Here is a 460,363-nt window from a genome sequence, read left to right as displayed (position 1 = left end):
GTTCTTCGCGCACCTGCGCATGCCGTTCGGCTTCACTGATCAGCAGGAACTGGCGAGGTGCGCTGCGAATGCTTTCATGCAGGGCTGCCAGCCGATCTGCATAGACTTTTACCTGACCTGCATCAGAAAAGGAATCGTCGAGTTGCTTCAGTGAACGAATACCCGCAAGCCCGCGCAACCTGTGTGAAAGAGCCGTGCCGGGGCTCATCCCGGAAGAAGCGGCCAGCATGGCAAGCCCGTGGCCGTTGCCGGTAACGCTTTGCTCACACTGTGCACGATGCTGCGCCACCAGGTCACGAATACGGTCGTACTCATCAAAACGCGGAGACTCCAGCGTGTCGCGCATCAGATTGCCAAGCGCAGCATGATTGCGCGCCAGCGCCTTGCCGGACAGTACGAAAAAGCCTTTCAGCGACTGCTCGTCATCCACATTGCCACGCATGCTGCTACTGGCGTTCACGCCACCCGACACACTGGTTTGCAATTCCTGTGTTTCCAGGTAATCACGTCCACCACAACCCAGTTGAGCGAGGCTGTAGCTGTAGCCCGGAAAGGCGTCGAGCAGCTCGTCATCCAGCTGCGGCAAGTCAGCGACGACCTGCTGGTAAACAAGGCCGTTGGTACCCTGCGGGTAGAAGCTGAGTGGCAGGCTGGCAACCTGCTCCTGCTCGCCGGAGGCAATATGCATTTCTGTCGGGACATCTTCCAGCCCGACCTTGGGCAGCGCGGAAGGATCATCCTCCTGCGACTGGCGTTCGGCCAATGCCTTCGCCTGTGCAATAACAGCCTGTTTCTGCACATCATCCATCTGTGCCTTCATGCCGGCCAGGCGCTCTGCTTCGGCTGCCTCGCGGCGCGCCGACAACGCGGTATCCGGCACCAGCGTCACATGAACCCGATGACAGTTCTCCAGCAACAAACCACGCACAAGCCCAGGAATATAATCAGGATCCTGGATCAGCTCACGCAGCTCATCCAGTACCGGATCCAGGTTCATCAGCCCTACCGGGTCGCCGCGGTGCGTGGCACAGGACAAACCCTCCAGGATCAGCTGCAAACCGTAAGGATAACCGTCACCGGAAATTTCGCGCTGTCCCAGTTCCAACTGGTGCAACACCGCTTCGATGCGTGATTTTTCTATACCCTTTTCGGCAACTTCGCGGAGCACATCCAGTACCAGCTCCTCCATTGCGTGCGTATTTTCCGGTCGGCTTCCCTCCAGACCACAGACAAAACTCATTTCCCGGTTGGAAGCCTCCAGCCCGCATAACGGTGATGGCGCACTCCCGAGGTCAGTTGTCTCCAGGGCACGACGCAGCGGTGACGCGCTGTCATCCAGCAGCACACCTTCCAGCAGCTGCGCCTCCAGCTGTTCTTTCAGGTTGATACTGGGGCCAAGCAACCAGCCCATTACCAGATGCGTCTTGTCTCCCACTTCACCCGGTTCGTCAAAGGCATAACTCTCCTGTACATAGACAGGCGCGTGATAGCGTTTTTCATCACCCACTGCGATATGCACATCAAGCTTTTCAAACTGCGACAAGGCCTTGTCATGAATGCGCGCGTGGTGTTCAAAGACAGGTATATCTCCAAAGGTCATGAACACAGCATTGGAAGGGTGGTAGTGGGTGCGATAAAAGGCTTTCAGATCTTCATAAGCCAGGTCGGGTATACACTCCGGATCACCACCACTGTTGTAATGGTAAGTGGTGGTTGGAAACAGGTATTTGGTCAGGGTCTGCCATAAAGTGCTGGCTGGTGAACTCATGGCGCCTTTCATTTCATTAAATACGACGCCCTTGAATACGAGTTCGGTATCAGGGTTGTCCATCTCGGCAAATTCCACACGATGGCCTTCCTGGGCAAAATCCAGCTCGTGCAGGCGAGAGAAAAACACCGCATCGAGATACACGTCCATGAGGTTGTTAAAATCCTTGCGATTCTGACTGGCAAACGGGTAGGCCGTCCAGTCACTGCTGGTAAACGCATTCATAAACGTATTCAGCGAACGGCGTATCATCATGAAGAAAGGGTCGCGTACCGGGTAGTGCTTGCTGCCGCACAGCGCGGTATGTTCAAGAATATGTGCTACGCCGGTGGAGTCCATGGGTACCGTACGAAGCGCCACCAGAAAAACATTCTCAGGGATATCCGCAGCCAGGTGATAATGAGCCGCACCGGTCACACGGTGCCGGTACTCCTCGATAACCAGGTTCAGGGATTCAATACGTTCACTACGGACCCACTCGAATGCATCATGTACACGGGAAGGGGCTTGCCCGGGTGAAACCGTGGAATTATCAGCCACTACACTGCTCATATAAACCTGTATCCTGTTCGTTGATAGCCGGGAATGGAGTGATTGTAACGCGCTGGACAAGCCCAGCGCCATGATGCATTGCCCGGACGCGGACAGCCCAGTAGAATGCGCCAAATTCCCCAAAAATATCACGCCAATGAAACTTGCCTCATTCAATACCAACAGTATCCGCATGCGTCAGCATCAGCTGGAAAAGCTGGTCGAGAACCACTCGCCTGACATTATCGGCATACAGGAGACCAAGGTTCAGGACGAGGATTTTCCCCTGTCAATGGTCGAGGATCTGGGCTATCACGCAGCTTTCCATGGGCAAAAGACCCACTATGGCGTCGCCATACTTTCCAGGCAGGCACCTGTTGCAGTACGTAAAGGGTTTCCCCATGATGGAGATGATGCCCAGCGACGCCTGATCAGCGCCGATTTCGAACTTTCAGACGGGCGCACCCTCAGCGTCATCAACGGCTATTTCCCACAGGGCGAAAGCCGTGATCACGAGACCAAATTCCCGGCCAAGGAAAAATTCTACCGGGACCTTGGGGCGCTCCTTGAATCTGATTATGATCCACAGCAGCCGGTGGCGCTGATGGGGGACATGAATGTGGCGCCTCTCGACCAGGATATCGGCATTGGTGCCGACAACGCCAAACGCTGGCTGAAAACCGGCAAATGCAGTTTTTTACCGGAAGAACGTGAATGGCTGCAAAAACTGGCCGATTGGGGGCTAACCGATACCTTTCGCCACCATTACCCGGATATTGACGACAAATTCAGCTGGTTTGACTACCGCAGCCGTGGTTTCGAGCGTGAGCCAAAACGCGGACTGCGCATCGACCTGGTCATGGCAACCCGCCCGTTGATGGAACGTTCTACCGATGCAGGTATCTCATATGATATCCGCGCCATGACCAAACCCTCGGATCACTGCCCCGTCTGGGCACGATTCGACCTTGAATAACAATCAGAAAGGCCTTGTTACACCTGACGGGAAACATACAATGCGTACCATGAAAACCACGCAGTACACCACATGGATATTTCTGACGACACTGCTGTTTGCCGGCACGGCTTCTCTCGCCCAGGCCATCCCGGAACCCGAGGCAGGTAACGACCCGCAGCCGGTTATCGCAGACACCATCAATCAATTGATAGATCGCCTGGAAGAAAACCGGGAAAAAATCAAACAGGATGATTCCATTGCCTACAGCATCAGCAATGAGCTGATCGCACCACATATTGATTTTCCGCGAATTGCCCGCCTGGTCGTAGGGAAATACTGGCGCAATGCGACTGATGCGCAACGTAAACGCCTCATCGAAGAAATCAAAACCCTGCTGACCCGTTCCTACGTTACTGCAATGACCAGCTACGTCGATGAAATCATTGACCACAAGGACAGCATCAAATATCAACCTTCGCGCTATAAGCCGGGGGACAGAAAAGCCTCGGTACGCGCAACCATCGAAATTGACAAGGGCAAGACCGTGGACGTGCAGTACCAGGTTTACCTCAATGACGGAAAATGGAAGATTTATGACATTCGCATCGAAGGTATCAGCCTGGCCATTACTTACCGCACCAGCTTTGGTGAAACCATCCGTCGTGAGGGTATAGACAGCCTTATTGCACAGCTGGAAGAACGCAATCGCAAGGGCGAAGTAGAACTTCCCGCTTCAGTTTCTGCGCCTTTCAAGGACCAGACAGGCTCGGCAAATCCCTAGGCTCCACGCCCGCCCGGGGCATCAGGAGATATCATGGTCCAGTCCCTGGCGTGGCGGCATTTGCAGGTAATAACCTTCTGCCTCGATTTGCGCCATCACTTCAACAACATCAGCCTGTGCCAGCTTGCGCTGGTCGTGCAGTTCTACGTCCGTAACAAACTCAAGGTTTCCAAGCAAGGTCTTCAGTGCGTCCGGCACACGTTCCATATCCTCGCCTTTTTTAACGAACAGGTAGTAGTCAAACTGCCGGAGACTCTTGTACACCAGACACTGCATGCGCATGATCTTGCTTACGAGGAACGCGGTATAAAATCAACCGCAACCTCTTTTGTATAAGGCTCATCGAATACCAGCTCTGCCGACACTGCATCGCCTGCCAAACGTGCCTTGACCTGGTGAAGGTCTGGCAAGCGGCTGGCAAGATACGCGCAGGATGCCGCTATGAGGGCATCATCACCTTCCTGCATAGCCTCCAGCAGGTGCAACGCCACAAACTGGGCGCGTTGCACACGGTCGGGATGTTTAATACTTTCCCCACCGAGCCGGATACCCTGGTCCATTTTCTGGTCCATTCGATCAAGAGATGCCAACCGGGACTCCGGCAAAAGTTTTCCCCGATCGTATTCAAGGTGCGGCTCTCCATCTATCACGACGGTAAGCACGGGTGTGGGGCTGGCTGCTTTAGTCATAGCCTTGCATTATCCTCATTTTCGCCGGGCGGCTCCAGAAATTCCTCGACCCAACCGGGTACACCGTTATCGTGGTCGCCTTGCCCGCGCCAGATCCGCCACAATACCCGCCTCATCAAGTGCAGCCCAGTCCTGGTGGTTGAAGGTAATCATCCCGCCACACAATTCATACCATGAGAATCCACTGGACCAGTCCGGCAGTTCAAATTCACCCTGCTTCCGTCGCGGCATGCAATACAGGCGGCCGGGCGCATAGAGCAGGTTGTATGCCTCATTCTGCCTGTGTAATTCAGCTATCTCATTCCATGCCGATTGCGGGTCATTGAACACCCTGCATTCCGCCGGGTAATTCTGCGCACCACCGTTATGCGCCCATAACGATTGCTCAACCGGCAATAATTTATTGCGCACAAACAACTGCAGGTGCAGGTGATTCACCGAGGCAAAAGCACCGAGTGCATTGTAGCCGACACGCACACCAGGCAGAGTGCCCGACAGGTACTCGACCAGTTGCCAGACGAAGTAGTGCATGTCTTCAAACAGATATTGGGACAGGCACTGTTGACGATCCGGAACCAGCAGACTATGCATTTCGACAAACGGGTACTTGTTGTAATACAAGTCAATGTGATGTCCAAGCAGATCACCGGATGCGAGTGCCTCCTGCTGTATGAACGGCTTGTTAAAGTTGAATGCCGCAGCATCGAATGGGGACTGAATAGATGTCATCGGACGCTGGCTGTTGCGGAGTGGACGGAAGGCCCGCAGCTGGTTGAACTGCACCTCCCACGGACCTTCATCACGTTGCTCGGTCAGCTTAAGTGCCTTCATCCCGATAGTGCTTATCTTCAGAAATACCAGCAGGTCGTCATCGGCCTCTTCAATGCGCTGGCCCCGCGTCAGCGCACCTTGCAGGTTGGTCAGCAGCGTATTGTATTGCGCGCATAACCCGGGTTCGAGCGTACTCCACAGGCGCGCATCAAAACTTGCATTCGCCACAACCAGGATAAAAAGGTTCATGCCACCACAATCCAGCAATCGCTCCAGCCCGCTTTCAAAGTGACTGCGCAGGGCTTCCTCGGATGTAAACAGGGTTTCAAGACCGGACTTATCCACCATGCGCTGTTTTCCTGTTATGGAGATTCGCCAGCAGGATATCAGCTGCCTGCCCGGCACCATTATTCTCACAGGCGTCTATAGTCAGACTGCGCGCCTGTTCGACAACTCCGCTCAGCTCTCCCGTTTCCAGCCTGCATGACTCTACACGAATCGCCGCATTGTGCTGTTCCAGCCAGTCGAGCAAACTCTGCTCTTCCGGCCAGTCCGGGCGTGGAATATAGAGCAATGGTGTTGCATTTACGACGCATTCAACGACCGTGCCATAGCCGCACTTGCCCAGCACCCCGTCACAGGAAGCCAGCAGGTCGGTAAACGTCATACCGGCTTTCGACAATGAACTGACATCCGGGTGCTCAACCTGCCAGTTGTCACTAACCAGCCAGTGTATGCCCTGCCCGGATGGCCAATGCCCGATATTGAACCGGGTATCCACGCCACCGGGCGCCACCAGGATCAGTGCAGTCTGACTGGTCAGGCCGAGTCGCTCATTGATTTGCTCGCGGCAATTATTGCCACGCCTTGCGATTGGACCGACATCGGTTGTGTTATCGAGAAATGCCATCGGCATGGATGGCTGCGGGCAAAAGAAGATCCGGGCCGAGGCATAGGCGGCTTCCATCTGCGCCAGTATGTGCGTGGCTTCCGGCCTCGCCTGGAAGTAATGGCGGTAGACATCTGCCCAGTTCAGGGAACAAAGCGCAAAGGCCGGCAACCCGGCCTCTTCAGCACCTGCCAGGGACAGGCAGGACACATCCGACAATACCAGATCGACCTGTTGCCGCTCGATAAATTGCGCCTCGGCTGTAACCTGGATACTCCAGCTTTCGTGCAACTGCTCGTAACGCGCCGCACTGGCATCCAGGTCAATCTTCAGCGCGGAGTGCATCACAAGACCGAAATCGGAAGCGTGCCTGACATAGTGAAATTCACCTTCTATCCGCTCACGAAGAAAGTATTCTGGCAGGGTCGTTGCCAGCGTCAGGGAAAGATCCGGAACACGTTCTCGCAAGGCATTCAACACCGGCGCGAGTTGTGCCGCATGTCCGTAACCATGCGGCGTTATGGCGGCAAGCAGGTGGGTCATATAACGGCTTTAAAAGCTAACTGATGCCCACTTCAGAGCACCCCGGCCGCCTGCTGGTCCGCGTGATAGGATGAACGCACCATCGGTCCACTGGCCACCTGACTGAATCCCATGGCTTCACCGGTTACACGCAGCTGTTCAAATTCATCCGGGTGAACATAACGGTCAACAGGGAGATGATGCTTGCTGGGCTGCAAGTACTGCCCAAGTGTGAGCATATCAACATCGTGGTCACGCATATCTCGCATGACCCGTTCAACTTCCTCGATGCTCTCACCCAGACCCAGCATAAGCCCTGACTTGGTCGGCACGCCAGGATGCTCCTGCGTAAATTTTTTCAGCAGTGTCAGTGACCACTGGTAATCAGAACCGGGGCGGGCTTTCTTGTAAAGACGCGGGACGGTTTCCAGGTTGTGGTTGAATACATCCGGTGGTGCCGCGCGCAGTATATCCAGCGCGCGATCCATTCGACCACGGAAATCCGGTACCAGTATTTCAATGCGGGTGTCGGGATTGCCTTCCCGAATCGACTGTATACAGTCGACAAAATGTGCTGCACCACCATCACGCAAGTCGTCACGATCCACCGAAGTAACCACCACGTAACGCAACCCCATCGCCTTGATGGTTTCCGCCAGGTGCCGCGGTTCCTCGGGATCAAGCGGGTCGGGCCGCCCGTGTGCCACATCGCAGAACGGACAACGTCGTGTGCAAATATCACCCATGATCATGAAGGTCGCCGTACCATGCGTAAAACACTCACCAAGGTTCGGACAGGAAGCTTCCTCGCAAACGGTAAATAAACGCTGGTCACGCAAGACACGCTTCAGTCGCTGCACCTCCGGCCCGGCCGGTGATTTTGCACGTATCCAGGCTGGCTTGCGCATCGGCCGGTCGGTCACCTCGACCTTGATCGGTATGCGCGAGGTCTTGGCCTCGCCGCGCTGGTGCTTGGGCTGTTGCTCTGACATGGGTTATTAACTCTTTATCCAGGTTTTTGTTGCTCAAGCCGCGCCAGCAAAGCGGGCAGCCAGTCCTGCGCAACTGTTTCAACACTGCCGGCAACACCAAGGTCACGCAACTGTGTTACGTCCATTCCTGCATAGCCGCAGGGATTAATACGTGAAAAAGGCTCAAGGTCCATATCCACATTGAAGCTCAATCCATGGTAGCTGCAACCTCGCCGGACACGCAGGCCAAGTGCCGCGATCTTTGCACCATCCACGTATACACCCGGCGCATCACGACGTGCATGTGCGCTGATACCTTGTGAACCCAGCCAGTCGATCACTGACTGCTCCAGTAGTTCCACCAGGCCACGGATCCCCAGGTTACGTGCCCGCAGATCAAGCATCAGATAAGCCACCAGTTGCCCCGGACCGTGGTAGGTCACTTGGCCCCCACGGTCCACCTCGACAACAGGGATGTCACCCGGCGCCAGCAGGTGCTCTGGCTTGCCGTTCATTCCCTGCGTGAACACCGGCCGGTGCTCCAGCAGCCAGATAGCATCATCACCCGGACCGCTGCGATGCTCCGTATGCGCCTGCATCTGCCGCCATACCGGTTCGTAGTCACTCAGACCGAGCCGGCGGACAGCGGGTGAACCCACCTCGCTTGCGGAATGGCTATCTGCCGTGCCTGTGGCGTAAACAGATGTCATCGCAACGCTAACCTAGAGCACCATCAACATGTCTTCGCAAGCTGTTAGCTCACGGTACAGGGCATCCAGCTGCGCCTGACTGGTAGCACGCACTACAAAGGTCGCTGATAAATAGTTACCCTTTCCACTGGCCACGATGCGCATATTTCCTTCTTTAAAATCCGTTGCATGGCGGCGGACAATCTCCAGCGCCCGGGTCTCGAAGCCGGATGCCGCCTTACCCATCGCCTTGATGGGAAAGTCGCAGGGAAACTCCAGGAGTGTCTGTTGCTGTTCCATGATTACCTATAATAAGGCATGTGCCGACAATTTACCCCGTTGGCTGGTTGAGGAATAACGTCATGCACCTCTCGCACACCGCTATTTCCCGCGCACTGCGGCTAGTTTCCGGCGAACATTTCCCGGATACGCCGCTGCAGGGCCGGCACCAGATCGGCTTCAAACCAGGGGTTGCGACGCAACCACAACTGATTACGGGGCGAGGGGTGCGGCGTCGGTATCACATCGGGCAAAAACTCACGCCAGCGTTGCACCGTTTCAGTCACCGTGCTGCGACCCGCGTCAGGGAGGTGATATTGCTGTGCGTAGTGGCCGATCAACAGGGTCAGCTCTATATCCGGTAAACAGGCCAGTAATTGTTCCCGCCATAGTGCAGCGCACTCCGGCCGGGGCGGCAAGTCGCCCGACTTGCCCCGGCCCGGGTAACAAAAACCCATGGGGACAATGGCGATATGGCGCTCATCGTAGAAGAATTCACGCTCCACTCCCAACCAGTGACGCAACCTGTCACCACTGGGATCGTTCCAGGGAATACCGGTTTCGTGTACGCGGGTACCGGGTGCTTGTCCGACAATCAACAGACGCGCTGAACTGCTCGCGCGCAACACCGGGCGTGGTTCAAATGGCAGTACAGCTTCACACGCCCTGCAGGCGCGCACTTCAGCAAGCAACTTGTCGAGCTTGCATTGCCGTACAGCCGATCTATCAGGCACTTTCTCCACGCTCACTACCGTCTTCCCTCAAGGAGGCACAAAACGGCTCCAGCCATGCCAGTGCATCGGCTTCACTGGTAAATATCCGGGTCGGGTAAGGAGGCTTGTTGAACTTCATGAAGATATCAGCCATCGCGCGGGTAAAAACTGACTTGACAAGAATGGCCATGGCGCTGACAACTTCAACTGCACCATCGCTTGAAGCAAACTCTTTTGCTTCGTGTTCAGCCTCCGCAACCGACATGGCATAAACAAGCAGCGGACCACACTCGCTTCTTATCTCCCGGTGCTGTCTATTCAGTTCCTGGACATCTTTCAGAGTAAACAGATAGTCCTGCGGAAATTCGATCCGCATTATACCGTCGTCGCCCAACCAGATGCGTGGTGTAGATTGCATACTATCCTTATGAAGATTAGCTGACAGACAGCACTATCACACAGAGCCTGATGGAATCACAAGCTTTCCGATAAGGACCTCGCCACAAAGACAAATTTATGCGACAAGTTCATTAAGATTGAAGATAGGCAATAAAATAGCCAGCACGATCACCAGCACAACACCGCCCATCAGCAGGATCAGGACAGGCTCAAACAGCCCCATCACGGCAGAAATCAGTGTTTCGATCTCACGCTCCTGGTTGATGGCTGCACGCTCCAGCATTTCCTCCAGTTTGCCACTGGTTTCCCCACTGGCAATCAGATGGACGGTCATGGGGGGAAAGTAGCCACTACTGTCCAGCGCCGCCGAAATGCTGGCGCCTTCACTGACCTTGCGCGTGGCGTCCTCGACTGCTTCGCGCATGGGCAGATTGGACATAACCTCGGCGGCAATCCTCATGCCCTCCAGCACCGGTACGCCACTGGCGGTAACAATACTGAAGGTACGGGCGAATCGTCCTGCGTTTACACCACGCTCCAGCCGGCCGATGATGGGTAACTTTAGCAAGGTATTATGAAAACGGCGCCTGGGGCCTTCCTTGCGCAACATCCAGCTGAAGGTAGCAACACCCGCCGCCACCAGCAACAGTATGACAATGCCATAGCTGCGCATAAAGTCACTGACTGCAATCAGGCCACGGGTCAGTGCAGGTAACTCCTGGCCAATGTTATCGAACACCTGCACGACCTGTGGCACGACGTAAGTCATCAGGCCGATGACAACAAAGACTGCAACCAGTGTCAGCATGGCCGGGTAGAACAGTGCCAGCTGTATTTTCTGCTGCATCTGCTGACGGTTTTCGGTGTAGTCGGCAAGCCGTTCGAGTACGACATCGAGGTGACCGGACTGTTCACCGGCAGATACGGTGGTGCGGTACAACTCGGGAAAAATATGGGGAAAATCACCCAGCCCTGTTGCCAGGGTATGCCCTTCCATCACGCGTGCGCGTACGGCAAGTAACATGCTTTTCAGCCGTGGCTTTTCGTTCTGCTGGGCAGCAGCCTGCAAGGCTTCTTCCAGTGGCAGCCCCGATTTCACAAGGGTCGCCATCTGGCGGGTTATCAATGACAGGTCAGTTGCGCTGATACCGCGGCGCAGGCCGCTCTTTGTGCGGGTGGTAGAGGATTTACTTTCACGTTGACTGGCTTCCTGCACCTCCAGCGGAGTCAGCCCCTGGTCGCGCAACTGCTGGCGAATCTGGCGCGGGGTATCGCCTTCCAGCACGCCTTTCTTTTCCTTGCCGCCGTTATCCAGCGCGATGTATTCAAATGCACCCATGACGTTGCCGTTTGCTCAGCCTTCGCGGCTCACGCGCAGAACTTCTTCGACGGATGTCGTGCCTGCCAGCACACGTCGCCAGCCGTCCTCACGGATACTGGGAGAGTGGCGGCGCGCCAGCTTTTCCATTTGTTGCTCACCGGCACCGTCATGTATAGCCGAGCGAATATCATCATCAATTTCAATCAACTCGTAGATGCCCGTTCTGCCCCGGTAGCCCAGATGGTTGCACTCTGCACAGCCTTTGGGATGGTACAGCGTGGGTGGCTCTTCCACGCCTATACCCAGCAACTCACAATCGGCGGCTGAAGCGGTATAAGGGTCCTTGCAGTTGTCACACAGGACCCGCACAAGGCGCTGCGCCAACACACCTATCAGACTGGATGACAGCAGGAAGGGCTCGACACCCATATCACGCAGACGCGTTACCGCACCCACCGCACTGTTGGTATGCAGGGTGGAGAACACCAGGTGCCCGGTAAGACTCGCCTGTACTGCAATCTCTGCGGTTTCCAGGTCACGGATTTCACCGACCATCACCACATCCGGATCCTGGCGCAGGATGGCACGCAAACCGCGCGCAAAACTCATTTCCACCTTGGTATTGACCTGGGTCTGACCAATGCCGTCAAGGTAATATTCAATAGGGTCTTCCACCGTCATAATGTTACGGCGGTTGTCGTTCAAACGTTCAAGCGCTGCATACAGTGTGGTGGTCTTGCCGGAACCGGTTGGGCCGGTAACCAGCATAATGCCATGTGGCCGGCGAATCAGGTTGTCTATCAGCTTGCGGGCATCCTCGGCCATACCGAGATGCGCAAGATCGAGCCGCCCGGCCTGCTTGTCGAGCAATCGCAATACAACGCGTTCACCGTGTCCTGACGGCAAGGTGGAAACACGAACATCCACGGCGCGGCCCGCAACGCGTAACGAAATCCGGCCGTCCTGGGGCAGGCGTTTTTCGGCAATGTCGAGCTTCGCCATTACCTTGATGCGTGACACCAGTAACGGTGCAAGCACACGCTGAGGCTGAAGCACTTCACGCAATACGCCATCAACGCGAAAGCGTACCACCAGGCGGTTCTCGAAAGGTTCAATGTGGATATCAGAGGCATTTTCCTTGATCGCCTCTGTCAACAAGGCATTGATCAGTCGAATGATCGGCGCGTCGTCCTCGCTTTCCAGCAAGTCTTCGGTTTCCGGTAATGCCTGCGCAATGGTGAACAGGTCCAGGTCATCGCCCAGATCTTCCATCATCTGCATGGCTTCATTGGAGCCCTGCTCGTAAGAGGTCGCAAGCAAGGCATCGAACTGCTCCTCGCTGATCTCCTGCAACTTCAGCGGCCGACCTACCAGCCGGCGCACCTCGATCAGGGCACTGGGCTCAACGCCCGGTCGCAGCATTACGCTTGCATGGTCGCCTGTCAGTTCGGATACCAGGACACCATGGCGTTTGGCAAAACTGAAACCGGGACGTCGCCCCTGGCCAGCACCTGCCCCAGCGACGGTTTCAGCAACCACGTTACCGGATTCTGCTTCAGCCATCTTGATCCGGACCACTGGTACCGGCTGCCGGCTTGTCGTCACCGGAAGGTTCAAACGGTGGCGGCAACTCCAGAAGTTTGTCGAATTCCGGCAACCTTGGCATCAGCGCTCCCGGTATCAGCGGTACCTTCTCATCATGCAACTGGAACTGGCGCGCACGCAACAAGTTGTACTTGCCCGCAGAATGGCGATCTGTATCCGAGGCATTACGCAGTATTACCGGGCGTATAAACACCATCAGGTTGGCCTTGTCATGATTGGTACCGGTTGAACGGAACAGGGCACCGAGTATCGGCAGATCACCAAGCAGCGGAATTTTCTGCTCCGTTTCAGTTACCCGGTCTTCAATCAGGCCGCCGAGCACGATCACCTGACCGTCCTGAATCAGTACATTGGTTTTGATGGAACGCTTGTCAGTAATAATGTCGCTCGCGGCAGCACTCTGGGATATAGATGATATCTCCTGCTCGATTTCCATCATGATGGCGTCACCCTCATTAATCTGGGGCTTGACCTTGAGTGTGATACCCACGTCCTGGCGCTGTATGGTCTGAAAAGGGTTTACCGTATTTCCGGCGCTGGCTCCTGCCGTGTTTGAAAATGAACCCGTCACGAAAGGCACATTCTGACCGACAACAATTTCAGCTTCTTCATTATCGAGCGTCGTGATAGACGGGGTTGAAAGGATATTCGCGTCGGTATCCGCCGCCAGTGCCTGCAATACCGCACCCCACTTGAGTTTTCCACCATCTGTGACGTTGCCACCACCCAAAAGCAATCCGGTAGAAACTCCGGGGAAGGTGCTTGTTGCAATCCCGTTAATGATAGCCGCGGCAGGAATACCGCCGGTATTATCAAAATTGCTTCCACCAACCGGCGCGCCTGTACCACCGGTACCGTCAAAGGCCCACTGTACGCCAAGTTCGCGTGCCTTCTTCTCACTGACTTCAGCAATGATTGCATCGACCAGGACTTGCGAGCGGCGGATATCCAGCTGCCTGATGACAGCCTCCAGTGATCGCATCAACGCCGGAGGTGCCGTGATAACGAGAGCATTTGTGGCTTCGTCCGCCTGAATATCAAGTTCCTTGTCGATATTGGCCGGCGTGGCGGGCTTGCCCTTGGTCTTCACACCCTGGATCTTGCCGACTCCACGCAGTGTTTCAACCAGGTCAGCTGCCTTGGCGTACTTCAGGTAGATAACCTTGGTGTTTCCACCTCGCTCCAGCGGGGTGTCAAGGTGCGAAATTATCGCGCGCAAACGCAGGCGACTGGAACGATCACCACCCAGCAGCACACTATTGGTACGCTCATCCGCAACCAGCGTCTGCGCTGAAGCCTGGGCGCCCTTGGCCTGTCCTGGCCCGCTACGGCTGATCGCATTCAGCACACGTACGACTTCTGCAGCCGAAGCATGCTCCAGGCGAATAACCTCGATTTCACTGTCGCTGACCTTGTCGATACGACGAATGATATTGACCAGCCGCGCAACATTTTCGGCGCGATCAGAGATAATCAATACATTTGTGGTTGGATACGCTGCCAGGTGGCCCTGCTGCGGCACCAGCGGACGTAAAATCGGAACCAGCTGCGCCGATGCCACATTATCGACCTGGATGACCCGTGTCACCATTTCATCGCCCCGGCCCGGTTCAGCATCGGTGGCATTGGGTATGCTGTCCTGCTTGGCGCTGACATCGGGCAGGATTTTTATAACCTGCCCACTCGGGACAGCGGCAAATCCATGCACCTTGAGGATAGACAGGAAGACCTGGTAAACCTCGTCGCTGTTCATCGGGCGTGACGAGATCACCGTCACCTTGCCCTTTACTCGAGGATCAACAATGAAGTTCTTGCCGGTCACTTCTGCAACTGTCCCAATCAGCGCATTGATATCAGCGTCTTTAAGATTAAGCGTAATAGTCTGTGCAAACAGTGGCGCTACCCATATCAGGCACAGCGCCAGCAAAACACTTCTCCATGTTCTTTGTCTGAATATCAGCCGATCTACCACATCTATGCTCCCGCTTACCGCGCCGATGCCGGCAAGGTTAAATTTAGTGATATTTCCTGTCCGGCGCGCTGCAGGGTGACGTTAACCGAATCGCCTTCACCCAGCGCCTGCATAGCCTTCATGCCTTTCGCCGGCGCATCAATCTGCACACCGTTTATCGAAGTTACAATGTCGCCCGGTTTCAGGCCCAGGTCCTTGAGCGCACCGCGCTGTTTGCCCGGTTGTAGCCGGAAGCCGACAAATTTACCGTTTTGTCGTGCCGGCGTAGCGCGCACATAATTCAGAAACGAGGCCGGATTTTGCTTGATCTCGTTACGGTATTTGTTGAATGCCGTAGCCCGGTTACTGCTGCTACTCCCGCTAACGCCATACGCCGCACGATTCCCGAGTGACGACGTTTTCGATGTATCGCGCTTCCTTGGAAGCTTCAGCGTCTCAAATCGCCCGTTGCGTTCGAGAATAATCCGGTCCGGGTAAATTTCGGATAGTTTTGCTCCACCCGGGAGGGGGTCGCCCACCCCGTAGGTGTCTTCCTTGCCTTTCGGGTCTGCAATAATGGCTCGTCCCAATGTTTCATCAGGACTCGCAAATACACCCTTCAGGGTCAACCTGAGTCGAGTCTCAGGGGCGCTGAGAGGGGTGGATTTTTTCGTGACAGCCTGTTGTCCCGCCACACCAAACAAATGCCAGCTGGCCAGTTCCTTCTCATTGGATGCAGTCTGCCTGCGCTGTACCGGCTGCAGATCAGATGTCACCGTTGTGACCTCATTCCTGGGCGAGGAAGGAACAAGCAGCCAACTCAGGCCGGCAAGTTGCCATGCCAGCCAGACAACAAGCAACCCATTGATAATTTTGATGAATAACGAAATCTGCCCCGCATTAAACGGAGGCTTGAACGCATTCTGTGGAAGCGTGAGACTTACCATGGGTTTATAGCTTCACAATATCCCTGAACAATTAAACGCGGCCGGATGGTAAAGAACTTAAACGATCGTGGCTAAATATCTTGATTTTACCGGACTTTCTGATTTTAGCCCAATTTTGACATAAATTACCGCATGTCGTTCAATACTATAAACCTGTGTATAGCATTCAGGATGCCGAGCGTCGGCCACCACCTCTACTCCTGCTGGATGATCCCCTTCCATCACCGCCACTTCGTCCGCGCCCTGGTGGCGCCTTGCGCTGGGGTCGTCTTACCGGTGGTTTGGGCTTCGCCAGCATATCATCCGTTACGCGCTCTACCGGGATGCTGTGCCCTATATAACGCTCAATATCAGGTAACGAGTAGACGAATCGCTCACAGGCAAACGTAATGGCATCACCCTCAGCGCCAAGCCGGGCGGTTCGACCGATACGGTGCACGTAATCCTCAGCCTCTTGCGGCAGGTCATAATTGAATACATGACTTACATCCGGAATGTGTAATCCACGCGCCGCCACATCGGTTGCCACCAGCACAGCCAGTTCACCGTCCTGAAATTTCTTCAGCAATGTCTGACGCTTGTTCTGGGGAACATCACCGGAAAGTATGGCCGCCTTGAAGTCATTACCCTCGAGAAAGCTCCACACTTTTTCCGCATCGCGCTTGGTATTGACGAATACAATGGAGCGTTGCGCGTCAATACGTCCCATCAAACCCAGCAACAACGGAATCTTTTCATCATTGGCGGTGTGATACAGCACCTGCCTCACCTTGTCAGCCGTTACCTGCTCGGTCTCGACCTTCACCAGTTGCGGGCTGTTCATGTGCTCGTAGGCCAGTTCGTTGACACGGTGCGACAACGTTGCCGAGAACAGCAGTCCAAGCCGTTGGTCCGGTGGCGGACATTGTCGCAGCAGGTAGCGCACATCCTTGATAAAGCCAAGATCGAACATGCGGTCCGCCTCGTCCAACACTACTACCTGCGCCTGCTTCAGATCAAATACATGCTGCTTGAAGTAATCGATAATACGGCCCGGTGTACCGATCAGTACGTCAACGCCTTCGGATATATAGCTACGCTGTTTTTCGTAATCCGTACCACCGTAGGCAATACCGAGCCGCAGCCCGGTATGCTGCCCAAGTATCATCGCGTCGCGATGAATCTGGATTGCCAGTTCGCGGGTCGGTGCAAGAATGAGTGCGCGCGCCTGGGTTGGCTTGCGGCCTTCCGCGGGCGGGTGAGTCAGTAAATGATTGAAGGTTGCAATCAGGAATGCCGCAGTCTTACCGGTGCCTGTTTGCGCCTGACCTGCGACGTCCTCGCCTTTCAGCGTTAACGGCAAGGTCTTTTCCTGTATAGGAGTACATGCTAAAAAGCCCGCATCCTCAATGCCTTGAGCAAGTTTATCGGGCAAATCAAAGCTGCTGTAGAGAATTTCGCTTAAGTGAGTATCAGTCATAGGTATGCAGCATAACGAATTTATTCGCGTTTATCCCGAATTTGGGCTTGCAATCGAACGGTTTTTGGGCTGAAATTAGAATTACTGTACAGCGGATGGTTGGTTGACGGCAGAAAACCGGTAAACCAACAGCTTCCCGCGAAGTAGATGAAGTCGTCTTAACAGACCCATTCAAACTCGACATCCCAAATTTGTATTCCATTTTGTATTGCGGTCAGGAGGCCCAAAGCGTGAGCGATAATATCGTTTATTTAACTGACGAATCCTTCCAAAACGAAGTCCTTGATTCACCCAAACCTGTGTTAGTGGATTACTGGGCTGAATGGTGTGGTCCCTGCAAGATGATTGCACCCATCCTGACCGAAATTGCCGAAGAGTATGAAGGCAAAATCAAGATTGCCAAATTAAACATCGATGACAATCCGCAGACGCCACCCAAGTACGGTATCCGCGGCATTCCAACCCTGATGTTATTCAAGGATGGCAATGTTGAGGCGACCAAGGTGGGCGCACTGTCCAAATCACAGCTGACCGCCTTCATTGATACAAACCTGTAACGTGCTGCCTGACAGCTGCACACTGAACAAACCCCGGAGATCATTACCAGCCAGGGCATTAACCATCCCGACAACATTACCGCAACAGTAATGTGCCGCTAACCGCCACTGCCTTTCTTTCAGTGGCGCCTTTCCAGCAACCCAATACGACTAAAAACGCTTATGAATCTAACAGAACTCAAACAGAAACCCGCTTCCGACCTCATCAAGATTGCCCAGGGCATGGGCATCGAGGGTACGCGATCACGCAAACAGGACGTCATCTTCTCCATCCTCAAGTCGCACGCCAAGAGCGGCGAAGATATCTTTGGTGACGGTGTACTGGAAATACTCCAGGACGGCTTCGGCTTCCTGCGCTCGGCAGACAGCTCCTACCTGGCTGGCCCGGATGATATTTATGTTTCACCCAGCCAGATTCGCCGCTTCGGGCTGCGTACCGGTGACACTGTCTCCGGCAAGATCCGGCCACCAAAAGAAGGCGAACGCTATTTTGCGTTACTGAAAGTCAACGAGATCAACTACGAAAAACCCGAGAACGCCAAGGGCAAGGTGCTGTTTGAAAACCTGACACCACTACACCCGAATGAGCGCCTCAAGCTGGAGGTGGGCAACGGCAGCACGGAAGATATTACCGCGCGGGTTATCGACCTGGCCTCGCCAATCGGCAAAGGGCAACGTGGGTTGATTGTCTCGCCACCGAAAGCCGGCAAGACCATGCTGCTGCAGAACGTGGCGCAGTCCATCACTACCAATCATCCCGAATGCTACCTGATCGTACTTCTGATCGATGAACGGCCTGAAGAAGTGACGGAAATGGCGCGCTCGGTGCGCGGTGAAGTCGTTTCATCCACCTTTGATGAGCCAGCCAGCCGCCACGTACAGGTCGCCGAAATGGTGATCGAGAAAGCCAAGCGCCTGGTCGAGCACAAGCGTGACGTGGTAATCCTGCTGGATTCGATCACACGCCTCGGACGTGCCTACAACACCGTTGTACCATCCTCCGGCAAGGTACTGACCGGTGGTGTCGATGCCAATGCCCTGCACCGCCCGAAGCGCTTCTTCGGTGCAGCGCGCAACATCGAGGAAGGTGGTTCGTTAACTATCATCGCCACTGCGCTGGTGGAAACCGGTTCCCGTATGGACGACGTCATTTACGAAGAGTTCAAGGGTACCGGCAACATGGAAATCCATCTCGACCGCAAGATAGCCGAGAAACGTGTTTACCCGGCCATCAACATCAACCGTTCCGGTACGCGCCGCGAAGAGTTGCTGACCAAGCCGGATGAACTGCAGAAGATATGGATCCTGCGCAAGCTGCTGCACCCGATGGATGAACTGGCAGCCATGGAATTCCTGCTCGACCGGCTGAAGGCCGTCAAGACCAATGATGAATTCTTTGACTCGATGAAACGCTAGAGCTTCCGGAGTTTGTTCGCTTCCCGTCATTCCGGCGAATGCCGGAATCCATAAGGTTCAGCGTACTGGATGCCGGCCTGCGCCGGCATGACGAATCAGTCCGGAACATCCGGGACAATCACTCCAGCCAGCGGTTCTTCAGCTGCACATAGTGGTCAGCTGAGTAGCCCAGAAACGCTTTTTCCTTTTCCGTCAGCTCGCGCTGGCGCCGTGCTGGCGAGCCCACATACAGGTAACCGCCTTCCAGATCCTTGTCCGGCGTCACCAGTGCCCCGGCGCCTACCATCGCGCCGGTACGGATTAGCGCGCCATCCAGCACCACGGCCCCCATACCGATCAGGCAACGGTCTTCCACGGTGCAGGCATGCAGGACAACCTTGTGCCCGACCGTCACTTCGTCACCAATAATCAATGGCTGCCCACCCGGGGCAAAGTCACTATCGTGGGTAACGTGCAGAACAGAACCATCCTGGATATTGGTACGTGTGCCTATGCGGATAAAGTTAACATCACCACGCACCACACTCATGGGCCAGATCGAACTGTCGGCGCCAATCTCGACGCGCCCGGCCACCATTGCCTGCTCGTCAACGTAGACGCCCTGCTCAAGCTTCGGACTATGACCATCGAAAGTTCGAACCGACACGAATGATTCCGTTACAACCAGTAAGCCATGCCGGTCATGATTCTGGAGGTCACGCCCATCAGCGCCTTCACGGGCGCGGGCAGCTCAACACCCCCGGCGGCTTTAGCCAGTTCACCATGGTGCGCCTCATCAACCTTCATCTGCTCCAGCACGGCCCGACTCTTGCGGTCTTTGGGAGAGATCTTTTTCAGGTGTTCGTCAAGGTGCTCTATAACCTGGCACTCGGTTTCCGCCACAAAACCCAGACTCCACTTGTCACCGGCAAGTCCGGCCGTTGCACCAATGGCGAACGAACCCGCATACCAGAGCGGGTTGAGGTAGCTCAGGTGCCCGTCAAGTGCATGCACACGCTTTTCACACCAGGCGAGGTGGTCGTTTTCCTCAGCGGCAGCACGCTCCATGCGCTCGCGCACCTCGGGCAGTTTCGCCGTTAACGCCTGCCCCTGGTAGAGCGCCTGGGCAGCAACTTCACCGGAATGGTTTACCCGCATCAGGCGCATGGATTCGGTTTTCTCCGCCTCGCTGAGCTCGCCTTCCCCGACTCCCTCAGCCGGATCGGGACGCTCTGTGACCAGCGGGCGCCCTGCCAGCGTGCGCAATGCCTGGTCAAAGTTCATCACAAGCTGGTCAAGCGGCGTGTAGTGTCGTGTCATCATGCCAACAGTGTCGGTGATTTACCGGGCAGATTCAACACGGACATGTGCATTAAAGCGTGCCCTGGCATTTAACGCCGCGGCAGATTCCGCCCGTAGAAAATTTCCATAATTTCATGCTCCACCTGGCGACTGATCCGGCGCTTTTCCGCTGCCGTCATGGCCTCTACCCCGACACCGAACAGGTAATCATCAAGCGACAGGTTTTTAAGCCGCATCTTGGTATGGAAAATATTTTCCTGGTAGACATTCACGTCGACCATTTCGTAACGCTCTTTGGTGTCACGCGGCAGGAAATTCTGGATTGAATTGATTTTGTGATCGATAAAATGTTTTCGGCCCCGCACATCGCGCGTGAAACCCCGCACCCGGTAATCCAGGGTGACGATGTCCGACTCGAAACTGTGTATCAGGTAATTCAATGCCTTGAGTGGCGAGATGCGCCCGCAGGTCGAAACATCGATGTCCACCCTGAAGGTGCTGATGCCGTTGTCCGGATGGCTCTCGGGGTAGGTGTGGACCGTAACATGGCTTTTATCGAGATGACCCACCACCGCATCCGGCAAGGGCCCAGGTGCTTCAGTATTGGAAACCTCCGGCTCTCTGGCAGCGTCCTCGGCAATCAGCATGGTTACACTGGCCCCCTCAGGATCATAATTCTGATGCGCAATATTGAGGATATTTGCATCAATAATGCTGCACACGTCCGTCAGGATATGGGTGAGACGCTCTGCATTGTACGCTTCATCAATATATTCAATGTATTCACGCCGGTCGCCCGCTGAGCTGGTGTAACAAATATCGTAAATATTAAAGCTGAGGGTCTTGGTCAGATTATTGAAACCTTGCAGCCTGATTTTCTTCATGGCAGCGCCAGGCACGGAAATTCGCCTAACGGTCAGCAATGGGTGGGTGGTAAATCATCTGCACAATCACCTTTTCTGGCCCCACGCAATAAAAACTGCGCGCACCGTCACGGTGTGTACGCGGCTCTGATTTCATCTCGACACCATTGGCCTGCAGGAAGTGGTGCCAGTCATCTACATCTCCCGGTGTCTTCATAATAAAACCGATATGGTCCAGTAACTGACCCTTTTCTGCAGGTGCAGCATCACGACGGTGCAGCGCCAGATTGTCATTGCCGGATGTGAGGTACACATTATCAGGATCAGGCCGCCATTCCACACGCATGCCCAGCAGGCCAACATAAAACTGCTCTGCAACTTCAAGATCGCGTACATACAGTGCAATGTGCCGCATGCCAGCGGTCGGGTTTGGCCGCTCCATTCAGGCCTCCCGGATTTCGTAGTCGTGTGTGATAGTGGCCGTCTTGCCAAGCATAATAGATGCCGAACAGTACTTCTCGGCTGACAGGGAGACAGCGCGTGCAACGCGCTTGTCGTCCAGCGCCTTGCCGGTTACGATGAAATGCACGTGGATGGCCCGAAACACCTTTGGATCCTCGTCGGTGCGTTCGGCTTCAAGCTCCGCTACGCAGTCGGTTACCGGCTGGCGGGACTTCTTCAGAATATGCATCACATCGAAGGCTGTACAGCCGCCCATCCCCAGCAACAGCATTTCCATCGGACGCACACCCAGATTGCGGCCACCGTGGTCCGGCGGGCCGTCCATGACAACGGCATGTCCGCTACCGGATTCACCGATAAACGTCGCGTCCTGGACCCATTTAATGCGTGCCTGCATGGCGAATACCCTCGCAAAACTTTCAAAATGTGAAGGTTATCACAGTTCAGCAGATGCACCGCCCACAGTGGAGGCATCCCGTTCAAGACCGGCACCTCTCCTGCCGAAACAGGTTGTATTCGACCCATTCCCGAACAGGACGGCGGAATTCACCCCGCCACAGAAAGGTAACCACATGGCCCAGACACTGCTGAAACCCGCTGAAACCACGACCGTTGACCGGTTTCTGGAAAACTGCCATCGTCGCCGCTACCCGGCCAAGAGCGTCATCATCTACGCGGGCGACCAACCAGATGTGCTGTATTACATCGTCGAAGGCTCCGTCAGTGTGCTGATCGAAGATGAGGATGGCCACGAAATCGTTCTCGCCTACCTGAATCCCGGTGACTTCTTCGGCGAAATGGGCCTGTTCGGCGAAGACAGCGACCGCAGCGCATGGGTGCGCACCAAAACGCAGTGCGAGCTCGCAGAAATCAGTTACAGCCGCTACCGCCAGCTGACCGAGAATGACCCCGGCATCCTGTACTTGCTGGCCGGCCAGATGGCCAGCCGCCTGCGCCACACCAGCCGCAAGGTCAGTGACCTGGCATTCCTGGATGTCACCGGCCGGGTGGCACGCACACTGCTGGATTTGTGCAAGCAGCCGGATGCCATGACTCACCCGGACGGGATGCAGATCAAGATTACCCGCCAGGAAATCGGGCGCATTGTCGGTTGTTCGCGTGAGATGGTAGGGCGGGTGCTGAAATCACTTGAAGAGCAAGGACTGATCACGGCCAAGGGTAAAACCATGGTGGTGTTTGGCGCCCGTTAGAAGAAGATCTCGCGCAATTTTCTGCCCGGGTCTTCGGCCTTCATAAACGCCTCACCCACCAGGAAAGCATGTACATCAGCCGCGTGCATACGCTGCACATCTTCCGGAGTATGAATACCACTCTCGGTGACGAGTAAACGGTCTTCCGGGAAATCCTGTTTCAGTGTCAACGTTGTATCCAGCCGGGTTTCAAAGGTCCGCAGGTTACGGTTATTCACACCAATCAACGGTGCCGGCGTGGCCAGTGCGCGCGCCATCTCTTCGGCATCGTGGACTTCTACCAGGGCATCCATACCGAGCTCGGTGGCCAGATCCAGCAATGCTCCCAGCGCCCTGTCATCGAGCGCGGCAACGATCAGCAGGATACCGTCCGCACCCAGCACTCTCGCTTCCCATACCTGGTAGGGATCAATCACGAAATCCTTGCGCAATACCGGCAGCCGGCAGGCGGCGCGCGCCTGTTGCAGGTAGGCATCGGCGCCCTGGAAGAAATCGATATCAGTGAGTACGGACAGGCAGGCTGCACCGCCTTTTTCGTAACTGGCGGCAATCTCCGCGGGCACGAAGTGTTCTCTCAATACGCCTTTGCTGGGGGAGGCCTTTTTGATCTCCGCGATGACGGCAGCATCACCTTCGACGGCACGACGGCGCAAGGCTTCCAGGAAGCCTCTCGGTGCGCTCGCGCTTTCAACCTGTTCACGCAACGCCTGCAACGGAACCCTGGCACTGCGTTCGGCGATTTCCCCGGCTTTGCGCTGGAGGATTTTTTTCAGGATGTCTGGCGTGTCGGACATGGATGGAATTCCGGGATGGTATGCTCAGGAGTAGAAGTACGGGTTACGACGCAAGGTCTTTACTGATCTCGACAAGCCGGGCAAAGGTCTGTTTTGCAGCACCCGAGGCCAGAGTTTCGAGCGCCTTGTTCACACCGTCAGCCAGGTTGTCGACAAGCCCGGCGACATAAATGGCGGCGCCGGCGTTCAGGGCCACGATATCGCGTGCGGGGCCAGGGGTGTTATCAAAGACCTGCCCGATCAGCGCAAGGCTCTCCTGCGCATCCTTCACGGCCAGTGTCGTTATATCGGCGACCTGCATGCCAAACTGCGACGGCTCGATACGGTAGCAGCTCACCTTGCCGTCTTTCAGCTCGGCAACCTGTGTCGGTGAGCCAATACTGATCTCATCGAGCCCGTCATCCGCGTGCACTACCAGTACATGGCGGCTGCCCAGCTTGCCGAGCACCCGGGCCAGCGGTTCGATCCAGTCAGCACTGAAAACCCCGAGCACCTGGTTGGGGGCACTGGCCGGGTTGGTGAGCGGGCCGAGCAGGTTGAACAGGGTACGTACGCCCATTTCCTTGCGCGGGCCGATGGCGTGCTTCATGGCGCTGTGGTGTTTGGGTGCAAACAGGAATCCTACACCGACCTTGTCCACACACTCCGCGACCTGCTCCGGCGTGAGATCGAGATTAACGCCTGCAGCCTCCAGTACATCCGCACTGCCGCAGCTCGATGACACCGAACGGTTACCGTGCTTTGCAACCTGCGCACCGGCCGCTGCGGTTACCATGGCGCTGGCGGTCGAGATATTGAAGGTCGAAGCGCCGTCACCCCCGGTTCCACAGGTATCGACAAGGTGGTCGCCCCTGACCGGTACCGGTGTCGCCAGTTCACGCATGACTTTTGCAGCCGCGGCAATCTCGTCGACGGTTTCACCTTTCATACGCAGCCCGATCAGGAAGCCACCGATCTGTGCCGGCGTAGCCTGGCCGGTCATGATCAGCTGCATGACATCATGCATGTCATTTTCGTTCAGGTCCTGGCGTTCTGTGACACAGCGTATCGCTGTCGGCATATCCATCGCTCAGCCCTCCAGAAAGTTTTTCAGCATGTCATGACCGTGTTCGGTCAGGATCGACTCGGGGTGGAACTGCACGCCCTCGACGGGCAGTTCACGATGCCTCACACCCATGATTTCATCAACCTCTCCCTCCGCGCTACCGGTCCAGGCGGTCACTTCCAGGCACGCCGGCAGACGGTCTTTTTCGATCACCAGCGAGTGATAACGGGTCGCTTCCAGCGGATTGGACAGACCACGGAACACACCCTGGTCACGGTGATAAATCATCGACGTCTTGCCGTGCATGATTTCTTTTGCATGAACAATACGGCCGCCGAACGCCTGGCCAATACTCTGGTGCCCCAGGCATACGCCGAGTATCGGAATACGCCCGGCAAGGGTTTTGATGGTTTCCACCGATACACCCGCCTCGTTGGGCGTGCAGGGACCAGGAGAAATCACAATCTTTTCCGGTGCCAGCTTTTCGATTTCCTGCACGGTGATCTGGTCGTTACGAAACACGCGCACGTCCGCACCCAGCTCGCCGAAGTACTGCACCAGGTTATAGGTGAAGGAGTCGTAGTTATCGATCATCAACAGCATCAGTCCTGCGCCCCCTTGCAATGATTTCCATCCAGTCCGGCCTGCGCATGGGCTACGGCGCGGAATATGGCACGCCCCTTGTTCATGGTCTCGGCCCATTCGTTGGCAGGCACCGAGTCGGCGACAATACCGGCGCCGGCCTGGATGTGCAGGACTTCGTCCTTGATGACGGCGGTACGAATGGCGATGGCCGTATCCATATTCCCGGACCATGACAGGTAGCCCACCGCACCGGCGTACACACCGCGCTTGACCGGCTCCAGTTCATCGATGATTTCCATGGCACGGATCTTCGGTGCACCGCTCACTGTTCCGGCCGGGAAAGTGGCGCGCAGCACGTCGATGGCCGACAGGCCCGGACGTATCCGCCCGGTCACATTGGAAACGATATGCATGACGTGCGAATAACGTTCGATAATCATCTTGTCAGTCAGTTCGACACTGCCGGTTTCGCTGACACGACCGGCATCATTGCGGCCCAGGTCTATGAGCATCAGGTGTTCGGCCAGCTCCTTGGGATCGGCCAGCAGTTCTTCTTCCAGTACCTTGTCTTCGGCTTCAGTCGCACCGCGCGGACGGGTGCCGGCAATGGGACGCACCGTCACCACATCATCTTCGAGGCGCACCAGAATCTCGGGGGAGGAACCGACAATATGGAAATCTTCCAGGTCCAGGAAGAACATGTACGGCGACGGATTCAACCCGCGCAGCGCGCGGTACAGGTCGAGCGGCGGTGCGTGATACGGAATCGACAGCCGTTGCGATAACACCACCTGCATGGCGTCACCTTCGACGATGTAGTCCTTCACACGCTCCACGGCAGACTCAAAGCCCTCGCGTGTAAAACCGGAGACAAAGTCGTCTTCCGACACCTCACACGGGTTCTGCAACGCACCGGGGATCGTTACCGGCTGACACAGGCGATTCATCAATACATCGAGGCGGTGCTGGCCATACGCCCAGGGATCGTCGTGCGAGGTATCGACGTGAACCACCATGAGCAGCTTGCCGGCCAGGTTGTCGAACACCACCACTTCGTCTGACACCATCAACAGAATATCGGGCGTATTCAGCGTATCTTCGCCGCCCAGGGCATCCTCTCTCCCGCCTGCGGCAGGATTCATCTTGTTGGCACTATCTTTCAGGCGCGGTTCGATGTAGCGCACGGTGTCGTAACCGAAATAGCCCACCAGTCCGCCGCCGAAGCGTGGCAGGCCTTCCAGATCCGGGGCACGGAAACGCTGCTGGAAATCCTCGATCCACTGCAACGGGTCATCGCTGTGGACTTCCTCGACCAGTTCACCCTCGGTGCGCACCTCGATACGTTCTCCATAGACACGCACGACGGTGCGGCACGGCACACCGATAATGGAGTAGCGCCCCCACTTCTCACCGCCCTGTACGGACTCGAACAAATAGGAATAGGGCCCGCTGGCGAGCTTGAGGTAGGTACTTAACGGGGTGTCGAGATCGGCCAGCACCTCGCGCATTACCGGGATACGGTTGTATCCCTCACCGGCCAGTTGTTCGAATTGTTCAGGAGTCATGGTTCTCACCGTTGAGACATTTTTGATACACGAAGGCAGTTACAGACAGCGGATCAACGCCACCATCGTTCCTCCTTCTCGTGCATTCGTGTCTCTACGGTGAGCATCATGCGGCCTGTTCGAGTTCGCCTTTCAGGTGTGCCAGGGTCTCAATGACCAGGTCAGGCTCCGCTATGCGGATATCCTCACCGTGGTTATAGCCGTAGGGCAGGCAGACAATCTGGAAGCCTGCCGCGCGCGCGGCTTTTACATCACTGATCGAATCGCCAACCATCAGCGACCGCTCAGGGCTTACCTTAAAGAATTCCGCCGCGTGCAGCAACGGGGCCGGGTGCGGTTTCTTGTGTTCCAGCGTGTCGCCACTGACCACGATACCAAAGTAGTCGTAAATTCCCAGGTCTTTCAATAGCGGCAGGGTAAACTGCGCCGCCTTGTTGGTGACACAACCCAGCGGGTAGCCCGCCGCGCGCAGGTAGTCCAGGCCTTCTTTTACGCCCGGGTACAGCACGGAGCGTTTCGACGTATTTTCCGCGTACAGGTCAAGAAAAACCGGGTAGGCTTTTTCAAACTCGGCCTCGTCCGGCTCGCCATCCAGTTGTCCGATCAGCGCACGGCGCACCAGGCGTTCTACACCATTACCCACCCAGTCACGCACGCGGGTTTCACCCCAGGGTTCGCGACCCAGCTGTTTCATCATTTCATCGACGCAAAAGGCAAGGTCCGGCACGCTGTCGACCAGCGTGCCGTCCACGTCGATGAGGATCATATCGGGCGTGCGGATAGCCATTCAGCCAGCCTTGGCCAGTTCGTCGCGCATGGCCTTGACAACCGTGTCGTACACATTCGCATCACTGTCGCTGGCAGCACTGAAGATAGCGGAACCGGCCACAAAAGTATCGGCGCCCGCTTCGGCGATTTCACGGATATTGTCGACCTTGACGCCGCCATCAATTTCCAGACGGATGTCACGACCGGATGCATCGATGATCTTGCGCGCTTCACGCAGCTTGTCGAGCGTGGCCGGGATAAAGCTCTGGCCCCCGAAGCCCGGGTTAACGGACATCAGCAGCACCATATCGACCTTGTCCATCACGTAGGTCAGGTAGTCCAGCGGCGTTGCCGGATTGAACACCAGGCCAGACTTGCAGCCTTCACCCTTGATCAGTTGCAGGGTGCGGTCGATGTGCTCACTGGCTTCCGGGTGGAAGGTAATGTAACTGGCACCGGCCTTGGCAAAGTCCGGAATAATACGATCCACCGGCTTGACCATCAGGTGCACATCGATTTCGGCGCTGACGCCATGCTTGCGCAGGGCTTCACAGACCAGCGGACCGATGGTCAGGTTGGGCACATAATGGTTATCCATGACATCAAAGTGGACAATGTCGGCTCCGGACTTGAGGACGTTATCCACTTCCTCGCCCAAACGGGCGAAATCGGCTGACAAAATAGACGGTGCGATCTTGTAATCTGGCATAATCCGGGCCTCGTAAAGTGTTTGCTGCGCTGGTAATTCAGGATCGCGCACTTTACCGGAACCGCCGCATGATTTCAGCCCGGGAAATTGTGTCGGGAAACCAATCCTGTAGATGGAGGGGATATTGCTGTGCACCGTATACTTAAGTTGCTGGCTATACTAGCTTTTTCAGGAAGCCACACAACACTTGCCTTTGCTGCCTCCGACCAGCAAAAGGAAAAGCGCTGGGCTGAACAAATCGGTGACAGCCTGGTCGACGGGGAAACCTGCGAGCTGGATGCCGGCGGCACACCCTTCATGGGTATCTATACCGAGGCCAGCGACGGCTTTACCGGCCGCGCCGTCATAATTGCGCATGGCATGGGTGCACACCCGGATTGGGCAGACGTCATTTATCCCTTACGGACCGGACTGGCCGACCACGGCTGGGCTACGCTGTCCATACAAATGCCTGTACTGCCCAATGATGCTTCACTGCAGGATTATGTGCCTTTGTTTGATGAGGTCTCGCCACGCCTTGATGCCGCCGCCGCCATGCTACGCAAACGTGGCAACAAGACTATCGTGCTTATTGGCCACAGCCTCGGCGCCACCATGTCGGCCTGGTACGTTGCCAGCAAGAAAAAACCGCCTGTACAGGGTCTGGTGCTGGTCAGTGTCGGCGGCTCCACCATCGACGAGAAAACCAACAGCCTGCTGTCACTGGCAAAGATCACGTTACCGGTACTGGATATCTATGGAAGCCGCGACCTCGATACACTATTGGCAACACCTGAAGCACGCCGGAAAGCGGCCCGTAGCGCCGGTAACAAACTCTACCGCCAGACTGAAGTCGAAGGTGCGGATCATTTTTTCACCGGTATGCAAGATGCGTTGGTCCGCCGCGTCTACGGCTGGCTGAAAACCCATTACGTCAAGAAAAAGAGTAACTGACATGTCCCAGTACAGCATCGCTATCAGCCTGCACATCCTGTCTGCCGTCCTGTGGGTCGGCGGTATGTTTTTCGCACACCAGGTACTACGACCGGTTGCAGCTCAACTGTTAGAACCCCCGCAGCGCCTTAAGCTATGGGCACAGGTATTCAGCCGCTTCTTTCCCTGGGTGTGGCTGTTTGTCATCCTGCTGCCCGCCAGCGGTTACTGGCTGGTGTTCAGCCTGTACGGCGGCATGGGCGCCGTTGGCCTGCATATCCATATTATGCAGGGACTGGGATGGTTGATGATTCTGCTTTACATGCACCTTTACTTCGCGCCTTTCAGGCGCCTGAAAGAAGCTGTGATCACAGAGCAGTGGCCGGAAGCCGGCAAGCGCCTGAACCAGATTCGCCAGATCGTGGGCATCAACCTGCTGCTGGGCATACTGATTATTGCCGTCGCAGCAGGCGGTCGTTTTATCCAGGCACCCCTCTAGGGAACCTCTATTTAACGCCTTTTCCGTCATTCTGGCGTATGCCAGAATCCAGTGGTTTCAATGGCCTGGATACCGGCTTGCGCCGGTATGGCCGGGGGGGTTGCTAGCTGCGACGCGCTTTCCGGATCGTATCGTAGGCGCGACGAATTTCCTGACTCTTTTCGGTAGCCAGCTTTATCATTTCTTCAGGCAACCCTTTTGAAACCAGCTTGTCGGGATGGTGCTGGTTCATCAGGCGACGATAGGCTTTCTTGACTTCCGCATCGCTGGCGCTCTCATCAACACCAAGTACTTCGTACGCTTCGCGCAAGACATCACCCGGTGAAACACCCCCGCTCGCGAAGTGTTGTGCATTTCGCACCATCGCCTCGATGTGCTGGAAAGCCTGTTGTGTAAAGCCCAGCGATACACGCACCTGCTCCAGCAACTGACGTTCACTGGCGTGTAAATCACCATCGGCATATGCCGCGTGCATCAGAATTTCAACAAACATCTGCATCAGGTTGCGGCGACCATGACATTCCTGCCGAAACTGGCGTAGCACATCTTCAAGCGGGAAGTCAGGCTGCTTGCCCTGGTTGAACAGGTTGATAGCGACTTTGCGACGCTCATCATCAAGATTGAACTGCTGCATGATCTGGCGTGCCAGATCAATCTCGCTTTTTGAAACCTTGCCATCTGCCTTGGCAAGATGCCCCATCACAGAAAACACGGTGGTAAAAAACACCGTCTGTACTCGCTCCTGTGCACCAGGCGCGAAACCTTCCCCGATACGTCCCATGCCCTTATCGAAATTGTGCCCGAATGCCGCGCCAATCAATGCGCCCAGCGGGCCACCCAGCATGAAACCGAAAGCCCCGCCCAGTAACTTACCCCACCAACTCATACATTTTCCTCGTTTTTCACACCATTGGCGACGTAATGTTCAATCGCCTGCACTATACGATCGCACAGATCCTGCGCGTCTTCCTCATTGCTGCCATCAGCATCCAGAAAAGCCAAAAGTTCGACGCCTTGCTCAAGGGCCGCCGCCTGATCAAGCCGATGGCAGGCTTCACCCACCGTTATCAACAGACTCAAACGATGCATTTTTTTCAGTAATTCTCCGGAGATAGCAGACGCCATGACGACCACTACATCAGTTCGCCAACAGCGTTCTTCGATGCCTTCGGCATCCAGCCCCGGGTATTCTTCCCAGCTATATTTCGGAATTTTCAGCGGCGGAAACTCGACACCCTTTGCTAACTGCCCCGCATCCACCACTACGATCTCGATACTCATATATGATCCTCGAAGAGCGTCAAATTTCTCTCGTTGCAAACCTGTTTTTATGGGCATATAAATCAAGCAAGGTTCTTGGACCTTCATAACAAGCACCCGGAACGCCAAGTATCAGCAGTTTAAGCAAGGAGGTAAACCGCTATGGCAGTACAACCTTCACCGCAAATCGGCGATTGGTACAAATCCCCCGTCGGCGACGCTTTCGAAGTTGTCGCCAGTGACGACGATGACGACACACTGGAGCTTCAATATTTCGATGGCACCATCGAAGAACTGGATCGTGAGACCTGGGAAACATTGCATCCGCAACCCGTAGAGCCACCGGAAGATTGGAGCGGATCCATGGATATATCACCTGAAGATACCGAAGAGACTGATATCTGGGCAGAAACTGAAGACTGGATGAGACAGATCGAACGTATGGACTACCGCCTGACGTGACTGACTGAAAACGCAACTATACTGGATTTAGCGGTCTAACCCGGAGTAGCTGGCCGGTTAGGCCAATTCAGCCCGGTGCGGGACAGGAGGTGCAGCATGAGACGCAGACTCTATTTTCTTTTACCCAGCGTAGCGCGTGCACGGCAGGTTGTTGATGAACTTCTGCTGGCACGTATTGATGACCGTCATATTCACGTATTGGCAAAAGACGGCTTGTCACTGGGAGACCTCCCCAGGGCAAGCCTGCTGCAACGCAGCGACTTTATACATGGAATAGAAATAGGTCTGGGTGTCGGTGGCGCTACCGGTGTACTGGCAGGACTTATCGCCGTCGCCTTCCCGCCAGGTGGCATTGCGCTCGGCGGCTGGACCATTCTGGCGTGCGCTCTCGCAGGTGCAATTATCGGTGCCTGGGTGTCAGGCATGATCGGAACCGATGTACCCAACAGTCAGTTGAAGGAATTCCAGCATGCCGTTGAACAGGGACAGATCCTGATGATGATTGATGTACCGAAAGACCGGATCGAAACGGTCACCAACATGATCAAACGACACCACCCGGAAGCCGATATGCACGGCATTGAGCCCACTATCCCTGCGTTTCCCTAGCCATGAATCCTCTAACCTGCTGGATTCCGTGTGAAAATTTATCAGGGTTAATGTTTATATCCCGACGCCGATAGCCTTTATAACGGCTGCGTTATCAGCCATTACTATCGAGGGAGGTGGGCCATGGCATATTTCATGGATATGGCAAGTGGAACGGAATTTCCGGTTGAAGAACCATCGTGCAAGCTTGTATGCAAGGCTGAAAATTCGGCCTGTGACACGCCATGCGCGATCGAAGAGCCGCACCTGCAGCTCGCCATGGTCGAGGCCAGAACGCAAAGTGAAGCCCGTACACTTCCCGCCGCATCTGTTGAAGCCCTGATCAAGTCACTCGAAGACTGACGTACCAAGCAAACATTAAACCGGCAGCCCGTTAAACGCTGCCGGTTTTTTATTTTTCAGAAACAACATCCCTCATACAGACATCATTACCTTCCTGCTTGAGATCAATTGCTACCAGCGATTGTCCTGCGCAGGGTCCGGCCACACATACTCCATCATCAATACGAAACAGGGCGTCGTGTGTCGCACACTGGATCAAGCGACGATCCAGATCCAGAAACTGATCCGGCACCCAGTCGAGCGGGCCGCCCGTGTGCGGGCACTGGTTGAGATAGCCGCGAACTTCTCCGGATTTACGTACCAGGAAGATATCCGCCAATCCAGCCGAGGTTGAAATACAAAACCCACGGCTGCTATCTTCGGGTAGCGCTGACAAATCACAAATTTTCAGCCAATTCACCATGCACCGCAGATTAGGCAGTTACACGCACAATTTCAAATCACCAGGGCGTGACAGCGACTACCTCTTTATTCGCGCACTACGCGAAAGCCAAGGTTATCCAGTTGACTTTGTACATCCATCCGGTCACGCGCCGCACTGCGAAGCTGGGCTGAAGGACTGCTATATGCTCCACCGCGCACAACACGCCCGGCACAGCCACCCGTTTCAACAACTCGACCATCAATCGGTGCACGACTATAGTTCGGTGTGTAGCAATCCGCTACCCACTCGCGCACATTGCCGGCCATGTCACTCACACCCCAGGGGCTTGCCGCATAACTGGCCACCAGCGAGGTCTGTATCCCGCTATCCGTACTGCCACAATCAAAGCAGTTGGCATGGTTTTTACCAACGTCTTCACCCCACCAGTAGCGTGTGGACGAACCTGAACGCGCCACAAATTCCCATTCAGCCTCGCTCGGCAGACGATAAGACTTGCCGGTTTGTGCAGATAACCATTGCGCATAGGCCTTTGCATCCTCCCAGCTGACATTTATCACAGGGCGGTCACCACGCCCCCAGCCCTTGTCACCAGGCAACCGGCGGCCTGTTGTGCGCGCAAAAGTGTCATAGTCATTAAATGTCACTTCGTGGGCTGCAATCGAAAACGGCGCAAGTCTGACTTCATGCTGTGGGCGTTCATCAAACTGCTGGGAAATAGCGCTGCTTCCCATCAAAAAGTGATCCGCACGCAAGCGCACCATCAGCGGACCTGGTGAGCCATCACCCAGACGATCCCGGAAACGTCCTGCCGGTTGCTCAACCGCAGGTTGCACAAGCGGCTCCGCCGTTTCACCCGCATCCGGGCGTGATGTCATGGAAGTTATGTCTTCGCTGGCCTGCCCTGCTTTTTTCACCCTCTCGCCAGAAGAAGGATGCTGGCGGGTTGCAGTATCTTCCGTCGATGTTGATGCGCCGCGTGGCAGATCAGACATGCCACGCGCAAGCGGAAAAGACCTGGCCGCAGAGACAGACGGGGCAGGCTTTTCTGCCGCTGCACCAACTTTTTCTGAAACCACGGGCGCTTCCGGCAAGCGTTGCTTCACTTCGGCGGTCACTTTACTGGTCAAATGATCTCCGGCTTCCTGGTCAACGGCCGGTTCCGGTGCAACAAGCTGGCGATTTACAGCTCCGGATTGAGCGGCAGCCGACGTCCCTGCATCTGACTGCCACCAGAACAACCCGGCTCCTGCCACGACACCGATAACCAGACCGACCATCAACCCTTTGACCAGACCTGATTTTGGCACTGCGGCAGTATGTGGTTGCGCACTCGCCAGTTCTTCGTCCAGCAATACCGCCGGCGCAAGAACATCGTCCTCTTCGAATTCAGGCACATTCAGTAACATGGGATTCGAAGCCTGGGGGTCGCTGTTATCCAGTGACGGGATCGCACCATCCAGCATGGCGGGCTCAGATGCCGCGACTGCCTGGCTCAACCGGGTTTTGAGTTGTTCGACTTCCTCGCGCAGACTTTCACATTGTTCTTCCGCCTGGGCACGCAGGCGTACAGCTACCTCGACATTCTGTTTGGCCTGCTGCAAAGCTTCGTTTTCCTCACAATCACCACCTTCATCAGACAGCATACCCTCCAGGCCACGATGTACTTCGGCTTCTGCTCTCAACTGGTCGAGTTCATTCTTCAACACATCGACTGATGATTTCAGCTCATCACGTTCTGATCCGACAGCATCCAGCTGTACTTCCAGGTCAGCCAGCCGGGTAACAGCGTCTTCGTTACTTTCCAGAACCTGCTTCGACTGCTGGTAAGCATCACGCAGCTCCTCCAGCTCCTGGTTAATAACCGTGATGGTCTCCTGATGGGTATTGCGTTCTCTTTCCGAGGCTTCAAGGGCTTCGCGCAACCCATCCTGTATACCCTGTTCAGTGCCAAGACGAATTTCCATTTCATCATTGGCCAGGCGATTGGCCTCGACCAGCTGCTGCTCGGCAGCCTGGGCGCTCTGCCGGGCCAGCTTCAGTTGCTGCTCAAAATGCTCGACACGTGCCTGGCTATCTTCCAGCTGGGCACTACGCTCTCCAAGACTGACCTCAAGATCATCGCGCAATCGAGCACTTTCATTAACCTGCGCCTGCAATGCCTCCAGCTCGGCTGCCAGCCCTTCAGCCGAACCATCTGCAGCCTGTTTTAATTCCTTGTGTAACCGGTGGACCTCGGCCCCATGGTCCTGACGTTCACGTTCACGGGTCTCTTCGTTTTTGCGCAGACGATCGAGTAAACGCTGCTGCTCGCGTTTGAGGTTGTCCACCTCGGTTTGCGCCCGGGACATTGCCTCACGTGCGCTACCCAGATCAGATTCGAAATCACGCTCACTGGACGCAAGCTGCTTCTCAAGCTCGGAAATACGACCACTCAGCTGCTCCTCACGTTTGGCACTTTCCTCGAGCTGGCTGCTGGCCTCATCAAAAGCATTTTTTGTGCTGTCGAGTGACTCGCCAAGAGTGTCGAGCTCCTGTTGCAGCTGCGCACGAATACGCTGCTCTGCCCCATCGGCCTCTTGCCGGGCACTCTCCAGTGACACATTCAGAGCCTGCTCGTTTACCTGAGACTGCGTGAGCTGTTGCTCAACATCCGCCAGTTTTCCGGCAAGTGATTCATGTTCCCCTGTCTGGGCCACCAGTTTTTGTTGGTAGTCTTCGATACTGTGCTGCAGCACCTGCTGCTGCTGTTCAAGCTCCGCTTTTTCCGCCTGAAATGTTTCCTGTAGCTGCTCACTCTGCTCACTGGCCTGCTGCTTCAGTGTTTCGATCTGCTCAAGAAGACCGGTTTCCCGCTCTTCAGCCAGGCGCGTGGCTTTTTCCGCCCCGGCAAGCGCTGTTTCAAGCACACTACGCCTGTCCGCTTCTTCCTCCAGTACCTGGCTCTTTGCATCCAGCTGCGCCTGGACTACCTGAACCTGTTCACTGAGCTCACCCTGCTGACTATCCACCCGGGCCTGCAATGCTTCCAGCTCACTGCGCATTTTTTCCAGCTCACGGTTAGCCGCGTCCCGCTCACCGGCAACCGCGCTGGTGCGCTGCCCCAGCTGCTGATAGTCTTCGCGTACACGCTCCAGCTCAACTTCCAGCTGCGCCAGTTGTTTTTCAAACTTTTCATTCACCCCTTTGCCGGATTCGCGGGCCTGTTGCACTTCCTCCAGCTGCCGGTTCAGTTCACCGTATTTTTTTTCTGTTTCTTTCAGTGAGTCCTGTAACGATTCAACCTGCTCACGCAAGGTTTCAGCTTCAGCCTGCAATATTTCGCGTGCCGCCAGGCTGTCTTGAAGCTCCACCTCGAGAGGAGAGACAGTTTCAGCATCCTGGCACGACTCTGCGCTTGTACGTCCCTCTGCATCCCTTTCATTTTCGAAAGGGATAATGTCTGCGTCGTGACTGGCCGTATCCTCCTGCAACGGGGTGGAAGCTCCCTCCAGTTCCTCGACCGGAACATCCATCAGTCCATTTTTCAGCGTGTATACACTGAAGCCCCGCTGCCTCAGAATAAATGCACCCGAAGCGCTACGGCGACCTGTGTCGCAGCAGACAATGTAGCGTTTGTCAGCATCCAGACTGTCCGCCTGGTCTCTTAGTGCCGACAAGGGGAAATTCCGACTACTCCTGACATGTTGATTATCAAACTCACCCGGCAAACGCACATCGAGCCACTCGGCACCCTGCCCGGCGAGTTGTCCGGCCTGCGCAAAATCCACTTCATGCACCAGCGGTGCGCGCAGCAGTTCATCGAAATCGTCTTTGGAAAGTCGCATCAAAGAACCGTCTGTGAGCATGGTCACTGTTGCGTTACGGTGCGAGTCGGAAACCAGTGCCTCCTCTCCGAAACAGGCACCTTCCCCCAGCTCTGCCAGCAACACTTCCTTGCCACGTGCCGAGGCTTTTCGACTCACCGCCATCCGACCGGATTTGACGATGTAGAAGTAATCACCATCCTCATCCTGCCTGATGACCAGGTCGCCGGCCCGAAAACTGACCGACTCAAGGCGCATCAACAGTTGGTGAATATTTGACGGCGGAAGCTGGAGAAATGCCTGCGACTGCAACATACGCGTCATCCAGTCGCCATCATCATCTGCGCCGATCTCAACGACATCGTAGCCGGATGATTCGTCCCAGGTCAGCAATACGTCGAGCAGTCCCGAATCAATGCGCGCGACCGTCACTGCACCCGACGCACGGGCAGATAACTGGCGAGGCTGTTTATGCGCCAGCGGATGATGCGCTGCTTCGGAACCGCCTGTGATTGTAGCAACGACATTGCGACCCTCATCGACCAGCTCTATCTTGCCCTCCAGCAGGTAAACGGATTTCTGATCGCGTTCACCTGCCTTGAACACATAGCGCCCGGAGCGTACCGTTTCAATTCCGGCTTTTCGGGAAATTTCGTCAAGATGAACTGCAGATAATGCATTGAGCGGCACCAGATCCTTTAACGCCTTCTTGTCCAAGAGTTTTTTTACCGCTCCCATGGTCTGCCTGTCATCCTGTCGATAGAGTTTGCCGGTATCCGGAACGTACTTTTTCATTCGCCTGCGAGGTATGCGCTGCGCACCCCCTGCTATCGGCACAAAACATCGAAAACTTAGCCTGAACCACTGTCTTAAAATCGTGAAATTGCTCACAAATTCAGGTGCATTGCTTCACCCAAGAAGACTGGTACCATAGCCCGCCATATGTCCAAACCTGTCTTCCCCACACCCGAAGCTGCCGAGCAGGCCTTCTATGAGGCATTTGCCAATGCTGACCTGTCCGCCATGATGGCTGTATGGGCCGAACGCGAGTTCATCGAATGCATTCACCCCATGGGCGACCGTGTACAAGGTTATGACGCCGTGCAGGAAAGCTGGCGGGAAATTTTCGAAGGTGGACTGCGCGTGCGCTTCAAACTGTCCAACGTTCACCGCACCCAGGACGCACTGATTGCGGTACATATACTCTATGAACACCTCAGCACACCTGGTGACAATACGCACTGGCCACCGGTGATCGCGACCAACGTTTTTCAGCTGATCGATAACAGTTGGCGCATGACGCATCACCACGCTTCGCCCTGTCCGGACGAGAACGGGGACAACGAAGTTACCGACCTGACAACAGATGCCCACCAACTCCACTGAATTTTGACGCAGGGAAACCCCTCTATTTTCCTTGCATCATAGATGCCATCTTCATATGAGTCTGGAATAGCAGGTATAAAGTTAAAAAAGGGTTTCACTTTTTTTTCTTTGTGCTATGGTTGCGCCGTTAGTTCTCTGCCAACATTTTTATAGGAGCACATTGAATGGCCGTAAAGAAAAAAGCTGCCAAGAAAACCGCCAAGAAAAAGGCTGCTGCCAAGGCGGTAAAGAAGCCCACCACGAAAGCTGAAACGTTCACCTACATCGCAGACAAAACCGGCCTGACCAAGAAAGACGTTGGCGCCGTTTTCGAAACTCTCACCGCACTGATCAAACGTGACATCCGGCGCACGGGTCCTGGTGTTTACACCGTCCCCGGTCTGATGAAAGTCAAGGTTGTCCGCAAGCCAGCCACCAAAGCACGCAAGGGCGTTAACCCGTTCACAGGCGAGGCCATGACATTCAAGGCCAAGCCAGCTCGCAACGTGGTCAAGGTTCTTCCGCTTAAGGGTCTGAAAGATATGGTGTAATCAGGTAGATACCTGAATATTACATCAGGATGCATCTCCGTATCCGGGTTCAAGAGCCGGGTACGGAGAGCAGAATGGATTCAAAAAAGGCAGCTTACAGGGCTGCCTTTTTATTGCGCGTCCTGTGCCCGGTGGCGAGCCTGGATATACGCCCTGTGCGGGACATAAATCAGTTCGGAAATCTTGCGCACCAGCGCCTCCTCGTAACGATCTATACGCCCGTCAGCGAAAGCAACCTGCCACAACATCTCGACCACTCGCACTTTCTCCTCGGGTGAAAAGCGCTGGTTGATTATGTGAGTAAACTGGTGAAGTGATACGGAATCTTCGGATTCACATTGTGCAAGTCGGGCCAGTTCCCGGGTTTCTTCCTTGCTCAGCGCAAAAGTCTCCTGCAACACACGCTCCAGCACCTTGCGCTCGTCGTCGTGCTCTTCGAAATCGGCACGCTGCACCTCAAACAGTAATGCGGCAGTAGCCAGGTGCAGGCTATGCTCGTCATGCCCGCCGGCCGTGCCGGGATCGATGCGCCCCCTGAAGAAATCCTGAATTGCCCGTAACATATTGGTAGTCTAGCGGTTACGCCGCCTCAAACCAATTATTGCGGCCGCAGCAAGCCAGACCAGTAACGGATCGGTGCGATCTGCCACCCGCAACGCAACACAACCACCACCGCCGCCGCCACCGCCGCCGTTGCTGCTGCCAATTGTCGAACCACTAACAACAGACGCAGGGTCTGCCGCACCCGCCAGGGCAGCGCCGGCATCCACAAGACCCTGCCCACACCGATTGGCGTTACAACTGGAATCCGGGAAGCTGCGCGCCGTGGCACGCAGGATATCGCGCACTGTGTCGGGATCGAGCGTTCCGTTCACAGATAGCATCAGGGCAGCTACAGCCGATACCTCAGCGGCGGTGAAACTGGTTCCCTGTATAAAGGCCAGCGTATCAGCGCCCGCTGTTGTGGTACCTAGATTCCACAACGTCAACACATCGTCCCTGCCCATCGGGTCCGGACCGTCTCCACCCGGTCCCACCAGGTCCACTTCCTCACCCCGATTCGTGTAGGAAGCAATACTTCCATCGCGCGCCACCGCGCCTACAGTCACAACATTGGCGCAATTGGCGGGACTGAAGTTGGCTACGTCCATACCCTCATTGCCCGCCGCCACAATCACGACGGACCCGGCAGCAACAGCGTCATTGATTGCTGACTGCTCCTGCGCCGAACAGGCGCCGTCTCCCGCCAGACTGAGATTAATGACTTTTGCCGGGGTGGGATTATCCGGCACGCCCGCTACAGAAAGTCCGGCCGACCAGCGAATTGCATCGATGATGTCCGATACAAATCCACCACACTTGCCCAGCACCCTCACAGGAAGAATCCTGGCAGCAAAATCCATTCCCGCGACATCGTTACTATTATCGGATGTCGCAGCCATTACCCCCACAACTGACAATCCGTGCCAGGAACTCGGCTCATCAGTTGGCGGCTCACCCACATCGCACTCATTGGCCAGAACGGCATCGCCCGGGTCAGTCGGGTCGGCATCCCGGCCATCACCGTCATTGGCCGTCGGAATATCACTGATAAAATCATAGCCGGGTAAAATGCGGGCCGCATCCAGATCGATGTGCGACAAAATACCGCTATCTACGACGGCAATCACGACACCGGAAGAACCGGTACTCAGATCCCAGGCAGCCGGCATGCGCATGCCGGCCGTGTCCTCCGACAAATGCCACTGATTTACATACTGAGTATCATTTGGCACCAGGGCTGGATAAAGGCGCTTGTCCACCTGCGCTGCCAGCACCGCAGGCTCCTGCGTCAGCTGCGAAACCAGTGCATGCGCTTCTTCGGAGCTGACCCCTTCAGGTAACCGCACGACAAGGCTTCCATCGCTCATGGAACGTACATATGTGAGCTTCCGTCCATCAGGAAGACTCAGGTCCGGAACAGCCTCGCTGGAGCCGGCTGAGGCGCTTTTACGCACACCGCTATCCTGCAGCTTGATAATCAGCCGCTCGGCGGAAACATGTGAAATGTGCCTTTGCGCCTGAACAGATAGCCCGGCAAGACTTAAGCTGCCTGCCAGGCACGACAGAAGAAATTTTCTGAACATTGATTTTGACTGCCTGAATGTGATCCTACTGTGCACGAACCAGGAACCTGTCACCCTGCAATGACAACACGATGCCATCAGGTGTTATGGCGTCCAACAGTGGCCCTTCCTGTAATTGGTCGCCTTCCCGGTATTTTTGCAGATTGACCAGCACAAACCGATCCTCCGGCCTTTCACTGTACACGTGGACATCCAATCGCAGGCCACGGTTCAGTTTTTGCAGAATATAGTCCGGCACCTGGGGCCAGACCGGCAGATTACCGAATTGCCCTGAGGAAGGCCGGGTTGTGGCTGCAACGACAGGCTGCCGGGGTACGACGGGGACTTCAGCGGCCCGCACTGGCGGCTCGACCGTGGGCAGCTCAACCGCAACCGGTGGCTGAACAGCAGCCGCAGGAGGGGCCACCGTCAACGCACGATCAACAACCCTGTCGTTACGATTCTCTGGCCTGGTCACCGGTGTTACGGTCGCTTGTAACGCTGGCGCAGGCCCGGCAGCTTGCGGTGGTGGACTGGAAGGCTCTTCTGGCCAGAACAGCACCAGCAGCAGACCGGCATTAATAAGCAAAACCAGCACCACAACTATCACCCAGCGTGGTGACAAACCAGAGCTCGCTGGCTCGTGTTCACTGTCGATGCGCGGCACCTGCCCGATCTCGCGATCGTGTTCCGCCTTCTTCAGTGCCTCGAGTATGTATGACATGTGACCCTACTGCGCCGTTACAACACCCAGACGCGGCACTGTCGGCTGTCTGGAAAGGTTATTCAAGTGAATAAATGTCCTGGCACCAACTACGCCATCGGCATTCAACTCGTGGCTGCGCTGAAAATCCTGCACCAGGGTTTTCAGTCCTTCATCAAAAAACAATGGGTCGGGCGCAATGGAAGACAAACCGGTAGCCAGTTTGAGTTTTTCTCGCAGCCATTTCACAACCGGACTGCGGTCACCCGGACGAAGTACCGGGCTGCCTCCCGGTGGTGTTTTCCACAGCAAGCGGTATTCACCGAACCAGTGTCCCTCCATCGTGTCGAGCGGGACTTCGATTGGCTGCCCATCAATCTGCAGAAGTGCGTTGCCGCCACGAATTTCCTGCAACAGCACCGGCACCCTGCGTCCACCGGCACCCACCAGCAACAGGACAGCGGGCCGATCGAAATACTGCAATACCGTGCGGCTTCCACCGCCTTGCAGACATCGCAAACCGACCGCCGGAGCGGCCGCGCAGGCCTGGGCATCTGTATTGGCGGCAGATTGTACGCCCCATAACCTGAACAGGCCGGCCCAGGCCTTTGCCGCAGCAACCGGACTGGCATCTGCCAGTCGTTGCTCGAGTGTAGCGTTGCCGCCTGCATGCAGCCGGGCGGCATCCACCGCCACAACACCACCTGCCTCGCCTATGACATCGGGCCTACTTTTGCCGCTATTCGTTTCAGCCTGGTTGCTAACGCCTGGCCCGGGGTCTGGTTCCCGGGCTGCAACAACAGGTTCTGTCTGTGCAGAGCCCGCCGCCAGTGGTGCCCCGGCCGGGCCACCCACCGGATTATTGGTCACCATAACGGCATTTCGGGCCGGCTCCTGCCAGTAACCAATAACAAACGCCACCACAAATACAGCGGCAACTGCCGCCGCAAGCCAGCGCCACCACTCGTGGCCGGACGGTGCATCCAGCCCTTCTTCCGGTAACACTTCGCCCGCAGCACGGACAACAATCGCAACATCAACCTTGCGCTTGCCCTCTACATAGGCGCCCAGCATGGCACGGTCGCACATCACATTGATCAGGCGCGGCACACCACCGGAAAGTTTTTGCACCATGTCGATGGCTTCATCAGTGAAAATCGTTTCACTGGCGCCGCACACTTGTAAACGATGACGAATATATGCCGCTGTTTCATTGCGCTGTATCGGCTCCAGGTGATAACGCGCCGTGATCCGCTGGGACAACTGGCGCAACTCTTCGCGCGCCAGCAGACTGCGCAGTTCCGGCTGGCCGATGAGCACAATCTGTAGCAGCTTCTCGCGAGTGGTTTCCAGGTTGGTGAGCAGGCGAACCTGTTCCAGTGCATCGGCATCAAGATTCTGCGCCTCATCAATGATAAGCACTGTTCGCCGGCCTTGCGCATGCATTTCAAGCAAGTGGGCATTCAGCAGGTCAGTCAATGCCTTGATACTGTCCGTGTCCCGCGCAAAATTGATGCCCAGCTCATCGCACAGACTGGCCAGCAACTCTATGGCGCTGACGCGTGGATTGAGGATCAGAGCTACATCGACATGGTCCGGTACCTGCTCCAGCAGGCATCGGCAAATAGTGGTCTTGCCGGTACCTACCTCACCGGTCAGCTGCACAAACCCGCCGCCTTCACCAACACCATATAACAGATGTGCAAGCGCCTCACGATGCTGCTGACTCATATAGAGAAAACGCGGATCGGGCGCGATGGAAAACGGGCGTTCTGTGAGACCGAAATGTTGTTCGTACATAGGACTTTTTTTGCCGCCGGACAGGCGATTGGACAATTATGCCCTTTCTGCGCGCCGCCGTCCTCCCACCACACCACCGGTCTGCCTTAAACCGGCAAATCACCCGCCACCGGCGCTACCGGTGATTAAGCCTGGCCGGGGTTCGAACAGCCACAAACCCGATAGATGTCGGGATTGCTTACACAACACCTGACCCGCGCAAGATTTTATAAATATATTTTAATATCAACAGGATGTACCCAGGCATTGGACGCATATACTGGCCGTACTGTTGGGTTTCTTTACGCTGAACACTGAAGGTGCTCACAAGGAATAAAACCCCGCTCCAGGTCATCTATACAATTCAAGGTATTATCGTAATTGGCATATGGCTTGCTGGATTTTTAATGCAAAACAACAAGAATGGTGCTGTATGAACGCAAAAGTCGAAAAGAAAATCAACGGTGTTACCGTCAGTGCTAACCCGGTATTCAAGGGCGGTAATCTTCCCGCATACTGGGCATGCAGTATCGATGAGCGGATTATCACCAAGACATTCAGTTCCGCTTCAGATGTTTTCCGGTTCGCGAAAAACGTCCCGCACCACTGAAAATCGATCTCTTTAGATAATATTCAGGTAGTGGGCGCTGCTCGCAGCACGATGTTGCGCAGATCATTCAGCCGCCCATGAAAAAAGTGGCCCGCACCTTCTACACAAACGATCTCTGGCACAAGCGCCTGTTGAGCCAACCAGGCGTCAACAGCTGACCAGGGCACAATGTCGTCCGCATCGCCATGGATCAGCAGCCAGTTGATGTCTGAAAGCGCTACCGGCTGGTCTGGAAAATAATTTACTGCCGGTGCAACCGTCACCAACCAGTCAGGCTTCAATGATTGCGCTGCTTCCAGCGCAATGAATCCCCCAAAGGAAAACCCCGCCAGCCACAGCGGTAACCCGGGCCAGCGCGCCTTCGCCCACGCGACGACTGCCAGCAAGTCCGCTTTCTCACCCCGCCCGTCGTCGTAAACACCTTCGCTCTTGCCCACACCACGGAAATTGAAGCGCACACTGACAGCCCCCGACTCGACAAAACTCTTTGCCAGCTGGTGAACAACCTTGTTGTCCAGTGTCCCGCCGTGCAATGGATGAGGATGACAAATGATAGCAAGCGCTCCCGGAGAGGCTCCAGGTTCGGTCAGCTGCACCTGGAGTTGTCCGGCCGGGCCGTCTACAAACAGGGTGTCGCGCACAGGAAACGATGATACATATCCGTCACTCGACGCATATACCCTGGCCCGTCGACAGGTTCATGAAGGCTTGCCTGAATCACGCTGGCCACGGGTGCGGCGGCGCTCGATACCCGGCGAATGCAGCGTGAGATCCAGCCGGTACCAGCCGTTAATATCAACGGTTTGGCGTTTACCGTTAATATTCTCCAGCACTACCCGCCTTGGCTCATCTGCCTCGTGCAGTACCACGCGCACCTGCTGCAATTGCCCAAGAATATTGGTGTACCAGTAACCCGGTATCGCTTGATGTGCCAACATATCTCTTCTCAGTTGATAGTCTTTATCGAGCAGGTTCATCGACAGGTTTCCCGCACTAAAACTAGCCGCACTTCGATTCACCGCAATTAAGGCAGGTCAGGCAACCGTCCATCTGAATAGCCGCCCTGGTATTGCATTTCACACAGAGCTGGGCGCCTTCCGGGAAATCACCGGCATCTTCCGGTTTGCTCGACTTGTTGGCCTGTTCAAACTGCTCGCGCTTTTCCGCCAGCATTTTTTTCTGGTGATCGTCCAGGTCGTCATCCTTGAGCATACCGATCATGCGCAGGTGACATTCGATAGCATCACCGATCTCGGCCACCAGTGAGGGCATGTACTTCCCTCCTTTCTTGAAGTAACCACCACGCGGATCAAAAACCGAGCGCAATTCCTCTACCAGGAAGGTAACGTCACCACCCTTGCGGAACACAGCGGAAATAATCCGGGTCAATGCAACAATCCACTGGAAGTGATCCATATTCTTCGAGTTGATAAAGATCTCGAAGGGTCGGCGCAATTCATGCGGTGTACCGGGATTAAGGATCACGTCGTTAATCGTGATATACAGCGCATGTTCCGTCAGTGGCGTCTTCACCTTGTAGGTGGAACCCAGCAACATCTCCGGGCGCTCCAGCTTTTCGTGCAGGTGAACGACCTTTTCCTCTTCCCTGGCCGGCGCGACCACCGCTTCGGGCTCGGCGGGCGCATCTTTCTTCAACACTTCATAGTCAATAATTTTCTGTTCGATCTTTCTGGTCATATGCGTAACTCCTCTGACGCCTTCGCTTCGCCTAGAATTTTCCGTAGTAGCCTTCTTTCAGGGCATCGTACAGGTTGGCGGCGGTATGAATTTCTCCGTCGTATTCGATTTCTTCGTTCCCACTCAGCTGCATCTTGCTGCCATCTTCGAGCGTGAACTGGTAGGTGGTGTTCTCCAGATCTTTTTCTTTTACCAACACACCCTGGAACGCCTCCGGGTTGAAACGGAAGGTCGTACAGCCCTTAAGTCCCTGTTCGTAGGCGTACAGGTAAATATCCTTGAACTCGTCGAACGGGTAATCCGTTGGTACGTTGGCCGTCTTGGAAATGGATGAGTCCACCCATTTCTGCGCCGCCGCCTGGATATCGACGTGCTGTTTTGGCGTCACATCGTCTGCCGCTATAAAGTACTCCGGCAACTGTTTGGCAGGGTCTTCGCTACCCTGTTCTGCCTGAGGATTCACCCGCGAACGATACGCCAGCAATTCAAACGAAAACACATCCACCTTTTCCTTGGTCTTGCGTCCCTCGCGAATGACATTACGGAAATAATGATGCGCAAAACTCGGCTCGATACCATTGCTGGCGTTATTGGCCAGCGACAGGGAAATTGTACCGGTCGGCGCGATCGACGAATGGTGAGTAAAGCGTGCGCCTGTCTCGGCCAGCCGCTCGACCAGGTCCGGGGCAATCTCGCTGACCTGTTGCATGTAGCGGCTGTAACGCGCGTGCAACAATTTGCCCTTTACGCGATCACCGATTTCATAACCGTCGAGCTTCATCTCCGGACGCTTGCGCAGCATCTCGGCAGTCACCTCAAAGTCTTCTTCGAGAATGGGAGCAGGACCTTTCTCTTCCGCCAGCTCCAGCGCCGTCTGCCAGCCGGTCAGCGCCAGTTCACGGCTGACTTTTTCTGTGAAGGCCACCGAATCCTTTTCACCGTACTTCATGCGCAGCATCGTACTGGTCGAACCCAGGCCGAGGAACCCCATACCATGGCGGCGCTTGCGCAGAATTTCATCGCGCTGCTGCTCCAGAGGCAGGCCGTTGATCTCAACTACATTGTCGAGCATGCGGGTAAAGACAGAAATCACCTTGCGGAACTCGTCCCAGTCAAAATGCGCATTTTCGGTAAAGGGTTCGCGTACAAACTTCGTCAGGTTGACTGAACCCAGCAGGCAGGAGCCATAGGGGGGCAACGGCTGTTCGCCACAGGGGTTGGTCGCACGGACATTTTCATCGAACCAGTTGTTGTTCATCTCATTGACCTTGTCGATGAGAATGAAACCCGGCTCGGCAAAGTCATAGGTGGACGCCATGATCATGTCCCACAGCCTGCGTGCGCGGATAGTGCGATACACCTTGCACGCTACCAGCCCGTTTTCATTACTGACGTAGCCTTCACTGATCGGCCACTCACGCCAAACCACATGACTGGCGTCGTACAGATCGATGCTTTCTTCACTGACTTCCTGCTCTGTTAGCGGGAATGCCAGCTTCCATTCACCGTCATGGCTGACTGCCTCCATGAACTCACGTGTAATCAGCAGCGACAGATTGAACTGACGCAAACGACCGTCCTCGCGCTTGGCGCGCACGAAATCCATCACATCGGGATGGCCGACATCGAAAGTCGCCATCTGCGCACCCCGGCGACCACCGGCCGACGACACGGTGAAACACATCTTGTCGTAGATATCCATGAACGACAGCGGGCCGGAGGTATAGGCGCCGGCGCCAGAAACGTAGGCGCCTTTCGGGCGCAGTGTGGAGAATTCATAGCCGATGCCACAGCCCGCCTTGAGCGTCAGTCCGGCCTCGTGCACCCGTTCCAGAATATCGTTCATGGAATCCTTGACGGTGCCGGACACGGTGCAGTTGATCGTGGAGGTGGCCGGCTTGTGTTGCAGCGCGCCGGCGTTGGAGGTAATGCGGCCGGCCGGAATCGCACCATGGCGTAATGCCCAGACGAACTGCTCATACCAGTGATCCTGCTTCTCTGGCGTCACTTCCACCTCGGCGAGGGCGCGCGCCACGCGCTTGTAGGTGTCGTCGATGGTTTCATCGACCGCGACACCGTCCTTACGCTTTAACCGGTACTTCTTGTCCCAGATATCCATCGAGGCATCCTGCAGGGGGATATCGGCTACACCGGTCGAAACAGACTTCAGCTGAACTGATTTCATTGCGACTCCTGACTCCTTGTATTTGATTTTATTTGTGATTTTTTATGGCTTAAAGGCGACCCCGAGATGTTGGGGTAACTTATCGGCATAACCACAAGATGTTGTGCGAACAGACAGCTAGGTTATGTCCGTCGGAGCTCCCTGTCAAGCCCCTGATAGTGACTATGGAATACATTTATTTTGGTTAGCTAACAGTCGGTTACACATAAATCCTGTTTATGAATATGAACCAATACGGGACTCGCACTGAACAGGTCGAACAAACAGCAAAACACTATATATTGTGGTACTGATATACGGCGAACTGGCCGTATTTTCCTCACGAAACAGGGGTAATGTCTGCGAACGCGTCACGATGGATACCGCGTAACAGGATTTTTCAGGTCACCAGGGAAGCCGCATTGAATGGACAGATCATCAAGGCAAAACAATTGGAAGAAATTACCGTCAAGTAACGTCTAACAGGTGACAGGCTCTTCAGGGCCGGTCTCCTCCAAAACATCCAGCCCCTTTCACGAGGGGCTTTTTTTGCCCCTAATACCAGGTCTGTTGATACAACTCATTGCATTGCCCTTAAAAAGATCTGCATGCCCCTGGCCGGTTGACGCAAACTATTCCCGGGCCTATGTTTAAAAAGATATGGATCATCGCTTACATCCCCGAAGCACACCATCCACTCAGGAATGGGATGGAAGGGACCTATGCGAAGGCCTGATTATCTTTTCCGCGGGGGAGTCTGTCGTCGAATTGTCAGAGTGGATGCGTCTGACTTCACTGGTCTGCAACCAGTACCGGCAGTGCGCTCGTGGGCACTGCTTTTCACGAAACCGGAAGCGATAGAGATGCAGATCTGGCTGCTCGCGGGGAAATACAGTGAGTTTACTTACATGGAGTGATGATCGGCTGCTCGGCATCGACAGTCTGGATGATCAGCACAAGACCCTGGTCGACTGCATCAACAAACTGGTTACCGAGTGCCGAAAAACCGAGACTGACGGGCCAGGGCCAAGCGGAGAAAAGCTGAAAAAGCTTGCGCGGCTGTTTGATGACTTGTACACAACAACCAAAGCACACTTCAGCCACGAAGAAGCCATGATGCGTGACATGGCTTACCCGGGCTACACAGCACATGCCCGAGAACATGTCATGCTGATTGCGGAACTGAAAACCAGCTTTGCCAAAGCACTGACACAGCAACAGTGCAGCCTTACCCCGGAACTCCTGCAGGCACTGAAATCCTGGTTGATTGCCCACGTTTCACACAGCGACAGGGATTTTGCAAAATTCTTCCATGAGAAACACCACACTACACCACTGCCTGAAAGTGAAAGCCCCCGCTGACTTGCCGCGGGCTCCCCACGCTTCATCGGCCTACTCAACCAGTGAAAGCCCACTGGGTACAGACGTGGGCATGTCAGCACGCAGGTCGATACTGTCCGGATCGGTCAGCGCATTCAGGAAATCGAGCAAATAGCCCACCTGGCGAGCATTCAGCCTGACAGCACGATAATCAGCCGCAGCCGCAGCAATGTCTGCGATCCTTGAAGGGTCATCCATCACAACAAAGTCCTGAGCATCCAGATCATCACGTGATGGCAGCACGGCCTGACTACGATCATAGTCATACAGCGCCGCTACCGGATCGAGGTGATGACGGACAACTGCTTCAAGGCTGTTGTAAGCACCCGCGTGTCCCCAGGGCCCGGTCAGGACAACATTACGCAATGTGGGTGTACGAAACTTGTACCGATCAATCACCAGCCCGGTCACCTGGGCGCGCCCGAAATCATCGTGCCCGTCAAAACCGTCACCGCGGCCGGGGCCAATTTGCGGCATTGCAATAGCGTGAAAATCCATATCGGTCTGAAACGTACCACTGTGACAACCCGAACAGTTCGCCTTGCCGTAAAACAGCTTCATGCCGCGAACGGCTGACTTGCTCATAGCACCGCGCTCACCACGCAGAAAACGGTCGAAGGGGCTGTTGGTTGCACGCCAGGCATCACTTTCGAAGGCTGCAATGGCATTGGCCGCATGCGCGAAGGTAATATCGTCTGCGACATCGACATCGTCATAGGCAGCAACAAACTGGTCGACATAGCCAGGAATGGCCTGCAATCGCCGTGCAATCTGTGCCCAGACACCGTTCACACCTGCGAGGTCACCTGCAGCAGCGGCATCAGCGACTGTGTTCTCACCGGCTTGCCCCGCCATTTCGGCAGCCGATGTCACCGGGAACATGGCCTGCGCAGCCAGCACACTGTCCAGGCCTTCCGGCAAATCCAGGCCCGCCGGACTGGCTATACCACTCGGGAATGAAGCGTTCACCTCAACCCGGCCATCGTGGAACATTCGCGTGAATTCTGCCGCCCCCAGGTTGAATACCGGAGGCGCATTTCGCGGCACACGCTCATGGACGGCATCGTCACCCGAACCGGTGTCTCTTGTAACACCAAGACCCGATCCACCCTCGCCTACCGGCAGGGAAAGACCATCTCCGGTATCCGTCAACACGTGGTGACAGGTGGCACAGGACGTGTTGCGGTTGCCGCTCAGCACCTTGTCAAAGAACAGCTGGCGACCCAGCTCAACCTTTACTCCGGAAAAGTCCTGAAAGTCGCTATCACTAACCGGTGCCGGTAATCGCCCCCCTTTACCAGCCAGCGAAACGCTCGAGAACACTGCTATAACGAACCCCAACAACACGCGATTTTGCCTGAACATAACGACTGCTTCCCCCTGCGACACCTAAATGTGATTACCTGCCAGGCAGCTAACACCCTGCCCGGCCAGGCGACAAAGTAGCAGTCGATAGTTGCACAACAAAGTGGCAAATTGTCGCACCCAACACAGGCATGATTCGTTATGATGTCCCCATGACACAACAACACACCGGACACCCCTACGAAAAACTGACGCCCGACCTCATCCTCAATGCCCTGGATGACCGCGGCTTCGTTACCGATGGGCGTCTGCTCGCTCTTAACAGCTATGAAAACCGCGTCTACCAGATTGGTATTGAAGACGCTGACCCCGTGATTGCCAAATTTTACCGCCCCGGACGCTGGTCGCGGGAAGCTATCCAGGAAGAACATAACTTCGCGCTTGAACTGGCTGCCCGGGAGATCCCGGTCATCGCGCCCATCCAGGACGAACACAGCGAAACCCTGCATGAGTACCACGGCTTCCTGTTTGGCGTATCGCCCCGCTGCGGGGGACACTGGCCCGACCTCGATACACGCGAGCAGCGCGAACACATGGGACGTTTCCTTGGACGGATGCACGCCGTCGGCGCGACACAGCAATTTGAACACCGCACCCGGATCAACATCGAACGTCTCGGTGACGCCTCGCGTGACTTCATCATCGAACAAAGCTTTCTGCCCGACTACCTGCGCGAAGCCTACAGCAGCCTCACTGGTGACCTGCTTGGCAAAATACGCAACCTGTTTGAAGTTGTCGGTCCCGTCGGCTACATCCGCCTGCATGGCGACTGCCACAAAAGCAATATCCTGTGGCGCGACGATGGCCCTCACTTTGTCGATCTCGATGACAGCTGTAGCGGACCCGCCATCCAGGATCTGTGGATGCTGCTGTCCGGTGACCGCGAGGAAATGCGAACCCAGATGGAAGACCTGCTGACCGGTTACCGCATGTTCCGGGACTTTGATGAAGCCAGTGCGCTGCTTATCGAACCATTGCGCACCCTGCGCATCATGCACTACGCCGCATGGATAGCACGCCGCTGGGAAGACCCCGCCTTCCCCATCGCCTTCCCCTGGTTCGATTCACCGCGCTACTGGGAAGACCATATCCTGAGCCTGCGCGAACAAGCCAGCGCACTGGATGAGCCATCCATCCTGTAACGACAAGCACAAGTAATGGCACGATCAGCGGATATCAGCATGCGGGAGAGAAAAAATTCGCCGGTATATGTACTTCAATATCAAGGCATAGCCAACATTTAACTGACGTTTCATGTTGTTATAACGCTGCGTATGCAACGAAAAAAGGCAGGATATAAGGCGTGCGCCGCCTATCTGCCTAAAACATCAATATCACAGCGCATGCATCCTAGTACGGCTTGCCTTGAAACTCGCCGATAGTTTGTATACAAGTAACAACGAGATACGGGGGATCTGAACATGTTCAACCAGGTCGTGATAGACGGAAAACGCCGTATAGCCACCCGAATGGGTGAACTATATAGTCTGCGCCGCATGTTTCCGGATATACGGCAGAAGCCGTCTAGCAGTAGTCAGCTGTATTCGATTCATCTCTTCCGATCAACATAAAGGAAACAGAATAATGGTAAAACTTATAATGTGTTGCACTCGTCGTCCAGACATGAGTCGCGAAGAGTTTCAAGATTATTGGCTAAATAAACATGCTCCTTTTTTTATGGGAAGTGCGTCAAAAATGAGGGCTAAAAAGTATATCCAGTCTCACACTATTGACACACCATTAAATGATGGCTTAAAAGAATCGAGAGGAATGCAACCTGCATATGATGGCGTTGCGGAAGTGTGGTTCGAATCTGAAGAAGACTTGATGGCTGCTATGAGCTCTCCTGAATTTCAGGAGATAGCACCATCATTAATGGAAGATGAAAACAAGTTTATAGATCACTCAAAATCTACAGCATTTATTGTAAACGAAATTGAGCTATAAACAGCTAACAAAAATCTCCAGCTGACAATTGCGGCTGGGCTAAAACGTTATACGTAAAATTTAATTTATGAGCTTAGTTTTATCAAACGAAATATTAGAGCCAAAATTAAAGGTGGCTCCACCGAAAATCGTTATTTGGATTTTCGGTATTATTCTGTCGATAGCCATTGTCTTGGTGATTTATTCGCCAATTGCGAGTGTTTCGATCAAAGGTGCAATAGCTGCAGTAATAGCTCTCATATTGTTTGGAATTGTTAAAAATCAAAAGAAGGGAAATTATTTAGCGACAATGCAGGCAAATAATGCAGGGCTGTATTTCCAGACCGACGAGCAGAATCTATATTACTACGTTCCATGGAAATACATAGGTGTAATAGAAAAGGCGGTCTTCCCGCTAAATAGTCGTGGTTTGAGAATTGAAGTGATAGAGGAAGAGAGTAAAAAGTTAAAGGACATGAACCAGGTTGGAAATATTAGAGAAGAAAATGGTCGTACCTATATTTATACGATTCCACAGCTACTTGACCGAGATAAGCTGCTTAACGATCTCATGAAGTTTAAAGAATCAGCCTAGTTGTCGCCAAATGATATATACGTATAACAAATGCATTAAGTTGCTCGCTTCTCTCACTTGGACGCAGCAGCGCTGCGCCACTTATGCAAACCGTTATGGCTCAAACATAGCAAGATTCGGGTCGCAGAAGAGTACTTGAACCTCCATACTTTGCACGAAGTGGCACAAATTCCTGTCACTGCGAGAATTAATTTATGAGAGGAATGACAATGCATATAAAAAGCGAACCGCCGATATTGTATCTTGGCACACCTGTCGTCCTGGTCAGCACCGTGAATGAAGATGGAAGCTACAACCTCGCGCCGATGTCCTCGGCATTCTGGCTGGGGTGGCGCTGCCTGCTCGGGCTGACTGCATTCTCGAAAACCACGCAGAACATGATCCGCACCGGTGAGTGCGTCCTCAACCTCCCCTCAGTGAATGAGGTGGCAGCGGTAAATCGTCTGGCGCTGACCACTGGCTCCGATCCGGTACCGGAGTTCAAATTGAGAAAGGGCTACCGACATGAAGCTGATAAATTCGGGCTTGCAGGGCTGACGCCGATGGCTTCGGAAACGGTGGCGCCGCCGCGCGTGCGAGAGTGCCCGGTGCAACTCGAAGCACGCGTTACGAGTTCGCACGGTGTCGGCGAGGACAACCCGCTACAACGGGGATTTGTTCTATGCATCGAGACCCGCATTCAGCGCGTGCATGCGGAGACGTCAATCATGATGAGTGGAGAAGAGAATCGGATCGACCCGGACAAATGGCGGCCTCTCATTATGAGCTTTCAGCAATTTTACGGGCTCGGGCCCCGGCTTCAGGATTCAACTCTCGGGACGATTCCTGAGGATATGTACCGCAGCCCGGATATGGAACTGGCGCGGATCCGCATAGCGGAGTGATTGACGCAATCTGCCGTTGGGATATACGCATGACAGACTATGATCGCATCGCCGACGCTATCGATTTCATTGCCCGCAGGGTCGATAGCCAGCCGACGCTGAATGAAATTGCGGCGCACTTACATCTGAGCCCTTATCATTTCCAGCGCCTGTTCTGCCGATGGGCCGGTGTAACGCCCAAGAGATTCCTGCAGGTTCTTACCCTGGAGCGCGCCAAGCAATTACTGAGTGAATCGAGACCCCTGCTTGAAGTTACCGATTCCGTGGGGTTGAGCAGCGGCTCGCGTTTGTACGACCACTTCGTTCATCTGGAAGCGGTCACGCCTGGCGAATACAAAACAGGAGGTGCAGGCTTAACCATTGAGTATGCAGTGCATGACACCCCGTTTGGAAAAACCTTTATTGCCATTACGCCGAAAGGCATCTGTAATTTTTCATTCCTGAATAGTGAGCAAGTCGATGAGCATTTGACCCGCTTACACAAGAAATGGCCAAACGCGACGGTGCACGAAAATCGTCAACAGACGCTCGCTGTGATCCAGGCCATGTTTGATAAAAAAAAGAACCACGATCACCTAACCCCGATTTCTTTGCACGTTTTCGGGACGAACTTTCAAATCAGTGTGTGGAGGGCCTTGTTGCAGATAGCCCCGGCAAGGGTGGCTAGCTATTCTCAGGTTGCCACCGCAATAGGCTATCCGGGTTCTGCGAGAGCCGTGGGGCAAGCGGTAGGCGTAAATCCTGTCGCGTTCCTGATTCCTTGCCACCGCGTCATTCAGAAAAGCGGTAAACTGGGTGGGTACCACTGGGGCGAAACCCGGAAACAGGCAATCCATGCATGGGAATCCGCAAGATATGAGCCACCCGAGGCATAACATGGCGTTCGAGAGGGACGCAGCAGAGCTGCGCCGCTTATCGTGGTCGTTATGAGCCAACCAAAAGATTAAGAATAGATAATATTCCACCAATATATTTTTATGAGGACATATAGCAATGCCGCAATACATTTTCGTTTACGTGGGTGGTGTGCCACCATCTGACCCGGAAGAAGGGCAAAAGCATTTCACCAAATATCAAAAATGGCTGTCATCATTGGGCGATGCGGTCGTCAGTCCTGCAATTCCGTTCAAGGACACTCATACCGTGCATCCTGACGGTACATTTGAACCCGGCACCACAACAGCAATGTCGGGGCTTAGCATCATCAAAATGCCTTCAATGGAAGCAGCATTGAAGGTGGCGCAATCCTGTCCGTTTCTTGAGATCAACGGCACCCTGGAGATTTCTGAGATGATTGAAATGTCGAGCAAAGAGCACTAGCTGCGTAGACTCTCACCCACTGTTTCACTGGAGAGACCAGAGTCTATGGAATTATTGTAAGGGCAGTGTTTTCATTTCCAGGTGGTCGCCATTTTAACCTTACAGAGCCAAATGGTAATGATATGCGGTTTGGTCGGACATAATCACATGAATAAGAAATGTTTTGGAATTGTTGCGATTCTTTTGCTGGTTATTGCAGGTGGAATTTATAAATTTATTTTCCAGGGCAGTGTTTCTATCAATGCCGATGGGCGGACGGCCATACACCTGAATCCTGAGGAAAGGGACCTTGTTTTGGCGGAAATGCGGGCATTTTTAACCAGCGTTCAGAAAATCACCGAAGGAATTTCCGAGAATGATATGCAGCTGGTAGCAGACTATGCTCGTAAAGCTGGCAGAGCTGCGCAAGCTGAAGTTCCAGGCACTTTAATGGCAAAACTTCCCATCCAATTCAAGCAATCAGGATTTGACACGCATTCAGGATTTGATCAATTAGCGATGGATGCCGAGGATCTGGGTGATAGTAACGATGCTTTGTCACAGCTATCGCTCCTGATGCAAAATTGTGTCAGCTGCCATGCAGCATATCGCATTGATAGTTCAGGGAAGTAACGGACCCATCAGGATTACTCATTAACACCACCAACAGGCTTAAGCGTCTTTAGATATTCTGCAATCTTTTGCGCCTCTTTACTCGTCAACCAATCCGGAGATTTTTTCTGCATGCGGCTCACAATGTGCATCCAGGCAGTGGCAGGATCTTCCTCCAGCTTTAGATAGACGCGTTCGAGTGTGTGACACGCCGAGCAACGGTGACGGAAAAGTGCAGCAGGACCATCACCCGCCTCATTCTCACTAGCCGGTCCTGCCCTGGGTATTTCTCCCGGTGCCTTGTTACCGACCTTTCCAAGGTACTCGAGAATTTCATGTGCCTCGTCATTTGTGATCCAGTCCTGTGCGCGCTCCTGCATACGCTTGACAATATGTGCACGCGATTCGTCCGTTAACGGAATGCGAAAAACCCGGTCGATGGTATGACACAGGCTACATTTTTTTTCGAATACCTGCTGTTCCTGCGCGAAGGAAACCATACTACTGGCGCCTTTCTCATGGTTCTGCAGAAATTCAAGCACAGCGGCCTTTTCCTTCCCACTCAATCCGGCATTCGGTGCCATCAGGTCGAGTCGCTCCTTCCAGTGCCCTTTACCCTCTGGTGGCGGTTTGTCGGGATCCGGCAGTTCATGGCACATACCGCACCGGTCTTCGTATATTTTTTCTCCATCCTGAGCTGCAAGGGCGGACCAGGAAAGCATTTCTGCACAAAGGCCAAACAGCAACAACACCCAGGCCAACCGATTCTGTATGCGTCTCATAAGCAATCCTCAGCATGGAACTCCGAACAAGGCAGCGGCACCCCGTTGGTACCGCTGCTCGTCTCTCGCCAATACCTAGAACGCTGCTTCCAGTTGCAGAGTGTATCGCTGCTCTTCATCGACACCTGAAGGCGTGTCGAACTGGTCACTGAACTCGGCAAAGCCCTTGATATTCTGGGTGAAGTAATAACCCAGGTTCAGCGTATAGGACTTGTACTCATCACTGCCATCATTCATTTCGTAACTGTCGACACGCACCAGGGGGACTATGCTTGGCCGACCATCGTCCTTGACGACATACATGCCCTGCAGATACCAGGCATCATTCTCATCTTCACCATTACCGGCTGCAGTATCGTCCTTGCCACGGATGAATACGCCTGTCAGACGTCCGTCGCCTACATCAACCTGGGTATCAACCGCGTAGCGTTTGAAATCCCGATCTGTCGCAGGCGTGCAGTCCGAGGTGTTGGTCTCACACTTGCCCGACATGGCCATACCACCAACCATCACCTTGGGCGTAATATCGAACGCAACACGTCCGAAGTATGTTCTTGAGTTTGTGCCCTCGGTGTCCTTTGCAAGCCCACCAACGCCCAGATTGTAGTACAGCTGTTTAACTGGCCGCCCATAGACCGACACTATCTGGCGCTGGTCACGGAATCGTCCTCCGTCACCACCATGAGCTACCACATTATCAGCGCCACCAAATGATGAGTTCAGTGCCGCTGCGTGTGATGCGGTCAGCCTGCGCATGTCGCTAAATGTATCGTAGGAATCCGCAAACAATGTCGCTCCGTACGTGACCTGGGCATTCACCGCATCACTCATATTGTAAGTCATAGCGGCATGCGCCAACTGGGTATTGAAACCATCCTCGTCTTCCATTTCGAGCTCAAAAAATCCGGAGACGTTTTTATACAACCGTCCCGCTGAAAACAATTCGAGTTCGTGTATTGCAGCCTGGTTTGTATCGCTTTTTCCATTACTGGAATTATCAAAGGGACGCGAGATAAACGCTGCTGAAACAGGAAACACCTTGTCCCAATGCAGGAAATCAGACACTGACTCCTCACCCTTGAGTTTGGGGAATCGATAACCTGCTTCCTTGAACTTCCGACCGGCAGTATTAAGTGCGGGATACGCCGTATGACATGAACTGCAGTTGGTTTGATACTTTCTTGCAAATGCAGGGATCGCATTGGCGCTTGTGGCTGCAGACAACATGGCCACAACTCCAAAAGCGGACAAGACAGTTTTGGTATCCATCATGGTGCCCTCCTCAGACTGATATACGTTGCGCAAGTACAACACTGGTATTTACGTTGGCAAATTAGCTTCGCCTCACCAATTAAGATAGCAAAGGATCAGGATATATCCATTGATCTATATCAGTTGTTTTCAAGTTGTACTACATCTGCGTTGTTGTCATTTTTTTACCACACTCGCATTTATTTTATTGTTGCTGCCTTATGCAACGTCAGTGTACGCAGTTGTTCAACCGGGACATCCAGACTCTGACCTATTGTCAGGTGAATTGTTAACGTTTTGTTAATAAGCCGTCCGCGCATGCGGTCGCCACTCAATAATTCCAGTTCACCCTGTTGCTTGCTCTCTCCCTCGATACCAAGGACACGTATTTCACTCCTCTTTATCTCAAGTACGCCATAGTCTGTCTGCCAGATAATCGGTGTTGTTGTGACTCTGCCGGTAAGCATGTCGCCATTCGTCATACCCAGCACGTCGCTGTCGTCCTGCACAGCAGGATTCAATGAAGACTCATTGTTATCCACATGTTGCACGATGACATCGGCCTCACTATCGACCTCGGACGCTTCATCACAGTGTTCTATCTGCGATACGGCATCTACAGAAACCTGTTTCACATCTCCCCTGGCACGGTAAAATATATTCAGGTTCATGTCGCGATTATCTGACCGCTCCTCCATCACTGTGGAAGCTGGCAGGCGCTTTTTTTTGCCCACGGTACGGTAAAAAACCGGCAGCCCTGTTTTCAGTGTGCTGACCCTGCCGTCCGTAAACCTGATCTGTGCACTTGTATCGCTATTCTTTAGCCAGGCGCCCCAGCCACCTGCTTCTGCCTCCTGATAAACAATTGACTGAATCTCACTAACGGGTATTTGTTGATCTTCACCATCAATCTGACCGAGTAAAAAGCTCTGCGGCGAATCCTCAAGCTTGCTGCTTAAATTCCAGAAGTCTGTTGCTTTGATCCGGGTGCCATCCCGCAGATCGATCTGCCAGCAGGCCGCAAATGCAGGCCGCACATTTATCAGCGTCATAAACAGTACGGCATAAACCGCCAGCATTCTTTTATTCATTACTTGTCACCTTCCGGGTATCGTTCGCGAATACTTTATTACTATAGCCGTCAACTCAAAATATACAAAGCGACTTCATGCCACATTTCTCCGGACAATAAAAAAGGGCGGCCAACGCCGCCCTTTTCCGGTTTACTGGCAGTTCAGCTATCAGTTAACACGTACATCCAGTTCGCCGGACTCATAACGCGCAACCATATGCTCCAGTCTGATCGGATTGATTTTTGAAGCATGGCCGGCACAACCGAAGGCTTCGTAACGCGCCTTGCAGATATCCTTCATGGCTTCTGTAGAGGCCTTGAGGAATTTGCGAGGATCGAAGTTGGACTTGTTTTCCGCCAGGTGCTTGCGAATCGCACCGGTGGAAGCCATGCGCAGGTCGGTGTCGATGTTGACCTTGCGTACACCGTTCTTGATGCCTTCACAGATTTCTTCAACCGGTACGCCATAGGTTTCACCCATGTCGCCACCGAAATCGTTGATGATCTTCAGCCACTCCTGCGGCACGGAAGACGAACCGTGCACCACCAGGTGAGTGTTGGGCAGGCGCGCATGGATTTCCTTGATGCGGTTGATGGCCAGGATGTCACCGGTTGGCGGGCGCGTGAACTTGTAGGCGCCGTGGCTGGTGCCAATGGCAATTGCCAGTGCATCAACACCGGTTTCTTTTACGAAGTTGGCTGCCTCTTCGGGATCGGTCAGCAGCTGGTCCATAGACAGCTTGCCTTCTGCACCGTGGCCATCTTCCTCACCCATTTCGCCGGTTTCCAGCGATCCCAGACAACCCAGCTCACCCTCAACGGATACGCCACCGGCGTGGGCCATTTCCACGACCTTGCGGGTCACGTCGACGTTGTACTCGAAGGTAGACGGGGTTTTCATGTCGGCCATCAATGAGCCGTCCATCATTACCGATGTGAAACCGGACTGTATGGAGCGCAGGCAAACAGCAGGTTCTGAACCGTGATCCTGGTGCATGACGATCGGAATGTGCGGGTACATCTCGGTCGCGGCAGTAATCAGGTGACGCAGGAAGGGTTCGCCCGCGTAGGAACGCGCACCGGCGGAACCCTGCATGATCACGGGGCTGTCGGTTTCATCGGCAGCCTGCATGATGGCATGTACCTGCTCCATGTTGTTCACGTTGAAAGCCGGCATACCGAAATCATTTTCGGCAGCATAATCGAGTAGTTGTCGCAGGGATATCAAGGCCATGACGGACTCCTTGGTGTATTTAGGTATTTAGGGTTGTATGTGTGTTCGGGGATACATGCAGGCACATCACTCGACGTTAACTACATGTTCTCCTACACGAATTATTTTCATGGCATTACTGCCACCATGTACTCCCATCAAATCACCCTTGGTGATGATGACGAGATCACCGTCGCGAACCGCGCCGCGCCGCATCAGTTCATCAATCGCTTCGCGATTGACCTGTGCGTGATCGGTGGTCGTGACGTCAAAACTGACGGGGTAGACGCCACGATAAAGTGTAACCTTTCTACGCGTCTCGACATGACGCGTCAAGGCGTAGATCGGGATGCCAGAGCTGATACGGGACATCCATAGCGGTGTCGCGCCGGATTCGGTCAGCGCAGCAATTGCCTTAACGCCTGTGTGGTTTGCGGTATACATGGCCGCCTTGGCGATTGCTTCGTCGATCGCTTTGAAGTGCATGGCGCTGCGCCGCTCGGCAGCGTTGTCCATACGTTGGGTCTCGGCGCCGCGGCAGATACGATCCATGGCTTCGATTACCTTGGCAACATGCTTGCCAGTGGCAGTTTCGGCAGAAAGCATAACCGCATCGGTACCATCAATGACGGCATTGGCAACATCAAAAACCTCGGCCCGGGTCGGGATCGGACTTTCGATCATCGACTGCATCATCTGTGTTGCTGTGATGGTTACACGATCCATACTGCGGGCAACGCGAATGATCCGCTTCTGCACCGCCGGAAGTTCGGCATCTCCGATCTCAACACCGAGATCACCGCGCGCTATCATGACAGCGTCAGTCGCTTCGATAATTTCTTCCAGCGCATTCATCGCTTCGGCACGCTCGATCTTGGCAACAATACCGCCATGCCCGCCGGCCTTGCGCAACAGGTCACGTGCTTCGTGTATATCATTGGCATGGCGCGGGAAGGACACGGCGATGTAGTCTGCCTGCATTTCGGCGGCCACCTTGATGTCGGCGCGATCCTTGTCTGTAATGGCCGTCGCAGACAATCCTCCGCCCTGGCGATTGATACCCTTGTTGTTGGACAGGGTGCCACCAACGACAACGCGCGTATCAATTTCGCTGCCTTTGACTTCCTCCACCCATAACACGACCGCACCATCATCGAGTAGCAGCGTGTCACCGCGATTAACGTCATCGACCAGCGCCTTGTAGGCGATGCCGACACGCTCGACGGTACCGGAATCCGGGTCCAGCGCCGCGTCGAGGATAAAGCGCTCGCCTTCCTTGAGTTCGACCTTGCCTTCCTTGAAACGGTCGATGCGGATTTTTGGCCCTTGCAGGTCGACGAATACGCCCACTTGCCGGCCATGTGCACGCGCCCGGTTTCGTACTGCTTCGGCGCGTTTTTTGTGCTCTTCCGCCGATCCATGTGAAAAGTTCAGGCGCACAACATCCACGCCAGCCTGGATCATGGCATCCAGTACCTTGGGGTCGTCGGTCGACGGCCCGAGTGTTGCGACTATCTTTGTTCTACGCTGCATATTGGGCTACTTGTTTCCCAGAGTGTTGTACCGTTAACCGCGGGCACGTTCTTCCAGCATGGCGACAGCCGGGAGCGTCTTGCCTTCGAGGTACTCGAGGAACGCGCCGCCGGCGGTAGAAATGTAGGAAACCTTGTCGTAAATATCGTATTTCTGGATTGCAGCGATAGTATCGCCGCCACCGGCCAGACTGAAGCCCTTTGAGTTGGCAATTGCCATGGCAACCGTTTTGGTGCCTTCGCCGAACTGGTCAAATTCAAACACGCCGACCGGACCGTTCCAGACGATGGTACCGGCCTTCTCGATAATGTCTGCCAGTTCCTGTGCGGATTTCGGCCCGATGTCGAAGATCATGTCGTCGTCTTCTACCTTGTCGGCATCCTTGATCACAGCGGGTTCGTTTTCATCAAACTTTTTGCCACACACCACGTCCACGGCAATCGGGATGTTGGCGCCGCGGGCTTTCATTTTTTCGATGAGCGCATTGGCTGTGTCCACCAGGTCATCTTCGCACAACGACTTGCCTACGTTGCAACCGACAGCCTTGAGGAAGGTGTTGGCAATACCGCCACCGACAACCAGCTGATCGACTTTTTCAGACAGGGCTTCCAGCACGGTCAGCTTGGTCGATACCTTGGAACCACCAACGATGGCTACCATCGGGCGCGCCGGGTTGGCCAGTGCCTTGGCGAGGCACTCCAGTTCGCTGGCCAGCAGCAGACCGGCGCAGGCGACTGGGGCGAATTTACCTACGCCGTGGGTGGACGCCTGGGCGCGATGCGCGGTACCGAAGGCATCCATTACGAACACGTCACACAGGGCCGCGTATTTCTTTGCCAGCGTCTCGTCGTCTTTCTTCTCGCCAACGTTGAAGCGGACGTTTTCCAGCAGTACGACCTCACCCTCGTCAACATCAAAACCACCATCGAGGTAGTCCTTGATCAGGCGCACGTCCTTGCCGAGCTTTTCGGCCAGGTTGGCCGCGATCGGCGCCATGGAGTTCTCTTCGTCAGGCTTGCCCTCTTCCGGACGTCCGCGGTGTGACATGACCATCACTTTCGCACCGGCTTTTGCACAGTGTTCGATGGTCGGCATGGAGGCGGTGATACGTGCGTCGGACGTCACTTTGCCATCTTTGACAGGAACGTTGAGATCAGCGCGAATCAACACACGCTTGCCGGCAAGATCGAGATCGGTCAGCTTGATAAAAGACATGATGGAACTCCGTTATTTTTTCAGAAACTTTTGCCAAACAGCGGTGCTTGGCAAAAGCCTCTGATTAACCCGTCACTGCGAGTCAACCTGTCATTGCGATGCCTTGACCCGCAAGGGTAAGGCATCGCAATGACGGGAATATTCTCGCAATGACGCGGGTGGTTCAGTTAATCAGGGCCTGCTATCCAACCGGTTAGTTGGCCGCAACGTGCTGCACAAAACGCAGCATGTTGCAGGTGTAACCGTATTCGTTGTCATACCAGGAAACGAGCTTGACGAAGGTGCCGTCCAGCGCGATACCAGCTTCTGAATCGAAGATGGAAGACTTGCCACAGCCACGGAAGTCAGTGGATACCACTTTTTCGTCGGTGTAGCCCAGCGTCTTGCTCATGTCGCCGATTTCAGAAGCCGCCTTCATGGCAGCACAGATTTCTTCGTAGGAAGCATCTTTTTCCAGCTCAACCGTCAGGTCAACTACGGACACGTCAGAGGTTGGTACGCGGAACGCCATACCGGTCAGCTTGCCGTTCAGTTCAGGCAGCACGACACCCACGGCCTTGGCGGCACCGGTGGAAGACGGGATGATGTTTTCCAGGATGCCGCGACCACCGCGCCAGTCTTTCATGGATGGACCATCAACGGTTTTCTGTGTTGCAGTTGCAGCATGAACAGTGGTCATCAGGCCACGCTTGATGCCCCACTTGTCATTCAGCACTTTGGCAACAGGTGCCAGGCAGTTGGTGGTGCAGGAGGCCGCAGAAACAATCGCCTGGCCGGCATAGGTGTCGTGGTTGACGCCGTACACGAACATCGGGGTGCCGTCCTTGGAAGGTGCGCTCTGCACAACTTTCTTTGCGCCGGCGTCGATGTGCTTCTGGCAGGTTTCTTCGGTGAGGAAGAAGCCGGTACACTCGATAATCAGGTCAGCGCCGATGTCGCCCCACTTCAGGTCGGACGGGTCACGCTCGGCGGTCAGGCGGATGGTCTTGCCGTTTACCACCAGATTGTTGCCGTCAACGGAAATGTCGCCGTCAAAGTTACCGTGTACGGAATCGTACTTGAGCATGTAGGCCAGGTAGTCTGCTTCCAGCAGGTCGTTGATGCCGACCACTTCGATGTCGCTGAAGTCTTTGGCGATTGCGCGGAATGCCATACGACCGATACGGCCGAAACCATTAATACCGACTTTGATTGTCATATTACTCTCTCCGTAATTCTCTTGGTGTTAACTGTAATAAAATTTCAACCATCCCTGTCATTGCGATACCTTGACCCGCAAGGGTAAGGTACCCGTAATGAAGCCCGCAGGGCTTCTATGGGCAAAGCGCGGCAACCTCTTTGGTCTGCTGCCAGGTTGCTGGAGATTGCTTCGCTTTGCTCGCAATGACGGGGCGTTATAAAAAAACCTACAGTACGTCTTCTACGGCCTTGGCCACGTTCTCCGTGGTGAAGCCGAAGTACTTGAACAGCTCACTGGCCGGTGCAGACTCGCCGAAGCGGTTGATACCGACCACCTTGCCGTCCAGACCTACGTACTTGATCCAGCCATCGGTCACGCCGGCTTCGACTGCCACGCGCGCCTTCACGGAAGACGGCAGCACCGATTCACGGTAAGCATCGTCCTGGGCATCGAATACATTGGTGGAAGGCATGGAAACCACGCGGATCTTCTTGCCGCTGAGCTGTTCCGCCGCATTCATGGCCAGCTCTACTTCGGAACCGGTGGCGATGATGATGGCGTCCGGCGTACCGTCGCAGTCCCTGAGGATATAACCCCCGCGTTCAATGGCGGCAATCTGGTCGGCACTGCGATTCTGGTGGGCCAGAGGCTGGCGCGAGAAGATCAGGCTGCTCGGGCCGTCCTTGCGTTCGATGGCAGCCTTCCAGCACACCGCAGATTCAACCGCGTCACACGGGCGCCAGACCTGCATATTCGGAATCATGCGCAGTGTTGCAGTCTGCTCTACCGGCTGGTGCGTGGGGCCATCTTCGCCCAGGCCAATGGAGTCGTGGGTATAAACGAAAATACTCTGGATCTTCATCAGTGCCGCCATACGCAGGGCGTTACGGGCATACTCGGAGAACATCAGGAAGGTAGCGCCGTAAGGAATGAAGCCACCGTGCAGTGAAGCGCCATTCATGATGGCGGACATACCGAACTCACGCACACCGTAGTAAATGTAGTTACCGTCAGATACCGTATTGCTGATGCCTTTGGAGCCGGACCAGATGGTCAGGTTGGAGCCGGCCAGATCAGCCGAACCGCCGAGGAATTCCGGCAGCAGCGGACCGAAGCCGTTGAGTGCATTCTGTGAAGCCTTGCGCGAAGCAATGGTCTCGGCTTTCTCGTTGACTTCGTTTATGAACTTCGCAGCACCTTCCGTCCAGTTGGCCGGCAGGTCGCCTGCCATGCGACGTTCGAACTCGGCGGCCAGATCCGGATAAGCCGCTTTGTAGGCCGAAAACTTTTCGTTCCACTCCGCTTCGGCAGCCGCACCCTTGTCCTTTGCATTCCAGCCGGCATAGATGTCTTCGGGAATTTCGAAGGGCGGATGATTCCAGCCCAGGTTCTCACGGGTGGCCTTGATTTCGTCATCACCCAGTGGTGCGCCGTGGCAGTCGTGACTGCCGCACAGGTTCGGCGCGCCATAACCGATGACGGTCTTGGTGCAGACCAGTGTGGGCTTGTCATTGACTGACTTGGCTTCATGAATCGCCTTGTCGATGGCCGCAGCATCGTGACCGTCGACGTCGCGGATCACGTGCCAGCCGTAGGCTTCGAAACGCTTGGGCGTATCATCGCTGAACCAGCCTTCGACGTGACCATCGATAGAAATACCATTGTCATCCCAGAAAGCAATCAGCTTGCCGAGACCCAGGGTGCCGGCCAGCGAGCAGGATTCGTGGGAGATACCTTCCATCATGCAGCCGTCGCCCATGAACACAAAGGTGTTGTGATCGACGATGTGATGGCCGTCGCGATTGAACTGTCCGGCCATGACCTTTTCAGCAATCGCCATACCGACACCATTGGTGATGCCCTGACCCAGCGGACCGGTGGTGGTTTCGACACCCGGTGCATAACCGTACTCCGGGTGACCCGGGGTCCTGGAGTGCAGCTGACGGAAGTTCTTCAGGTCATCGATTGACAGGTCGTAGCCGGTCAGGTGCAGCAGGGAGTAGATCAGCATGGAGCCGTGACCGTTGGACAGGATAAACCGGTCGCGGTCGACCCACTTGGGATTGTTGGGGTTGTGGTGCATGTGATCGTTCCACAGCACTTCGGCGATGTCCGCCATGCCCATGGGCGCACCGGGGTGGCCGGATTTGGCTTTTTGTACCGCGTCCATGCTCAAGGCACGAATCGCATTCGCTAGTTCTCTACGCGAGGCCATCGCTGTCTCCTGTTTCAGTGTCTTAAAAACCGGTTGCCGCCAGAATCGAAAAGCAGCGAAGCCGCCACACCCGCACGGGTGCGACCGACTGTGAATGTATTCTCTGCCAAGCCGTGCGCTGTACCTGACCGCGCATCTGGCGTCGCATCCGGCGCGTGGCGCAAACCTGCGCGTCGGCCATCTGGCCGGGTCGGATCGAGCGCGACATTCTCCAACAGATGGGGAGCGGGGGCAACCGTTGATTTATACAGGCGACGATTCATTGACGCCCACACCTTCGGAACGCAAAGTTACCCTTATAAAGGTATAAATATTACTCAGCCAGACTCAGGCGGCGTCATTCTTCCATTTTATGGAACAACCCATGCTCGGCACCTGCTCCTCCGGCCCCTTACCGGTATGGGCCACCTGCGCCATGGCCTCGAACAGGTCGCGGCGGGCATCGGCTGACGCGGCTTCCTTGCGACTGGCGTCGAGGCGACCCCGGTACTGCAGTTCCAGGTCGGCGTTGTAGCCGAAGAAATCCGGCGTACAGACCGCCCCATAGGCGCGGGCGACGTCCTGGGTTTCATCTATAAGGTAAGGGAAGGGAAAATTTTCCCGCTCGGCGACTGCTTTCATGTTTTCAAACGAGTCCTCGGCATACTCGGCCGGATCATTGGACATGATGGCCACGCTGTTTACCCCCAGATCCCTGAGCTCGCGGGTGTCCCTTACCAGGCGGTCCAGAATGGCTTTTACATAGGGGCAATGGTTACAGATAAACATGACCAGCAGGCCTTTCTCGCCCTTGCACTGGTCCAGCGTCCAGACCTTGCCATCGACGCCGGGCAAGGCGAAATCAATGACCGGCGTACCGAAATCACAAACTGGTGTTTTCAATGAAACCATAACTACTTGCCCCTGATGATCCTGAACATAACCAGACTTGCCGTAACCTGCTCTACCGCAGCAACATGATCAGCGCGCGCATGTTCACCCGGACTTTACAGAAGACTGTCTTGATTTTCGACAATGAACGAACGACTACCTCCCGGTCAACGACAGAACCTATTTAACTGATAAATATGTCTTTTTAATGACTAGTCACGCCAAAGGAGATTAACACCACTGTCGGATACTTTAACGAAAAATTCATCCTCAATAATGCTCAAACATGTAATGATTTGTTTATCCTGACTATTTTAACTTGGGAATAAATATTGCTTACGTGTTTGGCGTGTCTTTGCGTATAAGCAGGGTTATCCCTGTAAAAATCAAGCCGCGAAGCCGGAATAACTAAAAACGGGCGAGAAAGCAGGATGTCTTGCTCGACAAAGGTTGGCACCCCATGCGGGTTGCCTGACACTTTGGAAAATATTACTAAAAGACAAGCTCTCGGAGGAGTCGAAAATAATGATACGGAAAACAGCACACAGGAAGCTTGTGCTTCCACTGGTCGGCATGGGGTTATTGCTGGCCTCGACTGCCAGTCATTCTGCCGCTATCACACTGGATGGAGACCTGACCGACCTGATCGCAACCGTCAACGCAGCGCCAAACCAGTCAGGCAGCGTAGTTGATCCCGGCGATGATGCTGAAAACAATGGTTTCGACATCACAAACGCCTACTTCACCTACGATATCGCCTCCGACACCTTTTACCTCGGCTTCCAGACTTTCGGGGCTTTCGGTACTGCCGGTGGCAACGAAGGCGTTGGTTTCCCCAGCTGCAACCTGGACCAGCCCGGAGGTAACAGTGGTGCAGCCGGCCTGTTTGACGGGTGCGAGAACGTGGGCTTCTCAATCGATCTGGGCAGTGACGGCAGCTCTGGCGGCATCATTGAGTTCCAGTTCGACGTAAAAGGCGATGCCATTGTGGACAGTGGACTTAACAGCGAACAATCGCCAATACTTGGGGCCGATAACACTGCAGGCGCAACCGTCAACTGGATTGCGAGCGAAGCCAACGACGGCGTTGAATTCAGCGTCACCGGCCTGGGGCCACTGGGCTTCTCTTTTGCCAACCCGCTGGATCTCACTGTCGAATTCCTTGCCGGCACAGGCAACAACTTCGGCCCGGAGGATTTCGCCACGATCAACACTCAACTGGTACCCGTACCCGCAGCCGTCTGGCTGTTCGGTTCCGGCCTGCTCGGCCTGGTTGGCCTGGGTCGGCGACGCCCGGCCTGAACCACACGGGGCAACAAGACCCAGGGTGCGGAAAAAGCATGCGCACCACTAAGAATACTTACTGACACTGGAATCAGGAAAGGATGATCCAGCGTCCTTCAAGGAGCCAAGCATGAAGATAATAACACCAATCAAGTCGGCTTTACTGTCCGCAGCACTGGCGCTAACCACCAGCTTTTCAGCGACTGCAGCCAACACCTACACCATTCTGGACGCTAACGAACTGGCATTTCCGAGCGGGTATGACATCAAGGAAATTACCTTTACCCTGAACGCAGACTTTTCCCTGACCGCAGAAATCTTCCCTACGGGCATCCCGGGTGACACCGATGGCGATGGTGACCCTAACGCTTCCAGCTCCACCATCCCGGATGAACCCGGGGTTGGCTCGCTCGAGTATCTCGAAATCGATATGGAGTGCGGCGCGACAGACCAGGGCACAGGGACCTGCGTACCGAACGTTGTCTTCATCTACACGAACAACACGTTGACGGTCGCTCCGACCGACAGCCAGATCACCGGTCTTGATCAGTATGTTACGTTTGACGTACTGCTCGACCGCTATGTTTTGACCATTACTGACCTGATGGCATTCAAAACCGCACTGGGCGTTTCCACAACCTCGGTGAACTTTGGTGCCTTCAGCTTCATTGCCAGTTTCGCCGATGGACAGCCGGATGACTTGGTACCGGATAATGCGGTCTGTGAATTTGTCACACTGGATCCGCCCCTGGTCACACAGTGTGGCCTGACGCTGGAAAAGGTTGCGAATGTCAGCACAGTCGGACCGATAGACGCCATGATATCCGACCAGATCGGCGAACATAATGACAGTGACAGTGGCGATGACAAGGATGGCAGCGGTGACTCGGACGACAGCGACGTTGACCCCGCCAGCCTGACCTGTGGCTGTAAGGGCAAGGTGACAGATCTCGAACTGATGTACACGGGCGCAGGCACTGTCAACGTGGATGTCAATCGCGTCGGGCCGTTTGCCTCCGACCTGTTCGACGGTACCGTACAGAACGGTGTGCCTTTCACCGTTTCCGGCATCGACTTTGGACCCAAGGGTTTCAAAGGCACCCTGGGTGTTGCCATCAGCCTTAGCGTCGATGGTGGCGAGCCCGTCGAACTGCACACCAGTTGCTCGGAACCGATTGGACCCGGCAAGGTCGTAGGGGACTTCGTGGTGCTTTCCGGCAACAGTCGCAAGCTCACGCAACCACTCTGCCCCATGGATCCGACAGCCTGTCCGGTTAACCAGCAGGTGACATACACCTACACGGTGATCAACAGCGGCACTGATGTCACCGGCCTGGTCGTAACTGACGACAAGATGGTTGACCCGGTCGGTGGGCCAGTTGACCTGCTAGCGAACAGCAGTGCCTCCTTCACGGCTGATGCCTGCTTGTTCGAGACAACAACCAACATCGCTAATGCCTCGGGCCTGCTGGCTGACGGCCAGACCTGCAGCTCCAACACAGCAACGGTCACCGTCGAAATGTTGCAACCACCAGAACCTGACCCTTGCATGGGTTCGGTCGACAGTGACAGCGACAGTGGCTATGACGGCAACGCCAACGGTGACTCGGATGACAGTGATGCCGACAGCGGTGACCTCGACTGCGATGGTGACAGCGACACGATGCCGCCCACACCGATTATCTACGAAGGTTGCGGCCCGTCCTTCTGGAAGAAGAATAGCAACATCGGCGCATGGACAGCCTACTCACCGGGTGACCGCTTTGACTCGATCTTCGGTGTCGATGCGGCAGGCAACAAGAGCCTGAAACGTACCCTGAAGAGCAAGGGCAAGAAAAGCCAGGGTCTGGGACGCCACGCCACGGCAGCCATGCTCAATGCCGCCAATCCGGACGTGAACTACATGTACACGACCGGCGAGGTTATCTCGATAGTCGTAGACGCTTACGCAACCGGTGATTACGACACGGCGAAGAACATCCTGAAGGAACAGAACAAGAAAGGATGCCCGATTAACAACTGAACCGGGTGGTCCGGGAGAACCGGATCATCACCCGAAAGCCCCGCCACCCGGCGGGGCTTTTTTATGTGCGCTCTTCTGGCGCGAAACATCCAGACCTACCTTACCGCCCACAGGACTTGTTACACTAGGGTTATGTCGAACTCACTGGAATCCCTGTCTTTCAGGCAAAGCCTATGATCGAGGGTAACGCACACCGGTACACCGCCACCCTGCTGTTTATTCTGATAACCGGCACCTACGTCACGCTGGCCATTTATTACCCGGTGGACTATATCCGTGCCACCTATGAAGACATGTATGGAGAATGGACGCAGACTTTTCTGTTCGCGACTGCGTTTGTCCTGTCACTTCTGCTGACGACCTCCCCGAACCGTCGCCAGAGACCTTTCTTTATTCTGCTGTCCATTGCGCTCTTCTATGTCGTAATGGAAGAAATCTCCTGGGGCCAGCGGCTGTTCGGTTTCGAAACACCCGACTTCTTCCGGCGCTACAACCTGCAGGATGAAACGAACATCCACAATCTGCTGGTCGGGCCGGTCAGCACGCTGACAAAACAATTCATCGAATACGCGCTTGCCAGCGCACTGACACTGTACGGCCTGGTCTACCCCCTCCTGATCAGGGCCAGGTGGCAGCCGGCCCTGACCCTGGAATCATCAGGTCTTGTAGCACCCCCTCTCTACCTCTGGCCGTTTTTTGTTACTGCGGCATTCCTGGAGCTTGGACAACTGAATTTCAATGAAGCCGAAATCGCCGAAGTTCTGATTGCATTTGCGCTGGCCGCGATGAGCGCCCACTACTGGCTGCTTCGGCACCAGCCGGAAACGCTTGGGAATTCAATCCCTTCGTGGAAAATTGCCCTGCTGATGACTGGTATCCTCGGCGGAGCAATAGCCCTTGCCACAGTAACAACCAATTCCATGTTATCTGACCCGGGGAAAGCGCCAAGAATTCAAGGGCGCTTGCTAAACGGCTACGAGAAATTCGCCCATCGTTACGAGCGCTACGACCAGTGGCAGACAGCCCTGAAACTTTATCTCGCCGTACACCGGAAAGAACCTGCGCGTACCTCCATCATGCGAAAAATCGCCAATTGCTATCAGCAGACCGGCAACCGTGCACTGTTCCTCCGCTACAACCAGATGGCGATCGATACCGCCCTGAAGATCTATGCCCGCAACCCCGGAAAAGTCTCCACCAACCTGTCACTGGCGAGAAGTTACCGGCAACGAGGCGATGAAGCCCGCGCCCGACAACATCTGCAGCGTGCGCTCCGCACAGCGCGCAGCCGCGTGGAAAAAAACCCTGGCAGTGCACATGCGGCCTACTGGCTGGCCAAAACCTACCGTGACATGCGTCAGTACAACCAGGCGCTGTCAGAATACCAAAGAGCTGTCGAGCTTGACCCAGGCTCGACCAAATACCTGAAAGCCTATACATATATGCGAACACGCATGGGTAAAGCTGCACGTACTACCGTAGCACCATGATTTTAAACGGGTTCGGCAACCACGCCGGACTCTGCCCGGAGAGGATTTGACCCACACCGGAATTTCCACCACAATACTTTAAAGCGCCGATTTGAAATCAGATTGCGGGCGCTCTATAAATTCGGCTAAAGCGAGGAAAACAAAGCATTTCCAGAACCCGCTTGAGCTGATGCCAGGCGGGTTTTTTGTTTTTGGGAGATCAATATAATGAGCGAACACCTTTTTACCTCGGAATCCGTATCCGAAGGCCACCCGGATAAAATGTCAGACCAGGTGTCGGACGCCGTTCTCGACGCCATCCTCGCCGAAGACCCGCATGCGCGTGTCGCCTGCGAGACGTTGTTCAAAACCGGTATGGTCTTGATTGCAGGTGAAATTACCACCACCGCCAAGCCGGATTACGAGCACATCATGCGCGACACCATCAAGCAGATCGGCTACACCAGCTCCGAGATGGGTTTTGATTATGAAACCTGTGCTGTCATGACGGCGCTGGGCGTTCAGTCTCCGGATATCAATCAGGGTGTTGACCGCGCAAAACCGGAAGACCAGGGTGCAGGCGACCAGGGCCTGATGTTCGGCTATGCCACCAACGAAACCGATGTGTTGATGCCGGCACCAATCACCTACGCGCACCGTCTGGTTCACCGCCAGTCGGAAATGCGCCACAAGGGCATCCTTGCCTGGTTGCGCCCGGATGCCAAGAGCCAGGTCACGTTCCGCTACAAGGATGGCAAACCCGTCGCCATCGACGCCGTTGTGCTGTCTACCCAGCACGCACCGGACATCGACCATGTGGAGCTGGAAGAAGCCGTGATGGAACACATCATCAAGCCGGTACTGCCGAGCGAATGGCTGACGGCTGATACGCAATATCACATTAACCCGACCGGCGCCTTCGTGATTGGCGGCCCGATGGGCGATGCCGGCCTGACGGGACGCAAGATCATTGTCGATACCTATGGGGGCGCCGCACGTCACGGTGGTGGCGCATTCTCGGGCAAGGACCCCTCCAAGGTGGACCGTTCCGCCGCTTATGCCGGGCGCTATGTCGCCAAGAATATTGTCGCGGCCGGGCTGGCAGATCGCTGCGAGATCCAGGTGTCCTATGCCATTGGTGTAGCGAACCCGACGTCAATCATGGTCGAGACGTTTGGCACCGGCAAGATCAGCGACGAGCGCATCACTGAGCTGGTGCGCGAGCACTTTGATCTGCGACCCTATGGCATTCTCACCATGCTTGATCTGCTCAATACCGACCAGATCAAGTACCGCAAGACTGCGGCCTACGGACATTTTGGCCGTGAGCATGAGGGCTTTACCTGGGAGAACACGGACAAGGCGGAAGACCTGCGGGCGGATGCCGGCATCTAAAACGCCTGTGTTTACAGGGGACAGATTTGAAATCTGTCCCCACTAATCTATAATTGCAGACCTTCAAATTTGGCTGTGTTCCCCGAGGGGCGCTGCAGCGGGCGATGCCCGCCAGGCTCGGGGAAACCAGCATCTCAAAACAACGGCGCTCGACCTTAAGCAACCTTTAAGGGAGAGGCACCATGAACGCTGTACTCAATTCAAGTAACGATTATAAAGTCGCCGATATTTCACTGGCCGACTGGGGCCGCAAGGAAATTCTCATTGCGGAAGTCGAAATGCCCGGCCTGATGGCACTGCGCGAAGAGTTTGGCGCACAAAAACCACTGAAGGGCGCGCGCATCACCGGCAGCCTGCACATGACCATCCAGACGGCCGTGTTGATCGAAACATTGATCGACCTGGGCGCCGAAGTACGCTGGGCATCCTGCAACATCTATTCAACCCAGGATCAGGCCGCGGCGGCGATTGCCGCTGCCGGCATACCGGTCTTCGCCTGGAAAGGCGAAACTATCGAAGAATACTGGTGGTGTACCGAACAGGCACTGAACTGGCCCGACGGTCAGATGCCCAACATGATCCTCGACGATGGCGGCGATGCCACCCTGCTGATCCACAAGGGTGTCGAATTCGAAAAGGCCGGTGCTGTTCCGGAAACCAAAGCCGACGACAACGAGGAATGGAAAGCCATTCTGGATGTGCTGCGCCGCAATCTGGCAAGTGAGCCGGGCAAGTGGCAGAAGATGGCTGAGAGTATCAGGGGCGTTACCGAGGAAACCACTACCGGCGTTCACCGCCTGTACCAGATGCAGGAAGCCGGTGAGCTGCTGTTCCCCGCCATGAACGTCAACGACTCGGTCACCAAGTCCAAGTTCGACAACCTGTACGGCTGCCGTGAATCACTGCTCGACGGCATCAAGCGCGCCACTGATGTGATGATTGCCGGCAAGATCTGCGTGGTGCTGGGTTACGGAGATGTTGGCAAGGGTTGCGCACAGGCCTATCGCGGCATGGGTGCCACTGTAATGGTGACAGAAATCGATCCTATCTGCGCCTTGCAGGCCGCGATGGAAGGCTATCGTGTCGTGACCATGGAAGACGCCGCCGCCATCGGCGACATCTTTGTCACCACTACCGGCAACATGAGCGTGATTACACACGACCATATGGCGGCGATGAAGAATGAAGCCATCGTCTGCAACATCGGACACTTCGATTCTGAAATCGATATCGCCTCACTGGAAAAATACCAGTGGGAAGAAATCAAGCCGCAGGTGGATCACGTAATCTTCCCGGATGGCAAGAAAATCATCATTCTTGCCAAGGGTCGCCTGGTAAACCTGGGTTGTGCGACCGGTCACCCGAGTTTTGTGATGTCAGCATCCTTCACCAACCAGGTGATGGCGCAGATGGAACTGTTCAATAACGGTGAAAGCTACGAGAACAACGTTTTCGTTCTGCCCAAACACCTGGACGAAAAGGTTGCACGCCTGCATCTGCAGAAAATCGGTGCACAATTGACCAGTCTGTCGCCGGAACAGGCCGAGTACCTGGGCATTCCGGTGGAAGGCCCGTACAAGCCGAACCATTACCGCTACTGAGCCGGGTTGCGGTCGTCCCGCCACAGGGGACGGCCGGCCTGATTGAACTTTTCCTGTCATTGCGATGCCCTGCCTTCGGGTCAGGGCATCGCAATGACGGGGGAAATTTTCAGGTGTACTTAAGTTCTATCAATCCATGCCGGAGTGATCGACACTCATGGAATCACAAAAAAAATATCCCCGCGTATACAGTTTCGAGTTCTTTCCACCCAAAACCGACGAGGGTGCCGCCAAACTGCGCGCCACACGTAATGAGCTGGCGAAACTCAAACCGCGTTTTTTTTCCGTTACGTTTGGTGCCGGTGGTTCAACACGCGAGCGTACGTTTGATACTGTCAGCGAGATACAACACGACTCGGACATCGAGGCGGCCCCACACCTGTCCTGTGTCGGATCGACAAAAGATAATATCCGCGAGATTCTTGATCTTTACCGGAAAGAGAACATTCGCCATATTGTCGCGCTGCGTGGCGACCTGCCTTCGGGCATGGGGCAACCCGGCGAATTCCGCTATGCCAACGAGCTTGTAGCATTTATTCGCGCCGAAACCGGCGACCATTTTCATATCGAAGTCGCAGCCTACCCGGAGTTTCACCCACAGGCCGCGAATGCAGATGTTGATATCGATAATTTCAAACGTAAGGTCGAAGCCGGTGCAGACAGCGCGATTACACAATACTTCTTCAACGCGGATGCCTATTTTGGTTTTGTCGATGCCTGCGAGGAACGCGGTATCGACATCCCTGTTGTTCCCGGCATTATGCCGATAACCAACTACACACAACTTGCGCGTTTCTCCGATATGTGTGGCGCGGAAATTCCGCGCTGGATTCGCAAGCGGCTGGAGGCCTGCGGCGATGACCGTGACGCCATCCGTGCGTTCGGCGCTGATGTCGTAACGGATATGTGCCAGCGCCTGCTGGATGCCGGCGCTCCGGGCCTGCACTTCTACACCATGAATCAGGCCGGACCGACACGCCAAATCTGGGAACGACTCAACCTCGGCTGAGTATCCATGAACCGGCCCATACAACATAATGCCGACCTCGCTGCACGCGACCTTTCCGTTGTGTGGCATCCCTGCACACAGATGAAGGACCATGAGTCGCTGCCGATGATCCCTATCCGTCGTGGCGAGGGTATCTGGCTGGAAGATTTCGAAGGCAACCGTTACATGGATGCCATCAGCTCATGGTGGGTCAATCTGTTCGGGCACTGTAACCCGCACATCAATGCCGCCCTGACAGAACAGCTCAATACACTGGAGCACACCCTGCTGGCCGGCTTTACTCACCCGGCCGCAATCGAACTGGCGGAGAAACTGGTATCGGTTACGCCCCCCGGACTGGATCGCTGTTTTTTTGCCGACAACGGCTCATCGGCCATCGAAGTTGCACTGAAGATGAGCTTTCACTACTGGCTCAACCAGGGCGAGCCTGGCAGGACAAAATTCATTACGCTGGAAAACAGTTACCACGGCGAAACCCTGGGCGCGCTCGCCGTCGGCAATGTGGAATTGTACCGCGATACGTACGGCCCGTTACTGATGGAAACCATTCGCGTACCTTCACCGGACTGCTTCCTGCGCGAGCAGGGTGAGTCGTGCGCCGACTATAGCCGGCGTGCATTTTCGCATATGGAAAATGCCCTCGAAAAACATGCCGGCGTAGTCTGCGCTGTTATCGTTGAACCACTGGTGCAGTGCGCCGGTTCCATGCGCATGTATGACCCGGTATACCTCAGCCTGCTGCGTGAAGCCTGCGACCGCCACAATGTTCACCTTATCGCCGACGAGATTGCCGTCGGCTTTGGGCGGACCGGGACGCTGTTCGCCTGCGAACAGGCAGGCATCAGCCCGGATTTTATGTGCTTGTCCAAAGGGCTTACCGGGGGTTACCTTCCACTGTCTACTGTGCTGACACGGGACGTGGTTTACCAGGCCTTCTACGATGACTACGAAAAACTGTCGGCTTTCCTGCACTCGCACAGCTACACCGGCAATGCACTCGCCTGCCGCGCCGCACTCGCCACACTGGAGATATTTTCCGGACAGGATGTCATCGGGCAAAACCATGAACTTGCACGGTATATGGCAAACGCCACCGCGCATTTCCAGGAACATCCCAACGTCGCCGAAGTTCGCCAGACGGGCATGATACTGGCAATCGAACTGGTAAAAGACCGGAAAACCCGAGAGCCCTATGCCTGGCAGGAAAGACGGGGACTGAAAGTCTATCGTCACGGCCTGGAGTGTGGCGTACTGCTTCGCCCACTCGGAAACGTGGTGTATTTTATGCCGCCGTATGTCATCAGCAAGGATGAAATCGATACCCTGGCCAGGGTTGCCTGGGAAGGCATTCTGAAAGCCGTCACTGACTGATGCGCCTGTCCCGCCTTTATACTGACCAAGCCATGGATGAGGGCATTCAGCTCACTCTGGATAAAAACAGCAGCCACTACCTGCTGCACGTACTCCGACTCAAACCCGGCAATGCACTGATCATGTTCAACGGGAATGGCTTTGAGTACAACGCCCGGCTTGAGCAGGCAACAAAAAAGCAGGCTGTGGTCAGCATACTTGAACGCATGGCACCACAACGTGAATCCCCCCTGCATATCGAAATCGGTCAGGGTATCGCGCGAGGTGAACGCATGGATTTTGTCCTTCAGAAATCGGTGGAACTCGGCGCCAGTGTTATTTCTCCACTATGGACGCAGCATTCTCAGGTACGACTGGATGAAAAGCGACTGGAAAAGCGACTGGAGCACTGGAAGGGTGTGGTGGTTTCAGCCTGTGAGCAGTCCGGTCGCCTCACGCTGCCCGAAATCAGACCACCCTCCGATCTTGCCAGCTGGCTTGAGGCACCGACAGACAGCCTGGACCTGGTGCTCTCCCCCTGCTCGGGAAAGACACTGAAGGATTTACAACCCGCAAGCGATATTCGCATACTGATTGGCCCTGAAGGTGGACTGCAGGAAGATGAAATACGCGCAGCCGAAGCAAACGGTTTTCAGGCCATCCGCCTCGGCCCGCGGATTTTACGTACAGAAACGGCCGCCCTGGCAACACTCACAGCTCTGCAAGTACTGTGGGGCGATCTTTCTGCTTAACCGCGAGAAACCTGATCAGACAGGCCTTTCCAGACTTCGGAGACCACAGTCTGCACCACTTCCAGGTTCGGAATAAGTGCCTGCTCACTACCGATCTGGACACTGTCAGCCACGGTTTCAGGGAGATTGTTTGTTGCCATCAGGGAAGGCCCGAGCGCATCCTCATCTGCACTGAACAAGCGAGGGATACCGGTTGTTACCATTGCATAAAAAGAAAGCTCTGATTCCGGCATAACTGAATTCATGATGGAGATGCGTGCACCCCGCCCGCCCTGCGGGAGACTGAAACCACATAAACGCTCCATGGAAATAATCGGGATCTGTTTCTCACGCCAGAGCAATCCACCCAGCAGCCAGTCAGGTCCCGACTGGATCATGTCCAGTGGCTGGTAATTGATAACTTCAGCAATAGCGACATTGGGAAGCAACAGGTTTACACCTTCCAGTGGTACCCACAGGCTTCTTACCGATTCAACAACTGCATTCATAATCTACTACTCCCTGTCAAAATTCAGTTTATGCCGGGTTGTGCCGGCTGGCAGCGCAGCGCCAGTTGTCTGGCCAGCTGTGCCGGCGTACCGCTGAACTCTACCCGACAACTCCGTCCTGCAGCATCGGGGAGGTTGGATATCGTGCAGCTTTCGGCACTTTGCGTCCACACGAAGCCACCAACGCCGGATATGGTCGTGCAACCCCGCGACCCATCCTCTCCCAGACCACTGAACAGTATGACGCCGCAGCGCCCAGCCCATGCACCTGCAACCTGTTCCAGCAACGCATCAATATCTGGCTGGTAAATCGAGTCCCAGGCATGGCCAGATCGAATCACCCTGGCCTGGTCATCAAGTTCAACGGCACTTTCGGCGGGAACCATCCAGACCTGCCCGGCTTCAAGCGTTTGTTCATCACCCACCAGGGCAACCGGCCAGCTTCCGCAGCGATCAAGCTGCTCGGCCAGCAAGTCCTGGTAGGATTCCGAGATATGCTGGGCTACAAGCAGCACTACGGGAAGCTGCTCCGGCAGCGCTTCGAGAAATTGTGCCAGCGCCCTGGGGCCGCCAATCGATCCACCCAATACAACGAGCCATGGGCTGGAGTTGTCGGGTAATGTTCCTGAATCCCTGACCACCCGTAGTTCAGGCCGATTGTCTTGAACAGCATCCACCCAGGCATGGGGAAGTGCGCGGCGTGCCAGCGTATGTAATTTGTCGATCAGGCGCCTGCTCCATATTTCACTGGCGCCGATACCACCATGATTGAGCAGAACAGGGACAGGGGATTGCTGCAGGACACCTTGCACCTTTGTCCTGTCGACCTGCTCACCCTCCATGGCGACCAGCAGCACATCCGCACCGTTCCAGGTGGCAGGCAGTGGCAATTCCAGTGCCCCGTCGAGAACAACCTCCAACCCTTCACCCTCGAGCACGTTGCGAAAACTGCCTCGCTCATGCTCGCCTGCCAATACAGCAACGCGCAGAACATCCTCTGGCATATCGTCCATCTGGAATCTATTCCTCGAGCAATTCCGTTATATTTTCCATCAGGTCACTTTCCTGGAAGGGTTTACCCAGGTAGCGATTTACACCAATCTGCATGGCGCGCTGGCGATGCTTGTCGCCCGTACGTGACGTAATCATGATGATCGGAATATCGCGCAGGCGTGCTTCATTGCGAATATGTGTTGCAAGCTCAAAACCATCCATGCGTGGCATTTCGATATCGAGCAGCATTATATCAGGGATATTTTCCTGTAGCTTGGAAACGGCATCGACACCATCTTTTGCCGATATGACATTCATATCGTTGCGCTCGAGCAGACGGGTGGTTACCTTGCGCACCGTAATCGAATCATCGACAACCATGACTGTCACACCCTGCCGCTCTGCCGGCCGTTGCATGAGCTCTTCAACCTGCTCCATCATACCACTGCCAGACCCGACACTACGCAACATGGCAACCACATCAAGAATCATGACCACACGCCCGTCACCCAGGATGGTTGCACCGGACACGCCCCGAACTGTGCTGATCTGCGGGCCGACTGACTTGACGACAATTTCACGACTACCCAGAAGATTCTCGACATGGAAAGCCACTCCATGATCACCGGTTCGTGCAAGCAGCACCGGTAATCGCTTCTGCGCGCTGCCCAGGTGTGGCGCTCCGGTTCCCAATACACTGCCCAGGTGGCGTACTTCGTACTCGTAACCACCGTATTCGAAACGAGACTCGGGATCATCGTAGTAAGCTTTCAGATCCTCACGGCGCATACGCACGATACCCTCAATGCTTGACAGCGGAACTGCGTAGGTATCTTCACCAACTTCGATGAGCAAAGCCTGGTTCAATGCCAGGGTAAAGGGCAGACGGACAGTGAAAGTCGTACCTTCACCCTGCCTGGAATCAATATGCAGTGAGCCACCAAGCTGTTTGACTTCACTGTTCACCACATCCATACCGACACCACGCCCGGAAACCTGCGTGACCTTATCTGCGGTACTGAAGCCGGTCTCGAGAATAAACTGAAGCACTTCGTTATCACTTAGTACGGCATTTTTTTCCATCAGCCCACGCTCAATCGCCTTGTCACGGATTGCGTCCAGGCTGATACCTGCACCGTCGTCTGACATCCTGAGCACCACGTCAGAGGATTCACGCTCGAAAGTAATACGTATCGTTCCGGCTTCCGGCTTGCCCGCCTTGAGACGCTGCTCGGGTGTCTCGATACCGTGGGATATTGCATTACGCAACATGTGTTCCACTGGCGCAATAATCCGGTCAACCACTGCACGGTCCATTTCGCCTTCAGCGCCGGACAGTTCCAGCTCTGCCTGCTTGCCCAGTTCCTGGCAAGTCTGGCGAACGATCCGACGCATGCGTGGCGCAAGCCCGAGGAACGGCACCATGCGGGTACGCATCAGCCCTTCCTGTAATTCTGTATTAACCCGTGATTGCTGTAACAATAATGTTTCTGATTCGCGGGTTATGTTATCAAGCAGACCCTGCAAGCTGCCCAGATCGCTGCAACTTTCCACAAGAGAGCGGGACAGCTGCTGCATATGGGAATAGCGATCCATTTCCAGTGGATCGAACTCCTGCTCACCGTCATTTTCCTCTGCCTCGCGCTCATAGCGGAACAATACCTGCGCCTCGGTCTCAATCTCCAGCTTGCGCAACTGTTCGCGCACACGCGAAACTGTTTGCTCCAGTTCGACCAGGTTGAAGCGGTAAGCACCAACCTGTTGCTCGAGACGTGAGCGATAAATACTCACCTCACCGGCATAGTTTACGAGATTATCAAGCAAGGAAGCCTTTACCCTGACCAGCTCCTGGCTGGATCTGGAATGGACCCGACGCTCCTCAGTCTCAACATCTTTCTCGACAACCATTGGCTGTACAGCAGGTTCCACCTTTGCAGGTTTCCGCTTTTTACGCTTGGCGGGCTTTCTCCCCTCGCGAAGCGCTTCGAGCTCGGCAACAAGCTCTGGCGTGTCGGCAACCGGCTTGTGCTCTGCAACATCTGCCACCATGCCAGCCAGCACATCGTGTACTTCCTGCAACAACCCGAATACCTGCGGGGTCGCCTCAGCCTCTCCGGCACCAACTTTCTCTACAAGCGACTCCACAGCGTGCGAAATATCACCAATGGCAGTGATGTCCGCCATACGGGAACCACCTTTCAGCGTGTGCAGTTCACGCTGGAATTCCGCCATTAATTCACGGTTTTCAGTATCATCTTTCCAGTTCTGAAGCGTCTCTTCACTGTGTTCGAGTATGTCTGCCGCTTCCTCAAGGAACACTTCAAGCAGCTCAGGGTCTGTTTCAGCATAGGGGTCATTGGCAACCGGGAGTTCTTCTGCCGGCGATTCAGGTTCTTCTACCGGGCTTCCATCATCATGACTCCTGGACAGCACGCTTTCGCGCAATGCCTGGAGTTCCTCGATCAGTTCGTTCTGCGTGCTCAGCGGCCTGTTTCCACGCACCTCGTCAAGCATGCCGACCAGGGCATCCTGGGCACTCTGCACACCATGCAAAGCCTGTTCGTTTTCGCCGCTACCACAGTCATTAACAGTAATAATCAGGGATTCAACTGCATGAGCGAGGTCACCTACCGGACCAAGGTCAGCCATCCGCGCACCACCCTTTACGGTGTGTAACGCGCGCTGCAGCTCGGCCAGTGCCTCACGATCATTGCTGTCCATACGCCACCGGTTCAGTGCAGCATCACTTGTTTCCAGGTTTTCGTCACTCTCTTCCAGGAAGATTTCCAGCAGCTCCGGGTCTATGTCAACGTAAAGCCGGCTTTCCCCGACAGATTCCGGCTCAGCATCACTGTCGATTCCGGCTTCTGCTTCATGAATGTCCTCCGGATGCTCTGCCACTGCCTGCACAGACGGTGCAGATTCACGCAATGCCGTGATACGCGACAGAATCTCATCAAAACCTTCCGGCGCGCGGTGCTCCCCGGGGAGTACGTCGAGCATACTCTGGATCTGCGACACACTTTCCTGTAGTGCGGCACAACCCGGCTCAGGCATACCTTCCTGGGCCATGAACAACCGCCTGGTATACTGCTCCAGCTCACCCGAAAGATCTGCAATCGGGTCACTTCCCGCCATGTGCGCACTGCCATGCAGCGTATGCAGGGCACGTATCAAGGTATCATCAATACAGGAATCGCCATTGTCGACCCTGGAAAGGAATTGGCGAATAACTTCCAGGTGACCGCGCGATTCCGAGTTGAATATTTCGTACAGCATCGGGTCCATTACACTGTCGACAATAAGGTCGTCATCGCCCGCCGCCAGTTCAGCCGGTTCGTCGGCCTGATCCTGATAATCCGTTTCTACAAGCTCAGGTGCCACATCTTCCAGCACGGGCTCTTGCAGTGTGATTGATTCCGGCGTTGTATCTACCTCCACATCAGGTACTGCGGCCTGAGCGAGGGGTTCCGGTGCTATCGGAAGTTCCTCTCCCTTACTGATAGCATCCGCAGCCTTCATCAGCCAACCAACGGGCCTGGTTACAGGAGAACCGTTCTTTACCTGCCCTGCAAGGTCAACAAGTGCATCGAGCGCGCGTTCCAGGATATCCGTCATCGGAGCATTTACTTCGATGGTCCCGTCAATGGCCCGGTTAAGCATATTCTCGTAAGCCCAGGCGAATTCTCCGATACGCATGGCGCCGACCAGCCGACCACTGCCTTTCAGCGTATGGAATGAACGTCGAATCGTATCCAGGGAATCACGGTCTTCATTATTCTGAATCCACATCGGTAGGCGGGTACCGAGACTCTCGATTTCTTCCTCGGCTTCCTCGATAAAGATCTCCAGGATTTCTTCATCGACCTCGTCACCAATGATGGCGAGGCCATCATCTTCTTCCTCGATTGATGAGACCTCTTCATCAGCTGACAGCCCAGACTCATCAACGTGCTCCGCAACTTCAGGACCTTCTTCAGCTACAGCACTATTTTCCCGCTGTTCCGCCGCCGGCAGCTCAACAACATCCCTATCAGGCAAGTCCGGCAAGTCGCTAATCGCAACAGCTTCTTTATCACTGGCCTGTACATCGACGTCAATATCCGCCTGCCCGGCATCTTCAATTGTATCGTCAGTTCCGGCTGCTTCCGATTCTCTGCCCGGATCCGGATCAAAGGGTTCCAGCACATCGTTAAACTCAGCCTGACCTTCCGGGCTATCCTCCGGCTGTCCGGCTTCATCACCCTGAATAGAGTAGCCGAGTGTCTCGACACCTTTCTCGGCCACATTCATCGCTGAATGACCATACATGCGGTTTTCGCGGCGACTTTCCAGATAATACTCCAGGCCACAAATCGCATCCGCAAGTGAATCCAGTTCCTGCGTCGCTACTTCTGCATCACCGGGGATAAGCTTGTCTTCTATATATCTTGCGGCGGCATCAATAATCGACGCGGCGCGTGTCTCTTCCAGTAACAGCAGCCCACCCTTGACCTGGTTGAACCACTGGGGAACTTCACCAAGGTCACCGGCATCCTCACCACCCTTGGTAAAACCAACTATCGCTTCCTTGGCACGCGCAAGATCCGCGATTGCTTCCTGGAGGACAACATCCATAACCTGGTTGAATTCAGACTTCGCCAGGTGCTCATCGACAGTTTCTTCCGATACGTCAATAGCACGCCCGGAACCCATGGACTCAACAGAGGACTCGACAAACAGCAGAGTACTGGCAGCATCCATCAATACCGTGTCCGGCGGTGCCTCACCTGCATTCTGGTACGATTTTATTTCGTCAACCTTGGAAACAACTGCAGCACGCGCCTCACCAAGGCTCAACATACCCAACGTATCGCCCAGGGAACCCAGTGTCTGCACCATTTCACCAAGTGCATCGGAGTCTTCACATCCACCGCGCAGCGCAACATCCAGCTGGTCTTTCAGACGCGCCAGCTCTTCCTTGACTGCGACAGCAACGGTTTCGAACAAATCGGTATTTGCGCCAGACAGACTCTCCCTGGCGGATGCCATCTCTTCCTCACCGGGCAGGAGCTCTTGTAACTGATAGGTCGCCTGTATGGCCTCGGCGCGCTCACCGGCCCCGCTGGACTGCGCAACATAAAACAGTAGATTTTTAGCAAGATCAGTGGCCGGTTCTTTCGCAAGTGCAGCTTCGCCCTGATCAACAAGTCGTTTGATCTGCCTGTCAACCTGACCCATAAGGCGCTTTACTGACACACCGCCTTCAAGGCTGCCTGCCTGTACCGCATCGATCACACCCGCTGCAATCCACCAGAGGCGTGTGACAGATACATCGCCACCCAGACCATGAAGTTTGTCAAGCACCTCGGACAGGGAATCCAGCGACTTCTGTTCATTTGCTCCAGCACGGAACCAGCCAAGCAGACCAATCTGGAACCGATGGCGCAATTGTTTGGCATCAGCAACCAGGTCCCCTTCGACGGTATAAGACGCAACATCTCCAGGTAATGCTGCACCCAGATCAGGGGAGAACATAACATTTTCGGAAAGCAGGTTTGCCCCCCTGACGGCGCGTAAATCATTCAGGATCGGCAGCAGCACCAGAGGTATGTCCTGGCTACCTGAAATCAGACGATCAAGATAATCGGGCAATTGCAGAATTGCACGCATAAGCACATTGCAAGCATCATCCTGTTGAGCAACCTTGCCATCGGCCAGCGCCACTGCAACCTGCTCCATCTCCTCTGCCAGTAATGCAGCGCCGTATAACTCGACCATTTGCAGGGTCCCGTAGACCTGGTGCAAATGCGCCGAAAGGAAGCCCAGCCGGGCAACATCCGACGTGTCTTCAACGTATGCCTCGAGTGACTGGCGCGCCTCTTTAAGCGTTTCGTCCAGCTCGTTCTTAACCCACGTCAGTGTACTGAAGTCGATTACCTGATTCATTTGAGTTCCTTCCATCCTGCACCAAGTGCTTTTAGTCCGTGCGGCGATACGCAAGCGTATCCTGGTAACGCACTTTCTCCATATGTGGATGTTGCCAATTCAGCAATTCCCCCGGCCCCAGCACCAACACCCCCCCCGGTCTGAGGCAATCCGACAGGCTGTTAACAATTTCCAGCCGCCGTTCCCGATCGTAATAAATCAAAAGATTCTGACAAAAAACAAGGTCCATATCTGCCATCGGCGCAGAAGCTACATCTCGAAGATTCAGCTGCGCAAAACAGACTCGTTCACGCAACTCTTTCTCCACCTCGAACCGGCGTTGTATTACCGGGGTACAATATCTTTCCCGAAAATCTTCGGGGATATCTTTGAGGCGTCGATCCATATAGGCCCCGGTTCTTGCCTGCTGCAGGGCTGGAAGACTGATATCTGTTCCAGTCACACCAAACCGCCTGGCTGTACTGTTACCTGCATAAAAATGGTCAATCAGCATTGCAAGACTGTAGGCTTCCTCGCCCGTTGAACAGGCAACACTCCATGCATTGAAGGTCGTCATGCTTGCAGAATGCTCCGGCAAAACCACTTTTTCTACCAGGCGCATAGATGGTGCGTGGCGGAAAAAGCAAGTCTCATGAACCGTAAGCTGATCAACCAGCAGCGGCCATTCCCTTGCCTGCATGGCAGGTGATGAAAGAAGCTGATAATACTCAGCGAGATCCTCACACCCGGTTTCACGCATCCTTGCCCTGAGCCCACTTGCCAGGAAGGACTTTCGCTCCGGGGCAATAAACAGCCCTGCGCGTCCTTCAAGCAGCCGTGTCCATCTGGCAAACTGGCGATCATCAATATGCTGTGAACACCCGGCTTGTTGCCGGGGTTCGCATACTGCACCGGATTGTCCGGCCGGATCTGACACGATCGCTCCGTTTCCTCTCCGTTATTCCGGAAGCTTGAAGCCGGCGACTGATCCGCCCATCTCGTCTGCAAGACCTGCCAGATTACCGATGGATGCTGCCGTTTCGTTGGTACCGGCAGATGTCTGGGTCGTGATCTCCTGAATAACATGCATGGTTTCGGAGATATTCGCTGCCGCTTTGGACTGCTGGCGGGCAGATGCAGAGATGTTCTGGATCAGGGAAGAAAGGTCATCAGACACATTCATGATCTCATCCAGCGCTTCCCCGGACTCCTCGGCCAGTCGTGCACCGTTTACCACACCCGCAGTACTCTGCTCCATGGAGATAACCGCTTCATTGGTATCGGTCTGGATGGTTTTAACGAGTGCTTCAATCTGCTTGGTAGCATTACCTGAACGCTCAGCGAGACGCTGGACTTCATCAGCAACCACCGCGAAACCACGGCCTGCTTCACCAGCCATTGCCGCCTGGATAGCGGCGTTCAATGCCAGGATGTTGGTCTGCTCTGCGATGTCGTTGATCAGTTCAACGATATCACCGATTTCCTGGGAGCTTTCGCCCAGGCGCTTGATACGTTTCGACGTTTCCTGGATGTTTTCACGAATGCGATCCATACCTTCGATGTTACGACGAACGGTGTCACCACCCTTACCGGCGAATTCAACCGATTTCACCGCCATCTGTTCCGTGTCCTCGGCATTGCGGGACACTTCGTCGATCGATACGGCCATCTCGTTAATCGCTGTTGTGGCAGTGGTGATCTCTTCTGCCTGGTGACTACTGGCTTCTGTCAGGTGCTGCGCAGTTTCCTGCGTCTGCCTGGCTGCCGCCGATACCTGGCCGGATGTTTCATTGATGGTCGTCACCATGTCACGCAGGGCGTCGATGGTATAGTTGACCGAGTCAGCAATAGCGCCGGTAAAATCCTCGGTCACAGTAGCATAAGTTGTCAAATCACCATCGGCCAGGTTGCCCATTTCATCAAGAAGACGAAGAATAGCTTCCTGGTTGTCGGTGTTTTCTTTCTCTGCCTGTTTACGACGGGTTTCCTGATCGCGATACACCTGCATACCCAGCAGGAACAGCACCAGGAGACTGACTACACCAAAGACGTATGCCATCTCGGGCTGAACTGTGCGCAGGTCTGCTGCCAACGAATAGGCATTCTGCAAGCGCAGCGCACCGGCAAACAGCTCGTCAGACTGGGATGCTATGCTCCTGGCTGATTTCTGAATCTCCAGCAGATCTTCAGACATGTCGAGCAACTCTTCAACATAATCCGAGACAATGGTAAACAGCATCGACGTTTCAAACAGTTTGGTCTGTACGTCTTCGTTCTTGACCATCTTCATGGTGTCGTTACCACGAACCATGCCATCCAGCACCGTGCCGTACGCTTCGACGTCCTCGGAGAACCGCTCAATCGCCGTCTCCACACCTTCACCGCTCAGTGCGTGGTTGATGTTGTTTGCTATACGCTGACTCAGCATAAGCTGGCGTGTTGCGATGTTAATGGTTTCGCGACTGGCCTTGCTGTTCATCAGGATATCCACGATCTCTTCATCGTAGGCCTGCAGCTTTGGCATGATTTCATTTATGACCTTACTGGCCTCGGAAACGACTGCCACGCTTTCCTTTCCGTCCACAACGAAGTCAATACTTTCACGGAACTTCGACCAGGACGCTTTCATCGCCTCCAGGTCATCCTTGATGGCCTCGCTACTCGGAGGAAGCCCGGTAACCACGTTACCATTTTCCTCGTAACCAAGAATCTGCTCAAATCGATCACGGTACTGGACCAGCTGGTCGAATGCACTGTCCACGCCCGAAGATGCCTCCAGCGCGTACTTCGCAATCTGCTGGGAAAGCACCTGCTGTTCACTGGTGTACCCGATGTACTCCTTGTCATAGTTGGCCTGAATGCCAACGTACCAGAATACGCTGACCATGGCGCCCAATGACAGCAGAAGTGCTGCAATCAGATACATCGTCCTTTTATGTGAGCCCACCTTTACGTGGGACTGTGTCGCTGTACTCATGCTTCGTCTCCTGACCTATTCAGCTGATCGTCTTCCCCAATTGGATTACTACAAAGAACTAACCTTTTCCTGACCACTAGACTGCGGCCTGCAAAAACTGTGGCCTTTCAGCCAGATCGTACATACTGAACACACCCCAGTGCTCGGCACCCGAACGGAATCCATGCTTCAGATACGGATAAATCTTCTCATCATCGCCCGGCAATTCATCACAACGCTGGTCTTCCCTGAAGTGTCGGAGCCCCAGCACCGCGTCGACAACCAGTCCCGAATAGACCCCGTTGTGATTTACAACAAGAATTCGACTACGCCGGTTCAATACTGCCGGCCTGTCGTGAAGATAGCCCTGAAGATCCATAATCGGCATCAGGTTCCCGCGAACATTTGCAATACCACAGACCCATGCTTTGGTCCGCGGCACTTTTGACAAAGAGGGCGGCGTGAGAATCTCTGCAACCTCACCCAACGGTGCAACAAGATCAAGACCCCCTAGACGGAATCCAATTCCGATCCATTCATCATCACCTTCTTCCTGCTGAGGGAGGCCGTGCGCATGGTTCAGACAACATCTTTCCAGGTGAACCAGCCATTCCAGTGGTGTGTCGAAATCTTGTGCAGACATATCCCTGATCCTCAGGCAGCCGCCAGAATCGCGTTGATTTTTTCCATCAGTGTTTTTTCAGCAACCGGCTTGGTCAGGAAGTCCTTTGCGCCCTGGCGCAGACCCCAGACACGATCCGTCTCCTGGTCCTTAGTCGTCACGATGATCACCGGGATATCAGCTGTCTCTGTATTCTTCGTCAGCTGACGCGTCGCCTGGAACCCGTTCAATCCCGGCATCACGACATCCATCAGGATGAGATCCGGTTTCAGCTCCTTGGCGCGCTCGATACCTTCAGTACCGTTCTCGGCCGTTTCGATTTCGAAACCGTTCTTCTCGAGCATGCCTTTCAGAATGTGGGCTTCGGTCGGTGAATCATCTACAATCAAAATTTGTGCCATTTCTTTCTTCCCCTAGAGTTGGTTACTGCTCCACAACGGGTACGCCGCTGGCGGCGTGATCCCGGGACCGTTCCGTCATGTCATGACGTGCTCACGGATCGCTCCCAGCAATTCATCTTTGGTAAACGGTTTGGTGAGATACTGGTCAGAACCCACAATGCGACCGCGTGCGCGATCAAACAGCCCGTCCTTGCTCGACAACATAACGACCGGGGTATCCCGGAACACCTGGTTGTTCTTGATCAATGCGCAGGTCTGGTAGCCATCCAGCCGCGGCATCATGATATCGACAAAAATAATGCGGGGTTTTTCGTCGGCAATCTTGGCCAGCGCCTCGAAACCATCGGTTGCCGTCACAACATCACATCCAGCTTTTTTGAGCAGGGTTTCAGCCGTTCGGCGAATCGTCTTTGAGTCATCAATGACCATGACCTTCAGACCCGCAAACCCGTCATCACTGGCGGCTTCTTTGCTGGATTTCGCTTTCTCGTCTACGGTTTCCATCTTTTCTGCTTCTATCGAATCCATAACGGTTTCCATACGACTCCCACCTTGCGCTTCTATACTTCGCCCGGTTTATCGCCTGCGCCTCCCTCTGGTGATGCGCAACAAGCTCCAAGCGACCGATTTGCCGACATAATTACGATACAATCGCGGCTACTGGCATCTATCGTCCATTGCCAAGTAAACTTTACAAACCTGAATCCGTTCACAATCTGAGCGATTGATCAGATCGCAGCAGGAACCCCGATGACGATCCGCCTGGGCATCGTGATGGACCCGATCCAGTCCATCAAAACGTATAAAGACAGCAGCTTCGCGATGTTACTGGCCGCACAACGACGCGGCTGGCAGCTTTTTTACATGGAACAATCTGACCTGTACCAGCACGACGGCCAGGTTTCCGCCAGCATGCAATCACTGCAGGTTTTTGACCGCGACCACGACTGGTTCGAACTGTCAGATATGGCAGATCAGCCTGTCAGCTCTCTGGATGTCGTACTGATGCGCAAGGATCCCCCCCTGAACATGGAGTTCCTGTACACCACCTACTTACTTGAACTGGCCGCAGAGCATGGCGTTCTTGTCGTAAATCGCGCCGATTCGCTGCGAAATTGTAACGAAAAGCTGTTTACTGGCTGGTTTCCGCAATGCTGCGCGCCCAGCCTGGTCAGTCGGAAACCATCCCGACTGCGCGGCTTTCTCGATGAGCATGGGGATATCATTCTGAAACCCCTTGATGGCATGGGTGGTGCGTCGATTTTCCGGGTAACCCGCGAAGACCCCAATATCAGCGTCATTCTGGAAACCCTCACCAAGCTGGGCCAGCGAACTGCCATGGCGCAAAAATTCATTTCCGAGATCAGCGCCGGCGACAAGCGCATTCTGATGATTGATGGCGAGCCTGTGCCCTGGGCACTTGCGCGTATCCCGGCGAAAGGCGAGACCCGCGGAAATCTGGCCGCCGGCGGGCGTGGCGAGGGTGTGGCGCTTGGCGAGCGCGACCGCTGGATCTGTGCACAGGTCGGGCCTGAACTGCGTCGACGTGGCCTGATGTTTGTCGGCCTTGACGTCATTGGTGACTACCTGACAGAAATCAATGTCACCAGCCCAACCTGTATCCGCGAGCTGGATTCGATCTACGGGCTGGATATCGCCTCTGAGCTGATGGACGCTATCGAAAATCAGCTAAACGCACGCCATTGAGCATACGCGCTGTTTCTTTTCTGGCTCTGGCGCTGCTGCTGGCAACCGCTTGTCAACCACAGCCGGAGGTCGTCTACCGGCAGCAATTATTTGCCTTTGGCACACTGATCGACATCACAACACAGGGTGTCGATGCGGCACAGTCGCGCGCTGCCGTGCAGGCTGTAGACGCGATGTATCAGCAACAACACCGCGACTGGCACGCCTGGCAACGCGGCGCCCTCGACGATCTGAATAATGCCATCGCCGCCGGTAAATCCTGGCAAACCGACAGCTCCATTGTGAAATTGATTCGCATGGGGCAAAACTTTGAGCGCCTGAGCGGCGGTCTGTTCAACCCGGCGATTGGTGAACTGTTGGCGTTGTGGGGCTTCCAGCAGGACGAGCCTGAAGGGCCTCCACCTTCACCACAGCGGATAAACGCGTGGCTATCACACAAGCCGTCAAGCCTTCAGCTCACCATTGACGGTAATATTGTCAGTAGCCAAAACCCGCATGTTCGACTGGATTTTGGCGGGTTTGCCAAGGGCTACTCTGTCGGCAAGGCCGTGGAACTACTGGAAGGTCGGGGCATCCACAACCTGATTATCAATGCCGGCGGTGATCTTTGTCTGCGTGGAAATCGTGGCGGCAACAAGCCCTGGCGCATCGGTATCCGCCACCCGCGCAATACAGGGACTCTCGCCACGCTGGAATTACAGGGTGCTGCCTGTGTCTTCACCTCCGGTGATTACGAACGCTATTATATTTACCAGGGCCGGCGCTACCACCATATCCTTGACCCACGCAGCGGCTACCCGGCTACCGCTACCCGCTCGGTAACTGTAATTGCCGACGACCCGGCACTGGCTGATGCTGCCGCTACTGCACTGCTGATCGCCGGCGCGGAACACTGGCAATCAGTTGCGGTCAATATGGGCGTCACCGATGTACTGCGTATAGACGATCAGGACGTTGCGTGGGTTACACCACGGCTGGCAAAACAGATTGTATTCGATCCGGCGTGGAAGTCTGTCAGGGTCGTTTCGTTAAAACACTGACCGGGACACACCGGTATGAATACTGCATACTGCGATGCATGAACACCAGCACAGCAAAATCATGACAACCCTGGACCAACCGGCACTCGAAGCGCCGACGACTGATCGGCTGGCATTGACCCTGTTTGTCGCCACCGCCTTTCATGCACTGATTATCCTGGGCATCAGTTTTGATGCCTTTGATCGCGACTCGCAGGATGACTACCTGCCGACACTGGACATTACCGTGGTCAATCCCGGCAAGGAACTACCACCGGAAGACTACGATTACCTTGCCGAGTCCAGCCAGCAGGGCGCCGGCAATACTACAGAGAAGGTCAAGGTCCGCCAGCAGATGCAGGCACAGGTAAAAACTGCTGCCAGCCCGGAAAAACAGCCTGAGAAAACACGCCTGCTCACCAGCGATAACAACATTCGCAAGACACCGGACAGCCGCGATCCACAGGAAAAACAGGAGCGGCCCAATGCTGCAGACATTATTAACCGCAGCAAGGAAATGCTCTCACTGAATGAGAGTATCCAGCAAAATGCGCTGGTTTATTCGAAACGCCTGGCCGGCGCCTACATTACTGCAAGTACCCGGGAAGCCCGCTACGCCAGCTATATGCGCGACTGGGTGCACAAGGTAGAGCGGGTTGGCCAGCTCAACTACCCCGATGCCGCCCGCCGCCAGGGCATGTCCGGGAAATTGATGGTTGAGGTGGCTGTCTACCCGGATGGCAGTGTGCGCAACATAACCATACTGAAGCCGTCCGGGCACAAAATCCTCGATGATGCCGCAGTACGCATCGTTAAACTCGCAGCACCCTTCGCTCCATTTCCGGAAAATATCCGCAAGGACAACGACATTCTCTACATAACCCGCACCTGGATCTTTTCCAGCAGCAACAAGCTCACCACACGGCCCTGATCTCGTTCGCGACACACCATCACTTGTACTCTGTGGTTCGCTACAGGATACTAGCGGTATGACTGGATCGCTCCTCACCAACCAGTTTCTGATTGCCATGCCAGGGTTGGAAGACCCCAATTTCTTCCATTCCGTCACCTACATTTGCGAACACAACGAAGAAGGCGCCATGGGGCTGGTTATTAACCGGCCAATGAATATGCAACTCGGCGAAATCCTGGAGCACATTGAAATCAGGGATGCCTCTGTCGAGGCACGACACATCCCCATCTACCTCGGCGGCCCGGTCCAGCAGGAGCGCGGCTTCGTACTGCACAGTCCACTGGGCGAGTGGGAAGCCACCATGCAGGTCACCGACCGTATTGGTGTCACCTCATCACTGGATATTCTGCAGGCAATTGCGCACGACGAAGGCCCTGAAAAGATACTTGTCACACTGGGATACGCAGGCTGGGGCGCCGGCCAGCTGGAGCAGGAACTGGCCGACAATGCCTGGCTCAGCGGGCCTGCCGACCCTGACATTCTGTTTAACAAACCGGATGATGAGCGCTGGAAAGCTGCGGCTGCATCACTTGGCGTGGATCTCGACCTGCTTTCCGGAGATACCGGTCACGCCTGATGCCGGAGAGTGAAGCCAGCCAACCCCTGCTCGGCTTCGACTACGGACGCCGGCGTATCGGTGTCGCCGTTGGCCAGCGGCTGACGCGGTCGGCAACACCACTGACCACTGTCCGCGCACGCGACGGCAAACCGGACTGGGCTGCAGTGAGTCACCTGATAGAGGAATGGAAACCGGGCGCACTGGTGGTCGGAATCCCGTATCATATGGATGGCGCCGAGCAGGACATGACCCACGCGGCCAAACGCTTTTGTCGCCAGCTTGAAGGCCGCTTCCGCCTGCCGGTACACCAGGCGGAAGAAAGACTCAGCTCGTGGGTGGTGGAAAACAGGCTCAGTGCGCGCGAGCAGGCAAACACAGACATCGACGCGATGTCCGCACAGGTCATTCTGCAGGACTGGTTACAGCAAGAGCCAAACGATTGAACAAAACAAGCGATATTTCAGCCCTGATCGGCAACATGGCCGACGAACTGCGTGAGCGCGTGCTGATCGACGAGCAGACCGCCATGGTCGGAATTCATACTGGCGGTGTCTGGGTCGCACAACAACTGTACCCGCTGCTGGACATCAGGGAACCGCTCGGCGAACTGGACATCTCTTTCTACCGGGACGATTTCACCCGTATCGGAATGAACCCGCAGGTTCGTCCCTCGCAACTGCCTTTTTCCGTCGATGACAGGCACATTATTCTTGTTGATGACGTACTGCACACCGGGCGCACCATTCGCGCCGCCATGAATGAACTGTTCGATTACGGCCGCCCGGCCTCAATTACACTCGCCGTGCTGGTCGAGCGCGACGGTCGCGAACTCCCGATAGAAGCCGCTGTCACAGGGCAGCACATGGAACTCGGTGAACAGGATCACGTCAAACTGACCGGTCCGGAACCACTGCAACTGGAGGTTAAACGCGCACCATGAGCGCCAACCTGCAAATTGGTGAAGACGGCAGGCTGCGCCATTTCCTTTCTATCGAAGGACTGAACCGTGGTCTGTTGACAGAAATCCTCGATACCGCAGAGTCCTTTGCCGGCGTTACCGAGCAATCCGTGAAAAAGGTTCCGCTGCTGCGCGGCAAAACCATCGTCAACCTGTTTTTTGAAGCCAGCACACGCACACGCACCACTTTCGAGCTGGCCGCCAAACGGCTTTCGGCTGATGTACTCAACATCAATATCAATGCTTCCAGTGCCGTGAAAGGTGAAACATTGCTGGACACGCTGCGCAACCTGGAAGCGATGCATATCGATATGTTTGTGGTACGTCATACCGACAGCGGCACTGCAAACTTCATCGCCAGCCACGTGCAGCCACACGTCAGTGTGATCAATGCCGGTGATGGCCGCCATTCGCACCCGACCCAGGCCATGCTGGACATGTTCACGATCCGCCGCGAAAAAGGCCCCGACTTTGGCCGCCTGACAGTCGCTATTGTCGGTGACATTGCCCATTCACGCGTCGCGCGCTCGCAAATTCATGCACTCAACCTGCTAAATGTGGGTGACCTGCGAGTTGTGGCACCACGTACCCTGATACCGGCCCACGTGGAATCACTTGGTGTACGGGTATTCCATGATCTGCAAGAAGGTCTGCGTGATGCCGACGTAATCATTATGCTGCGCCTGCAACGTGAACGCATGCAAGGCGCCATGCTGCCAAGCGAGCACGAATACTACCGTCTCTACGGCCTGACCCGGGAGCGCCTGACGAATGCGAAACCGGATGTCACGGTCATGCACCCCGGCCCCATCAACCGTGGTGTGGAAATGGACTCGCAGGTGGCTGACGGACCACGCTCGGTGATTCTCGAACAGGTTACCTACGGCATTGCCACCCGAATGGCAGTGATGTCCATGGCCATGCATCCCGTATCCAGTCAGGAAAACCATGGCTGAGCCCAACATCCATATCCGTGGCGGGCACCTGGTCGATCCAACCAACGGGATCGATGACACAACCGACCTGTATATTGCCGGCAGTCGTATCGCCGCCATTGGTGAAGCGCCGGACGGCTTCAGTGCTGACATCACGCTGGAAGCCAGCGGCCTGCACGTTATCCCGGGGCTGGTTGACCTGTGCGCGCGTTTGCGTGATCCCGGCCAGGAACACAAAGCAACTATCGATAGCGAATGCCGCGCCGCAGCCGCCAGCGGTATCACCACCCTGTGCTGCCCGCCCGATACCACGCCCGTCGTCGATACCCCCGCTGTGGTTGAGCTCATCCGTCACCGTGCCAGCCAGCTTGACGCGACACGCGTTGTCACGCTGGGCGCCCTGACGCGCGGCCTCCAGGGAACACACCTTAGCGAAATGGCGGCATTGAAGCAGGCCGGCTGTGTCGGTGTCAGCAATGCACTGAAACCCCTGGCCTCGACACAGATCGAGCGCCGTGCCTTCGAGTACGCGGCAACCTTCGACCTGACAGTCTTCCTGCATGCAGATGACCCGGCACTTTCTGTTGATGGTTGCCTGCACGAAGGCCAGGTATCCACTCGCCTTGGTCTGCGCGGCATTCCCGAGGCAGCTGAGACTGTCGCCGTGGCGCGCGACCTTGCACTGATTCAGCAGACCGGCGTGCGCGCCCACTTTTGCCGGCTCACCACCGAGCGTGCAGTACGCATGGTGGCGCGTGCACAGTTCGATGGCCTGCCGGTCAGCGCCGATACTGCTATCCCATACCTGTACCTGACTGACCTGGATGCCTCGGAATTCAATCCCGATTTCCACTTCATCCCGCCTCTGCGCACCCAGAATGATCGCGCAGGACTGATTACCGGGCTGCGGGACGGCACGCTCGGCGCGCTCTGCTCGGACCACCAGCCGCACGAGGCCGATGCCAAGCTGGCGCCGTTCCCGGCTACCGAGCCAGGGGCATCCGGTATCGACACCCTGCTACCGCTGACCCTCAAACTCGCGCAGGACGAACAGCTCACACTGAGCGAGGCTATCGCCCGCGTGACCTGCGGCCCTGCCGCCATTCTCAACCTGCCCTGTGGCGAACTCGGTGTTGGCCGGGTCGCAGATATCTGTATTTTTGATGCCGGCGCACACTGGCGGATCACCCCGGACAACCTGCTTAGCCAGGGCAAGAATACGCCGTTCAACGGCTGGGAAATGCCTGCACAGGTACACTATACCCTGCGCGATGGCCGGATTATTTTTACCCGCGAGGCCTGATGAAACACCCTGATCACCGCGAAACCATTGCCCTGGAAGCGGCCGAAGTCATCTCACACCAGGCTTTCGATGGCGACCAGTACATCCTGCGCTTGCAAGCACCGGAATGTGCCACACTCGCTCAACCCGGCCAGTTCGCGCACCTGAGCTGTGATCCCATGCTGGCCATGCGCAGGCCGTTATCCATCATGCGGGTCGATGCAGAAAAAGGCTGGGTAGACTTTCTCTACAAGGCCGTCGGTCGTGGTACACGCCTGCTCGCTAACCGTGAAGCCGGGGAAACACTGAGCCTGCTGGGGCCGATCGGTAAACCCTTCACCTTCGATCCGTCCCGCCCACGCGCACTGCTGCTGGGAGGGGGTGTCGGTATCCCGCCAATGGTTTTCTTCGCCGAGCATTTGAAAAACTCCCGTGACAGCCAGCCACTGGTGCTGATGGGGTCTGAAGTGCCTTTCCCGTTCACCGGGCGCCCGTCCCGGATCATGGTTCCCGGCATGCCGGACGGTGTGATTGCTGCCATGCCTCTGCTGGATGACTGGGGTGTCGCCAGTCGCCTGGCCAGCCTGCAAGGCTATAGCGGTTGCTTTGAGGGCTATATCACAGACCTGGCACGCCGCTGGCTGGACGAGCAGAATGATGAGCAACGCAGGCAGATCAGTGTGTATGCCTGCGGCCCTCACCCGATGCTGGCGGCCGTGGCAAAACTGGCAAATGACTACAAGCTGTCCTGCCAGGTGTCACTGGAAGAATATATGGCCTGCGCGGTCGGAGGCTGTGCCGGCTGCGTGGTCAAGGTACAAACTCCGGAAGGGGCAGCCATGAAACGGGTTTGTGTGGATGGCCCGGTATTCGAGGCAAGCACGGTTTTCTGACTCGCACACGATAACGGGGCATGGGCAGCACACGCCCACACCCCGCTACTGACAGCAACAAATCAGGGTGTTTCTACCAGCGTCACACCGTCCAGTGCACTGGAAGCTTCGACCTCGCTGTCCTTCAGCTTGATCATCAAACGCACTTCGTTGGCCGAATCGGCATAGTGGATGGCATCGTCCTGGGTAATTTGGCCTTCACGGTACAATTCGTACAGGGCCTGGTCAAAGGTCTTCATACCCTGCTGGTTGGAGCTCTTCATCAGATCCTTGAGCTTGTGCACTTCACCCTTGCGTATCATATCCGATGCCAGGGGTGTATTGATCAACACCTCAACTGCCACCCGACGCCCCTTGCCGTCCGGGGTAGGTATCAACTGCTGCGCCAGGATGGCTTTCAGGTTCAGCGACAGATCCATCAACAACTGCCCACGGCGGTCTTCCGGGAAGAAGTTGATAATACGGTCCATGGCCTGGTTGGCATTATTGGCGTGCAGTGTCGCCAGGCACAGGTGACCGGTCTCGGCGAACGCAATAGCGTGATCCATGGTTTCGCGGGTACGTATCTCGCCAATCAGAATCACATCAGGTGCCTGACGCAAGGTGTTCTTCAGCGCAGTATCAAACGATTCAGTATCAATACCCACTTCACGCTGAGTTACGATACAACCGTTGTGCTGATGCACATATTCGATAGGGTCCTCGATGGTAATAATATGCCCGGTACTGTTGGCATTCCGGTAACCGATCATGGATGCCAGTGAAGTTGACTTACCGGTACCCGTGGCACCAACAAATATAATCAGGCCACGCTTGGTCATGGCCAGGCTCTTGATCACCGACGGAAGCGTCAGCTCATCGAGGGTGGGGATGGTCGTTTCGATCCGACGTAATACCATGCCGCAATGATTCCGCTGGTAAAACGCACTGACGCGAAAACGACCGACACCGGCAGCACTGATGGCAAAGTTACATTCAAGGTTTTCGTCGAAATCCTTGCGCTGCGCCTCAGTCATCACACTCAGGACAACCTCGCGCGCCTGGTCCGGTGTCAGTGACGACTGCGAGACCGGCTTGATGTGTCCATTGACCTTCATGCTCGGCGGCATACCAGCCGTGATAAACAAGTCGGATGCCTGCTTGTGCACCATAAGCTTTAGCAGTGAATTAAAATCCATTATGCGCCCCGTTAGCGAAAGAGTTCTTTGTTCATGGCCTTGGAACGTGCATCAAGCCGGCTTATCAGGCCACGCTGCACCAGTTCCTGAAGATTCTGGTCGAGTGTCTGCATACCCACTGCCTGACCGGTCTGGATCGCAGAATACATCTGCGCCACCTTGTCTTCACGGATCAGGTTACGAATCGCCGGTGTACCGATCATGATTTCGTGAGCGGCAACACGTCCGCCACCGGTCTTTTTCAACAGGGTCTGCGAAATGACCGCACGCAGTGATTCGGAAAGCATGGAGCGCACCATGGTCTTCTCGGCCGCCGGGAACACATCGATAATACGGTCGATGGTTTTGGCTGCAGAACTGGTATGCAGGGTACCGAACACAAGGTGACCGGTTTCGGCCGCGGTAAGTGCCAGGCGTATGGTTTCCAGGTCGCGTAATTCGCCGACCAGAATAATGTCCGGATCTTCACGCAGGGCTGAACGCAGGGCTTCGTTGAAACCGTGAGTATCTCGATGAACCTCGCGCTGGTTGACCAGGCACTTTTTACTTTCATGCACAAACTCGATGGGATCCTCGATGGTGAGGATGTGCTCGAATCGCTCATTGTTCACATGGTCCATCATGGCCGCCAGCGTGGTCGACTTGCCGGAACCGGTTGGTCCGGTTACCAGCACGATGCCGCGTGGCTGGTCAGCGATATCCTTGAAGCTCATGGGGGCACCCAGCTCTTCGAGCGAGAGAATGGTCGAGGGGATAGTACGAAATACCCCGCCTGCGCCACGATTATGGTTGAATGCATTGACACGGAAACGCGCCAGGTTGGGGATTTCGAAAGAGAAATCCGTCTCCAGGAATTCCTCGAAATCCTTGCGCTGCTTGTCGTTCATGATGTCGTAGATCAGGCTGTGCACGGTCTTGTGATCCAGTGCAGGTACGTTGATCCGGCGAATATCGCCATCGACGCGTATCATGGGCGGCAGGCCCGCGGAAATGTGTAAATCGGATGCGTTATTCTTAACGCTAAAGGCGAGTAACTCAGCAATATCCATGCTCTTCCCCAACTGTGGTTCTGGCTTTCCTTATCGTCACGCCGGGCCATAACTTGACCTTGCGCCCCTGCCCGGCGCCTGCAAGTATAGCGGCTTGGCAGGTTTCCGCGCCGACTCCGGGTTTTCCGCTTGAATCAGACATTTGGGGTGATGTATGGTCTGCGCCATGAAGAAAACACCACTTGCTTTCATCGGTGCCGGCAACATGGCACGCAGCCTCATCGGCGGCCTGATTGCCGATGGCTGGGATCCAGCCAGTATATCGGTATCCGACCCCGACCCGGATCAGCTGGCCGCCGTGGGCCGGTTATTCGGAACCCGCAGCGCCAAGGACAACACGTCCGCGGTCGAACAAAGCGAGCTGGTTGTACTGGCTGTCAAACCACAGGTTATGCATGACGTTGCCTGTGAACTGGCCGCCACCGTACAAGCCCGACATCCCCTGGTTATTTCCATTGCAGCCGGGATTTGCAGCAATGACCTGGAACGCTGGCTGGGTGGCAATTGTGCGTTAGTACGCTGCATGCCGAATACACCTGCGCTCGTACAAAGCGGCGCCACTGCCCTGTTTGCCAATTCGGCGGCAAGTGATGACCAGAAAGCGCTGGCCGAAAGCATCTTGCGGGCAGTCGGTCTGACACTGTGGATTGAAGATGAGTCACTGCTGGACGCAGTTACCGCACTTTCCGGCAGCGGACCTGCCTATTTCTTCCTTGTTATCGAGGCCCTGCAGGAAGCCGGACAATCACTCGGGCTCGACGACAAGACGGCGCGCCTGCTGGCCGTGCAAACTGCATTTGGCGCCGCAAAAATGGCGCTGGAAAGCCGCGATGATGCCGCCACACTGCGCCAAAAAGTCACTTCACCGGGCGGCACCACTGAAAAAGCGCTGGCGGTTCTGGAGGAAGGTGGTTTACGCACCTTGTTCAATGACGCCCTCAAGGCCGCCCGTGACCGCTCACGCGAACTGGCCAAACAGTTCGGAGAAAAGTCGTAATGGGTACAAGCTACGTAACCAACCCGGTTGAATTCCTGATTAACACGTTGTTTGGCCTGTATATCCTGATGGTCATGTTACGTTTCCTGCTGGCAGCTGTGCGTGCGGATTTCTACAACCCGGTCTGCCAGTTTCTGGTCAAGGTCACTAATCCGCCTTTGCTTGCCCTGCGGCGTTTCATCCCCAGCACAGGGAAAGTCGATACCAGCGCGCTGGTGCTGATGCTGCTCCTGCAACTCCTGTCCTTTACACTCATAGGACTGCTACGTGGCGGTCCGCTGGCTGTGTGGCCGTTACTGGTCTTGTCGCTCCGTGAGCTGACCGAACTGGCGCTCAATGTTTTCCTGTTTTCAATTTTCGTCCAGGTCATTATCAGCTGGGTGAACCCTGGCACCTATAACCCCGTGGTATCCCTGCTATACAGCATCACCGAGCCGGTATTGCGCCCCTGTCGTCGATTGATACCGCCGATTTCCGGACTGGACCTTTCACCGCTGGTGGCACTGATTGCCATTCAGCTCGCCAAATATCTGATTCTACCCCTCTTTTTGGTTTTTCTATAACCGCGCGGATGACGGAACCCTGTTATCGATGGCAAGATGATGACCTGATTCTGTCCATCAGGGTACAGCCCAGGGCCAGCCGGGATGAAATTGTCGGAGTGTATGGCGACCAGCTGAAAATTCGTCTCACCGCACCGCCAGTCGACGGCAAGGCCAACCAGCACCTGCTACGATTTCTTGCGCACTATTGCCAGGTACCGCGCATACAGGTTGAGTTGATCAGTGGCCAGAACGGGCGCACAAAAAAGGTGCGCATCAACCACCCCAACCGTTTACCCGAACCGGTTTCCCCGCGAAATCATGGTTAAGCGCCACCGACTGATAGCCACAATCCCGCTAAGCCTATAAAAAACAGACTAAAGTCCTCCTCACCTTGGCCGTTACCCGTAGCAAGATACGCCTCTAGCGTAAAGTCGACCACGCCTGCCAAACAGGCCCAATAATTTACAGCGGGAAACTATGCATGCAGCAGGATCAACTTGACCGCCGTCTAAAAAATTACACGCAATGGCGCGAAAAACTGATTCACAATGTCCAGGCATTTCAGGAATGGCTCGAAATCCATCAGCTGGCCTCGAGCGAACAGGAATTCCGGATATTTGAAACCCTAGAGGCCCTGCGCAAGGATCGCCTGACGATTGCTTTTGTTGCTGAATTTTCACGCGGCAAGACAGAGCTCATCAACGCACTGTTTTTTGCTCACTTCGGTCAGCGTCTGCTTCCGTCCGAGGCCGGCCGCACGACCATGTGTCCGACCGAACTGTTCTATGATCACGACGCCCCTGATGCCTATATCCGCCTGCTGCCGATTGAAACACGGCTCCAGGACAAGAGCATTGCGGATTTTAAACTCGAACCCATTCACTGGAACCATACGCCGCTGAATACCAGTGACCCGGAGCAGGTTGCCCAGGCGTTGCACGAGGTCATTCGAACTCGACAGGTCCCGCTGGAAAAGGCCCGTAAACTTGGCCTTTACGATGAAGCAACAGACCCGGGCTTCAAAGCCACTGGCAAAGTGCCGACCCAGGTCGAGATTCCCTGCTGGCGACATGCGCTGGTCAACTTCCCGCATGACTTGCTCAAACAGGGCCTGGTAGTACTGGATACACCTGGTCTGAATGCCATGGGCAGCGAGCCTGAATTGACCCTTAGTATGTTACCGGCTGCGCAGGCAATACTCTTTCTGCTTGGTGCAGACACCGGCGTCACACGCAGCGATATGGAAATGTGGGAGCATCATGTCAGCGCGGTTCGTGGTAAAGCCGGCCACAACCGGCTTGTGGTACTCAACAAGATTGATACTTTGTGGGACGAACTGAAAGCCTCGGCTGCTGTGAACGCCAGCATCGAGTCGCAGCGACTTTCCACAGCAGAACAACTGGACATTTCGCCTGACCTGGTATTCCCGATATCTGCCCAGAAAGCCCTTCTGGCAAAAATCCGCGGCGACAAGAAACTGCTCAACAACAGTCGCATACCCGAACTGGAAGACTACATCGCCAACACAATATTACCGGGCAAGCAGGAAATCATCCGTAACAACCTTGTTGAGCATGTTGGCGGAATGGTCGATGAAAACCTCGCCATTCTGGAAAGCCGTAAAAGCGAAACCACCAAACAACTCGCCGAGCTACGCTCATTACGTGGCAAGAATGCCGATGTCATCATGCACCTCATGAGCAAGTCCCGGGAGGAGCAGGCTGCCTACCTGCGCAATGTAGAGAGTTTCCAGAACAGTCGGAGACTGCTACAAAACCAGGCACGCAGCATGCTTGATGCATTGAGCATGGAAACGCTGGACAGGCTCATCAACAAAACACGCGAAACCATGACTCACAGCTGGACAACCGGCGGCCTTAAACGCGGCATGGAAACTTTCTTCGATGGCGCCCGTGACACCATGGACCAGGTCACCACCCACTCGGAACAGACACGTATGCTGATCCGTGCGACCTACAAAAAATTCCATGAAGAGCACGGCTTGCCGCAAATTATGCCCAAGCAATTCTCGACAGCACGCTTTTCATCTGACCTGGAACGCCTTTACCAGGAAGCGGAAAGCTTCCGGCGTAGCCCGGTTACAGCCGCCACCGGACAGTCCTTTGTGGTCAAGAAATTCTTCATCTCACTGGTCAGCCATACCCGCAGCCTGTTCTACAAGGCCAACCAGGATGCCAATGCCTGGCTCAAGGAGGTCATGAACCCGCTGGTCAGGCAGATCAAGGAGCACAAGGCAACCATGGAGAAGCGACTGGAGACCCTTCGCCGCATCAGCGAATCACGTGATACCCTGGATGTACGCATCAAGGAACTGGACACCGGCCTGCGTGCAACCAAGCGACAAATTGATGCACTGCAACAGATTCGCCACACTATATACACCCCGGAAACAGATTCGTCGAAGGCTTCAGTTGCCATAACACAAACAGCTGAAGAGGCGATTATTTAGCACCTGCGCACATCCAGGAAACCTTATCGACCCGGTTTGGTCTATAGTTCCATTGTACAAACCATAAAATCGAAGGAGAATCCGGATGCTCAAGAATACGTTGTTGCCCTTCCTGTTTGGTGCACTGATCACCCTGTCGGGTGTAGCCAGTGCGGAAAACTCCCAGGACTTTGGTGACTATGTTGTCCATTTCAATGCTCTGAACACCAACTATCTTCCACCTTCTGTGACGCGTGAATATGGCCTCAAGCGCAGCAAGAACCGTGGCATGGTCAATGTGGCTGTACTGCGTAAGGTGATGGGTACGGCGGGGAAGCCGGTAGCCGCCAAAATTACCGCCAGCGCCACCAACCTGGCAGGGCAGAAGCGCGACATCGCACTGCGGGAAGTACGTGAGGGTAACGCCATTTACTACATCGGAGACTTTCCGATTTCACACGAAGAAACCTTGCGCTTTACGCTACACGTCAAGCCGGGGGACAACGCGGACGCAAACGAGGTCAAATTCATCCACCAGTTCTTCACAGAATAATGTGGTAGAGCGTATACAGCCCGAACCCACACACCAGCAGCCCTGCCAGTCGCCGGATGCGCACATCGCGCACCTGCGCGGCGAGCCGGTCTGCGGCTACGCCCATCAACAACAGGTTCGGCAAGGTTCCCAACCCGAAACTCAATAGTAATACCGCCCCCCGGGCGGGGCTTCCTGCCGATATTGCCCATACCAGCACACTGTACACCAGGCCACAGGGTAACCAGCCCCAGAGGGTGCCCAGCAACAACGCCTGACCACCGCTGCGCACCGGCAGGAATCGCCGGCCAAGTGGTTCTATCCTTTGCCAGACGACACCACCCAGCCGTTCTATATACGTCAATCCGTTCCACCATCCACCGAGATACAGGCCGAGGGCGAGCATAAATAATGCTGCCACCAACTGCAGGCCCAGCTGCGCCTGGTGGATACCACTCCAGTGCGATGCCAGCCACCCGATCCCGCCAAACAGCCCGCCGGCAACGCTGTAACTGAAAATCCGTCCCACATTATAGAAAAGCTGGTAGCGCCAGCGAGCGGCATGCTCATCCGGCGACAGACCCAGTGACAGGGCAGTCACAATACCACCGCACATTCCGACGCAATGCACGCCGCCCAGCAGCCCGACCAGGAATGCAGACAATAGCGATACATCAGTCAGCACGCCCTGCCTCCCCGAGCCAGCCCCTGAAACGGGTGAGTAGCAACAGCCCCGGTATTGCGATCAAGGTACAAAATACAAAAAAGCCGACCCAGCCAAGTCCTTCTGCCATGTAACCGGTTGGCGCTGCGACAATCACCCTGGGAATACCCATAAGGCTGGTCAACAATGCGTACTGAGTAGCCGTGAAGCGGCGATTGGTCAGGCTGGCCATGAAAGCGACAAACGCCGCCGTTCCCATGCCACCACTCAGATTTTCAAATGCAATTACAGCAGCCAGCATGGGCAGGCTGTAACCGGTGAGGGCAAGCAGTGCAAAGCCGGCCGTCGATACTGCCTGCAGAATGCCAAACCCCCATAGCGACCGGTAGATGCCTGCCCGGAGCATGACAATACCCCCCAGCAATCCTCCGGCAAGTGTCGCCCAGAAGCCGAACAGCTTTACCACGGCGCCGATTTCACTCTTGCTGAAGCCGATATCCAGGTAAAACGGTATTGTCATGTTGCTGGCCATGATATCGCCAACCTTGAACAGCAGAATAAATAACAGAATAAGCCAGGCGTGCTGATGTTTGAAGAAATCCACGAAGGGGTGAATGACCGCCTCGCCCAACGAGGCAGGCAAGCCTTGCGCCGCCACCGGCTCGGGCGCAAACAGGGTTGTCCCGATACCGATCAACATGACGATTGCCATCAACTGGTAAACCTGCGGGAAGGGGATAAAATCGGCCAGAATCAGACCACCCCCCGAAGCCAGCAACATACCGATGCGGTAGCCATTCACGTACAACGATGCACCCAGCCCGAGCTCTCTGTCAGCCAGCGCCTCGCGCCGGTAGGCATCGATGACGATGTCCTGGCTCGCCGAAAAAAACGTCACCAGCAAAGCTGCCAGTGCGACCGGCAGAACATGTTGTGCCGGGTGCGTCCAGCCAAGTGCCGCAATGGCCAGCATCAGACATAACTGGGTCAACAACAGCCAGCCGCGACGCCTGCCAAGTAAAGGCAACGCATAACGATCGACCACAGGGGCCCACAGGAATTTAAGCGTGTATGGCAGACCCACCAGCGCAAACAGGCCGATAGTGCCCAGGTCAACCCCTTCATCCGTCATCCACGCCTGTAACACGGAGCCGGTCAGCAATAACGGCAGGCCGGAGGAAAAGCCCATCAGCAACGCGACCAGCATGCGACCGGACAGGACGACTTTTACCGTGTCATTCATAACGGGTAGTCGTAATCCATAATAAGTGGAGCATGATCGGAGAAGCGCCTGTCCTTGTAGATCCGTGCCTTCTTTACCCGTTTCGCCAGGCCCGGTGTCACCACCTGGTAATCAATTCGCCAGCCCACATTTTTCTCCCAGGCACGGCCACGGTTCGACCACCAGGTGTACTGGTCCGGCCGCTGATCGACCACCCGAAAGGCATCCACAAATCCGGCCGGGCCAAACAACTCATCCATCCATGCCCGCTCTTCGGGCAGGAAACCGGAATTCTTCTGGTTACCGCGCCAGTTTTTCAGATCGATCTCGCGATGGGCGATATTCCAGTCGCCACAAATGACATATTCGCGCCGGCTGCGCCGCAACTTGCGCAGATGAGGCATGAAGCGCTCCAGCATTTCAAATTTTTTCTGCTGGCGCGCTTCGCTGGACGACCCGGAGTGCATATAAAGTGACACGATGCCCAGCGAACCAAAACGCACCTCAAGATAGCGGCCTTCGCTATCAACATCCGGCCAGCCCAGCCCGCTGATCACCTTGTCCGGCTCGCGACGGCAGTAAATTGCCACGCCGCTGTAGCCCTTTTTCTCTGCATCGTGGAAATATGCGTGCCAGCCGCGCGGCCAGAACACCGGGTCCTGCAACTGGTGAACCTGCGCCTTGGTCTCCTGAATGCACACCACATCCGCACGTTGCCGCACCATCCAGCTGAAAAAGCCCTTGCGGGCCGCCGACCGAATTCCGTTAACATTGACGGTGATAATGCGCATGCGTTCTCCTGTTAGCGTTGCGCGTGTATCATACCGGAGCTTTTTCGTTCCCGGTGGAGTCCCATGCAATCCTATAAAAAAGAATTTCTCGAGTTTGCCATCGAAGCCGGTGTTTTGCGCTTTGGTGAGTTCACGCTGAAATCCGGTCGCGTCAGCCCGTATTTTTTCAACGCTGGCCTGTTTAACTGTGGCAGCCATCTGGCACGACTCGGGCGCTTCTATGCACAGACCATTCTCGACTCCGGCATTGACTTCGATGTCCTGTTTGGCCCGGCCTACAAGGGTATCCCGCTGGCCGCCGCTGCCAGCATCGCCCTCGCCGACCACCACCACACGGACACGCCCTGGTGTTTCAACCGCAAGGAAGCCAAGGCGCACGGTGAAGGCGGCAACCTGGTCGGCGCCCCGCTGCAAGGCCGCGTACTGATTATCGATGACGTAATCACCGCCGGTACCGCCATCCGTGAATCCCTGCAGATCATCGATGCCGCAGGCGCCAGTGCAGCCGGCGTGGTGATTGCCCTGGACCGCCAGGAGCGTGGCCAGGACGAGCGCTCCGCCATTCAGGAAGTCGAGCAGGATCTGGGGCTGAAAGTGGCCAGTATCGTCACACTGGCCGAGTTACAGACCTTTCTGCACGGTCGGTCCGAGTACGCCGAAGCACTCGAGGCCATTGCCCGCTACCGCGCGAAATATGGCATTACCGCCTGACCAGGCTGTTTCCGGCGGACATCCTGCGGGCAACATTTGTGGTTGTTTCCGTTCCGGGCGGGTTGGCTTTCTTGCCGGCGGCGACTTGCCCGCTACGCGGGTACCCTGCGCTTCTCGACGTTTTGCGCGCTCGCTAAACTCGCCATCCACGCTAACGCGTGAATCGCTCAAACAACGCTCGCTCAATCGCAAAACGCCTGCGATGCTCGGCTGCGTCGATGCCGGCAAGAAAGCCAACCCGCCCGGAACTTACTTTGTATAAACCATAATCTTTGAGTACTACCGAACGTTCAGTGCCGGTGTGTCGGGGTTTCCCGGTGATTCGTTGCAGCCGAGCGCCGCATTACGCGAGAAGCGCAGGGGACCCGCGCAGCGGGCAAACCGTTGAGCCGGGAAACCCCGACACACCGGCACCTCCTGACACCTGCCCCAAACCATTCAACACAGTAATCTATCCCAAAATCAACTTGACCCCTATCACCAGCGTCACCAGCTCAAACGCCCGCTTGACCCAACGGTTCCCCTGGCGGATCGCCAGATGCGCGCCAAAATACCCCCCCAGCAGTGACCCCAGCAACAGGGCCGGCAGCCAGTCCCAGCGGATCTCCGCGATCAGACCCAGTGTCAACGCACCAGCACCGTTCCAGAACACCCCGACCAGCACCAGCGTATAGGCTATTGCACGTTTGTACTCAAAGCCGAACCAGCGCACCAGCCAGAGGGTGACAAACAGACCCGTGCCTGAAGTGAGCGAGCCATTCAGTGCACCGATCAAAAACAGGCCTGCTCCACCGATGATGAAACCACGCCTGTCACGGTGTATGAGGCTTTCTGTCTGCCCCAGGGCAGGACGCCGCCAGGAGTACAAACCCAGCCCTGCGGTCAGCATTCCAAGCGCCACTTCAGCAATACGGCCCGGGATATCGACTATCAGGTTGGCGCCCACGACAACACCGGGCAAACCGGTCGCAAGTATAAACAGGGCAAGCCGTTTTTCGAGGCCTCTCTCTCTCAAGTGACGCACTGTCGCGCCGATACCAAGGGCAACACTGGCAACCTTGTGGGTAGCCAACGCAATCACGAATGGCAAACCCAGAAAGATCAGTGCCGGCAACTGGATCAAACCGGCGCCGCCACCTGAAAAGGCTGACAGCAGGTTTGCCAGCAGAGAAATGATAAACAGCACAAACTGATCTAGTAATTCCACTTGCCGCGTACTCGCAAATTTGGACAGATAAACATGAAAATGCTTACTCGCATCAAAAAATTCTCGACCATCGGATTATGCGCCATTGTGGCGCTGTCGGTCGTCCCGGCCCAGGCTGCCAAACTGAAAAAATGGGTCGATGAGAATGGCCAGGTGCAGTACGGAGATCACATTCCGCCACAGTACGCCAGGAAAAGCAGTCAGACGCTGAATAACCAGGGCGTCATCGTGCAAACACGCGCGGCGGCAAAAACGCCGCAGCAAATTGCCGAAGAAGAACGCCTGGCTGAACTCAAGGCGGAACAGGAACTCAAGCGCCAGGAACAGGCTCGTAAAGACCGTATCCTGCTTGACACCTTTACCAATGAAGACGAAATGATTCTGACCCGCGATGGCAAAATAGAGGCCATCGAAGCCATTATCCGCGTGACCAATGGTCGTATCCAGAAAATGCGTCAACGACTGGCGACACAGAAAAAACGTGCCGCAGTTCTGGAGCGCTCGGGCAAACCCGTGCCGGAATCGATCGCACAACAGATAAACGAAGCGCGTGACCAGATCAGGCACAATATTGAATACATTGAAAACCGGCGAGTTGCGCAACAGACTATTCGGGACAAGTACGAACTCGATATCAGGCGCTTCCGGGAGCTGCAGGCCGCAAGGCAGGATGAATCTCTCGAGACGGCAGGTAAATAGGCTGCTTCAGCTTTTGATAAGGGTTCCGACACCTTCGTCGGTAAATAACTCGACAAGCACTGCATGCTCTACCCTGCCGTCGATGATGTGCGAGGCACGCACCCCGGACTTGACGGCTGACAACGCACACTGAATCTTGGGCAGCATGCCCCCGTGTATGGTGCCATCCTCGATTAACCCGTCAACTTCCGCCGCACTCAGGCCTGTCAACAGATTGCCCTGTTTGTCCAGCAACCCGGTTGTATTGGTCAGCAGTATCAGTTTTTCCGCACCCAGCACTTCAGCAATACGGCCTGCAACAAGATCTGCATTGATGTTGTAGGAATGGCCGTCTTCGCCGACGCCGATCGGCGCAATGACCGGAATGAAACCACCGTTTACCAGCATATCCACAACGCCAGCATCCACACTGGCCACCTCACCTACATGGCCGATATCGATAATTTCCGGTGCATCAAGTTCCGGGCTATTGCGGGTAATCTTGAGCTTGCGGGCACGAATCAGGTCGCCGTCCTTGCCGGTCAACCCAACCGCACGGCCTCCGTGGCGCGTCATCAGGTTAACGATTTCCTTGTTGACCAGACCACCGAGCACCATCTCCACCACGTCCATGGTTTCGCTATCGGTTACCCGCATCCCCTCGACAAAATGGCTCTCTTTGCCCAGTTTTTCCAGTAGGCGACCAATCTGCGGGCCACCACCGTGCACCACAACCGGGTTAATTCCTACCAGCCGCATCAACACGATATCCCTCGCAAAACCGCTTTTAAGAGTTTCATCAACCATGGCATTGCCGCCGTACTTGACCACTATGGTCTTGCCACGAAAACGCTGGATATAAGGGAGTGCCTCACCCAGAACGTGGGCGATTTCTGTGGCTTTACTTGAACTCAGGCTCATGGTCAGAACGGTAATGACAGGTTGGGATCAACCTGTAACATAACACGACGGAACTCATCCTGTATGGAACTGAGTGCCAGCTCGTCATCAGCTTCAAAGCGCAGCACCAGGCAGGGTGTTGTATTGGAAGCTCGCACCAGTCCCCAGCCACGATCAAATTCAACGCGCATACCGTCGATCGTGGCAATACGCGCATTCTCGAAATGCGCACTGTTGAGCAGTTTCTCCATGAACACCGGTGGGTCACCTTCCGCCATCGGCACATTCAGTTCCGGGGTATTGACACTGTTCGGCAACTCGGCGAATACATCGCTGGAACTGCGCGCATCGTTGGCAAGAATTTCCAGCAGTCGTGCTGCAGAATAAAGGGCATCATCAAAACCGAACCAGCGCTCCTTGAAGAAAATATGCCCACTCATCTCACCAGCCAGCAGTGCGCCGGTTTCTTTCATCTTGGCCTTGATCAAGGAATGCCCGGTCGCCCACATAAGAGGTTCGCCACCGTGTTCTGCAACAATCGTGGCGACATTCCGGGAACTCTTCACGTCATAAATAATCTGTGCGCCGGGGTTACGCGCCAGCACATCTATCGCCAGCAACATCAGTAAACGGTCCGGCCAGATAATTTCCCCTTCTGAACTAACCACACCAATCCTGTCACCATCGCCATCGAACGCTATCCCGATTTCCGCGCCGTTTTCCTGCACGGCCTGGATCAACGCTGCAAGATTTTCGGTTTTTCCGGGGTCAGGATGATGGTTGGGGAAGTTGCCATCGACCTCACAAAACAGTTCGATAACTTCGCAACCCAGTTCCTTCAGCAACTGCGGGGCAGCAATTCCGGCAACGCCGTTGCCACAGTCCACAACCACTTTTAATGGCCGAATAATCTGCACATCACTCTTGACCCGCTCGATATAGTCCGGCAGCACACTGACTTCTTCCACACTGCCTTCTCCGGTCAACACATCGCCTGTTTCGATGCGTTTACGCAGGGCCTGGATGGCCTCGTTAGCCAGCGTCTCGCCACCCAACACCACTTTGAACCCGTTATAGTCAGCAGGATTATGGCTACCCGTTACCATCACTCCAGAGCCACTACCCAGATACTGGGCAGCAAAATAAAGTACCGGGGTTGGAACCATGCCTATGTCCTTGACATCACGTCCGGTTGCAACAAGCCCGCGAATCAGCCCGTCCGTCAAATCCGGGCCGGAGAGGCGCCCATCACGCCCAACAATAATGGTTTGCTCACCCCGGTAGTAGGCCTCGCTACCAATGGCTCTGCCTATCTCATAGGCCATTTCGTTAGTCAGTGATTCGCCGGCAATACCGCGTATATCATAGGCACGAAAAATCTCTGCATGGCCGCCTGCTTCATCAATGTCTGTACGGACAACCTCAAGTGCACTGTTATCAAACAGCAGATCGCCCTCGACCTCGTCGGTAATAGCTGCTTCAGCTGACGTCCTGTCGACCTGCCCTCCGCCTCCGGGCACAACCGGTGCCGCTGGCATACCTGCGCTGGCCGTGCGCACCATCAACTCCAGCGTGTCGTGGAATTCTTCCAGCGTGCAGGGATAGTCTGTTTTCACCCGCCCATCCCGCATGTCCTTTACGATGGTCAACGCAGTCGCCTGATCCTGACGTAGTGCGACGCCGGTGCGGCGGAACACGAACCAGATCAGTAACAACAGCAGGACTGCCGCACCGGCGCCCATACCCAGGGCTACCATCAACAGGGTATTACTGCCCCCGGCAATGTCCGCTGGCCAGTAGGCAATCTGCCAACGGCTACCACTCACCTTCACCTGTACAGGAGCACTTCCCGCCTGTTTCAGGGCCGCAGAACCCTGGGTGGCGAATACCAGAGGAGTTGTACCGGCAAGCTGCTGCAATTCCACATAGCCGCTGACCGAGGCCTGTTTCAATATTTCCTGTAACGGCTGAAGCGGGAAACTGACCATCAGGTGGCCGACAATACGGCGCCCGGCCGGATCAAGAATTCGACGCACAAGATTGATGTGTTGCTGTGGTGTGCCCGCCATATGAACTTCGACAGGTGGTGGCGTGTCGTGTGTCTCGGCATACTTGAGCAGTTCAATGGCGGCGTATCCGATCGGGGGGCTGGTGTCGAGGTCTACCTCATCAATACCGGGCGGCAGAAGGCGAACCCGAACCGCTGCCGGGAAAAGGCCGGTTAGCTGTTCTGCCTGTGCGGAAATGGCTGATTCGTCTCCCTGCTCCATAATGCGGGCAAGCTCCGGGCTGTTAACTGCACGTTCAGCCATCGCAGCCTGAGTCTTGACCCATTGCCGAACATCTCCAGCCACCAGTCCGGCGACCTGTTCGGCATGCTGCTGACCTGCGTCCCGGAGCTGGAACTCGGTTTGCATGTAGACAACCAGCGGTGGCAGGGCGGCCAGCAGAACGCCAACCAGCATCAACAGCAGCATCTGGCTGCGCAAGCCCAGGCTCACGGCGCTTTTGGTACCGGATTCTTTCGCTGTAGCAGCCTTGACCGGCTTGTCCTTACCCTTCTCCGACCGAAACGGTAGTTTCATCAACAATCCCTGATTGGTGTTTCACGGTTATGTCCGTCAAGCGCGGCCAGTATGTCCAAAACCACCGGCCCCACGTTCACTATCGACAAATTCTTCAACAACTTCAAACGTTGCACGCACAACCGGCACAAATACCATCTGGGCGATCCGCTCTCCCGGTTCGACCGTAAATGGCGTGTGGCTCCGATTCCAGCAGGATACATATAACTGTCCCTGGTAATCCGAGTCGATCAGGCCAACCAGATTACCCAGCACCACGCCATGCTTGTGTCCAAGCCCGGAACGGGGCAATAAAACTGCGGCCAGCGAAGGATCGCTGATGTGCATTGCCATACCGGTCGGTATCAGTTCGGTCGCACCTGGCTCCAGCACCAGCGCACTATCAAGACAAGCGCGCAGATCCATGCCGGCAGAACCGTCGGTGGCATAGTCAGGCAGGGGGTATTCCGCGCCGATGCGCGAATCGAGGATTTTAAGCTGAATGCTCTGCATGGTGTTCCTGTGTCGTTCCGCCGCCGGCATACAGCTCGGCGATCTGTTCTACCAGCTGGCGGGCCAGCCGGATCTTGGACGCTCTCTCGAGCGTTTTGCTGCCGCCTTCCCAGACCAGCAACAGTTCATTGTCATCTGCATCGAACCCCAGCCCACCGCCAACCTGGTTGGCCGCAATCAGCTCCACACCCTTGGAAATGCGTTTTTTCTGTGCACTGACCAACAGATTCTCTGTTTCCGCCGCAAAGCCTACACAGAAAGGTCGGGGGTTGCCTTGTGCTACGCTCGCAAGAATGTCAGTAACAGGCTGCAAGGGCAACGATAATGCCTCCATCTGCCTCTTGATCTTGTGTATAGCAGGCGTGGCAGGGCGGTAATCCGCCACAGCCGCCGTACTGATAAACAGATCACATGCGGATGCCAGCTGTGCCTGCACAGCGTCCAGCATCTCTGCTGCACTTTCCACTCGCACCATGTCCATGCCGGCTGGCGCATCGAGTGTCGTTGGCCCACTGATCAGCACAACGCTTGCACCTGCCTCACGTGCCGCTTCAGCTACCGCGTAACCCATTTTTCCGGAACTGCGATTACTTAGATAGCGCACCGGGTCTATTGCCTCGCGCGTCGGGCCGGCGGTCACTACGACCCGTATGCCGGCCAGGCGGCCAGTTGAGAAACTCTCAGACAGGCGAGTCACAAGTTCAGCGGGTTCCAGCATACGGCCGGGACCAGTTTCGCCACACGCCTGCTCACCTTCGACCGGCCCCCACACAGCAACACCTCGACTGCGCAGGACTTCGATATTGTCCCGGGTGGCGGGATTGCGCCACATGGCCTGGTTCATTGCCGGGGCTACCGTCGGGGGCTGATCGCTGGCGAGGCAAATAGCTGACAGCAAGTCATCGGCCCTGCCCTGCACCAGCTTTGCCAGCGTGTCTGCCGTAGCCGGTGCAATCAGAATTCGATCTGCCCAGCGTGCAAGGTCTATATGTTCCATGGCAGTTCGGTCGTCCTGCCAGTCGCACCACACCGGTTCACCACTCAGCGCATGAAAGGTTCGTTCGCCCACAAACTCGCGCGCGGCTGGTGTCATCACCACCCGAACCCGGGCGCCTGCGGCACGCAACTGGCGCACCAGGTCAGCGCTCTTGTACGCCGCAATACCACCACTGACACCAAGAAGGAGCTGTTTTTTCGCCAGAAATGTCATAAATGTAAGTGTACCAGAAGCACCACGGGCGGAACGACCCGAAGTAACACAGACCTGGTCAAGGCATCGGCCTTTACAAAGCCGTTGCTGCTGGCCAGAATCCCTACCACACACGATCCACGACATTAAGGTGAACAGGGAGGTTGACCATGTCGATTCAGGAATGGCCTGTTTCCGAGCGGCCACGCGAAAAACTGCTGTCTCACGGCGCCCAGGCGCTTTCCGATGCCGAACTGCTGGCCATCTTTCTGCGCACCGGAACGCGTGGCAGCAGTGCTGTTGATCTTGCGCGTGACCTGATTTCTGAATATGGCGGGCTGCGCACCCTGTTCAAGGCGGATCGGGCCTGTTTCTGCCGCACCCGGGGACTCGGCGATGCCAAATTTGCCCAGCTTCAGGCGGTACTGGAACTGGCGCGCCGTCACCTCGGTGAAACCCTGTCGCGCGATGGCGTACTGCAGAATCCGGATGAAACCCGCCGTTACCTTAAAGCGAAACTGCGCGAGTACCCTTATGAAGTTTTTGCCTGCCTGTTTCTCGATACCCGGCACCGGGTCATTGCCTGCGAAGAACTGTTCCGGGGTACTGTGGATGGCGCCAGCGTCCATCCCCGCGAGGTATTACGGCGTGCGCTGCAGCACAATGCCGCCGCGCTGATACTTGCCCACAACCATCCCTCAGGGGTGGCCGAACCCAGCCAGGCCGACCGACGTATTACCGATCGCCTGCGCGAGGTCATGGCGCTGGTCGACATCCGGATACTCGATCATATTGTGGTTGGCGACCACAGTTCGGTTTCTTTTGCCGAGCGCGGCTGGATGTAATGCATCTGCGGAACATAAACACATAAACTATATATATTACAATTAGTTACATTTCCCCCGCACCCTCATCACCTACCCGCCTGACAGCGGCCGTTTTTGCAAAAACCTTGTCTGCCAGCAACTGCTCTGGTATAAAGCGCGGTTCTCGTTGCTCGCCTCCGGGCGGGCCCGTGCAAGAATTCTTGAGGAATAGAGCAATGTCCAAAGTTTGTCAGGTCACCGGGAAGCGCCCGGTTTCGGGTAACAATGTTTCCCACGCGCACAACAAAACCCGCCGCCGGTTCCTGCCGAACCTGCACTCGCACCGTTTCTGGGTCGAGAACGAAAACCGCTGGGTGAAACTGCGCGTTTCTTCCAAGGGTATGCGTATCATCGACAAGCTCGGCATCGATACTGTGCTGGCCGATATCCGCGGCCGCGGCGAAAAGGTTTAAGGGGAATCAACCATGCGTGACAAGATCAAACTGGTATCCAGCGCCGGTACCGGCCACTACTACACCACCACCAAGAACAAGCGCACCATGCCCGACAAGCTGGAGCTGAAAAAATACGACCCGGTGGTACGCAAGCACGTGACCTACAAGGAAGCGAAGATCAAGTAATTCGTACTGGTCAACGCAAAAAAAGCCCGGCAGTGCCGGGCTTTTTACGTTGGACAACTGTCAGACAGGCTGCAGACTGTAGCCTTTCAGACGCTGTGCAAATTCCTGTAACGCCCTGACGCCAGTCGCCTCGGCCTGCTGACACCAGTCCTGCAAAGCTTTCAGCAAGGCCTCGTGACTGGCTGCAGAGCGACCCCAGACCTGTTGAAGCTGCTGCCTGTACTGATAGGCAATCCGAAGGTCCGCAAAGCGGCACAGGACACTTTCCAGCAAACCCCGGCTTTGCGCATCCATGGTATCGGGATCCCGCACCAGTAACCGTCGCGTCCTGCGCAAACCATGGCGACACTCGCCGTTGCGGCATGACTGCCGCAATACAGGCCACAGTACTTCGCGGGCATAATCAGACATCACATGAAAGCGCGCTACGATCACGGCCTTTACAGTATCCAGGTCTACCCGTTCCTTGCCAGGAACAATCTGCGGCAAAGGCGCCAGCTTCTTGACCCGGGCAAGACCCAGCGCCTGCATCAATCGAATGTAGCCCCAGCCAAGATCAAATTCCCAGCGGCGCAACGAGAAGCGTGCCGAACTGGCAAACGCGTGGTGATTATTGTGCAATTCCTCCCCCCCGATCAGGAATCCCAGCCAGGAGATATTGCGCGACGTATCCGGCGTCTCGTAATTACGATAACCCCACCAGTGTCCTATGCCGTTAATGACACCTGCCGCCCAGAATGGAATCCACAGCATTTGCACACCCCACAGGGCAACACCGTAAAATCCGAACAGGACATAATCCACGGCCAGCATAATGGCGATGCCGAGCATAGAGAAACGGCTGTACAGGTTACGCTCCAGCCAGTCATCCGGTGTGGCATGACCAAACTTTGCAAGGGTATCTGCCTTGTCCGCTTCCGCCCGGTAAAGCTCCGCACCTCTCCATAACACTGTCTGAATTCCACGTGTCTGCGGACTATGTGGATCTTCGGGAGTTTCGCATTTCGCGTGATGCTTGCGGTGTACGGCAACCCACTCGCGGGTCACAGTGGCTGTTGTCAACCACAGCCAGAAACGGAAAAAATGACTGATAACCGGATGCAGGTCCAGCGCTCGGTGCGCCTGATGACGGTGAAGAAAAACAGTAACGCTGACGATAGTGATGTGGGTCAGCACGAACCCGGTAAGAAGGTAGCCCCACCAGGGGAGATCCACCAGGCCGGCATACCAGGAGAAGCCGGAGAACAATGTAACCATTAAAACCTCTAAAACATGTATTGGCAGTGCGCAGTTTACCACAGCTGTCTATAGCAACCGTTTCGGCCATATTGATCTGAATCTTGACTGTGCCATAACAACCGGAATCTGTTAGACTTTTCTGAAATTATGCGGGACAGCGAAACGTCATGAGTGAAATTTTTATCGGCCGGCAGCCTATTTATGACCGCCAGCAGGGTGTCTATGCCTATGAACTGCTGTTTCGTTCGGCACAGCAAAACGTTGCCGATATTACCGATGGCGACAAGGCATCTTCAGACGTCATTGTTAACACCTTTATGGAAATCGGACTGGACAATATCGTCGGTGACAGGCTTGCGTTCATCAATCTGACCCGCGCCTTTTTTGTTGGCGAAACCACCATCTCATTACCCAAAGACCGGGTTGTACTGGAATTACTGGAAGACATCGAGGCCGACGAGGATGTGGTGGCCGGTGTGACCCGGCTAAGACAGCAGGGGTACAGCATTGCCCTTGATGATTTTATCTACCACGAATCGCTACAACCTCTGGTTGAGCTGGCGGATATCATCAAGATAGACATCATGGCACTTGACCAGGATGAGATTCGCGCACATGTCACCCAGCTACGAAAATATCCGCTACGCCTGCTTGCGGAAAAAGTGGAAACCCGCGATGAGTTTGATTTCTGCATGGCGCTGGGCTTCGATTATTTTCAGGGCTACTTCTTCGCTCAACCGAAAATCATACGTAGCCAGCGTCTTCCCAATAACCGGCTGGCCATACTAGAGCTTATGAGCCGGTTGCAGAACCCTGACATTACACCGGAAGAACTTGAAAACCTTATCGCCCGGGATATCACCTTCAGTTTCAAAATCCTGCGCTATGTAAACTCCGCCGCCATCGCGTTGCCGCGCAAGATCGAATCAATTCAGCAAGCTGTTGTTATCCTTGGACTTAAAACGATTCGCAGCTGGGTGACCCTGCTTGCCATGTCACAGATCGATGACAAGCCCACAGAGCTGATCGTTATTGCCATGATTCGCGCCAAAATGGCCGAAAATATGGCGCGTGCGCGCAACGAAACGAATATTGATGCCTACTTTACGGTTGGATTGTTTTCCGCGCTTGACGCACTAATGGACAACAGCATGGAAGAAATTCTTACTCAGTTACCGCTCGCTGATCATATCCGGGATGCACTGCTGCACCGCCGTGGCAACCATGGCAAAACACTGGGTTGCGTACTGGCTTATGAGCGTGGTGACTGGGAAAACATTCATTGCGAAGTACTTAAGGCCCCGGAAATCCGCGATGCCTACCTGTCTGCAGTGCGCTGGGCCAATGAAACCTGTCAGACATTGGTCAACGATTAACCTGACGACACCCTTTCATTGATCCAGATCAAGGACGGTCTGTGAAGCACCACGTAAGCTCAAATCTGGTTGGACGAGTGACCGGTTCAGGGGGTGGTACTAACTGCTCAGTACTTTCGCCCTGCACTTTCGAGCTTTGTCTTCCTATCCCGTCCTTTCCGCAGCGTCGCAAGACCCTGCGGATTTTTTTGCCAGTAATAAACTGCCATCATCCGCTTTCCTGAGCACCCAGCCTGGCTCAACCAGCACGGTAGCGACATCATCGACCACCAGTAATGGCCCCTCGTACACCCGGCTTCCCTCAAGGTCGGCCGGTCGCCAGACAGGGACAGTCTGTTCAAAGCCAGCCAGAGCGACGCATTCAAGGGGTTTGCCAGTGCCTTCAGCAGTAACATCCTGCCACACCGGTTGCACCCCCTGACCCGCCAGTGCCACACGCAGGTTGGCTATTTCAACAGGCACATCCAGCCGATGACCGAAACGCCGATAGTGCGCCCGATGGAAGTCCTCGGCAGCTTCATCAAGGGTGTTGAACGGGATATTGAGTGAATAACTCTGACCGACATAACGCAGGTCAAGACTACAGGTAATCTCAACAAGCTCGGCCTGCACACCTTCCTCTTCCAACTCCGACAGGCCCTGGTCGGTGAGCCGCCGAAAGACACTCTTCAGATCGGCTTCACCCTGTTCATCAAGCCGCCCGCGCAAGGTGCGCGATAGCTGGCGGCCACGCGGTGCTACCAGCATACCCAACGCCGACAGTACACCCGCGGCAGCCGGTACCAGCGCCTGGCGCATGCCCAGCGCATCGGCCAGGGCACAGACGTGCAGACCACCCGCTCCGCCAAAAGCTGTCAGTGTAAACCCGCACGGATCAATACCGCGTTGCACGGAAATAACCCGCAACGCCTGCGCCATGTGCTCATTGGCAAGTGCGATAACACCCTGCGCCGCATCCCGTACTGATAGACCCATTTTTAGCGCCAGCGTTGAAATAACCTGTTGCGCCGCATCAACATCGAGTGACATATCACCGCCGAGAAACACCCCCGGGCGCAAGCGGCCAAGCACCAGGTTTGCATCAGTTACGGTGGCCAGCTGCCCACCCTGTGCATAACAGGCGGGGCCGGGATCAGCACCGGATGACTCGGGCCCAACGGCCAGCATACCGCCGCTGTCCACTCGCGCAATCGACCCCCCACCTGCACCGATGGTATGCATATCCACCATTGGCACCGCGACCGGGTAAGGTCCGATCCGCCCTTGCGAGGTCAGGCTGATCTGCCCGTCAATGAGCGCCACATCTGTCGACGTACCTCCCATATCAAAGGTCAGAAGACGCGTAATGTTATGCCTTGCCGCTACATGCCGCGCACCCATCAGCCCCCCGGCCGGGCCGGACAACAACAGATTCACCGCCCGCTGTGCAGCGTGGTCCGCGCGAATTGTAAGCCCCGAGCTTTGCATGACATGGACCGGAGCAGGCTGCACGGCTTGCTGCAGACGCTGCAGGTAGCCCTGCACCTTCGGCCCAAGCCAGGCGTTCAGCCAGGTTGCCATACCACGCTCATACTCACGCATCTCCGGCAAAATGTCTGCAGAACAGGCAACAAACAGATCATCCGGCAAGGCACGGCGGATCATCTGTTCGTAGCGATCGTCCAGCCAGGAAAACAGCAGGTTGATCGCAACAGCCTGAGGCTGCATTTCGCTTACACGTTGGGCCAGCGCCGCACATTCCGCTTCATCAAGTGATTCAACCACTCAGCCATCCGCACCCAGCCTGCCACCCGTTTCCAGGCACATCGCTGCCGGTACCGGCGGGGGTTGCGGTTGTGGCTGCAAACAGTAGAGTGCATCGCGTGCCTGTCGACCGATGGTCAGGACATCGGCAAGTCCACGGTTGGTGATATATACGGTGCTTACGCCCTTGCCTTCGAGTGCCGCATTGGTGGCAACCGTCGACCCGTGAACGAGGTAAAAGGTCTCGCCTTGCAGACCCAGTGCCTGAATACCTTGCAGGACAGCGCGCTCGGGTGCATCGGGTGTCGACAACACCTTGTGGGTACGAAGCCGGCAACCATCAAAACAGACAAAATCAGTGAAGGTGCCACCTGTATCAACCCCCAGCAGCATGAAGGCGGCTAATCGGCTTCTGCGACACAATTTCGGCCTGCGCGCTTGGCTTTGTACATGGCATCATCGGCGCGCTGTAGCAAACTTTGTGAGTCATCACCCTCGACGCGCAGGGCCAGACCCTGGCTAATGGTAATATCAAGCTGGTGGCTTCCGGTTTTGATTGGCTGGCCGGCAATACGCTGGCGAATACGCTCGGCCACCTGCAAGGCTGTGTGGCGGGAGGTGTTTTCAAGCACAATAACAAATTCCTCACCCCCGTAGCGGCCAACAAGATCAAACTCGCGCAATGCTGCACGAATACGCGCACCGACTTCAGTCAGCACCTTGTCACCCACCATGTGTCCGTAGCGGTCGTTTACCGCTTTGAAGTGGTCCAGATCAGCCATAATGATGCACAACGGCTGGCCCGTCTTGGTAGAACGGCTGATGGCCGCCTCCAGCGCATCCAGCAGGCTGGTACGGCTGGATACTCCGGTGAGGGCATCCTGTTGCAACTGCGTACGCAGCAGGCTCTGTTCGAGCCGCAGGTGTTTGACCGAGCGGTCCAGCTCCAGAACGCTGCTCCTGTGATAAACCTCGGTGGCAACGGCTATATCGAGGGTGGTCAGTTTCAGTACCAGGCGGCTGAGCAGCTGGTGTTCAGCCATATCACTGACGCACTCGGTCAGCATCTCCAGTATCAGTGTCTGCATAACGCCAAAAGCTGACAGGTACAATGCCAGTGGCAGTCCCACGCGGGCATGAGCAATACCGACCCGGGCGCGTGTCTCGAAGTAGCCCGCATCCCGGAAGTCCACACCAAAATCTGTGAGATAGGCCACCTGCGTCAACTTCAGGCGATCAATATCGTAACTTTCCAGCAGGGATTTTGCTCGTGAATCGTGCAACAGCTGCTCATAGAAGCCATTGACGATTCGTTGCGAAGCATCATCTGTCAACACGCACCGGTGCAACTGGCGGACTGTATCGCGCGACTCTTCCTGCAGCCCGATAAGCGCCAGCTGCGCACGACGCCAGTCGACGTCGAAGCCGAACTGGTCACATAATGGCGTTTCCGGTTTTCGCGCTGGCATAAAAAGGACTATCCAAATCCGCAATCGTTTAAGTTATGCTCCCGTTCGGGCGCGGAAATGACACTATGGAACCTATCATAAAGCACATGGACTCAAAAATCCTGATTAGCGTCGAACAGCTGTCACGTTACTACGGACACCAGCTGGCGGTCGACCATATCGACTTTACGTTATCACCGGGCGAGGTGCTGGGTTTTCTTGGCCCCAACGGCGCTGGCAAGTCGACGACCATGCAGATGATTACCGGCAACCTCGCACCCAGCGAAGGGCGCATAGAGATCAACGGCATCGATATGCTCGACCGGCCCAGGCAGGCCAAGTCTGATATTGGCTACCTGCCCGAACAACCGCCGGTCTACCGGGACCTGACAGTGGATGAATACCTCGACTACTGCGCACGGCTGCACCGCGTCAGCACGGGAAAACGCGGCCAGGCCATAAACCACGCCAAGCGCCGCTGTGGTCTGCTGGCAGTCAACCGCCGCCTGATCGGCAACCTCTCCAAGGGCTACCAGCAGCGTGTCGGTATTGCCCAGGCCATATTACACAATCCGGCTGTAGTGATTCTTGACGAGCCGACAGTTGGCCTTGACCCCAACCAGATCCGCGAAATCCGTAACCTGATCCGGGAACTGGGAGAAACTCATGGCATCATCCTCTCCACACACATTCTGCCGGAGGTTCAGGCCACCTGCACACGCGTGCAGATTATTAATGAAGGCCGACTGGTCTTCTCGCAAAGCATGCAGGAAATCGAAAAACAACTTGTCAGCCACGTACTGGTACTGGAAACCCGCGAACCTCTGTCAGATGAAATACTGGAAAACCTTCCCGGCGCAGACCGCAGCGAACGACTCGGCCCTTGTCGCGCAAAACTGCACTTCAGGGGTGAAAATCCTGCCGGAGGTATTGCTGCCAGCATTGCAGACCATGGCCTGGGACTGGTTGAACTTGCACTGGACCGGCAGACGCTCGAACAGGTGTTCGTGGAACTGACCTGCCATGATGGCCCTCAGGCAACAGGGGATGCCGCCTGATGATACTCACCATTGCAATACGAGAACTGAAAAACCTGTTTCTGTCACCACTGGCCTGGGCGATACTCGCGGTATTGCAACTTGTGATCGCCTTTCTGTTCCTGTCACAACTGGATACTTATATGTCGACATGGCAACCCCGGCTGGCTGGCATCGAGGGCGCGCCAGGGGTCACCGACCTCGTGGTAGCGCCATTATTTCAGACTGTTGGCTTCCTGCTGCTGCTGATTTCGCCTGCCATCACCATGCGCAGCATCAGTGAAGAACAGCGCAACCGTACGCTGACACTACTACTGTCAGCACCCGTATCGATTCGTGAGATCGTGCTGGGAAAATTCCTTGGCATCACCCTGTTCTTCTTTATTCTGCTACTGATGCTCATGGCCATGCCGCTGTCGCTGTATTCGGGCACAACACTTGATGCCGGCAAACTTTTGTCGGGACTGCTTGGGCTTGCACTGCTCTCCAGTGCCTTTGCCGCCATTGGGCTGTTTTTGTCTTCGCTGACCGAGCAACCGGTCGTTGCGGCCATCAGTACACTGGGCCTGTTGATGTTGCTATGGATCATTGACTGGAACAGCAGCGCCAGCGAGAATATTTCCGGACTTTTCCAGTACCTGTCACTGAAGACACACTTCAATGCATTCCTGAAGGGCATCTTCAGCACCCGCGACCTGGTCTACTACCTGCTGTTAATCAGCGTGTTCCTGATTCTTGGCATTCGCCGACTGGATCAGAAACGCCTGACCGGATAACCCCATGAAAGTGACCCGATCATCCCGCCGTCAGCTGCAGTTACAGAACCTGATTTTTCTTGTCGGGCTTCTGACCATGGCCGGACTGCTTGGCTGGCTGAGCACACGCTATAATATCGAGGCCGACTGGACCAGCGGCGGCCGCAACAGCCTGTCAGTTGACAGCCGCAAGTTACTCGAGGAAATGGAAGGACCGGTTCATATTACGGCATTCGCACGCGACAACCCCGAACTGCGCGAGCATATTCATGATCTTGTGGCACGTTATCAGCGTCACAAGCCCGATGTTGAACTGCACTTTGTCAACCCGGATGCGGAGCCGGAACGTGTCCGTGAAATGGGTATTACACTGGATGGTGAATTACTGGTTGCCTACAACGGCCGCAGCGACAAGATACAGGACCTGTCAGAGCAGAGCCTGACCAATGCCCTGCTGCGTATTGCACGACCCAGTGCACGCAAGGTGGTCTTTCTGACCGGACACGGTGAACGCAACCCGCTCGGACAGGCCAACCACGACTTCGGACAGTTTGGCAAACTGCTTTCCGACAAAGGCATCCATGTCGAAACACTGATGCTCGCAGAAACGCCTGCAATACCCGGCGACACCAGCCTGCTGGTAATAGCAGACCCGCGCACACCACTGTTGTCCGGTGAAGTACAGCTCATCAACCGATATCTCCGACAAGGTGGTAACCTGCTGTGGCTGGTCGAACCCGGCGGCCTGGCCGGTCTGGAACCGGTCGCGGAAACACTCGGTATTGAGCTCCTGCCGGGCACCGTGGTAGACCCTACCACGCAACTGTTCGGTATCGATAACCCGGCATTCGCCATCATCCCCGATTATCCCATGCACGAAATTACACGTGGCATAGAAGGAAGAATCACGCTATTCCCGCAGGCCTGCGCGATTGACGTAACAGCACCGCCGGACTGGGAAGCACAACCCCTGTTGACCACGCTTGATCGCGCATGGACTGAAATCGGCCCGATCAGTGGAACCATCCGTTTTGACCAGGACAGTGACGAGCGCATGGGACCACTCGATATCGGCTATATCTTTACCCGTGAACGAGGTGATGAAGATCAGCTTGATCAGCAGCGTGCCGGGGTTATTTGTGACAGCGATTTTATCTCCAACACCTACCTGGGGAATGCCGGCAATATCGACCTTGGACTGGCCCTGTTCAACTGGCTTAACCACGACGACCGGTTCATCGCCATCACCGCGCGCACGGCCAGTGATGTCAACCTGGAGCTCGGCAAGTTTGCACAGGCGCTTATCGGCTTCGGTTTCCTGTTTGTCCTGCCTTTGGCGCTACTGTCGGCCGGTGTTGGCATCTGGTGGCGACGCCGTAACCGCTAAAACGGAACCCGATATGAAATCACGCTGGCTGACCAACATCCTGCTTTTCACTACCATTGTGATCCTTATACTGATCGCACGTTACGAACCCGGAATTGAAGAAGCCGACGTGGAGACGGTGATACCTCTAAATACCAGTGACATAGAACGGGTCAGCGTTACGCGCCCGTTGCGCGATGAGCTGCTGCTGGAAAAGGACAAAGACGGATTCTGGTGGATTATGCGTGAACCCCGGCTGCCCGCAGAGACCTTTCAGGTGAATGCACTGACACGACTGGCAGAACAAACTGTTACACGCAGTTACCCGGTCAGTGATATGAATCTTGGTCAGCTCGAGCTGGATCCTCCACGCGCCAGCCTGACACTCAACCAGACACGTATCGACTTTGGTGGCATCGACGCACTGGAGAACCAGCGTTACCTGCGGGTTGGCGATCAGGTCAAGCTGGTGCCCGATCTTTACCTGTACAGGGTTGAAGCAGGCTATACCCAGTTTGTACGACGGAAAATACTGCCTCAACACACTCACATCACGTCGCTGACACTTCCGGGTTTAACACTGGAAAAGGGGGACTCAGGCTGGTTACTTTCACCAACTCGCGATATTTCCGGTGATGATGTGCAGCAGTTTATCGATAGCTGGCAGGCGGCAACCGCCATTAATGTACGGGAGGCTGATAGCCAGCCGCAGGGAGAGCGCCTTACTATCCGGCTCGCCGAACAACAGCAGCCCGTCGAACTGGTTATTACTTCACGCAAGCCCGAGCTGGTACTTGCCCGGCCGGCTTTTGGTATCGAATACCGTATGGGCGACATTGCAGCGCGCCTGCTTGAACCTGCCCTGGCGGGTGGGCCACCGTAGTCCTGCCTGCCAAAACGATGCTCCATCAAGACTGACATAGCATGCCGGAACTGCCTGAAGTTGAAACCACGTGCCGGGGAATTGAACCTCACCTGACGGGAAAGCGCGTGCGCGGCCTTGTCGTGCGTCAGAAACAGCTACGCTGGCCGGTACCCGACACACTGGCGCACAATATTACCGGTGCACAAATAAGACGGGTAACACGACGCGCAAAATACCTGTTAATCGAAACTTCACGGGGTACGCTGATCATTCACCTTGGCATGTCCGGCAGTCTCCGTATCGTTGACGACACCCTGGCCCCGGACAAACATGATCATATCGACCTGCTCTACGGTAATGGCAAGTTACTACGCTATACCGACCCACGACGCTTCGGTGCCTGGCTGTGGTGCGAACAGTCGATTGACCGCCACCCGTTACTGACCTCACTGGGACCTGAACCACTCGCCGATGACTTCAACGGCGATTACCTGTTTAACAAATCACGTGGGCGCAAACTGGCTATCAAGTCGTTTATTATGGACAGTCACACGGTTGCGGGCGTAGGTAATATCTATGCCAATGAAGCCCTGTTTATGGCAGGCATTCATCCGCTTCGCGCAGCGGGGCGTATCAGCCGGGCGCGTCATGTTTTGCTGGCCGATGCAATACAGGCTGTTCTACGCGCAGCCATTCTCCAGGGAGGAACGACGCTGAGGGACTTCCTCAACAGTGAGGGAAAGCCGGGGTATTTCCAGCAATCGCTGGATGTATACGGCAGAACATCCGACCCTTGCCCGCGTTGCGGTACGCCCATACGCGAAACCCGCAGCAGTCAGCGATCAACGTTTTATTGCCCGCGCTGCCAGCATTAGGCAGGAAAATCCTAGCGTACACTGGCGAGCCCGCCGCCGCGCGGGTCGGAAGCCGCCTCCACCTTGCCGCTGGCGTAGTCGAAATACACTGCCTGCATATTACCCCAGGTCGAATCCAGCGGTTTCAGCAGATGCCCCTGTTCCTTTAGTGTCTGTTGTATGCGGGGAGATAATGCGCCCGGCTCAAACTGAATAACATCCGGCAGGTACTGATGGTGGTAACGCGGCAGCGCAACCCAGGAAGCCGGACCGTGACCGCCATGCATATCCAGAATGGCGAGCAACAGCATGGTGATAATACGACTGCCACCCGGCGTACCCAGTATGGCCACACCCTGTTCCGACTCGACAAACGTCGGCGTCATACTCGACAGCGGCCGTTTGCCGGGAGCAATGGCATTGGCCTCTGCGCCCACCAGCCCGTAGGCATTGGGGACACCCGGCTTGGCGGAGAAGTCATCCATTTCATCGTTCAACAGCACACCGGTGCCCGGCACAACAAAGGCTGCCCCGAACGGGTAATTGATACTCAAGGTGGCGGCAACCCGATTACCTTCACGATCCAGCACGGAGAAATGCGTGGTATCAGTTCCCTTCGAAAGACTCGCCACACCGGGTAACAGCCGGCTTGGGGTTGCACGTTGCGGATGAATCGAAGCGCGCAGACCGTCGGCATAGCGCATGTCCATCAGCAGCGGCACCGGGGCCTCGACAAAATCGGGGTCGCCAAGGTATTGGGCTCGATCACGATAGGCACGTCGCATGGCTTCAACCACAAGGTGAATGCGTTGTGCAGGTTCTGTCTGTTCAAGGGGATAAGTGGCCAGAATATTCAGCATGGTCGCCAGCCCGACGCCGCCGGAAGACGGTAGTGCGGCAGAAACAATACGCCGGCCCTGGTACTGAAAGCTGACCGGTTCGCGCTCGATAACGCGGTACTGCGCCAGATCATCCAGCGTCCAGATACCACCCGCCTTGCGGACACCCTCGACCAGACGCTCCGCAACCTTGCCCGTGTAAAAACCCGCTCTGCCACGGTCAACCAGTGCACGCAGGGTCTCCGCCAGTCCGGGCTGTCGAATCAGGACACCCTCGGCAGGCACCTCACCATTTTCGAGAAAGCGTCCTGCAGCAGCGGGGGACTTGCGCAGAGCCTCAACACGGAAGCGCGCCATGGCCCGGTAATGGCTATCCACCGGAAATCCGTCCTGCGCAAGGCGTATCGCCGGCGCCAGCGTTTGCTTCAACGGTAATCGGCCGTAATCTTTGGCCAGTCGTACAAGTGCCGCCGGCTCACCGGGGATACCGGCCGCCAGCGCGCCATCCATCGACAGCCCCGGTACGACATTATCCTGCTTGTCCAGGTACAGATCACGGTGCGCCGCCTGTGGTGCCTGCTCACGCCCGTCCAGCATCACCTGTTTGCCGTCACTGGCCCGGTGCAGCAACCAGAATCCGCCGCCACCGATACCCGAGCTGTAGGGTTCAACTACAGCCAGTGCCGCTGTTACTGCCACGGCCGCATCGAAAGCGTTACCGCCGGCTTCCAGGATCTGCATACCCGCCTGCGTTGCAAGCGGGTGCGCCGAGGCTATCGCCTGGCTGTCCGGGCGTGGCGGCGCTTGTCCATCTACAGCCAGCGCCGCCATCGGCAGGAGCAATCCAACCAGTGCACAGGGCCATATGCGCCGGCTTTTAGCCGGAATGTCAGTAGCAGGCATAAAAAAGGCTCCATCAAGGAGCCTGCGGAACTTCTTGACCAACGTTACTGCCATCAGGCCGTTTCCCCGGTCAGGCGACGGTACTTTTCCATCAGCTCATCACGGGTTTCCTCGACATCGGGGTTGAACGGAATACAGTCAACCGGGCAGACTTCTACACACTGCGAGGTCTCGTAATGTCCGACACACTCGGTACACAACGCCGGGTCAATCACGTAAATCTCGTCACCCTGGCTGATGGCACCATTCGGGCATTCAGGTTCACACACATCACAGTTGATGCATTCATCAGTAATCATCAAAGCCATGGTGACCTCCAGGGAAAACGGCGCACAATATAAGGATTATTTAATATTATCCCAATCGCCGCTTCAATGCAGCCACAACTTCCGCATGAACAAAGGGGGTAACGTCACCGCCCAGGGCTGCAATTTCGCGCACAAGACTCGACGAAACATAGGCATAGTGCTCGTCCGGCGTCATGAACAGGGTCTCGATCTCCGGCGCCAGCTGCCGGTTCATGCTGGCCAGCTGGAACTCATACTCGAAATCCGAGACAGCACGCAGCCCGCGCAGGATCACGCCTGCACCCTGTTCACGAACAAATTCCACCAGCAAACCACTGAACCCCTCGACAATCACGTTGTCGTGCTCCTTGAGCACCGAGCGCGCCAGCGTGATGCGCTCCTCCCAGTCGAGCGCCGGCAACTTGCCACTGTTTTCGTGGATGGCGACGATCACACGACCGAAGCGGCGAGCTGCACGTTCAATCAGGTCGCTGTGGCCATTGGTGATCGGGTCAAACGTTCCGGGATAAACGGCTATTTGCATATTGATCCTGTGGCGGCAGCTGTCAATGAATCCGTCCCGGCAATCTACGCATAACCGAACCTGCACACAACCACCGCCGATTGATTTTAATCACGGGCATCATGCTTTCGACGGTACAGGTAGTACCCCACATCCCCGGCCACCTTCGCTTTTTCCTGTATCCAGTCTTCGGGGAGAGCGGGTAACTGTGTCTGTTTCGGTAACTCCAGGTAGATACGCGCTCCCGGTTTTACGCAGTGACCGGCCACCAGAGCAGCCACACTGTTCGCCAATAACCGGCTATCGGAAAAAGGCGGATCGAGAAACACCAGATCGAACGAGGCGTTACAACTTTGAACCCAGCGTAAGGCATCAGTGCAGTGAACCTCGATGTTGACTCCATCAAGTTGATCACGACTCGCCTGTAACGCTTCTGCAACTGCAGGATTTCGCTCAAGCAAAACAACACAGTCCGCACCTCTTGAAGCTGCCTCGAAACCTAACGCGCCACTGCCTGCAAACATATCCAGGCAACAAGCGCCCGGTGCCAGCCCTGACAACCAGTTAAACAGGGTTTCACGAACACGGTCAGACGAGGGCCTCAATCCTTCTGCGTCAGGAAACGTCAGTTTGCGACCGCGCCAGCGGCCGGCAATGATTCTAACCTGGTTTGCAGAACTTGCCATGCCGCGCATGGTTGCGCAGCACGGCTTGCCCGGTCAACTGCTTTTACGAGTACCACGCGCCAGACGCGCCAGCCCGATCAATCCGGACGAAAACAGTAACAGGGCAGGGGGGGTCGGCACAGCGGCAACTGAAGCCACAATACCGGGAGTAGGAAATTCAAACACCGAAAAATCAACGCTATTATCATTGCTGTCCAGCGCCAGTGCCAGCCGCGCAATACTGAAGCCTGCAGCAGGATCAGGTGCAGACGCACCCTCTCCGGCAAAAAAATCTGTAGCCGAGAAAATACCGTATCCAACAGCATCCAGCACGGTATCGCCATTGCGTAATACGACCGAGTCAGGACCATTCTGGAAATCAGCAGCGGCTATAAAATCCGCATTGGCGACAGACGTCGTACCGCCGTTATCATCGCCAATCACGAAAACACCATCGGAGGGTACCAGGCCAGCCAGGTTGATGCTCTGATAGACCGAACCATTGCTACCGTTGACACCTTCCAGCACCAGGCCATCCAGACTCTCACCCGGTGAGCCGAACAGTTCTACAAAGACATTACCCGCATCCGGCCCACTGGCATCGTAGAAGATCTCCGATATTACCAATGCCGCATTTGCCGGCATTACGAAACCCATCCAAAGAACTACCGGTAAGGCGACCGCACATCCCTTGTGCTTTTCCATATTCTCCTCCTGAGAATGAAAGAATTATGAATACTGGCGGCTTAAAGCCAGAGAGTCGCCAGATTAGTGGCTCGCGAGAGGCATTTCATTGCAAGACGGCTTAATCTGTCGTCAGGGATTCCGTTACAATCTCGTAATCCCTGGCCTACTGTGAGGGCCTGGCCGCCTCGGGACGGCCACCGACAATGACCGTTACCATTTTCTCCGGGTGAATACGCCGTTTCCAGGCATCGAGAATCTGCTCGACCGTGACTGCCTCGACATGTGCGGTAAAGGTATTCAGATAATTCAGCGGCAGGTCGTAAAACCCTATCACGGCGAGATATTCAGAGATCTTGCTATTGCTGGCGACACGCAGCGGGAAACCACTGACAATATTGCTCTTTGCTGCCGCAAGTTCCTTGCCGGTCGGCCCCGACGCGATAAAACCGGACAAGGTATCACGTAATACCTGCAATGCTTCCTCGCGCTGGTCATTACGTGTCTGAAAGCCCAGCTGATACGGACCCTTCTTCTTCATCGGGATAAAATAGCTGTAGGCACTGTACGCAAGACCGCGTTTTTCACGAATCTCTTCGCTGATACGTGACACCAGGCCACTACCGCCAAGAATGTGATTACCGACATACAACGGAAAATAGTCCGGGTCCTTTCGGCGCAACCCCGGCTGCCCCATCAACACGTGACTCTGGCTGGACGGGTGCTCGATTAACACCTCACTGCCTTTGACGGGCTCCGTCACCGGGGGTAACGGTGGCGGTTTGCTCCCTTCCGGCAGGCTGTCTGCAAGTCGCGCTGCAATCTTGCGTGCCTGCGATTCATCGAGCGAGCCAACAATAACAACCGTCGCATTGCGTGCAACATAGTAGTGTTTGTAGAAGGCCTGCAGATCCACCACATCCAGCGCTTTCACGCTGTCTTCCGTACCTGCAGGATGGCTTGCATAGGGGTGCTCACCATATAATTTTCTATAGAAGTTTTTTTTGGCAATCGCCGCCGGCTTCTGTTTCTCGTATTGCAGACCGATCAACATCTGCTTCTGCTGGCGGGCGAAATCTTCCGCAGGGAAATCCGGCTTTGCCAGTACCTTGCCAAACAACTCCAGTGAAGGCTCAAGTAAGCCGGGATCGACCAGGCTGCGCAATGATACCCACGCCATATCGCGCATCGAGCCCCCTCCCAGTTCCGCGCCACGTTGCTCGAGACCGCGTGCGATCTCATCAGCGCTCAATCCACCTGCGCCCTGGTCCAGCAACGCACTGGTCAGTTTCGCAACCCCCGGCTGCTTGCCATCACGTGAACTTCCGGCATCAAATACCAGCCGCACGTCTACCATAGGCAATTCAGGCGCAGCGACAAACAGTACTTTCGCGCCCCTGCTTGTGTGCCAGCTTTTTATATCGGGGAGTGCCTGTGCGGCACTTGTCAAGGCAGTGAGTATCGTTGCAAGCGCAACTGTTAAGAGCTTCTGCATAACGCTTCCTTGTAGAGATCGCGGTCTAGCGTACATGGCCACTCCCTCCGCGGCGTGGCGGGTGATCGGGATCGATGGGCTGGGGTACCAGCTCGGCGACCGTCAGGTGATCATCGATCAGGTACTTTTTCGCTACTGCCATCACCTGTTCCGGGGTGACGGCCTGAATCTGCCTGTGATAGTGCCCGGCTTCACGCCAGCCCAGACCCACCGTTTCCAGTATGCCTATCTGCATGGCCTGGTAGAAAATCGAATCCTGCTCGTAGACCTTCTGTGCACGGATCTGTGCCTTGACCCGGTCCAGCTCCTGTTTCCCGACGGGTTCTTCCTTGAGCTTCTGCAGTTGCTCGCGCAACGCTGTCTCCAGCTCTCTGGCCGAATGCCCGCGCGAAGGTGTTCCGGACAGCAGGAACAGACTCTGCAAGCGGTCGTGAGCGTCATAACTGGCACTGGCACTGGCGGCAATGGATTTGCCACGCACCAGCTCACTGGCCAGCCGCGCTCCACTCCCACCGTCCAGTACACCTGCCAGCACTTCCAGTGCATAAGGCTCCCACTCCATTGACTTGTCAGCCGTCAGCACCACCGGCGCCTTGTATCCCATCATAAGATAGGGCAACTCGGCCGGTGCCTTTACCTGCAGGCGTTTGATACCCAGCTGCTCAATTTCCCTGCGTGGTTTGACAGGCTTGATATCACTCGGCTTCAGCGGCCCGAAATAACGGCGCGCCAGTTCCAGTACTGCATCCGGGTTGACATCGCCTGCGACAACCACGGTTGCATTGTTGGGCGCATACCATTGCCGGTACCAGTCACGCAGGTCATCAATTTGCATTGATTCAAGATCATCCATCCAGCCGATCACCGGGATACGGTAGGGGCTGCTGACATAGGCCGTCGCGTTGAACTGTTCCCAGGTCAGTGATTGAGGATTATCCTCGGTGCGCATACGACGCTCTTCCATCACCACCCGAACTTCCTTGAGAAACTCTTCCTCGGGCAATGTCAGATTGCGCATGCGATCGGCCTCCAGCTCAAAACTGGTTTTCAGCCGGCTTTTCTCCATGGTCTGGAAGTATGCCGTGTAATCCTGGCTGGTAAACGCATTCTCACGCCCGCCATTTTCCGAAATAATGCGTGAGAATTCACCGGCCGGGTGCGCCTTTGTACCCTTGAACATCATATGCTCCAGCACGTGCGATACTCCGGTGATCCCGTCATGTTCATAGCTGGAACCCACCTTGTACCACACCTGCGACACCATAACCGGTGCCCGGTGATCCTCTTTCACGATCAGCTTGAGACCGTTGTCGAGCATGTATTCATGCACCGCCGGGGCGGCCTGGGCCAGGCTGATGCCCAGACCGAGAACGAGCGCGAGTAATCCTCGCATCTTTGACTCCTTTTTCGTCCTATCCGTAAATGAGGGGGAATGATAGGATACACAGACCCAAGTGGACAGCAAAAACGATGTTTGGTTTCGGCAAAAACAAATCTTCAACGTCTGACAACAACGCCGACACGGCACAGGAACAGGCCAGCAAGCCCGGTTTGTTCGGTCGCCTGAAAGCCGGCCTGTCGAAAACCCGCGGCGGCCTCACTGAAGGTATCGCCAGCCTGGTCCTGGGCCATAAACAGATCGATGATGAACTTCTCGAAGACCTGGAAACCCGGCTCCTGACGGCAGATGTCGGTGTTGAGGCCACCCAGGCGATTATCGACGACCTGACGCACCGGGTCGCGCGCAAACAACTGGCTGATGCCGACGCACTGATGTCGGCGCTGCAGGAAGACATGACCGCCATGCTCACGCCGGTTGAAGCCCCGCTTGAAATTCCTGAATCGGATCAACCCTTCGTACTGTTGATGGTTGGCATTAACGGTGCTGGCAAAACAACGACCATTGGCAAAATCGCCAGACGACTCAAGGATGAAGGTCGTTCTGTAATGCTTGCGGCCGGCGACACGTTCCGTGCCGCGGCCGTAGAGCAGTTACAGACCTGGGGAGAGCGCAACGATGTACCGGTCATCGCCCAGCAGCAAGGGTCCGACTCGGCCTCTGTTATTTTCGATGCGCTGCAGGCCGCACAGGCACGTCATGTTGACGTGCTGATTGCCGATACCGCCGGCCGCCTGCACACCCAGTCCAACCTGATGGAAGAACTGAAAAAAATCCAGCGGGTACTCGGCAAGCTCGACCAGGCCGCACCACACGAAGTCATGCTGGTCGTTGATGCAGGTACCGGACAGAATGCACTTAACCAGGCGCGTGAATTCAACCAGGCCATGAACCTTACCGGGATCACCCTGACCAAGCTCGACGGCACGGCCAGGGGCGGTATCATATTCGCGATTGCCAAGCAGCTGGGCATCCCGATCCGGTTTATCGGCGTCGGGGAGAGTATTGAGGATCTGCGCCCTTTCAACGCCCGGGAATTTGTCAATGCCCTGTTTGACCGCGACTGAAACATCGCACCTGCCACAAACCACCCGCTACCGACATGATTCGCTTCGATAACGTCAGTAAACGCTACCCCGGCGGCAAAGACGCCTTGCACGCCGTCAACCTGCACATGCCCGCCGGGAGCATGGCTTTTCTGACCGGGCATTCAGGTGCAGGCAAGAGTACCCTGCTGAAACTGATTGCCCTGCTCGAACGCACCACACGCGGCCAGCTTTTTCTCGATGGCGAAAACCTGTCGCGCGCACCTAAACGGCGCATACCAATGGTGCGACGCAAGATTGGCATGATTTTCCAGAACCATCGTCTGCTATTCGATCGCACGGTGTTCGACAATGTTGCCTTGCCACTGGTCATTGCCGGCCACCGCCACCAGGAAATCGGCAGGCGTGTACGCGCCGCACTCGACAAGGTGGGTTTACTGGGCCATGAACGTGCTTTTCCCATCACCCTCTCCGGGGGTGAACAGCAGCGTGTGGGCATTGCCCGCGCAGTCGTCAACAAACCCAAACTGCTGCTGGCCGATGAGCCTACCGGCAACCTGGATCCTGACCTCTCGCGCGATATCATGCATCTGTTTGAGCAGTTCAACCAGGTTGGCGTCACAGTCCTGATTGCCAGCCACGACCTCGACCTGATATCGCGCATGCCCTATGAGCGGCTGCACCTTGAACACGGGCAACTCCTTAACAGCGGTGAGGTCGCCATGGCATGAGACTGCCTCAACCCATCCATAACTATTTCGTGCGGCATATCCAGGTGGCACTGAACAGTCTCGGGCGCCTGTATCGCACACCACTGGCATCGTTGATGACGATTGCCGTTATCGGTATCGCACTGGCGCTGCCGTCCGGCCTCTATCTGCTCACCGGTAACCTGCAAAAACTCGGGGCACAATGGGATGGCGGTGCAAACCTGTCCGTGTTTCTCCGCAAATCCGTGTCGCTTGAACAGGCGCGCACATTGAAGGGCAGGCTCGCACAGTGGCCAGAAATCGATTCACTGCAGCTGATCACACCAGAACAGGCACTGGCGGAATTCCGCGAGCTTTCCGGCTTCGGACAGGCGCTGGATCTGCTCGATGACAACCCGCTACCGGCAGTGCTGGCAATCAAACCGGCCTCGGGACATGCAACTGCGGTTGCAGCAGAATCGCTTACAGAAAAGTTACGTGCATTGCCTGAAGTGGAACTGGCTCAGCTGGACCTGCAATGGGTCAAGCGCTTCAATACCATCATGGAGATTGTTCAGCGCACTATCAGGGTCATGGCAGCACTGCTGGGGCTCGCGGTTCTGCTTATCATCGGCAACACTATCCGCCTTGAAATACAGAGCCGCCGCGAAGAAATCGAAATCACCAAACTTATCGGCGCCACCGATGGCTTCATCCGTCGACCTTTTCTCTATGCCGGCCTTTGGTATGGCATATTCGGCGCACTGGTGGGCGCACTGATGGTTGAAGTTGCACTGCTTCAACTCCTTGACCCGGTTCGGCGTCTGGCCGGGCTGTACCAGAGCAGCTTCAGCCTGGAAATCCTGACCTCCGGTGAACTTTTCTACCTGCTGACTGGAGGTTCCTTACTCGGCCTGGCAGGGGCATGGATCGCTGTAGGGCGCCATCTTTCGGCAATCGAACCTCAATAGCACCGACCAGGCAAGACCCGCTTTTTTTTCAGATATTTGCTCAAGTTTCCGGATCAAGAACCCGATAAGAGTGGATGCAGGAATAATACGCCCAATAACAAAAATCTGAAAAACAGGCCTTCTCCATGCCCCGAAAACTAAATCGCATTCTGGTGGTAGATGGTTCGGAAGTTGCCCGCACCATTATCACCCGTATTTTCAATGAAGAAATGCCAGACACCAAAATAACCACCTGTGGCACGGTGCAGGAAGCCTGCGCCTGGCTGGAACGCAGTCATTTCGATCTGATTACTACAGCACTCATGCTGCCTGACAAAGATGGCATTGAGCTATGCCGCTATGTGCGCGCCTCAAAATTTCACCACTACACACCAACCATCGTGGTATCAGGCGATGCTGACACCCGCCTGCTTCGTGAAGGCTTCGCCGCCGGCGTTACCGATTATTTTGACAAATCACTGGGCTACCATGCGTTTGCATCCTTCATCATGGAGTTCACCTTGCGTCACTCTGGCCTGGTTGGACGTATCCTGTACGTAGAGGACAGCCAACTGACTGCAACCGTCATGCTCAGCCTGATGGAACGCCATGGCTTGCAGGTGACGCATACCACGCACGCCGAGGAAGCTATCCAGCTGCTGCGTGACACATCGCCCGGGGGCGTACGTGAAGACGAATATTTCGATATTGTCATCACTGACTTCTACCTGCAGGGGCGCCTGACCGGCGGAGACCTCCTGCATGCCATTCGCACGCGCTTCCATTATTCTCAACAGGAAATGCCAGTACTGGTACTGACGGGTTCCGAATCCGGTGAAAAACAGGTTGAGGTTTTTCATGCAGGCGCCAATGATTTCGTCTCCAAGCCGATTGTGGAAGAAGTGCTACTGGCACGTATTCGCTCACTGCTGACTATCCGTCAGCAATTCGCTGCCCTGAAACGGCAGACCGACGAAATGCACAAGCTGGCCATCACTGACAGCCTTACCCGGGTGTACAACCGACGCTATCTACTTGATCATGGCGAGCACTTCGTCACCAACCGACACAACCACCCGGTAGCAGCAGTTTTGCTGGATATCGACCATTTCAAGAAAATTAACGACAAATTCGGGCATATTACCGGCGATCGCGTACTTGAAGCACTTGGTAAACTACTGCTGGACCTGCTACCGGACAATGCCTTGCCTGTACGCTTCGGTGGCGAGGAATTTGCCCTGCTGGTGCCACGGTGCGCCGCCAGGGATGCACATACCTGCGCAGAACAGTTGCGCATCAGCATTGAGGCACTGCGCCCGGCTAATGTCCCCATTACGGTCAGCATAGGACTGGATACCAACCAGGCAAATCCCGGCATGACGCTGACCCAACTGATCGGAAATGCCGATCGCGCCCTGTATGCCGCCAAGGCCCAGGGCCGTAACCAGGTCTGCGCCTGATTCCAAAAAATCTGCTTATCGTGATGGAAAAAATGGAACTTTCACGGCGATTAGCACTCTTATCCCGCGAGTGCTAAAATCAACCGTAGCTAAAACCCTGGAGGCCATTCGAACAATGAGCAATGCACTGGTTTCAACGTCAGTAACCACTCTACCGGTTCCCGGCGAGCAGCTGAGCACATATCTGGCAGCCGTTAACCGAATTCCGATGCTCACTGCAGAACGTGAACGCGAGCTGGCGGTTCGTCTGCGTGATAACGGCGATCTCGATGCTGCCCGCGAAATGGTTCTGTCACATTTGCGCTTCGTGGTCAAAATTGCCCGTGGCTACAAAGGTTATGGATTGCCGCTTGCCGACCTGATCCAGGAGGGCGGAATTGGCCTGATGAAAGCCGTGCGCCGCTTCGACCCCGATGTCGGCGTGCGTCTTGTGTCCTTTGCCGTACACTGGATTCGTGCCGAAATACATGAATATGTACTGCGTAACTGGCGCATCGTCAAAGTCGCTACCACCAAAGCGCAGCGCAAACTGTTCTTCAACCTGCGCAGCGCCAAAAAGCGGCTCGGGTGGCTGAATCGCGAGGAAGTCGAGTCCGTGGCCAAGGATCTGGGTGTCAGCCCCGAAACGGTGCTGGAAATGGAGTCGCGCCTGAGTGGCCAGGATGTCGCCTTTGACCCGCTTGACAGCAGTGATGAGGAAGACGGCGGCTGGACGCCCGCGGCCTATCTGACGGCTACTGGAGAGCAGGACCCGGCCAATGCCCTGGAAGCTGTCGACTGGGAACAGCAAAGCAACCAGCAACTCGCCAATGCACTGTCACAGCTCGATGAGCGCGCACGCACCATTCTCGAACAGCGCTGGCTGACCGAAGACAAGGTGACGCTGCAGGAATTGGCAGATCGCTATGGCATATCTGCCGAGCGCATCCGCCAGCTGGAAAAAAATGCTATCAAGAAACTGAAAGACCTGATGGCATAAATACGCCACTGATGAAAACAAAAACGGCCCGAAAGGGCCGTTTTTTATGCCATCACGCTAACCCCGTCAGGCAAAAAATACGACTGACAGAAAGCTCAACCAGGCGATTACCACCAGTGCAATCACTATCGTCATCGGCAGACCCTGAAACGTAAACATAGGCTAGTCCTCAACTTCGGTGACGCCCGATCGGCCACCCTGGAATATTAGCGCTATCTTATCTTACTCATCATCATCCTTCAATTGCGGCTTGCGCGGGATACGCGGATCATCATCATCCATCAGTATCCTGTGCGCAGGTCCCTCCAGGTCCTCGAACTGCCCGGAGCGAATGGCCCACAGGAACACCCAGATGGCGATACCCATGATAATCAGGCTGACAGGAATCAACAAAAAAAGAATATTCACATTAAACGCCTCAACCTTGCCGCAATCGCAGCGCATTCAGTACAACCACCAGCGAACTGGCCGACATGCCAATGGCCGCCATCCAGGGCGCTATTTGACCGCCCGCCGCCAACGGGACGGCTATCACATTATAAACCAGTGCCCAGCCGAGGTTCTGGCGAATGACCGTCAGGGTGCGCCGGCTGGTTCGTACAGCATTCACCAGGTGTGGCAATTGTTCTGACAGCAGCACCATGTCGGCACTGGCGTGTGCCAGCTGGGTACCACCGCCCATAGCGATCGATACCTGCGCAGCAGCCAGCACCGGCGCATCATTGACGCCATCACCGACCATGGCCACAACGGCGCCCTGCGCCTGAAGGTCGCGAATACGTGCCAGCTTGTCTTCCGGCCGACAACGCGCCTGAGCACGATGAATACCCAGTTGCCCGGCGATATGCTGCACGGCCTGTTCTTCATCACCGCTCAGTAGCTCGATTTCCAGCCCCAGTCGACGTAGTCCGTCGAGCGCTTCGCGTGCCTTGTCCCGCAATGGATCGGTGAATGTGAAGTGTGCCAGCAGACTGTTTTCATCCCCCAGCACTACCCCGCCCGGTAACGGCTGGCCGGTCGTAGTCGACAATAGCTTGCTGACAAATGCTGCCGTTCCTATGCGATAACGGCGCCCCCCGACTATCCCCTCGATACCTTCACCGGGGGTAGCCAGCAATGATCCGGCTTCATTAACGGTTTCCGCCTCGCGGCACAGCGCGTGTGATATCGGATGTTCCGACGCCTGCTCCAGGGATGCCGCCAACAGCAGACATTGCTCACGATCCAGGCTGGACAACAACTCGATCCCCGCCACTGAAAGTCGGCCTTCTGTCAGCGTACCCGTCTTGTCGAAAATCATATGACTGGCATGTGCCAGGGTTTCCAGGGCGTGCCCGCGTGTGGTCAGTACGCCCAGCCGCGTCAGGGCGCCGGTTGCCGCTGTTACCGCCGCCGGTGTCGCCAGCGACAGTGCGCAGGGACAGGTCACCACCAGTACAGAAAGTGTGATGGCGAACGCGTGTGCCGGGTCATGCTGCCACCACCACCAGGCTACACCGGTAGCCAGTACCAGTAATGCGCCAACAAACCAGCCGGCGATACGGTCAGCCACTCTTGCCACTGAAGGCTTTTCTGTCTGCGCGCGATCAAGCAGGCGGACGATAGCGGACAACACCGTCTCTTCGCCGACTTTTTCGATTTCCACTACCAGCGGGCTTTCGATGTTTACGGTGCCGCCCACCAGCAGATCTCCAGGCTGACGCCGGCACGGCCGGCTTTCGCCTGTCAGTAAAGACTCATCCACTGAACTCTGTCCATCGACGACCCGGCCGTCAGCCGGCACACTTTCTCCCGGGCGCACCAGCACCCGGTCTCCCACAGCCAGGTCGGCTACAGGCACGCGCCGCTCACCGCCCTCTTCCAGCCGCGCCGCTGTCGCCGGCAACAGCTTGACCAGTTCCTCCGCCGCCTGACCGGCACGATGCCGGGCACCCATTTCGAGGAACCGGCCGGCCAGCAGAAAAAACGTGAACATAGTGACCGAATCAAAATAGATATCACCCTTTCCTGTCACTGTCGCCCATGCACTGGCGAGAAAAGCGGCGCTGATCGCCAACGTCACCGGCACATCCATACCCGGCCGGCGGCGCTTCAGGTCACGCCAGGCGCTGGCAAAAAACGGGCGGGCCGAGTACAGCACGACCGGCAGTGTCAACAACAGGCTTACCCAGCGCAGGAAGTTGCGCAGCCCGGCATCCATACCCTCTGCCTCACCGGCATACAGGGCGACTGCCAGCATCATGACCTGCATCATGCCCAGCCCCGCAACCGCCAGGCGGCGCAGTGCACGAGTACGTTCCCGCTTGTATACCTGCTCCTGGCGCCCTGGATCGAACGGGTGAGCGTGATAGCCGATGGCGCTGATCGCTTCCAGAATTTCACTGAGATGAATTCGCGTGTTGTCCCAGCTGACCCGGGCACGATGCGTAGAATAGTTCACGGAAAAATCGAGCACACCGGGCAGGGATTTTACATGTCGTTCGTTCAACCAGACACAGGCGGCGCAGACAATCCCTTCAAGAATCAATGAGGCTTCACGCCTGTCGCCAGGTTGCTGGCGAACAAAACTCTTCTGCAGATCATCACGATCGAATAATGCCATCTCATCAAGCTGTTCCGGCACCAGGTCGCGTGCCTGTGGCGATTTCTCTGTGCGATATCGATAGAAGTCGCTCAGACCACCTTCGACAATGGCACGCGCCACAGCCTGGCAACCGCGGCAGCACATCGGTTGCGCCTTACCATCAATTTCAACACTGTAATCTGATCCCGGCGGGACAGGCAGCCCGCAATGAAAACAATCCGCTTTACCGGAACCTTTGCTCAAGGCGCAGATTCCCCGGCGCCAACCGAGGTTTCCGCATGAATCTCGTGCAACTGATCACCACGACGGATCTGCAGTACCAGCTGCCACATACCCGGATCGGGCAGCACGAGTTCTCCGCGATAAAGTCCCGGCTCAATTTCGACAAGTTCAAACGACTGGTCCAGCCGGCTGTCCGAGGGGCGCTGGAAAACGCCGCCAACCGTGGCGAAGGCCACGGCTGCACCATCGCGTTCTGTCACCCTGACCTGGAAAACCTCCGGGCGACCTGCAAGCGGTTTCTCCAGCCAGCCTTTGCTGACCTGCCAGCCACGCGCCTGCTGCTGTTTAACCTGTTCAAGATAGGCGTTGTAGAGAGATTCTTTTTTCTGGAAGTCACGTGCGACCACGCCGGGGAACACCGAGTTCACCGTTTCGGACTTGTGCTGTTTCGGTAACAGGCGGTCAGCTACCGGTTGAGGCAGGCCCTGTTTTGAAATCACCACCAGCACGCCATCCAGCGCGAACAGGGCGACGAAAAATATGACGATAATTGCAGGACCCCAGTGAAACCAGCGCTGATCCTTTGCGCCGGCACGCTGTCGCTGCTCCCGCGCTGAACTGATAATACCCAGAAGATAGGCCGACACCAGCAACACAGCAACATACATGGCCAACACATCTGCGCCTGGCCAGTCGAGCAGACTGTCGATGAACACGGCCGTTATTGCCAGCATCGCCACGATGACGGCAGCCTGACGGCCATTCATCGGCGTCAGACGGTAAAGCGCAAGAAACACCAGCACTTCGACACCGACGCCCAACGGCAATGCCAGCAAGGACTGCAACATCAGCTATCGCCGCCCGGCATGTAAAAGGTTGCAGGCGCACTGATCATACCAATCTCCGGTTGTGTCTGTGGAATCAGGTCAAATTCGAAACTGCGCGAACCCTTGTGCCTGTTTCCACTGTTCCAGCGGACCCGCGCATGCACGCGCAAGCTGCGTTGTGGCCCGATTTCAACTGACGAAAGCTTGCCGACATCAAGCTCGGCTCCGGCCAGACCGCGCATCATAATGGCCAGCTTTAACGGCTGGTCAGTCTTGTTCTCGATATGCAACTCATAACTGTTTTGCACCCGCCCGTCAGACAAACGCACGAACAGGGGCTGGCGTACCTGCACCACCGACATCTCCAGCGGCGCCTGGTTGCTGACACCCCACAACAATGCGGCAATTGCCGCCAGCAGCACCAGGCCATAAGCGATCGTTTTGGGTTTAAGTATCCGGCTCTCTTTGCCCTCCGCCTGTTTCTCGGAAGTATAGCGAATCAGTCCCTTGTCCCAGCCCAGCGAACCCATAATCGTGTCACAGGCATCAATACACAGCGCACAACTGATGCATTGCACCTGCAGGCCATTGCGAATATCAATACCGGTCGGGCATACCTGCACACAATATCCACAGTCGATACATTCGCCAACACCCTGCTGTTGACGCTGCTCAAGCGTTTTCAGATCACGCGTGACCTTGTGTCGACCGGCCTTTCCTTCACCCCGCGCCACGTCGTAAGCGACAATGCGCGTGTCCTCATCGAACATAACCGACTGGAAACGTGCGTAGGGGCACATATAGGTACACACTTGTTCGCGTGCCAGCCCGGCCATGACATAGGTCGTTATAGTGAGGAACAGCGTTGTTGCGTAGGCAGCAAACGGGGCCTTGCCGGTGAACCATTCAACAATCAGTTCAGGTGCATTTCCCCAGTACAGGGTGAAGGTCAACCCGGTCAGGAAGGCCGCCGCAAGCCACAGGATATGCGTAAGCACCTTGCGCAGGAACTTGTTCGCAGTCCACGGCGACTTGTCCAGGCGTATCCGTGCCACTCGGTCGCCCTGCACCAGCCGCTCGATCAGCAGGTAAAGATCCGTCCACAGCGTCTGGAAACAAAAATAGCCGCAGAACACCCGACCGGCAATACTGGTTACAAAAAACAGCAGCAACGCAGCGACCAGCAGAAAGCCGGTCAGCCAAAACAGGTCCTGCGCATGCATGACAAGATCGAAGAGATAGAACTTGCGGTCGGCAATATCAAATAAAACCGCCTGATCCGGGCCTGCATTTCGCTCCCAGCGCAACCAGGGCAAAAGAAAATAGACACCATAGGCAAACGTGAGAATGCCCCATTTCAGCGTCCTGAACCGCCCCTTGACGGAACGTGGATAGATTGGGATACGCGCCTGGTACAGTACCTGACTGGCAGAATCTGTCATAGTTGCAGAACGCGTACCCGGATGCTTCTCGCGGGACTACTGGCCGCCCCCGAGTTCATGAACATAGACCGTCAGCAGCTTGATCTGGGTTTTGTCCAGGCGGTCCGACCAGTGCGGCATGGTGCGTTGTACACCATTGGCAACTACAGCTTTTACTGCCGCCCTTTTCTGTGCCGGCGCATCCGCACCAGGCACATCGGCAATTGTCCAGATCTGGTCAGTCAGGTTCGCGGAACCCTGTGACTTCATACCTTTGCCGTCAGTTCCGTGACAGTAATAGCAGCCACCCGCGCTGGTCTGGAACAGGCGCTTTCCGCGTTGTGCAGATGCAGAATCTGTTTCCTGTCCTGACAGTGACAGCACGTATGCAGCCACGTCATCAAGCTGCTGATCATTGAAAGTTTCGCGAAATGACGGCATAAAACCATAACGGCCGTCGGAAATGGTTGTCTGGATATCTTCTACCGTACCACCCCACAACCAGTCGTCGTCTGCCAGGTTCGGAAACAGACCCATCACGCCACCACCACCGGCCCCGTGACAGGGCATGCAATTATCGCCAAACAGGCCAACGGCCATTGAGCGGGTAAAGGCCATCATCTCGGCATCACCGAGGATCGTTTCATAATCTGCACCCTGAACCTTCTCCAGGTACTCCCTGCTCAGGGTCGCTGACTTGCCTTCCTGCAGGTCCTTCAGCAGTAATGCGCGCGTATTCCAGTGCATGGTTTTCTCTGTGCCATCACTGTCAACAAAGGTAATATTATTCATTACACCGGTCGTGTAGCTGCTACCGACCGGCCACGCCGGATAAAAAATCCAGTACACAACCGCGAACACCACCGTTGCATAAAATGCCCACAGCCACCAGTTCGGCAAAGGATTGTTGAATTCCTGGATATCACCATCCCAGGCGTGACCCGTGGTCTGTACCGCAGACTGGGGCTTCTTGGTATCACTCATCTTTTTTTACCTCGCCGTCGCCGGCATCCGGGTCCAAATCATCATCCTGCAGGGGAATATATTTATACGACTCCAGTCTCTGGCTCCGCTTCTTTCCCGTATACACGTAAAGTAAAATTCCGCAAAAAGCCACGAAGAACAGTAACAACGCAACGATCTTGCTGTTCTCGAACCTCGTAAACCAGATCAGCCAGTCAGGCATCGCACTCCCCCTGCACGGGCCTAGCGGAATTCTGCAAAGTAACCTTCGTTGTACTTGGTAAAATCCACCATCGTGCCAAGCACCTGAAGGTAGGCTACCAGTGCGTCCATCTCGGTGATCCGTGAACGCTGACCATCGAAATCGTTGGCGAGTGCCTGCGACATGAGATTCTCTTCAGCGTTTAATATATCCAGTTTGTCTGCAACGACCTTTCCGAACTGTGCAACATTACGGTCGTATTCATCCTGGGTTTCGGAGTACGGAACACCGGCCATCTTGAGTGCGCGCATGCGGTCCTGCACATCCGAGTAATCCAGCTCATGTTCCAGCAGCCAGGGGTAATTGGGCATAACCGATTGCGGTACTACGGACCGCGGGTTGACCAGATGCGCTACATGCCACTCATCCGAGTACTTTTTGCCGACACGAGCGAGATCCGGACCTGTACGTTTTGAACCCCACTGGAACGGATGATCGTACTGGGACTCTGCCGCCAGGGAATAGTGGCCATAGCGCAAGTCTTCATCGCGAAACGGGCGGATCATTTGTGAATGGCACAGGTAGCAGCCTTCTCTCTGATAGATATCACGACCACGTAATTCGAGCGCAGTATAAGGTCGCACACCTTCCACATCCTCAACCGTATCGTTAATAAAGAACAGCGGAACAATTTCAACCAGACCGCCGATGCTTATCACGATCATCGTCAGGATAATCAACAAGCCCGCATTGGTTTCTATACTTTCATGCTTTATCACTTTTCTCTACTCCGAAATCAGGCGCGTGCCATTTTGGCTGCAAGCTTCGCTTCCAGCTCGGCAGCCTCCGCGTGTGCGTTGCGTATGGTCATGTAGACGTTATAGGCCATCACGACTATACCCGACAGGAAGAACAGGCCGCCTAGCGCACGAACCACGTACGGGTTATGAAGGAACGCCACGGTTTCAACGAAGGTATAGGCCAGGTTGCCGTAATCGTCGAAACTGCGCAGCATCAGACCCTGGAATATACCGGCCACCCACATGGCGGTGATATAGAGAACGATACCGATGGTTGCCAGCCAGAAATGAACGTACACCAGACGCGTGCTGTAGAGGCGTGTGTCATACAGACGCGGAATCATGTGATAGAAGGAGCCGAATGTCACCATCGCCACCCAGCCAAGCGCGCCGGAATGCACGTGCCCGATAGTCCAGTCAGTATAGTGTGACAATGCGTTCACACTCTTCAGTGACATCAACGGGCCCTCGAAGGTAGACATACCATAGAACGACAACGCCGTGATCAGGAACAACATGATCGGGTCCGTACGCAGTCTGTCCCAGGCACCGGATAGCGTCATGATGCCATTGATCATGCCGCCCCACGACGGTAATAACAGCATGATGGAGAACGTTGCTGCCAGTGTTGAAGTCCAGTCAGGTAATGCTGTCCAGTGCAGATGGTGGGCGCCCACCCACATGTACAGGAAGGACAGCGCCCAGAAATGGACGATAGACAATCGATAGGAATAAACCGGTCGACCTGCCTGCTTGGGCACAAAGTAATACATCATGCCCAGGAATGCGGCGGTGAGGAAGAAGCCCACTGCATTATGGCCGTACCACCACTGGGTCATGGCATCCTGCACGCCGGAGAACAGACTGTAGGATTTCATGCTGAACATTCCGACCGGAATGGCCAGATTATTGAAGATGTGCAGTATGGCCGTAGCCAGTATGAACGCCATGAAAAACCAGTTCGCCACATAAATGTGGGGCTGGGAACGACGACGCAGTGTCTGGACGTAAATCAGGAAATACACCACCCAGGTCACTGTGATCAGCAGGTCAATCGGCCACTCAAACTCGGCGTATTCGCGTGACTGCGTATAACCCAGCATGTAACTGACAGCACCCAGCGCAACAGCAGCCTGCCAGCCCCAGAACGTAAACGAAGCCATCCAGTCACTGTAGAGACGTGTCTGACAGGTACGCTGAACAATATAATAGGACGTTGCAAAAAGCGCACTGCCACCGAAACCAAAAATAACCAGCGTGGTGTGCACAGGCCGTAATCGACCGAAGGTAATTGCCGGGATATCGAAGTTCAGAAACGGCCAGGCAAGTTCCGATGCGATATAAACGCCGGCGCTCATACCGAGCACGCCCCACACCAGCGCCATAAAGGCAAACTTGCGGATGATTTCGTAGTTGTACTGCTGTGTAGTTCCCATAGCGGCCTGTGCCATTTTCCTGCCTCGTATGTGCGATCTGGCGAATAACCCGAAAAGTGGGTCATAAAATCGTTACATTCTAATATACGCAACTACCCTTGGTAAAGTCCCCGTTATTTAAAAGGGATATCCCCCAGGCAGAAAGTGGGTAAACGCGAAGTGCGCTCCCACAGTTACCCGTAACCCGGCAAATCAGTGTAGCCCAGGAAGCGTCACCGTGGAGGTGGCCCGGCTATTCAGCCAACCCCGTCAGTCGTAGCAGGTAAGGAACGTAGTGGTCGACAAGCAGGAAGGCAAACAGCGCCATCAGGTAAATGATTGAATAGCCAAACATCTTCATCGCCTGCCTGTCACTCTCATCATGCATCAATGCCCAGGCATGATAAAGAAAGCCGGCTCCCAGCCCCAGTGCTCCGGCGAGATAGAACAGTCCGCTCATATGCGTGACAAACGGCAGGATCGTTACCACAACGAGCAGGATGGTATACAACATCACTTGCAGGCGCGTGAACGGTACGCCGTGAGTAACCGGCAACATGGGAATATCGACCTTGGCGTACTCACTGCGACGGTGAATAGCCAGCGCCCAGAAGTGCGGTGGCGTCCAGACAAAGATGATCAGGAACAGCAGCAATGCATGCGGATCAACCGTCCCGGTCACGGCCGTCCAGCCCAGTACCGGCGGAGCAGCGCCAGCAGCACCCCCGATCACAATATTCTGCGGCGTGGCACGCTTCAGGTAGAGCGTGTATATGACAGCATAACCGATCAATGAGGCGAAGGTCAGGATAGCTGTGAGCATATTGACGAACTGCACCAGAATCCACATTGCCAACGCCCCCAGTACCAGCGCAAAGATCAGGCAACTGCGGCTGGTCATGGCGCCGCTTGCGACCGGCCGGTTACGCGTACGCGCCATCTGCGCATCAGCATACTGGTCAACAACATGATTGATTGCCGCGGCCGATGCAGCCGCCATACCAATGCCCAGGGTACCGAAAACCAACGGCTGCCAGGGGACCATACCAGGTACGGCGAGAAACATTCCGACCAGCGCGGTGAACACAATCAGCGCCACCACCTTGAGCTTGCATACTCCCAGGTAGTCCCGCCAATGCGTGCCCAGCGCCGCTGTCATTGAATAGCCCATGCCCGTCCCCGGCGCCGGTCTGGCGCGCGTCAGCAAATTGATAGAGCCGGGTATTTTAACCCAATCCGGAGTACTTTAAGAGTCTTTCCAGATCCTTGGTGATTCCGCGCGGTACCGTGTCAGGCTCATAACTCATCATCAGGTTGCCCATCGGGTCAACCAGGTACAAACGTCCGGAGGAATAAGGGTCTGCACCATCTTCCAGCCTGAAACTGTTTATCAGACTGTCTGCCTGGCCACCAGACTGTATATTGCCAATAACAAGCCCCGGGAAGTGCTTCGCCAGTTCGAGGCGTTGTGCTTCGCCGATGCCTTCGGTATTCCACAGAAATAGTCGCTGCAGACGTTTGATGTTCTTACCCTGCGTCAGGCGTACCTGGCGCATCTTGTAGAGCTGATCCACACAGGGTTTTTCGCAAGCGCCTTCAGCAAGATACACAAACGTCCATTTACCTCGCAGAAAATTCTGGTCGACCGTGTCAGTCCCGATACCCTGCAAATGGAAGGCCGGCAACGGTCGCGCCGGTACCACCAGTTCACCGTGATTCATGGTATCGGTCGGCCGAAACTCCGGGAACACGAAAAACACCAGCCAGGCCAGAATAACCGGTGCTGCAAATACCAGTAACAACAAAACCAGCGCCGCCCGCGAGCGGGTTCTGGAAACAATTTTATTCATGAGCCTTGTCTACTTTGCTTGTATTAACAACGAGATAAATAATCAGTAGCGTCAATGCCAATCCGAACCACTGTACCGCGTACCCCTCGTTGCGTTCGGGGCCATAGGTCAGCGGATGCCAGTCGCGCACAAAACCATCACCAGTATCACTTTCCAGTAACAAGATCAGCGGCATGAGCGGGTATCCCAGCTCTTTTTCAAACAGCTCTATCTGAACCGCCTGTACGCGCCACGGCCAGCCTTTACGCGGCTCCTCGTCGGCCAGCATAAATATCTTGTCCGACGGCAACTTGATACGCGCAATAATGTGCTGCTTGCCTGCCGGTACCGGCAGGTCGGGCAAAGCATCCCGGTTGTTGCCCAGCGGCACCCATCCCCGGTTTACCAATACCCTGCGTTCTGTCCCATCCAGCACAAACGGGGTAAGAACCTGATAACCTACCCTTCCATTATATGTACGGTTGTCCAAAAGAAGCTGCCGGGCACCATCGAAATGCCCGCTCGCAACAACCACCCGATAACCCATACCCTGGTAATTTTCACGTAATGGATCAAGCCGTAACGGGGCATCATTAGTTTCAGCCCGGTACTCTTCCAGTAGTGCACGCTTCTGCGCAGCCCTGTCCAATTGCCAGAATCCCAGCGAAACCAGAATCCCGAACATAATCAGGGTTATCAAAGTTGGCCAGAGGCCGGGGCGAAATTCCAGACTGCCAAATCGCATGCCGCGAGCCTACTGACCGTGCCGCAGCCTCGCAAGCGGAATCTGCTTACCCTATACTCAGAAAATCTGATCGGTCCAGGGAAACTCATGCTAATCAAAATATTCACGATTGCCGTACTTATCGCTATTGTCGCCAGCCTGCTGAGCGGCATGATCTTCATGGTTCGAGACAAGGGAAAATCGACTCGCACAGTCAAGGCGCTGACCATGAGGATTGCCCTGTCTGTTTCTCTCTTCGGGTTACTCATGCTGGCCATTGCCACCGGCCATCTCAAACCACACGGCATCTACCCGGCAAATCACCCTGTCAATTCACAGGCACGTATCGCAAAGTAGATACCAGCCCCGCATAAAAAAGGCGCCCCGCAGGGCGCCTTTTTTCATTATAACCGACTGTCAGAGCACATAGACAAAAATAAACAAGCCAAGCCAGACGACATCGACAAAGTGCCAGTACCAGGCAACCGCCTCAAAAGCAAAATGATGATCTGCCGTGAAGTGCCCTTTCATGCTGCGCAGCATGATGATGGTCAGCATTATGGCACCAATGGTTACGTGCATCCCATGGAAGCCGGTCAACATGTAGAATGTTGACCCATAGATGCCTGAAGCCAGTGTCAGATTCATCTCGTGGTAGGCGTGTGAATATTCATAAATCTGGAAACCAAGGAAGGTGAAGCCCAGCACCACGGTTGCCAGCAACCACAAAACAAGCGCGCTACGCTGCCCCTTCTTCAAGGCCCAATGGGCGAATGTGATGGTTACACCACTACTCAAAAGTAAAAGTGTATTGATGGCCGGTATACCCCAAGCCCCCATGGCCTCGTACTCACCGCCCATATCACCCGGACCGTTAGTTGGCCAGGCTGCTTCCCAGCCACTCCACAGGAACTCATTGGTCTCCACATCCGCTCCACCCAGCCACGGCACGGACAAAACACGCGCGTAGTACAGTGCGCCGAAGAAGGCCGCGAAGAACATGACTTCCGAGAAGATAAACCAGCTCATTCCCCAGCGGAATGACTTGTCGACCTGTTCGTTGTACATACCGGCCTGACTTTCGCGTATAACCGTGCCAAACCAGCCAAACATCATCAGCAGTGTGATGCCCAGACCTGCCAGCATCATCGTCATGCCCACACTGGAACCATTCAGAAAATTGGCAAATCCGACCACCAGTGTCGTCAGGCCGATGGATCCTATAATCGGCCAACTGGTGCCGTGGGGTACATAATAGCCACCATGCGCTTCGCTCATTCCAGCATCCTCTTTAAATAGTATTAGTTCAACAGCTTGTTTTTATCGAAGAAAGTGTAGGCCAGAGTGACCTCTTCTATCTCTTCCGGAAGCTCCGTGTCGACCATGAACAACAATGGCATATCACGCTCTTCACCTGCTTCAAATTTTTGTTCTGTAAAACAGAAACACTCTGTTTTTTTGAAATGGCTCGCCGCAATCCCTGGCGTCACGCTCGGTATAGCCTGTCCAACCATAGCCTGACCGGTACGATTGCGTGCCACAAAAGACGTGCGGTACATCTTGCCTGGATGGACTTCCATTCGCACACGTACAGGCCGAAAATCCCAGGGCATATCCTCGTTCACGCTTGCCAGAAACTCGACCATAACCGTACGCGAAAGATCCGGTTCAACAACAACAGCCCTGGCAGGGCCGTCTGCTGTTTTCCCGTTAAGCCCGGTAATATCACAAAACACGCTATACAGCGGCACAAGAGCAAACACGAAACCGAACATACCGGCCACCAGAAACAGCAGCCGTTTTACAGTCCGACGATTCGCCTGCCCCAAATCATTTTCCGGCATTTACAGGGATCCGTTCGCGGTAAGCCACATGAAACCGAAGTACAACACAACGGCTATCATGCCAAGCATTACTGCCATAATACGTGCGCGTTTACTCATGCCTTGCTCATTCATAAAACTTCCTTTGAACTCCGGGCAGCCATAGTGACACTGCCCGGAGCCACTACTACACTTACTTGACTTCAGGCGCCGTCGTAAAACTGTGATAAGGCGGTGGCGAACTCAGTGTCCACTCCAGTCCGTTGGCGCCTTCCCATACCCGGTCAGTTGCCTTCTCACCGCCTCTTATCGTCTTGAATACGATATAGACAAATAACAACTGGGTCAGTCCGAATGCAAAACCGCCAATACTCGAAATCTGGTTAAACTCGGTGAACTGAGGCGAGTAATCAGGGATACGACGCGGCATACCGGCCAGCCCGAGGAAGTGCTGGGGGAAAAACAGCACATTCACGAAAATCGTCGACAACCAGAAGTGCAGTTTGCCGAGCTTTTCGTTGTACATGTTGCCCGTCCATTTCGGCATCCAGTAATAGGCCGCCGCCATGATCGAGAACACCGCACCCGTCACCAGCACGTAGTGGAAATGCGCCACCACGAAATAGGTGTCGTGGTACTGGAAGTCAACCGGCGTAATGGCAAGCATCAGGCCCGAGAAACCACCGATGGTGAACATCACCACAAAACCGATAGCAAACAGCATCGGCGTTTCAAACGTCATGGAACCCTTCCACATGGTGGAAACCCAGTTAAAGACTTTCACACCGGTCGGAACCGCAATCAGCATGGTGGCATACATAAAGAACAATTCACCGGTCAACGGCATTCCCACCGTAAACATATGGTGCGCCCACACGATAAAGGACAGGAAAGCGATCGATGATGTGGCGTACACCATGGAACTGTAGCCGAACAATGGCTTGCGTGCGAAGGTCGGGATGATCTGCGACACAATACCGAATGCCGGCAGGATCATGATATACACCTCGGGGTGACCAAAGAACCAGAAGATATGCTGGAACATAACCGGGTCACCGCCACCGGCGGCATCAAAGAACGAGGTATCGAAGAATCTGTCTGTCAGCAGCATGGTGACAGAACCAGCGAGCACCGGCATAACCGCGATTAACAGGTAGGCCGTAATCAACCAGGTCCATACAAACAAGGGCATCTTCATCAATGTCATGCCGGGTGCACGCATGTTGACTATGGTCACCACGATATTGATAGCGCCCATAATGGACGATATGCCCATCAGGTGAACCGAGAAGATCAGGAACGGAAATGCGTTGCCGGTTTGCAGAACCAGTGGCGGATACATGGTCCAGCCACCCGCCGGGGCACCACCTTCCATAAACAGTGTCGAAAGCAGCATGGTAAAGGCAAACGGGAGGATCCAGAAACTCCAGTTATTCATCCTCGGCAACGCCATGTCCGGGGCCCCGATCATCATCGGCACCAGCCAGTTGGCGAGCCCGACAAAACCCGGCATAACGGCACCGAAAATCATGATCAGCGCGTGCATGGTTGTCATGGAATTAAAGAACTGCGGCTCGACAAACTGCAATCCGGGCTCGAACAGTTCTGCGCGAATTACCATCGCCATGGCGCCACCCACCATAAACATAAGCAGCGAGAACAACAGGTACAGGGTACCAATGTCCTTGTGATTGGTAGTAAAGACCCAGCGCAATAGTCCGCTTGCAGGTCCGTGATGATCGTCATGTGCTGTTGCAGTACTCATTACTTCTTCTCCTCCACGGCCCTTAACGGGCAGCCTTTACATCTGAGGGTTGAACCAGATCACCGGTATTGTTACCCAAGGAATTACGCTGGTAGGTTATGACGGCAGCGATATCGATATCATTCAACTGACCGGCAAAAGACGCCATGGCTGTGCCGGATTTGCCATTCATGACAATACTTACATGTCCTGCCGCCGGGCCTGTAGCGATTGCACTGCCCTTGATTGCGGGGAATGCCCCGGGCACACCTTCACCGTTTGCCTGGTGGCAGGCTGCACAGTTGGCCTTATAGACCTTCTCTCCACGCGCCACCAAATCCGCCTTGACCCATGCCTTACCCGCTGCCGCAACATCTGCGTCAGCGGCTGACTTCTGATCACTCACCCACTGCGCATAATCTGCGTCATTCTTGGCGACAACCACAATCGGCATAAAGCCGTGGTCCTTGCCGCAAAGCTCGGCACACTGCCCGCGGTAGGTACCCTCTTTTTCAACCTTGATCCATATCGCGTTAATGAAGCCCGGGATCGCATCTTTTTTCATTCCAAGCTGCGGCACCCACCAGGCGTGAATCACATCATTGGCCGTAATAAGCAGGCGAACTTTCTTGTTCACAGGAACGACAAGCGGGTTATCCACTTCGAGAAGATAATTTTCACCCTTGTCAGCCAGGTTATAAATCTGGTCGTGTGGTGTGGACAATGAGCTGATGAAGCTGATGTCATCATCAATATACTCATAACCCCATTTCCACTGGTACCCCGTCACCTTGATACTGAGGTCCGAGTTGCTGGTATCTTCCATATTAACCAGCGCCTTGGTTGCAGGAATCGCCATACCTACCAGGATAAGGAACGGAACCACAGTCCAGAGAATCTCGACAGTAGTGCTTTCATGGAACTGCGAAGCCACCGCACCTTTTGATTTGCGGTGTTTGATGATCGATATAAACATGGCACCGAAAACTACTACTGCAATCGCTACACACAACCAGAAAATCAGCATGTGAAGGTTGTAAGCTTCCTGACTGATCGGTGTAACGCCACGCGGCAGATTGAGGCCATATTCGGCAGACGCGCCATTTGCAAACAGCATTGCCAGCGCACCTGTCATTGCCGAGAGCAATCGTTTCATTCTTGTAACCAACATACCACTGTGTCTCCTTCCAAATCCTGAACCTGAATCTCGAAAAATTATTGTTTTGTAACCCTGCAACTCATTTCACTAACCAAGCACTTCACGCAGTTGAAGCGCGAGTTTTCGCTTTTCCTGCTCCGTCAGATACTCGCCTATCTCTGTACTGCGACCGTGCGACCCGAGAAACAATCGCGAAGGATGCCCCTTGATGTTTGCTGCCTCGAAATGAACTCGCACCCAGGCCCGCTGAAAACTGCTGCGATTCTGTATCCTGTTTACACATTCAACGATATCAACATAATTATCATGGATATTCAACATCTGCCAGCGCATGCTGCGGCGCGCCACTACATACAGCGCGATACCAAGTACAAGCATTTCCAGACCGGCAAACGGGAGAATCAACCACATTCCTTTCATTGCAAATGCAATTGCAATACTGAACGAAACGATAACCATCCCCAGGTAAAACTGCACCGTTTCCCGCCAGGGTAAGGAACAATTTGGCCGGATCATGATCCGCTGAGAAGCGTTGAAACTGTCAAACTGGGTTGCAACCACCGCACTACCTCTTACAAACCATCCGGGCCACGAAATAACCGCAGTTTCGTGCACTGGGCCGCATGCTACAGCACCGCACAAATCAGGTGCAAAAAAATTTAAAATTTATGGTCATAAATATTAGCTATATCAGATACTTGTAAACCATTATATAGTTATTTGCTAATACGCTTATATTGCTCAGGGAAAGCGCGGCAGCGCTTGTGATTTAGCCCGGCAAACAGCACTCTTCACCCGGACACCTGCCATCATACTCGACAGATTTTACTCACTATTCCCGGCCCCGCGCACTGGAAAGCATTCAAGTGACTGTCATTACAGCCGAAACATCAGATAGACATACGTATACGCCGCCAGATTCCATTAAGAATGTCGGCAGGGAAAATGCTATGACCAAGTTAACAACCAGCCTGCTGGCACTTGCCATGCTGTTATCGACTGCCCTGGCCCATGCAGCCGGTGAAGCCATGTTCGAACGTAAACTCACCAGCGCCGAAGCCGGTGATGCAGAAGCCCAGTATGATGTCGGCTACCGGTACGAGAAAGGCCGCGGCACAGACGAAGACGAAGAACTCGCGCTGGAATGGTATATGCGTGCAGCTGACCAGGGAATTGCCAAGGCGCAGTACAAAGTCGGCACCTTCTACATGAAAGGAATTGCTGTCGATAAAGACCTGCAACAGGCAAAGACCTGGCTACAAAAATCTGCCGATCTCGGCTATGCACCAGCCCAGTACCAGCTTGGAAAACTGTATTCCATGGCTGGCGCAGGGCGTGATTACCGAATGGCGGTATCCTGGCTGCAGAAAGCGCAAGACAATGGTTACGAGCCCGCCACGCCGGAACTGAACAAGGTCAAACGTTACCTCAATTAATTTATAACCGCCTGCAGGTCAATACAGCGCGCATGCTGCATCAGGGTCTGAGCATCTTCCGCATAGGCCAGTTCAAGCAGCAGGGGTGCGCCCAGGCGCTCCCTTAATGCCGCAATATTTTCATCTGCACACAAACAATCGTCATCCAGCCGGTTAGCGACCCAACCAACCAATTCGAGGCCACTTAGACGGATCGCTGCCGCGCTGAGCAAGGCATGATTCAGGCAGCCCAGTCTGACAGGCACCACCAGAACAACAGGCAACCCCAGGACTCTGGCAACATCGGCCATGGTTTGCCTTGTGCTAATCGGCACCAGCCAGCCACCTACGCCTTCGACAACAATACGGTCCGCCACACCACACAGCTGTTCGAAGGCTGATTCAATAACCGCCAAATCAATTTGCACCCCTTCGGTTCTTGCTGCGATGTGTGGTGCAACCGGCGCTTCGAAAGCATAGGGATTAACCCGCTGGTATGGCAGATCCAGTGTGGAAGCCTGCATCAGGTGTAGCGCATCGGCATTTCTGGGACCTTCCCGGGTCAGATCGCAACCGCTTGCTACCGGCTTCATTACAGCAACGGTCTTCCCTGCAGTTCGTATCGCCTCAACAATGCCCACACTCACCACTGTCTTGCCGGCATCGGTATCTGTTCCCGTCACAAAAATGCCCTGGGTCATGGCAGATTACCGGTTTCCAGAGAAACGCTTATCTCATTCCCGCTCACCCAGGCATGTCCATTCACAACTTCATAACTGGCTGGCAAAACACCATCACACCGGAATTTTTCGTAAGCCTCGATCAACTGTTGTAAATGATGTTTCCCGGTCAGACCGCGTGGTCGTCCACCGGTTACGTTGTGAGCGCCAACCTGCTTGAGCTCACGCATCAGCTTCCAGACATCGGGGTAAGTCATGGTCAGGCGTTCTACATCCATAACCGGGTCTGCAAAGCGGGTGCGCACCAGCGCATCACCAACATCGTGCATATCAAGAAAGGTATTGACGTGAGCATAGCGGTCTACTTCACGCCAGCTTTCGCGCAACTCCCTGAGCGTGTCTGGCCCGAAGCTTGAGAACAGCAACAAGCCACCCGGCCTCAGTACGCGACGCAACTCACTGAATACCGCATCCAGGTCAATGCACCACTGCAGCATCAGGTTGGAAAACACCATGTCAAAACTGTTGTCCCCAAATGGCAGTCTCTCGGCATCAGCACAAACGCATTGCGGCCGCCGCAACCAGCGCCCACGCTGGCGCGCACGCTTCAGCATGGGGGGTGCAATATCCAGCGCAACAACCCTGGCCTTTCGATAGCGATTATTCAAGCCGTCGATACACTGGCCCGTACCGCTACCCAGGTCGAGAATATCCTGCGGCTGTATTTTCATAACATCCAGTCGCTCAAGCAGACGCGAGCCAACCTCGCGCTGCAATACAGCTGCCTCATCATAGCTGTCTGCCGCCAGACCAAAGCTTCGCCTCGCCTGGGCCTTGTCAGGCAAACCACCCGGGTCACGAGACATTGGCAACTCCATCATCTGATCCGAACCAGCGCCTGGCGACTTCTACGCAGACGTCCGGGTGGGACAAAAAAGGAGTGTGACCCGCCCCCTCCACTACAACGCTGTGATCCTTTTCGAACAGAGCTGCCACCGAGGCGGGTACCAGCGTGTCGCGCTCACCGAATACACCAAACAAGGGAACATCGGCTTCCCCGAGCTGTTTACGCAGGTCTGTTTCCTGCAAGAATTCCAGGCCGGTGCGCAACGCAGCTGCTTCCGCAGGGGGCCGCTGCTTCAGTTCGTGACGCAGCTGTCTCAATAATTCACTACTCTGTTCGGAGCTACGCACCTGTAACGAAAGAAAGCGTGCCAGCGTCTTCATCGCATCTGCTTCCAGGTTACTGGCGAATTGCTCAAAAATAGTTTTCTCGATCGCACAGGACCAATCCGGCGCCGTGACAAATTTTGGCGTCGAAGCCATCAACATCAACCCCTGCAGCCGCTGCGGCGCACGTTGCGCAGCCGCCAGTGCAACCAGCCCGCCCAGTGACCAGCCTATCCAGCAGGCTGATTGCGGGGTGCAATCAAGTACCTGTCTCGCCCAGTCATTCAGCGAAACAGGAGCGTCCCAGTCACTGTTACCGTGCCCGGGCAAATCAACCACGCTGACATGAAAATATTCGCCGAGCTGTTCGGCGAATATCCGCAACAGTCCGCCGTGCATACCCCAACCATGCAACAGCACCAGCTCAGGACCCTGACCGTATTCGTCACGATGCAGCATTCATCACCTCCCGATAGCTCTTGCCAAGCACATCGAGCAGCCGGTCTACCTGTTCAGGAGTATGCTGTGCTGACAGGGTAATGCGCAGACGGGCCGCACCTTCCGGCACGGTTGGAGGGCGAATCACGCCCGCCAGTATGCCCTGTCGGCGCAAGGCATCTCCCAGGCCCAGCGCCATCGCCGCATCTCCGACCTGCAATGGCTGTATGGGTGTCAATGACGCCATTAACGGCAATTCAAGTTGTGCCGCAGCCGTGCGGAAACGCTTGATTAACTCATTCAGGTGTGTGCGCAGGTCGTCTCCTTCCCGGACAAGACGCAAGGCTGTACGCGTTGCCCACGCCACGGCCGGCGGTGTCGCTGTTGTATAGACATAGGTGCGGGACTGCTGAACCAGCGTCTCGATCAATGCATCAGACCCGGCAACAAAAGCACCAAACGTTCCCAGCGCCTTGCCGAGTGTTGCCATCAGAACAGTATTCGCGGCGCCCTCACCGACCTGGCTCTTGAGCCAGCCGCCACCCTGTTCGCCCAGCACACCGAATCCGTGCGCGTCATCTGCCAGCAACCAGGCATCATGCCGATTGCACAGCGCCTGCATGTCCGCCAGCGGCGCACAGTCACCATCCATACTGAACACCGCATCGGTTGCGACGAGTGTGTCACCACTACTCACACCGCTCAGACGCCGCGCCAGACTATCCATATCGGTGTGTCGGTAACGCACCAGCCTTGCCCCGCTAAGCTGAGCGGCATCGATGAGAGACGCGTGGTTGAGACGGTCCTCGACCAGTGTGTCACCGCGCCGGAGCAAGGCCGAAGCGATACCCAGATTCGCCATGTAACCAGTCGAGAAAAGCAATGCGCGCGGCCTGCCGGTAAATGCCGCCAGATCCTCTTCCAGCGCCTGGTGTGCATAGCTGTGACCGGTTATAAGGTGCGCCGCACCGCTACCGACTCCGAAGCGCCGTGCACCTTCTGCCAGAGCCCTGACCAGGGCAGGGTGATTCGCAAGGCCAAGATAGTCATTACTGCAAAAGGAAAGGTATGGCGTGCCATCGACCGTGATTTCAACGCCCTGCGGGGTACCCAGCGTCTGTCGCTGACGGTACAGGTGCTGCTGCCTGCGACGCTCCAGCGCGGGAACAAGATCGCGCACCAGCGATCACACCGGGCGCAGGCCAAGCCTGTCGAACAGGCGGCGATCGTGGTCCGCCTCGGGGTTGCCTGTGGTCAACAGTTTTTCACCGTAAAAGATTGAATTCGCACCGGCCATAAAGCATAACGCCTGCATTTCGTCACTCATCATTTCACGACCGGCAGACAAGCGAACATGTGACGTCGGCATCAGGATGCGCGCCACCGCCAGCGTACGAATAAATTCAAACGGGTCGATCGGCTCGACGTCATCCAGTGGTGTACCTTCCACCTGTACCAGCATATTGACCGGTACACTCTCGGGGTGCGGCTTCTGTTTTGCCAGCTGCTCAAGCAGGGATACGCGGTCCGCGCGCCCTTCACCCATCCCGACAATTCCCCCGCAGCAGACATGGATGCCGGCCTCTCGTACATTCCCGAGCGTCTCCAGGCGGTCCTGGTAGGTACGGGTGGAGATAATATCTCCGTAAAATTCAGGCGAGGTATCCAGGTTATGGTTGTAGTAATCCAGCCCTGCCCCGGCCAGGCGGTTTGCCTGTTCGCCATCCAGCATACCCAGTGTCACACAGGTTTCGAGGCCTTCTTCGCGTACCCGTTCCACCATTTCCAGTACGCGCTCGAAATTTTTACCGCGCGGGTTACGCCACGCCGCACCCATACAAAAACGGCTGGCGCCGGCCTGTTTGGCGGCGCGCGCGGCCTCAATGACCGCTTCGACATCCATCAGCTTTTCCGGCTCTACCGCCGTTTCGTGATGAACACTCTGCGGACAATAGCCGCAATCCTCGGGACAACCTCCCGTTTTGATACTTAGCAGGGTGCTTACCTGTACCTCGTTGGGATCGAAGTGCTGGCGGTGCACCTGCTGCGCACGAAACAGCAGATCATTAAACGATAACTCGAACAAACTCCGTATTTCGTCCTGTTGCCAGTCAAAACGTAATGCAGCAGGTTCCTGGCGGGTTACTTCGTCAGTGGCTGTGTGATTCATGAGACTCCACGGGCAGTTCTGTATCCGTCCAGTTGTCCTTGTGAATACGTATCAAATCCACAATTGACCAGGGGATAAGGATCAGGGCTGTAAACGCCCAGGCAATGAGGTACCAGGTCCAGTCTTCGCCCGGGATAAATGTCGCTGCCGCCACAAAAAAACCGGTAATCGCATAAAATCGATAGGCGGCCTGTTGCGTGTAATGGCCAACCTTTTCATTCGGGTGGTGCCGGTTCATGGCATAGACCAGCATCGACAGACCCAGCCATAACATCCCGAGTGGTATAGGAACCAGAACCGCAAGAATATTGCCGTAATTGAACAGCGCGGCCGCACGTCGGGCCTTACGACCCGGGAGTCGTACCGGTATACTCTGACCCAGTGGAGAGATTTCGGATTCGGTCATTGGCTTCAATGAGATAGACTGCGACTAACAAGGTCGGACTATGCTTGCTGCGACCACTCAATGTCAACCAGGGAAGGTTGTCTATGGTTTACAACTGGCTAAATATAACGCGAAACTGGCTATTTCCGGCCTCCTGCCGGTTATGCGCTGCAGCAACACACCATGAGCTATCAATCTGCCACCACTGCTACCGGGAACTCCCGTGGCTTCCACCAGGATGCACTACCTGCGCCACGCCGCAACCAACGGCCGGGAATCTCACGCAATGTGAAGCCTGTTTGCGTCTGTCACCGGACCTGGATCGCGTCCTTGCGCTTTTCGAATACAGAGCTCCGGTTGATCAGTGGGTTCGCGGACTCAAGTTCCACGGTGACCTGACACTGGCAAAATTACTCGGGCAGCTACTGGCTGAACATGCCCCGGAAAGACAAAATGTATTGCTTGTACCGGTGCCTCTGCACCGTCATCGACTGCGCCAGAGAGGGTTCAACCAGGCACTGGAAATTGCGCGCCCGCTACGACGTCGTGGTTACAGGATAGATGCACACTGCTGCAGCCGAAAGCGGCATACTCCACCACAGTCGGAACTACCGGCAAAGGCACGCCTTCACAATCTGCATGATGCTTTCGAGGTACGGCACAGCGTAAAAGGCAACAACATCGTACTGATTGATGATGTTTTTACGACAGGCTCAACGCTCAACTCTCTGGCGGCCAGCCTCAAGGAGGCTGGCGCAGTGAAAGTAGAAGCCTGGGTCATTGCGCGAACAGCTGGTCCAGGAACGCGATAATCAACCTGCCTGAAGCAGGTTCAGGTCAGTGTATTGAAAGCCGTCAGTGTGTCCAGGAACGCAGCACTGGGCGGATTACCAAAACCGGTAAACAGATTACCGAAGTTTGCGCGATCACCATTCAGTGACATGTAATTCAGGATTAGTGTCTCGACCAGCAGGTTGACGTTGTTTGCTGCCGGACTGGATGTCGTCTCGACCGACCCGTCTGCACGAAAGTAGCCAATCTGCTGCCTGATTGCCGGTATTGCGCCATTGGGGTTATAGACCAGGAAGAAAGAGGCTGCGGTCGATGAGTTATCACCGGTCCAGACACCCTTGCCGCGCCCATCAACACTGTTATCAACGGTACCGTTGCTGGCCAATGAGCCATCACTGAACACATACATCATGAGTGGCACACCACGACGTGCGGCATATTCCAGGCAGGCGCCCATACAACGTCCTGCACGCAGATCACGAAGTTCACCTGTACTACGGTCGCCGGTGTGATAATCGTAACCACCCATTGCGATGGTACCCGCACCGGCGTGACCATCGACTACCATTTTCATGACCGAAGCGGTTTTACGGAATTCACCGTCACCGTTAAATTCAGCCGCAGTAAAGATACCCTGCGCAGGATTGGCCGGGTCGGCCCCGTCAACAATATCGCCATCAAGGGAAGGGTCAATGTTCACACCCGCAAACCGTTCAGCGATATCAGCCGCCTTGAGGTAACCACAGCGCACCAGGTCCTTGACGACAGCATCCGCGCCCGTATTGATTGTTCCTGCAAGACCGGTATTTGCCCAGCCCAGCTTGCTGTTGCTGATACGTGCAACTGACTCCATAACGGCGACAACATCTGCGGGATCACTGAGTATGCCGGTCAGATTTCCTGTATCCACCATACCCGTTACATCACTGGGGCGATCCACCTTGGTCGGGCGAACTTCTGTGTTAATCATATTCGCCGGCGACATGGAATTACCGCCGGAATCCGAGTTGCGTGATCCGACCAGCGTCACCACTCCCCCTGCTGCGCCTGCAGCAGCAATGCCGTACATCGGGTTGTGCGGATTGTTGCCGGTGTCATTATCGGAACGCGCCGGAATGACACAGCCATTAATGTTAGGGCCGCGACCGCCCGCCTTTTCCAGGATACCTCTCAGAAAAGCACTGTCAGAGTGGAAGGCCAGCCCCAATGTTGTATCCGTAAAGTCACCATTACTGGTGGCTGTTGCTGCGGCTTCCACGCCACCCGGTATCATATCCCCTGGCAAGCCCAGCTTGCTGTAACCGGCAGTAGTCAAAAAATCCATTTGCGTGTTGCGACCAACGAGCACATTGGAACCGGATATATTCGCACCACCCGCCAGATCAAAGCAGATAAAGGGGATTTTTCCACCGCCTATTCCGCCGAGCGAACACCCGATGCTACTCGCAAGCGTGGTCAGATCTGAGGAAAGTGCAGCCTGCGCCATGCGTGGGTTGGAAAACAGGCTGAAAATGGAGCCGCCCATGACCATGCCGGTACCCGAGATAAAGCCCTGGCGCAGAAAATCACGACGCGTTACCGGGCGCGAATGGTCCTGATGATAGAGCGGTTCGTCGGGACTCAGGTTTTTTGTACGTTTAGCCATTTTAGGATTCCCCGTTTCTCTATTGAACCAGAACTGCGGCACTGGCCAGCGCCGACCCGCACATTGCCTTGACAATTGCCTGTGTTCGCGCCACATCACAACCGGCAGGGCAGGCTGATGTCAGTCGATCGAACAGGTTATTGGTATTTGCCAGCGCACCGCCAAGATCGTAACCAATCAGTTCGGTCTTGACTTCATCCCGCGTTGGCGCATCGAGCAGATCATTGCTGGCGCCCTCTGCCAGTCCAATCATCTTGTCATACAGCGCATTCACAACCTGGTTTTTCGCAGGAGAATCACCTGAACCAAACGCTGTACTGACATCCTGCGTAAATCCAAAGGCACCAAAGAAAGTACTGCGTAATGCAGGGTCATCAACCAGAGCACTGCAATACTCTATAGACAGTTGCGCAATCCCCATCTGGTGTGCAGACAGGAAGCCATCCAGACTTTCCACTGCCGGCAGCTGTTGCCGTAGCGTCTGGAAGCTTGACTGCACGACCGTCGGGGCAACACCGGTCAGTGATGCCATGCTGGCATTAACCTCGTCAAAGGTGCGCACACCGATCCCGGACACAACCGGCGGCGGTGCCAGATCAGGTGGTGTCAGCGGTGAATTCTCGGTAAACGCATTCGACTGCGAACCCAGCTGCTCGAAAGTGAGGAAGAACTCATCCGAGGCCGGGCCGTTTTCAAGTGCGATAATAGTACCGCGATCCGACAATACCTGGCCCGTCAGCGGGTCATAACCGGCGCCGCCAATAACCGTATTCAGATTGTTCCATGCCTGACCAACCGTTGCCTCGCGGCCATTGATTCCGATTCGCATAGCCTGCAACGGGAAACTGGAAGGCGTTATTGCCGGATCCAGGTTGATGAAGAAGGGTTTGCTGAACAGGTAGCTGTATGAATCGTACTGACTAACTTCAAATACAATGTAGCTGTCAGGCAAGGCAATCACATCCCCAATGGAAAACAGCAGGAAGAACTTCTCACCGACACCTACATCGAAGTTCTGCAGGATCTGTTCCTGGGTGAGCGCGCGATTGTGAATGGCCAGCATACGAATCTGTCCGGCCCACTGGCGGTCACCGGATACCTCGTTTCCGAGCACGAGCGCAAAAGTATCATCCCACTCCGTCAGGTTACCCGGCGTAACAGGATCCATGTCATCGGTAAATACGCCATTGACATAAATCCGTCGCCCATTGATCGGGTCGAAAGTCACAACCACGTGTTGCAGAGTAGCCTGCAGATCCTCATCGGCATCAGCCGTTGACAGTGCCGGCTCACCATTTCCGTCCGTCGTACTCGATCGCTGCAGGAAGTCATAATTGTACTGGGTCTGACCCAGCGTAAAGTTGCGTGCAGTCGTGCTCGCCGAGTAACTAACGATCCGTGCGGGACCTTCCTGCGTCACGTTGGCCGGCGCAACCCAGGCTTCGATGGAATATTCACCCGTCGCCTTGATCAGGTCGCTCAATTTCTTGCTCGCCGTGGTTGAACCCTGGGCACGTCGACCGTTACCAAGCTCGATACCCCAACCACCGACCCAGCTGTTAGCATCGGTGAGTGTCAGGTGTAATGCAGGCTCAACACCGCTGGAATCGATGGCTACGTTACCAGACATGGATTTGAACTCGTACAGGGCGATCACATCTGATTCGTAACGACTGCCACCGCTTGCTACCACGCCATCCCCCACTGTCAGCGCCTTGCTGATAACCAGCGAGGGGTTTACGACTGTTGGTGAAACGGTATTGGCAAATGCTGTAATAGCAGCCTGCATATCACTTGCATCACTTGCACAACTGGCTGTCCAGCAATTATGCGCTTCATCACGCAAACGCACGACCAGCCGCGAGTTAGAAGGCGTATTGAGGTCCATCTTGGATTTGGCAGCCTCATAGGCATCGTCAGCAACCGGGCTTGCAAAGAAGGGGGATTGTGCTGTCGGAGATGAGTCCACATGACAGCCGGCACAGTTTGCTGTAAGCAGAGGCCATACTGTTGCGGTAAAATCCGACGAAGTCCCCGGGAAGTTTTTCGTTGCTCCCGGATCCTTTATGACCGGCGCGGTCAGCTGGATCTCGCGTTGTCCGCCTGACACGCCATTTGCCCATGCTTCTATATAATTCTGAATGATGGTTGCGCATGCCGCATCACTGGTCAGCCAGCAATTGTGCCCCCCGGCAACCTTGGTCACCAGGCGTGAACTGGCCGGTACATCCAGGTCCACGAGCGGTGTAGCTTCAGCATATGCCTGGTTAACATCGTCCTGCTGTACAAACGTAGGCGACTGAATACCAGGCACATGACAGGCTCCACAACGGTTTGACGCCCGCAATGGCTCCCAGACATTGACCTGAAACTCCCGAATATCCGTCGTCTGGGCAACAGGACCGGTATAGCTGGATGCACCCACAGATCCACCATTGCTTGTCTGCGGGTTTGAACTTGTCTCGGCACCACCACCACAGGCGGAAAGAATAGCCACTGACATCAGTACCGCAATCTGACGGAACACCCTGCCAGGAGCAGACATGTAACCCCATCGCACACTTTTCGAATACGTGCTCATAATCATCCCCTCACCTGTGACCGCCTAGTTGCCCGCGCACTGGGCAGCGGCTTCGGCGAATACCTGTTTCATGTTGTAGTTGGTCTGGTTGGTCAACACGTCTCGTAAAGCAACCATCTGTGCCTGACTTGGCTCATTCAGACACACTGTGCGGTAGGCCTTCCTGACCTGGCAGCCTGCGAAAGCAGTACTGTTTGCAAGCTCCTGCCCCAATGATGCCGCACCTTTACCATTTCCAGGGAGACCACTACTCCAGCCCAGTACCGCATTCTGGCCACTGCGCCAGTAGTTGTCCCACCGATCATCAGGCGTTATGTAACCGTACTCAAAATTGTCGGCATTGATGAGATATTTGGGTTGTACCTGGCCGGGTGTGTAAACCATCCTGCCCTGGCTTTCATCGTAGTTGTGGTAGGCAAATGCCTGAGCCATCGGATCCATGCCGGAATGACAACCGACGCAGGCATTGAGAAACAGGCGACTGTCACCACCCGGACTCCGACTGACGTCCTGACGAACCCTGTCTGCCGACCGTGTCGTATCCTTTACCTGCTCCAGGTCATTGCAGAGATGATTCAGCATAGTGAAGCGGAACATTGCGCGGTTGGTACCGTCAATAAAGAAGGCCTGCGCGGCAGCGCGGGTCGTCATAATGCCCGCCACACCCGCAACCGGAATACTGTTCTGGACCGACTGGGATACCGGAAACAGGTTGGACGTATCACTCAGGTCGACACTCAGGTCTTCCAGGTTCTCGTAATGCGTATTATCAGAAGGTGAATAGGCTGAAACACCGGAAATACTGCTATCACCAACATATACCGTGTCTGCAGAAAGCAGGGTATTAAAAGGAACATCATCCCTTATCATTCCTATTACGGTCGCCGTGTAATCATTCAGCGGATCAAAGACCGATTGCGCCTCATTTGTCCACGGCGTCGCAAAATTCTTCAGCGTCGTATTATAAAAATTGAAAGCGCGAGGGTTACGCGCAGGATCAATAGCAAGAATTGCAGCATCGACAGCACCACCAGGCCCGGTAATCTCGGCTTCCATTGCCGTCAGGACTGCAGGTGTTGGTGGCACGCCGGTCAGGCGGTCATGAATTCGCTTCGCTTGCAAACGCTCAGCATCACCTGCAAACGCCGATGAGGCTGCGCATGCCGTAAGGGCAAATATGATCAGGATGCCGCGAAAACTCGCCGCCCCCTTACCCCAAGCCGTATTCTGTTGTTGTTCGCACGTCAAAAACATTGAGACGCCCCTTCAAGTTTGGTTTTATCCAGTCCTGCTCCAAGCAATTACCGAACCACCCCGGTTCTACGCCCTTGTGATCGCAATATAGACCACGGGTTCTATAACAACTGTGAAACAGTTCTCACTTAGCGGCAAAACCTCCAGTCCATTTAACCCCCTGATCAGGAATTAAAATTAATTTCCCGGGAGTGTGACAGACGTCTCAGTTTCCTTACGGGATGACTGGCTATATTGCCAATACCACTGTATCGACCGGCTGTAGCTATATGAAGACGGTGTCGGCACCACACGACAGGACAGGCCCGGCACCGCAAGAACTGAGGCCACATAAACGGACAATTACGTGCAGGCTTAACAGCCAGGATCCGGCCCGATAATTGCATTAAATATGTGCTCAGAGAATGAAAAATTTAATCCACAGAAATTCCGGGAGAAACACATGCCCCGTTGGTCACCGATAAAATCGCCGCTGAACCGTCGTATTGCCTCCCTTATGGTGGCAATGCTGCTCTCGGCCTGTGGTGGTGGTGAAAGCACCAGCTCCGCTGGTCCCGACCCGCTTGTCGAGGACTTCGGCATTGCCTACGTCAGGCAGCCCGTACCGGAAATGGATACTGCCGATGTACGCGAACCCGCCACCTTCCAGGCTGGCGGAGACTTGATCTACCGGGATCTTGCATCACCGGTTGCCAAGGAACGCAATATTACCGAACGCGTCACTGGCGGGATGGGCGATGTCAAGGATGTCGAGGCTTCCTTTGACGGCTCGCGCCTGTTGTTTGCGCTGCGACTCCCGGATATCGAGGGCGCAGACCCGGAGGACCAGCCAACCTGGAACCTGTGGGAATATGAAATCGCCACGGACACACTGAGCCGGGTTATCGCATCTGACATCATTGCCGAGGAAGGACAGGATGTCGCGCCACACTACCTCCCGGACAATCGCATTATTTTCTCGTCAACACGCCAGCGCGCTGCCGGCGCCATACTTATCGATGAAGGCAAGCCCCAGTTCGCCGCACTTGATGAAGACGAGAACGAGCCGGCAATGGTTCTACATATTATCGATGAAATACGGCAGAACATTACCCAGGTCTCATTCAACCAGAGCCACGACCTTGACCCGATTGTGTTAACAAACGGGGAGATCGTTTTCTCGCGCTGGGACAACGCAGGAAACAGCAGCGCCATCAATTTGTACAAAATGAACCCGGACGGCAGCCAGCTACGCCTGTTATATGGCGCTGCAAGTCATGACACCGGCACCAATGGGGCAACAATCCAGTTTCTCCAGCCGCGTGAATTACCGGATGGTGAAATCGCCGTACTTATCAAACCCTTCACTGGCAATAACCAGGGTGGCGATATTGTCGCTATCGACGTCAACAATTACGTTGAAAACACCCAGCCCACGTCCGCTAACCTGGGCGCTCTGGCGGGTCCTGCACAAGTATCGCGGAGCTTTGGTGAAGTTCGTACCGATGACCAGCCGTCACCGGCCGGGCGCTTCAATACCTTCTACCCGCTATGGGACGGCACTGATCGCGCACTGATCACATGGAGCCAGTGTCGCATGACAGATGGCACGCTGATCCTGCCCTGCACTGACCAGACAATTGCAGATCCTGCACTGCTTGAAGCCCCTCCCCTGTACAGCGTCTACCTGTATGATTTTGGCGACAATACCCAGCGTCCGGTATTTACACCGCAGGAAGGCATGTTTTACCGCGATGTAGTAGCTACCCAGCCGCGAACTCTGCCGACTATTGTTTTTGATGCCGTCCCCGGTGTCGACGTCGACCAGGTTCTGGTTGATGAAAATGTCGGCATACTGCACATTGCCAGCGTGTATGACTTTGACAGCCAGTACAACGCGCTCGGCGGCCCGGCAGCTGATCTTTCCATGCTGGCAGACCCCCAGCAAATACTGGCTGACCAGCGCCCGGCGCGTTTCCTCAGGCTGGTCAAGGCCGTCAGCCTGCCTGACGACACTATTGTCAACCTGATGGGCGCCAACTTCGGCCCCAACCGTTCACTCGGCATGCGTGAAATACTGGGCTACGCGCCCATTGAACCGGATGGCTCGGTACGCGTAAAAGTCCCGGCCAATGTCCCCTTCACGATCAGCGTGCTGGACAAGGAAGGCCGCCGTATTGGCCAACGACACGATAACTGGCTGCAACTACGGGCAGGTGAAGTTATGAACTGCTCGGGCTGCCACGATCCTGCAAGCGGTATGTCACACGGGAACCCGAATGCCTTTGCACCACTTAACACCGGCGCCCCCTTTGATGGTTACACCTTCCCCAATACGGAAGCCGCTTTTTTCGCTGATGCAGGCGATACCATGGCACAGGCCAGAACTCGCATTGATCCCACCGCACTGACACCCTCAGTTGATATCTTTTATGACGATGTGTGGACCGATGAAGTCGCTTCCGGCCGGCTGAAGGACACCAGCTTCAGCTACCTCTATGCCGACCTTGATCCGGTTGTCACGGCACCGGCCAGTACTAATTGCCAGAGTAACTGGAACTACCTGTGCAGAATCATCATCAACTACGAAACCGGCATCCACCCGATCTGGGGGGTTGATCGTGGTCCCGTAGACACCTGCATCAACTGCCACACCAATGCCGATATGGCGGGTGCTGACCGCATTCCGGATGCACAACTGGACCTTACCGATGGTATCTCTGACCAGAATGCCAATCACTTCAAGTCCTACCGGGAACTGCTGTTCGGCGACAATGTGCAGGAGCTGGACGCCATGGGCAACCTGGTCGACACACTGGTCCAGGCGACCGACGGCAACGGCAATCCCCTGTTTCTGCTCGACCAGAATGGCAACCAGATTCTTGATGTGAACGGGAACCCGATCCCCGTCATGGTTACTATTCCGGCAAGTCCGCCAATGAGCGCTGCCGGTGCACTGTCCAGCCCACGCTTTTTCAATATTTTCGCTCCTGGCGGAACACACGCCGGGCGGCTTACGACGGCAGAGCTGAAACTGATTGCCGAATGGCTGGATATCGGTGCCCAATACTACAATAATCCGTTTGACGTACCACCATGAGCGTCCGTACACCAGACTGAATATGGACTCTACCAACAACACAGGGATGTACCTTTGAAATCTGCCGCGTACCTACGCACACTCTCCAGCCTTCTGTTTATCTGGATCTTCCTGCTGCCAGCCTGTGCTTCAGCGGATATATTCAGTCGCCTGTTTGGCGATGATCAGCCAATGGAAGTCCAGATTGCCGACCCCTACATCGAGTTACATACCGGCGCAGGGCGTGGTTACCCCGTCTTTCACGTCGAGGAGCAGGGGGAATGGATTGAAATACTCAAACGTAAAACAGACTGGTTCAAGGTACGCACCCGCAAAGGCAAGCAGGGCTGGGTAGCGAGAGAGCAACTGGAACACACCCTGACGCCAGCCGGCGAAAATACCGAAATCCGCGATGCCACTTTCGAGGAGTTTTCATTTCACCGCCTGGAAACAGGTGCCATGGGTGGAGACTTCGAGGGTGCCGACGTCATGACGTTTTATGGTGCTTATTCGTTCACACCCAATCTATCCGCAGAGCTGTCTGCCTCCAAACTGTTTTCTCCTTTTTCAGATGCAGAAATGGCTAACCTCGGTTTGCTGATCCACCCTTTCCCGGAATGGCGCATTTCGCCGTTTTTCACTGTTGGAACAGGCATTATCCGGACAAATCCTAAAACCACCCTGGTCCAGGAACGCGACCGCATTGACCAACTCGCCCACGTCGGCGTCGGCGTCCGTGTCTACCTTACCAGGCAATTTATGTTTCGCGCACAATACAAGAACTACCTTATCTTTCAGAGCACCGATGACAACCAGGAGATAAACGAATGGCAAGCCGGACTGTCCGTCTTTTTCTGAATACAGCACTTGGCCTGGGCATACTTCTGGCGCCCGCCTGGTCTCCCGCCGTTTTCGCCGCCAGTGATGACCAGGTAGTACAACCTGAAATCAAACGTCGCGAAGTACACGAAGATGCCATTGACACAGAAGACTTCGAAGTCGGTGCCTGGGCCGGCATAATGAGCATAGAAGATTTTGGCTCCAACCCGATTTATGGCATCCGTGCAACCTATCACGTCACCGAGGATATATTCCTTGAAGGCGCATACGCCAGAACCCGTGGCGGAGAAACCAGTTTCGAACGTCTCAGTGGTGCCGCAAAAATCCTGACTGACGATGAGAGGGATCTTGACTACTACAACTTGTCGTTCGGCTTCAATATTCTCCCTGGCGAATCCTTCATTGGTAAGCGCTGGGCCTTTACCTCTGCCTTCTTCGTGATTGGCGGTATCGGCAGTACCAGCTTTGCCGGCGATGACATGCTGACATGGAACGCAGGCTTCGGTTACAAGGTGCTGCTGAATGACTGGCTGGCACTGCGCGTCGATGCCCGTGATCATGTTTTTGACCTGGATCTGCTGGGCGAAAAACGTACTACGCACAACCTGGAATTCAGCGGAGGCCTGTCAATATTTTTCTGATTTGTGAGCTATGCCCTGTTACGGCGGGCATGGCTCACGGAAACTGCACGGCATCGCCTGTGCGACAACGGCCCGACATGGCTTAACCCCGTCATGGTCCGGCCGCTACTACCGTGCATATGAAGAATTTGGAGATTGATATGAAATCAAAAAACGCTTGTATAAAACTCCTCGCACTGCCGCTCATGGGCTGGCTGCTGCTGGTCTCTGGCCAGCTACAGGCTGCCGCGCCACAGGGACCTGCACCCGACTTCGCACTGAAAACATCGGGCGGAGAAAACACCCGCCTCAGTGAACACCGCGGTGAAGTTGTCATGATTAACTTCTGGGCATCCTGGTGCGCACCTTGTCGCCAGGAAATGCCGCTGCTTGAAGAACTCTATACCCAGTACCAGCCCCTTGGCTTCACCATACTGGGCGTTAATGTCGAAGAGGACAGCAGCAAGGCACTCTCCATGCTGGAGGACATTCCAGTCAGCTTCCCGATCATGCTTGATACACGAAGCACGGTCAGCAAGCTGTATAATGTTGTCGCCATGCCCACATCGATACTCGTAGACCGGGATGGAAATATGCGTTACCTGCATCACGGTTACAAGCCGGGCTACGAGGAACAGTACCAGCAGCAGGTACGTGAACTGATCAGGGAATGAAAACTGTGAATCGAATGCTGACCATGGCTTGCCTGCTAATCCTGCTTGGAGGATGTAGTGGTATCGAACCATGGGTAAAACCCTACGAAAGGACTCATCTGGCTGACCCGATCATGAGTTTCAGCCGTGACCCTGTATCAAGCGCCTATAACGGTCACATTTACCAGGTCAGGGAAGGTGCGCGTGGCGCAGAAGGCGGGCATGGAGGCGGCTGTGGCTGCAACTAGAGCATGGCGACACCGGATCGCCGCAATACTGCTGCTACTGCCGGCACTGACACATAGCGCCATCCTCCCCGAGGATCGTGCTGATGCCCTTTACCATTCCTATGATGGCGGCGGCGTCACCGTTACCGGCCCGTCAATTCTGGTACGCAAGGGTGATGCAAAACGCTTTTCCGCCAGCGCCAACTACTACGCAGACAGCATCAGCAGTGCATCTATCGACGTCGTTACCCAGGGCAGTGAATACTCCGAGAGCCGCGACCAGTATTCGGTTGGTCTCGATTACCTTCACGCCGACACAACCATGTCACTGGCTTATACCAACAGCGAGGAAAGTGACTATAAAGCCGACACCTACAGTGTCACTTTCTCCCAGACCCTGTTCGGCAACATGACCACCGTCAACCTGGGTTACTCACGCGGTTTTGATGATGTGTTCCGTAACGGGGACACAAGTTTTTCCGAAACTGCCGATCACCAGAACTACCACATGTCACTCACCCAGGTTCTGACCAGGGACCTTTTACTCAGCCTGAACTATGATGCAGTCACTGACGAAGGCTTCCTGAACAACCCGTATCGGTCAGTTGCGTTCCTGGACACCAGTACACCTTCAGGTATTGGCTTTGAACCTGAAGCCTACCCCAATACGCGTACCAGCAATGCTGTATCTGCCAATTTTCTGTACTACCTGCCCTACCGCGCAACCATCAAGGCCGGCTATCGCTACTATGCCGACGACTGGGATATCGCTGCGCACACCGCCGAACTGGCCTATGTACACCCGTTCGGAAAGCACTGGATATTCGAGACAGGCTACCGCTTCTATACCCAGTCAGAAGCGGAATTCTATGCGGACTTTTTTCCGCGTGCAGATGCACAGAATTTCAAGGCGCGCGACAAAGAGCTCAGCCAGTTCACAGACCATACCATCAGCCTTGGCGTAAGTTATGACCTGCCCGGCGGGAAACGCGGCTTTATTGACAAAACAACGCTTAACCTCAAGTACAGCTACATTCTGTTTAAATATGACAACTTCACCGACCTGTCAGACTCGAGTCTGCCAGATTACGAATTCTCGGCCAGCGTGATCCAGGCGTTTGCCTCAATCTGGTACTGACGCTCACCCCATGCGATGTTTCTTCTGCCTGGTCGTCACCCTGCTATTCTCGACAAACGGGATGGCCGGCTGGCTGAAAAAAGAAGCGGATATCATGGGAACCCGCATCGTTGTCGAGCTTTACCATCAGGACCCGGCTGTCGCACAACAAGGTGTGCAAACCGTGCTGGCAGAAATGCGGCGGATCGATGCAGCAATGAGTCCCTTCATCGACAGCAGCGAACTGTCGCTTGTCAACCGGGAGGCAGCACAGCAGCCCGTAAAAATCAGCGCTGAACTGTTCCGGCTGCTACGACGCGCAAACCGGGTATCGACCTTGACCCATGGCGCCTTTGATATCACCTTTGCCAGTGTCGGATACCTCTACGATTACCGCAGAGGTATCCGCCCGGACGATGAGCAGCGCGCCAGGGCCACGACTCTGGTCAATTATCACCAGCTGCAGCTCAACGAGGTACAGCAGACAGTACATTTTGTAAAATCCGGCATGCGAATCGACCTCGGTGGAATTGCAAAAGGTTATGCCGTTGACCGCTGCATGGAGCTGCTGGAACAACTGGATATACACAACGCCCTGGTGCGCGCCGGCGGTGACAGTCGTGTCTCGGGTGAACGCTGGGGTCGCCCCTGGAGCATCGGTGTTCGTGATCCCCGGGACCGCGAAGGTGTTGTAGCAGTCATCCCTCTGGTCGACGTTGCTGTTTCCACCTCCGGTGATTACGAACGCTTTTTTGAGCGGGATGGTGTCCGTTATCACCACATCATCAACCCACGTACCGGAGACTCGGCCCGCGAACTGCAAAGTGCCACTATTATTGGTAGCGACGCCACCACCACTGATGCCCTGTCCACCAGTGTATTTGTGCTTGGACTGCAGGATGGTATGAAGCTGATTAACCGTCTGCCAGGTATCGATGCCATTCTGGTCGATAATCACGGCGCCCTGCACTATTCAAATGACCTTGAACCTGCCAGAAATCTGCACTCCGGCGTCAATGGACCGTCACCAGCCGTAGCCCCCTGAAGACGGGAAAATGTCCAGGGACGCTACACATTCCTTCTCTCCCCTGTCTGTCGCCCAAATGAGACAGAAATCTGCCTGATACCGCGCAAAGCAAGCTTTCCGGCTACATGGTACAGACCTTGCTTTATCAATTCATGACAGGGACAAGTTCCGGGCCAGCTGTGTCGAAATACACAGCCTTTCTGTGAACCCTGTATCAGAAATCAGCCATAGATAAACGCGATACTCGCGTGCACGTATGCGCATAGTTCCGCAACGCCGCAGGAGGGCGTTATGAAATCACTGTTAGGTGTAATCCTGGCCGGCCTGATGGCCTGGCCGTTGGTGGTGCTGGCTGAAAAACAGCCGACCGGTATGCAGGAAGATGTCCAGAATCTGAAAAAACAGGTGCTTGAACTCAATCGTGATCTTTTCCTGCTGGAAGAAGAATTGCTTTTCCCATCCAACACCCAGGTATCGGTCTTTCTGTCCATGGATGTCGGAACATTTTTCCAGCTCGATTCTGTTTCTGTAAAACTGGATGGCAAGGAAGTCGCCAACTATCTGTATACACCGCGAGAAATCGATGCGCTGATACGCGGTGGCGTACAACGTATCCATATCGGGAACATAAAAAATGGTGAACACGAACTGGTCGCCTTTTTTACCGGCAAGGGGCCGCATGGTCGCGATTACCGACGCGGTTCGACAACGACTATAAAAAAAGGCCTGGGACCGAAGTATGTGGAATTACGGATTGTTGATGCCACGAATAACCAGCAACCGGAATTCAGTGTCAAGGAATGGTAATGTCTCGCCACACCCTGCAGCACATGATGTTGCTGTTTCTGGGCCTGTTCTCGACCGGCAGCTTTGCCGGCGCTGACAAGCCACAACAGGTCCAGGATCTCCAGTATGGCGAGGTCCTGTTCCATTTTTATCAGGACGATTATTTCACTGCAATCTCCCACCTGATGGCAGCGCAGGCACAATCACAACTACCACACCATCATGATGAGGCAGAATTGCTGCTGGGCGGACTGCAACTTTCCTACGGCATGCTCGACCAGGCCGAAGAGCGCTTTGAAAACCTGCTCGACCCGGATACAAATCTCGACCTGCGTAACCGTGCCTGGTTCTACCTGACCAAGATTTCCTACCAGCACGGCCTCTACGAAAATGCGGCAAAAGCCTTCAAGCGTGTTGAGCTTTCAGGCAACAAGGCCATGCAGGCAGAGCTCGCCGTACTGGGTGCCAACATCTATATGGCTATGGGCAAGGACGCAACCGCCACGGACATTCTCGACAAGGTGCGTGCGCCCGAGGGCTGGAAAGAATATCTCCAGATCAACAAAGGTATTGCACAACTGCGAGCCGGGGACATCAAGGCAGGTCAGGCAACCCTGGATAAACTCGGTCGCGAGGATGCCGACAGCGAAGAGCTCCTTGCTCTGCGTGATCGCGCCAACCTGGCCCTGGGATACCAGCTGCTACGTGAAGGTGAAGCAGAGCAGGCCAGAAAATACCTGGACCGTGTTCGACTGCGCGGACCTTTTATGCAGGAAGCCCTGCTCGGCGCCGGTTGGGCCGATGCTGAACGCGGCAACTATGAAGCTGCGCTGACGCCCTGGCTGAGACTCAACAAACTCGACAGCAAGCAGCCGGCCGCACTTGAAGTCCGGCTTGCTGTCCCCTACTCCTTTGCGCAACTGGGAGACCGGGACCGGGCCATCTATTTTTATGAGCAGGCCATCGATTCATATGATACCGAACAGGCAGATATCGACGCCGCTATTCAGGCCGCCGAATCAGGTGCGCTGCTGGAGTTACTGGCCCAGGCGGACACACATGAATCTGGCGGCTGGTTACATGATGCACCTGCGCTGAAAGATATCCCTTCGGGTCGCTATCTGGTTGATGTACTGTCACAACACGCTTTCCAGGAGAATCTGAAAGACTATCGGGACCTGGGGTTTCTCCAGGCGCTACTGACCCGCCGTCTGTCGAATATCGAACTGTTACACGACATGGTCGACACGCGCCGCCTGGCCTATGAAAAACGATCTCCCGCTATCCGCGAGCGCCTTGAGCAACAACAGGCGCAGACATTACATGCACGCTGGCTGAATCTTGGTGAAAAACTCGAGATACAGGTGCAAAGCAAAACCCCCCTCGGTCTTGCTACCGGCAAGGAACAACAGCAGCTTGCAACCCTGGACAAGGTAGAGAAAACACTTGCGCGCCTGCCCGACAGCCACAAACGAAAACACGTCCTTCAGGACAAGGCGCGCTGGCTGCATGGCATTTTGTACTGGCAGATTCAGGCGGACTACCCGCAACGGCTGTGGGATGTTCGCAAACAACTGCAAGCCCTGAAACAACCAACCGAACAGCTGCTTGCAGCACACAACACCATTGAGCAGGGGCTGAAGACTGTACCAGATTCATTTAGCGGGTATGACAAGCGCATCGAAACCCTGCGCAACCGCATTCACATGCTGCAACCTGCAATCCATGAAGCCAGGCGCAATGCCGGACAGCAGATATATAAACTCGCCATGCAGGAACTGGGCGCACGTCGCGAACGCCTGGTCAGTTACCGTGCCCAGGCACGTTATGCACTGGCACGCAGCTATGACCAGCTTGCAGGACAAAATGGAGCGGGGGGCAAGCAATGAGAACCTGCCCCGCATTACTGACTGCGCTACTGCTTGCCGGCTGTTCATCCGTTCACCTGCCCGGCTCTTCCAGGGAGCCCACCATCGGTTCTCTCGAAGCGCCACAACTGCCTGACGCACCCCGGCAACAAAGTGATAATCCACGAAAAGCTGCCATACAGCATTACCAGGCTTTCCTGGATGAATCGCCGGAGAACGTATTTGTGCCTGAAGCCATGCGTCGGCTTGCAGACCTGTACCTCGCCGACGAGCAGGACGCGCTGGGGGAAGGGCAGGCTGTCGCCGGCAGCACCTCACGCGCTGCACAGCTCTATGCGCAGCTGCTTAAGCGCTACCCGGACCACAAACGAAACGATACGGCGCTGTATCAGCTGGCACGAGCCTACGAACAGTCAGGTGAAACCGAGCCTGCCATGCAGGCACTGAGCCACTATGCGGACAAGTATTCAGAAAATGACAAGTATGACGAAGCCCAGTTCCGGCGCGGTGAATACCTGTTTGTCCGTCGCCAGTTCCGCGATGCCGAAGCCGCTTACCAGGCCGTCCTCGATACCGGTGCCGACTCTGACTTCCACCAACAGGCGCTCTACAAACTTGGCTGGGCCAGATTCAAGCAAAATGACTATGAATCCGCACTTCATGCCTACATCAGTCTGCTGGATGAAATACTCGGTGCGCATGACAGCACCGAGCTGCCGGATGGACTGGCACGTGCTGACCAGGAGCGCCTTGATGACACACTACGCGCTGTCAGCCTGAGTTTTTCGTACCTTGGTGATACAAAATCCATACAAGGCTATTTCTCGCGCCAGGGTAACAAACCGTATGAGCCACTGCTTTATGCCCGTCTGGCAGGACTTCATCTGTCCAAGGAACGCTACAGTGATGCTGCTGACACATACCGCCTGTTCGCCGAAGCACACCCGCAACATCGTGAAGCTCCTCTGTTCCAGTCGAGGGTCATCGATGTCTATAAAAAGGCCGGCTTTGGTGCCCGCGTCCTGGAAGAGAAACAGGCCTTTGTCGAACGCTATCAACCTGCCGGTAATTACTGGCAGCAGCACAATCCGGAAGATTCACCGGATGTACTTAACCAGGTGCAGCGACACCTGCGCGATGTCGCCGAGCATTACCACGCACAGGCACAACAACAGAAAAAGCCGGCCGCCTATACTGAGGCAGGTCGCTGGTATCGCCTGTTCCTGAGCGCATTCCCGGCCAGCAAGCAGGCACCTTACATGAACTTCCTGTATGCCGAACTGCTGACCAGCGCCGGTTCGCACGGGGAAGCCGCACTGCAATACGAACGTACAGCCTATAACTATGGTGAACATGAGAAAGCGGCTGAATCCGGTTATGCCGCTCTCCTTGCTTACAGAAAACATGAATCTGCATTGCAGGGCAGAAAACGTACCGACTGGCACCTTGCAGGCATCACCAGCGCACTGCACTTCGCCACAAAGTTTCCCGGGCATAAGCAAGCCTTGCCGGTACGCACATTGGCTGCCCAGCAATTGTATGCGCTCAAGGACTACCAGGGCGCTATTGCTGCCGCCTTGCCAGTTACAGAAAATCCACGCGCGACTACTGCCTTGTCATTGTCTGCCTGGACCGTCATTGCCCACAGCCGTTTTGACCTGCAGGACTATCTCAAGGCGGAAGCAGCCTACCAGGAAGTACTTGCCCGCACGCCAAACAATGACGAAAAACGAAATGCGTTACAGGAGAAACTGGCTGCCAGCATCTATAAACAGGGCGAACAGGCCCGTTCAAGTGGCGACCTTGCAGCCGCAGCCGGTCATTTCCTGAGGATCGCATCCGCTGTGCCGCGCTCGCCGATCAACGTAACGGCCCAGTACGATGCCGCCGCCGCTTACATTGCGCTTAAGCGCTGGCCTGATGCCATCCGTATACTGGAGCCCTGGCGCAAGGCCAACCCGAAGCACAAACTGCAGCCAGATGTAACACGCAAGCTTGCTGTACTCTATCGTGAGAACGGACAACCTGTACTCGCTGCTGGTGAGTTTGAACGTATCGCCAGCACCGAGAAAGATCCTGCCCTGCGTCGGGAAGCACGACTCACCACAGCCAGCCTGTACCAGCAGGCGGGGCGTGGCGACAGGGCTATAGAAGCTTACAAACGTTTCATCAAGGAATTCCCGCAGCCCGTAGAGCCGGCCATGGAAGCGCAGTACCAGCTGGTACAGCTGTATGACAAGGCAGGCCAGGCGGACAGGAAACTCTACTGGCAGGGTCAACTGGTCAAATCAGATCGAGCTGCCGGAAAACAGCGCACCGACCGCACACGCTACCTGGCTGCGCACGCCCGACTGGCACTGGTTGCCGGCGAACAGACCGCCTACCGCCAGGTTCTGCTGAAAGAACCCCTCAAGAAAAGCCTGGCAAAGAAAAAGAAGCATATGAAGGCGGCTATCAAGGGTTACACCGAGGCCGCCGCCTACAAGGTAGCCGAAGTATCAACCGAGGCCACTTTCCGAATTGGAAAAATTTACCAGGATTTCGGCGCTGCGTTGATGACTTCGGAACGACCGCGCAATCTGAACGAAGAAGAACTGGAGCAGTATGAAATCCTGCTCGAGGAACAGGCCTATCCATTCGAGGAAAAGGCCATCGAAATCCACGAAACCAATGCCCAGCGCACAACCGACGGACTGTATGACGCGTGGGTACGCAAGAGTCTCGCGGAACTCGCAGAGCTGATGCCGGTGCGCTACGCCAAACAGGAAAAAGGGGAAGATTTTGTTGCCGTACTTCAGTAAAGCCCTGCTTGTTCCTCTATTAATTTTGCTTGCTGCAGGTTGCAGCAGCGTGCGCACATCCTCATCTCCTGCAGAAGACGGAAAAGCAAAACAGGAACAAAAACTGCCGCGCAACTATGACAATGCGCTGGTATTGATGAAGAGCGGCAACTACCAGGCTGCCATCCCCGTATTGAATGTCTTTATCGCCAGCAAGCCCGGTTTTGCCGGCCCCTACCTGAACCTCGGTATTGCTTACCGGTTAACCGGACAGGAGGACGCAGCTGCCGATGCCCTCAATCATGCGCTGCAACTCAACCCCGAAAACCCTTCCGTCTGGCACCAGCTGGCTATTTTGTACCGCAGCCAGGGTGACTTCAGTGCCGCACTCGATGCCTACCGAAAAGCCCTGGAACTGGATCCGAACTATGCCCTCGCACACCGCAATATCGGCATCCTGTATGACCTGTATCTGCAACAGCCTGCGCTGGCGCTTGAGCATTACCGGAAATACCTTTCCCTGACGGATGGGGAAGACACCACTGTCAGCGGCTGGGTTATGGACCTGGAGCGCCGCAGCGGTAGCGCACAGGCGAGGACCACACCATGAAGCACATCAAGCTGCTGGTTTACATACTGTTATTTTGTACGTCATCAACCTTGCAAGCTGAAGAGACACTCGACCTCGACGGCATGTCTATCATCGGTAACCGCGAACTTCCAAAAGCGCTGTTTATTGTTCCCTGGAAAGATCCGGAAGCGGCACTGGCACCCGACAGACCGGTAAACAGCCTGATAAACAATAGTCTGCAGCCGGTTGACCCGGATGTTTTCCGACGCAAATTGCAATATTTCGACACAGTTCACAAAAACGGCTCAAGGTACACGGCCGAAACCCCGTAAACAAGGGACTACATCAAGGAGTTCACCATGGATATCTATTCTTCACTCGTACAATTTTTTCAGGCCGGCGGCCTGTTTATGTACCCCATTGTGGTGGTGCTGGCACTGGGCGTGGCCATTGCCGCCGAACGCTATATCTATTTGACGACAGCACGTGCAACCAACCAGCGCGTATGGAAGAAGGTCATGCCAATGCTGATGGAGGGCAACTACAGCCAGGCAGTTGCTATTACCGAAAAATCAAAGGCGGCCCTGAGTCGCATCCTGCGCTACGGGCTGGATCGTGCAGGCAGTGATGTACGCCGTGATGACGTCGAGGTTGCCATGGAAGAAGGCCTGATGGAAACCGTTCCGCGACTGGAGAAACGCACCCACTACCTGGCTACCTTCGCCAACATTGCCACGCTGCTCGGACTGCTGGGTACTATCATGGGCCTGATACAGGCGTTTACCGCTGTGGCCAACGCCAACCCGGCCGAAAAGGCTGACATGCTGTCCGCCAGTATCTCGGTTGCGATGAACACAACAGCTTTCGGACTGATGGCGGCCATCCCACTGTTGCTCATCTACACGGTGCTGCAAACCAAGACGACCGAGCTGGTCGACAGTCTGGAAATGGCCTCGGTCAAGTTCCTGAACATCCTGACTGAACGCAACCGGGCGTCTGCCGGATGAAACGTCGCTGGCGCAAAAAGGTTACCGGTGAACCAACCGAGGTTAACATCACGGCCTTTATGAACCTGATGGTCATACTGGTACCGTTCCTGCTGATTACGGCAGTGTTCTCACGCATCACCATTCTGGAGCTCAACCTTCCGACTGAAGGCGCACCTTCAAAAGAAGTGGCCAGGGATGAAAAGGAACAGCTGCAGCTGGAGGTAATTGTGCGTCGTAACGTCATTGAAATCGGTGACCGAAAACGTGGGCTGCTGAAATCTGTCGCGGTTGCCGCAGATGGAAGTCACCTGCAACAGGTATCCGACATGCTGCAACAGATCAAGGCACGTTTCCCGGACAAAAAGGACATTACCCTGCTGCTGGAAACGGATACATCCTATGACCGGCTGGTGGGAATGATGGATACCCTGCGCATCGCACGTGTCGAACGCGACGGCGAAATCGTTATGGCAGAATTGTTTCCTGCAATTTCCATTGGCGATGCACCGGCCGGCAAGCTGCGCACTGTAAAAAGGAACACTCCATGAAAATGTCACGCCGCGCAAAGCGCATGGAACGCCACCACAAGCGCAGCAAAGGAACACCGGGATTCAACATGGTGTCACTGATGGATATCTTTACGATCCTGGTCTTCTTCCTGCTGGTGAACTCGGGAGAAGGTGAAGTGCTGCCCAGTGCAAAGGACGTAGCCCTGCCCGAATCGATTTCTGAACAGAAGCCTCGCCAGAATATTGTGGTCATGGTCACCGACAAGGAAATCCTTGTGCAAGGCACCCGGATCCTGCGTGTCAGCAACATCCCGGACGATGGTAAACTGACCATCGAACCACTCAGGTATGCGCTTGAAGCGAAGAACAAACGCCGCATTATCAAGACCTCAAACCAAAAGGTTGCACCCCCCGAAGTCACGATAATGGGTAGCAAGGAAATCCCCTACCAGCTGCTGAAGAAAGTCATGGCCACCTGCACGGATGCAGGTTTCGGCAAGATCTCACTTGCTGTACTCCAGAAACCGGCACAGGAAAGCTAGGAAAAGACATGGTCTATTCGCACTCACTCTCACTGCCCTGGTCGATTTCCGCGGAAGATGAACGACGCTTCCGCAAGGCCCTCACTATTACCCTGGTGTTGACGGTTGTACTGGCGATTGCCATCCCTTACTTGCCAGTGTTCAAGAAACCGGTCGAGGATGAGGTCGAGCTTCCACCGCGTGTCGCCAAACTGGTTTTCGAGAAACACATCGAACCCAAACCTAAACCCAAACCTAAACCCGAAGTGGTCAGGAAAAAACCCGACCCCGTGAAAAAGAAGGTCAAGGCAAAGAAAAGACCGCCGACCAAAGTGGTCAAAAAACAGCCCCCGAAAAAGCCGAAGGTCGACGCACTCGAGCAGGCACGCAAGAAGGCGTCCAGTGCAGGCCTGCTGGCGCTGCAAGACTCGCTCTCCGACCTGCGTGACCAGTCTGTTGATGAACTGCGCGGCGCCAGGCGTGTAAGCAGCACGGCTACAACGGCACGCAAGACCGAACGTTCGTTGATCACTTCAAAAGTGGGCAGCGCCAGTAAAGGTATCAACACCTCCAGGCTTAGCCGTGATACCGGCTCTACGAAGCTGGCGTCACGCACAGCGACGGAAGTCAAAAGCTCGATAGCAAAAACTTCACTCAACAAGAAACAGCGCAACAGCCGTACTGCTTCGCGCAGCTATGAAGATATCCAGATTGTCTTTGACCGCAACAAGGGGGCGATTTACAGCCTCTATAATCGCGCTTTGCGCAAGGACCCGAGCTTGCAGGGAAAAATGGTTATCAGTCTTACGATAGCTCCTTCCGGAAAAATCACCGGTATAAAGCTGGTCTCAAGTGAACTGGGTGATGCAAAGCTGGAACAGAAACTGTTAAGGCGTATAAAAATGTTTAACTTCGGTGCCAAGCAGGTCGGTGATGTTACGGTTACTTACCCAATCGACTTCTTGCCCGCATGATCACTGGGTGCTGTTAACCACTCCCGCACCGGCAAGATAGGCCAGTACGATACCGGAGAAGACCGCTGCACCAAACCAGTTGTTATCAAGAAACGCCCTGAAGCAGGCTTTGGGTTCACGCTCCCGGATCAGATACTGCTGGTACAGGGCAAGGCCGGCGGCCAGTGCAAGACCAAAATAAAAATAACCGCCCAACGATGCCGCCTGCCCGACAAGCGCCAGCGCTCCGAGCGCCAGTACCTGTAAAATCCCGATCAACAGCCGGTCTGAATCTCCGAACAGGATAGCCGTCGATTTCACACCTACCTTCAGGTCGTCTTCGCGGTCAACCATGCCATATATGGTGTCGTAGGCCGTCGTCCACAACACCGTCGCCACAAAAAGTAACCAGGCAACACGTGGCACTTCGCCGGTTTGCGCCGCAAAGGCCATGGGCACCGCCCAGCCGAATGCAGCACCGAGCACAACTTGCGGCAAATGCGTATGACGTTTCATAAACGGATATAGTGCCGCCAGCGCCACAGCAACGAATGACAGGTATATGGTCAGTGTATTCATGAACAACACCAGAACAAAGGCCAGCATGCACAACACCGCAAACAGAATCAGTGCCTCACGCGGCGTTACCTTGCCGCAGGCAATGGGTCGGTTACAGGTGCGCGCCACATGCGGGTCAATATTCCTGTCCGCATAATCATTGATAACGCAGCCCGCTGAACGCATCAGTACAACACCCAGGATAAAAACACCCACCACCGGCAAGTCAGGCTTGCCTTTACCTGCAATCCACAGTGCCCACAGCGTCGGCCACAGTAACAGATAAATACCAATGGGCTTGTCGAGCCGCATCAGCCTTGCATATTGCTCCATGCGTTCCCTGATATTGCCTGATTTCACGGTTAGTTACTCCGCACCGATCCCGGGTAAGAAAATCTCGCTGACAAGTAATGGCTTGCCGCCAACACGGAACGACGCCCCCCAGATTGCCCATGGCCTGCGCGGCATACAAGGCTCCGATAAAAGTATGATTATTGCATATTTGACCCACGCGTGACTGCGTCAGCCGCCAACCTGGAAAGCTGGGACACACCTCACATATTCCATCCACTCCGGTGTGACACCTATCGCGGAATCTCTGTCGCCTGCAGCGCATGCTGATCACCTGAAACCAGAAGGCAGGGAATCATCATGCACTATCAGGCCCTCAACAACTCACCTCACCACGTATCCCACTCTTTCGGTCTTCGTGCAAAGCGTGTCCTCGATCGAAATCCGGCCCTGCGGCTGGCCGTTCTGGGCCTACTTAATGGCGCAGCCAGTCTGATGTTACTTTCTCCAGCGATTACGCTGTCCAGCGCATCACTTTCGGCAATATGGCTGTATAACCATATCAATGGACCACTCGACTGGTTTTTCACCGAAGCGCTTTGTGCACTGGCACTGGTTTCCGGCTGGGTAGCCATACAGCAGTACCTTACCCGCCCCAGGCAGTCTGAAGGTGTCCATCTCGAAGAGCAGGACTGCCCGGAGCTGTTTTCCATGCTGGAGCGCCGTACTTCACATTTTGATACTCCTGCGCCAGACCTGGTCATCCTTACTGATGAAGCAAGGCTTTCTATCCGCCAGGTGCCACATACTGTCATCCCGTTCGGTCATAAATCCATCCTGGCTATTGGCGCCCCCCTGCTGTTCTTTCTGTCCCGCGACCTGTTCCGGCTGGCACTTGCAGGTGCTGTTGCCGCCCATGCTCGCAAACAACATGGCCTGCGCGGCTGGATCATTCGCCGTTGTGAAGACTGGCCGCAGGTCATTGAGGCGCTTCAAAATCGTCCATCTCTTTTTGCCCGCCTGTTCCTGCCGGTACTGCAGCGACTGGATTCACTGAACCATCTTCTCGGCCAGGAAATGCGCGCAGAACTTCAGCAGGATGCCGGGCAGTGGGTTGCTGAGCACACCGACGAACAGCAGGCTGAGCAGCTGCTGGCCGCCCAGATACTGACCGGACTGTTCCTGCAACGCCAGTACTGGCCCATGGTCATGAAAGCGGCCGATCGCTGTCCGTCACCGGTCGTAAAGCCGTTCAGTCATTTTGAACTGCTGCTGGGAAAAACACTTAACCGTGACACCGCCAACCGCTGGTTGCTGCAGGCACAAACCAGCAACAACGATAACCGTGAAGTACGTGACATGCTGGCCGGGCTGAGGCTTGAGCGCCTGACCTGGTCAGGTCTGCCGGAAACACCTGCCATCAATGGCCTTGTCCCTGGCAACGTCCTGAAAGCACTCGACCGGGCCTGGCAAATCCGCATTCAGTCAGAGTGGGACGAACACCATGCAAGGTTCCAGCACGATCTGAAGCGTTTCAATCAACTCCGGCAACAGCACGCCGAACAGGTGCTGCACGGCGAGCCTGCCATGCGCTACGTAGAACTGGCTGAACAACTGGTCGACATGGATGAGCTTGCAGAAATTTGCCAGTCTGTTTGCGAGAGTAATCGCAATGACCCCGCATTGAACTTTTCCTGTGGACGACGTCTGATCGAATCCGGACGTGCCCGGACCGGTTGCCAGGCACTGCAGCGCGCCGCCGAACTTGACCAGTCACTGGCGCACCGGGCACACGCAATGATTAACGAGCAAAACTGTGCGTGGCTCAACAAACCTCCGGAAGAGCACAAGGCGCAGGCATGATGCTGGTATATTCATGCCTGCGCGTAGCGGGTCGCATGCCCCAGCCAACGACGAATAATCGGTGCCACATGGCCAGGCGCCTGCCGCAACAACCAGACTGCCGACCGCTCCACTGATGGCACCAGCGCCTGATCCCGCAACAGGTCTGCAATACGAAACTGCATCATACCGGTCTGGCGCGTACCCAGCACTTCACCGGGACCGCGCAACTCCAGGTCGCGTCGTGCTATCTCGAACCCGTCACTGGTTTCGCGCAACACGGCAAGCCGCTCACGCGCCATTTGTGAAAGCGGACCCTTGTACAGCAGCACACAACTGCTCTTCGCGCTGCCACGCCCAACCCGCCCGCGCAACTGGTGTAGCTGGGCAAGACCAAGGCGTTCTGCATTTTCAATAATCATCAATGAAGCATTGGGCACATCGACACCGACTTCTATTACTGTCGTCGCTACCAGAAGATCAACTTCACCTTGCTTGAAAGCGCCCATGCGTTGCGCCTTGTCAGTGTCTTTCAATCGACCATGAACCAGCTCGACACGCAGTTCCGGTAATGCCTCGGCCAATTGCGCCGCTGTATCTTCTGCAGCCTGGCATTGCAGGGACTCGGACTCCTCGATGAGCGTACACACCCAGTAGGCCTGACGACCGTCGCGACAGGCCTCCTGCACCCGCTGCACCACTTCTGCACGACGACTTTCTGCCAGCGCCACGGTTTGCACTGGTGTGCGTCCCGGTGGCAACTCGTCAATAACCGAGCTGTCGAGATCGGCATACAGGGCCATGGCCAGCGTCCTCGGAATCGGTGTTGCCGTCATAATCAGCTGGTGGGGTACCAGGCGATTCTCACGCCCCTTATCGCGTAACGCGAGACGCTGGTGCACGCCAAAGCGATGCTGCTCATCGATAATGACCAGTCCCAGCCGGCCAAATACCACATCATCCTGAAACAATGCGTGTGTACCAATCAGCAGTTGCAATTCACCCGACTGAATCGCTTCCATCAGCTCGCGACGTGCTTTCCCTTTAACACGCCCCGACAACCAGCCCGTGCGAATACCCAGCGCATCGAACCAGCGCTGGAAATTATCAAAGTGCTGTTCCGCCAGCAGTTCGGTTGGTGCCATCACGGCAACCTGGTACCCGCTGGCCAGTGCGCGCACGGCAGCAACAGCCGCAACAACGGTCTTGCCGGAGCCAACATCACCCTGCACCAGTCGCATCATGGGATGTGGCTGCGCAAGGTCATGCAGAATTTCTTCTACGACGCGCTGCTGTGCACCGGTCAGGGTAAATGACAGCTGCTGGTAAAACTGCTGCATCAGCGCATCCCCTTCACCCAGCTGCGGGGCCTGCAGGCGGGTAGCGCGCTGCCGTACGGCGCGCAGACTGAGATGGTGTGCGAGCATTTCCTCAAATGCCAGACGTTGCTGGCCCGGGTGGACACCCGCCTCCAGGGCGGCGAGATCAGCTCCAACCGGCGGCCTGTGAACGTAGCGCAGCGCAGCCCGCAAGTCCGAAAGCCCCATTGATTCACGCAGCGTACCCGGTAACCACTCGGGGAGATTGTCATCATCAAGCATTTCCAGCGCCTGATCGCTGAGATTGCGCAGGGTCAACTGATGAATGCCGTCACCGGTCGGGTATATCGGCGTTAAACGATCTTCGGTCGGGAGACTGTCGCCTTCAGCAAGACGTTGATATTCCGGGTGCACCATCTCCAGTGAAGCCGGTCCGCGCCGCACTTCACCGTACAGGCGCAGGCGCACACCACGCTCGAAACCGGCCTGTTGAGCCTTGCTGAAATGGAAAAAGCGTAATATCAGCGACCCGGTTCCATCACTGACCCGGACCAGCAAACTACGCCGTCGGCCGAATTTGACCTCTGCCAGGTCGACGCTAACTTCCGCTACCGCATGATCACCGGGACGCAGTCCGCCGAGTGGCACCACACGAGTCCTGTCTTCGTATCGACGCGGCAAATGGAACAATACATCCTGGACCGTTTCGATACCAAACGCTGCCAGCTTTTCTGCCGACTTTGGCCCAACGCCACGTAGTGTAACAACCGGTGTTTCGTCGAGCATAGCTTCCTGCCTTGCCCGTGTTTCAGCCATTCAGTACCAGTACCGCATCCATCTCAACTGCCGCATCCTTGGGCAACGCTGCCACACCCACGGCAGCACGTGCCGGGTAAGGTTCCTGGAAATAATCTGCCATGACCTGGTTCACCAGCGGAAAGTGCCCCAGGTCAGTAAGAAAAATATTCAGTTTGGCTATATCCGCAAGGCTGCCACCGGCTGCTTCTGCCACTGCGGACAGGTTGTCGAACACACGACGGATCTGTGCCTCTATATTGCCATCAACCATCTCCATGGTTTCGGGAACAAGCGGTATCTGTCCGGACAGGTAAACTGTACTCCCACATTGCACAGCCTGTGAGTATGTCCCGATCGCCTGCGGCGCCGAGTCGGTATGAATCACCTTGCGTTGCATACTGTCTCCTCAGTGTTTGGTGCGCGTGATGCGCATAACCGCCGGCAACTTGCGGATACCGCGCATGACACGCGCCAGATGCTGACGGTCACGTACCGTCAGGGTAAAATCAAGCGCAGTGTCCAGACCGTCACGTTCCTCGATCGAGACATTTTCGATGTTCGATTCCAGCTCTGATATTTCGGCGGCAATTGTTGCCAGTACACCTTTCTGGTTGCTGACATCAACACGCACCTCTACCGGAAACTCACCCTCGATACCGGGCTGCCACTCGACATCGATCCACTTGTCGGGACGACTGCGGTAATCCGTCAGGTTATTACAGGTTTCAGTGTGGATCACCAGCCCGCGGCCCGCACTGATAAAACCGATGATGTTATCGCCGGGGATAGGCCGACAACAGCGCGCAAAGTGTACAACCATACCTTCGGTACCGCGTATGGCCAGTGGCCGGCTGTGTTTGTCATCCGGCACCGGCACTTCGGCACCTTCTTCGGCCGGCACCAGACGACGCGCGACCAGCATGGCAGCACGATTGCCCAGGCCGATATCCGCGCACAACGCATCACAGGACTCAAACCCGAATTCTTCGGTAACCTGCGACAACTCTGGCCCGGGAATGTCCTGCAGACTACTGCCCAGCCCCTGCAATGCCTTGTCGAGCATGCGTTTACCCAGCTGCGCCGCTTCGTCATTCTGCAGGTTTTTCAGGTAATGGCGAATATTGGAACGCGCTTTTGCGGTCGCTACAAAATTCAGCCAGGCCGGGTTGGGATGCGCTCCGGCGGCAGTGATCACCTCAACTGTCTGTCCGTTCAGCAACGGAGTACGCAGCGGCGCAAGACGACGGTCGATCTTGGCAGCAATGCAGGTGTTGCCGACATCGGTGTGCACGGCGTAGGCAAAGTCTACTGCCGTGGCGCCACGCTTGAGGTTAAGGATATCGCCGGCCGGCGTGAACACATAGACCTCGTCCGGGAACAGATCGATTTTTACGTTCTCCAGGAACTCGAGTGAATTACCGGCATTGCGCTGCATTTCAAGCAGTTCACGCAACCACTCGCGTGCCCGTGTCTGCGCATTATTGGCGCCAACGGAGCTTTCACTGCTCTTGTATAACCAGTGTGCAGCGATACCGGATTCCGCCACACGCTCCATGTCCTCGGTACGAATCTGCACTTCGACCGGCACACCATAGGGGCCGAATAAAACAGTATGCAGGGACTGGTAGCCGTTGGCCTTGGGAATGGCAATGTAGTCCTTGAACTTTCCGGGCACGGGTTTATAAAGATTGTGCATCATACCCAGCACGCGGTAACAGGTATCCACGCTGTCGACGATAATACGGAACGCATACACGTCGAACACTTCGTTGAACGAACCAACACGGTCACGAATCTTTTTGTACAGGCTGTAGACGTGCTTTTCACGGCTCTGCAGCCGACAGTGGAGCTTTTCCTCGTCGAGCCTTTGCTGGATAGCCGATTCGATCTTGTTGAGAATTTCCTTGCGGTTGCCACGCGCCTTTTTGACTACGTCCGACAATACGCGGTAACGCATCGGGTACAGCGCCGCCATACCCAGCTCTTCCAGCTCCAGGCGGATCTGGTTCATACCCAGCCGGTTGGCAATGGGGGCATAGATTTCCAGGGTTTCACGCGCAATACGACGGCGTTTATCCGCCCGCATCACACCGAGCGTGCGCATATTGTGTAAACGGTCGGCAAGCTTGACGAGGATAACGCGGATATCACGCACCATGGCCAGCATCATTTTGCGGAAGTTTTCTGCCTGCGCCTCGGCCTGGCTTTCGAACTTGATCTGGGTGAGCTTACTGACGCCATCCACCAGCTCCGCCACCTCCTCGCCGAATTCTTTCTCGATAGTCTCCTTGGCAATAGCGGTGTCTTCGATCACGTCGTGCAGGATCGCGGCAATGATGCTCTGCGGATCCATGTGCATCTCGGCCAGGATGCGTGCCACCGCTACCGGATGGTAGATATAAGGCTCTCCGGATTTACGGTGCTGACCCTCATGCGCCTCGGCGCCGATCAGGTAGGCGCGGTACACCTCGCTGACCTGCTCTTTATCAAGATAGGTTTCTAACAGGTCGCACAGGTCGCTGATCAGGAAGCGCTGTGCATCAGGTACCGGTTTTGTCAGCGTGCTCGCCATTTATCGTCTGTCGTTTCCCGGTTGAACTATCGCGCAAAGATCATAGGCGAAATATCCCGCGCCTGCACGGCGACAGACGCAAAAAAGCCGCAGCGGGTGAACCGCTGCGGCTTTTTTGTAGTACGTTCTGATTGTTGCGGGAGATCAGGCTTCGGGGGTGTCCGTCGGCTTTGCGGTAGCCATTGCCTCGCCCTGCTCGTCCACGGCGGTCAGGGCTTCACCCATTTCCACTTCTGCAGCTTCGGTATCCTCGGGCTTTTCGTCGAGAATGGCCGGTGTGATGTAGTCTTCGGCAATTTCGCGCAGCGCCACTACCGTGGGCTTGTCGTTCTCCCACTCCACGAACGGCTCTGCGCCCTTGGCCAGCTGGCGCGCGCGCTTGGTCGCCACCAGAACCAGCTGAAAACGGTTATCAACCTTGTCGAGACAATCTTCTACGGTAACTCGTGCCATGCTGTTTTTGCCAGATATTCGCTAATAAGGACGCGCAAGTGTACGCGAATCAGCCACCTGATTCCAGCAATCCCGCCAGAACGCCGGCATGCCGCTCACGTTGTACTTCAAGCCTTAAACGGCGGCTGATGAAAATTGCCTGCAACTCATCGACCGCAATATCAAAATCATCATTAAATATAAGGTAATGATACTCATCATAGTGCGACATTTCGCTGATGGCATCGCGCATGCGTCGCTCGATAATCTCCTCACTGTCCTGCCCGCGCGCGGACAAGCGTTCGCGTAACGCCGCCGAACTGGGCGGCAGGATAAATACCTTGACCGCCTCCGGTGCGGCACTGGCCACCTGACGCGCACCCTGCCAGTCGATCTCCAGAATCACATCGCGCCCGGCCTCCAGTTCCTTCTGCACCGTGGCACGGCGGGTCCCGTAATAGTTGTCGAACACCTGCGCATATTCGAGAAACTCACCGTTTTCGACCAGCCGCTCGAACTCGGACTTGTCAGTAAAGTGGTAATCCACCCCGTCCTGCTCCCCGGGGCGGGGCGCACGGGTGGTATTGGATACCGACACCACCACATCCGGCAGACGCTGCAGCAGGGCCTTGACCAGACTGGTCTTGCCGGCACCGGAAGGCGCGGAGATTATATAAAGCGTACCTTGTGACATAGCCGGGCTGGTCCTTTATCTGATGTATTCATTCTTCGTCATTCTGGCGCATGCCAGAATCCAGTGGTTTCAGGGAAGGGAGATGGATACCGGCCTGCGCCGGTATGACGGTTGACTTCCGCTATGACTGTTCATTCAACTATGACCGTTTATTCCACATTCTGCACCTGTTCGCGCATCTGCTCGATGAGCACTTTCAGCTCAACGGCAACCGCCGTGGTATCGCTGTCAGCCGATTTCGAACCCAGGGTGTTTGCCTCACGGTTGAACTCCTGCATGAGAAAATCCAGTCGCCGACCAACCGGTTCATCACGTTCCAGTACGCGACGGGTTTCCGCAACATGGCCTTCGAGACGATCCAGCTCTTCATCCACATCCATCTTCTGCGCCAGCATCACCAGCTCCTGCTCGATGCGGTCGTTATCCACCCTGACCTGTAATTCTTCCAGCCGCGCCAGCAGTTTTTCACGCAGCCGATCGCGCACTTCGGGCAACCGCTGGCGCGCTTTGCGCACCTGCTCATCGATACCATCAAGCCGCGTCAGCAGTAACTGACGGATCTGCTCACCTTCACGCTCACGTGTCGCAATCAGCTGATCAAGTGCCTCTTCAAAAAACAGAAGCGCCTTCTCCTGTACCGGTTTCCGGTCAGGTTCCGCCTCCTTCACCACGCCCGGCCAGCGCAGTAAATCCATAACACCAGGCGAGCTGGCCTCTACCGAGCGTATTTCCACCTCACGACAAGCCTCAAGCAGGGCATGCAGCCGTTCATCATCAAGCGCGAGTGCCGCAGCCGCCTGGCTTGAAAGGCGCAGACGCAGTACGCATTCCAGCTTTCCGCGCCCCAGCCGCGCACTGGCCCGCTCACGGACTTTAGGCTCCAGCGCGCGCAATTCCTCGGGCAGCCGGACAAAGCACTCCAGATAGCGGTGATTCACCGAGCGCAGCTCCCAGGCCAGCTCTGCGCCCTCCACTTCACCGTCCACCCGGGCAAACGCGGTCATACTGCGTATCATCTCAAGTCACTCCCATTCTCTGCCGCTATACTTGATTCGCAACAATATGTTTTTGTGGATGATTTCACATCGACAAAGATTCTGCCCGCACAGTCTAGAGGATCATGGGTAAAAAGCTAGACAGTCTGAAACCTGGTACATGCCTGGATGGCTACAAGCTGGAAAGACCGCTCGGTGGTGGTGGCTTCAGCGTGGTCTATCTTGCCCGTAATCTGCGCGACAACCAGCGCGTGGTGATCAAGGAATATATCCCCAACAAACTGGCCTGCAGAGGCAGTGATGGCCATGTGCAGGCACGCAACGCAAACACTGAGGCACGCTTTGTGCGCGGCCGGAAGCTGTTTTTCCAGGAGGCACGCACCCTGGCCACCCTCAAGCACCCGAATATTGTCAACGTGTTCAGCTTCTTCCAGGCCAACGGCACAGTATACATGGTGATGGAGTACCAGGCTGGCGAAAACCTGCAACACTACCTGCAAGCACGGCGTGGCAGGGGCCTCAGTGAACGTTTCCTGCGCACGGTGTTCCCACCCCTGCTCGATGGCCTGGAACTGATCCATAACAATGATTTGCTTCACCTGGATATCAAGCCAGGCAATATTCACATCTGCCGGGGCGGCCAGCCGCTATTGCTGGACTTCGGCGCAGTCCACGGTTTCCCCCAGAGCCGGCAGGAACAACCGGGGCAAGTCATCAGCCCGGGCTTCTCCCCCACCGAGCAATACCAGAACCAGGGCTATGTCGGCCCGTGGACGGATCTCTATGCGCTGGGCGCCACCATGCGTGCCTGCATTGAGGGCCACGCACCGCTGGACGCCAAACACCGCCGCGAGCGCGACACCCTGAAATCCGCCCAGATCGCATTCCGTGGACGCTATTCAGACAACTTGCTACGTGCCATCGACTGGGCAATGGATCTGGACCCAACGCTGCGACCGCAAAGCATCGCCGCATTTCGCGCGGCATTAACCGCGGACACCGCACCAGAGCCTGCCCGTTCGGCCATTGGCCGACTCGCCAGTGCGTTACTGGGCAGGTCTTCATCATGAAAACCCTGGTCGCAGCCACCAGCCGGTTGGGAAACCGTTCCAGCAACCAGGACAGGTGCCTGGTGGAAAAGAAACCCGGCCATGTCCTGCTGGTGGTCGCGGATGGCATGGGTGGCCACGCGCGTGGTGATCTTGCCGCGCAAACCACCATTGACAGCCTGGCACGCAGTTTCCAGCGCGCCAGCCTGCCTGTTAGCGACCCGCAGGCGTTCCTGAAACAGGCCATACATACCGCTCATCTCGATGTTGTAGATACTGGCCGCAGCCACAACCCGCCCATTACACCGCGCACCACCTGCGTGGTCTGCCTGGTACAGAATGATACGGCCTACTGGGCGCACGTCGGCGACAGCCGTCTTTACCTGTTGCGGGCAGGCGAATTATTCAAACGCACCCGTGACCACACCCCGGTGGAAGAACTGTTCCAAAGTGGCCTGGTGAGCGAAGAAGAACTGCGCAACCACCCCTTGCGTAACAGTGTCAATCGCTGCCTTGGCGGCTCGCCACGCTTCCCCGAAATCAGCTTCGATCAGGAAATTCTGGCTGCAGAAGATATCCTGCTACTGTGCTCCGATGGCCTCTGGTCTGCTGTGCCTGAATCCCTGCTGGTGAGCATCCAGGGCCCGGGTGAACTGGAGCAAAGCCTCAGCCAGCTTGCCGGGGAAGCGGAGTCGGCCAGCTATCCGAACAGTGACAATATCAGCGGCGTCGTACTGCGCTGGCTTGCGGCAGACAGGTCATTCAGCGCAACCGGTCAGGATGGAACCGCGCCCGACATGCCCGTAGCCGAATCAACGGAAAACAAGGATGAGCTGGAACAGGCCATCGAGGATATCCATCGCGCCATGCTGGAATACGCCTCGGAAATGAAGAAATAGCCAGACACCACCCAAAGTTCCCGGGCTTCGCTATAATGCCGCCAGTTTTTGATTCCGAGGATCTTCCATGCGCCCCAGCAAACGCCAGCCGGACGAAATGCGTCCGGTCTCCATCCGTCGCAACTACACCATGCACGCCGAAGGCTCGGTATTGATCGAGTTCGGCAACACCAAAGTCCTGTGCAATGCCAGCATCGAAGATCGCGTGCCAGGCTTCCTGCGTGGCAAGGGGCAGGGTTGGGTGACCGCGGAGTACGGCATGCTGCCACGCTCGACCACGCAACGCATGGGCCGGGAAGCGGCACGTGGCAAGCAGGGCGGTCGCACCATGGAAATCCAGCGCCTGATCGGCCGTTCACTACGCGCCGTAATGGACATGGAAAAACTCGGCGAACGCACTGTCACCATCGACTGCGATGTGATTCAGGCCGACGGCGGCACCCGTACCGCAAGTATCACTGGCGGCTTTGTCGCGCTGGCAGATGCCATCGGGAAACTGGTCGAGGATGGCACGCTGACTGAAAATCCGCTGTGCGGTTCGGTGGCCTCGGTATCCGTGGGTATATATAAAGGTACACCTGTACTCGACCTGGACTATCCGGAAGACTCCAATGCGGAAACGGACATGAACGTGGTCATGACCGATGCAGGTGCCTTCATTGAAGTGCAGGGTACCGCCGAGGGCCATCCCTTCACGGAAGATGAGATGAACCAGATGCTGGCTCTGGCAAAAAAGGGTATTGGCGAACTGACCCGGATCCAGCAGACTGCCCTGAAAGGCTGACAAACTCTGTCCACCCAACCAACAATACTGTCATTGCGATGCCTTGACCCGTAAGGGTAAGGTATCCGTAATGAAGCCCGTGGGGATTCTATGGGCGCAGCGCGGCAATCTTTTTGAGTCTCGCACCATGCTGAGAGAGATTGCCGCGCTGCGCTCGCAATGACGGGGGACACTGAACCATGAACCACAAAATCATTCTCGCCAGCAGCAACACCGGCAAGGTGCGCGAATTCAACGAACTGCTGGAAGGCAGTAATCTCGAAGTGGTGCCGCAGTCGGTATATGGCGTACCGGACATCGAGGAAACCGGCCTGACCTTCGTGGAAAACGCCATCCTCAAAGCACGTAATGCCGCGCAACACACGGGCCTGCCAGCCATAGCTGATGACTCGGGGCTGGAAGTCGACGCGCTGGATGGGGCACCCGGTATCTACTCCGCGCGCTATGCCGGTGAAGGCGCCAGCGACGAAGATAACTTGCTGAAACTGCTTGATGCCCTGAAAAACACACCCGATAACGAACGTGGCGCGCGCTTCCAGTGCCTGATGGTCTACATGCGTCACGCTGCCGACCCGACCCCGCGCATTGTGCAAGGCACCTGGGAAGGCACCATCCTGCACACCCCGCGCGGCGATAACGGTTTTGGCTACGACCCGGTATTTTACATCCCGGAACAGAGCTGCAGCTCGGCGGAGCTGGCGCCGGAAGTAAAGAACCGGCTCAGCCATCGCGGCCAGGCATTGCAACAATTAATTACCCTGTTGCGCGCCACCTGACGCACCCGGTAACTTATTATGACGGATCTGTTCCGGTTCACTGCAACACCCCCACTATCGCTGTACATCCATTTCCCCTGGTGCGTCCGCAAGTGCCCCTACTGCGACTTCAACTCACACGCAGTAAAAGATGACCTGCCGGAAGACGCCTACATTGATGCCCTGCTTCTGGACCTGGAACAGGAACTGCCCCGGGTGTGGGGCCGCACCGTACAAACCGTTTTTATGGGCGGCGGGACGCCCAGCCTGTTCTCACCTGCTGCCATGGACCGGCTACTGGCCGGCGTACGCGCGCGTCTGCCAGTGAAGCCGGACGCTGAAATTACGCTGGAGGCCAACCCTGGCACAGTTGAACAATCACGTTTTGAGGGCTATCGCGAGGCAGGCATCAATCGTCTGTCTATTGGCGTGCAAAGCCTCAACCCGGATCACCTCAAGGTACTGGGACGAATCCACACCGCAGATGAAGCGCGCCACGTCGCCGAAGCAGCACGTCGTGCCGGTTTCGACAACATCAACCTCGACCTGATGTTCGGACTACCGGAACAGGGCATCCAGCAGGCACTGGATGACCTCGATGCGCTGATTGCCTTACAACCCGATCACATATCCTGGTACCAGCTGACACTGGAACCCAACACACTTTTCTATACACAACGACCAACGCTACCCGATGATGACGCCCGTTGGGCCATGCAGGAACAGGGGCAGACCAGACTTGCGGGAGCGGGTTACGCGCAGTACGAAGTTTCCGCCTACGCCCGCCCCGGACATCAATGTCGCCACAACCTGAACTACTGGAAGTTCGGTGACTACCTTGGTATTGGCGCCGGCGCCCATGGGAAAATCAGTGACGCAGCACGCAGCGCCATCATCCGCCGCTGGAAGAAACGCCATCCGAAAGACTACCTTGCCGCCGCGCGCAGCGGCGGCTTTGTCGATGGCGAACGCGAGCTTGAATCCAGCGAAGCCATTTTCGAATTTGCCCTCAACCGCCTGCGGCTGAAACAACCCTTCACCCTCGATGAATTCGAGGCCGCCACCGGGCTGCCAGCTTCCAGCCTGCAAGCCCTGATTACCCGTGCCTGTGAAGACGGGTTACTGGACTTCGACGGCAAACAGGTGAAACATACCCGGACAGGGTGGCGATTCCTCGACAACCTTGTCGAGCTGTTCCTGCCCAGGGAGGTTGATCATGCTGGAGAGTGAGCGCATTGAATGCCCGTATTGCGGTGAAGCCTTCGACATTGAAATAGATTGCAGCGCAGGTGGCCAGCAATATACCGAAGACTGTGCGGTCTGCTGTCAGCCCATTCTCGTGACCACTAACTGCGATAGTGACGGCGTTCTGCTCGGCGTAACCGCCACTCGGGAAAATGACTGACTACACACCGATAGACTGTGGACTGCACAGCGAGTACGAGCTGGCCATTATGCACGGTGACATGTTGCGTCTGGAATGGCATGACGAATCATGCCAGCCACACATCGAACCGGTAAAACCGCTCGACCTGCAAGCACACAACAGCGAAGAGTTTCTACTGGTAGAGACCCGTGAGGGTGAAAAGCTGCAGATAAGGCTGGATCGTATCGTGCATAAAGAGACCATCTGATCCTGTCATGCAGGCGCTTTGATCAGCTTTATCTCACCTCGATGGCTATAAAAAAACACCAGCGTTGCAAAGATTGAACCCGAGCCATCGGCCAGAATATCTTTCTGGGCATCCCATATGTCGCCCTGCGACCCCAGCACGGCTATCCCGGCACTCGAATCTGCGGAAACGGCGTACAGCCATTCAAATATCTCGTAGCTGCCTGCCACAGTAAAGATAGCGAATACCGGGAACATTGCCAGGATTGCCGGAGACCGTACCAACCGTTTCTTTAAAAGTATTTCTGCAACCGGATAAGCGTAGAAACCTACACTGAAATGGGCAAACCGGTCATAGTTATTTCGCTCGAAACCGAAGAAGTCAGTCACCAGACCAAAGGGGACCCGCTCGAAGGTATAGTGACCGCCAACCGTGTGCAGCACCACAAGGACAGACATAAACAGGTAACTTGCGGGTGAAAACCTGTGGTAGCGGTGTATCCAGACAATCGCACTGACCAGGAGTATTACCGGAAGATTCTCTGCTAACATCCTTCCCATGCCAGACTCCATTCACGACATCGAGACCCTCGTCCGCTCACGCGTACCGATCATATTGATCGAAACTGCCGAGGAACGCCGCACGGTAGACCTGTTCCGCCAGCTTGCCATCCGGCTTGGCCAGCCTGTGATGCGCTGGTCAGTCGCCAGTGGTCTGCAGCGTATCGACCTGGACCTGGAACCACAAACACACGCACGCGAGCCGGCACAGGCGCTTGCCCAGATCCGCGCCACCGGTACGCAGGGTATCTACCTGATGCTCGACTTTCATCCTTATCTTGAAGATCCTGCTCATATACGCCTGATCCGGGAAATCGCACTGGGGTATGGCAAATCCAGCCATACACTGGTGTTTATCAGCCATCGCTGTGAACTGCCGGAAGAACTGCACCCCCTGAGCGCACGTTTCTCACTCTCGTTGCCGGACGATACACAGATCAAACGCTGGGTGCACGAGGAGGCCAGCAGCTGGGCCAAAGCCCACCCGGGCAAAAAGGTGAAAACCGATGAAACAACGCTGGCGCAATTAATCAACCACCTGGTCGGCCTGACGGAACCCGACGTGCGCCGCCTGATCCGCAAGTCTGTTTATGATGACGGCGCCATCACCGATGCCGACCTGCCACAGGTCAGCCAGGCCAAATACCGACTGCTGGACCAGGGTGGCGCCCTCAGCTTTGAACTGGACACGGCGGCCTTCTCCGATGTTGGCGGGCTGACAGCGCTGAAACGCTGGCTGGAACAACGACGCCGCGCCTTCCTGGAACCCGACCCGGCACTCGACTCGCCGCGCGGTATTCTGCTGGTGGGTGTGCAGGGCGGCGGCAAAAGCCTGGCTGCCAAGGCGGTTGCCGGACTCTGGGGGCTGCCACTGCTGCGGCTTGATTTCGGCACGCTGTATAACAAGTTCTTTGGCGAAACCGAACGCAATCTGCGCAAGTCTCTCGATACAGCTGCGGCCATGTCGCCCTGCGTGCTGTGGGTCGATGAAATTGAAAAGGCCATCGCCAGCGGCGACTATGACAGCGGTACTTCGAAGCGTGTTCTGGGTACGCTTTTGACCTGGCTCGCGGAACGTGATGCCCCGGTATTCCTTGTTGCGACAGCCAATCGCATCGACCAGTTGCCCCCGGAACTGATCCGCAAGGGGCGCATGGACGAGATTTTCTTTGTCGATTTGCCGGATGCTGATGTACGCCGACAGATTTTCGAAATCCACCTGGACAAGCGTGGCCTGTCAGCGAGCGACTTCGATCTCAATGTATTGGCCGATCACAGTGAAGGGTTTTCCGGCGCTGAAATCGAACAGGCGGTCGTCGCCGGTCTTTACCTTGCACGAGAACAACAGGCCAGCCTGGATACCCGGCATCTGCTTACGGAGCTGGAACAGACACGCCCGCTCTCCATTGTGATGTCAGAGCCTCTGGAAGCCTTGCGCCGCTGGGCCCGTGATCGTACGGTTTCAGCCAACTGAGTGAGCACACTCCGGAAAGCATCAGTCCACGGCCTGCTTTCTGAAATGATCTGTTATCAGCAAGTGTCCACGCAAGTATTTCTCCGCATCTCCGGCACTGGCCGGCCTGGCCATCAGGTAACCCTGCGCCTGGTCGCAACCGTTCTCTCTCAGGAACGCCAGTTGCTGCTCGGTTTCCACACCTTCACCGATCACGACCATACCCAGGCTTTTCGCCATCACGATAATGGCCCTGGCAATAGCAGCGTCATCAGGATCCGTCGCAATATCCCGCACGAAACTGCGGTCGATCTTGAGCACATCGAGCGGGTATTTTTTCAGGTAGGCCAATGATGAATATCCGGTCCCGAAGTCATCCACCGCAATACTGACACCCATCCCTTTCAACGCTTCAAGCGCGTCCAGCGTTACCTTCGGGTCTTTCATCACCATGCCCTCGGTAAGCTCTACTTCAAGCAGGCGGGAAGGCAGGCCGGTTGAAGCCAGCACATCCGCGACAACGTGGGCAAGATTACCGGCATAGAACTGCCGGGCTGAAAGGTTGACGGCCATCCGAACCTCGCCGGCTCCCTGCTGACTCCAGGCCCGGGCCTGGGCACAGGCCGTATGCATAACCCAACGGCTGAGTCCGTCAATAAGTCCTGCCTCCTCGGCAACCGGAATAAAATCCGAAGGGGATATGAAGCCACGCTGCGGATGATTCCAGCGCACCAGGGCTTCCATTCCGGTTGCCTTGCCCGTACGCAAGTCGACCTGCGGCTGGTAATACACTTCCAGTCCATCCTCATCCAGCGCCTTGCGCAGATCTGCCTCCAGCGTGAAGCGGGCAAGTGCACGGTCATTGATGCTGTTTGAATAAAAACGAATGCAGTTACGCCCCTCTTCCTTGGCCTTGTACATCGCCGCATCCGCGTTCTTTAACAGGGTTCCGGCGTCACTGCCGTCCGCAGGATAGGTGGCAATACCGATACTTGGTGTAACAAACAAGTCTCGGCCCTCAACACTAATCGGTACGAACAAAGCCTCCAGGATACGTCGTGCAACCGGCTCCGAATCCCGCGCATCCTGAATACCCCCAAGGAGCATCGTAAACTCGTCACCGCCAAGCCGCGCCACACTCGTCATACTGTCTTCATGTCCGGGGCGTGCTACCGCATCTGCCGAACGCACGCAGTCTGTCAGTCGCCTGCCCACCTCCACCAGTACGGCATCACCGGTACTGTGGCCCAGCGTATCATTGATTACCTTGAATCTGTCCAGATCAAGGAACAATATGGCGAGCACTCCATCGGTACGATCACACTGCCGAATTTCATGTTCCAGGTGTTCGTAGAACAGGCGTCGGTTCGGAAGGTCAGTCAGATTGTCATAGAATGCAAGTTGCTGGATCTGGTCTGCATAGAGTTTCTGGTCGGTGATATCACGCACCAGACTGGTCACTTCATTTTCACCACTCGCGACCATCCTGGCCTCGAAGTAGCACATGGTTCCGTCGATCTCCAGCTGGTATTCAAAGCGCTGTGCACTACCTGAACTGAGTACACGCCGAAGGTGCTGCAATGCAGGCTCGGCAATTTCGTGCGGCAGAACATCTTCCATCATCTTGCCGATAAACCGCTCGGGCGGCATGAGTAACATATCTCCCTGCCCACCCTGGAAATCGATATAGCGCCCCGCACCGTCCTGTCTGAAAATCATGTCGGGTATGGCGCGCAGCAGGGCGTTACTCCTTGCCTCGGATGTTTTCAGGCCTGTAAAAGCCTGCGAGGAACGCAGAATATACCGCATTCGATGCCCGAAAATGGTCCAGTTGATCGGTTTGCTGACAAAGTCCGTAGCCCCGACCTTGTAAGCGTGATTTACGGAATTGACGTCTTCGATGCCGGTAACCACGACCACCGGGGTATGCTCGAACCCTGACCTTTGACGTAACTGCTGACAGACGGCATAACCGTCCATGTCAGGCATGGCAACATCCAACAAAATAATATCCGGCTGCAGGTGTGTCAGCATCTCCAGTGCCTGCTTTCCACCGCTGGCTTCCTCAACCCTGAAACCGTGCTGCTCCAGTGACTGCCGAAGCAGCAGGCGCATGGTTAAATCATTGTCGATGAGCATCGCCAATGGTGAAGTGGAAGGGACAGTATGCCTGTCATTCATACAGTCACTTCCCTGATTTTGAGTCGCAGCAAACTGGCGCCCACGACATCCTCTTCCCAGGCAGGAAACTTTATTGCGTTGTCGACAAGGTTACTGAACCTCAAGGAGATGCAGGGCTTCAACTTCAGTCTCTCTTTGAATGTGTCTACATCTATCGGTAATCTGCTGTTTTACTGTAGTTTTTTGGGCAGAGAAAATATGAGGAAATGCATCAGAACAAGCCAGAAAAGCTGGACATATGGCTACAATTTTCTGTGCCTCGGCGACAGTTAGTGCCATTTATCCGTCGCACACCGGATAAGGATCGGTAAGATATTGAAAAAGCGGGTCGAAAATTTGACGAATTGCTGATTTTCGGCAGCCATTTTGTAAGAAAATGTCCTTAAATGAGCCGAAAATCACCCTGCGCACTCACGCCGGGTCAATAGTTTTTTATGATTTACAATATGTTATATAGAAATACTGCTGAATTGGGGAAGCCAGCAACTGTTGTGATACCCTCGTAGTCCAAAATAACAACAAGTACAAATGCAACAGTCCGTCGGAGGTCAGAGATGCAAGAATTACAATCAAAACAGACTGAATCCCGCAAGCCGCTCATCGACTTCGATGACTGGGCAGAGCTCGCACAGACTGATCCTGCGGCCTTTGAGCTCCGCCGCGAACAGGCGATAGAGGAACTGATTGCACGCATGCCGGAGCACAAGCAACAGCGCATGCGCTGCCTGCAGTGGAAAATCGACCAGGTACGTGACCGCGCCGGTTCTCCCATGGCTGCCTGTATCAAATTGAGTGAAATGATGTGGGACTCCCTGACCGGCCCCGGTGGTCTGAAGGAAGCGCTGGACCGCATGAGCATCGAAAATACCGACCCGCTGCCAAATGCGGATATTCTGAGGTTCGAAACCCGCCAGCCACAGGCCTGAGCCGGCGGGACTTGTCTGCCGCCCGGGATTACCGTATTATTCGCGGCCTTTCGGCAGGCGCCCCGCAATTGATCGGGATACGCCGCCAGGTTTCTGAGGCAGAGTTAAATGAAAGCAGACATCCACCCGGCATACGACGATATCAAGGTCACCTGTAGCTGCGGCAACAGCTTCGAGACCCGCTCCACGGTGGGCAAGGATCTGAACATCGAAGTCTGCTCCAAGTGCCACCCGTTCTACACAGGCAAACAGAAAATGGTCGATACTGGCGGCCGTGTGGATCGCTTCCGCCGCAAGTACGGCATGAAGAAATCCTGAGGTTCCGCGTGCGGAACTGGTTAAAAGAGGCGCCCGCGGGCGCCTTTTTTGTGCTCGCCGGCATTATCGGGACCTCTTCCGCGCTGGCGCGGGATTGCAGCCCACCTGCCAATGCCGAAACCGTACATGTCCGTTTTGTCCACGATGGCGACACGCTGGTGCTGGACAATGACCGCAAGATCCGCATCATTGGCATCAATACACCCGAACTGGAACGTGATGGCAAAGCGCCTGAAGCGCTGGCTATCCGTGCACGCAACCGCTTGCGCCAGTTGGTATTTGCCAGCGATAACCAGGTTCTGCTGCAGTATGGCGCAGATCGCAAAGACCGCTACGGGCGTCACCTGGCTAATCTATGGGATACCCGCAAACAGAGCCTTGCCGAGCAATTACTGCGTGAAGGGCTGGGCTGGAGTATCGCCATACCCCCCAATATCCGTTACCTGGACTGTTACACCGTAGCAGAGAATGTGGCGCACAAGGCTGGCCGTGGCGTCTGGGGGCACCCCGCCTGGAAAATACACCGTGCAAAAACACTGACCTTGCGTGACACAGGGTTCCGGCAAGTACGCGGACAAGTCACGCGCGTTAACCGTCGCGGAGGGGCCACCTGGATCACGCTGGATAACCGCCTGACACTGAAACTGGCTGACGAAGACCAGCCATGGTTCCCGCACGGACCCGGGCCGGAATGGGTGGGGCGCTCACTGGAAGTCCGTGGCTGGCTGTACCGGGTTCGCGGCAAATTGCGCGTTAACGTGCATCACCCGGCAATGTTAACCTTATCCTCGCAACCCACCAAAAGCGATCAGTAGGCGCGGGGGCGACCGCGAACGGGTTCCGCGCCATATCTGTTCGCGGACAAGCCCGCGCCTGCTGGCCAGATGAACCGGAGCTATGAAACAAATTTTCCATTTCCGCTATCCACTGACGTTTTGTTTTCTGCTAATCACGCTGCTGGCCGGCCCACAGGGCTGCGCGACCAACCCGGTTACCGGCAAGCAGGACTTTGTTCTGATGTCGGAGGCCGATGAGATCAACCTTGGCCGCAAATATCACCAGCAGGTCACAAAAGAAATGCCGGTTTACCCGGACCGGAAACTGGCCGCCTATATTGAACAGGTCGGTCAACGAATGGCGCGCGTCGGTGACCGCCCGCAGTTGCGCTTCCAGTTTACCTTGCTGGACAGCAAAGAAGTCAACGCCTTTGCCCTGCCCGGCGGCTACATTTATATCACCCGCGGCTTGCTGGCCTATCTTAATTCAGAAGCCGAACTTGCCGCCGTGCTGGGGCATGAAATCGGTCATGTCACGGCACGCCATTCTGTTCGCCAGCAAAGTGCTGCCACGGTCACCGGCCTGGCCGGCGCCATTTTGCAGGCCACCACTGGTGTGCAGGGCAGTAGCGACCTGTTTAACGTGGCCGGCAAGGCTGTGCTCAGCGGTTATGGGCGGGAGCACGAGCTGGAAGCGGACCGGCTCGGCGCACGCTACCTGGCGCGCGCCGGCTACGACCCACAGGCCATGATCGAAGTCATCGGGGTACTCAAGAACCAGGAACTGTTCGAAAAACAGCGCGCCCGGGAAGAAGGACGCGAACCTCGCAGCTACCACGGTGTTTTCGCCAGCCATCCCAAAAACGACAAGCGCCTGCAAGAGGTTGTTGGCGAAGCGGCTCACCTGAAGGTCAGTGGCAAGCCCCGCGTTGCGCGTGAGGGTTTTCTGGACTACATGGATGGACTGGCATTCGGCGACAGTGAAGACAACGGCGTCGTGCTTAAAGGGCGCTTTCTGCACAAACCGCTGGATTTTGGTCTGAACTTTCCAGAGGACTGGAAAATCGAGAACCTGCCGGATCGGCTGATCACACTGGCTCCGCAGCAGAAAGCCTATATGGAAATCCGTGTTGAACCGCTGAAAGACACCCTGACGCCATTCCGCTACCTGCAACAGAAAGGCTTTAAAACCCTCCGCAATGGCCGCGAACTCACCATTGCAGGACAACGGGCCTACACGGCAACGACTGAGCTGAATACCAAATTCGGGCAGCGTATAACGCGGCTGACGGTACTCTACGCTGACAAACACGCCTACCTGTTCATCGGCCTGAGCCATGAGAAAACAGACCAGCCACGCTTTGACCCGTTATTCCAGAAAATTGCACGCAGCTTCCACAGATTATCTGCAAAGGAAAAGCAGCTGGCCAGCGGACTGCATATCAAGCTGATCACTGCCAGTCCTGGAATACGTTTCTCCACACTCGCGCGACAATCGCCAATTCCAAAGTACGCGGAGGCACAGCTGAGACTGTTGAATAACCTCTTTCCCGACGGAGAACCCGTGGCGGGACAACGATTGAAAATCGTCCGTTAATCACCCGTTGCGGCACAAGCTTGTTATCATGCAGCGCCATGACCCGTTGCAGATTTGTCGTAAACCGGAAATCCCGGAGACCCCTTCATGTTTGATGACCTGAAAAAAGAATCGCTCGACTATCATGAATTCCCGACACCCGGGAAAATCGCCACCCATGTAACCAAACCTTGTACCACCCAGCAGGAACTGTCGATGGCCTACACGCCCGGCGTGGCAGAACCGGTTCGTGCGATAGAAAAGAATCCTGACGATGCCTTCCGCTTTACCAGCAAGGGCAACCTTGTCGCGGTTATCACCGATGGAACCGCTGTCCTCGGGCTGGGCAATGTCGGCGCACTGGCCGGTAAACCGGTGATGGAAGGCAAGGCCGTATTGTTCAAGCGCTTTGCTGATGTCGATGTCTACGACATTGAGGTCGAGGCGGAAAAAACCGAAGACTTCATCAATACTGTGGCGCGTATTGCCAGTGGCTTTGGTGGCATCAATCTCGAAGATATTGCCGCCCCGCGCTGCTTTGAAATCGAACAGGCACTGATCGAAAAACTTGATATCCCGGTCTTCCACGACGACCAGCATGGCACTGCCATTATTATTTGCGCCGGCCTGCTCAACGCCCTGGAAATCAAGGGCAAGGCACTCAAGGATGCGCGCATCGTATGCCTGGGTGCAGGTGCAGCCGGCATTGCGTCCATGCGTTTGCTGAAAGCACTGGGCGCCCGTGCAGACAATATTTTCATGGTTGATCGCAAAGGTATTCTCAGCACTTCGCGTAGTAACCTGAACCGCTACAAGCAGGAGTTTGCCGTGGACACGGAACGGAAAACACTGGCCGATGCCATGCGCGGCGCCGACGTATTCATCGGCGTATCCGGTCCCGGCCTGGTGACAGAAGCCATGCTCGCCAGTATGGCTGATAAACCGATTGTGTTTGCCCTGTCCAACCCCGACCCGGAGATCAGCCCGGTACTCGCGCACAAGGTACGTGACGACATCATTATGGCCACCGGGCGCAGCGACTACCCCAACCAGGTCAATAACGTTCTGGGGTTTCCGTTTATTTTCCGTGGCGCACTGGATGTCCGTGCACGCGCCATCAATGACGCCATGCAAATCGCAGCCGTCGAAGGCCTGCGCGCCCTGACACACGAACCGGTACCGGCAGAAATTCTTGAAGCCTATCGCAAGGACCACATGGAGTTTGGCCCGGACTATATTATCCCCAAGCCTTTCGATCCGCGCCTGATGGATTTTGTGCCGCCGGCCGTGGCCCAGGCCGCGATTGACTCAGGCGTGGCGCGCTGCGGATTCCCCAAACACTACAAGCCGGCACCGCACCTGTAGCAACGGCTGAAAGCTAGGGCGCCAGCGGCCTGACCAGCGATGCAGACTTACTCGCGCGTTCACGTGCTTCTCCGACCGAATCACCCCGGGCAAGTGCCACTCCCATGCGCCGCCGCTGAAAGGCCTCTGGTTTGCCGAACAGGCGCAGCTCGGTGCCTGGCACTGCCAGCGCCTGATCAAGGCCGGTGAACACAATACCCTTCTCATCCATGCCACCATAAATGACGGCGCTTGCCCCGGCATTTCGCAACGACGCATCGACCGGCAAGCCCAGAATCGCGCGTGCGTGCAACTCGAATTCATTCTGCCATTGCGTAATCATGGTAACCATGCCGGTATCGTGTGGTCGCGGGCTGACTTCGCTGAACAAGACATCGTCAGCGGAAATAAACAACTCCACGCCAAACAGGCCCAGGCCCCCCAGGCTGTCTGTTACCGCGCTGGCTATTTCCCTGGCACGTTCAAGTGCAACGTCACTCATCGCTTGCGGTTGCCAGCTCTCGACATAATCGCCCTGCTTCTGGATATGGCCGACCGGCGCGCAAAAGGTTGTTTCAACCTCACCGGATGCACCGACCGACCGTATCGTTAACAGGGTAATTTCATAGTCAAAATGCACCAGCGCTTCAACAATCACCCGTCCACGATCGACACGCCCGCCGGACTTTGCGTAGTCCCAGGCATGAGCCAGCGCTTGTCTGTCTTTCACCAGCGACTGCCCTTTGCCGGAGGAGGACATGACCGGCTTGATAATACAGGGGTAGCCGATACCCCCATCAATGGCGGCCGTCAGTTCATCGAGACTTTCTGCAAAAGCATAGTCCGAGGTCGGCAACCCAAGCTCCTCGGCAGCCAGTCGACGTATACCTTCACGGTTCATAGTCAGCTGCACAGCACGTGCTGTGGGAATAATTCGTGCAACACTGTCACGTTCGATATCAGCCAGTATGTCAGTGGCGATAGCTTCAATTTCCGGCACAATAATGTGTGGCTGTTCTTTTTCAATCAGTGCGCGCAGTGCTGCGCCGTCTGTCATATCGATGACATGTGCCCGATGGGCCACCTGGTGTCCCGGCGCATTGGCATAGCGATCCACTGCGATTACTTCAACGCCAAGTCGCTGCAGGGCAATAATTACCTCCTTGCCAAGTTCGCCACTGCCAAGCAACATCACCCGTGTTGCCGTTTCCGATAAGGGGGTACCAATTTTTATCATGTGCGTTACTTCGCCTCGTTAAGCAAAAACTCGACATCCGTGAGTGAAGCACGGCGCATCGGTTTTCCATCGACCGGGCTGCGCGGCGCTTCCCGTCTCCCTTCACTCGGGAACACCGTCAGTTCGACCGGGTGCTCTCCGGCCCGAAAACCGAATACCGGAAATTCCTGCGTTTCATCTCCGCCCAGCCTGAAACGCTTCAGTTTGCTGTCGTAGGGAATATTCTGCTCCATCAGAAACATGGCAACCTGTTCCGCTGTATCGGCAAACAGGTGCAGGTTGATATCCGAATGCGGCCCGGCCGTGCCACTCAGCACCGAACCGACCAGCCGCGGGCTGAAGTCTTCCAGAAAGCGCATCGCCTGGGTTGCACTGGTGCGCAGCTCCGCAAGGTGCTCTGCCTGTTCACTTGCATGGAACAGGCGATGGTACGATGCCAGTGCCTCCTCCACTTCGGCGTTACGCGGCATGTTACGCGTATCCGGCGCACCGAGATGGCGCGCCGCCTTGCGCTTGGCCACGTAGAAATCGGTAATGCCCTGTTCTGCCATCAGACGCGCGGCTTCCTGCGCAATACGTGCCCGCATTTGCATGCTTTTGCCTGAAGATGCTGCTCGCGCCATACTCAGAAGAGCGGCTCAGCCGAAGTTCCTGACGACTCACCCGACCCACCGGCTCCTGCCGGCTGGCTATACTGGCGAGGCGCATACTCGGGACGGAAGATTTCGAAGATCCCGCCGCTCTGTCCGGGCGGCATGCGCAGGCCGGTCTTGGGGTCGATACGCACTGTAATCAGGCCAGGCGGCGGCTGCAGCACCGATTCAGGTACACCCTTCAGAGCTTCACCCATATACGACATCCACATCGGTAACGCGGCACGGCTGCCGGTCTCTCCATTACCCAGCTGTTGTACCCGGTCATACCCCACCCACACCGTTGTTACCAGTTGTGTATTAAAGCCGCAGAACCAGGCATCACGCTGGTCGTTGGTGGTCCCGGTCTTACCGGCAAGGTCATTGCGACCCAGCGCCATGGCCCGGCGCCCGGTTCCACGACGAACTACATCCTGCATCATCGAACTCATCAGGTAGACGTTTGCCGCATCGACTACCCGCTCCGCGTAAACCGGTTCGGGCTCTTCGACGGCCTGTGAAAGCCCGTCCTCGGCAACTTCGGCTGCAGTGCCGGTATCTTCTACAGCCGGATTGTCATTCGGTGTTTCCTCTGCAGCGTCCTGCGCCAGAGTGTCGGCTTCTCCGTCGTCCTCATCAGGTTTGCAATCATCGCAGGTAAGCACCGGACGGGCACGGAACAACGTCTCGTTGTTTACATCACGTACTTCCTCGATAAAAAATGGCTCGACGTAAAACCCGCCATTGGCCCAGACACTGTAGGCTCGCGCCATTTCCATAGGGGTCGCGTTACCACTGCCGAGCGCGAGAGAAAGATCCCTGGGAATCTGATCCGGCCGGAAACCGAAACGTTGTACATAACGTGCCGCATAGCGCGGACCGATGGCACGCAACAGGCGAATGGAGACCAGGTTGCGTGAACGTGTTAATGCCTCGCGCATGCGCGTCGGGCCATAAAACTTGCCACTGTAGTTTTCTGGCCGCCAGGTAGTTTCCAGCGACGAGTCATCAAATACCACCGGGGCATCGTTAAACAGGCTCGCCACGGTGTAGCCCTTGTTGAGTGCGGCTGAATAGATGAAGGGCTTGAAACTGGAGCCGGGTTGTCGTTGTGCCTGTACCGCCCGGTTGAACTTGCTGAGATAGAAATCAAAACCACCCACCATGGCCTGCAAGGCGCCATCCCCGGGCCTGACCGACACCAGCGCACCCGATACATTGGGTAACTGCGCCAGCCGCCAGCGGCCTTCCTCAAGCGGCTGGACATAGACAATATCACCGCGCCCGAGGACTTCGCTGGCCTTTTCGAGTTTGGGGCCACGCTGGTTTACGGTAATATAGCGGCGGGCCCAGACCAGACCCTCCTCGCCAATCTCGATCGGGCTGCCATCCCGCAGGACAAGCTGTGCGGACATACCTTCGACCTTGAGAACCAGGGCCGGCTTTAGTGGCCCGTAGGGACGTATGTCCTTCAATTCAACGGCAAGCTGCTTATCGTCAAAGTCATCCGGCAGCTCTATATGGCGCACAATACCGCGATAACCATGTCGCTGATCGTAGTCCAGCAGAGCCTTGCGCACACTGGCGTTGGCCGCACGCTGCCGCCCTGCATCCAGGGTAGTATGGACATTGTATCCGGCGCTGTAGGCCTCATCGCCATAACGTTCAAGCATGTAGCTGCGCACCATCTCGGCCACCCAGGGGGCCTCCAGCTCCACCGCCGCCTTGTGCAGGCTGGCATTGTCCAGGGCGTCCAGCGCATCGCGGTAGGTGTTCGTGTCGAGGAAACCCAGCGAATACATACGTCCGAGCACATAGTTCCGCCGCTCAAGCGCACGCTTCGGATTACTGATCGGGTTATTCGCCGAGGGAGCCTTCGGCAGACCGGCAATCATGGCAATCTGCGGGATCGTAAGCTGATCGATATCAACACCGTAATACACATGTGCCGCCGCACCGATGCCGTAGGCACGATGACCAAAATAAATCTTGTTCAGGTAAAGTTCGAGAATCTCCTGTTTGCTCAGGTAGCGCTCGATTTTCAACGCCAGAAAAATTTCAGTCAGCTTGCGCAGGTAAGTCTTCTCGCTGCTCAGGAAAAAATTACGTGCCACCTGCATGGTGATGGTACTACCACCCTGACGCTTTTCACCGGTACTGATTAATTTGACCACTGCACGCACCAGCCCCTGATAGTCGACACCGGGGTGCTGGAAGAAGCGATCATCCTCGGTTGCCAGGATGGCATCAATAACGGCCTGGGGAAGTTGTTCATAGCGTACAGGCTCTCGATGTTGCTCGCCGAACTCTGCAACCAGCTCCCCCGTATGAGCATAAACCCGCAGCGGCACCTGTAACTGGACATCCTTGAGGCGTTCAATGGGCGGCAACTGGGGTGATATATAAAAGAATGCAGCAACAATGACGATAAGTACTGCTGTCGAGAGTGCGAACACTGAGGCAAGCAAAAAACGCAAGAATCGGGTATGAAGTGTCATATATTTGGCGGAGATGTGATGGGGTTCAAAATTAAAATCAAAAGGATTCCTAAACTTCAGTATAAAGCGTCCGATACTCTGAATCGAACCCAAGAGGATAAAGAGCACTTGATTGACAATGATTTGGTGTTGCTCTCTAATCCATAACCGTATCAATACACTGCAATTGCAGTGAATTTAAAGGGAAATAACGGTGCAGATCGCGCAACTGTTTACACGGAAAAAACCGCCGGTGGTGGGGCTGGATATCAGCTCATCCGCGGTCAAATTACTCGAACTCAGCCGAAACGGGAACCGCTACCGCGTAGAAAGCTATGCGGTCGAACCCTTACCGCCCAATTCTGTCGTCGAAAAGAACATCACCGACGTGGAAGCCGTGGGTGAGGCCGTTCGGCGAGCGATGAAGCGCGCGGGCGCCCATACCCGCAACGCCGCAGTCGCAGTTGCCGGCTCTTCGGTGATCACCAAGGTGATTCCGATGCCGAACAACCTGTCGGATGACGAACTCCACAGTCAGATAGAGATGGAAGCGGACCAGTATGTTCCCTATCCACTGGAAGAGGTCAGCCTGGATTTTGAGGTCCTTGGCCAGTCTGACAACAACCCGGATACGGTTGACGTACTGCTCGCCGCCTGCCGGACGGAAACCGTCGATATGCGGACTGCTGCCGTGGAAAACGGCGGGCTGGATATCAAGGTCGTCGATGTCGAGGCTTACGCCACGGAAAATGCCTTCCAGCTGTTACTTGACCAGGTACCTGACCACGGTGCCGACAAGACGGTCGCAGTAATCGATGTAGGCTCGACGATGACAACGCTCAATGTTGTCCACGACAGCAAACTCATCTATACCCGTGACCAGGTCTTCGGTGGCAAACAGCTCACCGAGGAAATCATGCGTCGCTACGGGCTGTCCTACGAAGAGGCCGGGATGGCCAAACGCCAGGGCGGACTGCCTGAGAATTACGAGCCAGAGGTGCTGGAACCTTTCAAGGAAGCCATGTGCCAGCAGGTCAGTCGCTCACTGCAGTTTTTCTTCGGGTCCAGCCAGTACAACAGCGTAGAGCAGATTATCCTCGCAGGCGGCAGTGCCTCGGTTCCTGGCGTCACCGACCTGTTACAGGAACGTCTCGGCGTGGAAACACTGGTCGCCAACCCGTTCGCCTCCATGTCGCTGTCTTCGCGCGTGAAACCACAGTCACTGAGCAATGATGCACCGGCACTGTTGATCGCCTGTGGACTGGCACTGAGGAGTTTCGACTAATGGCTCATATCAATTTACTCCCCTGGCGCGAAGAACTTCGCAAAGAGAAACAGCAGCAATTTGCAGTCATCGGCGTTGGCAGTGCTGTCGTCGGTGGACTCCTGGTGCTGTTGACGCACATGCAGATGAACGGTCTTATCGATCAACAGAACAATCGCAACAAGTTTCTTGAGACTGAAATCGCCTCTCTTGATAAAAAAATCGCCAGGATCAAGGACCTTGAGAAAACCAAGACAGCCCTGCTCGCACGCATGGACATCATCCAGCAACTGCAGCACAGTCGTCCCCAGAGCGTTCATTTGATGGATGAACTGGTCTTCACGCTGCCAGACGGTGTTTTCCTGAATACAATTACACAGAAAGGCGCCTCACTGACAATGAGTGGCGTAGCACAGTCCAATGCCCGTGTATCCGCCTATATGCGCAACATCGATAATTCACAATGGATAGGGAAGCCACGCCTGGATGTTATTGAAACCAAGGAAGACGAGAAACGTCGGACCGCAACCTTTGTGTTGCGTGCCAATCAGATTGCTCCGTCTGAGGAAACCACGGAGGGAAATAGCTGATGGATCTTTCAGAACTCAATGAACTTGACCTGAGCAACATCGCCAACTGGCCGTTGCCGGCAAGGGTTTTCGTTATCGCCGTGATCTTCACCGGCGTTCTGGCTGCAGGTTACTGGCTCGATATCAAGGATCAGCGTGCCCAGCTCGAAAAATCCGAGCGCACGGAAGTCGAACTGCGGACAACGTTTGAAAACCGTGCACGGAAAGCCGCCAACCTTGAAGCCTACGAACAGCAACTGGCAGAAATGCGTGAATCATTCGGTGCCATGCTGCGACAGCTCCCGAATAAAACCGAGGTTGCGGAACTGCTGGTGGATATCTCCCAGACCGGTCTCGCAGCAGGCCTGGAATTCGAACTGTTCAAACCACAGGCCGAGGTACCGAAGGAATTCTATGCAGAACTTCCCATCAGTATCCGCGTCAAGGGCGACTACCACGAATTCGGAGAATTCGTTAGCGGTATAGCTGCGCTTCCGCGTATCGTTACGGTCCACGATGTGAACATCAGTGATAATAAGGAAGGCAAACTTACCATGGACATCCTTGCGAAAACCTATCGTTATATGGATGAAGAAGAGGAAGAAGGGGGCGCCCAATGATGCATCATTCACCGGGGAAACTGAATTCACTCGTGCGGTTCGCTGCAGCTGGTCTGTTGGCCGGCAGTATTGCAGGCTGTGCCGGCAACAATACCGAAGATCTGCGTAGCTACGTTGACTCGGTAAAATCCAGGCAAACTGCCCGTGTAGAGCCATTACCTGAGTTCTCACCTTTTGAGACGCATCTCTACCAGGCTATGGATGCCCGTGATCCATTCACGCCACCTTCGTATTCAACGCCAAAATCCCAGGTTGCACATGCTTCGAACGGCGGCATTTCCCCCGACTTCAACCGACCTCGCGAGCCACTCGAGTCTGAGCCACTGGATGGCCTGCGCATGGTTGGAACACTTGGACGTGATGGTATGTCATGGGCACTGGTACGTATGAGCGACAGCACCATACACCGGGTCAAACCGGGGAATTATCTTGGCCAGAATCATGGCAAGATTGTCAGTATCACTGAATCCGAAGTTGAAGTAACCGAGATCGTGCCTGATGGCCTCGGGGGATGGATAGAACGCCAGGCATCACTGGCACTCAGCGAGTAATTGGAGATAAAAACGATGAATGCAATTCACACAATGTGGAAGGATGCCGCGAGAATCGCAACGTGGTCAGCTGCCCGTACACTAAACAGGTTTCTTGCCCTGGGCATGTTGTTGTTTGCCACCAGCTTGCAGACTGCAGGTGCAGCCGCGCCACAGCTGAACAGCCTGAAAGACATTAACTTTGCAGGACTACCCGGCAATCAGGTACAGATCACTTTTGAACTGAGTCAGCCTGTTTCAAACCCGGCGAGCTTTACTATAGACAACCCGGCACGTATTGCTTTCGATCTGCCCGCTACAAAAAGCGAACTTGCCAAACGTTCACAATCCATCGGCATAGGTCCCGCCAAGAGCATCACGGCGGTCGAGGTCAAGGGTCGTACCCGCGTTGTACTCAATCTGTTTGAGATGGTGCCCTACGAAACCCGCACCGATGGGAACAAGATTATTGTTGTTCTCGGGACTGCCGGCCAGCGTGTCAGCGCGCCTGCTGCCACTGCTCCCGCTGACAGCACCACTGCGAGCATCTCACCAACGATCACCAGCGTAGACTTCCGACGTGGTGAGCAGGGTGAAGGCCGCGTTATAGTCACCCTGTCCGATCCTTCCATCCCGGTAGACATGCGACAGGAAGCCGGCAAGATTGTTCTGGACTTCAGCGGCGCCACGCTGCCAGAAGAACTGGAGCGCCGTCTGGATGTCACTGACTTTGCCACACCGGTGAAACTGGTTGATACCGAGAACAAGAGAAACGGTGTTCGCATGGAAATTACACCGATTGGCGAATATGAGCATCTTGCCTACCAGAGCGACAACCAGTTCACGGTAGAAGTTCGCGAAACTACCAAGGAAGAAAAGGAGCTGGCCAAGAAAGAGCAGTTTGGTTACACCGGCGAACGCCTGTCCCTGAACTTCCAGGATATCGAAGTCCGCTCCGTGCTCCAGTTACTGTCTGACTTCACCGGCCAGAATATCGTGGTCAGTGATTCCGTCACCGGCAACCTGAGTCTGCGCATGCAGAATGTACCCTGGGACCAGGCTCTGGATATCGTGCTGAAAACCAAGGGCCTTGCCAAGCGTGAAAACGGCAATGTCATCCTGATCGCTCCGAGTGAGGAAATCGCCGCACGCGAAAAACTTGAACTCGAATCGATGAAACAGATCGAGGAACTGGCACCACTGTATTCTGACCTCATCCAGGTCAACTACGCCAAGGCCACTGATCTTGCCGAACTGCTGAGCAGCGAAGACAGCTCACAGATGTCGGAACGCGGCAAGGTATCTGTTGATGAACGCACCAATACGCTGCTCATCCAGGATACCGCTGATAAACTGGAACAGATCCGTCGCCTGGTATCCCGCCTGGATATACCGGTACGCCAGGTACTGATCGAGTCGCGTATTGTTCTGGCCAACAATGACTTCACCCGCGAACTGGGCGTCAAGTTCGGCCTCAGCCACAACAGTACGGCGCGTGACAACGAAACCCAGTTCGTACTGGGCGGCAAGCAGAACGGCGATGTGAATTACGCCGATACCATCACCGCCTATGAAGTCCCGGGCGGCAGCAGTAACGAAGGTCTGCTGGTCAATCTTCCTGCCACCAACCCGTCCGGCGCACTGGGTATCGCACTGGGCAAACTGGGCAGCAACCTGCTGGCACTGGAACTGAGTGCCATGCAACTGGAAGATCGCGGTGAAATCATCTCAAGCCCGCGCGTCATTACTTCCAATCAGCAGGAAGCCGTTATCCAGCAGGGTGTTGAAATCCCTTACCAGCGGGCATCATCCAGTGGCGCCACGGCTGTCACCTTCAAGGAAGCTGTTCTGGAACTGCGGGTCACACCCCAGATCACACCGGATGATCGCATTATCATGGATCTCAAGGTCAGCAAGGACAGCGTCGGCCAGATCTTCTCCGGTGTACCCAGCATCGATACACGAAATGTCGAAACACGGGTACTGGTTGATAATGGTGAAACCCTGGTACTGGGCGGCATCTACGAGCAGGCGCGCGGCAAGGAAACGGAACGTGTTCCCTTCTTTGGTGAGCTGCCGGGTGTAGGCTGGTTGTTCCGAACCGATCGAAAAACCAACGAAAAGAGCGAAATGCTCATCTTCGTAACACCCAAACTTATCAAGCAGGGCATCAGTATCCAGTAGCCCGACTTGTACACAGCCTGAATTTCTGGCATATCTGCCCGGCATGAAAATGTCGGGCAGTTTTTTTTTGGTCGGCCCCATGGGGGCCGGCAAATCCACCATTGGCCGAAAACTGGCGCGTACTCTGAACCTTCAGTTCATTGACAGCGACCGGGAAATCGAGGCCAGAACCGGTGTCGATATTCCATTAATCTTTGAATTGGAAGGAGAATCCGGTTTTCGCAAGCGCGAACAAGAGGCCATTGATGAGCTATCGGCCAAACCGGGGATCGTACTCGCCACCGGTGGCGGGGCTGTACTGGATGCGCAAAACCGCAAGCATCTGGCCAGCCGCGGCAATGTCATATACCTGCAGACTTCCGTCGACCAGCAGCTGCAGCGCACTGCACATGATCGAAACCGCCCACTGCTGCAAACCGACAATCCTCGTGAGAAACTGGAGCAGCTGCTCGCCGAGCGTGACCCGCTTTACCGGGAAATCGCAGACTTTGTTATCGAGACCGACGGTTGCAAGGTACGTGACGTGGTACAGAAAATCACTCACTTTGTTGAGGAAAACCGGTCACCCCCTTATCCTTGAGCAATGATCAAACAAACCCTGCAACTTGAACTTGGCGAACGCAGCTACCCGATCCATATCGGGCCAGGCCTGCTGTCCCTCACTGCGCTCTATGAACCGGCCATTCGCGGGCGCCAGGTGATGGTCGTCAGCAACAACACGGTAGCCCCGCTTTATATGGATACTGTCTGCGAAGCACTGCAGGATTACCGGCTCGAGCGACTTATCCTGCCGGATGGCGAGCAATACAAAACGCTCGAAGTACTGAATACCATTTTTGATGCGCTACTGGAGAAACGCTTTAACCGTTCCTGTTGCCTGGTAGCGCTTGGCGGAGGTGTGGTCGGCGACATGGTTGGCTTTGCCGCCGCCTGCTATCAGCGGGGTGTAGATTTTATCCAGATCCCGACCACCCTGCTGGCCCAGGTAGATTCCTCGGTCGGCGGCAAGACCGGTGTCAACCATCCGCTCGGCAAGAACATGATCGGCGCCTTCCATCAGCCCCGGCTGGTGCTTGCAGATACCGATACACTCAGCACGCTGGATGACCGCCAGCTCTCGGCCGGCATTGCAGAAGTCATTAAATACGGACTGATTGAGGACCGTGAGTTTTTTGAGTGGCTTGAAGCCAACATAACTCGCCTGCTGGAGCGCGATACCGAGGCGCTGGTTTACGCTATCGAGCGTTCCTGCCGCTGCAAGGCGGAGATTGTCGCCGCTGATGAGCGGGAAAGTGGCAAACGTGCCCTGCTTAATCTTGGCCACACCTTCGGGCATGCCATTGAAACCGGCATGGGATACGGTAACTGGCTGCATGGCGAGGCGGTGGCCGCCGGCATGGCCATGGCTGCAGACCTGTCTGCGCGCCATGGCTGGATAGACAACACTGATGTGAGTCGCATCAGGGCCCTGCTCAAGAAAGCAGGCCTGCCGACCGATCCACCCGGGGATATTTCCAGCGACCGCTTCCTTGAACTCATGGCAGTTGATAAAAAAGCCATGGATGACGGTCTGCGGCTGGTATTGCTCGACGCCATCGGAGCAGCGAAGATTACAGCTGATTACGACCATGGGCACCTCGATGAAACACTCAGCCGGAAACTGCCGATGACAGGTTCATGAACAGTCTGCCAGATGAATTCGGGCACGAAACCGGGCTGGCGCCCTATGCAGCAAGGGATGCTATATCTGCCGGACGCCGCCATGACGAACCACCACCGAATTACCGCAGCGAGTACCAGCGAGACCGTGACCGTATAATTCACGCCGCTGCATTCCGCCGACTGGAATACAAAACCCAGGTATTCGTGAATCACGAAGGTGACCTGTTTCGTACGCGCCTGACACATTCCATCGAAGTAGCGCAAATTGCACGATCCATAGCACGCGCACTGCGGCTGAACGAGGACCTGACAGAAGCCATCGCGCTGGCGCACGATCTTGGACACACACCCTTCGGGCATGCCGGCCAGGATGCGCTCAACGGTTGCATGAAAGAATACGGCGGCTTCGAACACAACCTGCAATCACTGCGTGTCGTTGACGAGCTGGAAGAAAAATACGCCGACTTTCCCGGCCTTAACCTGACCTTTGAAACACGTGAAGGCATCCTCAAACACTGTTCACCGAAAAATGCCGCAGAACTGGGCGATGTCGGAGAACGTTTTCTGCACAAACAGCAACCCGGCCTTGAAGCCCAGCTCACAAATCTTGCCGACGAAATCGCCTATAACAGTCACGATGTCGACGACGGGCTACGCGCCGGCCTGATCGAGGTTGGACAACTCAATGAAGTGCCATTATTCGCCGAGCAATACAGCGAAGTCACACAACGCTACCCTGCACTTTCACAACGGCGCGTCATTCACGAAGTCGTCAGGCGCTTGATAAATTGCCAGGTTGTAGACCTGGTCGAAACCAGCCAGGTGCAACTGGCCGAAGCATGCCCTGCGGACCTCGATGCTGTCCGCAGACAACCTCAGGCACTCATCACCTTCAGCGACGCCATGCGTGAACGCAACCTGGAACTGAAACGTTTTCTGCGCAACCAACTGTACAGGCACTATCGCGTACACCGGATGAGCGCCAAGGCCAGGCGTGTTATTCGCGACCTGTTCATTGCTTTTAACGAGGATCCGCAGCTGTTACCGGATGAAGCACAGGAACATGTTACCGCCCTTCGGGTCGAACATGGAGAAAGCGGGCAGGCGCGGGGCGTTGCAGACTATATTGCCGGTATGACCGACCGCTATGCCATTGGCGAACACCACCGGGTATACAATCCGGGAGAACTGACTTGAGCACAGTGTGCCTGGCAGAGACAAAACATGCGCATTTATATGCAGATCCCGCCCGGCGACGCCGGCCCACCAAGGTTCTATCACCTGCACCTGCAGGAAGACCTGATCGATGGCTGGACACTTGTGCGTGAATGGGGATACCAGGGTGCTGGCGGACGTATGATCAGGGATCACTATACTGATCGCGAACAGGCGGAAGAAGCCATGATGTCAATACGGGACGCCCAGCTGAAAAAAGGTTACCAGGTTGTGTTTATGCAGGCACAGACATGAACGAAACATCAGTCGCTGGACAACCCGACTACCTGCAAGCCTGGTCATTGCGACGCCATCCATTCGGGGAACAAATCGATCCGGAGTTTTTCTACGCCGGCAGCACGTTATCGCAGCGGCTTGACCTGCTTACCCATCTGGTCCAGTTCAGTGAGTCGATTGTTGTTGTAAACGGCCCTCCCGGCAGTGGCAAGACCACGCTACTCGATCAATTTCTGAGGCACGCCAATCCGCAATGGATTATCTGCGCTATCGACGCTGGCCAGGGCGACCCGCTGTCCGAAAGCCTCGCTCAGACAATGGGTGTTTCGCCGGGTGAAGATGCGCAAACACTGCTCGCACGCTGGGCAGCACAAAGCGAAGCTTCTCAACAACTGATTATTGTGATCGACAATACCGAACAGCTCGACGAAGCTGCCTGCCGGCGTATTTGCGAACTGGCCGACCTGCCGGATGGTGACCGCCTGCATATCGTACTGTTCGGGACAGCTGAGGCCACCCGGAATATTCGCGCCATGCTGGAGCAGCTGGGCAGCGAACACACCTGCCAGGTCCTGGATATCCCCAGGCTGACAGAAGAAGAAACGGCAGCCTATCTCATGTATCGAATGGCTGTTGCAGGCTACAGTGGCGAAAGTCCATTTACACCAACTGAAGTGCGCGCTATCTGTAAATCTGCAGGTGGCAGACCCGGACATATCAACCGGCTGGCGAATGAATCCCTTGTCGACCACCACATGCGCGCCAGGATCAAGAAGCGCGCCCCCATACAGCGCGGACGAAAAAAAAACAGCGCGCCGGTCTGGGTCGGGGCCTCGCTTGCCATTGCGCTACTTGCCGGCTACCTTGGCTGGCAACGCCTCACCCCGACCGAACCACCTGTCCGGGACTCGGGAACGGCTGAACAGGAGCTGCCGCTCATTCTTCCTGCTGAAACTATCGATAGCGGGCGCCTTGTACAGGACCTGAAACCTTCCGCTGGAGAGGCGCCTGCCAACACGGACAAAACCACTTCCAGCCAACCCGTCACAACAGTAACAACGGCCGAACCAGTAAATACACCCTCGGCTATACCATCCGTGACAAATACCGAAGCAAACCGCCCGCTACCCGCCAGGGATGTCGGACCTGAACCGGCAGAACCGGCCTCTGCCAATGCTGCATCAGCTACAGCTGAAACAGGCACAACACGCCCGGTCAGCCCAGGCCCGCCTGATACATCCCAACCAACCCGGCCTGCCCGACCAGAAATACCTCCCGCCCTGCAAGCCAGGGCAGCAAAACCTGAAACACAACAATCTGCTGTGAAAACCGCACAACCACACCGCGAAAACTGGCTACTGCAGCAATCCCCTGATGCCTTCACTCTTCAGTTACTGGGGTCGCGCGATCCTTCCTCCATTCTGGACTACATCAAAAGCAATTCTCTGGAACCTGACACTGCGGCTTTTTACCGGGGTCGATACCGTAATGCCGACTGGTATGTGCTGCTTTATGGCCTCTATCCCGACAAGGCTGCCGCGCTGGCCGCGCGCAGTGCATTGCCGGACAAGGTACAAAATGCCAAACCCTGGCCACGCACCCTGAAATCTGTCCAGGACAGCATCAATGCAGCGCAATAAATCGCCATAACTCCGGGCAAGGCAAATTCCGCAGAGAAACCGGGGTTTAACCCCGAAAAACGCTGGCGTCAGAGGCCTATCTCCATTATTCTTTCCGGCCCAAATTTTTACGTTCGGGTTGTACCACCCCCCCAGATTCGGGCGTGGGTGGTTTTGTGTGCGCATATGCACAAGCTACTGAATAATAAGCTAGTTAACCAGAGGTCGGGTATGAGTCACGGGGCTTTTCCGGAAAAGCAGGGTCTGTATGACCGCGAAAACGAGCACGACGCCTGCGGCGTTGGTTTTGTTGCCCATATCAAGGGCGAGCAAACCCATGCCATTGTCAGGCAAGGCTTGCAGATCCTTGAAAATCTGACTCACCGTGGCGCAGTTGGCGCCGACCCACTGGCCGGTGACGGCGCCGGTATCCTCATACAGATGCCGGATGCTTTCCTGCGCGAGGAATGTGCCACACTCGGTTTTGAGCTCCCCGCACCGGGGACCTATGCCGTGGGCATGGTGTTCCTGCCACAGCCAGCCCGGACCCGCACGGAATGTGAAGCATTAATCGAGCGGATTGCCCGCGAAGAAGGCCAGGAAGTGCTCGGCTGGCGCGATGTTCCGGTGGATAACAGCGGCCTTGGACAGAGCGTCAAGGACGTGGAACCCGTGGTTCGCCAGGTTTTTATCAACGGCGGCGGTGACTGCCCGACCCAGGATGATTTCGAGCGCAAACTGTTCATTACCCGCAAGGTAATCGAGAACACCGTGCGTGACTCCGACTGGGAAGGTCGTGAGAACTTTTATATCCCGTCTTTCTCCAGCCGTACCCTGCTGTACAAGGGCATGCTGCTGGCCAACCAGGTCGACACTTATTTCAGGGACTTGCGTGACGAGCGTATGGTGTCCGCGCTGGCACTGGTGCACCAGCGTTTCTCAACCAATACCTTCCCGTCGTGGGACCTGGCTCACCCGTTCCGTATGATCGCCCACAACGGCGAGATCAATACCCTGCGCGGCAATGTCAACTGGATGCGTGCACGCCGGCACTCCATGGCATCAGAACTGTTTGGTGCCGACCTGGAAAAAGTCTGGCCGCTGATTCCGGAAGGCCAGAGTGACTCGGCCTGTTTTGACAACGCGCTGGAACTGCTGGTTGCCGGAGGGTATTCCATGGCACACGCCATGATGATGCTGATCCCGGAAGCCTGGGCCGGTAACCCGTTGATGGACGACCAGCGTAAAGCCTTCTATGAATACCACGCCGCGCTGATGGAGCCGTGGGACGGCCCGGCCGCTGTGGCCTTCACCGATGGCCGTCAGATCGGCGCTACCCTGGATCGTAACGGCCTGCGCCCGGCGCGCTACCTGATTACCGATGACGACCTGGTGGTAATGGCCTCGGAAATGGGCGTACTGAACATCCCCGATGAAAAGATCGTCAAGAAGTGGCGCCTGCAGCCGGGCAAGATGTTCCTCATCGATATGCAGCAGGGCCGCATCATCGATGATGCTGAACTCAAGGAATCACTGTCCTCCAGTCATCCCTACAAGACGTGGCTGGACAAGACACAGATTCACCTCAAGAACCTGCCTGCCCAGGTTAATGATGTTGAAGGAAACCCGGATACGCTGCTCGACCGTCAGCAAGCATTTGGTTTCACCCAGGAAGACCTCAAGATCCTGATGAAGCCCATGGCGGCTACCGGTCAGGAAGGCATCGGTTCGATGGGTGCCGACAACCCGGTTGCCGTGCTGTCGAGCAAGGCCAAGCCACTGGCAAACTATTTCCAGCAGAATTTCGCCCAGGTCACCAACCCGCCGATCGATCCGATCCGCGAGGAACTGGTCATGTCGCTGGTCTCACTGATCGGCCCGCGCCCGAACCTGCTGAGTCTGCACTCGGGCGGCGAGCACATGCGCCTGGAAGTGACGCAACCGATCCTCACCGACAAGGATCTGCAGCGTATACGCGATATCGAAGTGGCCACTGACGGTGCATTTAAAACCTGCACACTCGACATATGTTACCCCGCCGATCTCGGCCCGGCCGGTATGGAAAATGCCGTGGACTCACTGTGCCAGCAGGCTGAGCAGGCTGTACGTGATGGCTATAACATTCTTATCCTGTCCGACCGGTCTGTCGATGAACAGCGCATCCCGATCCCCGCGCTGCTCGCCACATCGGCCGTACACCATCACCTGGTGCGTGAGGGCCTGCGCACGGAATCAGGCCTGGTCGTTGAAACCGGTGCGGCCCGCGAAGTCCACCAGTTCGCAACGCTGGCCGGTTATGGCGCCGAGGCTATCAACCCGTACCTGGCTTTCGAGACCCTGGCTTCCATGAAGGATGACCTTCCGGAAGACCTCGATCAGAAAGAGATCAACAAGCGCTACATCAAGGCCGTTGGCAAGGGCCTGCTGAAAGTCTTCTCCAAGATGGGAATTTCCACCTATCAGTCCTATTGCGGCGCGCAGATCTTCGATGCCGTGGGCCTGAAGCAGTCGTTTGTCGATAAATACTTCACCGGCACCGCCAGCATGATCGAAGGCGTCGGTATCGAAGAGATTGCAGAGGAATCTGTACGCTGCCACAGGGACGCCTACGGCAACAACCCTGTTTTCGAAGATGACCTGGACGTCGGCGGCGACTACGCCTGGCGCGTGCGTGGCGAAGACCATGTGTGGACACCACAGACCATCGCCAAACTGCAGCACGCCACACGTGCCAATGACGCCAAAACCTTCTCCGAATTTTCGACACTGGTCGATGAACAGAACGAACACCTGAAAACCCTGCGCGGCCTGTTCGAGTTCAGGTTTGCCAAAGATCCGGTGCCGCTCGATGAAGTCGAATCGGCGAAGGACATCGTCAAGCGTTTCGCAACCGGCGCCATGTCCTTCGGCTCCATTTCCTGGGAAGCGCATACCACGTTGGCCGTTGCCATGAACCGTATCGGCGGTAAATCCAATACCGGTGAAGGTGGTGAGGAACGTTCACGCTTCAAACCGATGGAAAATGGCGACTCCATGCGTTCCGCCATCAAGCAGGTGGCATCAGGCCGCTTCGGCGTTACCACTGAATACCTGGTCAACGCCGACGACATCCAGATCAAGATGGCGCAGGGCGCCAAGCCCGGCGAAGGCGGTCAGCTGCCCGGCCACAAGGTCAATGACTGGATTGCCAAAGTGCGCCATTCCACGCCGGGTGTCGGCCTGATTTCACCGCCGCCGCACCACGATATCTATTCCATCGAAGATCTGGCGCAACTGATCCATGATCTGAAGAACGTCAATCCGAAAGCGCGCATCAGCGTTAAACTGGTGTCGGAAGTCGGTGTAGGCACAGTTGCTGCGGGCGTTTCCAAGGCGCACGCGGACCATGTGACCATCGCCGGTTACGATGGCGGCACCGGCGCTTCACCGCTGACATCCATCCGTCACGCCGGCAGCCCATGGGAACTGGGGCTTGCTGAAACTCACCAGACCCTGGTATTGAACAAGCTACGCGGACGTATCGCTGTACAGGTCGACGGCGGTATGCGCACCGGTCGCGACGTTGTTATCGGCGCACTGCTGGGTGCCGACGAGTTCGGTTTCGCCACTGCACCGCTGATCGTGGAAGGCTGCATTATGATGCGCAAATGCCACCTCAACACCTGCCCGGTCGGTGTTGCCACCCAGGACGAAACACTGCGCAAGCGCTTTGTTGGTCAACCGGAACACGTGGTGAACTACTTCTTCTTCGTCGCCGAGGAAATTCGCCAGCTGATGGCGAAGCTTGGCTTCCGCACCATGAACGAAATGATCGGTCGTGCAGACAAGCTGGACATGCGCAAATGCATTAGCCACTGGAAAGCGCACGGTCTCGACTATTCACGCATACTGCACATGCCCAATGTCCCGGATACCGCTGTTTACAACTGCGAAACCCAGGACCATGGTCTCGACAAGGCGATCGACAACGCGCTTATCGAGCAGGCCGGACCAGCACTGGAACGTGGTGAACCTGTCAGGATTGAAACGCCTGTCTGCAATGTTAACCGCACCGTCGGTACCATGCTGTCCGGCCGCGTCGCTGAACGCTATGGCAATGAAGGCCTGCCCGACGACACCATTCACATCAAACTGGACGGTGTGGCCGGACAAAGTTTCGGCGCCTGGGTGATGCAGGGTGTAACACTGGAACTGGAAGGCGAAGGTAATGACTACGTCGGCAAAGGTCTGTCAGGTGGACGGCTGGTAATCTACCCGCCCGCCAACTGCCCGATCGTGCCGGAAGAAAACATTATCGTCGGCAACACTACGCTTTACGGCGCAATATCGGGTGAATGCTACTTCCGCGGCGTTGGCGGTGAACGCTTCGCCGTACGCAACTCCGGTGCAAGTGCTGTTGTTGAAGGTGTGGGAGACCATGGTTGCGAGTATATGACCGGCGGCGTGGTGGTCGTGCTGGGTGAAACCGGACGTAACTTTGCAGCTGGCATGAGTGGCGGTATCGCCTATGTGCTGGATGAACAAGGCAACTTTGAATCGCGCTGCAACCTCGCCATGGTGGAACTGGAACCGGTACCGGAAGAAGACGAGGCACTGGAAGAACTGGAACACCAGGGCGGCGATCTGGAAACCCACGGCAAGGTCGATATCAGCACTGACATGACACGCTATGACGCATTGCGACTGCATCGGCTGATCGAGAAACACCACCGCTATACCAACAGCAGTGTTGCGAAAGACATACTCGACAACTGGAACGCGATGTTGCCGAAATTCGTCAAGGTCATGCCGGTCGACTACCGCCGCGCACTGCAAGAAATGAAACAGGCACAGGCCGACGAACTGGCCGCTGCAAGCTAAAACCTCGGGACTGAACTGACACTATGGGCAAACCAACCGGATTCCTGGAGTACCCGCGCAAAGACCGCGGCTACAAACCTGTTGAAGAACGCATCAAGTATTTTGGTGAATTCATCATTCCCCTGGATGAGCAGACGCTCAGCACCCAGGGCGCGCGTTGCATGGACTGCGGCATCCCCTTCTGCCACGAAGGATGCCCGGTCAACAACCTCATTCCGGACTGGAATGACCTGGTGTACAAGGGCAAGTGGGAAAAGGCCAGCAAGGTGCTGCACTCGACCAACAACTTCCCGGACTTCACCGGCCGTATCTGCCCGGCGCCCTGCCAGGAATCCTGCACACTCAACCTGATCGACGATCCGGTTACCATCAAAACCATCGAGTGCGCCATCGTCGACAAGGCCTGGGACAATGGTTGGCTTGAACCGAAGATCGCCGAAAACAAAACCGGCAAGAAAGTTGCCGTCATTGGTGGCGGGCCTGCGGGCATGGCCTGCGCCCAGCAACTGGTTCGTGTCGGGCACAATGTCACCCTGTTCGAAAAAAATGATCGGTTCGGTGGCCTGCTGCGCTACGGCATCCCTGACTTCAAAATGGAAAAGCACCACATCGACAAGCGTATGAAGCAGATGGAAGCCGAGGGCATCCATTTCAAACCCAACACACATGTCGGCGTTGATATCAGTGCACAGAATCTGTTCGGTGAATTTGATGCGATCGCCCTCACCGGCGGTTCCGAGCAGCCGCGTGACCTGCCGGTACCCGGGCGTGATCTGGAAGGCGTGTATTTCGCCATGGAGTTCCTGCCACAGCAGAACCGCCGTGTGGCCGGTGATAAAATTCCTGAAAATGAATCCATCATGGCCACCGGTAAAAAAGTTGTTGTCATCGGTGGCGGTGACACAGGTTCCGACTGTATCGGAACCTCCATCCGCCAGGGTTGTGAATCCGTCACACAAATCGAAATCCTGCCCAAACCACCGGAAAAGGAAGACAAGCTACTCACGTGGCCGGAATGGCCCAACAAGCTACGCACCTCTACCTCGCAGGAGGAAGGCGTCACACGCGAATGGAGCGTTGCGACAAAAGCATTTATCGGCGAAAACGGCAAACTGAAAAAACTGCACTGCATTCGCCTCGAGTGGAACAAGGATGACCAGGGCCGCTGGCAGATGAGCGAAATCGAAGGCAGCGACTTTGAGATCGAGGCCGACATGGCATTGCTGGCGATGGGTTTTGTGCACCCGATCCAGGAAGGTTTGTTGAATGACCTTGGCGTTGAGTACGATCCGCGCGGCAATGTGAAGGGCGACACGGAAGGTGAAACGGCCTACCAGACGTCCATTAAAAAGGTATTTGCGGCCGGTGATATGCGCCGCGGGCAGTCTCTTGTTGTGTGGGCGATTCGTGAGGGGCGGCAGTGTGCGCGGGCGGTGGATGAATTCCTGATGGGGGCTTCCGAACTTCCTCGTTAACGTCAGGCTGGTGGGCAAGCATGGCGGATTAATCAGTGGTTCCCTATAACTCTGACACCGGGCGAAAATAACACCCCAAAAAACAGGATGACACCTCACACCCTAACCGGTTTAATACACCCCATGACTGAACTGAAAAACGACCGTTTCATCCGCGCCCTGCTGCGCCAGCCCGTTGACGTTACCCCCGTGTGGATGATGCGCCAGGCCGGCCGCTATCTGCCCGAGTATCGCGAAACACGCAAGAAAGCCGGCAGTTTCATGGATCTTTGCACCAATCCCGAGCTGGCCTGCGAAGTCACCCTGCAACCGCTCGAACGTTTCCCGCTTGACGCTGCCATCCTGTTTTCCGACATCCTTACCATTCCGGATGCCATGGGACTGGGTCTGTACTTCGAGGAGGGCGAGGGTCCGCGCTTCAAAAACCCGCTACGCGATGAAAAACAGATTGCCGCGCTCGGGGTACCCGATCCGGAACAGGAACTGCGTTATGTCATGGATGCGGTTCGTACCATTCGTCGCGAACTGAACGGGCGTGTGCCGCTTATCGGCTTCTCCGGCAGCCCATGGACCCTGGCGACCTACATGGTCGAGGGAGGCTCCAGCAAGGACTTCCGTACCATCAAGGCGATGCTGTATGAGCGCCCGGAACTGCTCGATCAATTGCTGGAAACTGTCGCGCAATCCGTTGCCCTTTATCTTGATGCACAGATCAAGGCCGGCGCGCAGACCGTCATGATTTTCGATACCTGGGGCGGCGCACTGACGCCTTCCGACTACTGCCGTTTCTCGCTGAAACCGATGGAACGCATTATCCAAAGTCTGCAAAAAAATATGGGCGACGAGAAAGTCCCGGTTATCCTGTTTACCAAGAACGGTGGTCAGTGGCTGGAAGCCATGACCGATACCGGCGCCGATGCGCTGGGACTGGACTGGACAACGGACCTCGCGGATGCACGTCGTCGTGTCGGCGCACAGGTTGCATTACAGGGTAATCTCGATCCCTCTGTGCTCTATGCCTCGCCGAAAACCATTCGCGAACAGGTCGGCAAGGTGCTGGCGAGTTTCGGAAAGGGCAACGGGCACGTGTTCAACCTGGGTCACGGCATACACCCCGGAATCAACCCGGAACATGCGGGCGCGATGATCGAAGCAGTTCATGACCTGAGCCGCGCCTACCACGACCAGTGAAGTTGTGATTAACCCGTCATCCCGGCGCAGGCCGGGATCCATGATGCTGGATGCTATGGATTCCGGCCTGCGCCGGAATGACGACGGGTGAAATTCTAGCGCACTTCGCTCAACAAACGACTGATCATCCCCTGCGCCTGTGACAGGTAGCTGCCACCAAACAGGTTGTAGTGATTAAGGATGTGATAGAGGTTGTAGAGTGTCTTGCGCGTCGCGTAGCCCGGATCCAGCGGCCAGTCATTATTGTAGGCGGCATAAAAATCTGCCCCGAATCCCCCGAACAGTTCTGTCATGGCAATGTCGGTTTCACGGTCGCCGTAATAGACCGCGGGATCGAAAATGGTCGGCTCGCCTTCCTGCGTAAAGGCATAATTTCCCGACCAGAGGTCGCCGTGCAGTAACGAGGCCTCCGGCTCGCGCCCGTCCATCAAGGCCGGTAACCACTCGATCAATTCACCACCACCGGCCTCCAGTTCACGGCCGGCGCCGGCTTCAACAGCCAGGCTGATCTGGAAACCAAGACGATGCTCCGCCCAGAACGTTATCCAGCGATTCTCCTGCGCATTACTCTGCGGGGTGGAGCCTATGGTATTGTCGCGATGCCAGCCGAAGCGGTCAGCGGTACAACGATGCAGGGCAGCGAGTCCTTCGCCCAGCCGCGTCGCCGATCCCGTGCCACCCAGCGGCAGGTACTCCATGGCCAGGTACGACTGCCCCTCAGCCGTGCCCCACACCAGTGGCTCGGGAATCCGCAAGGGACAAGACTGACGTAGCGCCTGCAGGCCTTCCACCTCCGCTTCGAACATATCCAGCTTTGCGGCGCGGTTGAGCTTGACGAAAAAAGACCGGTTTTCATCTTCGAGGCGCCAGGCCTCATTGATTGAACCGCCACCCACGGCAACCGGGCGGCTCGCCTTTAGGGGTCTGCCGATGCGGGATTCCAGTTGCCTGGCGATGTGTTTCCAGATAGCCATTTTCAGATAACAGGCAGCCTCTGATCAGTGCGTCATTGCGATGCCTTGACCCGCACAAGGGTAAGGTACCCGTAATGAAGCCCGGAGGGATTCTATGGGAGCAGCGCGGCAATCTCTCCAGTCTTGCACCAGGTCAAACAGATTGCCGCGCTGCGCTCACAATGACTACTTGCCTCAGCCGAGCAGTTTCAGGCGCTCGTGCATCAGGCTGGTGCGCGGGAAGTGCGCCATAAGGAACTCCATCTGATCGGCCAGAATGCGTTTGCCTTGCAGGTAGATATATTCGGCATGGGTAGGTGTAAAGGGCACTGCCAGTAACTCCATGCCGGCCTGCTCCGGGCTGCGCCCGGCCTTGTGGTTATTGCAGCGGCGACAGGCCGTTACCACGTTGGTCCAGGTATCGGCCCCGTTCTGGCTGATGGGCGTCACATGATCGCGCGACAGGTCGCTGACACGGAAGCGCTCACCGCAATACATGCAAAGGTGTGCGTCACGGCGAAACAGCGCGGGGTTATTCAATGGCGGGACATAGCGGCCCCGGTTGCGCGTCAACACACGGTTGCTGCCGTAAGTAGCGATAATGGAATTGACCCGGATGATGCTCCTGCGCCCGGTGCGGGCACAGATGCCACCGTGAACCGTGTACAGGTGGGTGCCGCAGCTGTAGGCCACCTGCTCCAGGTAGTAGAGACGCACGGCATCCTGGTAATTGACCCATTCCAGCGGCATGCCGGAGGCATCGGTTCTCAGGACTTGCTGATGTAAATCGTACACACAAACCTCCCGAATCCGGTTTCCTGTATCTTACCCCAGAAATCCCGCATCGTGTAAGCGGTTGAGTCGCACAATTCGCTACAGTGTCACCTTTTCCAGACGTTACATCGTCGCCGCGAATCCGCTATCATTCCGCCCCTTATGCAGCTTTACCGCATTATTCGGCGCAAAACAGCCAAACAGAACAAAACCGGCCGGTTGAATTGACTGGCCCGAGCTGGAGAAATTGAAGATGTCGATACGCCTTGGCGTGCCCAAAGAAATCGAGGCCGGTGAGCGGCGTGTGGCGCTGGTTCCGGCGATTGCCGACCGCTTCGTCAAGTTGGGCGTCGAAATTATCATGCAACGTGGCGCCGGCGTCAGCAGTCACTACCCGGACGACGCCTACCAGAATGTCACGCTGGTCGATGACGCCGCCGCGGTGTACCAGCAAGCTGACCTGGTGCTGAAGGTACAGCCTCCCAACGCGTCTGAAATCGAGCAAATGAAAGACGGCGCCGTGGTGGTCGGTATGATGCAGCCACACCGCTACCCGGAGCGCGTTGCCAAACTGCGCGACCACAGGATTCTTGCTTTTGCTATGGAGCTGGTACCGCGTATCTCGCGCGCCCAGAGCATGGACGTCCTGTCATCGCAGGCGGCAGTCGCCGGTTACAAGGCCGCCCTGCTGGCTGCCAACCACGCCAGTGGCTTCTTCCCCATGCTGACTACCGCCGCCGGCACCATCCGCCCGGCCAAGGTGCTGGTGATCGGTGCTGGCGTCGCCGGCTTGCAGGCTATTGCTACCGTCAAGCGCCTCGGCGCCATGGTAGAGGGTTATGACGTACGCAGTGCAACCCGCGAGCAGGTCGAGTCTCTGGGAGCAAAATTCGTCGACACCGGTGTATCCGCCGAAGGTGAAGGCGGTTACGCCCGTGAGCTGACTGACGAGGAAAAAGCCAAACAGCAGGAAGTGCTGGAAACACACATCATCGCGGCGGATGCCGTGATCACGACGGCTGCTATCCCCGGCCGGCCATCACCAAAAATTATCCGCAAGACTATTGTCGAGCAAATGAAACCCGGTGCTGTCGTCATCGATCTGGCTGCCGAAGGTGGAGGCAACTGCGAAGTCACCGAGCCAGGCAAACTCATAGAACACAAGGGTGTAGTGATCTACGGTCCGTTAAACGTACCGAGCGAACTACCCATCCACGCATCGGAAATGTACTCTCGCAACCTGCTGAACTTCCTTACCCCGATGATCGTGGAGGGTGAATTCAGGCCCGATTTCGACGATGAAGTCATAGCCGACAGCACACTGACCCGCGAGGGTGAAATCAAACACGCCCCCAGCCGCGAGCTGGTGGAAGGACCTGCATCATGATCGAAGGCTTTACTGCACTGTATATTTTCATGCTGGCCGGCTTTACCGGTTACGAGGTCATTGCCCGCGTACCGGTCATCCTCCACACGCCGTTGATGTCGGGCTCCAACTTTGTACACGGCATCGTACTGGTAGGTGCCATGGTCGCCATGGGCCACGCGGATACGGGTATAGAGAAACTCATCGGCTTCATTGGCGTCATGCTGGCCGCCGGCAATGCAGTTGGCGGCTATGTGGTTACCGAGCGCATGCTGGAAATGTTCAAGAGCAGCAAGGAGGCCAAATAAATGGGCTTCCTGATCGACGTCAGTTATTTCCTCGCCGCAGCACTGTTCATTCTCGGCCTCAAGCGCATGAGTTCGCCGGCCACTGCGCGTGGCGGTATTGTGTGGGCGGGTGTCGGTATGCTGGTCGCTACCATCATTACGTTTGCTACACCGGGCATGCATAACTATGGCTGGATAACGCTGGCAATCGCCATCGGTGGCGGTCTGGCCTGGTACAGCGGCAAAAAGGTCGCCATGACCGATATGCCTCAGATGATCGCCATTTATAACGGTATGGGCGGTGGCGCCGCTGCCGCCATTGCGGCAGTCGAGTTGTTACGTGGCACCTTCCCCTCTGCCACCTTCCAGGTGCTTGCCGTTGTTGGTGCCATGATAGGCTCGGTGGCCTTCTCCGGTTCCATGATTGCCTTTGCCAAGCTGCAGGGCCTGATAAAGCGCTCGATGAATTTCTCTAACCAGCAACTCATCAACCTGCTGGTATTCGGTGCCATGCTGGTGATGGGCATTATGCTGATGGGCGCCGATCAGCCCGGCACCGGCAGTATTATGATTTTCTTTGCCCTTGCACTGGCGTTCGGCATCATGATGACCCTTCCCATTGGCGGAGCCGACATGCCGGTGGTCATCTCCCTGTACAATGCGCTGACCGGTCTGGCCGTGGCATTTGAGGGATTTGTACTCGGTAACGCGGCAATGATCATTGCCGGCACCGTGGTCGGCTCGGCTGGCACGCTGCTCACCCAGTTGATGGCGAAAGCCATGAATCGCCCCATCTCCAACGTGTTGTTCTCGGGATTTGGCACGGGTAGCAGCGGCGAAGCCGCTGTAGAAGGTGAAGAAGGCATTATGAAAGAAATCGATGCTTCCGACGCCGCCGTTATGATGGCCTATGCCAACAAAGTCATTATCGTTCCAGGCTATGGTATGGCCGTTGCACAGGCGCAGCATAAAATATGGGAACTTACCCGGCTGCTGATGGAACGTGGCGTCACCGTCAAGTTTGCCATCCACCCGGTCGCTGGCCGCATGCCCGGTCATATGAACGTGCTACTGGCCGAGGCCGGCGTGCCCTACGACCTGATCTACGACCTGGAAGAAATCAATAATGAATTTGCCCAGGCCGACGTTGCCCTGGTGATCGGCGCCAATGATGTGGTCAACCCGGTCGCCCGCAGCAACCCGGACAGCCCGATCTACGGCATGCCTATTCTCGACGCCGACAAAGCCAAAAACGTCATTGTTATCAAGCGTGGTCGCGGCAAGGGCTTCTCGGGTATCGAGAACGGACTGTTCTACCTCGACAACACGCGCATGCTGTATGGCGACGGCCAGGAAGTCGCGGGTAAACTGATCTCTGAAGTGAAACAGCTTTAACTGATCTCTGACTTATTCATATTTCGTCACTACGGCGCAGGCCGGAATAACGATTCAACCTGGGCGATGACTTGATCAGCGTTTCTTTTTTCTCAGCGCTGTAATCTGTTACGAAACTTCTGCTTTTGCGCTGGCGTCATGTTCTGCCAGCGATCACGCTGTTTCTGACGAAACGCCTTGCGCTCATCGGCTGACATGGCTTGCCATTTTCTGCGCAAGGCCTCGCGCCGTTCTGGTGGTAGTTGCTGGAACCACTGCCGACGCTTGCGCAAACGCTCCTGTTGTTCCGGTGACAACTGTTTGAAACGCTCATGGCGTTCACGCAGCAGCTTGCGCTGCTCCGGTGTCATCGCCTGCCAGCGTTTGAAGCGCTCCCTGACTTCGGCCTTTTGCTCCGGCCCCATGTGCTGCCAGCGTTCTGCGCCCTTGCGCAACTTCTCCTGGCGTTGTGGTGGCAGAGTGTCCCAACGCTCCCTGAAAGATTTGAGTACTTTCTGTTCAGTGGCGCTCAGTGATCTCCAGGCAATGGCGTCCTCTGCCCTGACATTAAACGATAGCAAACTACCGGCCAGCAACAGACACACCATGGCAATCCCGAATAAACCCTGACCCGTTCGTCCTCCGTCATACCGGCGAATGCCGGTATACAGGGAAATCACTGCACTGGATTCCGGCATTCGCCGGTATGACGGACTGTTCGGTATTCGCTTAGTGTGTTTCATCGCTCTGCTCCACATTCAACTTCGGCTCCGGTACAGCAGGCGCATCGACCGGAGTTTCGTATTCAAGGGGATCCTGCCAGTCGCCTTTTTCATCTTCCCATTCGCCAAGAAATTCCAGAAAAGCCTGTGACAGATCCTCACCCTGTGCGTCATCTGCGGCCGGGGCAGCCGCTGCCATCAGACACAGGGCAAGCCCCCAACTGCTGATTGTCCAGCTACGGCAGACAGCCAGTAACCCGTTAAGCCTGAACAATCTCATCGACTCAACTGCTTGCCTGCGTAGTATCCAGCCAGTCGTAGAAATCCAGCTCCTCGATCAATTCCAGGTCTTCCGACTGTGCGACCAGTTCCAGCGCCTCCGGGTCATCACCCGGTAAACTGACATCCTGGTTGAGCAGTAGCGCAACGGTCAGCAAGGATGCCGCAATGGCAGACAACGCGGCTACCGGCAGCCAGTGCGTGTGACGCGACTTGCTGTCCAATGCGTTACGGCGTGCAGCCGCAAGCCGCGCAGCGGTGACCTCATCGAGTGCCTCGGCGTGCTGGTCCAGCGTGTTGCGGACCTGGTCGACAAAAGGCTTGTCGTCGATATTCATGGCCAATGATCCTCCAGTTGTTCACGCAGCCGGTGTATGGCGCGGGAATAATGCGTCTTTACACTTCCTTCACTACAGCCCATGGCAAAGGCTGTCGCGGAAACATCCATACCTTCCCAGGCCCGTAACAGGAACGCCTGCTGCTGGCGCAGCGGAAGATCCTGCAAGGCAGCCTGCAAATGCGCCATGGCATCCTCACCAGCCAGCTGTCGTTCGATGCCCGGCTGCCTGTCCGGCAAATTCTGAATCGCATCACTGCGCTCATCATCGTCATGTCCATGCAATCCGCCCAGCCAGACGCGGAAACGATTGCGTACCCGGTTACGGCGATACCAGTCGCGGATGCGGCTTTGCAGGATACGATAGAATAGCGGTGGCCAGTCAGCGGATTCACGGTCGCCGTAGGACTTCACCAAGCCCAGCATGGCGTCCTGCACCAGGTCGAGTGCGTCCTCCCGGCTTCCCGTAGCGATCTCGGCCATGCGAAATGCACGCTTTTCGATCGCCACGAGAAATTCATCGATAGATTGTCCGGCATCCAGTGGTCTGCCCCCTTGCCCGGCGGATAACGTCCTATTCTACGCAGTTAGCGCTACAACATCTCCCCGCCAGCGTGATCTCAATGGCGCCTGGAAGCACGATCCAGGCGATGATTAATCCGCTCACCCTTACGATCCAGGTGATGATCGATACGATCACCCTTGCGATCCAGCCGGTGGTCGATACGGTCACCCTTGCGATCGAGACGATGAGCCAGGCCATTCTTTCCATTGGCAGCGGCGCGATCAGCGGCACGATCCAGGCGCCTGTCAATACGATCACCTTTGTGGTCCAGCCGGCGCTCGACCCGGTCACCCTTGACGTCCAGGCGGTGTTCGATCCGGTCGCCCTTACGATCCAGATACGCGTTATCCGCATGAGCGAGGCCGTTACCCAGTAGTGCAGCGCTTGTAACCAACAGTGTCATAATGGTTTTTTTCATTATCTTGCCCTCTTCTGTAATGGAATGAATTGCCTTGTACACCCCCTTCAACGCACAATGTCGCGGACGGTTGACCGGACAGGTGAAAAAATATTGATCATGGCGGATAAGCCACAGATTCTTGAAGTGGCGGTGCCTTCGCCGTTGTTCCGGCGCTTTGATTACCGCGCCCCGGATGACGCCCCGGTCAAGCCAGGCATGCGTGTGATCGTGCCCTTCGGAAGCCGCAAGGTAGTGGGCGTGGTGCTGGCGCTGCGCGATCATAGCGATGTCCCGCCAGCGCGCCTGAAAACCGCCGATGCCTTGCCCGACCGCGCCCCGGTGCTGGATGCCGAACTGATGCAGTTGCTGAAATGGGCCGCACACTACTACCACCACCCGATTGGCGAAGCGCTGGCGACCGCGTTACCGGTCTTGCTGCGTAAACCTGAACCACCGCCCGTGCCCGACAGGCAGCGTTGGCGGCTTACTGAAGCGGGCTGTAAACAATTACCTGATAGGCTGAAACGCGCCGTGCGCCAGGCACAGGTACTGGTCGAACTGGCAAGTCATCCACAAGGACTGCCACGCGCCGCATTGCCGGCAGCGCGCTCTGTACTGACAGCAATGGAAGAGAAAGGCTGGATCGAAAGGTTTGAAACCAGTGACGCACCCGGCCCGACACCCCATGCACTGAACACCGAACCACATCCACTTAATACAGCACAGCGACAGGCGGTTGAAAGCATTTCCGCCAGCGCAGGCCAATACAATGCCTTTCTGCTTGAAGGTGTCACCGGCAGTGGTAAAACCGAAGTGTATCTGCAGGCCATCACACCGCTACTGGAAGCCGGCCAGCAAATTCTGGTGCTGGTACCGGAGATCGGCCTCACACCGCAACTGGTGGAGCGCTTCAGCACACGCTTTGCCGCCGACATCGCCGTACTGCACTCGGGGCTGAACGATCGCGAACGCCTGGACGCATGGCGTGCTGCGGCCAGTGGTCAGGCCGGTATTATCATCGGCACACGCTCGGCAATTTTTACCCCGCTGGCACGGCCCGGTCTTATCGTTGTCGATGAGGAACACGATGCCTCACTCAAGCAACAGGACGGTTTCCGCTACTCGGCACGTGACCTGGCCGTATGGCGCGCGCGCCAGCTGGACATTCCCGTGGTGCTGGGTACGGCCACCCCTTCGCTGGAAAGCCTGTTCAATGTTCAGCAGAAACGCTATCGTAAACTACACCTGCCGGAACGTGCCGGCAGCGCCGCCACGCCACCACTTAAAATCCTCGACCTGCGCGGACAGCCTATGCGCAGCCTGCTCAGCACCTCATTGCTGGAGGCCATACGCGAACACCTGAAAAATCACGGACAGGTTCTGCTGTTCCTGAACCGCCGTGGCTATGCACCGGTGCTGTTATGCCACAACTGTGGCTGGATTGCGGAATGCCGGCGTTGTGATGCACGCATGACACTACATCACCGCAGTGGCGAGCTACGCTGTCATCACTGCGGCAGCCAGCGACGCGCCGAAACCGACTGCCCGACCTGTGGCAATGATGACTTGCTGGCTGTCGGCGAAGGTACCGAGCGTATCGAACAGGCCTTGCAGGCGTATTTCCCGGATGAAACCGTGCTGCGTATCGACCGTGATACCACGCGGCGCAAGGGTTCGCTGGAAGCCGCACTCGCCGACGCGCAGTCCGGCAGGGCACGCATCCTGCTCGGTACCCAGATGCTGGCCAAGGGCCATCACTTCCCCAACGTCACGCTGGCCGCGATTCTGGATGCCGACCAGGGCCTGTTCAGTGCTGATTTCCGTGCCAGTGAGCGCATGGCACAGTTGATCGTGCAGGTGGCAGGCCGTGCCGGCCGCGCCGACAAACCCGGTGAAGTAGTGATCCAGACCCACTTCCCGGAACATCCTTTGCTCCACCAACTGATTGCCGGAGGTTACCCGGCATTTGCAGAAGCCGCACTGAAGGAACGCCAGCAGGCGCTGCTGCCCCCGTTTGCCAGCCTCGCACTGCTGCGCGCCGAGGCGACACGCGCTGATTTCCCGCGTGATTTCCTGCAACAGGCGCGCGAACTCGCCGAACCCCTGTGCGCTGAAAATGTACAACTGTGGGGACCGGTAGCCGCACCCATGGAGCGGCGTGCCGGCCGCTACCGCGCGCAGTTAATGCTGCAGGCCGACAACCGCGCCGACCTGCAACGATTGCTAAAACACTGGGTGCCATTGCTGGAAAGAGAGAAACTGGCACGCAAGGTGCGCTGGTCCATCGATGTCGACCCGGTAGATATGTACTAGCCTGCATTTCTCACCATCGTTCACCGGGATGACGGGCAAGCCTCAGAATGCGAAGTTCATACCCACGCTGTAGAAATCGATATCTTCCTCTACCATTGTATATTCCAGCTCAAACGACAGCTGCTGGTTGGCACGCCAGCCGCCCCCGAGACCTCCCGAGACCCCGCTGTCACTCCCATCTGCAGAAGCACCCACAACACTGGCAGAAGCGTCTTCGTGGAGAAATCCGAGCCGTAACTTGCCATACAGGGCATCACCAATACGCAGCACACCGTAAATCGCCTGTGTATCCACGTCCCAGTTTCCACTGCTGCCAAAAGCCTGCACATCGCCATCTGAAATCGTCGTCGTGAGCTCAGCCTCGACCGCCCAGGTGATACCGGTATCGGGTGCCCCGAAGGTATACCCACCCTGCACACCCAGATTGGTGGCCTCATCAAAACCCCTGATATCGGGGTCCATCCAGCCTGCTTTTGCACCAGCGTAAAATCCCTCCGCCATCGCCTGGCTGCTGATAAGGCACAGCGCCGGGAGCAGCCCGGCCAGTTTAATGATTCGCATGTAAATCCTCCGGGTACTTGTTCACTATAGCGTTACAGCTTTCCTGGAGCCGTAAAATCATTGTCGAGGCTAGCACATGCGCCCCCGATCCGTGAACAGCGGGCCTGACTGTGCCCTTATCCGGAATTTCACGTACCTGACGGTTGAACTCCACCCGCCTTCGGGGATAATGGGCGCCTTTCCTGACCGTCCGGAACTCATGAAACAACAGCTTGCCCCGTTATTGTCCACCGCCGTCGCGACACTCAAGTCCGATGGTATTTTGCCTGCCGACCAACCAGTCGATATCCAGCTCGAACGCACTCGCGATCGCAAACATGGTGACTTCGCCAGCAACCTGGCGATGGTGCTGTGCAAGGCTGCACGCAGCAAACCGCGGGACCTGGCGGAAAAACTGGTGGCTGCATTACCGGAATCCGATGTCGTAACCCGGGTGGAAATTGCCGGGCCGGGGTTTATCAATTTCTACCTGGCACCGGCGGCTTACCACACCATGCTGCAACAGGTCCTCGCCGAGAGCGAAAAATTCGGGCGCAGTGATGTGGGGGCAGGCCGGTCGGTACAGGTTGAATTCGTGTCGGCCAATCCGACCGGGCCGCTGCATGTGGGCCACGGGCGCGGTGCCGCCTATGGCGCCACCGTCGCAGACCTGCTTGAGGCTGTCGGCCACAAGGTGCACCGCGAGTACTATGTCAATGATGCCGGCCGCCAAATGGATATACTTGCCGCCAGTGTTTACCTGCGTTACCTGGACCTGTGCGGCGAAAGCATTACGTTCCCCAGTAACGGCTACAAGGGTGACTACGTATGGGACATCGGTGCCAGCCTGCACCGCAAACACGGTGATGCGCTGCGTCACAGTTCAGACGAAGTGTTCCGCGACATCGCCCCTGACGAGCCGGCAGGTGGCGACAAGGAAGCACATATCGATGACCTTATTACACGCATCAAGTCCCTGTTGGGCGAAAAGAATTATCGCGAAACGTTCGATATTGGCCTCGACTCTATCCTGGAAAACATCCGTCATGACCTGGAGGATTTCGGTGTACGTTACGACGAATGGTTTTCGGAGCGTGCTCTGACCGAAAGCGGCGCCGTAGAGCGTGCGCTGGAACGCCTGAAAGACTCTGGTTATGTCTATGAAAAAGGTGGCGCACTGTGGTTCCGCTCCACCGACTTCGGTGATGAGAAGGACCGTGTCGTGGTGCGTGACAATGGCCAGACCACCTACTTCGCCTCTGACATCGCTTACCACATGAACAAACTGGAACGTGGCTATGACCGCGTTATCGATGTCTGGGGTGCTGATCATCACGGTTACGTGCCACGCGTCAAGGCCGCACTGACTGCACTTGGTGATGATGCCAGCAAGCTCGACGTTTTGCTGGTGCAGTTCGCTATCCTGTACCGCGGTGGCGAGAAAATGCAAATGTCCACGCGCTCCGGTGAATTCGTAACCCTGCGGGAACTGCGCAACGAGGTAGGCAACGATGCCGCACGATTCTTCTACGTGATGCGAAAATGCGAACAACACATGGACTTTGATCTTGACCTTGCAAAGTCGCAGTCCAACGAGAATCCCATCTACTATATCCAGTATGCACACGCACGTGTCGCAAGTGTGTTTCGCCAACTGACGGAGAAAGGATTCGCGTGGGACGCTGACAACGGCGCAAAGCACCTCGACCGGCTAACCGAATCACACGAAGACCAGTTGATTGTGGCGCTGTCGCGCTACCCTGAAGTGGTAGAAGCCGCCGGCCTTAACCACGAGCCGCACATGCTTGCCCATTACCTGCGCGAACTGTCCAACGAGTTCCACACCTATTACAACGCACACCAGTTCCTGGTCGACGATGCCGACCTGCGCGACGCACGACTGAACCTGATCCAGGCGACACGACAGGTTATTGCCAACGGCCTCGGCCTGCTGGGTGTGTCCGCACCCGACAGCATGTAGGCTTCCTGTAAGCGATGGCACGCACCCGCAGGAGAACACCCGTCCAGCGTCGACGCCGCAGCAAGGGCGCGCCCGCCTGGCTGTGGGCGCTGCTCGGCCTGTTCGGTGGATTGTCGATCGCCTATGTCACCTGGCTGGTTATGCAACCGGCTGGTACTGACACCACAAGCAAAACCCGCAAAGCGCTGGATAAGCCCGTGCAACACGATACACGCGACGTACGCAAGACCCCCGGGAAACCCATACCGCCACCACCCAGGCCACGCTTTGATTTCTATAACCTGTTACCGGAGATGGAAGTTGTTGTACCGGAACAGGAAATTCGTGGCACGCCAACGCGCGAAGGTGTCAAGCGCGTGGAGCAACCCGGCACCTACCTGTTACAGGCCGGTTCATTCCCCAGTCACGAACGCGCCGATCGCCTGCGCGCCAAACTTGCCTTGCTGGGACTGGAAACACGCATACAAACTGTCAGTGTTGATGGCAACCGCACCTGGCACCGGGTGCGAGTCGGGCCTTATAAAAATCTGGCCGACCTGAATGAAGCGCGGACATTGCTGAAAAAGAACGGTATCGATGCGATTCTGATTCGCCTGACAAAATGATACCTGTTTGATTCAGGGCCACTAGACCTGGCAACCCTTCATCATTTCCAGTGCATCACGAATCGAGCGTGAAAAACCGATCGCGCCTTTCTTCCTGCGCACACCGGCGCGGCGCAATTTAAGGATCATGCGTGGCTGTAGTGCATTGATAATCAAACATCGCTCCTGACTCTCGAAGTCTTTTACGATGGACTCCATGGCTACAATTGCGCTCATGTCCAGCATCGACACCTTGCTCATATCCAGGATCACAACGCGTACTTCCGGAGCAATCAGGGATATTTCACTCAGTGCTTTCTGCGCTGAACCAAAAAACAACGGGCCGTTGATTTCGTAGATGGCCACATCACGCGGTAACGGTTCGTCGTGATGTATTGCCGCTTCCTCGTGATCCAGTGCATCGACACGGGTCAGCTGGATACTGCGCCGTATAAAGAGCATTGCTGCCAGACCCATACCAACGCCAACAGCAATCACCATGTCGAAAAATACCGTTAACAGGAAGCAGGTCAAAAGCGTAATCACATCATCGCGCGGCGCAATCTTTACGATGCGAAAAAAATGTTTTGCCTCGCTCATGTTCCAGGCCACCATCAGCAACAACGCCGCAATGGATGCCATTGGTATATAGGCCAGGTACTTCGCCAGAAAAACGATTGACGCCAGAATAAACAACGCGTGTACCACGGATGCCAGCGGTGAACTTCCACCGGCACGCACGCTTGCGGCCGTCCTGGCAATAGCAGCCGTTGCGGGGATGCCGCCGAACAGCGGCACAATCATGTTGCCAATCCCCTGCCCGATCAATTCATCATTCGGGTTATGCTTTTGGCCGGACATGCCATCGGCGGCCACGGCACACAACAGGGATTCAATAGCGCCCAGCACGGCAATTGTCAGCGCAGCGCCAACCAGGCTGTGAACAATGTCGAATGAAAGACCAATCGGGTTGCCGTCAGCGCCTGGCTGGTCCCACGGCCATTCGAATCCAGGCAACACCGGCGGTATACCTCCGTGGAGCACACCATCAATCGTGTAATGAAATCGTGAACCAATGGTCGCTACGGAAAAATCACTGCTGAGACCTGCGACTACCGCTACCAGAACCGATGCCACAAACAGTGCGACCAGGTGCCCGGGAATACGGGATTTCAGACGTGGCCATACAATCAGTATTGCCAATGTAAAAATACCGACGATGGATTCTTCCCAGCTCAGCGTAGGTAAAGCGTGGAACAGTGTCACCACTTTGTCAGTATAGTGCTCGCCAAGAGATTCAATATTCAGCCCCAGAAAATCCTTGATCTGTATCGTTCCGATTACGACCCCGATCCCGGCGGTAAAACCGATGGTCACCGGGTAAGGCACCACCTCGATCAATGCGCCAAAACGCGACAGCCCCATGAGTATGAGTATGAAGCCGGCCATAAACCCGCTCATTAGCAGACCGCCAAGCCCGTAATGCTGGACAATGGGCAGCAGCACGACAACGAATGCTGCTGTTGGGCCCGGTATGTTGACGCGCGACCCGCCGGTCAGCGCAATGACAATCCCCGATATCACCGCCGTATACAACCCATACTGTGGCGCTACACCACTGGCAATCGCCAGTGCCATTGAAAGAGGCAGGGCAATCACGCCAACCGTCAGTCCGGCCAGAATATTGGCCTGTACACTCTCCAGGGAACGGTCGGTTTTCAGGGACACTCTGAGCGCGGAAAACATATGAGACTGGCCTGTTTATGATTCGTAATAACAGTGAAAAAGACAATACACCGTCACGGCTGCAGGTAGCTATAACCGCTCAGACCGGCTTCCATTTCACCGTTATATTGTGCGGCTTCAGCCTCGTCCAGTCCAGAAGCGCTAATCAGTGCACGATACGCCTCGAGCAACTGTGACGGGTCAAAATGCACGTAGCTCAGCAACTCGTCTACCCGGTCACCTTTTTCTGCATGGCTCAGCCTGTGCGAACCATCTTCCTGTATTTCGATATCCACCGCATCGGTATCACCGAACAGGTTGTGCATGTCACCCAGTATTTCCTGGTAGGCGCCAACCATGAAGATACCCAGCAGGTACTCCTCACCAGGCTTGACGGCATGGACCGGAAGACTGTGCTCGATGCCTTCGCTGTCGACGTAGTAATCAATACGACCATCCGAGTCGCAAGTCAGGTCTTCCAGTGTAGTCCGGCGCGTTGGTATTTCGTTGAGCCGGTGCAGCGGGACAATGGGAAAGATCTGGTCCAGCGCCCACACATCAGGCAATGACTGGAAAATGGACATATTGCAGAAGTACTTGTCCGCCAGCATTTCGTTCAGCGGGTCGAGCACTTCGCGATGTTCGCGGCGATCAGGCTGCAACCTGTACCGCAGGTGCTGGAGGATGGCGTAATAATACTGTTCACCCTGCGCGCGCTGACTCAGGCTCAGAAGCCCCCTGTTATAGGACTCCAGAATATCCTCCAGTGCCCGGCCGGCCTCATGCCAGGTTTCCAGTACGGCATTATGTTCCAGTCCGTCGTAGAGGTCTGCCATTGCTTTCAGCACATCCGGAACAACGCCCTGTAATGCCGAAGGCGGCTCTTCACCAGGCGCCTGCTCTGTGTCAATGACATTGGTAATCATAAAGGCATGGTGCGCAGTGATCGCGCGACCCGATTCGGTCATCAACGCCGGTCGCGGCAGGTCGTTTTCTTCACAGACCATCGAGACACCTTGCACGATCGCCTCGGCATACTGGTCCAGCGTATAATTCATGGAACAGAAACTGCGCGATGCCGTCCCTTCGTAGTCCACGCCCAGTCCACCGCCAACGTCCAGTGTATTGACCGTAGCACCAAGCGCGCACAGATCCGCAAAAACACGTGCTGCCTCTGCTACACCGGTACGAATATCCGCGATATTCGCCAGCTGGGAACCCAGATGAAAGTGCATCATCTGCAGTTGACCCAGCAGGTCGGTACTGCGCAAACGCTCGACCATCTCCAGTACCTGCGAAGTCCGCAGTCCAAATTTGGATTTTGCGCCACCCGTATTCTGCCAGTTTCCGACACCAATAGAGGCCATGCGCACACGAACACCCAGCAAGGGCTGCACCTTCAATTCCGCAGCCTGTTCGATGACCAGATCAAGCTCTGAAAGTTTCTCTACTACCAGGTATATGCGCAGGCCAAGCCGATGCCCCATCAGGGCCAGCCGTATATACTCACGATCCTTGTAACCGTTACAGACAACTACACTGCCGGGCTTTGACAACCCCAGCACCGCCATCAACTCGGGCTTGCTGCCCGCTTCCAGACCCACTTCAGCGGACTCGGTGTTGAGAATATGATGCACCACGCTGAACTGCTGGTTTACCTTGACGGGATACACTGCCGTGTATTCTGCCGAATAATCATGATGGTGCATGGCGCGCCTGAATGCCGCGCACAGGCTGGCTACCCGGTGGTGCAGCAGGTCTGTGCAACGGACCAGCACCGGCAGTCGCAGGCCCGCCGCACGAATTTCCTGCGACAATGCGTACAGATCAACCCTGGCTTCCTGGCACTGGTACGGGACAGACGCAAACAGGTGCCCCTGTTCATTAACGTCAAAATAACCATTACTCCACCCCGGCAGGTTGTAGCGCCGGCGCGCCGCTTCAATCGTTTGCTCGCTCATGGCGCACAGAGTAGCAGAATCTGCTATCTTTTCCGCCCATGAATCTGCCTGACAATACACAATGGTTTACTGAAATCTGCGAAGCACATGGCTCCGCCCTTTCGTTCCGTATTCGCCGGAAGCTGCACGAAGAAAAAACGGCCTTCCAGCACATCGAAATCTTTGAAACGACAGACTTTGGCAACCTGATGGTGATCGATGGCTTTATCATGCTCACCAGCCGTGACAATTTTCTCTACCACGAAATGATGTCGCACCCGGCACTGTTCACCCACCCGTCGCCGAAGCGTGTTGTCATTATCGGAGGTGGTGATTGCGGGACACTACGGGAAGTATTGAAGCATAAAGGTGTCGAGCACGCGCTGCAGGTGGAAATCGATGAACGAGTGACTCGCCTGTCAGAGCAATACTTCCCGGAATTATGCGAGTCCAACCGCGACCCGCGCGCCGAGTTCCTGTTCGACGACGGCATCCAGTGGATGAAGGCGGCCAAACCTGGCAGCGTCGATGTCGTGATTGTCGACAGCACAGACCCCGTTGGCCCGGCCAAAGGGTTGTTCAGCGAAGATTTCTACCACAGCTGCCACCGCGCACTGGGGAATACAGGGCTGATCGTACAGCAAAGCGAGTCACCCCTGCTGCATTACAACAGCATCATCCAGCCCATGCATCGAGCCATGCAATCTGCCGGATTCAGCCACACCCACACCCTGCCTTTTCCTCAGCCCTGCTACCCGTCTGGCTGGTGGTCAGCGACCCTTGGCTGCAATCGGGCACTGAACCGGTTCAGGGAAGCGGATGCAGAAAATCCGGGCTTCAGGACGCAGTACTACACGCGCGCCATGCACCAGAGCGCACTGGCAATGCCGGCCTTTTTCCGGGCAGGTAATACTTGATGGACTTGTCCAGCACCGTCAAAAATAGACGGATGGCGAATTGATAAAGCAGAAAACCATTATTGATTCGCTAAACACATGACCGGTTACGGCACAGGCCGGTTTGTACGGCGCTTTATTAAAAAGGAACTGACTATAATGCGGTATCGCGCAATACTTCTGACACTATTGGTGACCTGCCTGGTTTCCTGCCTATCCACCCCTCCGCCGCTAAAGGCACTTCCCGCCCAACCCGGTACGCTCACACTCGATGACTTCTCAATCTCCGCGCCAGACGAGGAAGGGTGGTACCTGGCACATGAAGACCCCAATGAAATCCAGTTGGTAAGGAAAGGTACAAGCGGCGATGAAACGTATGCCATCCAGGCATGGTCGATTCGACTTCCACAGTTCTTTAATGACGAAGCCTTTGTGTCATTTATCATGGACAGAATTACACATAACACAGACGAGACGCGCTTCATCGCAAAGAAGCATCAGGCGCTTATTGTAAACACCAGGCATGGCACATGCGTGAAATTCATGAGCGTTCATGAAACCTTATCAGCCAGAAAACGTTCCGGAAATCCAGGGCCGATACTTCTTGAAGTCGTAGGGATTACTTGCCGGAACCCGTACCAGCCCACTGATGGTGCCCACCTTGTATATTCCAACAGACACCGCCCCGGGAACAAGGACTTTATGCTGGCCTCCAGGGCGCAATCCCTGTTCGACAGTCTTGATTTTATACACTAGACTGCATGCAGCTGAACAATTCGAAGTAGCCAGGCTTTACCGGATTAAATCGATGAATACGTCTTGCAAAAAAGCTGCCCTGGCAGCCGGATTATTTGCCCTTATAGTATTCAGCGCAGCAAACGCCGACGAGGTAAACATCATTGCCGCCGATTTCACCGGTAGTGGCGATAATCGCTGGACAATTGACGTGACCCTGAAACACCATGACACCGGCTGGGATCACTACGCGGATAACTGGCGCGTCGTCGACCCCAAGGGCAACGTGCTGGGTAATCGTGTTCTTTATCACCCCCACATAACGGAGCAGCCTTTTACGCGCAGCCTGTCTGATGTGAAGATTCCCGAAGGGATAACCACGGTCTATATTGAGGCGCACGACAAGCTGCATGGCTGGACGCATAACCGACTGCCTGTGGATATAAGCAAGGCCCGCGAAGGGCATTTACGGGTTGAGGCAGAACGGGACATTATTCGGTGAGCTCATCCGGAACTGGCCTGGTGCTCATCACGTGGACAGCTTCATTCCTGTATTACGAATTGCAGCGTTACTGGGATTCGGCATAGGATTTGCTCAGACCGGCTTACTCAGACGGTCAAGGCGCACTCGCCGCGCCGGCATTTTTCCTGCAGAGGAAACAGACCGCAATTTGAGGTATTTCCCCGGCGCCGGTTATTCGATAGCCGGAACGCCCGCTTACCTAACCGCTTGAAAAGAAAACCATAGAGGCGTAGTTTCGAGAGAAACAACAGGAATCCCCCGTGTGGGGTGGTGCGTGTTATACGGAAAACGCACGTGTTATAACACGGCATTTTTCCAGATATACAATGTTATGCGTAGAAAACCTCAACAGAACATATTGCGGGCAGAAGATGCAGCTAATCTATACCTGCTTGTATTGATTCCGTGGGAATTGGGGCTGAAGAAAAAAACGAAGGGATTCGATTTCGAGGCCAGTGCATTTAAGGCGTTCAGGGAAACATCTAATCTCGATTGCACTGCATTTGAATCGAGCAATGAACTAAAAAAACAAATGAAGCACGGTCTTAGATCCGGTGTTCTTCCAAGTAACATGATTCTTTTCCTTAAGGGAAAGAATAAAGCGCAAGGCCTAATACGCGCTGTACGTAACGCTGCCGCACATGGAGGAGTAAAAGAGTCAAAGATTGGTAGTAGATGGTACATATGTTTTGATGGCAATTACCGAGGGAAGCAGAACTTATATGGCCGTATACAAAGAACGATCTTTGAGGAGTTTCTACATGCGCTTATGTCCACCGCAGAACACGCATAACAAGTCAGCCCAGTCCGACGCCTGCTTCGCAGGCGCGGCTGGCTTCAGACGTTAGGTGCCTTGAGGCTTACCACATGTTGAGAATTGTCATAGCCATTACCTCTATCCTTGTATCTGGCTGTCTTCCTCAAAGTGGCGGGCCATCTCCTAAGGCGGTACTAGTTGTATCCTCGGAGCGCTACCAACCAGATCAAGTTCTCAAATCTCTAGATTCTATCGGTGATTCTTTAGATAAGAAAATCGATAAGAAAGAGGAAGTGATTGAGATCGGAGAAACTAAATACCGAAAGTACGATTACTATGAGATCGCATATTGGTACCCTAATAATGGATCAAAATACTATGGAGTATCGCTCGTAAAATGGATGCGGGGAGATGAAGAAACGGATAACCGGTACTTCATTGATGTATATTCTGAAGGAGAAAAGTGCGAATTGTGTAACACAGTGAAATCTGCGCTAGACCAATTCAAAATCGAATATTACTCAGCGTGTGAAAAATCCAACACGAGAACAGAATACGAGAAAATTAGATGCGGCACCTAACAAATCACTCCAACCGACCGCCAGAGGCGGCGGCTGAGTTCAACCGTTGCACAAATAGAAGGAAGGGAGAGTCCACGCGCAGAAGATAAACACTGTGCACCATTTAACTCACCGACAGGAGGTGCTCGCATGGAAGCGACACTACAGAGCGTGTTTAAACTGGGCTACAACCGTTACAAGGAGCACCATGGTGTGAGCCGCGACCAACACCAGGCAGCGAATGCGATCATGACCTGTTGCTGCCCCGAGCTTGGCTATGAAGAGTGGGTATGTCGACACGACGGTTACCTTGAACAGCAGGCCCATTCCTGCCGCCATCGGAGTTGTCCGCGGTGTCAAGGCTCAACGACACAAGCGTGGATGGATAAAACCCAGGCACGCCTGTTGCCGTGTGACCATTACCATGTGGTGTTTACACTGCCCCACGAACTCAACGAGATCTGGCAATACAACCGTGAATGGAGTGTGGATCACCTGTTCAGGGCTTCAGCGGAGACACTGCGTCAGCTGTTAAAAGACGACCGTTATTTAGGCGCCGACGTCGGACTTCTCGCCTCACTGCACACCTGGGGGCGTACCGGATCCTTTCATCCCCATGTACATCTTCTCGTGACGGGTGGAGGTTTACACGCCGGGCAGTGGCGGCCGCTGGAGGCTGATTTTTTGCTGCCTGTGGGTGTTCTGAAGGCGAAGTTCCGGGGCAAGTGGCTAAGCTGGCTGAATGCCGCCTATGCGCAAGGTGAGCTGGTGCTACCGAGCCACTGGAGTGACGGTGACTGGCGCCGTGTATTGCGCCGGATTGCCCGCAAGCAATGGAATGTCCGTATTCAGGGCCCTTACCGCCACGGCAGTGGCGTGGTGAACTATCTCTCCCGCTATCTTCATGGCGGGCCGATCAAGGATCACCGTCTTATCGAGGCGGATGCATCCCGAGTGAGTTTCCGTTATCGTGATCATCATGACGGCAAGGAAAAGCTTATGATGCTGAAGACGGACGAGTTTATCCATCGCGTGCTCTGGCATGTTCCGGTGAAGGGGCAACATAACGTGCGCTACTATGGACTGTACGTTCCTGGCGCACGTGCCAAACGTGACCTTATCCGTGAACAGCTGAATGAGCAGACTGGTGAAACCGTCAAGCCTGCAGAGAAACGGGAAAGGCTCTGCCCGGACTGTGGTGCGGTGTTATTCCCTTACCGCAGCACACGCCGCGAAATTTCCTATATAAGGAATAGGCGCTCGCATGAGGGTTCCGGTAGCATTGTGCAACAACGCGTTGAAGCCGACCGCATCGGGCTTGGGTGCTCCCCGCCAGGGGTCGGCGTAGTTTTTTTGCCCCGCACGCGGCGGCTTAACTAGACGTTAGGCGTAATCAAGAGGTATAAATGAAGTCGTTCAAAGTCACATACAACAATAAGACCCCCGTTGTTATACATCCCGAGGGGCTTAATCATATGCAGGTTACAGTTGGTGGTTATTGCCAGAATGGTGACGCTGCTGAATTATCTGCATGGGGTTATCTGTCTGATGATAATGCTTATACTCAATATACATGGCTTAAAGAGGCTGTAGAAGTAAGCGATCTTATTACGATTGAGTGTATTGATTCTGAATTAGGTGATGAGCCAGTTGGCGTTGAAGAAATGGGACCGGTTGTTCCTACTTGTTCTTTCTGTCAAAAGACGAAAGAGGAAGTTGAATGTTTGATCGAAGCCAAATACAAACTTGCACATATTTGCAATGAATGTGTAGATGTATGCGTAGGCGTCGCCAAGAAATACAAGGCGGAGAGGTAATGACGCCTAACCATTGCCTCAAACCGACCGCCTACGTCGCTGGCGCGACTCCGGCGTCGGTTTAGGCAAGCCGTTATGTTGCTATTGAGATAACTGTTACAAATATTTATGGCTAAAATATTTCGGTATGCGCTGTATTTTGTGGCCACCCTTATACTGTTGTCAGTCATGGCATATTGGTTGGAAGATGGGAGGGTTGAAGAGCTCGATTTTGTTCCAACTTACGATAAGCAGGATGAGCTAGAAGGGCTATTCAAAAAAGCAACTGAAGGTTCCGGTCTAACACCTGAAGAATGGGAAAGGCTTAATTGGTTAACCGAAGATAAAAAATACCAAGTGAACAAACAAGTGCGTGAATGGGTAGAAAGTGAAAAGTCAAAATAGGTTATCGCATGAACTGTAGTGTAGTATCGCAACATAACCAGCACACCCAGTTCGTCGCTTCGCGACTCGGACCGCGTTAACACGCGGCCGCTGGTGCGCAACGTTATGCACAAAATGAAATGGAGATCTAAATGGTCAAAAAGACAGGTTCAGGCTCAAAAGGAAGAACAACAACCAAAACTGTGCGTAAATCCATTAGCAAAAAGGTTACGGGTGGAAAGGTTCGTAGTTCTAACACAGGAAGTACAGGCCCAAAAGGACCTGTAAAAAAGGGCAAATAGAACTATGGATCTCAAAGAAGTTAGAAAGGCGTACTACGGATATTCCGGAAAAGCCAGCGATGTTGCTAGGCAAGCATCATTCGCGGGAATTGCGATAATTTGGATATTCAAATCACAAGAAGGTGCAAGATTCGCAATACCCGAAGAATTAATACAGCCAATGGTACTCTTTATCGCTGCACTAGCTGCTGATTTGTTGCATTATATTTTCGGTTCCATAATTTGGGGGGTATACAACAAGGTGTTGGAAAAACAGCATGGAGTGAATTTCGAGGGTAAGTTTGAAGCACCATCAAAAATTAATTGGCCTACCTTGGTCTTTTTTTCCTTGAAGCTTGGTCTTTCATTCAGCGGTTTCGTTTTGCTCTTTCAATACGGATACTACGAGCTAGGCATCAATGGTTAATAATGCATAACAATAAGTTCAACCTGACATGTTTTACAACGCGCCTTTTTGTGGTTCGCTTCGCTCAGTATTCCACAAAAAACCACGTTGTAAAACATGCAGGTTAACTAAACGTTAGGTATTTAAGAGGATGTTCGTAATGCATAGTCATCACGATCAAGAAGTACGAGATGCTCAAGCACAAAACAACGTTGCTGCAATACTCGGCGCAATTATTGTAGTTAGCGGACTTTTCACAAGTATTGTAGGAAATTCGCTTATCGGTATATTAATAGCCATCTTTGGCGTGCTTGTCTATATGGCAATGAGCATAAATTCTGGGCTCGCCCAGATATCGCTAAACCAATGTGTAATTATTGATCTGCAAAACGAACTAATTCGAACTATCAGAAACAATGACGACTAATCACGTAAACGCATCGTGGGTTATACCTAACACGCGCACCCAGTCGCCCCTGTCGGGGCTCGGACGGCGCTTACGCGCCGCCGCTGGTGCACAACGTTAGGCGCTAATTGGATGGATTATGAATGGGTTTGCAATGTTTGCAGAGCATTGAATGATTCTGAGGCTCATTCATGCCGTAAATGCAATGCGCCGGCCGAATTAAACCAGTTTGAGATTGCTGAGCTGAGAAAAATGCTTGCTGAAGGAGAGGTGATTCAGCCCTTAACTCGAAGTTCTAGTCCTAGCTTGAACCGCTACTACTGGTTTGTGGAAGTGTCAGACGGGAAAAATTCTGTTGCTAGAACTATTGGCAATACCGTGTGGTGGTTAGGGCTTGGAATGCTAGCAGCCATGCTTCTTGCAAAGGTCTTATTGCCAGAGAACTTGGACATTGAGTGGATTGCGATCCCTCTGATATTTCTCGGCATCCTGGAGATACGACATTTTAGCCTAGGAAAAGAAACTTTTCTGGGCTATGTCGTAACTCCAGCAACAGAAGAGAACGCGGTTTGGCGCTGGCTCGGTTTGGTCCTCGATATATGGATTATTAGTATTGGGGTTTCGATGGTGTCCTTTGGTGGCGCCTAACAAGGCGCCCCAGCCGACGGCCAGCTTCGCTGGCTGCGGCTGGGCTTAATCGTTATACGACAAAGGAGTAGAGATTCTTTATGGCCTCGAAATATTTCACACAGTACTGGACTAACGATCAATGGAAGTTGGAAACCGACCATGCAAATCGCGGCTATACAGCGCTAGATCATACGGCTGGTAACCAGTTCAGGAAAGCTGGCGTTGGAATAGGTGATGTCATATTTGTTGTAACGGTAAAAAAAGGTCAGCTCTTCCTTGGGGGCAAGATTGTTGTCACAAAGCTATGTAGTCAATCAGAAGCGGAGAATCTGTTCAAAACAGATTTTGGGCTATATCAAGCAAATGAGCATTTGATTGGGTCAAAAAACCCGGACAGATTTCGGCCGACACTTAAAGTGCCGGTGAAGATTGTTGAGGCCTTGTATTTCGAAAGTTCAGATGGGCCGAAACCCCTGAAATTTAAGTCGCAAGGAGTGCTAGACCAGCAAACTCTGCGTGGAGTCCGTAGGCTAACTCCTCGATCTGCGGAAGAGCTCAGCAAGCTGTTGTGACGTATAACCACAGCACCCAGTGCGCCCCTTCGGGGCTCGGACCTCGCTTACGCTCGGCCGCTGGTGCTGGCCGATATGGTTCGTAGTGTCAAGTAGCACAAATGCAGCCACCGCCTCTCACCAAGACGTGATTAGATTTTATAAGACAACGCATGAGAGGAGGCACTGCCAGTAATCGCGACGGTTGATCTTGCTGATATCCGCGGATTGATTACCGCATTACTTGTATACGTCGTGGAGCTGCCTCAGTCTAGGTACGAGCGTTTTTTTCAGTCTCTTAACGTCGTCGAGGATTCTCCGGAAACGTGACAGTGCCACCGCCGATGAGTTGTCCAGTTGTCAGGTTTGTAAAATAGACATTACCTCGCAGTTTGATAAGTTGACGGTTCGCTAGTGAACCTGCTTTAGGTGTACGTGGTGTGCGATGTCCCAAATGAAGGCTGCCAGTTCACGGGCGATGGCGGTTACGACGACGTTTTTGTTTTTGCCACGCCCGACAAGCTTGCGGTAACGGGCACAGAGGCGTACTTGCGCCTTCCAGGCGATCTCACGGATCCTGATTGGCAGGTTTTCCTGGCGCAGCTGGATTTCACGACTGACCTTGGCCTGGTATCGATACGCCCAGGCAGCCTCGATGAGAATACGTCTGGCATGCCGGTTGCCGCTTTTGGTAATGGGTCCAAGCCGAATGCGTTCACCGGAGGAGTATTGCGACGGCACCAGTCCCAGAAAACACATCAGCTGGCGAGGATTATCGAATCGGGTCAGATCGCCGAGTTCAGCGATGAAGGTGACTGCATTGATAAAGCGCACCCCACGCAGGGCTTGAAGTGCGCTGACCAGCGGCGCGAAGTGCCAGTTTTTGACGTGTTCTTTGAGCATACGCTCCAGGCGTTCGATACGATGCGTGCGTTCGGTAATGGTGTTGACGTATTCCTGGAAGACGATTTGCTGCGCCGGTGTGGGCATGATGACTTCGGTGAGCCAGCGCAGATGAGCCTCGTTCCAGTCAGCCCGGCCTTCATATCGGATCGCATGACGTAGCAGAAAGGACTTGAGGCGTTGGCGGGCGGCTTTTTGATCGAGCATGGCGTCCTCACGTGCACGGGATAGATCACGGATCGCCTCGTCATCGACATCGGGCACGTAGACCGGTGCCAGATCCCCGGCTCGATAGAGTTGAGCCAGGCGCAGGGCGTCACGACGGTCGGTTTTGACCCGGTCACCGGGTTTTTTGGGAATGAGGGAGGGCGCAACCACCGCGCACTGGTGCTGCTTGCGTGTGAGGTGTCGGTAGAGGCCGAAGCCGCAAGGACCGGCCTCGTAGACGAACTTCAGAGTAGAGGCCTCACGCTTGAGTTTGGCCACGAGTTTATCGATGGCATCGATGCGGTTGTATATCTGCCCGTAGTGGCGGACCTTGCCATTGAGACGATTCGTGGCGATAGCTACATCGATGGTTTCCTTATGAACATCCATTCCGACGAAGAGTGTGCTAGATTTGGGCATGTCGACCTCCGATCTCGTTTGTGATGTCTAGGGACTCACAATTATGGCTCTGGCTTTGCTAATCCGCGAATATGGGACGGAGGTCGGCGCTACCGACGAGAACCATTATGTCTATGTTGCAGTCATACAAAGGTTCAGTACCTGAGGATTCTCAATGGAAACGGTTGCGATAATTATTCTAATTGTTGTTGGGTTCATTATATTCGCAGTAGTGCGAGGCGTTAAGCCCGAATCAAAAACAGATGACCAACTTTGGTCTCTCTACCTGCGTTCTATGAAATCTGGGGATATCGGAGCCGCAGATCGCGAAAAAATCGAGGCCGAATTGAGAAAGAGGGGGGTATTGGACGATGAGGGTTCTAAAGCACGCCCACGTTCTGCTGAAACGCATCCTAACCAACTAAAAGCCGCAAAACTTCGCGAGGCTGCTCGTAAAGCTTACGACGAAGGGTGGAAGATGGGGCAAAGCAAATGGACAGGAGATGAAAAGAAATGTCATCAGCATGCATTGACCACAGTATTGCTTCGGCGCATTCAAGCAGAATCAGGTGCGCCTGAAATATCAACGGAACTCATAAATACCTTAAACATAGAAACAATCCCATTTAACGCGTTAACACCAGATGCTGGTAAAGACGCAATTTGTGAGTATGTCGTCTGGAGAGAATACCCCGATCTAGCGAATGTGAATGTTGTTCAAAATGCCGTTAATGTAATAAGAGAAAAGGGCTTCGTTGAAGATCTGCTTGATGGTGGAAAGAAGAAGTCTCTTAAATGGCTTCAATGGTCAAAATTACTTTGATCTATTCTGGCATCATTACAAAATCTGGGAACATGGTGATATTGCAACATAACCATTGCCTCAAACCGACCGCCTACGTCGCTGGCGCGACTCCGGCGTCGGTTTAGGCAAGCCGTTATGCGCCATGAAGGAGCAGTATGAGTCCGACAGTATTTAGGGAAAGAGGCTATCGATTTTTCTTCTTCTCACGAGAAGAAACGCGTATGCACGTCCACGTTTACTGTGGCGATGGAGAGGTAAAGTATTGGTTAGAACCGGAAATTGAGCTAGCGAGAAACCACCATCTTTCTCGGGTACAATTGAGGCAAATCGAGCAGTTGATTGAGGAACATTATGATGAGCTCACAGACGCTTGGCGAGAACATTTCCCAACCTGAAATCACCAACGTTTCTAGTCATGGTGTGTGGATTCTTTGTGGCAACAAAGAACTCTTCATGTCATACGAAGATTTCCCTTGGTTTAAGGATGTGCCAGTTGGGAAAATACTTAATGTCGAAGAAGTGTCACCCGGCCATTTATATTGGCCAGATCTGGATGTCGATATTGGCATTGAGACGATAGAGCACCCAGAACGCTTCCCACTAAAAGCAAAATAGCGCATAACCAGTCATTCGAGCCGACGCTAAAAATCAGCGCGGCTCAATTCTAAGGGCTTGCTGTGTCGCCAAGTTGTACGCGCCGACCATTACTGAAGCTTTTAAAATTATTGAATCAATGAATGAAACATAACGATGCTATCGAGTATGCATACGGATGAATCACACCGCTCCAGGGATCTGCCCCGATCAGTCAGTCTTGCTCAGACGGTCAAGTCGCAGGCGCAGACGGTCATCAAACAACCGCCGTACACCAAAGTGCATTGCTGCCATAGTGCCAAACCCTGCCCCGCCTGAAATCAGAAACATGATCATGATCTGGTATTTAACGGCTTCCACCGGTGCTGCGCCGGCGAGTATCTGACCGGTCATCATACCCGGCAGGCTGACGATGCCTGCCGCGGCCATGGCGTTGATTATGGGTATCAGTCCTGTGCGAAACACCTGCTGCCGAATATCGGCAATCGCTTCCTGGTGGCTGTAGCCCAGCATCAAGCGCGCCTCGATCACGTCACGCTGGTCACTGGCAGAGCTGGTCAGGCGGTCCAGTGCCAGGGCGATGCCGTTCATGGTGTTGCCAAGCAACATCCCCAACAAGGGTATCGCGTACTGCGGCTCGTACCAGGGCTGGTTACCAATCACGATAATGAGCGCAAACAATGCCACAGAGAAAGACGAAATGAACATCGACAGCGCGCCGATGCCATACCCCCACCAACCGGTAAAACGCCGGTGTTGCCGTGCCATGACTTCGCGGCCGGCCACGGCGAGCATGAACAGGGAAAGCAATGCGACCCACACGATATGACTGTTGGCAAACAGCACTTTCAGCACTAGCCCGATCAGTGTGAGCTGGATAGCCGTACGTATGGCGGCAATTGTCAGTTGTCCGGCAATCTCCGGGTAGATACGCAGGGAACTCAGTGCCAGCGCCACCACCAGCAGTGCTGCCAGTGACAGGTCGAAGAGGCCCAGTGTAATCATTCTGCGACAGCCGCCGGTTTGAGATGGCTGTTTTCGAGCAGCAGCCGCTGCCGGGCGATGCGCCGTATCTGGTCAGCGGCGTGCGTGACCCAGAGGCAGGCGGCTTTAGCCTGAGAGATGTATTCACCGATCAGGGTTTCAACACGCTGCGTACTTTGTGCATCCAGGTTGGCAGTTGGTTCATCCAGTAACAACACCCGTGGCTGATTCTCCAGCAGGCGAAGCACAGCAAGTCGCTGGCGCTCGCCACTGGACAGACGCTCGACTTTCCAGTCCTTCACCTGATCATCAAAACCCAGCCGCCCGAACGGCACACTGGCGGGATCGCGAAAGTGTTCACCTACGGTCTGCGCCCACCAACGACTCTCCGCCGGCAGGTAGGCCACCTTGCGCCGCCAGCTTTGCGGATCGATGCTTTCACGCACCACATTATCGAGCATGACTTTACCGGTATTCAGGTCGAGGTCTGCAATGGCGCGCAACAGGCGTGTTTTACCGGAGCCGCTCGCGCCGGACAGGCACACGGGTTCTGCATCCTTGAGCGTCAGTGAGATGTCCTGCAACACGGCGCAGGTAAGATGTTCGACAATAAGCAATGAACTGCCTCGATTCCGGTATATCACTCATTGTACCCTCCAGACCGGCAACCATAAACGATGCAAAAAAAAACGGGCGCCGAAGCGCCCGTTTCGTAACGACAGTCTTGTGAGGCGGTAGCTATTCCACCCCGAAGACCCTAGATACCGGAACCACGATTACCGGTAAATTCGGGGTAAGCTTCCATGCCACATTCGGCAAGGTCGACACCCTCGAACTCTTCTTCTTCGCTGACGCGGAGTCCCATAATCATCTTGATAACCATCCAGGTAACGAAGCTGACACCGAATACCCAGACGAAGATGGTAATGAGCCCCATGAACTGACCACCGAAAGTAGCATCGCCGTTCGTCAACGGTACAGCCATCAGTCCCCACATGCCAACCACGCCGTGTACAGAAATAGCGCCTACCGGATCGTCGATCTTCAGTTTATCCAGGAAGATAATCGACAACACGACCAGCACGCCACCGACACCGCCGATCAACGTCGCCGACAATGCCGTTGGTGTAGAAGGCTCTGCAGTAATGGCAACCAGGCCAGCCAGTGCGCCGTTGAGCGCCATGGTCAAATCAGCCTTGCCGAACAACATACGTGCAACAACCAGCGCAACGATCACGCCACCCGCAGCTGCCGCATTGGTGTTCAGGAACACCATGGCCACCGAGTTTGCACTGGCAACGTCGCCCAGCTTCAGCACGGAGCCGCCGTTAAAGCCAAACCAGCCCATCCACAGAATGAACGTGCCCAGTGTCGCCAGTGGCAGGTTGGCACCCGGAATCGGGTGTACTTCACCGTTAGGCCCGTATTTACCCTTACGTGCGCCGAGCAGCAGGACACCGGCAAGCGCAGCAGACGCACCTGCAAGGTGCACAATACCGGAGCCGGCAAAGTCAGAGAAGCCATAATCGTCACCGAGACTGAACAGGCCGAAGACAGATTTTCCGCCCCAGGTCCATGCACCTTCCATCGGGTAGATGTAGGCCGTCATGACAATCGCGAATACCGCGAATGCCCACAGCTTCATACGTTCGGCAACAGCGCCGGACACAATCGACATCGCAGTAGCAACGAACACTACCTGGAAGAAGAAATCGGATGCAGCGGAATATACAGAATCGCCGCCAAAACCATTCTCCTTCGAGGACACCAGCACAGCAGCAACCATGGCATCGCTATCGGCCGCACCACCCGTAGCGATGTCCTTCAGGAAAATACCACCGTCATACATGATGTCATAGCCAACTACCATATATGCCGTACAGGCTATGGCGAACAGCATAACGTTCTTGGTCAGAATCTCAGTTGTGTTCTTGGCACGTACCAGACCGGCTTCCAGCATGGCAAAGCCCGCTGCCATCCACATAACCAGCGCACCCATCACCAGAAAATAGAAGGTATCGAGGGCGTATTGCAGTTGAAAAATTTGATCTTCCATCTGTTTATCCTCCCGTAGGCTACAGCGCTTCCGGACCGGTTTCACCGGTTCGGATTCGCACTGCCTGCTCTAACGGATATACAAAGATTTTTCCGTCACCGATTTTGCCAGTGTTGGCCGCTTTTGAAATTGCTTCGATTACCTGCTCGGTCAAATCGTCGTTGATGGCAACTTCGAGTTTGACCTTGGGCAGGAAATCCACCACATATTCCGCGCCGCGGTACAACTCAGTGTGTCCTTTCTGGCGTCCAAATCCTTTTACTTCAGTGACCGTGATGCCCGTTACACCAATCTCGGACAACGACTCACGCACGTCGTCGAGCTTGAAGGGCTTGATGATTGCAGATACCAGCTTCATCAGAAGGTCTCCCAGGTTAGTTGCCCGCCCCGAAGGGCGGACTGATTTAAATCATCCGAAACGTAACGCCGTCTCAGAAATCTTTTGTCCAGCCAACGGTGAACAGTGCGGCGCCATTGGTTACACCATTGTCACTGTCGCCATCGGTCTGGTCGTAGGCAAGACTGAAAGCGCCGAGTTCGCCGACATCCTTGCTGGCGGTCAGGTTCCAGTGGGTATAAGACAGTTCATCAGCCGGGGCCAGCTGGGATGATCCGTCATCGTCAAAGTCGTAATAACCGATCAGTGCACTGAAGCTGATGCCATCCACTTCCATGGGGAGGTCTGCGCCCAGTGCAAAATAGAAGTCGCCTTCGCCATAGGCGGAGTCGACATCACTGTCTCGCTTTTCCCAGGGGGTGTAGGAGATCTGTGCGGAAAGCATGCCCATGCTAAGGCCAAGGCTCAGCTCAAGGTAATCGAGGTCATTCGAGTCGTTCGGGTAGGCAAAATACAGCGCGTTGACATCGTAACCGATAGAACCCACCTCACCTGCAAAGCCGGTATACAGGTCGAGTTCGGTACCACCAGCGGCAACGTCAGACATCCAGGTACCCGCATAGAAACCGGCACCGGAGTCGTAATCGAGGCCACCGGAAACTGCGGCACCATCACTCAGCTCAACACCACGGAAAATGTATTTGCTGTGGGCGCCAATATTTGCGCTCAGTTCTGCCTGTGCGACACCGGCAGAAGCGAGCAGTGCAGCTGCAACGAGAGTTTTTGAAAATTTCATGTGAGGACTCCTATATCCATCAAATATTTTTAACTGACTTAACGTGTAACAATCTTTCGCTCGCCACTACAGGGGTTAAACGGCTTTGAGCGTACGCCATGCAATTGCAGTTCCTGTGCCAGACTTTAATATTCTTATATTTCAATCAGTTAGTATATTTTCTGTAGTAGAGGCCCATTTTTGGTGCACCAAAGCTGCGCCCCGTTTCTGTGCATGCCACGGCAGCGCACCTAAACAGTGCATTTTCGCCGTACATCTGGACGCAACAGCCATCCCTGGTTTAAGGTGAGTGCATGCTGGATCCAAAACTCCTCGATGACCTGACCCGGCGCCTCTCCGGCGCTATACCGCCTGCCGCAAAGGCAATGCAGGCTGATATGGAAAAAAACCTGCGCGCAGCCGTGCAATCAGCGCTGTCCAGGCTTGACCTGGTCACGCGCGAGGAATTTGACGTGCAAACCAAAGTACTCGCACGTTCGCGTGCCAAGATCGAACAACTGGAGAAACAGGTGGGTGAACTCGAGGCCCGGCTGCTGAAGGACAAAGCGGATACACAGGGAACTACTGGCTGAATCGTCATGCCGGCACAGGCCGGCATCCAGTTGCACTGACGTCTATGGATTCCGGCCTGCGCCGGCATGACGTAAAGAAAAATGGCACGGATGCCATTTAAACCAACCAGGGATGGAGTCATGTCACTAGCCATTGTGTTCAGTCGCGCCCAGCTGGGTGTAGATGCCCCACTGGTTACCGTAGAAGTTCATCTGTCCAACGGTCTGCCGGCGCTATCGATCGTCGGTCTGCCGGAAGCCGCCGTGCGTGAAAGCCGTGAGCGGGTGCGTAGTGCACTGCTGCACAGTGGTTTTGAGTTTCCCGCACGCCGCCTCACTGTAAACCTTGCTCCGGCAGACTTGCCCAAGCAGGGCGGACGCTATGACCTTGCAATTGCGATTGGTATCCTGGCCGCGTCCGGACAGATACCCGATGAAGCACTTTCTGAATATGAATTTGTAGCCGAGCTTGCGCTGGGCGGTGGTCTGCGGCCTGTACATGGCGTGTTGCCTGGTGCCCTGGCCTGCCGTAAGGCACAGCGTCGTCTTATCTGCGCACGCGACAATGCGGCGGAAGCTGCACTGGCCGACCCCGCCAACAGCCTGGTTGCTGATCAGCTGCTTGATATCTGTCAACACCTGCGCAAACTGGAACCTCTGGATCGTCCACAAGACCCGCTACTCACACATGCCCTCCCCACTGAACTACCCGATCTGATTGATGTACGTGGCCAGGCGCATGCACGACGTGCGCTGGAAATCACCGCTGCAGGTGCGCATAATCTGTTGTTGATCGGCCCACCCGGCACAGGCAAAACCCTGCTCGCCAGCCGCCTGCCCGGCTTGCTCCCGCCGCTCAGTGAAACCGAAGCGCTGGAAGCCGCAGCCGTTCAGTCTGTATGCGGAAAGCCACTTGATATCCAGCGATGGAGAACACGACCGTTTCGCGCACCCCATCACAATGCGACAGCTGCAGCGCTGGTCGGTGGTGGCTCTATCCCCCGACCCGGCGAGATCTCACTGGCACATAACGGTGTACTGTTTCTTGACGAGCTGCCTGAATTCCAGCGCCATGCACTGGATATGCTGCGTGAGCCCATGGAGACCGGCAGCGTGACGGTTTCGCGTGCCAGCGCGCGAGCGGAATTCCCCGCCCGCTTCCAGTTTGTCGCCGCCATGAATCCCTGCCCGTGCGGGTATCTCGGTGATGAAGAACACGACTGCCAGTGTTCCCTGCTACAGATACAACGTTACCGCGCAAGGGTTTCCGGACCGCTTCTGGATCGTATCGACCTGCACGTTGACATGCCACGCCTGCCATGGCGGCAGCTGGAGCAGGAAATTGGTGAAAACAGCGCCACAGTCAGACAGCGCGTTATACAAGCGAGAGAAAGACAGCAGGTACGCGGCCGACTCAATGCCCACCTGACGCTGGTCGATCTCGAAGAAGTGTGCCAGCTGGGTCGTGCAGAAAAACAACTGATCGACAAGGTCGCAACCCGCTTCCGCCTTTCGCCGCGGGCAATTCACCGGATACAACGGGTAGCGCGCTCTATCGCCGACCTCGATGACAGTATGAAGGTTACTCACATACATCTGCAGGAAGCCTGCAGCTACCGCTGCAATGAAGGCAAGCCTTCCCGCACAGTTAGCATGGCATCCGGGTGCCAGAGCTGAACGGACGGCGTGACCCGGTATCTCAGACACGAATATCCGGATATTTCAAGCTGACGATTTTTCTGAAGACTCGCTACAATGCCGGTATGTATTTTCCTCCTGCCTGTATTACCCTGCGTGCCTGACCTCAATCCCCAGCAAAGAGCCGCAATGCGTGAAACCGAAGCACCGCTGCTGGTACTGGCCGGCGCGGGAAGCGGCAAGACGCGCGTCATCACGCACAAGATCGCTCACCTGATCGGGCAATGTGGTGTGCCGGCAAAGCATATCATTGCCGTCACCTTCACCAACAAGGCTGCACGTGAAATGCGTGAGCGCGTTAACCAGTTGCTGAGCAAAGACGCAGGCAAGGGTTTAATCGTTTCCACTTTCCATACCCTCGGCATGCGCATCCTGCGTCGTGAAGCCATACGACTCGACTACAAGCCGAACTTTTCCATTTTCGACAGCCAGGACAGCCTGCACCTTATCGACGAACTGATGCGCAAAAGCCCTGCAGCTTTCGATAACGACACCCTGCGCAACCGCATCTCCGACTGGAAAAACGAATTGCTGTTGCCGGCGCAGGCACTAAAGCTGGCAAGTGATCAATTTGAGCAGTCAGCCGCACTCTTGTATGCCGAATACCAGCGCAGCCTGAAGGCCTATAACGCGTTCGATTTCGATGACCTTATCATGCAGCCTGTGCTGGCGCTGCAGGAACACGATGCAACACGCGAATACTGGCAGGGGCGCGTGCGTCACCTGCTAATGGACGAATACCAGGACACCAACACCGCGCAGTACAAACTGGTTCAGCTACTGGTCGGAAAGACCACAGCCTTTACTGCAGTGGGTGATGATGATCAGTCTATCTATGCATGGCGCGGCGCCAACCCGGAAAACCTGCAACGCCTGAAAGACGACTTCCCGCGCCTGAAGGTCGTCAAGCTGGAACAGAACTACCGTTCTGCCGGTTGCATCCTGAAATGCGCCAATACCTTGATTGCAAAAAATCCGCACGTATTCGAAAAACAGTTATGGAGTACGCTGGGCTACGGTACACCATTAAAGATCCTGGCCTGTCGCGATGCCGACCATGAAGCGGAACGCGTCGTTTCGGAAATCCTGCACCATCAGTTCACGCACAGTGCGCGACACAGTGATTACGCCATCCTGTATCGCGGCAATCACCAGTCACGTAATTTTGAAAAAGTCCTTCGTGAACACAGCATCAGCTACCACCTCAGTGGCGGCACTTCATTTTTTGAATATCGGGAAGTAAAAGATCTGATTGCCTACTTGCGACTACTGGTTAACGATGCCGATGACCGTGCTTTCCTGCGCGTAGTCAATACACCACGCCGTGAGCTGGGTGCTGCAACGCTTGAAAAGCTCGCTGGTTTTGCCACACAACATAACATGAGTCTGCTGGAAGCCTGCTTTGAGGATGCGCTCGCCGAGGTGCTGAACAAACGCGCGCTGGGTCGGCTACAGGAATTTGCACACTGGATCGTCGGGTTGGGCGACGAGGCGGAACGCGGTGAAGCCATGTCGGTGATCCACCGCCTGATGCGTGATACCGACTACAACAACTGGCTGTTCGACAGCGCCAAGGATCCCGGCGAAGGCGAGCGCCGCTTGCAGCATGTTAATGAACTGGTCGGTTGGCTGGAACACATGGGCGAAAAAAGTGAAACCGAAATGACACTCGCCGACCGCGTGAATCGCATTGCCCTGCTCGACCGGCTGGACCGTGACGACGAGGGAAATGAAAACTGCGTACGCCTGATGACACTGCACGCCGCAAAGGGACTGGAGTTCCCGCACGTCTTCATGGTCGGCATGGAAGAAAATCTGTTGCCGCACAGAAGCGCAATCGAAGCGGACGACTTCGACGAGGAGCGCAGACTGGCCTACGTCGGCATCACGCGCGCACAGAAAACCCTGACATTGACCTATGCAACCAAACGCCGTCGTGCCGGCGAATGGGAAAGCCGTGAGCCCAGCCGCTTTCTGCACGAGTTGCCGGAGGACGATGTGCAGTGGGATAAACCGGGCAGCCGCAAAAACCCGGAAGAGCAGAAGGAACGCGGGCAAGCGCACCTGGCGCAATTGCGAGGCATGTTGTCCTGACCTGTAACTCTCGCCCACAAAAAAGGCCGCTTGCGCGGCCTTTTTTTAACAAAACGCTCCCGCAAAACCTACAAGCCGGTTTCCTTCAGCATGTACTCGATAGCGCCTTTAAGCTCATCATCAGAGCAGGCTGCACAGGTACCCTTCGGCGGCATGGCATTGATACCACTGATGGCCGACTTGAGCAGGCCATCGACGCCCTTTGATGCACGCGGGCTCCAGGCCGCCTTGTCACCCACCTTGGGCGCACCGGCAACACCGGTACTGTGACAGGCCATACAAGCGCCACTGTAGACATCTTTGCCCGAACGTGGGCCCGCCGCTACCACCGGTGCTGCCGCTGCGGCAGGCACATCACCCACATTCACCTCACCGACCGGCTTGATATTCTCATATATCTTGGCCTGCATGCGCTCATTTGGGCCTGCCTCATCCTTGTCGCTGGTAACAATATCAGCCACGAAATAGAAGCCAATCGCCACAATAACCAGCACCGAAAGTACGCCAGCGAAGCTCTTTACCAGAGCCTTGTCATGTTCACTCACTTGATTCTCCTGAAATTCAGTTGGTTAAGATCGTATTTGTGCATAAGCGCGAGGTGTAAAACACCTCACAAGCTTGAAATCCGGGCGGCAAGTATAGCGGCAACAGCCTGTTCTGGAAACAATAACCCCTCATGCCAGTAAAGTATTCCGTCTGCTCGCCGCTAACGAATTCGAGGGAACGCTAACAGCGGGCGGATGGCCCGGAGGTTATCGCCATGAATATCGACACACAGTTTCCTCAACCCCTCGCCCCGGCATTAAGCCAGCGTCCGCTCGACAAACCGGTTGAGCAGACTACCACGCGTCCTGTTGAAAACCCCAGACCCTCAGATGGTATAACCGACAAGCCCCAGCGCGAAGCAGCCAAATCACGTAACGAAGACCCGAAAACCTCTGCGAATGATAACAGTCGCGCTCCACGCAACGATGCAGAACTTAACCAGGACGAAAAAGCCGAAGTGGAAAAACTGCGCGCGCGCGACCGCGAGGTTCGTGCCCACGAAGCTGCACATAAGACCGCTGCTGGCAGCTATGCACGTGGGTCTGCGCAGTTCAGCTTTGAAAGTGGCCCTGATGGACGGCGTTATGCCGTAGGCGGTGAAGTCAGCATCGATACATCAAAAACCAGCGGCGACCCCGAGGCGACCATCCGCAAGGCACAGACTATTCGCCGCGCTGCCAACGCACCTGCCCAGCCATCCGGACAGGACCGCAGTGTGGCTGCCCAGGCAACACAAATGGAAACTGAGGCGCGGCGCGAACTGCTGGAAACAAAAAACAGCTCGCCGGAAGGTGGTCCTGCTGAATCCGCTTCAGAAGCTGGCCATTCCACACCGACATCTCCCGAAAACCGTATTCAGAATGCCGGTACCGAACCCGCTCCGGTTGGTGACCTGCTCGACGTTATCGTCTGAGGAAACAGTTGATGAAAATTGAAGGCGCTCTCTCCCAGGCTATCACCGGTATCCAGCGTGGTCTTTCCAGCGCACGCGACAATGCCGAAAAAATCGCCAATGCCGGCACTGGCAACCCTGCCGACCTGGTCGAACCCATGGTTGGCCTCAAACTCGATACACTCCAGGTACAGGCTTCAGCCGAAGTCCTCAAGGCTGTCGATAAAATGCTCGGCTCGCTGTTTGACGAAGAAGCCTGATTCACTCCCGTATTTCCTGTAGCGCCAGTCGCCCGGTTGGCGGTATCATTCGCCCTCACAACGACACGCGCCCGTAGCTCAGTTGGATAGAGTATCGGTTTCCGAAACCGAGGGTCACAGGTTCGAATCCTGTCGGGCGCGCCATTTAAAACAATACCTCACTGAAACTCGGCTTCCTCAATCTGCAGGTATGCAAGACTGACGTGCTTGCCAACCTGTTTCTCGAATCCCGACCATTCCGAGTAGGCGTCAAGGGCTTCGACCACTTTTCCCTTCATCGCATAATCACTCACACCATCGTCATAGTATTTCTTGACAGTGCTATACAACGTTTTCAGGTAGTACTGGAATTTCTCTGGAACACTGGCATCGCCCGTTGGTCCATGGCCCGGCACATAGATTTTTGCGCCGGTTTCCATAATGCGTTTACAGGCCTCGATGTTGCCCTGGATCGAACCTTCGTCGATACGCGGCACACGATTATTGAGTACATTGTCGCCAAGGAACGCAATGGAACGCTCGGGAATTTCAATCATCACATCTGATGTTGTGTGCGCCTTTCCGAAGTGATGAATCCTGAACGTCATTCCGCCGAATTTGAATTCATCACCATTTTTGACAGCCTTGTTCGGGCCAACAACACGGGTGCCCTTTGTTTTGCCTTCGGTCAATCGCTCCATCAGATCGACCCAGCTCTGTCCCGAGCCGGATTCTATCAGTGAGATCATTTTTGGATGACCGTAGATCGGCACATCCGGATAAACGTCACGGATCGCCTGGTTACCCAGCCAGTGATCACCGTGTATATGCGTATTAAACACGGCAATGATCGGCTCTTTTGTAACTTTTGCCATAACCCGCAGCAGCATTTCCCCGCTCTGGACACTCGCCCCCGGATCGATAACCACAACACCTTCATCCGTGACGGCAAAGGCTGGATTATTCATAAACCCCTGATTTTCCGGCCCTGGCGTACCTAACGGACCATGAATGACGTAGACATCCTCCGCCACCCTGTCGACCGGATAATCCTTTACAGCAGGACCCTTTTCCGCCAGCACGGATAATGGAATCAATAGTGCGGCCAGCAGGGCCAGGCTGGAAGTGAAACATTTCATGAAGAACCTCCTCGATCGGGTAGTATGGCGCAAGGGTGAGACGTTGTATGGCAGCAGTCTATTTCATCGACCGGCTACGCGTCGCTGACAACGCCGCAAATGCTTCTCTATAGCACGTGATACCGCAACAAATCCCATAGTACCTGTGACGAATGTGGCGGAACCATAACCCATACTGCAATCGAGGTGCACTCCGTGTATGCCTGGTTTCTCCTGGCCAACACTGCCGTCAGCTTTCGGATAAACCTGTTGCTGGGAGGAGAACACGCACTCGATGCCGAAATAGCGCCTGGTATTCCTTGAAAAGCCGTGTCTGGCCCGCAATTCTGCACGAACCTTGGCGGCCAGCGGGTCATTGAAAGTACGTGACAGGTCGCGAACCTGTACCTGCCCGGGATCTGTCAGTCCGCCGCCGGCGCCAGTGGTTATAACAGGCATTTTGTTACGCTTGCAGTGATAGATCAGTGCCGCCTTGAAACGAATGCTGTCGATAGCATCGAAAACGTAATCGAAAGGCCTGTCCGGTGGAAGATACTCGAACAGGTTCCGGTCTGTTATGTAGTCATCGATGACTGTAACCCGGCATTCCGGATTTATGTCATGAATACGCTTCTGCATTTCCTGCGTTTTCTTTTCACCGATCACACTTTCCAGCGCATGTACCTGTCGGTTGATATTGGTAGCGCAGATTTCGTCAAAATCAATCAAGGTAATGGCGCCCACGCCGGTACGTGCCAGCGCTTCAGCCGCCCAGGAGCCGACGCCGCCTATTCCAATGACACAAACATTCATGTCCGCAATCCATTGCGCTGCTTCACTGCCGTACAGGCGGACTATGCCGGCAAACCGCTGATCATCTTTACTCATGAAAGACCAAATACTTTGCGTGCATTGTATGTGGTCTGTTGTGCAAGGACATCCGGGGCTGTATCCCGTACCTCGGCAAGTGACTGCAGACAGTGCACCAGGTACTCCGGGCTATTGCGTTCACCCGGATGTTGCGCAACCACCATATCGGGCGCATCGGTTTCGAGCACAATCGCCTCCAGTGGAAGATTGGCGGCGAGGGCGCGGATCTTCCGTGACCGCTCCCAGGTCAGCGTGCCACCGAAGCCCAGCTTAAAGCCTATATCAATATAATGCCGTGCCTGTTGCTCACTCCCGTTGAATGCATGTACGGTTCCGCCAGGGACCGGTATCCTCCCAAGACAGGACAATACCTCGTCATGTGCCTTCCTTACATGCAATACCACGGGGAGTTGTGCTTCCCGGGCAATCGAAAGCTGGGCTTCGAACAAGGTGTGTTGTGCTTCACGGTCCAGTTCACGTTCAAAAAAATCCAGACCAATCTCACCGATCGCCACAGGACGATGTTTTTCAACAGCCTGTTTAAGTTGTGCCAGGTGCTCCGTGCGGTGCCTTGGCAAAAACACCGGGTGCAGGCCAAGTGCCGGGTAAAGCCCTGGCTCCGACTCACACAGTTCAAGCAAACCATCCCAACGGCTTGCCTCGATGCCCGGTACAAGGATATTACGCACGCCCAGCTCACGGGCGCGGCGCAGCACTTGCGCCCGATCAGCATCGAAGGCTTCTACATCCAGGTGGCAATGGGTATCAAACAGCTCCATACAGCGGGATTGTACTGGAGCAGACGCTAGCGTGCTTCTCCATCCCTGGAGAAGCACGCGCCAATTATATAGTCGACCAGCGACTCAACAGGCTCATTCAATCGTTCAGTGCCTTGCGTACAACCGAAGGTATTGGTATCGGGCAGCCTTTCTTGTGGTCGTACCAGACAATAGTTCCATGTCCGATAGCGTAAATCGTGGAATTCTCATTGGTATCTTGCAGGCAGTAAAAACTGTCCATACTACTGTTGCCCGGGTTGGCCCCATATAATTCAACCTCGATCAGGGCAGGAAATTTCAGCGGCCTGACAAATGTGCAGGACACGTTGGCCAGGACCAGGTCATGTGTTGTTTCAAGCGACACCAGCCAGTCAACGCGTGCCTGCTCGAAGTAGGTGAAATATTTGGCGTTGTTGAGGTGGCCAAACGCATCCATGTCACCCCAACGCATAACATACTGCGCACGATGCAACCGTTTTGCCGATCCAGGCAGACTCTGTACGTAGATAGCACGTTCCGCATTTCGATTCATAATATGAAATCAATTGTCCCGTTTATATTCAGCATAGCAAAGCGGCCTGGCGCCACGAATAAACTTCTGCTAACGACCTGCGCTTGCTGCACGTGTACCTGCCCACAACAGGGCCAGTTGTTGACGATAGTGGCTACCTATCCTGTGCATATCCTGTGACAGCAAGGTCATCGGAACACCCAGCAGCATTGTCAGCAAGGCTGATAACGTCAAAGGAAGGAGTGTATTTGGCGGTAACTCGCCATTTTTCATGGCGGCTTCAATGTGCGTGATCAACCAGCTGTCGATCCCTCTGACGGGCGTCTCCGCAATGCCCTCCAGCTCCGGAAAGGCCAGTTCCTTCTCAACCGGAGACAGGACGATATCAGGATCGAGACTTCCTCCCCGCGCAATCCATACCAGCAGCTCACGAAATACACCGGGTTTGTGTTCGCAAGTTTTCGCCACCTGGGAAAATACCTGCTCAATGACCACAAGTCCGCGCTGACTGGCGCCCACTGATTGCGCGTGCCAACCCAGTTCGAGCAGCCAAAGATGGGCAAGGTATGCCATCAGGTCCTGCTTGCGCCCGAAATAATTAAAAAAGGTCGCTTCTGACACTTCTGCTTCTGCACAAATGGCTTTGACACGAATTTCTCCGAATGGCTGATCGGCCAGCGCAGCGGAAAGGGCGTGCGCCAGTGAAAGGCGGGTACGGGCGGCTTTTCGGGTTCTTAGGTCGCTCATTGGTACAGTAAGCCCTATATTTTCAGCTGACATTAAAAACAGTCGCGGTGAAACACTTTGACGCTGCAACTGTTTTTGTATTATTCATAGTCTACTCTAAATCTAGAGTAAAATATTAATAATATAAATAACAAGTGGATACTATTTTATTTATTAACATTCTATACTAATACACGCAATGCAGGCGGGCGGTAAAATGCCTGGCGCGATACCCCCATACAAGGCGACAATTCCTTGACATTCTTATTTTTGGGAATATAGTCCCAGTATATGACGGAAAACCTTCAACAGACGCTGTCCCGCGCCATCCTGACACTGCTCAGGCCGCTGGTCAGAATCCTTATCCGCAACGGCATTGCCTACGGAAGCTTCGCCGAGCTCGCCAAAAAAATCTACGTCGATGTCGCCTTCGAGGATTTTGCGCCGGAGGGCAAGAAACAGACAATCTCGCGCGTATCCGCCCTGACCGGGTTAACGCGCAAGGAAACTCGCCGTCTGTACGAGCTTGACGACACGGATGCCCGCAGCAGCGAACAACGCTATAACCGCGCCGTACGCGTCATTTCCGGCTGGGTGAATGACCCGCGCTTCCAGGATAGTAAAGGTGAACCGGCTACCCTCCCGATTGAAAGCGACGGCCATTCCTTTGCCGAGCTGGTCAAGGAATACAGTGGAGACATGACCACCCAGACCATGCTCGCCGTACTCACCACGGCCGGCAGCGTGGAAAAAACAGATGACCATCTGGCGCTGGTGCGCCGCGCCTACCTGCCAGGCAATGACCCTGCTGAAAAGCTGACTATCCTCGGCAAGGACAGCGCCGAACTGATCGCCACCATCGATCACAACCTGACCGCAGACAAAGACCAGCTGCATTTTCAGCGGAAGGTTTCAAGTTACCGTGTTCAGCCTGAGGCTGTGGAATCTTTCAGAACCATGGCAGCAGAAAAATCCCAGCTGCTACTGGAAGAATTTGATGCCTGGCTCCTGGAGCACGAAGTCAGTGATGAAGCATCCGATGCCGGACACTATGTCAGTGTCGGTATCTATTATTACGAACCCGATTCGCACAGGGAGAAGCCACAATGAGCGCTTTTCAGAAAAAACTACCTATTATGTTAATTATTCTCGCAGGCCTGTTATCCGGCTGCGGGGGCGGCTCGGGTGGTGGCACCACGGCCGGTATTGGTGGCACAGGCCAGATTGCCAGCGGCACAATTACCGGGTTCGGCAGTATTTTTGTCAACGGAATTGAGTTCCTGGATATAGACACCGCAACCTGCACCATTGATGACAGTGACAATACCGGCAACTGCCAGGCCAACCTGCAACTCGGGATGGTGGTTGAAGTCACCGGAACGGTAAACGGGACTACCGGCAATGCTACACAGGTTATTTTCGACAGTGATGTCGAAGGGGCTGTAGCCGGGGTATCGATGCTTAACCCGGGTGATATCAAGCGTACCTTTACGGTACTGAATACAGCTGTACAGATCGACTCGGCATCAACCAAATTCTCCGGTGGTATTGCCTTCGATACACTGGCCAATGATGATGTCGTTGAGATCAGCGGTTTCTTTGATAACACCGGCGTACTGCAAGCCACTTATGTCGAAGGCAAGGGAAGCCTGACACTGGGCGTTACACAGGCTGAAATCAAAGGTATCGTGTCGGCAGCGCCCGCAGCCGGTGCCGGTATTGGTGACAGTTTTGTCATAAGCGGCGCCAGTAATATTACGGTAACCATTGCGGCCGGCGCCGACCTTGGCGACATGCCGGGCGGTATCGTATCCAACGGCACACTGGTCGAGGTTCGCGGAACGCTTACATCTCCCACAACCCTCAGTGCAAATCGTATCGAACCGGAAGATACTGCCATCGGCAGCGATGGTGACGATATCAGCATTGAAGGTCTGATCACTGATTTTGTCAGCCAGAGCAACTTCCGTGTCGATGGACAGCTTGTGGATGCCACTACAGCAACACTGAACCCGACTACCCTGCAACTTGGCAATGGCGCGAAGGTCGAGGTTGAAGGCACGATAAGTGGCACGACACTCATAGCCGATGATGTGGAGGCACGTGGCAATGACATCAAGGTCGAAGCCACGGTAGACGCGGTTGATGCCGGTGCCAGCACAGTTACAGTTCGTTTCTTTAACAACACCCTCGTCATCCAGGTTGATAGCCAGACACAATTGGAAGACAGGACCGGCGCCGTAAGCAATATGACACTGTCAGATATCAATGTCGCTGGCGGTGACTTCCTCGAAATCGGCGGGTTTGTCGGAACCGGCGGGAATGTCATTGCATCCGAACTGCGCCGGGATTCGTCGGCCAATGCAGGCGACGACATCCTCCAGGGTCCGGTAGATAGCTGGAATCCCGGCTCGGATGTCACGGTACTGGGAATTACCTTCTTTCAGGATATCAATACCGAGTTCGAGGATGAAAAAGAAGCGGGTATAAGCAGTGCCGCTTTTTATAACGCACTGTCGACAGGCCGCAATATCAAGGTGAGAGATGATATTGCAGCCGACGGTGTTGCAGACGAGATGGATCTGGAAAACTAGTCACTGACGCAACGATTACGCCCTGCATTCTTGGCCTTGTACAAGGCCTTGTCCGCGCGCTCGAAACACTGGTCCGGTGTATCCCCATCACGGTATTCCGTCAGCCCGCAGGAAGCCGTGATGGTGACACGCTGGTCGCGGAAATGAAAAGCGGTTTCTTCTATTGCTGAGCGAAGCTTTTCCGCCACGGACAAACAGTCTTCAATAGAAGAACCCGTCATCAGCTGCACGAACTCTTCTCCGCCATATCGTGCTACAAAGTCCGTTTCCCGAACGTTGTCCGCAAGCACGTGCGCAAGCGTACGCAGCACCTTGTCACCCGCCTTGTGCCCGAACCTGTCATTGACTTGTTTGAAGTGATCCACGTCCCACATCACCAGTACCAGCGGGGTGCCAAAACGCTTCCTGTGAGCAATCTCCAGCTCCAGCCGCTCTTCCCATGCCAGGCGATTGGGCACGCCGGTCAGCGCATCGGTTTTTGCCTGTGAGCGTTCATCATCAATACGCGAGCGCAGCGCCTCGGTTTCCGCTTCCATGTCTTTCATACGCTCACTCATGGAAGCAATTTCCTGCTTGGCTTCATCGTAGCGTTGTTGTTCAACCACACGATGCTTCGTCATGTGTTGCATGACCGCATCGATATGCGCCTGCACAGTCTGCCTGAGTTGCCCGAGATCAGTTGCACCCCGAACACTGTCACCAATACCGGTTATCTCCTGCTTCACCTGACTATCGAGCTGCAGGCCGGCCTGCAGGCTATCATCATAGTAAACTTCACTTTGAACAAGCTGACGGTCTACTTCCTCTAAACGCTTGCCAAGCTGTTTGAGAAACTCTTCAATGCCCTGTTTTTCTTTCAGCGACTGTGCACGTATGGCCTGGACCAAGTCTGCGATTTCCTCCAGCACACTGTCCCAGTGTCCACCCTCAGTCATGCCGAGTATATGCTCGCGAATACGCTCCACGTGTGGCGAAAATTCTTCAGGAAGTGTCAGCCGCTCGAGTAATTGAACCAGGATGTCACTGACGGTTTCAGTAGAAACCTGCGTATCAGGGGAGCCCTGATCAGCTGACAGGACGATATCTTCGTCCTGCACCTGACGTGATGCTGCCCCGAACAGTCGCTTGAGGAAGCCACCTGATTCACCTGTCTGTTCAGGAGTGTCCTGCTTCTCGCCCTTTTTCTTGCCTCCCCCCTGGTCCAGGCGAACCAGCGTCTTCGACATCTCGTCAATGCGTGTACGCAACTGCGAGGTACTGCTGTGGTCACGAATGGCGTTGCGCAACTCGCGCAACTGCTTGTCGAGTGTTTCGTCGAGACCGTCTGCCGCCAGCGTCAGGCGTGAAATAGTTTTACGCAGCAGCTCATCACTATCCTTCCACTGCTTTTCGCTGCGCTCACTTTCCTCGAGGTTGTCGAGATACTTCTGCTTCCACTGCGTGGCTTCCTGTGCGTGTTTTTCATCGTCCACGCCGGTACTCCTTCAGCTATCAACCTTGACCGTATCCGGCAGCACGATCTCCATACTTACCGGCAAATGATCAGACAAAGGGTAATCCAGGACTTCTGCTCGTTCGACTTCTACCGTGGGTGTCACCAGAATATGGTCGATATTGCGTTTCGGCCGCCAGCTCGGGAAGGTATTCATCCCGTGTAATGGTTCGGTCATCAGTGTCCGGTCAATCAAGCGCTCGATCTCCGGGCTGTCTGAACGGCAATTCATGTCACCCATCAATACCACGTGCCGGTATTCATTGACCAACTCGCCAAGGTAATCCAGTTGATTAACTCGCCCACGCTGGCTGAGCGCAAGGTGGACAATCAATATCACCAGCGATTCTTCACCATAACCGAAACGAACCGCCATGGCGCCACGACCCGGAATCCGGCCCGGCAGCCGGTGCTCGGTGATTCCACTGGGTTTGTAGCGACTCAGCACGCCCAGGCTGTGGCGTGCAAAGCGGCCAATACGACGGTTGGTCTGGTCGTCCCAGAACGGGAAACCGGCTTCGCCGGCAAGGTACTGGGTAATATTGACGAAGCCACTGCGCGCGCTACCGGCGTCTGCTTCCTGAATGCCGACAATATCGTAGTTCTGCATCAACGCCGCTATACGGTCCAGGTTGGCGAAGCGCTGCGGGTGGTGCAGCACGTGCTTCCAGCTGTGCGTCAGGTAGTGGCGGTAGCCCCGGGTATGTATGCCAATCTGAATGTTATAGCTGAGCAGGCGCAAGGTACGCTTGTGCGCCGGCTGGAGCGATGTGGCATTGGCGGTACGTGACATATCAGTATCAAATGGGGCAAACCAGGTTACCCAGCTGCTCGGTTAATTTCAGGTTTTCACTGTAATCGACAGGGCAGTCGATAATACTCAGAGTCGGCTGCGCCAGCGCTTCCTTGAGTATACCCTGTAACTGTCCCGGTGCCTCGACGCGATAGCCATTGGCGCCAAAAGACTCGGCATATTTCACAAAGTCCGGGTTGGTAAAGTTCACATGCGACGTCCGCTTGAACTGGCGCATCTGTTTCCACTCGATCAGACCGTATCCGCTGTCGTTCCAGATCAGAATCACAATCGGTACTTCCAGACGTATTGCCGTCTCGATTTCCTGTGAATTCATCAGGAAACCGGCATCACCGGTCACCGCCACCACGGCACGGTCCGGGGAAACCATTTTGGCGGCGATAGCACCCGGTACGGCTATGCCCATGCTGGCGAAACCGTTGGATATGATGCAGGTGTTCGGCTCTTCGCAGCGAAACATGCGCGCCATCCACATTTTGTGCGCCCCGACATCACAGACAACAATATCGTCGAGATTCAGCACCGTACGCAAGTCCCAGATAATTTTCTGTGGCTTGACCGGGAATCCCTCGTCGTCCCGATGCTGGTTCATTTCCTCAATGAGCGCTTCGCGTAAAGGGCGCATCAGGTGGCCCTGATGTGGCGTCGCCAGCTCGGCAATACGCATCAGGGTGTGCTTTATGTCGCCCAGTACACCGACCGTAACATTGTAGTGTTCGTCCACCTCCGCCTGGGTGCGATCAATATGAATAATGGTGCGATCACGCGTCGGGTGCCACAGGTAGGGATGGTATTCCACCAGGTCATAGCCCACGCAGATAATCACATCGGCACGACTGAACCCGCAGCTGATGTAGTCGTTGGCCTGCAGGCCCGCACTGGCCAGTGTGGTGCGATTCCTGAACGGTGTGACACCCTTGGCCATAAAAGTATTGGCGACCGGTATATTGAGTTTCTCGGCAAAATCGGCCAGGTGCTTCCAGGCACCGGCACGCACCACCCCGTTGCCGGCCAGGAGCATCGGGTTACGTGCCCTGGAAATGAGCATGGCGGCTCGCTCAACCTGCTGCTGGGGCGGCTCGGGCGGGAAGGGTGCATTGACCGGTAGTGGCCTCGCCACCGCCGGCAACTTGGCAATGTCTTCGGGAAACTCGATAAAGGTGGCGCCGGTTTTCTCCGACTGCGCCACCTTGAACGCCTTGCGAATGACTTCCGGTATTACGTCTGCTGCCAATACCTGTGAACTGTACTTGGTAATGGGCCGGAACATGCTGACCAGGTCGAGCACCTGGTGTGACTCCTTGTGCAGGCGGTTGGTACCTGCCTGCCCGGCAATGGCGACAACCGGGGCATGATCCATATTTGCATCGGCTATGCCGGTCACAAGATTGGTTGCGCCCGGACCCAGTGTCGACAGGCAAACACCGGCGCGCCCGGTAAGGCGCCCGTAGACATCCGCCATGAAGGCCGCACCCTGTTCATGACGGGTGGTAATAAAACGGATGCTGGAATCCAGCAGGGCGTCCATAAGGTCGAGGTTTTCTTCGCCGGGTACACCGAATATATATTCGACGCCCTCGTTCTCCAGGCATTTTACAAAAAGCTGTGCGGCGTTCATGTCAATCGTCCTGTTGAACAGCAGCCAGAAAAGCCGGAAATATCCGGCGCCTTGTTATTTTACTGCAGCATTTCCGCCAGCGGCTTTACGCTCTTGCTCAACCAGGTAATCGACCACCTCCAGCATCTGCCGGTTACCGCCCGCCATGGTAGCGCTGGTGCGGTATTTGCCATTGATGATTAACGTCGGTACGCCTGTTACGCCATACATTTCGCGCACACGTTTTGACCGGTTAGTCTTTGTGATGACCGCAAATGATGCAAAGGCATTGTCAAAGTCTTTTGCCGAAACCCCGTTTTCGGCAAAAATCGCCTTCACGTCTTCCGGCGTACGAATACGCTTGCGTTGTTTGTGCAGGCGATCGAAGATCGGCTCGTGCACCTTGTCCAGCACACCCAGGATCTCGGCCGTATAGTAAGCGCGCGCCAGCAGTTCCCAGTTTGGCCCCAGCACGGCAGGCATGCGCACAAATTCCACGTCTGCCGGTTTCTTTTCCAGCCATGCGTGCAACTCCGGCTCGAGCTGGTAGCAGTGCGGACAGGCGTACCAGAACAATTCACGCACCTCGATCTTGCCTGCCGTTTCAGTCGGTTGTGGCGCGGAAAGTTTTTCGTAATTCACACCCTCCTTCCAGGCACCGAAGGCCAGCGGGGCAAACAACATCAATGTAACCAGTCGCAGTATATTCTTCATTTTTTTCTCCACCTTAGAGTTCACCGTAGGAATGCAGGCCCGACAAGAACATGTTAACGCCAAGAAACGCAAACAGGGTGACAAACAGGCCGACCACAGACCACCAGGCCAGCGGCGCACCGCGCCAGCCTTTGGTCAATCGCATGTGTAACCAGGCTGCGTAGTTCAGCCACACGATCAGCGCCCAGGTTTCCTTGGGATCCCATGACCAGTACCCACCCCAGGCTTCGGCAGCCCATAATGCGCCGAGTATGGTTGCAACGGTAAAAAATGCAAAGCCGAGGGCAATTGCCTTGTACATCACATCGTCGAGCATTTCTGTTTCCGGCAGGCGCGTGGCGATAAAGCCCTGCGGCGCGACCCGGTCTGCACGTTCACGCATGAGGTAAGCCACACCGACCATCGCCGCCAGCGCGAATGAGCCGTAACCGATGAAATTGGCCGGTACATGGATCTTCATCCAGTAGCTTTGTAATGCCGGCACCAGTGGCTGGATCTCGTGCGCATCGCGACTGAAGGAATACCACAGCAAAAAACCGACGGCCGCGGAAATCACCAGCAGCACAAAGCCACCCATGGCGCGCGTGCGGTAACGACCTTCGTAGTAAAGGTAGATCAGCGCTGTAATCAGGCAGAACAGAATGAACACTTCATAGAGATTGCTGACCGGAATATGGCCGATGTCACTGCCCAGCAGGTAGGACTCGCGCCAGCGCACCATCAATCCGGTAAAACCCATCGCCACGGCCGCCCAGGTCATATCGCTGGCAACCTTGCCGGTAAAATCGGAACGCGCAACCAGTGCCGCGAAATACACCACTGTCGCAGCGACAAACAGCGCGCTCATCCACATAATGGCCGACTGGCTCGAGAACAGAAACTTGAGGAAGAAATTCGTTTCTGCAGTTTGTAGCGAGCCGCCATACAGACCAACGGCCAGCAGACTCAGCGCGGCGATTACCATCGCCAGCACGCGTACTGCTTTCCAGACCCAGCCGAATGCAACCAGCGCCAGCCCGGATCCGAACAGGATGCCAACTTCGTAGTCGTCCATCAGTGCCTGATAGTGGTACCAGGCATAGCCGGTACCCGCCATAACCAGTACGGCCCACAGCCAGTCAGTTGCGGTCAGCTTTTTCCAGAACGATGGCTTTTCCAGCCCACCCAGCAGATCCTGTTGTGTTACTGACATATCGATTACCTGTTAATGAATAATGGCTCAGCTCGTGGCGTCGGGTTTTTCCTGTGTGGCGCTGTTCCAGCGCGTATCCAGCTGCGCACACATCTGCCCGAATTCGTGTGCAAAATCACGCTGGTGACGATTCCCGGTCCCCGCCGCCAGTATACGGCTTGTGCCGCCTTGCTGTTCAATCCAGAACCACAATTTGCGGTTTGGCACGTAGAACATCAGGAAAACCCCTACAATCAATAATGCAAAGCCGAAATACACCATGTTCTTGCCGGGCGCACGGGAAATTTGCAGCCCTGAAGCCTGCACAAAATCAAATTCGCGCAATTGCAGGTAAAAGGGAGAGCCGTACGTACCAAGTGCCGCAATGGCCGTCAGTGAATCATCAAAAAACCCGGCCTCCTGATCACTCAACCCCTGAGACAGATCGACACCCTCTTCGCGCATGAGTTCCAGGTACACCTCACCCATAAGGGTCTGCAGCACCTTGAAGTAGGCTTTCAGGACCTCTTCCTGCCGTTCCCTCGGCACACGCTCACCCACCCTGTCGGCAATCGCCTCAAAGCCCCCCATACGGAACTGTGCAACGAGACCCAGCATGGAACGAGCGACTTCCTCACGCCGGGCCGGCTCATCCAGCTCTATCTGGCCGAAACTCTGGTCTGTGGTTCGACGGATGATGCTTCTTATGCGCTTGTCATCGAACAGGGCAGCGTGAAAATGCATAAAGCGCTCGACGCCACCCTTTGCATCGACCGGTATGTGCAGGTAGCGGAAAGGCTCTGACGGCGTGTCGCGCATGCCACTCAGCATGAACATTTTTCCGTTGAAATCTACCGGCAGCATGTAGTTCTCGTACTCACGCGCCTGCCCGGAGACATCGCGCAGCTTGAAGGTAAAGTTGGGACCGAAGTTCTTCTGCTGTTCCTTACCGTCTTTGTCTATGACAGGATTGATATTGAACATACGAAAATTGGTGAATTCCAGCATCATCGGTCCGTCCGGTGTCTCCAGCTCAAGACTCCCCTGGACCTTGCTCTCGATGCGTTGAGGCTTGATATCAGCCGAGTGCAACGGCCAGGCATCCAGCGTCAGCCCGGTTCCGCCATCACTGAAGCTGGCCTGGTAAATCGCGTAACCCTTATAGATCCACGGGTGATTGACCGCGATGGTTTTCTCCTGTGGTACCGCTTCCTCCGGGTCATGAATAACCAGGTCACTTTCAAACGACTTCGGTTGTCCGGTTGAGTAGTGCTCGATACGGAAATCCTTTACCTCGATTGAAAACGGCAGGGGCTGTACCAGGTAACCATCACGCAACTGAAGAAATACAATATTGGCGGAATCACCTTCGGGAATTCTCACAGAACCCCTGAAGCTCGGGTTGCTGACCGGAAGACGGCTGACGGCCGGCACTTCAGCAGCAGCAATATCCCGTGTTTCAGCCTTTAGCTGGCCGCTGGCTTCGCGCAACATCAAGGGTAAACCACTGTCGAAAAGGGCGCCGATACAAATTACCACGATTGCAATGTGGGTGAAGAAATAACCCAGTTTGCTGTAACGACCCTTGATTGCCGCCAACACATAGTGCCCATCCCTGTTCTGTGTGCGGGTACGATAACCAAGCCCACGCAACCAGCCGGCCAGGGCTTTTTGCAAGTCCTGTGGCTGCGCTTCCACCTCCCATTCACACGTGTGGTGAAAAGCGCTCAGGGATTTGTAATGCACATTGAGATGGAAGTTACGCATCTCCCGCAACATATTTGGCGTATTGCGCCAGATACAGACACTGGTGGAAAGAACCAGAAATGCCAGAATTGCCAGAAACCAGCTCGCGCCATAAACATCATATAAACCCAGCGTATTGAATACCTCGAACCAGAACGGTCCGAACTTGATGATGTAGTCCTGGTAAGGCTGGTTCTGCTGCAGGACAGTACCCACAACCGAGGCAATGGCGATCGCCACGAGCAGGGTAATCGCCAGGTTCATGGAACCGAGAAATTCCAGTGCAATGGAAGCGGGGCGCGCCCGGGACTGTCGGGGTTGTGTCGACTGATTCATGCGATACACATTCTACCAATAAAAAGGGCGGCCCGATGGCCGCCCTCCCGGTCGATCAGCGTTGTGGCTGCTAGTGCAGGCCCTGTACGTAGGCTGCGACCGCCTTGATTTCCTTGTCACTCATTTTGCCGGCTATGTTACGCATCATCTGGCCAGCATCATTCTTGCGCTCACCACTCTTGAAGGCTTTCAGCTGATTTTCAACGTACTTGGCATGCTGACCGCTGAGCGCCGGGAAATTAGCGGCAGGATTACCCGCACCAGCAGGGCCGTGACAACCGATACAGGCTGCAACGCCTGTGGCCGGGTTACCGCCGCGGTAGAGCTTTTGTCCAGCCTCGACCAGTGCCTTGTCAGCTGCACCCTGTTTACGCGGCAGCGTCGAGAAGTAAGCACCAAGATCAGCCATATCCTGCTCACTCAATGGCGCAACCATTCCGCTCATGGTGGCATTTTTACGAGCCGTGCCCGCCTTGAAATCAGCCAGCTGCTTGCTGATGTACTTGGCGTGCTGGCCGGCCAGGTTCGGCCACTCCGGATTGACGCTGTTACCATCCATACCGTGACAGCCTGCACAGGCTGCAGATTTGGCCTTGCCCGCAGCGGCATCGCCGGCTGCCATGGTGGACGCCGCGCCGGTCGCCAGTGAGAGTGTTGCTGCTAATACAAGCCACTTGTTCATGTCGTTACATTCTCCAGAAACATGATGGAAGGTGCGCCACCCACTATTCACGGATCAGCGCCTAAAAAAGAGCACAACTGTATACCAGCGAGCTTCTTTCGGGTCAACTGGAAAAGATCCTGCCAGCGCCCCTGACAACCCCGGCAAAATACATGCAAGCCATTGTAACTAATAATTTTAATTGCCTGTACCGCGTATACCGGCACGACTTCGGAGCTAACAGATTCTTAACCCGTGAGATCGGTGCATGAATTATGTTTCAGCTGCCGACTGTCGCAACGGTTATGCGACAATACCGGTTATGACGGTCAACTACAGAAGCGCAAGTTTCCTTACCAGCGTCCCGGACGCGTCACTCGCACCCGGTGATAACGGCGCCGAAGTGGCCTTTGCCGGTCGCTCCAACGCGGGAAAATCCAGTGCACTGAATGCGCTGACTGATCAAAAGGCGCTGGCGCGTACCAGCAAGACGCCGGGGCGCACGCAGCAAATTAATTTTTTCCTGCTGTCCAGCGGTCACCGACTGGTCGATCTGCCAGGTTACGGCTATGCAAAAGTCCCCCAGGCCATGAAAGACAAATGGCAGCGCAATATGGCGGAATACCTGCAATCACGCACTTCGTTGCGTGGACTGGTCATGCTGATGGATTGTCGCCATCCACTGACAGAGTATGACCAGCAGATGCTTCGTTGGTGTGCGGATGTCGATTTGCCCGTTCATGTGTTGCTGACCAAGGCTGACAAACTGAAGCGTGGGCCGGCAGCCAACAGCCTGCTTGCAGTGCGCAAGCGGTTGCCTGAATTCCACCCGCACGCCAGCGTTCAACTCTTTTCTTCGCTTAAAAAAACCGGTGTAGATGAAGCGCGCCGCATGTTGGATAGCTGGCTGACTGAGTAACGCATTTTCTGCGGGCAAAAAAAACCCCGGAGTGCAAGGGGGGGAAGCACCGGGGTTAAGAATACCCGGCTTGGGGAAACCGGGTTGGAGGAATTCCCGTTCCGACATCGAACGGGGAGCGTACAGCCAACAACGCTCCAGTCGTTGGACTACTATCTTTGGTTACACTGATATTCTCTGATCAAGCCCCCGCTTTCACTTACCAAGATTTACTCGCTCTATGTGTTAACTATAGAACAAATTATACCCTCTTGTGTAGTGGATCATCGGACAATAAATAAATTTAATTGGTTTGTCGGTACGGCACTGTTAATCAGCGGTTTTACAGGCACCAACTTAAGCCTTCACTACAGAAAATGGACTTTTGTCTAGTGCGCCTCATCCCAGTTGCCACCTACACCTGCTTCAACCAGCAGTGGCACAGAAAGCCTCACCGCGTTCTCCATGTGCTGGCAGATTTCCTTGCGGGCAGCCGGCACATCTGACTCTGTCACTTCAAAAACGAGTTCATCGTGTACCTGCATAATCATTTTGACGCTGCATATTCCGGCTTTAATCCATTCATCCACAGATAGCATGGCTTTTTTAATAATATCAGCCGCCGTACCCTGCATCGGCGCATTGATTGCGGTGCGTTCCGCTGCCTGCCGACGCTGCGCGTTCCGGGCCCTGATATCCGGCAGGTAGAGGCGCCGCCCGAACAGGGTCTCGACATATCCCTGTTCACGTGCCAGCTCACGCGTTGATTCCATGTAGGCTTTTACGCCCGGGTATCGTTCAAAATACAAATCAACATACTGCTGCGCTTCCCCGCGCTGAATTCCCAGTTGTTTGGCAAGCCCGAACGCCGACATGCCATAGATCAGACCGAAGTTAATGGCCTTGGCGGATCGGCGTTGATCTGTGGTGACTGCATCCGGCTCTATACCGAACACTTCAGCAGCCGTTGCGCGATGGATATCCTCACCTTTTGCAAAAGCCTGCACCAGTCCTTCGTCACCGGACAGGTGCGCCATGATGCGCAGCTCGATCTGTGAGTAATCGGCCGCCAGTATCACGCTGCCCGGCTCTGCAATAAATGCCTGGCGAATACGCCGGCCTTCCGCAGTACGGATAGGGATGTTCTGCAAATTGGGATCAGATGAAGACAAACGCCCCGTGGCTGCGACAGCCTGGTGATAAGAGGTGTGTACACGCCCCGTCCGCGGGTTGACCATCTGCGGCAGCTTGTCGGTATAGGTCGACTTGAGCTTGCTCAGTGAGCGGTACTCCAGAATCAGTTTTGGCAACGGGTAGTCCAGCGCCAGTTCCTGCAGCACCGGCTCTGCAGTGGAGGGCGCACCCTTCGGTGTCTTGGCCAGCACGGGTAACTGCTGCTTGTCGAACAGGATCGCCTGGATCTGTTTCGGTGATCCCAGGTTGAAAGGCTCGCCCGCAAGCTCATGTGCCCCGGCCTCGACTTCCTGCATGCGCTCCGCCAGTTCGCGACTTTGTTTTTTGAGCATTTCCACATCGACTTTAACGCCGGTGCGCTCAATATCACCCAGCACCGGAATCAACGGACGCTCCAGCGTTTCATACAATTTACGCAGGCGTGGTTCGACTTCCAGCTTAGGCCACAACTTTTGGTGCAACCGCAATGTCATATCGGCGTCTTCGGCGGCATAGGGCGCCGCTGTCTCCAGTGGCACCTGGTTAAAGGTCAGCTGCTTCGCACCCTTGCCTGCCACGTCCTGGAACTTGATGTTGGCGTGCCCCAGGTACTTCTGGCACAGGGAATCGAGATCATGGCGGCTGGCGGTACTGTCCACCACGTAGGATTCCAGCATGGTGTCGTGTGCAATACCGTTTAACTCAACCCCATGATTGGCCAGTACACTGCGATCGTATTTAAGGTGATGACCAAGCTTCGCAACGGCCGGGTCAGCCAGCAATGGGCCAATCTGGCGGAATACATCATCTCGCGTCAACTGGTCGGGCGCACCGGGGTAGTCATGTGCCATCGGCAGGTAAGCCGCCTCTCCCGGCTTGACAGCAAAAGACAACCCGACCACCTCTGCCTGCATATAATCCAGACTGGTGGTTTCGGTATCAAAGGCCACCAGTCCGGCGTTGCGCATCCGTGTTAGCCAGGCATCAAAAGCTTCCTGGGTAAGAACGGTCTGGTAATCGGTGTGTAGTGCTTCTTCTCTGTTTGCTTCCGTTGCTCCCGCGGCACCTGAGTCAGCGCCCCGGGGCGCATCTCCGTCCAGCTGGCGCAGCCAGGTTCGAAATTCCAGCTCCTCGAACCAGCGACGCAAGGTGTCAGTGTCTGCTTCTGCGACATGCATGTCTTCGAGATCAACGTCGAGATCAACATCACAACGAATGGTCGCCAGCTGTCTTGACAGGGCGAGCTGATCCAGCGAAGCGCGCAGGCTTTCACCGACTTTACCCTTGATCTCGTCGGCGTGCGCTACCAGGTTGTCCAGCGTACCGTACTGCGCCAGCCACCTGGCCGCCGTCTTGGGGCCGACTTTCGGTACACCGGGGATGTTGTCACTGGTATCACCTACCAGCGCAAGATAATCGATAATCTGGTCCGGACGCACCCCAAACTTCTCCGGTACCGTCTGCTCATCAAGCACGGTGTCATTCATGGTATTAATCAGAGTGACCTGCGAATTGACCAGCTGGGCCAGATCCTTGTCGCCGGTTGAGATGACCGTATGCCAGCCGGCCGCCCTGGCCTTCTTCGCCAGCGTGCCGATCACGTCATCCGCCTCCACCCCCGGTACCTGCAACAACGGCAAGCCCATGGCACGGACAATCTCCAGCAGTGGCTCGATTTGTGATGAGAGTTCCGGAGGCATGGAAGGTCGATTGGCCTTGTAGGCTTCAAAAAGTTCGTCACGAAAAGTTTTGCCCTTCGCGTCAAACACGACAGCCACGCGTTCAGGATGGTAGGTGTCTAGCAGTTTACGCAGCATGTTGACCACACCATAAATTGCACCGGTGTCCTGGCCTTTTGAGCTGGTCAACGGTGGCAACGCATGGAAAGCGCGGTATAGATAGGAAGAACCGTCCACCATAATGAACGGCGGCTGTTGATCGGAGGTCATGTGCTGTGGATCCCGGTTGAATTCGCTGCAGATGGTAGCATTCCCGGGCATAGTGCTGGAAAATGCAATTATCAGCGCCCAGCGCACCACCCCAATTGAAGGACCCTGCACCATGCCGAGTTTTACCAGGATTCTGTTTCCGGCCCTGTTGCTGCTGGCAGGCCAGGCACTTGCAGCCGATGAGCCCCAGGTGCCGAATACCGCGCCACCTCCCACGCCCAGCGAACGGGCTCAGGAGCAGATCGAGCCGGAGGTCAATATTATCCAGAACGACGACAAGACCATCGAGGAATACCGGGTCAACGGTAAGCTGTACATGATCAAGGTCACACCTAAAGGCGCGCCGGCCTACTACCTGATCGATACAGATGGTGACGGCTCGCTGGACAGCCGGCCTTCGGAAATCGAACCGGATCTGCTGATTCCCAGCTGGATACTGTTCCGCTGGTAATCGCTGAGAGCCCACACAGCCGGTTTTCCGGCCATTTTTGCGGCATCTTTCAGCTGATGCGTCAGTCGGTATAATCCGCGCCCATGTCAGCCTCTGTCCTGCTTTCCCTGTCCGACCGACTCGACCGGATCAGTACAACCCTGGGTCGCGCCACGGCCTGGCTGGGTCTGGCGCTGGTGCTGGTCACTTTCATGGTTGTGGTGCTCCGCTACCTGCTCGACAGCGGCTCAATCGCCATGCAGGAGTCCGCACTTTACCTGCATGCCACACTTTTCATGCTGGGTGCAGCCTGGACGCTTAAAATCGACGGCCATGTGCGTGTCGATGTGCTCTACCGTCATTTCAGTGCACGTGGCAAGGCTGCTGCGGACCTGTTCGGCACCTTGGTATTCCTGCTGCCAACCTGTACTTTCCTGCTATGGATAAGCCTCGACTACGTCGAAGCGGCGTGGCGAGTACGCGAAGCGTCACCGGAAGCGGGTGGGCTACCCTTTGTTTACCTGCTTAAAACCCTCATTCCGGCGACAGGGTTTTTACTGATCGTACAGGGTATCAGCCAGCTGTTGCGCCGCCTCGGCGAACTGCTGCAACCCGGGGAACTACCGCATGGCTGAAGGCAGCGTTGCCCTGTGGATGTTCGGCACGGTATTTGTGTGCCTGCTAATTGGCTACCCGGTCGCCTTCACACTCGCCGGCACTGCGCTCATTTTCGCCCTTGCAGGTCAATGGGCGGGCAGTTTCGACCCCGTGTTCCTGCAGGCGCTGCCCAGCCGTATATACGGGATCATGATCAACCCGACGCTGATGGCGGTGCCGTTGTTTGTGTTCATGGGGGTAATGCTGGAGCGTTCACGGATTGCCGAAGACCTGCTGGAATCCATGTCCGGTCTGTTCGGCAACCTGCGTGGGGGGCTGGGGTTCTCGGTCATGCTGGTGGGCATGTTGCTGGCCGCCAGCACCGGCATCGTCGGCGCCACCGTGGTCACCATGGGATTGCTGTCGCTGCCGACCATGCTACGGCGCGGTTATGACCCACGTCTGGCAACAGGCGCCATCTGCGCCTCGGGTACGCTGGGCCAGATCATCCCACCTTCCATCGTGCTGGTGCTGCTTGGTGACGTGCTGTCATCTGCCTACCAGCAGGCTCAGATCAGCCAGGGCATCTATTCCCCGAAAACCGTCTCGGTCGGCGACCTGTTTGCCGGCGCGCTGATTCCCGGCCTGTTGCTGGTTGCGCTGTACCTTCTCTACCTGGTGGGTGTGGCGCGCTGGCGACCCGCCGCCATGCCAGCGCATCCTGCAGGCACGCCATCTCCCCGACTCATCACCACACTGAAAGCGCTGTTACCCCCGCTATTACTCATCCTGGCCGTACTCGGCTCCATTCTTGGTGGGCTTGCGACCCCGACAGAAGCAGCCTCGGTAGGCGCTGTCGGAGCCATGCTGCTCGCGGCAACACGGCGGAAATTAACCATTCCGGTCGTTCGTGAAGTGGTGTACAGCACGCTCAAAATATCCAGCATGGTGTTTATGATTCTGATAGGAGCCTCGGTATTTTCCCTGGTATTCCGGGGCTTTGGCGGCGATATCCTGATCGAGGAATGGCTCACCCAACTGCCTGGCGGCGTGGTCGGTGCCATGCTGGCGGTAATGGTGGTGATGTTCCTGCTCGGCTTTGTGCTCGATTTTATCGAAATTACTTTCGTGGTTGTGCCGATTGTCGGCCCGATCCTGCTGGCGATGGGACTCGACCCGGTGTGGCTGGGTATCATGATCGCCATAAATCTGCAGACTTCTTTTCTGACACCACCGTTTGGCTTTGCTCTGTTTTACCTGCGCGGGGTTGCCCCGGCTGAAGTCTCGACGGCTGACATCTACCGCGGCGTTATGCCTTTCATTGTTATACAGTTGTTGATGCTGGCACTGCTGGCACTGTGGCCCTCCCTGGCCACCTGGTTGCCTGCTGTTGTCTATAATGGTTAGACTTCCGGGTGTATTTCTGGATTACCGCTTGGGATTGAAGGTGCGGGAAGGCGTCTAATTCAGACTATACCGCCTAAAAAAACAACAGCAGCGGACAAGTCAGGCCGGGAGGCGCCGTGAGCCAAAACAATAACGATGTCATTTTACTGGTCGAAGATAACGCAGATGATGTTGATCTGACGCTGCGCGCGTTCAAGAAAAGCCGTTTAACCAACCAGATTGTCGTCAAGCGCGATGGGCAGGAAGCGCTGGACTACCTTCTGGGCGAAGACAGCGAGGGTGGCCCGGCCACCTTGCCAGCTGTCACTTTGCTCGACCTCAACATGCCGCGGCTGAATGGACTGGATGTCCTGAAGCGCCTGCGCAGCGAGGACCGTACGCGCCTTATGCCCATTGTGATCCTGACAACTTCCGACGAGCAGCGCGATGTTATTAACAGCTACCAGCTCGGCGCCAACAGTTACATCCGCAAGCCCGTGGATACGCAGGAATTCTTCACCGCCATTCAGGAACTGGAAATTTACTGGACGGTACGCAATATCGCACCCGAGGTGTAAACCTACATCGCCCTTGCATTAAGGTAGGCCTGTTCGGAAATAGCACTCCAGGACATGACTTGTTTCCGAAAAGCCTGGAACGATGTATAAATCCGTTGTGACAGCTCATCTTTCCCGGCAATCTCCGCAACCACCTCGTCTGACAAATCACGTAAACGCAGCAATACCTCGTCCGGGAGTTTGCGCACATCGACATGATGTTCGTTAACCAGCGTTTGCAACGCCTGGTTATTACGCGCTACGTACTCGGTCAGGATTTCCTGGTTTGCAACGCGTGCAGCACTGTTCACAATCTCTTTCAGGTCATCCGGCAAGGCCTCAAAGGCCTTTTGATTCACGATACATTCCAGCGTAGTACCCGGCTCGTGCCAGCCCGGGTAATAGTAGTATTTCGCGGCCTTGTAGAGACCAAACGCAAGGTCGTTATACGGGCCAACCCATTCAGTTGCATCAATAGCGCCGGATTGCAGTGAGGTAAACAACTCACCACCGGGCAGACTCACCGGCGTACCGCCGGCGCGCGCCAACACCTCGCCGCCCAGCCCGGGGATGCGCATTTTCAGGCCTTTCAGGTCATCAAGACTGTTGATCTCGCGGTTGAACCAGCCTGCCATCTGCACCCCGGTATTACCGGCGGCCAGTGGCACCAGGCCAAACGGCCTATAGGTTTCACGCCACAGCTCCATGCCACCACCAAAATACAGCCAGGCATTCATTTCGTCAGCCGTCAGACCAAAGGGTACAGTTGAAAAGAACTGCGCACCTTCACTTTTGCCTTTCCAGTAGTAGGCAGAGCCATGGCCAAGCTCTGCCGTTCCCTGCGAAACCGCATCAAATACTTCAAATGCCGGTACCAGCTCTTTGGCACCATAGACCTTGACGTCGATACGACCACCACTCATTTCCGTGATCAACCGCGCCAGTGTGTTGGCACCAGTACCCAGACCAGGAAAGTTTTTTGGCCAGGTAGTGACCATCTTCCACTTCACCGGAGTGAAGGAAGGTGTTTCAGCTGCCCCACAATCAACTTTTGGCGCTTCTTTACAGCCTGTTGCCAGTGATACACCTGCTATAGCGGCACCACCACCCAGGCGGCGCAGGAAATGTCTTCTTTTCATTTTGTCCTCACAGCGGTTTGATCCGTATCCGGTTTCATGCCGGGTATTGTACGGCCTTGCCTTATTGACATCAGATTTAAACTAAACCTTGCAAAACTGTATGGTTATGTCATTATGCCAACCAAATTCTATAAAAGCATTTGTAGTATCCTGCAATATAAGGAAATTTCGCGGGTTAGGGTATAAAACCAAGTGCATCAGCCGCAAGGCTGCACCTGACCGAGGGAAACTATGCTGGATGCACCCGAGCGCATAAGCGCCCGCTTTTCTATATTACTGTTCCTGGGCTTCTTGCTGGTTCCCGTGGTCGGTTTTGGCAGCGCGATCCTGTTCGGTGTCCTGCAACCCTGGCAACTGGAACAGCTCCTTGCCGATGGCGTACTGCCCGCTTTCTCGTTGTTACTCGTTTTTGCTTCCCTGTTCCAGTTACAGCGCCTGATAACGCCCCTGACCAACTGGGCGCTGATGCACCCCCAGGGCGGTAACGCGCCCTCCCATCTGCACCGGCAATTACAGCGTTTCAGCCGTGACTTCTGGGTTCTGATCCTGGCCCACGTGCTGGTAGCACCGCTGCTGGTTTACTGGCGCCTGGACGGGAAAATTGACGCCAGCAATATCGTTGCACTCGCACACTTCATGCTGTTGCAGGGTATTACCGCGACCCTGGCTGGCGTTCCGGCCTACCTGTTCGGATTACATCAGCTGGGCAAGCTGGTTTCGCAACTCAGTCTCGACCGTATTCATGTCAGCCTCAAATCGCGCACACTGTTGCTGGCCGGACTGGTACCCCTGCTTTCCTACGCCTTGCTGGTCGAATATCACTGGCTGACAACCGGCCAGCTTGAAAGCGGATACCTGACAACCTTTGCACTGCTGGCGCTTACAACGATCACCATTAGTCTGCTGTCAATTCGCAGCATGCAGCAGGCACTACGCCCCTTCCATGAACTGTTCAACCGCAGTGGCGCCTCCACACACGAGGCACTGGCACAGTTACGCCCGGCATCAACCGATGAAATCGGTCACCTGACCCAAACCCTTGGACGTGTTTTTCAGCGTCTAGGCGACCAGGAGACACACATGCGTGCCATCGTAGACACAGCAGCCGAAGGTATAATTGTGGTGGATGAACGCGGACAAATCGATACCTTCAATCCTGCAGCGGAACGCCTGTTCGGTTATCTCGCACAGGAGATACGCGGTCGTCACCTAACGACATTGCTGCCGGATGTGTTTCAGGTCCGCCAGTCAATCGACCCGCATAACGAGGAACGCAACGCTACGGGCGTACACCGCAACGGTTCACGCATTACCGTGTCGCTGCGCATCTCCGAAATGGAAATCAGCGGCCAACGCATGTTCACCTGTCTGGTTGCAGATATTACTCAACGCAAGGCAGCAGAGCAGGAACTGCTTGCCGCCGAGGCACGTTATCGCGCACTGGTTGAAACAGCGCATGACCTGGTATGGAGTGTTGATACAGAGGGATGCTGGAGCTACCTGAATACATCATCCCGGATCATCTATGGCCTTGAACCGGAGACGATGGTCGGTCGAAGAATCTCCGAATTCTGCGCACCTGATAATGATGAAGCCGATCAAAAGGCCTTTGGAGAATTGTTAAAGGGTGGCGACCTGTATCAGTACGAAACTGTCCATCTCGACAATACCGGAAACCGCCGTCACCTGAGTTTCAATGCCAAGGCACACCATGATGATGATGGCAATATCCTGCAGATCAGTGGTACTGCGCGTGACATCACCGACCAGAAAGCCTTCAATGAACAACTGACCTACCAGGCTGAACACGATTCCCTGACTCGCCTGTTCAATCGCCATTATTTCCAGCAGGAACTGGAGCGCACTGTGGCACGTGTTTCGCGCAGCCCTGACACCAGCTGCGCACTGTTCTATATTGACCTCGACCAGTTCAAGTATATCAACGACACGCTTGGGCATGCCGCCGGCGACCGACTGCTGGTCGAAATCACCCAGATGCTGCTCAAGCACGTACGTGAAGGTGATCTGCTGGCGCGCTTCGGCGGTGATGAGTTCACGCTTCTGCTTTACAACATTCGTGCCGCAGACGTAACCTCGGCCGCTGAACATTTCCGTCAACTGTTCGAGTCCTTCAATTTCCTCGAAGATGGCAAGAGCTTTAACATCAGCTGCAGTATCGGCGCCACACTGATCGACGCATATGTCGAAAGTGCTGAAGAAGTTCTGTCGCACGCTGACATCGCCTGCAATATGGCCAAGGCACAAGGCCGCAACCGTATCAAACTCTACGACCCAAGTGACAGCAACAAGGACGGCATGGCGGAAGACATGGGCTGGGCCTCGCGGGTTCGCGAAATGCTCGAAGAGGACAAGTTCCAGCTGGTCTACCAGCCGATCATGGCGCTTAATGATGACCAGGTGCAGGACTACGAAGTCCTGGTGCGCATGGTCTGTGATGATGGTGAAATCATTCTGCCCGGCGGTTTTATGCCCGCTGCCGAGCGGTTCGGACTGATTCATAGCGTAGACCGCTGGATCGTCAAGCGCGCGCTCACCCAGTTGTCGCGCCTGCACCAGCAGGGTGAGGCTGTACGCTTCTCAATCAACCTGTCCGGTAAAGCCTTTGAAGACGCATTGCTGCTACCCATGATCAAGGACCTGCTCGACAATACCAGCATCGACCCTTCACGCGTGTGTTTTGAAATTACCGAAACAGCTGCCATTGCCAAGCTGTCTGAAGCCGAGAAGTTCATCAGCGCACTGAAAAAAATGGGCTGCCAGTTTGCACTGGACGATTTTGGTGCCGGCTTCTCATCATTCGCCTATCTCAAGCACCTGCCTGTCGACAAACTCAAAATAGACGGGGCTTTCGTGCAGGGTATGGCCAACAGTCATATCGACCAGGCCATGGTGCAATCCATGAACCAGGTTGCACACGCACTAGGCAAGCAGACCATCGCGGAATACGTCGAGGATTCAACAACGCTTGAATTACTGCGTACCTATGGCGTGGACTACGCACAGGGTAACTACATCGGCAAACCACGCGAAGCACTGATGAATGTTGCACGCTTGCCGTATACACGTATTCAGTCGGCCAGCCGGGCGGACTAGTTCACGCCGGCATTATCATCACAGGCCTTCATCCCAGTAAGGCTGATCACCAAAACGACTGGCCAGAAAATCTGACAATACCTGGATTCGTTTAGGTATCAACCGTCCTGGCGGATATACCGCATGGATTCCACTTACCGGACGCTGGTAGTCCTTTAACAGGACTTTCAGGCTGTTTTCCTTTATGTACCTGCCAAGAATAAACGTAGGGCCGCCCACAATGCCCAGGCCGGCAGCTGCTGCTGCCGCAAGTGCATCACCGTTATTACTCCGGATACGTATCTGCGGCTGGCCGTAAACCGCTTTACCTTCCGGTGTCGCATAACACCACTGCTGCTTGTATGTCACATTACTGTATTGCAGTCCTATATGTTGACGTAATTCATCCGGGTGCATGGGTTCTCCATGCTGTTGCAAGTACCCCGGGCTGGCACAGTTGACGTGCCGCACAGCACCAAGACGACGCGCTACCAGCGTGGAATCCTTCAGTTCGCCAATTCTGACGGCCATGTCAAAACCGTCCTCGACCAGGTTGATGTTGCGATCATTCAGATCCAGGTTTAATTCAATCGCAGGATGCTCAGCGAGAAAATCCGCAATGGCATTCGACAGGTGCAAAAGACCGAACGACAGGGGTGCAGCCAGTCTGATCGAACCACGCAATTCAGCCGTCTCCTGCGTAACGCTCTGTTCCGCGTCATCGAGGTCCGCGAGTATCTGAACTGCGCGCTGATAAAAGTGCTTGCCTGCGTCAGTCAGTGCAAGGCGCCGCGTGGTGCGATTCATCAGGCGACTGCCCAGGCGACTTTCCAGCAAGCTGATGCGCCGGCTCACCACTGACTTTGCAATGCCCAGCCGGTCACCGGCGGCACTGAATGTCCCGGATTCCACCACCGCAGTAAATGCTTCCAGATCGGCAAACTTGTCCATACTGTTGCTTAATATAGAACAGTAAGTTCTTTAATTCCATATTTATCACTTACGGTAGAACAACTAAGCTCTTTTCACACCATTAACGAGGGCAGAAACATGAATACACAAATAATGAAAGCCAGCACCCAACTCACCGGCCGGGTACTGATGTCGGCCATTTTTATCATGGCCGGACTCAACAAGCTAGGCGCCGGCTATGCCGGCACCCAGGGCTACATGGAAAGCATGGGCGTCCCGGGCGTACTGCTGCCGTTGGTCATTCTGCTGGAGGTCGGCGGTGGCCTGGCCATATTACTGGGCTGGCAGACACGCATTGCAGCATTCCTGCTGGCAGGCTTCAGCATCATCAGTGCACTGGTTTTCCACGCCAGTTTTGCTGATCAAATGCAATCCATCCTGTTCATGAAAAACCTGGCTATGGCCGGTGGCTTCCTGTTCCTGGTAGCCGGGGATATACATATCTGGTCAATTGATGCCAAACGTGGGGCAGCATCATGAAGGTCTTACGGATCGACAGTAGTGCACAGCGCGGTGACTCCATCACCCGGCGACTCGGTAGTGAAATCGTCCGGCGCCTGGAACAGGCACACCCTGAAGTCGAAGTACAGGTTCGTGACCTTTCCGATGGCATCGGGTTTATTGATAAGCACTGGGTAGCTGCCAACCTGACGGATCACGACAGGCGCGATCCGTCACAACACGAGGTACTGAGCAGCTCCGGCTCACTGGTACACGAACTCAGTGCAGCAGATGTGATTATTGTAACCGCGCCCGTATATAACTTTTCCATACCCGCGTCACTCAAGGCCTGGATCGATATGATCTGTCGTGCGCGACTGACCTTTCAGTACACGGAGAACGGACCAAAAGGCATGCTGAAAGATCGCCCGGTATACCTGGTCATGGCATCGGGCGGTGTACCGTTCGGGAGTCCGGTTGATTTTGCAAGTGACTACTTGCGTCATATTTTCGGTTTTATCGGTATTCAGGATGTCCGTCCGGTTTTTGCTGAACAGACCAACCGTAACAAAACTGCCGCCAGAGCGGCTGCACTCACCATGCTGGATCAATGGTTGCCCGGTGAAACAGTACCTGGTGTAGCCTGAATAACGGAGCTGATGCCATGAATACACCAATACATGAACAGAACCTTCAAGCGAGAAAGCTCTCTCGCGTCATTAAAGGTATGCCTGCAACCGATGGCGCCGGCGTTGAACTGACACGCGTCATTGGCCAGGCGGCATTACCCATGCTTGATCCTTTCCTGCTACTTGACGCCTTCCGCTCCGACAAACCGGAAGATTACATAGCAGGTTTTCCACCGCATCCGCACCGTGGCTTCGAAACCGTCACTTACCTGCTTGCCGGGCGTATGCGTCACAAGGATAACGCTGGCCACGAAGGTGTCATCGAGTCAGGTGGTATCCAGTGGATGACAGCGGGAAAAGGCATCGTGCATTCGGAAATGCCGGAACAGGAAAACGGTATGCTGGAAGGGTTCCAGCTTTGGATCAACCTGCCTGCCGGGCACAAAATGGACCCGCCTCGCTACCAGGAACACCCTGCCAACGAGATACCACAGGAAACACGCCAGGGTGGTGTCGAACTTCGGGTGATAGCAGGTATGACATCGCAGGGCACAACGGGAGCCGTCATTCAGCCGTTAACCGAGGCACTTTACCTGGATATCCGGGTTCCGGCAGGCCAACAATTTGTCGAGTCATTACCGTCATCACACAATGCATTTATCTATATGATTGAAGGACAGACAAATGTGGCGGATGAAAATGGTCAGGCAACACAGCTTGTACGTGATGATCTGTGCGTACTCGGCGAGGGCGATGCCATTAAACTGAACACCGGTAAAAGTGAAGCCCGTTTCCTGTTAGTTGCCGGTAAACCTCTCGGGGAACCGGTGGCGCGTGGCGGCCCTTTCGTGATGAATACGCGCTCCGAAGTTCAACAGGCCTTTGAAGATTACGAGCAAGGAAAATTCTGACCCTGCAATCCCGCTGGCACCATCCGGCACCATTGGTTATTCTGACTGACTTGAAACCTCAAACAGGTAGCCCAAAGCAGGAAGACGATGCGGCAAACCCGACACCCCCTGAATCTGGTGCTTGTCAGCGTACATGGATTAATACGCGGACATGACCTCGAACTCGGCCGCAATGCGGACACCGGGGGTCAGACGCTGTATGTGGTGGAACTGGCACGCGCACTGGCGCAGCATCCCGCGGTAGCCAGCGTCGATCTGCTCACGCGGCGGGTCGATGATCCTGACCTCTCGACTGACTACGCGAGTGCTGTCGAACCCCTCGGCGAGGGTGCACGTATTGTTCGTTTCGAGGCCGGGCCGGCGGGCTATATCGCCAAGGAGGCGCTGTGGGATCACCTCGATGAGTTCGCCGACAACGTACTGGAATTTCTCCGCGCCCGTGGTTCTGTACCCGACCTCATCCACAGTCATTACGCCGATGGCGGCTACGTCGGTTCACGTCTGGCGGGCCTGCTCGGTGTGCCGCTGGTACATACCGGGCACTCACTGGGACGCGTCAAGCGCCGCCGCCTGCTGGCACGTGGTCTGTCCGCCAGCGATATTGAGCTTCGCTATAACATGGCACGCCGCATCGAGGCCGAGGAAGATACACTGGCTGTCGCAGAGCGCGTCATCACCAGCACCCACCAGGAGATCGAGGAACAATACGAAATTTACGACCACTACCAGCCGGAACGTATGCGCGTCATTCCGCCCGGCACCAACCTGGCGCGCTTTAAACCTCCGCAGGGCGATGAATCCGGAACAACGATTGCCTCTGAGGTAAACCGTTTTCTCAGGGAACCGCACAAGGCCATCATTCTGGCGTTGTCACGGCCTGATCCTCGCAAGAATATTGAAACCCTGCTGACGGCCTATGGCGAATCGCAACAGCTACAAAGCATGGCCAACCTGGTCGTGATAGCCGGCAACCGCGATGACATCGAGGAAATGGATGAGGGTGCCCAGGAGGTGCTCAAGTCGTTGCTGTTGATGATCGACCATTACGATCTGTACGGACGCGTCGCCATTCCCAAGCATCACAGCTGGCAGGACGTTCCGCTGCTATACCAGCTTGCCGCGGCTTCACACGGCGTGTTCATTAACCCGGCGCTGACCGAACCCTTTGGCCTGACCTTGATCGAGGCTGCCGCCAGCGGCCTGCCGGTCGTTGCAACGGAAGATGGTGGGCCCATCGACATCCTCGCCAATTGCCACAACGGCCAGCTGGTCGATCCGCTGGACAGTCAGGCCATGAGCGACGCACTGATAAACATTCTGTCCGATGACCAGCAATGGCAGCGTATGGCCGACAACGGGATTGCCGGTGTACGCGAACATTACTCCTGGCCAGCCCATGCGCAACGTTATGTCGACATGGTCAAACCCATGATCCAGAAAACCGAACAGCCTGCCTTGCGGCCAACCTTGCGACGTGCCAACGTCTACCATGACCGCGCCATCTTCACTGACCTGGATCAGAATCTGCTCGGGGACCCGGAAGCGCTCAAGGCGCTCATCAGGGTGCTGCGTGAAAACCGCAAGTGCGCCGCTTTCGGCATTGCCACAGGAAGGCGGCTGGACTCGGCGCTCAAAGTGATGAAGAAATATGGTATTCCCCAACCTGACGTACTGATTACCAGTGGCGGCACCGAAATTTACTACGCGCCCAAACTGACGGCTGATATCGCCTGGCCGCAGCATATCGATTACCAGTGGACGCCTCAGGTCGTTCGTCGCCTGCTGGCCAATCAACCCGGCCTGAAGCTGCAGCCCCGGTCCGAACAAAGCCGCTTCAAGATCAGCTATTATATTGATCCTGCTGAAGCACCCGGCATCGATGAGTTACACAGTATGCTGCACCAGCAAGGTGTCACGGCCAATGTCATCCAGTCATTCGGGCAGTTTCTGGACATCGTACCGGTACGCGCCTCCAAAGGTTTTGCCTTGCGTTATGTCACTGACCACTGGGGTATCGCGCTGGAAAGAACGCTGGTTGCCGGCGGCTCCGGTGCAGACGAGGACATGATGCGCGGTAACACACTGGCCGTTGTGGTCGGTAACCGCCACCATGAAGAGCTGTCACAGCTGACCGAGGTTGAACGGATTTATTTTTCCGATCAGGCACATGCTGCCGGCATACTTGAAGCCCTCGACCACTACGACTTCTTCGACAGCTGCACGCTGCCGCGTGATACAACGGTGGCCGGTCAATGAGCAAGCACCTGCTGTTGTGCACCGACCTCGATCGTACCCTGCTGCCCAATGGGGAACAGCCTGAGTCCGCTGCCGCCAGAAAACATTTTTCAGCGCTGGCACAGTTGCCGGAAATTACGCTGGCCTATGTGACAGGTCGTCATCGTGCGCTTGTCGAAGACGCCATCTACAACTACAGATTACCGCAGCCTGACTATGCCATTACAGATGTCGGTACGCGCATCTATCATATAACACAGGACGACTGGCAACCCTGGCCCCGATGGGAAAACGAAATCGACAACGACTGGAGTGGTATAAGCTGGCAACGACTACGTGATCTATTCCGCGATTTGCCAGAGTTGCGCTTGCAGGAAACCAGTAAACAGAATACCCACAAGCTCAGCTTTTATGTCCCGCTGGATGCAGACCGAGAGGCCTTGCTGGCCGTCATGCAGATTCGCCTGGCGGAGCAGGGGGTACGCGCCAGCCTTACCTGGAGCATTGATGAGCCGGCCGCCATCGGTCTTCTCGACGTACTGCCGGCCTGTGCCACCAAGTTACACGCCATTGAGTTTCTTGCCACACAAACCGGCTTCAATGTCACGGAAACCCTGTTTGCCGGTGATAGCGGCAACGACCTTCCGGTTCTGTCGAGCGCTATTCCTTCGGTACTGGTTGCCAATGCCAGTGCCGAAGTCAGGGAGGCTGCCCAGGCACAGGCCGCGACAGCGGGCCACGCGGATGCCCTGTACATTGCCGAAGGAGGATTTCTTGGTATGAACGGTAACTACAGTGCCGGTATACTGGAAGGCATGGCGCACTTTTATCCCGGTTTCGTCGAACGGGCTGGCGACGGTCTGCGCGCATGAACACACCTCTGACAGGACGACCGGTACTGTTTGGCGAAGTCCTGTTCGACCATTTTCCTGATGGAGAGATAGTCCTCGGCGGTGCGCCGTTCAATGTGGCCTGGCACCTGAATGCCTTTGGCGTCCGGCCTTTGTTGATCTCCCGTGTCGGCAACGATGCGCTGGGTCGACGTATTCGTGGTGCCATGCAGAACTGGCACATGGATACAGCCGGTTTGCAGCTCGACTCTGCGCACCCGACCGGGACAGTGGAAGTCAGCATAGAAAATGATGAGCCCCTCTATGAGATCGTTGAACAGCGCGCCTGGGATTTCATCACTGCCGATGGCCTGCCACCGATACGGGATGCCGCACTGCTATACCACGGCAGCCTCGCATTGCGCAGCCCGGTATCACGCCAGGCGCTGGATCACTTGCATGCGAGCCTGGACGTACCCGTATTCGTCGATGTCAACCTGCGCCCACCGTGGTGGAGCCGTGAAGAGCTCGAAAGTCGTCTTGACACCGCTCGCTGGGTCAAGCTCAATGATGAAGAACTGGAAACTTTAACACCTGCAGGTAGCACCCTGGAGCAACGCGCTGCAGCATTACAGCACGCCCATCGGCTGGAGTTGCTGATCACAACCCGGGGCGCGGAGGGCGCACTGGCGCACGACAGTACAGGCCGTACCCTTCAGGTCAAGCCTGCAGGGACCGACAAACTGAAAGACACTGTCGGTGCCGGTGATGCATTCGCCGCCGTGATTATACTGGGGCTGTTAAACGACTGGGATCTGGAAGAGACACTTGAGCGTGCGCAGACCTTTGCCAGTGCTATTGTTGGTATTCGCGGCGCCACACCCGAACACCGGGACTTCTATACTGTATTCAGACAAAACTGGAATTTGATGTGAACCAGGCCAATCCGTTCAAACTGTTTGACGCACTTGTCACCTACCTTGACGAGGAGCGCAATCATGCGCACCGCGTACTGCATTATTTTGTTGCCATCGGTCGGCCCTTTCTGTTGCGCACCGACCTGCTGGATGGCTTTCAGGCACTCTGTGAAGTTGACGGCGGCAAGGCATTGCAGAACACGCCGCTGGGCAATATTCTTCAAATGAGCCAGGAAGCGGCCCTCGATGCACAGTGGTTTTACCTGGCCCTGCGGCCGCGCATCGGCCGTTGGCTCTACCTGCGGATCCACCTGGAAACCATCGAAGCGGAAGAGATTGTGGTCAGCCAGTACCTGCGTTTCAAGGAAAGGCTGGTGGACGGGAGCAAGGCGCCGGAGTGGATGCTGGAAGTTGACCTGGAACCCTTTTCACGCGAATTTTTAAAACCCCAGGAATCACGCTCTATTGGTCGCGGCGTTGAATTTCTCAACCGCCGCCTGTCCAGCCGCCTGTTTGAAGAACAGGGCAAGGGCCAGCAGCGGCTGCTGGATTTTCTCAGTATGCATGCCTACCGGGGCCAGCCGTTGATGCTCAATGGACTGATTACCAGTGTTCCGGATCTGCGGCGAGCCTTGCGTGACGCCGACCGTCTGTTGTCCGCTGTTGATGCCGGGCAACCCTGGCGTGAACTGGCGCGTGAATTAACGAGACTGGGCTTTGAACCCGGCTGGGGCAGTCATGCGGCGAATGTACGCGATACCATGCAACTGTTGCTGGACATCCTCGACGCGCCTTCACCCGACGTGCTGGAAGCCTTTCTGAGTCGTATACCGATGATTTTTTCACTGGCTGTTCTGTCACCGCACGGCTGGTTTGGTCAGTCCAACGTGCTGGGGCGTCCCGATACCGGCGGACAGATCGTCTACATTCTCGACCAGGTACGTGCGCTGGAAAAAGAAATGATGCAACGCCTCAGCGAGCAGGGGCTGGATATCAAACCCTCGATTGTCGTTATCACCCGCCTGATTCCCGAGGCCGAGGGCACCACCTGTGATCAGCGCATTGAAAGTATCGCCGGTACGGATTACGCGCGTATATTGCGCGTACCGTTTCGCGAAGCTTCCGGTGAAGTGGTGCCACACTGGATCTCGCGCTTTGAGGTCTGGCCCTACCTGGAACGCTTCGCGCTGGACGTGGAGCATGAACTGCTGGCGGAACTGGGCGGACGCCCGGACCTGGTGATCGGCAACTATTCCGACGGCAACCTGGTCGCGACACTGCTGGCACAGCGGCTTGGCGTCACCCAGTGCAACATCGCCCACGCGCTGGAAAAAACCAAGTACCTGTACTCCGACCTGTACTGGCGCGAGAACGATCCGCAGTATCATTTCGCCACCCAGTTCACCGCCGATCTGATCGCCATGAACACTGCCGACTTCATCATTACCAGCACCTACCAGGAGATCGCCGGCACCGACGAAAGTGTCGGCCAGTACGAAAGCTATTCCGCATTCAGCCTGCCGGGTCTGTACCGGGTGGTACATGGCATCGATGCTTTCGACCCCAAGTTCAATATCGTATCGCCCGGCGCAGATCCGGACGTGTACTTCCCGGCCACCGAACAGGAACAGCGCCTCACTCATCTGCACAAGGAAATTGAGCAGCTGGTGTTTGGTCAGGAAACCACTCCCGATATCCGCGGTGCCCTCGCCGAGCCGGAAAAGCCGCTATTGTTCACCATGGCGCGCATGGACCGGATCAAAAACATTACCGGGCTGGTCGAATGGTATGCCAACTCTCCCGCGCTGCGTGATGCCGCCAACCTGCTGGTGATTTCGGGTCACATCGACCCGCAGCACTCCGACGACGCAGAGGAACGCGAACAGATAGAGCGCATGCACACCCTTATGAACGAACACGGTCTTGATACACAAATTCGCTGGCTGGGCATGCGCCTCGACAAGGATCTGGCTGGCGAGCTGTATCGTGTCGTCGCAGACCGGCGTGGCGCCTTCGTCCAGCCTGCCCTGTTCGAGGCCTTTGGTCTGACAGTTGTGGAAGCCATGAGTAGCGGACTACCGACTTTTGCCACCTGCTTCGGCGGTCCATTGGAAATTATCGAGGATGGTGTATCCGGTTTTCATATCGACCCCAACCACGGCGAAGCTGCCGCGCAACGCATAGCAGTGTTTCTTGAACGCTGCCAGCATGAGCCCGGCTACTGGGATCGATTGTCGCGTGGCTCTCTGGAAAGAGTTGCTGCCCGCTACACCTGGAAACGCTATGCCGAGCGCATGATGACACTGTCACGGGTATACGGATTCTGGCGCTACGTTACCGACCTGGAGCGCTCCGAGACACGACGTTACCTGGAAATGTTTTACGCCCTGCAATACCGGCCGCTGGCGTTATCTGTCGAACGTTAGTCCCGTAACCCGCCACACTGGCGGTTCAAACTGCCAACTCCTGGATATAAAGCTTACCAATATTCTGCCGCTAGCGACTGAAGTGTCGATACACCATCTGCAATCGACCTACTAACCGTCTATTCAAGAGGACAGAGCATGTTGCATTTTGGAGCCTTCCAGGTAAAGCTAATGGGCGTAGTTGCCACTTTCGATGTCGTTACTTTCTATGGCCTGATTTGTGCGGTTGTATTTACGACCGGCATCGTAATTGCCACCCGCATCGAAAAAAGTAATCACGCGCAACCTGCCAACTCATAATGCGCTACGTTTCGGCTTGACCTTCATACGGCCTGAAGGTTTGCATACGCAACTACCAGCCATTTGGATCCAGCCGCTTCGAAGTTAACCTGGACGCGTGCATGCGCACCCTGTCCCTCGTAGTTCAGCACCACACCATCACCGAACCTGGCGTGTTGCACGCGCTGGCCCAGCGCCAGCCCATCCGGCACAGACTCGGCCACCTGACTTGACACGGCTGTACTGCCATACGGTCGACTGACCTGCACGCGCGGGCATAATTCCTCAATCAGGTCAGCAGGGATCTCCCGAATAAAACGCGACGGAATACTGTAGGACTCATTGCCGTATAAGCGGCGGTGCTCGGCGTGTGTCACAAACAACTGCCGGCGTGCACGGGTAATACCGACGTAGCACAGGCGCCGCTCCTCTTCGAGTCGACCTGGCTCCTCGACTGAACGCTGATGTGGAAACAGACCTTCTTCCAGTCCGCATAAAAATACCGTGTCGAATTCCAGCCCCTTGGCGGAGTGCAGGGTCATCAGTTGTACGCAGTCTTCCCAGCCCTGGGCCTGACCTTCCCCGGCTTCCAGTGCAGCGTGTGAAAGAAACGAGGACAGTGGATCGAGATCATCTTCTTCAACCTCATCATATTCGTATTCACGAGCAGCGTTGACCAGCTCGTCGAGGTTTTCTATACGCGCCTGACCTTTTTCACCTTTTTCCTTTTTGTAGTAAGCCTTCAGTTCGCTGCATTCCACGACATGCTCAACCTGCTCACCCAGCTCCAGCCCTTCAATATCACGCGCAAACTGTTCAATCCGCTGCATAAAAGTGGCGAGGGCATTGCGTGCACGCGCATTCAGCTCGTCGCTATCGAGTACGGCTTGTGCGGCTGACCACATGGAGCGGCTTTCCAGTTTTGCTTTTTCGCGCACCACGGCCAGTGTTCTTTCTCCTATACCACGTGGTGGCTGGTTAACAATACGGTCAAACGCCGCGTCACTTTCACGGTTTTCACACAGCCGCAGATAACCCAGTGCGTCCTTGATTTCCTGTCGCTCAAAGAAACGCAGACCGCCATAAACCCGGTAGGCAATACCGGCCTGTAACAGGCGTTCCTCAAAAACGCGTGACTGTGCGTTGGAACGGTACAGGATCGCCATGTCGCTGCGTGCCTGACCCTGTTCGACCTGTGACTGGATATGTTCGATGACAAAACGTGCTTCGTCTTGTTCATTGATCGCGGTATACAGCTGGATCAGGTCGCCGTCTTCTCCGGCTGTCCACAGATTTTTGCCAAGCCTGCCATCGTTGTTGGAGATAAGTGCATTGGCCGCTTTCAGAATTGCACCGGTGGAACGGTAGTTCTGCTCGAGGCGCAACGTGCGTGCGCCGGGAAAGTCCTGTTCGAAGCGCTGCAGGTTTTCGATTTTGGCGCCGCGCCAACCGTAAATCGACTGGTCGTCGTCACCAACGATAGTAATGTTGGCTTGCTTGCCGGCCAGCACCCGCAGCCAGGCGTACTGGATCGTGTTGGTGTCCTGGAATTCATCGACCAGGATATGACGGAATCGCTCCTGGTAATGCTGTAGTAAATGCGGTTGCTTCAGCCAGAGTTCATGTGCACGTAACAACAGCTCGGCAAAATCAACCAGTCCTGAACGCTGACACAGCTCCTCGTAGGCCTGGTAGATGGCAATTTGCTGGCGCTGGTGCGGATCGCCCCTGTGCTCGATATGCTGAGGTCGTACTCCCTCATCCTTGCGAGCATTGATATACCACTGCGACTGGCGCGGTGGCCACTGGCTTTCGTCCAGGTCCAGTGCCTTGAGCACCCGTCGCACAATGCGATACTGGTCGTCGGAATCCAGCACCTGGAAAGTCTGTGGCAGACCCGCGTCCTGCCAGTGTGCGCGCAGCAAACGGTGCGCCAGGCCGTGGAAAGTACCAACCCACATGCCGCGTGTGGGCACACCGATCAGTTTCTCGATGCGGGTGCGCATCTCGGCAGCAGCCTTGTTGGTAAAGGTTACAGACAGAATACTGTACGGTGACAGGTTTTCCACCTGAATCAGCCAGGCAATACGGTGCACCAGCACACGGGTCTTGCCGCTGCCTGCGCCGGCCAGAACCAGCAAGGGATCAGGCGCGGCAGTAACGGCCTCGCGCTGGGCATCATTCAAGGAATCTATAATGTAGGACACATCCATGGGGCCATTCTAGCAAAGCTGCCAGCTGTCGAGGATGTAGAAATATTTATGATATTTTCCTTCCGGTTACAGGGGTAGCCCATTCAGTGGGCCCATTTCAGAGGAACCTGTCCGCCATCCCGCAGTCTGTTGGAATACAGGCCACTACATGGGGAACGGGAGATGCCAAACGAAACCTGGCTACACCCTGCAGCGGCAGATGACCAGCGCTGGTATTGTGACATCGTGTGGGGTGGTAACCAGCCGGTGCTGGAGCGCTTTACTATGCCTGGCCTGGAAGGCTGCCTGCTTTCGGTGCCCAATGCCGAACGCCTGAGTGGCGGGGACATCTACCATGTCACAGTCTGTGACCAGGGTGTGTTCAGCAAGTTTCTGCTGGTCGATGTCGCAGGCCATGATGCGGTGGCCGCAGATATTGCCACGCAACTGCATGCCCCGCTGCATCGATTGATGAACCAGCTTGATAATACCGCCATTCTCGGGGAGCTTAATGAAAATATCCTCGCTGACCTCCAGCCTGGCAACTTCGCCACAGCCACCGCCGCTACCTACAATCACTGGGACCACAGCTGGACCTATGCCTATGCCGGCCACCCTTATATGCTGATTCGTCGCAATGGCATCTGGGAGCCTTTGCCGGAATGTCTTTCGGCACCACCTGCCGGCGTGACAGCCGAGGTGCGGTACATGCAAAACGAAATTTCCCTGCAAGGGGATGACTGGCTGTTCCTGTATTCCGACGCCGTGTTTGAAATTCGTCGCCCGGATGGTAGACGCATTGGCTTTGAGGGCCTGGTCGACCTGCTCAATTCGCTGCCGGAGGCACACGACATTGACACCTTTTACCGCGAGCTCATAGCGCGGCTAACACAGGAAAACCGTGGAACTGATTTCGACGATGACCTGACACTGATCCTGCTGCGCCAAACCGATGAACACCTTCCGGTAACTGATCGTGCACTGTCCGGGGCACGCCATCTTATGATGCGCTGGCTGAAGCGTCACGATACACGCTGCACCACGATCCTGCCGGGCCATCGCACCTGACACTCAATCTACAGCGAAGTGCAGGTGCGGTACACTGCACTGATGTCCAGGACTAAATTCATTACCGGTCTGCTCAGCACCCATCCTGCGCTTGAAATCCGTGCCAGGGAGCTTGCGCATCACTACTCACTCGTACGCCTGCGTCATGCACCGGTCAGTGGTTATTTCCTGCAGCTGAAAAACGAAGGGCTTGAGCTGAACTGCATGGATAAAAAAGACAACGGCCCGGTACGGGTGGATTTTGTTGGTGGCACACTGGGACATCGGCTTCGCTTTGGCGGTGGCCGTGGACAGCCTCTGGCGCGGGCTATTGGTATCAAGCCCGGCTTTGACCCAAGCGTGTGGGACGCTACTGCCGGTCTCGGGCGCGATGCCTTCGTGCTGGCCAGCCTGGGCTGCCGGGTAACACTTTGTGAACGCTCGCCGGTCCTGGCCGCCCTGTTGGACGACGGCCTGAAGCGCGCAGCACTGAACGCAGAGATCGGCGCATGGATTGAATCACGCATGATGCTTGAATTTGACGATTCAACGGTCGCTCTTGCCAACTTGCCAGATGCGGACAAGCCGGATACTGTTTACCTTGACCCGATGTACCCGGCAGGTAAATCCAGCGTACTGGTCAAAAAGAACATACGCGCCGTTCAGCAACTGGCAGGTGAAGACCGGGACTCTCTGCCCTTGCTGGATATGGCACTAACTGTGGCAAAGCGACGCGTCGTAGTTAAACGTCCGCACCGTGCCGGACCGCTGCACGACCGGAAACCAGACACCTCGATCGAAAGTAAAAAAACGCGTTATGATATTTACGTCACCCTGTAAAAGGCATCACCATGTTGACACCAGGATTCTGGGAGACCAAAACCCTCGATGAAATGAATGAGCAGGAATGGGAAGCCCTGTGTGATGGCTGTGGACGCTGCTGCCTTCTGAAAATCGAGGATGTAGACACCGATGAAACCTGGTACACCAATGTTGTCTGCCAGTATCACGATGACAACGCCTGTTGCTGTAGCCGTTATCAAGACCGTTCACTGCTGGTGCCGGACTGCATCAAGGTTACACCAGAGGTCGCCCGCACGGAAACCTGGTTACCCGATACCTGCGCTTACCGCCTGCTTGCGGAGGGCAAACCCCTGTTCGACTGGCACCCGTTAATCAGTGGCAACCCGGACAGCGTACACGAAGCGGACATGACGATTACCGGGAAGGTCGTCTCCGAAGAATTTGTTCACCCCGACGAACTCGAAGAGCACCTGTTAAATTGGTCAGACTGATCCGGTACACAAGCACATGACACGTGGTCTGTTCGCTTTACTGGTTGCGCAGTTTCTTTCTGCATTCGCGGACAATGCTATCCTGTTTACCCTGGTTGCAATGGTACTGCAGGCCGACAATATCGGTGACTGGTATATACCTGCACTGCAAGGCTCGTTCCTGCTTGCCTTTGTTTTGCTGGCACCCTGGGTTGGTCCACTGGCAGACCGCTACCCGAAACCACAGGTACTGATTGCCGGAAACCTGGTTAAGCTGGCGGGTGTATTACTCTTGCTGGCAGGTATAGAACCGTTGTTTGCCTATGCGCTGGTAGGCCTGGGTGCAGCACTGTACAGTCCCGCCAAGTACGGTATTCTCCCCGAAATGGTCGAAACCGATGCACTGGTTCGCGCCAATGCCTGGATCGAGGCCACAACAATCGCCGCCATAGTCCTGGGCACGGTTGCCGGCGCTGCTATCGCAGATCGTTCACTGGTGCGGGCATTTTGGCTTATTGCCGGGCTTTACGGATTTTCACTGGTTGCGACACTACTGATTCCTCCACTCGCCGCACGTGGCGCTACATTGCAACATGCGCTACCGGAATTTTTCCGCCTGAACCGGATATTCTGGCGTGACGTGCGGGCACGCTTTGCACTGCTCGGCGGCGGATTGTTCTGGGGTAGTGCGGCGCTGTTACGCGTTGCGCTGGTGGCCTGGGCACCGCTGGTGCTGGTAACGCGTTCTGCCAGTGACATTGCAGACCTGACCCTGTTCCTTGCCATTGGTGTCATACTCGGTTCAGCTTCTGCGCCACGCCTGGTCCCTCTATCAAGGCTGGCACGCGTACGATATATCGCACTCCTGATGGGCCTGCTGATTGCGGCCTTCAGCACTGTCGACAGCGTTTGGCCGGCGAGGATAGCGCTACTGGTTATTGGCATGACCGGCGGTCTGTTCGTGGTTCCGGTCAATGCCGCAGTTCAGCATGAAGGTCATCACAGCATCGGTAGCGGACATGCGGTGGCGATTCAGAATTTCTTCCAGAACCTGGCCATGCTGCTAAGTGTAGGACTTTATACCTTGTTGCTGGCACTGGAGATTTCCGTTATCCCCGTCATTGCAGGACTTGGCGTATTTGTAATGACAGCAGCCATACTCCTGCCGGCAAGACACCTCTCCCGCAACTGATTGCCTCTTCCATCACGCGCCAGGCCATCACCATGGATGGACGCATTCACCCAGGCGTTTACGATCCTGCCTTCAACAGGCGTTCATCAGTTTTGCACTGACCAGTGCAATGTCTATAGCATCTTTGTCCAGAATCTCGGGAATCAGCGGGTAGACTGCAAGCAGTCCGGTCGGACGCTGACAGGCGGCACGCTCCAGACGTTTACGGGTTGCAACACTGAGATTCTGGTGTGCCAGCAGAGAACCTGCGCACCAGTTGTGATAGTCATCAATCAGACCGCACATGTTACTGTCAGGCCAGTCCTCGCTGACCAGCAACTCAGGGAATGCTTCAGCGGAAAGCATGCGGCCCGTTTCATTTTTGACCAGGCGCAGACCATTCAGCCCAATCCCACTTCCATCAGGCCGGCGCTCAAACCATTGTGCTGCCGGCAACGGACGAGATGCCATATTAATCATGTTTTCCAGCTCATCCCGGTGTGAGGGATGACGCTGGCGTGAACTCACCGCCTCTCTCTCCAGCAGGGTCGGTGAAACAAAGCCACTATCCGTCGTTGGAAAGGCACGCCAGTGTGGATCACGCACTGCGTCCATTTCCTCTGCACGATAACGTGTAGAAAGCAGCGCCAGTGGTTTCCGGGTTTCCTGCCTCAGTAGCCAGAGTTCGTAACGGTCGCGAATAGGGAAGGGTACAGGAGGATGTCGTTCCAGTGCTTCGACAAGCTTCGGCGCATTGGTTATGCGCACCGGGTCGTTGCCGGTGCCAGCCGCATGCGGGACACCCCAGCGAAAACGTCCGGACGCTGTCTGCTGGCGAATACGCCAGCTGTGACCATTGGTGGAATAGGCGCAGGCGTCTCCCACGTCAATGACCTGGATGACCCCAAGATAGGGGCCGAGCCGCCGTATACCGTAGTAGGGGCTCATCGGGAAATTCGCCTTGCTCGCCTCACAACAGCATTGTTTCGCAAGCCGGCACATAACGCCAGAGAGGTCTGTTACTTGATGATAATTGCCTGGATAATTTTCTTGTTGGCCGCCGCCTGCAGGTTGGCAATCTTGGGCTTGTCACCGCCGAGATAGTCGCCAAGGGAAACCGTCGGGACCTTTTTCTTGTCTACAAGCGGGTACATGGTACACTTTTCACAGGCCCGCAGCATGGGCTGGGCGCCTGCGGGAGCCTTGCCGGCGGGGCGCTTGCGCAGGTTCATACAGTTTTCCGTACGCATGTAGGCCTGCTGGGGAATGCAATAAAACATCATATCCTTGCTCACCGAATGACTCCTCCTGACGGATAAATTTAGGTGTCGAAAGCAGGAAATTGTACCATTTTTGCGACACTTTCACAATATTACCGTGAATTCAGAGGGTTATGCAGACTTATTCGACGGTGACCGACTTTGCCAGATTCCTTGGCTGATCAACATCCGTACCCTTGAGAACAGCCACGTGGTAAGCCAACAGCTGCAAGGGGACGGTAAATACAATCGGAGCTACACAATCATCGGTCGGTGCGACCGGCAGAACCGTGGTCGATTCATCCGATGACATGCCCGCATCTTCGTCGGCAAACACCAGCATTTCACCGCCACGGGCGCCAACTTCCTGCAAGTTGGATTTGAGTTTTTCCAGTAACTCATTGTTCGGGGCGACCACAACCACAGGCATGCTGGCGTCGACCAATGCCAACGGACCATGCTTGAGTTCACCGGCCGGGTAGGCTTCTGCATGGATGTAGGAGATTTCCTTGAGCTTCAGCGCACCCTCCATCGCCACCGGGTACTGGGCACCTCGACCAAGGAACAGCGCATTGTGTTTGTCGGCAAATCTTTCCGCCAGGGTCTGAATTTTGTCATCCAGCCCGAGCACACCCTCGATTTCCTTGGGCAGGTGCATAAGCTGTTTTACCAGCTGGCTTTCCATTTCGTCGTTGAGCGCGAAACGCCGGCCCAGCACAATGGTCAACAACATCAGGGCAACCAGTTGTGTTGTAAATGCCTTGGTCGATGCCACGCCGATTTCCGGGCCGGCACGTGTCATCAACACCAGGTCAGACTCTCGCGTCAGCGAACTTTCCGGCACATTACAGATCGTCAGCGACTGCCCGAATCCCAGACGCTTTGCCTCCTTGAGACCTGCCAGCGTGTCGGCGGTTTCACCTGACTGGGAAATGGTGACGATCAGCGAGCTGTTGCGCACCACCGGTTTTCGGTAACGGAATTCACTGGCAACCTCGACGCTGCATGGAATGCCAGCCAGTGATTCCATCCAGTGGCGGGCAATCAGACCTGCATGAAAACTGGTACCACAGGCGATGATGTGCACACCCTGTACCTTGTCAAAAACTTCTGCCGCAGCTGCACCAAAAGCAACTTCCAGTACACGGCCCTGGTAAAGACGACCTTCCAGCGTATCGGCAATGGCGCGTGGCTGTTCGAAAATTTCCTTGAGCATGTAGTGGCGGTACTCTCCACGCTCTACGGCATCGGCGGACAACTCGGAAAGGGTCTCCTTTCGCTCGACCTTGTTTCCATAGGCATCAAAAATCGTAACCCCGTTGGCAGTGATATCTGCAATATCGCCCTCTTCAAGAAAGACAAAGCGTTGTGTGACAGGGAGCAGTGCAGCAACATCCGAAGCAATGAAATATTCACCAATACCCACGCCGATTACCAGAGGGCTGCCTCGTCGCGCCGCAATAAGGCGTCCGGGTTCATCAATACTGATGACACCAAGTGCGTAAGCACCTTCAAGTTCCTTGCATGCATTCTGTACGGCACCCAGCAGGTCATCCCCCTTGTCGAGGTGACGATGAACCTGGTGAACAATTACTTCGGTGTCGGTATCGGATGTAAACGTATAGCCCTGTGCTTTCTGACTGCTGCGCAATGCTTCGAAATTCTCGATGATACCGTTGTGTACGACCGCCGCCTGGTTCTCACATACATGTGGGTGCGCATTACTTTCACTGGGTTTTCCATGCGTTGCCCAGCGTGTGTGAGCAATTCCGATCATGCCCGACACCGGTGTAGCAGCAAGCGCCTGTGCCAGCTCGGCAACTTTACCGGTGGTACGCAACCGCTCAAGCTCCGCCTTACGATTCAGAACGGCAAGCCCCGCAGAGTCATAGCCACGGTATTCCAGCCGCCGCAGACCTTCCAGCAGGATGGGGGTAACTTCACGTTGCGCTATGGCTCCGACGATTCCACACATGGTATTTAGAACTTTCCTCGAAAAACGCCCATAATATCGGCACACTGCGCCTGCGCTTGATCCGCTTCTTTCATGGCTTGCTTTTGACCGGCCGCTTCCAGCCGGCAATAGTCTGTTGCTTGCAGCGACTCAGCGTCAGCTCATTGTCAGGCACATCGCGGGTAATGGTCGCGCCCGCACCGATAGTAGCGCCATCACCAACCTTGACCGGGGCAACCAGTTGGGTGTCTGATCCTATAAATACATTATTACCGATTTCTGTCAGATGCTTGTTGGCGCCATCGTAGTTACAGGTAATCGTGCCTGCACCGACATTTACGCCACTGCCCATACGGGTATCGCCGATGTAACTGAGATGATTGATCTTCGAACCCTTTGCCACGGTGGATTTCTTGATCTCGACAAAGTTACCGACGTGGACCTGCTCTTCCAGCTTTGTCTCCGGACGTATCCGCGCGAAAGGTCCAATTCGACAGGCGTTACCGATGACCCCGTCTTCGATGACACAATGTGCAAAAATTTCAACGTCATCACCGATAGTCGAATTTTTAATGACACAACCCGGACCAATACAGACGTTCTTGCCAAGTGTGACCTTGCCTCCCAGAACAACATTGACATCAATAAGGCAATCCTGTCCCGCATCGACCTCGCCACGCACATCAAGGCGCGCAGGATCCAGCAAGGTAACGCCACTGCGCATCAGGACCTCGGCCTGTTGTTGTTGCCAGATACGCTCCAGCTGAGCCAGTTGTACCCGGTCGTTCACGCCCAGAATTTCATATTCATGCGTGGCACAGGTACTTTCAACCACAACACCCTCACCAGCCGCCATGGCCAGGACATCTGTCAGGTAGTATTCACCCTGTGCATTAGTGTTATCCAGTCGCTGCAACCAGCTGCGTAACTGAACCGCTGGAGCGGCAAGAAATCCACTGTTGATTTCATCTATTACCAACTGGGATTCATTGGCATCCTTCTGCTCGACAATGCCCACCAGCTGGCCCTGTTCATTGCGCAGCATGCGACCATAACCTTGCGGGTTGCACAATTTGGCCGTTAACACCGCGAGGTGGCCTGTGCCGGCTTTTTCAACCAGTTGGGCCAGCGTATCTGCCTGTATCAGGGGTACATCACCGTACAACACCAGCACGGTATCTTCGTCCTTCACCGAAGACATGGCCTGATCGACTGCGTGCCCTGTACCCAGTTGCCGCTCCTGCAGCACCCATTCTACCGGTTCGTGTGCAAGCGCTTCCTTTACGTGCTCGCCACCATGCCCATAAACAACAGTGACAAGACCAGGGTTCAATTTATGTGCAGTACGAATTACGTGCTGTAGCAGCGGCATACCGCCAAGCGGGTGCAATACCTTGGGCAACACGGAACGCATACGCGTACCCTGACCTGCGGCAAGAATGATAATACTGAGACTCATGATAAAACTGCTAAATCCGTTGTGGCCATGACTGACCCAATGATACGGCACTCAAGGCAATAAACTGAAATGGCCCGGACACGGCCTGTGGCTGGATCAGGCTCAGTGCAGGACCGGAGACGAGGCGCCCTTTTTCATTTCTTCTTCGGTGGCGTCACGGATGCCATTAATAATAACGGAATAGGTCAGTGTTTTACCGGCAAACGGATGATTGCCGTCCACCGTCAGCTTGCCGTGTTCAATTCCCGAGACAATGAAGGGCCGTGTTTCACCACGATCGTTCTGCATCTGTACTTCCGCCCCGATATGGCGAAATTCTGGCGGAACATTATCCAGGTCATCCGTGAAGGTAAGGTCTGGATCACGCTCACCGAATGCCTTTCCCGGCGGTAACACGACTTCGATGGTATCACCAACAGCACGGCCCTCTAAGGCCGCCTCGACTTCCGGAAACATCTGGTTCACGCCGCCATGGGCGTAAAGCACCGGGCTATCCGACTGTTCAAGAATCTCACCGTTCTCGCTCACGATAGAGTAGGTGATCGAAACCATCTTGTTGTTGCCAACCACTGCGTCAGTCATGGGTTTTCGAATCAACCACCCGATTTCTTTCGTAAATGCTGGATGGTACGCAGCTGGGCAACTGCTTCGGCCAGCTCGGCCTGGGCTTTTGCGTAGTCGAAATCGCTCTGTTTGTCTTTCATCGCCTTTTCGGCACGTTCCTTGGCTTTCAGTGCAGCGGCCTCATCGAGATCCTTTGCACGTGCAGCAGTATCCGCCAGCACAGTGACAATGTGCGGCTGGATTTCCAGCATGCCACCGGAGACATAGAAAAACTGTTCTTCCTCGCCCTCGACCTGGACTCGTACTTCGCCGGGTTTCAGACGCGTCAGCAACGGGGTGTGGCGAGGCGCAATACCCACCTCACCCATCTCGGCCGGCGCGAACACCATATTGGCCGTACCGGAGAAGATTTCCTCCTCGGCGCTGACAATGTCGACATGTAGTGTCATAGACATATTCTAGCCCTCAAATCGTCCTACAGCGACCTGGCTTTTTCCACAGCTTCGTCGATAGTGCCGACCATGTAGAAAGCCTGCTCCGGCAGATCGTCGTAATCGCCGTTGACGATACCCTTGAATGCCGCAATGGTGTCCTTCAGGGAAACATACTTGCCCGGCGCACCCGTGAAAGTTTCCGCCACGAAGAACGGTTGCGACAGGAAGCGCTGGATTTTGCGTGCGCGGGAGACGTCCAGCTTGTCTTCTTCCGACAGTTCGTCCATACCGAGGATCGCGATGATGTCGCGCAATTCCTTGTAGCGTTGCAGTGTACCCTGCACAGAACGGGCAACATCATAATGTTCGTTACCCACCACCAGCGGATCCAACTGACGGGACGTGGAATCGAGCGGATCCACCGCCGGGTAGATGCCCAGCTCGGCAACCTGACGCGACAACACCAGTGTGGCGTCAAGATGAGCAAAGGTGGTGGCAGGGGACGGATCGGTCAAATCATCCGCCGGCACGTACACCGCCTGGAAGGAGGTGATGGAACCGGTCTTGGTCGAAGTAATACGTTCCTGCAATACACCCATTTCCTCGGCCAGCGTCGGCTGGTAACCTACCGCGGACGGCATACGGCCGAGCAGTGCAGACACCTCGGTTCCGGCCAGGGTATAACGGTAGATATTGTCGATGAACATCAGCACGTCACGACCCTCGTCACGGAAATTCTCCGCAATAGTGAGTCCCGTCAGCGCCACACGCAGGCGGTTACCCGGTGGCTCGTTCATCTGGCCATAAACCAGCGCCACCTTGTCGAGCACGCCGCCTTCCTGCATTTCGTAGTAGAAGTCGTTACCTTCACGGGTACGTTCGCCCACGCCGGCAAATACCGAGAAACCCGAGTGCTCGACCGCAATGTTACGAATCAGCTCCATCAGGGTAACCGTCTTGCCCACGCCGGCACCGCCGAACAGGCCGATCTTGCCACCCTTGGCAATCGGCATGATCAAGTCAATAACCTTGATACCGGTTTCCAGGATGTCGACACTGGCTGCCTGGTCTTCATAATTCGGCGGGCTACGGTGGATCGGCATCAACTTGTCAGTATTCAACGGACCCGCTTCATCGATCGGGTTGCCGAGCACATCCATGACGCGACCCAGTGTGCCCTGGCCAACCGGTACCGAAATCGGTGCGCCGGTATTGGTAACCTCTATGCCACGCTTGATGCCGTCGGTCGTACCCATGGCGATAGTGCGAACCACACCATCACCCAGCTGACCCTGAACCTCCAGCGTCAGCCCGGCCGAATCAACCTTGAGTGCGTCGTAAACTTTGGGCACGGAATCACGCGGAAATTCCACGTCAACCACTGCACCGATAACTTCAACAATATTTCCGGAACTCATTGATTAAGTCCTCTGTAAATTAAATTCTGTAAACCCGGGCTATACGGCCGCAGCGCCCGCCACGATTTCCGACAGCTCCTGGGTAATAGCTGCCTGACGGGCCTTGTTGTAGACCAGCTGCAGTCCGTCGATCAGTTCGCCGGCATTGTCGGATGCCGCCTTCATGGCGACCATGCGCGCGGCCATTTCGCAGGCGATGTTTTCCACCACGCCCTGGTAGACCAGTGACTCAACGTAACGCATCAACAACTGATCCATGACATTGCGTGCATCAGGCTCGTAGATGTAGTCCCAGTGATGCTTCAGTGCTTCATCATTCTCATCCCCGACAACCGGCAACAACTGCTCGACCTGGGGTGACTGGGTCATGGTATTCACAAACTGGTTGTTGGCCAGATACAGGCGGTCGATCTTGCCTTCATCAAAGGCATCCAGCATCACCTTGACTGAACCAATGAGTGTTTCGATTCCCGGTGAATCACCCAGTTGCGAGTTTTCGGAAACCACGTTACCGCCAAGGCGCTTGAAGAAACCCATCGCCTTGCCGCCGATAACCGCAAGGTCTATATCAAGGCTCTGGCCTTTCCATTCAGTCATGGAACGCACAGCTTTCTTGAACAGGTTGATGTTCAGGCCACCACACAGCCCGCGATCAGACGAAATAATAATCAGGCCTACCCGCTTCACATCACGCTCAACGAGAAAAGGGTGCTTGTATTCCGGATGTGCCCTGCCCATATGCGCAACCACGTTACGCATTTTTTCTGCATAGGGACGGGATGCGCGCATGCGGTCCTGAGCCTTGCGCATTTTGCTCGCCGCAACCATTTCCATGGCCTTGGTGATCTTCTGCGTATTCTGGATGCTCTTGATCTGGGTGCGTATTTCTTTCGCGCCAGCCATAGCCTGATTCCCGCGTTAGTTAGTAGGCGCCGTTGGCGACAAAGTCTTCGATGATGCCGCGCAGTTTGGCCGCCACCTCATCGTTGTAGTCCGGGTTGGCATTGATTGCTTCCATATCGGCACCGAAGCTGGACTTGAAGTGTGCGAGCAAGGCCGCTTCAAAGGCCACGATCTTCTTCACATCAACATCGTCCAGGTAACCTTCGTTGGCCGCGAACAGCGACAACGCCATTTCCGCAATAGACAGCGGGGCATACTGGGCCTGCTTCATCAGTTCGGTCACACGCTGGCCACGTTCCAGCTGTTTACGTGTCGTTTCGTCGAGGTCGGAAGCAAACTGTGCAAAGGCGGCCAGTTCACGGTACTGCGCCAGCGCCAGTCGAACACCACCACCGAGTTTCTTGATGATGTTGGTCTGTGCTGCACCACCGACTCGCGACACGGACAGACCGGCGTTGATGGCAGGTCGAATACCGGCGTTGAACAGGTCGGACTCGAGGAAGATCTGGCCATCTGTAATGGAAATAACGTTGGTCGGAACGAAGGCCGACACGTCACCTGCCTGAGTTTCAATGATCGGCAATGCGGTCAGTGAACCGGTCTTGCCTTTCACTTCACCGTTGGTCATCTTTTCCACATAGTCTGCATTCACGCGCGCGGCACGCTCCAGCAAACGGGAGTGCAGGTAGAACACGTCACCCGGGTAGGCTTCACGGCCTGGCGGACGACGCAGCAACAGGGAAACCTGACGATAGGCCCACGCCTGCTTGGTCAGATCATCATAGATGATCAGCGCATCTTCGCCGCGATCACGGAAGTACTCGCCCATGGCGCAACCGGCGTACGGTGCGATGTACTGCATGGCGGCCGAATCGGATGCGCCAGCCGACACGACAATGGTGTGAGCCATGGCGCCGTGCTCTTCGAGCTTGCGTACTACCGAGGCAACGGAAGAGTTCTTCTGGCCGATGGCGACGTAGATACATGTAACGCCGGTGCCCTTCTGGTTGATAATGGCGTCAATGGCGACAGCGGTCTTGCCGGTCTGACGGTCACCGATGATCAGCTCGCGCTGGCCACGGCCAACCGGCACCATGGCGTCGATGGCCTTGAGACCGGTCTGCACCGGTTGATCAACCGATTTACGCTCGATAACACCCGGGGCAATCTTCTCGATCGGCGATGAAATTTCGGACTCAATCGGCCCTTTGCCGTCGATGGCCATACCCAGTGAGTCGACAACGCGCCCCAGCAAGGCCGTACCAACCGGAACTTCCAGGATACGCCCGGTGCACTTGACCTTGTCACCTTCGGACACTGACTTGTAATCGCCGAGGATAACGGCACCGACCGAGTCGCGTTCGAGGTTCAGCGCCATGCCGAACAGGTTATTGCCAAAATCGATCATCTCGCCCTGCATGACATCGGCAAGACCGTGAATTCGGCAGATACCGTCAGTCAGACTGACGATGGTGCCTTCACTGCGCGCTTCGGAGGTGGCTTCAAAACCCTCGATACGCTTTTTGATCAGATCACTAATTTCGGATGGATTCAGTTGCATTACTTGCGTCCTCTACTTAGTGAACCAAAGCGCTGGAAAGCTGCCGCAGGTACTCCACAGCCGACCCGTCAATCACCAGGTCGCCTGCGCGGATCACTGCACCACCCACCAGGTCTTCGTTCACAGAACAATTCAGTTGCACGTCGCGGCCAAGGCGTTGCTTCAGCGCACTGGCGATAGCGTTTTTCTGTTCTTCGCTGAGCGGTAGCGCAGAGAGCACTTCCGCATGTACCGTACCTTCCGCCTCGTCGCGGAATTGCCGGAACAGCACATTGATCATGGGCAGCTGATCGATACGATCATTCTCCGCCAGGATCTTCAGCAAATTGACAGCGCCCTCGCCGATGTCGTCATCACAGGCGCGTATCATCAGGTTTGCTGCATCGTCACGGGTCAGTTGCGGATTATCGAGCAGGCTACGCATGGTTTCGTTTCCCGCCACGGCGGCCATCAGCGCAAGCTGATCTGACCACTGCGCCAGCTCACCCTTGCTGTTGGCCAGCTCAAACACTGCCCGCGCATAGGGGCGGGCCAGCTCTGCGTCACCGCCGGTTGCGTCGATATCTTCCGTTGTGGAATCTGCCATGACCCTGTCCTAGATCCGGGCGACCAGATCTTTGATCAGGTCGTCATTGGCCGTGGCGTCCAGCTCGCGCTTGAGAATACGACCTGCGCCTGCGGTAGCGATTTCCACAACCTGGCCACGCAGGGCTTCACGGGCGCGGTTCACTTCCTGCTCGATCTCGGCCTTGGCAGCCGCTTTCAGACGTTCGCCTTCTTCGACAGCATCGACCTTCGCCTCTTCGACGATCTCCGATGCACGCTTGTCTGCGCGGTTAATCACTTCGGCCGCCTGCTGCTTGGCTTCGTGCAGTAATTCGGACGCCTTCTGCTGCGCCAGTTCCTGCTCGTGCTTGCCCCGGTCGGCTGCTGCCAGACCTTCAGCGATCTTACCCTTGCGCTCGGTAAGTGCCGCCATGATCGGTGGCCACACAAACTTCATGCAGAACCACACAAACACCAGGAAGGTGATGCTTTGCCCGATTAATGTCGCGTTGAAATTCATGCTTGCACCCCGTGCGGTGTTAGCCGCCGACTACAGCGAACATGACGTACATGGCCAGACCCACAGCGATCATCGGCACGGCGTCGACCAGGCCCATGACGATGAAGAACTGTGTACGCAGCATCGGGATCAGTTCCGGCTGACGCGCAGCGCCTTCGAGGAAGCGGCCGCCCAGAATACCGATACCGACCGCAGCACCGAGTGCGCCAAGGCCCATCATCAGTGCGCCGGCAATGTAGAGCAGTGCGTTTTCCATTGTGTATCTCCTGAAAGTTTACGTTTAATCGTTAATATAAAGGGTAAAAATAAATCAGTGGCTTTCCTGGCACGCCATGTCCAGGTAAACAATCGTCAGGGTCATGAAGATGAACGCCTGAAGGGTAATGATCAGAATATGGAAGATGGCCCAGCCCAGCTGCAACACACCGCCGAAGGCACCGAGCGCCCAACTACCGCCATACATCAGCGCAATCAGGATAAAGATCATTTCGCCGGCGTACATGTTGCCGAACAGTCGCAGCGACAATGAGACCGGCTTGGCGATCAGTGTAACGCCTTCCAGCAGCAAATTGATCGGCATCAGGAATTTGGGGAAGGGGTGGAACGCCAGCTCGGCAAAGAAGCCGCCGGCGCCCTTGAATTTGAAACTGTAGTACAGCACCAGTGCAAAAACCGACAATGACAGGCCGAAGGTAATGTTGGGATCAGTGGAGGGTACAATCTTGAGATGCCCCACGCCCAGCATACCTGCCAGCGAGGGTAACCAGTCGACGGCGATCAGGTCCATGAAGTTCATCAGGAATACCCAGACGAAGATGGTCAGTGCCAATGGGCCGATCATGTCATTCTTGCCACTGAATGAACCGCGTACCGACTCGTCGATAAACTCAACCACCCATTCGACAAAATTCTGCCAACCACCCGGTACGCCTGTTGTCGCTGTTTTTGCAGCAACGCGAAACCCCCACAGGAACAACACACCCAGCCCGATGGAGAACAGCATACTGTCCACGTTGATTGACCAGAAACCCATTTCTATCGCATCGGCGGCACTGTGGGCGAAACCCCAGTGTCCGTCCGCATGCTGACCATAGGTCAGGTTGGTCAGATGGTGCTTGATATATTCTGCTGAGGTTTCTGGAGCTGCGGACATTTGTGTCTACTTCTGCTGCGTTAACTGTTGGGTTCCAAAAATAACCATGACCCCCAGCCCGGCGATGAATCCTGCCAGCACGGCCAGTGGGTCAAGCTTCAATCCGCCCATTACCAGAGCGAACAGTACAGCGATGATTACAAACCGCTGCACCATACATATATAGATAGCCGCCAGGCTCTGTTGCGGCGTGCGCTCCGGCGCGCGCGCGTCGCGATGTGCACAACGGGCTGCCAGGAGCGCATTTCCCGCCGCGATACCGCCGCCGCAAAGTACTGAAAAGGCAGACAAACTATCAAATATGGCAAAAAATACAACCGATACGGCCAATACCAGCACCAGCTGGTAGCACAACAGCCTGCGGATTCCCTTTTCCAAACGGTACTCGGCTCGACTTCGCCCCGGGTTAGCGGGGCTGGCGCGCCATCGCCAGTTTCGGCAATGTGGGGCGGGCGCGATTATAAGGATCGTCGATAGGTGGGGTCAACAATTTATATATCCGTTGTGGATATCCGTTTAATCCCTATTGGATATGTTCGAGTATACCGTCCAGCTCATCGAGACTGCTGTAACTGATGACCAGCTTACCCTTGCCCTTCGCACCGGGCTGCACCTGAACGGGCGCACCAACCCGGTCTGACAGATCCTGCTCCAGACGGACCAGGTCAGGGTCACGACGTGCATGCGAGGCTGAAGGCGGTTTGTCCCCCGTGGCCAGCAGCTTTTTGACCAGTTTCTCGGTAGCGCGTACTGACAGGCCCCGATCCACCACCTGGTGCGCCGCATCCACCTGGGCGCGAGGCGGTAGCGCGAGCAGGGCACGGGCATGCCCCATTTCCAGCTCGCCGCGCTCAACCATGGCGGTTGCGACCTCGCCCAGCTCCAGCAGCCGTAGCAAATTCGATACTGCGGCGCGTGAACGGCCAACAGCCACGGCTGCCTGCTGGTGGGTCATTTCAAATTCGTCAATCAGACGCTGAAGCGCGCGTGCCTCTTCCATGGGGTTGAGATTTTCACGCTGGATATTCTCGATGAGCGACACGGCAATGGCCGCCCGATCGTCCATTTTACGCACGACCACCGGGACTTCCTGCAAACCGGCCAGCTGGGCGGCCCGCCAACGACGCTCACCGGCGATAATCTCGTATTGCCCTTTGCCAATGGCGCGCACCAGGATGGGCTGAACCACACCCTGCTGGCGAATGGAATCGGCCAGGTCTTCCAGGCTTTCGCTGTGCATATCCACGCGTGGCTGGTACTTGCCGCGCTGTAACAGCTCGACGCCCAGAGTGCGTAAGGTATCTGTTTCACTGTCTGTGACAGCAGTCGGTTGTGAACGGGCCGGCGCAGGGCTTGCCGCCGGCGCTGTAGCGCCACGCGATGGTGTCCCCAGCAGGGCATCAAGCCCGCGTCCCAGTCCTCGTTTTTTTGCTGCCATGCGATTACTTCAGGGTGTTGATGGAAAAGTCGAACACTAACGGAAAACGGGCGGGGGCACTAGCCCAAAACCGTGCTCCGGCCGGGTTCTGCCCACCAGGCCGCCCACGGGCCCCGCTGACAGGGGCCGAATCAATGCGATGAGCTCGCATCGGAACAGGCGTCATCATTTTCGACCGTTTCTGGCTGTTCGCGCTCATGTTCGCGCCGCAGCAGTTCGCCGGCCAGCGCCAGGTACGCGATCGCACCCCGTGAAGTGCGATCATATTTAATGATAGGCGCGCCAAAGCTCGGCGCCTCGGCGAGGCGTACATTGCGCGGAATGATGGTGCGGTAGACCTTGTCGCCGAAGTGCTCCAGCAGTTGCTCGGAAACCTCATTGGCCAGGTTGTTGCGTGCATCGTACATGGTGCGCAGCAAACCCTCGATTTCCAGGTCCGGGTTTATGGCTTCACGAATCTGTTCGATGGTTTCAACCAGGGCGCTCAGACCTTCCAGCGCATAGTACTCACACTGAATCGGAATAAATACGGCATCGGCCGCCGTAAGTGCATTCAGGGTGAGCATATTGAGTGAAGGCGGGCAATCGATAAGGACGTAGTCGTACTTGTCGCGCACCGGGGCAATGCGTTGTTGCAGACGTGTTTCCCTGGCTTCAACCTGCATCAACTGTACCTCGGCTGCAGTGAGGTCGCTGTTACCTGGCAGCAGGTGATAACCCGCCGCCTCGGCGTCGACAATGAGCTGTTCGACCGGCACGTCTTCCAGCAGAAGATGATAACTGCTCAGTTCCAGCGCATGCTTGTCCACACCGCTACCCATGGTAGCGTTGCCCTGCGGATCGAAATCAATCAGCAATACCTTGCGATTGGTTGCGGCCAGCGATGCCGCCAGATTGACGCAAGTGGTGGTCTTGCCAACGCCACCTTTCTGGTTGGTAATGGCAATGATGCGAGCCATAGTGTCCTTGTCCATATCGTTAATGAGCTTCTGTTCGAGTGATATATTGTGTAACCAGGTAATACATCGCGTCATTACGCCCGCAATGACACGGTTAATCCACCGGACTCTGGCTGTTATCGAGTATCAACAGGTGCCGCTCGGCATCCAGACCGGGCACTTGCAAGCGCTCAATCTGTAGTTGGTCCGCTCGCTCAAAATTGTCCAGCTCGTCGTTCGGTCGTGCGCCTTTCATAAACAGAAAACGCCCATTGTCACGCACCAGGTGACGCGTCATCCGGTACAGTTCCGCCAGGCTGGACACGGCACGGCTGATCACCATATCAAAAGCCTGCGCCGGCTGATACGCCTGCATGCGTGAATGAACCACAGTTACATTTTCAAGATTCAGTTCCGCTACGGCCTGGCGGATAAAACGCAGCTTTTTATCACTCGAATCCAGCAACGTGACGTGCAATTCCGGACGTGCTACAGCCAGTGGCAGACCGGGCAAACCTGCGCCTGTACCAACATCCAGCAGACTGCTGCCGCGCAGGTATGGCGTGACCACAAGACTGTCGAGGATGTGCCGCGCCACCATGTCCTGCGGATCACGCACGGCCGTGAGGTTATAGACCTGATTCCACTTCGCCAACAGACCCACCAGCGTGGCCAGCTGGTTGACTTGCCGGCTCTCGAGTTCGACGGGCAAGTTTTCTGTCCCTTGCACAATCTCTGCCTCGATGGCCGGATTCGCGAGTCGGGCCGGATTGCCTGCCACCGTCATCAGGCTGACTTGCGCGCCTGTCCGGTTTTTTTAAGATATACCAGCAACAGGGAAATCGCCGCCGGCGTTACACCGGGAATACGCGCCGCCTGCCCGAGGGTTTCGGGTTGTGCCGCAAGCAATTTCTCGCGCACCTCGGATGAAAGTCCACGCACCTTGCGGTAATCAAAATTATCCGGAAGGGCTTTATGCTCGTTACGTTGCTGTCGCGCAATCTCATCACGCTGACGCTCGATGTAACCGTGATACTTTGCCTGGATTTCGACCTGCTCCGCGATGGCGCCGGTTTCACCTGGCCCGACACCCTCAAGCTCCATGAGTGTGGCGTAGTCGAGTTGCGGTCGCCGTAAAAGGTCGTCAATACGTTGTTCGCTGGTCAGTATTTCACCACCGGTTTCGGCGAGTTGTTGCGCATTTTCTGTACCCGGGCGAACCCACAGTTCGTGCAGACGCTGCTGCTCGCGCTCGATGGATTCGCGCTTTTCATTGAAGGTAGTGTAGCGCGGCGCATCAACCAGGCCCATCCGGTAGCCCGTTTCGGTCAGTCGCAGGTCTGCATTGTCTTCGCGCAGCAGCAGGCGATATTCGGCTCGACTGGTGAACATACGATACGGCTCGAGCGTGCCGCGCGTGATCAGGTCGTCGATCAATACACCAATATAAGCTTCGTCACGGCGCGGTGACCAGGCCGCCTCGCCGCGTGCAAGGCGGGCAGCATTTAAGCCGGCAATCAGACCCTGGGCCGCGGCTTCCTCGTAACCGGTAGTGCCATTGATCTGGCCGGCAAAAAACAGGCCCTTGATAAACCGGGTTTCCAGTGACGCGCGTAAATCACGCGGATCAAAAAAATCATACTCGATCGCGTAACCTGGCCGCGTAATATGTGCTTTTTCAAATCCGGGAATGGCCTGCACCATGGCCTGCTGAACATCGAAGGGCAGGCTGGTCGAAATCCCGTTGGGATAGACCTCGTGTGTCTCAAGTCCTTCCGGTTCGATGAAAATCTGGTGTGACGTCCTGTCGGCGAAGCGCACCACCTTGTCCTCGATAGAGGGGCAGTAACGTGGCCCGGTACCCTCGATCATGCCCGAGTACAGGGGTGAGCGATCCAGCCCGGCGCGAATGATATCGTGGGCACGCTCACTGGTATGGGTAATGTGGCAACTGATCTGGCGCGGGTGCTCACGGCCATCGGACATAAAGGAAAAGGCCGGTATCGGGTCGTCGCCAGGCTGCTCCTGTAGTTGGCTGTAGTCGATACTGCGTCCGTCAATACGCGGCGGGGTACCGGTTTTCAGCCGCTCGACACGGAAAGGCCGCTCGCGCAAACGTTTCGCCAACGCATTGGCCGGCGGATCACCGGCACGGCCACCCTGGTAATTTGAAAGGCCAATATGAATACGCCCGCCAAGAAAGGTCCCGACGGTCAACACCACGCTGTCGGCGCTGAATCTCAGACCCATTTGCGTGACCACACCGGTTACACGCTCGCCCTCAACTATAAGGTCATCAACAGCCTGTTGAAACAGCGTCAGGTTGGGCTGGTTTTCCAGGCGATGCCGAATGGCCTGTCGGTATATCTGGCGGTCGGCCTGGCAACGGGTGGCGCGCACGGCCGGCCCTTTACTGGCATTCAGGCGTCGAAACTGGATGCCGGCACGGTCGGCTGCCCGGCCCATTTCGCCACCGAGCGCATCGATTTCCTTCACCAGGTGCCCCTTGCCGATACCTCCGATTGCCGGGTTACAACTCATCTGGCCCAGGGTTTCAATATTGTGCGTCAGCAACAACGTGCGTGCACCAGAACGCGCCGCGGCCAATGCGGCCTCGGTACCGGCGTGGCCACCACCGACCACAATCACCTGGTAATGTTGTTCATTCATCATTGCTGCAAACTGTGTAAAAGGTAGCGGATTGTACCGCAGATCAGAAACCGGCGTCCCCGGGCGGCAGCCGGCCGGATATGTAGGTCAGCCCAATATATATGGTTAAATCATTATATATAGAGTCTTCTATATATTTAGATGATCATTCTTTATTATTTAATAACAAAGTGTTAGTGATGACCTCCCGCAGTCCCTGTATAACGGCTGACTCGCTATAACAACGCTCGGCCCGGTCAAAGGCCGCCGCGGATAGCGCTTCGCGCAATCCGGAATCGCTCAGAAACTGCCGTATTCTGCTGGCCAGTGCTGTGGCGTCCTCCGTCTTGAAAAACAGCGCCTCGCGGTCTTCGGCAAATATGGCGCGATGACCGCTGACATCTGACAGCACCATCGGAACCCCGGCGGCCGCCCCCTGCAGGGGGGTAAGCCCAAAGGCATCCGAGCGTGCCGGGATACACAGCAGGTCGAGCCCGGCCAAAAACCGGTTCACCTTTTCAGCAGCAATCCAGCCCTTGAGATCAATCCGGCCAGCCAGGCCCGACAGGCGAATCTGTTCTCGTAACTGCGCCTCCTCTTCACCCGCACCCGCCAGTCGTCCGCTAAATACCACGCCCTGTTCAGCCAGTACCGCCAGCGCATCAATAAAGATATCGAATCCCTTTACCCGGTCAAATCGACCCAACGCACCTATAACGGGAGGTTGCTGCAACGGTTGGCTTTGTGGGCAACCCTCTGGAAGGTCTCCGATCTGGTTGGGTACGACGTAGACTGGCATCTGCTGGCCTGAAGGGTCAGCCCGGATCTTCTCCCGCAATGCATCGCTCAGTGCGATGACGGCATCCGCGCCGAGCAGACGCCTGACTTTTGTACTGTGCGTGACCGCGATGACCGGGGCCACACCGCCCAACACGCGCTTCAGCAGGGCAACCGAACGACTGCAATGCGCAATAGCCAGTGCCGGCTGACAACCTGCCAGCCGTCTGGACAAGCGCCACGCCGCCAGCCAGTCATAGTGACCGTGATTGCGAATACGCAGTATCTCGGTGTCTGCCGGCAGCCCTGGCAAGTCCTCGGGCAGCTTGTCGTTCAGCACCATCACCACATCATGACCCTGCTTGCGCAGCAACCTGCTGTAGTCACAAACCACCTGCCAGCGCCCGCCGCGCGCATCGCCGAGTACGCTGTTAATAATGCGCATACCGTCTTATCCCGGTTAAAACCGCTGGCACGCGCTGGCTGCTGTCAGGGCTTTGTGGCCGCTTTGCAAAAAGCGTGTAGTGCCTTGTTGATTTTCTGCACGACAGCATCGCGGTCTTTGATGACGTGGCGCTTTACCAGATACTCCGGGTCGTTATAGGCAAGCCACACCTGTCCGCTTTCATCTTTCCATGCCAGCGCTTTCATTGGCAAATCGATGGCAACCGCCTGATTGCTCTGCATGAGCAAGGTTCCCACCTTGGGGTTTCCAAATATCAACAGCGCTGTCGGCCGCAGATCCTTGTCCACACTGGCAGCGCCCGCCGCATGGTCGATACGGGTGAAGATCGTCATACCCTTGGCTCTTGCAGCCTGCTCAAAGCGGTCCAGGGTCTGCTCGACCGAATAGGGGCTCTTCACCTGGATGAGTCCTTCACTGGCTGTGGCACCTGCAACCAAACAAAGTGTCAGTACGATTGTAAAAACTGTGCGCTTCATTTCCTGCTCCTTTAAGTGATTTTTCTGATCCGCTATCTGGCTCCACCGCACAACGCCTCGACAACCTTGTGTCCCCCGCATTTGCCATCTTTTACCTTGGCGGGATCCTTGTGTGAACTACCGATCTGGTAAATACCACAAACGGCCTCACTCGCAGCCTTGCCGCCACATTTGCCTTCGCCTTTCATCGCTTTACTCTCCCCGGCCTTGTCCCCCGCATCGGCGTCTGCCAGCCTGTAGCCAGCCGACAAATCGGTAGATACAAACGGGTTGTCAGCCGCCTGTAGTGAATTTCCGGCCAGTATCAATGAACCAGCCAACAGTGTGCGTGCTGCAGCGCTCGCTGTTAATCCTGTTTTCAAATCGGATGTCATGAGAAGTCCTTACCGGTGATCCGGTGTTAACGATTGTCGACAATCCTCAGGCGCCGTAAAAAAGCGCTGGCAATATCAGGACTGGTTTTGCGGTCTTCCCAGGCAAGTATCGTCTGCGAAGAATCGGGAGTCTGGTCTACCTGCTCCTGAAAACCGGTGTGATACGCCCGTATTAACGTCTTTTTACCTGCGTCTGAACTAATCAGTACCAGCTGAAAACGATGGCGCTGGGAACCGCCACCCAACCAGTTAAATGCCCAGCCACTGTTGCTGTTGGACCGGAAAATCAATTGTTGGTTCTTTGGATCATAGTTCGCCTCAATCCACCGGGTAACAATCATCAACTGGTTTCTGTCCACCGTCTCGATGTCTATTTTCAGTTCTTCCAGCGCACGTAACAATGCCTCCCAGGTAGCTTCTGGCGGCATATTCACCAGTAGCCCGGCTGTCGTCGGGGCAGCAGCGACCTTTCGCGATTCCGGAGCAACAGGCACTTTGATTTGTGCCTGCGCGTTTGAAGGCAGCACTTTTGCGGGCATCGGCAGCGCCGGTGGCGGTATTACCACTTTGGAGGCTTCGTGTATTGCCGGTTCAACGACGTGCGTTACGGTAGCGGAAGGTCCGGAAGCAGGTTCAATCGACGTCGTAGCTGGCTCCCGGGGTAAAGCGGGCGCTAATACGGAAACAGGCTGAAGCGACATGGCTGCCTGGTACTCGCCCTGCAAACGCCGCCCAAACGTGTAGGCCGCTCCGGGCTGTGGATCGAATTTACGCCATTCAGTCCACGCGTACTCGCTGTCTGGCGCAATATCGACTTCTTTCTGATAAGCCGCATCAGTAATAAGTATTCCAGCAGGCTCGCCAGCAGTATTTTTGGCGAGCATGAAGCGGAACCTGTGCAGTTCAGTGGTGCCGGCGGATCCAAAATGCGGCCTTTTACTGTGACCCGTGTTCGTGGATGCATCGTAACCCCAGGCAACCCAGTCGGTCAGCAATTGCAGCGCTTCGCCTTCTGTTTCAGTAAACGCTACACCAAGACGTTGCAGCGACCTCTTTAATATCTGCCAGGCCTGTCTGTCGGGTAGCGGTATACTCCAGATGGCGCCATCCTTTGTAGCACGGATGTCTGTTGAAACATCAGAATAAACCCTTTCTGCATCCGGAATAATTACACCTTCTATCCGTTCCTGTCTTGCGGCCAGTGCCGCACCTGTCAACCCTGCGATGGACAATGTCATAAAAATTATCCACAGCGTCCCGGTTCGCAACATTTTTGTATGCATGGTCATCATGATTTCCGGTTTATCGTACCTGTCACTTTTCAAGATAGCATGAACCACAAACAGCAAGGGGCCCTGAGGGCCCCTTGCTGCAATCACTCGCCTTTTTTGTAGCTCAGCGTAACAGAACATTCTTGTAGATGAAGGTCACCTGCAAGCCAATCCGCTGGTCAATCTGTTCCAGAACGGCATTACCATTGGTCTTGAAACCACCAGTACGATTGTCTGCCGAGAAATCACGCCACTGGTAAGTCAGTGTGGCACGTGCCTTCTTGTGGAAGAAATATTCGGCAGTCGCTGTCCAGGTCTTGAAGTTGACTTCACGGACGTCATTACCCTTGTTACGGTCAAACTCGTCATAACGAACATTGAGTGTGGTGCGTTTCTTGAGACCCAGGTGCTGGTGGATGTCATAACCCATGTCAACGAACCAACCCGTATTTTTACCATCGACGTCATACAGGATGCTCTGGAAGCCACCAACCGCATTGTTTACTGCAACGGAAGGTGATTGCGCACCATCGAAAGTCAGCCCCTCCTGTTTCTGCCACTCGGTTTCGAAGCGGATCTGGCCCAGTCCGGCGAAGGGTTTGTCGAAATATTCCAAACCAACACCGTAGTATTTCTGCTCAATATCCTTTTCATTGCCGTTCAGGAGTACCCGGTTGCCTGGACTCTGGATGCCGAACTCAACACCGCCACCTGTCACCCCTGAGTTAAGGTTACCCGGGTTCAGGTTACCGCCTGCAGGTATAGGTGTTCCGTCCGGGCGACCATCGTTGTTCAGGTCATTGTTAAACTGGATATCACCTTTCTGGTAAAAGCCATACAGCATGGCATCGTGGCGTCGCGGACCGCGCGTGTTATCAAACAGCTTGGCAATCGACAGCCAGCCATACTTGCGGAAATTGTCATCCCGGTTCAGTTCGCCGATTGCATCGCCATTACCCAGGCCAAGAGAATAGGTAAATTCCAGAGGGCCCCCGCCAAAGATGGGATCCTTGAATTCAGCCCAGTCAAAAACCTCTATACCGACATCACGTGCACCATTGGCTGAGACTTCATTCTCAGGCCAGTTTCCGACACCGTTGTCACTGGCATAACGTCCGATGGCATGGGCGAAAGTCGCCTCCGGCATAAAGATATGCACGCGGCGTCCAGGTGTTGACTGGGAAAGTGCTTGCGAGGTTTGTGAAAACAGGAACTGGCCCATACGGAATCTGGCTCCCAGATTTTGCAAACCATCATCATCCATTCCGCGTGACAACTGGTTGAACGTGATCGACGCATCCAGCAGCTTCGCACCTCCATCCGTTCGTGTTATTCCGTTTTGTCCCCATTCAGTAAGAATGAAATAATCGATATCATTACTGATAGGAATCATGGTTCCGCGTATGCCGATACGGGCTCGACGCATATAGAAGCTTTGCTGCGAGGTGCGCTCTGACGGGAGCGTGCCGGGTACCGGGTCGGTGCCATTTGCCGCCGCACCGAAGCCACCAACACCACCCTCGATCCTGTCACTGAAATCGTAGGCATACGTCGGTTGCAGGAAGCCCCACACCTGCAAGGTGTGGGCAATGCCGCCCGGTTCTGTTCCGCGTAGTTTGAACCAGTTGGCGGCCTGAGTGGTTGTTGTTCCCATTGCCAGCATCAATGCGAGTCCGGCAGGAACGACCTTGTGTAAAGGTTGGAGTGTCTTCAGCATAATACCCCTCCAGGTGGTGGTATCTGTTTCATCGTTATTTGGTTAACTTGCTTTTAGTTTCAGTGCGCTTGCCTGTCAGGGCCTGATATAGGTCCAGCCGGCTTCCTGCAGTTCTGTCAAGCGAACAACTCCGCCCGGCACCACCTTGGCAACCTTGTTCAGACTCGGCTGGTCTCTACCCATGGCTTTCATCGTGTTGGCGCAAGCAGTAAATGTAATACCCTCTTTTGCCATTCGCTGGATACGTTTCGAGTAAGCGTTTTCCTCAAACAGGGTACGCAAACCGGGGCCGTAGGCAACAACCTCAATGACCACCTTGTCCGGGCCGTAGAAATTAGCCAGATTCTGTGCATTGTTGAGCACCAGCTTCTGTGCAAAAGCATCGCCACTGGATATATGGAAAACAATGAAGTGCTCGGCAAACGGTTTGTCTTCCGGCGCCTCCGGTACTTTCGTTATGCGCGCGGGGTGAAAAAGGCCCGCTGACGCTTCCGGTACTTTATCGAGTGGCTCGGCAACAACCGGACCGACACCGAATATGGCAACAAGTAGACTGATTGCGCTCAGTGAGCGCCATAAATTTAGCTTCATATTGAGATTCCTCCACCTCTCTGTCGTTTCTCACATAATGTAGAGGCCGGCAGACTGTAAATTATTCCCGTATTGAGGAAATTTTGTTGTATTCAGTTCGCTTGCGCACTTTGCCGCATCTTTGTACTAGACTGTGGCTAAAATATAATGCGCCGTGGCACGAGGTCAGCTGCAGGACAGCATTCAAGGCGCCTGGCTGTTAACCGGCCGGTGAAATCGTCAAATTATCCACTCTGATGAAATAAAATGGGCTGCTGTTGCATCAAAAGACTATGGGACTGATTTCTTGCATAAGTAGCTGTGTATCGATGCGTCCACGCATCGCGGCTTCACGGGAACGACTGTACAGAGTGGCGCTGGCATGGTGCGGTGACAGCATGCTTGCTGATGATCTGGTTCAGGAAACCCTTTCGCTGGCACTTCAGAAAGTCCACCAGTTACGTGACCGGGAACGACTGAATGCCTGGTTGTACAGTATCCTGAATAATTGCTGGAAACAGTACCTGCGCAATCGCAGACCGCACGAAGATCTCGATGACGAGCGGCCTTGTGATAAACCCGGGCCAGAACTGATGGTTGACCGGCTTGAAATCGTCAGTCGCGTACGAACGGCGGTGGCCGCCTTGCCGCTGGAACAGCGGCGGGTTCTGGCACTGGTAGACCTGGAAGGCTTTTCCTACAGCAACGTCGCTGAAATACTCGAAATCCCTGTTGGCACCGTGATGAGTCGCCTGCACCGGGCCCGTAAAGGTCTCGTTAAACTGCTCGATACAGCGGATGAGCAGGCTACAGCCAAACCGGCTGGCTCATCGTTGAGAAGGGTAAAGTAAGAAGTGAGCACGATGATGAATAATACCTGGGATGATGCGACCCTGAGCGCATATATAGATGGAGAGCTCGATGCCGACAGGCAGAATGCCGTGTTGGCCGCCATGGAACATAACAAGGCCTTGTCCGAACGTATCTGTAGTCTGCGTCGTACCAAAGACTGGATGCGCACCGGTTATGGCTCGGCCACACCGCCACCCCGTGAATTACCCGGCAGAAAATTTTCCTGGCGAAACCTGCGCGCCGGAGTGGCTGCATCTGTAATGGCCCTGGCAATCGGTACCGGTGCTGGTCTGCTGGCCTACGGGTATGCGGAGCATGATGACGCCATGGCCCGGTCAGCGTCCAGTGACCCGCATCGTATTGTGCTGCATATTGATGATTCCGACCCTGAACATTTCGGCCAACTACTCGATTTTACAGAAAGTTTTTTGCAAGAAAACCGTGACAACGGTGCGCAGGTAGAAGTTGTCGCCAACTCAGGCGGCCTTGATTTGCTGCGTACAGACCGTTCTCCATACCAGCAACGGGTACGGGAACTGAGTGCAAAATACAGCAATCTGCAATTTATCGCCTGCATGAACGCTATTCGCAATCTCAAGCGTGCTGGCAGCGATGTACCGCTGATTGACGATGTCCATACCGGTGAGACCGCTATTGACCATGTCGTCAAACGTCTGCAGCAGGGTTGGACCTACAGGAAAATAGACTCCCTGTAGCGTCCAGGCTGAAATCTTTTATGTCACTCCGCCATCACCCGGTATGTTCCGGGGACTTGCCCCGCTTCGGCGGGGTTTTTATTTTCCGATACAGAACCCCGAGAATATTTCGCCCAACAAGTCATCACTCGAGAACTCACCGGTGATCGAAGACAGTTGTTGTTGTGCGAGACGCAACTCCTCAGCAAGTAATTCGCCCGCCGCATTCTCAAGCCAGACGGCTGCTTTCTCAAGATGCTGCGCGGCACGCTGTAAGGCATCCAGATGCCGGCGGCGCGCGCTGAAGCCGCCAACAGGTGTGCCCTGATACCCCATCAACTGCTTCAGGTGATCGCGCAACACCTCCATTCCTTCGCCGGAAAGGGTACTGATTGAAATAACGGGTGCTTCTTCCCCGCCATCTGTGGTGCGAGTATGTCCGACCAGGTCTGTCTTGCTGAAAATCCGCGTGTGCGGCAGCTCAGGAGGTAAACGCTCGAGTATCAGGCGATCTTCTGCACAAAATCCCTGCTGACTATCTATGACCAGCAGCACTCTGTCGGCTTGTTCAATCTGGTGCCAGGCGCGTCTGATACCTTCCTGCTCGACAGGATCGCTACTGTCACGCAGGCCCGCCGTGTCGATAATGTGCAGCGGCATTCCATCGATCTGGATATGTTCACGAAGGACATCGCGGGTGGTTCCCGCCACATCGGTAACAATGGCCGCTTGCCGCCCTGCCAGCGCATTTAACAGGCTTGATTTTCCTGCATTCGGACGACCTGCTATTACCAGCGTCATACCATCGCGCAACAATTGCCCCTGACGGGCCTGTTTTTGCACCGCTGCCAGTTGTTCAGTTACAGCTTTCAACTGTGCCTGGACCTGCCCATCACTGAGGAAGTCGATTTCCTCGTCAGGAAAATCTATGGCGGCCTCCACGTAAACGCGCAGACTCGTCAACTCATCAACCAGTACATGTACATGGCGCGAAAACTCGCCCTGCAGGGAGCGTGTGGCAGCGCGTGCTGCCTGTTCGGTATCACTGTCAATAAGGTCGGCAATGGCCTCGGCCTGGGCCAGGTCGAGCTTGTCATTGAGGAAGGCACGCTCGGAAAACTCGCCGGGACGGGCGGTACGCGCACCGAGTGAGAGTGTACGGGCAACCAGCATATCGAGTACGACCGGGCCACCATGTGCGTGTAGCTCAACCACATGCTCGCCGGTAAAGGAACCCGGTGCGGGAAAGTTGAGTATCAGGCCTTCATCGATTTGATCACCGTCACTGTCACGGAAAATCCTGAGTTCGGCAACACGCGGTGGCGGCAGGCGCCCTGCGATTTGTTCTGCGATTTTCGGCGCTTCCGGGCCGGACAGTCTGATAATCCCAACACCGCCACGCCCCGGGGCTGTGGCAATGGCGGCAATGGTATCGGCGGGTGCGTGATGCATACCGCTAGGGTTTCAGCATTCAGGCTTCACCACGTTCAACCCGTTTGGTAATGACGTATTGCTGGGCAATCGACAGCGTATTGTTAACCACCCAGTAAAGCACCAGCCCGGACGGGAAGAAAGCAAAGAACACCGTGAACACAACCGGCAGAACCATCATCACCTTGGCCTGGATAGGGTCCATCGGAGCCGGGTTGAGTTTCTGCTGAATCAGCATGGTGATACCCATCAGCAATGGCAGAATGAAATATGGGTCAGCTGATGACAGGTCCTGCAACCACAGCATAAACGGTGCCTGGCGCATTTCCACACTTTCCAGCAACACCCAGTACAACGCGATAAATACCGGGATCTGTACAAGCACAGGCAGACAACCCCCGAGAGGATTGACCTTCTCGGTCTTGTACATTTCCATCATTGCCTGGTTGAGCTTCTGCTTGTCATCCCCGTAGCGCTCTTTAAGCGCCTTCATCCGCGGTGCCAGGTTGCGCATCTTGGCCATGGAGCGATAGCTGGTTTCGGATAATTTGAAGAACATTCCCTTGATAAGCATGGTCAGGAAAATGATCGACCAGCCCCAGTTTCCAACCAGTGCATGTATTTTTTCCAGCAGCCAGAAAATCGGCTGGGCCAGTAAGGTCAGTTTGCCGTAGTCAACCGTCAACTCCAGGCCGGGGGCGACTTCGGCCATCATGTGCTGAAGTTTCGGTCCTGCAAAGAACCGTATGCCGGTAACGGCCTGTTCACCCGGAGCGACACTCAGTCCCTGGTCAGAAAAACCGATCAGGTAACGCTCATTCCCGAGCGCCCTCGTATAGTAATGCGCGGTAGCTTCCGGGTCGGGAATAATGGCGCCCAGGAAATAGTGCTGAAGCATGGCTGCCCAGCCACCCTTGATATCGCGGCTGAGATTCTCGTCTTCCATATCGGAAAATGAAATCTTCTCGTACTTTTCTTCCGGACTGTAAATGACGCCGCCCGTATAGGTGTAAAGAAAGCGTGATTTTTTCTGCAACGGCGTGCGCTGTAACTGGTAATAGGGGCGTGCACTCCAGTTGCTGCTGCTCTTGTTTGCAACCTCAAAGCCAACATTTATCAGGTAACTGCTTCGATGGAAGCGATAGGTTTTAGTGACCTGCACGCCCTTGCTGTCCGTCCAGTGCAGCGGCACCTCGATTACCTTAGCGCCATCTGCCAACCGGTAGTGGGTCTGGTCGGCCGTAAACAGGGCATGGTGGTTCGGTTCAGCGTCGGTTTTGCCGGTACGTAATCCACTCTGGGCGATAAAAAGTTGTGCGTCGCCCTGCTCGAGTAGCTTGAACGGCGGGCTGTCCGGATCATGCGTCTCCGGGTACTGCAGCAGGTCGAGCTCTACCAGGGTTCCGCCACGCGTATCAATTACCGCGCGATAGGTGTCAGTCAGTACTTCGATCTGTTCACCGGCAGGTTGTGCGGATGGTTTCGTATCAGGCAGGCTATCAACCGCTTTCTGGGCCAAAACCTCACTCGTGGGCATATCATCAGGAGCTGGTTGTATTTGCTCCCCGGTAGTGTCGGTTGTCTCGGTAGCCGCGCCTTCGACAACCTGTTGTTCGGGTGCCGGACCATAATCATCCATCCAGGACTGCCACATCAGCAGAATAATAAAAGACAAAGCTATAGCTAAAAGTACGCGTGGATTATCCATGGGAATGTTTCGTTTTATGTTTGGTTGAATGTTTACACAAGGCTTCCGGTACCGGATCCATACCACCTTCATGCCAGGGGTGACAGGAACCAATGCGACGCAATGCCAGCCAGCCACCACGCACTACGCCAAAACGCTCGATGGCCGTTTGCGCATAACAGGAACAGGTCGGGGTGAACCGGCAATGGTTACCCAGCCAGGGACTGACAAGCAGGCTGTATGCCTTGATAAGTAACAGTACCAGTTTACGCATGGGCTGCGATTTTACGCCAGTGGGCTTCCAGTGCGCGGAATATTTTTGGGTTATTGCACGCACTGATGCCGGCACGAACCAGAACCACCAGGTCAACATTACCCATTTCGGACCGGTGGAAACGGAAGCTTTCACGTATCAGACGTTTGATGCGATTGCGCTTCACCGCATTGCCGGCATTTTTTATCGACACAACAGTGCCGAGACGCGGGTGATCCAGCGTATTGTATTTTGCAAGCACGGTGATGTATCGATCACTGACCTTGAAGTCGCAATGCCGGAATACTCGCTGGAAACAGGCAGCTGTCCGCAGACGGTACGCAGGTGGATAAGTGGCGACGGCGCCCGTCAAGGAGACCGGTCAGACAGAAAGACGCGCGCGACCTTTTGCCCGGCGAGCCTTGATGACAAGACGGCCGTTCTTGGTGCGCATACGGGCACGGAAACCGTGTGTACGCTTGCGCTTCAGGTTGCTAGGCTGGAATGTTCTCTTCATGGCGCAAACCGTTCCCAAAAAAAGGTTAAAGGCCCGTAAAGCGGGCCAAATCAGGCCGCGCAGATTACTGTCTTTACCCGGGTGTTGTCAACCTAAAAGCCGTATTTTTATCTTGTTCGCGATTGTGGATAAGTCGTCTGTGTGGCGTTAGACTGACTGACCCCGCTAATCCCGGTAACAAACAGAACAGGACCACCCCCTTGCAAGGCACACTTTGGCAACAATGTCTGTCGCAACTTGAAAATGAGTTGCCCGAACAGCAGTTCAATACCTGGATACGGCCTCTGCACGCCATCGAGAAGGGTAAAAACCTGACCTTACTCGCACCAAACCGCTTTGTACTCGACTGGGTAAGCGAACACTTCCTGGAAAATATACAGAATGCTGTCGGCTCCCGGCCGAATGCGGACCCTGTCGCGGTTCAGCTCGAAATCGGCTCGGTCAAGTCTCCGCTGCCGGTACCTCGCTCGGCCGAACCCGAACGCCAGGAACGGCGCCGTGAAACGCGCGAACTTCCCAGTGGAAACCTGAACAATACGTTTAACTTCGATACCTTTGTGGAAGGTAAATCCAACCAACTGGCACGCGCAGCTTCTATACAGGTTGCTGAAAACCCCGGTACCGCCTACAACCCCCTGTTCATTTATGGTGGTGTCGGGCTGGGCAAAACCCACCTCATGCAGGCCGTTGGCAATATGATCGTCAATCGACAGCCCGGCGCCAAAGTGGTTTACCTGCATTCGGAGCGGTTTGTGGCTGATATGGTCAAAGCGCTACAACATAACGCCATGAATGAATTCAAGCGTTACTACCGTTCGGTGGATGCACTGCTAATCGATGATATCCAGTTCTTTGCCGGAAAGGAACGGTCTCAGGAAGAATTCTTTCACACATTCAATGCCTTACTTGAAGGTCAGAGCCAGATCATCATGACCTGTGACCGCTACCCAAAAGAAATAAAGGGTCTTGAGGAGCGCCTCAAATCACGTTTTGGCTGGGGTCTTACTGTAGCGATTGAGCCGCCTGAACTGGAAACCCGTGTGGCTATCCTGGTGAACAAGGCCATACAAGCAAACGTGGATCTTCCCACCGAAGTCGCTTTCTTTGTCGCAAAGCGCATTCACTCCAATGTGAGGGAACTGGAAGGTGCGCTAAAACGTATTATCGCCAGCGCAAGATTCACAGGTCGAAGCATCGACCTGAAATTCACCAAAGAAGCATTACGGGACCTGCTGGCCTTGCAGGACAAGCTGGTTTCCATCGACAATATCCAGAAGACCGTTGCCGAGTACTACAAAATTCGCGTTGCTGACCTGCACTCAGCTCGTCGTACGCGCTCAATTACCCGACCGCGACAGATTGCCATGGCACTTGCGAAAGAACTGACGAGCCACAGCCTCCCTGAGATAGGTGAAGCCTTTGGCGGCCGTGACCATACAACCGTACTTCATGCCTGCAGAAAGGTCAGTGAATTGAAAGATGCTGACATGCGAATTGCCGAGGACTACAACAACCTGTGGAGAATACTGACAACATAATGTGGATAACCGGTGGATAATTTTAACATCCCAAAGTTATCCGATATTATCCACAGGTACCCCACAACAAGGCAGTCCGTTTCCTAACAGAATTTCTGGTACGCAAGTGTATGTAGCCATTGTTTAATACGAATGTTATCTACAGCCCGGGTCGCCCTTAATAACAGTAACTTGTTTAATAAAAGGATATTTAATTAATGAAATTCACGATAGACCGAGAGTCTTTCCTGAAACCCCTCCAGCAAGTTATCGGTGTTGTCGAAAGGCGCCAGACACTACCTGTACTGGGTAATCTTCTCATCAATGCAAGTACGGACCATCTCAAACTCACAGCAACTGATCTGGAAGTTGAGATACAGGCAAGCGTATCGGCAAACATCACTGAACCCGGTGAGATCACATTGCCCGCTCGCAAACTGATCGATATTTGCAAGGCGTTACCCGAGAACGCCAGCATCCAGGTATCCATCAAGGACCAGAAGGCGCAGATACGCTCGGGGAAAAGTCGCTTCACACTTTCTACCTTGCCTGCAGCAGATTTCCCGCTTGTCGAAAAAATCAATGGCGATTCAAAATTCACCTTGTCACAGGGAGAGCTGAAGGAAGTCATTGATCGTACCCAGTTCTCGATGGCTCAGCAGGATGTTCGCTATTACCTGAATGGATTGATGCTGGAAATGGGCAACAGATTCTTGCGTGCCGTCGCCACGGACGGCCACCGACTTGCGTTGTGTGATGTACCCGTAGAAATACAAACCGATAATCCGCGACAGGTTATCGTGCCTCGCAAAGGAATCCAGGAATTACAACGACTGCTGGATGACAGCGACATACCGGTTACCGTGGAACTCGGGGCCAACCATATTCGCCTGATTGCCAGTGATGTGTGTTTTACTTCCAAACTGGTTGACGGGAGATTTCCCGATTATGACCGCGTTGTACCGAAGGATGGCGATAAACGGGTGGTAGCGGATAGAGAGCTGTTTCGCCAGGCACTCTCCAGGACTTCCATCCTGTCAAACGAGAAATATCGTGGTATAAGACTCAATCTTGAAAAAAATAATATTAAAATTCAAGCACATAACCCTGAACAGGAAGAAGCCGACGAAGAATTTGAAGTCGAATACGATGGCGGAGAACTGGAAATAGGTTTTAATGTGACCTACTTACTGGATGTGCTGGCTGCTGTGCGCAGTGACAAGGTTGAGGTTGTGTTGGGTGACTCGAACAGCAGTTGTTTGATAAAGCAGCCTGGCACTGACCAGTATCGGTATGTTGTTATGCCCATGCGGCTTTAGTCGTTATCCTGACCCGGTGTCATGTGCCGGGGGTTATCTAATGCCACTTTCCTCGCTTACCATCGAAGGGTTTCGCAATCTGGATTCGATGACCCTGTCATTTTCAACCGGTGTGAATCTGTTTAGCGGACAGAACGCAGCCGGGAAAACCAGTCTTCTCGAAGCCATCTATGTATTGGGACGTGCGCGCTCTTTTAGATCGAGTTCACTTGACCGGGCTATAGCGCATGGCCAGGAAGAATTTCAGCTGGTTGCCAAGCTACAGCAGGAAACGAATCGCCTGGTACCTGTAGGGATCAGCCGTAAGCCCGGTAAGTTGATGGCGAGGATAAATGGTATGCCAGCGCGTAGATTGTCTGAACTGGCAACGCTATTTCCTTTGCAATGGGTTGGTGGGAATTTGCACGGGCTGATCGAGAATGGCCCACCGTTAAGGCGGCAATTTCTGGATTGGGGATTGTTTCACGTGAAACATGAGTACATCCAGGCATGGAAACAGTTTCAAACCTCACTCAAGCAGCGGAACGCTGCATTGCGAGCAGCGTCCTCTCCCAAAGAGGTTTCAATATGGGACCGTGACATGGTGCTTTGTGGTGAGCAACTGGACGTGCACAGGTCAGACTACCTTGGAAAAGTAAAGATCTATCTAATTGAAATTATGAACGATTTCATTGATGAGAGTGAGTCTTTGGATGTCCATTACAGACGTGGCTGGTCAGCCGATAAGGAATACGGCACTGCACTCAAAGAAAGCCTCCTCGCTGATCGGGAACAGGGATATACCAGGACGGGGCCTCAGCGCGCAGACTTTACCTTCAAGTACCGGGGAAAGCCGGTTAACGAGGCGCTTTCGCGAGGGCAGCAAAAGCTGTTGATTATCGGTTTGAAGCTTGCTCAGGCCTCCCTGCTGAAGGACATGACAGAAATCCCCAGCCTTTTCTTGCTGGACGATCTGGGTGCGGAACTGGATGTTCAAAATCAGGAGAAAGTTATGCGCCGACTGGCAGGGCTGGATGCCCAGGTTTTTGCGACAGCAATCGAATTTCCAGGAGCGACAAACGTGACTGGCAAGGTAAACAGGATGTTTCACGTGAAACACGGCAAGGTCTCGGAAGTGGTATAATCACAGGACTTTTACTGGATGAAACACCATGTCTGATACCCCAAGTTACGATTCCTCGAATATCAAGGTCCTTAAAGGGCTGGATGCCGTCCGCAAGCGCCCCGGTATGTACATCGGTGACACGGATGACGGGACAGGTTTACACCATATGGTGTTTGAGGTGGTGGATAATTCCATTGATGAAGCGCTGGCAAAATACTGCTCGGAGATATCGGTCACACTGCACAGCGACGATTCCGTCACTATCAGTGATGATGGTCGCGGGATACCCGTGGATATCCATCCCGAGGAGGGTCGTTCCGCGGCAGAAGTGATTCTCACCGTCCTGCACGCGGGGGGAAAATTCGATGATAATTCCTACAAGGTGTCGGGTGGCCTGCACGGCGTGGGTGTTTCGGTCGTCAACGCACTGTCTGAATCCCTGAAACTTACGGTTAAGCGGGATGGCCATATCCATTTTCAGGAATACGCGATGGGGGAACCCCTGTACCCGTTAAAAGTAATCGGTGATACGGATACCACGGGTACTGAAATACGCTTCAAACCCAGCCCTGAAATTTTCGGCGACATTGAATTTCATTATGATATTCTCGCCAAGCGACTGAGAGAACTGTCTTTTTTGAACTCCGGGGTGCGTATACGTCTGACCGACGAGCGTAATGACAAGCAGGATATTTTTGAGTACCAGGGCGGTATCCGTGCATTTGTCGAGCACCTGAACCGCAAGAAGACGCCGCTGCACCAGAACGTGTTCTACTTTACCGGCCAGCGGGACGGGGTCGGTGTTGAAGTAGCGATGCAGTGGAACGATTCCTACCAGGAAAATATTTTCTGCTTTACCAATAATATTCCGCAGCTGGATGGTGGTACCCACCTGGCAGGATTTCGAGCCGCCCTCACACGCACCCTGAACCAGTACATGGAAAAGCAGGTGACCAAAAAGAACAAGGTCAACACCACAGGCGATGATGCCCGCGAAGGGCTCACGGCGGTATTGTCCGTTAAAGTGCCGGATCCAAAATTTTCCTCTCAGACCAAGGACAAGCTTGTCTCGTCTGAAATAAAGGGCATAGTGGAATCCACTGTTTCAGAAAAGCTTGAGAGCTATCTACTTGAAAATCCTGGTGATTCCAAAGCAATTATAGCAAAAATTATGGAAGCGGCCATGGCCCGTGAAGCCGCACGCAAGGCGAGGGAAATGACACGCCGGAAAGGTGCGCTGGACATCGCCGGTTTGCCGGGCAAATTGGCGGATTGTCAGGAACGGGATCCGGCACAGAGCGAGCTTTACCTGGTGGAGGGTGATTCTGCGGGAGGTTCCGCCAAGCAGGGCAGGGATCGTCGCACCCAGGCCATATTGCCCTTGAAAGGTAAAATCCTGAATGTAGAGAAGGCCCGTTTTGACAAGATGCTCTCGTCCGCCGAGGTCGGTACGCTGATTACTGCGCTGGGCTGCGGGATTGGCCGCGACGAATTCAATATCGAGAAACTACGCTACCACCGTATCATTATCATGACCGATGCGGACGTCGATGGCTCACATATCCGTACGCTGCTACTGACGTTTTTCTACCGGCAAATGCCTGAACTCATCGAGAACGGTTATATTTATATCGCCCAGCCACCACTCTATAAAACAAAAAAAGGCAAGCAAGAACAATATGTTAAGGATGATGCGGCATTACAGGAATACCTGCTGCAAACTGCACTCGATAAGGCCAGCCTTTATGTCAGCAAAGATGCACCGGCGCTGACGGGTCCGGGGCTTGAAAATCTTGCCAAGCAATTCCTGTCGGTGAGTGCATCGATTGCGCGCCTGTCACGTCGCTACAACCCTGTTGTACTGGAGCGCATGTTGTACATGACAGCGCTGGAAGAAGTGGATTTGCATAATGTGGAAAAGATCGAGGCCTGGTGCCAGGAGCTGGAACAGCGTATCAACAGCCAGCAGAAGGCCGGCGAGCGATTTGAAATCAGTGTCAGCCGCAATGAAGATCGCGAGCAGTTCACCATCGCTGTCAAGCGCCTGACTCACGGCATCACGGCCAGTGAGCAAAAAATACCCAGCGAGTTTTTTGCCAGCGCAGAATATGGTCGTATCGTGGCGCTGGGTGAGCAACTCAACGACCTGCTTGGCGAGGGGGCCTATGTCCAGCGGGGTGACAAGCAACAACCTATAGAAAGCTTCAAACAGGCCATTGACTGGTTGATGGAAGAAGCCAAGCGTGGACAACACATCCAGCGCTACAAGGGGCTGGGTGAAATGAATCCCGACCAGCTCTGGGATACCACTATGAATCCCGATACGCGTCGCATGTTGCAAGTGAACATCGAAGATGCGGTTGCGTCGGATGAAATCTTCACCACGTTGATGGGCGACCAGGTTGAGCCACGGCGTGAATTTATAGAGAAGAATGCGCTGACGGCTTCCAATCTCGACGTGTAGTCAGGGCGCGAGCGCAGCGCGGCAATCTTATACACTGGAATCAGTCTGCTAGAGATTGCCGCGTCACTGCGTTTCTCGCAATGACGAATTAATCAGAGGCTCCCTGGTTGCTTTCTACCGGGCCGTGCTCGTGTTTTGCCAGTGTTGTGATCTGTGCCATTTGGGTTTCAATCCAGTCTTCAGCTGCAGCCAGAATCTGCTGGGCAGATTTGCCTTCAGGTAAAATCGCTGGACCGATGCGCACCTTGATAACACCGGGCATTTTAATAAATTGCCGCCTTGGCCAGTATTCACCAGCGTTGTGCGCCACCGGGTAGACCGGGTAACCGGTTCGTTCCGCCAGCACAGCGCCTCCAATGCGGTAACGCCCGCGCTTGCCCGGTGCAATGCGGGTTCCTTCCGGAAAGATGATGATCCAGCGCCCACCGTCGAGGCGTTTTTGTCCTTGACTAACCAGTTGTTCAATGGCCTTGCGGCCGGCACCCCGGTTGAGTGCAATCGGTTCCATCATGTAGGCACCCCAACCAAAAAATGGCAGCCACATAAGCTCACGCTTGATGACCCAGGTCTGGGGTGAAAACCAGAAGTTTAGTGTCAGCGTTTCCCAGGTCGATTGATGCTTGGCAAATACGATACCGGCGCCGTGTCTGATGTTTTCCTGACCCTGTACTTCATAATACAGCTTGCAGGTTGCACCCAACCACCAGATAGTCAGCTTTGACCAGGTATGTGTCAGGATAAATCGTTTTTCAAAGGGAAATGGAAAACTGAGCAACAACAACAGGGCAAACACGATGGTAATCGAGGCGAAAAAAATCCAGAACAGGAAGGAGCGCAGATAGAGAACAGGTTTTGAAGAAACGGAACGTTGCATAATAATTAGAATTACCTGCGTAGGCTTAAACTATCCTGAGGCTTAAAATAACTGCCCAGGAATCCTGAATTAATCAGCGGTCCCCTAGGACATGTCACGAAATTCAGACACCCTGATGCGCCCGTTTACCATTCTTGATTCCCGCTGCATCAGTTTCTCCATTTTATTCCAGAACGCATCCTTCAGATCAAAGTCAGCGGCAATGGCCGTACCGACCAGCAGTATAAAAAGATCAGTGACCTCTTCAGACAGACTGTCGAGAGGTTTTCCCTTGGTCACACAGGCGGAGATTTCACCCAGCTCTTCAGCCATCAGTGCAACCCGGTAAGTCATGTCCTCTCCACCCGTATTGCGGAAGTCATGTTTATCATGAAAAGCCTGCACAGCTTCGAGCATCGTTTTATAGGAGTCACTGTGTTCCATAAAATGCCTCAGTGTTGCAAGCGGGACAGATCGGCGGTTCGAAGGAACAACGCGCCGAGTTCATTGAGCAGTGCAAGCCGGTTGGCACGCAGGGCATCGTCTTCGACCATGACCATAACCTTGTCGAAAAAAGTGTCGACTGCATCACGCAGTCCGGCCAGTTTTTGCAGCGCAGGTGTGTAATTGCCCTGCTCCATTAATTGAAGCACGTCAGGTTTCAGCGCAGCGAGTTCTTCAGCAAGTTGCTTCTCGGCCGTATCGACCAAAAGCGAGTTGTCGATACGCTCCGGAATCGGCTGCTCTGCCTTGCGTAGAATGTTGGCAATACGTTTATTGGCCGCTGCAAGCGCAGTAGCTTCCGGCAGTTCGCGGAATACCTGGCAAGCACGTATGCGTTTGTCAAAATCCAGCAAACGAACAGGACGTGTGACAAGTACCGCTTCGACAAGGTCGGCCGGAATATTATTATCCTGATAGTAACCGCGCAGGCGATCCATAACATAGTCGAAGACGGGATTCACAGCCTCATCGGCCTTGATGCCAGGATCAAATCCCGAAGCGGCCTGCTGCAGCAATGCCTCAAGGTCCAGATCAAGTTTGCCTTCTATAATGACTCGAACCAGACCAAGGGCAGCACGACGCAGTGCAAACGGATCCTTGTCGCCACTGGGTGGCTGACCGATGGCGAAAATACCGACCAGGCTATCGAGCCGATCGGCAATGGCAAGCGTTTGCCCAACAGGGTGTTGCGGGAGCCGGTCACCGGAAAATCGCGGCAGATAATGTTCCTCTATAGCCACTGCAACGGCCTCGGGCGCACCATCGTGCAGTGCATAATAACGCCCCATAATGCCCTGTAGTTCAGGGAACTCGTAGACCATGCTGGTGAGCAGATCACATTTACTCAAACGTGCGGCACGTTCAGCATGTGCCGGATCACCACCGATTTGAGTAACGATACTGGCAGCCAGTTTCGCTATGCGTTCCTGTTTATCGAAAAGTGTACCGAGCTTTTTCTGGAAAACCATGTTGCGCAGGCCGTCGGCACGCCCGGACAGCGGTGTCTTGCGGTCCTGGTTCCAGAAGAACGCGGCGTCAGACAGGCGCGGACGAATAACACGTTCGTTTCCCGCACGGATCTGTTCAGGATCCCGGCTTTCCAGGTTGGCGACAGTGATGAAACAGGGTAGCAGACAGCCTTCGTTATTCAGCACCGGGAAATATTTCTGGTGGTCCTGCATACTGGAAATCAGTGCTTCCGATGGTACCTCGAGAAACGCTTCATCAAACTGGCCGGCGATCGCAACCGGCCATTCAACGAGAGAACAGACTTCGTCGAGCAGGTCTTCATCGATCAATGCCTTGCCACCGAGCTCTTCGCCCCGCTCGATCACCTGCTTGCGTACAATGTCGCGACGTGCGCGGTAGTCGACCAGTACATGGCCCGGTTTACACAACAGGGACACATAATCATCTGCGGATGCGAGAGCGATGGTCTGTGGGTGGTGAAAACGGTGACCGCGGGTTTCTCTGCCGGCTGTTATACCCAGCACTGGCGCAGAAATCACCTCTTCACCGAACAACAAAACAACCCAGTGGACGGGGCGTACAAATTCTTCTTCCCGATCTCCCCAGCGCATGCGTTTTGGCACCGGCAGTCCAGCCAGTGCACGCTGCACCATTCCAGGTACAAGCTCCGCAGTTGCCTTGCCTTTTTCCACCGCGCGGAAAGACAGCCAGCTGCCTTTCGGGGTTTCCAGCTGGTCAAGCTGTTCGACTTCGATGCCACAACTCTTTGCAAAGCCGGTGGCTGCTTTGGTCGGGCAGCCATCTTCGTCAAAAGCCGCCGCAAGTGCCGGGCCACGTCGAACAACTTCACGATCCTGTTGTGCCGGTGGAAGTGCACGAATCAGCAGTGCGAGTCGTCGTGGCGCGGCATAAGGTTGTATCCCTTCATATTCCAGGCCGGCTTCATCCATCAATCGTGACATGCCGTCTGCGAATGCCTCGGACAAACGCCGCAAGGCTTTTGGTGGCAGTTCCTCGGTGCCGATTTCGACCAGCAGGTTACGCGTTTCCGTCATGACGAGACCTCCCCTTTCAACATCGGGAAGCCGAGTGATTCACGGCGTTCGTAGTAGGCCTGTGCAACTGCGCGCGCCAGTGAGCGAACGCGCAGGATAAAGCGCTGGCGCTCGGTAACGGATATGGCACTGCGGGCATCGAGCAGGTTGAATGTGTGTGAGGCTTTTAACATCAGTTCATAGGCCGGTAGTGGCAGGCCAGCCTCGATCAGGGCCTTGCTGTCTTTTTCGCAGACATCGAACCAGTGGAACAGCTCTTCTACGTTGGCGTGTTCAAAGTTGTAGGTCGACATTTCGACTTCATTCTGATGAAACACATCACCGTACAGCACCTTGCCTTGTGGACCGTCGGTCCAGACCAGATCGAAAACACTTTCCACGCCCTGCAGGTACATGGCAATACGTTCCAGGCCGTAGGTGATCTCGCCACTGACCGGTCGGCAGTCCAGACCGCCGACTTGCTGGAAATAGGTGAACTGGGTGACTTCCATCCCGTTCAGCCAGATTTCCCAACCCAGCCCCCAGGCGCCAAGGGTGGGAGATTCCCAGTTGTCTTCGACAAAGCGGATATCGTGTACCAGTGGATCCAGTCCGAGCTCCTGCAGCGAATCCAGGTAGAGATCCTGGATGTTATCCGGACTGGGTTTGAGCAGTACCTGGAATTGATAGTAATGTTGCAGCCGGTTCGGGTTCTCGCCGTAGCGCCCGTCGGTCGGTCTGCGGGAAGGCTGTACATAGGCAGTACGCCACGGCTCCGGCCCGATGGCGCGTAGAAATGTCGCCGGGTGAAAGGTGCCTGCCCCGACCTCCATATCATAAGGTTGCAGCAGTACGCAGCCCTGCCGTGACCAATAGTCCTGTAACGCCAGGATCAGCCCCTGGAAGGTTTTGGGTGTGGTATCAGAAGTCAAAATCTCGAGTCAGCCATGATTCAAAAGCGCGCAGTATAGCTTGCACAGGCGTGCGGATGTAGGGCGTACGGTAATTTACACCCGGTCGGGGCAGTGTGCCTTCAAGCTAGGAAACCCACCGGCCGCTAATTTGTCTGAGGGAAAGGTGAGAGAGGTGCAGGATGACAACACTGGTTCTCCAACCGACAGATCTGGCTCAATGGCATGCACTGGTAGCAGAGGCGCAGCAGGCCTGTGACTGTAATCTTGAGGAATCTCTTGAATCTTATCTGGTTTTTCTGCTTATGCGGTTTGCGGACCGGCCGGAGCTGGCGCGCAAAATCATGGCACTGGAATTTCTCCACGCGCAGCAGGCCAACGCGCAGCAAGCTGACAATTTACGCGATGTTGGCGACCAATGCCTGCTTTTTTCCGGATTATTTCCGCAGATCGCAGAAAAACGAATGGTTCGTGTAAGTTATTTCGTAAATATCGGGCGGAGTGCTTATGGCCAGCTGTCCTCGTTGGTCGACAGGAAAAGCGAGCGTTTGTTCAGCAATCTGGCCGGTGGCTTCGTTGCGATAATGGATGTGCTGCACGCCATGCGTGGTTTATCCGGTGTACCCGTTTTGCAGCCGCTGGCAGCCGCAGAATTGTGGGCAGACACTGGCAGCCGCAGTGCCTGGGGCGCCATTACGGAAGCTGGAAACCTGCCCGCCGCGCGCCGCGACCAGCGCTCCCGGCACTGAAACCACCGGTTAGCGAAATCCCCTGACAATCATCGCGCTATGTCCACCCGGGCATAGGGTACAATCCGTGCGGATTTTCACTTTATCGGTAGCGATATGACCGAAGCGCGCAAAGCCGTCGCGTTGATTTCCGGCGGGCTGGATTCATTACTGGCCGCCCGGGTGATGCAGGAACAGGGCATCCACGTCGAGGGCATCAATTTTTTCACAGGTTTCTGTGTGGAGGGCCATACCCACGCCATCCGCAAAAAGGACCGTGCCAAACCCAAACGCAACAATGCGCTGTGGGTCGCCGAGCAGCTGGGCATCAAGCTGCATATCATCGACATTATCGAAGAATACAAAGATGTCGTGCTCAACCCGAAGCACGGCTACGGCGCACATCTTAACCCCTGCCTGGACTGCAAGATTTTCATGGTGCAGAAGGCAAAGGAATGGATTGAGGCCAACGGTTTCGATTTTATCATTACCGGTGAAGTCATCGGTCAGCGACCCAAGTCCCAGCGCAAGGACACCATGCCGGTGATTGCCATCGAATCGGGTGCGGAGGATCGTTTGCTGCGGCCGTTGTGTGGAAAAAACCTGCCCCCTACCCTGCCGGAGATGGAAGGCTGGATCGATCGTGAAGGCTTGTATGATTTTGAGGGCCGTTCGCGAAAACCACAGATGGCCCTTGCACAGCAGTTTGGTTATGAAGAATATGCACAGCCAGCCGGTGGGTGTTGTTTTTTGACCGATGAAAAGTACGCGCAAAAACTGGCAGACCTGTGGCGTGCTCGTGGCGAACGTAAATACGAGTTCGATGACATTATGTTGTTGAAGGTGGGTCGCCATATTCGTCCGAGCCCCAACTTCAAACTGATCATCGGTCGCGAGGACGGCGAGAACAAATTTCTTGAGGGTTACCGCAAGCAGTTTACGCACCTGTTTACCACCAGTCATAATGGGCCATTGGTATTACTCGACGGCGTTGCAGGTGATGAAGACCTGCAACTGGCCGCAGAAGTCACGGCACGTTTCAGCCAGGGGCGAAGTGCGGACCAGGTGGACGTTGAAATTCATCCATTGAATGAAGAAACAAGAACGCTGAGTGTCAGGCCGATTGGCGGTAGTGCGATACCGGCGGACTGGTATCTGTGAGCCACTACGAACTCGACGTGCGGCGCATGTTGTGTCCAATGCCGGTGATACGCAGCCAGGACCGTATCGAACACCTGCAACCGGGTGATACGCTGGCGGTTATCTGTACGGATCCTGGCGCCAAACATGATATTCCGGCATGGTGCCGGGTTAACGGGCATGAAGTGTTATCTATCGATGAAAAACAGGACGAGCTGGTCATTACTGTACGTGTAGGCAACAAAGACTGATATGAGCACCACAGCGGAAGCATCAGTTCACAACCCGCGATACCGCGAAGTACGCAAAGTTACCGTGGTCGGTACGGTGGTGGATTTTGTCCTGGGCGTGGCGAAAATCGTTATCGGGTGGATTGCGCATTCCGAGGCACTGGTCGCCGATGGTGTGCATTCGCTTTCAGACCTGGCGACCGATTTCGTTGTGTTATATGCCGCCAGGCATTCACACATGGATGCGGATGAAGATCATCCCTACGGCCATGGACGTATTGAAACACTGGCCACCGTCGGACTGGGCATCATGCTGATACTGGTTTCATTCGGTATTGCCTGGGATGCAGTTTCACGTATCGGTGTTCCGGACCTGCTGTTTACTCCCGGCGCACTCGCACTTGTGGTCGCGTTCCTGTCTGTACTTTCCAAGGAAGCCCTCTACCAGTACACCGTCAATGTGGCACGTCGCCTGAAATCCAATATGTTGATGGCCAATGCATGGCACCACCGCAGCGATGCGATTTCGTCTATCGTTGTATTTATCGGTGTGGCAGGCGCCATGATGGGTTACCACTATCTGGATGCAGTCGCTGCCGTTGTGGTGGCGGTAATGATCGCCAAAATTGGTCTGGACCTGGTACTTTCCAGTACGCGCGAGTTGATCGATACCGCCCTTGAGCCAGAACTGGTGGAAGCGATCAGTGATGTCATTACCCATGTTAATGGCGTACGTGCATTGCATATGTTGCGCACCCGCCGCAGTGGCGGGCGAGCGCTGGTCGATTTGCATTTGCAGGTCGACCCGCGCATCAGTGTTTCGGAAGGCCACCAGATTGGTGATACGGTACGGCGGAAACTGCTGGAAAAATTTGATGAGGTAACTGACGTGACGGTCCATATTGACCCGGAGGACGATGAAACAGAATCGCCCTGCGATCATCTGCCGTTGCGCGAAGAACTGGTTGAGCGGTTACGTACCCAGTGGTCCGAGATGGCCAGCATCGACAGTGAAGATATAACGCTGCACTACCTGAGTGGGAAATTGCAGGTTGATGTCGCGCTGCCGTTTTCGGTTCTGGACCAGTATGATGACCCTGTACAGTTGGTGCAGCAGATAGAGCGGTCCGCGAAAACAATACCCGAAATCGAGCATGTACAGGTCTGCTTTCGTGCCTGATGCCGCCCTGTTTTGGGGCGGGCCCAGGGCTCAGCGCGCTTATTTGGTGCGCGAAGGCCGCTCTTTGCGGGGGCATGCTGCCCCAAACTTCAGACTTGCCAGCGTTTTTTCGCGTGGCATAATTCCTGCTCTTTGCAGGAACACTTTTTGGATTCACCGGTATTTGACCCTGTAACCAGGTACAAACCCGTTTTTTTAGAAACAGTCCCATTTCGGAGGAAGCAAGATGTCCGCAGCGAAGGTAAACAAACTGATGAAGGATAACGGGGTCAAATTCGTTGACCTGCGTTTCACTGACACACTGGGCAAGGAGCAGCACGTTACGGTTCCTTCCAGTGAAGTCAATGCCGGTTTTTTCAAGGACGGCAAAATGTTCGATGGCTCGAGTATTGCCGGCTGGAAAGGCATTAATGAGTCTGACATGGTGCTGATGCCTGACACCTCCACTGCCGTGATGGATCCATTTGCTGATGAGTCCACCATGAACCTGCGCTGCGATATCCTGGAACCGGCAACCATGAAAGGCTATGAACGTGACCCGCGTTCTCTGGCTATCCGCGCTGAAGCCTACCTGAAGTCCACCGGCATAGCGGACACCGCTTACTTTGGCCCGGAGAACGAATTCTTCGTGCTGGATGATGTGCGTTGGGGTTCGGAGATGAGCGGCGCTTTCTACAAGGTTGATTCCGAGGAAGCATCCTGGAATGCCGAGCGCGTCTATGAAGACGGCAACATCGGTCACCGCCCGGGTATCAAGGGCGGTTACTTCCCGGTACCGCCGGTCGATTCACTGCACGACATGCGTTCAGCCATGTGCCTGGCACTGGATGAGATGGGCTGCCCGACCGAAGTGCATCATCACGAGGTAGCAACAGCCGGTCAGTGCGAAATCGGCACGGTATTCAACACCCTTGTGCGCAAGTCCGATGAAGTACAGATACTGAAATATGTTGTGATGAACGTTGCCCACAGCTACGGCAAGACGGCTACCTTTATGCCCAAGCCGCTGGTTGGTGACAATGGTAATGGCATGCACGTGCATATGTCGCTGGCATCGAAAGGCAAGAACCTGTTCAGCGGCAAGAAATACGGTGGCCTGTCCGACACTGCCCTGTACTACATCGGTGGTATCATCAAGCATGCCCAGGCGCTTAACGCTTTCACAAACGCCTCGACCAACTCCTATAAACGTCTGGTGCCGGGTTTCGAAGCACCTGTTATGCTGGCCTACTCGGCGCGTAACCGTTCTGCATCCATTCGTATCCCGTACGTCGCCAACCCCAAGGGGCGTCGTGTCGAGGTGCGTTTCCCGGATTCCACCGCCAACCCGTATCTCGCTTTCTCGGCGATGCTGATGGCTGGTCTCGACGGCATCCAGAACAAGATCCACCCGGGCGATGCCATGGACAAGGATTTGTACGATCTGCCGCCGGAAGAAGAAGCCAGGATCCCGCAGGTTTGCTTCACCTTCGATCAGGCGCTGGAAGCCCTGGACAAGGACCGCAAGTTCCTGACGACAGGTGGTGTATTCACTGACGATATGATCGACGGCTTTATCGATTTGAAGATGGAAGAAGTGACGCGTCTGCGCATGAGCACCCATCCGGTTGAATTCGATATGTATTACAGCCTGTAATAGCAACTGACGAGCGGTACCGGAAACGCCCCCGAAAGGGGGCGTTTCTGGTTGCGCGGATGAAGGGCTGTGGGTAAGGTAGTATCAAACCACACCGTGAAAAGGTGAATATGATGAAGCACCGTCAACTTACAGTTTCTGTCATGTTACTTGTACTGGCCTGCACCACTTCGGTATCTGCCGAGGTATATCGAAGTGTCGATCAGCACGGTAATGTAACGTTTACCAATCAGGCGACTCCTGGCGCTGAACCCGTACAGCTAAAACCGCTATCGGTATATGGCGCACCCGTCCTGAAAACAGATGTAAAAAGTACAGCAAGCGAAGAAGACAAGACGCAGGGCTACGAAAGCGTTGAAATAATTTCCCCGTTACCCGACGAAACCGTGCGCGATAATCCCGGTAACGTAGCGGTTACGGTTAGCAGTAAACCTCCGCTGGATAGTCGTGAAGGGCATCGTTACCAGTTCATTCTTGATGGCCAGGCGGTTGATAAGCCCCAGACAGCGACCACGAAAGTGCTCACAGGTGTCGATCGTGGCGAGCACCAGATAGAGGTAACGGTCGTCGACGCCAAAGGCCGTGAACTGGCACGCAGTAGCGCAACCCGTTTCTTTCTGCATCGCCAGACCATCTTCAACCCCGCACGCAGCGGTGGTGCAAGCTAGACTTTCCTCCCTCACCTGGCCAGAAGTCAGGTCGATTTCAAGGTTGATATGAAGCTCAACTATGCACTATGGTGGTGCATTGTGAGCTACAGGTTGTGTCTCAAGATACCCCGGTTTGGTTTTAACAGGACCAAAGTGTCACGGCACATCCTTTATATAATCCTGTTACTAATTGTAATTAAAGAAGTTATTTTTTGCCTCGGTTCTCACAGGGTCACCGGGCAAAAGCGGCGTATTTTTTGCTAAGGGGTCAGTATGCCCACACCTGATGACAAGCAAAGGTTGCAGTGTGCACGTTTGCTGGGAATCCAGAGTACGGCGCTGCTGTTACTCGATAACGATTTGCAGTTACTGTATCTGAATCCTGCAGCAGAAAACCTGTTTCAGGTCAGCAGTCGGCAGATTACCGGGCAACCATGGTCGTCGGTCGTTTTGGTGTCGGAGACCATGCAGAAGCATCTTCTGGATGCGCTGGATCAGCAGATATCGTTTATCGAGCGCGAGCTGGAGCTTACCGCAGTAAATGGCCAGCAAATGGTTGTCGATTTTACGGTGACAACCACCAGTCATTCGGAATTATTGCTGGAGATTGTTCGAAGAGACCAATTTATCCGGATTGCCCATGAAGAGCAGCTATTGGTGCAACAGCGCGCGGCGCGAGAATTGCTGCGAGGGATGGCGCATGAAATAAAAAATCCTCTGGGTGGACTGAGGGGTGCCGCCCAGTTACTGGAAAGTGAGCTGGGTGATGAGGAGATGAAAGAATACACGCAGGTCATCATGCGCGAGGCGGATCGGTTGAGAAACCTGGTAGACCGTATGCTCGGCCCCAACGATTTGCCGCACAAGCAGATGATCAATATACACCAGGTGCTCGAGCATGTTCACAGCCTGGTGGAGGCGGAAGGTAACGAGGCGATACAGCTTGTCAGGGAGTATGACCCGAGTATCCCGGATCTGTGTGCAGATTCAGAACAGCTGATACAGGCTGTTTTGAACCTCGTGCGGAACGCCATGCAGTCCGGCGCAGACCGGATCGTGCTGAGCAGCCGTGCGCAGCGACAGGTAACGATCGGGCAAAAGCGATACAGACTTGCCGTGCGTATCGATATTTCAGATAACGGAAAGGGGATCGACGAGAATATGAAGGAACAGATATTTTATCCCATGATAACAGGTCGAGCAGAAGGAACCGGTCTTGGCCTGTCCATTGCACAGTCTATGGTAAACCGCCATAACGGCATTATTGAATTTACCAGTGAACCTGGAAGTACGATGTTCACCATATTGTTGCCTCTGGAGGAAGCATGAAGGAAAAGGCGAGTGTCTGGGTGATCGACGATGATCAGTCCATTCGCTGGGTACTGGAAAAAGCGCTGGAGAAAGCAGGCATGAAGGTTAATGTCTTTACTTCGGCGAATGGTATCCTGGAAGCGCTGCAGCGCAGTCAGCCAGATGCCATGATAACGGATGTTCGTATGCCGGGTATGGACGGCTTTGAGCTGCTCAATGCCATCCAGGAAGACTGCCCGGATTTGCCAGTCATTATAATCACCGCTCATTCTGACCTGGATAGTGCAGTAACAGCATATCAGGGTGGTGCATTCGAATATTTACCAAAGCCTTTCGATATCGAGGATGCCGTTGAACTTACACAACGGGCCATTGAACAAAGCCGCAGTCACGCGAAGGGTGCCGATGCAGTAAAAGGGCGGCTGGATACGGAAATTATTGGTGAAGCACCTGCCATGCAGGAAGTGTTCCGCGCTATTGGCCGGTTATCACGGTCCAATATTACGGTGCTGATCAACGGAGAGTCGGGTACAGGCAAGGAGCTGGTTGCGCTGGCTCTGCATCGACATAGTCCGCGTGCTGATAACCCCTTCATCGCACTTAATATGGCAGCGATTCCACGTGACCTGCTGGAGTCCGAACTGTTTGGTCATGAACGTGGAGCGTTTACCGGGGCACAAAGTCAGCGTGTTGGACGTTTTGAACAGGCCGATGGTGGAACATTGTTCCTGGATGAAATAGGTGACATGCCGGCAGAAATGCAGACACGCCTGTTACGTGTTTTATCAGATGGCGAGTTTTATCGCGTAGGTGGCCACACGCCGGTGAATGCTGATGTACGTATCATTGCCGCAACACACCAGGATCTGGAAAAACGTGTCCTGGAAGGCAGTTTCCGTGAAGACCTATTCCATCGACTCAATGTAATACGTATTCACTTGCCCGCGGTTCGGGAAAGGCGTGAAGACATACCCCTGTTGATGAGACATTTTCTGCAGGCCGCTGCCCGTGAGCTGAGCGTTGATGTGAAACAGTTACTGCCAGAAACAGAGTCTTATCTCGGGCAGCTGGAATGGCCGGGCAATGTACGGCAGATTGAAAACCTGTGCCGTTGGCTGATGGTAATGGCACCGGGCCAGGAAATCCGTATCGATGACCTGCCAGTAGAACTGCGCCAGTCTTCAGGAAGTGAATCAACAGTAGCGCAAGGATGGGAGTCTGCACTGCGCGCATGGGCCAGTCGCAAGCTTGCAGAGGGTGAAGAGGCTTTGCTTGAAGAGGCTTTACCCGCGTTTGAACGTGTAATGATAGAAACGGCATTGGCGCAAACCGGGGGACGACGACAGGACGCAGCACGGTTGCTGGGTTGGGGGCGGAATACACTGACGCGAAAAATTCGTGAACTGGAGCTTGATACCACACAGTAACATGCCAGCATATTTGTCTTTGCGAGCACAGCCCGGCAACCTGCAACAGTTTGGTGCCAGACCCAAAAAGGTTTGCTCTAGAGTTGAGTTGCCTCGGTACGTAACGCAGCTCCGATAGCAAGTACGCATTCACCAAGCTGGTCCGTTTCAACATCACCACCGATTTCGACAATGTCCGCAATATCGATGGTTTGAACTGGCAAACCCGTCTGCTCGCCAAGGCGTGATGCCAGGTCGGACAGTTCAACGGGCAGCGGGCATAATGCCACCGTGCTGATCGGCGCCTGCTGAAAGTGCCGGTCGTAGTAGTCCATGGAGCGTTGAAGCTCCAGCGCCAGACGGTCGACCAGTTCCGGCGATTCCTGCAACTGTCGGTAACCGAAGTCCATGCTGCGTGCCAGGTAGAGGGTCGAGTTGCGTGTCAGGGTAACGAGGGCGTGATCTGCGCCGAAAAAAATCAGCGCGATACCGTCCTTGTCAGCCTCGAGGCGGGCGGCGATATTACGCATGGCGAGCTCGGGAATATCGATAATGCCCAACTCAATGCCGGCAGCCTCAAAGGGCTCTATCAGCGATTTGACCGTCGATGTGCGTGACACCACCACATAGAGACTTTCCTGCACACCGCGCGCGCCACTGGGCGGCGCATCAAATACATCAAGCACGGCATCATCTATATGAAAATCAATCAGGTCACGTATGCGCCAGCGTACGGCCGCTTTCAGTTCCGCCGGAGGGACTTCAGGTGCTTCGACCATCATCAGCTGGTAGTTACCTATCGGCAGTAGCGTGGTCACACTGTTTCCGGAAAGTTTGAGCTGTCGCGCCAGTTGCTGAAGGTGTCCGGTGGCTGACTGGCCAGGGTTGGCTGGATAGAAGCCACACAGCTCAAGTCGCGGCTTGTCCGTGCCCGTTTTCACTATCGTGGCGCAGACCGTACCTGCCGGACTTTGCGCGAGCGCGGTCAGGCGGTTCCCTTTTTGTTTTTTCGTAAATGAAAACACGCGGTTGCCTCTTTTAAAGTCTACGGCGGAGAGTCGTGGATTTGGTCTTACATGTCAATTTCTGATGAGTTCTTCCCAACGAACCAGGGCGACGCTGCTGCCAGACGAGCCCCCGGTAAACACGACGGATTCCAGGTCAGGGTTGGTTAAACCTGATGATGCGTCTGACCATGTGCTGCCATTCCAGTGCAGGACGCTACCCTTCTTTCCTACTGCAAAACAGTCGATTGTGGAAGAGCAGGATATGCCTTTCAGGTCTTCACCTTTACCGAGTGCTGCAGTAGGCCAGCTAATCCAACTGGTGCCGTCCCAGTGTACCAGGCTAAAATCATTACCTGGCTTGCGCTTCTTGCCGGCTGCCCAGCAGTCACTGGCGGATATGCAATAGACCGATTCAAGGTCTGGTTTGTTAAAGCCCGATGCAACCTGGTTTCGTTGCCAGGTAAATGAACCGCCCGGACGTTGTGCAAAAGTATAATTCGAACCGTTTCTTTTACCGACAGCCTGGCAACCGGTGGTTGAGTAGCAACTGACGCCCTTGAGTTCCTTGTTTATGTTATCAGTACCGTCGTTGACCCATGTGCTACCGTTATAGACCAGTGGCGGCTGGTTCTTCTTCCCGACGGCGTAGCAGGTGGTGGACGGGCAAGTTACTGCCTTGAGGTCATCAACAATGGCTGTTGACGCGGAGGGCGCCGACCAGCTACTGCCATCCCAGAAACGAATAATACCGCCACCCTGTTTACCGACAAGGAAGCAGTAGTCCGGGTTACTCGGTGCACAGGCAATATCTTCATAATCTTCGCCTGGATCCAGGATGGTTTCTGTCCATGTCCCGCCGATATAGTGCAGAACGACACCATTTTTTCCGACAGCGTGGCAGACGTTTGCAGTAGGACAAGTGATGGCTTTAAGGTCATCGCTTGCCGTAAAAGAGGATGCGGTCCAGCTTGTGCCATCCCAGAAAAAAATCGCGCCATTTTTACCGACAGCCCACGCGCCGGTCGGGAGACCGAGTCGAAGGTCAACCCGTGCCGAGCGGACAGAAGGGGCTGTGCCGGCCGACACAACACTGGCGGTTACCTGTACACGGCATTCGCCACCCGGTTGCACCACCGGGTTACTGAGCACGAAGCTCCCGCGCCCTGCTGCCACCGGACCAACACCGGCCAGTCCGGCACATGAACTCGTACTGGCATAAAGATAGGATGCATGCTCGACGCCTGTCTCGGCAACGAACAGGGCTTCTATGGCATCATTGTTTACCGCGCTGTTGAGGATATTGCTGCGCGCCATCTGTAGCAGTGAAATGGCCATGACAGACAGAACGACCACGATGAACAACGCGCCTACCAGGGTGATTGCGCCGCGTTGATGTTGTGGTAAGCGCGTCATGGCTGCGCCCTCAGACTGACCCGGCTACGCTGGCTGTAGGTTTTTCCGTTGGAGGAGAGCTGAATTTCGAACTCGATATAGGCAAGATCGGAAGAACCGGTGGCAGGTGTCACTTCGTCATTGCGCAGGTAGTTGAATGTCAGCAGCTGCAAAGAATTACTGAGCGGAAAAGCAGCGTTTGCAGCAACTGACGCATAGCGCATATTCAGTTGTGGCGATGCGTCTTCAATGGTTACAGTTTCACCGTCATTGCGGACAAAGCTGATGCTGCCCACAACCAGAGGTGTTGAAACTTCGTAGTCGGAAAGCGACGAGGGGTTGCGTCGTATTTCACGAAGTTCACGCGTGATACGTTCTGTGGCATAGCGCAATTCACCAAGCACGTTTGATTCGAGGGCATTTTCATTGTAGGCCTGTACCGAAAGGCTGAGGTACGGAGTCAGCAGCATGGCAAGCAGTGACAGTGTGGCGATAGTAACCACCATCTCGAGCAGGGTGAAACCATCGTGTTTGCTGCAAACCTTCATCAGTAGTCCACCAGCACAAAGGTGATTTCCGACAAGGGGCTTGCGCCTTTATCGACCGAAACAGTGACCAGGTCGCACAACGCACCTGCGGGACAACCTGCAGGTGCCGTGACGGGTTGGCTTATGGACGTGGTGCGATTGAAGCCGGTATAGTTTCCCGCAAGTACTTCGGGGTATGTGCCGGTGATTATGGAGGCAAACCCCTGGGTGCGCCGTCGTCCAAGAATCAGTTCTGCCTGCTCCTGCGCCAGTTGTGTTGCTGTCTGAATACTTCGGTTTTCGAGAAGGCTCAGGCTGGCTTTGGTGAACAGTCCTGAAATGGGGACAGCAGCAATAGCCAGTATGACGATAACCGCAATGAGTTCCAGAAGTGTAAATCCGCTACAGCATTTGCGATCCGGGCAGTTCATGGCGCCACCGTGACATGGCCCGTCAGGGGCTGAACCAGGACGGTTGCTATAGAACTTTCACCACTCAGCGTCCAGCTCCGGGTCGTAGACATGAGGCTGGCGCCACTCAGGGGGCGGCCCAGTGAATCAAATTTCAAATCACTGACACTCAGTGTTACGCCATTATCCAGAACAAAATCCTGCAGCGCACCGGCAGAATCTCGAATAGTAGCCGCGCCATCGGTTATGGCGTAAGTCGTCGGGGACTGGACATCCAGTGTCAGCGCCACACCGCGTGATAGTGCCATTGCCTGTGTATGGCGCAGGTTACGTGCCAGCAGGTCAGCCTGTGCCGGGAGCGACTGGTCGCCAGGCGCCCAGCGCAGCATGATGGCGCTGCTTGTGACACCCAGAATCAATAAAACGGCTACAAGCTCGACAAGCGTGAACCCGCGACAACTTTTTTTTGAAATGACGACATCCATGGCGTTATGTCCAAAAAAAAGGGCGGGCACCAGCCCACCCTTTTCGTCATGCTCCGTTGGGGGAGCAGTACTAGTTAATAGTACCGATACAACCGACGGTATCCGCTACAGCAGCGGTAGCCGCAGTGCATGTGGTGTCGGTGAAAGTCTCAACGGTGTAGTTGGTGCCATTGATGACGACTTGTATACCGGTACCGACAGCCGAAATATTCGGACCACCGACGTATGTTGACAATTCTGTAACGGTCGGAAGACGACGCAGGTCGGCAATCGCCATTGCATGGCCGGATCGTACACCTGCCAGTGAGCCGTTTTGTGCAGCTGTGAGTGCCTGGCCGGATACGTCGACAAAACGCGGTACTGCCATTGCGCCCAGCAGGGCCAGAATAACCAGTACTGCTACCAGCTCTATTAGGGTAAAACCCGCTTCTTTTTTCATCCTGTTAATCTCCTGAATGGGCATTAGGCCCGCGTTTACTGTTATTATTATCGTCAATACTTCGTCAGTACTTTAGTAGCTTTTGCGATATTTTCGTAAATTTAATGAATGGGCCCATTATGCCGGCTACCCCTTTATTTCATTGGTTTTATTAATATTTATGAAATATATTGTTTTATTGGTGATTATTTTTAAAAATAAATCTGAAATAGCAGGGAGATTAATTGTGACTTTAGTCACATTAAGGGCCTTCAGAGTGCAACTTTATACAAATCCCACATGGGCAGGAATACACCGGCTGCCAGCAGGGCAACCAGGCAGGCCAGGGCTATGGTGAGTGTCGGTTCAATCGAAGCACTGAGCTTTTCGATCGCATAGTCGACTTCATCATCATAGTAATCCGATATATCCTTCAGTAGCTCGCCAGTAGTGCCGGACTCCTCACCCACTTCGAGCATTTGCAGGACCAGGTGATCGAAAATCCCGGTGCTTGACGCCGTGCGACTGACCGACTCGCCGCGTTCAATACCATCACGCATGCTGAGTACACGTTCCTCGATGAACTCGTTGTTCAGGGCGCGACCAATAACGGACAGTGCGGTAACAATCGGTACGCCGGCATTGAGTACCAGCGCAAAAAGACGACTGAAACGTGCCAACGTAGCTTTGTACATGACTTTGCCGACCATAGGCAGGCGGAGTTGCAGCTTGTGCCATTTGTAGCGTCCGGCATCACTATTGATATAAAAATGGCCGCCGACAAATATCACGGCAGCACCCAGCAGCAGCAGTTCCCAATGATTGACCGTTGCATTGGACATGGCAACCAGGATCCGGGTGGGCAGTGGAAGCTGCCCGCCGAGACTTTTGAATACCTCTGCAAAAGCGGGAATAACAAAAATATTAATGATGGTGATTGCTGCCAGGATGGCAGTCAGGACAAATGTCGGATAACGCAGGGCTGATTTCACTTTCTTGCGGGTCTTCAGTTCGCGGTCAAGGTAGGTTGCCAGTTGCCTGAATACTTCATCGAGACGACCGCTGGTTTCGCCAACACGAACGAGACTGACGTAAAAGACAGAAAAGACGTCTGGAAACTGTGCCAGCGAACTGGAGAGGTCGCGACCGGCTTCAAGATTTTCAATGACGCCATTCAGCGTACGCCCCAACGTACGGTTGCGCCCATTCACGGCGAGGCCGTGCAAGGCACTGAGAATTGGTACGCCGGCTTTCATCAGGCTGTACATCTGGCGGCTGAACTGGATAAGGTCAATTAATTCAATCTTCGCCGGGAACAGGTCGCTAAGGTCTGCGCTCAGGCCGGATTTTTCTTCAGCGATGTGTATATCTACCGGCGTCAACCCACCTTCGATCAGACGTGTGGCGGCAATATCCGAACTGGGTGCATCGATAACACCTTCAATGGCGTCGCCGCGATGGCCTCGTGCTTTATATTGAAATTCAGGCATACAGTTTATACCGTAGCGCCACTGAGCCGCATGACTTCGGCAAGACTGGTAATACCCTGGCGTGCAAAATCGAGTGCATTATCGAGCAAGGGTCTGTACCCGGCTTGATCACGTGCGCCATTCTCGAATTCTGCAGGCGCATTACGTCTTAACGCATCGGCGAGAACATAATCGATATCAAGCATTTCATAGACGCCTATGCGGCCGTGGTAACCGGTATGATTACACTGGTTGCAACCACTGCCCTCATGAAAGGTATGGCTGCACTCTGCCTCGCCGGATACCGCTTTCAGCCAGGCCTGTTCACCCGGATCGAGAATCTTTGGACTGCTGCAGTTACTGCATATTCTGCGTATCAGGCGTTGGGCCAGAATAGCCTGAACCGAAGAAGCAATCAGGTAGGGTTCAAGTCCCATGTCAACAAGACGCATCGCCGTGCTGACAGCATCATTGGTATGCAGTGTGGACAAGACAAGATGACCGGTAAGCGCGGCTCTGAGCGCTATCTCACCGGTGTCGCGATCGCGCATTTCGCCGACGAGAATAATATCAGGGTCAAGCCGGAGTGTGGTGCGCAGTACTCGGGAAAAACCCAGGTCGATCTTGTGATTAACCTGGACCTGGTTGATGCGTGGTAACTGATATTCAACAGGGTCTTCAACCGTGATTATTTTCTTCTGTGGTTTGTTGAGTTCTGATAATGCCGCGTACAGGGTAGTGGTCTTGCCGCTACCTGTAGGCCCGGTCACCAGCACAAGTCCGTGGGGACGATGTACATGCGCACGAAAACGTTCAAGTATATCCTCAGGCATGCCCAGCTGGTCGAGTTTTCGAATGGCTGAGCCATGATCCAGTAGTCGCATAACAACGGCTTCACCGGTTTGCGTCGGTATGGTCGCAAGACGAACATCAATATGTTTGTCGAGCACGCGCAGGGTAAAGCGGCCATCCTGGGGTAAACGTTTTTCAGATATGTCGGCTTCTGCCATCAATTTAAGACGTGAAACAACAGCCGATGCAATACGGGTATCTTCCATAATCTGTTCGTGCAACACGCCATCGATCCGGCGACGTATACGGAGAACATCTTCGTCAGGTTCAATGTGGATATCCGATGCGTCTGCACGAACGGCATCCTCGAAAACCGTCTGAATAAGGCGTACAACAGGAGCGTCACTCTGGTCACTGCTCCTGGAGAGCGTACGTAGATCAAAAGCATTATCGGCCAGGTCCTGGCCAACCTCATTGGCCAGATGTCGCAACTGATCAGCATGCTGGTACATGCGGTCGATATTATGTAAAAGGTCGCTTTCCTTGACGCAGGCGATCTGGACGTCCGTTTTCAGCAAACGTACCAGCTCGTCATAGGCGAAAATATCGGTAGGATCTCCCATGCCGACCATGAGCCCGGTAGCCGTTTCCTTGAGCACGAGCACTCGATAACGCCGGGCATGGGTCTCGGGAAGTCGTGTAACCAGATCGGGATTCAGTTCGAAGCGTGACAGATCTACATAAGGTATGTTGAGTTGCTCGGACAACAGCAGCAAAAGCTGGTCTTCATCGACAAACCCGTTTTCGATGAGTACACGGCCGAGTTTGCGCCCGCTCTTTTTCTGTTCCTTGAGCGCCTCATTAAGTTGGGCTTCCGATATAATCTTTTGTTCTACCAGAAGGTCGCCGATACGAATGCGCCGTGTGGGCATAATTGCAGACATAGCCTAGTCCATATTCCGAGACAGGGCGTTGATTCGCCCGGTTATAAATTTTCTGAGCACAAGATTTAACGAGGTCATCTGCGCTTTCCGGTATGCTGCGAGTGCTTCGGCGGGTTTTCTGTCGTGCTCAAGTGAAACACCAAGCCCCATCCACCAGACGCCTTGCTCAGGGTGAAGGGACAGTGCGGCCCGATACTGATTCGCTGACGTCCGGTACTGACCAAGCCGGTAATGAATACCGGCTGACAGCGCAAGCAAATCCGGTGAAGTACCGTTTTTGTTGAGTACCGGTGTGAGTATTTCGAGCGCTGACGCATATTCCTGACGGTCGGCAAGAAGGCGGGTATAGGCAACAGCCAGTGGTGTGCTGCCGGGATCAGTCTGATATCCGGACTGGAGCAGGCCGTGTGCTTTATCTGCGAGACCCTGCTGTAGCCACAAGCCGGCAAGCTGAATGCGCGTATCGGTTCTTCCGGGCTCCAGTTCGAGAGCAGATTGAAGCGCTACAGTGGCAGCATGCAGATTTCCGTTCTTTAACAAACCCTGGGCACGGTTATAGTGACGTTGCGCTGTCTCTTCCGTCGTCAGTACTTTTTTGGCAGCTGTAACGGGTGTGGGCTCTGGCGTGGGTTTGTCCTCTGATGCGGCCACGTCATTCGACACGAGGGGCGCTGGTGAGGAAACAAGGCCGGTACTAACCGGGGTATCGGCCACAGATATTTTTGCGGGCGGCGTAACAATGCCCGCTTCCTGTGTGGCATGGGTTGTAGCCGTTTGCCCGGGCTGTGGCATGTCTGTTCTGGTCTCTGGCAGCGCTGTATTTACCGGTGGTGAAGGTACATGGCTGTCTTGCTGTTCCTGCCAGCTTTGGTAAGCAAACTGGAACAGCATTCCGGCGACTACGAGCCCGGCCGCCAAACCGGTTCGCCACACCATTGGCGACAGGCTGAAGCGAGGAGTATCGGCCAGGCCCATACCCTGCAATGCAGCAGCCTCGACGTGACTGGCGGGGCCACGACGTGCGTCAAGGTCACGTAGCATTTGATTTATCAGGCTCATAATCCGTACGCATACAACAGTCCGGCACTGGTCAGGGCCAGCAGGCCGGCCAGGCCGGAGGCCATCGCTACCCGGCGACGGTGTGAATGGCAGGTATCCTCGGTATCCTTTGCGGCAAGCCGTATGTAAGTCACGCCTATTTGAGTGGCGCCGGCGCCATAGGCCGCCATCATGGACTTGTGGCAGAGCAGGTTGACCAGGCGCGGTATGCCGCGACTTGCACGGTGTATCTGTTTAAGTGCACGCGCAGTGAACAGCTCCGGATTGTCGCAACCGGCCACACGAAGGCGGTGGATGATGTACTTTCCGAGCGTGTGCCTGTCGAGAGCGCCAAGCTGGTAGGAAAAGACAATACGTTGCCTGAGTTGCCTAAGATGCTTTTGAGACAGACGGTGATCGAGTTCAGGCTGCCCAAACAGGACAACCTGCATGAGCTTGCGTTTCTCGGTTTCAAGATTGGTCAGAAGGCGTAGTGCTTCCAGCGTTTCATCCGGCATGGCCTGCACTTCGTCAAGCAGCAGGACAACCTGCTTGTCCTGTGCGGCGTACTCGATGAGCCGTTCGGTGATTAGACCAAGCAGCCGGTGCTGGCCAATATTGCGCGCAAACTTGATGCCCAGTTCTTCTGCGAGGGCCATGCGTAGCGCCACCGGGTTAAGAAACGGGTTCGGGATATAGGCTGTACAGGTGTCGTCCAGCAAGCCAAGCAACTTTCTGCAAAGCAGGGTTTTCCCGGTTCCGACTTCACCGGTAACCTTGATAAACCCTTCCCCACCATGCAGCGCGACCCGTAATACATTCAGGGCTTCGCGGTGTGCACCGTTGTCGAAGAAAAACTCCGTATCCGGTGTTAGCGTAAACGGTGGCTCGGTCAGCGAAAAGTGGTTGAGGTACATCATCGTATTACCAGGTTGACAAGGGTATATCCGGGTGACTGATAGTGTTAAACCTGTTACCGGTGTGTTGTATTTCGTTAGACCATCCGCGATCTGCATTGACAACAACCGGGCGCAACAGAATAACGAGTTCGGTTTTACGCGAGACCTTGCGTGTGTGGCGGAACGCCGTGCCTACAATGGGCAGATCGCCGAAAAACGGAGTTGTTGCAACATCATCCTTTACGATGTCCTGCATCAGTCCGCCTATAACAACGACTTGCCCGTTATGCGCCCGCACAATGGTGTCCGATTCACGAATCGAACTGGTTGCGAGCGGCAGAGAAAAGGAAGTCGATGTCGATATGTTAATGCGCTTCTGATCTTCGGTTACTTCGCTGATGGCCGGGTGGACGTGCATGGTAATACTGCCGTCTTCATCTATCTGTGGCGTGACATCCAGCGCAACGCCCGAGAAAAACGGGGTCAGGGTAACATCCGCAGACTGGTTGGAAACGCTATTGGCAACGTCTGTTTCAATGTCCAGGTCTGTTACAAAGTACTCGTCAGTACCGACCTTGATAATGGCTTTCTGGTTGTTGACGGTCGAAACGCGCGGACTGGATAGTACCTGAACGTCACCCTGCGTTTTAAGGAGTTCCAGCAGCGCATCGAAGTCTCCGATATGTGCATCCAGTGCAAAAACGCTGCTCAATGTTGATGCGTCGGCATTGTCGATGTTGTTCAGTGGGCTTGCCAGCCCTGTTCCGAATACGCCGGCGGTGAGCTCACGGCTTGCGCCCTGGATATCAATAAACTGGCTCCAGTTAACGCCAGCCTGGAAAGCATCGTTCAATTGTACTTCGACAATCTTGGCTTCGATAATAACTTGCCTGTTGACGGAGCGCTGTAATGTATCCAGGTACTGCTCGACATCCAGTAACTCACGCGGCATGGCGCGTACCAGTACAGTGCCGGACAGTGGGTCGGCGATAATCTTGCGGTCATCCTTCTCGCCGATCAATGTTTTCAGTGATGTTTCCAGCGTCATCCAGAAATCGGAATCTGTTTGTGTGGAAACCTGGGCGCCCGAAAAACTGCGTTGGTTGTTTCTGTTGGGTGATCCTGCAGCAGGAGGATTGGCCAATCCTCCCGTTGATCCTGTTCCGGAAGCATTGTTTCCGCCACGTGTTGAACTGGACGGTGGTGCCTGTGTTACCTGCCCGGAGCTGACGCGAGTACGCGAGCTGCCCCTGCGTTGCAGGTCGAGATAGCTTACCTTGAAGACACGCGAGCGCATGCGCGCAGGGAATATCTGGTAGACCCCGTGTTTGTGGCGAAATTCGTAGCCATAGACATCGCGCACAGTGGCGAGCACCTCTTCGGTGGTTACATCCTTGAGATCCAGCGTCAGGGTTCCCGAAACCTCCGGGTGTACGACCATATTGTCACCGGTACCATCCACCAGGCTCATGAAGAACTCACGTGCCGGAACATCTTTAACCGTAACGTCATAGGTCGGCACGTGCGGTGTCTGCCGGCCCAGCGTGCCTTGCACTGGCGGAAGCAGCGCGTCCTGAACAGCCTTCGGGGGTTCTGCAGGTACGACAGGCTGTTGTGACCGGGCAGTGTCCAGTGCCTCGGTAATGGCCGGCAGTCTGGTGACTGTGCGGACGGGTATTTGCTGACAGGCACTGAGTGCCATGCTGGCGAACAGGATACAAGTGACAGATATGCGATGATTCATGTTCATGGCCTTGTCTTTACCAGGTCAGGGTGCAGGCGCAGTTTCAGCGTTCGGCCCCGGGTTTTGAGTACAACGTGCGAGTTCTCGATGCGTGCGACCCGGGCTGACCCGATTCGTCCGCCTTCCTTTACGCGCTGCCCGTTAATAATGGCGATTCGGCGATCATTGGAAAAAATTATGGATTGCAGCGCCCAGCCACCACGGCTGTTTCCGTTACCGAAATACAGTACCGGGTCAGCAGGACGGGTCGGGTCACTGAATGCCATGGCCGTGTTTGCCAGCAGCACACCAAGCACGATTACTGCAAGATATCTAGCCATGGCTGGCCCCCAGCGTATAAAGTTTCAGACGCGTTGTTGCATGCGGGTATTCTGTGCTCTGGAAATCGACTTTTTGCCAGAAGAATTTCCATGGCAGTGATTCGAGCTCCCCGAGATAGGCCAGTACGTCCATATAGTTTCCATCCACGACCATATCGATCTGGTAACGACCAAGCCCTGCAGTGTCGCCATCCTCGATTTCAACGTCGTCAAGCGTGCGTGTGCTGGCTTCGAGGGTAACGAGCCTGAGGCCGCGGTGATTTGCCAACACCTGCTCCAGCACGTCCGCGGCCTGCGCAGGTTCTACCAGCGCACCGAGTTGCTCGACAATCTGCTTGTCCAGTGAGTCAAGTTCGAGCTTCAGTCTGTCTCGCTGTTCGTGTCTGGCCTGCAAAGGGTCAACATCACTCCGGTAACGCAGCAGGCGGGCTTGCTGACGCAGTGCGTCAAGGCGTGATTCCAGTTCGGTTATACGTTCACGCGCCACTTGCTGTGACTTCAGAACAGGCTGAAGCGCCAGCGTATCAATGCTGAAAAACAGCACCGCGATGGCTGCCACCAGCAACAGGACACGTTCGCGCAATTCCAGCGCATCGATACGCTCGGAGATTTGTTGCAGCCTGATCTTCAATCCCACGCCGGCTCTCCCTGGAAATTACGCAGCACGAAGCCGATCTTTGGCTGCTGTACGTCCGGTCGCGCAAGCTGCACGGTTTCAAAGGCAGTTGAAGACAGTTCCTTTTGATCTTCAAGCTGCTGCAAATAGAGCGGTACCAGCCTCGCCTCCAGCGTACTGCCCCGGATTTCGACATTGGCATTGCCGTCCAGACTTACACCCTCCAGCCAGAGGCCGGGAACATTCAGTTCGGCGAGCGTGCGGAAGTGGTCATAGAAACCAGTCTGTTGGTCGATGACCAGGTTGCCGAAACGCGTCAGCAACAGATTTCTTTCCTCGATACTCGACTGAAGTTGTTCGATCTCGCTATCCAGCAGCTGGGTATCCGGTGTGCGCAGCGTCTCGTCCAGCGCTTTAACTTGTTGCTGGAGATGGTCGTATTGTTCCTGCAGGTTATCTGCGGTGGCATTCATTCCTGTCAGCGTCCATCCGGCATGCCCCAGCAGCAGGATCAGCAAGACAGCAACAGCGCCCACGATTTGTGACAGCGTGGTGGCGGAAAACACTTTGTGCTGTTTTCTGAAAACCGGCTGAAACAGATTGATTTGCTGGTGCATGCGCGCTAAACCCCCACTAAATCAGGGCGTATGCCGCCGTAATTCCAGCAGGCGTCAAATTTCCGTGTAGCGCACTGATTGAATTGACGATTTTGATCTGACCCGGCTTGATGCAAAAATACTGTCTTAAAGCGGCGCAAACAGACCGGAAGAGGCCGGCGGGCCGGTGTTTTTGCACGCGGCGCGCCCGGCAATAAGGTCTCATGAAGACACAGGTTTTTGATGTCGAATACATTTTTGTACATAACAGCATGACTGAAGCAAGAAACAGGCCGTTATGCTTTCAGGAGGTGCGGCGGGTAACAAAAAAGGGCCTTTCGGCCCTTTTTCGAGGTGTGGTGATGACGGGTCAGAGTGACACGAAAACACTCAATCTGGCGTTCGGATCATAGGTTGCCCCCGCGCCCTGGTAGCGCGCGACCTCACCCGTTGTCGCATTTCCATCGTCAATCTCATCGTCGAGGCGTTGGGCAACATCGCCGGGCATGTTCCTCATCAGGATTTTGAGCTCGGTACGGCCGTTCGCCCAGTTTCCTGTAGAAACCGAGTCATAGATGCCGCCGTAGGGGTTGTCAAAAACACGTGCATCATTGGGACTTACGGCTGTAGGGTCACCTCCAAGCAAACCGGCATAACGTAGATGTGACCAGACAAGGCAGGCTTCCTCGCCAGCTGAATCGCACCAGCCACCATTCACACTACCGTCGCCATTACCGTTGGCTGCCGCCGCATTAAGCCGCGTGCTGGCGTTAATCATGTCACCAGGGAGTGCGCCGTAGCGGTCCTGGAACATGTAGACCTCAGTACGGAACGAGTCCAGGTCAGCCACCAGTCGTTTGTAGCGGCTATTCTCGATCATCGCCTGGCCCTTGAGCACACCGCCCAGCAGAAGGCCGATAATGACCAGCACAATGGCAATCTCGACCAGTGTAAAACCGCGTTGTTTACTATTCATGGTATTTCCCCGTCATTCAATTCGTTTTTACGCGCAGCCTGAAAAAGGGTTAACCGCGCGTAAATTATCTGTTGAGTTCACTATGGAACGTAGCTGGTTATCGGCCTGAAATGCGTCAGCCTTTAATTTTGTGACAGCATCGAATGTTTTTATAAATATCTTTTTAATACAGGGTGTTATTGTGTTGCGCAAGGTTCAGGGCAAACGACCCGCTTCGATCATGCGGTTAAAAAGAACGTTTTGTGACACCCACACCATCTGATCATCAAACTCCTGGCCATCACGCGTGCTGTACTCCCGGTAGACAAAGCAGCGATCGATGTCAGCATTTTCTGCCTCGTCAGCTCGCGGCGGCGATTGTGTGGCGTAATTTGTCTGCGCCGAACTCCATATCAGTGCGGGGATGTTCCAGGCGACCAGGTTGTTGGTGGTCCCACAGTTTCCCGCAGCAGTATGCACCTCGATGATTCCATTGAAGGAACCGGCCGTGCCAAGGGTAAAAGGAGTTGTGAAACCACCGTTTACGATATAACGAATCTGGTTTGGTGCACCCCAGGCGTCATACTCACCGACAACGCCGAGCGTTACCCAGGGGAGTCGTCCCTGCGGTGGCGGAGTGGCCGGGTTGGTAGAGCAGGGAGAATTCTCCTGTCCACTACCCGGGTTGCCCGCCGTATCCGTGTCCGGGCATGGCAATCTTCCGTTAACCAGTGCAAACCCGATAAGCGCATCGCGCGCCTTCTCCAGCAGCTCGGCATTTTTATCGCGGCGTTCCTGTTCCTGGCGAGCAGAAAGTGGCGCGAGAACGCCGCCCAGCAGCAAGCCGAGTATGACCAGAACAATGGCCATTTCAATCAGTGTGAAGCCGCGTTGTGTAGTAGTATCAGTCATGGCGAAACGATCATCAGCTGGTCATTGTCGGTCAGTGAAGGAACCGGTTCCCGGTAGGTGGGGACACCATCGGTATTGTCCGAATCATCCAGCAACTGTAAAACATCGGGCGATGCTGAGCGGGGTGAAGGCTGGCCAATGGCGGTCAGCGGTACACCGGCTGAAAACAGCAGGGTCTGCTGGCCAGGGAGCAGTCCTCCGTCCGCAAGCTGAACAGTGAGGCTGGACGATGGATCCATGACATACCAGACGAGTTTCTGCCAGTCACTGGCGAACCAGTTGGGGAAAACAGGTAGTGCAGCATCACACGTCAGCAGTGGATCTGTCGTGAGTGGTAACAGGCCTTCAACGAGGGTGTTATCGCAGGCGGTGGATCCGACGGCTGCGGGGTTTGGATAAGGCCCCGGGCCGAGTAGCGCAGATATCTTTCTCAGCACGCGTGCTTCCAGTTGTGACATAAAGCGGTCAAGTCGAATAGCCAACAGGCGGTCATTGAAGTCGGTGGCGCTACTGGATGGAGCACTGACATAATTTGTCCCGGCAAGGGCATTTATATCTTCTAAATAACGTGCAGGATCAAGCTGTGCCAGCGGATTGCCGGATGGTCGCGACTGGGAACCCAGCACGGCGCCGGGTGCAAGCACGATGGCGACCAGTGCCTCTGCGCCACCGTCTATGCGCAGTGCGGTAGTGTCCGTATTACTGTTGATTGGCTGGACGCCGGTAAATTCTATCGCCGGTACGTACCAGAGAGGTTCGTTTGCGGCATCACGCAGTTCTGACAGGCCCAGCGTCAACCAGGGCAAGCGTCCGGGCTGAACGCGACCACTGACGATATTACAGTTATCGCTGGCGCCATCCAGATCATAATCCGGGCAGGGCATACGTCCGGGCTGAATGGTGGCGCTGACAGGATCAAGGCCGTTGAGAGCATAACCCAGCAGTGCGGCGCGCGCCTGGTTGAGCTGCATCATGGTGTGGCGTTCACGGGCAGAGGCATCAGGCGCCTGGTTGACCTTTTTAAGCAGGGCATAACTGGCTGCCATCACCAACGCGATAACAAACAGTAACAGGGCGGCGCCGTGTTGTTTGCAGGGAAAGGGAAGATGAGTGCAGCGGCGCATGACGGTGATCACATCGGCGCGTCGGCCGTGTCCGTCTCCGTTTGCGCAGTAGCGTTTACAGCTTCCGGCGGCGCTGTGTAGCCTTCGACAATCTCCCCCGTTTGGGGGTTAAGCCGCTGACCGGATTTGATCAGGAGAGGTGATTCTGATGAAGGTGTGTATAGCTGTACACGCCCTGCACCAAGTACACGAACGTCACGGGAAGCCGGTTTGCCATTTATCCAGGCCGTGCGCTTACCCCTGTTGCTGGTCAGCGTGCCGGTTAACTGTATAGGCTCGACTGCACTTTCCTGCCTGGAACCACCGGAAGAGCTGCTTGCCGAGGGGGCAGGCTCTGCCTGCCCGCTATCCAGACGGGCACGCTGGTTCGGAGTGGTGAACAGTAGACCCCACGGATCAGCCAGTGCAGTAGCACAAGGTGTCAGTAGAAAGATTAATGATAGGGCCAGGTTTGAGTACCTCACATTGGGTCCTCCTCGACATGTTCGATCGGGCGAGCGGTGAACCAGACCAGTTCACAATCCGCGGCAATGTTGGGCTTGCCGAAATTGACATCCTGGTTGCCAAACGTAGGCGCTACTGTGCAGTCGTGCAGCTGGTATACAGCCGGGCGTTCACGGCGCAGGTTTTCGAAGAAGCCGATCAAACGCCCCTCGTGCGCCAGATCCAGGTGCAATTTCATGGGGCTGGCAAAGAGCTGGTAATGTGAAGTCTGTGGACCATCACTGAGGGTTACCGGACGTTGCTGGTTGAGATTATATTTAAGATTGTACAGGCGCTGTGACTGGCCGCTGTTGCGCAGAGACTCTATCCATAACAGCCTGGGTTCATCACCGATAAAACCTCGCTGCTCGAGATCACGGTAGCGTTGTTGTGAGGTGCGAAGTATGCCGCCGGCTTCCACTGCGTCGCGGTATTCGGCGCGCAGCACGTTAAGGTCTGCGCGTTCACGCGCAAGTCTTTCATGCTGGGTGCCGGAATACCAGGCACTCAAGCCGGCAAACAGACTGACGACACCGGCAATCAGAAGCAGGCGCTTTGCCGGAGCCATTAACATGTCCCGGTCAAGTTCAAACCGTTTCATTGTCGAGCTCCATTACCACGCGTAGCTCAAAATCTGCGCGGCTATTTTTCAGTCGATTGTCAATTTCACCCTGTATCTGCGTGTCGGGTCTCGTATCAATGGGCGCGCGTTCGATATCCACGGTAATGACGCCAGGCTGATCACTGAGCCAGGCGACCATTTTTTCAATCTGGTCCTGTGCGTGCTGGTAGCTTCCATCAAACTCTCGTAGGGAGCCGGAGACTATTGCAACCGAGTACACCGGCAAGGGAAGGCCGGCAGTATTATTTGAAGATACCAGTGAAACGGGCTCACGAGCATCGGTTTTATCCGATGTGAACCAGCGCAGTTTGCGTAACTCAAGTTCCGGGTTAATGGTGAACGCCTTGCCAAGAAGCCCGAATATACGGCTGGATTGCAATGGGTGTTGCTCAAGGCTGTTGGCCAGTGCGGTTGCTTCGCGCATGGCGCGCGCCTCGGCGGGCTGCACTGGCAGCTCCTGTGTCAGCTGGGTATAACGTTCCGAAATAGACTCGCGACTGGCGGCAATCTGGACTTGCTCGCGGGTTGCCATCCAGCCATCGATAACATTCATACCGGACCAGCTCAGCCCGATGACAGCCAGAATCCAGCTTGCTGCGCGAATAGCCACCGAACCCTGCCAACCACGCATACGTTTTAAGTGCTGGGGCTGGGCATAATGATTCCCGTGACGTGAGTTGCCGAGAAGGAAGGCAAACAAGGCATCACTGAAGCCTGTGTCCGGAAAGTTTTTACAGCCTGTCGCCAGCGCAAGCTGGCGTATATCAACCGGGTAAAAAGCCAGTTGTTCTGATTCACGACACTCACGTGCTACAGCTTCGCAACGAAGTGAATCAGCAACAGGATAGACGTCGATCGATTCTCCGGGTGCAACAAGTCTCAGCGTATTCAGATAACGATGAGTCTTGTGAACTTCTGCATCGAGCAAGCGGCAATATTCTTCTGGTGAGGATTCCTGTATAGGCGCAAGCCGGCTGAATTCTACCGTACCCTTGCGCAGGAAGGTTTCGCGTAATCCACCGCCTGGTTGTTCGGTTATCAGGAGGATATTTTCACCACAAGCACGCATTGGCTTGAGGATATCCGCACTGATGAGAGGCAGCGAAAAAATGCCCTCTAGCGGTGTGGCCGTTTCATCCAACAGGCTGATCAATGGCATCAGGTTGTCAGGGTTGGTCAAGGCGCTGAACAGTGCCTTGTCATCACGACGGCCTTCACGACTGCGTCCGATGACCTGGCTGTAGCGGAAAGGTGTACCGCGGAAAAGTTTTCCTGCCATACGTGCCAGCATGCGGGCACGGTCACGTCCAAGTATATGAGGAAGGTTGTCGTGACGAAACTCCTCCTCAATAAGGTCTACAAGAATAGATACCGGATGGTGATGAAGCTTCAGCAGAGCATCACGTAATCTGTGCATCCCGGCAAGACCGGCCAGATAGCTTCCGAGATGTTGCACCGAGTGCCTGCCAACCTGGTACAGGCTGCTTTGTTCGCCATTGACGTAGATAACATATTTCATGAAGTTACCTCGTCACTTCACCGAGCATATCGTAGACAGGCCCAAGGACAGAAAGCATAACCCAGCCAAGCATGGCGCCAAGGACGACAGTCAGCACAGGTTCTATCAGTGACTGGACGCGGTCGATGGATTCCTGCACATCGCGGTTGAAGAAATAGCTGACATTCTCCAGCGAGTTATCCAGTGCGCCGCTGCTTTCACCCACCCGGAACATGCGTACCACGAGTGGTGGGAAAAGACCGGTATTTTCGAAGCTGGAGGTCAATGCGACACCTTCACTGATCTGGTGTCTTACCCGCTGAAGGGCTTCAGCGATGACGGCGTTGCCAACCAGTGTTTCTCCCATGCGGATGCAATCAAGAACAGTAACGCCGGCCTTGTAAAGGAGAGCAAAGTTGCTGGTAAAGCGCGACAAAATGATTTTCTTGTATATGCCACCAATTGCAGGGGCATTAAGTTTCCACTGGTCTACCCGGTAGCGCCCGGCGCTGCTGTGACGTGCCCAGTAACGAATGCCAAAGAAAAGGGAGGGTGGAACAACAAGGAACAGGTACCAGTAGTGGGTGACAAAATCAGAAACAAAGATCAGCGCCCTGGTATGTACAGGTATTTCTGTCCCCATGCTGGTTATAAATCCAACAAGCTGGGGAACAAGGTAAATCATCATAAAAGCCATTACGCCGATAATGACTGTACCGACAAAAGCCGGATACATGATGATCTTCTTTGTATGAGCTGCCAGCTCATCCTGCCACTTGAGCGATTCAGTCAGTTCGCGCAGGATGGCCGGTAATTCGCCACTTTGTTCGCCGGCGGAGATCAGGCTGATAAAAACCGGATCGAAGATTGTCGGAAACCCTGCAAGTGCGCCAGAAAGATTCTTCCCGCCTTGTATATCCTCAATAATGGCGGAAAGCACATCACGGAAGCGCGGGTTTGGCACGCTGTCTCGCAGGTCAGCGAGCGCTTCAAGTATAGGAACACCGGCGCGCGTCAGTTGCTCAAGGTGGAAGCAAAAGGTAACGAGTTCTGGGCGATCGATACGGTTACGATGGGAAAACAGACGGCCCTTTCGCGCTGGACGAAAATTGACAAGGTCAAGCCCCATGCGTGTCAGGCGCAGTTCAAGATCATCGTCGTTACTTGCCTCGATGCGTCCCAGTACCTTCTTGCCGAAGTTGTCTACTGCCTTGTATTCGAATGCTGCCATCGCTCTTCTACTCTACAGACGGTCTGTGAGGTCAACGACGCGGGATACTTCCTCGAGCGTGCTGCTGCCATCCAGCACACGGCGCAGTGCGTCTTCTGCGATCGGTTCAAAGCCTTTACTGATCGCCAGTTCGTGAATTTCCTTCCGCGATGCCCGGCGTGCGATAAGGTCGTCTATATCTGTATCAACCTTGAGCAGTTCAGTGATGGCAATACGACCGCGATAACCTGACTGGTGGCACTGTTCACAGCCATCTGCACGGTAAACCACCGGGTTTTCATCTTTCGCGAGTCCCAGCAGGTGATGTTCCAGTTCAGTTGGCTTGTCCTGCTTTCTGCAATGTGGACATAGCTTGCGTATAAGTCGCTGGGCCACAATACCAATAATATTTCCCGCAAGAATATCCGGTACTATGCCCAGGTCCAGCAGGCGTGGAATCGCGCCAACAGCGGAATTGGTATGAAGTGTTGAATAGACCTGGTGACCTGTCATGGCCGCGCGTAGCGCCATATCGGCAGTATCTTCGTCGCGGACCTCGCCAACCAGGATGATATCCGGATCCTGCCTGAGCATGGAGCGGATGCCGCTGGCGAAATCCAGCTTTGCAGAAACGTTTACCGATGTTTGACGAATCATCGGCATGGGATATTCAACCGGGTCTTCAAGTGTCATGATGTTTACAGACTCATCATTAACGTAGCTCAACATGGAATAAAGGGTGGTAGTCTTGCCACTACCTGTCGGGCCGGTTACAAGCAGAATACCTTCCGGCCTTGCCATCATGAGTCGTAATGTGGCAAGTGCGTGCTCACTAAGACCGAGTTTGTCCAGCGGAACAATACCCTTGTTACGGTCGAGTATTCGCAGGACTATATTTTCGCCATGTGTGGTTGGCTGTGCAGAAACACGGAAATCAACCGGGCGGCCGAACAGCGTCAGTGAAATGTGGCCGTCCTGCGGTGCGCGTGTCTCGGCTATATTCATCCCTGAAATAACTTTTAAACGAACGGCAATGGCAGACCAGTAGTTCTGGTGCAGACTACGAACCTGGCGCAAGACACCGTCGACACGATATCGAATGCGCAGGAACCCCAGTTCAGGCTCAAAGTGAATGTCAGAAGCGCTCTTTTTAACGGCATCAGACAAAAGCGCATCAACCAGTCTGACCAGGGGTTGGCTGTACTCGTCGGATTCGCTGTGGTGATTGCTGTAATCAACCTGACCGGTTTCTATTTCATGCAAGATGCCATCGACAGAAAGCTCGAAGCCATATAGCTGGTCAATCGCAGTTTCAATTTCAGATTCGCCAGCCAGTACCGGCATAATTTCAAGTTCGCCGCCCAGTAGCGCGCGTAACTGGTCAATGGCAACCACATTGAACGTGTCAGCCATTGCGACTGTCAGAACAGCCTTGTTTGAATCAATCGATAGAGGCAGCATTTTGAAGCGGCGCGCCACATCCTTGCCAACCAGCTGCAGGACTTCCGTGTCGACGATCACTTTCGCCAGGTCGACGCTCTCCTGCCCCAGCGCTTCACCGAGCGCGTCGCGAACGACAGCCTCGGTCGCGAAACCAAGACTGACAATGATCTTGCCAAGCTGCTCGCGTGATTTCTTCTGCTCGGTTAGCGCAATACTGAGCTGGTCCTGGGTAAGGATGCCCTTTTCTATCAGCAGGTCACCGATACGTTTTGGCCGGGCAACAGCGTTCACTGTTTCGCTCCCCCGTAATTTTCCAGCTGGGTAATGCGCTGCTCCAGTTGTCTGGTGCTGAATAAAGTTGTGCTACCGGCAAGTTCCTGTGCCTTGCGGTAATACTCGAGTGCCTGTTTGCGCAACATCAGACGATCCAGTGTCACGGCAAGGTTGAAGGCATAATCGGCTCGTGAGGGTGCAAGACGAAAGGCTTCAAAATATGCATGCTGTGCTTCCTTCCATTGCCTGTTCTCAGCGTAGTAATTACCGAGTGCAAAGTGTAGTTGCGGGTTGCCCGGATCTGACTGCAACCATTGCTTGAGACGGCTGCCGTCTTTCAGTGCATCGCCTGAACCGATAAGTGAATGCAGTGCGATACGGGCAACACTGTCAGCAGGATTGGCTTTCAGGGCGCGCGTGTAGAAATCGCGTGCGGTGGCATAACGCCCCTGGTACATGGCAATGGCGGCCAGCCCCAGTACGGCATCCCGGTTATCGGGGTAGCGGCGCAGGACACGTTTATAGAGTTTCTCTGACAGTTCAAAATTCTGTTTCTGGTAAGCATTGTAGGCGGCTATCAGCTCCGGGTTGATGCCGGGTATTTTCTGCCGCTTGCTGATGTTGATTGATGGCTTTGGACGAGGCTCAGGGCTTATGCTGTGGCTCGCCTGCGCCGGGTGAAGGTCTGGTGCGTGTTTTGGTGGTGTAACTGCACGGTGTGTGGTGGTTGTCTTTTGTGCCGTTACGTTTTTTGTCACCGAGGCTGTCTCATTCTGAGCGAGTTCATTTTGTGAAACTTCTGGTGTTTCGGGTGAGTCGATCAGTGTTGCCGATGAAAAGCCTCTTTGTGCAGGTAGCTCGCTGGACTTCCAGGCATAGTAGCTGCCCACAATCAGCAGAATAAATGCCAGGCCGGAAATGAACATGAGTATGTTTTGTGTCCGGCTGGAGCGCGGCTCCAGTACTACGTGGCTGCGTTTTACCGTTCCGGATTCATCCGGACGTTCACTATCGATGGAAGCATTGTCATCAGGCGATTGTTGTTGCCGATCTTCACCGGAGTGTTGCTGACGAGCTTCTGACTGGCGTTCAACATCATTCAGCGGTTCCAGCGAAAGATCAGCCGCGCTGCTTTCCGTGGCGGTTGCAGTTGTCTGCTCTGCTGTTGCAGAGGTTTCATCCGTCGCTTCATCGGCAGGTGTCTCTGCACGTCGGAGTGCATCCATAAGCAGGCTCAACGCATTACCCTCCATTCACCTGCGTGGTCAGGCCCGAGCGCTGCATCAGGGTTTGGTAGGTAATCCGTGTAGACATCCAGTGGTTTGTCGAGGCTGTCCACAACGCGCGGACGCAGGAAAATTACCAGCTCGGATTTTTTGATTTTGTTGTCCCGGTAGGTGAACGCATCACCCAGGTAATCAATTTGTGACAGGACGGGGATACCCTGGTCAGTCAGGTTGACATTGTCCTGGATCAGCCCACCCAGCACGGCAATCTGACCACTGCGCACGCGTAATACAGATTCCATTTCACGAACCTGTATCTGTGGAATTCGACTTTCGATACTGTTGGCTGCCAAAGCAGGATTGGGGTCATTTACGAAACCTGTCACACGCGAGATGGTCGGTCTGACATTAAGCGTGACGGCATCTTCACGGCTGATTTGCGGTGTGACAGACATAACAAAGCCGACCGGTACGGTGTGTGGCGTACTGGTAAAGGTGGTTTGAGTGGTGGTCTGGCCGGTTACAGTATCGGCCTCAAGTGTAAAGTAAACAATATTATCAACAACCTTGAGCAAGGCTGTCTGGTTATTTATCGCCATTATCTTGGGGCTGGACAGTACCTTCACATTACCGAATTCCTGCAACATTTTTACAGTCGCAGAAATGTTGCCGAAGCTCTTGTTGTCGGTGTAGTTGAGAGAGAATACAGGCGGGCTGGCCAGATTGGTGCCAAGCAGGCTCTGGGTAAAACTGACGCCATTTCCGCTATCGGCAATTTTTGACCAGTCCACACCGAACTGATAGTTATTGTTCAGTTCGACTTCAACAACTGTTGCTTCGATCAGCACCTGGCGCTGTGCGTTGGTTACCAGTCGGTCGAGATACTCCTGGAGCTGTAAATGCTGGGTTTGTGTGGCGAGTATTGTAATCAGCCCTGTTTCGGCATTGATAATGACGGATTGGCCGGATGCATCGTCGTCGCCCTTTAGTCCCAGCATACTGGCGATGTTCTGCCGTAGGCGTCCCCAGAACTGATTTTCCGAAGAACTGGTGACATTTGTCGAAGAGCTGTTCGATCCACCGCTACTACCTCTGCCGCCGCTATCGCCTACGGCGGCCTGGCCGGTTGTGGCGATTTCGGTAGAAACACTGTTGTTGCTCTTGCTGCTGCGGGCCAGATTCACGTAATCGATATAGTAGCTGCGCAGATAAGGTTGATCGGGCTCTACCACCAACAGTTCATCTTCAAAATGGTAACGAACCGGTACCTGTGCAGAAATACGATCAAGTATCTGCAGCAGGGTCTGGTCGATTGCGTTTAATGTCACTTTTCCCGACAGTCCGGGATGAACATCGATATTGAGATGGGCATCACGTGCCAGTGCGAACAGCAGTTCATCAAGCGCTGCATTGGTCACAACGACAGTGTAGGTTTCCTGCGCTATCGCCGGCGTGGGCTCCGGGACAACCGGGGCTTCACGCACCAGTGAGGGAATGGCATCACTGGAAAGGTGGGAGGCATCCGGACGTTGACTGCTATCAATGTGTCCGCTCGCGGGTTTCGGAGGCGTCGACGCACAACCGGTTATGGTCACCAGCACCGTCAGCAGTAAATAGAGCATCCAGCGTAAACTGTTCATCCTGAGCTTTCCTTTTTGGTCTGCGCTTCGGTTCGTTCCTGGCTTTTGTATAGTGCGGATATCGAACGTATGAACGGTTTATGCCTGCGCAGCTCATCAGGTAGATCGGCAATTGCCGCCAAAGCTTTGGACTTGCTATCAAAATTCCCGTACAGGACGTTCCAGCGCGGGCGTCCCCCAATTTCACTTCGTGACAGGAAAATGTTTGATTGAATATTCCTATAAGGTTGTTTTTCAATCAGTTTTTCTATATTGGCAAGATCGTCGTCTTCACTCAGCAAGAGCTGTATCGTCAATCCGCCGTGCGGGTTGCGTAGCCAGATTTCTGATGCGGCCAGTCGTTGTGAGACGGCTGGCAGGCCGGCAGAGGGCTGGATACTGAGCGCACGCTGCCGGGCAGCTTCGAGCACCGGGTCTGGCGTTGGAGTTTCTGCGATTCGCTGCATGGCTGCAGCCTGCGTTGATTCAGCTTGTGGTGCCGGTAAATTCTGGAGGAATACGGTCAGTGCTGTAATCAGGGTGCCGGCCACCACTCCCCCGGCAAAACGTGGCAGTTTTGCCAGATGTTGGCCGTCACTACGGGCACGCCAGGCATCAATCAGCCGAACCCGTACAGCGTTGGCAGAGAATGCAGACAGTAATGACTTTTCTGCCAGGTGATGCAGTCGTCGAATCAGCCCACCTGAAGAAAGTGCCAGCAACCAGCAGGCCGACCAGGTAAACAATTCACCGCCCCGATAACCGGCATTATGAAGCCGGAAGCGCAAGTATTCAGCGACTTCCTTCGAGCTAAGCGGTGTGAGGTGAATACTGTGCCCGATACGATCCCGTAATTGACGAATTTCATGTTTTTCCAATAGCTTATCGAGTTCGGGTTGACCGAACAGCAGTAGCTGCAGAAGCTTGGCGTCACGGGTTTCCAGATTCGAAAGCAGGCGAATTTCTTCAAGTGTCTGCAAAGGCATCTGCTGGGCTTCTTCAATAAAGACCACGACACGACGTTGTTTGCGGTGACAGTAGAGCAGGTAATCCTGCAGGTGTTGCATAAGTTGCAGGCGCGAGCACCCCTCCGGAACAGGTAATTCAAGCTCCAGCACGATGGCCGTCAAAATTTCGTCGCGAGTCAGGTTGGGATTGGCAAGGTAAACGACCTCGACCGAGTCGGGCAGTTGTTCCTGCAGCATATGGCAAAGCATGGTTTTTCCGGTACCGATTTCACCGGTTACCTTGATCATGCCTTCGCCGTTACAGATCGCGTATATCAGTGTTTCCAGTATTTCTGCACGCTGCCCACCACCAAAAAATTTGCGTGTGTCCGGGGTAATACGAAATGGCGATACTGACAACCCGAAGTGTCTTTTATACATGGTGTTACCCTGTTGCTGCCGTGCTAGCAGGGGATATGAAGCAAAATTCACGCCATTTGCTGTGCAGGTGGCTTTGCAGGCAGGGGTTTGCCGGTTACAAGACGCGGCACCGGGGCGGATCAGGTGCGGTTAGTTGAGTTGAAGACTGCCGGTCAGTGAGGCAAGGCCCGGTAGCTGATGTCGCTGCAGATAGTCAGAAATACCGCTATTGAGAGTCTTGCATACCAGCGGATCATAGAACAGGGCTGTCCCGACGCCGACAGTTGTGGCGCCGGCAATGAGAAACTCTATGGCATCCTCGACAGTTGTAATACCACCCTGGCCAATAATAGGAATATGGTGTGCTTTACACACTTGGTAAACTTGCTGAACCTTGAGAAGAGCCACGGGTTTGATGGCCGGCCCGGACAGGCCGCCCTGGTTATTACCGATCACCGGCTGACGGGTTTCGATGTCGATGGCCATGCCCATCAGCGTGTTGATGACCGCAAAAGCATCACTGCCAGCCTCGATGCAGCGGCGGGCATTGCCGGCGATATCGGTCTGGTTGGGTGACAGTTTGGTGATCAGGGGTTTGTTGGTAGCCTTGCGACAGGTCTCCACCACTCTCGCGGACATATCCGGGTCATTCCCAAAGGCGACACCGCCCTCCTTCACGTTCGGGCAGGAAATATTGATTTCGATGGCATCGATCGGGGAGTCATCAAAGCGTCGCGTGACCTCATGATATTCCTCAACAGTAGAACCGGACACATTGGCAATAAAACGCGTTTCTTCAAAATCCAGCTGTGGCAGGATGCTGTTTACCACATGGTCTACGCCGGGATTTTGCAGGCCAATGGCATTGAGCATGCCTGCCGGTGTCTCATAGACACGGTGTGGCATGTTGCCCGGGCGTGGGTCGAGTGTGGTGCCCTTCAGGCAGACAGCACCAACATCACGATTGGAAAATCCCCGTACCCGTGTATATTCCTCGCCAAACCCCACGCAGCCGGACAACAGCACAAGCGGTGAGTGGAGTGTCAGGCCGCAGAAATCGACGGCAAGCGGATTGTCAGTCTGGTTCATGGAGCTGTATTTGACCTTAAGTGCAGGCGAAAGAAAAGCGGATTAACCAATGTTTCATATCGTACTCTATCAGCCGGAGATACCACCCAACACCGGCAACGTAATGCGCCTGTGCGCGAATACCGGTTGCAGCTTGCACCTGATCCGGCCGCTCGGCTTTGAGCTGGATGATCGTAAACTGCGCCGGGCGGGCCTGGATTATCGTGAATGGGCCAGTGTACAGGTGCACGATACGCTGCAAGGATTTATCACGGACATACAGCCGAAAAACCTGTACGCCGTTTCAACACGTGGTACCCGGCGCTATTGTGACATCAATTATCAACCCGGCGACGCGTTGCTGTTCGGTCCGGAAACCCGTGGGCTGCCAGTCGGTCTGCTCGAATCACAGCAGGTCAGCACAGTGATACGTCTGCCGATGGTGGCCCGGAGCCGTAGTTTGAATTTGTCCAATACGGTTGCTGTACTGGTCTATGAAGCATGGCGGCAGCAGGCGTTTTCAGGCGCTGACTGAGCGTTGCTCCCTGCCACGCCAGATGGGCAAAGCCGTAACGGCAGGAGGCGCTTGAATCGTTATTGTGATGCTTTCAGCCGGCCCAGCCGTTTGCGCATCAGTGCGTAGTACATCACCGGGATCACGACCAGCGTAAGAACAGTGGAAACCAGCAAGCCGAATATCAACGCGATAGCCAGGCCACGAAAGATCGGGTCATCGAGTATGAAAAGCGCACCAAGAACAGCTGCCAGTCCGGTGAGGATAATGGGTTTTGCCCGAATGGCGCCGGCACGAATTACGGCTTCCTCGAAAGCGATTCCTCTGGCGACTTCGTCATTGATGAAATCCACCAGCAGGATGGAGTTGCGCACAATAATACCTGCCAGTGCAATCATGCCAATCATTGAGGTAGCGGTGAACTGGGCGCCCAGCAGCGCGTGCCCCGGCATAACGCCGATGATAGTGAGCGGGATCGGTGCCATGATAACCAGTGGCGTCAGGTAGGAACGGAACTGTGCAACGACCAACAAATAAATCAGTATCAGCCCCACCGAATAGGCAATGCCCATATCCCGGAAAGTTTCGTAGGTGATCTGCCACTCCCCGTCCCATTTCAGGCTGTACCTGTAGGGGTTGTCTGGCTGCTTGATCAGGTGTTGCTGAACAGGTTCACCGTTGGTGGTGAGTGTCTCACCGATGTTCCGGTGCAGTGCTGCCATACCATACAACGGACTGTCCAGTTTGCCGGCCATGTCAGCAGTAACAAAAACCAGCGGCAGGTGATCCTTGCGGTAGATGGATCGTTCAATGGACGATGATTCCAGCGTAACCAGTTCCGACAAGGCGACCAGTGTATTATCCCGGCCGCGCACCTTGATGCCGAGCACCTGCTCGATATCTGTTTTTTCAGCCACGGGAAGTTCCAGCCGAATGGCAACCGGGTAGCGGGCATCGGGGTCGTGCAGGTAGCTGATATTTTCTCCGTCCAGCGCGGTCGCCAGTGCGCGAACAACGGTTGCCTGATCTACACCAAGTTGTGCAGCACGGGTGCGGTCAATGCTTACAATCCAGCGCGGTGCAGGCTGCTCAATGCTGTCATCGACATCGACAATATCCGCGGTATTTGTAAAAACCTGGCGAATTTGCCGGGCGACTTTGATCTGGCCATCGTAATCCGGACCATAGATTTCAGCCACCAGTGGTGACAGAACCGGTGGTCCGGGCGGTACCTCGACAATTTTAATGACAGCATCGAAGCGTTTGCCGATGGCTTGTAATGGATCACGCACACTGCGGGCGATATCATGACTCTTGCGCTGGCGATGTGACTTGTCCACCAGGTTGACCTGGATATCACCGACCGATGCACCTTCCCGGAGATAGTACTGGCGCACCAGTCCGTTGAAATTAATCGGGGCAGCCGTGCCGGCATAGATCTGGTAGTTGTCGACTTCCGGCACGCCGGCCAGGTAGCCAGCCAGTTCGGTCAGTACGCGGTTGGTCTGTTCCAGTGACGTGCCTTCGGGCATGTCGACAACAACCTGGAACTCGGACTTGTTATCGAACGGCAGCATTTTCAGAACCACCAGTTTTACACCGGCAAGTCCGACCGAGAACAGGATCAGTATCAGCATGGCCGCAAGCATGAGGAGGCGTGCGCGGCGTCCCTTGTCACCGGACAGGAACGGTGTCAGAAAACGCCGGAAGGCTGCCAGCAAGCGTGAATCTCCCTGTTCTTCAGCATCGTGCGCTGGTGACTTGCGCAGCATTTTCAACGACATCCATGGTGTGACAACCAGTGCCACTGCCAGTGAAATCAGCATGCCCATACTGGCATTGATGGGTATCGGGCTCATATATGGCCCCATCAGCCCGGTAACAAATGCCATCGGTAACAGGGCGGCAATGACGGTAAAGGTGGCCAGGATAGTTGGCCCGCCTACCTCGTCCACGGCAACAGGAATGGCCTGTACCAGGTTCAGCTTGCCCATTTGCATGTGGCGGTGGATATTTTCGACCACCACAACCGCGTCATCCACCAGGATCCCGATGGAGAAGATCAGCGCAAACAGTGACACGCGGTTAAGCGTGAAGCCCCACGCCCAGGAGGCGAACAAGGTGATGGCCAGTGTAATAATGACTGCGCTGCCGACAATAATGGCTTCGCGCCAGCCGAGGCTGAAAATAACCAGAAGAACGACCGATGCGGTAGCGAAAATGAGTTTTTTGATCAGTGTCTGCGCCTTCTGGTCGGCGGTGACGCCATAGTTGCGCGTGATGGTAACGTTCACACCTTGCGGGATGAAGATGCCTTTCAGTTCATCCAGCCGTGCAACAACCTGGTCTGCTATTTTTACTGCGTTGGTTCCCGGTTGTTTGGCAATCGCCAGTGTTACTGCAGGATGTACACCTGGCATCGAAGCATCACCCGCCGCGGCGCCGGAGCCGAACCAGACATACTGCGTGGGTTGTTCAGGCCCTTGCTGTACTTCGGCAACATCACGCAGGTAAACCGGTTTTCCCGCATGCATACCGACGACCAGGCCGGCAATGGTTTGTGCGTCGCCCAGCAATTGGCCTGCCTTGACCTGTATCTCACGATTGTGATTGACCAGCGTACCAACATCAGCGGACTGGTTCGCTTGCTGCAGGGCGTTGCGCAATGCTTCCAGTGTGAGTCCGTAACCGGCAAGTCTCTGTGGGTCGAAGTGGATATCCACGATCGGTGCCGGCCCACCTACCGTATATATATTCCGGGTGCCGGGCACACGCTTGAGTTCTGTTTCCAGCGTATGCGCAATGTGTCTGAGATCAGCACCCGCACGTGTGGGGTCCTCTGTCCACAATGTCAGCGTAACGATGGGTACATCATCGATGCCCTTGGGTTTGACCAGTGGCTGGCCAACACCCAGATCGGCTGGAAGCCAGTCCTGGTTTGAATACAGGGCATTGTAGAGCCGGACAATGGCTTCGGTACGCGGTTCCCCCACCAGAAATTCAACGCTGAGGATAGACAGTCCCGGGCGTGATACGGAATAAATGTGTTTGACGCCTTCGATTTCGGCCAATACCTGTTCGGCGGAACTCGTTACCAGTTTTTCCACTTCACGCGCGGAAGCACCGGGGAACGGGATGAAGACGTTGGCAAAAGTGACATTGATCTGTGGTTCTTCTTCGCGCGGTGTCACTGCAATCGCAAACAGCCCGAGTAGCACACCCAGCAATGCCAGTAGCGGTGTGATTTCGGTTTGCAGAAAGCGCCGGGCGATAGCACCCGAGAAGCCGGGTTGTTCACTCATGGGAGACAGTGTTTACCTGCTGTTTGAGCGCAATGCCGGCGGCCACCGGATCCAGTGCAACCGCCTCGCCCTCTTCCAGTCCGGCCAGCACAACGCGCATATTGCCGGCCGCGGGACGCCCGATCCGCAATTGGCGAAAATAGATACGTCCCGAATCCGCAACTACGTAAACACCGGTTACCTCGCTGCGATGTATGATGGCACTGTCGGGGATCAGCAGCGCCTGCTGTCGCCCGACCAGGAAAGCGACCTTGGCCAGCACACCCGGGTACATACCATGCTGGCCTTCCGGTAACTGTACTCGCGCTGTAAAGGTATGGCTGTGCGGGTCTGCGAAAGGGAACAGGGTGATGTCGGTACTTTCCAGCCACTCCTGGCCACCGGGTTTTTGTACACGCGCCTGCAGATTTTCACGTATATGGCCGGCGTAGTGCGCCGGAATGGCGACCTGGACGCGCAGCTTTTCCAGCGACAAGCCCGTTGCCAGCGGTGTGCCGGTTCGGGCATGCTCGCCTATTTCAACCAGCCTTTCGATCATGACGCCGGCAAACGGAGCACGTACCCTGGTGTATTCCCATTGCTCACGTGCCTGGTCCAGTTTTGCCTGTGCCAGTTCCAGTCCGGCTCGGGCAGACTTGAGCGCTGTTTCTGCCTTGTCCAGCGTAGCCTTGCCCAGCACCTTCTTTTTGAACAGCTGCTGTTTGCGCCGGTAGTCGGATTCGGCATCGGCAAGCTGTGCCCGCGCCCGTGCTTCACTGGCGATGGCCTGGTCCAGCTGGGCTTTCTGGCGTTTGTCATCAAGGCGCACGATGAGCGCACCCTTCGGAACATAATCGTTCACATCGAATGGAAGTTCGATAATCTCACCCGCTGTCTGGGCGGAGATTGTAGATTGATACACGGCTTCGACCAGGCCATCGAAGCGTTGTTCGTCTGGCATCAACTGGTAGCCAGCCTGCGTGGTTTTGAGTGTAGCCGGCGCTGCAATTGACGGCAGTGATGCCAGCTGCAAGACAAGGCCAGTGATGGCGGCATTAAGCGTGAGCGAGAAAAACGACATGACTGACACCTTGCACCTCATTGAGTATCGACCACAGGCCTATTATCTGCCCTGCTCTATAAATCGCAACGGAATGCTACCTTGAAGATTATCTCACGGCTGAAGTGATGTGCCACCTTAAAGTAATTCGGCCTTTGCTTCCCGGTTCAGCAGGGCCTGAACAGCGGATGCCGGTGGCGCACCGTCATACAGTACGGCTTTCACCTGTGCGGTTATCGGCATATCGACCTGGTGCCGTGTAGCCAGTGCATCAAGTTCTTTAGCCGTTTCCAGGCCTTCTATTGCCTGCCCGATAGCATCGATTGCGGCCGCCAGGGTTTGACCCTGCCCCAGCGCCAGCCCCAGCCTGCGGTTACGGGACAGATTATCGGTACAGGTCAGCACCAGGTCACCTACCCCCGCCAGTCCCATGAAGGTTTCACGCTGTCCGCCCAGTTTGGCACCAAGGCGCATGATTTCAGCCAGTCCCCGGGTAATCAGCGCAGCCCGCGCATTGGCGCCGTAACCAAGACCGTCGGATATACCGGCTGCGATAGCCAGTACATTTTTGACAGATCCGCCCAGCTCGACACCAAGCAGATCTGTACTGGTATAGGCCCGGAAGGTCGGACAGTGAAATAATTCAGCCACCGCGTCGGCGTAGGCCGGATCCGGTGAGGCAACGGTGACTGCTGTGGGCAGGCCGCGTGCGACTTCAAGCGCAAAGCTGGGTCCGGACAGGGCGGCGTAGGCAGGGTGGCCGGGCATCTCTTCTTCGACCACCTGGTGCAGAAATTTTCCGCTGCCGGGTTCAAGGCCTTTGCTGGCCCAGATCAGTTTACCCGGTGTTTGCTGCAATGCGGAAATGTTCTTAAGGGCGTCCCGGAACCCGCCACTTGGCACAACGACCAGAACGAAGTCGGATTCGGATAAAGCACTGCCCAGCTCTGCAACGGGTGAAATGCCATCTGGTAAGGGTATACCGGGCAGATACCGTTCATTAGAGCGGGACTTTTCAAGTGCCGCAATATGAGACGCATCACGATCCCACAATCGAACAGCAACACCATTGCGCGCCAGCAGCATGGCCAGTGCCGTGCCCCAGGAACCGGCGCCGAGTACGGTTATAGCGGCATGGGACAAGTTCGGCATACCTGGTGTGCTGTAGTAATAGCTAGTGGGAGTGTTTGTCGTCGACCTGTGCGCTGATTTGGTCGATGTTTTGCGCGTACAGGACGTCAAAATTTATTGGGGCAAGCAACAATTGTGGAAAACCACCCTTGATGACCAGGTCTGATATAGCTTCGCGTGCAAACGGAAACAGCGTGTTAGGGCAGTAGGCACCTAGCATGTGGCCTTTCTGTGTTTCGTCAAAACTTTTCAACGTAAATATACCCGCTTGCTGGATCTCTGCTAGAAAAGCGGTTCTGTCGCCAAGCTTTGCAGTGACCGTGACTCTTAGTACGACTTCGAAGAGATCTGTATCAACCGTGGATACCTCGGTGTTGAGTTGAAGGTTGATGTCGGGTTTCCAGTCTTCAGTGAATACCTGTGGTGCATTTGGAATTTCGAAGGATGCGTCCTTGAGATAAGTGCGCAGAATGGAGAACTCGGGCGCATCTTCTGACGAGGTGTTTGGATGGTTTTCTTCTGTCATGTGGGTGCTTCCAGTTGTTCTGTTTTAAGCCGTCAGTGCCAAGTGTTCTCGCGCTATTTCTTGTTTACCGGCAAATTGGCGCTTTGCCAGGCGGAAATACCGCCGTCCAGATTGTACACGTTTTCAAAGCCGTGTTTTGCCAGGATGCTCCCGGCTGCTGTCGAGCGGTTACCGGAACGACAGCAGGCAATGACGGGATTACCGCGGTATTTTTCCAGTTCCTTCACACGTTCCGGCAGTTGTTTCAGGGGAATATGAATTGCGTCCGGGATATGTCCCTTACGGTATTCAGCCTCGTCGCGAATATCCAGGAAAACGGCATCTTCCCGGTTGTTAAGCTGAATTGCCTCGATGGGGCCAACTGATTTCATGCCGCTGAAACGGCGGCCAGCCTCGAGGAATATCAGCAATCCGAGAGCGCCGAGAAAAGCCAGGATCAGGACCGGGTGATTCCCGGAGAATTCAAGAATACGTGCAAAATCCACCGTCGCAGCCTCAGGTAATCGTCAGAAATTTGTCGAATATCAGGTGGAGGTGTTAATGTTGCAGAACACTTCGCGCATCATGCCGATCAGGCGCAGGGTGCGTGAATCGCCCACCCGGTAATAGACACGGTTGGCGTCCTTGCGCGAGGTCAGGATACCCTTGTCGCGGAGTATGGCCAGATGCTGGGAAATGTTGCTCTGCGAGGTGCCGACGTGTTCGACAATGTCCTGCACGCTGACTTCCTGGTCGCCCAGGGTGCAGAGAATTTTTAGTCGCAGCGGGTGTGACATGGCCTTGAGGGAGCGTGACGCGCGGTCAATGTCCTCGTCACGGGTAATAAGGGTTTCGCTGGTCGTTGTCGCCATATCCGGATTTACCTGCCCTGTATTTTTAAAGTGGAAACAGATGTCCCGGAAAGCGGTTCTGCCCCTGCCCTTTATAATCAAAACATTATACAATAATAAACCTGATTAGAAAGCCGTAATTTAGTGGGTGGTGTTTTTCCGCATGGCGGCTTTCTGAATTTATCGTTAGAATGGGTCTAGTCACTGTTTCAGACCCCTGCGCAGACTCTGAGGTCATGTCAAAAACTCCCAAGACGGCCGTACTGATTATTCTCGATGGATGGGGATACAGCGAAGATACGGACTACAATGCCATATATTCCGCAAACACACCGGTCTGGGACCGGATGTGGTCCGAGTACCCGCACAGCTTTATTCGTACTTCAGGGGCGTCGGTCGGTCTGCCCGGCGAGCAAATGGGCAACTCCGAGGTCGGGCACCTGAATCTGGGGGCGGGTCGTGTTGTCTACCAGGAGTTCACGCGTGTCAGCCGTTCGATCAAAACCGGCTCTTTTTTCAACAATGCAACCTTGACTGATGCTGCGGATGTTGCCATCGAGAGTGGTAAGGCTTTGCATGTACTGGGGTTACTGTCACCCGGTGGCGTACATAGCCACGAAGAGCATATTCACGCCATGGTCAAGCTGGCTGTCGATCGCGGTGTCAAGAAAGTCTACCTGCACGCCTTTCTCGACGGGCGCGATACACCGCCACGTAGTGCGGCAGCATCAATCCAGGCCATGGAGGATCGCTTCCGTGAATACGGCGGCGGCCGTTTTGCCTCGATTATCGGTAGATACTACGCCATGGACCGCGATCACCGCTGGCCGCGTATTCAGTCTGCCTATGACCTGATTACGCAGGGCAAGGCAGATTTTGAGGCGGAGGATGCGATTACCGGTCTCGAAATGGCCTATGCGCGTGGCGAAAGCGATGAGTTCGTCAAGGCTACACGGATTGTGCCAAAGGGCGAGCAACCGGTTCATGTCGAGGACGGCGACGTCATGGTGTTCATGAATTACCGGTCCGATCGCGCCCGTCAGATTACGCGCCCGTTTATTGAAAGCGACTTCGATGGATTCGAGCGTGAGGTCGTTCCGAAACTGGCCCGTTTTGTCAGCCTGACTGAATACAATTCCAAATTCGATGTCCCGGTGGCCTTCCCTGCCGAGCGGTTGAAAAATGTGTTTGGTGAATTTGCCTCGCACCACGGCCTGCGCCAGTTACGCCTCGCCGAAACGGAAAAATATGCCCACGTGACATTCTTTTTTAATGGTGGCGTGGAAGAACCCTTCGAGGGTGAGGAGCGCATACTGGTACCCTCCCCGCTGGTTGATACTTATGACCTGCAACCCGAGATGAACGCACCGAAGCTGACAGACCACTTGATCGAGGCCATAGAGGGCGGGAATTATGACGCCATCATCTGCAACTATGCGAACCCGGACATGGTCGGCCATACCGGCAACATGGAGGCGGCCGTCAAAGCGATCGAGGCCATCGATGAATGCCTGGGCAGAGTTTTGCCGGCACTGCAGGCAGCCGGTGGCGAAGCGCTGATTACAGCAGATCATGGAAACGCCGAGCAGATGCGCGACAAGGAAACCGGCCAGGCGCATACCGCGCATACCTCCAATGTGGTTCCGTTGGTCTACGTGGGTCGCCCGGCCCGGTTAAATGACGGTGCATTGTCCGACATTGTGCCGAGTCTCATCGATATAATGGGGCTGCAGCCGCCAGCGGAAATGACAGGCCGTTCACTGATTGAATGGCAGCCAGCCGATGAAACCGGTCAGACCGTCACCGGCATGGAGACAGGGGCCTGAGCCGGTATGGTCGCATATGTGGCCACAAACTGATGTTGTGCCGGTGTGCCTGGCTGGTTTTAAGCATCGTTCTGGCAGGTCTGCCCGTACCCCTCAGTGCAACAGAAGACGCCGCTGCGCGGACGCGTGAACTCGGTGAACTACGCACCCGTATTCATCATTTGCAAAACCGGCTTGAAGTCAGGCGCAAGCAGAAAACCCGCGAAGAAAAAGCACTGCGCGATATTGATCGTGAAATCAATGTTTCCCGGAAAGCGCTCGGGCATACGGAGAAGCGGTTGAATGCGGTAATCAAGCAGCTGGCTGAGTTACAGCGACAGCGGCAGGAGGAAACCCGCCAGCTTGGGGCGCAAAGAGACCAGCTGGCATATGAAGCCCGTAGCGCCTATGTCATGGGCCGACAGAAACAGGTCAAGTTGCTGTTGAACCAGGAGCAGCCGGATGCTGTCGGACGCGTGTTGACTTATTTTGGCTACTTTACCCGGGCACGTGCAGAAAAAATCGATGCCATGAATGCCTCGATAAAGCGGCTGCAGGTGCTACAGGGTGATATCGAGAAGAAGTCACGGGTATTGTCCGAACTAAAAGGCACCCAGCGCGCGCGTATCACTCAGCTGGCAGAGCAAAAGCAGTTGCGGAAGAAGGCGGTTGCTGAACTCAGACAGCAACTGGCAAAACAGGGCGGTGCATTAAAACAACTCCAGGTGGATGAGCGACGTTTGCAGGAGTTGGTGCACTCACTGCAGGAATTACTCGCGGATATCCCCGCCGATACGGCACACAACAAGCCTTTCAAGGCATTGAAGGGTGCGCTGAACTGGCCCGCCCGTGGCCAACTCAGCGTCCGCTTCGGTACGCCGCGTGGGGATAGCGGGCTGGCATGGCAGGGTGTGCTGATTACAGCGCCAGAAGGCGGCAAGGTACATGCCGTTGCCCAGGGTCGGGTGGCGTTTTCCGACTGGATGCGGGGCTTCGGCCTGTTGCTGATTATCGATCACGGCGATGGCTATATGAGCTTATACGGTCATAATCAGGCGCTCTATAAGGAAGTCGGGGAATGGGTCGATAGTGGGGAGACGGTTGCAACATTGGGCGCCAGTGGCGGTCAGACCCGTTCCGGGTTGTATTTCGAGGTGCGTCACAAGGGGCGTCCTGTCAATCCACGCAAATGGTGCCGAGGGAAACCATCAGGTGCGGCAAGTTAGTGGCGCAGGTTTGGCCAAATCTTGTCCGGCTATGGTATGGTCGGCACTGTATTTAAAGCCAACCCCTTGGCAGGCTTTTATTAATTCTAATTTCGAGGCGACAGTGATTTCGCCAGGTCAGGTTTTTAATGAGTGTGAAACGGCAAAATATTTTTTTAGTGCTGATTGGATTAACCATCGGTGTTTCCCTGTCAATCGGGCAAGGCGTATTTGCTGAACGCGAAGCGCCGGCCACAGTACGTGGCCTGCCGGTCGATGAGCTGCGGACCTTTACCGATGTCTTCGGCCGCATCAAGAACGACTATGTGGAGGATGTCGAAGACAGCGAGTTGCTGGAGAATGCCATTCGCGGCATGCTTTCCGGTCTCGACCCGCACTCCTCCTACCTGGATCGTGAGCAGTTCAAGGAATTGCAGGTTGGCACCACCGGTGAGTTCGGCGGGCTGGGTATCGAAGTCGGAATGGAAGACGGTTTCGTCAAGGTCATCGCACCCATCGACGATACGCCGGCGCAACGGGCCGGCGTCAAGGCCGGAGATCTGATAATTCGTCTCGATGACACGCCGGTAAAAGGCCTGACACTGAACGATGCTGTGAAAATCATGCGTGGCAAGCCGGGTTCTGTGCTCAAGCTGACCATCGTACGCGAGGGTGTCGAGAAGCCCCTGAAGATAGAGATCAAGCGCGACGTCATCAAGGTCAAGAGTGTCAAGAAGCGCATGCTGGAAGACGGTTTTGGCTATGTGCGCATATCACAATTCCAGTCCAAGACAGCGGACAATATGGTGACAGCTATCGAAGCGCTGAAGAAGCAGGCTGGCGGCTCACTGAGAGGTATGGTGCTGGATCTGCGCAATAACCCGGGTGGTGTTCTGAATGGTGCGGTGGCCGTTTCTGATGCTTTCCTCAAGAAAGGTTTGATTGTCTACACAGAGGGTCGGGTCAATGATTCACGGCTGCGCTTCAATGCAACCCCGGACGATATACTCGATAGCTCTCCGCTGATCGTACTGGTTAATCAGGGTTCGGCGTCTGCCTCGGAAATTGTGTCCGGTGCGCTTCAGGACCACAGCCGCGCCATCATTGTCGGCACGCAGACTTTCGGCAAGGGTTCCGTGCAGACGATATTACCCCTGAGTAATGGCACGGCCGTGAAGCTGACCACTGCGCGTTACTTTACACCGTCCGGACGTTCCATCCAGGCGGAAGGCATCAAGCCCGATATCGAGCTGGAGCAAGTTAACATTTCCGCAGTCGAACGAACTTTTGACCCGATCAAGGAAGCGGATCTGTCCGGGCATCTGGCTAACGGCAATGGCAAGAAGGACGGTGCCGGCGATTCGAAAGAAGCGAAAAAGAAGGAATCCCTGGCACAAACAGACTACCAGCTCTACGAGGCGCTGAATTTGCTACGCGGTCTCGCCATACAACGGGAACACATGCAATGACAAAAACAACCGGCCTCTGGCCGGTTCTTTTTTTGTGGGGTTTTTTTGCACAACAGGTGCACGCACAGCCACCCGTTACGTCGCAAGCAGTTATTGGCATCATTATTGATGATATGGGCAAGCGACTGGAAACCGGTCGCCGGGTACTCGCCCTGCCCGGTCCGGTAGCCTGTGCTTTTCTGCCGCACGCAAGCCACACCCGTGAACTTGCCAACCAGGCAAATGATCATGGACGTGAAGTGCTACTGCACCTCCCGATGGACAGTGTCGATGGTCGTCCACTGGATGCCGGTGCTGTTACCCTGCAAATGACCAAAAGCGAATTTGTCGGGACAGTGCTCGAGAACCTTCAGCGTGTGCCGCATGTTATTGGCGTCAATAATCACATGGGCAGCCTGTTGACCCGCCATCCCGGTCACATGCGCTGGTTGATGGAGACCCTTCAGCATCAGGGGACATTGTTTTTTGTCGACAGCAGGACCACCAGGGCCACAGTGGCCCTGCAGGTTGCGGAGGAAACCGGTGTACCCGGTATTCGACGCAATGTGTTCCTGGACAACAGTCATGATAAAAAGGACATAGCCTTTCAGTTCGACAGGCTGGTAGCATTGGCGCGTGAACAGGGCACCGCGCTGGCAATCGGACACCCTTACCCGCAGACGCTGGCGGTGCTGGAGCAACGACTTCCACAGCTGGCGAAGATGGGTATTCGTCTGGTGCCGGTGCGGAAACTGATTGAACAGCAACAGGAGGGTGAAAAGACATGGCAAGCGTACTGGTCCCCCTCGCGCAGGGATGCGAAGAACTCGAAGCCGTCACTGTAATTGACCTGATGCGCCGCGCCGGCATTGATGTGGTGACGGCCGGGCTCGACGATCAGCCAGTCAAGGCATCGCGTGGAACTGTTCTGGTTCCCGATACCACGCTTGATGAAGCGCTGACACATAATTACGACATGCTGGTGCTGCCAGGAGGGTTGCCCGGCGCCGACCATCTCGACAGAGATCCACGTATTCATGCGTTACTAAAGGAGATGGCGTCCGCCGGCCGCTATACGGCGGCTATTTGTGCTGCACCCAAAGTGCTTGCGCATAGCGGGCTACTCGAAGGCCGACAGGTGACCAGCTTTCCCGGTGTGCTTGATGACGTCAGCGGGGTTGATTATCGCACGGACGCTGTGGTCGAGGATGGAACGGTTATCACTTCTCGCGGGCCTGGTACTGCCATGGATTTTGCGCTGGCACTGATTGAACGCCTGGTCGGGAAGGCAAAGCGTGACGAGGTGGAAGTAGCCCTGCAGCGACCATAGCGCGGCCACCCAACAAAGAAACCATGAAACTTATTGAAGTCGTTGCCGATGCCGGTCATCTTGATACGCTGGTCAGTCTGGCTGAACAATACGGAGCACTGGATTGCTGGTACAGCCAGACCGTTGAGGACCAGCGCCGTAGCGTGAAAATGCTGGTGGCGGATGATTCACGCCAGACTGTGCTGGATGCATTGCAGAGTTTGCTGGGAACGGCGGAGAATGCCCACATCATTGTGCAGCCGGTCGAGGCAGTCCTGCCCCGCCCTGCTCCGAAAACAGATGATACCCCGGACAACGGTAATGCCTCGGCGAAATCCGGTAGTGGTCTGACGCGCGAGGAGTTGTACAGCGAGATCGAAAAAGGCGCACGGCTGAACGCCAATTTCCTGATCCTGGTATTTCTTTCAACCGTGGTAGCGGCGATTGGCCTGCTGGAAGATAACGTCGCTGTTATCGTCGGTGCGATGGTAATTGCTCCCCTGCTCGGCCCGAACATTGCGCTGGCATTTGCCGCTACGCTGGGTGACCGGGACCTCCTGCAGGAATCCCTCAAGACCAACCTGGCCGGTGTGGCGCTGGCGCTGGTGTTGTCTTTTCTGATTGGCTGGTTCTGGCCGGTCGAGGTACCGGGACCGGAGATTCTTTCGCGTACTACGGTCGGTTTTGACGGCATCGTACTGGCACTGGCTTCAGGCGCTGCGGCTGTTCTTTCACTGACCAGCGGAGTTGCCAGTGCATTGGTAGGTGTGATGGTCGCGGTTGCATTACTGCCGCCGACCGCCGCACTGGGAATGATGCTGGCGTCCGGGCAGTCTGACATGGCGACAGGCGCCGCTTTACTGCTTGCGGCCAATATCGTTTGCGTTAACTTGTCTGCCAATCTGGTTTTCCTGGCCAAGGGAGTAAGGCCGCGTACCTGGCTGGAGAAGCGCAAGGCTCGCCAGTCTGCCGTATGGATTGTGTTGTTCTGGGTCATTGCACTGGTTGTTCTGATGGCGGCTGTGGATTTACTGCACCCTGTGTGAGGTTCAGTATTAGTGACTAAAGGGAGGCGTTTTATTAATGCCGCCTTTTGGGTGTCGAAGATATTTACACATAATAAAAAATGTAACGAACCCGTTAGAGGGATCTAACTTACTGATAGATATGGTATATAAGGGCCTTCTGTTAAGCCGCTGTTGTCGGTAATAATTACATTACCGAACATTATCTTTGGCTCACCGGCTTAACTAAATGATTTTATTGATAATTTAAAACAGGCACGCTTGTTGCTCTAGTTATTACACAACAAAAATCAACGCAGCGAATAACAGTGAAGTAGAGAGTGCTTGCAGAGACGGTGTTGGAGGAGAGACAAAGATAATAAACGCAGACGATTCGGAGGAGTCGCACGGCGTAACAAGACAACAACAAGGCTCAACTTTAAAAATAGCTATAAGTAACTAAAGAGCCACATTTTAACCCGCCTCAAGGCGGGTTTTTTATGCCTGTCGACTAGTCGGTTTCCCAGGCGGCCAGGAACAGTAGCGCAGAAATTCCACCAAACACCCAGCTTAATAGCGGCGCGCCGCCGAGCATGGCAGGCGTATAGCCGTCGAGTCCGTAGATCAGTGAGGCACTGATTAAAAAGCCGCTGCCGAGTATTGCATAAATCGTCCTTTGGCTGGAGCGCTGCATCTGGTGGCGGAGTTTTTCCAGTTCTCGTGATTCCCACTGAACTTGCAGCTTGCCTTCAGAGGCCTGTTGCAAGGTTCGGTGAACCAGTTCGGGAATTTCCGGCAGACGCTCGCTCCACTCGGGAAAGCTGCGTTTCATACGACCGACAAATGCGCGTGCTCCAACCTGCTCACTCATCCAGCGTTCCAGGAATGGTTTTGCGGTTTGCCAGAGATCGAGGTCGGGGTAGAGCTGTCGGCCAAGGCCTTCGATGTTGAGCAGGGTTTTTTGCAGCAGTACGAGTTGTGGCTGTATCTCCATGTCAAAGCGCCGTGCCGTCTGAAACAGTCGAAGTAATAGCTGGCCAAAGGAGATTTCTTTAAGAGGTCTTTCAAAAATCGGTTCACAAACCGAGCGGATGGCAGATTCGAATTCATCAACCCGGGTACCTTTCGGTACCCATTCTGATTCAACATGAAGCTGCGCGACCCGGTAATAGTCGCGTCGGAAAAAAGCCAGAAAGTTTTCTGCCAGGTAGCGCTGGTCGACCGGACTCAGGGTGCCCATGATGCCGAAGTCCACGGCCATGTACTGCCCTTCACGGGACACAAAAATATTGCCGGGGTGCATATCGGCATGAAAAAAATTGTGCCGGAACACCTGGGTAAAAAAGATTTCCACGCCACGTTCTGACAGGGACTTCATATCCACACCGGCTTCGTGTAGCGCATCCAGATCACTGACCGGGATGCCGTAGATGCGTTCCATCACCATTACATTGTGACGGCAATAGGGCCAGTACACCTCGGGAACATGCAATAGCGTGGAATCCTCGAAATTACGTCGCAATTGTGAGGCGTTCGCGGCTTCGCGCAACAGGTCCATTTCCTCGTAGAGCGTTTTCTCGAATTCGGCAACGACCTCACGCGGGCGCAGGCGCCGGCCTTCACTCCAGTAACGCTCTGCAAGGCCTGCGATGTAGTGGAGCAGGCTGACGTCACGCCGAATCACCGGTTCAATGCCGGGGCGTAATACCTTGACGACAACATCTTCGCCACTGTTAAGTGTGGCGGCGTGGACCTGGGCCACCGAGGCGGAAGCCAGTGGCACAGTGTCGAAGTGGGCGAAAATATCCTGCACGGGGCGACCATGGGTTTTTTCTATGATGGCAGAGGCCAGATCCCCGCTAAAAGGAGGAACCCGGTCCTGCAGCTTGGCCAGTTCATCGGCAATATCATCGGGTAGCAGATCTTTGCGGGTGGACAGGATTTGGCCGAATTTGACGAATATCGGGCCGAGGTCTTCAAGCGTGCGACGAATGCGTACTGCACGCGGAGTGCGCCGGCTGAGAAGATGCCAGGGCGCGAGCCAGCGCAGGAAGCGCACCGGTCGGAACAGGTGGGTTGCGAGGATGACTTCGTCGAGCCCGTTTCTGACCAGCACCCAGTTGATATGCAACAGTCGTAGCAACTGTCCTGGCCGGATCATGATGCCTCCTCGTGCAGGTTAAGCAGGCGTTCAACGCGAGCTGACAGGCGGTCAGTGTCGGATCGGAGCTGGTCCACGGCATCAAGAAATGTGCTGAGTTCAACACGGGCAGGAAGCAGTCTCGCTTCCTCCTGAAGGTACTCGGACAAATCCTGTTGTAGTGTGTCACCACTTTCTGTGAGCCACCGCTGCCCCTTGCGCACCAGTTCACCGAGCTGGTGCGCAACTGTGTCACCGGTCAGTCGTGAAAGTTGTTCTTCCCAGTCCCAATCGACCCGGGAGAGAAGTTCCTGGAAGGCCTGACCTGTCTCCGTGTCACCGATAATCTCCACAGCGCCGTGGAAAAGTGCGTCCTCACGTGTTTCAAGGGCAAGCCGCGCAAATCCTGCCGGTGTACCGCGCAGGAGCGTGTCAGGTTTTCCTTCGTAATGTGTCAGGACCTTGATGCCTTCGGCATCTGGCAGCAAATACAGGGAGAAATCTGTTCCGGTAAGATTTATGGCAATGACCTTGTCCCGCAGTGCCGCACACCGTTGTAATGCATCCGGGTCCTGTTTGAGGTACAGGTCTAACGCGGATTCCAGCGCAGCAGAAATCAGGGCAGGGGTGCTCATGGTTGTTTCAGTAACGGAACCCGCGATGCAGGGCGACTATGCCGCCGGTGAGGTTAAAATATTCGCAGTCCTCGAAGCCTGCCTGCTCCATCATATCTTTCAGTGTGTCCTGGTCAGGATGCATGCGAATCGATTCGGCGAGGTAGCGGTAGCTGTCTTCGTCTTTGGCGATAAATTTACCCATCAGTGGCAACAGCCTGAAAGAGTAGATGTCATAGAGAGGCTTGAGACCCGGTGCGACCGGTTTGGAAAACTCCAGTACCAGTATACGTCCGCCGGGTTTGAGGCAGCGATGCATTGAGGCCAACGCTTTTTGTTTGTCGGTGACATTGCGCAGGCCAAAGGCAATCGTGATGCAGTCAAAACTCTGGTCGGGGAAGGGCAGGGATTCAGCATTGGCCTGTACAAATTGAACATTGCCGGTAATACCCTTGTCGAGCAGCCGTTCACGACCGACATGGAGCATGGAGGCATTGATGTCACCAATGACGACCTCACCGGTCGGGCCAACCAGTCGCGACAGTCGTGCGCCGAGGTCACCGGTTCCACCGGCCAGGTCGAGGATGCGTTGTCCCGGTCGGGCACCGGTCTGCTCGATGGCGAAGCGTTTCCACAACCGGTGAATACCGAACGACATGGCATCGTTCATCAGGTCGTAGTTGTCGGCGACCGAGTCAAACACGCCGGCCACGCGGCGTTGTTTTTCTTCTACATCGACCTGCTCGAAACCGAAATGGGTTTTTTCAGACATTGCGAATCCGTTTCTGTACCAGGTTGTATTGTAGCCGGAACGCGGCGCAGAGTCTCCGTGCTGCGGTAGCTGTTATTTTGTGCGAAGTTGTGAATGCGGCGCACCAGCTTCTTTCATCCGCTCCAGGTAGGCTTTCCAGTTTTCTTCCATATTGGCGCCCAGCTTGTACAGTGTTTCCCAGGAGTAGATGCCGGTATTGTGGTCATCGTCAAAATGAATCTGGACAGCATAGTTGCCGACCGGCTCGATGTGCTTGATGTTGACGTCTTCCTTGTCTACCTGCAGTACGCCTTCGCCGGGGCCATGGCCCTGTACTTCGGCAGAGGGTGAGTGGACACGCAGGTACTCGGCGCTCATGGTGAAGTTACTACCGTCATCAAACGCTATTTCCAGCGTACGGGACTTCTGGTGAAAGTTGATTTCGGTCGGGTGTGGGGGTTTGTCAGCCATGTGCGGTGTTACCTCAAAAACAGAATCAGAGAATGTAGCGGCTCAGGTCTTCGTCCCGGGCCAGATCGTCGAGCTGTGAATCGACATAAGCGGCATCGACGTTCACCTGTTGCCCGGCCTTGTCGGCGGCCTCGTAGGATATATTTTCCAGCAGCCGTTCGATAACGGTGTGCAGGCGGCGTGCACCGATGTTTTCAGTGCGCTCGTTGATTTCCCAGGCGACTTTGGCAATACGTTCGATGCCATCGTCGGCAAAGGTCAGTGTCAGTCCCTCGGTTTTCATCAGGGCGGCGTACTGCTCGGTCAGTGAAGCGTCGGGCTCGGTCAGAATACGCACGAACTCGGACACCCCGAGTGCCTCCAGTTCGACACGAATCGGCAGTCGACCCTGCAGCTCCGGGATCAGGTCGGACGGTTTGGATAAATGGAACGCCCCGGAGGCAATAAAGAGAATGTGATCGGTTTTGATCATGCCGTACTTGGTGGTGACGGTGCTGCCTTCGACCAGCGGCAGCAGATCACGTTGTACGCCTTCACGCGATACGCCCGGGCTGCCGCCCTGGTCGCTGCGCTGGGTGACCTTGTCGAGTTCGTCGAGAAATACGATACCGTTTTCCTCGACGCTTTCGCGGGCTTGCAGCTTGAGATCTTCCTCGTTGATCATGCGTGCGGCTTCTTCATCGATCAGGATTTTCAGGGCTTCGTCCACACGCATCTTGCGCGTCTTGGTGCGGCCGCCGCCAAGGTTCTGGAACATGCCCTGCAACTGACTGGTCATTTCTTCCATGCCGGGGGGTGCCATGATCTCCACACCGACCGGTGCAGCGGATACCTCGATTTCGATTTCACGCTCGTCAAGTTTGCCTTCGCGCAGCATTTTGCGGAATTTCTGTCGCGTGTCACTGCTTTCGTCTTCCTGTGGCTCGGCACTGAAGCCGACACTGTGCGGTTTGGGTAACAGGACATCCAGGATGCGCTCTTCGGCAGCATCTTCGGCGCGGTGCCGCACCTTGGCCATTTCCGTTTCGCGGGTCATCTTGATAGCGACTTCCATCAGATCACGAATGATGGACTCGACGTCCCGGCCTACGTAGCCGACTTCGGTAAACTTGGTGGCCTCTATCTTTATAAAGGGTGCATCGGCCAGTCGTGCCAGTCGTCGGGCGATTTCGGTTTTGCCGACACCGGTCGGGCCGATCATTAAAATATTTTTCGGCGTTATCTCGCTACGTAGCGGTTCCTCGACCTGCTGGCGGCGCCAGCGGTTGCGCAGGGCGATCGCGACGGCGCGTTTGGCGTCGTCCTGGCCGATGATGTGTTTGTCCAGTTCCTGAACGATTTCGCGGGGGGTCATTTCAGACATGGTTTCACTATTGGGTGTGGTGTGCGAGCGTTGGCTCAGCACTCGAGTTCTTCAAGCGTAAGGTTGTGATTGGTATAAACGCAGATTCCGGCGGCGATGTTGAGACCTTTTTCGACAATCTCACGCGCGCCCAGTTCGGTGGTTTCCAGCATGGCGCGAGCGGCCGCCTGTGCAAACGGTCCACCGGAGCCGATGGCCATCAGGCTGTCTTCCGGCTCGATGACGTCGCCATTACCGGTAATAATCAAAGAGGCTTCCTTGTCGGCCACCACCAGCAGGGCTTCAAGCCGGCGCAGCATGCGGTCGGTGCGCCAGTCCTTGGCCAGCTCGACGGCAGAGCGTGTCAGGTGGCCCTGGTGTTTTTCCAGCTTGGCCTCAAAACGCTCGAACAGCGTGAAGGCGTCGGCGGTACCGCCGGCGAAACCGGCCAGCACCTTGCCGTGATACAGGGTGCGTACCTTGCGGGCATTACCTTTCATCACAGTGTTTCCCATTGATACCTGCCCATCGCCGCCAACGACCACCCGGCCGTTACGTCGTACAGAAAGAATGGTTGTGCCTCGGTACTGTTCCACGCCGCAGTCCTGAAATTGTCTGAATGGGGTGGAGGATTGTACACCAGACCCGCAATACGTTCAGGCTAAAACCCGGTAAAACCGCCGGTTAGCGGTGGCAGGCAATCCGGTTACGAGCGCTGTTTTTTACGGGCACGGGGGTGCGCAGCGTCGTAAACCTGTGCGAGACGCTGGAAATCCAGGTGAGTATAGATCTGAGTAGTGCCAATATTGGCGTGACCGAGTAACTCCTGCACAGCGCGCAGGTCGCCGCTGGATTCGAGGATATGGGTGGCGCAGGAGTGGCGCAGGGCATGTGGATGCAGGCGGCCTTCCAGCCCCTGTTTCAGCGCCCAGCGCTTTAGCCGTTGCTGCACGCTGCGGGGGCTGACGCGTGTTCCGTTACGGCTGATGAACAATGCGGTTTCGTCTTCCGCTACATGCAGGTTACGCAGTGGTAGCCAGGCGGCGAGGGCATTTCGTGCCTTGCCGCCGACCGGTACGATCCGCGTCTTGCGCCCCTTGCCCAGCACCCGGGCCTCGCCTTCCCGTAAATCGACATCACTGATATCGAGGCCAACCAGTTCAGCCAGCCTCAATCCTCCCGAGTAGGTAAGCTCCATGAGGGCCAGGTCGCGCTGTTCCAGCCAGTTTTCCGGTTTGCATTCCAGCAGCCGTTGCAGGCGGTCGACGTCCAGGCTGTGAGGGAGTTTGCGCGGTGATTTTGGTGCACGAATATCCCGTGCCGGGTTGTGTTCCAGTACTTTGTTTTCAACCAGGAACCGGCAAAAGCCTCTCAGCGCGGACAACCGGCGCTGGATACTGCGCCCCCCCAGTCCTTTGCGGTGACATTCTGCGCTCCAGTTGCGCACGTCCTGGTTGTTCAGCTCGCGCCAGTGGTGAAGGTTCTGTCTGTCACACCAGCCGACAGCGGAATCGAGGTCGCGCCGGTAGTTGCTCAGGGTGTGCGTGGAGAGCTGCCGCTGCTCACTCAGGTGCACCAGGTAGCGCTGTTGCCAGTCTAGTGCGTCTTTGTGCACGGCGTGTCAGCCAAGACCTTTCTGCCTGAGCAGGGCCAGTAATAATTCGCCGAGATGACAGAGAAACAGAGTGCCCATACTGTTATTGAAGCGTTTGGCCTCACGGCTGCCGATAGCGAGCAGACCGGCTTGTGCGTGGTCTCCGAGCGGGACCACTGCGGCCGATTCAATGGCCTGAGCCTGCTCACGAAACAAAAACGCTGTCTGTTCTGCAGATAACCGGCCGCATTGAGGCTTGTTCTCGCTGAAGGCCGGTTCAAAGAGGGCTTTCAGTTCATCGTTGGCGTCCAGCTTCAAAATACCGCTTTCACGTTGCTGGTTCTCATCGATATTGGTGAGAAACAGGCTTATGGAATCGGCATCGAACTCGTTGCGCAGTCTGTCCTCAAGGGTATCGGTCAGCGCCGCAGAGCCATCTGTCGCAAGTAGATCCAGTGTCATGCGGTGTACACGATCGCTAAGACGGTCATTATCGCGGGCGACATCCACAAGCTCCAGCAAACGGGTTTTCAGGCCTTCGTTCTGTTCGCGAAGTACCTGTACCTGCCGTTCGATCAGGGAGACGGTGTTACCACTTTGGTGAGACAGTCGCAGCTCGGCAACGAGGTCAGCATGGTTTTCGAAGAATTCGGGGTGACTGGCCAGGTAGCGTGCGACCTGTTCTACATCGGGTTCCTGTGCGGCGACAGGGTTGGCGTTGGCCTGGGATGTCATAATGTTATAGTTCCTTCGAAGACAAAGGTGGCCGGCCCCGTCATCAGCACCGGCTGGTTTTCACCTGCCCAGCTTACCACAAGATTTCCGCCACGCAGCTCGACTTCTACCTGTTCATCCAGCTCGTTCCAGAGGCGACCCGCCACAACCGCAGCACAGGCCCCCGATCCGCAAGCCAGTGTTTCACCTGCACCACGCTCGTAAACACGCAGGCGGATATGGCCGCGATCGACAATCTCCATAAATCCTGCATTGACCCGGTTGGGGAAGCGCGGGTGCGATTCTATCAGCGGGCCAAGTTGTGCCACATGTGCTGTGTCAATGTGTGGCACCTCCATAACGGCATGAGGATTACCCAGGGACAGAGCGCCGATTTCAAGCGTTTCACCTTCCACTGACAAGGCATATTGAGGTGCTCTTACCAGCGCCTCAAAGGGGATGCCGGCTGGCTCCAGCACCGGAACACCCATGTTCACGGTCACCTGGCCATCGTCCCGGACAATCAGCTCGAGTAGCCCGGCACGTGTATGAACCGGGATACGGTCGGCATCAGTCAGGCCCTTTTCGCGCACAAAGCGCGCAAAGCAGCGTGCTCCATTGCCGCATTGCTCCACCTCACCGCCATCAGCGTTGAAGATGCGGTAGCGGAATGCGCTGTCAGGCCGGTCGGAGGTTTCGACCAGTAAAATCTGGTCACAGCCCACACCGTGACGGCGATCGGCGAGAAACCGTAACTGGTGAGTGTCGAGATTGACCGACTGGTTGATAGCGTCGATGACGACAAAGTCATTGCCGAGACCATGCATTTTGGTGAATTGCAATTCCATCGGTTCAGGGTACGGGTCAGGCAGGGATTTGCAAGCGGGGCGGTGGCGGCGGAGAATTTATCCTCATGGATCATGGAATCATACAACAGCATGCGGATGTGCTCAGCGTACAAGGGCTTGGTATCGATGTATTGCAGGTACTCCTTGTGGATTATGGCCTGAGCTGTGAACGGGTGGCTGCCGGCAACGCTATTTCGGGCAGTTTCTGGGGCGACAGTGAGGCCGGTCTGGTGGGGGACAGGTTGGTGTTGCGTGATGACACGCCCGTGCATTCTGCATTACACGAGGCCTGTCATTATATTTGCATGACACCGGATCGGCGTGCCGGGCTACATACCGATGCGGGCGGGGATTACGACGAAGAGAGTGCGGTTTGCTACTTACAGATTTTACTGGCGGATCGTTTGACTGGCGTGGGGCGTGAGAGGTTGATGGCGGACATGGATGCATGGGGCTACAGTTTTCGGTTAGGGTCGACAAAGGCGTGGTTTGAAGGGGATGCCGGGGATGCAAGGGGGTGGTTGCTGAGGGAGGGGATTATTGATGCTGAAGGGAGTCCATCAGGACAGCTGCGGTGCTAGGCTGCACCGACGAACCGAAACAATCCGACAAGCCAGCGCCTGAGCTTTTTTGGCAGCAGCCAGGGAAGGTTATCCGCATATATTTCCGGAAACACTCCTTTGCAGGTTCTTTAGCATTTGGTGGTATACGATGATCAGTTTAGTTTGCTACCAAAATAGGACAGTCAGTGGTTTCATGCTTGAGTTGGCCCAGACTTCAGTATGAATATAAAAATAATAAAGAGGGGAAATATCGTATCATGCCATTCTGTCCTGAAAGGCCTTCTTTTTTAAAAGCTGCCGGTGCGCTGCTGCCTTATCACTGACTGCGTAGCGGCGTTTGCATCGACAACCCTGATGGGGAGCGTGTAGTTGCGCGCGACGTGATTACACTATCTGCTGGTTTCGAGTCAGGGAACTTTGCTGTTTGGATAGTTAACGTCCACTGTGGACACGGCTCAGAAATGATCTAAAGTAACAGTTACCACTTCGTCATATGGCACGGTCTTCGGATTGCTTTATCAGGATACTGGTTGGTACGCACATTATCTGCCAGTAAAAAAAGGGCAGCTGATGAACATTGGGTTTATATCGAAGATTGGTAGATATTTCTTTTTTTCGAGCCTGGTAATGCTAGGAGGGGGAGTTTCAACGTCTGTCAACGCGCTTGATCCGCTTGTCAAGCAAGGCCTCTTGATATTTGTACAGGAAACATTCAATGGTAATGGACGAACCTGCGCCACTTGTCATCCGCTGGAACGAAGCACTACGATAGACCCCGGTTTTATCACCTTGCTGCCCCCGGACGACCCCGTTTTTGTTTCGGAAACCAATCCGGACCTGGCAGATCTGGAAGATGATACCTTGGTGCGGCAGTTTGCGCTGTTCAAGACCAGTCCGGATCCGGCCTTCCCCGATTTCCGCAGTACAAACCATGTTCTGGCACTGCGAACCAGCAGGGATGGTCCTGATGGCGAGCGAATGGGCTGGGCCGGGGTGAGTGAGGGTGATGGGTCTCTCCGGGAGTTTACCGAAGGTGCGATCAAGCAACATTTCCCTAAGACAATGGCGCGCGTTGAGGCTGTCGACTTCCGGCTTGCGACTGATGCAGAGCTGGATGCGCTGGAGGCATTTCAACTGTTTCTTGGACGTCAGGTGGACCTGTCATTACCCCTTAATCTTGTGGATGCCGACGCCAGTCAAGGTCAAGTGCTCTTTCTCGACTCAGCCAGCGCAAAATGTAATAACTGCCACACGAATGCGGGTTCCGGGATTAACAACCCGAATTTCAATACCGGAGTGGAGAATCTTTCCCAGGAAATCGCCTTGCAAACAGGCGTATTCATACCGACTGATACTGGCGCAGGTGATGGGACATTCAACACCCCGCCGGTGGTAGAAGCCGCCGATACCACGCCGCTGTTCCACAATCACGCTGCTCAAACATTGAGGGACGCTATTGCCTTTTATACCAGTGCCAACTTCAATAATTCGCCTGCTGCAGCAGTAGTGGGAGGTATAAGCCTTACCAGCGAGCAGATTGGTCTGCTTGCGGCTTTCCTGACAGTGATCAATGCCAATGAGAATATCAATCAGGCCGTTGTCTTTTTGCGGGAAGCAATTATCGAGCAGGCTGACACGGAGGTTGCGCAGATATTGCTAACTGCAGCAATTGCACAGCTTGAAGACGCACAACAGGTGTTGGCGATCGAGGGCCTGCACAGCGATGTACAGCAGTCACTGCAGCCGATAATTGATCGCATTAACAGCGCGCAGGCATCGGATGACCTTGCCCAGGAAATTCCGCTACTCAGTGGCATCCAGAAATTGATGATACTTGAACCATTAAGCCTGTCGGGTATTTCCCCGGCCAATCTGGAAGTGGGCAGCACGGTCGATGTGACGGTCAGCGGTGCGGGGATCAAGGATGGGGTGAACATGGTGATATGCAGGAACGGGGGCGTCACAACCAATCTGGTAACGGTCCCGGATTCGACGATGCTGGTTGCGAATGTGACAGTCGATCCTGATAAATCGGGTACGTGTGGCGTGACGGTTACAAACGCTGATGGCGCGCGTGATATTCTGCCACGTGGTTCGATTACGATTGATGCAGGCGGGGTTGAACCTCCTGGCGAAGTATTAACGCTTGCGAGTGTGTCGCCATCCACTCTGGATGCGGGTAGCACGATGGATGTGGCGTTAACCGGCTCTGGTATCGACGTCGGGGCAAACGTCCTGGTCTGCCGAAGTGGAGCGATTACGACTAATCTGGTAACGGTAATCGATTCAACAACGCTGATTGCCAATTTGACAGTGGCAGCCAATGCATCGGGTGCCTGTAATTTGGCGGTAACCAACCCTGATGGAGAGCGAGAAGTACTGCGCAGTGCGATAGCGATTAGTGCGGGTGGCGTGGGTGGTAATCCATTAAGTATCACAGGCGTTGTTCCTGGCCTGCTTTTCGCCGGTAGTACGGTCGATGTAATGGCTTCCGGTACCGGCATCCAGGATGGCGTGAGCGTAGAGGTATGCCGTAATGGGGGTGTTACGACCAACCTGGTGACGGTTATTGATTCGACGATGCTGGTTGCGAATGTAACAGTCGATCCTGACAAATCGGGCACGTGTGGCGTCACGGTAACGAACCTTGATGGCGGGCGTGATGTGTTGCCGCGCGGATCGATTACGATCCAGTGATCTGCAATGTCGGTCGAAGGCAGTCATCCATCTGGCATGCGCTGAACAGGTCACGGGCAAGGCGTTTTTTATTGGCGTCGGAGCAGCCGGGCGTTGCTGCGCTCCTCGCAATGACGCAAGTTGGCTGGAAATCCGGTGCGTTGCTATAAATCCGGTATCGACTCACCTTCGAATAGCCGATCAACCGTTTCCCGCTGGCGAACGACATACGCCTTGTCGCCATCAACAAGGATCTCTGCCGGTCGTGGTCGGCTATTATAGTTGGACGCCATAGTAAAACCGTAAGCTCCGGCAGAGCGCACCGCGAGCCGGTCACCTTGCGCGAGTGTCAGTTCCCGATCCTTGCCAAGGAAATCGCCGGTTTCACAAACCGGGCCGACGACATCCCAGTGCTTTGCCGCGCCGTCGTGCGGGATTACCGGCACAATATCCTGCCAGGCCTGGTACAGCGCCGGACGCAGCAGGTCATTCATGGCGGCATCGACAATGGCGAAGTTATGTTCGGCCGTTTCCTTGAGATATTGCACTTCCGTCACCAGGACACCGGCGTTGGCAGCGATAGCGCGACCGGGTTCTATCAGGATTTCCTTGTCACAGTTGGACAGCCGTGCCATCAGGGGTCGTACATAGTCTTCAGGCAGTGGCGGGTGTTCGTCGCGGTAACGCACGCCGAGACCACCGCCGAGATCGATATGGCTGACAGGAATGCCGTCCGACTCGATGTGGTCGACCAGTTCCAGCACCCGGTCCAGCGCATCCACGAACGGGGCAATTTCAGTGAGCTGTGAACCAATGTGGCAATCGATGCCGTGAACATCGAGGTGTTTACTGTCGGCCGCCTGCCGGTAGGCATCACGCGCGGCGTTTACCTCGATACCGAACTTGTTTTCCTTCAGGCCGGTAGAGATATAAGGATGGGTGTGCGCATCCACATCCGGGTTGACGCGCAAGGAGACAGGGGCATAAACACCGTGCGTGGCTGCGACATCATTCAGACGTGCCAGCTCGGCGGTTGATTCCACATTAAAGCAGCGAATACCGGTTTCAAGTGCCATTTCCATTTCGGCAACAGTCTTGCCCACGCCGGAAAAAACGATACGCGCCGGGTCGCCACCGGCTTTCAGCACACGTGCCAGTTCGCCACCGGACACAATGTCGAAACCAGAGCCAAGTCTTGCCAGCAGTGCCAGAACCGCCAGGTTGGAGTTCGCCTTGACGGCATAGCAGACCAGGTGCGGATGACTTCCCAGCGCTTCGTCAAAAGCATTCCAGTGTCGCTCCAGCGTGGCGCGAGAGTAGACGTACAGGGGCGTACCGTACTGGTCGGCCAATGTCGGGATATCGACCTGCTCGGCACACAGTCGCCCGTTGCTGTAATCAAAATAATCCATTCAGGTTACTTTTTGCTGTCTTCTTTGTGGTCAGCGGGTTCAGGCAGGTAGAGGTCGCCTTTTTGTCCACAGGAGGACAGCATGGCGCCGACACCGGCAACGCCGATGACCAGCCAGAGGAGGTAGCTTGCCCAGCAAGGTTTCATATCGATAATCCCCGGTTTGCAGGCCGGCAGTATACGAAGCCGGCAGCAAAAGCCCAAGTCGAACCTGTTGCGGGTTGCGGGTACTATGTGCCGCATCTGAAGATACGGGAACAAACATGCTGGAAATACTGGAGATTGAGCCAACAGGTAAAACGAAGGGTGCCGTGATATGGCTGCACGGTCTGGGTGCTGACGGCCACGATTTCGAGCCATTGGTGCGCGACTGGGGGTTGGCGGAAAGCCAGGGTATCCGGTTTATTCTGCCTCACGCCCCTCGCCAACCGGTTACGCTCAATGGCGGTATGGAAATGCGTGCCTGGTACGATCTTTACGATCTGACTTTCGATAATGGCGAGGACACAGAGGGTATTGAGCGGGCGCGGCAAATGCTGCTGTCGCTGGTCGCACGCGAGGTGGAGCGGGGTGTTCCCACCGGGCGGATTCTGCTGGCAGGCTTTTCCCAGGGCGCGGCTGTGGTATTGCATACAGCGTTACGTATGGCTGAACCACTGGCCGGGGTGCTGGTACTGTCCGGGTATCTGCCTCGACCAGGCACGCTGGCAGCTGAAAAACAGGCCGATCCTCAGCGACTTGCGATACGTATCGATCACGGCGAGCAGGATCCTGTTGTGCCGTTCGCCGCGGCAGAAAGAACACGCAAGGCGCTGGAAGCACTGGGTTACAAGGTCGACTTTCATGCCTGGCCGATGCAGCACAGCCTGTGTCCAGCACAGGTGCGTAGTCTCCGCAGCTGGATTGCGGAAAAGCTGGATTGATTCAAATCAAGGCCGGCGATGCCGGCCTCTGGGACAATAAGCAACTATGAAGAAACAAATACAATACCTGTTTACGGTGCTGGCACTGATGACCGCCACAACCCTTGTCGCACAAGCGGATCATTCCGACGGAGATGAGCTTTACCAGCAACATTGTGCCGCCTGCCACGGCAGTGATGGCAGCGGTGGTGTCGGTGTACCGCTGAATCTTCCTGATTTTCTGGCGGTAGCCAGCGACGACTACCTGAGAAAAACGGTGCGTAATGGCCGACCAGGCCGGGTTATGCCTGCCTTCCCGTTACTTTCAGAGGACGAGGTGGGTGCTATTATCCAGACAGTACGGGGCTGGTCCGGGGTGCCGCCGCCGGACTATGACAGTAAACCACTGAAGGGTGATGCCGTGCGTGGCAAGCAGTTGTTCACGCAATATTGCGTTGCCTGTCACGGGGAACGTGGCCAGGGAGGTGAGGGTACCGGTGTAACATTCTCGCGGCCGCGCGAAGCACCGATCATGGCACCAGCGCTGAATAATCCCGGGTTCCAGCAATCGGTGAGTGATGCCATGCTAAAGGCGACCCTGTTACGTGGGCGGCATGGTACGCCAATGCCCTCTATCACTGAGTTGGGGTTAAAGGAAGGCGATGCTGATGATCTGGTTGCGTGGTTGCGTCAGTTGCCCGCTGATTCTGCACCGGTGCGCAAGAGCGAGTCACCGGTTATCCGCATGGAGTCTTCCTACAGCTTCGAGGAGACGCTGGATAACCTGAAGAAAGCCATATCTGCACGCAATTTCCGCGTTATACGCGAGCAGACACTGGATAGCGGGTTTGTTGAAAAGAACAAGGAAAGCAGGCGTCAGTACATTGTTTATTTCTGCAGCTTCTCTTTCCTGAACGAAGCGCTCTCGATAGATCCTCGTGTGGGGCTGTTTCTTCCCTGCCGGGTGACTCTGCAGGAGACCGAAAAGGGTATTGAGCTGGTAACCATCAACCCTGAAAACCTCAGTCACCTGTTCAATAACAGAGAGCTGGACAAGGCCTGCGAGCGCATGCACCGTCTTTATACAGAAATCCTCGAGGAGGCGACGCTATGAGAATATGGCTGGCAGGAATTCTGCTGATGGTGGCTGCTTCGGTGAATGCGCAGGATTTGTATATGGCGCGTTCGCAAATGGCTTTTCCTGAAACCATGATTGCCTTGCAAAAAGCCATCAAGGTACAGGGCTATACCTTGTCACGTGTACAACGCGTGGATATCGGCCTGACAAAATCCGGTTTCAAGACAGACCGTTACCGTGTGGTATTCTTTGGCAAGCCGGAGGAGATCAGGGAACTGGGCGATCGTTACCTCGACCTGGTGCCGTATTTACCACTGAAGATCGCGATTTTTGCCGAGGGTGACGAAACCCTGCTGCTGGCATCCAGTTTTGAGCATCTCCGTCCTTTCTATACGCAGGCAGATATCAGAAAACATTTCGATGTGTGGGAGACAGATTTACAGCATATCCTGGAGCAGGTTCGCCTCAGTGAGTAAGTGCGGTACTGTGTCAGTTTTTACGTAGCTGGTGCAGTGATTCGTTCAGCTGTTGTTCGATGCGTTTTTTCTGGTTCAGGAAATGAATGGTTTGCACACCGGTTCCGCTATCTGAAGCAAATACCGAAGATGAAAGGTCGATATCGGTAATATAAATCGGGTAGCGGCTGCCACTGCCGCGTTGATCGGTAATGTAATTGGCGACAGCCAGAAAAATATTATCACCGTGCTCCAGTATGGAGAACTCGCGGTTGCCACAGAAAATACTGAACGCCCCCCGGTTGCTGTCATCCGGACTACCAATAACCTGAACGTCGAGATAATGGCTGTCCATCCAGCGTGACGTCTTCTGTGTTTCCGGAAACCACTGGCCCATGCTGTCGCGTACGATACGGTAATATTCTGTGTCATCGTCATTTGACAGGCTGCTTGGCTGTTGCATATTGCGTAGTCGGTAGCGCACAGCTTCCAGAAAACGCTGGAACTGTCCAAGCAGCGTCTGGCGGTCATGAAAAATAATTCGTTGGTGAAACAGCGAGCCGCGTTCGTCGAGAATCCACACTTCGGCATGGCCATGATCGAGTCGATAGAACAGCTGCACCACGCCTTCGCGGTTGTGTTTCAGTGCAATGCCCAGAGGGGAGTTATCCAGTGTCTGTACATCTACATGGATCGGGCTGAATGATGCCTGGGCCTGGCCAAGATGGTCAAGCAATGCTTCACGGGATTCCAGCTCAAGGTAACGCGGCACATCATTTTCACACTGGAGTACAAAATAATGTTGTCCAATGCGCAGGGCGTAGCGGGCATGACGCCGCCAGTAGTTTCGGTAAAAATACTCGGCGACATCACGGAACAGGTCTTCGATCCTCCGCGCGATAATGGCGCCGCGTGAGGATGAAAAACTGAAGCAGGGAATAGGAGGTGGCGCCGAACCGTTAGTTACGGGTTGCCAGGCAAAGTAGTCGCACAGGCAGTCCATCAGTGCAGTATGACCGGAATAGCCGAAAGTCAGTACCTCACCCCACGATGTCAGCGCGATCATCTGGAAGCTGATGGCAAGATTCTCCCACTGCCCGCCATAGCTTAGCGGGTCGATACGTTCGCTGACCAGCTGCATACCATTACGTGTCAGCTTGGACATCGGGTCCTGTGCAAGATTGATAAACAGGCCGGCCTCGCACAGTGTGGCTGATTTTGACAGTGCATCCATGTTGTTGTCCGGCAGTCTGCCACCGGGGAACAGTTGTTGCAGGCAGTCCAGTACGCAACGTAACTCCCACTGGCTCAGGCAGCAGTCAGTTGGATGAATACTCACTGTTGACGGATTGCGATTAATCAGGCCGTTGAAGTGGCACCAGGCAAGCAGATCCAGCAATCCTGCCGATCGCTTAAGCGGCTCGTTTTCGGCGGTATCACGTTCGAGAACAGGGCCGCGATACATTGCCCAGCTGTGCTGTCCTTCACCGCTGATGTAATGCAAGGCAAGGCGCTCTTCCGACAGGTCGCTTGAGACGCCGGGATTAATCAGTTCAACCTTCCCGGACTTGCGTTCAAACGCAACATAGAGTTTTCTGCCAAGCAGGTTGAGGTCGTCAGCATTGATGGATACCTTGCTGTCATCATTTTCCCTGCCAAACTGGGACAGGGCACGATAGCTGCGCGTCAGCTCATCCACTAACAAGTGACGTTCCTCGAGAACGCGTTTTATTTTCCATTGCCGGCGCTGATCAAGCGTGGTGAGCTTGGAATGACTCCATCCCCAGCTTTCTACCAGCTCGCGGATGGCCTGGCGGCGCCAGGACTGTGCCAGGCCATGATCCGGCTTGCTCATGGCCTCGTTGACCTTGAAGTAAAAACAACGCCGCGCCAGGTCCAGGCGCTCCATCTCGCGGCGTGAGAACAGGTACTCCTCTACTGTGTTACACATCATCACATAGGGATCCAGACGATCAAGCTGAACGTCCGCCTGATGAACGAGCTTCTTGAAACGCATCGCCAGCAGATCGATGTCCGGGTACTGATTGGCATAGGCTTCCATCAACAGGATCTTGAGGATGGACTTGTAGGGTGAGTCGACCGCCTTGTACAGTTGCCAGAGGGTGGCACCAAAAAACTCTTCGCTGGGTAACCCGGAAAGTCCGCCGAAATCGACAATGTCAACGGCCTTTATAAAACGGTTAACGATCAGTTTGTCAACGTACTCGTCATATCTCGATTCGTATTCTGGTGGTACCAGCCACCACACCGGGAAGCGACCTGCCACCAGTAAACCCGTTCGGTAAAATTCGTCGAGCAGCAGGTGATGCTGTGAGCTGCCGGCATTTTCATTGGAAAGCTGCTGGTGCTCCTGTTCGCGGAACGACACATCATCCATCAGGAAGAAGTGCACTTCCAGTCCAAGGGATTCGGCCCAGCTCTGGATCCCGTCAGCTTTTTCCCGCAGCGCGGCAAGTTGGTCGTCCGGCAGACCTGGGCGATGGCAGATCCAGATGTCGAAATCGCTGGCGCGTGAGTAGGCAATGGTGCCCGTACTACCCATCATGTAAAGCGCGTGAATGGAATAGCGCCGTTGTGCACGACGCTGGTAACTAAAGCTTCGGGCCAGCTTGCGCGCAGCCTGGATGCAACGCTTGCCAGGCGCATAGTCAGAGATTCCGCACGGTGTCTTGTTGGTCAGATAGCCTGGCAACATAGGGTGATTGATGTGGAACAACAGCGGTAGAAGCTGCATAAAGACCTGCTGGCGGTGCTCCAGTGATTCGCGGACACGACGTAGTCTGTCCTGGTTTATCGCCATGAAACGGCGCCTTACCGCACGCAACTCGAGGGCGTCAATGGCGATTGTTGAACTGGAAGAACGCGTGAACTCCGCCTTGACGATCTGGCCGCCAGCCCTTTTTTTGCCAGCAGCGTCCACCATTCCGGTGGTTTTGCGCGGTGAGGTCACGTGCAGGTGCTCTATGAAGCTACCGGTTGTGTTTCCTGCCCGGAGCGTGACTGTTCCAGGGCTCGCCCGGCACGCCTGAGCAATGTGGCGGCATTGTCTGTCCTTTGCCAGCCGGTTACACCGTAAAAGATCGAGATTTGCTGTTTTGCAGATGTAACCTGTAAAAATTCAACCAGCCTTGTACGCAGCTTTTCAGCCAGTCGGCATGCATCATCTTCCCCCGTTTCAGGGAGAATGAGCAGGAAGGCATGGTTCTCATCACAGCCAATAAGGTCCGCCCAGCGTAGTTGATCCTTGAGCTGTAGTGCTACCTGTTTTCGTAGCGTGTCATCTTCACTGACACGATATACATCCAGGCTGATGACAGATATCGGGCTGTTGTAGCGGCGCGATCGTGCCACCTGTGGCTCAAGCGCAAGTATAACGCCGCGCTGGTTGAGTAGTCCGGTGACGGGGTCGGTCAGGGTGTTTTCGCGTAATTCTTCGCGCAGTGCACAGTGTGAATCCTGCAGCGCACGCTGGCGGGTGATGTCGATAAAATAGCGGATTTCCAGAGTGTCGGGTCCGTCGATGTTGCAGCAATGGATCTCATAGTGTCGGGGTTGACCGTTACTATCAGGCCAGCTGATCGGTGCGCCGGTTGCAAGCAGCACCTTCAGTGAAGTATTGCCGATTGACCTGGCTGATTTTCCCGTCAGTGCTTCAGCCCGGGTTTTACCCGCCAGTACGGCAAAGGCCGGGTTATAGCTATGTACGATACCCGTGTGGTCAAGTACCAGTAGTGGTATCGGGCAGGTTTCGATCAGGCGCAATGCCTGTTCTGGAGACAGGTATTCCGGCATCCGTAGGGTTCTCCGCAGCAAATGAAAAATATGAGGTACTGTCTGTAGACAGACTCATCGATTGTTAGCGGAAACTGTGACGGAATCTTTATATGGAACGTGCGGTACCGGAGTACCGGCCCGCATTGGATGAGCTAGCGGAAATCTTCAGCGCGACCTGCCTTTCCTCTAACTTTTTCAACGGGATAGCGTTCTTCGTTTATGACGATTTTGTCATTTGCGGCACTGATCAGGTCAATTTCCAGCTGGTCGGCAGTGCGTATCAGGTAGATCAGGATGTCGGCCAGCTCCAGCCTCACCTGCGCGTGCTTTTCTTCATCGAGGCTGTGGCTTTGTGCTTCGCTCAGCCACTGGAAGTGCTCGACCAGTTCGGCGGCTTCGGCGATCAGCGCCATGGAAAGGTTTTTCGGTGAATGAAATTTTTGCCAGTCCCGTTCATCAGCGAATCTGGCCAGTTGCCGGCGCAGCTGCTCAAGACTGTCGCTGTCAGTCAGGTGGTTCATATGGTTCATTAAATCACATTCGCGGCCGCTAGACCCAGGAGCAAGTATACAAATCAGGGAAATTGACTGCTGATGGTTCGCAACATACTGAATTCAGGAATATTGCCTCTGGCCCTGTTTGGCCAGTTTGCTGTTGCTCCGTTGCAGGTATCAGCCGCCGAGGTGAAGGGCACGGTGACGATTGCGTACCAGGGCATGTTTGAGGCGGACGCAAGTGCCCAGCCACAACCTGTTTCTGTAGCGCTACTGCCGGCACAGGGTCAGCATGTTGTACCGCGGCGTCAACGGCATCACAAGGTCGAGATTGCAGGTAATCGAATGTCGCCGGCATTTTTTACGGTGAAGAAGGGTGACAGTATCAGCTTTGTTAATCGCGACGGGGTCTACCACGAGATATTTTCCCTGTCTCCTGGCAAGCCCTGGTCAATACGTCTCGATCGTGCCGGCAGCAATGAAGCCACCAGCCCGGGGCTGGTTCTCGATATGCCAGGCACAACACATTTCTTTTGCCGCATTCATAACAAGAGTTATGCGCGCATTGACGTGGTGGACACCTCATATCTGGAGACTGTGCAGTCCGGGCGGTCTTTTCATTTTGCCGGGTTGGGGAAAGGGCGCTGGAAATTACGCCTGGCTGCACCTGCTGCCGAGACGCGCTGGCTCGAGGTCAGTGCTATTACATCACCACCACCACTGTCACTACAGCTGGTATCGCGTGGTGGTGGGCAAGGTCGTGGGCAGTTGAATGCACAGGCTGGCGTCGAGCAGCTTTATCATGAATAAAGAGAATTCAGGCTAACGCGTGAATATAGAACAGAAAAATACACTGTTTGTTATTTCGCTGGTGCTGGCCGTGCTCATGGGTGTGGCAGGTGCAGCCTTCCTGTTGGTTCGAGATCATGTGACGGCAGGCGTTCATGGTGATCTTGAGCGAGCCAGCAAGGTATTCGTCAGCGCACAGAAGAATACGTTCGATAATCTGTTGAGCGTGGCACGCAGTGTACGTGGCGAACCAAGCCTGATAGCAGCAGCACTGACCGGTGATATCGCAACCGTTCGCGGTATGCTGGATGACCTCTACCCGCGCCCGGGTGCAGATTTTATTGCCGTCTATCTGGATACCGGTCCAGGTGATGTTGCCGGGGTCGGGGACAAGCCGCATTTTACTTCTTCTCAGGTTCTGGGATCGGCAGACCTTCTGGACCTGGTGCGAGGGTTGGCAAGCGGGGATCCCGTTGAGTTTGGAAACGCATTACTGTTCGACAGCCTGTTGCAGCTTGTTGCTGTCCCTATACAGAGTCCGCTTGGTGGCCGTGTCGGCGCATTGATCGTAGGAAAACGTTTTTCAGAGAAAGACCTGCAGGCATTGCGGGAGCTGGTGTATGCAGATATTGCCATATTTAGCGATAGCGTCGTACTGGCCAGCACGATTCCCGGTCTTAAAACACAGCTACCGATGATCAATATGGTCAAGCCGGCGCAGCGCGGCGCAGTGCTGGATGTGGATGGTGAACGTTACAGTGTTCGTGTGCTCCCTGTATTGAATCATGCCGGCTCGGAACGAAAAGCGGCAAAGGTCTTATTGGCCGTCCCGCATTCCAGTTACTGGGCACCGTTCCAGGTGCTGGGTGGAAACGCACTATATTTCTCTGCCCTGATCCTGCTGCTGGCCGGTTTGTTCGGTATCACTATCAGTCGCCGTACCCTGACGCGACCCATACAATTGCTGGCGCATGCTACACAGGCCATTGCCAACGGTGATATGACGCAGAAAATAAAGCTTGCTCGCAGGGATGAGCTGGGTCAGCTGATGACTTCATTCAATACCATGCTGGGTACACTCAATGCTTCACAGAACGAGCTGAAGAACAGCAGGCGGCGGTTCCGGGATTTTGCTTCCAGTTCATCTGACTGGTTGTGGGAGACAGATCGCTCCGGGCATTTCACATTTGTTTCAACCAGTGTTTCCGAGACACTCGATATTCCGGCGGAAAGCTGGCTTGGGCGAACGCCTGCAGAAGTTTTCCCGGGTTCAAGCCTGGGAGAACTGATGTCATTGTTGCGCTCTGGTGAAGATCGACACGATATTTTCAAGGAAGTTGAAATTTGGGTGCACGCCAGAAACGGTGATCAGCATTGCCTGCGTCTCAACGGTGTACCGGTATTCTCGGGGAAATCAATCAAGGGTTACCGTGGTACAGCGCGTGATATCACCAAGGTCAAGCAGGATGAGAAGCGCATGGTTGTCCTGGCCAACCAGGACCACCTGACCGGTTTGTCCAACCGACGACGCTTTATCCAGGACCTCAACCATGAAATACGACGTGTTGAACGAGACTCACAAAGCGGTGTGCTGCTGCTGATTGATATCGATCATTTGAAACTGATCAATGATACGGCCGGTCATGCGGCTGGAGACCAGATCATTGTACAGATTGCCGGTCTGCTCAAGCGTGCTTCACGTGAACAGGATTTTCTTGCACGGGTCAGTGGTGATGAATTTGCAGTGGCCTATCCTGGCATGGATGAAAAGCTGGGGTTTGAAAAAGCGGCGGAACTGCTGGAGCGGATCAGCAGGCTCAAGCCGCGTTATGGTGGGCGAAGCCTGAATGTGTCAGCAAGTATCGGTGTCGTAACCTTCCCCGCGCAGGGCAAGGCGCCGGTTGAATTGCTGGCTAAGGCCGATGCCGCCATGAGTTCAGCAAAACACAGCGGGCGTAATTGCGTGCGCGCGTATGACGAATCCGAGATGATGCGTGAAGAGATGGATAACCAGCTGGTGTGGAAGGATCGTCTGCTGGAAGCACTGGACCGTGATGAGCTGGTGCTGGTTTTCCAGCCCATCGTTGCCATTGCGGCCGGTCGTACCTCTCACTACGAGGTGCTGGTCCGGATGCGTGAGAAAAATGGCAAACTGGTGCCCCCCGGAAAGTTCATCCCGGCCGCCGAGCAGTTCGGATTCATCCAGCGTGTTGACCGGCATGTGCTCACCAAGGCCATTCGTTACCTGGCAGAGTTACCCGCAGAATTTTCACAGACCGCATTTTCCATCAACCTGTCCGGCATGTCGGTGGGTAGCCAGGAGATGTATGAATGTATCGAGAAAGAAGTCCGTGAATCCGGTGTTGATCCGGCACGTATCACGTTTGAAATCACCGAAACTGCAGCTTGCGAACAGCTCACCAGTGCGATGGAATTCATCCAGAAAATCCGTCAGCTCGGTTGCAGGATCTCACTGGATGATTTTGGCGTGGGCTTCTCGTCGTTCTCGTACCTCAAGCATCTGCGAGCTGACATTTTGAAGATCGATGGCAGTTTTATTCGCGACATACACAATAACAATGCCGACCAGCTGTTCGTCAAGGCGCTGGTTGATGTGGCGCGTGGCATGGGTATGCGTACCATTGCCGAGTTTGTGGAAAACGAGCAGGTATACGACCGGGTACGCAGCCTTGGCGTGGACTACGTACAGGGTTACTACCTGGGCAAGCCGGAGCAGGAGCTGATTCCTGCCAGTGTGGAAGGCAGGCGCCCGGCCACTATTTCGGTTGCCTGATCAGGTCAGCCGTTGTTTCGCTCGCACGATGGCCTCACGCACCTGTTGCGGCGCTGTGCCACCAAAGTGATTGCGCGCCGAAACCGAACCTTCAAGTGTCAATACGTCAAACACATCTTCGCCAATAGCAGGTGACAGGGACTGCAGTTCAGCCAGTTCCATTTCTGCCAGGTCACGCCCGCTGTCGATACCAAGCCGGACTGCTGTGCCGACGATTTCATGCGCGTCACGGAAAGCAACACCCTTGCGCACCAGGTAATCGGCAAGATCAGTGGCGGTTGAATAACCGCTGGCCGCCGCCTGCCGCATGTTGTTGTTCTTCACCTGCAGGGCGGGGACCATGTCAGCGAAGGCGCGCAGGCAGCCAAGCAGTGTATCCACGCTGTCGAACAAGGGTTCCTTGTCTTCCTGGTTGTCCTTGTTATAGGCCAGGGGTTGACCTTTCATCAGCATTAACATGCTCATCAGGTTTCCGGTCACGCGGCCGGTCTTGCCACGTACCAGTTCCGGCACATCGGGGTTTTTCTTTTGCGGCATGATGCTTGAGCCGGTACAGAACCGGTCCGGCAGATCAATGAAATCGAACTGCGCGGAAGCCCACAGGATCAGTTCTTCAGAAAAGCGTGACAGGTGGGTAAGCACCAGTGCGGCATGGCTGCAGAATTCGATGACAAAATCACGGTCGCTGACCGCATCCAGCGAGTTTTCGGCGGGCGCGTCGAAGCCCAGCAATTCGGCGGTATAGTGACGGTCGATGGGAAAGCTGGTGCCAGCCAGCGCGGCAGCGCCCAGTGGCATCACATTGACCCGCCTGCGACTTTCCATCAGGCGTTCCCGGTCGCGTTGCAGGTTTTCAAACCAGGCCAGCATGTGATGGCCAAAGGTGACCGGCATGGCGACTTGTAAATGGGTAAAGCCGGGCATGATGGTATCGGCTTCACGCTCGGCCAGTTCCAGCAGGCCAGTCTGCAGGCGTAATAATTCAGCACAGGTGGCATCGATCTGGTCGCGCAGATACAGGCGCAGATCAGTGGCGACCTGGTCGTTGCGCGAGCGGCCGGTGTGCAGTTTTTTACCGGCTTCGCCGACCAGCGCCGTCAGCCGTGCCTCGATATTCATGTGCACGTCTTCGAGGCTGACAGACCATTCGAACTCCCCGGCTTCGATCTGTTTCTCGATGGCGTCCAGGCCAGCAAGAATCGTATCCCGCTCTTCAGCGGTAATAACGCCAACCCGCGCGAGCATGCGTGCGTGCGCCCGGGAGCCTTCGATATCGTAGCGATACAGGCGCTGATCGAAGGTGACGGAAGCGGTGAAAGCTTCCACAAAAGCATCGGTGGATTCGGTAAAGCGACCGCCCCATGGCTTGTCGCTGCTCGGTTTGTCGGTCATATCGGTGCAAGTGCGGTTAACGGGGCGCCAGTATACCTCAAAGTACTGATAACACTGGCCGATATTATGGTGTTGCCCGTTTTTGGGCGTTTCACCGGACCTGTTATCGCTGTCATGGGCCAGACAAGCCGAAAAAATTCGTCAGAGTTGCCGCAGGATACCCTGTTCCTGCCGAGTTTCTGTGATATCCGCCTGGTATTCGCTGTGGTGGTCATTGCCGAGCTGCTGGCCTTTGTGCTGGTGTTGGCCAACGGGCGCGCCGACCCCTGGAATGATCTCGGGCTGGTATCACTGTTTTTGCAATGGATTGCCCTGAGCAGCGCGGCTGCGTTGTGTCTTGCCCGGCCACTGTTGCTGAAAATCAGTAATACCGCCGCCGTACTGGCCAGCTACCTGTTACTGCTGCTGGTTACGGTGCTGATCAGTGAACTGGCCTGGTACATGGGCGGCCTGGAACAGAATGGTGGTTCTGCGGGGCATGTCGAGTTCCTGTTCCGCAATACGGGCATCAGCGCCATCGTTAGCGGGCTGGTGTTGCGCTATCTGTTCGTACAGCACCAATGGCGGCGGCAGATTCAGGCCGAGTCGCAGGCGCGCGTGCAGGCGTTGCAGGCGCGTATCAGACCCCACTTTCTGTTCAACAGTATGAACAGTATTGCCGCACTGACAGGTAGTGATCCACAGCGTGCAGAGTTGGCTGTGCAGGATTTGTCCGACCTGTTTCGCGTCACGCTGCGTAATGCATCAGAGCGTATACCGCTGGACGAGGAAATCGATGTGGCCAGACGTTACCTGCGTATGGAGGGCCTGCGTCTTGGTGAGCGGCTGCAGGTGGAGTGGGACATCGACCGTCTGCCGCGCAAGCGGCTGGTACCGTCACTGGTTCTTCAGCCGTTGCTGGAGAATGCCGTATATCACGGTATCGAGGCCTTGCCACAAGGTGGGCGCATTGTCATTCACGGTGCAGCCGAGGGCCGGCGTATCAGCATTACAGTACGTAATCCACGTGCACCACATGGCGTTGCCTCACACCGAAGGGGTAACCACATCGCACTCGAAAATATCCGCCTGCGCCTGCAGCTGGCGTTTGGTAACCAGGCCGGTGTGGCGCTGCGAGAAGTGGGTGATGAATTTGAAACAACCCTGTATTTCCCAAGGGAGAAGGCCATATGAAGTGCCTGGTGGTGGATGACGAATTGCTGGCACGCGAACGTTTGACTCGCATGCTCGATCAGCTGGAAGGCTGTGAAGTCTGTGGTGAGGCAGCAGACGGACAACAGGCGCTTGACCAGGCGCAGGTGCTGGTTCCAGAACTGATTCTGATGGATATACGCATGCCAGGCATGGACGGCCTGGAAGCAGCGCGCCACCTGCTAAAGCTGGATAACCCACCGGCCGTGGTGTTTACCACCGCCTATGGTGATCATGCGCTGGAGGCGTTCGAAGCGCAGGCGATAGATTATTTGCTCAAGCCGATCCATCCCGAGCGCTTGCAGCAGGCACTCGAAAAGGCGCGGCGGCTGAACCTTGTCCAGCTGGAAAATATCAGCGGTGATAGCGATGTGCGTACCCACCTGTGTGCGCGTAACCGGGGAAACCTGGAGCTGGTTCCGGTGGAAGAGGTTGTCTATCTGCAGGCCGATCAGAAATATGTCACGGTACGTTCTGCTACCCGGAAAATCCTGGTTGAAGATGCACTCAAGGCCCTGGAAGAGGAATTTGGTGACCGGTTTTTGCGCATTCACCGCAATGCCCTGGTTGCAGTACAGTGTATTCGTGCACTGGAAAAGGACAGCCAGGGGCATGTCAGTGTAGTGCTCGATGGCGTTGAAGAACGCCTCGAAGTGAGTCGCAGGCTGTTGCCTGAGGTCAGGCGGAATATTCGCAATGGCGCCTGACTGCTGAGGCATTCAGGGGTCGCAGCGCCCCAGTTCCTGTAGACGTCGCCGTGACTCGTCCAGGGCGGCATCCAGGTAACCCCCGTAAAAATCCACCGAACTTATTCCGACCAGGCGTTTGGCTATTTCCATCCCGTTACGGTCGACAAACAGCACAGTGGGCGTCACCCAGACTTTATAGTGAGTGGCAATACTGCGCTCATCGATTGTTTTACCATTAAAATCCAGCAGCCGGCGGTTACCGTCAATCATAATCTTGCGCATCAGCACGCGTCGGTCGTAGTCTCTGTCCAACAATGTCGGGTCAAGAATTTCATGTTCAAGTAACATGCAGTAATCACAATATTCAGCGGCAAACTCCAGCAGGACGGGTGCACAATACCGTTCAGCCTGGCGACCGTCCTTTTGCAGATCCTGCGCCAATGGCACAGCGGCCCGTGTTACGTTCGCGACCAGCAAAAAAATCCCGGCCATGATGTGCGGCCACTTGCACCACTTGTCAGTCACTCGTTATGCTCCCATAAATATTCCGCTCTGGTGGTCATTATACGGTTCCCATGCCGACTGGATCGGTGGTTTTCACAGTTTTAGCAAGTCAGGTAGCCATGACAAATTCCACACTTCGTATCGCAACCCGCAAGAGCCCGCTCGCGCTCTGGCAAGCCAATCACGTGCGTGATGCACTGCTTGCAAGACACCCCGAACTCGAAGTCGAACTGGTCACTATGACCACGCAGGGCGACAAAATCCTGGACACACCGCTGGCAAAAGTCGGTGGCAAGGGGTTGTTCGTCAAGGAACTGGAAACCGGTATGCTGGAAGGACGCGCCGACCTTGCCGTGCATTCCATGAAGGATGTGCCGGTAGAATTTCCCGAAGGTCTCGGTCTGGCGGCTGTATTGCCACGAGAGGATCCCCGTGACGCATTGATTTCAAACGAATATGCTTCTATCGAAGGGTTGCCGGATGGCGCCAGAGTGGGAACTTCGAGCTTGCGTCGTCAGTGCCAGTTACGGCGTATTCGCCCGGATCTGGAAGTTCTGGACCTGCGTGGTAACGTCAATACCCGCCTCGCCAAGCTGGATAACGGTGATTATGACGCCATCCTGCTGGCGGCGGCGGGCGTCAAACGTATGGGCTGGGAAGAGCGTATCACCGAGTTACTGGCACCGGAGCAGTTTATCCCGGCCATTGGCCAGGGGGCCATCGGCATCGAAATCCGTGTGAACGATGCGCGCGTACGTAGCCTGGTAGAAGAGCTGAATGATGGACAGACGGCGACGCGCATACGCGCAGAACGGTCCCTGAACGAAGCCCTGCAGGGCGGTTGTCAGGTGCCTATTGCGGGTTATTCCGAAATCAGCCACGGCGTCATAGTGTTACGCGCGCTGGTGGGGCGGCCGGATGGTAGCGAGATGGTGCAGGGTGTGATCAGTGGGCGACCGGAAGACGCCGAGGAGCTGGGAAGAGTGCTGGCAGAAGATCTGCTGTCGCGCGGAGCAAGGCAAATTCTCGATGACCTGTACGCCGAGGACGATGAATGACAGAACCGCCAGCTACGGGGAGCGGGCCGCTGAGGAATTGTGGTGTGCTGGTCACCCGACCGGCGCACCAGGCTAGCGGGCTGTGCCAGCGAATCGGGCTGCTGGGGGGGCGAAGCATTAGCTTCCCGGTGCTGGAGATAACTGCGCCAAAGGACAGTCGTCCACTTGAAGACAGTGTGGCGCAGCTGGATGATTTTGATATAGCCATTTTTATCAGTGCCAATGCTGTTGAGCATGCCCTGGCCTGCATCCTTGCACAGCGTGACTGGCCGGTTGCTGTGCGCATCGCCGTTATCGGCAGGCGCTCTGCGGAAGCACTGGAATCCTTCGGCCTGCAGGCAGATATCTGTCCACAAGAGCATTTCAACAGTGAAGGACTGCTGGAGCAGGAGGCACTACAGGATGTAGCAGGCCAGCAGGTGCTGATTTTTCGTGGTAACGGCGGCCGTGAATACCTGGCAGATAGCCTGCGTGAACGTGGGGCGACGGTTCAGTATGTCGAGGCATACCAGCGCTCCCGACCGGCTGAGAGCAGCACATCACTGGTTAAAGCGTGGCGTAGCGGCAAAATCGACATAGTGCAGGTCAACAGCATCGAGAGTCTGGAGAACCTGTTTGCCATGCTGGATGATGAAGGCAGGGCTTTGCTGCGCGATACGCCGCTGCTGGTCGTCAGCGAACGTATGTTGCCGGTCGTCGAACGCATGGGATTTACTCAACCCCCTGTACTGGCGGCCAATGCCACCGATGATGCGGTTCTCGATGCGCTGTGTACATGGCATGGTTGAGTTCGATACGCAGTGCAATGCATCCAGATCCGGTACAATCAAATCTGACTTTACCCATACAGTGATCCGTGAGTTGCCATGAGCCAGTCAAAGAAACGTCTGCCGAAAACTACAAACCACGAAAATACCGCCGAAACTTCGAGCGACAAGCCACAACCTGTGCCCCGGAAGGCCTCGCCACTGCCACTGGTATTCGCGATGCTGGCACTTGGTGTTTCCATCGGGTTGGCAGTTGGCGGCTATTTTATCTGGAACCAGGTACAGCAGTTGACGGGGGAGCAGGCGGGTCTGGTGCCAGAGCTGGAGCAAAAAGTTAAGCCGCTGCAAAGTGATTTACAGGCCATCAGCAATGAATGGCAAACAGGTCGCCGTGAAATCGAACAGCAGCTGAGTGAGCTGGGCGAAGCACAGGCCGCACTGGCTGAAAGACTTAACCGCCTTGCATCGCATGTCAATCGCAGTGAGACCGGCTGGACGCTGGCCGAGGTTGAATACCTGTTACGAGTTGCCAGTGAAAGCCTGCAACTGCGCCGTGACAAACGAACAGCGGTCGCAGCACTGAACAGTGCCGATACCCGGTTGCGCGAACTGGCAGATCCGCAGCTACTACCGGTCAGGGAGCAGCTGGCGCGCGACTTGAACCGTTTACGCGAAGTGCCGGATGTGGATTTTGATGGTATCTCGCTTCGACTGGCCGATGATTTGCAGCAGGTCGAGAGCTTGCAGGTGGCAGGCAGCCGTTACGAGCCTCCTGAGCCCAAACCTGAACAGTTTGATACGACTCGCTCGGCAGGCGACTGGCGCGAATTGCCGCAAGTCATCTGGGCAGCATTGAAAGAACTTTTCCTGATTCGTGAACACGACAAGCCGGTTGCTCCCATGCTCCCCCCGGAGCGCGTCTGGTTCCTGAAAGAAAACCTGAGGCTTCAACTGGCGGCAGCGCGGCTGGCACTGCTTCGCGAGGACCGACAGGCCTACCGGCAGGCACTGGATACTGCTGCCGTATGGTTGAGGGACTGGTTCGATACCGGGGACCCGGCAGTGGCTGCGATGGCGCAAGGCCTCGATGAACTGGCTGCTGTAGACATTCATCCCGAGCTGCCGGATGTTTCGAAATCTCTGCAGTTACTGCACGGGATACAGAAGCAGCAGGAGAACCTCGCGCTACCAGCCGTGGTTGAACCCCCTGCTGTTGCACCGGAAGCGGAAGCAAATGATGCCGTGAATGAAGCGAATACCGAAACCGTATTGCCTTCAGTGGAGGAAGCTCCGGTAACAGCCGAGGACGCGCCATGAAATTGCTGTTAATCGGCGTATTGGTGCTGCTGGGATCAGTTGCCGCTGCTTTATTTGCCCTGCCGGACCCGGGATATATCCTGATTGGTTACGGTAATATCAGTGTGGAAACCTCCCTTGTGGTTTTCATTATCGTTTTACTTGTCGGCTATCTCGCATTGCGAATGCTGGCGGGGTTGTGGCGCATGCCGGTACGCATCAGGCACTGGTCAGGCCAGCGCCAGCTACAAAAGCTTTCACGGCGTTATGATGCTGCGATTATCGAACTCGTCAGTGGAAAACTCGAGCGTGCAGAGCGGCAGCTCGGGCGTCTGGCCGATGATTCACGTGCACCGCTTGCCGCCTGCCTGTCTGCGGCGCATGCCGCAAATCGCCTCGGTGAAGATGGGCGTCGCGATCGTTACCTGGGGCAGGCACTCAAGCGCTTCCCTGAGGCAGAATCAGCAATATGTCTGGTGCAGGCCGAGTTGCAACTCGCACGTGACCAGTTCGACCAGGCGCAGACAACACTGGCGCATCTACGCACCCTGATGCCGCGCAATCGTGAAACGTTGCGCCTGCAGATGCAGCTATATCTGGGTCAAAAGGACTGGGGGAAATTACGCGAGCTGTTGCCGGAATTACGTCGTAGCGAAGTGCTGAACCATGACCAATGGCAAAGGCTGGCAGTTCAGGTGTACCAGGAACGGATCCGGGAACTGACTTCGGCGCGGGATATCGATACGCTCAAAAAAGGCTGGGCACAGTTACCGCCCCCGGTGCGACAGGATCATGCCCTGCTGGCCCTCTATATTGAACAGCTGGTGCGCCTTGGCGAACATGATCAGGCAGAAGGCCTGTTACGTGAGCAGTTATCTGAATACTGGGATGACAGACTGGTCTACCTGTACGGTGAACTCGAGGGTTGCGACAGTGCAGTACAACAGAAAATGGCCGAGAAGTGGCTGGCCAGGCACGACAAGGATGCGGTGTTGCTGTTGACGCTGGGGAAGATAAGTTTGCGTAATAAACTATGGGGCAAGGCGCGCAGTTACCTGGAAGCCAGTATCGGCATACAACCGACGGCGGAAGCCTATCGTCTGCTTGGCGATTTACTGGAACAGCTCGAGGATCATGATGCGGCGGCAGAATGCTACCGCAAGGGCTTGTCGCTACCCTTGCCGGTACTGCAGGCACCCGCACAGGTTGTGCCGGAGGAAGCCATGTTGCAGGCGGCCGAAACCGATCGCATCGAGATGCTCAGCCACTAGGCACATCAGTCCGCCGCCTTTTCCTCGCGGGCAATTTTATCCAGCACGTCCTGTGCAAACTCGAAGGCATCGGAATACATATGGTCCAGGCTGGCGCCGTGTTGTGCGAATACCGGCGTTGCAGCCTCGATCATTGCGGGTGGACCGCTCATATAGATATCGTAGTTTGCCAGATCCGGATAGGCTTCCAGCAAAGTATTCATAACCAGGCCGGTTTTGCCTTCCCACCGGTCCTCTGTAGCGGGATCTGATAGTACCGGCGTATAACTGAATGCGCTGCTGTTTTTCTTCCAGCGCTGCGGTTCGTCCTGGAGATACAGGTCACGCTTTGAACTGACACCCCAGAACAGGTGAATGGTACGGTCGATGCCGATGTACTGGGCATGGTCAATTATTCCCTTGAGCGGTGCGATGCCGGTGCCGCCCGCCATCATCAGGATGGGGCGATCAGAATTCTCGCGCAGGTAGAAAGCACCCAGCGGGCCTTCGATACGCAGCAGTGCGCGATCTTTCATTTCATCAAACACATGGCCGGTGAATGAACCACCGGGTACATGGCGGATATGCAGCTCAAGATACTCATCCTGGTGTGGCGCATTGGCGATCGAGAAGGCGCGCCGCCGGCCATCTTTGAGAATAAATTCAATATACTGCCCGGCGAGAAATTGTAGTCGTTCGGTTTCCGGAAGTTTGAGTAATACCTGCATGACGTCGTGTGACAGTCTTTTCAGGTGCTCGGCACGGCACGGCAGGGTTTTTACGATGATGTCGGCATTGGCACTGACTTCGCGCGTCCTGATGGTCAGGTTGCTTCGTGCGTGGGCCTGACAAATAACGACCTGGCCGGTTTTATATTCGACTTCTGGTCGACCGTCGGGATAGTCGACCTCACCGGACAGCAAGGTGGCGACACAGGACCCACAGGCACCGTTTCGACAGCCATAAGGCAGACCGACACCCTGACGCAGAGCAGCGTCCAGCAGTGTTTCATCTGCCTCAGTGGTGAAGCGGTGGCCGCTTGATTCGATCTTAACCTCAAAGGTCATGCTGAATTCTCTTGACGAAGGGCGGGCATTCTCGTTGATTTCATGCAGCAGGTAAACGCATGAATGTTGTGTTTATCCGGCACTTTTAAGTTGGCTGGCAGCGAGACCGGCCGGAATTACGCTTATCCCTGGCCTGAGCCGGGCTTGATAAAAGAAACAACGCTATCACAGTGTGCTTCGGTGTGGCGCACAGCTTGTGGTTTGTCGATGGCGTAGCCCTGGGCGAAATCCACGCCAATAGTAGCCAGTGCCCCGAGGATGGATCTGTCCTCGACGTACTCGGCTATGGTCTGTATGCCCATGGCATGGCCGATCTGGTTGACTGACTGCACCATTGCGCGGTCGACCGGGTCGTGCAGCAGATCACGTACATAGCTGCCATCTATCTTCAGGTAGTCGACCGGAAGTTGTTTGAGATAGGCAAATGATGACATGCCGCTACCAAAGTCATCGAGCGCAAACCGGCAACCCATGCCGTGCAACAGACGCATGAACTTGAGTGCAGTCTCGAAGTTGGCTATGGCAGCTGTTTCGGTAATTTCAAAGCAGATCTGTTCAGGCGGCACCTTGCTGTCGTGCAGCAGGTCGACGATGCTGGAAAGAAAACCGCGTGCCGTGAGCGATTGGCCGGACAAGTTCACTGCCATGATAGTGGTGGACTGACAAAGCCGGATTTCATTGGCCAGCCAGCGCAGGGAGTGTTCAACCACCCAGCGGTCGATTTCCGGCATCAGGCCATATTGTTCTGCCGCACGCAGGAAACGGCCGGGCGGTATCAGCTTCTCGTCCTTCCCAATCATTCTGAGTAGTATCTCGGTATGTAATTCCCGCTGATCACTGCAATGCACAGGCACTATGGATTGCCGGTACAATGTGAGCCGGCCTTCTTTCAGTGCGTCGCGTATACGACCTACCCAGCGCATTTCGCTGCGATGACGTTTCAGCTCCTTGTCATCCGGTTCGCTGACATGTACGCGGTCTCTCCCCTGCTCCTTGGCGGCGTAACAGGCGACATCTGCTGACGAAAGGGCCTCGGCAACACTCTGGGTTGTTCCGGAAAGAGGGACGATGCCAATACTGGCTCCAATTTCAAAGCTCTTGCCATCCCATACAAAGTTCAGGGCTCGAATAACCTTCCGTATTTCACCGGCAAGTTTCTCGGCGTCCGCCATGGTGCAACCCTGTAAAAGAATGCCAAACTCATCACCCCCAAGCCTGGCCACGATATCACTGTCGCGCAATTTCTTGTGCAGCAGGCTCCCCAGAACGCGTAGCAGTTCGTCGCCAGCGGTGTGGCCACAGGTATCGTTGATGATTTTGAATTGATCCAGATCGATATAGCACAACGCATAGTGCTCGCCATTGCTGCGGGTATTTTCCAGTGCCTGCTGCAGGCGTGCTTCAAACTCACGCCGATTAAGTAAACCGGTAAGGGCATCGTGGGAGGCCTGGTGCGACAGCTGGCGCGTAAGTTCACGGGTCTGGCGAACATCATCAAAGACCAGTACAGCACCAACAATATTGCCTGTTGCGTCGTGCATGGGCGCAGCTGATTCAGCGACAGCAATTTCTTCACCACCCTTGCGAACCAGTAAACGGCTTTGAAGGTTGCGCTCGATTTTGTTGTTTCGCAGGCTGCAACTGACTGCACAGGGAATAAAGTCACCGGTTTGTTCATCGATCAGGTGAATGATGTCGTCGATATCCCGCCCGGTGGCCTCTTCCTGTTTCCAGCCAGACAGTCTTTCAGCAACAGGGTTCATGAAACGAACTTTTCCGTCACGGTCTGTAGTAATGACTCCCTCTGCAATGGAATTCAGTGTCACTTCAGCCCGGTTCTTCTCATCGAACAGAGCATGTTCGCCTGCCTGTGCACGTTGCAGTGCATCGCTGAGTTCCAACTGCCTGGCCTGCAGTGCCGCCATAGCCTTGTTGATGAATCGCGAGAGATAACCGAACTCATCGAAGCGATTCTCGTTAAAGCGTGCTTCGTTGCCATGGGAGCATAATTCGGCAGTTGCAATCATCTGGTGGAAGGGCTTGGTGATAACCTTCTGCAAGATCCACTGAATGATCAGGCCGAAAGCAAAGAAACTGATGCCAAGTACAAGCATCAGTTGTTTCTTCCGGGTCAATAATGCCTGTTCGATTGTTTGCTGGTAGACAGTGACAACAACATCCACTAATCCCCCGGTCTGTAAATCGGCTGATGTAAAACTCGAGGTAAAACTCTCCAGGCCGGGTTCCGGTTTACCGAAGGTTATGCTCTTGGTGCTGCGCTCGATGCTGACTGCGGGTATGTTCAGTTCCTGCATCAGTGGCGGAATGGAGGGCCGTAATGCATCCAGTGTTACTGCGTTGTCTTCGAGTAGTTGTTCGCGTACAGATGTAACGATCTGGCGGGGAGATGTCTCGTGTTCCAGAACGGCAATCCTTTCCAACCAGGGCATGGCCATGGCAACCATCAATAATCCAACTGCGACCAGCCCCCAGAAAACGATACCGGCAATCTTGAGAGGAAGGCCGATATGGACTGCTTCATTGTGCCGCGCTGATTTCATCTTAACCCTGCCCATTTTAACGCAAGGAACATCGGGCATACACCACTTACACCGGCACCCAGAATGGCGAAACCCATGAACCAGGGTAAAAACCACAACGGTCCAGGAAAAATAAATACACTGACCGCCAGCATGGTGGCAACCAGCAGGCGCCAGCCACGTTCAGCCTCGAAGCTGCTGCGTGTATGGAAATTTATGCCGAGTGATCCTTCGTCTGGATCCGGATTATCTACCCCTCGAAGCCTGGCGATCAATAAGGGAATACGAAGATTAGTAACGGCTTCGAAAACAGTCAAGCTTACCAGGAAATATATCAGTTGATGCAGACCGAAATAGAGTGCAATCAACAGCAAAGTGCCAAACAGCAGTCGATAGAGCCGGTTGCCCATATTGAATACAGCCTCCCCGCAGGCGGGTATTAATGAAGAAAGTCTTCTGGTGCAGGATATATTTCTAGCAAAAATCACGCCTGGACATGGATGTCTGTATTGTTCTGCGCAAGACGGCAAGCAGGTGTTGTTGGCCGTCAACATGATGGCAGTTCAGGTGTCGGGGTTGCACTTCGCGGTGGGCGAAAGTCTCTATTAGCCATATATTTGACAGTTACCCGGTCGTGCATGGCAGGGTTGATTCCGGAGGGTAAAGCTGGGCTATTGATGGCCGTTACCGTGACCGGAACGGGATTAGAATTAACACTGGAGAGGTATGGGAATGGCGATTTTTGGGCGTACTCGCACACAACTGGCTAATGCCGAAAATGAGATTGCAAGTTTGCGCAGCCAGCTGGCAGAAAAAGATACCATGCTGGAAAATCTGCAGGAACAACTGGATGCGGCTGCTGCGGAACAACAACAACTGGCAGCCAGGGTGCAAATGGCAGATGGACTGTATCGTAACTTCCATCACTTCGGTGAAAGCCTGACCGCACTGCAGTCGACGCTTGCGCAACTGGCGAACAGCCTGGCAAGTGAAAAACAGGTCGCTATCAAGGCAGCAATGGTCTCGGTCGATGCGCGTAAAGGCACAGAGTTGATGGTATCAAACCTGCGACAGGTGTCATCGACAGTCGATCAGGCTGTCAATAACGTGGAGGGCCTGAACGAGCGTACCGATGCGATTGGAAATATCGTCAACCTGATTACCGAGATTTCCGAACAGACCAACTTGCTGGCATTGAATGCTGCTATCGAAGCTGCACGCGCAGGCGAGCACGGGCGTGGTTTTGCGGTAGTGGCTGACGAGGTGCGTAACCTGTCCAAGCGAACCAACGAAGCAACCCAGGAAATTTCCTCACAGGTCACAAAGATCCAGGAAGAAACCAGTGCAACACAGGAAAAAATGAGCACCATGGCAAACCAGTCATCTGAACTGAGCAAAATCGGAAACAATGCAAGTTCAGGTATGGGGTCGGTACTGGAATTATCCAAGGATATGGAAGGCGTAATTTCAGCGGGGGCATTAAGAAGTTTTGTGGAGTTGGCGAAGACGGATCACCTGGTTTACAAGTTTGCGATATATCAGGTCATGATGGGTGTATCGAACAAGAGTATTGATGAGTTTGCTGATCATACCCGCTGCCGACTGGGGCAATGGTACTACGAAGGAGAGGGGATCGGTTGCTTCAGCAAGTTACCCGGTTACCGGGAGCTGGAAGAACCGCACCGTGGCGTACATCGTCACGCACTGGAAGCCCTGGCGCAGTACCATGAAGGTAACATTGACCAGGCCCTGCGTGAGCTTGAGGAAATGGAAGCAAACAGCATGCAGGTGCTCAGGTACCTGGAGGAAATGGCTGTTAGCGCCGAAGGTGACAACAGTCTGTTGTGCGCGACGGCCTGAAGCCTGGTAAAGGACAATCCTTGTCTGTTCAGCAACGTTTTACGGTGTCAGTCCAGACGTATACCCAGTTTATCCCACATGGCATCCACGTGTGCCCTGGTATCTGCATCCATGCTGATGGGGCGCCCCCACTCGCGACTGGTTTCGCCTTTCCATTTTGATGTGGCATCCAGCCCCATTTTACTGCCAAGTCCGGAAACCGGTGAGGCAAAATCCAGGTAATCGATAGGCGTGTTTTCTACCAGTGTGACATCTCGCGCCGGGTCCATGCGTGTGGTCATGGCCCAGATCACATCTTTCCAGTCACGTACATTCACATCATCGTCTGTGACAATGACAAACTTGGTGTACATGAACTGACGCAGGAAACTCCATACCCCGAACATCACACGCTTGGCGTGGCCGGGATACTGCTTTTTCATGCTCACGCAGGCGATCCGGTAGGAACAGCCTTCCGGCGGGAGATAGAAGTCGGTGATTTCAGGAAACTGCTTCTGCAGGATCGGTACAAAAACCTCGTTGAGTGCTACTCCCAGGATGGCAGGCTCGTCAGGCGGGCGACCGGTATAGGTGCTGTGGTAAATCGGCTTGTCCCGGTGAGTGATGCAGTCAATGGTGAATACCGGAAAGCGTTGCTGCTCATTATAGTAGCCGGTGTGATCGCCGAACGGGCCTTCCAGTGCCTCCTCGCCCGGGTGAATATGGCCTTCAAGGACAAATTCAGCACTGGCAGGAACCTGTAAATCCAGTGAGTGGCATTTCACCAGTTCAGTCTTTGCCCCGCGCAGCAGGCCGGCAAAAGCATACTCCGACAGGGTGTCGGGCACGGGAGTGACAGCGGCCAGTATCGTGGCAGGGTCTGCACCCAGCGCAACAGCTACCGGGAAAGGTTTGCCGGGATGTACCTGTTGCCAGTCACGGTAATCCAGTGCGCCGCCGCGATGTGCCAGCCAGCGCATAATGACCTTGTTGCGAGACAGCACCTGTTGTCGGTAAATGCCCAGGTTCTGGCGTTCCTTTTGCGGGCCTTTGGTAACCACCAATGCCCAGGTAATGAGCGGGGCGGCGTCTTCCGGCCAGCAGGTCTGAATGGGCAGTTTTCCAAGATCAACTTCATCACCCTCTAGAATGTGCTGTTGACAGGGTGCGGACTTCAATATTTTTGGTGCCATATCGAGCACCTTGCGGAACATGGGCAGTTTCTGCCACGCATCTTTCATCCCTTTTGGGGGTTCGGGTTCCTTGAGTGCTGCCAGCAGCTTGCCGATTTCCCTCAACTCGGCGACAGAATCGGCGCCCATACCGGCAGCAACACGTTCGGGTGTACCGAACAGGTTGGCAAGGACAGGGATTGAGAAATCGCCCGGGTTTTCGAACAACAGGGCAGGACCGCTGGCGTGCAAGGTGCGCTCACAGACTTCAGTTATCTCAAGCTTCGGGTCAACGGGGTGGGTAATACGCTGCAGCTGGCCGTCAGCTTCCAGTTGCCTGATGAAGTCGCGAAGATCCTGGTAGTGCATGTAAGTCTTCCTGGGGCCGGAACAAGTGCCGATTGTACCGGAAGCCAGACATTTACAGAATTGTCGAAGGCTTGCGCTACCCAGATTGGCGGATTGTGCGGCCTGCTTTGTGCTGGCCAGGCCCGGCAGGACAGAGCCTCCTGAACCGTTCTGGCTTACTGCTCAAGCCCACTGTGCCGGAGCAGTGCACGGATATCCGGCTCACGGCCACGAAACTGCCTGTAAAGCTGCATGGGATTGGCCGAACCGCCCTGTTCCAGAATATTTTCCAGGAAGCGCCGGCCACTTTCCCGGTTGAAGACGCCGGTTTCTTCGAACAGTGAGTAGGCGTCGGCCGATAACACCTCGGCCCACTTGTAACTATAGTAGCCGGCGGCGTAACCGCCGCCGAAGATATGTGAGAAACCGTGCGCAAAACGGTTGAATTCGGGTACCGGCACGACAGCAACCTGCGTACGAACCTGATCAAGCATTTCGTAGATTCGAGCACCTTTGTCAGACTGATATTCGTCGTGTATGCGCATGTCGAACAGGGCAAACTCCAGTTGTCTGACCATTTGCATGGCTGACTGAAAATTCCGGGCGCCACGCAGGCGTTCGAATAAATCATCAGGCAGCGGCTCTCCGGTTTCGACGTGTGATGAAATCAGGTTGACCGGTTCGCGTTCCCAGCACCAGTTCTCCATGAACTGGCTCGGGAGTTCGACAGCGTCCCAGGCCACGCCATTGATACCGGATACACTCGGGTAATCGACACGTGTCAGCATGTGGTGCAGGCCATGGCCGAATTCATGGAACAGGGTAGTCACCTCATCGTGGGTGAGCAGCGCAGGGCGGTCGCCAACGGGGGGGGAAAAGTTACAGGTCAGGTAGGCGACCGGCGTCTGCTGTTGATTTCCAATCATCAGTCGCGAGGCGCAGTCATCCATCCATGCGCCTCCACGCTTGTTGGCGCGCGCATACAGGTCGAGGTAGAAACTGCCTCGCAGTGTGCCGTCAGTATCGTGGATATCAAAAAAGCGAACATCGGTGTGCCAGACCGGGACACCATCACGTTCAGTGATGCGCAAGCCATAAAGCTGTTCGACCACATCGAACAGCCCCTTGATGACACGCGTGTGCGGGAACCAGGGTTTGAGCATTTCCTGCGAAAGGTCGTGTTGTTGCCTGCGCAGCTTCTCGGACCAGTAGGGGACATCCCAGGCCTGTAGCGTGTAGTCTGCACCCTGTTCCCGGGCAAACTCGCGCAGTATGTTCATTTCATTGTGCGCGGACGCGTGTGAGTGCTCGGCAAGCTCATTCAGAAATTGCAGAACCTGTGTCGGTGAGTCGGCCATCTTGGTCGCCAGCGAGTATTCGGCATAGCTTGCGAATCCCAGCAGTCGGGCCGATTCGTCCCGCAGCATGAGAATTTCATCCATCAGTGCCGTGTTGTCCCATTGACCGGCATGGGGGCCAGTGTCTGAGGCGCGCGTCATGTAGGCGGTGTAGAGCTCCTCACGCAGGGCACGGTTGTCAGCATAAGCTACGACAGGGAAGTAGGAGGGAAAATCGAGTGTGAACAGCCATCCTTGCGTGTTTTCATTTTCAGCGTGCTGGCGCGCCAGCTCAAGTGCGGATTCCGGCAGCCCGGATAACAGGCTTTCATCGGTGATAATTTTTTTCCACCCATGGGTCGCATCCAGCAGGTTTTCCTGGAAGCGGGCCTGTAATTCGGAAAGCCGTTGCTGTATTTCCTTGAAACGGGCCTGTTCGTCCTCACCCAGTGCTATGCCCATCAGGCGGAAGTCGCGCAGCCGGTGACGAATGGATTGCTGGCGCGCAGGATCCAGTGCGTCGAATTCATTACTGTTGGCAATGGCATTAACGGCCCGGTACAGACCTTTGTGCTGACCCAGTTCGGTTTCAAGGGCACTGAGTTTCGGCAGGCAGGCGTTATAGGCGGCGCGCAGGGCATCGCTGTTCATTACCGCGTTGAGATGGCTGACCGGAGACCACACGCGGTGCAGGCGGTTGAGTGCCAGTTCAAGTGGCGCCAGGGTGTTATCCCAGTTCCAGGGTGGCCCGGCCTGCAGCAAATTTTCTATTTCTGTGCGTACATCAGCCAGCGCCTGGTCTACCGCAGGCTCTACGTGTTCGGGGCGAATACGGTCAAAAGCAGGTAGTTCAGTCAATTCCAGTAAGGGATTCATGGTGTCTCGGCAGCTTTCCAGTAAAATGTGACCCCTGTACAACAACGGGGTATGTGATGAGCCAGCATTATGACCTGATTGCGATCGGTGGTGGTAGCGGCGGACTGTCTGTGGCGGAGCGTGCAGCCCGATACGGGGCGCGTTGTGCGGTGATAGAAAAGGGGCCGCTGGGCGGTACCTGTGTGAATGTCGGTTGCGTGCCGAAGAAGGTCATGTGGTTTGGTGCCAGTATTGCACACACCCTCGAAGATGCGGAGCACTATGGATTTCACCTCGGCGAAACAGCATTTGACTGGAAGGCACTGAAAACAAAGCGTGACAACTATGTGCACGGCATCAACGACTGGTACCACACCTATCTTGCGGACTCGAATATCGACGAAATCGTTGGAGAAGCGAGATTTGTCGATGCGCGCACACTGGAGGTCGATGGTCAGCACTACACCGCTGATCATATTGTCGTCGCTCCGGGCGGTGCGCCCATGCTGCCTGAAACACCAGGTGCCGGGCTGGGCATAACGTCCGACGGTTTTTTCGAACTGGAGAGCCTGCCGCGCCGCGTTGCCGTGGTGGGGTCCGGGTATATTGCAGTAGAACTGGCGGGTATGCTGAATGCGCTGGGGTCTGATGTCACCATGTTGTTGCGTCGTGAACACCTGCTGCGCGATTTCGACGCCATGCTGCGTGAAAACCTCATGGAAGAAATGCTCGGTGATGGTATCGACATACTTGCACGCACCCAGGTCAGGGAAGTGTGCGGCGCCGATGACGGCACACTGGTGATCGAATGCGAAAACGGTCAGCGACTGGAAGGGTTCGACGAGCTGATCTGGGCCATAGGTCGTTACCCGTTGAGCGCAGGGCTGGCACTGGGGAAGGCCGGTATCGAAGTCGATGCAAGCGGTTACATCCCTACGGATAAATTTCAGAACACCAATGTATCAGGTGTATATGCCATCGGCGATGTAACCGGGCAAGCGCAATTGACGCCGGTTGCGATTGCTGCCGGTCGCCGGCTCGGCGACCGCCTGTTCGGTGGCATGGCAGACCGGCATCTGGCTTATGAGAATATTGCCACAGTCGTTTTCAGCCACCCGCCAATCGGTACAGTCGGACTGACGGAAAGTGAAGCGCGTGACCAGCACGGCGAGGCGGTCAAGGTTTACCAGACACGCTTCACCGCCATGTATAACGCGCTTACCGAGCGCAAACAGAAGACCGCCATGAAGCTGGTGACCGTCGGTGCGCAGGAAAAGGTTGTCGGGTGCCACGTCATCGGCCCGGGTGCGGATGAAATGTTACAGGGCTTTGCGGTCGCTATCCGCATGGGCGCAACGAAGAAAGACCTTGATGATACGGTGGCGATTCACCCGACCAGCGCGGAAGAGCTGGTAACCATGCGCTGATGTTCGGGGTGGTTGCTTGCGTGAGGCCAGAAACCGGCCCCGTTATGAATTTCTGAGAGCTTCAATGACCGGCAGCGTATCCGGCATTACACCGCGCCACAGGCGAAACGATTCGGCTGCCTGTTCCACCAGCATGCCCAGTCCATCAAGCGCTTTTGCTGCATTGTGTTCAATACAATGGCGGACAAAGGCAGTAGGCTCCGATGAGTACATCATGTCATAGCACAAGGTGTGCTTATCAATGACGTTATCGGGTAAAGGGGGTACTTCACCACCCAGTCCCGCTGCCGTTGCGTTGATGATTACATCGAAATTGCCGTGTATTGCATCGAAGCCGCTCGCGCTGAGGTCGCCGAATTCCTCGAAACGTTCCACCAGTTCCCGCGCGCGCAGAACGGTGCGGTTGGCTATGTGCAGGGATGCTGGTTGTTGTTCAAGCAGCGGGAGCATGACGCCACGCGCCGCACCACCGGCACCCAGCATCAGGATGCGTTTGTCTTTCAGTTCCACGCCGTGATTGCGGGTCAGGTCCCGCACCAGCCCTGCGCCATCGGTATTGTCACCGTACAGCGTGCCATCCCTGAACATCAGGGTATTGACCGCGCCGGCAGGTTCGGCGCGCTCACTCAGACGGTCGGCAAGCTCCCAGGCCTGTTGCTTGAACGGCACAGTAACGTTGAGTCCCTTGCCGTCATTGCGATACAGGAAGTTTGTTACGGCCTCGGCAAACCCGTCTTCCGGCACCAGCAGGGCATCATAGCGCAGTGCCTGGCCGGTCTGCTCGGCAAACATGCGATGGATCTGTGGTGACTTGCTGTGAGCAATCGGGTTGCCCATGACGGCGTAACGGTCAACGTTATCCGCTTCAGTCATCCTTCACGCAGCCATTGGGCGGCGCGTTTGGCAAAATAGGTCAGTACACCGTCTGCGCCGGCGCGTTTGAAAGCCAGCAGCGATTCCATAATGACCGCTTTTTCGTCCAGCCAGCCGTTCTGTGCGGCAGCCATAAGCATGGCGTACTCGCCACTCACCTGGTAGGCAAAAGTGGGTGCACCGAACTGGTCTTTCACGCGACGAACGATATCGAGGTAGGGCATGCCGGGCTTTACCATGACCATGTCGGCACCTTCGTCGAGATCCAGGCTGACTTCCCACAAAGCTTCATCACTGTTGGCAGGATCCATCTGGTAGCTGTATTTGTTGCCGCCCCCAAGGTTTGCGGCCGAACCCACGGCGTCCCGGAACGGACCATAAAAGCTGGAGGCGTATTTGGCCGCGTAAGCAAGGATGCGGGTATTGCGGTGGCCGGCAGCTTCCAGTGCCGTGCGGATGGCACCAATACGACCATCCATCATGTCGGATGGCGCGACAACATCGGCACCGGCTTCGGCATGGGAAAGTGCCTGCTTGACAAGAACGTCTACGGTTTCATCGTTAAGGACATAGCCGTTCTCATCAATCAGGCCATCCTGGCCATGGCTGGTGAAAGGGTCGAGTGCCACATCGGTAATCACTCCGAGTTCGGGTAGCTGACATTTCAGTTCTCGTACTGTGCGTTGTGCCAGTCCATCCGGGTTGAAGGCTTCAGCTGCGTCATCACTTTTGGCAGCAGGGGGTGTTACCGGGAACAGTGCCACGGCAGGGACACCCAGCTCATGGAGTTCGGTGGCTTCCTGTAGCAGCAGGTCAATACTGCGGCGCTCTACACCAGGCATCGAGGACACGGCTTCACGCTGGTTGCTTCCCTCGAGCACAAACAGCGGGCAGATAAGATCATCGGCGGAAAGTCTGGATTCACGCATCAGGCGTCGTGAAAAGTCGTCACGGCGCATGCGTCGCATGCGTACATCTGGATAGCGGCCACGGCCGGTTTCAAATTCGGACACGTTATGACTCCCTGTTAATCGTAGGAACCCGAGTGGCGACAGTGTACCCTGTGTGTAGTTGCAGAACTATGTCACGGGGAGTGATTTTGCAGGCACCGGAGCCATTATCACAGTTGTTATCGGACAATGACCTGTCACTGGCCGACTGGTATGGCGAGCCACTGGATGCACGGCAGGCAGAATACTGGGTCAGGCAATTACTGGCATCGTCTGCCCGAACCAGACTGCGTTTTCGCGATCGCCTGGCTGAACTGGTTGCGCGTTACTGGTCAGGACGCGATGCTGAAATGAGCTATTACAGTTTGTTGGCCATCGCACAGAATGATATTGAACGTGCTCTTCTGGAGCTCTGCTATGGTCAGCTGCTGCTGGCGCGAAAGCGGCAGCCGGCACGAAAGCACCTTGATGCCGGTTTTGCGCTTGCGGCACATCTGTGGCCAGCGGACGATTATTTTCGTGTGATGAAACGGCATCAGGCGCTGGCAGTACTCCCTCTATCCACCAAAACGGCAGCCCCGTCCGGTCTTGAAGCGTTGCTAAAGGAGGCCTGCGTCATCGATCGGCTGACAGGTACTGCCCGGCATCATGACCATGCTGAAGGTGAGCATTGCGATACGCTGGACTAGGTTTCGGGATTTTCTTGATGTCTGACAGGTAAAAATGGCGGTTGGTTGACGATTGCACGGCGGTCAATTGCGGATGCACACGCATTAGAGCGTCAAGAAGTTGTTGGTGCTTTTCCCAAACAATAAAATATATCTATAAATAACAAAGCACTAACAAATTATATCGAAGCTGGCATCATGTTTGCATTTACTTTGGGCAGGGACGGGAATCGGTAGCCAATGGATGGCTAAAGTCAAAGCCGTGTCGGCCGTTACAAGGGACAAGGTCGACAATCCTGATCCATGGATGGAACTCGATTCGGACTGTGCCTTCTCATTGAAGGCACACTCCAAATCAAACAGTTTCATTGTTGTGTGACTGACTCCTCCGACGCTGAAAAGCGTTTTTCGCCCCGCCACTTTGGCGGGGTTTTTTTTAGCCTGTTCTAGATTTCGACCATCTCAAAATCGGACTTGGTTACACCACAATCCGGGCATTCCCAATCCTCCGGAATATCGTCCCAACGCGTGCCGGGGGCAATGCCGTCATCCGGCCAGCCAGCAGCTTCGTCATAGACAAATCCGCAGACCACACATTCCCATTTTTTCATAGAGAGTTTCCCCGGGACCGTATTAATTTCAGTTCGTTACGTCAGTATACCAGCTGCCGGAAATGTTTTGCCCGCGGATCGCTGGGGGATTAATTATTATTAAAAGTGGCCGTTAATATGTTGAGTAACAGCCTGGCTATAGCAGTGGCAATGCGCGTAGTGGCTCCAAACCGCTGTAAGCGGTGTCTGGTGAGTGAAAATTTGTTTCCTGGGGGGAACTCGATGAGAAGGATGAATGAAATGAAAAAGGCCTTTATATTTCTGGCGCTGTTGGTACTGGGGCCAGTCTGTGCGCTACCGGTACTCGCTGAGCAGCAGCCTGCACTGCATTGGGTCGGTTGTGGTATTTCCAAAAAAGCCTACCTTGTGGCGCTTGCAAAAGCTTATGAGAAGAAAACGGGAATCGTTATCGATGTTCAGGGCGGTGGAGCGACGCGCGGCATACGTGACGTCGCCAGTATGTCGGCTGATATGGGCGGTAGCTGCCGGCGCAGAATACGCGGTGTTCCAGAGGAAAGCGGTATTGTCCAGGTGCCGGTTGCCTGGGATGCGCTGGTCGCTATCGTGCACAAGGACAGCCCGGTAGACAATATTTCACTTGAAGATTTACGCATGATATATCTCGGCCAGATTACCAACTGGAAGCAGCTGGGTGGCGAAGACATGCCAATACGTCTGCTCGCCCGCAAAGGAAAGATTTCCGGTGTTGGCAGTACTGCGCGCAAGTTGATGTTTGACAATTTCGATCAGGAGTTTGCCGCCAGCGAGTTATTCGATTCATCAGGCCCGCTTGAAAAGCAGGTTGAAAACGAGCCTGGAACCATTGCGATTTCAGGTATCAGCAGTGCGCGCAAGCGCAACGTGAAAATTCTCGACCTGAACGGAAAGTCACCGACGTATGAAAATGTGCAGACGGGTGAATATTTGCTCTATCGTCCCCTGTACATGGTTTATAATAAAAAAAGTGAACATGCTGACATGGTCAGGGAGTTCATCCGTTTTGCAGGTAGCAAGGAAGGCCGCGCTGTGATTCGCGCTAACAATACGGTGCCTTATCTTGAAGGGCTGAACCTGTTACGGGTTAAGCTGAAGGAATCAAAAATGGCGCGTGACGGCGGTCTGCACTAGCTAACAAGGTTGAGTGTGACTGGCCTGTTTCAGGCCAGTCTAGACCCAGTCCTGCGGTTTCAGAAAAATATCGTAAAGCACTGCCTCGGCAGAGCCTGCTTCAGGCTGCCAGTCATAACGCCACTTCACCAGTGGTGGCAGTGACATTAATATTGACTCGGTGCGCCCACCGGTCTGCAGGCCGAATAGCGTGCCACGGTCATATACCAGGTTGAATTCCACGTAACGCCCGCGCCGGTAGAGTTGAAAATCACGCTCCCGCTCTCCATAGGCAATGTCCTTGCGTTTTTCCACAACAGGGACGTAAGCCGGCACATAGTGATCGCCAACGCTGCGCATAAACGCAAAGCTGTCAGCAAAACCCGGTGTATTGTAATCATCGAAAAACAGCCCGCCGATACCGCGTGGTTCATTGCGGTGCTTCAGATAGAAGTATTCATCGCACCATTGCTTCAGGCGCGGATACAGTTCATCCCCGAAAGGTTCACAAGCCTCTTTTGCCGTCTGGTGCCAGTGTCTGGCATCTTCCTCAAAACCATAATACGGCGTAAGGTCGAAACCACCACCAAACCACCAGACCGGGTCGGCGCCTTCCTTTTGCGCAATAAAGAAACGTACGTTGGCGTGTGAGGTCGGCGCATACGGATTGCGCGGATGTATCACCAGAGAAACACCCAGCGCCTCGAAGCGACGCCCTGCCAGTTCCGGCCGGTGTGCGGTGGCCGAGGCGGGCAGTTGTTTGCCATGAACATGTGAGAAATTAATACCGGCTTTCTCGAGTACGGTGCCCTCTTCCAGCACGCGTGAGCGGCCACCACCACCCTCGTCGCGAACCCACGTGTCTTCATGAAAGGGGGTGTCGGGTTCAAAAGTCTGCAGGGCGTCACAGATGCGGTCCTGCAGGTCCATCAGGTAATCACGCACTGCTGCGATATCAGGTAGATTGTGGTCGATTTGCGGCATAGTGTTTCCGGTTAACGGATGATGCGCCCGGTCTGCAGGTCGCGGATGCGGGTGGGTTGTTCCAGCCCGCCCAGTGCACCGGGTAAACAATAATCGATCCCGGTCGGGAAGCGAAGTTGTAGTTCCAGCCGTGAACGGGCCGGGGGCTTGCTCTCCTGGTTGGCGCTGGTGGAGACAATGGCGCTACCAGTGGCATTGCACAGGCGTTGTACTACCGGGTGAGCGCTTACGCGCACTGCAAGCGTATTCCGGCCACCGGTCAACCAGTCAGGGCAGTGTCTGGCGGCGGGTAGCAACCAGGTGTGTGGGCCAGGCCAGCTCGATTCGAGAGGTTGGTCCAGTTTACGAGGAACCGGTGCAACCCAGGGTTGAAGCTGCTGCCGGGAAGCGGCGACCAGAATCAGGCCTTTTTCAATACGGCGTTGCTTGAGTGCCAGCAGCCGCATCACGGCATAAGGATTTGCAGGGTCACAACCCAGTCCGAACACGGCTTCGGTCGGGTAGGCGACGATGCCACCATGACGGACACAGCGCGCCGCCTGTGAAACCTGCCACTGTGACGGAAAGCGGCTCAATCGGCGTTACTGGTTTCTTCGGCCTCGTCCTGCTCGAAGGGCTCGGCAAAGGAACAGTCCTGCTGCGGGCAGACACGCTCGGTGCCGCGTTTCTTTGTCGTCTTGATGGTCAGGATTGGCCAGTTGCATTTGGGGCACGGGCCTTCCACCGGTTCGTTCCACACGGCGTAGTCACAGTCCGGGTAGGTCGAGCAGGAATAGAAGATTTTGCCGCGCCGTGATTTACGCTTGAGCATAGTGCCCTTGCTGCACTTCGGGCAGGCCACACCGGTGTCTTCGGGTTTTTCCAATGGCTCTATGTATTTGCAGTCCGGGTAACTGGAACAACCGATGAATTTACCGTAACGCCCGCTGCGGATAATCAGTTGTGAATCACACTCGGGACAGTTACGACCTTCTACGATCTCCGGTTCGCTGCTTTCTCCGTTGTCATCGAGGTTGCGCGTGTAGTCGCACTCCGGGTAGCCGCTGCAGCCGACAAAGCGACCGCGTCGTCCCAGTCGAATGTTGAGTGGCTTGCCGCATTTGGGGCAGTCCTCACCCAGCGGTTCGGTTGTAACTTCACTGCGCGAAACGCTTTCTTCCTTGTCCTTGACCAGTTCCTTGAACGGGTACCAGAACTCCTTCATCAACGGGATCCATTCCTTTTCGCCACGCGAGACGGCATCGAGTTCATCCTCGAGACGCGCGGTGAAGTCGTAGTCCACATACTTGGTGAAGTGATTGGTGAGAAAATTGCTGACAATGCGGCCGACGTCGGTAGGCTGGAAACGTTTCTTTTCCAGTGTCACATACTCGCGCTGCTGCAGGGTCGAGATGATAGTGGCATAGGTCGACGGGCGGCCGATGCCGTGTTCTTCCAGCGACTTGACCAGGCTGGCTTCGCTGTAGCGCGGTGGCGGTTCGGTGAAGTGCTGTTCCGGGCGAATTTTGTTCAGATCGACCGTGTCGCCTTTTTCCAGCGGCGGCAGACGATTTTCATCGCTACCACCCTTTTTGGCGTCGTCCACACCTTCCTGATAAACGGCCATGAACCCCGGGTCGGCAATAGTGGAGCCGGTTGAACGTAGTGTGTTGCCGTCGCCGACGTTGAAATCCACGCCAACCGTGTGAATGGTCGCGTGCTTCATCTGGCAGGCAACGGTGCGTTTCCAGATCAGGTTGTAGAGCTTGTACTGGTCGGAACTCAGATGTTTCTTGATCTCTTCGGGAATATTCCTTGCCGAGGTCGGGCGGATCGCCTCGTGGGCTTCCTGCGCATTCTTGGCCTTGGTCTTGAACTGATGTGGCTTGTCCGGCAATGCCTTGTCGCCGTACCGCTCACTGATCAGTTCGCGTATCTCTTCCAGCGCTTCGTTGGCAAGATTCACCGAGTCGGTACGCATGTAGGTAATCAGACCCACAGCGCCTTCGCCGATGTCGATACCTTCATACAGCTGCTGCGCCACGCTCATGGAGCGCTTGGTGGTAAAGCCAAGCTTGCGCGAGGCTTCCTGTTGCAGCGTCGAGGTTGTAAAGGGCGCCGCCGGGTTACGCTTGCGCTGTTTCTTCTCGATGGTGGTGACGGTCAGCTTGCCCTTCGCGGCTTCCAGCAGTTCTTTTTCCGCCTCGTGCGCCGGCTTCTCCTTGTTGATAGAAAACTGGCTGAGTTTCTTGCCATGCAGGTGTGTAAGTCTGGCAGTGAAGGCCTGCTTGTCTTTTTCGAGGTCGGCCTCGATGGTCCAGTATTCGCGTGGCTTGAACTTCTCGATTTCTTCTTCACGCTCGACAATCATGCGCAGCGCCGGGCTTTGCACGCGGCCCGCAGACAGGCCACGACGGATTTTTTTCCACAGTAGCGGAGACAGGTTGAAGCCCACCAGGTAATCCAGCGCGCGGCGCGCCTGCTGCGCATTCACCATGTCCACAGACAGCTCGCGCGGGTGCTCAACAGCATCGTTGATGGCACGCTTGGTAATCTCGTGGAACACCACACGGTGAGCTTCCTTGTCCTTGAGGATGCCGCGTTCTTTCAGCAGTTCAAGCAAATGCCAGGATATGGCTTCACCTTCGCGATCCGGATCAGTCGCGAGGTACAGGGTGTCAGCTTTTTTCAGGGCCTTGACGATGGCGTCGACGTGTTTCGAATTACGTTCGATGACCTGGTATTTCATGGCGAAATCCTCGTCGGGTTTCACCGCCCCTTCTTTGGGTACAAGGTCGCGGACATGACCGTACGAGGCCAGGACTTCAAAGCCCTTGCCGAGGTATTTTTTAATGGTCTTCGCCTTCGCGGGCGATTCCACAATAACGAGATTTTTACTCATAGTCTGTATAGCTAAAAGCCGCACAGTGTGCGGCTTGAGGCTGAATTGGGTTGTTGTTCCGGTTAGTGCAGGTAGCCACCCGGCACACTGTCAAACACCAGGTCTTCCATCCAGGCATAGGCGGCTTCGGCGCCGGGCTGGTTGAACAGCACCATCAGAATGACCCACTTTAACTGGCCGATATCAAAATCATCCGTGTCCAGCGCCATGGCGCGATCGATAACGCGCTCGCGCGACTCGGGCGGCAGAATGCCCATCTGTTCGAGGAACAGCAGAAAACCGCGGCTTTCTGTATCCAGGCGTTCGCACTCCCGGTCGGAAAACAGCCGTATGGCATTCTCGGTTTGCGGGGACTGAATTTCGTGCTCCTGCACCGCGAGACCTTCCAGCCACTCAAACGCCTGGTTGATTTCCATTGACGGGAAGCCGGCTTCCACCAGTTCGGTGTGCAGGGATTCACGATCCGGGCTCAGATCGGTTTCCTCATCCATGTAATAGTGCTCAAACAGATACATCAGCACGTCAAACATATTTTCTTTCATTTCAAGCCTCTATCGTACGCGGGTATAGCGCCCGCCAGCACTGGAAGCGAGGTGACCCTCCAGCTCCAGCATGAGCAGCATGGAGGAAACCTCTTCCGGCGTCAATCCGCTGCGTTGCACCAGCTCATCCACGCTGATGGCGTCATAGCCCATGCTGTCGAGCAATTTCCGGTAATCCTCTGCAAGCTGAGGGGTTTCATCAGGCTTCGAATCCAGGGTTACGGCAGGTTTCTGTGCCACCGGGACCAGTGGGGCCAACTCTTCGAGGATATGCTGTCCGGTCTCTACCAGCTTTGCGCCTTCCCGGATCAGCGCATGGCAGCCGCGTGCCAGCGGGTTGTGGATGGAGCCCGGGATGGCGAATACCTCACGGCCCTGGTCACGAGCCAGGCGGGCGGTAATCAGGGAACCGGAGCGCAGGGCCGCTTCTACGACCAGGGTACCAATACTCAACCCGCTAATGATGCGATTGCGGCGTGGAAAATTACCGGCTTGCGGCGGAGTGCCGGGCGGAAATTCGGAAACCAGTGCCCCACAGCCGGCAATGCGGTGCGCGAGTTCGTGGTGGCAGGCGGGATAAACCCGGTCCAGCCCTGTCCCGGTGACGGCCAGTGTGCTGCCGTGCCCTTCCAATGCGCCTTCGTGTGCGGCTGCATCGATGCCGGTTGCCAGCCCGCTGCTGATGGTCAGGCCGAATTCCGCCAGGTAGGCAGCAAACTCTCTTGCCAGCGCCAACCCTGAAGGTGTCGGGTTACGGCTACCGACGATAGCCAGCTGCGGCTGACCCAGGTAGTCCGGGTCACCGTGGACATAGAGCAAAGGAGGTGGATCGGGGATCTCCTTCAGCTGCTGAGGGTAGCGTGGGTCATCCAGGCTGATAATGTGGTTGTCCGGTGCTTCGTTCCAGCGCAGATCGTTTTCGATGGCGTCCCGATCCGGTTGCTGCAAGCCTTCTATACAGTTATCCGGCACTCCGGCCCGGCCCAGCTGTGCGTCAGAAGCGGAAAATACAGCATCGATCGTTCCAAAGGCTTCCAGCAGGCGGGTAATGCGGCGACTGCCCATCCCGTGCAGGTGTGCCAGTGCCAGCCAGTGATAGAGGGTGTCGTCAGTTGCTGTGTCGTTGTCGGGTGTTTCCGGGTGTGGTCTCATCCTTGAGTTCCTCCCAATAAAAAGCCGGTACCTCGAAACATGATATTACCATGCCCGAAGGTACCGGCTTTTGCCAGTAAAGAACGCTTGCCGGTCAGGGCGCGCGGATGTGGTCTCCGACATGCAATGAGCTGGTGGCTTTCATGATCAGGCCAAAGCTGACCTTGTCGAAGGTGCGGAATACCATTAACAGGCCCGCGCGCTCATCGGGCAATTTCACCACGTCCTTGGGGTCTTCGCTGACCTGGTCAGGGATGGTTACGCCACGCTGTTCAACGGCAAACACAGTGCCGACATCGACATTTTCGCGATTACCACGGTTTATCACGACGACCTGGTACTGGCCGATCTGGCTGACACCATCGACCACCGCGATAATCGTACCCTCAACCTCGCTGTCGCTCGCGTGAGGAGTGAAATAGGCGTAGACATCCTCCTGCGTCATCGGCATCACGCGGTCGCCGGTATTGATTTCCCGGGTGGTGTGATCCAGCTTCAGGGTTGAAGGGTCGCCAAAGCGCTCGCTACGGCCATCGCCGAGATACAGTGCTTCAAAGCCGAGCACTTCTCCGCTATCGGGATCAATGTAGGCATCGCCCGGGCGGAAGACGTTATATCGATTGCCCTGGTCGGCACTGATGCCACGTACATAAATGCGGTCACCGGCACCGACAATGAGGTGCTCGCCTGCGCTGGAAACGACATAGGCTGCATTTTCCATGGTGTCCTCATCGACCACCAGCGGCTGAGTCAGGAACTGCTGGATACTGTCAATCGGAATCGTTGGAATGGCCTGGTCCAGCCGTTCTGCGCGCACTTTGGGTGACAGCTTGAAGGTACCCTTGCCACGCTGAATACGCAGCTGTGGCTTGCCGTCGACGTAAACCAGGTTGATCACGTCACCGGGATAGATAAGATGTGGATTTTCGATCTGGGGATTCACGTACCAGATTTCCGGCCATAGCCAGGGGCTGTCGAGGAATTTTCCGGAAATATCCCAGAGTGTGTCCCCCTTGACGACCACGTAGCGGTCTGGGTGACCTTCCTTCAGTGTCACCTGGTCTGCGAATACGGCTGTGGCCAAAAGTGCCAGAGCCAGCGCCAGCGATTTGAGTATCGACATATGGGCGTCCCTTTATTACGTTCCGTTTTTTGTCTGTATTGCGCGCCGACCCACCGCCAACGCAGTTATCCGGTCATAGTTAACGGCAGCCGGCTCGCGGAGTGTAGCGAATTTTGTTCCACCACTAAATAGCGGGGAGTTGGCCAAACAGCCTAATGATCATTATGTTAGAGTATATTCACAAAGTAGACGATAGATTGTGACGTAAATCACATGGCGAAGCTCGAAATACTCCATTTTCCCGATCCCCGGCTCCGTACCCGGGCGAAACCCGTCGAAGAGGTTGACGCCGCTTTGCGCGAGTTGATCGAAGACATGTTCGAAACCATGTATGCAGCGCCCGGTATCGGCCTCGCCGCCACCCAGGTGAACGTCCATCAGCGGGTTCTCGTGATCGATTTGTCCCAGGAGCATGATGAGCCGAGGGTCTTCATCAACCCGGAGATTCTCGAGAAAGACGGTGTGGAAGAAATGGATGAAGGCTGTTTATCGGTCCCCGGCATCTACGAGCGCGTGAAGCGTGCCGAGCATATCCGCGTGCGGGCGCTGGACCGTGACGGGCAGATATTCGAACAGGAAGCCGATGGCTTGCTCGCCGTCTGTATCCAGCATGAAATTGACCACCTGGATGGCAAGCTGTTCGTCGATTACCTGTCGTCGTTGAAGCGTAACCGCATCCGCAAAAAACTGGAAAAGCAGGCGCGTCACGGTGATACCGAAGGTGCTGCCGAGCAGCACGCTGAACCTGTTATCTGAATGCGTATTGTTTTCGCCGGTACCCCGGATTTTTCTGTTCCCGTGCTGCAGGCGCTGCTGGACAGTGGGCACGAAGTTGTCGGTGTTTATAGTCAGCCCGACCGCCCGGCTGGCCGGGGCAGAAAGCTGCGGCCCGGACCCGTCAAACAACTTGCCCGGCAGCATGATATTCCTGTTTTCCAGCCTCACAGCCTCAAGGATAAAGCCGAGCAGGCCAAGTTGGCCGCACTCAAACCCGACCTGATGGTTGTTGTGGCCTATGGTCTGATACTCCCCGGGGCGGTACTGGACATACCCGCGCGGGGTTGTGTCAACCTGCACGCTTCACTGCTTCCTCGCTGGCGCGGTGCTGCCCCGATCCAGCGCGCCATTCTGGCCGGTGACAGGGAAACCGGGGTGTGCCTGATGCAAATGGAGGCCGGACTTGATTCCGGCCCCGTGCTGGCGCAGGTAAAAACCGCGATCTGTGACGACGAGACCGGTGGCTCCCTGCATGACCGCCTTAGCCGGCTTGCTGCAGACCTGCTCGCCCAACACCTTGACGACCTGGCGGCAGGGCGCCTGACGCCTGCACCCCAGGATGAGTCGTTGGTTACCTATGCTTCCAAGCTCGACAAGGCGGAAGCTGCCATTGACTGGACCCGTGATGCCGATGAGCTTGAACGTCAGGTGCGGGCATTTAATCCCTGGCCGGTAGCGCAGGCGGATTACCAGGGTGAAAAACTGCGTATCTGGGACGCTAGGGCAATCCATGACGTGCCGGCTGACATGCCGGGGACCGTTGTGGCTGCCGGGCCTGAGGGTATAGATGTTGCCTGTGGTCAGGGCGGTCTGCGCCTTCGAGAGATCCAGCTGCCCGGGGGCAAGCGAATGTCCAGCAAGGATTTTCTCAATGCGCGCTCGGTCGATGGACGGGTGTTGAAATGAGGGGCGGCAGCGTGCGAATGCTGTGGCTGCCGGTAAAATGAATACACAGGATGCCCGGGTGCGCCAGCCCAGGGAACTGGCAACCCGGCTGGTATTCCAGGTACTCGAACAGGGCGAGTCGCTGGCGGGCATTTTGAACGCGGAAATGGCCGCTCTCAACGACCCGCGCCAGCGCGCCTTTACACGGGAACTTGTGCTGGGGACGCTCCGCTGGAGGAACAGGCTCGAGTTTTTTCTTGGCAAACTCCTGCAGAAACCTCTGCGCAAAAAAGACCGGGATCTGCACGCGCTGTTGCTGGTTGGTCTTTACCAGGTATTGATGCTCGATACTGCCGATCACGCGGCGGTGAGTGAGACGGTGGACCTGGCGCGGCATACCGGCAAGAGCTGGGCTGCGGGACTGGTCAATGGTGTGCTACGAAACGCACTGCGGCAGTCTGACTCGCTACTGGCGGAAGCCGATACTGTACCCACGGCCCGCTGGTCCAGCCCTGACTGGTGGATTAAACAGCTGCAGCACGACTGGCCGGATCACTGGCAACAGATACTGGAAGGTGGAAACCAGCGCGCGCCCATGGTGTTGCGGGTCAACTCGCAGCAATCGAGCCGGGAGGCTTATATTGAGCTGTTGCTGGAGGAGGGCATTGGCGCCCGACCGCATGCCCTTGTGGATAGCGCTATCGAACTGGACATGCCGGTTCCGGTCGATAGTCTGCCGGGCTTCCGTGCCGGCAGCGTTTCCGTGCAGGATGCGGCCGCCCAGCTTGCGGCGCCGCAGTTGATGCTTGAGCCGGGGCAGCGCGTACTGGATGCGTGTGCAGCGCCTGGCGGCAAGACCGGTCATATCGCAGAGGTTGTGCCGGATGCGTCATTACTGGCATTGGATAACACGCCGAATCGTCTGGAGAACGTGGAAGAAAATCTTCAGCGACTGAAACTGAAAGCTGAAACGGTGTGTGCGGATGCGGGGGCAACCGGCGACTGGTGGGATGGCAGGCAGTTTGACCGCATACTCCTGGATGCCCCCTGCTCTGCGAGTGGCGTAGTACGCCGGCATCCTGATATCAAACAGCTGCGCCGGGAGTCGGATTTGCCCCGCTTGTCCGCGCAGCAGCGGCGCCTGTTGAACGCGCTATGGCCCTTGCTCGCACCAGGCGGTATTCTCTTATACGTTACCTGTTCGGTCTTCCGTTGTGAAAATACCACTGTGGTAGAGGCTTTCATGGCGGAACATGACGATGCCGCCGAATTACCACTGGAAGCAGAGTGGGGTCAGCCGCTATCTGTCGGGCGCCAGCTGTTGCCAGGGGAACAGGGCATGGACGGATTTTATTACGCACGCTTGATAAAAGGATCGACAGTCTCCCCGTGACAGAGCAAACAACAATAACAGCTGACAGGTGCCAGGCTCGCCATCGTTGGCGTTTGTCGCTGTGGTTACTGTCCTGTTGCCTGCTGTTTACGCCGGTCGATGCCAGCGACCCACAGATACATGATACCCGCACCTTGCTGGTTGACGGCGTTTACCGGGTTGGTGCACGTGTTGATCTCAACCTCAATGATACTTTGCAGGAAGCACTGCACAATGGCGTCCCGCTGGTGTTGAAGCTGAGTATCGAGGTTATTCGGGAGCGGGAGTGGTTATTCCCCGAGCGGGTTGCCCAGCTGGAACAGAAGTATGAACTCGAGTATCACGCGCTGACAAAAACCTATCTGGTCAGGGTGCTCAGCACGGGGGCACAGCACAGTTTTCGCACACTGGACGATGCCCTGACCTTTATTGGCAATATATATGACTTGCCACTGATCGATGCAAACCTGCTGCGTCCCGGGCGAAAGTACTGGGTAAGAATGCGCACTGACCTGGATGTAGAAGCTTTACCCACCCCGATCCGGGTGTGGGCCTATCTTGGTTCGGAATGGAGTCTGCAAGGCGACTGGCACCGATGGCCATTGCTGCCGTAAACCGATCACGTCTCGGCATCTGGCCGATGCTGGTGTTGTTTGTCATCCTGCTGGTGTCCCTGTCACTGATGAGTGATGCGACCCACAATTCCGAGCGCTTTGGCCAGATGTATTCATGGCTGCTGTTGCTGAATGCACTGGGCCTGGTCGTGTTGATTGGCCTGATCAGTACCAACCTGTTCTGGCTGGTATCCCAGTACCGTACCCGCGCCCCTGGTGCGCGTCTGACATCACGTCTGGTTATTACCTTTGTTATTCTCGCGGTGTTACCGATTGCAGTAGTGTATTACTTCTCCCTGCAGTTTTTGCAGCGGGGTATCGATTCATGGTTTGACGTGCAGATCGAACAGGCACTGGATGATGCGCTGGAGCTGAGTCGAGGCGCGCTCGATGTACGGCTCGGGGATTTGCTCAAACTCACCGAGAAAGTGGCTACCGAGCTGGGTGAAATGTCTCCCACGGCATTGCCTTTCGGTCTTTACGATCTGCGTGTGCGCAGTGGTGCGGTTGAACTGACGGTATTCGGGATGGACGGGCGCATTGTTGCTTCCAGCAGTACCGAGGGCACTGACATAATCCCGCGCCGCCCCAGTGACCAGGCTATGTTGTCACTGACACCGGGGCGCTCCTACGTAGGCCTCGACCCGATTGATAATGAGTTGTTTGTGCGGGCTGTGGTCCCGGTGACTACGACAAAGCGTGCAGCAGAGCCGCTTACGTTGCAGGCGCTGTACCCGATTCCGGAGCGCCTGGGGCGACTGGCCAGCAATGTCGAGAACCAGATCGTGCGTTACCGCAAGCTGGCCTACCTGCGGACACCGCTCAAGTACAGTTATACGTTGACACTGTCTCTGGTGGTGGTGCTCAGCCTGTTGTCCGCTGTCTGGGTGGCGTTCTATTCCGCACGCCGCATGGTGGAGCCTATCGGTGTTCTCGCTGAAGGGACGCGTGCGGTTGCTGAAGGGGACTACAGCAAACGGTTGCCGGTAGACAGTGAAGATGAGCTGGGATTTCTGGTGAGATCCTTCAATGACATGACGCGACGGCTTGCTGCTGCAAGAGACCAGACGCGTCGTGGCCAGCAGGAAGTGGAAAGTCAGCGCGCCTACCTGGAAACCGTCCTGGGCAGCCTGTCATCAGGTGTGTTGAGTATTAACGGTGCCGGAGAGTTGCGTACCGTAAATGAGTCGGCGTGCCAGATTCTGGGCATTGACCTCAGTCGCGAGCTTGGCAAGTCGCTGGAGGAAATCCAGGCTGAACATAAATTCCTCGAGCCATTGTTATCGCTGGTGGCAAAGCGGCACGCCGCGCAACAGCTCGACTGGCAGGAGCAGGTCACGCTGTTCGACAACGCAGGTCGTCATGTTCTGATGTGTCGCAGTACCGCGCTGCCGGTCAGCGATGACCTGTCCGGCGGTGAAGTCATTGTCTTTGATGATGTGACGGACCTTATCCGCGCGCAGCGTGACGCAGCCTGGGGCGAGGTGGCGCGGAGGCTTGCGCACGAGATCAAGAACCCGCTCACGCCGATACAGTTGTCGGCAGAACGTCTTCGTCACAAGTACCTGAAGTCGATGGATGAGGAAGAGGCGGAAATTCTGGACCGCGCCACGCGAACCATTGTGCAACAGGTCGATACACTGAAAAAAATGGTCAATGCGTTTGGTGACTATGCCCGTGCACCCATGCTGCAGCTGGAGCCACTGGATCTGCACGAACTGATACGGGATATTGCAGAGCTGTACCGGGGCTCGAGCCTGCGCATACAGTTGGATCTGGCCGAACCTTCGCCCATGATCAGTGGCGACGCGGGTCGCATGCGACAGCTGCTGCACAATCTTTTTAAAAATGCACTCGAAGCGGTGCGTGACAAGGACGACGGGGAGCTCACTGTACGTTCAAAATGGGTGCTGGAATCCGGTGATCGCTTTATCGAAGTCAGTTTCTTGGACAATGGAAGCGGTTTCTCCGATGATGTGCTCGAGCGCCTGTTTGAACCTTACGTAACCACAAAAACACGTGGAACCGGCCTCGGGCTGGCTATCGTGAAGAAGATTGTCGAAGAGCACAACGGGCAGATTCGTGCACAGAATACCGAGCAGCATCATGCCAGTATCGAGCTGCGTTTCCATGCCGAAACACGGCGCTCACTCTCGTAATGTCGACAGTCCGGTCATGAATGTCGTATAAAGGCTCCCTTAACCCAGCAAGCAACAGGTATCCACATGTCCTCCGGACACATTCTGGTGGTAGACGACGAACCGGACATTCGTAATCTGGTCAAGGAAATCCTCGAGGACGAGGGTTTCGAGGTCAGTATTGCGGAAAGTGGAGAGGCGGCTCGTCAGGCGCGTCGCAAACGTCGCCCTGATCTGATTCTTCTCGATATCTGGATGGACGATGTGGATGGCATAACGTTGCTGCGCGAATGGTCTGAAGGCAGCGGCTTGCCTTGTCCCGTTGTGATTATGTCCGGTCACGGTACTGTTGAGACAGCAGTCGAGGCAACTCGCCTTGGCGCCTATGATTTCATTGAAAAACCCATTTCGCTGGCCAAGTTATTACTGGTGGTCAACCGTGCCCTGGAGTCCGAGAAGCTGCAGCAGGAAAACCAGGGTCTCAAACGTCAGGCGTTGCCCGTCGCAGAACCGGCCGGCAAGAGCGATGTCATGCAGTCACTTCGCCAGCAGGCGCAGCGTATTGCCCAGCACAATACCTGGGTGCTGGTGAGTGGTGAGCCAGGTTCCGGCAAGGAAGTCGTGGCACGCTATATCCATGCGCACAGTAACCTGCGTGACCAGCCGTTTGTCGAGGTGGCGGTTGGCTCCATGTCGCCCGAACATTCAGCTGCAGAGCTGTTCGGCAGTGAGGAAGGGAACAATATTACCTATGGCCGTCTGGAACAGGCCAATAGCGGGACATTGTTGCTGGGTAATATCTCGGACATGGATATGCAGACCCAATCGCGCCTGCTTAGCGTGTTTCAGACGCATTCTTTTCTGCGTATGGGCGGCACAGAACCGGTGCCGGTCGATATCCGCGTGATCGCGACGACTTCGGATGACCTTGAGGAGGCCGTCAAGGCAGGGCGCTTCCGCGAAGACCTGTATTACCATTTGAATGTGGTTCCGCTGACCGTGCCGCCATTGCGCGAGCACAGCGAGGATGTGCCTGAATTACTCAATTACTACGTGGACCGTTTTGTGGTCCAGGAAAATCTGCCCTACCGGGAGTTCTCCATTGCTGCACAGAACCGGCTGCGTAATTATGGCTGGCCCGGTAATATCCGTGAGCTGAAAAACCTCGTGCAGCGCCTGCTGATCCTCGGCCAGGGTCCGGTCATTGAAGTCGAGGAAGTCGAAGGCGCGCTTCAGCATGAACGGACGCCTGCAAGCAGCGACGAGGGTGGTGCGGATCTGCCGCTGGACCTGCCGCTTCGGGAGGCTCGCGAACAGTTCGAGAAAGTTTATCTTGAGCACCAGCTGCAGGAAGTAGGTGGCAGTGTGGGCAAGCTTGCCAAGCGTGTGGGTATGGAGCGCACACACCTGTACCGCAAACTGCGCGGTCTGGGTATCGATTTCAAGAAAGGCGGCGACTGATCAGCCTATGAAAATAATCATTCTTGGTGCAGGACAGGTCGGGTCTTCGGTGGCCCAGAACCTTTCCAGTGAAGCCAATGATATTACCGTAATTGACCACCGTCCTGATATTCTTCAGGACTTGCAGGATCGGATTGATATCCGCACCGTGACCGGTCATGCCTCGCACCCCGAGATCCTGACCCGTGCCGGCGCTGAAGATGCGGATATGATTCTCGCTGTAACCAACAGCGATGAAACCAACATGGTGGCCTGTCAGGTGGCCTACACACTGTTCCATACACCGATCAAGATAGCCCGTGTACGTGCACCGGAATACCTGAAGCACCCCAAGCTGTTTTCACAGGAAGCGCTGCCGGTCGATGTGTTCATCAGCCCCGAGCAGCTGGTGACAGATTATATCGAACGTTTGATCGAACAGCCGGAAGCCTTGCAGGTACTGGACTTTGCAGACGGTCGAGTACAGCTGGTGGCGGTGCGTGCCGTGCGTGGTGGCCCTCTGGTCGGGCAGGAGTTGTGTGAGCTGCGCGAGCACATGCCCGGTGTGGAGGCCAGGGTGGCTGCGATCTTCAGGCGTGGCGCAGCCATCTTGCCCGAAGGCGATACTGTCATCGAAGCGGATGACGAGGTGTTTTTTATCGCTGCACGCAAGCATATTCGTGCTGTGACCAGCGAGCTTCGAACGTTGGGAAAACGGGTCAAGCGGGTGATGATCGCAGGTGGTGGCAATATTGGTTTGCGCCTGGCCGAGGCAATCGAAGGTCGTTACCAGGTCAAGCTGATCGAATGCAATGCGGAAGTCGCAAGATTGCGTTCCGAGCAGCTGGAGTCGAGTATTGTGCTGCTTGGCGACGCAGCGGATGAAGAGCTGCTTATCGAAGAGAATATCGAGAATACCGATGTCTTTTGTGCGCTCACCAACGATGAGGAAGCCAATATTCTTTCCGCCATGCTTGCCAAGCGTCTGGGCGCACGCAAGGTAATGTCGCTGATCAATCGTCCGGCCTATGTCGACCTGGTGCAAAGTGACGCCATCGACATTGCTGTGTCCCCACAGCAGGCGACGATTGGTAGTCTGTTGACCCACGTCAGGCGCGGCGATGTGGCGGTGGTGCACTCATTGCGCCGCGGTGCCGCCGAGGCTATCGAGGCTGTGGCGCACGGTGACAGCAAGAATTCACGCGTGGTCGGGCGTACCGTGGAAGAGATACGCCTGCCACCGGGCGCGACCATTGGCGCCGTGGTACGTGGCGAAGAGGTATTGATTGCGCACCATGACACAGTCATCCAGAGTGAGGATCACGTAATTCTGTTTCTGATCGACAAACAGAAGATCGCCGAGGTCGAACGCTTGTTCCAGGTCGGCGTTACGTTCTTCTGAAGCGGCCCGGACCATGAGTTTTGGCACCATTCAGCGAATTCTAGGGCTGTTGCTTATGGTGGCGAGCCTTACCATGCTGCCTCCGCTGGTATTGGCGTTGTGGCTGGAGGAGGGTAGCCAGGCCGCGTTTCTGATGGCCTTTGGCGGTGTTCTGGTCAGTGGCGCCCTGTTCTGGTTCCCGGTACGCAGCCAGCGCCGCGAGTTGCGCGTGCGTGACGGTTTTGTAGTGGTTTCTCTGTTCTGGGCGGTACTGGCCCTGGTCGGCTCGCTGCCCTTCTCGCTGGCAGACCATCCGCACATGAGCTTCACCGATGCGCTGTTTGAATCCATGTCGGGCCTGACGACCACCGGGGCAACCGTAATCACCGGTATTGACCGATTACCGCGATCTATCCTTTTCTATCGCCAGGAACTGCAGTGGCTGGGTGGTATGGGGATTATCGTGCTTGCCGTTGCGGTGCTGCCCATACTCGGGATTGGTGGTATGCAGTTATACCGGGCAGAAACCCCTGGCCCGATGAAGGACAACAAGCTTACGCCGCGCATCACGGAAACAGCCAAGGCCCTCTGGTATATTTACCTGGCCCTGACGGTCAGTTGTGCACTGGCCTACTGGGTAGCTGGCATGGACGTTTTCGATGCCGTCGGGCACAGTTTTTCCACAGTGGCGATTGGCGGGTTTTCAACCCATGATCTGAGCATCGGTTACTTCCAGAGTACAGCGATTGAAACGGTCGCTGTCGTATTCATGCTGCTGGCAGGCATCAATTTTTCACTGCACTTTGTGGCCTGGCGCTCGCTGAACCCACTGGCCTATTTTCGCGATTCAGAGTTCCGGGCGTATATGGCGGTGCTGGGGCTGGCCGCGACGGTGACGGTCTCTTACCTCTACCTGAGCGGGACTTTTGAGCGCTTTGGCGATGCGCTCCACCATGGTATTTTTCAGGTGGTTTCAATCGGTACTACCACCGGATTTACCACAGCAGAGTATTTTCACTGGCCGGGATTCCTGCCCGTGATGTTGCTGTTCATCAGTTTTATCGGTGGCTGCGCCGGTTCGACGGGGGGTGGGATGAAGGTAATTCGTTTTCTGCTACTCTTCAAGCAGGGAATGCGTGAAATCAGTAGACTGGTGCATCCCAGCGCCCAAATACCGGTTAAAGTGGGAAATAAAGCCATGCCAGAACGCGTTGTTGAGGCGGTGTGGGGATTTTTTGCTACCTATATCGGCTGTTTCACCTTGATGATGCTTGCCTTGCTGGCCACCGGCCTGGACCAGGTGACGGCCTTTTCCGCCGTAGCGGCATGTCTGAATAATCTGGGCCCCGGTTTGGGGGAAGTCGGCTTCCACTATAGTGATATCAATAACACGGCCAAATGGGTGCTGACACTGGCGATGCTGCTGGGACGTCTGGAAATCTTTACCCTGCTGGTGCTCTTGTCTCCGGCCTTCTGGCGGCGATGAGTCTGTTATTCGATAAACTGAACCTGCCGGCTTGGGCTAACTGGCGGGCACAGGATGCCGATGGCAGTTGGTGGGTCTATGAGATTGAGCCGCAAGAGTATCACCAGGGGTGGTACGAGAACGAACTGGGACGGCGAATGAAGGTCGAGGCAGGTAAGGCCAATCCGGAATGGAGGAAAACCTTGGGGCGGATTCAATGGGTATAATTGATAATCTGGAGAAAATGCTGGCTTCCGGCAGGGACAGCGCATTGCTCAGGTATAGCCTTGGTGTTGAGTATCATAAAAAAGGCGATCTGGATTCATCCGCCATGCATTTGTCGAGTGCAGTAGAGCAGGATGCTGCTTATTCGGCCGCCTGGAAAGCTTATGGGAAAGTGCTGGCTGAGGCGGGGAGGGGTGAAGATGCTGCCCAGGCCTGGCAAACAGGTATTGAAGTTGCTGAGCGAAATGGCGATATACAGGCCGCGAAGGAGATGAAGGTATTTCTGAGGCGTATCCAGAAGTCACAGTGAATGAACAGGAAAGGGTTATAAATATTGACGTAACCGTATTAATTTAAAATATTAAGGTTAAAACCCACTTTATGATTCTATTTGTATATTTCTGGATTATTCTGAAAAATATGACTTTAAGTGGTAAATAATATTTATTTATTTTGATATTTAACCGAAATTGTGTGTATTTATGTTGAATAAATAGGTTTTAAGGAAGCGCTATACTTCAAAAGCAATGAAATATTGAGAGATCGAAAGCTATGGAAGACGTAACATCACTGACACCGCAGGAAGCCTGGCGCCTGATGCAGGATGAGCCACGCAGTATTCTGATTGATGTCCGCTCCGATATGGAGTTTCTGTTTGTCGGGCACCCGGTTGGCGCTATACACATTCCCTGGATCGATTACCCGGACTGGAATCTCAACCCCAATTTTGTCACCGAGATACGCAAGCTGGTGCTCGGTGGGATCTGTCATGAGACGGTAGAATCAAGCGCACCTGTCCTGCTTATCTGTCGCAGTGGAAAGCGCTCACTGGAGGCAGGCAACCTGTTGATTAAAGAAGGATTTTGTGGGGTCTATAACATTGCCGAAGGTTTTGAGGGTGAACTCGATGAGCACCACCACCGGGGCACCACCGGCGGCTGGCGCTTTCAGGGCTTGCCCTGGGAGCAGTGCTGAAAAATAATTGATGGCTTTGTCGTCGATTGCAGTCATTTGTTTGACCCCGAAAAACTCCGCTCATATACTCGGGTGCTGGGTGCCAGCCCTCTGCCAATTTGTTCAGGTTGCTATTCGTGATCTGCCGGTAGCGGCACTGAATTCCTGTTTTGGGGTGCGGTCTTGCTTCGCAATGGTGCAGCATCCGCTTATATAATTTTAGTAAAAACTATCCGCATAAAAACGGCTAGGAGGAGATAACTGATGTCAGATATGAACGAAGCACAAATGGACGAGTGGCTGAACAAAAAACTGGATGAGTTGCTGCCGACCAAATTGCAGACAATTGAAGAGTCACGGACCCCGGCCATGGCGATCATTGCCACCAAGGGTACACTGGACTGGGCTTACCCTCCCTTTATCCTGGCTTCCACCTCGTCCGCACTCGGCTGGGATACCTCGATTTTCTTCACCTTCTACGGCCTGCTGCTACTCAAAAAAGACCTGAGTGACGCCATGGTCAGCCCGCTGGGCAACCCGGCCATGCCGATGAAAATGCCGTTCGGTCCCAAGTGGTTCCAGGACTT

General features: G+C 55.2%; 444 protein-coding genes, 1 tRNA gene, 2 pseudogenes and 1 riboswitch (1 of these 448 cut by a window edge). Of the genes and pseudogenes, 205 read left to right on the top strand and 242 right to left on the bottom strand.

Going from position 1 to position 460,363, the window contains the following annotated elements; all coding sequences use genetic code 11:
- Positions 1–2,320 carry the 5' portion of an insulinase family protein gene (locus tag DFR30_RS02205; RefSeq protein ID WP_132971116.1) on the bottom strand. The gene continues 650 nt to the left of window position 1, outside the view, so 2,320 of the gene's 2,970 nt are visible here — the first part of the coding sequence; it begins with the start codon at positions 2,318–2,320; its stop codon lies beyond the left edge, outside the window.
- Between the two features lie 136 nt (positions 2,321–2,456).
- On the opposite strand from DFR30_RS02205, the gene xthA reads away from it, so the two are divergent.
- Together xthA and DFR30_RS02195 are read left to right on the top strand one after the other, a co-directional pair.
- Complete coding sequence (gene xthA, locus DFR30_RS02200) at positions 2,457–3,275, top strand: exodeoxyribonuclease III (protein WP_132971115.1); 819 nt, start codon at positions 2,457–2,459, stop codon at positions 3,273–3,275.
- Positions 3,276–3,315: 40 nt separating this feature from the next.
- Positions 3,316–4,038 (top strand): MlaC/ttg2D family ABC transporter substrate-binding protein, encoded by a 723-nt coding sequence (locus tag DFR30_RS02195; protein ID WP_132971114.1) that lies wholly within the window; start codon positions 3,316–3,318, stop codon positions 4,036–4,038.
- A 21-nt stretch (positions 4,039–4,059) separates the two neighbouring features.
- On the opposite strand, the gene DFR30_RS02190 is transcribed toward DFR30_RS02195, so the two are convergent.
- The 14 genes from DFR30_RS02190 to DFR30_RS02125 all read right to left on the bottom strand — a co-directional run bounded on the left by DFR30_RS02190 (position 4,060) and on the right by DFR30_RS02125 (position 17,243).
- Positions 4,060–4,320, bottom strand: a complete 261-nt coding sequence (locus DFR30_RS02190) for a YcgL domain-containing protein (protein WP_132971113.1) — start codon at positions 4,318–4,320, stop codon at positions 4,060–4,062.
- Positions 4,321–4,328: 8 nt separating this feature from the next.
- Positions 4,329–4,727, bottom strand: coding sequence for a hypothetical protein (locus DFR30_RS02185; RefSeq protein ID WP_132971112.1), 399 nt, complete (start codon positions 4,725–4,727; stop codon positions 4,329–4,331).
- A gap of 66 nt (positions 4,728–4,793) precedes the next feature.
- Entirely contained in the window at positions 4,794–5,846 is a 1,053-nt protein-coding gene (locus DFR30_RS02180; RefSeq protein WP_132971111.1) for a GDP-D-glucose phosphorylase 1 family protein, read from the bottom strand.
- Positions 5,836–6,930 carry a glycosyltransferase family protein gene (locus DFR30_RS02175; RefSeq protein ID WP_132971110.1) on the bottom strand — a complete coding sequence of 365 codons (1,095 nt, stop codon included), beginning with the start codon at positions 6,928–6,930 and terminating at the stop codon, positions 5,836–5,838. The genes DFR30_RS02180 and DFR30_RS02175 overlap by 11 nt, the downstream gene beginning before the upstream one ends.
- A gap of 32 nt (positions 6,931–6,962) precedes the next feature.
- The gene (lipA, locus tag DFR30_RS02170) at positions 6,963–7,901 is read right to left on the bottom strand and encodes a lipoyl synthase (protein WP_132971109.1); all 939 of its coding nucleotides are present in this window, start codon (positions 7,899–7,901) and stop codon (positions 6,963–6,965) included.
- Between the two features lie 14 nt (positions 7,902–7,915).
- Positions 7,916–8,590: a lipoyl(octanoyl) transferase LipB gene (gene lipB, locus DFR30_RS02165; protein WP_132971108.1), complete on the bottom strand. Its 675-nt coding sequence runs from the start codon at positions 8,588–8,590 to the stop codon at positions 7,916–7,918.
- 12 nt (positions 8,591–8,602) lie between these two features.
- Entirely contained in the window at positions 8,603–8,869 is a 267-nt protein-coding gene (locus DFR30_RS02160) for a YbeD family protein (protein WP_132971107.1), read from the bottom strand.
- A 101-nt stretch (positions 8,870–8,970) separates the two neighbouring features.
- Positions 8,971–9,582, bottom strand: a complete 612-nt coding sequence (locus DFR30_RS02155) for a uracil-DNA glycosylase family protein (RefSeq protein ID WP_132971106.1) — start codon at positions 9,580–9,582, stop codon at positions 8,971–8,973.
- Positions 9,575–9,979 (bottom strand): DUF7793 family protein, encoded by a 405-nt coding sequence (locus tag DFR30_RS02150; RefSeq protein WP_132971105.1) that lies wholly within the window; start codon positions 9,977–9,979, stop codon positions 9,575–9,577. The genes DFR30_RS02155 and DFR30_RS02150 overlap by 8 nt, the downstream gene beginning before the upstream one ends.
- Before the next feature lie 96 nt (positions 9,980–10,075).
- Positions 10,076–11,299 carry a type II secretion system inner membrane protein GspF gene (gspF, locus tag DFR30_RS02145; RefSeq protein WP_132971104.1) on the bottom strand — a complete coding sequence of 408 codons (1,224 nt, stop codon included), beginning with the start codon at positions 11,297–11,299 and terminating at the stop codon, positions 10,076–10,078.
- Positions 11,300–11,314: 15 nt separating this feature from the next.
- Positions 11,315–12,844 carry a type II secretion system ATPase GspE gene (gene gspE / locus DFR30_RS02140; RefSeq protein ID WP_132971103.1) on the bottom strand — a complete coding sequence of 510 codons (1,530 nt, stop codon included), beginning with the start codon at positions 12,842–12,844 and terminating at the stop codon, positions 11,315–11,317.
- Entirely contained in the window at positions 12,837–14,858 is a 2,022-nt protein-coding gene (gene gspD / locus DFR30_RS02135; RefSeq protein WP_165869065.1) for a type II secretion system secretin GspD, read from the bottom strand. Before gspD ends, gspE begins: the two co-directional genes overlap by 8 nt.
- Positions 14,859–14,872: 14 nt before the next feature.
- On the bottom strand, positions 14,873–15,784 hold the full coding sequence (gene gspC / locus DFR30_RS02130; protein WP_132971101.1) for a type II secretion system protein GspC: 912 nt from the start codon (positions 15,782–15,784) through the stop codon (positions 14,873–14,875).
- Between the two features lie 166 nt (positions 15,785–15,950).
- Entirely contained in the window at positions 15,951–17,243 is a 1,293-nt protein-coding gene (locus DFR30_RS02125; protein ID WP_132971100.1) for a DEAD/DEAH box helicase, read from the bottom strand.
- A 230-nt stretch (positions 17,244–17,473) separates the two neighbouring features.
- Between DFR30_RS02125 and trxA the strand changes: the two genes are divergently transcribed.
- Together trxA and rho are read left to right on the top strand one after the other, a co-directional pair.
- The gene (trxA, locus tag DFR30_RS02120; RefSeq protein ID WP_132971099.1) at positions 17,474–17,800 is read left to right on the top strand and encodes a thioredoxin TrxA; all 327 of its coding nucleotides are present in this window, start codon (positions 17,474–17,476) and stop codon (positions 17,798–17,800) included.
- 162 nt (positions 17,801–17,962) lie between these two features.
- Positions 17,963–19,216, top strand: coding sequence for a transcription termination factor Rho (gene rho, locus DFR30_RS02115; protein ID WP_132971098.1), 1,254 nt, complete (start codon positions 17,963–17,965; stop codon positions 19,214–19,216).
- A gap of 118 nt (positions 19,217–19,334) precedes the next feature.
- Here rho and DFR30_RS02110 read toward each other — a convergent pair whose 3' ends face one another.
- The 5 genes from DFR30_RS02110 to DFR30_RS02090 form a co-directional block, all read right to left on the bottom strand.
- The gene (locus tag DFR30_RS02110) at positions 19,335–19,862 is read right to left on the bottom strand and encodes a gamma carbonic anhydrase family protein (protein WP_132971097.1); all 528 of its coding nucleotides are present in this window, start codon (positions 19,860–19,862) and stop codon (positions 19,335–19,337) included.
- 11 nt (positions 19,863–19,873) lie between these two features.
- Positions 19,874–20,518, bottom strand: a complete 645-nt coding sequence (gene coq7 / locus DFR30_RS02105) for a 2-polyprenyl-3-methyl-6-methoxy-1,4-benzoquinone monooxygenase (RefSeq protein WP_132971096.1) — start codon at positions 20,516–20,518, stop codon at positions 19,874–19,876.
- A 68-nt stretch (positions 20,519–20,586) separates the two neighbouring features.
- The gene (gene speD, locus DFR30_RS02100) at positions 20,587–21,381 is read right to left on the bottom strand and encodes an adenosylmethionine decarboxylase (protein ID WP_132971095.1); all 795 of its coding nucleotides are present in this window, start codon (positions 21,379–21,381) and stop codon (positions 20,587–20,589) included.
- Between the two features lie 25 nt (positions 21,382–21,406).
- The gene (locus tag DFR30_RS02095; protein ID WP_132971094.1) at positions 21,407–21,802 is read right to left on the bottom strand and encodes a VOC family protein; all 396 of its coding nucleotides are present in this window, start codon (positions 21,800–21,802) and stop codon (positions 21,407–21,409) included.
- On the bottom strand, positions 21,803–22,219 hold the full coding sequence (locus DFR30_RS02090; protein ID WP_132971093.1) for an OsmC family protein: 417 nt from the start codon (positions 22,217–22,219) through the stop codon (positions 21,803–21,805).
- Positions 22,220–22,394: 175 nt separating this feature from the next.
- On the opposite strand from DFR30_RS02090, the gene crp reads away from it, so the two are divergent.
- Positions 22,395–23,033 carry a cAMP-activated global transcriptional regulator CRP gene (gene crp / locus DFR30_RS02085; protein ID WP_132971092.1) on the top strand — a complete coding sequence of 213 codons (639 nt, stop codon included), beginning with the start codon at positions 22,395–22,397 and terminating at the stop codon, positions 23,031–23,033.
- Here the strand turns inward: crp and trpC are convergent.
- The 6 genes from trpC to rpe all read right to left on the bottom strand — a co-directional run bounded on the left by trpC (position 23,030) and on the right by rpe (position 28,499).
- Entirely contained in the window at positions 23,030–23,827 is a 798-nt protein-coding gene (gene trpC / locus DFR30_RS02080; protein ID WP_132971091.1) for an indole-3-glycerol phosphate synthase TrpC, read from the bottom strand. The genes crp and trpC overlap by 4 nt on opposite strands.
- Positions 23,828–23,870: 43 nt before the next feature.
- Positions 23,871–24,893: an anthranilate phosphoribosyltransferase gene (gene trpD / locus DFR30_RS02075; protein WP_132971090.1), complete on the bottom strand. Its 1,023-nt coding sequence runs from the start codon at positions 24,891–24,893 to the stop codon at positions 23,871–23,873.
- Between the two features lie 3 nt (positions 24,894–24,896).
- A complete protein-coding gene (locus tag DFR30_RS02070) occupies positions 24,897–25,475 on the bottom strand; it encodes an anthranilate synthase component II (RefSeq protein ID WP_132971089.1) in 579 nt (192 codons plus the stop codon).
- Positions 25,475–27,022 carry an anthranilate synthase component I gene (trpE, locus tag DFR30_RS02065; RefSeq protein ID WP_132971088.1) on the bottom strand — a complete coding sequence of 516 codons (1,548 nt, stop codon included), beginning with the start codon at positions 27,020–27,022 and terminating at the stop codon, positions 25,475–25,477. Before trpE ends, DFR30_RS02070 begins: the two co-directional genes overlap by 1 nt.
- Positions 27,023–27,128: 106 nt before the next feature.
- The gene (locus DFR30_RS02060; protein ID WP_132971087.1) at positions 27,129–27,809 is read right to left on the bottom strand and encodes a phosphoglycolate phosphatase; all 681 of its coding nucleotides are present in this window, start codon (positions 27,807–27,809) and stop codon (positions 27,129–27,131) included.
- Complete coding sequence (gene rpe / locus DFR30_RS02055; protein WP_132971086.1) at positions 27,810–28,499, bottom strand: ribulose-phosphate 3-epimerase; 690 nt, start codon at positions 28,497–28,499, stop codon at positions 27,810–27,812.
- 129 nt (positions 28,500–28,628) lie between these two features.
- Here rpe and DFR30_RS02050 point away from each other — a divergent pair, with 129 nt between their 5' ends.
- Both DFR30_RS02050 and DFR30_RS02045 read left to right on the top strand, forming a co-directional pair.
- Complete coding sequence (locus DFR30_RS02050; protein WP_165869064.1) at positions 28,629–29,432, top strand: alpha/beta fold hydrolase; 804 nt, start codon at positions 28,629–28,631, stop codon at positions 29,430–29,432.
- Position 29,433: 1 nt separating this feature from the next.
- Positions 29,434–29,910, top strand: coding sequence for a CopD family protein (locus tag DFR30_RS02045; protein ID WP_132971084.1), 477 nt, complete (start codon positions 29,434–29,436; stop codon positions 29,908–29,910).
- A 103-nt stretch (positions 29,911–30,013) separates the two neighbouring features.
- On the opposite strand, the gene djlA is transcribed toward DFR30_RS02045, so the two are convergent.
- Together djlA and DFR30_RS02035 are read right to left on the bottom strand one after the other, a co-directional pair.
- Positions 30,014–30,796 carry a co-chaperone DjlA gene (gene djlA / locus DFR30_RS02040; RefSeq protein ID WP_132971083.1) on the bottom strand — a complete coding sequence of 261 codons (783 nt, stop codon included), beginning with the start codon at positions 30,794–30,796 and terminating at the stop codon, positions 30,014–30,016.
- Positions 30,793–31,278 carry a hypothetical protein gene (locus DFR30_RS02035; RefSeq protein WP_132971082.1) on the bottom strand — a complete coding sequence of 162 codons (486 nt, stop codon included), beginning with the start codon at positions 31,276–31,278 and terminating at the stop codon, positions 30,793–30,795. Before DFR30_RS02035 ends, djlA begins: the two co-directional genes overlap by 4 nt.
- 54 nt (positions 31,279–31,332) lie before the next feature.
- On the opposite strand from DFR30_RS02035, the gene DFR30_RS02030 reads away from it, so the two are divergent.
- The 3 genes from DFR30_RS02030 (at position 31,333) to DFR30_RS02020 (ending at position 32,583) form a co-directional block, all read left to right on the top strand.
- Positions 31,333–31,632 (top strand): DUF6763 family protein, encoded by a 300-nt coding sequence (locus DFR30_RS02030; RefSeq protein WP_132971081.1) that lies wholly within the window; start codon positions 31,333–31,335, stop codon positions 31,630–31,632.
- A 96-nt stretch (positions 31,633–31,728) separates the two neighbouring features.
- Positions 31,729–32,241: a DUF1269 domain-containing protein gene (locus DFR30_RS02025; RefSeq protein ID WP_132971080.1), complete on the top strand. Its 513-nt coding sequence runs from the start codon at positions 31,729–31,731 to the stop codon at positions 32,239–32,241.
- Between the two features lie 123 nt (positions 32,242–32,364).
- Positions 32,365–32,583 carry a hypothetical protein gene (locus DFR30_RS02020; RefSeq protein ID WP_132971079.1) on the top strand — a complete coding sequence of 73 codons (219 nt, stop codon included), beginning with the start codon at positions 32,365–32,367 and terminating at the stop codon, positions 32,581–32,583.
- Between the two features lie 49 nt (positions 32,584–32,632).
- Here the strand turns inward: DFR30_RS02020 and DFR30_RS02015 are convergent, their stop codons facing one another.
- Together DFR30_RS02015 and DFR30_RS02010 are read right to left on the bottom strand one after the other, a co-directional pair.
- On the bottom strand, positions 32,633–32,986 hold the full coding sequence (locus DFR30_RS02015; protein ID WP_132971078.1) for a Rieske (2Fe-2S) protein: 354 nt from the start codon (positions 32,984–32,986) through the stop codon (positions 32,633–32,635).
- Positions 32,987–33,051: 65 nt separating this feature from the next.
- Positions 33,052–37,566, bottom strand: coding sequence for an SUMF1/EgtB/PvdO family nonheme iron enzyme (locus tag DFR30_RS02010; protein ID WP_132971077.1), 4,515 nt, complete (start codon positions 37,564–37,566; stop codon positions 33,052–33,054).
- Between the two features lie 147 nt (positions 37,567–37,713).
- Here DFR30_RS02010 and DFR30_RS02005 point away from each other — a divergent pair, with 147 nt between their 5' ends.
- Both DFR30_RS02005 and DFR30_RS02000 read left to right on the top strand, forming a co-directional pair.
- Positions 37,714–38,157: a YybH family protein gene (locus DFR30_RS02005; protein WP_132971076.1), complete on the top strand. Its 444-nt coding sequence runs from the start codon at positions 37,714–37,716 to the stop codon at positions 38,155–38,157.
- Positions 38,158–38,321: 164 nt separating this feature from the next.
- Positions 38,322–38,687, top strand: coding sequence for an HU family DNA-binding protein (locus tag DFR30_RS02000; RefSeq protein ID WP_132971075.1), 366 nt, complete (start codon positions 38,322–38,324; stop codon positions 38,685–38,687).
- 110 nt (positions 38,688–38,797) lie between these two features.
- Here the strand turns inward: DFR30_RS02000 and DFR30_RS01995 are convergent, their stop codons facing one another.
- Genes DFR30_RS01995 through DFR30_RS01980 form a run of 4 tightly spaced genes read right to left on the bottom strand, consistent with a single transcriptional unit; the run spans position 38,798 to position 43,295 of the window.
- Positions 38,798–39,250 carry a tellurite resistance TerB family protein gene (locus tag DFR30_RS01995; RefSeq protein WP_132971074.1) on the bottom strand — a complete coding sequence of 151 codons (453 nt, stop codon included), beginning with the start codon at positions 39,248–39,250 and terminating at the stop codon, positions 38,798–38,800.
- A gap of 9 nt (positions 39,251–39,259) precedes the next feature.
- A complete protein-coding gene (locus DFR30_RS01990) occupies positions 39,260–40,813 on the bottom strand; it encodes a S8 family peptidase (protein WP_165869063.1) in 1,554 nt (517 codons plus the stop codon).
- Between the two features lie 25 nt (positions 40,814–40,838).
- Complete coding sequence (locus DFR30_RS01985) at positions 40,839–41,516, bottom strand: general secretion pathway protein GspB (RefSeq protein ID WP_132971072.1); 678 nt, start codon at positions 41,514–41,516, stop codon at positions 40,839–40,841.
- Positions 41,517–41,522: 6 nt separating this feature from the next.
- A complete protein-coding gene (locus tag DFR30_RS01980) occupies positions 41,523–43,295 on the bottom strand; it encodes an ExeA family protein (RefSeq protein ID WP_132971071.1) in 1,773 nt (590 codons plus the stop codon).
- 412 nt (positions 43,296–43,707) lie between these two features.
- On the opposite strand from DFR30_RS01980, the gene DFR30_RS14220 reads away from it, so the two are divergent.
- Positions 43,708–43,884, top strand: coding sequence for a hypothetical protein (locus DFR30_RS14220; protein ID WP_165869062.1), 177 nt, complete (start codon positions 43,708–43,710; stop codon positions 43,882–43,884).
- Positions 43,885–43,907: 23 nt separating this feature from the next.
- Here DFR30_RS14220 and DFR30_RS01975 read toward each other — a convergent pair whose 3' ends face one another.
- From DFR30_RS01975 to DFR30_RS01960, 4 genes are read right to left on the bottom strand one after another with little or no spacing between them, the layout of a single operon-like run.
- On the bottom strand, positions 43,908–44,525 hold the full coding sequence (locus DFR30_RS01975; RefSeq protein ID WP_132971070.1) for an alpha/beta hydrolase: 618 nt from the start codon (positions 44,523–44,525) through the stop codon (positions 43,908–43,910).
- A gap of 57 nt (positions 44,526–44,582) precedes the next feature.
- The gene (locus tag DFR30_RS01970) at positions 44,583–44,861 is read right to left on the bottom strand and encodes a hypothetical protein (RefSeq protein WP_132971069.1); all 279 of its coding nucleotides are present in this window, start codon (positions 44,859–44,861) and stop codon (positions 44,583–44,585) included.
- Between the two features lie 22 nt (positions 44,862–44,883).
- The gene (locus DFR30_RS01965) at positions 44,884–45,582 is read right to left on the bottom strand and encodes a TSCPD domain-containing protein (protein ID WP_132971068.1); all 699 of its coding nucleotides are present in this window, start codon (positions 45,580–45,582) and stop codon (positions 44,884–44,886) included.
- A gap of 31 nt (positions 45,583–45,613) precedes the next feature.
- Positions 45,614–47,767 (bottom strand): adenosylcobalamin-dependent ribonucleoside-diphosphate reductase, encoded by a 2,154-nt coding sequence (locus DFR30_RS01960; protein WP_132971067.1) that lies wholly within the window; start codon positions 47,765–47,767, stop codon positions 45,614–45,616.
- A gap of 873 nt (positions 47,768–48,640) precedes the next feature.
- Between DFR30_RS01960 and DFR30_RS01955 the strand changes: the two genes are divergently transcribed.
- Positions 48,641–49,108 (top strand): bacteriohemerythrin, encoded by a 468-nt coding sequence (locus DFR30_RS01955; protein WP_132971066.1) that lies wholly within the window; start codon positions 48,641–48,643, stop codon positions 49,106–49,108.
- A 30-nt stretch (positions 49,109–49,138) separates the two neighbouring features.
- Here DFR30_RS01955 and DFR30_RS01950 read toward each other — a convergent pair whose 3' ends face one another.
- Positions 49,139–50,491, bottom strand: a complete 1,353-nt coding sequence (locus tag DFR30_RS01950; protein ID WP_132971065.1) for a cytochrome-c peroxidase — start codon at positions 50,489–50,491, stop codon at positions 49,139–49,141.
- A 152-nt stretch (positions 50,492–50,643) separates the two neighbouring features.
- Between DFR30_RS01950 and DFR30_RS01945 the strand changes: the two genes are divergently transcribed.
- The 7 genes from DFR30_RS01945 (at position 50,644) to DFR30_RS01915 (ending at position 55,828) form a co-directional block, all read left to right on the top strand.
- Positions 50,644–51,633, top strand: a complete 990-nt coding sequence (locus DFR30_RS01945; RefSeq protein WP_132971064.1) for a serine/threonine protein kinase — start codon at positions 50,644–50,646, stop codon at positions 51,631–51,633.
- 442 nt (positions 51,634–52,075) lie between these two features.
- Positions 52,076–52,438: an EthD domain-containing protein gene (locus tag DFR30_RS01940; RefSeq protein ID WP_132971063.1), complete on the top strand. Its 363-nt coding sequence runs from the start codon at positions 52,076–52,078 to the stop codon at positions 52,436–52,438.
- Between the two features lie 67 nt (positions 52,439–52,505).
- On the top strand, positions 52,506–53,012 hold the full coding sequence (locus tag DFR30_RS01935; RefSeq protein ID WP_132971062.1) for a hypothetical protein: 507 nt from the start codon (positions 52,506–52,508) through the stop codon (positions 53,010–53,012).
- A 209-nt stretch (positions 53,013–53,221) separates the two neighbouring features.
- A complete protein-coding gene (locus DFR30_RS01930) occupies positions 53,222–53,896 on the top strand; it encodes a flavin reductase family protein (protein WP_132971061.1) in 675 nt (224 codons plus the stop codon).
- A gap of 29 nt (positions 53,897–53,925) precedes the next feature.
- Complete coding sequence (locus DFR30_RS01925; RefSeq protein ID WP_132971060.1) at positions 53,926–54,771, top strand: bifunctional transcriptional activator/DNA repair enzyme AdaA; 846 nt, start codon at positions 53,926–53,928, stop codon at positions 54,769–54,771.
- Between the two features lie 118 nt (positions 54,772–54,889).
- Entirely contained in the window at positions 54,890–55,216 is a 327-nt protein-coding gene (locus tag DFR30_RS01920; RefSeq protein ID WP_132971059.1) for a YciI family protein, read from the top strand.
- A gap of 147 nt (positions 55,217–55,363) precedes the next feature.
- A complete protein-coding gene (locus DFR30_RS01915) occupies positions 55,364–55,828 on the top strand; it encodes a hypothetical protein (protein ID WP_132971058.1) in 465 nt (154 codons plus the stop codon).
- Between the two features lie 14 nt (positions 55,829–55,842).
- Here the strand turns inward: DFR30_RS01915 and DFR30_RS01910 are convergent, their stop codons facing one another.
- The 9 genes from DFR30_RS01910 to DFR30_RS01870 all read right to left on the bottom strand — a co-directional run bounded on the left by DFR30_RS01910 (position 55,843) and on the right by DFR30_RS01870 (position 67,159).
- Positions 55,843–56,589, bottom strand: coding sequence for a c-type cytochrome (locus tag DFR30_RS01910; protein ID WP_132971057.1), 747 nt, complete (start codon positions 56,587–56,589; stop codon positions 55,843–55,845).
- Positions 56,590–56,664: 75 nt separating this feature from the next.
- Positions 56,665–57,861 (bottom strand): hypothetical protein, encoded by a 1,197-nt coding sequence (locus DFR30_RS01905; protein ID WP_132971056.1) that lies wholly within the window; start codon positions 57,859–57,861, stop codon positions 56,665–56,667.
- Between the two features lie 179 nt (positions 57,862–58,040).
- Entirely contained in the window at positions 58,041–58,931 is an 891-nt protein-coding gene (locus DFR30_RS01900) for a hypothetical protein (protein ID WP_132971055.1), read from the bottom strand.
- A gap of 150 nt (positions 58,932–59,081) precedes the next feature.
- Positions 59,082–60,146: a class II fructose-bisphosphate aldolase gene (fba, locus tag DFR30_RS01895; RefSeq protein WP_132971054.1), complete on the bottom strand. Its 1,065-nt coding sequence runs from the start codon at positions 60,144–60,146 to the stop codon at positions 59,082–59,084.
- A 66-nt stretch (positions 60,147–60,212) separates the two neighbouring features.
- Positions 60,213–61,658 carry a pyruvate kinase gene (gene pyk / locus DFR30_RS01890; protein ID WP_132971053.1) on the bottom strand — a complete coding sequence of 482 codons (1,446 nt, stop codon included), beginning with the start codon at positions 61,656–61,658 and terminating at the stop codon, positions 60,213–60,215.
- 33 nt (positions 61,659–61,691) lie between these two features.
- Positions 61,692–62,873, bottom strand: a complete 1,182-nt coding sequence (locus tag DFR30_RS01885) for a phosphoglycerate kinase (RefSeq protein ID WP_132971052.1) — start codon at positions 62,871–62,873, stop codon at positions 61,692–61,694.
- A 193-nt stretch (positions 62,874–63,066) separates the two neighbouring features.
- Positions 63,067–64,071, bottom strand: a complete 1,005-nt coding sequence (gene gap / locus DFR30_RS01880) for a type I glyceraldehyde-3-phosphate dehydrogenase (RefSeq protein WP_132971051.1) — start codon at positions 64,069–64,071, stop codon at positions 63,067–63,069.
- Between the two features lie 208 nt (positions 64,072–64,279).
- On the bottom strand, positions 64,280–66,268 hold the full coding sequence (gene tkt, locus DFR30_RS01875; RefSeq protein ID WP_132971050.1) for a transketolase: 1,989 nt from the start codon (positions 66,266–66,268) through the stop codon (positions 64,280–64,282).
- A gap of 327 nt (positions 66,269–66,595) precedes the next feature.
- Positions 66,596–67,159: a thioredoxin family protein gene (locus DFR30_RS01870; protein ID WP_132971049.1), complete on the bottom strand. Its 564-nt coding sequence runs from the start codon at positions 67,157–67,159 to the stop codon at positions 66,596–66,598.
- A gap of 504 nt (positions 67,160–67,663) precedes the next feature.
- Between DFR30_RS01870 and DFR30_RS14380 the strand changes: the two genes are divergently transcribed.
- From DFR30_RS14380 to DFR30_RS01830, 8 genes are all read left to right on the top strand, one after another.
- On the top strand, positions 67,664–68,440 hold the full coding sequence (locus DFR30_RS14380) for a hypothetical protein (protein WP_207891787.1): 777 nt from the start codon (positions 67,664–67,666) through the stop codon (positions 68,438–68,440).
- A 112-nt stretch (positions 68,441–68,552) separates the two neighbouring features.
- A complete protein-coding gene (locus DFR30_RS01860; protein WP_132971048.1) occupies positions 68,553–70,445 on the top strand; it encodes a DUF7467 domain-containing protein in 1,893 nt (630 codons plus the stop codon).
- Between the two features lie 173 nt (positions 70,446–70,618).
- Complete coding sequence (locus DFR30_RS01855; RefSeq protein WP_132971047.1) at positions 70,619–71,935, top strand: tetratricopeptide repeat protein; 1,317 nt, start codon at positions 70,619–70,621, stop codon at positions 71,933–71,935.
- A gap of 207 nt (positions 71,936–72,142) precedes the next feature.
- Complete coding sequence (metK, locus tag DFR30_RS01850) at positions 72,143–73,309, top strand: methionine adenosyltransferase (protein ID WP_132971046.1); 1,167 nt, start codon at positions 72,143–72,145, stop codon at positions 73,307–73,309.
- Between the two features lie 78 nt (positions 73,310–73,387).
- Positions 73,388–73,467: riboswitch (S-adenosyl-L-homocysteine riboswitch) on the top strand.
- A 24-nt stretch (positions 73,468–73,491) separates the two neighbouring features.
- Positions 73,492–74,910, top strand: a complete 1,419-nt coding sequence (gene ahcY, locus DFR30_RS01845) for an adenosylhomocysteinase (protein ID WP_132971045.1) — start codon at positions 73,492–73,494, stop codon at positions 74,908–74,910.
- Positions 74,911–75,067: 157 nt separating this feature from the next.
- Entirely contained in the window at positions 75,068–75,919 is an 852-nt protein-coding gene (metF, locus tag DFR30_RS01840; protein WP_132971044.1) for a methylenetetrahydrofolate reductase [NAD(P)H], read from the top strand.
- A 6-nt stretch (positions 75,920–75,925) separates the two neighbouring features.
- The gene (locus DFR30_RS01835; RefSeq protein WP_132971043.1) at positions 75,926–77,290 is read left to right on the top strand and encodes an adenosylmethionine--8-amino-7-oxononanoate transaminase; all 1,365 of its coding nucleotides are present in this window, start codon (positions 75,926–75,928) and stop codon (positions 77,288–77,290) included.
- Positions 77,290–78,021, top strand: coding sequence for a 16S rRNA (uracil(1498)-N(3))-methyltransferase (locus tag DFR30_RS01830; RefSeq protein ID WP_132971042.1), 732 nt, complete (start codon positions 77,290–77,292; stop codon positions 78,019–78,021). The genes DFR30_RS01835 and DFR30_RS01830 overlap by 1 nt, the downstream gene beginning before the upstream one ends.
- Here DFR30_RS01830 and DFR30_RS01825 read toward each other — a convergent pair.
- From DFR30_RS01825 to DFR30_RS01790, 8 genes are all read right to left on the bottom strand, one after another.
- Positions 78,018–78,509, bottom strand: a complete 492-nt coding sequence (locus DFR30_RS01825) for a chemotaxis protein CheW (protein ID WP_132971041.1) — start codon at positions 78,507–78,509, stop codon at positions 78,018–78,020. The two genes, DFR30_RS01830 and DFR30_RS01825, sit on opposite strands and share 4 nt — an antisense overlap.
- A gap of 23 nt (positions 78,510–78,532) precedes the next feature.
- On the bottom strand, positions 78,533–79,522 hold the full coding sequence (locus DFR30_RS01820; protein ID WP_132971040.1) for a chemotaxis protein CheB: 990 nt from the start codon (positions 79,520–79,522) through the stop codon (positions 78,533–78,535).
- A 7-nt stretch (positions 79,523–79,529) separates the two neighbouring features.
- Positions 79,530–85,430 (bottom strand): Hpt domain-containing protein, encoded by a 5,901-nt coding sequence (locus tag DFR30_RS01815; protein WP_165869061.1) that lies wholly within the window; start codon positions 85,428–85,430, stop codon positions 79,530–79,532.
- Between the two features lie 31 nt (positions 85,431–85,461).
- Positions 85,462–86,346 (bottom strand): CheR family methyltransferase, encoded by an 885-nt coding sequence (locus tag DFR30_RS01810; RefSeq protein ID WP_132971038.1) that lies wholly within the window; start codon positions 86,344–86,346, stop codon positions 85,462–85,464.
- Positions 86,347–86,367: 21 nt separating this feature from the next.
- Positions 86,368–88,386: a methyl-accepting chemotaxis protein gene (locus DFR30_RS01805; protein ID WP_207891786.1), complete on the bottom strand. Its 2,019-nt coding sequence runs from the start codon at positions 88,384–88,386 to the stop codon at positions 86,368–86,370.
- Between the two features lie 76 nt (positions 88,387–88,462).
- Positions 88,463–89,008 carry a chemotaxis protein CheW gene (locus DFR30_RS01800; protein ID WP_132971037.1) on the bottom strand — a complete coding sequence of 182 codons (546 nt, stop codon included), beginning with the start codon at positions 89,006–89,008 and terminating at the stop codon, positions 88,463–88,465.
- A gap of 11 nt (positions 89,009–89,019) precedes the next feature.
- Positions 89,020–89,388 carry a twitching motility response regulator PilH gene (pilH, locus tag DFR30_RS01795; RefSeq protein ID WP_132971036.1) on the bottom strand — a complete coding sequence of 123 codons (369 nt, stop codon included), beginning with the start codon at positions 89,386–89,388 and terminating at the stop codon, positions 89,020–89,022.
- A gap of 75 nt (positions 89,389–89,463) precedes the next feature.
- Positions 89,464–89,817: a response regulator gene (locus tag DFR30_RS01790; RefSeq protein WP_243640748.1), complete on the bottom strand. Its 354-nt coding sequence runs from the start codon at positions 89,815–89,817 to the stop codon at positions 89,464–89,466.
- 321 nt (positions 89,818–90,138) lie between these two features.
- On the opposite strand from DFR30_RS01790, the gene gshB reads away from it, so the two are divergent.
- The 9 genes from gshB to DFR30_RS01745 all read left to right on the top strand — a co-directional run bounded on the left by gshB (position 90,139) and on the right by DFR30_RS01745 (position 97,714).
- Entirely contained in the window at positions 90,139–91,095 is a 957-nt protein-coding gene (gene gshB / locus DFR30_RS01785; protein ID WP_132971035.1) for a glutathione synthase, read from the top strand.
- Positions 91,092–92,135, top strand: a complete 1,044-nt coding sequence (locus tag DFR30_RS01780) for an FAD:protein FMN transferase (RefSeq protein WP_132971034.1) — start codon at positions 91,092–91,094, stop codon at positions 92,133–92,135. Before gshB ends, DFR30_RS01780 begins: the two co-directional genes overlap by 4 nt.
- A 61-nt stretch (positions 92,136–92,196) precedes the next feature.
- Positions 92,197–93,045 (top strand): energy transducer TonB, encoded by an 849-nt coding sequence (locus DFR30_RS01775; RefSeq protein WP_165869060.1) that lies wholly within the window; start codon positions 92,197–92,199, stop codon positions 93,043–93,045.
- Between the two features lie 58 nt (positions 93,046–93,103).
- A complete protein-coding gene (locus DFR30_RS01770) occupies positions 93,104–93,664 on the top strand; it encodes a YqgE/AlgH family protein (RefSeq protein ID WP_132971032.1) in 561 nt (186 codons plus the stop codon).
- The gene (ruvX, locus tag DFR30_RS01765; RefSeq protein ID WP_132971031.1) at positions 93,664–94,089 is read left to right on the top strand and encodes a Holliday junction resolvase RuvX; all 426 of its coding nucleotides are present in this window, start codon (positions 93,664–93,666) and stop codon (positions 94,087–94,089) included. Before DFR30_RS01770 ends, ruvX begins: the two co-directional genes overlap by 1 nt.
- The gene (pyrR, locus tag DFR30_RS01760) at positions 94,086–94,586 is read left to right on the top strand and encodes a bifunctional pyr operon transcriptional regulator/uracil phosphoribosyltransferase PyrR (RefSeq protein ID WP_279386870.1); all 501 of its coding nucleotides are present in this window, start codon (positions 94,086–94,088) and stop codon (positions 94,584–94,586) included. Before ruvX ends, pyrR begins: the two co-directional genes overlap by 4 nt.
- Positions 94,583–95,560 (top strand): aspartate carbamoyltransferase catalytic subunit, encoded by a 978-nt coding sequence (locus DFR30_RS01755; RefSeq protein WP_132971030.1) that lies wholly within the window; start codon positions 94,583–94,585, stop codon positions 95,558–95,560. The genes pyrR and DFR30_RS01755 overlap by 4 nt, the downstream gene beginning before the upstream one ends.
- Positions 95,553–96,842, top strand: coding sequence for a dihydroorotase (locus tag DFR30_RS01750; protein ID WP_132971029.1), 1,290 nt, complete (start codon positions 95,553–95,555; stop codon positions 96,840–96,842). Before DFR30_RS01755 ends, DFR30_RS01750 begins: the two co-directional genes overlap by 8 nt.
- The gene (locus tag DFR30_RS01745) at positions 96,842–97,714 is read left to right on the top strand and encodes a dihydroorotate dehydrogenase electron transfer subunit (protein WP_132971028.1); all 873 of its coding nucleotides are present in this window, start codon (positions 96,842–96,844) and stop codon (positions 97,712–97,714) included. The genes DFR30_RS01750 and DFR30_RS01745 overlap by 1 nt, the downstream gene beginning before the upstream one ends.
- Before the next feature lie 62 nt (positions 97,715–97,776).
- On the opposite strand, the gene DFR30_RS01740 is transcribed toward DFR30_RS01745, so the two are convergent.
- Together DFR30_RS01740 and DFR30_RS01735 are read right to left on the bottom strand one after the other, a co-directional pair.
- Positions 97,777–98,892, bottom strand: a complete 1,116-nt coding sequence (locus DFR30_RS01740) for a PilT/PilU family type 4a pilus ATPase (protein ID WP_132971027.1) — start codon at positions 98,890–98,892, stop codon at positions 97,777–97,779.
- Between the two features lie 11 nt (positions 98,893–98,903).
- Positions 98,904–99,941: a type IV pilus twitching motility protein PilT gene (locus DFR30_RS01735; RefSeq protein WP_132971026.1), complete on the bottom strand. Its 1,038-nt coding sequence runs from the start codon at positions 99,939–99,941 to the stop codon at positions 98,904–98,906.
- A 166-nt stretch (positions 99,942–100,107) separates the two neighbouring features.
- Here DFR30_RS01735 and proC point away from each other — a divergent pair, with 166 nt between their 5' ends.
- The 5 genes from proC (at position 100,108) to DFR30_RS01710 (ending at position 104,485) form a co-directional block, all read left to right on the top strand.
- Positions 100,108–100,938, top strand: coding sequence for a pyrroline-5-carboxylate reductase (gene proC / locus DFR30_RS01730; RefSeq protein ID WP_132971025.1), 831 nt, complete (start codon positions 100,108–100,110; stop codon positions 100,936–100,938).
- Positions 100,938–101,501, top strand: coding sequence for a YggT family protein (locus DFR30_RS01725; RefSeq protein ID WP_132971024.1), 564 nt, complete (start codon positions 100,938–100,940; stop codon positions 101,499–101,501). The genes proC and DFR30_RS01725 overlap by 1 nt, the downstream gene beginning before the upstream one ends.
- 8 nt (positions 101,502–101,509) lie before the next feature.
- The gene (locus tag DFR30_RS01720; protein ID WP_132971023.1) at positions 101,510–101,809 is read left to right on the top strand and encodes a DUF167 family protein; all 300 of its coding nucleotides are present in this window, start codon (positions 101,510–101,512) and stop codon (positions 101,807–101,809) included.
- Between the two features lie 155 nt (positions 101,810–101,964).
- Positions 101,965–103,953: a dynamin family protein gene (locus tag DFR30_RS01715; protein ID WP_132971022.1), complete on the top strand. Its 1,989-nt coding sequence runs from the start codon at positions 101,965–101,967 to the stop codon at positions 103,951–103,953.
- A gap of 85 nt (positions 103,954–104,038) precedes the next feature.
- Positions 104,039–104,485: a DUF4426 domain-containing protein gene (locus DFR30_RS01710; protein ID WP_132971021.1), complete on the top strand. Its 447-nt coding sequence runs from the start codon at positions 104,039–104,041 to the stop codon at positions 104,483–104,485.
- On the opposite strand, the gene DFR30_RS01705 is transcribed toward DFR30_RS01710, so the two are convergent.
- Genes DFR30_RS01705 through DFR30_RS01695 form a run of 3 tightly spaced genes read right to left on the bottom strand, consistent with a single transcriptional unit; the run spans position 104,475 to position 107,141 of the window.
- On the bottom strand, positions 104,475–105,149 hold the full coding sequence (locus tag DFR30_RS01705; protein WP_132971020.1) for a sulfite exporter TauE/SafE family protein: 675 nt from the start codon (positions 105,147–105,149) through the stop codon (positions 104,475–104,477). The genes DFR30_RS01710 and DFR30_RS01705 overlap by 11 nt on opposite strands.
- Positions 105,139–106,371, bottom strand: coding sequence for an AmpG family muropeptide MFS transporter (locus DFR30_RS01700; protein WP_132971019.1), 1,233 nt, complete (start codon positions 106,369–106,371; stop codon positions 105,139–105,141). The genes DFR30_RS01705 and DFR30_RS01700 overlap by 11 nt, the downstream gene beginning before the upstream one ends.
- Positions 106,368–107,141, bottom strand: coding sequence for an exodeoxyribonuclease III (locus DFR30_RS01695; RefSeq protein ID WP_132971018.1), 774 nt, complete (start codon positions 107,139–107,141; stop codon positions 106,368–106,370). Before DFR30_RS01695 ends, DFR30_RS01700 begins: the two co-directional genes overlap by 4 nt.
- Before the next feature lie 63 nt (positions 107,142–107,204).
- Here DFR30_RS01695 and pyrE point away from each other — a divergent pair, with 63 nt between their 5' ends.
- Both pyrE and DFR30_RS01685 read left to right on the top strand, forming a co-directional pair.
- Positions 107,205–107,852 carry an orotate phosphoribosyltransferase gene (gene pyrE, locus DFR30_RS01690; RefSeq protein WP_132971017.1) on the top strand — a complete coding sequence of 216 codons (648 nt, stop codon included), beginning with the start codon at positions 107,205–107,207 and terminating at the stop codon, positions 107,850–107,852.
- Positions 107,836–108,114 carry a hypothetical protein gene (locus DFR30_RS01685; protein WP_132971016.1) on the top strand — a complete coding sequence of 93 codons (279 nt, stop codon included), beginning with the start codon at positions 107,836–107,838 and terminating at the stop codon, positions 108,112–108,114. Before pyrE ends, DFR30_RS01685 begins: the two co-directional genes overlap by 17 nt.
- Positions 108,115–108,303: 189 nt before the next feature.
- On the opposite strand, the gene DFR30_RS01680 is transcribed toward DFR30_RS01685, so the two are convergent.
- Complete coding sequence (locus DFR30_RS01680; RefSeq protein ID WP_132971015.1) at positions 108,304–109,059, bottom strand: sulfite exporter TauE/SafE family protein; 756 nt, start codon at positions 109,057–109,059, stop codon at positions 108,304–108,306.
- A gap of 33 nt (positions 109,060–109,092) precedes the next feature.
- Between DFR30_RS01680 and DFR30_RS01675 the strand changes: the two genes are divergently transcribed.
- The gene (locus tag DFR30_RS01675) at positions 109,093–109,758 is read left to right on the top strand and encodes a DUF4124 domain-containing protein (protein ID WP_132971014.1); all 666 of its coding nucleotides are present in this window, start codon (positions 109,093–109,095) and stop codon (positions 109,756–109,758) included.
- A 6-nt stretch (positions 109,759–109,764) separates the two neighbouring features.
- Here DFR30_RS01675 and argB read toward each other — a convergent pair whose 3' ends face one another.
- From argB to coaBC, 4 genes are read right to left on the bottom strand one after another with little or no spacing between them, the layout of a single operon-like run.
- Positions 109,765–110,658: an acetylglutamate kinase gene (gene argB, locus DFR30_RS01670; RefSeq protein WP_132971013.1), complete on the bottom strand. Its 894-nt coding sequence runs from the start codon at positions 110,656–110,658 to the stop codon at positions 109,765–109,767.
- A 2-nt stretch (positions 110,659–110,660) separates the two neighbouring features.
- On the bottom strand, positions 110,661–113,222 hold the full coding sequence (locus DFR30_RS14630) for a phosphomannomutase/phosphoglucomutase (protein WP_279386869.1): 2,562 nt from the start codon (positions 113,220–113,222) through the stop codon (positions 110,661–110,663).
- A gap of 36 nt (positions 113,223–113,258) precedes the next feature.
- Positions 113,259–113,714, bottom strand: a complete 456-nt coding sequence (gene dut / locus DFR30_RS01660) for a dUTP diphosphatase (RefSeq protein ID WP_132971012.1) — start codon at positions 113,712–113,714, stop codon at positions 113,259–113,261.
- A complete protein-coding gene (coaBC, locus tag DFR30_RS01655; RefSeq protein ID WP_132971011.1) occupies positions 113,695–114,924 on the bottom strand; it encodes a bifunctional phosphopantothenoylcysteine decarboxylase/phosphopantothenate--cysteine ligase CoaBC in 1,230 nt (409 codons plus the stop codon). Before coaBC ends, dut begins: the two co-directional genes overlap by 20 nt.
- A gap of 149 nt (positions 114,925–115,073) precedes the next feature.
- Here coaBC and radC point away from each other — a divergent pair, with 149 nt between their 5' ends.
- The 3 genes from radC to rpmG all read left to right on the top strand — a co-directional run bounded on the left by radC (position 115,074) and on the right by rpmG (position 116,350).
- Positions 115,074–115,748 carry a RadC family protein gene (gene radC, locus DFR30_RS01650; protein ID WP_132971010.1) on the top strand — a complete coding sequence of 225 codons (675 nt, stop codon included), beginning with the start codon at positions 115,074–115,076 and terminating at the stop codon, positions 115,746–115,748.
- Positions 115,749–115,945: 197 nt separating this feature from the next.
- Positions 115,946–116,182, top strand: a complete 237-nt coding sequence (gene rpmB, locus DFR30_RS01645) for a 50S ribosomal protein L28 (protein ID WP_132971009.1) — start codon at positions 115,946–115,948, stop codon at positions 116,180–116,182.
- A gap of 12 nt (positions 116,183–116,194) precedes the next feature.
- Positions 116,195–116,350 (top strand): 50S ribosomal protein L33, encoded by a 156-nt coding sequence (rpmG, locus tag DFR30_RS01640; protein ID WP_132971008.1) that lies wholly within the window; start codon positions 116,195–116,197, stop codon positions 116,348–116,350.
- Positions 116,351–116,410: 60 nt separating this feature from the next.
- Here rpmG and DFR30_RS01635 read toward each other — a convergent pair whose 3' ends face one another.
- Positions 116,411–117,607, bottom strand: a complete 1,197-nt coding sequence (locus tag DFR30_RS01635; protein WP_132971007.1) for a DesA family fatty acid desaturase — start codon at positions 117,605–117,607, stop codon at positions 116,411–116,413.
- A gap of 149 nt (positions 117,608–117,756) precedes the next feature.
- Between DFR30_RS01635 and DFR30_RS01630 the strand changes: the two genes are divergently transcribed.
- Complete coding sequence (locus tag DFR30_RS01630; RefSeq protein WP_132971006.1) at positions 117,757–118,965, top strand: EAL and HDOD domain-containing protein; 1,209 nt, start codon at positions 117,757–117,759, stop codon at positions 118,963–118,965.
- Between the two features lie 144 nt (positions 118,966–119,109).
- On the opposite strand, the gene DFR30_RS01625 is transcribed toward DFR30_RS01630, so the two are convergent.
- Genes DFR30_RS01625 through DFR30_RS01620 form a run of 3 tightly spaced genes read right to left on the bottom strand, consistent with a single transcriptional unit; the run spans position 119,110 to position 122,177 of the window.
- Positions 119,110–120,729, bottom strand: coding sequence for a hydantoinase/oxoprolinase family protein (locus DFR30_RS01625; protein ID WP_243640652.1), 1,620 nt, complete (start codon positions 120,727–120,729; stop codon positions 119,110–119,112).
- Positions 120,730–121,101, bottom strand: a complete 372-nt coding sequence (locus DFR30_RS14510) for a hydantoinase/oxoprolinase N-terminal domain-containing protein (RefSeq protein WP_243640651.1) — start codon at positions 121,099–121,101, stop codon at positions 120,730–120,732.
- 8 nt (positions 121,102–121,109) lie between these two features.
- On the bottom strand, positions 121,110–122,177 hold the full coding sequence (locus DFR30_RS01620; protein WP_132971005.1) for a GGDEF domain-containing protein: 1,068 nt from the start codon (positions 122,175–122,177) through the stop codon (positions 121,110–121,112).
- A 65-nt stretch (positions 122,178–122,242) separates the two neighbouring features.
- Here DFR30_RS01620 and DFR30_RS01615 point away from each other — a divergent pair, with 65 nt between their 5' ends.
- The 5 genes from DFR30_RS01615 to mutM are packed head-to-tail and all read left to right on the top strand — an operon-like array spanning position 122,243 to position 127,054.
- Entirely contained in the window at positions 122,243–123,214 is a 972-nt protein-coding gene (locus tag DFR30_RS01615) for an ABC transporter ATP-binding protein (RefSeq protein WP_243640650.1), read from the top strand.
- Positions 123,214–123,969: an ABC transporter permease subunit gene (locus DFR30_RS01610; RefSeq protein WP_243640649.1), complete on the top strand. Its 756-nt coding sequence runs from the start codon at positions 123,214–123,216 to the stop codon at positions 123,967–123,969. Before DFR30_RS01615 ends, DFR30_RS01610 begins: the two co-directional genes overlap by 1 nt.
- 4 nt (positions 123,970–123,973) lie before the next feature.
- A complete protein-coding gene (locus DFR30_RS01605) occupies positions 123,974–125,335 on the top strand; it encodes a GldG family protein (protein ID WP_132971003.1) in 1,362 nt (453 codons plus the stop codon).
- Positions 125,336–125,348: 13 nt separating this feature from the next.
- Positions 125,349–126,197 (top strand): DUF4340 domain-containing protein, encoded by an 849-nt coding sequence (locus DFR30_RS01600; protein WP_132971002.1) that lies wholly within the window; start codon positions 125,349–125,351, stop codon positions 126,195–126,197.
- A 41-nt stretch (positions 126,198–126,238) separates the two neighbouring features.
- Positions 126,239–127,054, top strand: coding sequence for a bifunctional DNA-formamidopyrimidine glycosylase/DNA-(apurinic or apyrimidinic site) lyase (gene mutM, locus DFR30_RS01595; protein ID WP_132971001.1), 816 nt, complete (start codon positions 126,239–126,241; stop codon positions 127,052–127,054).
- Between the two features lie 11 nt (positions 127,055–127,065).
- Here mutM and ggt read toward each other — a convergent pair whose 3' ends face one another.
- The 7 genes from ggt to DFR30_RS01560 form a co-directional block, all read right to left on the bottom strand.
- On the bottom strand, positions 127,066–128,775 hold the full coding sequence (gene ggt, locus DFR30_RS01590; RefSeq protein WP_424565395.1) for a gamma-glutamyltransferase: 1,710 nt from the start codon (positions 128,773–128,775) through the stop codon (positions 127,066–127,068).
- Positions 128,776–128,828: 53 nt separating this feature from the next.
- Entirely contained in the window at positions 128,829–129,083 is a 255-nt protein-coding gene (locus DFR30_RS01585) for a YfhL family 4Fe-4S dicluster ferredoxin (protein WP_132971000.1), read from the bottom strand.
- Positions 129,084–129,129: 46 nt separating this feature from the next.
- Positions 129,130–129,606, bottom strand: a complete 477-nt coding sequence (gene coaD / locus DFR30_RS01580; RefSeq protein ID WP_132970999.1) for a pantetheine-phosphate adenylyltransferase — start codon at positions 129,604–129,606, stop codon at positions 129,130–129,132.
- Between the two features lie 86 nt (positions 129,607–129,692).
- Positions 129,693–130,271: a 16S rRNA (guanine(966)-N(2))-methyltransferase RsmD gene (gene rsmD / locus DFR30_RS01575; RefSeq protein ID WP_243640648.1), complete on the bottom strand. Its 579-nt coding sequence runs from the start codon at positions 130,269–130,271 to the stop codon at positions 129,693–129,695.
- Positions 130,272–130,304: 33 nt separating this feature from the next.
- Positions 130,305–130,955 carry a lamin tail domain-containing protein gene (locus DFR30_RS01570; protein WP_132970997.1) on the bottom strand — a complete coding sequence of 217 codons (651 nt, stop codon included), beginning with the start codon at positions 130,953–130,955 and terminating at the stop codon, positions 130,305–130,307.
- Between the two features lie 145 nt (positions 130,956–131,100).
- Positions 131,101–132,429 carry a M16 family metallopeptidase gene (locus tag DFR30_RS01565; RefSeq protein ID WP_132970996.1) on the bottom strand — a complete coding sequence of 443 codons (1,329 nt, stop codon included), beginning with the start codon at positions 132,427–132,429 and terminating at the stop codon, positions 131,101–131,103.
- Positions 132,430–132,454: 25 nt separating this feature from the next.
- Positions 132,455–133,822, bottom strand: a complete 1,368-nt coding sequence (locus DFR30_RS01560) for a M16 family metallopeptidase (RefSeq protein ID WP_132970995.1) — start codon at positions 133,820–133,822, stop codon at positions 132,455–132,457.
- A gap of 77 nt (positions 133,823–133,899) precedes the next feature.
- On the opposite strand from DFR30_RS01560, the gene ftsY reads away from it, so the two are divergent.
- The 5 genes from ftsY (at position 133,900) to rpoH (ending at position 138,952) form a co-directional block, all read left to right on the top strand.
- Complete coding sequence (gene ftsY, locus DFR30_RS01555; protein WP_132970994.1) at positions 133,900–134,895, top strand: signal recognition particle-docking protein FtsY; 996 nt, start codon at positions 133,900–133,902, stop codon at positions 134,893–134,895.
- A 35-nt stretch (positions 134,896–134,930) separates the two neighbouring features.
- On the top strand, positions 134,931–135,605 hold the full coding sequence (gene ftsE, locus DFR30_RS01550; RefSeq protein ID WP_132970993.1) for a cell division ATP-binding protein FtsE: 675 nt from the start codon (positions 134,931–134,933) through the stop codon (positions 135,603–135,605).
- Positions 135,602–136,534: a permease-like cell division protein FtsX gene (ftsX, locus tag DFR30_RS01545; protein WP_132970992.1), complete on the top strand. Its 933-nt coding sequence runs from the start codon at positions 135,602–135,604 to the stop codon at positions 136,532–136,534. Before ftsE ends, ftsX begins: the two co-directional genes overlap by 4 nt.
- 125 nt (positions 136,535–136,659) lie before the next feature.
- Positions 136,660–137,973 carry a diguanylate cyclase gene (locus DFR30_RS01540; protein ID WP_132970991.1) on the top strand — a complete coding sequence of 438 codons (1,314 nt, stop codon included), beginning with the start codon at positions 136,660–136,662 and terminating at the stop codon, positions 137,971–137,973.
- A 115-nt stretch (positions 137,974–138,088) separates the two neighbouring features.
- On the top strand, positions 138,089–138,952 hold the full coding sequence (rpoH, locus tag DFR30_RS01535; protein WP_132970990.1) for an RNA polymerase sigma factor RpoH: 864 nt from the start codon (positions 138,089–138,091) through the stop codon (positions 138,950–138,952).
- Positions 138,953–139,174: 222 nt separating this feature from the next.
- Here rpoH and ccoS read toward each other — a convergent pair whose 3' ends face one another.
- The 11 genes from ccoS to DFR30_RS01480 form a co-directional block, all read right to left on the bottom strand.
- Positions 139,175–139,360: a cbb3-type cytochrome oxidase assembly protein CcoS gene (ccoS, locus tag DFR30_RS01530; protein WP_132970989.1), complete on the bottom strand. Its 186-nt coding sequence runs from the start codon at positions 139,358–139,360 to the stop codon at positions 139,175–139,177.
- 10 nt (positions 139,361–139,370) lie between these two features.
- The gene (locus DFR30_RS01525) at positions 139,371–141,779 is read right to left on the bottom strand and encodes a heavy metal translocating P-type ATPase (protein WP_341539288.1); all 2,409 of its coding nucleotides are present in this window, start codon (positions 141,777–141,779) and stop codon (positions 139,371–139,373) included.
- Complete coding sequence (locus DFR30_RS01520) at positions 141,776–142,606, bottom strand: FixH family protein (protein ID WP_132970988.1); 831 nt, start codon at positions 142,604–142,606, stop codon at positions 141,776–141,778. The genes DFR30_RS01525 and DFR30_RS01520 overlap by 4 nt, the downstream gene beginning before the upstream one ends.
- Positions 142,606–144,027: a cytochrome c oxidase accessory protein CcoG gene (gene ccoG / locus DFR30_RS01515; RefSeq protein ID WP_132970987.1), complete on the bottom strand. Its 1,422-nt coding sequence runs from the start codon at positions 144,025–144,027 to the stop codon at positions 142,606–142,608. The genes DFR30_RS01520 and ccoG overlap by 1 nt, the downstream gene beginning before the upstream one ends.
- 36 nt (positions 144,028–144,063) lie before the next feature.
- Positions 144,064–144,990 carry a cytochrome-c oxidase, cbb3-type subunit III gene (gene ccoP, locus DFR30_RS01510; RefSeq protein WP_132970986.1) on the bottom strand — a complete coding sequence of 309 codons (927 nt, stop codon included), beginning with the start codon at positions 144,988–144,990 and terminating at the stop codon, positions 144,064–144,066.
- Entirely contained in the window at positions 144,983–145,192 is a 210-nt protein-coding gene (locus DFR30_RS01505; RefSeq protein ID WP_132970985.1) for a CcoQ/FixQ family Cbb3-type cytochrome c oxidase assembly chaperone, read from the bottom strand. The genes ccoP and DFR30_RS01505 overlap by 8 nt, the downstream gene beginning before the upstream one ends.
- 20 nt (positions 145,193–145,212) lie before the next feature.
- Positions 145,213–145,947 (bottom strand): cytochrome-c oxidase, cbb3-type subunit II, encoded by a 735-nt coding sequence (ccoO, locus tag DFR30_RS01500; protein WP_132974344.1) that lies wholly within the window; start codon positions 145,945–145,947, stop codon positions 145,213–145,215.
- Between the two features lie 20 nt (positions 145,948–145,967).
- A complete protein-coding gene (ccoN, locus tag DFR30_RS01495; RefSeq protein WP_132970984.1) occupies positions 145,968–147,422 on the bottom strand; it encodes a cytochrome-c oxidase, cbb3-type subunit I in 1,455 nt (484 codons plus the stop codon).
- Positions 147,423–147,639: 217 nt separating this feature from the next.
- Positions 147,640–148,557 carry a heme o synthase gene (gene cyoE, locus DFR30_RS01490; protein WP_207891785.1) on the bottom strand — a complete coding sequence of 306 codons (918 nt, stop codon included), beginning with the start codon at positions 148,555–148,557 and terminating at the stop codon, positions 147,640–147,642.
- Between the two features lie 55 nt (positions 148,558–148,612).
- The gene (locus DFR30_RS01485) at positions 148,613–149,236 is read right to left on the bottom strand and encodes an SCO family protein (RefSeq protein ID WP_132970983.1); all 624 of its coding nucleotides are present in this window, start codon (positions 149,234–149,236) and stop codon (positions 148,613–148,615) included.
- Positions 149,229–149,960 (bottom strand): SURF1 family protein, encoded by a 732-nt coding sequence (locus DFR30_RS01480; protein ID WP_132970982.1) that lies wholly within the window; start codon positions 149,958–149,960, stop codon positions 149,229–149,231. Before DFR30_RS01480 ends, DFR30_RS01485 begins: the two co-directional genes overlap by 8 nt.
- Positions 149,961–150,047: 87 nt before the next feature.
- On the opposite strand from DFR30_RS01480, the gene DFR30_RS01475 reads away from it, so the two are divergent.
- Positions 150,048–150,296 (top strand): twin transmembrane helix small protein, encoded by a 249-nt coding sequence (locus DFR30_RS01475; protein WP_132970981.1) that lies wholly within the window; start codon positions 150,048–150,050, stop codon positions 150,294–150,296.
- 60 nt (positions 150,297–150,356) lie between these two features.
- Here the strand turns inward: DFR30_RS01475 and DFR30_RS01470 are convergent, their stop codons facing one another.
- The 5 genes from DFR30_RS01470 to DFR30_RS01450 all read right to left on the bottom strand — a co-directional run bounded on the left by DFR30_RS01470 (position 150,357) and on the right by DFR30_RS01450 (position 155,181).
- Complete coding sequence (locus DFR30_RS01470) at positions 150,357–151,217, bottom strand: cytochrome c oxidase subunit 3 (RefSeq protein ID WP_132970980.1); 861 nt, start codon at positions 151,215–151,217, stop codon at positions 150,357–150,359.
- A 23-nt stretch (positions 151,218–151,240) separates the two neighbouring features.
- Positions 151,241–151,783 (bottom strand): cytochrome c oxidase assembly protein, encoded by a 543-nt coding sequence (locus DFR30_RS01465; protein ID WP_132970979.1) that lies wholly within the window; start codon positions 151,781–151,783, stop codon positions 151,241–151,243.
- Positions 151,784–151,955: 172 nt separating this feature from the next.
- Positions 151,956–153,527, bottom strand: a complete 1,572-nt coding sequence (gene ctaD / locus DFR30_RS01460; protein WP_132970978.1) for a cytochrome c oxidase subunit I — start codon at positions 153,525–153,527, stop codon at positions 151,956–151,958.
- Positions 153,528–153,549: 22 nt separating this feature from the next.
- A complete protein-coding gene (gene coxB / locus DFR30_RS01455) occupies positions 153,550–154,677 on the bottom strand; it encodes a cytochrome c oxidase subunit II (protein ID WP_207891784.1) in 1,128 nt (375 codons plus the stop codon).
- A 75-nt stretch (positions 154,678–154,752) separates the two neighbouring features.
- Entirely contained in the window at positions 154,753–155,181 is a 429-nt protein-coding gene (locus DFR30_RS01450; protein ID WP_132970977.1) for a DUF2244 domain-containing protein, read from the bottom strand.
- Positions 155,182–155,615: 434 nt separating this feature from the next.
- On the opposite strand from DFR30_RS01450, the gene DFR30_RS01445 reads away from it, so the two are divergent.
- Entirely contained in the window at positions 155,616–156,101 is a 486-nt protein-coding gene (locus tag DFR30_RS01445) for a tetratricopeptide repeat protein (RefSeq protein ID WP_132970976.1), read from the top strand.
- On the opposite strand, the gene bioD is transcribed toward DFR30_RS01445, so the two are convergent.
- The 6 genes from bioD to DFR30_RS01415 are packed head-to-tail and all read right to left on the bottom strand — an operon-like array spanning position 156,098 to position 160,944.
- On the bottom strand, positions 156,098–156,781 hold the full coding sequence (bioD, locus tag DFR30_RS01440) for a dethiobiotin synthase (protein WP_132970975.1): 684 nt from the start codon (positions 156,779–156,781) through the stop codon (positions 156,098–156,100). The two genes, DFR30_RS01445 and bioD, sit on opposite strands and share 4 nt — an antisense overlap.
- Positions 156,778–157,626, bottom strand: a complete 849-nt coding sequence (gene bioC / locus DFR30_RS01435) for a malonyl-ACP O-methyltransferase BioC (protein WP_132970974.1) — start codon at positions 157,624–157,626, stop codon at positions 156,778–156,780. The genes bioD and bioC overlap by 4 nt, the downstream gene beginning before the upstream one ends.
- Complete coding sequence (gene bioH, locus DFR30_RS01430; RefSeq protein WP_132970973.1) at positions 157,616–158,389, bottom strand: pimeloyl-ACP methyl ester esterase BioH; 774 nt, start codon at positions 158,387–158,389, stop codon at positions 157,616–157,618. Before bioH ends, bioC begins: the two co-directional genes overlap by 11 nt.
- Positions 158,376–159,548 (bottom strand): 8-amino-7-oxononanoate synthase, encoded by a 1,173-nt coding sequence (gene bioF / locus DFR30_RS01425; RefSeq protein ID WP_132970972.1) that lies wholly within the window; start codon positions 159,546–159,548, stop codon positions 158,376–158,378. The genes bioH and bioF overlap by 14 nt, the downstream gene beginning before the upstream one ends.
- 6 nt (positions 159,549–159,554) lie before the next feature.
- On the bottom strand, positions 159,555–160,538 hold the full coding sequence (bioB, locus tag DFR30_RS01420; RefSeq protein WP_132970971.1) for a biotin synthase BioB: 984 nt from the start codon (positions 160,536–160,538) through the stop codon (positions 159,555–159,557).
- Complete coding sequence (locus DFR30_RS01415; protein WP_132970970.1) at positions 160,519–160,944, bottom strand: hypothetical protein; 426 nt, start codon at positions 160,942–160,944, stop codon at positions 160,519–160,521. The genes bioB and DFR30_RS01415 overlap by 20 nt, the downstream gene beginning before the upstream one ends.
- Before the next feature lie 83 nt (positions 160,945–161,027).
- On the opposite strand from DFR30_RS01415, the pseudogene DFR30_RS14725 reads away from it, so the two are divergent.
- Both DFR30_RS14725 and DFR30_RS01410 read left to right on the top strand, forming a co-directional pair.
- A pseudogene (locus DFR30_RS14725) lies at positions 161,028–161,213 on the top strand (double zinc ribbon domain-containing protein); the annotation flags it as partial.
- A 9-nt stretch (positions 161,214–161,222) separates the two neighbouring features.
- A complete protein-coding gene (locus tag DFR30_RS01410; RefSeq protein ID WP_165869058.1) occupies positions 161,223–161,735 on the top strand; it encodes a ComF family protein in 513 nt (170 codons plus the stop codon).
- Positions 161,736–161,755: 20 nt separating this feature from the next.
- Here the strand turns inward: DFR30_RS01410 and DFR30_RS01405 are convergent, their stop codons facing one another.
- Genes DFR30_RS01405 through DFR30_RS01395 form a run of 3 tightly spaced genes read right to left on the bottom strand, consistent with a single transcriptional unit; the run spans position 161,756 to position 167,063 of the window.
- Positions 161,756–163,360, bottom strand: coding sequence for a general secretion pathway protein GspF (locus DFR30_RS01405; RefSeq protein ID WP_132970968.1), 1,605 nt, complete (start codon positions 163,358–163,360; stop codon positions 161,756–161,758).
- Between the two features lie 19 nt (positions 163,361–163,379).
- Positions 163,380–165,941: a LamG domain-containing protein gene (locus DFR30_RS01400; protein WP_243640647.1), complete on the bottom strand. Its 2,562-nt coding sequence runs from the start codon at positions 165,939–165,941 to the stop codon at positions 163,380–163,382.
- A gap of 24 nt (positions 165,942–165,965) precedes the next feature.
- Positions 165,966–167,063, bottom strand: a complete 1,098-nt coding sequence (locus DFR30_RS01395; RefSeq protein WP_207891783.1) for a hypothetical protein — start codon at positions 167,061–167,063, stop codon at positions 165,966–165,968.
- A 574-nt stretch (positions 167,064–167,637) separates the two neighbouring features.
- Here DFR30_RS01395 and DFR30_RS01390 point away from each other — a divergent pair.
- From DFR30_RS01390 to DFR30_RS01315, 16 genes are all read left to right on the top strand, one after another.
- Positions 167,638–170,274, top strand: a complete 2,637-nt coding sequence (locus tag DFR30_RS01390; protein ID WP_132970966.1) for an HzsA-related protein — start codon at positions 167,638–167,640, stop codon at positions 170,272–170,274.
- Between the two features lie 54 nt (positions 170,275–170,328).
- Positions 170,329–171,111, top strand: coding sequence for an outer membrane beta-barrel protein (locus DFR30_RS01385; protein WP_207891782.1), 783 nt, complete (start codon positions 170,329–170,331; stop codon positions 171,109–171,111).
- On the top strand, positions 171,081–171,734 hold the full coding sequence (locus DFR30_RS01380; RefSeq protein WP_132970965.1) for an outer membrane beta-barrel domain-containing protein: 654 nt from the start codon (positions 171,081–171,083) through the stop codon (positions 171,732–171,734). The genes DFR30_RS01385 and DFR30_RS01380 overlap by 31 nt, the downstream gene beginning before the upstream one ends.
- A 140-nt stretch (positions 171,735–171,874) precedes the next feature.
- Positions 171,875–172,387 carry a TlpA family protein disulfide reductase gene (locus tag DFR30_RS01375; protein WP_207891781.1) on the top strand — a complete coding sequence of 171 codons (513 nt, stop codon included), beginning with the start codon at positions 171,875–171,877 and terminating at the stop codon, positions 172,385–172,387.
- Positions 172,384–172,614: a DUF4266 domain-containing protein gene (locus DFR30_RS01370; protein ID WP_207891780.1), complete on the top strand. Its 231-nt coding sequence runs from the start codon at positions 172,384–172,386 to the stop codon at positions 172,612–172,614. The genes DFR30_RS01375 and DFR30_RS01370 overlap by 4 nt, the downstream gene beginning before the upstream one ends.
- Positions 172,571–173,731 (top strand): DUF3570 domain-containing protein, encoded by a 1,161-nt coding sequence (locus tag DFR30_RS01365; RefSeq protein ID WP_207891779.1) that lies wholly within the window; start codon positions 172,571–172,573, stop codon positions 173,729–173,731. Before DFR30_RS01370 ends, DFR30_RS01365 begins: the two co-directional genes overlap by 44 nt.
- A gap of 10 nt (positions 173,732–173,741) precedes the next feature.
- Entirely contained in the window at positions 173,742–174,755 is a 1,014-nt protein-coding gene (locus tag DFR30_RS01360; protein ID WP_243640646.1) for an FAD:protein FMN transferase, read from the top strand.
- A gap of 273 nt (positions 174,756–175,028) precedes the next feature.
- Entirely contained in the window at positions 175,029–175,544 is a 516-nt protein-coding gene (locus DFR30_RS01355) for an AraC family transcriptional regulator (RefSeq protein ID WP_165869057.1), read from the top strand.
- Positions 175,544–177,412, top strand: a complete 1,869-nt coding sequence (locus tag DFR30_RS01350; RefSeq protein ID WP_132970964.1) for a tetratricopeptide repeat protein — start codon at positions 175,544–175,546, stop codon at positions 177,410–177,412. Before DFR30_RS01355 ends, DFR30_RS01350 begins: the two co-directional genes overlap by 1 nt.
- Entirely contained in the window at positions 177,409–180,192 is a 2,784-nt protein-coding gene (locus tag DFR30_RS01345) for a tetratricopeptide repeat protein (protein ID WP_132970963.1), read from the top strand. Before DFR30_RS01350 ends, DFR30_RS01345 begins: the two co-directional genes overlap by 4 nt.
- A 49-nt stretch (positions 180,193–180,241) precedes the next feature.
- Positions 180,242–180,781, top strand: a complete 540-nt coding sequence (locus tag DFR30_RS01340; RefSeq protein ID WP_132970962.1) for a tetratricopeptide repeat protein — start codon at positions 180,242–180,244, stop codon at positions 180,779–180,781.
- A complete protein-coding gene (locus DFR30_RS01335) occupies positions 180,778–181,074 on the top strand; it encodes a hypothetical protein (protein WP_132970961.1) in 297 nt (98 codons plus the stop codon). The genes DFR30_RS01340 and DFR30_RS01335 overlap by 4 nt, the downstream gene beginning before the upstream one ends.
- A 27-nt stretch (positions 181,075–181,101) precedes the next feature.
- On the top strand, positions 181,102–181,749 hold the full coding sequence (locus tag DFR30_RS01330) for a MotA/TolQ/ExbB proton channel family protein (protein WP_132970960.1): 648 nt from the start codon (positions 181,102–181,104) through the stop codon (positions 181,747–181,749).
- Positions 181,746–182,279, top strand: coding sequence for an ExbD/TolR family protein (locus DFR30_RS01325; protein ID WP_132970959.1), 534 nt, complete (start codon positions 181,746–181,748; stop codon positions 182,277–182,279). Before DFR30_RS01330 ends, DFR30_RS01325 begins: the two co-directional genes overlap by 4 nt.
- Positions 182,276–182,782 (top strand): ExbD/TolR family protein, encoded by a 507-nt coding sequence (locus DFR30_RS01320; protein ID WP_132970958.1) that lies wholly within the window; start codon positions 182,276–182,278, stop codon positions 182,780–182,782. Before DFR30_RS01325 ends, DFR30_RS01320 begins: the two co-directional genes overlap by 4 nt.
- Before the next feature lie 8 nt (positions 182,783–182,790).
- The gene (locus DFR30_RS01315) at positions 182,791–183,735 is read left to right on the top strand and encodes an AgmX/PglI C-terminal domain-containing protein (RefSeq protein ID WP_132970957.1); all 945 of its coding nucleotides are present in this window, start codon (positions 182,791–182,793) and stop codon (positions 183,733–183,735) included.
- Here DFR30_RS01315 and ubiA read toward each other — a convergent pair whose 3' ends face one another.
- Complete coding sequence (ubiA, locus tag DFR30_RS01310) at positions 183,736–184,617, bottom strand: 4-hydroxybenzoate octaprenyltransferase (protein WP_132974334.1); 882 nt, start codon at positions 184,615–184,617, stop codon at positions 183,736–183,738. It abuts the gene before it with no gap.
- Positions 184,618–184,923: 306 nt separating this feature from the next.
- Here ubiA and DFR30_RS01305 point away from each other — a divergent pair, with 306 nt between their 5' ends.
- A complete protein-coding gene (locus tag DFR30_RS01305) occupies positions 184,924–186,426 on the top strand; it encodes a hypothetical protein (protein WP_132970956.1) in 1,503 nt (500 codons plus the stop codon).
- 11 nt (positions 186,427–186,437) lie between these two features.
- Here the strand turns inward: DFR30_RS01305 and recG are convergent, their stop codons facing one another.
- The 6 genes from recG to DFR30_RS01275 form a co-directional block, all read right to left on the bottom strand.
- Positions 186,438–188,540: an ATP-dependent DNA helicase RecG gene (gene recG / locus DFR30_RS01300; RefSeq protein WP_243640645.1), complete on the bottom strand. Its 2,103-nt coding sequence runs from the start codon at positions 188,538–188,540 to the stop codon at positions 186,438–186,440.
- Positions 188,533–188,919, bottom strand: coding sequence for a RidA family protein (locus DFR30_RS01295; protein WP_132970955.1), 387 nt, complete (start codon positions 188,917–188,919; stop codon positions 188,533–188,535). The genes recG and DFR30_RS01295 overlap by 8 nt, the downstream gene beginning before the upstream one ends.
- A 9-nt stretch (positions 188,920–188,928) precedes the next feature.
- Entirely contained in the window at positions 188,929–191,094 is a 2,166-nt protein-coding gene (gene spoT, locus DFR30_RS01290) for a bifunctional GTP diphosphokinase/guanosine-3',5'-bis pyrophosphate 3'-pyrophosphohydrolase (RefSeq protein WP_132970954.1), read from the bottom strand.
- A gap of 144 nt (positions 191,095–191,238) precedes the next feature.
- Positions 191,239–191,547 carry a DNA-directed RNA polymerase subunit omega gene (rpoZ, locus tag DFR30_RS01285; RefSeq protein WP_132970953.1) on the bottom strand — a complete coding sequence of 103 codons (309 nt, stop codon included), beginning with the start codon at positions 191,545–191,547 and terminating at the stop codon, positions 191,239–191,241.
- Between the two features lie 49 nt (positions 191,548–191,596).
- A complete protein-coding gene (gene gmk, locus DFR30_RS01280) occupies positions 191,597–192,220 on the bottom strand; it encodes a guanylate kinase (protein ID WP_132970952.1) in 624 nt (207 codons plus the stop codon).
- Between the two features lie 149 nt (positions 192,221–192,369).
- The gene (locus DFR30_RS01275; RefSeq protein ID WP_132970951.1) at positions 192,370–193,236 is read right to left on the bottom strand and encodes a YicC/YloC family endoribonuclease; all 867 of its coding nucleotides are present in this window, start codon (positions 193,234–193,236) and stop codon (positions 192,370–192,372) included.
- Between the two features lie 104 nt (positions 193,237–193,340).
- Here DFR30_RS01275 and DFR30_RS01270 point away from each other — a divergent pair, with 104 nt between their 5' ends.
- The 7 genes from DFR30_RS01270 (at position 193,341) to DFR30_RS01240 (ending at position 198,336) form a co-directional block, all read left to right on the top strand.
- Positions 193,341–194,285, top strand: coding sequence for a serine/threonine protein kinase (locus DFR30_RS01270; protein ID WP_132970950.1), 945 nt, complete (start codon positions 193,341–193,343; stop codon positions 194,283–194,285).
- A complete protein-coding gene (locus DFR30_RS01265; RefSeq protein ID WP_132970949.1) occupies positions 194,282–195,163 on the top strand; it encodes a PP2C family protein-serine/threonine phosphatase in 882 nt (293 codons plus the stop codon). Before DFR30_RS01270 ends, DFR30_RS01265 begins: the two co-directional genes overlap by 4 nt.
- A gap of 67 nt (positions 195,164–195,230) precedes the next feature.
- The gene (gene rph / locus DFR30_RS01260) at positions 195,231–195,947 is read left to right on the top strand and encodes a ribonuclease PH (protein WP_132970948.1); all 717 of its coding nucleotides are present in this window, start codon (positions 195,231–195,233) and stop codon (positions 195,945–195,947) included.
- A 179-nt stretch (positions 195,948–196,126) separates the two neighbouring features.
- Positions 196,127–196,723 (top strand): XTP/dITP diphosphatase, encoded by a 597-nt coding sequence (locus DFR30_RS01255; protein WP_132970947.1) that lies wholly within the window; start codon positions 196,127–196,129, stop codon positions 196,721–196,723.
- Between the two features lie 18 nt (positions 196,724–196,741).
- Positions 196,742–197,932, top strand: coding sequence for a radical SAM family heme chaperone HemW (gene hemW / locus DFR30_RS01250; protein ID WP_132970946.1), 1,191 nt, complete (start codon positions 196,742–196,744; stop codon positions 197,930–197,932).
- Positions 197,919–198,107, top strand: a complete 189-nt coding sequence (locus DFR30_RS01245) for a CPXCG motif-containing cysteine-rich protein (RefSeq protein ID WP_132970945.1) — start codon at positions 197,919–197,921, stop codon at positions 198,105–198,107. Before hemW ends, DFR30_RS01245 begins: the two co-directional genes overlap by 14 nt.
- Positions 198,100–198,336, top strand: coding sequence for a transcriptional antiterminator, Rof (locus DFR30_RS01240; RefSeq protein WP_132970944.1), 237 nt, complete (start codon positions 198,100–198,102; stop codon positions 198,334–198,336). Before DFR30_RS01245 ends, DFR30_RS01240 begins: the two co-directional genes overlap by 8 nt.
- Positions 198,337–198,341: 5 nt before the next feature.
- Here DFR30_RS01240 and DFR30_RS01235 read toward each other — a convergent pair whose 3' ends face one another.
- Positions 198,342–198,875 carry a DUF2238 domain-containing protein gene (locus DFR30_RS01235; protein WP_207891778.1) on the bottom strand — a complete coding sequence of 178 codons (534 nt, stop codon included), beginning with the start codon at positions 198,873–198,875 and terminating at the stop codon, positions 198,342–198,344.
- Here DFR30_RS01235 and DFR30_RS01230 point away from each other — a divergent pair.
- Positions 198,874–200,349, top strand: a complete 1,476-nt coding sequence (locus DFR30_RS01230) for an AAA family ATPase (RefSeq protein ID WP_132970942.1) — start codon at positions 198,874–198,876, stop codon at positions 200,347–200,349. The two genes, DFR30_RS01235 and DFR30_RS01230, sit on opposite strands and share 2 nt — an antisense overlap.
- Positions 200,350–200,370: 21 nt before the next feature.
- Here DFR30_RS01230 and DFR30_RS01225 read toward each other — a convergent pair whose 3' ends face one another.
- Positions 200,371–202,509 carry a putative bifunctional diguanylate cyclase/phosphodiesterase gene (locus DFR30_RS01225; protein ID WP_132970941.1) on the bottom strand — a complete coding sequence of 713 codons (2,139 nt, stop codon included), beginning with the start codon at positions 202,507–202,509 and terminating at the stop codon, positions 200,371–200,373.
- A 554-nt stretch (positions 202,510–203,063) separates the two neighbouring features.
- Between DFR30_RS01225 and DFR30_RS01220 the strand changes: the two genes are divergently transcribed.
- The 5 genes from DFR30_RS01220 (at position 203,064) to DFR30_RS01200 (ending at position 207,470) form a co-directional block, all read left to right on the top strand.
- Positions 203,064–203,435 (top strand): DUF3135 domain-containing protein, encoded by a 372-nt coding sequence (locus DFR30_RS01220; RefSeq protein ID WP_132970940.1) that lies wholly within the window; start codon positions 203,064–203,066, stop codon positions 203,433–203,435.
- 108 nt (positions 203,436–203,543) lie between these two features.
- Positions 203,544–203,753, top strand: a complete 210-nt coding sequence (rpmE, locus tag DFR30_RS01215) for a 50S ribosomal protein L31 (RefSeq protein ID WP_132970939.1) — start codon at positions 203,544–203,546, stop codon at positions 203,751–203,753.
- Between the two features lie 8 nt (positions 203,754–203,761).
- Positions 203,762–204,568, top strand: a complete 807-nt coding sequence (locus DFR30_RS01210; protein WP_165869056.1) for a thermonuclease family protein — start codon at positions 203,762–203,764, stop codon at positions 204,566–204,568.
- A gap of 82 nt (positions 204,569–204,650) precedes the next feature.
- Positions 204,651–206,126 carry a M48 family metalloprotease gene (locus DFR30_RS01205; RefSeq protein WP_132970937.1) on the top strand — a complete coding sequence of 492 codons (1,476 nt, stop codon included), beginning with the start codon at positions 204,651–204,653 and terminating at the stop codon, positions 206,124–206,126.
- An 87-nt stretch (positions 206,127–206,213) separates the two neighbouring features.
- Positions 206,214–207,470: a malic enzyme-like NAD(P)-binding protein gene (locus DFR30_RS01200; protein ID WP_132970936.1), complete on the top strand. Its 1,257-nt coding sequence runs from the start codon at positions 206,214–206,216 to the stop codon at positions 207,468–207,470.
- Positions 207,471–207,483: 13 nt separating this feature from the next.
- On the opposite strand, the gene purT is transcribed toward DFR30_RS01200, so the two are convergent.
- The 3 genes from purT to DFR30_RS01185 are packed head-to-tail and all read right to left on the bottom strand — an operon-like array spanning position 207,484 to position 211,816.
- Positions 207,484–208,686: a formate-dependent phosphoribosylglycinamide formyltransferase gene (gene purT / locus DFR30_RS01195; RefSeq protein WP_207891777.1), complete on the bottom strand. Its 1,203-nt coding sequence runs from the start codon at positions 208,684–208,686 to the stop codon at positions 207,484–207,486.
- A gap of 5 nt (positions 208,687–208,691) precedes the next feature.
- Entirely contained in the window at positions 208,692–209,279 is a 588-nt protein-coding gene (locus DFR30_RS01190) for a hypothetical protein (protein WP_132970935.1), read from the bottom strand.
- 32 nt (positions 209,280–209,311) lie between these two features.
- Complete coding sequence (locus tag DFR30_RS01185; RefSeq protein WP_132970934.1) at positions 209,312–211,816, bottom strand: penicillin-binding protein 1A; 2,505 nt, start codon at positions 211,814–211,816, stop codon at positions 209,312–209,314.
- Positions 211,817–212,009: 193 nt separating this feature from the next.
- On the opposite strand from DFR30_RS01185, the gene DFR30_RS01180 reads away from it, so the two are divergent.
- From DFR30_RS01180 to hemE, 13 genes are all read left to right on the top strand, one after another.
- Positions 212,010–213,080 carry a pilus assembly protein PilM gene (locus tag DFR30_RS01180; protein WP_341539287.1) on the top strand — a complete coding sequence of 357 codons (1,071 nt, stop codon included), beginning with the start codon at positions 212,010–212,012 and terminating at the stop codon, positions 213,078–213,080.
- Positions 213,080–213,649, top strand: a complete 570-nt coding sequence (locus DFR30_RS01175; RefSeq protein WP_132970933.1) for a PilN domain-containing protein — start codon at positions 213,080–213,082, stop codon at positions 213,647–213,649. The genes DFR30_RS01180 and DFR30_RS01175 overlap by 1 nt, the downstream gene beginning before the upstream one ends.
- Positions 213,649–214,248: a type IV pilus inner membrane component PilO gene (locus DFR30_RS01170; protein WP_132970932.1), complete on the top strand. Its 600-nt coding sequence runs from the start codon at positions 213,649–213,651 to the stop codon at positions 214,246–214,248. Before DFR30_RS01175 ends, DFR30_RS01170 begins: the two co-directional genes overlap by 1 nt.
- On the top strand, positions 214,245–214,799 hold the full coding sequence (locus tag DFR30_RS01165) for a pilus assembly protein PilP (protein ID WP_132970931.1): 555 nt from the start codon (positions 214,245–214,247) through the stop codon (positions 214,797–214,799). Before DFR30_RS01170 ends, DFR30_RS01165 begins: the two co-directional genes overlap by 4 nt.
- Before the next feature lie 105 nt (positions 214,800–214,904).
- Positions 214,905–216,962 (top strand): type IV pilus secretin PilQ, encoded by a 2,058-nt coding sequence (locus DFR30_RS01160; protein WP_132970930.1) that lies wholly within the window; start codon positions 214,905–214,907, stop codon positions 216,960–216,962.
- Positions 216,963–217,005: 43 nt separating this feature from the next.
- Positions 217,006–217,542, top strand: a complete 537-nt coding sequence (aroK, locus tag DFR30_RS01155; protein ID WP_132970929.1) for a shikimate kinase AroK — start codon at positions 217,006–217,008, stop codon at positions 217,540–217,542.
- Between the two features lie 3 nt (positions 217,543–217,545).
- Entirely contained in the window at positions 217,546–218,643 is a 1,098-nt protein-coding gene (aroB, locus tag DFR30_RS01150) for a 3-dehydroquinate synthase (protein WP_132970928.1), read from the top strand.
- Complete coding sequence (locus DFR30_RS01145; protein WP_132970927.1) at positions 218,640–219,821, top strand: deoxyguanosinetriphosphate triphosphohydrolase; 1,182 nt, start codon at positions 218,640–218,642, stop codon at positions 219,819–219,821. The genes aroB and DFR30_RS01145 overlap by 4 nt, the downstream gene beginning before the upstream one ends.
- Before the next feature lie 27 nt (positions 219,822–219,848).
- Positions 219,849–220,094, top strand: a complete 246-nt coding sequence (locus tag DFR30_RS01140; protein ID WP_132970926.1) for a WGR domain-containing protein — start codon at positions 219,849–219,851, stop codon at positions 220,092–220,094.
- Positions 220,091–221,716, top strand: coding sequence for an AAA family ATPase (locus DFR30_RS01135; protein ID WP_132970925.1), 1,626 nt, complete (start codon positions 220,091–220,093; stop codon positions 221,714–221,716). The genes DFR30_RS01140 and DFR30_RS01135 overlap by 4 nt, the downstream gene beginning before the upstream one ends.
- Positions 221,717–221,926: 210 nt before the next feature.
- Positions 221,927–226,555, top strand: coding sequence for a glutamate synthase large subunit (gene gltB / locus DFR30_RS01130; RefSeq protein WP_132970924.1), 4,629 nt, complete (start codon positions 221,927–221,929; stop codon positions 226,553–226,555).
- 23 nt (positions 226,556–226,578) lie between these two features.
- The gene (locus DFR30_RS01125) at positions 226,579–228,030 is read left to right on the top strand and encodes a glutamate synthase subunit beta (protein ID WP_132970923.1); all 1,452 of its coding nucleotides are present in this window, start codon (positions 226,579–226,581) and stop codon (positions 228,028–228,030) included.
- Positions 228,031–228,153: 123 nt separating this feature from the next.
- Positions 228,154–229,221 (top strand): uroporphyrinogen decarboxylase, encoded by a 1,068-nt coding sequence (hemE, locus tag DFR30_RS01120; RefSeq protein WP_132970922.1) that lies wholly within the window; start codon positions 228,154–228,156, stop codon positions 229,219–229,221.
- Between the two features lie 95 nt (positions 229,222–229,316).
- On the opposite strand, the gene DFR30_RS01115 is transcribed toward hemE, so the two are convergent.
- The gene (locus DFR30_RS01115) at positions 229,317–230,195 is read right to left on the bottom strand and encodes a fructosamine kinase family protein (protein WP_132970921.1); all 879 of its coding nucleotides are present in this window, start codon (positions 230,193–230,195) and stop codon (positions 229,317–229,319) included.
- Between the two features lie 174 nt (positions 230,196–230,369).
- A complete protein-coding gene (locus tag DFR30_RS01110) occupies positions 230,370–230,924 on the bottom strand; it encodes an HNH endonuclease (protein ID WP_132974330.1) in 555 nt (184 codons plus the stop codon).
- A 277-nt stretch (positions 230,925–231,201) separates the two neighbouring features.
- Here DFR30_RS01110 and DFR30_RS01105 point away from each other — a divergent pair, with 277 nt between their 5' ends.
- From DFR30_RS01105 to DFR30_RS01095, 3 genes are read left to right on the top strand one after another with little or no spacing between them, the layout of a single operon-like run.
- Positions 231,202–232,335: a Re/Si-specific NAD(P)(+) transhydrogenase subunit alpha gene (locus tag DFR30_RS01105; RefSeq protein WP_132970920.1), complete on the top strand. Its 1,134-nt coding sequence runs from the start codon at positions 231,202–231,204 to the stop codon at positions 232,333–232,335.
- On the top strand, positions 232,329–232,622 hold the full coding sequence (locus tag DFR30_RS01100) for an NAD(P) transhydrogenase subunit alpha part 2 (protein WP_207891922.1): 294 nt from the start codon (positions 232,329–232,331) through the stop codon (positions 232,620–232,622). The genes DFR30_RS01105 and DFR30_RS01100 overlap by 7 nt, the downstream gene beginning before the upstream one ends.
- On the top strand, positions 232,623–233,996 hold the full coding sequence (locus DFR30_RS01095; protein WP_132970918.1) for an NAD(P)(+) transhydrogenase (Re/Si-specific) subunit beta: 1,374 nt from the start codon (positions 232,623–232,625) through the stop codon (positions 233,994–233,996).
- Positions 233,997–234,088: 92 nt separating this feature from the next.
- On the opposite strand, the gene DFR30_RS01090 is transcribed toward DFR30_RS01095, so the two are convergent.
- From DFR30_RS01090 to DFR30_RS01070, 5 genes are all read right to left on the bottom strand, one after another.
- Positions 234,089–234,718, bottom strand: a complete 630-nt coding sequence (locus DFR30_RS01090; protein WP_207891775.1) for a DUF3106 domain-containing protein — start codon at positions 234,716–234,718, stop codon at positions 234,089–234,091.
- Positions 234,705–234,977: a hypothetical protein gene (locus tag DFR30_RS01085; protein WP_132970917.1), complete on the bottom strand. Its 273-nt coding sequence runs from the start codon at positions 234,975–234,977 to the stop codon at positions 234,705–234,707. The genes DFR30_RS01090 and DFR30_RS01085 overlap by 14 nt, the downstream gene beginning before the upstream one ends.
- A gap of 4 nt (positions 234,978–234,981) precedes the next feature.
- On the bottom strand, positions 234,982–235,314 hold the full coding sequence (locus DFR30_RS01080; RefSeq protein ID WP_132970916.1) for a DUF3619 family protein: 333 nt from the start codon (positions 235,312–235,314) through the stop codon (positions 234,982–234,984).
- Positions 235,311–235,856: an RNA polymerase sigma factor gene (locus DFR30_RS01075; protein WP_207891921.1), complete on the bottom strand. Its 546-nt coding sequence runs from the start codon at positions 235,854–235,856 to the stop codon at positions 235,311–235,313. Before DFR30_RS01075 ends, DFR30_RS01080 begins: the two co-directional genes overlap by 4 nt.
- A 77-nt stretch (positions 235,857–235,933) precedes the next feature.
- Entirely contained in the window at positions 235,934–236,296 is a 363-nt protein-coding gene (locus tag DFR30_RS01070) for a hypothetical protein (RefSeq protein WP_132970914.1), read from the bottom strand.
- A 99-nt stretch (positions 236,297–236,395) separates the two neighbouring features.
- Between DFR30_RS01070 and DFR30_RS01065 the strand changes: the two genes are divergently transcribed.
- Entirely contained in the window at positions 236,396–238,591 is a 2,196-nt protein-coding gene (locus DFR30_RS01065; protein WP_132970913.1) for a primosomal protein N', read from the top strand.
- Between the two features lie 42 nt (positions 238,592–238,633).
- Here the strand turns inward: DFR30_RS01065 and DFR30_RS01060 are convergent, their stop codons facing one another.
- Positions 238,634–239,152, bottom strand: coding sequence for an outer membrane beta-barrel protein (locus tag DFR30_RS01060; protein ID WP_132970912.1), 519 nt, complete (start codon positions 239,150–239,152; stop codon positions 238,634–238,636).
- Positions 239,153–239,351: 199 nt separating this feature from the next.
- On the opposite strand from DFR30_RS01060, the gene argS reads away from it, so the two are divergent.
- Together argS and DFR30_RS01050 are read left to right on the top strand one after the other, a co-directional pair.
- Positions 239,352–241,112 carry an arginine--tRNA ligase gene (gene argS / locus DFR30_RS01055; RefSeq protein ID WP_132970911.1) on the top strand — a complete coding sequence of 587 codons (1,761 nt, stop codon included), beginning with the start codon at positions 239,352–239,354 and terminating at the stop codon, positions 241,110–241,112.
- A gap of 14 nt (positions 241,113–241,126) precedes the next feature.
- A complete protein-coding gene (locus tag DFR30_RS01050) occupies positions 241,127–241,717 on the top strand; it encodes an SPOR domain-containing protein (protein WP_132970910.1) in 591 nt (196 codons plus the stop codon).
- Positions 241,718–241,738: 21 nt separating this feature from the next.
- On the opposite strand, the gene dauA is transcribed toward DFR30_RS01050, so the two are convergent.
- Positions 241,739–243,442, bottom strand: coding sequence for a C4-dicarboxylic acid transporter DauA (gene dauA / locus DFR30_RS01045; protein WP_132970909.1), 1,704 nt, complete (start codon positions 243,440–243,442; stop codon positions 241,739–241,741).
- A 53-nt stretch (positions 243,443–243,495) separates the two neighbouring features.
- A complete protein-coding gene (gene speA, locus DFR30_RS01040; protein WP_132970908.1) occupies positions 243,496–245,382 on the bottom strand; it encodes a biosynthetic arginine decarboxylase in 1,887 nt (628 codons plus the stop codon).
- A 38-nt stretch (positions 245,383–245,420) separates the two neighbouring features.
- Here speA and speE point away from each other — a divergent pair, with 38 nt between their 5' ends.
- From speE to DFR30_RS00985, 11 genes are all read left to right on the top strand, one after another.
- On the top strand, positions 245,421–246,278 hold the full coding sequence (gene speE / locus DFR30_RS01035; protein WP_132970907.1) for a polyamine aminopropyltransferase: 858 nt from the start codon (positions 245,421–245,423) through the stop codon (positions 246,276–246,278).
- A 138-nt stretch (positions 246,279–246,416) separates the two neighbouring features.
- A complete protein-coding gene (locus tag DFR30_RS01030) occupies positions 246,417–247,013 on the top strand; it encodes a hypothetical protein (RefSeq protein ID WP_132970906.1) in 597 nt (198 codons plus the stop codon).
- A gap of 52 nt (positions 247,014–247,065) precedes the next feature.
- Entirely contained in the window at positions 247,066–247,494 is a 429-nt protein-coding gene (locus DFR30_RS01025) for a hypothetical protein (protein ID WP_243640643.1), read from the top strand.
- Positions 247,495–247,846: 352 nt separating this feature from the next.
- Positions 247,847–248,308, top strand: a complete 462-nt coding sequence (locus tag DFR30_RS01020; RefSeq protein ID WP_132970905.1) for a hypothetical protein — start codon at positions 247,847–247,849, stop codon at positions 248,306–248,308.
- A gap of 74 nt (positions 248,309–248,382) precedes the next feature.
- On the top strand, positions 248,383–248,853 hold the full coding sequence (locus DFR30_RS01015; RefSeq protein WP_132970904.1) for a hypothetical protein: 471 nt from the start codon (positions 248,383–248,385) through the stop codon (positions 248,851–248,853).
- A 129-nt stretch (positions 248,854–248,982) separates the two neighbouring features.
- Positions 248,983–250,212, top strand: a complete 1,230-nt coding sequence (locus DFR30_RS01010) for an IS91 family transposase (RefSeq protein ID WP_132970903.1) — start codon at positions 248,983–248,985, stop codon at positions 250,210–250,212.
- Positions 250,213–250,238: 26 nt separating this feature from the next.
- The gene (locus DFR30_RS14720; RefSeq protein ID WP_424565394.1) at positions 250,239–250,649 is read left to right on the top strand and encodes a ClpX C4-type zinc finger protein; all 411 of its coding nucleotides are present in this window, start codon (positions 250,239–250,241) and stop codon (positions 250,647–250,649) included.
- Between the two features lie 168 nt (positions 250,650–250,817).
- Positions 250,818–251,033 (top strand): hypothetical protein, encoded by a 216-nt coding sequence (locus DFR30_RS01000; RefSeq protein ID WP_132970902.1) that lies wholly within the window; start codon positions 250,818–250,820, stop codon positions 251,031–251,033.
- A 285-nt stretch (positions 251,034–251,318) separates the two neighbouring features.
- Positions 251,319–251,720, top strand: a complete 402-nt coding sequence (locus DFR30_RS00995; protein ID WP_132970901.1) for a hypothetical protein — start codon at positions 251,319–251,321, stop codon at positions 251,718–251,720.
- A gap of 517 nt (positions 251,721–252,237) precedes the next feature.
- Positions 252,238–252,753, top strand: coding sequence for a hypothetical protein (locus tag DFR30_RS00990; RefSeq protein ID WP_132970900.1), 516 nt, complete (start codon positions 252,238–252,240; stop codon positions 252,751–252,753).
- A gap of 80 nt (positions 252,754–252,833) precedes the next feature.
- Positions 252,834–253,307: a hypothetical protein gene (locus tag DFR30_RS00985; RefSeq protein WP_132970899.1), complete on the top strand. Its 474-nt coding sequence runs from the start codon at positions 252,834–252,836 to the stop codon at positions 253,305–253,307.
- Positions 253,308–253,697: 390 nt separating this feature from the next.
- Here DFR30_RS00985 and DFR30_RS00980 read toward each other — a convergent pair whose 3' ends face one another.
- A complete protein-coding gene (locus DFR30_RS00980; protein ID WP_132970898.1) occupies positions 253,698–254,816 on the bottom strand; it encodes an IS110 family RNA-guided transposase in 1,119 nt (372 codons plus the stop codon).
- Positions 254,817–254,970: 154 nt separating this feature from the next.
- Here DFR30_RS00980 and DFR30_RS00975 point away from each other — a divergent pair, with 154 nt between their 5' ends.
- From DFR30_RS00975 to DFR30_RS00965, 3 genes are all read left to right on the top strand, one after another.
- Positions 254,971–255,618 (top strand): hypothetical protein, encoded by a 648-nt coding sequence (locus DFR30_RS00975; RefSeq protein WP_132970897.1) that lies wholly within the window; start codon positions 254,971–254,973, stop codon positions 255,616–255,618.
- Between the two features lie 137 nt (positions 255,619–255,755).
- Positions 255,756–255,995, top strand: a complete 240-nt coding sequence (locus tag DFR30_RS00970; RefSeq protein WP_132970896.1) for a DUF4160 domain-containing protein — start codon at positions 255,756–255,758, stop codon at positions 255,993–255,995.
- Positions 255,955–256,215 carry a DUF2442 domain-containing protein gene (locus DFR30_RS00965; RefSeq protein WP_132974326.1) on the top strand — a complete coding sequence of 87 codons (261 nt, stop codon included), beginning with the start codon at positions 255,955–255,957 and terminating at the stop codon, positions 256,213–256,215. Before DFR30_RS00970 ends, DFR30_RS00965 begins: the two co-directional genes overlap by 41 nt.
- A gap of 189 nt (positions 256,216–256,404) precedes the next feature.
- Here DFR30_RS00965 and DFR30_RS00960 read toward each other — a convergent pair whose 3' ends face one another.
- From DFR30_RS00960 to DFR30_RS00940, 5 genes are all read right to left on the bottom strand, one after another.
- A complete protein-coding gene (locus tag DFR30_RS00960) occupies positions 256,405–257,199 on the bottom strand; it encodes an ABC transporter permease (protein WP_132970895.1) in 795 nt (264 codons plus the stop codon).
- A complete protein-coding gene (locus DFR30_RS00955) occupies positions 257,196–257,822 on the bottom strand; it encodes an ABC transporter ATP-binding protein (RefSeq protein ID WP_243640642.1) in 627 nt (208 codons plus the stop codon). The genes DFR30_RS00960 and DFR30_RS00955 overlap by 4 nt, the downstream gene beginning before the upstream one ends.
- A gap of 113 nt (positions 257,823–257,935) precedes the next feature.
- Positions 257,936–259,234, bottom strand: a complete 1,299-nt coding sequence (locus tag DFR30_RS00950) for an ammonium transporter (protein WP_132970894.1) — start codon at positions 259,232–259,234, stop codon at positions 257,936–257,938.
- Between the two features lie 19 nt (positions 259,235–259,253).
- On the bottom strand, positions 259,254–259,592 hold the full coding sequence (gene glnK, locus DFR30_RS00945; RefSeq protein WP_132970893.1) for a P-II family nitrogen regulator: 339 nt from the start codon (positions 259,590–259,592) through the stop codon (positions 259,254–259,256).
- 73 nt (positions 259,593–259,665) lie between these two features.
- Complete coding sequence (locus DFR30_RS00940; RefSeq protein WP_132970892.1) at positions 259,666–260,367, bottom strand: TorF family putative porin; 702 nt, start codon at positions 260,365–260,367, stop codon at positions 259,666–259,668.
- A 293-nt stretch (positions 260,368–260,660) separates the two neighbouring features.
- Here DFR30_RS00940 and ubiK point away from each other — a divergent pair, with 293 nt between their 5' ends.
- The 3 genes from ubiK (at position 260,661) to DFR30_RS00925 (ending at position 264,710) form a co-directional block, all read left to right on the top strand.
- Complete coding sequence (gene ubiK, locus DFR30_RS00935; RefSeq protein WP_132970891.1) at positions 260,661–260,939, top strand: ubiquinone biosynthesis accessory factor UbiK; 279 nt, start codon at positions 260,661–260,663, stop codon at positions 260,937–260,939.
- Positions 260,940–261,059: 120 nt separating this feature from the next.
- A complete protein-coding gene (locus DFR30_RS00930) occupies positions 261,060–262,595 on the top strand; it encodes a YifB family Mg chelatase-like AAA ATPase (protein WP_132970890.1) in 1,536 nt (511 codons plus the stop codon).
- A gap of 78 nt (positions 262,596–262,673) precedes the next feature.
- Entirely contained in the window at positions 262,674–264,710 is a 2,037-nt protein-coding gene (locus DFR30_RS00925; RefSeq protein ID WP_132970889.1) for a UvrD-helicase domain-containing protein, read from the top strand.
- A 68-nt stretch (positions 264,711–264,778) separates the two neighbouring features.
- Here the strand turns inward: DFR30_RS00925 and DFR30_RS00920 are convergent, their stop codons facing one another.
- The gene (locus DFR30_RS00920; protein WP_207891773.1) at positions 264,779–265,255 is read right to left on the bottom strand and encodes a c-type cytochrome; all 477 of its coding nucleotides are present in this window, start codon (positions 265,253–265,255) and stop codon (positions 264,779–264,781) included.
- A gap of 215 nt (positions 265,256–265,470) precedes the next feature.
- Between DFR30_RS00920 and DFR30_RS00915 the strand changes: the two genes are divergently transcribed.
- The 3 genes from DFR30_RS00915 (at position 265,471) to DFR30_RS00905 (ending at position 266,552) form a co-directional block, all read left to right on the top strand.
- Positions 265,471–266,169 carry a putative metalloprotease CJM1_0395 family protein gene (locus DFR30_RS00915; protein ID WP_132970888.1) on the top strand — a complete coding sequence of 233 codons (699 nt, stop codon included), beginning with the start codon at positions 265,471–265,473 and terminating at the stop codon, positions 266,167–266,169.
- Positions 266,170–266,180: 11 nt separating this feature from the next.
- A complete protein-coding gene (locus tag DFR30_RS00910; RefSeq protein ID WP_132970887.1) occupies positions 266,181–266,408 on the top strand; it encodes a hypothetical protein in 228 nt (75 codons plus the stop codon).
- 67 nt (positions 266,409–266,475) lie between these two features.
- A tRNA-Arg gene (locus DFR30_RS00905) sits at positions 266,476–266,552 on the top strand.
- 14 nt (positions 266,553–266,566) lie between these two features.
- Here the strand turns inward: DFR30_RS00905 and DFR30_RS00900 are convergent.
- The 5 genes from DFR30_RS00900 to DFR30_RS00880 all read right to left on the bottom strand — a co-directional run bounded on the left by DFR30_RS00900 (position 266,567) and on the right by DFR30_RS00880 (position 270,412).
- Complete coding sequence (locus DFR30_RS00900) at positions 266,567–267,526, bottom strand: MBL fold metallo-hydrolase (protein ID WP_132970886.1); 960 nt, start codon at positions 267,524–267,526, stop codon at positions 266,567–266,569.
- A 63-nt stretch (positions 267,527–267,589) separates the two neighbouring features.
- Positions 267,590–268,393: a tRNA cyclic N6-threonylcarbamoyladenosine(37) synthase TcdA gene (tcdA, locus tag DFR30_RS00895; protein ID WP_132970885.1), complete on the bottom strand. Its 804-nt coding sequence runs from the start codon at positions 268,391–268,393 to the stop codon at positions 267,590–267,592.
- A complete protein-coding gene (locus DFR30_RS00890) occupies positions 268,390–269,154 on the bottom strand; it encodes a TatD family hydrolase (protein WP_132970884.1) in 765 nt (254 codons plus the stop codon). Before DFR30_RS00890 ends, tcdA begins: the two co-directional genes overlap by 4 nt.
- Positions 269,155–269,251: 97 nt before the next feature.
- Positions 269,252–269,686, bottom strand: coding sequence for an acyl-CoA thioesterase (locus DFR30_RS00885; RefSeq protein WP_132970883.1), 435 nt, complete (start codon positions 269,684–269,686; stop codon positions 269,252–269,254).
- Positions 269,687–269,755: 69 nt separating this feature from the next.
- On the bottom strand, positions 269,756–270,412 hold the full coding sequence (locus tag DFR30_RS00880) for a TetR/AcrR family transcriptional regulator (RefSeq protein ID WP_165869054.1): 657 nt from the start codon (positions 270,410–270,412) through the stop codon (positions 269,756–269,758).
- A 270-nt stretch (positions 270,413–270,682) separates the two neighbouring features.
- Between DFR30_RS00880 and DFR30_RS00875 the strand changes: the two genes are divergently transcribed.
- The gene (locus DFR30_RS00875) at positions 270,683–271,501 is read left to right on the top strand and encodes a DUF6502 family protein (protein ID WP_132970881.1); all 819 of its coding nucleotides are present in this window, start codon (positions 270,683–270,685) and stop codon (positions 271,499–271,501) included.
- A gap of 26 nt (positions 271,502–271,527) precedes the next feature.
- Positions 271,528–272,985 carry a DUF5666 domain-containing protein gene (locus DFR30_RS00870; protein ID WP_132970880.1) on the top strand — a complete coding sequence of 486 codons (1,458 nt, stop codon included), beginning with the start codon at positions 271,528–271,530 and terminating at the stop codon, positions 272,983–272,985.
- Here DFR30_RS00870 and DFR30_RS00865 read toward each other — a convergent pair.
- From DFR30_RS00865 to DFR30_RS00835, 7 genes are all read right to left on the bottom strand, one after another.
- Positions 272,982–274,457, bottom strand: coding sequence for a GGDEF domain-containing protein (locus DFR30_RS00865; protein ID WP_132970879.1), 1,476 nt, complete (start codon positions 274,455–274,457; stop codon positions 272,982–272,984). The two genes, DFR30_RS00870 and DFR30_RS00865, sit on opposite strands and share 4 nt — an antisense overlap.
- Positions 274,458–274,469: 12 nt before the next feature.
- Positions 274,470–275,270 (bottom strand): endonuclease/exonuclease/phosphatase family protein, encoded by an 801-nt coding sequence (locus DFR30_RS00860; protein WP_132970878.1) that lies wholly within the window; start codon positions 275,268–275,270, stop codon positions 274,470–274,472.
- Positions 275,271–275,277: 7 nt separating this feature from the next.
- Positions 275,278–276,909: an acetolactate synthase large subunit gene (locus tag DFR30_RS00855; protein WP_132970877.1), complete on the bottom strand. Its 1,632-nt coding sequence runs from the start codon at positions 276,907–276,909 to the stop codon at positions 275,278–275,280.
- Between the two features lie 54 nt (positions 276,910–276,963).
- Positions 276,964–277,602 carry a thiol:disulfide interchange protein DsbA/DsbL gene (locus DFR30_RS00850; RefSeq protein WP_132970876.1) on the bottom strand — a complete coding sequence of 213 codons (639 nt, stop codon included), beginning with the start codon at positions 277,600–277,602 and terminating at the stop codon, positions 276,964–276,966.
- Positions 277,603–277,615: 13 nt separating this feature from the next.
- Positions 277,616–278,794 carry a c-type cytochrome biogenesis protein CcsB gene (ccsB, locus tag DFR30_RS00845; RefSeq protein WP_132970875.1) on the bottom strand — a complete coding sequence of 393 codons (1,179 nt, stop codon included), beginning with the start codon at positions 278,792–278,794 and terminating at the stop codon, positions 277,616–277,618.
- A 27-nt stretch (positions 278,795–278,821) separates the two neighbouring features.
- On the bottom strand, positions 278,822–280,855 hold the full coding sequence (locus DFR30_RS00840) for a cytochrome c biogenesis protein ResB (RefSeq protein ID WP_207891772.1): 2,034 nt from the start codon (positions 280,853–280,855) through the stop codon (positions 278,822–278,824).
- A 70-nt stretch (positions 280,856–280,925) separates the two neighbouring features.
- The gene (locus tag DFR30_RS00835) at positions 280,926–281,537 is read right to left on the bottom strand and encodes a c-type cytochrome (protein ID WP_132970874.1); all 612 of its coding nucleotides are present in this window, start codon (positions 281,535–281,537) and stop codon (positions 280,926–280,928) included.
- A gap of 301 nt (positions 281,538–281,838) precedes the next feature.
- On the opposite strand from DFR30_RS00835, the gene yihA reads away from it, so the two are divergent.
- A complete protein-coding gene (gene yihA, locus DFR30_RS00830) occupies positions 281,839–282,435 on the top strand; it encodes a ribosome biogenesis GTP-binding protein YihA/YsxC (protein WP_207891920.1) in 597 nt (198 codons plus the stop codon).
- A gap of 368 nt (positions 282,436–282,803) precedes the next feature.
- Here yihA and polA read toward each other — a convergent pair whose 3' ends face one another.
- On the bottom strand, positions 282,804–285,536 hold the full coding sequence (gene polA, locus DFR30_RS00825) for a DNA polymerase I (RefSeq protein WP_132970872.1): 2,733 nt from the start codon (positions 285,534–285,536) through the stop codon (positions 282,804–282,806).
- 112 nt (positions 285,537–285,648) lie between these two features.
- Between polA and DFR30_RS00820 the strand changes: the two genes are divergently transcribed.
- From DFR30_RS00820 to DFR30_RS00805, 4 genes are all read left to right on the top strand, one after another.
- On the top strand, positions 285,649–285,987 hold the full coding sequence (locus tag DFR30_RS00820) for a DUF2782 domain-containing protein (RefSeq protein ID WP_132970871.1): 339 nt from the start codon (positions 285,649–285,651) through the stop codon (positions 285,985–285,987).
- A gap of 83 nt (positions 285,988–286,070) precedes the next feature.
- On the top strand, positions 286,071–286,601 hold the full coding sequence (locus tag DFR30_RS00815; protein ID WP_132970870.1) for a TRAP transporter small permease subunit: 531 nt from the start codon (positions 286,071–286,073) through the stop codon (positions 286,599–286,601).
- Complete coding sequence (locus tag DFR30_RS00810; protein ID WP_132970869.1) at positions 286,594–287,970, top strand: TRAP transporter large permease; 1,377 nt, start codon at positions 286,594–286,596, stop codon at positions 287,968–287,970. Before DFR30_RS00815 ends, DFR30_RS00810 begins: the two co-directional genes overlap by 8 nt.
- Before the next feature lie 116 nt (positions 287,971–288,086).
- Complete coding sequence (locus DFR30_RS00805) at positions 288,087–288,527, top strand: response regulator (protein ID WP_132970868.1); 441 nt, start codon at positions 288,087–288,089, stop codon at positions 288,525–288,527.
- Positions 288,528–288,529: 2 nt separating this feature from the next.
- Here DFR30_RS00805 and DFR30_RS00800 read toward each other — a convergent pair whose 3' ends face one another.
- Positions 288,530–289,645: a TRAP transporter substrate-binding protein gene (locus DFR30_RS00800; RefSeq protein ID WP_132970867.1), complete on the bottom strand. Its 1,116-nt coding sequence runs from the start codon at positions 289,643–289,645 to the stop codon at positions 288,530–288,532.
- A 231-nt stretch (positions 289,646–289,876) separates the two neighbouring features.
- Between DFR30_RS00800 and DFR30_RS00795 the strand changes: the two genes are divergently transcribed.
- Positions 289,877–292,759, top strand: coding sequence for a putative bifunctional diguanylate cyclase/phosphodiesterase (locus DFR30_RS00795; RefSeq protein WP_132970866.1), 2,883 nt, complete (start codon positions 289,877–289,879; stop codon positions 292,757–292,759).
- Between the two features lie 18 nt (positions 292,760–292,777).
- On the opposite strand, the gene DFR30_RS00790 is transcribed toward DFR30_RS00795, so the two are convergent.
- The gene (locus DFR30_RS00790; RefSeq protein WP_132970865.1) at positions 292,778–293,689 is read right to left on the bottom strand and encodes a LysR family transcriptional regulator; all 912 of its coding nucleotides are present in this window, start codon (positions 293,687–293,689) and stop codon (positions 292,778–292,780) included.
- A gap of 99 nt (positions 293,690–293,788) precedes the next feature.
- Between DFR30_RS00790 and DFR30_RS00785 the strand changes: the two genes are divergently transcribed.
- The 8 genes from DFR30_RS00785 to DFR30_RS14215 all read left to right on the top strand — a co-directional run bounded on the left by DFR30_RS00785 (position 293,789) and on the right by DFR30_RS14215 (position 302,399).
- Complete coding sequence (locus tag DFR30_RS00785) at positions 293,789–294,190, top strand: DoxX family protein (RefSeq protein ID WP_207891771.1); 402 nt, start codon at positions 293,789–293,791, stop codon at positions 294,188–294,190.
- On the top strand, positions 294,187–294,798 hold the full coding sequence (locus DFR30_RS00780; RefSeq protein ID WP_132970864.1) for an FMN-dependent NADH-azoreductase: 612 nt from the start codon (positions 294,187–294,189) through the stop codon (positions 294,796–294,798). The genes DFR30_RS00785 and DFR30_RS00780 overlap by 4 nt, the downstream gene beginning before the upstream one ends.
- A gap of 17 nt (positions 294,799–294,815) precedes the next feature.
- Positions 294,816–295,691, top strand: a complete 876-nt coding sequence (locus DFR30_RS00775) for a pirin family protein (RefSeq protein ID WP_132970863.1) — start codon at positions 294,816–294,818, stop codon at positions 295,689–295,691.
- A gap of 87 nt (positions 295,692–295,778) precedes the next feature.
- A complete protein-coding gene (locus DFR30_RS00770) occupies positions 295,779–297,947 on the top strand; it encodes an HAD family hydrolase (protein ID WP_132970862.1) in 2,169 nt (722 codons plus the stop codon).
- The gene (locus DFR30_RS00765) at positions 297,944–298,798 is read left to right on the top strand and encodes an HAD-IIB family hydrolase (protein ID WP_132970861.1); all 855 of its coding nucleotides are present in this window, start codon (positions 297,944–297,946) and stop codon (positions 298,796–298,798) included. Before DFR30_RS00770 ends, DFR30_RS00765 begins: the two co-directional genes overlap by 4 nt.
- Positions 298,795–299,691, top strand: coding sequence for a carbohydrate kinase family protein (locus DFR30_RS00760; protein ID WP_132970860.1), 897 nt, complete (start codon positions 298,795–298,797; stop codon positions 299,689–299,691). Before DFR30_RS00765 ends, DFR30_RS00760 begins: the two co-directional genes overlap by 4 nt.
- On the top strand, positions 299,688–302,099 hold the full coding sequence (locus DFR30_RS00755; RefSeq protein WP_424565393.1) for a sucrose synthase: 2,412 nt from the start codon (positions 299,688–299,690) through the stop codon (positions 302,097–302,099). The genes DFR30_RS00760 and DFR30_RS00755 overlap by 4 nt, the downstream gene beginning before the upstream one ends.
- Positions 302,100–302,237: 138 nt before the next feature.
- Positions 302,238–302,399, top strand: a complete 162-nt coding sequence (locus tag DFR30_RS14215) for a hypothetical protein (RefSeq protein WP_165869052.1) — start codon at positions 302,238–302,240, stop codon at positions 302,397–302,399.
- 23 nt (positions 302,400–302,422) lie between these two features.
- On the opposite strand, the gene uvrD is transcribed toward DFR30_RS14215, so the two are convergent.
- Positions 302,423–304,591 carry a DNA helicase II gene (gene uvrD / locus DFR30_RS00750; protein ID WP_132970859.1) on the bottom strand — a complete coding sequence of 723 codons (2,169 nt, stop codon included), beginning with the start codon at positions 304,589–304,591 and terminating at the stop codon, positions 302,423–302,425.
- Positions 304,592–304,753: 162 nt separating this feature from the next.
- Between uvrD and DFR30_RS00745 the strand changes: the two genes are divergently transcribed.
- Genes DFR30_RS00745 through lplT form a run of 4 tightly spaced genes read left to right on the top strand, consistent with a single transcriptional unit; the run spans position 304,754 to position 308,083 of the window.
- The gene (locus DFR30_RS00745) at positions 304,754–305,638 is read left to right on the top strand and encodes a PP2C family protein-serine/threonine phosphatase (protein ID WP_132970858.1); all 885 of its coding nucleotides are present in this window, start codon (positions 304,754–304,756) and stop codon (positions 305,636–305,638) included.
- 42 nt (positions 305,639–305,680) lie between these two features.
- A complete protein-coding gene (locus DFR30_RS00740) occupies positions 305,681–306,457 on the top strand; it encodes a class I SAM-dependent methyltransferase (protein WP_132970857.1) in 777 nt (258 codons plus the stop codon).
- Between the two features lie 11 nt (positions 306,458–306,468).
- Entirely contained in the window at positions 306,469–306,912 is a 444-nt protein-coding gene (locus DFR30_RS00735; RefSeq protein ID WP_132970856.1) for a YcgN family cysteine cluster protein, read from the top strand.
- Positions 306,913–306,928: 16 nt separating this feature from the next.
- Positions 306,929–308,083, top strand: a complete 1,155-nt coding sequence (lplT, locus tag DFR30_RS00730) for a lysophospholipid transporter LplT (protein WP_132970855.1) — start codon at positions 306,929–306,931, stop codon at positions 308,081–308,083.
- Positions 308,084–308,155: 72 nt separating this feature from the next.
- On the opposite strand, the gene DFR30_RS00725 is transcribed toward lplT, so the two are convergent.
- From DFR30_RS00725 to DFR30_RS00610, 24 genes are all read right to left on the bottom strand, one after another.
- Entirely contained in the window at positions 308,156–309,010 is an 855-nt protein-coding gene (locus tag DFR30_RS00725) for a hypothetical protein (protein WP_132970854.1), read from the bottom strand.
- A gap of 71 nt (positions 309,011–309,081) precedes the next feature.
- On the bottom strand, positions 309,082–309,357 hold the full coding sequence (locus DFR30_RS00720) for a hypothetical protein (RefSeq protein ID WP_132970853.1): 276 nt from the start codon (positions 309,355–309,357) through the stop codon (positions 309,082–309,084).
- A 106-nt stretch (positions 309,358–309,463) separates the two neighbouring features.
- Positions 309,464–311,296 carry a glutamine--fructose-6-phosphate transaminase (isomerizing) gene (gene glmS / locus DFR30_RS00715; RefSeq protein ID WP_132970852.1) on the bottom strand — a complete coding sequence of 611 codons (1,833 nt, stop codon included), beginning with the start codon at positions 311,294–311,296 and terminating at the stop codon, positions 309,464–309,466.
- Between the two features lie 70 nt (positions 311,297–311,366).
- Positions 311,367–312,734: a bifunctional UDP-N-acetylglucosamine diphosphorylase/glucosamine-1-phosphate N-acetyltransferase GlmU gene (glmU, locus tag DFR30_RS00710; RefSeq protein ID WP_132970851.1), complete on the bottom strand. Its 1,368-nt coding sequence runs from the start codon at positions 312,732–312,734 to the stop codon at positions 311,367–311,369.
- 102 nt (positions 312,735–312,836) lie between these two features.
- Complete coding sequence (locus tag DFR30_RS00705) at positions 312,837–313,316, bottom strand: FKBP-type peptidyl-prolyl cis-trans isomerase (RefSeq protein WP_132970850.1); 480 nt, start codon at positions 313,314–313,316, stop codon at positions 312,837–312,839.
- An 11-nt stretch (positions 313,317–313,327) separates the two neighbouring features.
- Entirely contained in the window at positions 313,328–313,753 is a 426-nt protein-coding gene (locus DFR30_RS00700; protein WP_132970849.1) for a F0F1 ATP synthase subunit epsilon, read from the bottom strand.
- A 20-nt stretch (positions 313,754–313,773) separates the two neighbouring features.
- On the bottom strand, positions 313,774–315,150 hold the full coding sequence (atpD, locus tag DFR30_RS00695; RefSeq protein WP_132970848.1) for a F0F1 ATP synthase subunit beta: 1,377 nt from the start codon (positions 315,148–315,150) through the stop codon (positions 313,774–313,776).
- A 39-nt stretch (positions 315,151–315,189) separates the two neighbouring features.
- Complete coding sequence (gene atpG, locus DFR30_RS00690; RefSeq protein WP_132970847.1) at positions 315,190–316,053, bottom strand: F0F1 ATP synthase subunit gamma; 864 nt, start codon at positions 316,051–316,053, stop codon at positions 315,190–315,192.
- Between the two features lie 19 nt (positions 316,054–316,072).
- Positions 316,073–317,614: a F0F1 ATP synthase subunit alpha gene (atpA, locus tag DFR30_RS00685; protein WP_132970846.1), complete on the bottom strand. Its 1,542-nt coding sequence runs from the start codon at positions 317,612–317,614 to the stop codon at positions 316,073–316,075.
- Between the two features lie 16 nt (positions 317,615–317,630).
- Positions 317,631–318,200, bottom strand: coding sequence for a F0F1 ATP synthase subunit delta (locus DFR30_RS00680; RefSeq protein WP_132970845.1), 570 nt, complete (start codon positions 318,198–318,200; stop codon positions 317,631–317,633).
- Between the two features lie 9 nt (positions 318,201–318,209).
- Entirely contained in the window at positions 318,210–318,680 is a 471-nt protein-coding gene (locus DFR30_RS00675) for a F0F1 ATP synthase subunit B (protein ID WP_132970844.1), read from the bottom strand.
- Positions 318,681–318,699: 19 nt separating this feature from the next.
- Positions 318,700–318,936, bottom strand: a complete 237-nt coding sequence (gene atpE, locus DFR30_RS00670; protein WP_132970843.1) for a F0F1 ATP synthase subunit C — start codon at positions 318,934–318,936, stop codon at positions 318,700–318,702.
- A 54-nt stretch (positions 318,937–318,990) separates the two neighbouring features.
- The gene (gene atpB, locus DFR30_RS00665) at positions 318,991–319,833 is read right to left on the bottom strand and encodes a F0F1 ATP synthase subunit A (protein ID WP_132970842.1); all 843 of its coding nucleotides are present in this window, start codon (positions 319,831–319,833) and stop codon (positions 318,991–318,993) included.
- 6 nt (positions 319,834–319,839) lie between these two features.
- Entirely contained in the window at positions 319,840–320,211 is a 372-nt protein-coding gene (locus DFR30_RS00660; RefSeq protein WP_165869051.1) for an ATP synthase subunit I, read from the bottom strand.
- A gap of 145 nt (positions 320,212–320,356) precedes the next feature.
- Complete coding sequence (locus DFR30_RS00655; protein WP_132970840.1) at positions 320,357–321,271, bottom strand: ParB/RepB/Spo0J family partition protein; 915 nt, start codon at positions 321,269–321,271, stop codon at positions 320,357–320,359.
- 131 nt (positions 321,272–321,402) lie between these two features.
- Entirely contained in the window at positions 321,403–322,230 is an 828-nt protein-coding gene (locus tag DFR30_RS00650) for a ParA family protein (RefSeq protein ID WP_132974320.1), read from the bottom strand.
- A 94-nt stretch (positions 322,231–322,324) separates the two neighbouring features.
- Positions 322,325–322,996, bottom strand: a complete 672-nt coding sequence (gene rsmG / locus DFR30_RS00645; protein WP_132970839.1) for a 16S rRNA (guanine(527)-N(7))-methyltransferase RsmG — start codon at positions 322,994–322,996, stop codon at positions 322,325–322,327.
- The gene (mnmG, locus tag DFR30_RS00640; protein ID WP_132970838.1) at positions 322,996–324,882 is read right to left on the bottom strand and encodes a tRNA uridine-5-carboxymethylaminomethyl(34) synthesis enzyme MnmG; all 1,887 of its coding nucleotides are present in this window, start codon (positions 324,880–324,882) and stop codon (positions 322,996–322,998) included. Before mnmG ends, rsmG begins: the two co-directional genes overlap by 1 nt.
- 142 nt (positions 324,883–325,024) lie before the next feature.
- On the bottom strand, positions 325,025–326,080 hold the full coding sequence (locus tag DFR30_RS00635; RefSeq protein WP_132970837.1) for a glycosyltransferase family 4 protein: 1,056 nt from the start codon (positions 326,078–326,080) through the stop codon (positions 325,025–325,027).
- A gap of 44 nt (positions 326,081–326,124) precedes the next feature.
- Entirely contained in the window at positions 326,125–326,577 is a 453-nt protein-coding gene (locus DFR30_RS00630) for a DUF302 domain-containing protein (protein ID WP_132970836.1), read from the bottom strand.
- Positions 326,578–326,609: 32 nt separating this feature from the next.
- On the bottom strand, positions 326,610–326,951 hold the full coding sequence (locus tag DFR30_RS00625) for a hypothetical protein (protein ID WP_132970835.1): 342 nt from the start codon (positions 326,949–326,951) through the stop codon (positions 326,610–326,612).
- 26 nt (positions 326,952–326,977) lie between these two features.
- On the bottom strand, positions 326,978–328,189 hold the full coding sequence (locus tag DFR30_RS00620) for a hypothetical protein (RefSeq protein ID WP_165869050.1): 1,212 nt from the start codon (positions 328,187–328,189) through the stop codon (positions 326,978–326,980).
- Positions 328,190–328,346: 157 nt separating this feature from the next.
- On the bottom strand, positions 328,347–329,939 hold the full coding sequence (locus tag DFR30_RS00615; RefSeq protein ID WP_132970833.1) for a hypothetical protein: 1,593 nt from the start codon (positions 329,937–329,939) through the stop codon (positions 328,347–328,349).
- Between the two features lie 75 nt (positions 329,940–330,014).
- The gene (locus DFR30_RS00610) at positions 330,015–330,530 is read right to left on the bottom strand and encodes a DsrE family protein (RefSeq protein WP_132970832.1); all 516 of its coding nucleotides are present in this window, start codon (positions 330,528–330,530) and stop codon (positions 330,015–330,017) included.
- Between the two features lie 308 nt (positions 330,531–330,838).
- On the opposite strand from DFR30_RS00610, the gene DFR30_RS00605 reads away from it, so the two are divergent.
- On the top strand, positions 330,839–331,360 hold the full coding sequence (locus DFR30_RS00605; RefSeq protein WP_243640639.1) for an RNA polymerase sigma factor: 522 nt from the start codon (positions 330,839–330,841) through the stop codon (positions 331,358–331,360).
- 12 nt (positions 331,361–331,372) lie between these two features.
- Positions 331,373–332,077 (top strand): hypothetical protein, encoded by a 705-nt coding sequence (locus tag DFR30_RS00600; RefSeq protein WP_132970830.1) that lies wholly within the window; start codon positions 331,373–331,375, stop codon positions 332,075–332,077.
- 78 nt (positions 332,078–332,155) lie between these two features.
- Here the strand turns inward: DFR30_RS00600 and mnmE are convergent, their stop codons facing one another.
- From mnmE to rpmH, 5 genes are read right to left on the bottom strand one after another with little or no spacing between them, the layout of a single operon-like run.
- Positions 332,156–333,508, bottom strand: coding sequence for a tRNA uridine-5-carboxymethylaminomethyl(34) synthesis GTPase MnmE (gene mnmE / locus DFR30_RS00595; protein ID WP_132970829.1), 1,353 nt, complete (start codon positions 333,506–333,508; stop codon positions 332,156–332,158).
- Positions 333,509–333,527: 19 nt separating this feature from the next.
- On the bottom strand, positions 333,528–335,195 hold the full coding sequence (gene yidC / locus DFR30_RS00590) for a membrane protein insertase YidC (protein ID WP_132970828.1): 1,668 nt from the start codon (positions 335,193–335,195) through the stop codon (positions 333,528–333,530).
- Positions 335,188–335,448: a membrane protein insertion efficiency factor YidD gene (yidD, locus tag DFR30_RS00585; RefSeq protein WP_207891770.1), complete on the bottom strand. Its 261-nt coding sequence runs from the start codon at positions 335,446–335,448 to the stop codon at positions 335,188–335,190. Before yidD ends, yidC begins: the two co-directional genes overlap by 8 nt.
- A complete protein-coding gene (gene rnpA / locus DFR30_RS00580) occupies positions 335,441–335,800 on the bottom strand; it encodes a ribonuclease P protein component (protein ID WP_132970827.1) in 360 nt (119 codons plus the stop codon). Before rnpA ends, yidD begins: the two co-directional genes overlap by 8 nt.
- A 9-nt stretch (positions 335,801–335,809) precedes the next feature.
- On the bottom strand, positions 335,810–335,944 hold the full coding sequence (gene rpmH, locus DFR30_RS00575; RefSeq protein WP_132970826.1) for a 50S ribosomal protein L34: 135 nt from the start codon (positions 335,942–335,944) through the stop codon (positions 335,810–335,812).
- Between the two features lie 200 nt (positions 335,945–336,144).
- Between rpmH and dnaA the strand changes: the two genes are divergently transcribed.
- The 4 genes from dnaA (at position 336,145) to gyrB (ending at position 342,349) form a co-directional block, all read left to right on the top strand.
- Positions 336,145–337,482 carry a chromosomal replication initiator protein DnaA gene (gene dnaA / locus DFR30_RS00570; protein ID WP_132970825.1) on the top strand — a complete coding sequence of 446 codons (1,338 nt, stop codon included), beginning with the start codon at positions 336,145–336,147 and terminating at the stop codon, positions 337,480–337,482.
- A gap of 197 nt (positions 337,483–337,679) precedes the next feature.
- Positions 337,680–338,780 (top strand): DNA polymerase III subunit beta, encoded by a 1,101-nt coding sequence (gene dnaN, locus DFR30_RS00565; RefSeq protein ID WP_132970824.1) that lies wholly within the window; start codon positions 337,680–337,682, stop codon positions 338,778–338,780.
- A gap of 40 nt (positions 338,781–338,820) precedes the next feature.
- Entirely contained in the window at positions 338,821–339,903 is a 1,083-nt protein-coding gene (recF, locus tag DFR30_RS00560; protein ID WP_165869049.1) for a DNA replication/repair protein RecF, read from the top strand.
- A 28-nt stretch (positions 339,904–339,931) separates the two neighbouring features.
- Positions 339,932–342,349, top strand: a complete 2,418-nt coding sequence (gyrB, locus tag DFR30_RS00555; RefSeq protein ID WP_132970822.1) for a DNA topoisomerase (ATP-hydrolyzing) subunit B — start codon at positions 339,932–339,934, stop codon at positions 342,347–342,349.
- Positions 342,350–342,437: 88 nt separating this feature from the next.
- Here gyrB and DFR30_RS00550 read toward each other — a convergent pair whose 3' ends face one another.
- The 4 genes from DFR30_RS00550 to glyQ all read right to left on the bottom strand — a co-directional run bounded on the left by DFR30_RS00550 (position 342,438) and on the right by glyQ (position 346,641).
- A complete protein-coding gene (locus DFR30_RS00550) occupies positions 342,438–343,223 on the bottom strand; it encodes a lysophospholipid acyltransferase family protein (protein ID WP_132970821.1) in 786 nt (261 codons plus the stop codon).
- 84 nt (positions 343,224–343,307) lie between these two features.
- Positions 343,308–343,646: a MazG nucleotide pyrophosphohydrolase domain-containing protein gene (locus DFR30_RS00545; RefSeq protein WP_132970820.1), complete on the bottom strand. Its 339-nt coding sequence runs from the start codon at positions 343,644–343,646 to the stop codon at positions 343,308–343,310.
- A gap of 8 nt (positions 343,647–343,654) precedes the next feature.
- Positions 343,655–345,730, bottom strand: coding sequence for a glycine--tRNA ligase subunit beta (gene glyS / locus DFR30_RS00540; RefSeq protein WP_132970819.1), 2,076 nt, complete (start codon positions 345,728–345,730; stop codon positions 343,655–343,657).
- Positions 345,727–346,641 carry a glycine--tRNA ligase subunit alpha gene (gene glyQ, locus DFR30_RS00535; RefSeq protein WP_243640638.1) on the bottom strand — a complete coding sequence of 305 codons (915 nt, stop codon included), beginning with the start codon at positions 346,639–346,641 and terminating at the stop codon, positions 345,727–345,729. Before glyQ ends, glyS begins: the two co-directional genes overlap by 4 nt.
- A gap of 161 nt (positions 346,642–346,802) precedes the next feature.
- Between glyQ and DFR30_RS00530 the strand changes: the two genes are divergently transcribed.
- The 8 genes from DFR30_RS00530 (at position 346,803) to ntrC (ending at position 354,922) form a co-directional block, all read left to right on the top strand.
- Complete coding sequence (locus tag DFR30_RS00530; protein WP_132970817.1) at positions 346,803–347,369, top strand: hypothetical protein; 567 nt, start codon at positions 346,803–346,805, stop codon at positions 347,367–347,369.
- A 96-nt stretch (positions 347,370–347,465) separates the two neighbouring features.
- A complete protein-coding gene (locus DFR30_RS00525) occupies positions 347,466–348,509 on the top strand; it encodes a tRNA (5-methylaminomethyl-2-thiouridylate)-methyltransferase (protein ID WP_132970816.1) in 1,044 nt (347 codons plus the stop codon).
- Positions 348,506–348,739 (top strand): sulfurtransferase TusA family protein, encoded by a 234-nt coding sequence (locus DFR30_RS00520; protein WP_132970815.1) that lies wholly within the window; start codon positions 348,506–348,508, stop codon positions 348,737–348,739. The genes DFR30_RS00525 and DFR30_RS00520 overlap by 4 nt, the downstream gene beginning before the upstream one ends.
- A 1-nt stretch (position 348,740) precedes the next feature.
- Positions 348,741–349,898: a cation diffusion facilitator family transporter gene (locus DFR30_RS00515; RefSeq protein WP_132970814.1), complete on the top strand. Its 1,158-nt coding sequence runs from the start codon at positions 348,741–348,743 to the stop codon at positions 349,896–349,898.
- 226 nt (positions 349,899–350,124) lie between these two features.
- Positions 350,125–351,534, top strand: coding sequence for a glutamate--ammonia ligase (gene glnA, locus DFR30_RS00510; RefSeq protein ID WP_132970813.1), 1,410 nt, complete (start codon positions 350,125–350,127; stop codon positions 351,532–351,534).
- A 113-nt stretch (positions 351,535–351,647) separates the two neighbouring features.
- Positions 351,648–352,202, top strand: a complete 555-nt coding sequence (locus tag DFR30_RS00505) for a DUF4124 domain-containing protein (RefSeq protein WP_207891769.1) — start codon at positions 351,648–351,650, stop codon at positions 352,200–352,202.
- A 255-nt stretch (positions 352,203–352,457) separates the two neighbouring features.
- The gene (gene glnL, locus DFR30_RS00500) at positions 352,458–353,513 is read left to right on the top strand and encodes a nitrogen regulation protein NR(II) (protein ID WP_132970811.1); all 1,056 of its coding nucleotides are present in this window, start codon (positions 352,458–352,460) and stop codon (positions 353,511–353,513) included.
- Positions 353,510–354,922, top strand: a complete 1,413-nt coding sequence (gene ntrC / locus DFR30_RS00495; RefSeq protein WP_132970810.1) for a nitrogen regulation protein NR(I) — start codon at positions 353,510–353,512, stop codon at positions 354,920–354,922. The genes glnL and ntrC overlap by 4 nt, the downstream gene beginning before the upstream one ends.
- Before the next feature lie 77 nt (positions 354,923–354,999).
- On the opposite strand, the gene pilM is transcribed toward ntrC, so the two are convergent.
- The 26 genes from pilM to DFR30_RS00365 all read right to left on the bottom strand — a co-directional run bounded on the left by pilM (position 355,000) and on the right by DFR30_RS00365 (position 381,379).
- Positions 355,000–355,926: a type IV pilus biogenesis protein PilM gene (gene pilM / locus DFR30_RS00490; protein WP_132970809.1), complete on the bottom strand. Its 927-nt coding sequence runs from the start codon at positions 355,924–355,926 to the stop codon at positions 355,000–355,002.
- Between the two features lie 54 nt (positions 355,927–355,980).
- Positions 355,981–357,321, bottom strand: coding sequence for a pilus assembly PilX N-terminal domain-containing protein (locus DFR30_RS00485; protein ID WP_132970808.1), 1,341 nt, complete (start codon positions 357,319–357,321; stop codon positions 355,981–355,983).
- Complete coding sequence (locus DFR30_RS00480; RefSeq protein WP_132970807.1) at positions 357,318–357,848, bottom strand: type II secretion system protein; 531 nt, start codon at positions 357,846–357,848, stop codon at positions 357,318–357,320. Before DFR30_RS00480 ends, DFR30_RS00485 begins: the two co-directional genes overlap by 4 nt.
- Positions 357,848–358,258 carry a type IV pilus modification PilV family protein gene (locus tag DFR30_RS00475; protein WP_132970806.1) on the bottom strand — a complete coding sequence of 137 codons (411 nt, stop codon included), beginning with the start codon at positions 358,256–358,258 and terminating at the stop codon, positions 357,848–357,850. Before DFR30_RS00475 ends, DFR30_RS00480 begins: the two co-directional genes overlap by 1 nt.
- Positions 358,255–358,752: a pilus assembly FimT family protein gene (locus tag DFR30_RS00470; protein WP_132970805.1), complete on the bottom strand. Its 498-nt coding sequence runs from the start codon at positions 358,750–358,752 to the stop codon at positions 358,255–358,257. The genes DFR30_RS00475 and DFR30_RS00470 overlap by 4 nt, the downstream gene beginning before the upstream one ends.
- Positions 358,753–358,792: 40 nt before the next feature.
- Entirely contained in the window at positions 358,793–359,161 is a 369-nt protein-coding gene (locus DFR30_RS14625; RefSeq protein WP_132970804.1) for a type II secretion system protein, read from the bottom strand.
- A gap of 251 nt (positions 359,162–359,412) precedes the next feature.
- Entirely contained in the window at positions 359,413–360,630 is a 1,218-nt protein-coding gene (locus DFR30_RS00460) for a type II secretion system F family protein (protein ID WP_132970803.1), read from the bottom strand.
- A 5-nt stretch (positions 360,631–360,635) separates the two neighbouring features.
- Complete coding sequence (locus tag DFR30_RS00455; protein WP_132970802.1) at positions 360,636–362,345, bottom strand: GspE/PulE family protein; 1,710 nt, start codon at positions 362,343–362,345, stop codon at positions 360,636–360,638.
- Between the two features lie 3 nt (positions 362,346–362,348).
- Positions 362,349–363,404 carry a tetratricopeptide repeat protein gene (locus tag DFR30_RS00450; RefSeq protein WP_132970801.1) on the bottom strand — a complete coding sequence of 352 codons (1,056 nt, stop codon included), beginning with the start codon at positions 363,402–363,404 and terminating at the stop codon, positions 362,349–362,351.
- Complete coding sequence (locus DFR30_RS00445) at positions 363,401–364,303, bottom strand: ExeA family protein (RefSeq protein ID WP_243640637.1); 903 nt, start codon at positions 364,301–364,303, stop codon at positions 363,401–363,403. Before DFR30_RS00445 ends, DFR30_RS00450 begins: the two co-directional genes overlap by 4 nt.
- A gap of 4 nt (positions 364,304–364,307) precedes the next feature.
- A complete protein-coding gene (gene mshL / locus DFR30_RS00440) occupies positions 364,308–366,026 on the bottom strand; it encodes a pilus (MSHA type) biogenesis protein MshL (RefSeq protein ID WP_165869047.1) in 1,719 nt (572 codons plus the stop codon).
- 2 nt (positions 366,027–366,028) lie between these two features.
- Entirely contained in the window at positions 366,029–366,346 is a 318-nt protein-coding gene (locus DFR30_RS00435) for a general secretion pathway protein GspB (RefSeq protein ID WP_132970799.1), read from the bottom strand.
- The gene (locus DFR30_RS00430; RefSeq protein WP_132970798.1) at positions 366,339–366,983 is read right to left on the bottom strand and encodes a hypothetical protein; all 645 of its coding nucleotides are present in this window, start codon (positions 366,981–366,983) and stop codon (positions 366,339–366,341) included. The genes DFR30_RS00435 and DFR30_RS00430 overlap by 8 nt, the downstream gene beginning before the upstream one ends.
- Positions 366,974–367,579 carry a PilN domain-containing protein gene (locus DFR30_RS00425; protein WP_132970797.1) on the bottom strand — a complete coding sequence of 202 codons (606 nt, stop codon included), beginning with the start codon at positions 367,577–367,579 and terminating at the stop codon, positions 366,974–366,976. Before DFR30_RS00425 ends, DFR30_RS00430 begins: the two co-directional genes overlap by 10 nt.
- Before the next feature lie 349 nt (positions 367,580–367,928).
- Positions 367,929–368,534 carry a prepilin-type N-terminal cleavage/methylation domain-containing protein gene (locus DFR30_RS00420; RefSeq protein WP_132970796.1) on the bottom strand — a complete coding sequence of 202 codons (606 nt, stop codon included), beginning with the start codon at positions 368,532–368,534 and terminating at the stop codon, positions 367,929–367,931.
- 195 nt (positions 368,535–368,729) lie between these two features.
- Positions 368,730–369,425, bottom strand: coding sequence for a type II secretion system protein (locus tag DFR30_RS00415; protein ID WP_132970795.1), 696 nt, complete (start codon positions 369,423–369,425; stop codon positions 368,730–368,732).
- The gene (locus DFR30_RS00410; RefSeq protein ID WP_132970794.1) at positions 369,422–370,549 is read right to left on the bottom strand and encodes a hypothetical protein; all 1,128 of its coding nucleotides are present in this window, start codon (positions 370,547–370,549) and stop codon (positions 369,422–369,424) included. Before DFR30_RS00410 ends, DFR30_RS00415 begins: the two co-directional genes overlap by 4 nt.
- Before the next feature lie 8 nt (positions 370,550–370,557).
- The gene (locus tag DFR30_RS00405; RefSeq protein ID WP_132970793.1) at positions 370,558–371,013 is read right to left on the bottom strand and encodes a hypothetical protein; all 456 of its coding nucleotides are present in this window, start codon (positions 371,011–371,013) and stop codon (positions 370,558–370,560) included.
- On the bottom strand, positions 371,010–371,633 hold the full coding sequence (locus DFR30_RS00400) for a hypothetical protein (protein WP_132970792.1): 624 nt from the start codon (positions 371,631–371,633) through the stop codon (positions 371,010–371,012). Before DFR30_RS00400 ends, DFR30_RS00405 begins: the two co-directional genes overlap by 4 nt.
- Entirely contained in the window at positions 371,620–373,173 is a 1,554-nt protein-coding gene (locus DFR30_RS00395; protein WP_132970791.1) for a hypothetical protein, read from the bottom strand. The genes DFR30_RS00400 and DFR30_RS00395 overlap by 14 nt, the downstream gene beginning before the upstream one ends.
- 4 nt (positions 373,174–373,177) lie before the next feature.
- Positions 373,178–374,383 (bottom strand): type II secretion system F family protein, encoded by a 1,206-nt coding sequence (locus DFR30_RS00390; protein WP_132970790.1) that lies wholly within the window; start codon positions 374,381–374,383, stop codon positions 373,178–373,180.
- Positions 374,384–374,395: 12 nt separating this feature from the next.
- Complete coding sequence (locus tag DFR30_RS00385; protein WP_132970789.1) at positions 374,396–376,096, bottom strand: GspE/PulE family protein; 1,701 nt, start codon at positions 376,094–376,096, stop codon at positions 374,396–374,398.
- Positions 376,093–377,316, bottom strand: coding sequence for a tetratricopeptide repeat protein (locus DFR30_RS00380; protein WP_165869046.1), 1,224 nt, complete (start codon positions 377,314–377,316; stop codon positions 376,093–376,095). The genes DFR30_RS00385 and DFR30_RS00380 overlap by 4 nt, the downstream gene beginning before the upstream one ends.
- Positions 377,313–378,944: a pilus (MSHA type) biogenesis protein MshL gene (mshL, locus tag DFR30_RS00375; protein ID WP_132970787.1), complete on the bottom strand. Its 1,632-nt coding sequence runs from the start codon at positions 378,942–378,944 to the stop codon at positions 377,313–377,315. Before mshL (DFR30_RS00375) ends, DFR30_RS00380 begins: the two co-directional genes overlap by 4 nt.
- Entirely contained in the window at positions 378,941–380,362 is a 1,422-nt protein-coding gene (locus DFR30_RS00370) for an ExeA family protein (protein WP_132970786.1), read from the bottom strand. Before DFR30_RS00370 ends, mshL (DFR30_RS00375) begins: the two co-directional genes overlap by 4 nt.
- A gap of 78 nt (positions 380,363–380,440) precedes the next feature.
- Positions 380,441–381,379: a dihydroorotate dehydrogenase gene (locus DFR30_RS00365; protein ID WP_132970785.1), complete on the bottom strand. Its 939-nt coding sequence runs from the start codon at positions 381,377–381,379 to the stop codon at positions 380,441–380,443.
- Positions 381,380–381,428: 49 nt separating this feature from the next.
- On the opposite strand from DFR30_RS00365, the gene trmL reads away from it, so the two are divergent.
- Positions 381,429–381,893 (top strand): tRNA (uridine(34)/cytosine(34)/5-carboxymethylaminomethyluridine(34)-2'-O)-methyltransferase TrmL, encoded by a 465-nt coding sequence (trmL, locus tag DFR30_RS00360; RefSeq protein WP_132970784.1) that lies wholly within the window; start codon positions 381,429–381,431, stop codon positions 381,891–381,893.
- A 59-nt stretch (positions 381,894–381,952) separates the two neighbouring features.
- Here trmL and DFR30_RS00355 read toward each other — a convergent pair whose 3' ends face one another.
- From DFR30_RS00355 to DFR30_RS00330, 6 genes are all read right to left on the bottom strand, one after another.
- Positions 381,953–385,174 (bottom strand): efflux RND transporter permease subunit, encoded by a 3,222-nt coding sequence (locus DFR30_RS00355; protein ID WP_132970783.1) that lies wholly within the window; start codon positions 385,172–385,174, stop codon positions 381,953–381,955.
- Entirely contained in the window at positions 385,167–386,234 is a 1,068-nt protein-coding gene (locus DFR30_RS00350; protein ID WP_165869045.1) for an efflux RND transporter periplasmic adaptor subunit, read from the bottom strand. Before DFR30_RS00350 ends, DFR30_RS00355 begins: the two co-directional genes overlap by 8 nt.
- A 117-nt stretch (positions 386,235–386,351) precedes the next feature.
- Complete coding sequence (locus tag DFR30_RS00345; RefSeq protein WP_132970781.1) at positions 386,352–387,365, bottom strand: NAD(P)H-dependent glycerol-3-phosphate dehydrogenase; 1,014 nt, start codon at positions 387,363–387,365, stop codon at positions 386,352–386,354.
- Between the two features lie 22 nt (positions 387,366–387,387).
- Positions 387,388–387,870, bottom strand: a complete 483-nt coding sequence (gene secB / locus DFR30_RS00340; RefSeq protein WP_132970780.1) for a protein-export chaperone SecB — start codon at positions 387,868–387,870, stop codon at positions 387,388–387,390.
- A gap of 53 nt (positions 387,871–387,923) precedes the next feature.
- Complete coding sequence (locus tag DFR30_RS00335; protein ID WP_207891768.1) at positions 387,924–388,355, bottom strand: rhodanese-like domain-containing protein; 432 nt, start codon at positions 388,353–388,355, stop codon at positions 387,924–387,926.
- A gap of 39 nt (positions 388,356–388,394) precedes the next feature.
- The gene (locus DFR30_RS00330) at positions 388,395–388,721 is read right to left on the bottom strand and encodes an ArsR/SmtB family transcription factor (protein WP_132970779.1); all 327 of its coding nucleotides are present in this window, start codon (positions 388,719–388,721) and stop codon (positions 388,395–388,397) included.
- Between the two features lie 215 nt (positions 388,722–388,936).
- Here DFR30_RS00330 and gpmI point away from each other — a divergent pair, with 215 nt between their 5' ends.
- The 6 genes from gpmI (at position 388,937) to DFR30_RS00300 (ending at position 395,513) form a co-directional block, all read left to right on the top strand.
- A complete protein-coding gene (gene gpmI, locus DFR30_RS00325) occupies positions 388,937–390,526 on the top strand; it encodes a 2,3-bisphosphoglycerate-independent phosphoglycerate mutase (protein ID WP_132970778.1) in 1,590 nt (529 codons plus the stop codon).
- Positions 390,527–390,558: 32 nt separating this feature from the next.
- The gene (locus tag DFR30_RS00320) at positions 390,559–391,731 is read left to right on the top strand and encodes a murein hydrolase activator EnvC family protein (protein ID WP_132970777.1); all 1,173 of its coding nucleotides are present in this window, start codon (positions 390,559–390,561) and stop codon (positions 391,729–391,731) included.
- Between the two features lie 128 nt (positions 391,732–391,859).
- A complete protein-coding gene (locus tag DFR30_RS00315) occupies positions 391,860–393,179 on the top strand; it encodes a S41 family peptidase (protein WP_132970776.1) in 1,320 nt (439 codons plus the stop codon).
- A complete protein-coding gene (locus DFR30_RS00310) occupies positions 393,176–394,003 on the top strand; it encodes a divergent polysaccharide deacetylase family protein (protein WP_132970775.1) in 828 nt (275 codons plus the stop codon). The genes DFR30_RS00315 and DFR30_RS00310 overlap by 4 nt, the downstream gene beginning before the upstream one ends.
- Positions 393,943–394,488 carry a DJ-1 family glyoxalase III gene (locus DFR30_RS00305; RefSeq protein ID WP_132970774.1) on the top strand — a complete coding sequence of 182 codons (546 nt, stop codon included), beginning with the start codon at positions 393,943–393,945 and terminating at the stop codon, positions 394,486–394,488. Before DFR30_RS00310 ends, DFR30_RS00305 begins: the two co-directional genes overlap by 61 nt.
- A gap of 23 nt (positions 394,489–394,511) precedes the next feature.
- Positions 394,512–395,513: a TIGR00341 family protein gene (locus tag DFR30_RS00300; protein WP_132970773.1), complete on the top strand. Its 1,002-nt coding sequence runs from the start codon at positions 394,512–394,514 to the stop codon at positions 395,511–395,513.
- 469 nt (positions 395,514–395,982) lie between these two features.
- On the opposite strand, the gene ubiB is transcribed toward DFR30_RS00300, so the two are convergent.
- The 9 genes from ubiB to dapF all read right to left on the bottom strand — a co-directional run bounded on the left by ubiB (position 395,983) and on the right by dapF (position 403,945).
- Positions 395,983–397,632: a ubiquinone biosynthesis regulatory protein kinase UbiB gene (ubiB, locus tag DFR30_RS00295; protein ID WP_132970772.1), complete on the bottom strand. Its 1,650-nt coding sequence runs from the start codon at positions 397,630–397,632 to the stop codon at positions 395,983–395,985.
- Complete coding sequence (locus DFR30_RS00290; protein WP_132970771.1) at positions 397,629–398,246, bottom strand: ubiquinone biosynthesis accessory factor UbiJ; 618 nt, start codon at positions 398,244–398,246, stop codon at positions 397,629–397,631. The genes ubiB and DFR30_RS00290 overlap by 4 nt, the downstream gene beginning before the upstream one ends.
- A 7-nt stretch (positions 398,247–398,253) precedes the next feature.
- Positions 398,254–398,997 (bottom strand): bifunctional demethylmenaquinone methyltransferase/2-methoxy-6-polyprenyl-1,4-benzoquinol methylase UbiE, encoded by a 744-nt coding sequence (ubiE, locus tag DFR30_RS00285; protein WP_132970770.1) that lies wholly within the window; start codon positions 398,995–398,997, stop codon positions 398,254–398,256.
- Positions 398,998–399,069: 72 nt separating this feature from the next.
- Complete coding sequence (locus DFR30_RS00280; protein WP_132970769.1) at positions 399,070–399,447, bottom strand: gamma-butyrobetaine hydroxylase family protein; 378 nt, start codon at positions 399,445–399,447, stop codon at positions 399,070–399,072.
- A 25-nt stretch (positions 399,448–399,472) separates the two neighbouring features.
- Positions 399,473–400,810: an ATP-dependent protease ATPase subunit HslU gene (hslU, locus tag DFR30_RS00275; RefSeq protein WP_132970768.1), complete on the bottom strand. Its 1,338-nt coding sequence runs from the start codon at positions 400,808–400,810 to the stop codon at positions 399,473–399,475.
- Positions 400,811–400,845: 35 nt separating this feature from the next.
- Entirely contained in the window at positions 400,846–401,385 is a 540-nt protein-coding gene (gene hslV / locus DFR30_RS00270; protein WP_132970767.1) for an ATP-dependent protease subunit HslV, read from the bottom strand.
- Positions 401,386–401,495: 110 nt separating this feature from the next.
- Positions 401,496–402,404, bottom strand: a complete 909-nt coding sequence (gene xerC / locus DFR30_RS00265) for a tyrosine recombinase XerC (protein WP_132970766.1) — start codon at positions 402,402–402,404, stop codon at positions 401,496–401,498.
- A gap of 6 nt (positions 402,405–402,410) precedes the next feature.
- Positions 402,411–403,118 carry a DUF484 family protein gene (locus DFR30_RS00260; protein WP_132970765.1) on the bottom strand — a complete coding sequence of 236 codons (708 nt, stop codon included), beginning with the start codon at positions 403,116–403,118 and terminating at the stop codon, positions 402,411–402,413.
- Positions 403,115–403,945: a diaminopimelate epimerase gene (gene dapF / locus DFR30_RS00255; RefSeq protein ID WP_132970764.1), complete on the bottom strand. Its 831-nt coding sequence runs from the start codon at positions 403,943–403,945 to the stop codon at positions 403,115–403,117. Before dapF ends, DFR30_RS00260 begins: the two co-directional genes overlap by 4 nt.
- A 65-nt stretch (positions 403,946–404,010) precedes the next feature.
- On the opposite strand from dapF, the gene DFR30_RS00250 reads away from it, so the two are divergent.
- The gene (locus DFR30_RS00250; RefSeq protein WP_132970763.1) at positions 404,011–404,526 is read left to right on the top strand and encodes a hypothetical protein; all 516 of its coding nucleotides are present in this window, start codon (positions 404,011–404,013) and stop codon (positions 404,524–404,526) included.
- 672 nt (positions 404,527–405,198) lie between these two features.
- Entirely contained in the window at positions 405,199–407,205 is a 2,007-nt protein-coding gene (locus tag DFR30_RS00245) for a hypothetical protein (protein ID WP_132970762.1), read from the top strand.
- Positions 407,206–407,348: 143 nt separating this feature from the next.
- Here DFR30_RS00245 and lysA read toward each other — a convergent pair whose 3' ends face one another.
- Together lysA and lptM are read right to left on the bottom strand one after the other, a co-directional pair.
- Positions 407,349–408,596, bottom strand: a complete 1,248-nt coding sequence (gene lysA / locus DFR30_RS00240; RefSeq protein WP_132970761.1) for a diaminopimelate decarboxylase — start codon at positions 408,594–408,596, stop codon at positions 407,349–407,351.
- Between the two features lie 5 nt (positions 408,597–408,601).
- Positions 408,602–408,742 carry an LPS translocon maturation chaperone LptM gene (gene lptM / locus DFR30_RS00235; protein WP_132970760.1) on the bottom strand — a complete coding sequence of 47 codons (141 nt, stop codon included), beginning with the start codon at positions 408,740–408,742 and terminating at the stop codon, positions 408,602–408,604.
- A 116-nt stretch (positions 408,743–408,858) separates the two neighbouring features.
- Between lptM and DFR30_RS00230 the strand changes: the two genes are divergently transcribed.
- From DFR30_RS00230 to DFR30_RS00220, 3 genes are read left to right on the top strand one after another with little or no spacing between them, the layout of a single operon-like run.
- The gene (locus DFR30_RS00230) at positions 408,859–409,518 is read left to right on the top strand and encodes an alpha/beta hydrolase (protein ID WP_132970759.1); all 660 of its coding nucleotides are present in this window, start codon (positions 408,859–408,861) and stop codon (positions 409,516–409,518) included.
- A 46-nt stretch (positions 409,519–409,564) separates the two neighbouring features.
- The gene (locus tag DFR30_RS00225) at positions 409,565–410,611 is read left to right on the top strand and encodes a c-type cytochrome (protein ID WP_132970758.1); all 1,047 of its coding nucleotides are present in this window, start codon (positions 409,565–409,567) and stop codon (positions 410,609–410,611) included.
- On the top strand, positions 410,608–411,051 hold the full coding sequence (locus tag DFR30_RS00220; protein WP_132970757.1) for a DUF302 domain-containing protein: 444 nt from the start codon (positions 410,608–410,610) through the stop codon (positions 411,049–411,051). The genes DFR30_RS00225 and DFR30_RS00220 overlap by 4 nt, the downstream gene beginning before the upstream one ends.
- Before the next feature lie 13 nt (positions 411,052–411,064).
- Here DFR30_RS00220 and DFR30_RS00215 read toward each other — a convergent pair whose 3' ends face one another.
- From DFR30_RS00215 to DFR30_RS00205, 3 genes are all read right to left on the bottom strand, one after another.
- Positions 411,065–414,001, bottom strand: a complete 2,937-nt coding sequence (locus DFR30_RS00215) for a class I adenylate cyclase (RefSeq protein WP_132970756.1) — start codon at positions 413,999–414,001, stop codon at positions 411,065–411,067.
- A gap of 11 nt (positions 414,002–414,012) precedes the next feature.
- Positions 414,013–414,843 (bottom strand): sensor domain-containing diguanylate cyclase, encoded by an 831-nt coding sequence (locus tag DFR30_RS00210; protein ID WP_132970755.1) that lies wholly within the window; start codon positions 414,841–414,843, stop codon positions 414,013–414,015.
- A gap of 134 nt (positions 414,844–414,977) precedes the next feature.
- Entirely contained in the window at positions 414,978–415,346 is a 369-nt protein-coding gene (locus DFR30_RS00205; RefSeq protein ID WP_132970754.1) for a nucleotide pyrophosphohydrolase, read from the bottom strand.
- A 72-nt stretch (positions 415,347–415,418) separates the two neighbouring features.
- On the opposite strand from DFR30_RS00205, the gene DFR30_RS00200 reads away from it, so the two are divergent.
- Together DFR30_RS00200 and DFR30_RS00195 are read left to right on the top strand one after the other, a co-directional pair.
- Positions 415,419–416,129: a cupredoxin domain-containing protein gene (locus DFR30_RS00200; protein ID WP_132970753.1), complete on the top strand. Its 711-nt coding sequence runs from the start codon at positions 415,419–415,421 to the stop codon at positions 416,127–416,129.
- Positions 416,130–416,148: 19 nt separating this feature from the next.
- Complete coding sequence (locus DFR30_RS00195) at positions 416,149–418,902, top strand: EAL domain-containing protein (RefSeq protein WP_132970752.1); 2,754 nt, start codon at positions 416,149–416,151, stop codon at positions 418,900–418,902.
- Here DFR30_RS00195 and argH read toward each other — a convergent pair whose 3' ends face one another.
- Complete coding sequence (gene argH, locus DFR30_RS00190; protein WP_132970751.1) at positions 418,903–420,294, bottom strand: argininosuccinate lyase; 1,392 nt, start codon at positions 420,292–420,294, stop codon at positions 418,903–418,905.
- Between the two features lie 66 nt (positions 420,295–420,360).
- On the opposite strand from argH, the gene DFR30_RS00185 reads away from it, so the two are divergent.
- On the top strand, positions 420,361–421,467 hold the full coding sequence (locus DFR30_RS00185) for a sensor histidine kinase (protein WP_132970750.1): 1,107 nt from the start codon (positions 420,361–420,363) through the stop codon (positions 421,465–421,467).
- The gene (locus tag DFR30_RS00180; protein ID WP_132970749.1) at positions 421,464–422,192 is read left to right on the top strand and encodes a LytR/AlgR family response regulator transcription factor; all 729 of its coding nucleotides are present in this window, start codon (positions 421,464–421,466) and stop codon (positions 422,190–422,192) included. The genes DFR30_RS00185 and DFR30_RS00180 overlap by 4 nt, the downstream gene beginning before the upstream one ends.
- A gap of 12 nt (positions 422,193–422,204) precedes the next feature.
- On the opposite strand, the gene DFR30_RS00175 is transcribed toward DFR30_RS00180, so the two are convergent.
- Positions 422,205–422,699, bottom strand: coding sequence for a thioredoxin family protein (locus DFR30_RS00175; RefSeq protein WP_132970748.1), 495 nt, complete (start codon positions 422,697–422,699; stop codon positions 422,205–422,207).
- A gap of 98 nt (positions 422,700–422,797) precedes the next feature.
- Between DFR30_RS00175 and hemC the strand changes: the two genes are divergently transcribed.
- The 4 genes from hemC to DFR30_RS00155 all read left to right on the top strand — a co-directional run bounded on the left by hemC (position 422,798) and on the right by DFR30_RS00155 (position 427,070).
- Positions 422,798–423,736, top strand: coding sequence for a hydroxymethylbilane synthase (hemC, locus tag DFR30_RS00170; RefSeq protein WP_132970747.1), 939 nt, complete (start codon positions 422,798–422,800; stop codon positions 423,734–423,736).
- Positions 423,733–424,524, top strand: coding sequence for a uroporphyrinogen-III synthase (locus DFR30_RS00165; protein ID WP_132970746.1), 792 nt, complete (start codon positions 423,733–423,735; stop codon positions 424,522–424,524). Before hemC ends, DFR30_RS00165 begins: the two co-directional genes overlap by 4 nt.
- A 78-nt stretch (positions 424,525–424,602) precedes the next feature.
- Complete coding sequence (locus tag DFR30_RS00160) at positions 424,603–425,820, top strand: uroporphyrinogen-III C-methyltransferase (protein ID WP_132970745.1); 1,218 nt, start codon at positions 424,603–424,605, stop codon at positions 425,818–425,820.
- The gene (locus DFR30_RS00155) at positions 425,817–427,070 is read left to right on the top strand and encodes a heme biosynthesis HemY N-terminal domain-containing protein (protein WP_132970744.1); all 1,254 of its coding nucleotides are present in this window, start codon (positions 425,817–425,819) and stop codon (positions 427,068–427,070) included. The genes DFR30_RS00160 and DFR30_RS00155 overlap by 4 nt, the downstream gene beginning before the upstream one ends.
- A gap of 5 nt (positions 427,071–427,075) precedes the next feature.
- Here the strand turns inward: DFR30_RS00155 and DFR30_RS00150 are convergent, their stop codons facing one another.
- From DFR30_RS00150 to DFR30_RS00140, 3 genes are all read right to left on the bottom strand, one after another.
- Positions 427,076–428,116 (bottom strand): CDP-6-deoxy-delta-3,4-glucoseen reductase, encoded by a 1,041-nt coding sequence (locus DFR30_RS00150; RefSeq protein ID WP_132970743.1) that lies wholly within the window; start codon positions 428,114–428,116, stop codon positions 427,076–427,078.
- 122 nt (positions 428,117–428,238) lie between these two features.
- Positions 428,239–430,677 (bottom strand): EAL domain-containing protein, encoded by a 2,439-nt coding sequence (locus DFR30_RS00145; RefSeq protein WP_165869044.1) that lies wholly within the window; start codon positions 430,675–430,677, stop codon positions 428,239–428,241.
- Positions 430,674–431,066, bottom strand: a complete 393-nt coding sequence (locus DFR30_RS00140; protein WP_165869043.1) for a DUF2892 domain-containing protein — start codon at positions 431,064–431,066, stop codon at positions 430,674–430,676. The genes DFR30_RS00145 and DFR30_RS00140 overlap by 4 nt, the downstream gene beginning before the upstream one ends.
- Position 431,067: 1 nt before the next feature.
- On the opposite strand from DFR30_RS00140, the gene DFR30_RS14210 reads away from it, so the two are divergent.
- From DFR30_RS14210 to DFR30_RS14710, 3 genes and pseudogenes are all read left to right on the top strand, one after another.
- On the top strand, positions 431,068–431,265 hold the full coding sequence (locus DFR30_RS14210) for a hypothetical protein (protein ID WP_165869042.1): 198 nt from the start codon (positions 431,068–431,070) through the stop codon (positions 431,263–431,265).
- A gap of 117 nt (positions 431,266–431,382) precedes the next feature.
- A pseudogene (locus DFR30_RS14715) lies at positions 431,383–432,045 on the top strand (methyl-accepting chemotaxis protein); the annotation flags it as partial.
- Entirely contained in the window at positions 432,025–432,516 is a 492-nt protein-coding gene (locus tag DFR30_RS14710; RefSeq protein ID WP_424565403.1) for a CZB domain-containing protein, read from the top strand. The pseudogene DFR30_RS14715 and the gene DFR30_RS14710, both read left to right, overlap by 21 nt.
- 47 nt (positions 432,517–432,563) lie before the next feature.
- Here the strand turns inward: DFR30_RS14710 and ubiD are convergent, their stop codons facing one another.
- Both ubiD and prlC read right to left on the bottom strand, forming a co-directional pair.
- On the bottom strand, positions 432,564–434,036 hold the full coding sequence (gene ubiD, locus DFR30_RS00130; RefSeq protein ID WP_132970739.1) for a 4-hydroxy-3-polyprenylbenzoate decarboxylase: 1,473 nt from the start codon (positions 434,034–434,036) through the stop codon (positions 432,564–432,566).
- Between the two features lie 155 nt (positions 434,037–434,191).
- Positions 434,192–436,228, bottom strand: a complete 2,037-nt coding sequence (gene prlC, locus DFR30_RS00125) for an oligopeptidase A (protein ID WP_132970738.1) — start codon at positions 436,226–436,228, stop codon at positions 434,192–434,194.
- Between the two features lie 56 nt (positions 436,229–436,284).
- Here prlC and gorA point away from each other — a divergent pair, with 56 nt between their 5' ends.
- Positions 436,285–437,634: a glutathione-disulfide reductase gene (gene gorA / locus DFR30_RS00120; RefSeq protein ID WP_132970737.1), complete on the top strand. Its 1,350-nt coding sequence runs from the start codon at positions 436,285–436,287 to the stop codon at positions 437,632–437,634.
- 42 nt (positions 437,635–437,676) lie between these two features.
- On the opposite strand, the gene aroE is transcribed toward gorA, so the two are convergent.
- Both aroE and hemB read right to left on the bottom strand, forming a co-directional pair.
- Positions 437,677–438,507: a shikimate dehydrogenase gene (gene aroE / locus DFR30_RS00115; protein ID WP_132970736.1), complete on the bottom strand. Its 831-nt coding sequence runs from the start codon at positions 438,505–438,507 to the stop codon at positions 437,677–437,679.
- Positions 438,504–439,475: a porphobilinogen synthase gene (hemB, locus tag DFR30_RS00110; protein WP_132974316.1), complete on the bottom strand. Its 972-nt coding sequence runs from the start codon at positions 439,473–439,475 to the stop codon at positions 438,504–438,506. Before hemB ends, aroE begins: the two co-directional genes overlap by 4 nt.
- 113 nt (positions 439,476–439,588) lie before the next feature.
- Between hemB and DFR30_RS00105 the strand changes: the two genes are divergently transcribed.
- Positions 439,589–440,146: a hypothetical protein gene (locus tag DFR30_RS00105; protein ID WP_207891767.1), complete on the top strand. Its 558-nt coding sequence runs from the start codon at positions 439,589–439,591 to the stop codon at positions 440,144–440,146.
- Between the two features lie 223 nt (positions 440,147–440,369).
- On the top strand, positions 440,370–440,504 hold the full coding sequence (locus DFR30_RS14615; RefSeq protein WP_279386868.1) for a hypothetical protein: 135 nt from the start codon (positions 440,370–440,372) through the stop codon (positions 440,502–440,504).
- Positions 440,505–440,571: 67 nt separating this feature from the next.
- On the opposite strand, the gene DFR30_RS00100 is transcribed toward DFR30_RS14615, so the two are convergent.
- Positions 440,572–440,736 carry a rubredoxin gene (locus tag DFR30_RS00100; RefSeq protein WP_132970734.1) on the bottom strand — a complete coding sequence of 55 codons (165 nt, stop codon included), beginning with the start codon at positions 440,734–440,736 and terminating at the stop codon, positions 440,572–440,574.
- A gap of 240 nt (positions 440,737–440,976) precedes the next feature.
- On the opposite strand from DFR30_RS00100, the gene DFR30_RS00095 reads away from it, so the two are divergent.
- Positions 440,977–441,864 carry a substrate-binding domain-containing protein gene (locus DFR30_RS00095; RefSeq protein ID WP_132970733.1) on the top strand — a complete coding sequence of 296 codons (888 nt, stop codon included), beginning with the start codon at positions 440,977–440,979 and terminating at the stop codon, positions 441,862–441,864.
- 39 nt (positions 441,865–441,903) lie between these two features.
- Here DFR30_RS00095 and hemF read toward each other — a convergent pair whose 3' ends face one another.
- From hemF to DFR30_RS00065, 6 genes are all read right to left on the bottom strand, one after another.
- Positions 441,904–442,827, bottom strand: coding sequence for an oxygen-dependent coproporphyrinogen oxidase (hemF, locus tag DFR30_RS00090; RefSeq protein WP_132970732.1), 924 nt, complete (start codon positions 442,825–442,827; stop codon positions 441,904–441,906).
- Between the two features lie 11 nt (positions 442,828–442,838).
- Positions 442,839–443,402, bottom strand: a complete 564-nt coding sequence (gene tsaC, locus DFR30_RS00085; protein ID WP_132970731.1) for an L-threonylcarbamoyladenylate synthase type 1 TsaC — start codon at positions 443,400–443,402, stop codon at positions 442,839–442,841.
- Positions 443,399–445,708: a type I DNA topoisomerase gene (gene topA / locus DFR30_RS00080; protein WP_132970730.1), complete on the bottom strand. Its 2,310-nt coding sequence runs from the start codon at positions 445,706–445,708 to the stop codon at positions 443,399–443,401. The genes tsaC and topA overlap by 4 nt, the downstream gene beginning before the upstream one ends.
- Positions 445,709–445,770: 62 nt before the next feature.
- Positions 445,771–446,250: a DUF494 family protein gene (locus DFR30_RS00075; protein ID WP_165869040.1), complete on the bottom strand. Its 480-nt coding sequence runs from the start codon at positions 446,248–446,250 to the stop codon at positions 445,771–445,773.
- A 9-nt stretch (positions 446,251–446,259) separates the two neighbouring features.
- Positions 446,260–447,402, bottom strand: a complete 1,143-nt coding sequence (dprA, locus tag DFR30_RS00070) for a DNA-processing protein DprA (protein WP_132970729.1) — start codon at positions 447,400–447,402, stop codon at positions 446,260–446,262.
- A 94-nt stretch (positions 447,403–447,496) separates the two neighbouring features.
- Positions 447,497–448,525, bottom strand: a complete 1,029-nt coding sequence (locus tag DFR30_RS00065; RefSeq protein ID WP_132970728.1) for a LysM peptidoglycan-binding domain-containing protein — start codon at positions 448,523–448,525, stop codon at positions 447,497–447,499.
- A gap of 213 nt (positions 448,526–448,738) precedes the next feature.
- Between DFR30_RS00065 and def the strand changes: the two genes are divergently transcribed.
- From def to DFR30_RS00005, 11 genes are all read left to right on the top strand, one after another.
- The gene (def, locus tag DFR30_RS00060; RefSeq protein ID WP_132970727.1) at positions 448,739–449,281 is read left to right on the top strand and encodes a peptide deformylase; all 543 of its coding nucleotides are present in this window, start codon (positions 448,739–448,741) and stop codon (positions 449,279–449,281) included.
- Positions 449,282–450,208, top strand: a complete 927-nt coding sequence (fmt, locus tag DFR30_RS00055; RefSeq protein ID WP_132970726.1) for a methionyl-tRNA formyltransferase — start codon at positions 449,282–449,284, stop codon at positions 450,206–450,208.
- A 37-nt stretch (positions 450,209–450,245) separates the two neighbouring features.
- Positions 450,246–451,580, top strand: a complete 1,335-nt coding sequence (gene rsmB / locus DFR30_RS00050; RefSeq protein ID WP_132970725.1) for a 16S rRNA (cytosine(967)-C(5))-methyltransferase RsmB — start codon at positions 450,246–450,248, stop codon at positions 451,578–451,580.
- On the top strand, positions 451,577–452,173 hold the full coding sequence (locus tag DFR30_RS00045; RefSeq protein WP_165869039.1) for a DUF4390 domain-containing protein: 597 nt from the start codon (positions 451,577–451,579) through the stop codon (positions 452,171–452,173). The genes rsmB and DFR30_RS00045 overlap by 4 nt, the downstream gene beginning before the upstream one ends.
- Positions 452,155–454,332 carry a sensor histidine kinase gene (locus tag DFR30_RS00040; protein WP_132970723.1) on the top strand — a complete coding sequence of 726 codons (2,178 nt, stop codon included), beginning with the start codon at positions 452,155–452,157 and terminating at the stop codon, positions 454,330–454,332. The genes DFR30_RS00045 and DFR30_RS00040 overlap by 19 nt, the downstream gene beginning before the upstream one ends.
- Positions 454,333–454,398: 66 nt before the next feature.
- Positions 454,399–455,772, top strand: coding sequence for a sigma-54-dependent transcriptional regulator (locus tag DFR30_RS00035; protein WP_132970722.1), 1,374 nt, complete (start codon positions 454,399–454,401; stop codon positions 455,770–455,772).
- Positions 455,773–455,779: 7 nt separating this feature from the next.
- Positions 455,780–457,153 carry a Trk system potassium transporter TrkA gene (gene trkA, locus DFR30_RS00030; protein WP_132970721.1) on the top strand — a complete coding sequence of 458 codons (1,374 nt, stop codon included), beginning with the start codon at positions 455,780–455,782 and terminating at the stop codon, positions 457,151–457,153.
- A gap of 13 nt (positions 457,154–457,166) precedes the next feature.
- Positions 457,167–458,618 carry a TrkH family potassium uptake protein gene (locus DFR30_RS00025; protein ID WP_132970720.1) on the top strand — a complete coding sequence of 484 codons (1,452 nt, stop codon included), beginning with the start codon at positions 457,167–457,169 and terminating at the stop codon, positions 458,616–458,618.
- A 196-nt stretch (positions 458,619–458,814) separates the two neighbouring features.
- The gene (locus DFR30_RS00015; protein WP_132970719.1) at positions 458,815–459,132 is read left to right on the top strand and encodes a hypothetical protein; all 318 of its coding nucleotides are present in this window, start codon (positions 458,815–458,817) and stop codon (positions 459,130–459,132) included.
- Between the two features lie 242 nt (positions 459,133–459,374).
- The gene (locus DFR30_RS00010; protein ID WP_132970718.1) at positions 459,375–459,797 is read left to right on the top strand and encodes a rhodanese-like domain-containing protein; all 423 of its coding nucleotides are present in this window, start codon (positions 459,375–459,377) and stop codon (positions 459,795–459,797) included.
- A gap of 348 nt (positions 459,798–460,145) precedes the next feature.
- The coding region (locus DFR30_RS00005; protein WP_207891916.1) for a DsrE/DsrF/DrsH-like family protein at positions 460,146–460,363 on the top strand (218 nt) is incomplete at its 3' end.

The organism is Thiogranum longum (assembly GCF_004339085.1).
GTDB classification, from domain to species: Bacteria; Pseudomonadota; Gammaproteobacteria; order DSM-19610; family DSM-19610; genus Thiogranum; species Thiogranum longum.
This window is presented reverse-complemented; position numbering and strand designations above follow the sequence as displayed.

What these genes read in the sequence shown, in the direction of transcription:
- DFR30_RS01485 (WP_132970983.1), bottom strand. Translation starts at nt 149,236, where the DNA reads ATGAATAAAATTGTTTCCAGAACCCGCTCGCGGGCGGCGCTGGTTTTG.
- DFR30_RS02030 (WP_132971081.1), top strand. Translation starts at nt 31,333, where the DNA reads ATGGCAGTACAACCTTCACCGCAAATCGGCGATTGGTACAAATCCCCC.
- DFR30_RS00435 (WP_132970799.1), bottom strand. Translation starts at nt 366,346, where the DNA reads ATGGCTAGATATCTTGCAGTAATCGTGCTTGGTGTGCTGCTGGCAAAC.
- DFR30_RS00680 (WP_132970845.1), bottom strand. Translation starts at nt 318,200, where the DNA reads ATGGCAGATTCCACAACGGAAGATATCGACGCAACCGGCGGTGACGCA.
- DFR30_RS00790 (WP_132970865.1), bottom strand. Translation starts at nt 293,689, where the DNA reads ATGGACAAGTTTGCCGATCTGGAAGCATTTACTGCGGTGGTGGAATCC.
- DFR30_RS00745 (WP_132970858.1), top strand. Translation starts at nt 304,754, where the DNA reads ATGCCAAACGAAACCTGGCTACACCCTGCAGCGGCAGATGACCAGCGC.
- DFR30_RS00400 (WP_132970792.1), bottom strand. Translation starts at nt 371,633, where the DNA reads ATGAAACGGTTTGAACTTGACCGGGACATGTTAATGGCTCCGGCAAAG.
- DFR30_RS00345 (WP_132970781.1), bottom strand. Translation starts at nt 387,365, where the DNA reads ATGCCGAACTTGTCCCATGCCGCTATAACCGTACTCGGCGCCGGTTCC.
- DFR30_RS01745 (WP_132971028.1), top strand. Translation starts at nt 96,842, where the DNA reads ATGAAACACCCTGATCACCGCGAAACCATTGCCCTGGAAGCGGCCGAA.
- DFR30_RS01770 (WP_132971032.1), top strand. Translation starts at nt 93,104, where the DNA reads ATGACTGGATCGCTCCTCACCAACCAGTTTCTGATTGCCATGCCAGGG.
- DFR30_RS00480 (WP_132970807.1), bottom strand. Translation starts at nt 357,848, where the DNA reads ATGAAGGTTTGCAGCAAACACGATGGTTTCACCCTGCTCGAGATGGTG.
- DFR30_RS00205 (WP_132970754.1), bottom strand. Translation starts at nt 415,346, where the DNA reads ATGAACCACCTGACTGACAGCGACAGTCTTGAGCAGCTGCGCCGGCAA.
- DFR30_RS01020 (WP_132970905.1), top strand. Translation starts at nt 247,847, where the DNA reads ATGCGTAGAAAACCTCAACAGAACATATTGCGGGCAGAAGATGCAGCT.
- DFR30_RS00900 (WP_132970886.1), bottom strand. Translation starts at nt 267,526, where the DNA reads ATGAAATGTTTCACTTCCAGCCTGGCCCTGCTGGCCGCACTATTGATT.
- pyrE (WP_132971017.1), top strand. Translation starts at nt 107,205, where the DNA reads ATGCAATCCTATAAAAAAGAATTTCTCGAGTTTGCCATCGAAGCCGGT.
- gmk (WP_132970952.1), bottom strand. Translation starts at nt 192,220, where the DNA reads ATGTCACAAGGTACGCTTTATATAATCTCCGCGCCTTCCGGTGCCGGC.
- rsmG (WP_132970839.1), bottom strand. Translation starts at nt 322,996, where the DNA reads ATGACGGTGGCAGGCAATCCGGCCCGACTCGCGAATCCGGCCATCGAG.
- ahcY (WP_132971045.1), top strand. Translation starts at nt 73,492, where the DNA reads ATGAACGCTGTACTCAATTCAAGTAACGATTATAAAGTCGCCGATATT.
- ntrC (WP_132970810.1), top strand. Translation starts at nt 353,510, where the DNA reads ATGAAGGAAAAGGCGAGTGTCTGGGTGATCGACGATGATCAGTCCATT.
- DFR30_RS01390 (WP_132970966.1), top strand. Translation starts at nt 167,638, where the DNA reads ATGCCCCGTTGGTCACCGATAAAATCGCCGCTGAACCGTCGTATTGCC.
- DFR30_RS01095 (WP_132970918.1), top strand. Translation starts at nt 232,623, where the DNA reads ATGGGCTTCCTGATCGACGTCAGTTATTTCCTCGCCGCAGCACTGTTC.
- DFR30_RS01125 (WP_132970923.1), top strand. Translation starts at nt 226,579, where the DNA reads ATGGGCAAACCAACCGGATTCCTGGAGTACCCGCGCAAAGACCGCGGC.
- DFR30_RS14720 (WP_424565394.1), top strand. Translation starts at nt 250,239, where the DNA reads ATGAAGTCGTTCAAAGTCACATACAACAATAAGACCCCCGTTGTTATA.
- DFR30_RS01965 (WP_132971068.1), bottom strand. Translation starts at nt 45,582, where the DNA reads ATGACCAGAAAGATCGAACAGAAAATTATTGACTATGAAGTGTTGAAG.
- def (WP_132970727.1), top strand. Translation starts at nt 448,739, where the DNA reads ATGGCGAAGCTCGAAATACTCCATTTTCCCGATCCCCGGCTCCGTACC.
- DFR30_RS00765 (WP_132970861.1), top strand. Translation starts at nt 297,944, where the DNA reads ATGAGCAAGCACCTGCTGTTGTGCACCGACCTCGATCGTACCCTGCTG.
- DFR30_RS14380 (WP_207891787.1), top strand. Translation starts at nt 67,664, where the DNA reads ATGATACGGAAAACAGCACACAGGAAGCTTGTGCTTCCACTGGTCGGC.
- DFR30_RS01630 (WP_132971006.1), top strand. Translation starts at nt 117,757, where the DNA reads ATGAGTGAAATTTTTATCGGCCGGCAGCCTATTTATGACCGCCAGCAG.
- DFR30_RS01695 (WP_132971018.1), bottom strand. Translation starts at nt 107,141, where the DNA reads ATGCGCATTATCACCGTCAATGTTAACGGAATTCGGTCGGCGGCCCGC.
- DFR30_RS00610 (WP_132970832.1), bottom strand. Translation starts at nt 330,530, where the DNA reads ATGAAGCTAAATTTATGGCGCTCACTGAGCGCAATCAGTCTACTTGTT.
- DFR30_RS01165 (WP_132970931.1), top strand. Translation starts at nt 214,245, where the DNA reads ATGATGCATCATTCACCGGGGAAACTGAATTCACTCGTGCGGTTCGCT.
- DFR30_RS00425 (WP_132970797.1), bottom strand. Translation starts at nt 367,579, where the DNA reads ATGCACCAGCAAATCAATCTGTTTCAGCCGGTTTTCAGAAAACAGCAC.
- glnA (WP_132970813.1), top strand. Translation starts at nt 350,125, where the DNA reads ATGTCCGCAGCGAAGGTAAACAAACTGATGAAGGATAACGGGGTCAAA.
- coxB (WP_207891784.1), bottom strand. Translation starts at nt 154,677, where the DNA reads ATGTTGGTTACAAGAATGAAACGATTGCTCTCGGCAATGACAGGTGCG.
- DFR30_RS01170 (WP_132970932.1), top strand. Translation starts at nt 213,649, where the DNA reads ATGGATCTTTCAGAACTCAATGAACTTGACCTGAGCAACATCGCCAAC.
- DFR30_RS01400 (WP_243640647.1), bottom strand. Translation starts at nt 165,941, where the DNA reads ATGAGCACGTATTCGAAAAGTGTGCGATGGGGTTACATGTCTGCTCCT.
- gltB (WP_132970924.1), top strand. Translation starts at nt 221,927, where the DNA reads ATGAGTCACGGGGCTTTTCCGGAAAAGCAGGGTCTGTATGACCGCGAA.
- DFR30_RS01205 (WP_132970937.1), top strand. Translation starts at nt 204,651, where the DNA reads ATGAAACAAATTTTCCATTTCCGCTATCCACTGACGTTTTGTTTTCTG.
- DFR30_RS01445 (WP_132970976.1), top strand. Translation starts at nt 155,616, where the DNA reads ATGACCAAGTTAACAACCAGCCTGCTGGCACTTGCCATGCTGTTATCG.
- mutM (WP_132971001.1), top strand. Translation starts at nt 126,239, where the DNA reads ATGCCGGAACTGCCTGAAGTTGAAACCACGTGCCGGGGAATTGAACCT.
- DFR30_RS00250 (WP_132970763.1), top strand. Translation starts at nt 404,011, where the DNA reads ATGGATCATGGAATCATACAACAGCATGCGGATGTGCTCAGCGTACAA.
- DFR30_RS00860 (WP_132970878.1), bottom strand. Translation starts at nt 275,270, where the DNA reads ATGTCACGTACCGCCAATGCCACATCGCTCCAGCCGGCGCACAAGCGT.
- DFR30_RS01025 (WP_243640643.1), top strand. Translation starts at nt 247,066, where the DNA reads ATGAATACGTCTTGCAAAAAAGCTGCCCTGGCAGCCGGATTATTTGCC.
- ftsX (WP_132970992.1), top strand. Translation starts at nt 135,602, where the DNA reads ATGAGACTGCCTCAACCCATCCATAACTATTTCGTGCGGCATATCCAG.
- yidD (WP_207891770.1), bottom strand. Translation starts at nt 335,448, where the DNA reads ATGCGTAAACTGGTACTGTTACTTATCAAGGCATACAGCCTGCTTGTC.
- DFR30_RS00320 (WP_132970777.1), top strand. Translation starts at nt 390,559, where the DNA reads ATGTTGTGCCGGTGTGCCTGGCTGGTTTTAAGCATCGTTCTGGCAGGT.
- DFR30_RS01270 (WP_132970950.1), top strand. Translation starts at nt 193,341, where the DNA reads ATGGGTAAAAAGCTAGACAGTCTGAAACCTGGTACATGCCTGGATGGC.
- gshB (WP_132971035.1), top strand. Translation starts at nt 90,139, where the DNA reads ATGACGATCCGCCTGGGCATCGTGATGGACCCGATCCAGTCCATCAAA.
- DFR30_RS01220 (WP_132970940.1), top strand. Translation starts at nt 203,064, where the DNA reads ATGCAAGAATTACAATCAAAACAGACTGAATCCCGCAAGCCGCTCATC.
- DFR30_RS00145 (WP_165869044.1), bottom strand. Translation starts at nt 430,677, where the DNA reads ATGAAATCAGCGCGGCACAATGAAGCAGTCCATATCGGCCTTCCTCTC.
- DFR30_RS00950 (WP_132970894.1), bottom strand. Translation starts at nt 259,234, where the DNA reads ATGGAAGATCAAATTTTTCAACTGCAATACGCCCTCGATACCTTCTAT.
- DFR30_RS01755 (WP_132971030.1), top strand. Translation starts at nt 94,583, where the DNA reads ATGAGCGCCAACCTGCAAATTGGTGAAGACGGCAGGCTGCGCCATTTC.
- rph (WP_132970948.1), top strand. Translation starts at nt 195,231, where the DNA reads ATGCGCCCCAGCAAACGCCAGCCGGACGAAATGCGTCCGGTCTCCATC.
- DFR30_RS00810 (WP_132970869.1), top strand. Translation starts at nt 286,594, where the DNA reads ATGGCTGAAGGCAGCGTTGCCCTGTGGATGTTCGGCACGGTATTTGTG.
- DFR30_RS00290 (WP_132970771.1), bottom strand. Translation starts at nt 398,246, where the DNA reads ATGAGCACCCCTGCCCTGATTTCTGCTGCGCTGGAATCCGCGTTAGAC.
- DFR30_RS00630 (WP_132970836.1), bottom strand. Translation starts at nt 326,577, where the DNA reads ATGAAGCGCACAGTTTTTACAATCGTACTGACACTTTGTTTGGTTGCA.
- DFR30_RS01635 (WP_132971007.1), bottom strand. Translation starts at nt 117,607, where the DNA reads ATGGTTACATTGTTCTCCGGCTTCTCCTGGTATGCCGGCCTGGTGGAT.
- DFR30_RS00780 (WP_132970864.1), top strand. Translation starts at nt 294,187, where the DNA reads ATGAAGGTCTTACGGATCGACAGTAGTGCACAGCGCGGTGACTCCATC.
- DFR30_RS01945 (WP_132971064.1), top strand. Translation starts at nt 50,644, where the DNA reads ATGACACAACAACACACCGGACACCCCTACGAAAAACTGACGCCCGAC.
- DFR30_RS01995 (WP_132971074.1), bottom strand. Translation starts at nt 39,250, where the DNA reads ATGTTACGGGCAATTCAGGATTTCTTCAGGGGGCGCATCGATCCCGGC.
- DFR30_RS14710 (WP_424565403.1), top strand. Translation starts at nt 432,025, where the DNA reads ATGGCAAACCAGTCATCTGAACTGAGCAAAATCGGAAACAATGCAAGT.
- DFR30_RS00485 (WP_132970808.1), bottom strand. Translation starts at nt 357,321, where the DNA reads ATGACGCGCTTACCACAACATCAACGCGGCGCAATCACCCTGGTAGGC.
- rpe (WP_132971086.1), bottom strand. Translation starts at nt 28,499, where the DNA reads ATGCCAGATTACAAGATCGCACCGTCTATTTTGTCAGCCGATTTCGCC.
- DFR30_RS00040 (WP_132970723.1), top strand. Translation starts at nt 452,155, where the DNA reads ATGGCCATTGCTGCCGTAAACCGATCACGTCTCGGCATCTGGCCGATG.
- gpmI (WP_132970778.1), top strand. Translation starts at nt 388,937, where the DNA reads ATGTCAAAAACTCCCAAGACGGCCGTACTGATTATTCTCGATGGATGG.
- DFR30_RS01185 (WP_132970934.1), bottom strand. Translation starts at nt 211,816, where the DNA reads ATGACACTTCATACCCGATTCTTGCGTTTTTTGCTTGCCTCAGTGTTC.
- DFR30_RS01070 (WP_132970914.1), bottom strand. Translation starts at nt 236,296, where the DNA reads ATGAAAAAAACCATTATGACACTGTTGGTTACAAGCGCTGCACTACTG.
- DFR30_RS00880 (WP_165869054.1), bottom strand. Translation starts at nt 270,412, where the DNA reads ATGAGCGACCTAAGAACCCGAAAAGCCGCCCGTACCCGCCTTTCACTG.
- DFR30_RS01470 (WP_132970980.1), bottom strand. Translation starts at nt 151,217, where the DNA reads ATGAGCGAAGCGCATGGTGGCTATTATGTACCCCACGGCACCAGTTGG.
- aroB (WP_132970928.1), top strand. Translation starts at nt 217,546, where the DNA reads ATGATCAAACAAACCCTGCAACTTGAACTTGGCGAACGCAGCTACCCG.
- DFR30_RS00105 (WP_207891767.1), top strand. Translation starts at nt 439,589, where the DNA reads ATGTCACGGGGAGTGATTTTGCAGGCACCGGAGCCATTATCACAGTTG.
- bioH (WP_132970973.1), bottom strand. Translation starts at nt 158,389, where the DNA reads ATGCTGCATCGTGACGAATACGGTCAGGGTCCTGAGCTGGTGCTGTTG.
- DFR30_RS02160 (WP_132971107.1), bottom strand. Translation starts at nt 8,869, where the DNA reads ATGGAACAGCAACAGACACTCCTGGAGTTTCCCTGCGACTTTCCCATC.
- DFR30_RS00180 (WP_132970749.1), top strand. Translation starts at nt 421,464, where the DNA reads ATGAAGTGCCTGGTGGTGGATGACGAATTGCTGGCACGCGAACGTTTG.
- DFR30_RS02150 (WP_132971105.1), bottom strand. Translation starts at nt 9,979, where the DNA reads ATGCAATCTACACCACGCATCTGGTTGGGCGACGACGGTATAATGCGG.
- speA (WP_132970908.1), bottom strand. Translation starts at nt 245,382, where the DNA reads ATGAGCGAGCAAACGATTGAAGCGGCGCGCCGGCGCTACAACCTGCCG.
- bioD (WP_132970975.1), bottom strand. Translation starts at nt 156,781, where the DNA reads ATGACCCAGGGCATTTTTGTGACGGGAACAGATACCGATGCCGGCAAG.
- coaBC (WP_132971011.1), bottom strand. Translation starts at nt 114,924, where the DNA reads ATGACATTTCTGGCGAAAAAACAGCTCCTTCTTGGTGTCAGTGGTGGT.
- gspF (WP_132971104.1), bottom strand. Translation starts at nt 11,299, where the DNA reads ATGGGTGCATTTGAATACATCGCGCTGGATAACGGCGGCAAGGAAAAG.
- trpC (WP_132971091.1), bottom strand. Translation starts at nt 23,827, where the DNA reads ATGTCCGACACGCCAGACATCCTGAAAAAAATCCTCCAGCGCAAAGCC.
- DFR30_RS01715 (WP_132971022.1), top strand. Translation starts at nt 101,965, where the DNA reads ATGCAGCAGGATCAACTTGACCGCCGTCTAAAAAATTACACGCAATGG.
- tcdA (WP_132970885.1), bottom strand. Translation starts at nt 268,393, where the DNA reads ATGAGTAAAGATGATCAGCGGTTTGCCGGCATAGTCCGCCTGTACGGC.
- DFR30_RS00350 (WP_165869045.1), bottom strand. Translation starts at nt 386,234, where the DNA reads ATGTCGTTTTTCTCGCTCACGCTTAATGCCGCCATCACTGGCCTTGTC.
- DFR30_RS00870 (WP_132970880.1), top strand. Translation starts at nt 271,528, where the DNA reads ATGTTAATTATTCTCGCAGGCCTGTTATCCGGCTGCGGGGGCGGCTCG.
- DFR30_RS02025 (WP_132971080.1), top strand. Translation starts at nt 31,729, where the DNA reads ATGAGACGCAGACTCTATTTTCTTTTACCCAGCGTAGCGCGTGCACGG.
- metK (WP_132971046.1), top strand. Translation starts at nt 72,143, where the DNA reads ATGAGCGAACACCTTTTTACCTCGGAATCCGTATCCGAAGGCCACCCG.
- lplT (WP_132970855.1), top strand. Translation starts at nt 306,929, where the DNA reads ATGACACGTGGTCTGTTCGCTTTACTGGTTGCGCAGTTTCTTTCTGCA.
- DFR30_RS02045 (WP_132971084.1), top strand. Translation starts at nt 29,434, where the DNA reads ATGTCCCAGTACAGCATCGCTATCAGCCTGCACATCCTGTCTGCCGTC.
- DFR30_RS01320 (WP_132970958.1), top strand. Translation starts at nt 182,276, where the DNA reads ATGAAAATGTCACGCCGCGCAAAGCGCATGGAACGCCACCACAAGCGC.
- speE (WP_132970907.1), top strand. Translation starts at nt 245,421, where the DNA reads ATGAATCTGCCTGACAATACACAATGGTTTACTGAAATCTGCGAAGCA.
- DFR30_RS14215 (WP_165869052.1), top strand. Translation starts at nt 302,238, where the DNA reads ATGTTGCATTTTGGAGCCTTCCAGGTAAAGCTAATGGGCGTAGTTGCC.
- DFR30_RS00990 (WP_132970900.1), top strand. Translation starts at nt 252,238, where the DNA reads ATGGATTATGAATGGGTTTGCAATGTTTGCAGAGCATTGAATGATTCT.
- DFR30_RS00915 (WP_132970888.1), top strand. Translation starts at nt 265,471, where the DNA reads ATGAATATCGACACACAGTTTCCTCAACCCCTCGCCCCGGCATTAAGC.
- DFR30_RS00600 (WP_132970830.1), top strand. Translation starts at nt 331,373, where the DNA reads ATGATGAATAATACCTGGGATGATGCGACCCTGAGCGCATATATAGAT.
- DFR30_RS01685 (WP_132971016.1), top strand. Translation starts at nt 107,836, where the DNA reads ATGGCATTACCGCCTGACCAGGCTGTTTCCGGCGGACATCCTGCGGGC.
- DFR30_RS02190 (WP_132971113.1), bottom strand. Translation starts at nt 4,320, where the DNA reads ATGCGCATGCAGTGTCTGGTGTACAAGAGTCTCCGGCAGTTTGACTAC.
- DFR30_RS00770 (WP_132970862.1), top strand. Translation starts at nt 295,779, where the DNA reads ATGCGGCAAACCCGACACCCCCTGAATCTGGTGCTTGTCAGCGTACAT.
- DFR30_RS01565 (WP_132970996.1), bottom strand. Translation starts at nt 132,429, where the DNA reads ATGCAGAAGCTCTTAACAGTTGCGCTTGCAACGATACTCACTGCCTTG.
- DFR30_RS01375 (WP_207891781.1), top strand. Translation starts at nt 171,875, where the DNA reads ATGAAATCAAAAAACGCTTGTATAAAACTCCTCGCACTGCCGCTCATG.
- bioB (WP_132970971.1), bottom strand. Translation starts at nt 160,538, where the DNA reads ATGAATCACACAGCCACTGACGAAGTAACCCGCCAGGAACCTGCTGCA.
- glmU (WP_132970851.1), bottom strand. Translation starts at nt 312,734, where the DNA reads ATGAGTCTCAGTATTATCATTCTTGCCGCAGGTCAGGGTACGCGTATG.
- DFR30_RS01935 (WP_132971062.1), top strand. Translation starts at nt 52,506, where the DNA reads ATGAGCTTAGTTTTATCAAACGAAATATTAGAGCCAAAATTAAAGGTG.
- DFR30_RS00010 (WP_132970718.1), top strand. Translation starts at nt 459,375, where the DNA reads ATGGAAGACGTAACATCACTGACACCGCAGGAAGCCTGGCGCCTGATG.
- DFR30_RS00700 (WP_132970849.1), bottom strand. Translation starts at nt 313,753, where the DNA reads ATGTCTATGACACTACATGTCGACATTGTCAGCGCCGAGGAGGAAATC.
- pilH (WP_132971036.1), bottom strand. Translation starts at nt 89,388, where the DNA reads ATGGCACAAATTTTGATTGTAGATGATTCACCGACCGAAGCCCACATT.
- DFR30_RS01415 (WP_132970970.1), bottom strand. Translation starts at nt 160,944, where the DNA reads ATGACCGAATCCGAAATCTCTCCACTGGGTCAGAGTATACCGGTACGA.
- DFR30_RS01740 (WP_132971027.1), bottom strand. Translation starts at nt 98,892, where the DNA reads ATGGATTTTAATTCACTGCTAAAGCTTATGGTGCACAAGCAGGCATCC.
- DFR30_RS01970 (WP_132971069.1), bottom strand. Translation starts at nt 44,861, where the DNA reads ATGAACCTGCTCGATAAAGACTATCAACTGAGAAGAGATATGTTGGCA.
- DFR30_RS01330 (WP_132970960.1), top strand. Translation starts at nt 181,102, where the DNA reads ATGGATATCTATTCTTCACTCGTACAATTTTTTCAGGCCGGCGGCCTG.
- DFR30_RS01925 (WP_132971060.1), top strand. Translation starts at nt 53,926, where the DNA reads ATGACAGACTATGATCGCATCGCCGACGCTATCGATTTCATTGCCCGC.
- DFR30_RS01885 (WP_132971052.1), bottom strand. Translation starts at nt 62,873, where the DNA reads ATGTCTTTTATCAAGCTGACCGATCTCGATCTTGCCGGCAAGCGTGTG.
- aroE (WP_132970736.1), bottom strand. Translation starts at nt 438,507, where the DNA reads ATGACTGAAGCGGATAACGTTGACCGTTACGCCGTCATGGGCAACCCG.
- trpE (WP_132971088.1), bottom strand. Translation starts at nt 27,022, where the DNA reads ATGACTCCTGAACAATTCGAACAACTGGCCGGTGAGGGATACAACCGT.
- DFR30_RS00930 (WP_132970890.1), top strand. Translation starts at nt 261,060, where the DNA reads ATGTCACTAGCCATTGTGTTCAGTCGCGCCCAGCTGGGTGTAGATGCC.
- DFR30_RS01870 (WP_132971049.1), bottom strand. Translation starts at nt 67,159, where the DNA reads ATGGTTTCATTGAAAACACCAGTTTGTGATTTCGGTACGCCGGTCATT.
- DFR30_RS00975 (WP_132970897.1), top strand. Translation starts at nt 254,971, where the DNA reads ATGGAAACGGTTGCGATAATTATTCTAATTGTTGTTGGGTTCATTATA.
- DFR30_RS02175 (WP_132971110.1), bottom strand. Translation starts at nt 6,930, where the DNA reads ATGACCCACCTGCTTGCCGCCATAACGCCGCATGGTTACGGACATGCG.
- DFR30_RS02195 (WP_132971114.1), top strand. Translation starts at nt 3,316, where the DNA reads ATGCGTACCATGAAAACCACGCAGTACACCACATGGATATTTCTGACG.
- DFR30_RS00160 (WP_132970745.1), top strand. Translation starts at nt 424,603, where the DNA reads ATGAGCCAGTCAAAGAAACGTCTGCCGAAAACTACAAACCACGAAAAT.
- DFR30_RS01135 (WP_132970925.1), top strand. Translation starts at nt 220,091, where the DNA reads ATGAACGAAACATCAGTCGCTGGACAACCCGACTACCTGCAAGCCTGG.
- rsmB (WP_132970725.1), top strand. Translation starts at nt 450,246, where the DNA reads ATGAATACACAGGATGCCCGGGTGCGCCAGCCCAGGGAACTGGCAACC.
- DFR30_RS00095 (WP_132970733.1), top strand. Translation starts at nt 440,977, where the DNA reads ATGAAAAAGGCCTTTATATTTCTGGCGCTGTTGGTACTGGGGCCAGTC.
- purT (WP_207891777.1), bottom strand. Translation starts at nt 208,686, where the DNA reads ATGATAAAAATTGGTACCCCCTTATCGGAAACGGCAACACGGGTGATG.
- DFR30_RS01855 (WP_132971047.1), top strand. Translation starts at nt 70,619, where the DNA reads ATGATCGAGGGTAACGCACACCGGTACACCGCCACCCTGCTGTTTATT.
- DFR30_RS01725 (WP_132971024.1), top strand. Translation starts at nt 100,938, where the DNA reads ATGGGTACAAGCTACGTAACCAACCCGGTTGAATTCCTGATTAACACG.
- DFR30_RS01675 (WP_132971014.1), top strand. Translation starts at nt 109,093, where the DNA reads ATGAAAATGCTTACTCGCATCAAAAAATTCTCGACCATCGGATTATGC.
- DFR30_RS00705 (WP_132970850.1), bottom strand. Translation starts at nt 313,316, where the DNA reads ATGACTGACGCAGTGGTTGGCAACAACAAGATGGTTTCGATCACCTAC.
- DFR30_RS01735 (WP_132971026.1), bottom strand. Translation starts at nt 99,941, where the DNA reads ATGGATATTGCTGAGTTACTCGCCTTTAGCGTTAAGAATAACGCATCC.
- DFR30_RS00280 (WP_132970769.1), bottom strand. Translation starts at nt 399,447, where the DNA reads ATGGCTGACAAACCCCCACACCCGACCGAAATCAACTTTCACCAGAAG.
- DFR30_RS01465 (WP_132970979.1), bottom strand. Translation starts at nt 151,783, where the DNA reads ATGCCGGAAAATGATTTGGGGCAGGCGAATCGTCGGACTGTAAAACGG.
- tkt (WP_132971050.1), bottom strand. Translation starts at nt 66,268, where the DNA reads ATGGCCTCGCGTAGAGAACTAGCGAATGCGATTCGTGCCTTGAGCATG.
- atpD (WP_132970848.1), bottom strand. Translation starts at nt 315,150, where the DNA reads ATGAGTTCCGGAAATATTGTTGAAGTTATCGGTGCAGTGGTTGACGTG.
- DFR30_RS00800 (WP_132970867.1), bottom strand. Translation starts at nt 289,645, where the DNA reads ATGAAAAGAAGACATTTCCTGCGCCGCCTGGGTGGTGGTGCCGCTATA.
- DFR30_RS14630 (WP_279386869.1), bottom strand. Translation starts at nt 113,222, where the DNA reads ATGAAACTACCGTTTCGGTCGGAGAAGGGTAAGGACAAGCCGGTCAAG.
- DFR30_RS02010 (WP_132971077.1), bottom strand. Translation starts at nt 37,566, where the DNA reads ATGAAAAAGTACGTTCCGGATACCGGCAAACTCTATCGACAGGATGAC.
- argB (WP_132971013.1), bottom strand. Translation starts at nt 110,658, where the DNA reads ATGAGCCTGAGTTCAAGTAAAGCCACAGAAATCGCCCACGTTCTGGGT.
- DFR30_RS01860 (WP_132971048.1), top strand. Translation starts at nt 68,553, where the DNA reads ATGAAGATAATAACACCAATCAAGTCGGCTTTACTGTCCGCAGCACTG.
- ubiD (WP_132970739.1), bottom strand. Translation starts at nt 434,036, where the DNA reads ATGCACTACCAGGATCTTCGCGACTTCATCAGGCAACTGGAAGCTGAC.
- cyoE (WP_207891785.1), bottom strand. Translation starts at nt 148,557, where the DNA reads ATGGGCTATTCAATGACAGCGGCGCTGGGCACGCATTGGCGGGACTAC.
- DFR30_RS00620 (WP_165869050.1), bottom strand. Translation starts at nt 328,189, where the DNA reads ATGACATTGTCCATCGCAGGGTTGACAGGTGCGGCACTGGCCGCAAGA.
- DFR30_RS01240 (WP_132970944.1), top strand. Translation starts at nt 198,100, where the DNA reads ATGACTGACTACACACCGATAGACTGTGGACTGCACAGCGAGTACGAG.
- DFR30_RS00855 (WP_132970877.1), bottom strand. Translation starts at nt 276,909, where the DNA reads ATGAACGCCGCACAGCTTTTTGTAAAATGCCTGGAGAACGAGGGCGTC.
- DFR30_RS01110 (WP_132974330.1), bottom strand. Translation starts at nt 230,924, where the DNA reads ATGCCGCTGGAATGGGTCAATTACCAGGATGCCGTGCGTCTCTACTAC.
- yihA (WP_207891920.1), top strand. Translation starts at nt 281,839, where the DNA reads ATGACGGTCAACTACAGAAGCGCAAGTTTCCTTACCAGCGTCCCGGAC.
- DFR30_RS01175 (WP_132970933.1), top strand. Translation starts at nt 213,080, where the DNA reads ATGGCTCATATCAATTTACTCCCCTGGCGCGAAGAACTTCGCAAAGAG.
- dauA (WP_132970909.1), bottom strand. Translation starts at nt 243,442, where the DNA reads ATGTTTTCCGCGCTCAGAGTGTCCCTGAAAACCGACCGTTCCCTGGAG.
- DFR30_RS00530 (WP_132970817.1), top strand. Translation starts at nt 346,803, where the DNA reads ATGACAACACTGGTTCTCCAACCGACAGATCTGGCTCAATGGCATGCA.
- DFR30_RS00820 (WP_132970871.1), top strand. Translation starts at nt 285,649, where the DNA reads ATGCCGAGTTTTACCAGGATTCTGTTTCCGGCCCTGTTGCTGCTGGCA.
- DFR30_RS00650 (WP_132974320.1), bottom strand. Translation starts at nt 322,230, where the DNA reads ATGGCTCGCATCATTGCCATTACCAACCAGAAAGGTGGCGTTGGCAAG.
- DFR30_RS01160 (WP_132970930.1), top strand. Translation starts at nt 214,905, where the DNA reads ATGTTGTTGTTTGCCACCAGCTTGCAGACTGCAGGTGCAGCCGCGCCA.
- DFR30_RS01985 (WP_132971072.1), bottom strand. Translation starts at nt 41,516, where the DNA reads ATGTCATACATACTCGAGGCACTGAAGAAGGCGGAACACGATCGCGAG.
- mshL (WP_165869047.1), bottom strand. Translation starts at nt 366,026, where the DNA reads ATGAATCATCGCATATCTGTCACTTGTATCCTGTTCGCCAGCATGGCA.
- DFR30_RS01010 (WP_132970903.1), top strand. Translation starts at nt 248,983, where the DNA reads ATGGAAGCGACACTACAGAGCGTGTTTAAACTGGGCTACAACCGTTAC.
- dut (WP_132971012.1), bottom strand. Translation starts at nt 113,714, where the DNA reads ATGCAGAGCATTCAGCTTAAAATCCTCGATTCGCGCATCGGCGCGGAA.
- DFR30_RS01710 (WP_132971021.1), top strand. Translation starts at nt 104,039, where the DNA reads ATGCTCAAGAATACGTTGTTGCCCTTCCTGTTTGGTGCACTGATCACC.
- DFR30_RS14220 (WP_165869062.1), top strand. Translation starts at nt 43,708, where the DNA reads ATGAACGCAAAAGTCGAAAAGAAAATCAACGGTGTTACCGTCAGTGCT.
- DFR30_RS02060 (WP_132971087.1), bottom strand. Translation starts at nt 27,809, where the DNA reads ATGGCTATCCGCACGCCCGATATGATCCTCATCGACGTGGACGGCACG.
- trmL (WP_132970784.1), top strand. Translation starts at nt 381,429, where the DNA reads ATGTTTCATATCGTACTCTATCAGCCGGAGATACCACCCAACACCGGC.
- glnL (WP_132970811.1), top strand. Translation starts at nt 352,458, where the DNA reads ATGCCCACACCTGATGACAAGCAAAGGTTGCAGTGTGCACGTTTGCTG.
- DFR30_RS00455 (WP_132970802.1), bottom strand. Translation starts at nt 362,345, where the DNA reads ATGTCTGCAATTATGCCCACACGGCGCATTCGTATCGGCGACCTTCTG.
- glyS (WP_132970819.1), bottom strand. Translation starts at nt 345,730, where the DNA reads ATGACGGAAACGCGTAACCTGCTGGTCGAAATCGGCACCGAGGAACTG.
- DFR30_RS01235 (WP_207891778.1), bottom strand. Translation starts at nt 198,875, where the DNA reads ATGGGAAGGATGTTAGCAGAGAATCTTCCGGTAATACTCCTGGTCAGT.
- dnaN (WP_132970824.1), top strand. Translation starts at nt 337,680, where the DNA reads ATGAAATTCACGATAGACCGAGAGTCTTTCCTGAAACCCCTCCAGCAA.
- DFR30_RS00155 (WP_132970744.1), top strand. Translation starts at nt 425,817, where the DNA reads ATGAAATTGCTGTTAATCGGCGTATTGGTGCTGCTGGGATCAGTTGCC.
- DFR30_RS01790 (WP_243640748.1), bottom strand. Translation starts at nt 89,817, where the DNA reads ATGGTCATTGATGACTCAAAGACGATTCGCCGAACGGCTGAAACCCTG.
- rpoH (WP_132970990.1), top strand. Translation starts at nt 138,089, where the DNA reads ATGAGCAATGCACTGGTTTCAACGTCAGTAACCACTCTACCGGTTCCC.
- rpmH (WP_132970826.1), bottom strand. Translation starts at nt 335,944, where the DNA reads ATGAAGAGAACATTCCAGCCTAGCAACCTGAAGCGCAAGCGTACACAC.
- DFR30_RS01275 (WP_132970951.1), bottom strand. Translation starts at nt 193,236, where the DNA reads ATGATACGCAGTATGACCGCGTTTGCCCGGGTGGACGGTGAAGTGGAG.
- DFR30_RS00150 (WP_132970743.1), bottom strand. Translation starts at nt 428,116, where the DNA reads ATGACCTTTGAGGTTAAGATCGAATCAAGCGGCCACCGCTTCACCACT.
- lipA (WP_132971109.1), bottom strand. Translation starts at nt 7,901, where the DNA reads ATGTCAGAGCAACAGCCCAAGCACCAGCGCGGCGAGGCCAAGACCTCG.
- DFR30_RS01605 (WP_132971003.1), top strand. Translation starts at nt 123,974, where the DNA reads ATGAAAGTGACCCGATCATCCCGCCGTCAGCTGCAGTTACAGAACCTG.
- DFR30_RS01480 (WP_132970982.1), bottom strand. Translation starts at nt 149,960, where the DNA reads ATGCGATTTGGCAGTCTGGAATTTCGCCCCGGCCTCTGGCCAACTTTG.
- DFR30_RS00475 (WP_132970806.1), bottom strand. Translation starts at nt 358,258, where the DNA reads ATGAACTGCCCGGATCGCAAATGCTGTAGCGGATTTACACTTCTGGAA.
- DFR30_RS01360 (WP_243640646.1), top strand. Translation starts at nt 173,742, where the DNA reads ATGCGATGTTTCTTCTGCCTGGTCGTCACCCTGCTATTCTCGACAAAC.
- DFR30_RS00035 (WP_132970722.1), top strand. Translation starts at nt 454,399, where the DNA reads ATGTCCTCCGGACACATTCTGGTGGTAGACGACGAACCGGACATTCGT.
- pyk (WP_132971053.1), bottom strand. Translation starts at nt 61,658, where the DNA reads ATGCAGCGTAGAACAAAGATAGTCGCAACACTCGGGCCGTCGACCGAC.
- DFR30_RS00025 (WP_132970720.1), top strand. Translation starts at nt 457,167, where the DNA reads ATGAGTTTTGGCACCATTCAGCGAATTCTAGGGCTGTTGCTTATGGTG.
- DFR30_RS02015 (WP_132971078.1), bottom strand. Translation starts at nt 32,986, where the DNA reads ATGGTGAATTGGCTGAAAATTTGTGATTTGTCAGCGCTACCCGAAGAT.
- DFR30_RS14625 (WP_132970804.1), bottom strand. Translation starts at nt 359,161, where the DNA reads ATGAAAAAAGAAGCGGGTTTTACCCTAATAGAGCTGGTAGCAGTACTG.
- rpmG (WP_132971008.1), top strand. Translation starts at nt 116,195, where the DNA reads ATGCGTGACAAGATCAAACTGGTATCCAGCGCCGGTACCGGCCACTAC.
- DFR30_RS01820 (WP_132971040.1), bottom strand. Translation starts at nt 79,522, where the DNA reads ATGGACGATATGCCAGAGGATGTTCTGCGCGTTGCTGTATTGGCAGGC.
- DFR30_RS00140 (WP_165869043.1), bottom strand. Translation starts at nt 431,066, where the DNA reads ATGGGCAACCGGCTCTATCGACTGCTGTTTGGCACTTTGCTGTTGATT.
- hemE (WP_132970922.1), top strand. Translation starts at nt 228,154, where the DNA reads ATGACTGAACTGAAAAACGACCGTTTCATCCGCGCCCTGCTGCGCCAG.
- DFR30_RS01940 (WP_132971063.1), top strand. Translation starts at nt 52,076, where the DNA reads ATGGTAAAACTTATAATGTGTTGCACTCGTCGTCCAGACATGAGTCGC.
- DFR30_RS01950 (WP_132971065.1), bottom strand. Translation starts at nt 50,491, where the DNA reads ATGTTCAGGCAAAATCGCGTGTTGTTGGGGTTCGTTATAGCAGTGTTC.
- DFR30_RS00890 (WP_132970884.1), bottom strand. Translation starts at nt 269,154, where the DNA reads ATGGAGCTGTTTGATACCCATTGCCACCTGGATGTAGAAGCCTTCGAT.
- DFR30_RS00885 (WP_132970883.1), bottom strand. Translation starts at nt 269,686, where the DNA reads ATGAATCGAAATGCGGAACGTGCTATCTACGTACAGAGTCTGCCTGGA.
- DFR30_RS01835 (WP_132971043.1), top strand. Translation starts at nt 75,926, where the DNA reads ATGAACCGGCCCATACAACATAATGCCGACCTCGCTGCACGCGACCTT.
- DFR30_RS01520 (WP_132970988.1), bottom strand. Translation starts at nt 142,606, where the DNA reads ATGTTGCAGTCCTTGCTGGCATTGCCGTTGGGCGTCGGTGTCGAAGTG.
- bioC (WP_132970974.1), bottom strand. Translation starts at nt 157,626, where the DNA reads ATGTCTCGTGACCCGGGTGGTTTGCCTGACAAGGCCCAGGCGAGGCGA.
- DFR30_RS00260 (WP_132970765.1), bottom strand. Translation starts at nt 403,118, where the DNA reads ATGACATCCCAGGCCAACGCCAACCCTGTCGCCGCACAGGAACCCGAT.
- DFR30_RS02185 (WP_132971112.1), bottom strand. Translation starts at nt 4,727, where the DNA reads ATGACTAAAGCAGCCAGCCCCACACCCGTGCTTACCGTCGTGATAGAT.
- DFR30_RS00330 (WP_132970779.1), bottom strand. Translation starts at nt 388,721, where the DNA reads ATGGCGACAACGACCAGCGAAACCCTTATTACCCGTGACGAGGACATT.
- coq7 (WP_132971096.1), bottom strand. Translation starts at nt 20,518, where the DNA reads ATGATGACACGACACTACACGCCGCTTGACCAGCTTGTGATGAACTTT.
- DFR30_RS01295 (WP_132970955.1), bottom strand. Translation starts at nt 188,919, where the DNA reads ATGCAACGCAAGGTGATTCATACCGACTCGGCGCCGCAGGCGATCGGG.
- rpoZ (WP_132970953.1), bottom strand. Translation starts at nt 191,547, where the DNA reads ATGGCACGAGTTACCGTAGAAGATTGTCTCGACAAGGTTGATAACCGT.
- hemC (WP_132970747.1), top strand. Translation starts at nt 422,798, where the DNA reads ATGACAAATTCCACACTTCGTATCGCAACCCGCAAGAGCCCGCTCGCG.
- DFR30_RS00850 (WP_132970876.1), bottom strand. Translation starts at nt 277,602, where the DNA reads ATGAAGAATATACTGCGACTGGTTACATTGATGTTGTTTGCCCCGCTG.
- ftsY (WP_132970994.1), top strand. Translation starts at nt 133,900, where the DNA reads ATGTTTGGTTTCGGCAAAAACAAATCTTCAACGTCTGACAACAACGCC.
- DFR30_RS00310 (WP_132970775.1), top strand. Translation starts at nt 393,176, where the DNA reads ATGACAAAAACAACCGGCCTCTGGCCGGTTCTTTTTTTGTGGGGTTTT.
- DFR30_RS01620 (WP_132971005.1), bottom strand. Translation starts at nt 122,177, where the DNA reads ATGCCAGCGCGAAAACCGGAAACGCCATTATGTGACCAGTTCGGCTTC.
- DFR30_RS02180 (WP_132971111.1), bottom strand. Translation starts at nt 5,846, where the DNA reads ATGGTGGATAAGTCCGGTCTTGAAACCCTGTTTACATCCGAGGAAGCC.
- lysA (WP_132970761.1), bottom strand. Translation starts at nt 408,596, where the DNA reads ATGGATTATTTTGATTACAGCAACGGGCGACTGTGTGCCGAGCAGGTC.
- DFR30_RS00995 (WP_132970901.1), top strand. Translation starts at nt 251,319, where the DNA reads ATGGATCTCAAAGAAGTTAGAAAGGCGTACTACGGATATTCCGGAAAA.
- dprA (WP_132970729.1), bottom strand. Translation starts at nt 447,402, where the DNA reads ATGAGACCACACCCGGAAACACCCGACAACGACACAGCAACTGACGAC.
- mnmG (WP_132970838.1), bottom strand. Translation starts at nt 324,882, where the DNA reads ATGATGAATGAACAACATTACCAGGTGATTGTGGTCGGTGGTGGCCAC.
- gap (WP_132971051.1), bottom strand. Translation starts at nt 64,071, where the DNA reads ATGACAATCAAAGTCGGTATTAATGGTTTCGGCCGTATCGGTCGTATG.
- mnmE (WP_132970829.1), bottom strand. Translation starts at nt 333,508, where the DNA reads ATGCATCACGCACCCGCCGATACCATTGCCGCCATTGCCACAGCCCCG.
- DFR30_RS01560 (WP_132970995.1), bottom strand. Translation starts at nt 133,822, where the DNA reads ATGCGAGGATTACTCGCGCTCGTTCTCGGTCTGGGCATCAGCCTGGCC.
- DFR30_RS00460 (WP_132970803.1), bottom strand. Translation starts at nt 360,630, where the DNA reads ATGCCTGAATTTCAATATAAAGCACGAGGCCATCGCGGCGACGCCATT.
- DFR30_RS01930 (WP_132971061.1), top strand. Translation starts at nt 53,222, where the DNA reads ATGCATATAAAAAGCGAACCGCCGATATTGTATCTTGGCACACCTGTC.
- ggt (WP_424565395.1), bottom strand. Translation starts at nt 128,775, where the DNA reads ATGCCTGCTACTGACATTCCGGCTAAAAGCCGGCGCATATGGCCCTGT.
- DFR30_RS01335 (WP_132970961.1), top strand. Translation starts at nt 180,778, where the DNA reads ATGAAGCACATCAAGCTGCTGGTTTACATACTGTTATTTTGTACGTCA.
- DFR30_RS01800 (WP_132971037.1), bottom strand. Translation starts at nt 89,008, where the DNA reads ATGTCTGCACAAGATTTCGACACACCACTGGAATGGCTGGTTCACCTG.
- yidC (WP_132970828.1), bottom strand. Translation starts at nt 335,195, where the DNA reads ATGGATAATCCACGCGTACTTTTAGCTATAGCTTTGTCTTTTATTATT.
- DFR30_RS00910 (WP_132970887.1), top strand. Translation starts at nt 266,181, where the DNA reads ATGAAAATTGAAGGCGCTCTCTCCCAGGCTATCACCGGTATCCAGCGT.
- DFR30_RS01090 (WP_207891775.1), bottom strand. Translation starts at nt 234,718, where the DNA reads ATGAAACACACTAAGCGAATACCGAACAGTCCGTCATACCGGCGAATG.
- atpB (WP_132970842.1), bottom strand. Translation starts at nt 319,833, where the DNA reads ATGTCCGCAGCTCCAGAAACCTCAGCAGAATATATCAAGCACCATCTG.
- atpE (WP_132970843.1), bottom strand. Translation starts at nt 318,936, where the DNA reads ATGGAAAACGCACTGCTCTACATTGCCGGCGCACTGATGATGGGCCTT.
- DFR30_RS00875 (WP_132970881.1), top strand. Translation starts at nt 270,683, where the DNA reads ATGACGGAAAACCTTCAACAGACGCTGTCCCGCGCCATCCTGACACTG.
- hemF (WP_132970732.1), bottom strand. Translation starts at nt 442,827, where the DNA reads ATGCCGCAAATCGACCACAATCTACCTGATATCGCAGCAGTGCGTGAT.
- rpmB (WP_132971009.1), top strand. Translation starts at nt 115,946, where the DNA reads ATGTCCAAAGTTTGTCAGGTCACCGGGAAGCGCCCGGTTTCGGGTAAC.
- DFR30_RS01080 (WP_132970916.1), bottom strand. Translation starts at nt 235,314, where the DNA reads ATGAATATCGACGACAAGCCTTTTGTCGACCAGGTCCGCAACACGCTG.
- DFR30_RS01345 (WP_132970963.1), top strand. Translation starts at nt 177,409, where the DNA reads ATGAGAACCTGCCCCGCATTACTGACTGCGCTACTGCTTGCCGGCTGT.
- DFR30_RS01030 (WP_132970906.1), top strand. Translation starts at nt 246,417, where the DNA reads ATGCGGTATCGCGCAATACTTCTGACACTATTGGTGACCTGCCTGGTT.
- DFR30_RS02090 (WP_132971093.1), bottom strand. Translation starts at nt 22,219, where the DNA reads ATGCAGGCACGCATTAAATGGGTCCAGGACGCGACGTTTATCGGTGAA.
- metF (WP_132971044.1), top strand. Translation starts at nt 75,068, where the DNA reads ATGGAATCACAAAAAAAATATCCCCGCGTATACAGTTTCGAGTTCTTT.
- hslU (WP_132970768.1), bottom strand. Translation starts at nt 400,810, where the DNA reads ATGTCTGAAATGACCCCCCGCGAAATCGTTCAGGAACTGGACAAACAC.
- recF (WP_165869049.1), top strand. Translation starts at nt 338,821, where the DNA reads ATGCCACTTTCCTCGCTTACCATCGAAGGGTTTCGCAATCTGGATTCG.
- ftsE (WP_132970993.1), top strand. Translation starts at nt 134,931, where the DNA reads ATGATTCGCTTCGATAACGTCAGTAAACGCTACCCCGGCGGCAAAGAC.
- recG (WP_243640645.1), bottom strand. Translation starts at nt 188,540, where the DNA reads ATGGCTGAAACACGGGCAAGGCAGGAAGCTATGCTCGACGAAACACCG.
- DFR30_RS00410 (WP_132970794.1), bottom strand. Translation starts at nt 370,549, where the DNA reads ATGCGCCGCTGCACTCATCTTCCCTTTCCCTGCAAACAACACGGCGCC.
- topA (WP_132970730.1), bottom strand. Translation starts at nt 445,708, where the DNA reads ATGAGTAAAAATCTCGTTATTGTGGAATCGCCCGCGAAGGCGAAGACC.
- DFR30_RS02020 (WP_132971079.1), top strand. Translation starts at nt 32,365, where the DNA reads ATGGCATATTTCATGGATATGGCAAGTGGAACGGAATTTCCGGTTGAA.
- DFR30_RS00395 (WP_132970791.1), bottom strand. Translation starts at nt 373,173, where the DNA reads ATGAAATATGTTATCTACGTCAATGGCGAACAAAGCAGCCTGTACCAG.
- gyrB (WP_132970822.1), top strand. Translation starts at nt 339,932, where the DNA reads ATGTCTGATACCCCAAGTTACGATTCCTCGAATATCAAGGTCCTTAAA.
- atpA (WP_132970846.1), bottom strand. Translation starts at nt 317,614, where the DNA reads ATGCAACTGAATCCATCCGAAATTAGTGATCTGATCAAAAAGCGTATC.
- DFR30_RS01050 (WP_132970910.1), top strand. Translation starts at nt 241,127, where the DNA reads ATGGCACGCACCCGCAGGAGAACACCCGTCCAGCGTCGACGCCGCAGC.
- trpD (WP_132971090.1), bottom strand. Translation starts at nt 24,893, where the DNA reads ATGGATATGCCGACAGCGATACGCTGTGTCACAGAACGCCAGGACCTG.
- ccsB (WP_132970875.1), bottom strand. Translation starts at nt 278,794, where the DNA reads ATGTCAGTAACACAACAGGATCTGCTGGGTGGGCTGGAAAAGCCATCG.
- DFR30_RS02005 (WP_132971076.1), top strand. Translation starts at nt 37,714, where the DNA reads ATGTCCAAACCTGTCTTCCCCACACCCGAAGCTGCCGAGCAGGCCTTC.
- DFR30_RS00550 (WP_132970821.1), bottom strand. Translation starts at nt 343,223, where the DNA reads ATGCAACGTTCCGTTTCTTCAAAACCTGTTCTCTATCTGCGCTCCTTC.
- ubiK (WP_132970891.1), top strand. Translation starts at nt 260,661, where the DNA reads ATGCTGGATCCAAAACTCCTCGATGACCTGACCCGGCGCCTCTCCGGC.
- DFR30_RS00505 (WP_207891769.1), top strand. Translation starts at nt 351,648, where the DNA reads ATGAAGCACCGTCAACTTACAGTTTCTGTCATGTTACTTGTACTGGCC.
- DFR30_RS00365 (WP_132970785.1), bottom strand. Translation starts at nt 381,379, where the DNA reads ATGAACCAGACTGACAATCCGCTTGCCGTCGATTTCTGCGGCCTGACA.
- DFR30_RS14510 (WP_243640651.1), bottom strand. Translation starts at nt 121,101, where the DNA reads ATGCTGCTGGGGGTTGATACAGGTGGCACCTTCACTGATTTTGTCTGT.
- hemW (WP_132970946.1), top strand. Translation starts at nt 196,742, where the DNA reads ATGACGGATCTGTTCCGGTTCACTGCAACACCCCCACTATCGCTGTAC.
- DFR30_RS01720 (WP_132971023.1), top strand. Translation starts at nt 101,510, where the DNA reads ATGACGGAACCCTGTTATCGATGGCAAGATGATGACCTGATTCTGTCC.
- DFR30_RS01980 (WP_132971071.1), bottom strand. Translation starts at nt 43,295, where the DNA reads ATGTACGAACAACATTTCGGTCTCACAGAACGCCCGTTTTCCATCGCG.
- polA (WP_132970872.1), bottom strand. Translation starts at nt 285,536, where the DNA reads ATGACCTCCGATCAACAGCCGCCGTTCATTATGGTGGACGGTTCTTCC.
- DFR30_RS00075 (WP_165869040.1), bottom strand. Translation starts at nt 446,250, where the DNA reads ATGAAAGAAAATATGTTTGACGTGCTGATGTATCTGTTTGAGCACTAT.
- DFR30_RS00940 (WP_132970892.1), bottom strand. Translation starts at nt 260,367, where the DNA reads ATGAAATTTTCAAAAACTCTCGTTGCAGCTGCACTGCTCGCTTCTGCC.
- DFR30_RS00015 (WP_132970719.1), top strand. Translation starts at nt 458,815, where the DNA reads ATGGGTATAATTGATAATCTGGAGAAAATGCTGGCTTCCGGCAGGGAC.
- DFR30_RS01115 (WP_132970921.1), bottom strand. Translation starts at nt 230,195, where the DNA reads ATGGCTATCTGGAAACACATCGCCAGGCAACTGGAATCCCGCATCGGC.
- DFR30_RS00065 (WP_132970728.1), bottom strand. Translation starts at nt 448,525, where the DNA reads ATGTCGATACTCAAATCGCTGGCGCTGGCTCTGGCACTTTTGGCCACA.
- DFR30_RS01225 (WP_132970941.1), bottom strand. Translation starts at nt 202,509, where the DNA reads ATGAATGACAGGCATACTGTCCCTTCCACTTCACCATTGGCGATGCTC.
- gspE (WP_132971103.1), bottom strand. Translation starts at nt 12,844, where the DNA reads ATGGCTGAAGCAGAATCCGGTAACGTGGTTGCTGAAACCGTCGCTGGG.
- DFR30_RS01990 (WP_165869063.1), bottom strand. Translation starts at nt 40,813, where the DNA reads ATGTTCAGAAAATTTCTTCTGTCGTGCCTGGCAGGCAGCTTAAGTCTT.
- hemB (WP_132974316.1), bottom strand. Translation starts at nt 439,475, where the DNA reads ATGCGACGCATGCGCCGTGACGACTTTTCACGACGCCTGATGCGTGAA.
- DFR30_RS00450 (WP_132970801.1), bottom strand. Translation starts at nt 363,404, where the DNA reads ATGAGCCTGATAAATCAAATGCTACGTGACCTTGACGCACGTCGTGGC.
- DFR30_RS00840 (WP_207891772.1), bottom strand. Translation starts at nt 280,855, where the DNA reads ATGAATCAGTCGACACAACCCCGACAGTCCCGGGCGCGCCCCGCTTCC.
- DFR30_RS00835 (WP_132970874.1), bottom strand. Translation starts at nt 281,537, where the DNA reads ATGAACAAGTGGCTTGTATTAGCAGCAACACTCTCACTGGCGACCGGC.
- DFR30_RS01570 (WP_132970997.1), bottom strand. Translation starts at nt 130,955, where the DNA reads ATGGAAAAGCACAAGGGATGTGCGGTCGCCTTACCGGTAGTTCTTTGG.
- DFR30_RS02000 (WP_132971075.1), top strand. Translation starts at nt 38,322, where the DNA reads ATGGCCGTAAAGAAAAAAGCTGCCAAGAAAACCGCCAAGAAAAAGGCT.
- DFR30_RS00740 (WP_132970857.1), top strand. Translation starts at nt 305,681, where the DNA reads ATGTCCAGGACTAAATTCATTACCGGTCTGCTCAGCACCCATCCTGCG.
- DFR30_RS00355 (WP_132970783.1), bottom strand. Translation starts at nt 385,174, where the DNA reads ATGAGTGAACAACCCGGCTTCTCGGGTGCTATCGCCCGGCGCTTTCTG.
- ccoN (WP_132970984.1), bottom strand. Translation starts at nt 147,422, where the DNA reads ATGGCACAGGCCGCTATGGGAACTACACAGCAGTACAACTACGAAATC.
- argH (WP_132970751.1), bottom strand. Translation starts at nt 420,294, where the DNA reads ATGACCGACAAACCGAGCAGCGACAAGCCATGGGGCGGTCGCTTTACC.
- DFR30_RS01015 (WP_132970904.1), top strand. Translation starts at nt 248,383, where the DNA reads ATGTTGAGAATTGTCATAGCCATTACCTCTATCCTTGTATCTGGCTGT.
- DFR30_RS01245 (WP_132970945.1), top strand. Translation starts at nt 197,919, where the DNA reads ATGCTGGAGAGTGAGCGCATTGAATGCCCGTATTGCGGTGAAGCCTTC.
- DFR30_RS00605 (WP_243640639.1), top strand. Translation starts at nt 330,839, where the DNA reads ATGCGTCCACGCATCGCGGCTTCACGGGAACGACTGTACAGAGTGGCG.
- DFR30_RS01370 (WP_207891780.1), top strand. Translation starts at nt 172,384, where the DNA reads ATGAAAACTGTGAATCGAATGCTGACCATGGCTTGCCTGCTAATCCTG.
- DFR30_RS02070 (WP_132971089.1), bottom strand. Translation starts at nt 25,475, where the DNA reads ATGCTGTTGATGATCGATAACTACGACTCCTTCACCTATAACCTGGTG.
- radC (WP_132971010.1), top strand. Translation starts at nt 115,074, where the DNA reads ATGTCGATTCAGGAATGGCCTGTTTCCGAGCGGCCACGCGAAAAACTG.
- DFR30_RS01775 (WP_165869060.1), top strand. Translation starts at nt 92,197, where the DNA reads ATGACAACCCTGGACCAACCGGCACTCGAAGCGCCGACGACTGATCGG.
- DFR30_RS01540 (WP_132970991.1), top strand. Translation starts at nt 136,660, where the DNA reads ATGCCCCGAAAACTAAATCGCATTCTGGTGGTAGATGGTTCGGAAGTT.
- DFR30_RS01230 (WP_132970942.1), top strand. Translation starts at nt 198,874, where the DNA reads ATGCCAGACTCCATTCACGACATCGAGACCCTCGTCCGCTCACGCGTA.
- DFR30_RS00230 (WP_132970759.1), top strand. Translation starts at nt 408,859, where the DNA reads ATGCTGGAAATACTGGAGATTGAGCCAACAGGTAAAACGAAGGGTGCC.
- atpG (WP_132970847.1), bottom strand. Translation starts at nt 316,053, where the DNA reads ATGGCTGGCGCGAAAGAAATACGCACCCAGATCAAGAGCATCCAGAAT.
- lipB (WP_132971108.1), bottom strand. Translation starts at nt 8,590, where the DNA reads ATGACATCTGTTTACGCCACAGGCACGGCAGATAGCCATTCCGCAAGC.
- DFR30_RS00725 (WP_132970854.1), bottom strand. Translation starts at nt 309,010, where the DNA reads ATGAGCCCCTACTACGGTATACGGCGGCTCGGCCCCTATCTTGGGGTC.
- DFR30_RS00760 (WP_132970860.1), top strand. Translation starts at nt 298,795, where the DNA reads ATGAACACACCTCTGACAGGACGACCGGTACTGTTTGGCGAAGTCCTG.
- DFR30_RS00420 (WP_132970796.1), bottom strand. Translation starts at nt 368,534, where the DNA reads ATGAATAGTAAACAACGCGGTTTTACACTGGTCGAGATTGCCATTGTG.
- DFR30_RS00960 (WP_132970895.1), bottom strand. Translation starts at nt 257,199, where the DNA reads ATGATTACACTGGGCCTCTTCGACCTGTCACTGGCAGCACTGCTGGTG.
- DFR30_RS00515 (WP_132970814.1), top strand. Translation starts at nt 348,741, where the DNA reads ATGAGCACCACAGCGGAAGCATCAGTTCACAACCCGCGATACCGCGAA.
- DFR30_RS01060 (WP_132970912.1), bottom strand. Translation starts at nt 239,152, where the DNA reads ATGCGAATCATTAAACTGGCCGGGCTGCTCCCGGCGCTGTGCCTTATC.
- DFR30_RS01825 (WP_132971041.1), bottom strand. Translation starts at nt 78,509, where the DNA reads ATGAATGCAGTTGTTGAATCGGTAAGAAGCCTGTGGGTACCACTGGAA.
- DFR30_RS00165 (WP_132970746.1), top strand. Translation starts at nt 423,733, where the DNA reads ATGACAGAACCGCCAGCTACGGGGAGCGGGCCGCTGAGGAATTGTGGT.
- DFR30_RS00220 (WP_132970757.1), top strand. Translation starts at nt 410,608, where the DNA reads ATGAGAATATGGCTGGCAGGAATTCTGCTGATGGTGGCTGCTTCGGTG.
- DFR30_RS01350 (WP_132970964.1), top strand. Translation starts at nt 175,544, where the DNA reads ATGTCTCGCCACACCCTGCAGCACATGATGTTGCTGTTTCTGGGCCTG.
- DFR30_RS01615 (WP_243640650.1), top strand. Translation starts at nt 122,243, where the DNA reads ATGGAACCTATCATAAAGCACATGGACTCAAAAATCCTGATTAGCGTC.
- DFR30_RS01585 (WP_132971000.1), bottom strand. Translation starts at nt 129,083, where the DNA reads ATGGCTTTGATGATTACTGATGAATGCATCAACTGTGATGTGTGTGAA.
- DFR30_RS01475 (WP_132970981.1), top strand. Translation starts at nt 150,048, where the DNA reads ATGCTAATCAAAATATTCACGATTGCCGTACTTATCGCTATTGTCGCC.
- DFR30_RS00100 (WP_132970734.1), bottom strand. Translation starts at nt 440,736, where the DNA reads ATGAAAAAATGGGAATGTGTGGTCTGCGGATTTGTCTATGACGAAGCT.
- DFR30_RS14615 (WP_279386868.1), top strand. Translation starts at nt 440,370, where the DNA reads ATGGCTAAAGTCAAAGCCGTGTCGGCCGTTACAAGGGACAAGGTCGAC.
- proC (WP_132971025.1), top strand. Translation starts at nt 100,108, where the DNA reads ATGAAGAAAACACCACTTGCTTTCATCGGTGCCGGCAACATGGCACGC.
- DFR30_RS01065 (WP_132970913.1), top strand. Translation starts at nt 236,396, where the DNA reads ATGGCGGATAAGCCACAGATTCTTGAAGTGGCGGTGCCTTCGCCGTTG.
- mshL (WP_132970787.1), bottom strand. Translation starts at nt 378,944, where the DNA reads ATGAACAGTTTACGCTGGATGCTCTATTTACTGCTGACGGTGCTGGTG.
- DFR30_RS00415 (WP_132970795.1), bottom strand. Translation starts at nt 369,425, where the DNA reads ATGACTGATACTACTACACAACGCGGCTTCACACTGATTGAAATGGCC.
- DFR30_RS01255 (WP_132970947.1), top strand. Translation starts at nt 196,127, where the DNA reads ATGAACCACAAAATCATTCTCGCCAGCAGCAACACCGGCAAGGTGCGC.
- lptM (WP_132970760.1), bottom strand. Translation starts at nt 408,742, where the DNA reads ATGAAACCTTGCTGGGCAAGCTACCTCCTCTGGCTGGTCATCGGCGTT.
- DFR30_RS01505 (WP_132970985.1), bottom strand. Translation starts at nt 145,192, where the DNA reads ATGCCTGACTGGCTGATCTGGTTTACGAGGTTCGAGAACAGCAAGATC.
- DFR30_RS00225 (WP_132970758.1), top strand. Translation starts at nt 409,565, where the DNA reads ATGAAGAAACAAATACAATACCTGTTTACGGTGCTGGCACTGATGACC.
- DFR30_RS01700 (WP_132971019.1), bottom strand. Translation starts at nt 106,371, where the DNA reads ATGAATGACACGGTAAAAGTCGTCCTGTCCGGTCGCATGCTGGTCGCG.
- rho (WP_132971098.1), top strand. Translation starts at nt 17,963, where the DNA reads ATGAATCTAACAGAACTCAAACAGAAACCCGCTTCCGACCTCATCAAG.
- gspC (WP_132971101.1), bottom strand. Translation starts at nt 15,784, where the DNA reads ATGGTAAGTCTCACGCTTCCACAGAATGCGTTCAAGCCTCCGTTTAAT.
- DFR30_RS01000 (WP_132970902.1), top strand. Translation starts at nt 250,818, where the DNA reads ATGGCATATTGGTTGGAAGATGGGAGGGTTGAAGAGCTCGATTTTGTT.
- DFR30_RS02035 (WP_132971082.1), bottom strand. Translation starts at nt 31,278, where the DNA reads ATGAAGGTCCAAGAACCTTGCTTGATTTATATGCCCATAAAAACAGGT.
- DFR30_RS01750 (WP_132971029.1), top strand. Translation starts at nt 95,553, where the DNA reads ATGGCTGAGCCCAACATCCATATCCGTGGCGGGCACCTGGTCGATCCA.
- trkA (WP_132970721.1), top strand. Translation starts at nt 455,780, where the DNA reads ATGAAAATAATCATTCTTGGTGCAGGACAGGTCGGGTCTTCGGTGGCC.
- DFR30_RS01265 (WP_132970949.1), top strand. Translation starts at nt 194,282, where the DNA reads ATGAAAACCCTGGTCGCAGCCACCAGCCGGTTGGGAAACCGTTCCAGC.
- DFR30_RS00305 (WP_132970774.1), top strand. Translation starts at nt 393,943, where the DNA reads ATGGCAAGCGTACTGGTCCCCCTCGCGCAGGGATGCGAAGAACTCGAA.
- DFR30_RS00635 (WP_132970837.1), bottom strand. Translation starts at nt 326,080, where the DNA reads ATGCGCATTATTAACAGCGTACTCGGCGATGCGCGCGGCGGGCGCTGG.
- DFR30_RS00925 (WP_132970889.1), top strand. Translation starts at nt 262,674, where the DNA reads ATGCCGGTATGTATTTTCCTCCTGCCTGTATTACCCTGCGTGCCTGAC.
- DFR30_RS00775 (WP_132970863.1), top strand. Translation starts at nt 294,816, where the DNA reads ATGAATACACCAATACATGAACAGAACCTTCAAGCGAGAAAGCTCTCT.
- DFR30_RS00970 (WP_132970896.1), top strand. Translation starts at nt 255,756, where the DNA reads ATGAGTCCGACAGTATTTAGGGAAAGAGGCTATCGATTTTTCTTCTTC.
- DFR30_RS01915 (WP_132971058.1), top strand. Translation starts at nt 55,364, where the DNA reads ATGAATAAGAAATGTTTTGGAATTGTTGCGATTCTTTTGCTGGTTATT.
- ccoG (WP_132970987.1), bottom strand. Translation starts at nt 144,027, where the DNA reads ATGACAGATTCTGCCAGTCAGGTACTGTACCAGGCGCGTATCCCAATC.
- glnK (WP_132970893.1), bottom strand. Translation starts at nt 259,592, where the DNA reads ATGAAGCTGGTATCTGCAATCATCAAGCCCTTCAAGCTCGACGACGTG.
- DFR30_RS01600 (WP_132971002.1), top strand. Translation starts at nt 125,349, where the DNA reads ATGAAATCACGCTGGCTGACCAACATCCTGCTTTTCACTACCATTGTG.
- DFR30_RS00675 (WP_132970844.1), bottom strand. Translation starts at nt 318,680, where the DNA reads ATGAATTTCAACGCGACATTAATCGGGCAAAGCATCACCTTCCTGGTG.
- DFR30_RS00445 (WP_243640637.1), bottom strand. Translation starts at nt 364,303, where the DNA reads ATGATGTACCTCAACCACTTTTCGCTGACCGAGCCACCGTTTACGCTA.
- DFR30_RS01830 (WP_132971042.1), top strand. Translation starts at nt 77,290, where the DNA reads ATGCGCCTGTCCCGCCTTTATACTGACCAAGCCATGGATGAGGGCATT.
- DFR30_RS01105 (WP_132970920.1), top strand. Translation starts at nt 231,202, where the DNA reads ATGTCGATACGCCTTGGCGTGCCCAAAGAAATCGAGGCCGGTGAGCGG.
- uvrD (WP_132970859.1), bottom strand. Translation starts at nt 304,591, where the DNA reads ATGGATGTGTCCTACATTATAGATTCCTTGAATGATGCCCAGCGCGAG.
- DFR30_RS01190 (WP_132970935.1), bottom strand. Translation starts at nt 209,279, where the DNA reads ATGCAAATGCGGGCACGTATTGCGCAGGAAGCCGCGCGTCTGATGGCA.
- DFR30_RS00815 (WP_132970870.1), top strand. Translation starts at nt 286,071, where the DNA reads ATGTCAGCCTCTGTCCTGCTTTCCCTGTCCGACCGACTCGACCGGATC.
- xthA (WP_132971115.1), top strand. Translation starts at nt 2,457, where the DNA reads ATGAAACTTGCCTCATTCAATACCAACAGTATCCGCATGCGTCAGCAT.
- DFR30_RS02095 (WP_132971094.1), bottom strand. Translation starts at nt 21,802, where the DNA reads ATGGAGCGGCCAAACCCGACCGCTGGCATGCGGCACATTGCACTGTAT.
- DFR30_RS00300 (WP_132970773.1), top strand. Translation starts at nt 394,512, where the DNA reads ATGAAACTTATTGAAGTCGTTGCCGATGCCGGTCATCTTGATACGCTG.
- DFR30_RS01305 (WP_132970956.1), top strand. Translation starts at nt 184,924, where the DNA reads ATGCACTATCAGGCCCTCAACAACTCACCTCACCACGTATCCCACTCT.
- coaD (WP_132970999.1), bottom strand. Translation starts at nt 129,606, where the DNA reads ATGCAAATAGCCGTTTATCCCGGAACGTTTGACCCGATCACCAATGGC.
- DFR30_RS01145 (WP_132970927.1), top strand. Translation starts at nt 218,640, where the DNA reads ATGAACAGTCTGCCAGATGAATTCGGGCACGAAACCGGGCTGGCGCCC.
- DFR30_RS01805 (WP_207891786.1), bottom strand. Translation starts at nt 88,386, where the DNA reads ATGAGTACAGCGACACAGTCCCACGTAAAGGTGGGCTCACATAAAAGG.
- DFR30_RS01380 (WP_132970965.1), top strand. Translation starts at nt 171,081, where the DNA reads ATGGCAAGCCGGACTGTCCGTCTTTTTCTGAATACAGCACTTGGCCTG.
- DFR30_RS00210 (WP_132970755.1), bottom strand. Translation starts at nt 414,843, where the DNA reads ATGCCGGAATACCTGTCTCCAGAACAGGCATTGCGCCTGATCGAAACC.
- aroK (WP_132970929.1), top strand. Translation starts at nt 217,006, where the DNA reads ATGAAAATGTCGGGCAGTTTTTTTTTGGTCGGCCCCATGGGGGCCGGC.
- DFR30_RS00315 (WP_132970776.1), top strand. Translation starts at nt 391,860, where the DNA reads ATGAGTGTGAAACGGCAAAATATTTTTTTAGTGCTGATTGGATTAACC.
- DFR30_RS01815 (WP_165869061.1), bottom strand. Translation starts at nt 85,430, where the DNA reads ATGAATCAGGTAATCGACTTCAGTACACTGACGTGGGTTAAGAACGAG.
- DFR30_RS01405 (WP_132970968.1), bottom strand. Translation starts at nt 163,360, where the DNA reads ATGGCTAAACGTACAAAAAACCTGAGTCCCGACGAACCGCTCTATCAT.
- DFR30_RS01910 (WP_132971057.1), bottom strand. Translation starts at nt 56,589, where the DNA reads ATGAGACGCATACAGAATCGGTTGGCCTGGGTGTTGTTGCTGTTTGGC.
- DFR30_RS00615 (WP_132970833.1), bottom strand. Translation starts at nt 329,939, where the DNA reads ATGCTGAAGACACTCCAACCTTTACACAAGGTCGTTCCTGCCGGACTC.
- DFR30_RS01200 (WP_132970936.1), top strand. Translation starts at nt 206,214, where the DNA reads ATGTTTGATGACCTGAAAAAAGAATCGCTCGACTATCATGAATTCCCG.
- DFR30_RS00735 (WP_132970856.1), top strand. Translation starts at nt 306,469, where the DNA reads ATGTTGACACCAGGATTCTGGGAGACCAAAACCCTCGATGAAATGAAT.
- prlC (WP_132970738.1), bottom strand. Translation starts at nt 436,228, where the DNA reads ATGAATCCCTTACTGGAATTGACTGAACTACCTGCTTTTGACCGTATT.
- fba (WP_132971054.1), bottom strand. Translation starts at nt 60,146, where the DNA reads ATGGCCTTGATATCCCTGCGACAACTACTCGATTATGCTGCCGAAAAT.
- speD (WP_132971095.1), bottom strand. Translation starts at nt 21,381, where the DNA reads ATGAAGAAAATCAGGCTGCAAGGTTTCAATAATCTGACCAAGACCCTC.
- DFR30_RS00965 (WP_132974326.1), top strand. Translation starts at nt 255,955, where the DNA reads ATGAGCTCACAGACGCTTGGCGAGAACATTTCCCAACCTGAAATCACC.
- glmS (WP_132970852.1), bottom strand. Translation starts at nt 311,296, where the DNA reads ATGTGTGGAATCGTCGGAGCCATAGCGCAACGTGAAGTTACCCCCATC.
- DFR30_RS00795 (WP_132970866.1), top strand. Translation starts at nt 289,877, where the DNA reads ATGCTGGATGCACCCGAGCGCATAAGCGCCCGCTTTTCTATATTACTG.
- DFR30_RS02125 (WP_132971100.1), bottom strand. Translation starts at nt 17,243, where the DNA reads ATGACTGATACTCACTTAAGCGAAATTCTCTACAGCAGCTTTGATTTG.
- ruvX (WP_132971031.1), top strand. Translation starts at nt 93,664, where the DNA reads ATGCCGGAGAGTGAAGCCAGCCAACCCCTGCTCGGCTTCGACTACGGA.
- DFR30_RS00185 (WP_132970750.1), top strand. Translation starts at nt 420,361, where the DNA reads ATGGTGTTGCCCGTTTTTGGGCGTTTCACCGGACCTGTTATCGCTGTC.
- dapF (WP_132970764.1), bottom strand. Translation starts at nt 403,945, where the DNA reads ATGGAATTGCAATTCACCAAAATGCATGGTCTCGGCAATGACTTTGTC.
- secB (WP_132970780.1), bottom strand. Translation starts at nt 387,870, where the DNA reads ATGACAGAAGAAAACCATCCAAACACCTCGTCAGAAGATGCGCCCGAG.
- crp (WP_132971092.1), top strand. Translation starts at nt 22,395, where the DNA reads ATGGCCCAGACACTGCTGAAACCCGCTGAAACCACGACCGTTGACCGG.
- DFR30_RS00980 (WP_132970898.1), bottom strand. Translation starts at nt 254,816, where the DNA reads ATGCCCAAATCTAGCACACTCTTCGTCGGAATGGATGTTCATAAGGAA.
- DFR30_RS01085 (WP_132970917.1), bottom strand. Translation starts at nt 234,977, where the DNA reads ATGAGATTGTTCAGGCTTAACGGGTTACTGGCTGTCTGCCGTAGCTGG.
- DFR30_RS01905 (WP_132971056.1), bottom strand. Translation starts at nt 57,861, where the DNA reads ATGATGGATACCAAAACTGTCTTGTCCGCTTTTGGAGTTGTGGCCATG.
- DFR30_RS00655 (WP_132970840.1), bottom strand. Translation starts at nt 321,271, where the DNA reads ATGGCAGCAAAAAAACGAGGACTGGGACGCGGGCTTGATGCCCTGCTG.
- DFR30_RS01610 (WP_243640649.1), top strand. Translation starts at nt 123,214, where the DNA reads ATGATACTCACCATTGCAATACGAGAACTGAAAAACCTGTTTCTGTCA.
- DFR30_RS00390 (WP_132970790.1), bottom strand. Translation starts at nt 374,383, where the DNA reads ATGGCAGCATTCGAATACAAGGCAGTAGACAACTTCGGCAAGAAGGTA.
- djlA (WP_132971083.1), bottom strand. Translation starts at nt 30,796, where the DNA reads ATGAGTTGGTGGGGTAAGTTACTGGGCGGGGCTTTCGGTTTCATGCTG.
- DFR30_RS01920 (WP_132971059.1), top strand. Translation starts at nt 54,890, where the DNA reads ATGCCGCAATACATTTTCGTTTACGTGGGTGGTGTGCCACCATCTGAC.
- DFR30_RS00785 (WP_207891771.1), top strand. Translation starts at nt 293,789, where the DNA reads ATGAATACACAAATAATGAAAGCCAGCACCCAACTCACCGGCCGGGTA.
- DFR30_RS00985 (WP_132970899.1), top strand. Translation starts at nt 252,834, where the DNA reads ATGGCCTCGAAATATTTCACACAGTACTGGACTAACGATCAATGGAAG.
- gorA (WP_132970737.1), top strand. Translation starts at nt 436,285, where the DNA reads ATGAGCCAGCATTATGACCTGATTGCGATCGGTGGTGGTAGCGGCGGA.
- DFR30_RS00200 (WP_132970753.1), top strand. Translation starts at nt 415,419, where the DNA reads ATGGTTCGCAACATACTGAATTCAGGAATATTGCCTCTGGCCCTGTTT.
- DFR30_RS00545 (WP_132970820.1), bottom strand. Translation starts at nt 343,646, where the DNA reads ATGGAACACAGTGACTCCTATAAAACGATGCTCGAAGCTGTGCAGGCT.
- ctaD (WP_132970978.1), bottom strand. Translation starts at nt 153,527, where the DNA reads ATGAGTACTGCAACAGCACATGACGATCATCACGGACCTGCAAGCGGA.
- fmt (WP_132970726.1), top strand. Translation starts at nt 449,282, where the DNA reads ATGCGTATTGTTTTCGCCGGTACCCCGGATTTTTCTGTTCCCGTGCTG.
- DFR30_RS01960 (WP_132971067.1), bottom strand. Translation starts at nt 47,767, where the DNA reads ATGAAATCAGTTCAGCTGAAGTCTGTTTCGACCGGTGTAGCCGATATC.
- DFR30_RS01315 (WP_132970957.1), top strand. Translation starts at nt 182,791, where the DNA reads ATGGTCTATTCGCACTCACTCTCACTGCCCTGGTCGATTTCCGCGGAA.
- ccoP (WP_132970986.1), bottom strand. Translation starts at nt 144,990, where the DNA reads ATGAGTGATACCAAGAAGCCCCAGTCTGCGGTACAGACCACGGGTCAC.
- ubiB (WP_132970772.1), bottom strand. Translation starts at nt 397,632, where the DNA reads ATGATCCGGCCAGGACAGTTGCTACGACTGTTGCATATCAACTGGGTG.
- ubiE (WP_132970770.1), bottom strand. Translation starts at nt 398,997, where the DNA reads ATGTCTGAAAAAACCCATTTCGGTTTCGAGCAGGTCGATGTAGAAGAA.
- DFR30_RS01325 (WP_132970959.1), top strand. Translation starts at nt 181,746, where the DNA reads ATGAAACGTCGCTGGCGCAAAAAGGTTACCGGTGAACCAACCGAGGTT.
- DFR30_RS00625 (WP_132970835.1), bottom strand. Translation starts at nt 326,951, where the DNA reads ATGACATCCGATTTGAAAACAGGATTAACAGCGAGCGCTGCAGCACGC.
- argS (WP_132970911.1), top strand. Translation starts at nt 239,352, where the DNA reads ATGAAACAACAGCTTGCCCCGTTATTGTCCACCGCCGTCGCGACACTC.
- rpmE (WP_132970939.1), top strand. Translation starts at nt 203,544, where the DNA reads ATGAAAGCAGACATCCACCCGGCATACGACGATATCAAGGTCACCTGT.
- DFR30_RS01355 (WP_165869057.1), top strand. Translation starts at nt 175,029, where the DNA reads ATGAAATCACTGTTAGGTGTAATCCTGGCCGGCCTGATGGCCTGGCCG.
- DFR30_RS00525 (WP_132970816.1), top strand. Translation starts at nt 347,466, where the DNA reads ATGACCGAAGCGCGCAAAGCCGTCGCGTTGATTTCCGGCGGGCTGGAT.
- rsmD (WP_243640648.1), bottom strand. Translation starts at nt 130,271, where the DNA reads ATGGCAAGTTCTGCAAACCAGGTTAGAATCATTGCCGGCCGCTGGCGC.
- spoT (WP_132970954.1), bottom strand. Translation starts at nt 191,094, where the DNA reads ATGGCGAGCACGCTGACAAAACCGGTACCTGATGCACAGCGCTTCCTG.
- DFR30_RS01450 (WP_132970977.1), bottom strand. Translation starts at nt 155,181, where the DNA reads ATGATCCGGCCAAATTGTTCCTTACCCTGGCGGGAAACGGTGCAGTTT.
- DFR30_RS01900 (WP_132971055.1), bottom strand. Translation starts at nt 58,931, where the DNA reads ATGAATAAAAGAATGCTGGCGGTTTATGCCGTACTGTTTATGACGCTG.
- DFR30_RS01140 (WP_132970926.1), top strand. Translation starts at nt 219,849, where the DNA reads ATGCGCATTTATATGCAGATCCCGCCCGGCGACGCCGGCCCACCAAGG.